This is a genomic window from Pseudohoeflea suaedae, from assembly GCF_004354915.1.
Taxonomy (GTDB): domain Bacteria; phylum Pseudomonadota; class Alphaproteobacteria; order Rhizobiales; family Rhizobiaceae; genus Pseudohoeflea; species Pseudohoeflea suaedae.
This window is the reverse complement of record NZ_SMSI01000002.1, coordinates 334,163-755,678: the sequence shown is the minus strand read 5'-3', so window position 1 is coordinate 755,678 and position 421,516 is coordinate 334,163. Positions and strand designations below refer to the sequence as shown.

At 62.7% G+C, this 421,516-nt stretch carries 402 protein-coding genes, 7 tRNA genes, 3 pseudogenes and 1 riboswitch; of the genes and pseudogenes, 159 read left to right on the top strand and 253 right to left on the bottom strand.

The genetic code is table 11. The features are described from left to right. Positions 1-386 precede the first annotated feature (386 nt). Entirely contained in the window at positions 387-1,313 is a 927-nt protein-coding gene (locus tag E2A64_RS13690) for an MBL fold metallo-hydrolase (RefSeq protein ID WP_133285014.1), read from the top strand. A gap of 23 nt (positions 1,314-1,336) precedes the next feature. Here the strand turns inward: E2A64_RS13690 and E2A64_RS13685 are convergent, their stop codons facing one another. Beyond that, positions 1,337-1,681, bottom strand: a complete 345-nt coding sequence (locus E2A64_RS13685; RefSeq protein WP_133285013.1) for an ArsR/SmtB family transcription factor — start codon at positions 1,679-1,681, stop codon at positions 1,337-1,339. A 103-nt stretch (positions 1,682-1,784) separates the two neighbouring features. Further along, positions 1,785-2,159 (bottom strand): thioredoxin fold domain-containing protein, encoded by a 375-nt coding sequence (locus E2A64_RS13680; protein WP_133285087.1) that lies wholly within the window; start codon positions 2,157-2,159, stop codon positions 1,785-1,787. Between the two features lie 92 nt (positions 2,160-2,251). Here E2A64_RS13680 and E2A64_RS13675 point away from each other — a divergent pair, with 92 nt between their 5' ends. The 11 genes from E2A64_RS13675 (at position 2,252) to pbpC (ending at position 17,846) form a co-directional block, all read left to right on the top strand. Then, positions 2,252-2,986: a cytochrome c biogenesis CcdA family protein gene (locus E2A64_RS13675; RefSeq protein WP_133285012.1), complete on the top strand. Its 735-nt coding sequence runs from the start codon at positions 2,252-2,254 to the stop codon at positions 2,984-2,986. Between the two features lie 33 nt (positions 2,987-3,019). Then, a complete protein-coding gene (locus E2A64_RS13670; protein ID WP_133285011.1) occupies positions 3,020-3,607 on the top strand; it encodes a SoxW family protein in 588 nt (195 codons plus the stop codon). Positions 3,608-3,739: 132 nt separating this feature from the next. Continuing rightward, on the top strand, positions 3,740-4,201 hold the full coding sequence (gene soxX, locus E2A64_RS13665) for a sulfur oxidation c-type cytochrome SoxX (RefSeq protein WP_133285010.1): 462 nt from the start codon (positions 3,740-3,742) through the stop codon (positions 4,199-4,201). A gap of 29 nt (positions 4,202-4,230) precedes the next feature. Further along, on the top strand, positions 4,231-4,686 hold the full coding sequence (soxY, locus tag E2A64_RS13660; RefSeq protein WP_133285009.1) for a thiosulfate oxidation carrier protein SoxY: 456 nt from the start codon (positions 4,231-4,233) through the stop codon (positions 4,684-4,686). Between the two features lie 22 nt (positions 4,687-4,708). Next, positions 4,709-5,032: a thiosulfate oxidation carrier complex protein SoxZ gene (gene soxZ, locus E2A64_RS13655; protein ID WP_133285008.1), complete on the top strand. Its 324-nt coding sequence runs from the start codon at positions 4,709-4,711 to the stop codon at positions 5,030-5,032. A gap of 53 nt (positions 5,033-5,085) precedes the next feature. Then, entirely contained in the window at positions 5,086-5,931 is an 846-nt protein-coding gene (gene soxA, locus E2A64_RS13650; protein WP_206662453.1) for a sulfur oxidation c-type cytochrome SoxA, read from the top strand. Positions 5,932-6,048: 117 nt separating this feature from the next. After that, positions 6,049-7,737 (top strand): thiosulfohydrolase SoxB, encoded by a 1,689-nt coding sequence (gene soxB / locus E2A64_RS13645; protein WP_133285007.1) that lies wholly within the window; start codon positions 6,049-6,051, stop codon positions 7,735-7,737. A 125-nt stretch (positions 7,738-7,862) separates the two neighbouring features. Beyond that, a complete protein-coding gene (soxC, locus tag E2A64_RS13640) occupies positions 7,863-9,086 on the top strand; it encodes a sulfite dehydrogenase (RefSeq protein ID WP_428977489.1) in 1,224 nt (407 codons plus the stop codon). After that, complete coding sequence (locus E2A64_RS13635; protein ID WP_133285005.1) at positions 9,070-10,203, top strand: c-type cytochrome; 1,134 nt, start codon at positions 9,070-9,072, stop codon at positions 10,201-10,203. Before soxC ends, E2A64_RS13635 begins: the two co-directional genes overlap by 17 nt. Before the next feature lie 114 nt (positions 10,204-10,317). Then, a complete protein-coding gene (locus tag E2A64_RS13630; RefSeq protein WP_133285004.1) occupies positions 10,318-15,771 on the top strand; it encodes an alpha-2-macroglobulin family protein in 5,454 nt (1,817 codons plus the stop codon). Beyond that, entirely contained in the window at positions 15,768-17,846 is a 2,079-nt protein-coding gene (pbpC, locus tag E2A64_RS13625) for a penicillin-binding protein 1C (protein WP_428977483.1), read from the top strand. Before E2A64_RS13630 ends, pbpC begins: the two co-directional genes overlap by 4 nt. 3 nt (positions 17,847-17,849) lie before the next feature. On the opposite strand, the gene E2A64_RS13620 is transcribed toward pbpC, so the two are convergent. After that, entirely contained in the window at positions 17,850-18,440 is a 591-nt protein-coding gene (locus E2A64_RS13620; RefSeq protein WP_133285003.1) for a nucleoside deaminase, read from the bottom strand. A 191-nt stretch (positions 18,441-18,631) separates the two neighbouring features. Between E2A64_RS13620 and cysG the strand changes: the two genes are divergently transcribed. The 13 genes from cysG (at position 18,632) to E2A64_RS13555 (ending at position 34,397) form a co-directional block, all read left to right on the top strand. Next, the gene (gene cysG, locus E2A64_RS13615) at positions 18,632-20,065 is read left to right on the top strand and encodes a siroheme synthase CysG (RefSeq protein ID WP_133285002.1); all 1,434 of its coding nucleotides are present in this window, start codon (positions 18,632-18,634) and stop codon (positions 20,063-20,065) included. A 12-nt stretch (positions 20,066-20,077) separates the two neighbouring features. After that, entirely contained in the window at positions 20,078-20,404 is a 327-nt protein-coding gene (locus E2A64_RS13610) for a DUF2849 domain-containing protein (protein WP_133285001.1), read from the top strand. 7 nt (positions 20,405-20,411) lie between these two features. Continuing rightward, on the top strand, positions 20,412-22,082 hold the full coding sequence (locus E2A64_RS13605; protein ID WP_133285000.1) for a nitrite/sulfite reductase: 1,671 nt from the start codon (positions 20,412-20,414) through the stop codon (positions 22,080-22,082). 10 nt (positions 22,083-22,092) lie between these two features. After that, positions 22,093-22,578, top strand: coding sequence for a DUF934 domain-containing protein (locus tag E2A64_RS13600; RefSeq protein ID WP_133284999.1), 486 nt, complete (start codon positions 22,093-22,095; stop codon positions 22,576-22,578). A 157-nt stretch (positions 22,579-22,735) separates the two neighbouring features. Next, entirely contained in the window at positions 22,736-24,130 is a 1,395-nt protein-coding gene (locus E2A64_RS13595; protein ID WP_133284998.1) for a sigma-54-dependent transcriptional regulator, read from the top strand. Continuing rightward, positions 24,127-26,139, top strand: a complete 2,013-nt coding sequence (locus E2A64_RS13590) for a sensor histidine kinase (RefSeq protein ID WP_244598282.1) — start codon at positions 24,127-24,129, stop codon at positions 26,137-26,139. The genes E2A64_RS13595 and E2A64_RS13590 overlap by 4 nt, the downstream gene beginning before the upstream one ends. 225 nt (positions 26,140-26,364) lie before the next feature. After that, positions 26,365-28,125, top strand: a complete 1,761-nt coding sequence (locus E2A64_RS18060) for an OFA family MFS transporter (RefSeq protein WP_133284997.1) — start codon at positions 26,365-26,367, stop codon at positions 28,123-28,125. A 105-nt stretch (positions 28,126-28,230) separates the two neighbouring features. Beyond that, positions 28,231-28,707, top strand: coding sequence for a formate dehydrogenase subunit gamma (locus E2A64_RS13580; RefSeq protein ID WP_133284996.1), 477 nt, complete (start codon positions 28,231-28,233; stop codon positions 28,705-28,707). Further along, complete coding sequence (locus E2A64_RS13575) at positions 28,704-30,263, top strand: formate dehydrogenase beta subunit (RefSeq protein ID WP_133284995.1); 1,560 nt, start codon at positions 28,704-28,706, stop codon at positions 30,261-30,263. Before E2A64_RS13580 ends, E2A64_RS13575 begins: the two co-directional genes overlap by 4 nt. Next, the gene (locus E2A64_RS13570) at positions 30,260-30,490 is read left to right on the top strand and encodes a DUF4287 domain-containing protein (protein WP_133284994.1); all 231 of its coding nucleotides are present in this window, start codon (positions 30,260-30,262) and stop codon (positions 30,488-30,490) included. The genes E2A64_RS13575 and E2A64_RS13570 overlap by 4 nt, the downstream gene beginning before the upstream one ends. Further along, complete coding sequence (fdhF, locus tag E2A64_RS13565; protein ID WP_133284993.1) at positions 30,487-33,366, top strand: formate dehydrogenase subunit alpha; 2,880 nt, start codon at positions 30,487-30,489, stop codon at positions 33,364-33,366. The genes E2A64_RS13570 and fdhF overlap by 4 nt, the downstream gene beginning before the upstream one ends. A gap of 22 nt (positions 33,367-33,388) precedes the next feature. Next, positions 33,389-34,183: a formate dehydrogenase accessory sulfurtransferase FdhD gene (gene fdhD, locus E2A64_RS13560; protein ID WP_244598281.1), complete on the top strand. Its 795-nt coding sequence runs from the start codon at positions 33,389-33,391 to the stop codon at positions 34,181-34,183. Then, positions 34,173-34,397, top strand: coding sequence for a formate dehydrogenase subunit delta (locus tag E2A64_RS13555; protein WP_133284991.1), 225 nt, complete (start codon positions 34,173-34,175; stop codon positions 34,395-34,397). Before fdhD ends, E2A64_RS13555 begins: the two co-directional genes overlap by 11 nt. Positions 34,398-34,402: 5 nt before the next feature. Here E2A64_RS13555 and E2A64_RS13550 read toward each other — a convergent pair whose 3' ends face one another. Next, positions 34,403-35,068, bottom strand: a complete 666-nt coding sequence (locus E2A64_RS13550) for a LysE family translocator (RefSeq protein WP_244598280.1) — start codon at positions 35,066-35,068, stop codon at positions 34,403-34,405. Positions 35,069-35,199: 131 nt separating this feature from the next. Between E2A64_RS13550 and fosX the strand changes: the two genes are divergently transcribed. From fosX to E2A64_RS13535, 3 genes are all read left to right on the top strand, one after another. Next, a complete protein-coding gene (fosX, locus tag E2A64_RS13545; protein WP_133284990.1) occupies positions 35,200-35,619 on the top strand; it encodes a FosX/FosE/FosI family fosfomycin resistance hydrolase in 420 nt (139 codons plus the stop codon). A gap of 79 nt (positions 35,620-35,698) precedes the next feature. Beyond that, positions 35,699-36,085, top strand: a complete 387-nt coding sequence (locus tag E2A64_RS13540) for a VOC family protein (RefSeq protein WP_174235793.1) — start codon at positions 35,699-35,701, stop codon at positions 36,083-36,085. A gap of 290 nt (positions 36,086-36,375) precedes the next feature. Then, entirely contained in the window at positions 36,376-37,788 is a 1,413-nt protein-coding gene (locus E2A64_RS13535; protein ID WP_133284989.1) for an alpha/beta hydrolase family protein, read from the top strand. 93 nt (positions 37,789-37,881) lie between these two features. Here the strand turns inward: E2A64_RS13535 and yghX are convergent, their stop codons facing one another. The 10 genes from yghX to E2A64_RS13485 form a co-directional block, all read right to left on the bottom strand. Then, positions 37,882-38,775 (bottom strand): YghX family hydrolase, encoded by an 894-nt coding sequence (gene yghX, locus E2A64_RS13530; RefSeq protein ID WP_133285081.1) that lies wholly within the window; start codon positions 38,773-38,775, stop codon positions 37,882-37,884. A 339-nt stretch (positions 38,776-39,114) separates the two neighbouring features. Then, positions 39,115-39,630: a YbaK/EbsC family protein gene (locus E2A64_RS13525; protein WP_133284988.1), complete on the bottom strand. Its 516-nt coding sequence runs from the start codon at positions 39,628-39,630 to the stop codon at positions 39,115-39,117. Next, a complete protein-coding gene (locus E2A64_RS13520) occupies positions 39,627-40,448 on the bottom strand; it encodes an MBL fold metallo-hydrolase (protein ID WP_133284987.1) in 822 nt (273 codons plus the stop codon). The genes E2A64_RS13525 and E2A64_RS13520 overlap by 4 nt, the downstream gene beginning before the upstream one ends. A 4-nt stretch (positions 40,449-40,452) precedes the next feature. Continuing rightward, positions 40,453-41,271: a TatD family hydrolase gene (locus E2A64_RS13515; RefSeq protein WP_133284986.1), complete on the bottom strand. Its 819-nt coding sequence runs from the start codon at positions 41,269-41,271 to the stop codon at positions 40,453-40,455. A 4-nt stretch (positions 41,272-41,275) separates the two neighbouring features. Then, positions 41,276-42,817: a methionine--tRNA ligase gene (gene metG, locus E2A64_RS13510; protein ID WP_133284985.1), complete on the bottom strand. Its 1,542-nt coding sequence runs from the start codon at positions 42,815-42,817 to the stop codon at positions 41,276-41,278. Positions 42,818-42,918: 101 nt separating this feature from the next. Continuing rightward, a complete protein-coding gene (locus E2A64_RS13505) occupies positions 42,919-43,935 on the bottom strand; it encodes a DNA polymerase III subunit delta' (protein ID WP_133284984.1) in 1,017 nt (338 codons plus the stop codon). Continuing rightward, complete coding sequence (gene tmk, locus E2A64_RS13500; protein ID WP_133284983.1) at positions 43,935-44,615, bottom strand: dTMP kinase; 681 nt, start codon at positions 44,613-44,615, stop codon at positions 43,935-43,937. The genes E2A64_RS13505 and tmk overlap by 1 nt, the downstream gene beginning before the upstream one ends. Before the next feature lie 33 nt (positions 44,616-44,648). Continuing rightward, positions 44,649-45,803 (bottom strand): D-alanyl-D-alanine carboxypeptidase family protein, encoded by a 1,155-nt coding sequence (locus E2A64_RS13495; RefSeq protein WP_133284982.1) that lies wholly within the window; start codon positions 45,801-45,803, stop codon positions 44,649-44,651. A gap of 89 nt (positions 45,804-45,892) precedes the next feature. Beyond that, a complete protein-coding gene (locus tag E2A64_RS13490) occupies positions 45,893-46,972 on the bottom strand; it encodes a septal ring lytic transglycosylase RlpA family protein (protein WP_244598279.1) in 1,080 nt (359 codons plus the stop codon). Positions 46,973-47,158: 186 nt separating this feature from the next. Beyond that, positions 47,159-47,554 (bottom strand): hypothetical protein, encoded by a 396-nt coding sequence (locus E2A64_RS13485; RefSeq protein WP_244598278.1) that lies wholly within the window; start codon positions 47,552-47,554, stop codon positions 47,159-47,161. Positions 47,555-47,685: 131 nt separating this feature from the next. On the opposite strand from E2A64_RS13485, the gene E2A64_RS13480 reads away from it, so the two are divergent. After that, on the top strand, positions 47,686-48,801 hold the full coding sequence (locus tag E2A64_RS13480) for an anhydro-N-acetylmuramic acid kinase (RefSeq protein WP_133284980.1): 1,116 nt from the start codon (positions 47,686-47,688) through the stop codon (positions 48,799-48,801). 112 nt (positions 48,802-48,913) lie between these two features. Here E2A64_RS13480 and E2A64_RS13475 read toward each other — a convergent pair whose 3' ends face one another. Continuing rightward, positions 48,914-49,351: a DsrE family protein gene (locus E2A64_RS13475; RefSeq protein ID WP_174235792.1), complete on the bottom strand. Its 438-nt coding sequence runs from the start codon at positions 49,349-49,351 to the stop codon at positions 48,914-48,916. Between the two features lie 322 nt (positions 49,352-49,673). Here E2A64_RS13475 and E2A64_RS13470 point away from each other — a divergent pair. The 3 genes from E2A64_RS13470 (at position 49,674) to E2A64_RS13460 (ending at position 53,824) form a co-directional block, all read left to right on the top strand. Then, positions 49,674-49,763: transfer RNA gene (locus E2A64_RS13470), tRNA-Ser, on the top strand. 306 nt (positions 49,764-50,069) lie between these two features. Further along, positions 50,070-51,197, top strand: coding sequence for a metallophosphoesterase family protein (locus E2A64_RS13465; RefSeq protein ID WP_133284979.1), 1,128 nt, complete (start codon positions 50,070-50,072; stop codon positions 51,195-51,197). Beyond that, on the top strand, positions 51,194-53,824 hold the full coding sequence (locus E2A64_RS13460) for an AAA family ATPase (protein WP_133284978.1): 2,631 nt from the start codon (positions 51,194-51,196) through the stop codon (positions 53,822-53,824). Before E2A64_RS13465 ends, E2A64_RS13460 begins: the two co-directional genes overlap by 4 nt. Here E2A64_RS13460 and E2A64_RS13455 read toward each other — a convergent pair. The 5 genes from E2A64_RS13455 to E2A64_RS13435 are packed head-to-tail and all read right to left on the bottom strand — an operon-like array spanning position 53,821 to position 58,721. Continuing rightward, positions 53,821-54,492: an ABC transporter ATP-binding protein gene (locus tag E2A64_RS13455; RefSeq protein ID WP_133284977.1), complete on the bottom strand. Its 672-nt coding sequence runs from the start codon at positions 54,490-54,492 to the stop codon at positions 53,821-53,823. The genes E2A64_RS13460 and E2A64_RS13455 overlap by 4 nt on opposite strands. Further along, entirely contained in the window at positions 54,485-55,285 is an 801-nt protein-coding gene (locus E2A64_RS13450; protein WP_133285078.1) for an ATP-binding cassette domain-containing protein, read from the bottom strand. The genes E2A64_RS13455 and E2A64_RS13450 overlap by 8 nt, the downstream gene beginning before the upstream one ends. After that, positions 55,285-56,148, bottom strand: coding sequence for an ABC transporter permease (locus E2A64_RS13445; protein ID WP_133284976.1), 864 nt, complete (start codon positions 56,146-56,148; stop codon positions 55,285-55,287). The genes E2A64_RS13450 and E2A64_RS13445 overlap by 1 nt, the downstream gene beginning before the upstream one ends. A gap of 10 nt (positions 56,149-56,158) precedes the next feature. Beyond that, positions 56,159-57,145: an ABC transporter permease gene (locus E2A64_RS13440; protein WP_244598277.1), complete on the bottom strand. Its 987-nt coding sequence runs from the start codon at positions 57,143-57,145 to the stop codon at positions 56,159-56,161. Between the two features lie 7 nt (positions 57,146-57,152). Continuing rightward, a complete protein-coding gene (locus E2A64_RS13435) occupies positions 57,153-58,721 on the bottom strand; it encodes an ABC transporter substrate-binding protein (protein WP_206662447.1) in 1,569 nt (522 codons plus the stop codon). A gap of 119 nt (positions 58,722-58,840) precedes the next feature. Between E2A64_RS13435 and nikR the strand changes: the two genes are divergently transcribed. From nikR to E2A64_RS13410, 6 genes and pseudogenes are all read left to right on the top strand, one after another. Next, positions 58,841-59,287: a nickel-responsive transcriptional regulator NikR gene (nikR, locus tag E2A64_RS13430; protein WP_133284975.1), complete on the top strand. Its 447-nt coding sequence runs from the start codon at positions 58,841-58,843 to the stop codon at positions 59,285-59,287. A gap of 201 nt (positions 59,288-59,488) precedes the next feature. Continuing rightward, positions 59,489-60,976 carry an aldehyde dehydrogenase family protein gene (locus E2A64_RS13425; protein WP_133284974.1) on the top strand — a complete coding sequence of 496 codons (1,488 nt, stop codon included), beginning with the start codon at positions 59,489-59,491 and terminating at the stop codon, positions 60,974-60,976. A gap of 102 nt (positions 60,977-61,078) precedes the next feature. Further along, positions 61,079-61,570, top strand: a pseudogene (locus tag E2A64_RS18135) (NAD(P)-dependent oxidoreductase); the annotation flags it as partial. Then, complete coding sequence (locus E2A64_RS18130; RefSeq protein ID WP_280177544.1) at positions 61,544-61,966, top strand: NAD-binding protein; 423 nt, start codon at positions 61,544-61,546, stop codon at positions 61,964-61,966. The pseudogene E2A64_RS18135 and the gene E2A64_RS18130, both read left to right, overlap by 27 nt. 180 nt (positions 61,967-62,146) lie before the next feature. Continuing rightward, positions 62,147-63,151 (top strand): TAXI family TRAP transporter solute-binding subunit, encoded by a 1,005-nt coding sequence (locus tag E2A64_RS13415; RefSeq protein WP_133284972.1) that lies wholly within the window; start codon positions 62,147-62,149, stop codon positions 63,149-63,151. A 97-nt stretch (positions 63,152-63,248) separates the two neighbouring features. Continuing rightward, a complete protein-coding gene (locus E2A64_RS13410) occupies positions 63,249-65,327 on the top strand; it encodes a TRAP transporter permease (RefSeq protein ID WP_133284971.1) in 2,079 nt (692 codons plus the stop codon). 285 nt (positions 65,328-65,612) lie between these two features. Here E2A64_RS13410 and E2A64_RS13405 read toward each other — a convergent pair whose 3' ends face one another. After that, positions 65,613-66,272 (bottom strand): hypothetical protein, encoded by a 660-nt coding sequence (locus E2A64_RS13405; RefSeq protein WP_133284970.1) that lies wholly within the window; start codon positions 66,270-66,272, stop codon positions 65,613-65,615. 437 nt (positions 66,273-66,709) lie between these two features. On the opposite strand from E2A64_RS13405, the gene E2A64_RS13400 reads away from it, so the two are divergent. From E2A64_RS13400 to E2A64_RS13390, 3 genes are read left to right on the top strand one after another with little or no spacing between them, the layout of a single operon-like run. Next, positions 66,710-67,159 carry a hypothetical protein gene (locus E2A64_RS13400; protein ID WP_133284969.1) on the top strand — a complete coding sequence of 150 codons (450 nt, stop codon included), beginning with the start codon at positions 66,710-66,712 and terminating at the stop codon, positions 67,157-67,159. Between the two features lie 30 nt (positions 67,160-67,189). Beyond that, positions 67,190-68,110 (top strand): hypothetical protein, encoded by a 921-nt coding sequence (locus E2A64_RS13395; protein ID WP_133284968.1) that lies wholly within the window; start codon positions 67,190-67,192, stop codon positions 68,108-68,110. Next, a complete protein-coding gene (locus tag E2A64_RS13390) occupies positions 68,107-68,658 on the top strand; it encodes a hypothetical protein (RefSeq protein ID WP_133284967.1) in 552 nt (183 codons plus the stop codon). The genes E2A64_RS13395 and E2A64_RS13390 overlap by 4 nt, the downstream gene beginning before the upstream one ends. A 195-nt stretch (positions 68,659-68,853) precedes the next feature. On the opposite strand, the gene E2A64_RS13385 is transcribed toward E2A64_RS13390, so the two are convergent. The 5 genes from E2A64_RS13385 to E2A64_RS13365 form a co-directional block, all read right to left on the bottom strand. Beyond that, positions 68,854-70,053 carry a mandelate racemase/muconate lactonizing enzyme family protein gene (locus E2A64_RS13385; RefSeq protein ID WP_133284966.1) on the bottom strand — a complete coding sequence of 400 codons (1,200 nt, stop codon included), beginning with the start codon at positions 70,051-70,053 and terminating at the stop codon, positions 68,854-68,856. A 252-nt stretch (positions 70,054-70,305) separates the two neighbouring features. Then, positions 70,306-71,352, bottom strand: a complete 1,047-nt coding sequence (locus E2A64_RS13380) for an AbrB family transcriptional regulator (RefSeq protein ID WP_133284965.1) — start codon at positions 71,350-71,352, stop codon at positions 70,306-70,308. Then, complete coding sequence (locus E2A64_RS13375; RefSeq protein WP_133284964.1) at positions 71,349-72,872, bottom strand: tripartite tricarboxylate transporter permease; 1,524 nt, start codon at positions 72,870-72,872, stop codon at positions 71,349-71,351. Before E2A64_RS13375 ends, E2A64_RS13380 begins: the two co-directional genes overlap by 4 nt. A gap of 7 nt (positions 72,873-72,879) precedes the next feature. Then, a complete protein-coding gene (locus tag E2A64_RS13370; protein WP_133284963.1) occupies positions 72,880-73,320 on the bottom strand; it encodes a tripartite tricarboxylate transporter TctB family protein in 441 nt (146 codons plus the stop codon). Positions 73,321-73,457: 137 nt separating this feature from the next. Further along, entirely contained in the window at positions 73,458-74,426 is a 969-nt protein-coding gene (locus E2A64_RS13365) for a Bug family tripartite tricarboxylate transporter substrate binding protein (RefSeq protein ID WP_133284962.1), read from the bottom strand. A 269-nt stretch (positions 74,427-74,695) separates the two neighbouring features. Between E2A64_RS13365 and E2A64_RS13360 the strand changes: the two genes are divergently transcribed. From E2A64_RS13360 to E2A64_RS13350, 3 genes are read left to right on the top strand one after another with little or no spacing between them, the layout of a single operon-like run. Beyond that, on the top strand, positions 74,696-75,367 hold the full coding sequence (locus E2A64_RS13360) for a response regulator transcription factor (protein WP_133284961.1): 672 nt from the start codon (positions 74,696-74,698) through the stop codon (positions 75,365-75,367). A gap of 21 nt (positions 75,368-75,388) precedes the next feature. Next, entirely contained in the window at positions 75,389-76,840 is a 1,452-nt protein-coding gene (locus tag E2A64_RS13355; protein WP_133284960.1) for a sensor histidine kinase, read from the top strand. A gap of 8 nt (positions 76,841-76,848) precedes the next feature. Then, a complete protein-coding gene (locus E2A64_RS13350; protein ID WP_158285763.1) occupies positions 76,849-77,910 on the top strand; it encodes an ABC transporter substrate-binding protein in 1,062 nt (353 codons plus the stop codon). Positions 77,911-78,084: 174 nt separating this feature from the next. On the opposite strand, the gene metH is transcribed toward E2A64_RS13350, so the two are convergent. Both metH and E2A64_RS13340 read right to left on the bottom strand, forming a co-directional pair. Continuing rightward, positions 78,085-81,876 carry a methionine synthase gene (gene metH, locus E2A64_RS13345; RefSeq protein WP_133284958.1) on the bottom strand — a complete coding sequence of 1,264 codons (3,792 nt, stop codon included), beginning with the start codon at positions 81,874-81,876 and terminating at the stop codon, positions 78,085-78,087. A 65-nt stretch (positions 81,877-81,941) separates the two neighbouring features. Continuing rightward, positions 81,942-82,130: a hypothetical protein gene (locus E2A64_RS13340; protein ID WP_133284957.1), complete on the bottom strand. Its 189-nt coding sequence runs from the start codon at positions 82,128-82,130 to the stop codon at positions 81,942-81,944. Between the two features lie 180 nt (positions 82,131-82,310). Beyond that, positions 82,311-82,530: riboswitch (cobalamin riboswitch) on the bottom strand. Between the two features lie 126 nt (positions 82,531-82,656). On the opposite strand from E2A64_RS13340, the gene E2A64_RS13335 reads away from it, so the two are divergent. The 5 genes from E2A64_RS13335 (at position 82,657) to E2A64_RS13315 (ending at position 87,301) form a co-directional block, all read left to right on the top strand. Next, positions 82,657-83,796, top strand: coding sequence for a PLP-dependent cysteine synthase family protein (locus E2A64_RS13335; RefSeq protein WP_244598276.1), 1,140 nt, complete (start codon positions 82,657-82,659; stop codon positions 83,794-83,796). A 65-nt stretch (positions 83,797-83,861) separates the two neighbouring features. Further along, positions 83,862-84,398, top strand: coding sequence for a GNAT family N-acetyltransferase (locus tag E2A64_RS13330; RefSeq protein WP_133284956.1), 537 nt, complete (start codon positions 83,862-83,864; stop codon positions 84,396-84,398). Between the two features lie 82 nt (positions 84,399-84,480). Further along, on the top strand, positions 84,481-85,542 hold the full coding sequence (locus E2A64_RS13325) for an aminopeptidase (protein WP_244598275.1): 1,062 nt from the start codon (positions 84,481-84,483) through the stop codon (positions 85,540-85,542). Between the two features lie 182 nt (positions 85,543-85,724). Further along, on the top strand, positions 85,725-86,423 hold the full coding sequence (locus E2A64_RS13320; protein ID WP_133284954.1) for a hypothetical protein: 699 nt from the start codon (positions 85,725-85,727) through the stop codon (positions 86,421-86,423). Then, a complete protein-coding gene (locus E2A64_RS13315; RefSeq protein ID WP_133284953.1) occupies positions 86,423-87,301 on the top strand; it encodes a hypothetical protein in 879 nt (292 codons plus the stop codon). Before E2A64_RS13320 ends, E2A64_RS13315 begins: the two co-directional genes overlap by 1 nt. 810 nt (positions 87,302-88,111) lie before the next feature. Here E2A64_RS13315 and E2A64_RS13310 read toward each other — a convergent pair. After that, positions 88,112-88,681: a cupin domain-containing protein gene (locus tag E2A64_RS13310; RefSeq protein WP_133284952.1), complete on the bottom strand. Its 570-nt coding sequence runs from the start codon at positions 88,679-88,681 to the stop codon at positions 88,112-88,114. A 125-nt stretch (positions 88,682-88,806) separates the two neighbouring features. On the opposite strand from E2A64_RS13310, the gene aptA reads away from it, so the two are divergent. Further along, positions 88,807-90,147: an omega-aminotransferase AptA gene (aptA, locus tag E2A64_RS13305; protein ID WP_133284951.1), complete on the top strand. Its 1,341-nt coding sequence runs from the start codon at positions 88,807-88,809 to the stop codon at positions 90,145-90,147. Between the two features lie 152 nt (positions 90,148-90,299). Here aptA and E2A64_RS13300 read toward each other — a convergent pair whose 3' ends face one another. From E2A64_RS13300 to E2A64_RS13270, 7 genes are all read right to left on the bottom strand, one after another. Further along, a complete protein-coding gene (locus tag E2A64_RS13300) occupies positions 90,300-91,034 on the bottom strand; it encodes an SDR family oxidoreductase (RefSeq protein WP_133284950.1) in 735 nt (244 codons plus the stop codon). A 271-nt stretch (positions 91,035-91,305) separates the two neighbouring features. Continuing rightward, entirely contained in the window at positions 91,306-92,694 is a 1,389-nt protein-coding gene (gene uxaC, locus E2A64_RS13295; protein WP_133284949.1) for a glucuronate isomerase, read from the bottom strand. Positions 92,695-92,698: 4 nt separating this feature from the next. Next, complete coding sequence (locus E2A64_RS13290) at positions 92,699-93,988, bottom strand: TRAP transporter large permease (RefSeq protein WP_133284948.1); 1,290 nt, start codon at positions 93,986-93,988, stop codon at positions 92,699-92,701. Then, positions 93,985-94,476 carry a TRAP transporter small permease gene (locus tag E2A64_RS13285; protein WP_133284947.1) on the bottom strand — a complete coding sequence of 164 codons (492 nt, stop codon included), beginning with the start codon at positions 94,474-94,476 and terminating at the stop codon, positions 93,985-93,987. The genes E2A64_RS13290 and E2A64_RS13285 overlap by 4 nt, the downstream gene beginning before the upstream one ends. Positions 94,477-94,539: 63 nt before the next feature. Next, entirely contained in the window at positions 94,540-95,517 is a 978-nt protein-coding gene (locus E2A64_RS13280; RefSeq protein WP_133284946.1) for a C4-dicarboxylate TRAP transporter substrate-binding protein, read from the bottom strand. 17 nt (positions 95,518-95,534) lie between these two features. After that, a complete protein-coding gene (locus E2A64_RS13275) occupies positions 95,535-96,758 on the bottom strand; it encodes an AGE family epimerase/isomerase (protein ID WP_133284945.1) in 1,224 nt (407 codons plus the stop codon). Further along, positions 96,755-97,462 (bottom strand): GntR family transcriptional regulator, encoded by a 708-nt coding sequence (locus E2A64_RS13270; protein ID WP_133284944.1) that lies wholly within the window; start codon positions 97,460-97,462, stop codon positions 96,755-96,757. Before E2A64_RS13270 ends, E2A64_RS13275 begins: the two co-directional genes overlap by 4 nt. Before the next feature lie 108 nt (positions 97,463-97,570). Here E2A64_RS13270 and uxuA point away from each other — a divergent pair, with 108 nt between their 5' ends. Genes uxuA through E2A64_RS13255 form a run of 3 tightly spaced genes read left to right on the top strand, consistent with a single transcriptional unit; the run spans position 97,571 to position 101,165 of the window. Then, positions 97,571-98,788 (top strand): mannonate dehydratase, encoded by a 1,218-nt coding sequence (gene uxuA / locus E2A64_RS13265; RefSeq protein WP_133284943.1) that lies wholly within the window; start codon positions 97,571-97,573, stop codon positions 98,786-98,788. After that, positions 98,785-100,248, top strand: a complete 1,464-nt coding sequence (locus tag E2A64_RS13260) for a mannitol dehydrogenase family protein (protein WP_133284942.1) — start codon at positions 98,785-98,787, stop codon at positions 100,246-100,248. Before uxuA ends, E2A64_RS13260 begins: the two co-directional genes overlap by 4 nt. Then, positions 100,245-101,165 (top strand): sugar kinase, encoded by a 921-nt coding sequence (locus E2A64_RS13255; protein ID WP_133284941.1) that lies wholly within the window; start codon positions 100,245-100,247, stop codon positions 101,163-101,165. The genes E2A64_RS13260 and E2A64_RS13255 overlap by 4 nt, the downstream gene beginning before the upstream one ends. Here the strand turns inward: E2A64_RS13255 and E2A64_RS13250 are convergent. From E2A64_RS13250 to E2A64_RS13230, 5 genes are all read right to left on the bottom strand, one after another. Next, positions 101,162-101,866, bottom strand: coding sequence for an aspartate/glutamate racemase family protein (locus E2A64_RS13250; RefSeq protein WP_133284940.1), 705 nt, complete (start codon positions 101,864-101,866; stop codon positions 101,162-101,164). The two genes, E2A64_RS13255 and E2A64_RS13250, sit on opposite strands and share 4 nt — an antisense overlap. A gap of 2 nt (positions 101,867-101,868) precedes the next feature. Beyond that, on the bottom strand, positions 101,869-102,708 hold the full coding sequence (locus tag E2A64_RS13245; protein WP_133284939.1) for an ABC transporter permease: 840 nt from the start codon (positions 102,706-102,708) through the stop codon (positions 101,869-101,871). A 1-nt stretch (position 102,709) separates the two neighbouring features. Then, positions 102,710-103,558 (bottom strand): ABC transporter permease, encoded by an 849-nt coding sequence (locus E2A64_RS13240; protein WP_133285074.1) that lies wholly within the window; start codon positions 103,556-103,558, stop codon positions 102,710-102,712. A gap of 141 nt (positions 103,559-103,699) precedes the next feature. Continuing rightward, positions 103,700-104,992 carry an ABC transporter substrate-binding protein gene (locus E2A64_RS13235; protein WP_133284938.1) on the bottom strand — a complete coding sequence of 431 codons (1,293 nt, stop codon included), beginning with the start codon at positions 104,990-104,992 and terminating at the stop codon, positions 103,700-103,702. Between the two features lie 64 nt (positions 104,993-105,056). Beyond that, positions 105,057-106,046 (bottom strand): ABC transporter ATP-binding protein, encoded by a 990-nt coding sequence (locus tag E2A64_RS13230; protein WP_133284937.1) that lies wholly within the window; start codon positions 106,044-106,046, stop codon positions 105,057-105,059. 251 nt (positions 106,047-106,297) lie between these two features. Here E2A64_RS13230 and E2A64_RS13225 point away from each other — a divergent pair, with 251 nt between their 5' ends. After that, the gene (locus E2A64_RS13225; protein WP_133284936.1) at positions 106,298-107,011 is read left to right on the top strand and encodes a GntR family transcriptional regulator; all 714 of its coding nucleotides are present in this window, start codon (positions 106,298-106,300) and stop codon (positions 107,009-107,011) included. A 2-nt stretch (positions 107,012-107,013) separates the two neighbouring features. Here E2A64_RS13225 and E2A64_RS13220 read toward each other — a convergent pair whose 3' ends face one another. The 4 genes from E2A64_RS13220 to E2A64_RS13205 are packed head-to-tail and all read right to left on the bottom strand — an operon-like array spanning position 107,014 to position 110,042. Then, positions 107,014-107,838, bottom strand: a complete 825-nt coding sequence (locus E2A64_RS13220; RefSeq protein WP_133284935.1) for an amidohydrolase family protein — start codon at positions 107,836-107,838, stop codon at positions 107,014-107,016. Next, a complete protein-coding gene (locus E2A64_RS13215; RefSeq protein WP_133284934.1) occupies positions 107,835-108,263 on the bottom strand; it encodes an RbsD/FucU family protein in 429 nt (142 codons plus the stop codon). The genes E2A64_RS13220 and E2A64_RS13215 overlap by 4 nt, the downstream gene beginning before the upstream one ends. Further along, a complete protein-coding gene (locus E2A64_RS13210) occupies positions 108,253-109,242 on the bottom strand; it encodes an aldo/keto reductase (protein ID WP_133285073.1) in 990 nt (329 codons plus the stop codon). The genes E2A64_RS13215 and E2A64_RS13210 overlap by 11 nt, the downstream gene beginning before the upstream one ends. A gap of 59 nt (positions 109,243-109,301) precedes the next feature. Beyond that, on the bottom strand, positions 109,302-110,042 hold the full coding sequence (locus E2A64_RS13205; RefSeq protein WP_244598274.1) for a GntR family transcriptional regulator: 741 nt from the start codon (positions 110,040-110,042) through the stop codon (positions 109,302-109,304). Positions 110,043-110,130: 88 nt separating this feature from the next. Here E2A64_RS13205 and E2A64_RS13200 point away from each other — a divergent pair, with 88 nt between their 5' ends. From E2A64_RS13200 to E2A64_RS13180, 5 genes are all read left to right on the top strand, one after another. Further along, a complete protein-coding gene (locus E2A64_RS13200) occupies positions 110,131-111,654 on the top strand; it encodes a UxaA family hydrolase (RefSeq protein WP_133284933.1) in 1,524 nt (507 codons plus the stop codon). A 45-nt stretch (positions 111,655-111,699) separates the two neighbouring features. Continuing rightward, positions 111,700-113,226, top strand: a complete 1,527-nt coding sequence (locus E2A64_RS13195) for a sugar ABC transporter ATP-binding protein (protein WP_133284932.1) — start codon at positions 111,700-111,702, stop codon at positions 113,224-113,226. Beyond that, the gene (locus tag E2A64_RS13190) at positions 113,223-114,227 is read left to right on the top strand and encodes an ABC transporter permease (RefSeq protein ID WP_133284931.1); all 1,005 of its coding nucleotides are present in this window, start codon (positions 113,223-113,225) and stop codon (positions 114,225-114,227) included. The genes E2A64_RS13195 and E2A64_RS13190 overlap by 4 nt, the downstream gene beginning before the upstream one ends. 94 nt (positions 114,228-114,321) lie before the next feature. After that, positions 114,322-115,266 (top strand): ABC transporter substrate-binding protein, encoded by a 945-nt coding sequence (locus tag E2A64_RS13185; RefSeq protein WP_133284930.1) that lies wholly within the window; start codon positions 114,322-114,324, stop codon positions 115,264-115,266. A 74-nt stretch (positions 115,267-115,340) separates the two neighbouring features. Beyond that, a complete protein-coding gene (locus E2A64_RS13180; RefSeq protein ID WP_133284929.1) occupies positions 115,341-116,198 on the top strand; it encodes a fumarylacetoacetate hydrolase family protein in 858 nt (285 codons plus the stop codon). 52 nt (positions 116,199-116,250) lie between these two features. On the opposite strand, the gene E2A64_RS13175 is transcribed toward E2A64_RS13180, so the two are convergent. Next, positions 116,251-116,862 (bottom strand): DUF2239 family protein, encoded by a 612-nt coding sequence (locus E2A64_RS13175; protein WP_133284928.1) that lies wholly within the window; start codon positions 116,860-116,862, stop codon positions 116,251-116,253. A 97-nt stretch (positions 116,863-116,959) separates the two neighbouring features. Here E2A64_RS13175 and E2A64_RS13170 point away from each other — a divergent pair, with 97 nt between their 5' ends. Together E2A64_RS13170 and E2A64_RS13165 are read left to right on the top strand one after the other, a co-directional pair. Continuing rightward, positions 116,960-117,295, top strand: a complete 336-nt coding sequence (locus E2A64_RS13170) for a GIY-YIG nuclease family protein (protein WP_133284927.1) — start codon at positions 116,960-116,962, stop codon at positions 117,293-117,295. A 79-nt stretch (positions 117,296-117,374) separates the two neighbouring features. Further along, positions 117,375-118,145: an ion transporter gene (locus E2A64_RS13165; RefSeq protein WP_133284926.1), complete on the top strand. Its 771-nt coding sequence runs from the start codon at positions 117,375-117,377 to the stop codon at positions 118,143-118,145. On the opposite strand, the gene phnN is transcribed toward E2A64_RS13165, so the two are convergent. The 3 genes from phnN to E2A64_RS13150 are packed head-to-tail and all read right to left on the bottom strand — an operon-like array spanning position 118,142 to position 120,589. Next, entirely contained in the window at positions 118,142-118,741 is a 600-nt protein-coding gene (phnN, locus tag E2A64_RS13160) for a phosphonate metabolism protein/1,5-bisphosphokinase (PRPP-forming) PhnN (RefSeq protein ID WP_133284925.1), read from the bottom strand. The genes E2A64_RS13165 and phnN overlap by 4 nt on opposite strands. Further along, on the bottom strand, positions 118,741-119,880 hold the full coding sequence (locus E2A64_RS13155; RefSeq protein WP_133284924.1) for an alpha-D-ribose 1-methylphosphonate 5-triphosphate diphosphatase: 1,140 nt from the start codon (positions 119,878-119,880) through the stop codon (positions 118,741-118,743). The genes phnN and E2A64_RS13155 overlap by 1 nt, the downstream gene beginning before the upstream one ends. Positions 119,881-119,893: 13 nt before the next feature. Further along, the gene (locus E2A64_RS13150) at positions 119,894-120,589 is read right to left on the bottom strand and encodes a DUF1045 domain-containing protein (RefSeq protein ID WP_158285762.1); all 696 of its coding nucleotides are present in this window, start codon (positions 120,587-120,589) and stop codon (positions 119,894-119,896) included. Positions 120,590-120,772: 183 nt separating this feature from the next. Here E2A64_RS13150 and mazG point away from each other — a divergent pair, with 183 nt between their 5' ends. After that, complete coding sequence (mazG, locus tag E2A64_RS13145; RefSeq protein ID WP_133284922.1) at positions 120,773-121,615, top strand: nucleoside triphosphate pyrophosphohydrolase; 843 nt, start codon at positions 120,773-120,775, stop codon at positions 121,613-121,615. Here the strand turns inward: mazG and hflX are convergent, their stop codons facing one another. The 8 genes from hflX to dusB form a co-directional block, all read right to left on the bottom strand. After that, positions 121,616-122,986 carry a GTPase HflX gene (gene hflX, locus E2A64_RS13140; RefSeq protein ID WP_244598273.1) on the bottom strand — a complete coding sequence of 457 codons (1,371 nt, stop codon included), beginning with the start codon at positions 122,984-122,986 and terminating at the stop codon, positions 121,616-121,618. It abuts the gene before it with no gap. Positions 122,987-123,009: 23 nt separating this feature from the next. Further along, on the bottom strand, positions 123,010-123,255 hold the full coding sequence (hfq, locus tag E2A64_RS13135; protein ID WP_133284921.1) for an RNA chaperone Hfq: 246 nt from the start codon (positions 123,253-123,255) through the stop codon (positions 123,010-123,012). Positions 123,256-123,552: 297 nt separating this feature from the next. Further along, positions 123,553-124,929: a Trk system potassium transporter TrkA gene (gene trkA / locus E2A64_RS13130; protein ID WP_133284920.1), complete on the bottom strand. Its 1,377-nt coding sequence runs from the start codon at positions 124,927-124,929 to the stop codon at positions 123,553-123,555. A gap of 59 nt (positions 124,930-124,988) precedes the next feature. Beyond that, positions 124,989-126,353: a nitrogen assimilation response regulator NtrX gene (ntrX, locus tag E2A64_RS13125; RefSeq protein ID WP_133284919.1), complete on the bottom strand. Its 1,365-nt coding sequence runs from the start codon at positions 126,351-126,353 to the stop codon at positions 124,989-124,991. Next, positions 126,343-128,562 (bottom strand): sensor histidine kinase NtrY-like, encoded by a 2,220-nt coding sequence (locus E2A64_RS13120; protein ID WP_428977488.1) that lies wholly within the window; start codon positions 128,560-128,562, stop codon positions 126,343-126,345. The genes ntrX and E2A64_RS13120 overlap by 11 nt, the downstream gene beginning before the upstream one ends. Positions 128,563-128,804: 242 nt before the next feature. Next, entirely contained in the window at positions 128,805-130,259 is a 1,455-nt protein-coding gene (ntrC, locus tag E2A64_RS13115) for a nitrogen regulation protein NR(I) (RefSeq protein WP_133284918.1), read from the bottom strand. Then, a complete protein-coding gene (locus E2A64_RS13110; protein ID WP_133284917.1) occupies positions 130,256-131,419 on the bottom strand; it encodes a two-component system sensor histidine kinase NtrB in 1,164 nt (387 codons plus the stop codon). Before E2A64_RS13110 ends, ntrC begins: the two co-directional genes overlap by 4 nt. After that, entirely contained in the window at positions 131,416-132,408 is a 993-nt protein-coding gene (gene dusB, locus E2A64_RS13105) for a tRNA dihydrouridine synthase DusB (protein WP_133284916.1), read from the bottom strand. Before dusB ends, E2A64_RS13110 begins: the two co-directional genes overlap by 4 nt. A gap of 198 nt (positions 132,409-132,606) precedes the next feature. Here dusB and E2A64_RS13100 point away from each other — a divergent pair, with 198 nt between their 5' ends. Both E2A64_RS13100 and E2A64_RS13095 read left to right on the top strand, forming a co-directional pair. Next, positions 132,607-133,815, top strand: coding sequence for a bifunctional 2-C-methyl-D-erythritol 4-phosphate cytidylyltransferase/2-C-methyl-D-erythritol 2,4-cyclodiphosphate synthase (locus tag E2A64_RS13100; RefSeq protein WP_133284915.1), 1,209 nt, complete (start codon positions 132,607-132,609; stop codon positions 133,813-133,815). Next, a complete protein-coding gene (locus E2A64_RS13095; protein WP_133284914.1) occupies positions 133,805-134,335 on the top strand; it encodes a CinA family protein in 531 nt (176 codons plus the stop codon). The genes E2A64_RS13100 and E2A64_RS13095 overlap by 11 nt, the downstream gene beginning before the upstream one ends. On the opposite strand, the gene E2A64_RS13090 is transcribed toward E2A64_RS13095, so the two are convergent. The 13 genes from E2A64_RS13090 to E2A64_RS13030 all read right to left on the bottom strand — a co-directional run bounded on the left by E2A64_RS13090 (position 134,332) and on the right by E2A64_RS13030 (position 146,945). Then, entirely contained in the window at positions 134,332-134,793 is a 462-nt protein-coding gene (locus tag E2A64_RS13090) for a type II toxin-antitoxin system RatA family toxin (protein ID WP_133284913.1), read from the bottom strand. The two genes, E2A64_RS13095 and E2A64_RS13090, sit on opposite strands and share 4 nt — an antisense overlap. A 5-nt stretch (positions 134,794-134,798) precedes the next feature. Further along, the gene (gene lipA, locus E2A64_RS13085; RefSeq protein ID WP_133284912.1) at positions 134,799-135,770 is read right to left on the bottom strand and encodes a lipoyl synthase; all 972 of its coding nucleotides are present in this window, start codon (positions 135,768-135,770) and stop codon (positions 134,799-134,801) included. A gap of 132 nt (positions 135,771-135,902) precedes the next feature. Beyond that, positions 135,903-136,157, bottom strand: coding sequence for a GlsB/YeaQ/YmgE family stress response membrane protein (locus E2A64_RS13080; protein WP_133284911.1), 255 nt, complete (start codon positions 136,155-136,157; stop codon positions 135,903-135,905). Positions 136,158-136,296: 139 nt separating this feature from the next. Beyond that, complete coding sequence (gene lpdA / locus E2A64_RS13075) at positions 136,297-137,745, bottom strand: dihydrolipoyl dehydrogenase (protein WP_133284910.1); 1,449 nt, start codon at positions 137,743-137,745, stop codon at positions 136,297-136,299. A gap of 160 nt (positions 137,746-137,905) precedes the next feature. Further along, on the bottom strand, positions 137,906-138,547 hold the full coding sequence (locus tag E2A64_RS13070; RefSeq protein ID WP_133284909.1) for an SGNH/GDSL hydrolase family protein: 642 nt from the start codon (positions 138,545-138,547) through the stop codon (positions 137,906-137,908). A gap of 9 nt (positions 138,548-138,556) precedes the next feature. After that, positions 138,557-139,114: an HdeD family acid-resistance protein gene (locus tag E2A64_RS13065; protein WP_133284908.1), complete on the bottom strand. Its 558-nt coding sequence runs from the start codon at positions 139,112-139,114 to the stop codon at positions 138,557-138,559. A 58-nt stretch (positions 139,115-139,172) separates the two neighbouring features. Further along, a complete protein-coding gene (locus E2A64_RS13060) occupies positions 139,173-140,513 on the bottom strand; it encodes a pyruvate dehydrogenase complex dihydrolipoamide acetyltransferase (protein ID WP_133284907.1) in 1,341 nt (446 codons plus the stop codon). A gap of 12 nt (positions 140,514-140,525) precedes the next feature. Next, positions 140,526-141,929, bottom strand: a complete 1,404-nt coding sequence (locus E2A64_RS13055; protein WP_133284906.1) for a pyruvate dehydrogenase complex E1 component subunit beta — start codon at positions 141,927-141,929, stop codon at positions 140,526-140,528. Positions 141,930-141,942: 13 nt separating this feature from the next. After that, positions 141,943-142,992, bottom strand: coding sequence for a pyruvate dehydrogenase (acetyl-transferring) E1 component subunit alpha (pdhA, locus tag E2A64_RS13050; protein WP_133284905.1), 1,050 nt, complete (start codon positions 142,990-142,992; stop codon positions 141,943-141,945). Positions 142,993-143,128: 136 nt separating this feature from the next. Then, a complete protein-coding gene (locus E2A64_RS13045) occupies positions 143,129-143,449 on the bottom strand; it encodes an FtsB family cell division protein (protein ID WP_133284904.1) in 321 nt (106 codons plus the stop codon). 190 nt (positions 143,450-143,639) lie between these two features. Beyond that, positions 143,640-144,914 carry a phosphopyruvate hydratase gene (gene eno, locus E2A64_RS13040; RefSeq protein ID WP_133284903.1) on the bottom strand — a complete coding sequence of 425 codons (1,275 nt, stop codon included), beginning with the start codon at positions 144,912-144,914 and terminating at the stop codon, positions 143,640-143,642. Between the two features lie 301 nt (positions 144,915-145,215). After that, positions 145,216-146,049: a 3-deoxy-8-phosphooctulonate synthase gene (kdsA, locus tag E2A64_RS13035; protein ID WP_133284902.1), complete on the bottom strand. Its 834-nt coding sequence runs from the start codon at positions 146,047-146,049 to the stop codon at positions 145,216-145,218. Between the two features lie 2 nt (positions 146,050-146,051). Next, positions 146,052-146,945 (bottom strand): VOC family protein, encoded by an 894-nt coding sequence (locus E2A64_RS13030; RefSeq protein ID WP_133284901.1) that lies wholly within the window; start codon positions 146,943-146,945, stop codon positions 146,052-146,054. Between the two features lie 183 nt (positions 146,946-147,128). On the opposite strand from E2A64_RS13030, the gene E2A64_RS13025 reads away from it, so the two are divergent. The 4 genes from E2A64_RS13025 (at position 147,129) to E2A64_RS13010 (ending at position 151,483) form a co-directional block, all read left to right on the top strand. Then, a complete protein-coding gene (locus E2A64_RS13025) occupies positions 147,129-147,989 on the top strand; it encodes a D-alanyl-D-alanine carboxypeptidase family protein (RefSeq protein WP_133284900.1) in 861 nt (286 codons plus the stop codon). 50 nt (positions 147,990-148,039) lie between these two features. Further along, a complete protein-coding gene (locus tag E2A64_RS13020; RefSeq protein WP_133284899.1) occupies positions 148,040-148,864 on the top strand; it encodes an FkbM family methyltransferase in 825 nt (274 codons plus the stop codon). A 221-nt stretch (positions 148,865-149,085) separates the two neighbouring features. Further along, positions 149,086-150,570, top strand: coding sequence for a SulP family inorganic anion transporter (locus E2A64_RS13015; protein ID WP_133284898.1), 1,485 nt, complete (start codon positions 149,086-149,088; stop codon positions 150,568-150,570). A 58-nt stretch (positions 150,571-150,628) separates the two neighbouring features. Next, positions 150,629-151,483, top strand: a complete 855-nt coding sequence (locus tag E2A64_RS13010; protein WP_133284897.1) for a universal stress protein — start codon at positions 150,629-150,631, stop codon at positions 151,481-151,483. Positions 151,484-151,560: 77 nt separating this feature from the next. On the opposite strand, the gene pyrG is transcribed toward E2A64_RS13010, so the two are convergent. The 3 genes from pyrG to tpiA all read right to left on the bottom strand — a co-directional run bounded on the left by pyrG (position 151,561) and on the right by tpiA (position 154,859). Next, positions 151,561-153,192: a CTP synthase gene (gene pyrG, locus E2A64_RS13005; RefSeq protein ID WP_133284896.1), complete on the bottom strand. Its 1,632-nt coding sequence runs from the start codon at positions 153,190-153,192 to the stop codon at positions 151,561-151,563. A gap of 212 nt (positions 153,193-153,404) precedes the next feature. Continuing rightward, complete coding sequence (secG, locus tag E2A64_RS13000) at positions 153,405-153,962, bottom strand: preprotein translocase subunit SecG (RefSeq protein ID WP_133284895.1); 558 nt, start codon at positions 153,960-153,962, stop codon at positions 153,405-153,407. Between the two features lie 129 nt (positions 153,963-154,091). Beyond that, entirely contained in the window at positions 154,092-154,859 is a 768-nt protein-coding gene (tpiA, locus tag E2A64_RS12995) for a triose-phosphate isomerase (protein WP_133284894.1), read from the bottom strand. A gap of 192 nt (positions 154,860-155,051) precedes the next feature. On the opposite strand from tpiA, the gene E2A64_RS12990 reads away from it, so the two are divergent. The 6 genes from E2A64_RS12990 (at position 155,052) to lexA (ending at position 161,415) form a co-directional block, all read left to right on the top strand. Continuing rightward, entirely contained in the window at positions 155,052-156,935 is a 1,884-nt protein-coding gene (locus tag E2A64_RS12990) for a SurA N-terminal domain-containing protein (protein WP_133284893.1), read from the top strand. A gap of 43 nt (positions 156,936-156,978) precedes the next feature. Further along, positions 156,979-158,010, top strand: coding sequence for an anthranilate phosphoribosyltransferase (gene trpD / locus E2A64_RS12985; protein ID WP_133284892.1), 1,032 nt, complete (start codon positions 156,979-156,981; stop codon positions 158,008-158,010). Between the two features lie 3 nt (positions 158,011-158,013). Further along, the gene (gene trpC / locus E2A64_RS12980) at positions 158,014-158,841 is read left to right on the top strand and encodes an indole-3-glycerol phosphate synthase TrpC (RefSeq protein WP_133284891.1); all 828 of its coding nucleotides are present in this window, start codon (positions 158,014-158,016) and stop codon (positions 158,839-158,841) included. Between the two features lie 3 nt (positions 158,842-158,844). Beyond that, complete coding sequence (gene moaC, locus E2A64_RS12975) at positions 158,845-159,351, top strand: cyclic pyranopterin monophosphate synthase MoaC (RefSeq protein WP_133284890.1); 507 nt, start codon at positions 158,845-158,847, stop codon at positions 159,349-159,351. Between the two features lie 27 nt (positions 159,352-159,378). Continuing rightward, complete coding sequence (locus tag E2A64_RS12970; protein WP_133284889.1) at positions 159,379-160,593, top strand: molybdopterin molybdotransferase MoeA; 1,215 nt, start codon at positions 159,379-159,381, stop codon at positions 160,591-160,593. Positions 160,594-160,692: 99 nt separating this feature from the next. Next, positions 160,693-161,415: a transcriptional repressor LexA gene (gene lexA / locus E2A64_RS12965; RefSeq protein WP_133284888.1), complete on the top strand. Its 723-nt coding sequence runs from the start codon at positions 160,693-160,695 to the stop codon at positions 161,413-161,415. Here the strand turns inward: lexA and E2A64_RS12960 are convergent. Beyond that, complete coding sequence (locus E2A64_RS12960) at positions 161,396-163,936, bottom strand: ComEC/Rec2 family competence protein (protein ID WP_133284887.1); 2,541 nt, start codon at positions 163,934-163,936, stop codon at positions 161,396-161,398. The genes lexA and E2A64_RS12960 overlap by 20 nt on opposite strands. A 276-nt stretch (positions 163,937-164,212) precedes the next feature. On the opposite strand from E2A64_RS12960, the gene gltA reads away from it, so the two are divergent. After that, positions 164,213-165,502: a citrate synthase gene (gene gltA / locus E2A64_RS12955; RefSeq protein ID WP_133284886.1), complete on the top strand. Its 1,290-nt coding sequence runs from the start codon at positions 164,213-164,215 to the stop codon at positions 165,500-165,502. Between the two features lie 57 nt (positions 165,503-165,559). On the opposite strand, the gene lpxB is transcribed toward gltA, so the two are convergent. From lpxB to E2A64_RS12885, 14 genes are all read right to left on the bottom strand, one after another. After that, positions 165,560-166,738: a lipid-A-disaccharide synthase gene (gene lpxB / locus E2A64_RS12950; protein ID WP_133284885.1), complete on the bottom strand. Its 1,179-nt coding sequence runs from the start codon at positions 166,736-166,738 to the stop codon at positions 165,560-165,562. Beyond that, positions 166,735-167,640 carry an LpxI family protein gene (locus E2A64_RS12945; RefSeq protein WP_133284884.1) on the bottom strand — a complete coding sequence of 302 codons (906 nt, stop codon included), beginning with the start codon at positions 167,638-167,640 and terminating at the stop codon, positions 166,735-166,737. The genes lpxB and E2A64_RS12945 overlap by 4 nt, the downstream gene beginning before the upstream one ends. Beyond that, positions 167,601-168,419: an acyl-ACP--UDP-N-acetylglucosamine O-acyltransferase gene (gene lpxA / locus E2A64_RS12940; RefSeq protein ID WP_174235802.1), complete on the bottom strand. Its 819-nt coding sequence runs from the start codon at positions 168,417-168,419 to the stop codon at positions 167,601-167,603. Before lpxA ends, E2A64_RS12945 begins: the two co-directional genes overlap by 40 nt. Next, complete coding sequence (gene fabZ, locus E2A64_RS12935) at positions 168,416-168,886, bottom strand: 3-hydroxyacyl-ACP dehydratase FabZ (RefSeq protein ID WP_133284882.1); 471 nt, start codon at positions 168,884-168,886, stop codon at positions 168,416-168,418. Before fabZ ends, lpxA begins: the two co-directional genes overlap by 4 nt. After that, positions 168,883-169,947, bottom strand: a complete 1,065-nt coding sequence (gene lpxD, locus E2A64_RS12930; RefSeq protein ID WP_133284881.1) for a UDP-3-O-(3-hydroxymyristoyl)glucosamine N-acyltransferase — start codon at positions 169,945-169,947, stop codon at positions 168,883-168,885. The genes fabZ and lpxD overlap by 4 nt, the downstream gene beginning before the upstream one ends. Positions 169,948-170,014: 67 nt before the next feature. After that, the gene (gene bamA, locus E2A64_RS12925) at positions 170,015-172,381 is read right to left on the bottom strand and encodes an outer membrane protein assembly factor BamA (protein WP_133284880.1); all 2,367 of its coding nucleotides are present in this window, start codon (positions 172,379-172,381) and stop codon (positions 170,015-170,017) included. 197 nt (positions 172,382-172,578) lie between these two features. Further along, positions 172,579-173,712 carry an RIP metalloprotease RseP gene (rseP, locus tag E2A64_RS12920; RefSeq protein WP_133284879.1) on the bottom strand — a complete coding sequence of 378 codons (1,134 nt, stop codon included), beginning with the start codon at positions 173,710-173,712 and terminating at the stop codon, positions 172,579-172,581. A gap of 71 nt (positions 173,713-173,783) precedes the next feature. After that, positions 173,784-174,620: a phosphatidate cytidylyltransferase gene (locus E2A64_RS12915; RefSeq protein WP_133285069.1), complete on the bottom strand. Its 837-nt coding sequence runs from the start codon at positions 174,618-174,620 to the stop codon at positions 173,784-173,786. Next, positions 174,620-175,363, bottom strand: a complete 744-nt coding sequence (locus E2A64_RS12910) for an isoprenyl transferase (protein ID WP_133284878.1) — start codon at positions 175,361-175,363, stop codon at positions 174,620-174,622. Before E2A64_RS12910 ends, E2A64_RS12915 begins: the two co-directional genes overlap by 1 nt. A gap of 50 nt (positions 175,364-175,413) precedes the next feature. Then, complete coding sequence (frr, locus tag E2A64_RS12905; RefSeq protein ID WP_133284877.1) at positions 175,414-175,974, bottom strand: ribosome recycling factor; 561 nt, start codon at positions 175,972-175,974, stop codon at positions 175,414-175,416. Positions 175,975-176,050: 76 nt separating this feature from the next. Next, entirely contained in the window at positions 176,051-176,776 is a 726-nt protein-coding gene (gene pyrH, locus E2A64_RS12900) for a UMP kinase (RefSeq protein ID WP_133284876.1), read from the bottom strand. 104 nt (positions 176,777-176,880) lie between these two features. After that, the gene (gene tsf / locus E2A64_RS12895) at positions 176,881-177,804 is read right to left on the bottom strand and encodes a translation elongation factor Ts (protein WP_133284875.1); all 924 of its coding nucleotides are present in this window, start codon (positions 177,802-177,804) and stop codon (positions 176,881-176,883) included. A 124-nt stretch (positions 177,805-177,928) separates the two neighbouring features. Next, a complete protein-coding gene (gene rpsB / locus E2A64_RS12890; protein WP_133284874.1) occupies positions 177,929-178,711 on the bottom strand; it encodes a 30S ribosomal protein S2 in 783 nt (260 codons plus the stop codon). Positions 178,712-178,907: 196 nt separating this feature from the next. Further along, positions 178,908-179,717 (bottom strand): cell envelope integrity EipB family protein, encoded by an 810-nt coding sequence (locus tag E2A64_RS12885; RefSeq protein ID WP_133284873.1) that lies wholly within the window; start codon positions 179,715-179,717, stop codon positions 178,908-178,910. A 110-nt stretch (positions 179,718-179,827) separates the two neighbouring features. Here E2A64_RS12885 and E2A64_RS12880 point away from each other — a divergent pair, with 110 nt between their 5' ends. From E2A64_RS12880 to E2A64_RS12860, 5 genes are all read left to right on the top strand, one after another. Further along, positions 179,828-180,295: a RidA family protein gene (locus E2A64_RS12880; RefSeq protein WP_133284872.1), complete on the top strand. Its 468-nt coding sequence runs from the start codon at positions 179,828-179,830 to the stop codon at positions 180,293-180,295. Positions 180,296-180,299: 4 nt separating this feature from the next. Further along, complete coding sequence (locus E2A64_RS12875) at positions 180,300-181,028, top strand: glycerophosphodiester phosphodiesterase (protein WP_133284871.1); 729 nt, start codon at positions 180,300-180,302, stop codon at positions 181,026-181,028. 124 nt (positions 181,029-181,152) lie between these two features. After that, positions 181,153-182,355 (top strand): GNAT family N-acetyltransferase, encoded by a 1,203-nt coding sequence (locus E2A64_RS12870; RefSeq protein WP_133284870.1) that lies wholly within the window; start codon positions 181,153-181,155, stop codon positions 182,353-182,355. 84 nt (positions 182,356-182,439) lie between these two features. Continuing rightward, positions 182,440-182,865, top strand: a complete 426-nt coding sequence (locus E2A64_RS12865) for an HIT family protein (protein ID WP_133284869.1) — start codon at positions 182,440-182,442, stop codon at positions 182,863-182,865. A gap of 119 nt (positions 182,866-182,984) precedes the next feature. Further along, positions 182,985-183,455: a hypothetical protein gene (locus E2A64_RS12860; RefSeq protein ID WP_133284868.1), complete on the top strand. Its 471-nt coding sequence runs from the start codon at positions 182,985-182,987 to the stop codon at positions 183,453-183,455. Between the two features lie 6 nt (positions 183,456-183,461). Here E2A64_RS12860 and E2A64_RS12855 read toward each other — a convergent pair whose 3' ends face one another. From E2A64_RS12855 to E2A64_RS12830, 6 genes are all read right to left on the bottom strand, one after another. Then, positions 183,462-183,815: an AzlD domain-containing protein gene (locus E2A64_RS12855; RefSeq protein ID WP_133284867.1), complete on the bottom strand. Its 354-nt coding sequence runs from the start codon at positions 183,813-183,815 to the stop codon at positions 183,462-183,464. Further along, positions 183,812-184,582: an AzlC family ABC transporter permease gene (locus E2A64_RS12850; RefSeq protein WP_244598272.1), complete on the bottom strand. Its 771-nt coding sequence runs from the start codon at positions 184,580-184,582 to the stop codon at positions 183,812-183,814. The genes E2A64_RS12855 and E2A64_RS12850 overlap by 4 nt, the downstream gene beginning before the upstream one ends. A 67-nt stretch (positions 184,583-184,649) precedes the next feature. Then, on the bottom strand, positions 184,650-185,459 hold the full coding sequence (blaOXA, locus tag E2A64_RS12845; protein ID WP_133284866.1) for a class D beta-lactamase: 810 nt from the start codon (positions 185,457-185,459) through the stop codon (positions 184,650-184,652). Positions 185,460-185,553: 94 nt separating this feature from the next. Next, positions 185,554-188,085, bottom strand: coding sequence for an ATP-dependent Clp protease ATP-binding subunit ClpA (clpA, locus tag E2A64_RS12840; protein ID WP_133284865.1), 2,532 nt, complete (start codon positions 188,083-188,085; stop codon positions 185,554-185,556). 9 nt (positions 188,086-188,094) lie between these two features. Next, positions 188,095-188,463 (bottom strand): ATP-dependent Clp protease adapter ClpS, encoded by a 369-nt coding sequence (clpS, locus tag E2A64_RS12835; protein WP_428977475.1) that lies wholly within the window; start codon positions 188,461-188,463, stop codon positions 188,095-188,097. A gap of 271 nt (positions 188,464-188,734) precedes the next feature. Further along, positions 188,735-189,064, bottom strand: a complete 330-nt coding sequence (locus E2A64_RS12830) for a phasin family protein (RefSeq protein WP_133284864.1) — start codon at positions 189,062-189,064, stop codon at positions 188,735-188,737. Between the two features lie 326 nt (positions 189,065-189,390). On the opposite strand from E2A64_RS12830, the gene E2A64_RS12825 reads away from it, so the two are divergent. Then, positions 189,391-190,743 (top strand): D-alanyl-D-alanine carboxypeptidase, encoded by a 1,353-nt coding sequence (locus E2A64_RS12825; protein WP_244598291.1) that lies wholly within the window; start codon positions 189,391-189,393, stop codon positions 190,741-190,743. An 81-nt stretch (positions 190,744-190,824) separates the two neighbouring features. Here the strand turns inward: E2A64_RS12825 and E2A64_RS18055 are convergent, their stop codons facing one another. Next, positions 190,825-190,941, bottom strand: a complete 117-nt coding sequence (locus E2A64_RS18055; protein WP_244598290.1) for a J domain-containing protein — start codon at positions 190,939-190,941, stop codon at positions 190,825-190,827. Between E2A64_RS18055 and E2A64_RS18050 the strand changes: the two genes are divergently transcribed. After that, the gene (locus tag E2A64_RS18050; protein ID WP_244598289.1) at positions 190,897-191,100 is read left to right on the top strand and encodes a hypothetical protein; all 204 of its coding nucleotides are present in this window, start codon (positions 190,897-190,899) and stop codon (positions 191,098-191,100) included. The two genes, E2A64_RS18055 and E2A64_RS18050, sit on opposite strands and share 45 nt — an antisense overlap. 419 nt (positions 191,101-191,519) lie before the next feature. On the opposite strand, the gene E2A64_RS12815 is transcribed toward E2A64_RS18050, so the two are convergent. From E2A64_RS12815 to E2A64_RS12805, 3 genes are all read right to left on the bottom strand, one after another. Then, positions 191,520-192,263 (bottom strand): vWA domain-containing protein, encoded by a 744-nt coding sequence (locus tag E2A64_RS12815; protein WP_206662445.1) that lies wholly within the window; start codon positions 192,261-192,263, stop codon positions 191,520-191,522. Between the two features lie 70 nt (positions 192,264-192,333). After that, entirely contained in the window at positions 192,334-192,768 is a 435-nt protein-coding gene (locus tag E2A64_RS12810) for a DUF1489 family protein (RefSeq protein WP_133284861.1), read from the bottom strand. A 74-nt stretch (positions 192,769-192,842) separates the two neighbouring features. Next, the gene (locus E2A64_RS12805; protein WP_133284860.1) at positions 192,843-194,243 is read right to left on the bottom strand and encodes an L-serine ammonia-lyase; all 1,401 of its coding nucleotides are present in this window, start codon (positions 194,241-194,243) and stop codon (positions 192,843-192,845) included. Between the two features lie 715 nt (positions 194,244-194,958). On the opposite strand from E2A64_RS12805, the gene E2A64_RS12800 reads away from it, so the two are divergent. The 4 genes from E2A64_RS12800 (at position 194,959) to E2A64_RS12785 (ending at position 197,636) form a co-directional block, all read left to right on the top strand. Further along, the gene (locus E2A64_RS12800) at positions 194,959-195,660 is read left to right on the top strand and encodes a DUF599 domain-containing protein (RefSeq protein ID WP_133284859.1); all 702 of its coding nucleotides are present in this window, start codon (positions 194,959-194,961) and stop codon (positions 195,658-195,660) included. After that, the gene (locus E2A64_RS12795; protein ID WP_133284858.1) at positions 195,657-195,935 is read left to right on the top strand and encodes a DUF3253 domain-containing protein; all 279 of its coding nucleotides are present in this window, start codon (positions 195,657-195,659) and stop codon (positions 195,933-195,935) included. Before E2A64_RS12800 ends, E2A64_RS12795 begins: the two co-directional genes overlap by 4 nt. 116 nt (positions 195,936-196,051) lie before the next feature. After that, positions 196,052-197,044: an acetyltransferase domain-containing protein gene (locus E2A64_RS12790; protein WP_133284857.1), complete on the top strand. Its 993-nt coding sequence runs from the start codon at positions 196,052-196,054 to the stop codon at positions 197,042-197,044. 49 nt (positions 197,045-197,093) lie between these two features. Then, entirely contained in the window at positions 197,094-197,636 is a 543-nt protein-coding gene (locus tag E2A64_RS12785; RefSeq protein ID WP_133284856.1) for a methyltransferase family protein, read from the top strand. 12 nt (positions 197,637-197,648) lie between these two features. Here the strand turns inward: E2A64_RS12785 and E2A64_RS12780 are convergent, their stop codons facing one another. Continuing rightward, positions 197,649-198,035 (bottom strand): MerR family transcriptional regulator, encoded by a 387-nt coding sequence (locus E2A64_RS12780; RefSeq protein ID WP_133284855.1) that lies wholly within the window; start codon positions 198,033-198,035, stop codon positions 197,649-197,651. 146 nt (positions 198,036-198,181) lie between these two features. Further along, positions 198,182-199,609, bottom strand: coding sequence for a magnesium transporter (mgtE, locus tag E2A64_RS12775; protein WP_133285065.1), 1,428 nt, complete (start codon positions 199,607-199,609; stop codon positions 198,182-198,184). Positions 199,610-199,824: 215 nt separating this feature from the next. Between mgtE and E2A64_RS12770 the strand changes: the two genes are divergently transcribed. Together E2A64_RS12770 and E2A64_RS12765 are read left to right on the top strand one after the other, a co-directional pair. Continuing rightward, entirely contained in the window at positions 199,825-200,241 is a 417-nt protein-coding gene (locus E2A64_RS12770; protein ID WP_133284854.1) for a ketosteroid isomerase-related protein, read from the top strand. Then, the gene (locus E2A64_RS12765; RefSeq protein ID WP_133284853.1) at positions 200,238-200,849 is read left to right on the top strand and encodes a GNAT family N-acetyltransferase; all 612 of its coding nucleotides are present in this window, start codon (positions 200,238-200,240) and stop codon (positions 200,847-200,849) included. The genes E2A64_RS12770 and E2A64_RS12765 overlap by 4 nt, the downstream gene beginning before the upstream one ends. 81 nt (positions 200,850-200,930) lie before the next feature. Here E2A64_RS12765 and E2A64_RS12760 read toward each other — a convergent pair whose 3' ends face one another. Then, complete coding sequence (locus E2A64_RS12760) at positions 200,931-201,683, bottom strand: SDR family NAD(P)-dependent oxidoreductase (RefSeq protein ID WP_133284852.1); 753 nt, start codon at positions 201,681-201,683, stop codon at positions 200,931-200,933. A 214-nt stretch (positions 201,684-201,897) separates the two neighbouring features. Here E2A64_RS12760 and E2A64_RS12755 point away from each other — a divergent pair. Further along, a tRNA-Leu gene (locus E2A64_RS12755) sits at positions 201,898-201,982 on the top strand. 184 nt (positions 201,983-202,166) lie between these two features. Further along, positions 202,167-202,889, top strand: coding sequence for a lipoyl(octanoyl) transferase LipB (gene lipB / locus E2A64_RS12750; RefSeq protein ID WP_133284851.1), 723 nt, complete (start codon positions 202,167-202,169; stop codon positions 202,887-202,889). Positions 202,890-202,903: 14 nt separating this feature from the next. On the opposite strand, the gene E2A64_RS12745 is transcribed toward lipB, so the two are convergent. Further along, complete coding sequence (locus tag E2A64_RS12745; RefSeq protein ID WP_133284850.1) at positions 202,904-203,536, bottom strand: hypothetical protein; 633 nt, start codon at positions 203,534-203,536, stop codon at positions 202,904-202,906. A gap of 221 nt (positions 203,537-203,757) precedes the next feature. Here E2A64_RS12745 and E2A64_RS12740 point away from each other — a divergent pair, with 221 nt between their 5' ends. The 3 genes from E2A64_RS12740 (at position 203,758) to fghA (ending at position 206,206) form a co-directional block, all read left to right on the top strand. Further along, positions 203,758-204,141, top strand: a complete 384-nt coding sequence (locus tag E2A64_RS12740) for a helix-turn-helix domain-containing protein (protein WP_133284849.1) — start codon at positions 203,758-203,760, stop codon at positions 204,139-204,141. Positions 204,142-204,242: 101 nt separating this feature from the next. After that, on the top strand, positions 204,243-205,352 hold the full coding sequence (locus tag E2A64_RS12735) for an S-(hydroxymethyl)glutathione dehydrogenase/class III alcohol dehydrogenase (RefSeq protein ID WP_133284848.1): 1,110 nt from the start codon (positions 204,243-204,245) through the stop codon (positions 205,350-205,352). Between the two features lie 2 nt (positions 205,353-205,354). Further along, positions 205,355-206,206: an S-formylglutathione hydrolase gene (gene fghA, locus E2A64_RS12730; RefSeq protein WP_133284847.1), complete on the top strand. Its 852-nt coding sequence runs from the start codon at positions 205,355-205,357 to the stop codon at positions 206,204-206,206. Between the two features lie 61 nt (positions 206,207-206,267). On the opposite strand, the gene E2A64_RS12725 is transcribed toward fghA, so the two are convergent. The 40 genes from E2A64_RS12725 to rpsL all read right to left on the bottom strand — a co-directional run bounded on the left by E2A64_RS12725 (position 206,268) and on the right by rpsL (position 234,476). Further along, a complete protein-coding gene (locus E2A64_RS12725; protein ID WP_133284846.1) occupies positions 206,268-206,921 on the bottom strand; it encodes a hypothetical protein in 654 nt (217 codons plus the stop codon). 76 nt (positions 206,922-206,997) lie between these two features. Further along, positions 206,998-207,786, bottom strand: a complete 789-nt coding sequence (locus tag E2A64_RS12720; protein ID WP_133284845.1) for an ATP12 family chaperone protein — start codon at positions 207,784-207,786, stop codon at positions 206,998-207,000. Continuing rightward, positions 207,767-208,450: an HAD-IA family hydrolase gene (locus E2A64_RS12715; protein ID WP_133284844.1), complete on the bottom strand. Its 684-nt coding sequence runs from the start codon at positions 208,448-208,450 to the stop codon at positions 207,767-207,769. Before E2A64_RS12715 ends, E2A64_RS12720 begins: the two co-directional genes overlap by 20 nt. Further along, positions 208,447-209,430 (bottom strand): RluA family pseudouridine synthase, encoded by a 984-nt coding sequence (locus tag E2A64_RS12710; protein ID WP_133284843.1) that lies wholly within the window; start codon positions 209,428-209,430, stop codon positions 208,447-208,449. The genes E2A64_RS12715 and E2A64_RS12710 overlap by 4 nt, the downstream gene beginning before the upstream one ends. A 13-nt stretch (positions 209,431-209,443) precedes the next feature. Beyond that, positions 209,444-209,818 (bottom strand): fluoride efflux transporter CrcB, encoded by a 375-nt coding sequence (gene crcB, locus E2A64_RS12705; RefSeq protein WP_133284842.1) that lies wholly within the window; start codon positions 209,816-209,818, stop codon positions 209,444-209,446. A gap of 196 nt (positions 209,819-210,014) precedes the next feature. Beyond that, the gene (locus E2A64_RS12700) at positions 210,015-210,551 is read right to left on the bottom strand and encodes a flavodoxin domain-containing protein (RefSeq protein WP_133284841.1); all 537 of its coding nucleotides are present in this window, start codon (positions 210,549-210,551) and stop codon (positions 210,015-210,017) included. A gap of 87 nt (positions 210,552-210,638) precedes the next feature. Beyond that, the gene (locus tag E2A64_RS12695; protein WP_133284840.1) at positions 210,639-211,946 is read right to left on the bottom strand and encodes a replication-associated recombination protein A; all 1,308 of its coding nucleotides are present in this window, start codon (positions 211,944-211,946) and stop codon (positions 210,639-210,641) included. After that, entirely contained in the window at positions 211,946-213,535 is a 1,590-nt protein-coding gene (locus E2A64_RS12690; protein WP_244598271.1) for a DegQ family serine endoprotease, read from the bottom strand. Before E2A64_RS12690 ends, E2A64_RS12695 begins: the two co-directional genes overlap by 1 nt. 185 nt (positions 213,536-213,720) lie before the next feature. After that, complete coding sequence (gene ilvD / locus E2A64_RS12685) at positions 213,721-215,556, bottom strand: dihydroxy-acid dehydratase (RefSeq protein ID WP_133284839.1); 1,836 nt, start codon at positions 215,554-215,556, stop codon at positions 213,721-213,723. Between the two features lie 207 nt (positions 215,557-215,763). Beyond that, positions 215,764-216,195 (bottom strand): 50S ribosomal protein L17, encoded by a 432-nt coding sequence (gene rplQ / locus E2A64_RS12680; protein ID WP_133284838.1) that lies wholly within the window; start codon positions 216,193-216,195, stop codon positions 215,764-215,766. Positions 216,196-216,247: 52 nt separating this feature from the next. Further along, complete coding sequence (locus tag E2A64_RS12675; protein WP_133284837.1) at positions 216,248-217,258, bottom strand: DNA-directed RNA polymerase subunit alpha; 1,011 nt, start codon at positions 217,256-217,258, stop codon at positions 216,248-216,250. Positions 217,259-217,358: 100 nt separating this feature from the next. Beyond that, positions 217,359-217,748: a 30S ribosomal protein S11 gene (gene rpsK / locus E2A64_RS12670; protein WP_133284836.1), complete on the bottom strand. Its 390-nt coding sequence runs from the start codon at positions 217,746-217,748 to the stop codon at positions 217,359-217,361. A gap of 135 nt (positions 217,749-217,883) precedes the next feature. Then, on the bottom strand, positions 217,884-218,252 hold the full coding sequence (gene rpsM, locus E2A64_RS12665) for a 30S ribosomal protein S13 (protein WP_133284835.1): 369 nt from the start codon (positions 218,250-218,252) through the stop codon (positions 217,884-217,886). Between the two features lie 208 nt (positions 218,253-218,460). Then, complete coding sequence (locus tag E2A64_RS12660; RefSeq protein ID WP_133284834.1) at positions 218,461-219,051, bottom strand: adenylate kinase; 591 nt, start codon at positions 219,049-219,051, stop codon at positions 218,461-218,463. Next, positions 219,048-220,388: a preprotein translocase subunit SecY gene (gene secY, locus E2A64_RS12655; protein ID WP_133284833.1), complete on the bottom strand. Its 1,341-nt coding sequence runs from the start codon at positions 220,386-220,388 to the stop codon at positions 219,048-219,050. The genes E2A64_RS12660 and secY overlap by 4 nt, the downstream gene beginning before the upstream one ends. 198 nt (positions 220,389-220,586) lie before the next feature. Further along, positions 220,587-221,063, bottom strand: coding sequence for a 50S ribosomal protein L15 (rplO, locus tag E2A64_RS12650; protein WP_133284832.1), 477 nt, complete (start codon positions 221,061-221,063; stop codon positions 220,587-220,589). Between the two features lie 17 nt (positions 221,064-221,080). Then, the gene (gene rpmD, locus E2A64_RS12645) at positions 221,081-221,281 is read right to left on the bottom strand and encodes a 50S ribosomal protein L30 (RefSeq protein WP_133284831.1); all 201 of its coding nucleotides are present in this window, start codon (positions 221,279-221,281) and stop codon (positions 221,081-221,083) included. A 38-nt stretch (positions 221,282-221,319) separates the two neighbouring features. Then, complete coding sequence (gene rpsE / locus E2A64_RS12640) at positions 221,320-221,880, bottom strand: 30S ribosomal protein S5 (protein ID WP_133284830.1); 561 nt, start codon at positions 221,878-221,880, stop codon at positions 221,320-221,322. A gap of 43 nt (positions 221,881-221,923) precedes the next feature. Continuing rightward, on the bottom strand, positions 221,924-222,286 hold the full coding sequence (gene rplR, locus E2A64_RS12635) for a 50S ribosomal protein L18 (protein ID WP_133284829.1): 363 nt from the start codon (positions 222,284-222,286) through the stop codon (positions 221,924-221,926). A 12-nt stretch (positions 222,287-222,298) separates the two neighbouring features. Further along, positions 222,299-222,832: a 50S ribosomal protein L6 gene (gene rplF / locus E2A64_RS12630; RefSeq protein WP_133284828.1), complete on the bottom strand. Its 534-nt coding sequence runs from the start codon at positions 222,830-222,832 to the stop codon at positions 222,299-222,301. 39 nt (positions 222,833-222,871) lie between these two features. After that, entirely contained in the window at positions 222,872-223,270 is a 399-nt protein-coding gene (gene rpsH / locus E2A64_RS12625; RefSeq protein ID WP_133284827.1) for a 30S ribosomal protein S8, read from the bottom strand. Between the two features lie 12 nt (positions 223,271-223,282). Next, complete coding sequence (gene rpsN / locus E2A64_RS12620; RefSeq protein ID WP_133284826.1) at positions 223,283-223,588, bottom strand: 30S ribosomal protein S14; 306 nt, start codon at positions 223,586-223,588, stop codon at positions 223,283-223,285. A 32-nt stretch (positions 223,589-223,620) separates the two neighbouring features. Next, on the bottom strand, positions 223,621-224,178 hold the full coding sequence (rplE, locus tag E2A64_RS12615) for a 50S ribosomal protein L5 (protein WP_133284825.1): 558 nt from the start codon (positions 224,176-224,178) through the stop codon (positions 223,621-223,623). Further along, a complete protein-coding gene (gene rplX, locus E2A64_RS12610) occupies positions 224,171-224,482 on the bottom strand; it encodes a 50S ribosomal protein L24 (protein ID WP_133284824.1) in 312 nt (103 codons plus the stop codon). Before rplX ends, rplE begins: the two co-directional genes overlap by 8 nt. A gap of 12 nt (positions 224,483-224,494) precedes the next feature. Then, positions 224,495-224,863: a 50S ribosomal protein L14 gene (gene rplN / locus E2A64_RS12605; protein WP_133284823.1), complete on the bottom strand. Its 369-nt coding sequence runs from the start codon at positions 224,861-224,863 to the stop codon at positions 224,495-224,497. A gap of 65 nt (positions 224,864-224,928) precedes the next feature. Next, positions 224,929-225,168, bottom strand: coding sequence for a 30S ribosomal protein S17 (gene rpsQ / locus E2A64_RS12600; RefSeq protein WP_133284822.1), 240 nt, complete (start codon positions 225,166-225,168; stop codon positions 224,929-224,931). 11 nt (positions 225,169-225,179) lie between these two features. After that, a complete protein-coding gene (rpmC, locus tag E2A64_RS12595; protein WP_133284821.1) occupies positions 225,180-225,380 on the bottom strand; it encodes a 50S ribosomal protein L29 in 201 nt (66 codons plus the stop codon). 10 nt (positions 225,381-225,390) lie between these two features. Further along, positions 225,391-225,804 carry a 50S ribosomal protein L16 gene (gene rplP / locus E2A64_RS12590; RefSeq protein ID WP_133284820.1) on the bottom strand — a complete coding sequence of 138 codons (414 nt, stop codon included), beginning with the start codon at positions 225,802-225,804 and terminating at the stop codon, positions 225,391-225,393. A 31-nt stretch (positions 225,805-225,835) separates the two neighbouring features. Continuing rightward, complete coding sequence (gene rpsC, locus E2A64_RS12585; protein WP_133284819.1) at positions 225,836-226,540, bottom strand: 30S ribosomal protein S3; 705 nt, start codon at positions 226,538-226,540, stop codon at positions 225,836-225,838. Beyond that, on the bottom strand, positions 226,540-226,929 hold the full coding sequence (gene rplV, locus E2A64_RS12580; protein ID WP_133284818.1) for a 50S ribosomal protein L22: 390 nt from the start codon (positions 226,927-226,929) through the stop codon (positions 226,540-226,542). Before rplV ends, rpsC begins: the two co-directional genes overlap by 1 nt. Before the next feature lie 2 nt (positions 226,930-226,931). Then, positions 226,932-227,210: a 30S ribosomal protein S19 gene (gene rpsS / locus E2A64_RS12575; protein ID WP_133284817.1), complete on the bottom strand. Its 279-nt coding sequence runs from the start codon at positions 227,208-227,210 to the stop codon at positions 226,932-226,934. Positions 227,211-227,224: 14 nt separating this feature from the next. Then, entirely contained in the window at positions 227,225-228,061 is an 837-nt protein-coding gene (gene rplB / locus E2A64_RS12570) for a 50S ribosomal protein L2 (protein ID WP_133284816.1), read from the bottom strand. A 36-nt stretch (positions 228,062-228,097) separates the two neighbouring features. Continuing rightward, positions 228,098-228,391: a 50S ribosomal protein L23 gene (locus E2A64_RS12565; protein WP_133284815.1), complete on the bottom strand. Its 294-nt coding sequence runs from the start codon at positions 228,389-228,391 to the stop codon at positions 228,098-228,100. Continuing rightward, complete coding sequence (rplD, locus tag E2A64_RS12560) at positions 228,388-229,008, bottom strand: 50S ribosomal protein L4 (RefSeq protein WP_133284814.1); 621 nt, start codon at positions 229,006-229,008, stop codon at positions 228,388-228,390. The genes E2A64_RS12565 and rplD overlap by 4 nt, the downstream gene beginning before the upstream one ends. Then, the gene (rplC, locus tag E2A64_RS12555) at positions 229,008-229,718 is read right to left on the bottom strand and encodes a 50S ribosomal protein L3 (RefSeq protein ID WP_133284813.1); all 711 of its coding nucleotides are present in this window, start codon (positions 229,716-229,718) and stop codon (positions 229,008-229,010) included. Before rplC ends, rplD begins: the two co-directional genes overlap by 1 nt. An 86-nt stretch (positions 229,719-229,804) precedes the next feature. Beyond that, positions 229,805-230,113: a 30S ribosomal protein S10 gene (rpsJ, locus tag E2A64_RS12550; protein WP_026481640.1), complete on the bottom strand. Its 309-nt coding sequence runs from the start codon at positions 230,111-230,113 to the stop codon at positions 229,805-229,807. A 73-nt stretch (positions 230,114-230,186) separates the two neighbouring features. After that, a complete protein-coding gene (gene tuf, locus E2A64_RS12545; RefSeq protein WP_133284799.1) occupies positions 230,187-231,362 on the bottom strand; it encodes an elongation factor Tu in 1,176 nt (391 codons plus the stop codon). A 91-nt stretch (positions 231,363-231,453) separates the two neighbouring features. Then, positions 231,454-233,544, bottom strand: coding sequence for an elongation factor G (gene fusA / locus E2A64_RS12540; RefSeq protein ID WP_133284812.1), 2,091 nt, complete (start codon positions 233,542-233,544; stop codon positions 231,454-231,456). Between the two features lie 28 nt (positions 233,545-233,572). Continuing rightward, the gene (rpsG, locus tag E2A64_RS12535; protein ID WP_133284811.1) at positions 233,573-234,043 is read right to left on the bottom strand and encodes a 30S ribosomal protein S7; all 471 of its coding nucleotides are present in this window, start codon (positions 234,041-234,043) and stop codon (positions 233,573-233,575) included. Positions 234,044-234,104: 61 nt separating this feature from the next. Further along, positions 234,105-234,476, bottom strand: coding sequence for a 30S ribosomal protein S12 (gene rpsL / locus E2A64_RS12530; protein WP_133284810.1), 372 nt, complete (start codon positions 234,474-234,476; stop codon positions 234,105-234,107). Positions 234,477-234,975: 499 nt separating this feature from the next. Here rpsL and E2A64_RS12525 point away from each other — a divergent pair, with 499 nt between their 5' ends. Then, complete coding sequence (locus tag E2A64_RS12525; RefSeq protein ID WP_174235790.1) at positions 234,976-235,296, top strand: transcriptional regulator; 321 nt, start codon at positions 234,976-234,978, stop codon at positions 235,294-235,296. A gap of 123 nt (positions 235,297-235,419) precedes the next feature. Here E2A64_RS12525 and rpoC read toward each other — a convergent pair whose 3' ends face one another. From rpoC to E2A64_RS12480, 9 genes are all read right to left on the bottom strand, one after another. Then, the gene (gene rpoC, locus E2A64_RS12520; RefSeq protein WP_133284809.1) at positions 235,420-239,625 is read right to left on the bottom strand and encodes a DNA-directed RNA polymerase subunit beta'; all 4,206 of its coding nucleotides are present in this window, start codon (positions 239,623-239,625) and stop codon (positions 235,420-235,422) included. A gap of 174 nt (positions 239,626-239,799) precedes the next feature. Further along, positions 239,800-243,942 (bottom strand): DNA-directed RNA polymerase subunit beta, encoded by a 4,143-nt coding sequence (rpoB, locus tag E2A64_RS12515; protein WP_133284808.1) that lies wholly within the window; start codon positions 243,940-243,942, stop codon positions 239,800-239,802. Positions 243,943-244,127: 185 nt separating this feature from the next. Beyond that, positions 244,128-244,502 (bottom strand): 50S ribosomal protein L7/L12, encoded by a 375-nt coding sequence (rplL, locus tag E2A64_RS12510; RefSeq protein ID WP_133284807.1) that lies wholly within the window; start codon positions 244,500-244,502, stop codon positions 244,128-244,130. Positions 244,503-244,562: 60 nt separating this feature from the next. After that, positions 244,563-245,081 (bottom strand): 50S ribosomal protein L10, encoded by a 519-nt coding sequence (rplJ, locus tag E2A64_RS12505; RefSeq protein WP_133284806.1) that lies wholly within the window; start codon positions 245,079-245,081, stop codon positions 244,563-244,565. A gap of 337 nt (positions 245,082-245,418) precedes the next feature. Then, a complete protein-coding gene (rplA, locus tag E2A64_RS12500) occupies positions 245,419-246,117 on the bottom strand; it encodes a 50S ribosomal protein L1 (RefSeq protein ID WP_133284805.1) in 699 nt (232 codons plus the stop codon). 4 nt (positions 246,118-246,121) lie between these two features. After that, entirely contained in the window at positions 246,122-246,550 is a 429-nt protein-coding gene (rplK, locus tag E2A64_RS12495) for a 50S ribosomal protein L11 (RefSeq protein WP_133284804.1), read from the bottom strand. Between the two features lie 188 nt (positions 246,551-246,738). Continuing rightward, positions 246,739-247,269, bottom strand: coding sequence for a transcription termination/antitermination protein NusG (gene nusG, locus E2A64_RS12490; RefSeq protein ID WP_133284803.1), 531 nt, complete (start codon positions 247,267-247,269; stop codon positions 246,739-246,741). Positions 247,270-247,284: 15 nt separating this feature from the next. Then, on the bottom strand, positions 247,285-247,485 hold the full coding sequence (gene secE, locus E2A64_RS12485) for a preprotein translocase subunit SecE (protein ID WP_133284802.1): 201 nt from the start codon (positions 247,483-247,485) through the stop codon (positions 247,285-247,287). A gap of 215 nt (positions 247,486-247,700) precedes the next feature. Next, positions 247,701-247,776, bottom strand: a tRNA-Trp gene (locus E2A64_RS12480). 335 nt (positions 247,777-248,111) lie between these two features. Between E2A64_RS12480 and E2A64_RS12475 the strand changes: the two genes are divergently transcribed. Then, positions 248,112-248,402, top strand: a complete 291-nt coding sequence (locus E2A64_RS12475) for a hypothetical protein (protein ID WP_133284801.1) — start codon at positions 248,112-248,114, stop codon at positions 248,400-248,402. A gap of 64 nt (positions 248,403-248,466) precedes the next feature. Here E2A64_RS12475 and E2A64_RS12470 read toward each other — a convergent pair whose 3' ends face one another. The 4 genes from E2A64_RS12470 to E2A64_RS12455 form a co-directional block, all read right to left on the bottom strand. Beyond that, positions 248,467-249,360 carry an NAD-dependent epimerase/dehydratase family protein gene (locus tag E2A64_RS12470; protein WP_133284800.1) on the bottom strand — a complete coding sequence of 298 codons (894 nt, stop codon included), beginning with the start codon at positions 249,358-249,360 and terminating at the stop codon, positions 248,467-248,469. Positions 249,361-249,636: 276 nt separating this feature from the next. Then, positions 249,637-250,812: an elongation factor Tu gene (tuf, locus tag E2A64_RS12465; RefSeq protein WP_133284799.1), complete on the bottom strand. Its 1,176-nt coding sequence runs from the start codon at positions 250,810-250,812 to the stop codon at positions 249,637-249,639. A 204-nt stretch (positions 250,813-251,016) separates the two neighbouring features. Beyond that, positions 251,017-251,090, bottom strand: a tRNA-Gly gene (locus E2A64_RS12460). Between the two features lie 22 nt (positions 251,091-251,112). Further along, positions 251,113-251,197: transfer RNA gene (locus E2A64_RS12455), tRNA-Tyr, on the bottom strand. A gap of 202 nt (positions 251,198-251,399) precedes the next feature. Here E2A64_RS12455 and E2A64_RS12450 point away from each other — a divergent pair. Beyond that, entirely contained in the window at positions 251,400-252,254 is an 855-nt protein-coding gene (locus E2A64_RS12450; RefSeq protein WP_133284798.1) for a TrmH family RNA methyltransferase, read from the top strand. 85 nt (positions 252,255-252,339) lie between these two features. Continuing rightward, positions 252,340-252,415 (top strand) — tRNA-Thr (locus tag E2A64_RS12445). A gap of 107 nt (positions 252,416-252,522) precedes the next feature. Here the strand turns inward: E2A64_RS12445 and E2A64_RS12440 are convergent. The 12 genes from E2A64_RS12440 to E2A64_RS12385 are packed head-to-tail and all read right to left on the bottom strand — an operon-like array spanning position 252,523 to position 264,318. Continuing rightward, positions 252,523-253,230, bottom strand: coding sequence for an SDR family NAD(P)-dependent oxidoreductase (locus E2A64_RS12440; RefSeq protein ID WP_133284797.1), 708 nt, complete (start codon positions 253,228-253,230; stop codon positions 252,523-252,525). A gap of 34 nt (positions 253,231-253,264) precedes the next feature. Beyond that, complete coding sequence (locus E2A64_RS12435) at positions 253,265-254,266, bottom strand: phosphotransferase family protein (protein ID WP_133284796.1); 1,002 nt, start codon at positions 254,264-254,266, stop codon at positions 253,265-253,267. Further along, positions 254,263-255,873 carry an AMP-binding protein gene (locus tag E2A64_RS12430; RefSeq protein WP_133284795.1) on the bottom strand — a complete coding sequence of 537 codons (1,611 nt, stop codon included), beginning with the start codon at positions 255,871-255,873 and terminating at the stop codon, positions 254,263-254,265. The genes E2A64_RS12435 and E2A64_RS12430 overlap by 4 nt, the downstream gene beginning before the upstream one ends. Continuing rightward, entirely contained in the window at positions 255,860-257,083 is a 1,224-nt protein-coding gene (locus E2A64_RS12425) for an acyl-CoA dehydrogenase family protein (RefSeq protein WP_133284794.1), read from the bottom strand. Before E2A64_RS12425 ends, E2A64_RS12430 begins: the two co-directional genes overlap by 14 nt. A 12-nt stretch (positions 257,084-257,095) precedes the next feature. After that, positions 257,096-257,857, bottom strand: a complete 762-nt coding sequence (locus tag E2A64_RS12420; protein WP_133284793.1) for an SDR family NAD(P)-dependent oxidoreductase — start codon at positions 257,855-257,857, stop codon at positions 257,096-257,098. Next, a complete protein-coding gene (locus tag E2A64_RS12415) occupies positions 257,857-258,960 on the bottom strand; it encodes a glycerol dehydrogenase (protein ID WP_133284792.1) in 1,104 nt (367 codons plus the stop codon). The genes E2A64_RS12420 and E2A64_RS12415 overlap by 1 nt, the downstream gene beginning before the upstream one ends. Then, complete coding sequence (locus E2A64_RS12410) at positions 258,960-259,484, bottom strand: 2,4'-dihydroxyacetophenone dioxygenase family protein (protein WP_244598270.1); 525 nt, start codon at positions 259,482-259,484, stop codon at positions 258,960-258,962. Before E2A64_RS12410 ends, E2A64_RS12415 begins: the two co-directional genes overlap by 1 nt. A 29-nt stretch (positions 259,485-259,513) precedes the next feature. Beyond that, on the bottom strand, positions 259,514-260,503 hold the full coding sequence (locus E2A64_RS12405) for a transketolase family protein (RefSeq protein WP_133284791.1): 990 nt from the start codon (positions 260,501-260,503) through the stop codon (positions 259,514-259,516). Further along, positions 260,496-261,335 carry a transketolase gene (locus tag E2A64_RS12400; RefSeq protein ID WP_133285061.1) on the bottom strand — a complete coding sequence of 280 codons (840 nt, stop codon included), beginning with the start codon at positions 261,333-261,335 and terminating at the stop codon, positions 260,496-260,498. Before E2A64_RS12400 ends, E2A64_RS12405 begins: the two co-directional genes overlap by 8 nt. 52 nt (positions 261,336-261,387) lie before the next feature. Then, the gene (locus E2A64_RS12395; RefSeq protein WP_133284790.1) at positions 261,388-262,881 is read right to left on the bottom strand and encodes a tripartite tricarboxylate transporter permease; all 1,494 of its coding nucleotides are present in this window, start codon (positions 262,879-262,881) and stop codon (positions 261,388-261,390) included. Beyond that, positions 262,878-263,327, bottom strand: a complete 450-nt coding sequence (locus E2A64_RS12390) for a tripartite tricarboxylate transporter TctB family protein (protein ID WP_133284789.1) — start codon at positions 263,325-263,327, stop codon at positions 262,878-262,880. The genes E2A64_RS12395 and E2A64_RS12390 overlap by 4 nt, the downstream gene beginning before the upstream one ends. 13 nt (positions 263,328-263,340) lie before the next feature. Continuing rightward, a complete protein-coding gene (locus E2A64_RS12385) occupies positions 263,341-264,318 on the bottom strand; it encodes a tripartite tricarboxylate transporter substrate binding protein (protein ID WP_133284788.1) in 978 nt (325 codons plus the stop codon). Between the two features lie 177 nt (positions 264,319-264,495). On the opposite strand from E2A64_RS12385, the gene E2A64_RS12380 reads away from it, so the two are divergent. Then, positions 264,496-265,284 carry an IclR family transcriptional regulator gene (locus E2A64_RS12380; protein WP_158285761.1) on the top strand — a complete coding sequence of 263 codons (789 nt, stop codon included), beginning with the start codon at positions 264,496-264,498 and terminating at the stop codon, positions 265,282-265,284. 28 nt (positions 265,285-265,312) lie between these two features. On the opposite strand, the gene E2A64_RS12375 is transcribed toward E2A64_RS12380, so the two are convergent. The 8 genes from E2A64_RS12375 to E2A64_RS12340 all read right to left on the bottom strand — a co-directional run bounded on the left by E2A64_RS12375 (position 265,313) and on the right by E2A64_RS12340 (position 274,500). Then, on the bottom strand, positions 265,313-266,221 hold the full coding sequence (locus E2A64_RS12375) for an SMP-30/gluconolactonase/LRE family protein (RefSeq protein WP_133284786.1): 909 nt from the start codon (positions 266,219-266,221) through the stop codon (positions 265,313-265,315). Further along, positions 266,218-266,892 (bottom strand): HAD family hydrolase, encoded by a 675-nt coding sequence (locus tag E2A64_RS12370; RefSeq protein WP_158285760.1) that lies wholly within the window; start codon positions 266,890-266,892, stop codon positions 266,218-266,220. Before E2A64_RS12370 ends, E2A64_RS12375 begins: the two co-directional genes overlap by 4 nt. Continuing rightward, the gene (locus E2A64_RS12365; protein ID WP_133284784.1) at positions 266,889-268,448 is read right to left on the bottom strand and encodes an FGGY-family carbohydrate kinase; all 1,560 of its coding nucleotides are present in this window, start codon (positions 268,446-268,448) and stop codon (positions 266,889-266,891) included. Before E2A64_RS12365 ends, E2A64_RS12370 begins: the two co-directional genes overlap by 4 nt. Beyond that, positions 268,445-269,971, bottom strand: coding sequence for an FGGY-family carbohydrate kinase (locus E2A64_RS12360; RefSeq protein ID WP_133284783.1), 1,527 nt, complete (start codon positions 269,969-269,971; stop codon positions 268,445-268,447). The genes E2A64_RS12365 and E2A64_RS12360 overlap by 4 nt, the downstream gene beginning before the upstream one ends. Before the next feature lie 4 nt (positions 269,972-269,975). Next, positions 269,976-271,127: an ABC transporter ATP-binding protein gene (locus E2A64_RS12355; protein WP_133284782.1), complete on the bottom strand. Its 1,152-nt coding sequence runs from the start codon at positions 271,125-271,127 to the stop codon at positions 269,976-269,978. A 10-nt stretch (positions 271,128-271,137) separates the two neighbouring features. Next, complete coding sequence (locus E2A64_RS12350) at positions 271,138-271,959, bottom strand: carbohydrate ABC transporter permease (protein WP_133284781.1); 822 nt, start codon at positions 271,957-271,959, stop codon at positions 271,138-271,140. Continuing rightward, positions 271,959-272,912: a carbohydrate ABC transporter permease gene (locus E2A64_RS12345; RefSeq protein WP_133284780.1), complete on the bottom strand. Its 954-nt coding sequence runs from the start codon at positions 272,910-272,912 to the stop codon at positions 271,959-271,961. The genes E2A64_RS12350 and E2A64_RS12345 overlap by 1 nt, the downstream gene beginning before the upstream one ends. A gap of 91 nt (positions 272,913-273,003) precedes the next feature. Continuing rightward, on the bottom strand, positions 273,004-274,500 hold the full coding sequence (locus E2A64_RS12340; RefSeq protein WP_133284779.1) for an ABC transporter substrate-binding protein: 1,497 nt from the start codon (positions 274,498-274,500) through the stop codon (positions 273,004-273,006). Positions 274,501-274,656: 156 nt separating this feature from the next. Between E2A64_RS12340 and E2A64_RS12335 the strand changes: the two genes are divergently transcribed. Next, on the top strand, positions 274,657-276,021 hold the full coding sequence (locus E2A64_RS12335; RefSeq protein ID WP_158285759.1) for an aminotransferase-like domain-containing protein: 1,365 nt from the start codon (positions 274,657-274,659) through the stop codon (positions 276,019-276,021). Between the two features lie 519 nt (positions 276,022-276,540). On the opposite strand, the gene E2A64_RS12330 is transcribed toward E2A64_RS12335, so the two are convergent. Next, the gene (locus tag E2A64_RS12330; protein ID WP_158285758.1) at positions 276,541-276,984 is read right to left on the bottom strand and encodes a helix-turn-helix domain-containing protein; all 444 of its coding nucleotides are present in this window, start codon (positions 276,982-276,984) and stop codon (positions 276,541-276,543) included. A gap of 457 nt (positions 276,985-277,441) precedes the next feature. Between E2A64_RS12330 and E2A64_RS12325 the strand changes: the two genes are divergently transcribed. The 5 genes from E2A64_RS12325 to E2A64_RS12305 are packed head-to-tail and all read left to right on the top strand — an operon-like array spanning position 277,442 to position 283,766. After that, entirely contained in the window at positions 277,442-278,896 is a 1,455-nt protein-coding gene (locus E2A64_RS12325; protein WP_133284776.1) for a cryptochrome/photolyase family protein, read from the top strand. After that, on the top strand, positions 278,896-280,278 hold the full coding sequence (locus E2A64_RS12320) for an NAD(P)/FAD-dependent oxidoreductase (protein ID WP_133284775.1): 1,383 nt from the start codon (positions 278,896-278,898) through the stop codon (positions 280,276-280,278). Before E2A64_RS12325 ends, E2A64_RS12320 begins: the two co-directional genes overlap by 1 nt. Beyond that, positions 280,278-281,135: a DUF1365 domain-containing protein gene (locus E2A64_RS12315; protein WP_133284774.1), complete on the top strand. Its 858-nt coding sequence runs from the start codon at positions 280,278-280,280 to the stop codon at positions 281,133-281,135. The genes E2A64_RS12320 and E2A64_RS12315 overlap by 1 nt, the downstream gene beginning before the upstream one ends. Beyond that, entirely contained in the window at positions 281,132-282,418 is a 1,287-nt protein-coding gene (locus E2A64_RS12310) for an SAM-dependent methyltransferase (protein ID WP_133284773.1), read from the top strand. Before E2A64_RS12315 ends, E2A64_RS12310 begins: the two co-directional genes overlap by 4 nt. Continuing rightward, positions 282,405-283,766, top strand: coding sequence for an MFS transporter (locus E2A64_RS12305; protein WP_174235789.1), 1,362 nt, complete (start codon positions 282,405-282,407; stop codon positions 283,764-283,766). Before E2A64_RS12310 ends, E2A64_RS12305 begins: the two co-directional genes overlap by 14 nt. Here the strand turns inward: E2A64_RS12305 and E2A64_RS12300 are convergent. Both E2A64_RS12300 and E2A64_RS12295 read right to left on the bottom strand, forming a co-directional pair. Then, the gene (locus E2A64_RS12300; protein WP_133284772.1) at positions 283,753-284,556 is read right to left on the bottom strand and encodes an SDR family NAD(P)-dependent oxidoreductase; all 804 of its coding nucleotides are present in this window, start codon (positions 284,554-284,556) and stop codon (positions 283,753-283,755) included. The two genes, E2A64_RS12305 and E2A64_RS12300, sit on opposite strands and share 14 nt — an antisense overlap. A 23-nt stretch (positions 284,557-284,579) precedes the next feature. Beyond that, positions 284,580-285,215 (bottom strand): ChrR family anti-sigma-E factor, encoded by a 636-nt coding sequence (locus E2A64_RS12295; protein ID WP_133284771.1) that lies wholly within the window; start codon positions 285,213-285,215, stop codon positions 284,580-284,582. A gap of 241 nt (positions 285,216-285,456) precedes the next feature. On the opposite strand from E2A64_RS12295, the gene E2A64_RS12290 reads away from it, so the two are divergent. The 4 genes from E2A64_RS12290 to E2A64_RS12275 all read left to right on the top strand — a co-directional run bounded on the left by E2A64_RS12290 (position 285,457) and on the right by E2A64_RS12275 (position 288,823). Further along, positions 285,457-286,491 carry a cysteine synthase A gene (locus E2A64_RS12290; protein ID WP_133284770.1) on the top strand — a complete coding sequence of 345 codons (1,035 nt, stop codon included), beginning with the start codon at positions 285,457-285,459 and terminating at the stop codon, positions 286,489-286,491. A 102-nt stretch (positions 286,492-286,593) separates the two neighbouring features. Next, on the top strand, positions 286,594-287,325 hold the full coding sequence (locus tag E2A64_RS12285) for an alanyl-tRNA editing protein (RefSeq protein ID WP_174235799.1): 732 nt from the start codon (positions 286,594-286,596) through the stop codon (positions 287,323-287,325). Between the two features lie 84 nt (positions 287,326-287,409). Beyond that, a complete protein-coding gene (gene sseA, locus E2A64_RS12280; protein WP_133284768.1) occupies positions 287,410-288,261 on the top strand; it encodes a 3-mercaptopyruvate sulfurtransferase in 852 nt (283 codons plus the stop codon). Between the two features lies 1 nt (position 288,262). Further along, positions 288,263-288,823, top strand: a complete 561-nt coding sequence (locus E2A64_RS12275) for a GNAT family N-acetyltransferase (protein ID WP_244598268.1) — start codon at positions 288,263-288,265, stop codon at positions 288,821-288,823. Between the two features lie 10 nt (positions 288,824-288,833). Here E2A64_RS12275 and E2A64_RS12270 read toward each other — a convergent pair whose 3' ends face one another. Continuing rightward, entirely contained in the window at positions 288,834-290,024 is a 1,191-nt protein-coding gene (locus tag E2A64_RS12270; RefSeq protein WP_133284766.1) for a citrate synthase, read from the bottom strand. Between the two features lie 113 nt (positions 290,025-290,137). Here E2A64_RS12270 and E2A64_RS12265 point away from each other — a divergent pair, with 113 nt between their 5' ends. Continuing rightward, the gene (locus E2A64_RS12265; RefSeq protein ID WP_133284765.1) at positions 290,138-291,253 is read left to right on the top strand and encodes a citrate synthase/methylcitrate synthase; all 1,116 of its coding nucleotides are present in this window, start codon (positions 290,138-290,140) and stop codon (positions 291,251-291,253) included. Between the two features lie 57 nt (positions 291,254-291,310). Here the strand turns inward: E2A64_RS12265 and ald are convergent, their stop codons facing one another. Further along, positions 291,311-292,429, bottom strand: coding sequence for an alanine dehydrogenase (gene ald, locus E2A64_RS12260; protein ID WP_133284764.1), 1,119 nt, complete (start codon positions 292,427-292,429; stop codon positions 291,311-291,313). Between the two features lie 159 nt (positions 292,430-292,588). Here ald and E2A64_RS12255 point away from each other — a divergent pair, with 159 nt between their 5' ends. Continuing rightward, positions 292,589-293,053, top strand: a complete 465-nt coding sequence (locus E2A64_RS12255; RefSeq protein ID WP_133284763.1) for an Lrp/AsnC family transcriptional regulator — start codon at positions 292,589-292,591, stop codon at positions 293,051-293,053. Positions 293,054-293,116: 63 nt separating this feature from the next. Continuing rightward, complete coding sequence (locus E2A64_RS12250) at positions 293,117-293,302, top strand: DUF3008 family protein (RefSeq protein ID WP_133284762.1); 186 nt, start codon at positions 293,117-293,119, stop codon at positions 293,300-293,302. Between the two features lie 37 nt (positions 293,303-293,339). On the opposite strand, the gene E2A64_RS12245 is transcribed toward E2A64_RS12250, so the two are convergent. Further along, a complete protein-coding gene (locus E2A64_RS12245; protein ID WP_133284761.1) occupies positions 293,340-293,630 on the bottom strand; it encodes an HlyU family transcriptional regulator in 291 nt (96 codons plus the stop codon). A 133-nt stretch (positions 293,631-293,763) separates the two neighbouring features. Between E2A64_RS12245 and E2A64_RS12240 the strand changes: the two genes are divergently transcribed. Further along, positions 293,764-294,741, top strand: coding sequence for an alpha/beta hydrolase (locus E2A64_RS12240; RefSeq protein ID WP_133284760.1), 978 nt, complete (start codon positions 293,764-293,766; stop codon positions 294,739-294,741). On the opposite strand, the gene ttcA is transcribed toward E2A64_RS12240, so the two are convergent. Further along, positions 294,716-295,657: a tRNA 2-thiocytidine(32) synthetase TtcA gene (gene ttcA / locus E2A64_RS12235; protein ID WP_244598267.1), complete on the bottom strand. Its 942-nt coding sequence runs from the start codon at positions 295,655-295,657 to the stop codon at positions 294,716-294,718. The genes E2A64_RS12240 and ttcA overlap by 26 nt on opposite strands. Positions 295,658-295,836: 179 nt before the next feature. On the opposite strand from ttcA, the gene E2A64_RS12230 reads away from it, so the two are divergent. Beyond that, a complete protein-coding gene (locus E2A64_RS12230) occupies positions 295,837-296,943 on the top strand; it encodes an NADH:flavin oxidoreductase (RefSeq protein ID WP_133284759.1) in 1,107 nt (368 codons plus the stop codon). A 136-nt stretch (positions 296,944-297,079) separates the two neighbouring features. Here E2A64_RS12230 and E2A64_RS12225 read toward each other — a convergent pair whose 3' ends face one another. The 4 genes from E2A64_RS12225 to E2A64_RS12210 all read right to left on the bottom strand — a co-directional run bounded on the left by E2A64_RS12225 (position 297,080) and on the right by E2A64_RS12210 (position 300,695). Then, a complete protein-coding gene (locus E2A64_RS12225) occupies positions 297,080-298,018 on the bottom strand; it encodes a glutaminase (protein WP_133284758.1) in 939 nt (312 codons plus the stop codon). Between the two features lie 214 nt (positions 298,019-298,232). After that, the gene (gene rpsD, locus E2A64_RS12220) at positions 298,233-298,850 is read right to left on the bottom strand and encodes a 30S ribosomal protein S4 (protein WP_133284757.1); all 618 of its coding nucleotides are present in this window, start codon (positions 298,848-298,850) and stop codon (positions 298,233-298,235) included. 221 nt (positions 298,851-299,071) lie between these two features. Next, positions 299,072-299,884 (bottom strand): glutamate racemase, encoded by an 813-nt coding sequence (murI, locus tag E2A64_RS12215; RefSeq protein ID WP_133284756.1) that lies wholly within the window; start codon positions 299,882-299,884, stop codon positions 299,072-299,074. After that, positions 299,877-300,695 carry an RNA methyltransferase gene (locus E2A64_RS12210; RefSeq protein ID WP_133284755.1) on the bottom strand — a complete coding sequence of 273 codons (819 nt, stop codon included), beginning with the start codon at positions 300,693-300,695 and terminating at the stop codon, positions 299,877-299,879. The genes murI and E2A64_RS12210 overlap by 8 nt, the downstream gene beginning before the upstream one ends. Positions 300,696-300,958: 263 nt before the next feature. Between E2A64_RS12210 and E2A64_RS12205 the strand changes: the two genes are divergently transcribed. Beyond that, positions 300,959-302,170 (top strand): NADP-dependent isocitrate dehydrogenase, encoded by a 1,212-nt coding sequence (locus E2A64_RS12205; protein ID WP_133284754.1) that lies wholly within the window; start codon positions 300,959-300,961, stop codon positions 302,168-302,170. A gap of 137 nt (positions 302,171-302,307) precedes the next feature. On the opposite strand, the gene alaS is transcribed toward E2A64_RS12205, so the two are convergent. Together alaS and recA are read right to left on the bottom strand one after the other, a co-directional pair. Then, entirely contained in the window at positions 302,308-304,974 is a 2,667-nt protein-coding gene (gene alaS, locus E2A64_RS12200) for an alanine--tRNA ligase (protein WP_133284753.1), read from the bottom strand. 203 nt (positions 304,975-305,177) lie between these two features. Further along, on the bottom strand, positions 305,178-306,260 hold the full coding sequence (recA, locus tag E2A64_RS12195) for a recombinase RecA (RefSeq protein WP_133284752.1): 1,083 nt from the start codon (positions 306,258-306,260) through the stop codon (positions 305,178-305,180). 247 nt (positions 306,261-306,507) lie between these two features. Here recA and E2A64_RS12190 point away from each other — a divergent pair, with 247 nt between their 5' ends. Beyond that, positions 306,508-307,422 (top strand): carbohydrate kinase family protein, encoded by a 915-nt coding sequence (locus E2A64_RS12190; RefSeq protein WP_174235788.1) that lies wholly within the window; start codon positions 306,508-306,510, stop codon positions 307,420-307,422. A 136-nt stretch (positions 307,423-307,558) separates the two neighbouring features. Beyond that, on the top strand, positions 307,559-308,485 hold the full coding sequence (locus E2A64_RS12185; RefSeq protein WP_133284751.1) for a pseudouridine-5'-phosphate glycosidase: 927 nt from the start codon (positions 307,559-307,561) through the stop codon (positions 308,483-308,485). Positions 308,486-308,566: 81 nt separating this feature from the next. On the opposite strand, the gene E2A64_RS12180 is transcribed toward E2A64_RS12185, so the two are convergent. Beyond that, a complete protein-coding gene (locus E2A64_RS12180) occupies positions 308,567-309,217 on the bottom strand; it encodes a YiaD family glycine zipper/OmpA-like lipoprotein (protein WP_133284750.1) in 651 nt (216 codons plus the stop codon). 91 nt (positions 309,218-309,308) lie between these two features. Then, positions 309,309-311,933, bottom strand: coding sequence for a cell cycle histidine kinase CckA (gene cckA, locus E2A64_RS12175; protein ID WP_133284749.1), 2,625 nt, complete (start codon positions 311,931-311,933; stop codon positions 309,309-309,311). A 304-nt stretch (positions 311,934-312,237) separates the two neighbouring features. Here cckA and E2A64_RS12170 point away from each other — a divergent pair, with 304 nt between their 5' ends. Continuing rightward, a complete protein-coding gene (locus E2A64_RS12170) occupies positions 312,238-313,431 on the top strand; it encodes a flagellar biosynthetic protein FliO (protein WP_133284748.1) in 1,194 nt (397 codons plus the stop codon). A gap of 301 nt (positions 313,432-313,732) precedes the next feature. Here E2A64_RS12170 and dksA read toward each other — a convergent pair whose 3' ends face one another. Beyond that, positions 313,733-314,152, bottom strand: coding sequence for an RNA polymerase-binding protein DksA (gene dksA / locus E2A64_RS12165; protein ID WP_133284747.1), 420 nt, complete (start codon positions 314,150-314,152; stop codon positions 313,733-313,735). Positions 314,153-314,423: 271 nt separating this feature from the next. On the opposite strand from dksA, the gene E2A64_RS12160 reads away from it, so the two are divergent. The 4 genes from E2A64_RS12160 to E2A64_RS12145 all read left to right on the top strand — a co-directional run bounded on the left by E2A64_RS12160 (position 314,424) and on the right by E2A64_RS12145 (position 318,224). Then, on the top strand, positions 314,424-314,957 hold the full coding sequence (locus E2A64_RS12160; protein ID WP_133284746.1) for a SixA phosphatase family protein: 534 nt from the start codon (positions 314,424-314,426) through the stop codon (positions 314,955-314,957). A gap of 93 nt (positions 314,958-315,050) precedes the next feature. Beyond that, entirely contained in the window at positions 315,051-316,523 is a 1,473-nt protein-coding gene (locus E2A64_RS12155) for a YcjX family GTP-binding protein (protein ID WP_133284745.1), read from the top strand. Beyond that, positions 316,520-317,593, top strand: a complete 1,074-nt coding sequence (locus tag E2A64_RS12150) for a YcjF family protein (RefSeq protein WP_133284744.1) — start codon at positions 316,520-316,522, stop codon at positions 317,591-317,593. The genes E2A64_RS12155 and E2A64_RS12150 overlap by 4 nt, the downstream gene beginning before the upstream one ends. Before the next feature lie 94 nt (positions 317,594-317,687). Then, on the top strand, positions 317,688-318,224 hold the full coding sequence (locus E2A64_RS12145; protein WP_133284743.1) for a hypothetical protein: 537 nt from the start codon (positions 317,688-317,690) through the stop codon (positions 318,222-318,224). Positions 318,225-318,229: 5 nt separating this feature from the next. On the opposite strand, the gene folK is transcribed toward E2A64_RS12145, so the two are convergent. From folK to folP, 3 genes are read right to left on the bottom strand one after another with little or no spacing between them, the layout of a single operon-like run. After that, positions 318,230-318,793, bottom strand: a complete 564-nt coding sequence (folK, locus tag E2A64_RS12140; protein ID WP_133284742.1) for a 2-amino-4-hydroxy-6-hydroxymethyldihydropteridine diphosphokinase — start codon at positions 318,791-318,793, stop codon at positions 318,230-318,232. After that, positions 318,762-319,130, bottom strand: a complete 369-nt coding sequence (gene folB, locus E2A64_RS12135; RefSeq protein WP_133284741.1) for a dihydroneopterin aldolase — start codon at positions 319,128-319,130, stop codon at positions 318,762-318,764. Before folB ends, folK begins: the two co-directional genes overlap by 32 nt. Before the next feature lie 2 nt (positions 319,131-319,132). Beyond that, entirely contained in the window at positions 319,133-319,921 is a 789-nt protein-coding gene (folP, locus tag E2A64_RS12130; protein WP_133285057.1) for a dihydropteroate synthase, read from the bottom strand. Between the two features lie 184 nt (positions 319,922-320,105). Between folP and E2A64_RS12125 the strand changes: the two genes are divergently transcribed. Then, positions 320,106-320,717 (top strand): DUF922 domain-containing Zn-dependent protease, encoded by a 612-nt coding sequence (locus tag E2A64_RS12125; protein ID WP_133284740.1) that lies wholly within the window; start codon positions 320,106-320,108, stop codon positions 320,715-320,717. 49 nt (positions 320,718-320,766) lie between these two features. On the opposite strand, the gene E2A64_RS12120 is transcribed toward E2A64_RS12125, so the two are convergent. From E2A64_RS12120 to E2A64_RS12110, 3 genes are all read right to left on the bottom strand, one after another. Beyond that, positions 320,767-321,792, bottom strand: coding sequence for an NAD(P)/FAD-dependent oxidoreductase (locus E2A64_RS12120; RefSeq protein WP_133284739.1), 1,026 nt, complete (start codon positions 321,790-321,792; stop codon positions 320,767-320,769). A 29-nt stretch (positions 321,793-321,821) separates the two neighbouring features. Further along, complete coding sequence (locus E2A64_RS12115; protein WP_133284738.1) at positions 321,822-322,142, bottom strand: 2Fe-2S iron-sulfur cluster-binding protein; 321 nt, start codon at positions 322,140-322,142, stop codon at positions 321,822-321,824. A 194-nt stretch (positions 322,143-322,336) separates the two neighbouring features. Next, positions 322,337-322,705: an Hpt domain-containing protein gene (locus E2A64_RS12110; RefSeq protein ID WP_133284737.1), complete on the bottom strand. Its 369-nt coding sequence runs from the start codon at positions 322,703-322,705 to the stop codon at positions 322,337-322,339. Between the two features lie 378 nt (positions 322,706-323,083). On the opposite strand from E2A64_RS12110, the gene E2A64_RS12105 reads away from it, so the two are divergent. Next, positions 323,084-328,276 (top strand): apolipoprotein A-IV repeat region-like domain-containing protein, encoded by a 5,193-nt coding sequence (locus E2A64_RS12105; RefSeq protein WP_133284736.1) that lies wholly within the window; start codon positions 323,084-323,086, stop codon positions 328,274-328,276. Position 328,277: 1 nt separating this feature from the next. Beyond that, on the top strand, positions 328,278-328,733 hold the full coding sequence (locus tag E2A64_RS12100) for a VOC family protein (RefSeq protein WP_206662444.1): 456 nt from the start codon (positions 328,278-328,280) through the stop codon (positions 328,731-328,733). On the opposite strand, the gene E2A64_RS12095 is transcribed toward E2A64_RS12100, so the two are convergent. From E2A64_RS12095 to E2A64_RS18195, 5 genes and pseudogenes are all read right to left on the bottom strand, one after another. Then, complete coding sequence (locus E2A64_RS12095; protein WP_133285056.1) at positions 328,730-329,323, bottom strand: ABC-type transport auxiliary lipoprotein family protein; 594 nt, start codon at positions 329,321-329,323, stop codon at positions 328,730-328,732. The genes E2A64_RS12100 and E2A64_RS12095 overlap by 4 nt on opposite strands. Positions 329,324-329,413: 90 nt before the next feature. Next, positions 329,414-330,784 (bottom strand): MlaD family protein, encoded by a 1,371-nt coding sequence (locus E2A64_RS12090; RefSeq protein WP_133284734.1) that lies wholly within the window; start codon positions 330,782-330,784, stop codon positions 329,414-329,416. Positions 330,785-330,806: 22 nt separating this feature from the next. Further along, positions 330,807-331,649, bottom strand: coding sequence for an ABC transporter ATP-binding protein (locus tag E2A64_RS12085; RefSeq protein WP_133284733.1), 843 nt, complete (start codon positions 331,647-331,649; stop codon positions 330,807-330,809). Between the two features lie 9 nt (positions 331,650-331,658). Next, a pseudogene (locus E2A64_RS12080) lies at positions 331,659-332,441 on the bottom strand (MlaE family ABC transporter permease); the annotation flags it as partial. 96 nt (positions 332,442-332,537) lie between these two features. Next, positions 332,538-332,861, bottom strand: a pseudogene (locus E2A64_RS18195) (STAS domain-containing protein); the annotation flags it as partial. Between the two features lie 98 nt (positions 332,862-332,959). Here E2A64_RS18195 and dgcA point away from each other — a divergent pair. The 3 genes from dgcA (at position 332,960) to E2A64_RS12065 (ending at position 337,699) form a co-directional block, all read left to right on the top strand. Beyond that, complete coding sequence (gene dgcA / locus E2A64_RS12075) at positions 332,960-333,943, top strand: N-acetyl-D-Glu racemase DgcA (protein WP_133284731.1); 984 nt, start codon at positions 332,960-332,962, stop codon at positions 333,941-333,943. A gap of 126 nt (positions 333,944-334,069) precedes the next feature. Further along, complete coding sequence (locus E2A64_RS12070) at positions 334,070-336,385, top strand: NADP-dependent malic enzyme (protein ID WP_133284730.1); 2,316 nt, start codon at positions 334,070-334,072, stop codon at positions 336,383-336,385. Positions 336,386-336,526: 141 nt separating this feature from the next. Then, positions 336,527-337,699, top strand: a complete 1,173-nt coding sequence (locus E2A64_RS12065; RefSeq protein ID WP_133284729.1) for a DUF2865 domain-containing protein — start codon at positions 336,527-336,529, stop codon at positions 337,697-337,699. Here the strand turns inward: E2A64_RS12065 and E2A64_RS12060 are convergent. The 5 genes from E2A64_RS12060 to E2A64_RS12040 all read right to left on the bottom strand — a co-directional run bounded on the left by E2A64_RS12060 (position 337,692) and on the right by E2A64_RS12040 (position 343,368). After that, positions 337,692-338,912, bottom strand: a complete 1,221-nt coding sequence (locus E2A64_RS12060; RefSeq protein WP_133284728.1) for an MFS transporter — start codon at positions 338,910-338,912, stop codon at positions 337,692-337,694. The two genes, E2A64_RS12065 and E2A64_RS12060, sit on opposite strands and share 8 nt — an antisense overlap. A 103-nt stretch (positions 338,913-339,015) precedes the next feature. Beyond that, positions 339,016-340,224 carry an MFS transporter gene (locus tag E2A64_RS12055; RefSeq protein WP_133284727.1) on the bottom strand — a complete coding sequence of 403 codons (1,209 nt, stop codon included), beginning with the start codon at positions 340,222-340,224 and terminating at the stop codon, positions 339,016-339,018. A 15-nt stretch (positions 340,225-340,239) separates the two neighbouring features. Next, a complete protein-coding gene (locus E2A64_RS12050) occupies positions 340,240-341,925 on the bottom strand; it encodes an NAD+ synthase (RefSeq protein ID WP_174235787.1) in 1,686 nt (561 codons plus the stop codon). A gap of 77 nt (positions 341,926-342,002) precedes the next feature. Continuing rightward, on the bottom strand, positions 342,003-342,854 hold the full coding sequence (locus E2A64_RS12045) for a DODA-type extradiol aromatic ring-opening family dioxygenase (protein ID WP_133284726.1): 852 nt from the start codon (positions 342,852-342,854) through the stop codon (positions 342,003-342,005). An 88-nt stretch (positions 342,855-342,942) separates the two neighbouring features. Next, positions 342,943-343,368, bottom strand: coding sequence for a GFA family protein (locus tag E2A64_RS12040; RefSeq protein ID WP_133284725.1), 426 nt, complete (start codon positions 343,366-343,368; stop codon positions 342,943-342,945). A gap of 117 nt (positions 343,369-343,485) precedes the next feature. Here E2A64_RS12040 and E2A64_RS12035 point away from each other — a divergent pair, with 117 nt between their 5' ends. Further along, positions 343,486-344,007 (top strand): GNAT family N-acetyltransferase, encoded by a 522-nt coding sequence (locus E2A64_RS12035; protein WP_133284724.1) that lies wholly within the window; start codon positions 343,486-343,488, stop codon positions 344,005-344,007. 72 nt (positions 344,008-344,079) lie between these two features. Here the strand turns inward: E2A64_RS12035 and E2A64_RS12030 are convergent, their stop codons facing one another. Further along, positions 344,080-345,456 carry a class II 3-deoxy-7-phosphoheptulonate synthase gene (locus E2A64_RS12030; protein WP_133284723.1) on the bottom strand — a complete coding sequence of 459 codons (1,377 nt, stop codon included), beginning with the start codon at positions 345,454-345,456 and terminating at the stop codon, positions 344,080-344,082. A 236-nt stretch (positions 345,457-345,692) separates the two neighbouring features. Here E2A64_RS12030 and E2A64_RS12025 point away from each other — a divergent pair, with 236 nt between their 5' ends. The 3 genes from E2A64_RS12025 to E2A64_RS12015 all read left to right on the top strand — a co-directional run bounded on the left by E2A64_RS12025 (position 345,693) and on the right by E2A64_RS12015 (position 347,719). Beyond that, on the top strand, positions 345,693-346,742 hold the full coding sequence (locus tag E2A64_RS12025) for a cytochrome P450 family protein (RefSeq protein ID WP_133284722.1): 1,050 nt from the start codon (positions 345,693-345,695) through the stop codon (positions 346,740-346,742). Further along, entirely contained in the window at positions 346,735-346,971 is a 237-nt protein-coding gene (locus E2A64_RS12020; RefSeq protein WP_133284721.1) for an acyl carrier protein, read from the top strand. Before E2A64_RS12025 ends, E2A64_RS12020 begins: the two co-directional genes overlap by 8 nt. 205 nt (positions 346,972-347,176) lie before the next feature. After that, a complete protein-coding gene (locus tag E2A64_RS12015; protein ID WP_158285757.1) occupies positions 347,177-347,719 on the top strand; it encodes a hypothetical protein in 543 nt (180 codons plus the stop codon). Positions 347,720-347,755: 36 nt separating this feature from the next. Here E2A64_RS12015 and E2A64_RS12010 read toward each other — a convergent pair whose 3' ends face one another. The 5 genes from E2A64_RS12010 to rpiA form a co-directional block, all read right to left on the bottom strand. After that, positions 347,756-348,358: a gamma-glutamylcyclotransferase family protein gene (locus E2A64_RS12010; RefSeq protein WP_133284719.1), complete on the bottom strand. Its 603-nt coding sequence runs from the start codon at positions 348,356-348,358 to the stop codon at positions 347,756-347,758. Then, positions 348,351-349,019, bottom strand: coding sequence for a hypothetical protein (locus E2A64_RS12005; RefSeq protein WP_133284718.1), 669 nt, complete (start codon positions 349,017-349,019; stop codon positions 348,351-348,353). Before E2A64_RS12005 ends, E2A64_RS12010 begins: the two co-directional genes overlap by 8 nt. 7 nt (positions 349,020-349,026) lie before the next feature. Then, the gene (gor, locus tag E2A64_RS12000) at positions 349,027-350,415 is read right to left on the bottom strand and encodes a glutathione-disulfide reductase (protein WP_133284717.1); all 1,389 of its coding nucleotides are present in this window, start codon (positions 350,413-350,415) and stop codon (positions 349,027-349,029) included. Positions 350,416-350,567: 152 nt separating this feature from the next. Then, positions 350,568-351,107, bottom strand: a complete 540-nt coding sequence (locus tag E2A64_RS11995) for a DUF2059 domain-containing protein (protein ID WP_133284716.1) — start codon at positions 351,105-351,107, stop codon at positions 350,568-350,570. A gap of 21 nt (positions 351,108-351,128) precedes the next feature. Further along, positions 351,129-351,833, bottom strand: coding sequence for a ribose-5-phosphate isomerase RpiA (gene rpiA, locus E2A64_RS11990; protein ID WP_133284715.1), 705 nt, complete (start codon positions 351,831-351,833; stop codon positions 351,129-351,131). A gap of 187 nt (positions 351,834-352,020) precedes the next feature. On the opposite strand from rpiA, the gene E2A64_RS11985 reads away from it, so the two are divergent. From E2A64_RS11985 to E2A64_RS11975, 3 genes are all read left to right on the top strand, one after another. Beyond that, entirely contained in the window at positions 352,021-352,695 is a 675-nt protein-coding gene (locus E2A64_RS11985; RefSeq protein ID WP_133284714.1) for an HAD family hydrolase, read from the top strand. 212 nt (positions 352,696-352,907) lie between these two features. Further along, positions 352,908-353,294: a hypothetical protein gene (locus E2A64_RS11980; RefSeq protein WP_133284713.1), complete on the top strand. Its 387-nt coding sequence runs from the start codon at positions 352,908-352,910 to the stop codon at positions 353,292-353,294. Between the two features lie 80 nt (positions 353,295-353,374). Next, positions 353,375-353,611 (top strand): hypothetical protein, encoded by a 237-nt coding sequence (locus E2A64_RS11975; protein WP_133284712.1) that lies wholly within the window; start codon positions 353,375-353,377, stop codon positions 353,609-353,611. Positions 353,612-353,831: 220 nt separating this feature from the next. Here the strand turns inward: E2A64_RS11975 and E2A64_RS11970 are convergent. From E2A64_RS11970 to E2A64_RS11955, 4 genes are all read right to left on the bottom strand, one after another. Next, positions 353,832-353,906: transfer RNA gene (locus E2A64_RS11970), tRNA-Val, on the bottom strand. 188 nt (positions 353,907-354,094) lie between these two features. Beyond that, positions 354,095-355,837 (bottom strand): hypothetical protein, encoded by a 1,743-nt coding sequence (locus E2A64_RS11965; protein ID WP_133284711.1) that lies wholly within the window; start codon positions 355,835-355,837, stop codon positions 354,095-354,097. Positions 355,838-355,951: 114 nt separating this feature from the next. After that, complete coding sequence (locus tag E2A64_RS11960) at positions 355,952-356,707, bottom strand: extensin-like domain-containing protein (RefSeq protein ID WP_158285756.1); 756 nt, start codon at positions 356,705-356,707, stop codon at positions 355,952-355,954. Between the two features lie 286 nt (positions 356,708-356,993). Beyond that, complete coding sequence (locus tag E2A64_RS11955; protein ID WP_244598266.1) at positions 356,994-358,922, bottom strand: L,D-transpeptidase family protein; 1,929 nt, start codon at positions 358,920-358,922, stop codon at positions 356,994-356,996. Between the two features lie 294 nt (positions 358,923-359,216). On the opposite strand from E2A64_RS11955, the gene E2A64_RS11950 reads away from it, so the two are divergent. The 3 genes from E2A64_RS11950 to E2A64_RS11940 all read left to right on the top strand — a co-directional run bounded on the left by E2A64_RS11950 (position 359,217) and on the right by E2A64_RS11940 (position 362,808). After that, a complete protein-coding gene (locus E2A64_RS11950; RefSeq protein ID WP_133284709.1) occupies positions 359,217-360,824 on the top strand; it encodes a fumarate hydratase in 1,608 nt (535 codons plus the stop codon). Between the two features lie 148 nt (positions 360,825-360,972). After that, entirely contained in the window at positions 360,973-362,046 is a 1,074-nt protein-coding gene (locus E2A64_RS11945) for a GGDEF domain-containing protein (protein ID WP_133284708.1), read from the top strand. Positions 362,047-362,196: 150 nt separating this feature from the next. Further along, complete coding sequence (locus E2A64_RS11940; RefSeq protein WP_133284707.1) at positions 362,197-362,808, top strand: L,D-transpeptidase; 612 nt, start codon at positions 362,197-362,199, stop codon at positions 362,806-362,808. A gap of 74 nt (positions 362,809-362,882) precedes the next feature. Here E2A64_RS11940 and E2A64_RS11935 read toward each other — a convergent pair whose 3' ends face one another. Beyond that, the gene (locus E2A64_RS11935; protein WP_133284706.1) at positions 362,883-363,857 is read right to left on the bottom strand and encodes an alpha/beta hydrolase; all 975 of its coding nucleotides are present in this window, start codon (positions 363,855-363,857) and stop codon (positions 362,883-362,885) included. Between the two features lie 46 nt (positions 363,858-363,903). On the opposite strand from E2A64_RS11935, the gene E2A64_RS11930 reads away from it, so the two are divergent. Then, positions 363,904-364,368 carry a MarR family winged helix-turn-helix transcriptional regulator gene (locus E2A64_RS11930; protein ID WP_133284705.1) on the top strand — a complete coding sequence of 155 codons (465 nt, stop codon included), beginning with the start codon at positions 363,904-363,906 and terminating at the stop codon, positions 364,366-364,368. Positions 364,369-364,379: 11 nt separating this feature from the next. On the opposite strand, the gene E2A64_RS11925 is transcribed toward E2A64_RS11930, so the two are convergent. Further along, positions 364,380-364,742: a gamma-butyrobetaine hydroxylase family protein gene (locus E2A64_RS11925; RefSeq protein ID WP_133284704.1), complete on the bottom strand. Its 363-nt coding sequence runs from the start codon at positions 364,740-364,742 to the stop codon at positions 364,380-364,382. Positions 364,743-364,888: 146 nt separating this feature from the next. Here E2A64_RS11925 and moaA point away from each other — a divergent pair, with 146 nt between their 5' ends. Both moaA and E2A64_RS11915 read left to right on the top strand, forming a co-directional pair. Continuing rightward, positions 364,889-365,908, top strand: coding sequence for a GTP 3',8-cyclase MoaA (gene moaA / locus E2A64_RS11920; protein WP_133284703.1), 1,020 nt, complete (start codon positions 364,889-364,891; stop codon positions 365,906-365,908). A gap of 117 nt (positions 365,909-366,025) precedes the next feature. Next, entirely contained in the window at positions 366,026-366,940 is a 915-nt protein-coding gene (locus E2A64_RS11915) for a DMT family transporter (protein ID WP_244598265.1), read from the top strand. Between the two features lie 45 nt (positions 366,941-366,985). Here the strand turns inward: E2A64_RS11915 and E2A64_RS11910 are convergent, their stop codons facing one another. Next, positions 366,986-367,189: a hypothetical protein gene (locus E2A64_RS11910; protein WP_133284702.1), complete on the bottom strand. Its 204-nt coding sequence runs from the start codon at positions 367,187-367,189 to the stop codon at positions 366,986-366,988. A gap of 146 nt (positions 367,190-367,335) precedes the next feature. Here E2A64_RS11910 and E2A64_RS11905 point away from each other — a divergent pair, with 146 nt between their 5' ends. The 6 genes from E2A64_RS11905 to E2A64_RS11880 all read left to right on the top strand — a co-directional run bounded on the left by E2A64_RS11905 (position 367,336) and on the right by E2A64_RS11880 (position 372,923). Beyond that, positions 367,336-368,580 carry a multidrug effflux MFS transporter gene (locus tag E2A64_RS11905; protein WP_133284701.1) on the top strand — a complete coding sequence of 415 codons (1,245 nt, stop codon included), beginning with the start codon at positions 367,336-367,338 and terminating at the stop codon, positions 368,578-368,580. Beyond that, positions 368,577-369,191 carry a molybdenum cofactor guanylyltransferase MobA gene (mobA, locus tag E2A64_RS11900; RefSeq protein WP_133284700.1) on the top strand — a complete coding sequence of 205 codons (615 nt, stop codon included), beginning with the start codon at positions 368,577-368,579 and terminating at the stop codon, positions 369,189-369,191. The genes E2A64_RS11905 and mobA overlap by 4 nt, the downstream gene beginning before the upstream one ends. Positions 369,192-369,351: 160 nt before the next feature. After that, the gene (locus E2A64_RS11895; RefSeq protein WP_133284699.1) at positions 369,352-370,143 is read left to right on the top strand and encodes an ABC transporter substrate-binding protein; all 792 of its coding nucleotides are present in this window, start codon (positions 369,352-369,354) and stop codon (positions 370,141-370,143) included. 273 nt (positions 370,144-370,416) lie between these two features. Then, the gene (locus E2A64_RS11890; protein ID WP_133284698.1) at positions 370,417-371,211 is read left to right on the top strand and encodes an ABC transporter permease; all 795 of its coding nucleotides are present in this window, start codon (positions 370,417-370,419) and stop codon (positions 371,209-371,211) included. 2 nt (positions 371,212-371,213) lie between these two features. Then, positions 371,214-372,047: an ABC transporter permease gene (locus tag E2A64_RS11885; RefSeq protein WP_133284697.1), complete on the top strand. Its 834-nt coding sequence runs from the start codon at positions 371,214-371,216 to the stop codon at positions 372,045-372,047. Positions 372,048-372,107: 60 nt separating this feature from the next. Next, complete coding sequence (locus E2A64_RS11880) at positions 372,108-372,923, top strand: class I SAM-dependent DNA methyltransferase (protein WP_133284696.1); 816 nt, start codon at positions 372,108-372,110, stop codon at positions 372,921-372,923. A 46-nt stretch (positions 372,924-372,969) separates the two neighbouring features. Here E2A64_RS11880 and E2A64_RS11875 read toward each other — a convergent pair whose 3' ends face one another. Further along, positions 372,970-375,450, bottom strand: a complete 2,481-nt coding sequence (locus E2A64_RS11875; RefSeq protein ID WP_158285755.1) for a penicillin acylase family protein — start codon at positions 375,448-375,450, stop codon at positions 372,970-372,972. A gap of 94 nt (positions 375,451-375,544) precedes the next feature. On the opposite strand from E2A64_RS11875, the gene E2A64_RS11870 reads away from it, so the two are divergent. Beyond that, complete coding sequence (locus tag E2A64_RS11870) at positions 375,545-376,414, top strand: NAD(P)-dependent oxidoreductase (RefSeq protein ID WP_133284694.1); 870 nt, start codon at positions 375,545-375,547, stop codon at positions 376,412-376,414. Between the two features lie 19 nt (positions 376,415-376,433). On the opposite strand, the gene E2A64_RS11865 is transcribed toward E2A64_RS11870, so the two are convergent. From E2A64_RS11865 to E2A64_RS11855, 3 genes are read right to left on the bottom strand one after another with little or no spacing between them, the layout of a single operon-like run. Beyond that, complete coding sequence (locus E2A64_RS11865) at positions 376,434-377,576, bottom strand: alanine racemase (RefSeq protein ID WP_244598264.1); 1,143 nt, start codon at positions 377,574-377,576, stop codon at positions 376,434-376,436. 29 nt (positions 377,577-377,605) lie between these two features. Beyond that, a complete protein-coding gene (locus E2A64_RS11860) occupies positions 377,606-378,889 on the bottom strand; it encodes a D-arabinono-1,4-lactone oxidase (protein WP_133284692.1) in 1,284 nt (427 codons plus the stop codon). A gap of 17 nt (positions 378,890-378,906) precedes the next feature. Continuing rightward, complete coding sequence (locus tag E2A64_RS11855; protein ID WP_133284691.1) at positions 378,907-380,085, bottom strand: MFS transporter; 1,179 nt, start codon at positions 380,083-380,085, stop codon at positions 378,907-378,909. Positions 380,086-380,225: 140 nt separating this feature from the next. On the opposite strand from E2A64_RS11855, the gene E2A64_RS11850 reads away from it, so the two are divergent. Then, positions 380,226-380,927, top strand: a complete 702-nt coding sequence (locus tag E2A64_RS11850) for a TetR/AcrR family transcriptional regulator (RefSeq protein WP_158285754.1) — start codon at positions 380,226-380,228, stop codon at positions 380,925-380,927. On the opposite strand, the gene E2A64_RS11845 is transcribed toward E2A64_RS11850, so the two are convergent. The 5 genes from E2A64_RS11845 to E2A64_RS11825 all read right to left on the bottom strand — a co-directional run bounded on the left by E2A64_RS11845 (position 380,924) and on the right by E2A64_RS11825 (position 383,870). Next, positions 380,924-381,397 (bottom strand): DUF302 domain-containing protein, encoded by a 474-nt coding sequence (locus tag E2A64_RS11845; RefSeq protein WP_206662443.1) that lies wholly within the window; start codon positions 381,395-381,397, stop codon positions 380,924-380,926. The genes E2A64_RS11850 and E2A64_RS11845 overlap by 4 nt on opposite strands. A gap of 90 nt (positions 381,398-381,487) precedes the next feature. Further along, positions 381,488-381,976 carry an Lrp/AsnC family transcriptional regulator gene (locus E2A64_RS11840; protein ID WP_133284689.1) on the bottom strand — a complete coding sequence of 163 codons (489 nt, stop codon included), beginning with the start codon at positions 381,974-381,976 and terminating at the stop codon, positions 381,488-381,490. 98 nt (positions 381,977-382,074) lie between these two features. After that, entirely contained in the window at positions 382,075-382,710 is a 636-nt protein-coding gene (locus tag E2A64_RS11835; RefSeq protein WP_428977487.1) for a uracil-DNA glycosylase family protein, read from the bottom strand. A gap of 21 nt (positions 382,711-382,731) precedes the next feature. Continuing rightward, complete coding sequence (locus E2A64_RS11830) at positions 382,732-383,343, bottom strand: glutathione S-transferase (protein ID WP_133284688.1); 612 nt, start codon at positions 383,341-383,343, stop codon at positions 382,732-382,734. Positions 383,344-383,390: 47 nt separating this feature from the next. Then, complete coding sequence (locus E2A64_RS11825) at positions 383,391-383,870, bottom strand: thermonuclease family protein (RefSeq protein WP_158285753.1); 480 nt, start codon at positions 383,868-383,870, stop codon at positions 383,391-383,393. Positions 383,871-384,110: 240 nt separating this feature from the next. Between E2A64_RS11825 and E2A64_RS11820 the strand changes: the two genes are divergently transcribed. Next, positions 384,111-385,649 (top strand): sensor histidine kinase, encoded by a 1,539-nt coding sequence (locus E2A64_RS11820; RefSeq protein ID WP_133284686.1) that lies wholly within the window; start codon positions 384,111-384,113, stop codon positions 385,647-385,649. A 22-nt stretch (positions 385,650-385,671) separates the two neighbouring features. Here E2A64_RS11820 and cobT read toward each other — a convergent pair whose 3' ends face one another. Next, positions 385,672-386,688 (bottom strand): nicotinate-nucleotide--dimethylbenzimidazole phosphoribosyltransferase, encoded by a 1,017-nt coding sequence (gene cobT, locus E2A64_RS11815; RefSeq protein WP_133284685.1) that lies wholly within the window; start codon positions 386,686-386,688, stop codon positions 385,672-385,674. A gap of 122 nt (positions 386,689-386,810) precedes the next feature. Between cobT and E2A64_RS11810 the strand changes: the two genes are divergently transcribed. The 3 genes from E2A64_RS11810 to E2A64_RS11800 are packed head-to-tail and all read left to right on the top strand — an operon-like array spanning position 386,811 to position 388,581. Then, a complete protein-coding gene (locus E2A64_RS11810) occupies positions 386,811-387,593 on the top strand; it encodes an adenosylcobinamide-GDP ribazoletransferase (protein WP_133284684.1) in 783 nt (260 codons plus the stop codon). Positions 387,594-387,646: 53 nt separating this feature from the next. Further along, a complete protein-coding gene (locus E2A64_RS11805) occupies positions 387,647-387,877 on the top strand; it encodes a DUF1289 domain-containing protein (protein WP_133285050.1) in 231 nt (76 codons plus the stop codon). After that, positions 387,874-388,581: a TIGR02281 family clan AA aspartic protease gene (locus E2A64_RS11800; RefSeq protein ID WP_133284683.1), complete on the top strand. Its 708-nt coding sequence runs from the start codon at positions 387,874-387,876 to the stop codon at positions 388,579-388,581. The genes E2A64_RS11805 and E2A64_RS11800 overlap by 4 nt, the downstream gene beginning before the upstream one ends. A gap of 3 nt (positions 388,582-388,584) precedes the next feature. Here the strand turns inward: E2A64_RS11800 and E2A64_RS11795 are convergent, their stop codons facing one another. Then, positions 388,585-389,403: a sulfite exporter TauE/SafE family protein gene (locus E2A64_RS11795; RefSeq protein WP_133284682.1), complete on the bottom strand. Its 819-nt coding sequence runs from the start codon at positions 389,401-389,403 to the stop codon at positions 388,585-388,587. A 287-nt stretch (positions 389,404-389,690) separates the two neighbouring features. Beyond that, complete coding sequence (locus E2A64_RS11790; RefSeq protein ID WP_244598263.1) at positions 389,691-390,758, bottom strand: extensin-like domain-containing protein; 1,068 nt, start codon at positions 390,756-390,758, stop codon at positions 389,691-389,693. Positions 390,759-390,942: 184 nt separating this feature from the next. Here E2A64_RS11790 and E2A64_RS11785 point away from each other — a divergent pair, with 184 nt between their 5' ends. Beyond that, positions 390,943-391,323, top strand: a complete 381-nt coding sequence (locus E2A64_RS11785; protein ID WP_133284681.1) for an acyl-CoA thioesterase — start codon at positions 390,943-390,945, stop codon at positions 391,321-391,323. 77 nt (positions 391,324-391,400) lie between these two features. Here E2A64_RS11785 and dusA read toward each other — a convergent pair whose 3' ends face one another. The 11 genes from dusA to E2A64_RS11730 all read right to left on the bottom strand — a co-directional run bounded on the left by dusA (position 391,401) and on the right by E2A64_RS11730 (position 401,060). Continuing rightward, complete coding sequence (dusA, locus tag E2A64_RS11780; protein WP_428977486.1) at positions 391,401-392,429, bottom strand: tRNA dihydrouridine(20/20a) synthase DusA; 1,029 nt, start codon at positions 392,427-392,429, stop codon at positions 391,401-391,403. 131 nt (positions 392,430-392,560) lie between these two features. After that, positions 392,561-393,253 (bottom strand): RES family NAD+ phosphorylase, encoded by a 693-nt coding sequence (locus E2A64_RS11775; protein ID WP_133284679.1) that lies wholly within the window; start codon positions 393,251-393,253, stop codon positions 392,561-392,563. Next, entirely contained in the window at positions 393,250-393,639 is a 390-nt protein-coding gene (locus E2A64_RS11770) for an antitoxin Xre-like helix-turn-helix domain-containing protein (protein WP_133285048.1), read from the bottom strand. The genes E2A64_RS11775 and E2A64_RS11770 overlap by 4 nt, the downstream gene beginning before the upstream one ends. Positions 393,640-393,727: 88 nt before the next feature. Further along, positions 393,728-394,813, bottom strand: a complete 1,086-nt coding sequence (gene modC / locus E2A64_RS11765) for a molybdenum ABC transporter ATP-binding protein (protein ID WP_133284678.1) — start codon at positions 394,811-394,813, stop codon at positions 393,728-393,730. Next, positions 394,810-395,508 (bottom strand): molybdate ABC transporter permease subunit, encoded by a 699-nt coding sequence (gene modB / locus E2A64_RS11760; RefSeq protein WP_133284677.1) that lies wholly within the window; start codon positions 395,506-395,508, stop codon positions 394,810-394,812. Before modB ends, modC begins: the two co-directional genes overlap by 4 nt. Before the next feature lie 4 nt (positions 395,509-395,512). Continuing rightward, positions 395,513-396,280, bottom strand: coding sequence for a molybdate ABC transporter substrate-binding protein (modA, locus tag E2A64_RS11755; protein WP_133284676.1), 768 nt, complete (start codon positions 396,278-396,280; stop codon positions 395,513-395,515). A gap of 63 nt (positions 396,281-396,343) precedes the next feature. Continuing rightward, entirely contained in the window at positions 396,344-396,721 is a 378-nt protein-coding gene (locus E2A64_RS11750) for a winged helix-turn-helix domain-containing protein (protein WP_133284675.1), read from the bottom strand. Between the two features lie 69 nt (positions 396,722-396,790). Then, positions 396,791-397,876, bottom strand: a complete 1,086-nt coding sequence (locus E2A64_RS11745; RefSeq protein WP_133284674.1) for an ABC transporter ATP-binding protein — start codon at positions 397,874-397,876, stop codon at positions 396,791-396,793. A gap of 49 nt (positions 397,877-397,925) precedes the next feature. Then, positions 397,926-398,750 carry a carbohydrate ABC transporter permease gene (locus E2A64_RS11740; protein WP_133284673.1) on the bottom strand — a complete coding sequence of 275 codons (825 nt, stop codon included), beginning with the start codon at positions 398,748-398,750 and terminating at the stop codon, positions 397,926-397,928. A gap of 1 nt (position 398,751) precedes the next feature. Next, entirely contained in the window at positions 398,752-399,717 is a 966-nt protein-coding gene (locus E2A64_RS11735) for a carbohydrate ABC transporter permease (protein ID WP_133284672.1), read from the bottom strand. Between the two features lie 68 nt (positions 399,718-399,785). Beyond that, on the bottom strand, positions 399,786-401,060 hold the full coding sequence (locus tag E2A64_RS11730) for an ABC transporter substrate-binding protein (protein WP_133284671.1): 1,275 nt from the start codon (positions 401,058-401,060) through the stop codon (positions 399,786-399,788). A gap of 423 nt (positions 401,061-401,483) precedes the next feature. Here E2A64_RS11730 and E2A64_RS11725 point away from each other — a divergent pair, with 423 nt between their 5' ends. The 3 genes from E2A64_RS11725 to hisC all read left to right on the top strand — a co-directional run bounded on the left by E2A64_RS11725 (position 401,484) and on the right by hisC (position 405,135). After that, a complete protein-coding gene (locus tag E2A64_RS11725; RefSeq protein WP_133284670.1) occupies positions 401,484-402,986 on the top strand; it encodes a CoA-acylating methylmalonate-semialdehyde dehydrogenase in 1,503 nt (500 codons plus the stop codon). 30 nt (positions 402,987-403,016) lie between these two features. Then, positions 403,017-403,901 (top strand): formyltetrahydrofolate deformylase, encoded by an 885-nt coding sequence (purU, locus tag E2A64_RS11720; RefSeq protein ID WP_133284669.1) that lies wholly within the window; start codon positions 403,017-403,019, stop codon positions 403,899-403,901. A gap of 178 nt (positions 403,902-404,079) precedes the next feature. After that, on the top strand, positions 404,080-405,135 hold the full coding sequence (hisC, locus tag E2A64_RS11715) for a histidinol-phosphate transaminase (protein ID WP_133284668.1): 1,056 nt from the start codon (positions 404,080-404,082) through the stop codon (positions 405,133-405,135). Here the strand turns inward: hisC and gph are convergent. The 10 genes from gph to E2A64_RS11665 form a co-directional block, all read right to left on the bottom strand. Beyond that, positions 405,132-405,836, bottom strand: a complete 705-nt coding sequence (gene gph / locus E2A64_RS11710; protein ID WP_133284667.1) for a phosphoglycolate phosphatase — start codon at positions 405,834-405,836, stop codon at positions 405,132-405,134. The genes hisC and gph overlap by 4 nt on opposite strands. Before the next feature lie 61 nt (positions 405,837-405,897). Continuing rightward, positions 405,898-406,587 carry a ribulose-phosphate 3-epimerase gene (gene rpe / locus E2A64_RS11705; protein WP_133284666.1) on the bottom strand — a complete coding sequence of 230 codons (690 nt, stop codon included), beginning with the start codon at positions 406,585-406,587 and terminating at the stop codon, positions 405,898-405,900. 114 nt (positions 406,588-406,701) lie between these two features. After that, entirely contained in the window at positions 406,702-407,874 is a 1,173-nt protein-coding gene (locus E2A64_RS11700) for an osmoprotectant NAGGN system M42 family peptidase (protein WP_133284665.1), read from the bottom strand. Then, the gene (ngg, locus tag E2A64_RS11695) at positions 407,852-409,711 is read right to left on the bottom strand and encodes an N-acetylglutaminylglutamine synthetase (RefSeq protein ID WP_133284664.1); all 1,860 of its coding nucleotides are present in this window, start codon (positions 409,709-409,711) and stop codon (positions 407,852-407,854) included. Before ngg ends, E2A64_RS11700 begins: the two co-directional genes overlap by 23 nt. A 13-nt stretch (positions 409,712-409,724) precedes the next feature. Next, a complete protein-coding gene (locus E2A64_RS11690; RefSeq protein ID WP_133284663.1) occupies positions 409,725-411,500 on the bottom strand; it encodes an N-acetylglutaminylglutamine amidotransferase in 1,776 nt (591 codons plus the stop codon). A gap of 188 nt (positions 411,501-411,688) precedes the next feature. Next, complete coding sequence (locus E2A64_RS11685; RefSeq protein WP_133284662.1) at positions 411,689-412,486, bottom strand: FadR/GntR family transcriptional regulator; 798 nt, start codon at positions 412,484-412,486, stop codon at positions 411,689-411,691. Beyond that, positions 412,473-413,489, bottom strand: coding sequence for an ABC transporter ATP-binding protein (locus E2A64_RS11680; protein WP_133284661.1), 1,017 nt, complete (start codon positions 413,487-413,489; stop codon positions 412,473-412,475). Before E2A64_RS11680 ends, E2A64_RS11685 begins: the two co-directional genes overlap by 14 nt. Continuing rightward, a complete protein-coding gene (locus tag E2A64_RS11675; protein ID WP_133284660.1) occupies positions 413,482-415,401 on the bottom strand; it encodes a dipeptide/oligopeptide/nickel ABC transporter permease/ATP-binding protein in 1,920 nt (639 codons plus the stop codon). Before E2A64_RS11675 ends, E2A64_RS11680 begins: the two co-directional genes overlap by 8 nt. After that, entirely contained in the window at positions 415,401-416,345 is a 945-nt protein-coding gene (locus E2A64_RS11670; protein WP_133284659.1) for an ABC transporter permease, read from the bottom strand. The genes E2A64_RS11675 and E2A64_RS11670 overlap by 1 nt, the downstream gene beginning before the upstream one ends. A 78-nt stretch (positions 416,346-416,423) precedes the next feature. Continuing rightward, positions 416,424-417,983: an ABC transporter substrate-binding protein gene (locus E2A64_RS11665; protein WP_133284658.1), complete on the bottom strand. Its 1,560-nt coding sequence runs from the start codon at positions 417,981-417,983 to the stop codon at positions 416,424-416,426. A 123-nt stretch (positions 417,984-418,106) separates the two neighbouring features. On the opposite strand from E2A64_RS11665, the gene E2A64_RS11660 reads away from it, so the two are divergent. The 3 genes from E2A64_RS11660 to E2A64_RS11650 all read left to right on the top strand — a co-directional run bounded on the left by E2A64_RS11660 (position 418,107) and on the right by E2A64_RS11650 (position 421,428). Further along, positions 418,107-419,390: a Zn-dependent hydrolase gene (locus E2A64_RS11660; RefSeq protein ID WP_244598262.1), complete on the top strand. Its 1,284-nt coding sequence runs from the start codon at positions 418,107-418,109 to the stop codon at positions 419,388-419,390. Positions 419,391-419,606: 216 nt separating this feature from the next. After that, positions 419,607-420,125 carry a hypothetical protein gene (locus E2A64_RS11655; protein ID WP_133284657.1) on the top strand — a complete coding sequence of 173 codons (519 nt, stop codon included), beginning with the start codon at positions 419,607-419,609 and terminating at the stop codon, positions 420,123-420,125. 31 nt (positions 420,126-420,156) lie between these two features. Further along, a complete protein-coding gene (locus E2A64_RS11650) occupies positions 420,157-421,428 on the top strand; it encodes an imelysin family protein (RefSeq protein ID WP_133285046.1) in 1,272 nt (423 codons plus the stop codon). Positions 421,429-421,516: the final 88 nt, after the last annotated feature.

Genomic DNA, 421,516 nt, shown 5'->3' with positions numbered 1-421,516 from the left:
GCTTCACAGCGACGGCGACATCGCCAGGCTCACCCAGGCGCTCAACGACCTGTGGAGCCAGTGCGCACTGGCCCGCCAGGTAGCGTAAGCGACCGCTGACAGAGCGGTTGTCGCAGGGACCCGGCCGGACGGCCGGGTTTTTTGTTGGCATGTCCGTCATCCGAAGAAAGAATCCCGCGCCGGGCGGCCTGCGCCACCTTGCCGAGTTTTCCGGCAGTAATACTGCGGGTGGCGATGATGGCATTTCGGCGAGGGGCGTTGACGATATCGGTAGCGCCGGGGATGGTCCGCTTCGAATGTGCCGTCGCGCGCGGAGAGGTCGGCGGCATTGACCGCGATCCACCGCGGCGCAATAATATGCACGAATTGCAATATGGGAGAGAGGCATGAACGACCGGTCGATCCTTGACCGCCGGACCCTGCTCAAATCGGGTGTCTGTGGCGGGCTTCTGGCGGTGCTTCCCGCTCCGCTTCTCACCCGCCGGGTCTTCGCTGTGGCGGATTCCGAAATCGTCGTCGTCAGCGACGGCAATCTGGTTTTGCCGTTCAGCTATTCCTTTCCGATGAACACGGCGGAGGAACTCGCGCCGCTTGTCGGCGAGGGCGGGCGCATGCCGACCCAGTTCGAGCCGGCCTGCAATGTCACGCTCTATCGCAGCGGCGACCGCCTGGTTCTGTTCGACGTCGGATCGGGCGCCCATTTCATGCCGACCGCCGGCAAGCTGCTCGAATCGCTCGATGCCGCCGGGATCGAGCCTGCGGACATCACCGATGTCGTTTTCACCCACGGCCATCCCGACCATCTCTGGGGACTGATCGACGATTTCGACGAGGAAGTCTTCACCGAAGCCTCCTACCACATGAACCGGGTCGAATGGGACTACTGGACCGATCCCGATACGGTCGATTCGATCGGTGAGGAGCGCAAGACGTTCGCCGTCGGGGCCGCGTCACGGCTCGGCCGGATTGAAGAGAAGGTCAAGCTCTTCGAGGGCGCAGGCGAAGTCGTTGCCGGGATCGAGGCCGTCCCGACCCATGGCCACACGCCGGGTCACACGAGCTTTGTCATTCACCAGGGATCGGATGCGACCATGGTGACCGGCGATGCCGTCACCCATGCCGAAATCTCGTTCCGCCATCCCGAATGGATCAGCGGTGCGGATCAGGATCCCGACACGGCGATCGAGACGCGGAAGATGCTGCTGGACCGGCTGGCAGCCGATGACATGAGGATCATCGGCTTCCACCTACCGAAGCCCGGAGAGGGCAGGGTCGAGACCGGAGGCGGCGCCTATCGGTTTGTCGCGGACTAGGCCGGAGCGGTTGTTGCGGGCGGTCAGTCCATGCGGACGGGCGCGCAGAAGAGGTCGTAGAGCGTGTTGACGATCGCCACCACATCATCATTGGCGATGGAATAGTACACCATGCGGCCGTCGCGTCGGGTTTCGACCAGACCATCCATGCGAAGTCGCGCAAGCTGCTGCGATACCGCGGCCTGCGGCATGGAGAGGATCTCCTCAAGCTCGGAAACGGATTTTTCGCTTTCCGACAGGATGCAGAGGATGACCAGTCTCGTTTCGTGGCTGAGCGCCTTGAGGAGATCGCTTGCCTTCTTGGCCTGCTCGAGAAGAACATCGAGGTCCTTGCCGCCGCTCTCCTGTGTCGCCTGATGAATGTTCATGATCTGCCCGATCCATGGATGCCGCTAATATTAGCGTTAGAGTATAGGGCAGGGTTGTTAACGAGAAAAGAAGTTTATTTCCCGCATGGCGGGAGTCGCGTTCTCAACCCTTTGCCGGTTCTGGAAGTTTTGCGAGGAGTTCGTCGACCAGAAACCAGAAGAACTCGCTGCCGGGATAGCCTCGAATGCGTCCGATTTCCTCGCCCTTGTCGACGAGCACGAAGGTTGGTGTGAACCGTTCGACGACAATGTTCTCGAGATCCGCCGGAATCGGAGCATGAATATCCACGCGGCGCAGTGGCGCGACCGTTCCTTCCTCGCTTTTCGCGTATCCGGGCGCTATCTCCTGGTTGAATTTCGCGCACCAGACGCAGCCCTCCTGCTCGAACATCACGAGTTCGGCGGCCTGCGCGCCGAAGGTCAGGGAGACTGCAGGCAGCAACGCCCCTGCGAAGAGCACCGTTGAGAGAAGTTTCATCATCGTCGGGTCCAGAATGGCTTTGCAATGTATAGTTTGTCCTGCATATTTTAAAGGGCCGCTCGTGCAAAAGGCGGCCACCGGAGGAGCCAGTGTTTGATATCAGTGTGGGCGCCGCGTTCGCTGCGGGCCTGTTGAGCTTCTTCTCGCCTTGCGTGCTGCCCATCGTGCCGCCTTATCTCGCCTGGCTCGCCGGCTTGAGCTTCGCCGAGGTCAATGATGATGACATCGATCCCAGCGCGCAGCGGCGGATTTTCCTTTCCGCGCTGTTCTTCGTCCTGGGCTTCGCCACGGTGTTCGTCATGCTGGGCGCGACCGCCAGTGTGGTCGGAAAGACCCTCGCGCAGTATTTTGACATTCTTGCGATCATCGCCGGCGCGCTGATCCTCGTCATGGGATTGCACTTTCTCGGCGTGTTCCGGATCGCGCTGCTTTACCGCGAGGCGCGCGTCAACGTCGAGAGGAAGCCGGCCGGCGCGATCGGAGCCTATCTCATGGGGCTCGCCTTCGCATTCGGCTGGACACCATGCGTTGGTCCGGTCCTCGCGGCCATTCTCTTCGTCGCCGCCGGACGCGAATCCGCGAGCGAGGGCGCGCTGCTTCTGGCCGTCTACGCTGCCGGTATCGGGATTCCGTTTCTTCTGGCAGGCCTGTTTGCAAGTCGATTTATCCGTTTTGCAGGCCGCTTTAGAAAACACATGCGCAAGATCGAGATCGCAGTCGGTGTTATGTTGGTCGTCACAGGCCTGCTCTTCATGACCGGACAGATGTCCCGGATAGCCCAGTGGCTCATCGACACCTTTCCGGCCTTTGCGACCATTGGATGATTACCGGCTGACGCCTCTGAAAGGGAGAACGTCATGATTAGGACATTGCTGTTGGGAGCCTCGCTCTTGCTCTCGACCCTCGCGCCGTCGGCCGCAACAACCATTGGCGACGACGGGCTGCACAAGGAAGACTGGTTCGCGATAACCTTCCGCGACGTGGCGGAGGATATCGAGACGGCCAGAGAACAGGGCAAGCGGCTCGTGATGATCTTCGAGCAGCGCGGATGCATCTATTGCACCGCCATGCACGAGAAACTGCTTTCGGATCCGGAGGTCGCCGACTACATCAAGGCGAACTTCATGGTGGTTCAGTACAACATGTTCGGCGACGAGGAAGTCACCGATCTTGATGGCGGCACGCTCACCGAGAAGACCGCCGCGCGCAAATGGGGCTATGTCTTCACGCCGACGATCGTGTTTTTGCCCGAAGAGGCGCCCGAGGACATGACGGTGTCGGAAGCTGCCGTCGCCACCATGCCCGGCGCTTTCGGAAAATGGACTTTTCTCAACATGTTCCGCTGGGTTCATGAGAAGGGATATGAAGGCGAGGAACATTTCCAGAAGTACCACGCGCGCATCATCAACGAGCTGCGCGAGCAGGGCCGGCTCGATGTCGAGTGACGGCATTTGGGCTAAAAGACGAAACATTCAAGAAATTGCATTGATTGCATGCCCGTCCGGGTCTAAGCTACAACCCGGGAGAGACGAGTGGTACAACCGCTCGCGGAGAACGAACGAGGAGGAACACCCTCTATGAGACGGTGGACAACACTGGCTGTCGCTGCATCCGTGTCGATGCTTGCGACAAGCGCATTCGCAGCAGACGTACCCCCCAAGGAAGTCGCTTTCGGCGACGACGGCGTGACGGCGTCGCTCACGGGCACGCCCGGCGACCCCAAGCACGGCGCCGAAGTCTTCAAGAGCCGCAAGCTCGGCAATTGCCTGGCATGCCACGCCAACGAGGAGATGTCGGGCGAATTGTTCCACGGAACGGTCGGACCGGCCCTGGACGGCGTAGCCGACCGGTATGATGAGGGCTATCTGCGCGCGATCGTCGTCAACGCCAAGGCAATATTCACAGAGGAAACCGTCATGCCCGGTTTCTACTCGCTCGATCTCGGCGCAGACGTCGCCGAAGAGTTCCAGGGCAAGACCATCCTGTCCGCGCAGGACGTGGAAGATGTCGTGGCCTATCTCGAAACACTGAAGGAATAGCCGGGCGACCGGCAACGGAGACTGAACCCATGAACCACACCAGACGACAAATGCTCGCATTCACCGCAGGTGCGGCGGGTATGGCCGCCTTCGGTTTTTCGGCCTTGCCCGCACTGGCGGATGCCGACGCCACACAGAAGGCGATCGACGAATTTGCCGCCGGGGCGACGCCGGCCGAAGGAAGGATCTCCCTGACCGCACCCGAAATCGCGGAGAACGGCAATACCGTTCCGATTTCCGTCGAAGTCGAAAGCGCCATGTCGGGCGACGATCTCTGCGAATCCGTCATGATCCTCGCCGACGGCAACCCGAACCCGGACGTCTGCACCTTCCGTTTCTCCGAACTCAGCGGTGCCGCGACGGCCACCACGCGCATGCGCCTCGCCAAGACCCAGAACGTCATCGCGCTCGCCCGGATGAAGGACGGCACGGTGTACATGGACAGGAAAGAGGTCAAGGTGACCATCGGCGGCTGCGGCGGCTGAGCGAAAGGACAGGACAGAGACAATGGCAAGCAAACCGCGCATCAAGCTTCCCAAGAAGGCCTCGGCCGGCGAAGTGATCACCATCAAGACGCTGATCAGCCACGAGATGGAATCCGGCCAGCGCAAGGACAAGGACGGCAACGCCATCCCGCGCCAGATCATCAACAAGTTCACCTGCGCCTTTGAGGGCGCGACGGTGTTCGAATGTGATCTGGATCCGGCGATCTCGGCCAATCCGTTCTTCGAATTCACCGCGAAGGTCAACGAGAGCGGTACGTTCAAGTTCACCTGGGTCGACGACGACGGATCGGTCTACGAGGCCGAACAGGCGATCGAAGTCGCGTGAGAACCGGAATGACAGGGGCAGAAAGCTCCGGAGGAGGAACCGCCGTGAAGAGCATGATGATGAAATCCGGGCTTCTCGCCGCCGCAGCCGTGCTGGCTCTCACGGCCGGTGTGTCGGCGGATCCGGTCGATGAGCAACTGGTTATCGACGGACAGGAGATGATCACCCGCGCCAAGGCCCCGGAAGGTCATCCCTTCGACGAGGTTTTGTCCGGCTGGCTCTACCGCGAGGCAGAAACCCGCAAGCTCGAGGAAGACAGCTTCGACAACCCGGGCATGCTGTCGGTCGAGGAAGGCGAGGAAATCTGGAACACGGTCGAAGGCACCGCCGGAAAATCCTGTGCGTCCTGTCACGACGATGCCGCCGATACGATGGCGGGCATTGCGGCCAACTATCCGAAATGGGACCCGGACGCCAAGCGGCCGATCAATATCGAGCTGCAGATCAACAAGTGCCGCGAAGAGAACATGGGCGCCGAACCCTACGCCTTCGACAAGAGCGGCCAGAAGGAACTCACCGCCTACATCAAGCACCAGTCTCTGGGCGATCCGGTATCGGTCGATCTCAGCCAGGGCGAGATGCAGCAATGGTGGGAGAGGGGCAAGGACGTCTATTACACCCGCACCGGCCAGTTGAACTTGTCCTGCGCGTCCTGCCACGAACAGAACAACGGCAACTACATTCGCGCCGACCATTTGAGCCAGGGCCAGGTCAACGGATTTCCGACCTATCGTCTGAAGACCGGATTGACCTCGCTGCACAACCGTTTCCGTGGTTGTGTGCGCGACACCCGTGCTGAAATCCCGAAGGCCTTTTCGGACGACCTCATGGCGCTGGAAACCTATGTCACCTGGCGCGGCACCGGTCTTTCGGTGGAAACCCCGTCGGTTCGCCAGTAACCGGCCGCTAGCCGCTAGTTGCCGGGCGGCACGGTCCGCCCGGTACCCGAAACCTGAGAGAGGACCACCCACCGGGTCGCAGGATCCGCGAGGGCGGATTAGTGCCCGGAGGCGAGCATGATCAATCGGCGCGAATTTCTGATGGCGGGCGTGGCGCTGACCGCGATTGCCGGGGGAGCGGGAACCTGGACGCGCGCCGCGGCCCAGCAGACGCTCACCGAGGCCGACCTTCTCGACATGGCGCCCACCGGCAAGCTCTCGATCCTCCACATCACCGACATTCACGCCCAGCTCAGGCCGGTCTATTTTCGCGAGCCTTCGGTCAATCTCGGCGTCGGTCCGGTCGCCGGCCTGCCGCCGCATGTCACCGGCGCCGACTTTCTCGGTCTGTACGACATCGAACCCGGTTCGCCGCGCGCCTATGCTATGACCTCTCCGGATTTCGCGGCCCTTGCGAAAACCTATGGCCGCATGGGCGGTCTCGACCGCGTGGCCACCATCGTCAAGCATGTGCGCGCCGAGCGGGGTGACGACAATGTGCTGCTGCTCGATGGCGGCGACACCTGGCAGGGGTCCTATACCGCGCAGCAGACGCTCGGCGGCGACATGGTCGAGGTGATGAACGCGCTCAAGCCCGACGCGATGACCGGTCACTGGGAGTTCACCTATGGCACCGAACGCGTACAGGAACTCATCGAGACGCTGCCCTTCGCCTTTCTCGGCAGCAACATCTATGATTCCGAGTGGGACGAACCGGCCTTCGACGCCTGGAAGATGTTCGAGCGCGGCGGCGTCAACGTCGCCGTCATCGGCCAGGCCTTTCCCTACACGCCGATCGCCAATCCGCGCTGGATGTTCCCCGAATGGTCCTTCGGCATCCGCGAGGAGGATATTGCCGCCCATGTGGAGGAAGCGCGGGAGGCCGGCGCCGATGTGGTGGTCCTGCTGTCGCACAACGGTTTCGACGTCGACCGCAAGCTCGCAAGCCGCGTCGATGGCATCGACATCATCCTGACGGGCCACACCCATGACGCCATTCCGGAGCCGGTGATCGTCAATGATACGCTGCTGATCGCATCGGGTTCGAACGGCAAGTTCGTCTCCCGCATCGATCTCGATGTCGCCGATGGCAAGGTGACGGCCTATGCCCATCGGCTGATCCCGGTCTTCTCGGACATCATCACGCCGGACGCGGAGATGGCGGCGCTGATCGACAAGGTGCGCGAACCGTTCTCGGCGGAACTGGCGCGGGAACTCGGCACCACGGATTCGCTGCTCTATCGCCGCGGCAATTTCAACGGCACCTATGACGATCTCTTCTGTCAGGCGCTTATTGCGGAACGCGACGCGCAGATTTCGCTGTCGCCGGGTTTCCGCTGGGGCACGAGCCTTCTTCCGGGACAAGCGATCACCGTCGAGGATCTGCACAATGCCTGCGCCATGACCTATCCGGCGGCCTACCGGTCGTCGATGAGCGGCGGCCTGATCAAGGACATTCTGGAAGATGTCGCGGACAACCTCTTCAATGTCGATCCCTATTACCAGCAGGGCGGCGACATGGTGCGTGTCGGCGGCATGGGCTACACGATCGATATCAACAAGCCGATCGGCGAGCGTATTTCCGACATGACGCTTCTTGACGGCGGCGAGGCGATCGATCCCGAGAAGGAGTATGTCGTCGCCGGCTGGGCATCGGTCAACGAGGATACCGAAGGCCCGCCTATCTGGAGCGTTGTCGAGGATTATCTGGCCGGGAACCCGGTCGTGACCATCGAGGAGAACCGATCGGTCAAGGTCAAGACCTGAGACACGGACATGTTCGGTCCGTGATCGCTCCCTGATCCCGGACCCCCGCGAGGAGGCGGGAACGGAGGAGCGTGATGGGAAAGACGGACGACAGGAGGCCGGGCGGGGCCACGCGGCGCGCCTTCATGACTTCGGCATTGGCAGGCGGAGCAGCCCTCGCGGCTACGGGACGGAGCTGGGCAGAAGGTGACCCGCTGATCACCGAGATCCAGGACTGGAACCGTTATCTCGGCGATGGAGTGGATGCCGCGCCTTACGGCATGCCGTCGGCATTCGAGGCCGACGTCATTCGCCGCGACGTGCCGTGGCTGACAGCCGATCCGGTGTCTTCGGTGAATTTCACCCCGCTTCATGCGCTCGACGGGATCATCACGCCGAACGGCCTGTGTTTCGAACGCCATCATGCCGGCACCGCGCTCATCGATCCGGCGGACTATCGGCTGATGATCAACGGTCTGGTGGATACGCCGCTGGTCTTCACCATGTCCGACCTGAAACGCTTTCCGCGCGAGAACCGGGTCTATTTTCTCGAATGCGCGGCCAATTCCGGGATGGAATGGCGTGGTTCCCAGCTCAATGGCTGCCAGTTCACCCACGGCATGGTCCATTGCGTGATGTATACCGGCGTGCCGCTCAGGACGCTGCTGCAGGAGGCGGGCGTCAGGACGTCGGGCAAGTGGCTTCTGGCCGAAGGTGCCGACGCCTCGGCCATGACGCGCTCGATCCCGCTGGAAAAAGCTCTCGACGACTGCCTCGTCGCCTTTGCGATGAACGGCGAGGCCCTGCGTCCCGAGCAGGGTTATCCGGTACGGCTCTGCGTGCCCGGCTGGGAAGGCAATATGTGGGTCAAGTGGCTGCGCCGCCTGGAAGTCGGCGACAAGCCGTGGGCCCAGCGCGAGGAAACCTCGAAATACACCGACCTCCTGGAAAACGGGATCGCGCGGCGGCACACCTTCCTCATGGACGTGAAATCGGTGATCACCAGTCCGAGCCCTCAGGCGCCGGTGACCCACGGCAAGGGCCCGCTCGTCATCACCGGGCTGGCGTGGTCCGGCAGCGGAACGATCAGCCGCGTCGATGTCTCGATCGACGGCGGGCGCAACTGGAAGACCGCGCGCCTCGACGGTCCGTCGCTGCCCAAGGCGCTGCACCGCTTCTATCTCGACATCGAATGGGACGGTTCGGAACTTCTGCTCCAGTCCCGCGCGATGGACGAGAAGGGCTACATCCAGCCGACCAAGGACGAGTTGCGTGCCGCCCGCGGCGTCAATTCGATCTATCACAACAACAGTATCCAGACGTGGCAGGTCCGGCAGGACGGAGAGGTCGAAAATGTCGAAGTCTCGTAAAGTCGCATTCGGCTTGGCCTTCGCCGCCGGCCTGGTTCTCCTGCCGCAATGGGCCTCGGCCGCCGACGCCGCGCATGGAGAGAAGATCTTTGCGCGCTGCAAGGCATGCCATGCGGTGGGCGAGGGCGCGAAGAACCGCGCCGGGCCGCAGTTGAACGGCATCTTCGGCAGAGCCGCCGGAAGCGCGGAGGACTACCGCTATTCCGACGCGATGAAGGACGCCGGCGCGCAGGGCCTTGTTTGGAACGACGATACGCTTGCGGCCTATCTCGCAGCGCCGAAGAATTTCATCAAGGGCAACAAGATGGCCTTTGGGGGCCTGAAGAAGCCCGCCGATGTGGCGGATCTGCTCGACTGGCTGAAGACGGCTTCGGGTGGCGCGCCGGCCGCCGAAGAGGAGATGGCCGGTCTGTCTAAGACGACCGGGCAGGGGAGCAAGGAGCCTGTCCCCGGAAACGCCGCACCGCACGCCGGATCCGATATGGCCGAGGCGAGCAGCGAGCCGCCGCACGGCACCTACAATCTGGGCCGCCGTGCCACGGATGCCGAAGTCGCGGCCTGGGATATCGATGTGCGACCGGACGGAACCGGTCTTCCCGTCGGTCAGGGCAACGCGATCGATGGGGAGGCGCTGTTCACCGAGCACTGTGCCGCCTGCCACGGCGATTTCGGTGAGGGGACGGGTCGTTGGCCGGTGCTTGCCGGAGGGCAGGGAACGCTGACAAACGATCGGCCGGTCAAGACGATCGGATCCTACTGGCCTTATCTGTCGACCGTCTACGACTATGTCCGGCGCGCCATGCCCTTCGGCAATGCCCGGGCCCTGAACAACGACGACGTCTACGCGATCACCGCCTATCTCCTGTATCTCAACGACGTGGTGACAGAGGACGATTTCACGCTGTCCAACGAGAATTTTGGCGACATCCATCTGCCGAATGAGGACGGTTTCAAGCCCGATGACCGCCTTGAAGAGCCGGAATATGCAGGGAAGGCGGAACCCTGCATGAGCGAATGCAAACGCGGCCCCGTGAAGGTCGACATGCGTGCGGCGGTGCTCGACGTCACTCCCGATGCCGATAATGGAGAAGAGGTCGGTTCGGGTTCGGTTGACTGAGACGGGGCTGATTTCCTTTTGCGCGGAAGCGCGCTATCGTGACCCCGGTAGGAGACCGGGGCTCTTCTCCTTGAGGCTTCCTCATGGCGGGGAGGCCCGTTTTGGGAGGTCGCCATGCGCGCGTTCGCAGCCGTTATCGCATCATTGTGTCTCGTCATCTCTTCGGGCCTCGCCAGCGCCCAGGAGAGCCAGCGGCGGATCGAGACCACGGAAAATGCCGATTATTTCGGCTTCGATCTCCGGACCGTCCAGAATATCGGTCTGGAAGACTGCAAGGCGATCTGCATCGGCGACAATCGCTGCAAGGCCTTCACCTATAATGTGAAGGCGCGCTGGTGCTTTCTGAAGTCCGATTACAACATCATCAACGATTTCGCCGGCGCGATTGCCGGCAGGGTCGTCACCGCCCAGGCCGGCGAACCCGATATCGGTGCACCGCCGAGCCTCGACTTCGTCCCTGCGTCCTACCTCGATGCCCAGCGCAGCTATCGGGAGAAAAACGCCGCACGAAACCCGGACGCCCGGGCTCAAGGGGCTGAAATGCTCCTGTCGCGCGCTCGCAAGGCGGCCGGCGAGGGCGATCTCGATATGGCACTGAAATCCTATGCGGCCGCTGCGGCTGCGGACGGCGAGAGGTCCTCGACATGGCTTGCCCTCGCCAGAACGGCCATCGATTACCAGACGGGCGACCAGACACTGGCAAACGCCCTGCGGTCGCTTGCGATTTCCGCCGCACTTTCCGCCTATGACACCTCGCGCGGCACGGCCGCAAGGGCCGACGCTCTGGCCACGCTCGGCGGCGCATTCGTAAACGTCGAAGCCTTCCGTCCGGCATTGTCGGCTTACCGGGCCAGCCTGGAATTGAACGATAACGCTCCGCTGCGCGCCACCTATGAGGATCTCCGCGCCCGCAAGGGCTTTCGTGTTCTCGACAATACCGTGGACGCCGACAGTGCCACGCCGCGCGTCTGCGTCCAGTTTTCCGAAAATCTCGTGCGCGGCACGGACTATGCCGACTACGTCTCCGTCGGCGGTCTGAGCAATCCGGCAGTCGAAACGGAGCAGAAGCAGATCTGCGTCGATGGCCTCGAGCACGGTAAGCGCTATCAGGTCACGCTGCGCGAAGGACTGCCATCGGCAGTCGATGAGCAGCTCGAAACGCCGGTCACCCTCGACATCTATGTGCGCGACCGGCAGCCTGCCGCCCGCTTCAACGGCAATGCCTTCGTCCTGCCTTCTCAGGGACGGCATGGCATTCCCCTCGTCACAATCAATGCGCCGAGCGCCAGGCTCTCGCTGTTCCGCGTGGGCGAACGTGCGCTGACCCAGGTGCTCGAACGTTCCGATTTCCTGTCACAGCTCGACGCCTACAGTCGGGAGACCATTCGCGACCAGATCGGCGCACCGGTCTGGGAAGGAACGATCGAGGTTGCAAGCGAACAGAACCGCGAGGTCACGACGTCCGTTCCGGTCGACGAGATGCTGCCCGCGCGCGAGCCCGGCGTCTATGTGCTGACTGCCACACCCGACGGAGACAAGAGCGAGAACTGGGAGGCCAAGGCGACCCAATGGTTCGTCATCTCCGACATCGGCCTGTCCACCTTCTCCGGCGCCGACGGACTTTCCGTATTTCTCCGGTCGCTCGAGACCGCCGAGCCGCTCGATGATGTGTCCCTCACATTGCTGGCGCGCAACAACGAGGTCCTGGGAACCGCAAGTACCGACGCCGACGGCCGGGCCGATTTCGCAGCCGGTCTCATGCGCGGTGCGGCCGGGCTGGCACCTGCCGCCCTGCTGGCCCGCCAGGGCGAAGGCGATTTCGTCTTTCTCGATCTGACACGTGGCGGTTTCGATCTCTCGGACCGCGGTGTGGCGGGTCGCACCGCACCGGGCGGGATCGACGTCATGGCCTGGACCGAGCGGGGGATCTATCGTCCCGGCGAGACGGTGCACCTCTCGGCGCTGGCCCGAGACGACCAGGCCAATGCGCTCGACGATCTGCCCTTGACGGTCATCCTGCAGCGTCCCGACGGCAAGGAGGACCGCCGTGCGATTTCCGGCGGCGAGGCGCTTGGCGGCCACGCATTGCATTTTGCGCTGCCGCTCAATGCCATGACCGGCACCTGGACAGCGCGCATCGTCTCCGATCCCGACCGTCCGGCGCTTGCTGAAAAGACCTTCCTCGTCGAGGATTTCCAGCCGGACCGGATCGAGTTCGACCTGACGGCTCCGGATACGCAGCTGAGCGCGACGCGTCCTGTCACCGTCGATATAGACGGCCGCTATCTCTACGGCGCGCCGGCAGCGGGACTGGAGGCATCGGGGACCGTCACGGTTTCCACCACGCGGGAACTCGCGGCATGGCCGGGCTATGTCTTCGGCCTGGACGATGAGGAGACCGAGGCGCGCCGCCTCGACGTCGCCGCCAACGGGCCGCTCGACGCGGAGGGCAAGGGCGAGATCGATCTGGCGGTGTCCGATTTGCCGTCGACCAGTCGTTTTCTCACGGCGAAACTGACTGTCGAATTGCGCGAATCCGGCGGTCGCGCCGTGGAGCGCGAACTCACGCTGCCGGTGACCGCCGACGAAGCCAAGATCGGCATCAGGCCGGGCTTCGAAGGTGACCGGACGGGCGAGAACACGACGGCCGCCTTCGGCATGATCGCGGTGGATCCGGATGGTCGCCGCATCGCCATGCCCGGCGCGGAATGGTCGCTGGTCAAGGTCGAGCGGAATTATCAGTGGTACCGCACCGGCAGTTCCTGGAACTACGAGGCCGTCGACTATTCGACCGAAATCGCCGACGGCACGATTGATATCGCCGCCGACGACCCGGCGCGCGTCGAGGTGCCCGTCGGTTGGGGGCGCTATCGCCTCGATGTGACCGGTCCCGGCGGCGAGGAGAGTTCCTATGTCTTCGATGCCGGCTGGTATGTGGAAGCGAAATCCACCGAAACACCGGACGGGCTGGAAATCGCGCTCGATCGCGATACCTATGCGCCCGGCGATACCGCGAAACTCCATGTGGCCTCGCGCTTTGCGGGCGAACTTCTGGTGACCGTCGGGTCCGATCGCCTGATAACCTCGATGACCGAAACCGTTCCGGCCGATGGTGCGACGATCGACCTGCCGGTGACGCAAGACTGGGGGGCGGGCACCTATGTGACGGCCACGCTCTACCGCCCGGCCGACGATGCCGGCAGCCGCATGCCGATGCGTGCGATCGGGGTGAAGTGGGTGTCCGTCGATCCGGGGGATCATCGCATCGATGTTTCCATGGATCTGCCGGAACAGACCAAGCCGCGTCAGCCGCTGACCATTCCGGTCACCCTCGCCGGACTGACGCCGGGCGAGGAGGCTTATGTCTCCATTTCCGCCGTCGATGTCGGGATACTGAACCTGACCCGGCACAAGACGCCCGATCCGGAAGACTGGTATTTCGGCCAGCGCGCGCTGGGGCTGGAAATCCGCGACATCTACGGACGGCTGATCGATGGCGGCGCAGGTGCCGCCGGACGGTTGCGTTCTGGCGGTGACGGCATGGAAATGCGCGCCGAAGGCTCGCCGCCGACCGAGAAGCTCGTCGCCTTCTTCGAAGGCCCGGTCACAGTCGGGCCCGACGGTACGGCGGAAGTCGGTTTCGACATCCCGCAGTTCAACGGCACGGTGCGGGTCAACGCAGTCGCCTGGAGCAAACAAGCCGTCGGCCATGCCGAGGACGAAGTGATCATCCGCGATCCCGTCGTCATCACCGCTTCCATGCCGCAGTTCCTTGCGCCCGGCGACAGTTCGCGTCTGCTCATCGAACTCGCCAATACGGACGGACCGGCAGGCACCTACGAACTGACGGCATCCAGCCATTCTGGGAAGGTCACGGTGGACGCCTCCCGCGAGATAGAGCTTGGCGAGGGTGCGCGTATGGCGATCACCCTGCCGCTCGAGGGCTTCGCGCCGGGCGCCGACGCGGTCCGGATCGCACTGTCCGGTCCGGACGGACTGTCGCTCGACCGGGTTGAACCGGTCGAGGTCCGTCTGGCGGGGCTTCCGCTGACAACAAAGACCGTGGTGGAACTCTCCGCCAATGGCGGCAGCCTGCGCGTGGACCGGGAATTGTTGCAGGGAAGCATGCTGGAAGGCGCGTCCGTCAGCATCGGGGTCACGCGCAATGCCGATTTCGATGTCGCCTCGCTCCTGATGGCGCTCGACGTCTACCCCTATGGCTGCGCCGAACAGACTACCAGCCGTGCGCTCCCGCTTCTCTATCTGAGCGAGCTGGACATGGCAGACCGGTTCGACAGTGCCGAAATCAGGGAGCGCATCGAGGGCGCGATTGTGCGCCTCGTTGCATTCCAGTCGGCGTCGGGCAGTTTCGGGCTATGGGGGCCGGGGTACGGCGATCTCTGGCTCGATGCCTATGTGACCGACTTCATCACCCGCGCCCGCGAAAAGGGATTTGCGGTGCCGGAGGAGGCCACGCAGCTGGCGCTCGACAATCTGCAGAACCAGCTCGCTTATACGACAGACATCCAGGATCAGGGCGCCGGCATTGCCTATGCGCTCTATGTCATGGCGCGCAGCCGCAAGGCCTCGGTCAGCGACCTGCGCTACTATGCCGACACCCAGCTCATGAGCTTCCCGACGCCCATGGCGCAGGCGCAGATCGGCGCGGCGCTCTCGCTTTATGGCGACCAGCCGCGCGCGGCGGAAAGTTTCCGGACGGCATTTCGGCAGGTTCAAGCGACGGCCGGCCTGTTGCAGGGCCGCGCCGATTACGGTTCCAGCCTGCGTGATGGCGCCGGTATTCTCGCCCTTGTCGCGGAATCCGATCCGGCGCCGGAACTGGTGCCCGAACTGATCGGCTTTATCGGCTCGCGGCTCGATGAACGGCGCTTCACCAGCACTCAGGAAAACGCCTGGATGGTACTTGCCGCCCGGGCGCTGGAGGAAGCCAATCGCAAAATCGCGATCGAGGTCAACGGTGAAGCCAGGCAGGGTGCCTGGCAGCAAAGCCTGAGCGGCGATGACCTGCTTGCCGATCCGGTGATGGTGGTCAACCGCGGCGACGAACCGGTGGACGTCGCCGTCACCACGGTTGCAGCCCCCGCCGAGCCGCTGCCGGCGCGCGGCGACGGGTTCACGATCGATCGCGCCTATTACACACTCGATGGCGAACCGACGACCATTTCCCAGGTTGCCCAGACAGACCGCTTCGTCGTGGTGCTGACCATGAGCGAGGCCAACCAGTGGCCTTCGCGGGTGGTGGTCACCGACCTTCTGCCTGCCGGTTTCGTGATCGACAATCCGCGCATCATGGGCAGCGCCGACCTGAAGAACATGGAATGGCTCGGAAGCCCGAGTGCCGTCCACTCGGAGTTCCGCAAGGACCGCTTCGTGGCTGCCTTCGACCGGACAGCCGCATCGGATCGCAGTTTCACCGTAGCCTATGTGGTTCGGGCCACGACACCCGGCACTTATGCCCACCCTGCGGCAGTCGTCGAGGACATGTACCGGCCTGAACTCTCCGCCCGGACCGCCTCATCGGTGCTCAGGGTCATCGAGGTGCCATGACGATGCCGGCCTCCCGCCGCGCGCGCTGGCTCGCCGGGGCGTGTCTCGGCCTGGCGGGCTGCGCCGCTCTCACCGGTGCTGCGCTCTGGGCGGACAAGGCCTATCCGCCACCGCTGGACGTGACCGCCGGCCTGTCGCGGCAGGTTCTCGACCGCGACGGACGGCTGCTTCGCGCCTATGCCGCGCGCGATGGCAGATGGCGGCTGCCGGTGACGCTCGATCAGGTCGACAGCGACTATCTCGACATGCTGATCGCCTATGAGGACAAGCGGTTTTATTCACATCACGGCATCGATCCGCTTGCCGTCGCGCGCGCCGCCTGGCAATTCGTCGCCCATGGAGGCCGGATCGTTTCGGGCGGCTCCACCCTCACCATGCAGGTGGCGCGGCTGATCGAGCCACGTGCGGAACGCAGTCTGACGGCAAAGCTCCGGCAGGCAGCCCGCGCAATACAGATCGAACGCCGGCTTTCGAAGCGCGAGATCCTCGAACTCTACCTAACGCTGGCCCCTTATGGCGGCAATCTGGAAGGCGTGCGCGCGGCAAGTCTCGCCTGGTTTGGGCGGGAGCCGAAAAAGCTCACGCTCTCGCAGTCGGCACTTCTCGTGGCGCTGCCGCAATCGCCGGAAACGCGTCGCCCCGACAGACATGTGGAGACCGCGTATGTTGCCCGCGACCGCGTGCTCGGCCGCATGCGCGCGGCTGGTCTTCTGCCAGATTTCGAGGTGGAGCGGGCAGGGCGCGCCAAGCTCTCCGCCGTCCGAAAGGCGCTGCCTGATCTCGCCCCGCACCTGGCCGACCGGGCGCTCGATGCCGATCCACTGGCAGACAGCGTCACGCTGACGCTTAATGCGGATCTGCAGCAGCGGCTCGAGCAGTTGGCGGCGGAACAGGGCCATAGGCTCGGGCGCAGACAGTCGCTTGCCATGGTGCTGGCCGATGCGCGAAGCGGACACATCCTTGCTTCTGTCGGCTCGACAGGCTTTCTCGATTCCGACAGGTTCGGCGCCATCGACATGACGATCGCCCGGCGATCGCCCGGTTCGACGCTCAAGCCCTTCATCTACGGTCTCGCATTCGAGGAAGCGCTCGTTGAACCGGCAACGCTGATCGACGATGCGCCCGCAAATTTCGCCGGCTACCGGCCCCGGAACTTCGATCTGGCCTATCAGGGGGAAGTCAGCATTCGCGAGGCGCTGCAGCTCTCGCTCAACGTGCCGGCGGTGCGACTGCTGGACGCCGTCTCGCCCGTCAGGCTGATCGGCCGCCTCAAGCGCGGTGGCGTTGCGCTCGACATGCCGGAGGGTGGCGCCCCGGGGCTGGCCATCGGCCTGGGTGGTGTCGGCATCAGTCTGCGCGATCTCGTGCAGCTCTACACCGCGTTTCCGAATGATGGGCAGGCTGTGGCGCTGACCGACGGTCTGGGCGAACCGGCACCGCTCGATGCGCCTATACTCTCCCGAAACGCCGCCTGGCAGACCGCCGACATCCTGTCGGGCGTCGCGGCACCGGCCGACGCGCCGCGGCTGAAAATCGCCTACAAGACGGGGACCAGCTACGGGTATCGCGATGCCTGGTCGGTGGGTTTCGACGGCCGTCACGTCCTCGGCGTCTGGGTCGGACGGGCGGACGCCGCGCCGTCCCCCGGCATTTCCGGCATCGGCACCGCCGCGCCTATTCTGTTCGAGGCCTTTGCCCGCGCCGGTCTCGCGCCGGCGCGTCTGCCGCCACGGCCATCCGGATTGGTGGTGAGGAACCGCAACGACCTGCCGCACGCGCTCAGAAAGTTCGGTGGAGAGGCCATCTTTGCGGAACATGCGACCGGCCCGGAAATCGTCTTTCCCCCGGCGGGCGCCCGTGTGGATCTCGATGCCGGGCAGGGACGGCGGCAGCCGCTCGTCCTCAAGCTCCAGGGCGGCAGTCCGCCCTATCGGTGGATTGCCAACGGCGTGCCGCTGAAATCGACCACCCGGCGCCCGAACCTCGCATGGAGGCCGGATGGCCCGGGCGCGTCGAACCTGACGGTGATCGATGCCAATGGACAGGCCGCAAGCGTCAGCGTGTTTATCGAGTGAACCTCAGGCCAGGGGTATCGCGTTGCCGTCTTTCGATGCCTGATAGGTCTGCGACATCTCGGCATAGCCGGCGCGGATCGCATCGGCACGTTCCCGCAGCTCGCCCGGTTCGTCACTGGCCTCGATCATGTCCGGAATGCTGATGGCCCGGAAGAAGGCATTGGAGCGGCGATACCCGCCGGGTTCCAGTCCGAAGACCTCCTTGAGGATCTTCAGGTCATGGGGGATGGCGAATGCATCACGCGACTCCTCATGGCTGAAAAAATAATGGAAATTGTCGAAACCCGCCCAGGTGATCGCCGACATGCACATGGTGCAGGGTTCGTGCGTGGTCAGGAAAATCAGGTCGCTTGTCGGAATGTTCCGCGTTTCGCCCTCATAGAAGCGTTTGAGAAGATGAACTTCGCCGTGCCAGAGCGGGTTGTCCGTCTCGTTGTTTGTTTCCGCCAGCACCAGGGACAGATCTGATTTTCTCAGAACGGCCGCGCCGAACACCTTGTTGCCTTCGGCCACCCCGCGGCGGGTGAGAGGCATGATGTCGTGTTGCAGCACGTCGAGCAGACGTGCGGCGAGTTGGGTCGTGTCGTCAGTCATGAAAAGCGCCTTAGTCGTCTGAATTGTCCAATTGGCCGATACAGCCTTCGCCGATCATCGCATAGCGTCATTCTCAATCCGGGCCGCGATTGAGGAAAACAATATCCGCGAACGGGTTCCTGCACATCTTTGTTTCTTCAAAGCGAGCCGCGTCAGACGCACAATTGCGTCCAATCGAAAGGACCGGCCCCATGGCGCGCAACATCGACAAGCTCACGACCTTCCCCGTGTTCGTCCGGACCACCGGGCGCAAGGTGGCCGTTTTCGGCAACGGCGCGGAAGCGGTCGCCAAGACGAGACTGGTCGCCAACAGCGACGCGGATATCGTCGTCTATGCCGATGACCCGTCACATGAACTCGTTGCACTGATGGATGAACTGGCGGTCAGCCATCGAGCCGACACCTTCGCGTCCGAACAGGTCGAGGGTGCGACCCTGGTTTTTGCGGCCACGGGTGAAGATGCGCTCGACCGCGCCATCGTGCTTGCAGCCCGAGCCCGCAACATCCCGGCCAATGCCGTCGATCAACCCGACTATTGCGATTTCTACACCCCGGCGCTGGTCAACCGTGCACCGGTCGCAATCGCAATCGGGACCGAAGGGGCAGGTCCGGTTCTCGCCCAGATGATCCGCTCCAGGATAGACACGCTGTTCTCGCCCGCGCTCGGACCGCTTGCCCGGCTGGCCCAGTCCTACCGCGATCGCGTCGACGAGGCGCTGCCGAGGGGCGCCGTGCGTCGGGCGTTCTGGAAGTCGTTCTTCTCCGGCAGGCCGGCGCAGGAGATCGAGGCCGGCAACGAGGATCGCGCCCGCGCGGCGACCGACAAGCTGCTGTCCGAAGGTGCCCGCAATGCGGGCCATGTCGCGCTCGTGGGCGCTGGTCCCGGTGCCGAGGACCTGCTGACCCTGCGCGCCCATCGCGTCATGATGGAAGCCGACGTGATCCTCCATGATGCACTCGTGCCGGAGAAGGTGATATCGATGGGGCGCCGCGACGCGGAGCGTGTCGCCGTCGGCAAGCGGAAGGGATGCCATTCGAAGTCGCAGAATGATATCAACAGATTGCTGGTAAAACTTGCAGCAGAAGGTAAGCGTGTGGTTCGGCTGAAATCGGGCGATCCGCTGGTCTTTGGCCGTGCGGCCGAGGAACTGGACGCCCTGCGCGAGGCCGGCATTTCCTACGAGATCGTGCCTGGCGTGACATCGGCGATTGCCGCTGCGGCCGACATGGCCCTGCCGATCACACTGCGCGGTGTCGCCCATTCCGTGGTCTTCACCACAGGGCACGACCTCACCGGCAAGACGCTGCCCGACTGGGCGCGTCTGGCGCTGTCCGGCGCGACCATCGCCGTCTATATGGGCCGCACCGTGGCTGCCACCGTCGCCCGCCGCCTGAACGAGGCCGGGCTCGCATTCTCGACCACCGTCGCGGTGGTCGAGAATGCGAGCCGCGGAGATCGCCGCATGTTCCACGGCACGCTTGCCGACCTGCCGCTGATCGAAACAGCCGATGAACTCGATGGACCCGTCATGGTGATCATCGGCGACGCGGTCGCCGCAGCAGACCTGACCCGGTCCGAACCGCTTTCGATCGCCTTGCGGTCGAAGACCAACATTGCAGCCTGAGGAGATACGATCATGACCGGCCACAAGACTGGCAAGATACTCACCGCCAACCGTCTCATCGATGGCGTCTCCGTCTGGTTCAGCGCCAACAGCGAGTGGGTGGAAGACATCCGCGAAGGCTTTGTTGCCCGCCATGAGGAAGCCGTAAAGGCACTCGAAGCCGCCGGTGCCGAGGCACAGGCCGACAACCGCGTGGTCGACGCCAACCTGATCGACGTCGTCGAAGGCGAGGGCGGCCTGCGCGCCATCCGTCTGCGCGAGCGCATCCGCGCCGAGGGGCCGACCATCGCCTATCTGCCAAATTCAAAGCCCGCCGACGCCAAGACACGGGCAGCCTGAGGATATCATGTACCGTTACGACGAGTTCGACCGCGATTTCGTTTCCGCCCGTGTGGCGCAGTTCCGCGACCAGGTGGAGCGCCGCCTGTCCGGCGACATCAGCGAGGATGCCTTCAAGCCGCTCCGGCTGATGAATGGCGTCTACCTCCAGCTGCACGCCTACATGCTGCGCGTGGCGATCCCCTACGGCACGCTGTCATCGAAGCAGATGCGGATGCTGGCCCATATCGCCCGGAAATACGACCGCGGCTACGGCCATTTCACTACGCGGCAGAACATCCAGTACAACTGGCCGAAGCTCGGCGATATCCCGGACATTCTCGAGGACCTCGCGGGCGTCGAAATGCATGCGATCCAGACCTCGGGCAATTGCATCCGCAATGTGACCGCCGATCATTTCGCCGGTGCGGCTGCGGACGAAGTGGCCGATCCGCGTCCCTATGCCGAAATCCTGCGGCAATGGTCGTCGCTCCATCCGGAGTTTTCCTTCCTGCCGCGCAAGTTCAAGATCGCCGTCACTGCGGCGGAGAACGACCGCGCGGCGATCCAGGTGCACGACATCGGATTGCAGCTCAAGAAGAACGACGAGGGGCAGATCGGCTTTGCCGTCTGGATCGGTGGCGGGCAGGGACGCACGCCGATGATTGCGAAGAAGATCAAGGACTTCCTGCCGGAAGCTGATCTTCTTTCTTATGTGACTGCCATCATGCGCGTCTACAATCTCCACGGTCGCCGCGACAACAAGTACAAGGCGCGGATCAAGATCCTCGTTCATGAGACGGGCACCGAAGAACTGGCCGCGCAGATCGAGGCCGAATGGGCCCATCTGCGTGACGGCGAACTGCGTCTGCCGGACGCGGACGTCGCCCGGATCACGGACTATTTCGCAGCGCCCGACCTCCCGGCACGCGCCGAGGGCTGGGCGGAACTGGCGGCCTGGAAGAAGGCCGACAGCGGCTTTGCCTCCTGGGTCACCCAGAACGTGCGCCCGCACCGCCATCCGGATTACGGCATGGTGACGATTTCGCTCAAGCCGATCGGTGGCATACCGGGCGACGCGTCAGATGCGCAGATGGATGCCGTTGCCGATCTCGCCGAGCAATATTCGGCCGACGAGATCCGTGTCACGCATGAGCAGAACCTGGTATTGCCGCATGTGGCGCTGGCCGATCTCGAACCGCTCTATCGCGCGCTTCAGGCCGAAGGGCTGGCGACAGCCAATTCCGGGCTGGTGACCGACATCATCGCCTGCCCGGGACTTGATTATTGCGCCCTGGCCAATGCCCGGTCCATTCCGGTCGCGCAGGAGATTTCCGAGCGCTTCGGCGACCAGGCCCGGCAGGAGGAAATCGGCGATCTGAAGATCAAGATCTCCGGCTGCATCAATGCCTGCGGACACCATCATGTCGGCCATATCGGCATTCTGGGCGTGGAGAAGAAGGGCGCGGAACTCTACCAGATCACGCTTGGTGGATCGGCGGATGAAAACACGTCGATCGGCGAGATCGTCGGTCGCGGGTTCGAGCCCGAGAAGGTGACGGATGCGATCGAAACCATCGTCTCGACGTATTTGTCCGGGAGAAGTGGAACCGACGAAGCCTTCATCGATTATTACCGCCGGGTTGGGGCAGCACCGTTCAAGGAAGCGCTCTACGGCGACAAGGCCGAGGCCGCGTGAGGAGACCATCATGAGCACCATCGTATGGAACCGCGAAGGCGTGGTTGAGGACGACCGCTGGGCAACCGTCGAGGGCGAAAGTGCGTTTGTCTCCATGGACGAAGCTCTGGAGCTCGCCGCAACCGGCGGCCGCGAAATCGGCGTTCTGGTCGAACCTGCGGACGACCCCGCCCGCCTCAAGCCCATACTCGACCGGCTGGCGATCATCGCGCTCGACTTCCCCGCCTTCAACGACGGCCGTGCCTTTTCGCACGCGGCCCTTTTGCGTGACCGTCTCGGCTACGGCGGTGAAATTCGCGGCGTCGGCGATGTTCTGCTCGACCAGGTTCCATTCATGCTCCGCGTCGGCATCGACAGCGTCGAGACGGCGCACGAGCCGACGGCCCGGCGCCTGACCGAGATGCGGCTGCCGGGTGTGGACCTTCACTACCAGCCGGCCGCTCTGAAGGCCGAACCGACCAACACCTATTCCTGGCGCCGCCGCGCCGCGGTCTGATCCTCCAAACCGTCTGCATAAGAGCCTGCGCTTGCACTCTCCCTGCCGGTCGTGTCAGTTCTAGCGAACACGACCGTCGCATGACGGCTGCCGCACCGGGATCGCGGCAAACCGGCACCCGCCACGGGAGCGCCGGACCGCAGGAGGAGCAAGCATCATGGCCATCGCCGAGCGGGCCGCGCAGGGGGAAGCGGCCAACCCCACCGACGCCGATTTTGGACCGTGGCTTCGCAAGGCCTCGATCCTCATCGTCGATGACGAGCCCGGAATGCGCAATTTTCTCAAGCGCACGCTGCAGCCCCGCTGCGCCCGGATCGATGAAGCCAGGGATGTCGCGCAGGCCTCGGGCCTGATCGACGAGAACCGCTACGACATCGTCATTCTCGACAACATCATGCCAGGACGCAACGGCGTCGAATGGCTTGAGGAACAGCGCGCCATCGGCTTCTTCTCCGATGTCATCCTGATGACCGCCTATGCGGATCTCGAGACGGCCATTCAGGCGCTCAGGGCCGGCGCGGCGGATTTCATTCTCAAGCCATTCCGCTCCAACCAGATCCTCAATGCCCTGTCGCGCTGCCTGGAAAGACGCAATCTCCAGCGCGAGAACTATGTGCTGCGCCACGAATTGAAATCCACCTCCGAGCACCTCCTGCTGCGCGACAAGCTGATCGGCGGATCGGCCGGTGTCGAGGCCATCCGGAAGACCATCGCGCGTGTGGCGTCGTTGCCGACCTCGGTGCTGATCTGCGGTCCATCCGGTTCGGGAAAGGAGGTCGCGGCCCGCTCGATCCACAACCTGTCCGATCGCTCCGGCAAACCCTTTGTGCCGGTCAATTGCGCAGCCATCCCCACTGAAATGATCGAGGCCGAACTGTTCGGGCACGTCAAGGGCGCTTTCACCGGTGCGATGACGGGTCGCGACGGGCTTTTCCTGCATGCCGACGGCGGCACGCTCTTCCTCGACGAAGTCGGCGAATTGCCGCCGCAGACCCAGTCGAAACTGTTGCGGGCCCTCGAAGACCGCCGCATTCGTCCCGTGGGATCCGAGCGCGAGGCTTCGGTGGATCTGCGCTTCGTCTTCGCCACCAATGCCGATCTGGAGAAACTGGTGGCCGAGGGGAAGTTCCGCGCCGATCTCTACTACCGCATCAATGTCATGCGGATCGACATGCCGCCGCTGAAGGATCGCGGAGATGACGTTATCGAACTGGCGGAACTGTTCCTCAGGCGCCTGGCGCAACAACTCGGCATGCCGGCCCTCGAGCTCACGGAAGCGGCGCGGCGGTCGATCAGGCGCTATGACTGGCCCGGCAATGTACGCGAATTGCGCAACTATATCGAACGTTCCCTGATCCTCGGCACGCTGCCCGATATCGGCGGGCGTGATGCGGGCGGCGCGAGTGACGAGACCAATCTCGAGGTGATCGAGCAGCGCCATATCCTGGCCACGCTCGATCGGTGCGGTGGCAACCAGTCGGAAGCGGCGCGACAACTGGGCATTTCCCGCAAGACCATCGAGCGGAAGCTCCAGAGCTGGGGCATGGGGTGAAGCGGCTCCTCTCCGGCACGCGGCTGCCGGTCCGCTACCGGCTGCTTGCGATTGCCCTTCTTCCGACACTCGTGATCCTGCCGCTATTGCTCGGCGCGACGATGTTGCGCTGGAACCAGAAGTTCGACGGCGTGCTGATTTCCAAGGTGCGGTCCGATCTCACCGTTGCCCACCAATATCTGAGCCGCATCCTCGAAAACACCTCCGAACACCTTCAGGCGCTCGGTGAATCGGCGGAATTCGCCGAGGCACTGGACGGGAGAGGCGACGTCGCAAACCTGCTCGATGCCCGACGGCGGGTGCTTGGTCTGGATTTTCTCTATCTCACCGACAAGGACGGCCGCCGCATCGCCGCTGCCGGCGGTGAGGCTCCCATGCGGACGAACATGGACACGCCGGTGCTCGCCTCGGCCAACCAGGGCAAGGCGGCCGTCGCGATAGATCTGTTGTCCGGCGAGCAACTCGCGGCCATTTCGCCCGCATTGGCGGAGCAGGCCGCTTTCGACCTGATACCGACGCCGAATGCTGCGCCCACGCAATCGACCCAGAGCACGGATGGCATGGTCATCCGTGCGGCAAATCCGGTTTCGGTTCGAGGCGGCAACGAACTCGTTCTCGTCGGCGGCCTCCTGCTCAACCGCAATCTCGAATTCATCGATACGATCAATGCGCTCGTCTACCAGACCGAAAGCCTGCCAGCCGGGAGCAGGGGAACTGCCACGCTGTTTCTCGACGATGTGCGCGTCTCGACCAATGTCCGCCTGTTCGAGGATCGCCGGGCGCTCGGCACCCGGGTTTCCGAGGTGGTCAGGAACGCCGTTCTCGGCGACGGAAAAATCTGGCTCGATCGCGCCTTCGTGGTCAATGACTGGTACATCTCGGCCTATGAGCCGATCGTCGATTCCGGCGGCAAGCGGATCGGCATGCTCTATGTCGGCTTTCTCGAAAGGCCGTTCTCGGCGACCAAGCAGATCACCATCGCCACGGTCATCGGCACCTTTCTGGTCGTGACCATTCTGTCGGTGCCGCTGTTCCTGCGCTGGGCAGGCAGCATCTTCCGCCCGCTGGAACGCATGGCGGAAACCATCGATACGGTCGAAAGCGGCAATCTCGACGCCCGCACCGACATTCCGGACCGGGGCGACGAGATCTCCCAGGTCGCCGCCCATCTCGATGACCTGCTCGATCGCGTGAAGGAGCGCGACAGGCAGCTGCGCGAGTGGAACGACGAGCTGAATGCACGGGTGAAGGAACGCACGGCTGAACTCGAAGAGGTCAACCGCCAGCTCGAAAGCGCAACCAAGCAGCTTGTCATGTCTGAAAAGCTCGCCGCCATCGGCGAGATCACCGCCGGCGTTGCCCACGAGATGAACAATCCGATCGCGGTCATTCAGGGCAATCTGGAGGTTCTTCGTTCGCTGATGGGCGAAAAGGCGAAGGAGGGCGAAACCGAGTTCCGGCTGATCGATGAGCAGACGGAACGGATGAACCAGATCGTCGGCAAGCTGTTGCAGTTCGCACGTCCCGACGAGTTCTCCGGAGCCGGCGAGGGCGCGTTCACGGACGAAGCCTTCGGCGACTGCGTGACGCTTGTACGCCACATGATCCGCCAGAACGAGATCGAGATCGTTCGCGAGGGTCACAGCGAGCAGCCGGCGGCGATACCGCGGACCGAACTCCAGCAGATCCTCGTCAACCTGATGGTCAACGCGATCCACGCCATGCCGGACGGCGGTACGCTGACGCTCGGCTGCAGGGATTGCCCGAACGACGATTCCGACGGCGTGGAGATCACGGTCGGCGACACCGGTACCGGCATGTCGGAGGCGACAGCCGCGCGCATCTTCGATCCCTTCTATACCACCAAGCGCGGCTCCGGCACCGGTTTGGGGCTGTCGATCACGCATCTTCTGGTGACCGAGGCAGGCGGTTCGGTGAACCTGGAAACGCGGGAGGGCGAGGGGACGACTTTCCGCCTGTGGCTGCCCGCCGTCAGCCAGGCGAGTTGAGACATTTCGTCCGGATGAGGACAAAATGTCTCACCGTTTCCTCATCCCAGTCCCGGAAAACGATCTCCAGGACCACTGATCTGTCGAGGGAAATCCTGGCCAGACCAGTTTGGCACGCTTCTTGAACGGCTAAGTATGCCGTGGCGGGGAGGAATGCTGCGGCATAGGCCGATCACCCCGTCACGGTCATCGGCGCAGCGCCCCGAGGGGCCAGGGAGGACACAGATGTTTGACAGCCTGAAAAAGGAACACATCGTCGCGCGCGACGATTTCAACCGCTGGAAGGTTCCGCCAGCCTCGATCGCCATCCACCTGTGCATCGGCTCGGTGTACGCCTGGAGTATCTTCAATCCACCGCTGACCAAGCAGTTCGGCGTCGTCGCCGCATCGGCCGGCGACTGGGATCTGCAATCCGTGGTCTGGATCTTTTCGGTCGCCATCGTTTTCCTCGGGCTTGCCGCGGCATTCGCCGGCAAGTGGCTTGAGGAAGTCGGTCCGCGCATGGTCGGCGTGGTCGCCGCTCTCTGCTGGGGCGGCGGCTTCATCATCGGCGGCTTCGGCATCATGACCCACCAGCTCTGGCTGGTCTATCTCGGTTACGGCGTGATCGGCGGCTGTGGTCTCGGTCTCGGCTATGTTTCCCCCGTCTCCACATTGATCCGCTGGTTCCCTGACCGGCGCGGCATGGCGACGGGCATGGCGATCATGGGTTTCGGCGGCGGGGCCATGATCGCCACCCCCATCAAGGAGAGCCTTCTGTCGTTCTTCTACAAGGCGCCGCAATATCTGGGTGCCGAGAGCGCTGTGAACCTCGTCACCGAGGGCGGTCGCCGCATGGCGGAAGTCAACGGGCAGATGGTGGAAGTGGTGGTCGCTTCGGCCAAGCAACTCGCCTCGGCCCCAATGGCCCTTCAGGAGGGCGTCTACGTTGTCGGCACCGGCAATACCGGCGCGGCCGGCACGTTCTTCACGCTGGGTATCGCCTATTTCATCGTGATGATCATCGCCTCCTTCTCCTACCGCGTCCCGCGTGAGGGCTGGAAGCCGGCAGGCTGGACGCCGCCGACCGCGGAAGCGGCATCCCGCAAGATGATCACCCAGCACAACGTCCATATCGACCAGGCGCTCAAGACCCCGCAGTTCTGGCTGCTCTGGATCGTTCTCTGCTTCAACGTGACCGCCGGCATCGGCGTGATCGGGGTCGCAAAGACGATGATGACGGAAATCTTCGGAAGCACGCTGCCGCTGATCGTCAACTCGGCTTTCGCGGCGACCTACGTCTTCATGATCTCGGTTTTCAACATGGTGGGCCGCTTCTTCTGGGCCTCCACGTCCGATTTCATCGGGCGCAAGAACACCTACCACATCTTCTTCATTCTCGGCACGATCCTCTATCTCTCTATCCCGTTTGCGGCACAGCAGGTCTCGGTTGATCCAGCGGTGACATGGCTGGTGATGTTCTATGGTGCGACCATGATCATCTTCACCATGTATGGCGGCGGCTTCGCCACGATTCCGGCTTATCTCGCCGATATCTTCGGGACGAAATATGTCGGCGGCATCCACGGTCGTCTTCTGACGGCATGGAGCACGGCCGGCGTTCTCGGGCCGCTCGCCATCACCAGGCTGCGCGACATGTCGATCACCAGTTCGGTGAAGGAGCTGGCGGCCAAGGTTGATCCGGCGGTGTTCCAGGAGAAGTTCGGTGCCGGCATCGACCAGCTCGATACGCTGGTTGCGGCCAAGACGGTGACGATCTCCCGACTGATGGAAATCGCTCCCAGTGGAACGGTCGACCCGACGCCGAGCCTCTACAACACGACGATGTACGCCATGGCTGCACTCTTGGTCATTGCGCTGATCGCCAATATACTGGTCAAGCCGGTTCACGAGAGCCATCACATGGAGGCGGAAGAGGCCTCCGCCGGCTCGAAGGACGCCCTGACGGCAGGTCGCGGTGCGCCGACCCAGGCGGCCAAGGCCTGATCGAAGGCTGAATGACATCGGGCTTCGGGTCGATTTCAGCCCGGAGCCCGGCAATAAAGACGGTTCCCGAAGAGAACCGAAGAAGACACGGAATGGGAGGATGCCATGCCGGCCACCACGACGGACACCATGATCGAGAAGGCGCGCGCCATCGTGGACGCGCATCGCCATCTCGAAGGTCCGCTTCTGCCCATTCTTCATGCCGTTCAGGCCGAATTCGGCTACGTCCCGCGCGACGTGCAGCCGGCGATCGCGGACGCGCTCAACATCTCGCGCGCCGAGATCCACGGCGTTGTCAGTTTCTACCATGATTACCGGAGCGAACCCGCGGGCCGTCATGTGATCCGCATTTGCCGTTCCGAAGCCTGCCAGTCGATGGGCGGGGAAGCGGCTGCCGCTTCGCTTCTGCAAAAGCTCGGTCTCGACTGGCATCAGACAAGCGCCGATGGCGCGGTGACCGTCGAACCGGTCTATTGCCTCGGTCTGTGCGCCTGTTCGCCGGCGGCGATGGTGGATGGCGACGTCTATGGCCGTCTCGATGACGAGACCATCAACGACATTCTCGAAGAGGTGCGGACATGACGGTCACGATCTACGTTCCCGGCGATTCCGGCTCGCTCGCGCTCGGCGCCGACAAGGTTGCGCTCGCCATTGCCAGCGAAGCCGAAGAGCGCGGCCTCGATATCCGCATCATCCGCAACGGTTCGCGCGGTCTCTACTGGCTGGAGCCGATGGTCGAGGTCGAAACGGCGGCGGGCAGGGTGGCCTATGGCCCGGTCAAGCCGCGCAGCGTCAAGGGCTTGTTTGATGCGGGACTGGCCGAAGGCAAGGGCGACCATGAGCTCTCGCTCGGCGCGACCGAGGAAATTCCGTTTCTCAAGCGTCAGACCCGGCTGACATTCGCCCGCTGCGGCATCGTCGATCCGCTGTCTCTGGACGACTACCGCGCCCATGGCGGCTTTCGCGGCCTGGAAAGGGCACTTTCCATGTCGCCCGAGGAAATCGTCGCAGAGGTCACGGAATCGGGGTTGCGCGGTCGCGGCGGAGCTGGCTTTCCGACCGGCATCAAGTGGAAGACGGTTCTCGAAGCACAGGCGGACCGGAAATACATCGTCTGCAACGGCGACGAGGGCGACTCCGGCACATTCGCCGACCGCATGATCCTCGAGGGCGATCCCTTCGTGCTGATCGAGGGCATGGTGATCGCCGGCCTCGCAGTGGGCGCCACCAAGGGCTACATCTACATGCGGTCCGAGTATCCGCACGCAATCGAGATGACCGAGAAGGCCATCGAGATCGCGCGTGAGGCCAATATTCTGGGCCCGTCCGTACTCATGTCGGGCCAGGCGTTCGAGCTGGAGGTCCGGGTGGGCGCGGGCGCCTATGTCTGCGGTGAGGAAACCGCGCTTCTCGACAGCCTCGAGGGCAAGCGCGGCGTGGTGCGGGCAAAACCGCCGCTTCCCGCGCACAAGGGTTTTCTCGGCAAGCCGACAGTCATCAACAATCTGGTTTCGCTGGCATCGGTGCCCGTCATTCTCGACAAGGGCGGTGCCTTCTACAAGGATTTCGGTCTAGGACGTTCACGCGGAACGATCCCGATCCAGATCGCCGGCAATGTCAGGCATGGCGGTCTCTACGAGGATGCTTTCGGCCTCACGCTCGGAGAGATCGTCGAGGATATCGCAGGCGGCACGGCGTCCGGGCGGCCCGTCAAGGCCGTGCAGGTCGGCGGCCCGCTGGGCGCCTATTTTCCGCCCGAACTGTTTGATACGCAATTCGACTACGAAGCGTTCGCCGCGCGTGACGGACTTATCGGCCATGCCGGGCTCGTCGTCTTCGACGACACCGTCGACATGCTCGACCAGGCTCGTTTCGCCTTCGAGTTCTGCGCCATCGAAAGCTGCGGCAAATGTACCCCGTGCCGGATCGGGGCCGTGCGTGGCGTCGAACTGGCCGACAGCCTGAAGCAGGGCGAGCCTGGTGTCGGGCAGATCGACCTGATCCGCGACCTCTGTGATACGATGAAATTCGGTTCGCTCTGCGCGCTTGGAGGCTTCACGCCCTATCCGGTGCTTTCGGCGCTCAACCATTTCCCGGACGACTTCCGCAAGGAAGCAAGGCGCGAGGCAGCGGAATGAGCACGGAGAAGGTAAAAGGCCCGGCTTCCTATTTCCCGTCGATCGAGAAGACCTACGGGCGGCCGGTGCAGGAATGGCTCGACATGATCGAACCGCGCAGCGGCGAGCCGCATATGGCGATCGTCAAATGGCTCAAGGAAGAGCACAAGCTCGGCCATGGCCACGCCAACGCGCTGGTCGCCTATCAGCTGGCGAAGAAGAAGTCCGACAACGGAGCAAGACCATGAGCAACGTTCGACAGAAAGACTACGGCACCCCGGCATCCCGCGCGGAAGCAACCGTTACACTTACCGTCGACGGTCGCGAGATCACCGTGCCGGCCGGAACCTCTGTCATGCGCGCCTCCGCGGAAGCCGGTGTCGGCATTCCGAAACTGTGCGCCACCGACATGGTCGACGCCTTCGGCTCCTGCCGCCTCTGCCTCGTCGAGATCGACGGCCGGCGCGGCACATCGGCCTCCTGCACCACGCCGGTGGAAGCGGGCATGGTGGTCCACACCCAGACGGACCGGCTGAAGAAGCTGCGCAAGGGCGTGATGGAACTCTATATCTCCGATCACCCTCTCGACTGTCTGACCTGCGCGGCCAACGGCGATTGCGAACTGCAGGACATGGCGGGCGCCGTCGGCCTTCGTGACGTGCGCTACGGCTACAAGGGCGAAAACCACGTTTTCGCACGGGACAATTCGGGTGAAACCAATCCACGCTTCATGCCGAAGGACGAGAGCAATCCGTATTTCACCTATGATCCGTCCAAATGCATCGTCTGCTCGCGCTGCGTGCGGGCATGCGAGGAAGTGCAGGGCACCTTTGCGCTGACCATCGAGAACCGCGGTTTCGCCTCCCGCGTCTCGCCCAGCATGCACGAGACCTTTCTGAGTTCGGAATGCGTGTCATGCGGGGCCTGCGTTCAGGCCTGCCCGACGGCGACATTGCAGGAAAAATCGGTCATCGAGATCGGCACGCCCGAGCACGCGGTCGTCACGACATGCGCCTATTGCGGCGTCGGCTGCTCCTTCCAGGCCGAAATGCGCGGCGAGGAAGTGGTCCGCATGGTGCCGTGGAAGGACGGCAAGGCCAATCGCGGCCATTCCTGCGTCAAGGGCCGTTTTGCCTGGGGCTACGCCACCCACAAGGATCGCATCCTCAATCCGATGATCCGCGAAAAGACCTCCGACCCCTGGCGTGAAGTCAGCTGGGAGGAGGCGCTCGCATACACGGCGAAGGAATTCCGCCGCATCCAGCACCAGTATGGCCGCACGGCCGTCGGCGGCATCACCTCGTCGCGTTGCACCAATGAGGAAACCTATCTGGTTCAGAAACTGGTGCGCGCCGGTTTCCGCAACAACAATGTCGACACCTGCGCCCGCGTCTGCCATTCGCCGACCGGCTACGGGCTCGGCAAGGCATTCGGCACCTCCGCCGGCACCCAGGATTTCGATTCCGTCGAACATACCGACGTGGTTATCGTCATCGGCGCCAACCCCACCGACGGGCACCCGGTATTCGCCTCGCGGCTCAAGAAGCGGTTGCGCCAGGGGGCGAAACTGGTCGTCATCGATCCGCGCCGCACCGATCTGGTGAAATCCCCGCATATCAAGGCGGCGCACCATCTGGCGCTCAAGCCCGGCACCAACGTGGCCGTGCTGACGGCTCTTGCCCATGCCATCGTGGACGAGGCGATCTTCGACGAGAGCTTTATCCGGGAACGCTGCGACTGGTCCGAATTCGAGGACTGGGCGTCCTTCGTCTCCGAGGAGCGCCACAGCCCCGAAGCGACGGAAAGCTATACCGGCGTACCGGCAGGCGAACTGCGCGCGGCTGCCCGCCTTTTTGCCACCGGCGGCAACGGCGCGATCTATTACGGCCTCGGCGTGACCGAGCACAGCCAGGGCTCGACCGCGGTGATGGCTCTCGCCAACCTCGCAATGGCAACCGGCAATATCGGCCGGCCCGGGGTGGGGGTGAACCCGTTGCGCGGCCAGAACAACGTGCAGGGCTCCTGCGACATGGGCTCCTTCCCACATGAACTGCCGGGTTACAGGCATATTTCGGGCGGTGAAACGCGCGAGATCTTCGAAAAGCTCTGGGGCGTCGAACTCGACAACGAACCGGGCCTCAGAATTCCCAACATGCTCGATGCGGCGGTCGATGGGACCTTCCGTGGCATCTACATTCAGGGCGAGGACATTCTCCAGTCCGACCCGGATACCAAGCATGTCGCCGCCGGCCTCGATGCGATGGAATGCGTCGTCGTCCACGATCTCTTCCTCAACGAGACGGCCAACTACGCCCATGTCTTCCTGCCGGGGTCCACTTTCCTCGAGAAGGACGGGACTTTCACCAATGCGGAGCGCCGCATCAATCGCGTGCGCAAGGTGATGACCCCGAAGAACGGCTATGCCGACTGGGAGGTCACGCTCAAACTCGCCCAGGCGCTCGGCCTTGACTGGAATTACAGCCACCCGTCCGAGATCATGGCCGAGATCGCGGCGACCACGCCGAGCTTCGGCAAGGTCACCTATGAGTATCTCGACAAGATGGGCTCCGTGCAGTGGCCATGCAACGAGGCCCACCCGGAAGGCTCTCCGATCATGCATGTCGATGGCTTCGTGCGCGGCAAGGGCAAGTTCATCCGCACCGAATATGTGGCGACCGACGAGAAGACCGGCCCGCGCTTCCCGCTGCTGCTGACCACGGGCCGCATATTGAGCCAGTACAATGTCGGCGCGCAGACACGCCGGACCGCGAATGTGGCCTGGCACGAGGAGGACCTTCTGGAAATCCATCCGCACGACGCCGAGCAGCGCGGCATCGTCGAGGGCGACCTGGTCCGCCTCGCAAGCCGCTCCGGTGAAACGTCGCTTCGCGCAAAGATCACCGACCGCGTATCGCCAGGCGTCGTCTACACGACATTCCACCACCCCGACACGCAGGCCAATGTGGTGACCACCGATTATACCGACTGGGCGACCAACTGCCCGGAATACAAGGTGACCGCCGTCCAGGTCTCGCCCGCCAACGGCCCGACGGGCTGGCAGCGCGACTATGACGAGCAGGCCCGCCAGTCGCGCCGCATCGAGGCCGTCGAACCCGCCGAATAGGCGGGTTCGCGAGGTCCGGCGGATGGTCGACCACTTACGAAAACTGCCCGAGGAGAGCCCCGTCGCGCTCACCTTCAACGGCGTCACCGAAGCGGTGATGATGGCGACCCCGTGCGATCTGGCTGATTTCGGCATCGGCTTTGCGCTGTCGGAGGGGATCATCCGCAGCGCCCGCGAGGTTTCGTCGCTGGAAGTGGTCTGCCTCGATGGCGGCCACGACGTGCAGATGTCGATACCGACCGAGCGGCAGCAGGCGCTGACGGCCCGCCGCCGCAAGGCAATGGGGCCGGTCGGCTGCGGATTGTGCGGCATCGAATCCATCGAGGCGGCGCTGCGCGACCTGCCCGAGCTCGCGGCCGGCCTGCGCATCGATTCTGCCGATATCGCCGCTGCCGTCGATGCGCTGGGCAGGAACCAGCCGCTCCGGGCGGAAACCGGCGCCATGCACGGGGCAGGGCTCTTCGTCCCGGGAAAGGGCCTCTTGCGCGCCCGCGAGGATGTCGGCCGCCACAATGCGCTCGACAAGCTGATCGGCGCCTGCGCCCGCGACGGTATCGGTCCGGCATCCGGCGCCCTGGTGATCTCGAGCCGTGTGTCAGTCGATCTGATTCAGAAGGCCGTCGCCGCAGGCAGCGAGATCCTGATCGCCGTATCCACGCCCACCGAGCTTGCCGTTAGCACCGCCGAACGGACCGGCCTGACACTCGTCGCCCTGGTGCGCGGCGAGGATTACCGGATATTCAGCCGGCCGGAGCGGATATCGCACCACGATGCCATTGACGAAAAGACTGCGGGAAGGAACGCCGATGTCGCCTGACAAACTCATCTACATGGCCAACCAGATCGCAAGGTTCTTCCACAGCCAGCCCGAGCAAGAGGCCGCAGCGGGTGTTGCCGAGCACATCAACAAGTTCTGGGAGCCGCGCATGCGGACCCAGCTCTTCGAGATGACGGATGCAGACAATGAAGGCTTCGATCCGCTGGTGATTTCGGCTTTGAGCGAGATCCGGCGCCCCGAGGTGCAGCAGTAAAGAGCCTATCGCTGTACCGAAGTCAGGAGCTTGTAACCCGCGAAGACGAAGAACGCGCCGAGCGCGCCTTCCACCCATGAGCGGAAGCGCACAAGAAGCGAGCGTACGGGAGCGGCCGACAGAAGCAGCGCATAGGCCGAGTGTCCGACGAAGGAATTGATCCAGGCAAGCAGCACGAAAAGTGCGATCACCGGCCAAGGCGCGTGGCCGACGCCGCCGACAGCCGCGATCGCCAGCCAGAAAGCGATTGCCTTGGGGTTTGTCACCTGCAGGAGGAAGCCGGCAAGCGCGGTGCGCGCGGCACTTTTGCCCGCCACGGCATGGAGCTCCAGCGGCGGCGGGTTTACGGCCTTCGAAAACGCCTTCCAGCCGAGCCAGAACAGATAGAGGCCGCCGACGATCCGCATAGCGGTCATCGCATAGGCAATCTCCGCGAAGAGCACCGCGATACCCAGAACGACCGATCCGGCCAGGATGATCGATCCGCAGGAAATGCCGAACGCGGTCATCAGCGCCGGCGCCCGGCCGCGCGCGGTGGCAACGCCCAGAATGAGCATCACGCCTGGCCCGGGCGAAAGCACGCCGACCGTCTGGATCGACAATGCGAGTAGAATTTGCGGCAGGTATTCGGCGAACATGGACATGTCTCCAGGCAGGAGGAAAGCTACCATGTTCCATATTTGTTCCGCCCGGATCGAGTCAACCCGTATATCCGCCCGCAAAACTGCTGCTGACATCTTCTGGCCAGATTGCAGGGCAAGACTTTAAGCTGATGCTGAAACGCCGGAGGGAGCGACCACGCATGGTGCAGGGCCTCAGCCACATGACCTTCATCGTCGGCGATCTCGACAGGATGGAAACGTTTCTGACCACGATCTTCGACGCGAAAAAGGTCTATGACAGCGGCGATGAAACCTTCTCCCTGTCCAGGGAACGGTTTTTCCTTATCGGCGAGGGCGAGGGCCCCGTCTGGGTCGCGACGATGGAAGGCGAAAGCCTGCCGACGCGCAGCTACAATCACATCGCCTTCAGGATCGACGATGCGGAATTCGACGAGTATGTCGAACGGATCCGGACGCTTGGCCTCGATATCCGCCAGAGCCGCGCACGCGTCGAAGGCGAGGGCCGGTCGATCTACTTCCACGATTACGACAATCACATGTTCGAGCTTCATACCGGAACGTTGGAAGAACGGCTGAAGCGCTATGCCCGAGGGCGCTGACCCGCGTCTCATGACCGGAACGCCCGTACCGGTTAAATTCGTGCTTCGTTCCTAAAATATATGACAACGGACATATCTCATGAGCATCATCAGCCACATCACGCTCGGCACCAATGATCCCGCCCGCGCCGGACGGTTCTACGACGAGGTCCTCGGCATTCTGGGTTTCGACCGTCTTCCGAAGCCGCCGGGAAAACCGCCGGCCTATGCTAGGGACGGCCGCATGCCGACGATCTATCTCTACACGCCGGAAGACGGCCGGCCGGCGACCTGGGGCAACGGAACCCATGTGGCCTTCGTCGCCGAGACGACGGCAGCGGTCGATGCATTCCACGCGGCAGCGCTCCGTCTGGGCGGCATGTGCGAAGGCAGGCCGGGACCGCGACCGGACTATGGCGAGACCTATTACGCCGCCTATGTCCGCGATCCCGACGGCAACAAGCTGCAGGCGGTGTGTTACGCCTGAGGCAGGTGGAGGAGAGGACGATAGGACACCCGCTCACTATTGATGACGTTCTCGCGCTGCGGGAGTTTCCCATTATCTGCGGACCCCAGTTCGCCTATGATCGGGCAGGGAAACGGCTGGCATTCTGCCTGCCGAAGAGCGCCGCGGAGAGTAAGCGGTTATTTCTCGACGCCATAGGCGGCGGGGAGGGCGTACTTCATGTAATCGACCTGGCGACGTCCGCCGACCGCACCCTGCCTGCGCCCGATGGCCTTGGCACTCTGGCGCCGGTCTGGTCGCCGGACGGGTCCATGATTGCCGTCGCCGTGGCGGACGGACTGTCGCTCCGTCCGGCCGTCGTTGACGTCGAAAGCGGCGCGATGCGTGTTCTGGTCGAGCGCAACCTGACGCTGCCCGGAACCAAGACATTCTTCCACTGGATCGACGATGCCACGCTCGCCTGCGAAGTGACAGTCGGCAACCGTCCGACCCTCTGGCTCGACGTCGAGAAGCGTGGCGCGATGGCGAGCATCGCCAACTGGCACAAGGCGTGGAAGGGGCAGGAGGCGACGGCAAGTCCGCTCACGACCGATCAGCCGGAGACCGTACTGGAGGAAGCGGAGTACTGTGTCATCGACGTGGGGACCGGACGGTACGATGTCTTTTCGCGCGAAGGACCGCGACCGGATCGCCTCGAGGCCTTTGACGGGCGTCCCGAGCCGGACTATCCGCCGCGCGTAGTCGGTCCTGGAAAGCCTGTTCCGCCGCAAAGCATTCTGGCGGCGACGCATCCGGAAGGGAGCGAGGCAATCTACCTGACACGATCGGACGACGCCACGCGCGTGCTGAGGCTGGCACGAGACAAGCCGCATGTCATCTTCGAAACCGACACGCATATGGCAGAGGTTGTGCCGTCGCGATCGTTCACGATGCCTTTCGCGACCGGAGCCGGGCAGGAGGCGCAGCTTCGCGTTATCCTTCCGCCGGATTATCGTGAAGGCGAGAGCCGGCCCGCCGTCCTCTGGGTCTATCCCGGCTTCAAGGCTGGTAGCGAGATGGCGCACCGCCAGCATCTCCTGAACCAGCCGGGCATGTTCAACCTGCATCTTCTGGCGGCGCGGGGCTACGTCGTCATCATTCCGTCCATGCCCTATGACGAGAATGGACTCGGCGTCGAGCGCGTACTGGCGGACTGCCTGATCGAGACCGCGCATCCGGCCTGCGACGCCGTCGTCGCGGCGGGCTATGTGGACCGCGCCCGGATCCATGTCGCCGGACACAGTCTCGGCGGATGGGCGACGATGGTGCTCCTGACGAAGTCCGAAGCATTCCGTTCCGGTATCGCGATGGCAGGGACCAGCAATCTTCTGTCACAAACCGACGATGTCAGGCTTCGCTTCGACGCCATCGTCGACGACAGCCGTGCACCCGGCATGTCGTCCAACTATCATCTCAAGTGTCCGCCGTGGGAAAGGCTCGACAGCTACCTGCGCAACAGTCCGCTGTTTTCTGTCGAGCAGATTTCGGCTCCGCTTCTGATTATTCACGGCGATCAGGACTATGTCGAGATCGGCCAGTCGGAGCAGATGTTCGCGGCATTGCGGTCTCTCGGTAAACCGGCGGAATTCGTCCGTTACTGGGGCGAGGGACATGTCTTCGAAAGCCCGGCCAATATCCGAGATGCGTGGGAGCGGATCATCCTCTGGCTCGAACGTGCGCACTGACGAAGAAAGGGCCGCGAACCGATTGATCGCAGTTTCCCATGATCGCCAGCCGGCCGAACAGCCGATGCGGCGAAGCCGTCAGCGCATTGCCGGTCAGGCGAGATAGGTGCGGAACCAGGCCACCATCCGTTCTTCCGCGAGCTTGGCGGCGGCCTCGTCATAGCGCGGCGTCGTGTCGTTATGGAAACCGTGGTTCACGCCGGGATAGATATGCGCCTCGTAAACCTTGTCGTTGGCCTCCATGGCTTTCTGGAAGGGCGGCCACATGGCGTTGATACGCTGGTCGAGCGCTGCTAGCTGGATCATCAGCGGGGCCTCGATGCCGGCGACCTGCTCGGCCTCGGGGAACGAGCCGTAGAAGGGCACGCCGGCCGCCAAATCGGGATAGGCCGCCGCCAGCCTGTTGACCACTCCGCCGCCGTAGCAAAAGCCGGTCGCGCCGACCTTGCCGTTTGTGCCGTCGAGCGCCTGCAGATATTCGAACCCGGCAAAGAAGTCGTTGAGCAGGGCGCCCTGATCCAGTTTCCGCTGCATCTCGCGGCCTTCGTCGTCGCTTCCCGGATAACCTCCGAGCGAGGACAGCCCGTCGGGCCCCATGGCGATGAAGCCTGCCTTGGCGAGACGGCGCACGACGTCCCGGATATACGGATTGAGTCCCCGGTTCTCGTGAACCACCAGGATCGCCGCAGGTGGATTCTCCGGATCGATTTCGGTGGGACGGACGAGATAGGCGGTTATATCGCCGGTACCGTTCGGGCTCGCATAGACGATATCCTCGCCCTTGATGTCCGCGTCGTCCTCGGCGACCTGCTGGGCCAGCGCGTAGTTCGGCGAGAGCGTGCTCAGGATCGCGGCGGCAGTCAGGCCACCGACGGCCCATTTGCCTGCACGGTCCAGAAATTCGCGTTTGGTGATCTTTCCGTGCGCGTAATAATCGTAGAGATCCAGGAGGTCCTGGTCGAAGTCCGTCGCCGTAAGGCGACGCACGGGTGTCTGCTCATTCATGGTCCGATCTCCGCTCTCGTCTCGATGTCCAGGAGACGCTACACGCAAATCCGTCCGGCGTCGCGACCGCTTTGGCACGGTGCGGACACAATGTCGCGAGCGCTAAGGAAGGCCGCGAGCGAAAGGGACACGCAGGCAAGACGCCCGATTGCACAGGCTGCGGCGACAGCCTCGTGTGCCTGGTGAGACCCGTACCGGTATCGACAAACAAAGATTGCATAAGATGGATTATGGAACTTATAGCTTATTGCGACCCGATTTGCGGACGTCGTTTTATACAGTCACACCAGTTAGATAAGAGCCATTCCTGAAGCGCGGCATTCAATCTGAGCCGGGCCTCACGCTGATCACACTGGCACCTGTCGCCTGAGCCAGCGCTTTCGGATCGACCGAAAAGACGCTGTCCGGACGACCGGCGGCTGCCCAGACGATGTCGTGGCTCATCAGCGCTTCGTCCATGTAGACCGGCACCGCGATCTTGTGGCCGATCGGCGCGACGCCGCCGATGGCGAAGCCTGTCTCGTCGCGGACACGGCGGCCGTCGCAGCGGCCGAGCTTGAGACCGTGCACTGATGCCAGATGATCCAGATCGGCGTTGTGCGCGCCGGAGACCAGCAAAAGCGTGATGGCGCCGGTATCGCTGTTCTCGAAGACCAGCGACTTGACGATCTGGCCGACCTGACATTGGCACGCGGCCGCAGCATCCTCGGCCGTGCGCGTGGAGTCAGCCATCCTGACGATCTCGATATCAAGGCCAAGCTCGGTGGCTGTCTCCGAGACGCGTCTGATCGACGAGCCGGCCGGCAGTTCGTCGCGCTTGAGAACGGTTTTGCTCATAGCTCCAACTCGTATTCGATTGTCATTCCGTCATAGGCCGGCTCGACATGCGGCGGCGTCTCGTTGAGCACCGTCTCGTAGTCGAGCGGAATATGCATGTGCGTCAGGATGGCATGTTTCGCGCCGAGCTTTTCGACCCACCAAAGCGCCTGGTCGATCGACAGATGGCTCGGATGCGGCTTGTACTGAAGCGAGTCGATGACGATGTGTTCGAGGCCCTGAAGCTTGGGCACGGTATCGCGCGGAAAATCGCTGACATCCGAGCAATAGGCGAAATCGCCGAAACGGAAACCCAGCGAGATGATCGTCCCGTGCTGCTGGCGCAGCGGCAGAACCTCGATAGGGCCACCCTGCCCGTGGATCGTCACGGGCTTGTCGAGATCCTCGATCACCCGCGCCTCGATGATCGGCGGATAGGACGAACCTTCCGGCGTCTCCAGGCAATAGCCGAAACCGGCGCGGATCCGCCGCATGGTTTCGGCATCGGCAAATATCGGAACGCGCCGGCGTTGTGTCAGGGCGAAGCCGCGCAGATCGTCGATGCCATGAAGATGGTCCGCATGCGCATGCGTGTAGAGCACGGCATCGATATCCCGTACTTCGGCGGATATCATCTGCTGGCGAAAATCCGGGCCGGTATCCACGACGACGGTCGTCACGCCGCCGTCTTGCGCAATCTGGCGCAGCATCATCGAGGCGCGCGTGCGACGGTTCTTCGGATTGGCCGGATCGCATTTGCCCCATTCTCCGTTGATGCGCGGCACGCCGGGCGACGACGCGCAGCCGAGAATGGTGAACTGACGCCGTACCGCTGCCATCCGCCTACGCTGCCCTCGGCATTCGGGTGAAGAGCCGGTAGGCGTTCTCGGTGGTCAGGTCGCGGATTTCCGGTTCCGAAAGACCGATCGTTTCGCCGAGAATGCGCGCGGTGTTGACGACATAGGACGGCTCGTTCCGCTTGCCGCGCTTGGGCGGCGGAGCCAGATAAGGCGCGTCGGTTTCTATTAGCAGGCGCTCATGTGGAATCGTCCTGGCGATCGTGCGCAACTCGTCCGACTTGCCGAATGTCACAATGCCGGAGAACGAGACATAACCGCCGAGCCTGACGCCGACATCGGCCAGTTCCTGACCGGCGGAGAAACAATGGAGAATGAACGGGAAGGCCCCCTTCCCCATTTCATCCTCGAGCGTCGCCGCCATGTCCTCGTCCGCCGCGCGCGAATGGATGACAAGCGGCAGCCCGGTCTGCCGGCTCGCGTCGATATTGGCGCGGAAGACATCGAGCTGCACCTCGCGCGGCGCGTTGTCGGGATAGAAGAAATCCAGACCGGCTTCGCCGATCGCCACGCATTTCGGATGGCGTGACAGTTCGATGATCTCGGCGGTCGTGACGTCGGTTTCCTCGCCGGCATTACCCGGATGGGTACCGACCGAGCAGAAGACGTCCTCATAGGTTTCGGCGACGGCCTTGATGCGATCGAATTTCCTCACCCGCGTGCAGATCGTGACCATGCGCACGAGCCCGGCGTCGCGGGCCCGTTCGATCACCTGATCGCGCTCGGGAGCGAAATCGTCGAAATCCAGATGGCAATGGGTATCGATGACCGGATGCGCCTTCACGTCGAAACTCTCGGCAGACATCTAATCAGGCCTCCGCGTCTTTCTCGACATAGCGCGGGAAAACCCCCTCGGGCTTCGGCAGTTCGGTACCCGGCACGAGAGCCGCCTTCTCGACGTGGAAGACCCGCTTGTCGGCGGGCACGGCCACCAGATCGAGCAGCTTCGCGGCGCTTTCCGGCATGAAGGGCTGGATGGCGATCGCGACCACGCGCACCACTTCGGCCGTCACATAGAGAACCGTCGCCATGCGTGCCGGATCGGTCTTCTTCAGAGCCCAGGGCTCCTGCCCGGCGAAATAGCGGTTGGCTTCGGCCACCACTTCCCAGACGGCTGCAAGCGCCTTGTGGATCTGCTGGTTGCCCATCTCGGCAACCATCCTGTCGTAGATGCCATAGGCAGCCTTCAGGATCGCGTCGTCCTCGGCGGTGAAGTCACCGTGTTCGGGCACCTTGCCGTCGCAATTCTTGGCAATCATCGACAGCGAGCGCTGCGCCAGATTGCCCAGGTCATTGGCGAGATCGGAATTGATACGCGCGGTAATCGCTTCGTGGCTGTAGGCGCCATCCTGGCCGAAGGAGACGTCGCGCATGAAGAAGTAGCGTACCTGGTCGAGACCGTATTCCTCGATCAGCGCAAACGGGTCGACGACGTTGCCGACCGACTTCGACATCTTCTCGCCCTTGTTGTTGAGGAACCCGTGGGCGAAAACCCGCGCGGGAAGTTCGAGGCCCGCCGACATCAGGAAGGCCGGCCAGTAGACCGCGTGGAAGCGGACAATGTCCTTGCCGATAATGTGCAGCGCGGGCCAGTAGCCCCATTTCTCGCCATTCTCGTCGGGGAAGCCGGCGGCCGTGATGTAGTTGGTCAGCGCATCGACCCAGACATACATGACGTGCTTGTCGTTGCCCGGAACCGGAACGCCCCAGTCGAATGTGGTGCGCGAGATGGACAGATCCTTGAGCCCGCCGCGCACGAAGCTTGCAACCTCGTTGCGGCGTTCTGCCGGCATCACGAAACCGGGGTTTTTCTCGTAGAGTTCCAGAAGCTTGTCGCCATAGGCCGACAGGCGGAAATAGTAGCTCTCCTCTTCCACCCACTCGACCGGCGAACCGAGCGGCTCGCGGCGCACGCCGTCCTCGCCGACGGTCGTCTCGCTTTCGTCGAAATAGGCTTCCTGGCGCACCGAGTACCAGCCGCCGTACTTGCCGAGATAGATATCGCCATTGGCTTCCATCCGCCGCCAGAGTTCCTGCACGGCGATCTTGTGGCGCTCCTCGGTGGTGCGGATAAAGTCGTCGTTGGAGCAGTTGAGACGAACGAGCATGTCCCTGAAGACCGCCGAATTGCGGTCGGCCAGCTGGAGCGGCGTGATCCCGTCCTTCTCCGCGGTCTGCTGCATCTTCTGCCCATGTTCGTCCGTGCCCGACAGGAAGAACACGTCCTTGCCGTCGAGCCGCTGGAAACGCGCCAGCACGTCCGTGGCGATCGCGGTGTAGGCGTGGCCGATATGGGGAACGCCGTTGGGATAGAAGATCGGCGTGGTGATGTAGAAACGCTCGGAACTCATGAAGACCTCGGTGAAGGTGCGATCGATGGCGCAGTCAGCGCGCCTTTGGCGCCGTCATAAGGGAAAATTTCCCGCGATGCCATGTCGTTATCGGTCAAAAATCAGTCGAACAGGATCGAAAACAAATTGATGACCGCCTGACCGCGATCGAGATTGTAGGTTTCGGCGCGCTCGAAATGTGCGGCGACGGCGGAGGCGCGTTCTGCTTCGCGGGCGGCTTCACGTCCCCTGCCCTGGGCCGCCAGGTGGCCGGAATGGCGCCTGACGCGACTGATGACGTGATCGACGAAGAAGTGATAGGCGATATCGCGGTCCTTCGCCGAGAGCGCCTGGGCGAGCTTGTGTATTTCCGACCGGTCGGAAACGGCTGATCGGTCCATCAGGGAATCGAAGGTTCCTGCGATCTCGACGCCACCGTAATTCGCCATCACCAGCGCGCGGGCCACGCTGCCCTCGGTCGCCTCATAGCCGCTGTCGAGGTCGAAGCGCACGCCGAGATGATCGAGCGCCGCGCCCATCGCGCCGCGATCGAGCGGATCGAGAGCGAGCCCGAGGCAACGGGAGCGGATCGTCGGCAGCAGGCGGCCCGGAGCATGTGACAGGACCAGGAACAGCGAGTTCTTCGGCGGTTCCTCGAGCGTCTTCAGAAGCGCATTGGCCGCATTGCGGTTCATGTGATCGGCCGCATCGATCACCGCAATGCGCCAATTGTCCGAGCCCGCGGTCTGGCTGAAGAAGTGGCCGACGCGGCGCACTTCATCGACCGTGATCACGCTCTTCATCTTGCCGGTCTTCTCGTCGAAGGGCCGGCGAATATGCAGGATATTGTGCGACGCTCCCGATGCGATCTGCCGCGCGACGGCGGAACCCGGATCGGGATCCCCGATGACCTCCGGCGCCTCTGTCGGTTTCGGGTGCGAAATCACATGGTTGGCGAAACGGAAGGCAAGCGTGGCCTTGCCGATGCCCTCCGGTCCCTCGATCAGGATCGCATGGTGCAGGCGGCCATTGCGATAGCTGTCGGCAAGAAATCGCTCCGCTTCGTCATGGCCGAAGAGAACGGTATTGGCTTCGGGCGCGATCGCGCCGTCGAGCATGTCGGGACGATCACTCACGATTACCGGCCCTTGGCGCTTTTCTCGCGGACGGGAAGCGCCGGCAGGATCGGGTCGACATGTTCGAGAACGGAAAGCGCGACGGCATCCTGGGACAACGTTCCGTCGATCAGTTTGCAGCGCTTCGGCTCGGACTGGGCGAGATCGCGGAATGCCTGCCGCCGCATCTCGTGGGTGCTTATTTCTTCCTTCTCGAAGCGGTCCGGTCCTGCACTGTCGCTGCTGCCGCGCTTGCGGGCGCGTGCCAGCCCCGATTCAGCGGGCACGTCGAGGATGATGGTAAGGTCGGGCATCACGCCATTGACCGCGACGCGCTCGAGATTGCGCATCAGAGCCGGTTCGAGATTTCCGGTCACGCCCTGATAGACGCGGCTCGAATCGATGAACCGGTCGCAGAGAACGATGGTACCTTCGGCGAGAGCCGGACGGATGACCTGCTCCACATGGTCGGAGCGCGCCGCGGCGAAAAGGACGGCTTCCATGCGGACACCGAATTCCTCGGCCTGACCGCTCAGGAGAACGTGACGAACGGCCTCTGCGCCCTGCGAACCGCCGGGTTCCCGGGTAACGAGCACATCGTGGCCGCGACGGCGCAAAAGGTCCGCGAGCCGGCTGATCTGGGTGGATTTCCCGGCCCCCTCACCGCCTTCGAATGTGATGAAACGTCCCTTGCTCTGGCTCAAGTTCTCAGTCCGGCTCTGTCTTGTTGCTGCGAGTCAGTTCCAGAATTGGACCAGTTCGATCAGCGCGTCCAGTGCCTGTTGATGAATCGGGCCCTTCTTCACCGATCGTGCGGCGTAGAGCGGCTCCTCCCGGCTGAGTGTATCGCCGATATAGATGTAGAGATCGCCGACGTGATCCCCCTCCTCGACCGGCGCCTTGAGCGGCCAGCTGTACCGTACGCGCGCAACCAGCCGGTCCGGATTGGTCAATGGCAGGAAAATGTCGATCGGCCCCTTCGCCTTGAGCGGCAACGCCCCCTCGCCGCCATAGACCGACGCGGTCGCGACGACTTCGCCTTCCTTGAAAAGCGGTTTGCGCTCAAAGGAGCGGATACCCCATTCAAGGATCTTGCGGGCTTCCTCGCGACGCTCATTCTGGCTTTCGAGCCCGCTCATGGCGAGGAAGAGCCTCTTGCCGTCGCGCTGGATCGAGGAGACGATCGCATAGCCGGAGGCTTCCGTAAAACCGGTCTTCAGGCCGTCCACGCCGATATCGAGGCCGAGCAGCGGATTGCGGTTGCGCTGCCGGATCTTGTTCCAGGTGAAATCCTCCTGGGAATAGTAGTGATAGAACTCCGGATAGTCCTGGTAGATGTGCCGGGCGAGAAGGACCAGGTCGCGCATCGTCACCTTGGACGTTTCGTCCGGCAGGCCGGTGGAATTGCCGAAGACCGAGTGCTCAAGACCCAGCTTGCGGGCGCGTTCCGTCATCAGACGCGCGAAATTGTCTTCCGACCCGGCCATGCCTTCGGCAATGACGATGCAGCCGTCATTGGCCGACTGGATGATCACGCCCTGAATCAGGTCGCGCAACGCGATACTGGAATGAATTTCGGCGAACATGGTCGATCCGCCGGAGACCGCGCCGCCGGTGCGCCAGGCATTTTCGGAAACCTGGTATTCGTCGTCGAGCGTCAGCCGGCCGCTCTTGATCGCATTGAAGACGACTTCCATCGTCATCAGTTTCGCAAGCGAGGCTGGTGGAACCGGATCGTTCTCGTTCTTGGCGAACAGCACGGTTCCGGTGTCTGCCTCGACCAGATAGGCCTGCTTCGCCTTCGTTTCGAAAAGCTGTGCCGATGCCGGGCCGGCCGCCAGCCAGGCCAAAACGAACAGGACGAATGCCGTAGGGAAGAAAGTCAGCCGCACCCGGGCCTCCCGGTTCTATCGAGATGTATTGATAGTTTGGGACCCTAATTCATGCCTTCAAGATTTGAAACAGCCGGAAGCCGGAGATTTCACTTCTTGAGTTTGGTCACCACAAGGGAGAACGGATCGACATCCGTCGTCACACGGTTGCCGCGATAGGCGAGACCGATGTTGCGGAAGCCGTCGTCTGAACTTTTAACCGACGTCGCATCGACCATCAGCTCAGGACGCTCCTCGACATAGGGACCGACCTCCGGCAGGCTGAAACCGGCCGGCAGGAACGCGGGCGAAACCAGATCGCCGGAAGGCGCGGCTGCGGGAACCGCGGCGACGGCAACTACCGGCATGTCAGGGGCTGCCTGCGCTTCGGCGAAAGCCGTCGCGGCGGCAGCGGCGGAACCCGCCTCACCGACGCCGGGCAGCGAACCCGACGGGGTCGGGCCGTTCATCGCGAGCATGGTGCCCGAACCGGCAGGCGCGATCTGATCGGGTGACTGATAGGATGCCATCAGATAGTTCGTATCGTCGCCATCGACGGGTGCGCGTCCGACATATTCGACGCGGACGGCAGCCACGCCGTCGCCCTTCATGGCGAGAAGATCGGCGGCCTTGCTGGAAAGATCGATGATCCGGCCGTGGGCATAGGGTCCGCGGTCATTGACGCGAACGATCACCGAGTGACCGTTCTTCTTGTTCGTCACGCGCGCATAGCTCGGAAGCGGGAATGTCGGGTGCGCGGCAGAAATATGGTACTGGTCGTAGATCTCGCCATTGGCGGTCTTGCGGCCATGGAAATTTGGTCCGTACCAGGAGGCCAGGCCCGATTTGTCGTAGGTCGGATCTTCTTCGGGCGTGTACCATTTGCCGCGGACCTTGTACGGCTTGCCGACGAATTCCCGGCCACCGCCCTTTGCGACGACCTTGTCCGTGGTTACCCGCGGACTCGCCTCGACGCCGTATTCGGCGGAGGAGAATTTCGTCACGTTCGAGATTTCAGCCTTTTCAGACTTGCTTCCGCCTGAACTTGTTTCGCAGCCGGTCAAGGCCGGAAAAACAGCGATCAGGCCAACGGCAACCACCGTCCGGCCGATCTGCTTACGTGTCGGAGTGTCCCACTTCAACGCCGTCTGTCCCCTGGCGGGCTTGCCGTACCCGCATGCAATTTCCAATTTCATTTCCGCGCTTAATCGCGAAATACGACCGAAGAAGCAAGCCCCTTGCTTCCGGCGCATCCCAAATCAGTCATCAAAGTGGCAGAAATGCGGTCGCTAAAAACCGTACCGCCCGAATATCGGATGGGTAGGGTTAAAATACGGTAAACAATCGTTACACTATATGTCCGGGCTTATCCCCGATCAGCTGTCGATGCGCGCCGTGCCGGACTTTCCGTCATCACGAACCCAGTTGAGGGTTTTCGCGCCAGTCTTCTCGATCGTGAAACACGTTGCCTTGCCGTCGTACCAGGTAGGCCATTGCTGACAGAGATTCGCGCCGTCGACCCACCATTTGCCGGTCTCCTTCGGAGCCATGAACTTGCCGAGCCCCAGCGCCGAGCCGTCGCCACTGACAGCGCCGGACGTCTGGTAATAGAGCGGAAACTCACCGCCGAACGGGGTCTGCAGGTAGATGCGCTTTCCGGATACGAGCGTCTTCAGGTCCTGGCCGCGCAGGTTTTCAGCCTGAACCGGCGCGGCGGCAAACAGGGATACCGCAAGGACCGCTGCGGCCGTAGCGCATAGTGTTCTGATCATGGCAACCTCCTTTTCCGTCCGCTCCTGTAACGGTTGGGAGGCCCGAAGGGTTTCACCTCCATCGAGGATTTGTAGCCAGGATCGCAGGGACTATAAGGGGCGCGGCACATCTTGGCGGGGAGATTCGCGTAATGACCATGCCCTGGGCGATTGGACTGATGACGGGCACCGTTCTGGACGGCAATGTCGATATCGCGATGATACGCACCGACGGTTCGGAAATCGCCGAGTTCGGCCCCTGGGAACTGGCCCCCTACCCCGAACACGTTCCGCCGGTCCTCGAGGAAGCGCTGAAGCAGGCGCGCCTGTGGAATTTCGAAGGCCCCGAGCCGGCCATCTTCGCCGAAGCCGAAGCGCTTCTGACCCGCGCGCAGTCGGAGGCCGTCAATACCTTCCTGAAGAAGAACGGAATGGCCGCGAGCGACGTCGCCGCCATCGGATTTCACGGCCAGACGGTTCTGCACCGGGCGCCGAGTTCAAGCGCGAGAGGCAAGACCCGTCAGCTTGGAAGCGGATCGCTGATGGCCCGGATCACCGGCATCGATACGGTCTTCGATTTCCGCACGGCCGATATCGAGGCGGGTGGGCAGGGAGCACCGCTGTCGGCCATCTATCACGCCGGCATGCTCTCGAGTATCGGCGCGGGACCGGAAACGGCGATTCTCAATCTGGGCGGCGTCGCCAATGTCTCCTGGACCGACGGCGAGACGTTGGTGGCCTTCGATACCGGACCGGCCAATGCACCGGTCAACGACTGGATCAAGGCGCATGGAAGGGGGGCATTCGACCGGGACGGCAAGATTGCCGCAAGCGGAAAGGCGGATGAGGCAAGGCTGCAAAAGCTGCTCGGGCATCCCTATCTCGTGGCGCCCTACCCCAAATCGCTCGACAGGTTCGATTTCGGCATGCAGATGGCAGACGGACTTGATCTCGAAGATGGCGCAGCCACGCTGACGGCTTTCACCGCCGCGGCCGTCGGCAAGGCACTCGATATTCTTCCGGTTCGCCCGGAACGTTTGATCGTCTGCGGCGGCGGGCGCAGGAACCCCGTGATGCTGGCGGAGATTTCGAAACGCGCCGGCGTCCAGGCCGATGCAGCGGAGAAGGCAGGGTTCCGGGGCGACGCCGTGGAGGCCGAGTGTTTTGCCTATCTCGCCATGCGCCGCCTCAATGACCTTCCGATCAGTTTCCCGACGACGACCGGCGTGCCTGCGCAGATGTCCGGCGGCCGAATCGCCCGCGCCTAGCGCTCGGTAATTTCACCGGCGCCGATGGTCCGGATATCGCCGTCGGCGCCAGGCAGTCTGGAGACACCCGGCAGGATGCCCGCGCGCCGCGGCAAGCCGATGATACACGAAATCACGGTCTGACGTAGGAATAGCCCTGTTCCTGCAATTCCATCAGGCGAACGACGCCCGACGGCACGACAGTGGCCTCCGATACCAGCTCGATCGTCTTTCCGGCCTTCTTCTCCATGCCGGCCAGCGTGTTGCCGCAGGCTGCGAAGGTGAGATTCTCGTCCTCGAGCGACATGGCCGAGATGCGGTCCTTCACCGGGCTGTCAGCGGTCAGCATCTTCAGACCCGGACCGTAGGTCACGATCTCGATATCGACGCTTTCGCCCTTCTCGTCATAATAGGAGCGCACGTTTTTGGCGTTATTGAGCGCCATGTTCATGACCTGCTCGTCACTCTCGTCGACATGGATGGCGAGCTTGTGTTGCGCATCCGCGGCGAATGCGGGAACCGTGAGGACAGCCACGAGCGTGGCGGCGGCGATGGCCCTGAGCAGTTTCATGATTTCCTCCTGGCGGCATGTTTCGCGCATTGATTTCGCACCGTCGCGAGGTGCAATTATCGCCAAAATCTACCCCTCCTTCTCCATTGCTCCAAGAGATGAAGCTTGCGCGAAATTGCGGACGGACGAAAAATCGCGACCGCAATCGCCCTTCGCCTCGGCATTTCAACCTTTCCCCCGCAGAGGAATGGACAGCTACGGCGCGGAACAGGTTGACGGCGAAATGCTGGCAGCTATAAGCGCAGATCGTTGCGACGCGTTCCTGCGGGTTGCCATCGACGGAACCGGGTCGAAGGCCGGAACGCAAACTGGGCAACGATTTGGAGAGGTGGCCGAGCGGTTTAAGGCACCGGTCTTGAAAACCGGCGTGCGGGAGACCGTACCGTGGGTTCGAATCCCACCCTCTCCGCCATTGCCCGCAAAATATTGAAAACGCCGGACGCTTTCGGACGGCGCCAGGTCGGCTGGCGTATCAGTCGTGATCGTCCATTTTCGCCGAGACATCGTCTTCGAGCCAGCTGACCTTCAGTCCCTTGCCTGTTTCAAACTATCTCCTGGCCAGTCGACATCGCTTGCCGTGAACAATGATCGCTTATGGTCGGGGTCGCGTCTGTGAGGCGTTGCATATGGCCGAGGTTCCGGATGGCGCGCTTGGAACGATCGGCAAGCTGATTGCCTGCGCTGGCGCTTAGGGGCCAAGGCAGGATAGAACCACCCGATGACATTCCGATTCATCCATTCGAGCGATCTTCATCTCGGCAAGCGTTTCGGTCAGTTCCCGGGTGATCTTCCCGCGAAACTGCGCGAAGCGCGGCATGCGGCCATCGGCAAGCTGGCGGAACACGCGCGGTCGCACGGCGCGTCCACCGTTCTGCTCGCCGGCGACACCTTCGATACCGAAACCCCTGCCCCCGATGTCCGGCGGCAGGCGCTCGCCGAGATGAGCCACCATGCGCCGATCCGCTGGGTCATCCTGCCGGGCAACCACGATTCGCTTCAGGCGGCGCAGCTGTGGGCGACGCTCCATGCCGAAGCGCCGGAGAACGTCACGCTGGCCGTGGACCCTGAGCCCATCGAGCTTGCGTCCGGCGTCGTCCTGCTGCCCGCCCCCTGCACCTTCCGGCGGCCGGGCAAGGATCTCTCGGAGTGGTTCGACAACGCGCCCACCCCGGACGGTGCGATCCGTATCGGCCTGGCGCATGGCGGGGTCCTGAATTTCTCCGAGGAGGATGGCGGTCTCGACGTGATCGCGCCGGATCGCGCGCGCCGGGCCGGGCTTGCCTATCTCGCGCTCGGCGACTGGCATGGCGGCTTGGAAATCGATCCGCGCACACGCTACAGCGGCACCCCCGAACCCGACCGGTTCAAGCATGACCGCGAGGGGGAAGCACTGCTGGTGGCGGTGCCTGCGCCATCCGCAATGCCGGAGGTTTCCTCCGTGCGGACCGGGACATTCTCATGGCGCGACATGGCCCTCGATCTCCTTGATGGCGACGATGCCGTCACCCGGCTGGACGCGCTCCTGCCCGAACCGCGGGCGCGACGTCAGTCGCTCCTCAACATCGTGGCATCCGGACGCGCGAGGCTTGAAGGCCGTTCGGCACTTGCCGCATGGATCGACGAACTCCGGCCCGACTTCGCCCATCTCGAACTTCATGACGACGCGCTCGAGACCGAATGCGATGCGGGCGACCTCGACGCCATCGACCGGGCCGGTGCCTTGCGCGAGGCGGCCGACGCGCTTCTGGCCGAATCCGAAGACGCGCAACTCTCGCAGGCCGAGCGCGACATCGCCCGTGCGGCGCTTGCCCGCCTTTACGCCCAGGCGCAGGTGATCGCACCATGAAGATCGAGGCCCTGCGACTATTCAACGTCAAGCGATTTGCCGGCCGTGGCGTGGCGATCGAAGGCATCGACGACGGCGTCAACGTGCTCTGCGCGCCGAACGAATTCGGCAAGTCGACGAGCTTCGAGGCCCTGCATGCGCTGTTCTTTCAAGCACATACCGGCACGCCCCAGGCAGTGCAGGCGCTGCGCCCCTATGCCGGCGGCAGTCCCCAGGTCGAGGTCGATATTTCAAACGGCGATGGTCGCTACCGGCTCTCCAAGCAGTTTTACGCCGGACGCTCGGCCAGGGTGACGGATATCGGCTCGGGCCGCCTCATTGCGCAGGCCGACGAGGCCGAGGCCTTTATCGCCGAACTCGTGCGCGGCGGACATTCCGGACCCGCAGGCCTCTTGTGGGTGCGTCAGGGCCTGACCGGCATCGAAAAGCGCAGCAAGAGCGAGGAGGACAGCGAAAAGCAGATCCGTGCCAGCCTGCTCGAATCCGTCCAGGGTGAAATCGAGGCCGTGACCGGCGGCCGGCGCATGACCGAGATCATGGCCAATATCGAAGAGACGCTCGGCGGTCTGGTTACCGCCACAGGCCGTCCGAAGACCGGCGAGCGCTATGCGGCAGCGCTCGAGACGCGCAGCAGACTGGAAGCGGAGGAACAGCGCCTCGGCGCGGAAGTCGTCTCGCTGCGACAGGCGCTCGATCAGCGCGCCGCTGCGAATCGCCGCCTGAGCGAACTCGACAACGCGAAGGAACGCGAAGAGCGCAGGCGGGCGATCGAGACCGCACAGGCAAAATTCGAGGCGGCGCGCTCGCAGGCCGAGAGCCTGCGCACTGCAAAGGCCGAACTCCGGCTGGTTAGTGAACAGCGGGAAACGGCCGACAACGCCCTGACAAGCTTCAGAACCGCTCTGGACCGCGCAGCCACGCTCACCCGGTCACGCGATGAAGCCAGCCGCGCGCACGAAGAGGCTATGGCGCGCCGCAATTCGGCCGCCGCCGCCGTTGCGACCGCGCGCGCGGAAAGCGACGCAGCGGAAACGGCCCAACAGGAGGCACGAACCCTGCTCGAGCGGCTCGACCGCGCCATGAGAGCGCGCGAGACCGCCGAACGCCTGACGGAGCTTCAAGACAAGCTGGCCACCGCCGAAGACCTTCGCCGGCAGACCGAGGAAGCCGACGCCGCCCTGAAGCTGCTCGCGCTTCCCGAGGATGCCATTCCGAGGCTTGAAAAAATCGACCTCGAAATCGTCCAGCTGCGCGCCCTCGCCCAGGCCGCACGTCCGTCGGTCGAAGTCGCCTATGAGCCGCAGGCACCGGGCGTCGCGCTCGACGGACATCCGCTCGAGGATGGCGTGCCCCGCACCTACCGGGGAATGGCGAAGCTTCACATTCTGGGCGTCGGCACGATCGCGCTGAATTCCGGCGCGACGGATGCCGGTGACGACAGGCTCGAGCGGCTCGTCGAGCACAGGCGCTCCCTGCTCGATAAGCTGGGGGTGGAAGACCTCACGGCCGCGCGCAGACGCCAGCAGGATCATTCGCGCAAACAGGGAGAATTGCGGGAGCTCAACGCACGTTTCTCGATGATCGCGCCCGAGGGGCTCCAGGCGCTGAGGCAGGATATTGCTGCCCGGCAGCAGGCTGTTTCCGCCGACGACCCGGAGCCCGAACAGGATCCCGCGCAACTGAGGGCGGCCTTCGACGACGCGGAGCAACGGCGCCAGAATGCACGTTCCGCGCTTCGCGAAGCCGAGCCGGCCCAGACGCTGGCTGCCGACGCCGTGATCTCGGCGCAGGCCTCGCTTGCCGGAATAAGGGCCGAACTGGCACAGGCCGAGGCAATTATCGGACCGGAGGCACTTCGCGCAGAGCACGAGCGCCAGCTTCACGAAAAGCGCGCGCAGCTGGATGCGGCGCTTCTCGCCCATCGCCAGACTGTCGAACGGCTCGAAGGCGAGGCAACGGACCTGCAGGCTGCCGAAGCAACGCTTGCCCGCCTGAGGTCGGTTGCCGATTCCGCTTCCGCCGAGACGGCAAGGCTGCGCGAACAGATCGCAGCATTGTCAGCGGAAATCAGGTCGCGCTCGGATGAAGCGGTAGAAGAGAAATGGCGCGAGACCACCGAGGCGCTTGAAGCGGCCGCGCAGCGGGTAGCGGCTTACGAAAGGGAGATCGCGATCCTGCAACGGCTGCGCGGCGCGCTCGAAGCGGCTCGCACCAATGCGCGGGAGACCTACCTCCGCCCGGTCATAACTGAGTTGCGTCCCCTGCTCGGGCTTCTCTTCGATGACGTCGCGATCACTTTCGACGACAAGACGCTGCTGCCGCAGACCATCCTACGCGATGGCCAGGAGGAAGATGTGGACCGCCTGAGCGGCGGCATGCGCGAACAGCTTTCCATCCTGACGCGGCTGGCTTTCGCGCGCCTGCTTGCCAGGGATGGACACCCGGCTCCGGTCATTCTGGACGATGCCCTCGTCTATTCCGACGACGACCGGATCGAGCGCATGTTCGACGCGCTTCACCGTCAGGCCCGGGACCAGCAGATCATCGTTTTCTCCTGCCGTCAGCGTGCTTTCCAGCAGCTTGGCGGAAACGTCCTGCACATGACCGACTGGGCGCCGCAATCCTAGAGCCGGTTTGCGACGTCCCGGCCGGGCGCTGCAAAAGCAGGGCGTGCTGCTCCGGCAGGCTCGAGCTCCGTCAGCCGACCGCCGTCCATCTGGTGAATACTGTCTGCAACGCGGCGCAGCAATGCTTGATCGTGGCTGATGGCCACGATCCCGAGGCCCTGACGGCTGCGTTGCCGCAGATGGCGCCAGATGTCTGCCTGGGTGACGGGATCGACCATGGCGGTCAGTTCGTCGGCGACGAGAAAGCGGGTTTCGGGCGCCAGGGCTCGCAGGAGACAGATCCTTTGCAACTCGCCGCCCGAGACTTCATGCGGATAGCGATCGTAGCAGCTTCGCGGGACACCGAGCGCCTCCCGGCTCGCCTCGTCCGGCTCCCAGCCCTCCTCGACGATCCTGCCGATACGCCAGCGGGGATCGACCGAGACTATCGCGGATTGGTGGACATACTGAACCGGACACCAGCCCTTTCCCAGCGCTTCGCCGTCGACATGGACCGTGCCTCGTTGCGGTTCCAGATAGCCGGCGAGCAGGCGCGCAAGCGTGGACTTGCCACAGCCGGACGGCCCGCGAATTCCGAGTGTCTGCCCCGGCCCCAGCGCCAGCGTCACGCCGCACACGACTTCGGCACCCGAACGGTAGGCAAACCCGATATCCGTCGCCTCAAGCATCGATCGGACCTTCCGGAGTGAACGCATTCTGCGGCGCCGCCCGCCACAAGGCTCTGGCATAGTCGCCGGTCAGCTCATCGCCCGCGCCGGAGAATGAGCGCGCGGTTTCCATGCCCACAAGCCGGCCTGAATTCAGGATGGCAACGCGATCGGCATATGGCACCGACTGGACAAGATCATGGGTGATGAGAAGGACGCCGCAGCCGGCGTCGGCCATTCCCCGCAGGGTCCGGAGAATGTTTTCGGCGTTTTTCGGGTCGAGGCCGCTTGTCGGTTCGTCGGCCACGATCAGTTGCGGCTGCCCCACCGTCGCCATGGCAAGCATGAGCCGCCGCGCCATGCCCCCGGACAGCTGATGGGGAAAATTGTGTGCGACCGTCCGGGGCAGATTGAAGGTTGAGAGACGTTCCGCCAGTTGTGCTTTGGTCAGCCGCAGATTGCTCCGTTCCGCCGCCCAGGCAAGCTGTCGGCCACACCGGGCCAGCGGATCGAGATGGCTGATGGATTGCGGCACCAGCCCCATATGGCGACCGCGAAAATTCGGGAGCGTCGCGTCGTCCAGCGGCACGCCGTCGAAACGCAACGAGCCTGCGGACCGCGCATTGGGCGGCAGAATGCCGAAAAGCGCATGCGCCAACAGGCTCTTGCCCGCGCCCGATACCCCCACGAGCGCAAGCACCTCGCCGCCTTCCAGTTGAAAGGTCAGGTCGTGGAGCACCTGAATGCTACGCTGCCGCAACACGCCGTCATAGCGGACGAAGGACAGGGAAAATCGCTCGACGTCGAGACGCATCACGATTGCTCCCTGCGGGGATCGGCCAATACCCGCAAACCATTGCCGATCGCATCGAAACAGAGAACCACCGCAAGGAGCGAGAGGCCCGGAAAAAGGCCGAGCCACCATTTTCCGGCCATCAGGAAACGGAGCGAATCCGACAACAGGATGCCGATGGCGGGATTCGACGGCTCGAGCCCGAAGCCGATGAAGGTCAGTGCCGCCTCATGCAGGATGGCGTGGGGAAAGAGCAGGACGAGCCCCACCAGCAATTGCGGCCAGAGATGCGGCAGGAAGTGACCAATCCCGATCTCGGCCCAGGACTTTCCCATCCGCCGCGAGGCAAGGACGAAATCGGACTGGCGCAATTGCAGGATTTCGGCCCGCAGGATGCGCGTCAATCGGGGCCAGTGGGTCACCGCAACCGCAAGGATGACCGCCGTCGTCCCGCCGCCGAGCGCGAATGATATGAGGATCAGCAGAACCAGATGCGGCAACCCCAACGCCACGTCGACGAGGAAGGCGACGAGCGCATCGGCCCAGCGCCCGCAGGTGGTGGCGAAGAGCGCGAGAGCCGCGGCGATGACCACCGAGATCGTCGCCGCGATCAGCCCGACCTGCAGGCTCACCGCCAGCCCGTGAACGGTGCGGGCGAGCATGTCGTGCCCCATCTGGTCCGTTCCGAACCAGTGGCCGGGGGACGGCGCCGCCAGACGCGCAGCGAAATCAGCATCGAGCCCGAACGAACCAAGCGACAGCGAACCGACCGCGACGCCGAGAAGCAGGATGAAGCCGAGGGTCGCCGCCCCGAGCGTGGCCGCGCGATTGGTCGTCCATATCCCGGTCGTCGGCGGCGTTTCGACATCGACGATATCGCTCATGCATCCCCCGTCATCGCAGCAGTTTCCCGTCCATGCGCGGGTCGACGACGCGATAAACGATGTCGGCGATGGCATTGCCGGTGAAAACGAAAAAGGAGAAGAACAGCGCCAGCGCCAGGAGAAGCGGCACGTCGCCCCTGATGCCGGCTTCCACGGTCGCGCGCCCCAGCCCCGGATAGGCGAAGACCTGTTCGGCGAGGATCGAGCCGCCGAACAATTCGCCAAGGGAGGCAAACAGGACCGTCAGGGCGGGAATGGCGGCGTTGCGGGCGCCGTGGCGGATGGCGATCTCCCGTCGGGACGCGCCCTGCGCCCTGGCATAGAGCGCGAAATCCGATTGCATGACTTCGACCATCTTGGCGCGGGTATGGAGCGCGATCTGCGCAACACCCAGCACGCTGAGCGCCGCGAGCGGCAGGATCAGGTGATGCAGCGACTGCAGCCATGTCACCTCTTCCGGCACCACGCCGATCGGGCCGGCGCAGCAGACCGGCGTCCAACCCAGCCCGACGGAAAAGACGGTGAGCAACAGGATCGCAATCCAGAAGGTCGGTGCCGACGCCAGCACATAGGCATAGAGCCGGATGCCCCTGTCGACCCAGGAATCCGGGCGGGAACCCGCAAGGATGCCGAGCGCGAACCCGACAATGCCGGAGAACAGCCACGCAAGTCCCATCAGCGGCAGCGACGTCCGGAACCGGGTGGCGATCACGTCGATCACCGGAGCGTTATACGTCATGGAATAGCCGAGCTCGCCCACGAGCATGTTTCCCAGCCAGTGGAAGAACTGCGCCGGGACAGGCTGGTCCAGCCCCCATCTGGCGGCAATCAGCGCGCGCTGCTCCGGCCCGGCCCGCGCGATATCGGCGCCAAGATAGGCATTGACCGGATCGACCGGAGACGATTTCGCCAGCGCAAAGCTCAACACGGCGACGGCAGCCAGCACCAGAGCCAGCCGCACGAGCCGCGTTGCGATATGAATGCTCCAGAAGGTCACGTCGAGACTATTCGCAGGTCCATCGCCATTGTTCGATCAGCGCGGTGATCGGCCAGCCATGCCCGTGCGGCTCGGTCTGGGTCGCGCCGACGTCGAGACATTCATTGACGAAATAGAGGTGATCCAGATTGACGAGCCACGCCCAGCCCGCCTCACCCTTCGGGCCGAAACCGTCGCTCCCGTCCCACGCGGCCTGCCGCCACTGCTCATGGGACGCTTCGAGGCTTCCTGCGGCCTGGGCGGCGGCAAGATGCCCGTCCACCGCGGCATCGGAAAAATAGCCCACATTGAAGTAATCCACGCCGCTGAGCCGAGACTGATAGAGATTGTAGACTTCGAGCGGTGAGTGGCTCCCCCAGCCGAACATTACCGGTTCGGCGTGCATGACCGCCTCGATCCGGTCCCAGCTCTGTCCCCTCGCGGTCGCTTCGATGCCGAGCGGCTTGAGCAATTCGGCAAGGGCGACAGTCAGCGCCTGCCGGGTCGAATCCGAGGCCGGATAGTTGATCGCGAAGGCGGCGCGCACACCGTTCCTGGCACGAATGCCGTCGTCCCCGGCGATCCAGCCCGCTTCGTCCAGAAGCGCCCTCGCCTTTTCCGGGTCGTAGCTGATCCCAGCTTCGGGATTGGACCACGGAAGCCCGTCGGCCGGCCCATAGGCCGGAGTGCCGTGACCGAGAAGCGCCACCTCGACCAGCTTGTCCCTGTCGATGCCGAGATTGATGGCGCGCCGTATGGCGCGGTCCGAGGTAATCGCATTGCCGATGACCTTTCCGTCCTCGCCGAGGCCCGGCTCAGGAATTGGAAAGGTGATCCCGCGATTGTCGACCGATTGCACCGAAAGCAGCTTGAAGCCGTCGGGCGTCAGGTCGGCGAGCGCTGCCGGGACTGAAACCATGTCAACCTGCCCCGCCCGGGCCGCGGCGAGGCTCGTATCTTCGTCGGTGAACAGGAAGGTGATCTTCTCGAATTCCGCGCGGGGACCGTAATAGTCGGGATTCGCCTCGACGATCAGTTGCTCGCCGTGGGTCCAGGAGACCAGCCTGTAGGGCCCTGAACCGACCGGGTCCGAGGCGTAGCCCTCGCCATAGCGCGCCGCCGGAACGATCCCGAGGCTGTAAAAATTCTCGGCGAATGTGATCCAGGGCTGCTTGAGTTCGATGCGCACCGTGGTGTCGTCGATCGCCGTCGCTCTCTTCAGGACCGTCAGGTCGAGCGCCCCGCCCGCCTTGGCTCCCTCGTTAAAGGTGAAGGCGACATCGGTGGCGGTCAGCGGTGCGCCGTCGGAGAAGCGTGCATCCTTGCGCAGTTCGATCGTCCATGTCAGCCGGTCTGCGGACAGGCTCCACGATCTGGCCAGATCGGGACGTGTCGCGAGTTCCGCGTCGCGCTTCAGAAGCGTGGATTGAAACAGCGGGTGGCCGTAGCGTCCCCATCCCAGCAAGGGGTCATAGCCCGTGTCAGGCTCCCCGCCGATGGCCAGAACCAGCTCGGTCTTCGGTTCGGCGAGCACGGGCGCCGCCATCAGAACGGTTGCAAGGCCTCCGAGGATGAGGCGACGAAATATCATATTCATATGCTCGTTTGTGTATCCTGCCGCCGGCTTGGTGATAGAGTCGCCAAAACGGCCCTGCCATTCTGATAACATTACAAAGTATGATGTCCAGACCAAAACATCATACTTCGGAGGAAACTATGCAACGCGTGACGGTGACCCTGGACGACGACCTGATGGCAGAACTCGACAGGCTGATAGACGTGCGCGGTTATCAGAACCGCTCCGAGGCCATCCGCGACCTCGCCCGCGCGGGACTGCAGCAAGCGGCGGAAGAGACCGGATCGGAGCAGCATTGTGTCGGCGTCCTCAGCTATGTCTATGATCACGAAGCGCGAGATCTCGCCCGTCGCCTGACGACCGTGTTCCACAGCCATCACGACCTCACGATATCGAGCCTTCATGTCCATCTCGACCACGACAATTGCCTCGAGGTCGGCATTCTCAAGGGGCCGATGAAGGAGCTGCAGCATTTTGCCGATCATGTCATCGCCGAACGTTCTGTCCGGCATGGCAGGCTGCAGCTGCTGCCGACGACCACGATCGCGCCGGACGCTTCCGGTTCACCGAAGGATCACGGCCACTGAATGCCAAGGCCGGCGCGCGCTTTGAGCGCACCATTTCGTGTTGGCTTTGCGCGCGGCATTTGCTTAAAGGCTGGCAACGTCCGGAACCCTCGCCGGACGGTTCCCCGGACGCGCGACGAGAATTTGCTGATCGTGCCCCGACGGCGATGACGAGCATGACCCGCGCCGGTTCCAAGGGCGCACAGATTGGAAAGAAGACTGATGCAGGACTGGCAGCAACGAGCAGCGGAACTCTATAACGGCGATTTCCGGCCGATGTTCATCGGCGGCAAATGGTGCGAGGCACGGTCGGGCGAAGTTATCGAGGCGCGCAATCCGGCGAGCGGCGAAATCCTTGCCACCGTGCCGAAGGGCGGTTCCGCCGATATCGACGCTGCCGTCTCCGCTGCCCGCGCCGCTTTCGAAGGCCCCTGGTCGAAATTCACCCCATTCGAGCGCCAGGCGCTGCTTCTGCGCATTGCCGACCTGTTCGAGAAGAACTGGGAAACGCTCTGCCTGTCCGACACGCTCGACATGGGCATGCCGATCCAGCGTACGCTGGCCAACAGCCGCCGCGTTCTGGGCATGTTGCGCTTTTACGCCGGCCAGGCCGTCGCCATCCACGGCCAGACGCTTCAGAACTCTTTCCCGGGTGAAATCTATTCCTCCACCGTGCGGGAGCCGATCGGTGTGGTCGGCGCGATCATTCCCTGGAACGCCCCGATTGCAGGATCGGTCTGGAAGATTGCGCCTGCCCTTGCGACCGGCTGCACCGTGGTCCTGAAGCCGTCCGAAGAAGCCTCGCTGACGGTGCTGATGATCGCCAGGCTGATGCAGGAAGCCGGCCTTCCCGACGGCGTGCTCAACATCGTCACCGGTCTCGGCGCCGAGGCAGGTGCAGCGCTTGCCGAACATCCGGGTGTCAACAAGATCGTCTTCACCGGTTCGACCGCTACCGGTCAGTCGATCGCACGCGCCGCCACCGGAAACCTCAAGCGCGTCTCGCTCGAACTGGGCGGCAAGTCGCCGGTCATCGTCTGCCGCGACGCCGATATCGAAAAGGCCGTGCCGGTCGCGGCCATGTCCGTCTTTGCCAATTCCGGCCAGATCTGCATCGCCGGTTCGCGGCTGTTCGTCGCCCGCGAAATCCACGACGAATTCGTGCGCCGCGTTGCCGATTTCGCCGCCAATCTCAAGATCGGCCACGGTATCGAAGGCGATACCGACATCGGTCCGATCATCTCCGCCCGTCAGTCCGAACGCATCGAGATGTTTCTTCAGGCCGGCCCCTCGGAGGGTGCCGAAGTCATTACCGGCGGCGAAAAGCTCACCGGCGAGGGCTTTGATGGCGGCCACTTCATCCGCCCCACCGTCTTCGGCGGCGTGAAGGATGACATGCGCATCGCCCGTGAGGAAATCTTCGGTCCGGTGATCTCCGCCCTGCCTTTCGACAGCATCGATGAAGTTGTCGCCCGGGCGAACGATACACCCTACGGCCTGGCTGCCGGGGTCTTCACCACCCATCTCGGCACCGCGCACAAGATGGCGCACCGCCTCAAGGCAGGCTCGGTCTGGGTCAACATGTATCACGCCATCGATCCGGTCGTGCCGTTCGGCGGGCTGAAGATGTCCGGCTACGGCAAGGAAGGCGGCCTCGAACACATGGATGCCTATCTCGACACCAAGGCCGTCTGGATCAACACCGACTGATCTCGCCGCGGGGCTGCCGAAACGGCGGTCCTAAAGCATAGAAAGCGTTGAACGGCGACCGGCGAAGCGCTCCATGCGGCCTTTCGCCCGCAACATCCCGTCCATCAGGAGGACAACATGAAGGTTGGTATCATCGGCGTCGGTCTCATGGGCCACGGCATCGCGCGCAATGTTCTGGGGCGCGGCAGGTTCGAACTCTGCTTCCTCGACCATCCCGGCAACCAGCCTGTCGATGAGATCCTCGAACTCGGCGGCACCGCCTGCGCGACACCCGCCGAACTGGCCGCACAGAGCGATGTGGTCATCCTCTGCGTCACCGGCTCGCCGCAGGTGGAGGCTATTCTGACCGGCGAGAACGGCGTGATTTCCGCGCTCAAGCCGGGTTCCGTGGTCATTGACTGCTCGACGGCGCTGCCGGAATCGACCCTCCGCATGGGCGAAGCGGTGAAAGCCAGGGGCGGCGACTATCTCGACGCGCCCATGACCCGCACCGCCAAGCACGCCCATGAGGGCCAGCTCAACCTGCTCGTCGGCGGCGACGAGGCCGTTCTCGACCGCGTCCGGCCGGTGCTTGCGAGCTTCACCGAACTCGTCGAGCATGTCGGCCCTCTCGGCACCGGCCACCGCTTGAAGCTTCTGCACAATTACGTCTCCGTCGGCTTCATGACGCTATTGGCCGAAGCCGCCGCACAGGCCGCCGATGCGAACGTCGATCCGAAGCGCTTTGTCGAAATTCTCGCCAAGGGCGGCGGAGCAAGCGTCGCGCTCGACCGCATGGCGCCCTTCATCACCGACGGTGACCGCGAGGGCTTACCCTTCTTCGTCAGCAACGGCCGCAAGGACATCGAGTATTACCGCACAATGTCCGAACAGGCCGGCGCGCATAAGACGATTGCCGACGGCATCCACGCGGCGCTGACGGCGGCCGTCGATTCGGGACATGGTCAGGCCTATGTGCCGGAACTGGTCCGCATCTTCCGCAAGGGATGATCCGCAAGCCATTGCTTCCCTTGGGGAAACACCGATTGCCGGAAAGCTGCAAGGCGGATCGGATCGCACAAAAGACTTGAAAAAGCGCTCACGCGGCAAACGCGGGCGACCGCATCGCTTGAACCCCGCCGTCAAGACGCATAAGCTCCCCGCCAACAATAAGCAGAACAGGGAGTTCCCATGAAACATTTCAAGTTCGTAGCAGGCGCGGCACTGGCGCTTGGCCTCGCCACCTCCGGCGCCCTCGCCCAGGACATCCAGTTCTTCCGCATCGGCACCGGTGGCACGGCCGGCACCTACTATCCGATCGGTGGACTTCTTGCGAACGCCATCTCCAACCCTCCCGGCTCGCGCCCCTGCGAGGAAGGCGGCTCCTGCGGCGTTCCCGGTCTCGTTGCCTCGGCTCTTTCGGCAAACGGCTCCGTGGCCAACATCAACGCCATCCAGGGCGGGACGCTGGAATCGGGCTTCGCACAGTCCGACGTCGCGACCTGGGCCTATACCGGCACCGGCATCTGGGAAGGCAAGCCCGCGGTTGAGAAACTGCGCGCCATCGCCAATCTCTATCCCGAAAGCATTCACCTCGTGGCAAGCGCCGGCTCCGGCATCAACAGCGTTGCCGACCTGAAGGGCAAGAGGGTTTCCCTCGATGAGCCCGGTTCCGGCACGCTCGTCGACGCCCGCATCATCCTCGAGGGCTATGGCCTGTCCGAAGACGATGTTTCGGCAGAATTCCTCAAGCCCGACCAGGCAGCCGATCGCATGCGCGACGGCGCGATGGATGCGTTCTTCTTCGTCGGCGGCTATCCGGCCGGCGCGATCGCCGAACTCGCCAGCCAGCATGAGGTCAAGCTCATCCCGATCTCCTGCGACGAGGCACCCTCGATCTGCGAAGAGTTCGAGTTCTTTGCATCCGACACCTTTCCGGGCGGCACCTATGAAGGCAATCCGGACGACGTGCAGACGCTTGCCGTCGGCGCGCAGTGGATCACCAGCGCCGACCAGCCGGAAGACCTGATCTACGGCATCACCAAGGCACTGTGGAACGACAATACCCGCAAGCAGCTCGATGCGGGCCACGCCAAGGGCAAGTCGATCACCAAGGAAACGGCTCTCAACGGCGTTGGCATTCCGCTGCATCCGGGTGCGGAGAAGTTCTACAAGGAAGCCGGTCTGCTCAAGTAAGGCAGGACCGGTGTACCGGACTTGAAACGATGCTCGAGGGCCGCGCAGAACCTGCGCGGCCCTCGATTTCTAAGGCTCTCAAGAAGGTTGTGGGGACATGAGCGAAGACAACAGGAACCGGGAAACGGCCGAGGATGTCCGTCACCTGACGGCAGACGAGCTCCAGCAGATCGAGGAGACCTACGATCCGGAACTGCGTTTCCGCGTCCTTGCCTGGCCGATGACGATCGTCACCGCGACCATCCTGTTTCTGCTGTCTTGCTATCACTACTACACAGCCGGTTTCGGCATTCCCCAGGCCACCGTCCACCGCGGCCTGCATCTGGGCGTGACGCTTCTCGTCGTCTTCCTGAGCTTCTCGGCCTTCGGCAGGAAGGAAATCAAGCCCGGGGCCTTCGCGCCCTTCGGCCTGCCGCTCTATGACTGGGTTCTCGGCATTGCCGGCCTGATCGCGGCGCTATACGTCCCCTGGATCTACAGCGAGCTCGCCTTCCGCGTCGGCAATCCGCTGACGATCGATGTCGTGATGGGTACGACCCTGATCGTGGTTCTGCTCGAGGCGGTGCGCCGTTCGATGGGCTGGCCCCTCCCCGTCATCGCGATACTGTTCATGGCCTATGCCTATTTCGGCCAGTACATGCCCGGCCTGTTCGTGCATCCGGGCTCGAGCTGGACGAATATCGTCAATCACCTCTATCTCACCTCGCAGGGCATTTACGGCACCGCGCTCGGCGTGATTGCCACCTATGTGTTCCACTTCGTGCTTTTCGGCGTGATGGCGACGCGCATCGGTCTCGGGCAACTGTTCATCGACGTCGCCTCCGCGCTCGCCGGGCGCTATGCCGGCGGCCCGGCAAAGGTGTCGGTGGTCTCGTCCGCCCTGCTGGGCTCGATTTCCGGCTCATCGATCGCCAATACGGTGACCACCGGCGCGCTGACCATTCCCGCCATGATCCGCATCGGCTATCCCCGCCATTTCGCAGCCGCCGTCGAGGCAGCCGCATCGACCGGCGGACAGATCACCCCGCCCGTCATGGGTGCCGTGGCCTTCCTGATGATCGAGTATCTCGGTCTGCCGCTCACCACCATCCTGACGGCAGCCCTCGTCCCCGCCTTCATGCACTTCTTCGGGGTTCTGGTTCAGGTCCATCTCGAAGCCCGCCGCCTCGGCCTGCGCGGCCTGTCGGCAGAGGAACTGCCCAATGCATGGAAGGTGCTGAAGGAAGGCTGGCTCTCTGTCGCGCCTCTTCTCATCCTGATCGCGATCCTCCTGTCCGGCCGCACGCCCTTCGCCGCAGCCTTCTGGTCGATCACCGCCTGTATCGTCGTTCTGGTGATCCAGCAGGTGCGAGAGGGCGGTCTTCTGGCCGGCCTGAAAGGCACCGCCCACGGCGTGTGGGAAGGGTTTATCCTGGGCGCCAAGCAGTCGCTCTCCGTGACCGCCGCCGCCGCTCTCGTCGGCGTGGTCATCGGTGTCGTCACGCTGACCGGCGTCGGCTTCAAGATCGCCTACATGGTCACCACGGTGGCGCAGGACTGGGCGGGCTCGGTTCACGGCCTCCTGGCCTTCCTGCCCTTCAAGCTGATGGGCGTGCCGACGCTGACGCTTCTGTTCACGCTGATGCTGACAGCCATCGTCTGCATCCTGATGGGCTGCGGCATCCCGACGACGGCAAACTACATCATCATGGTCGCCGTCGCCGCCCCGATCCTCGGCCTGCTCGGCGTGCAGCCGCTCGTCGCCCACTTCTTCGTCTTCTATTACGGGGTTCTGGCCGACGTGACGCCACCGGTGGCGATGGCGGCCTATGCGGGTGCCGGCATAGCGGACGCCAACGCCTTCAAGGCCGGCAACACCGCCTTCCGGCTTTCTATGGGCAAGGCGCTCGTCCCCTTCGTCTTCGCCTTCCAGCCCGCACTTCTGCTGGTGACCGACAATTTCACCTGGACCGCCTTCGCGCTCGCCTTCGGCGGCACGGTGCTCGGCATCTGGGCGCTTGCCGCGGCCGTCTCCAACTGGCTCTTCGCGCCGCTGCGCTGGTACGAACGCATCGCCCTCGTCCTGTCGGCGATCCTGCTGGTAGCCCCCGATCTGACGGCCACGATCATCGGGCTTTTGCTGATGGTGCCGGTGGCGGCACGGCAGTTGCTGTTGAAGGACGATGCGGCGGCGTGAGGGGCGCGGCATCGGCTGTGGCGGCTTTGCGCCCCATTGCGGACATCGAGAACAGATTTGACGCTCCGTTAAAGCGGACGTAGCCGGCGACGCTGAGGGTGGCCGGCCCGATCCTAAACGCGAAATGGCACGTCATGGGCTGGGTTCAGCTTTGACATCTTATCTGGAGAAGGCACGGTTGGTTCTATGCGCACCAGAGGACTAGGCGTTCAGACCCTCGGGGCATCGCGCTTCGTGCAGGAACCGGAATTCTTCAGTTTCGCGCTCTCAATCAGGAAGTCAGGGTCACCCAGTGCTTCCGCCATCGCTTCCAGATGGCTCCTGCCGGAACCTCATCGTGCGTCCCCCTTTTGCCGCCTTCTTCATCCTGGCTTTCGCCTCCTCCGGCGTCTTCCTCGCAACTCGCTCCAAATCTGGATTAATGTTCGCATCGAGCGCGTCGATCATGTTTCTCAAAGAAGAGATGTCTGCCTCAAACTCTCCGAGGAAGCCCGTGCATAGGGAGCATGCCCAGACCATAATTACCTGGTCGGGCACGTCCTTCAGACTCTTCCACTCCACCTCAAGCGCGGTCGGCATTTCGCCGTTGACTTCGGCCGTGAAAAGTGACCGGAGCTGCTGCAGCCGTGCGTCACGCTTCTCGCCCGCGAGATTGTGGGCGATCTCGTTGCGCACTGAGTTCACAGCGAGGATCAGATCCCAGATCGAGTTGTCGTCTTTCCGCAAACAGTAGGCGCGTACGATCTGGACTTTCTGTGAGAAGCCGAGGCGTGCCTCCTTGAAGACATGCTCTGGGTGGAAGAAGACTATGGTCAAGATGTTATCGAGCGCGGTCTCAATGATCAGGTGTCCTGTCAAGACAGCCTGCAGGAGCGGATCGATCTGCCCCATCTTCTCGTGGAAAAGTGCGGCGTACTTGTCGAGATGGCTGGCTTTCTTCATCATGGCAACTCCCTTCCGGTCACGCTTCGATAGCACCTTCTCACATCTTCGACCTCGAAAGTTGCACGCCGACCCAATGCCGCCCGGGATCTGGAATGTGATGCTTGCTCTGGGTGCCCTGGACGCCCCGCGTATTCCCCGCCGCGGACTTAGACTTGCCAGCCTGCAAAGTGGGGCTAAGGCCGCGCCTCGGATGGCACAGGTGGCAACGGTAGTTTCACAACAAGCTAACGTAGACGGGGACTTTCAATTGTTTCCGGAACCGGTAGATTTAACATCAAATTAAATGGAGGCGAGTATTGGGTTCGGATACAGTACTTGATGAAGTTAGTGTTGCCTACGCGATCATGTCAGCACCTGCACCTCGGGTGCGGTTGATCGCTGGGCCGGGAATCGGACCAGTCGCGCCCAAAGCCACGGCGGGAGGCGCGTGACCGAAATTGGCGACGCGAGAGGAACTGTACACGAAGTTCGGGATCGCGGCCGAAGCCGGCCAGCTATTCGAAACAGAGCTTGGAACGTTGCTGCTCTGCCCGCGAGGACTCGAGTATGGCTGGCACCTCTTGCCGAACGGCGAGAAAGCACGCGCCGTTCTGGATGAGATCGACCGGAGCACGCTCAGACGCCTAGCAAATAGCTTCAAAGGTGCGATCCGCATTGACGACGACCTTGCGGATAGGTTCTCATTCGCTCAAAGAGCTCGAAATCGTCTGAACTATGGATTTTACGAAAAACACAATTTCAAGATTCAGACCGACGAGGGGCGGCAGGCGATGATTGCCGATCTGGAAGCTATCCAAGAGGGACTATTTCAAACTTGGCAGTTCGCCAGCGCCATGACGTCGCAAATATCGGAAATTATTCTACATGACGCAGTCTTATCGCCGTAACGAACACAGTCACCACTCGAAAGCAATGCTATGAAAGCGTCCAAGATAACGGCGGTCGATTTTTTTGACGACCTGACTTCAAGCTACGCGCGCAAAAGGTTCTTCGGCGGGTTCAGCCTGCTGATAGTATTCTGCCTCGTACTCGTCGGCGTTGTTAAAGCACACGTTACATGGCCAATCACCAACGAGATCATGGTTTCCGTGCTGATCGAGATCATAGCCGGGTCGGTGATCATCCTCGGGTTCTACGCTCTCTATCTCTACTTCATCGGAGCCAGTACAGCCTTCAGAGAGGTAAACGTCACCCGTCCGCAGGACATCAGCGAGCGGATGATTGCGATGCCAAAGGAGGTCCGGCATTACATGTTCTGGGGACGGTCGGGGTCGTTCTTCAGGGCTTATCCGCTGCTCGAGCTAGACAGGCAAGCCCGCGAGAACAAGCGCAACATCGTGGTCGACGTCCTCCTGCCCGATCCCGACGACGAGCGCCTCGTGAGGTCCTACAGGGAAATCCTGAAGGCGCTCGGGGAAGAGCCGGGGGACAATCCACTGCTTCCCAACGTCCTGTCGACCTGTATGGCCTGCGCGATCAAGTCGTCGAACAACAAGCACCTCGACATCAAGGTTCATCTGTCCCGCTTTCTGCCAGCGTTCCGGGTCGACCTTTCTGACAAAGGCGCGATCCTCACGCAGGACGACAAGAAGAAGTCGGCCCTCTTTTTCGACTACGGATCCGAGTTCTACGACATGTTCCGTAGCACGGTGACGAACGAGCGCGACGTTTCCCGAGAGGTGACCTGGGACACGGCGCTGTTCGCGGGCCTGAAGCTGGAAGAGAAAAGCTGCGATGCGAAGACCCTAAAAGCGTTTGGTATCAACGTCGGCGACGTGGACGCGATTCAGCAGGAGGTGGCGCGCCTGATCACGGTCCGGCCCCACCGCTACGGATGAGGGAACTGGTCGGAGCACATCAGCGGGCCAGCGATTTCCGCTTGCATCCGCTCGGGTTTTTCTACCTCAAGGATGCTGTAGGGGAGGCGAGGACGCGCCGCGTCCATATCTGGCTTCCCGACGGCCCGGACCGGCCGGAGAACGACCGTCACCAGCATTCGTTCGACATCGAATCCTTGGTGGTCGCCGGACGCATGCGCAGCGAACTGTTCCGGTTCGAGGAGGCGGCGGACGGTTTCGAGGCGGAATACGCGGTCACCTACAATGGGCAAGAATCCGTCCTGATACCGTCAGGAAGAAGGGGACGGCTCCTCCCGATCGCGTCGTTCGAGTCCGCTTCGGGCGCGTCCTACCGGCTTGAGGCGGGCGTGATCCACCGGGTGGCTGTGATCACAAGGCCCTGCATCACCGTGGTGAGGACACTCGAGCGGCGCGTTCCCATTTTCTCCTATGGGCATGAAGACGAGGAGGCTTTCGATCGCCGGCTTTGTACTGACAGCGAGGCCGAGCAAATCCGGCGCCACCTCATGCACTCAGCCGCAGGTTAGCCCTCGCTAGAGAGATTGGGCAGCTGGGAGGTAGCGGAACGGCTACTATGAAGTTGGCGATAGAATGTCCGCTTACTGATGACTTCACCCCGAAAGATGTCGGACCACTTCCGGCCCCCATGCTGCCGCTCCGCGGAACCTGCCACTGCGGCCGAAATGGGCTCATCACCTCAAATCGACCGCGACAGGCCCCCCTCACCCGAGATCGGCCAGCGCTTCCGGCATCCAGTGGCGCTCTTTCCGGCTGGCGGCGAAGAAGCGGCGGCCGCATTTTTCCAGCGCCTTGTGGTCGATCTCGAAACCGAGGCCCGGGGTCTGGGGCATCTCGAACCAGCCGCGATTGTGCAGGAACGGCGCGCTCATCACCGCGTCGCGGCCTTCCGGCACCCAGCCCGGCGGGGCATAGGGATATTCGAACAGCATCTCGCCGGCAAAGCCGCTGGCCGCGAAGATCTGGGCGTTGATGATGAAGCCGAACCCGTTGGTCCAGCAATGCGGGGTGAATTTCAGCCCCGCCTCGCGGCAGAATTTCGCCACTTCCATGCCCTGCTGAACGCCGCCCGCCCACATCGCATCGGGCTGGAGGATGTTGTAGCAGCCCATCTTGCCCATGCGGATCAATTCGCTCGCACCCATCGAGTGAAGCTCGCCGCCGGCGATCGGCACGCGCGAGTAGGATGTGAGCTTGGCGATCTCCTCGTGCCATTCGCCGAAGAGCGGCTCTTCCACCCAGGCGAGCCCCACATCGGCGGCGGCGTCCACGAAGCGCTTGGCCCGGTCGAGCGACCACAGCGGCGCATCGCCGTTCTGGGTGAGACGGAAGGCCTGGTTGCAGTCGACCGAAATCTTCATCCGGCCTTCCATGTAGCGCGCGACGTCCTGGATATGCGCGATGTCGACGGCCTCGTCGAAATCGTGCACGCGCACCTTCATCGTCTCGAAGCCTTCGGAATAGCGCGCCTCCGCCTCCTCGCGCCGCGCGCCGGTATCCTTGATTTCGCCGGCGGAGGAATAGAGCTTGATGCGGTCGTGGGTGCCGCCGAGGTACTTGTAGAGCGGCAGCCCGGCGCGCTTGGCCTTGATGTCCCAGAAAGCGGGCTCGAGCCACCAGTTGAAGTTCCCGCCAACCGCCATGATCCGGATGCGCTCGGCCATCAGGTCGATATCTTCGGGGTCCTGGCCCAGGAAGAGGTTGGCCATCGTGTCGCCGATGCCGGCGCGGTCGCGGGCGCCGCCGGGAAACGCGCTCCATCCCTCGATACCGTCATCGGTGATGAAACGGGCGAGCGTGAATGAGGCCGTATTGCGGATCGTGCCCGGAATCCAGGATGGCGCGAAAGGTGCCGGGAGCGGAGCGTTGACCACATAGAGTTCGAGGCGATCGAGTACCTGCATTCTAGTCCCCTTTTCGGTGCGCGAGACCACCGGGCATCACGCTTCATGAGCGGACGCTAGGAAGAAAATGGATGCCCGGCCATGTCCATTTTGGCGTTTCGAGAAGGCCAGTTTGAAACGACCGGCAGACAGGCGCCGAACGGTGCCGGTTCGCGGACGACGCCGATCCCCTCAGCGCGGCAGTCGGCATGCCGGAGATGACGGGCGCGCCGGTGGCGCCCGTTCCCGATGCGGGTGGTGGTTCGCCCGATGCTAGTCGCTCGGCTTCTTGGTCCGGGCGAAGACCGGCAGGATCAGGATGAGGAGCAGCAGCCGGAAGATATGGTGGGTCGCCACATAGGTCGGATCATATCCGAGCGACAGCGCCATGGCGCTCATGCCTTCGACGCCGCCGGGCGCGAAGGACACCCAGACCTGTCCGAACGGCAGATCGAGCAGTTGCGCCACACCAGCGCTGATGATGCCGGATATGATCATTGCAAGCGTGGTGACGACCAGGCCGGCGACGAACATGCGCCTGAGTTCCGAGCGGGAAATCGACGAGAACCGCGCGCCGATGACGGCGCCGGCCAGCGAAAATCCGATGAATGTCAGGATCTGCGACGGCCGCCCTTCCAGCCAGCCGACACCGTGCCCCAGACCGCTGACGAAGACGCCGGCCAGCAGGAATGCGGCCGGCATCCTAAGCCGTTCGAACAGATAGCCGCCGACGGTCGCAATTGCGATCAACAGGATGCTGGTGGGGAAATCGAGCGTTTCGGCGGCTGTCAGGGCGACGCCTTCGCCCCCCAGCCCCATGTCAATGAGCGCGACGAGCGGCGGCAGCGCAACCGTGATGATCAGAAGGCGCAGGCTTTGCAGGACCATGACGAAGGAAACGTCGATCTTCGCCCAGGGGCGCTCGGCCGCCAGCGACAGCGAATAGGACAGCGCACCGGGGGACGTCGCCAGTACGGCGGTGGCGGCAGGCACACCGAAGAAGCGCTTCAGGACATTTGAGGAGATCACCAGAACGGCGATCATCGTCACGGTCAGGGCCGCCAGGCTAACCGGGAACCGCATCAGGTCGGAGAAGAAATGCGTCGTCACGCCGGCGCCGAGGGTCACCCCGATCGCCGTGAAGCCGAGGTTCCTCAGCCTCGCCGGAACCGCCAGCCTGAAACCCGCGGCGGACAGCGCGGTGACGGTTACGGTCGAGCCGACAAGCGCGCCGGCCGGAACGCCCAGCGCCTGAAAAAGGGCGGCGCCGCAAAGTGCGGCGCCGATAGCAAGCAGGACGGGTCTGTAGGATGCAATCATGCGGTCTCGCCGTGATCGGCCTCGTCCCTCATCTTCTTCCGGCGACGCGCGATGACGAGCGGCGCAACCACGACGAGGACAGCCAGGGCATAGAGGACGACGCTGTTCATCGATTCCACGAGGATCGTGTAGTCGCCGTTGGAAATCGACAGCGCCCGGCGCAGATTGTCCTCGAACAGGCCACCCAGGACGAAACCGAGGATGACCGGCGCGAGCGAGAACTGAAGCTTGCGCAGGAACCAGCCGAACACACCCAGAAGCGTGATCATGTAGAGATCGTGCGGGTTGGAGACGACCGAATAGACGCCGATGAATGCCAGCACCGCGATGAGCGGCGTCAGGAACTGCTGCGGGATCGTCAGCATCCGCGCAAACAGACCGACCAGCGGCAGGTTGATGATCAGAAGCGCGATATTGCCGATATACATCGAGGCGATCAGGCCCCAGGCAATCTCCGGACGCTGCTCGAACATCAGCGGACCGGGGGTGACGTTGAACAGCATGAGCGCGCCGAGCAGGATCGCCGTCGTGCCCGAGCCGGGAATGCCGAGCGTGAGCATCGGCACCATGGCGCCGCCGGCGGCAGCGTTGTTGGCGGCTTCAGGCGCGGCAAGCCCGCGCATGTCGCCTTCCCCGAATTTCGAGCTGTCGCTGGCCGAACGCTTTTCCGCGCCATAGGCAACGGCAGATGCGACCGAGGCACCGGTGCCCGGCAGGATGCCGATGAAGAAGCCGATCACCGAACCGCGCAGGATCGTCCACTTGACGAAGGCAATGTCCTTGAGCGTGACAAAGCTCTTGTCGATCTTGAGCGTCTTCAGCGTGCCGGTCGCCTGTTTCTCGACGAGCGTGATCAGTTCCGCCATGCCGAAGAGACCGATGACGACGACCAGAAAGTCGATGCCGGCGAGAAGATCGGGAATGCCGAACGTATAGCGGGCCACGCCGGTGTTCGCGTCGATGCCGATGGAGGCCAGCATCAGGCCCATCAGAGCGGCAAGCAGTGTCTTGACCGGGTTGGAGCCGACGAGCGATGCGAGCGACGCGAAAGCGAAGACCATCAGCGCCACATAGTCGGACGGCGAGAAATGGATCGCATAGGACGCAAGCGCAGGACCGAAGAAGCTCATCAGCACGACGGCAAACGTGCCGCCGACGAAGGAGGCGACCGCCGACAGCGACAGCGCCTTGCCGGCCTCGCCGTTGCGGGCCATCGGATTGCCGTCGAGCGTGGTCATCACCGCACCGGCATCACCCGGAACGTTGAGCAGGATGGACGAGATACGGCCGCCATATTCGGCGCCGTAATAGATCCCGGCCAGGAGAATGATCGCCGATTCCGGCGGGAACCCCAGGCCATAGGCGATCGGCAGCAGGATCGCCACGCCATTGATCGGCCCGATACCCGGAAGGGCGCCGATCAGGGTACCGGCGAAACATCCGCCGAGCACGAGAAAGAGGTTGAAGGGGTCGAGCGCGACTTGGAAGCCGGAAGCCAGCCCAGAGAATACAGCGTCCATGATAAACTCACCTAAAGATTGTCAGAACGCCGGCAGGCAGGTTGATTTCGAGCAACTTGGTGCAAACGAAATACCCGAGCACGCCGACCGCGCCGCTGAATACGAGAGCCGAGACCAGCCGCGCTCCGAGCATGAGCGAAAGCGCCATGCAGAAGGCGAACGTGGCCAGGATGAAACCGAGCGGCTGGAAGAGGAAAGCATAGGCCCAGAGCATCACGACCAGGGCAGCCAGGCGGCCCCATGTCCTGACCGGGACACCCAGACGCGATACGTCCGGCCGGGCGAAGATGAAGAGGATGCACGGCAGCGCGACGATCCCCAGGATGCGAGGCCAGCTCTCCGGACCCAACGGGTCGTACTGGAACGGCGCCTTGATCACCGTGAAGGCGACAATGGTGTATCCGATCGCCACCAGAAACAGAATGCCTGCAAATATGCGGTCGGCCATAGGAACCTCCATGACGACGGCGCAAGAATGGCGACAAGCAACGCCCTTCTCGCGTGGAAAACTTGAGAAATGCGGCACGGGCCGCCCCGCTCCTTGAAAAAGAGACGGGACGGCCCCGGCCTGTGCCCTTGGGAGGACTATTCGATAAGACCGGCTTCCTTGGCAATACCGGTCATGCGCTCGACGCGGCTCTTCATGTCGGCGTCCATTTCCTGGCCCGACAGATCGAGCGGAAGCAGGCCCTTGTCCTTGACGAGAGCCGCCCATTCATCGGTCGCATAGGCAGCGTTGAACGCCTTCACCCACTCTTCATAGGCGGCGTCGGAGACGTTCTTGCCCATGTAGAAGCCGCGAACGATCGGCCACGACGCATCGTAGCCGGCTTCCTTGGCGGTGGAGATTTCGGAGAAGGGCTCGGGCAGACGCTCGTCGCTCATGACCGCGAGAATGCGCATCTCGCCGGTATCGAGGTGGGAGACCATCTCGCCGACATCGCCGAAATAGACCTTGATCGACCCGCCCAGCAGGCCGGCGATCGCATCGCCGCCGCCGTCGAATGCGACGTAGCGCATCTTGCGTGCGTCGAGATTGTCGGCCTTCATGAGGATTGCCGCCTTCATCCAGTCCTGCGAGCCGACGGAACCGCCAGCTCCCATGACGACGCTGCCCGGATCCTTCTCGAGATCGGCCATCAGGTCGCCGAGGGTCTGGTACTGGCTGTCGGCGCGAACGATGACCGCGCCATAGTCGGTGCCGGCAGTCGCCAGGAAGCGGACGTCGTTGGCGCCCCACTCGCCGTATTTTCCGGTCGCCATGTTGAGAAGCGAACCCGAAGAGAACGCGACGATCGCGTTGGGATCGTCGGTGCGGGTGGTGTTGAACAGGTTGATTGCCACGGCGCCGATACCGCCGGGCATGAATGTGACCTGCATCGGGCCGTCGAACTGCTTTTCGAGGCCCTGCTGCGCAATGCGGCACGTCAGGTCGAAACCACCGCCCGGCTTGGCCGGTGCGACGCATTCCGGACGATCGACTTCCTGTGCGGCGGCAGGGGCGACTGCGACGCTGGCGAAAAGCAGCGCGAGTGCGGTTTTAGCGAATGTCATATTGGGTCCTCCCATCGGATTTAAATTCACCGGTCGGAGAGGTCTGCGATCTCTTCCCTCGCCCGTGCAAAGGCATAGGAGCCTCTCGGGCTGCAGAGGCGCGCAACCGTTATGTTCGCGCGCCGGTCCTCTCTCCCCATTTCCGCAATACCGGCACAGCCTGACTACAGCTTGACGCGAAACTGACACGAAGCTGACAGGACCGCGCCCGGCGGCAACCGCGAGACAGTCTTCTCAAAGCGCTTCGCCTCGGGTAAGGCTAACCGATCATGCGCATACTCCTTGTCGAGGATAGCCGCGCGCTGTCCGATACCTTACTCGAGCGGTTCCGAGCCGAGGGCCATGCGATCGATCTCGAAGTCGATGGCGCCGAGGCGGATGCGCTGTTGTCTCACGCCACCTTCGACGTCGTCATTCTCGACATCAATCTTCCGTCCATGAGCGGCTACGAGGTTCTCCGGGCCATGCGTGCGCGCGGCGACCGGACGCCTGTCCTGGCGTTGACGGCCCGTTCGGAGATTGACGACCGCATTGCCGGCCTCGACACGGGCGCCGACGACTACATGGTCAAACCCTGTGACTTTCGCGAGATTTCCGCACGCTGCAGGGCGCTCGTGAGGCGCCGCTCGGGCGAAGCGAGCAACGTGTTCGTCCATGGCGATTTCGAATTCGACCGCGGTGCGCGACGCGCCAGCACGAAGGGCGTCGATCTGGAACTCAGGCAGCGCGAGGTGCAGGTGCTCGAACTCTTCCTGAGCAATCTCGGACGGATGCTGACCAAGGAGGAAGTGGCCGACAGGATCTACAGTTTCGACGAGGCCCCGAGCCTGAACGCGGTCGAGCAGACGATGACACGTTTGCGCAAGAAGCTCGATGGATCGCCGCTGACCATCAGGACCATCCGCGGTCTGGGCTATATCGCCACGATCCGCGACGAATAGAAGGTCTGTGGGGATGAGGATATGAGCGATACGCGCCTGTCAGGTCTTGCCGCGTCTGCCCGCCTCCAGGCACACCGCCCCTACTCCCTCCGGCGTCGCCTCATGGTGGCCTCCATGGCGGCTTTCGCAATCATCATCGCGCTTCTCTCCGTCAGCCTGTGGACCTATGCGCGAAGCTCGGCGAACCAGACCTACGACCTGCTTCTCCGAGGCGCCGCGATTGCGGTTCTGGAGCGCGTCACGGTAACGGCGGATGGCATCGACATCGATCTGCCGCCCTCCGCCATGGAAATCCTCGCGCTTGACGAGGACGACCGCATTTTTTACCGCGTCATGGATGCAAGGGGAGCCACGCTCACAGGCATGGCGGACCTTCCGACAAGCGACGGCTTCTTTACCGAGCCGCCGCCGGTTGCCGAGCCAGTTTTCTTCGATCGTGCATATAGCGGCGAAATGGTGCGCTTCGTCGTGACCGGGCGAACAATGCTCAGCGCCGACACGCCGCAATGGATCGGTGTCCAGATCGGACAGACCCGGATCGCACGGACGGCCATGCAGCACGATCTCGTGCTCAAGGGGCTTGTTCCACTGGCCGCGCTGGCGATCGCCGGAATCCTTCTGGCGCGCGCAGGCATCGGGCTCGCCATGCGCCCGCTCGCAAAGATCGAGCGCGACATCAGCGAACGTCAGCCGAGCGAATTGAGGCCGCTGGATGCCCAGCCGCCGCGAGAAATCGAAAGCCTGATCACGGCGATCAACGGATTCATGCGCCGGCTGGATACCTCCCGCGGCCAGGCGGAATCGTTCATCGCAGACGTCGCGCACCAGATACGGACCTCGCTTGCAGCACTTTACGGACATCTAGAAACGGCCGACAGGCGCGGCGGTGCAAGCGCGATGGCGGTCGGGCGTGCGCTTGACCAGGCGAGACGCACCACGCGACTGACCAACCAGCTTCTCAGCCATGCCATGGTGATCCATCGCGCCGACAAGGACATGTTCGAAGATGTCGATCTGGGCGAGATCGTGACCCGGCTGGTCGAGGAGATCGTTCGCGACGAACGGGCCGGCAACATCGACTTCGAAGTCGACCTGCCCACCGGCAACGGCGCCGCCCGGGTCAAGGGCGATCCGATCGCAATCCGCGAGGCCTTGCGCAATCTCGTCGACAACGCGATACGCCATGGACCGTCGGACAATCACATCACGCTGCGTGTCGCACGGACGACGCTCGACGGCCATCCGGCCTTTTCGATCGGGGTCGATGACACGGGGCCCGGAATTCCCGATGCCGAAAAGCCGAAAGTGCTGGAACGCTTCTATACCAAGGGACCGGCAGGCGGATCAGGCATCGGCCTTGCCATCGTCGCTTCGGTCGCCGAAAGCCACAAGGGCCGTTTGAGCCTCTCCGACCGGCAACCGAAGGGCTTGAGCATCAACATCACGATACCCGAAAATCCGACGGTCCGATGAAAGGCACCATGAGACCCTTCGCAATTCTTGGCGTCTTCGTCGGCCTTGCCGTTCTGGCGACAGCCGCGTTCTTCTCCTACCGCTCAGGCGCCAACGCCCCGGAACCGACCACGATCGATGTCTGGAGTGCGACCGACCGAAGTGCCATGTGGGCCATTCTCGAGGAATTCGAGGCCGCGCATCCCGACATCTCCATCCGCTATACGGAATACAACACCTCGGAACTTCATGCCGCCGTGCTTGAAGCCGACGAGATGCCCGACGTCATTATCTCCTCGGCAATGGATCTGCAGGTGGAACTGGTCAATCGCGGATATGCGTCGCCCGTTGCCGACGTGCCCGCCACGCCCGAATGGGCACGCTGGCGCGAGGAGCTCTTCGGCTTTACCCAGGAGCCGGTGGCACTCCTGTATAACCGGGAGGCATTCGCGGATCGCGACCTGCCGACCACACGGTCGGAACTCGCCGGCATGATGCGCGACGAGCCGTCCTTTTTCGACGGGCGGGTCGGCACCTATGATGTGAGCCTGTCAGGCGTGGGCTACATGTTCGCCACGCAGGATGCGCAGCGCGGTTTCCAGGCCTCGCGCTTGGTGGAATCCATGGGGCGCGCCCGCGCGCGGACGTATTGCTGTACGGCCGATATGGTCGATGAACTCGCCAATGGCGGCCTGGTGCTGGCCTATAATGCGATCGGGTCCTACGCTCTGGAAAGGGTTCGCGCCGATCCGCGCCTGGGAATCCTCCTCCTCAGCGATTACGCGCTCGTCTTCACCCGCTCGGCTTTCGTGACCAGGGCTTCCGACGCGAAGGCCGCAAGCGGCGAGTTCATCCGCTACCTGCTGTCACCCGAGGGACAGGACCTCATAGAGACGCGCTCATCCCTCTTTCCGCTCCTCACCGAGGAGGATGGCGGCCAGTCCTTCTTCGAAAGCCGCTTCGAGGGCAGCACCTCGCTTCTGCCGATCCGGCTTCGCCCGAGCCTCCTCACCTGGCTGGACGAGAGCAAAAAACAGAAGTTTCTGCGGGACTGGCGAGCCTCGATGACAGGCAGGACGGGCGGATACTAGGAATTTATCCTCCATATCTAAATTACAAAATGATACATTATATCAGCCATCTGTATTGATTTATTAATGTAAAATGGAAAGCCGGGTTCATTTGTCCGACTGCCGCGCCTGATGTCGTAAACATGCCGCGGCACCGGAAAAGGTAAAGCCGGAGATCCCTCCCCGGCGTCTTCATCACGCGACCTTGGTATATTGCGCCGGCTCGTAATTGAGGATCGGTCCGAGCCAGCGCTCGACCTCATCGATTGCCATGCCCTTGCGCCCGGCATAATCCTCGACCTGGTCGCGCTCGACCTTCGCCACGCCGAAATAATAGCTTTCGGGATGCGCGAAATAGAGCCCGGAGACCGATGAGCCCGGCCACATGGCCATGCTTTCGGTCAGCTCAACGCCGACCGTGTTTTCCGCATCCAGCAGCTTGAAGAGCGTCACCTTCTCGGTGTGATCGGGCTGGGCCGGATAGCCCGGCGCAGGGCGGATGCCGTCATAAGGCTCGCCGATAAGCTCGTCCGGCTCATAAGTCTCGTCAGCCGCGTAGCCCCAGTATTCCTTGCGCACGCGCTCGTGCATGCACTCGGCCAGCGCCTCGGCAAATCGGTCGGCGAGCGCCTTGACCATGATCGAGCTGTAGTCGTCATTGGCCCGTTCGAACCGCTCTGCGATCGCCACTTCCTCAATGCCGGCCGTGACGACGAAGCCGCCGATATAGTCGGGCTTGCCCGTCTCTGCGGGGGCGATGAAGTCCGACAGTGCCATGTTCGGCTTGCCATCGCGCTTGCCGAGTTGCTGGCGCAGCGTGTGGAACGTCGCGAGCGGCTCTTTCCGCTCCTCGTTCTCGAAGAGACGGATGTCGTCGCCTACCGTATTGGCCGGCCAGAAACCGATCACGGCCTTCGGCGCGAACCACTTCTCGGAAATGATCTGCCGGAGCATCGCCTGGGCGTCGTCAAAGAGCTGACGCGCCGCCTCGCCCTGTTTCTCGTCCTCGAGTATCTTCGGGTAACGGCCCTTGAGTTCCCATGTCTGGAAGAATGGCGTCCAGTCGATGTAACGCGCCAGTTCCTCGAGATCCCAGTCCTCGATCACCCGTTTTCCGGTAAACTGCGGCTTTGCAGGCGAAAACGCATCCCAGGCAATCCTGTGGGCATTGGCGCGCGCATCGGCGATCGGCAAGCGCCGCTTGTCGGCTTCCGAACGGTGATGCGCATCGGCCACCTTCTTGTACTCGGCCCGGATCGTCTCGACATAGTTGCCCTTCGTCTCGTTCGACAGGAGCGACGAGACCACGCCGACCGCACGGCTGGCATCGGTGACATAGACCGTCTGGCCCCTGGTGTATTTCGGATGGATCTTCACCGCTGTATGGACCCGGCTGGTCGTCGCGCCGCCGATCAGCAGCGGAATGTCGAAACCTTCGCGCTCCATTTCCGAGGCCAGATGCACCATCTCGTCGAGCGAGGGTGTGATGAGACCCGAAAGACCGATGATGTCGACCTTCTCCGCGCGCGCCACCTCGAGAATCTTGGCGGGCGGCACCATAACGCCGAGATCGATGATCTCGTAATTGTTGCACGCCAGCACGACACCGACGATGTTCTTGCCGATATCGTGGACATCGCCCTTCACCGTCGCCATCAGGACCTTGCCGGCAGCCTGATTGTCTTCCTCGCCATTGGCGATGTTGGCGGCCTTCTCCGCCTCCATGTACGGCAGAAGCCCGGCCACGGCCTGCTTCATCACGCGGGCGGACTTGACCACCTGCGGCAGGAACATCTTGCCCGAGCCGAACAGGTCGCCGACCACGTTCATGCCCGCCATCAGCGGGCCTTCGATGACGTGCAGCGGGCGCTCGGCCTTCAGCCGCGCTTCGTCCGTATCCGCATCGATGAACTCGGTGATGCCGTTGACGAGCGCATGGCTGATGCGCTCCTCGACCGGCCAATCGCGCCAGGCCAGATCGCGCTGCCTGGCTTCCTTGCCGGCCGTACCGCGAAAACGCTCGGCGATCTCGAGCAGGTTCTCCGTCGCATTGCCGCCCTTGGCCGGTTTGCGGTTGAGAACCACGTCCTCGCAGGCTTCCCGCAGATCCGGCTCGATCGTGTCGTAGACGGCCAGCTGACCGGCATTGACGATCCCCATATCCATGCCCCTGGCGATGGCGTGGTAGAGAAAGACCGCATGCATCGCCTCGCGCACCGGCTCGTTGCCGCGGAACGAGAACGACAGGTTCGACACTCCGCCCGAGATATGGACGTGCGGCAGCGTGTCGATGATCTCGCCGGTCGCCTCGATGAAATCGACGCCGTAATTGTCGTGTTCCTCGATCCCTGTCGCAACGGCAAAGACGTTCGGGTCGAAGATGATGTCCTCGGGGGCGAAACCGGCCTTTTCGGTCAGCAGCCTGTAGGCGCGCGTGCAGATCTCGACCTTGCGCGCCCTCGTATCGGCCTGCCCCTTCTCGTCGAAGGCCATGACGACGACCGCGGCCCCATACATGCGGCAGAGCCGGGCATGGCGGAGAAAGGTCTCCTCGCCTTCCTTCATCGAGATAGAGTTGACGATCGATTTGCCCTGGACGCATTTCAGCCCGGCCTCGATCACCTCCCATTTGGAACTGTCGATCATCACCGGAACCTTGGCGATGTCCGGCTCGGCGGCGATCAGGTTGAGATATTCGGTCATCGCCTTCTCGGAATCGATGAGCCCCTCGTCCATGTTGACGTCGATGACCTGCGCCCCGTTTGCGACCTGGTCGCGCGCGACGTCGAGCGCGGTGGCGTAGTCGCCGGCCGTGATCAGCTTGCGGAATTTCGCCGAACCGGTGACGTTGGTGCGCTCGCCCACATTGACGAAGGGAATGTCGTCGGTGAGCGTGAACGGTTCCAGCCCCGACAACCGCATGAGCGGCTTGACCTCGGGAACGCTGCGCGGCGTGTGTCCGGCGACCGCCTCCGCGATTGCCCGGATATGCTCCGGTGTCGAGCCGCAGCAACCGCCCACCACGTTGACGAGCCCCTCGCGGGCGAATTCGGCGACCTGCGCGGCCATCTGCCCGGGACTTTCGTCATATTCACCGAAGGCGTTCGGGAGACCGGCATTGGGGTAAGCGCAGATGAACGTGTCGGCAATGCCGGAGAGTTCCGCCAGGTGCGGCCGCATGGCGGACGCGCCGAGCGCGCAGTTGAGGCCGACCGTGAACGGCCTGGCGTGGCGCACCGAATGCCAGAAGGCTGTCGGCGTCTGGCCGGACAGCGTGCGGCCCGACAGGTCGGTGATCGTGCCGGAGATCATCACCGGCAGGAAAATGCCCTTCTCGGCGAAGATTTCCTCGCAGGCAAAGATCGCCGCCTTGGCGTTGAGTGTGTCGAAGATCGTCTCGATCAGAATGATATCTGAACCACCGTCGATCAGTCCGCGCAACTGCTCCCCATAGGCCTGGCGCAGCTGGTCGAAGGAGGTGGCACGAAAACCGGGATTGTTGACGTCCGGCGAGATCGAGGCGGTGCGGTTGGTCGGCCCCAGCGCTCCGGCCACGAAGCGGCGCCTGCCGTCCTCGCGTTCGGCCCGCTGCCCGCCCCGGCGCGCCAGAAGGGCACCCATGCGGTTGAGTTCGTAGACCGCGTCTTCCATGCCGTAATCGGCCTGTGCGATGACGGTGGAGGAAAACGTGTTGGTTTCCAGGATGTCGGCACCGGCTATCGCGTAGCGGTAGTGGATGTCCTCGATCGCGGCCGGCTGGCTCAGCGACAGAAGGTCGTTATTGCCCTGCTGGTGACAGGCGCAGCCGATGAACTTCTCCCCGCGGAACTGATTCTCGTCGAACCTGAACTGCTGGATCTCGGTGCCCATCGCCCCGTCGAGAATCAGGATGCGCTCCCGCGCAGCCTCATGGAGGGCTTTGAGGATTTCGGACCCGTCGCGGGTACCGGTTTCGACTGGACCGAACAGGTCGTCGGAAAAGGACATGCGTTTACTCTCTCTCGGATTCGAGAGAGGTAATCACATAAACATATCTTTATGTCAATTCGGAACTAATTCGCCGGCATCGAGGCTTGGGAAGAATTCCGGTGATCTTCCAACTCGTTGACGAGTTCGGCGAACAGCCGCGTCAGGCGCTCGACGCCCTTGTGCGGCTTGCCGAAAGACCTGAGCCGGCGAAGCTCGGAACGAGCCGCGGCGGCGAGATCGGCTTCCGGCCTGCGCGAGACGAGCCATTCCATGAAGACGGTTTCCGGTTCGGGAAGAGTGTGACGGCCCCGCGCCGCCGATCCTCGCGCCGGAAAACCTGAAGGTGTGTGCTGATCCAAGTTCCTGCCTCTTGCACATTCGGCAGGGGAACTTCGCCAGTTCGGACGGTCGCGATAGACGGCCCGGAACATCGCGCCGGACTCCCCGCCCGTTACGGTTTCACGCCCGAGGCAGGTCTCCTGGCTCGCGGGTCACGGCCCTCATTCCGCCTTCCCGGTCCGGTTCGGACCAGTGGCCTATCGAATGAAAGCTCTCCGCTTACAGTTGCGGGGGCAGCTTCGGACTTGCGCGCTCCATGGCACGCGCACCGAATTCCCGTCTTAGCTCCCCATTCCGTCAGGAATCGGAAGAACCTCGAACACCACATATGGTACAGCTCGCCGCCGCGGGGTCAATCTCTCGCACGCATGGATCACATGGCTTTTTGTCGCGACCTGTCTGTCGCCCTGTCGACGGCATGTGCTAAAGCACGCTCTACACCACCGGAACCACTGCCGCATGGTCGAGCATATGAGGGATTTCATGGACTGCCTGACGCTGCCGCCGCTGCCCGATTGCGCCGAGCGCAACTGGATCGGCCGCGCCCTGACCCTTCTGCGCGGCGACGCCCGCCGCTCGGCGGACACGCATCTGATCAAGCCGTTCTTTCCCGGCCTCGACGGCATCTCCATCTATCTCAAGGACGAGAGCACCCACCCGACGGGCAGTCTCAAGCACCGCCTCGCCCGGTCGCTGATCCTCTACGGCATCTGCAACGGCCACATCACCCAGGGCACGACCCTGGTGGAAGCCTCCTCGGGCTCGACCGCCGTGTCGGAAGCCTATTTCGCCAAGCTGCTGAGCCTGCCCTTCGTCGCGGTGATGCCGCGCAGCACGTCGGCCCAGAAAATCCTCGAGATCGAGCGTTTCGGCGGGCGCTGCCATTTCGTCGACACTGCCGGCGAGGTCTATTCCGCCGCCCAGGCGATCGCCGATGAGACCGGCGGGCACTATCTCGACCAGTTCACCTTCGCCGAACGGGCGACCGACTGGCGCGGCAACAACAATGTCGCCGAAAGCATCTTCGCGCAGATGGAAGAGGAAGAGTGCCCCGAGCCCGACTGGGTGGTGATGAGCGCGGGAACCGGCGGCACCTCGGCCACGATCGGCCGCTACATCCGCTACAGGAACCTCGGCACCCGCCTCTGCGTGGTCGATGTCGAACATTCCGCCTTCCACGAGTGCTTCCGCACCGGAAATCGCGGCGCGACCTGCGCCAGGAGTTCGCGCATCGAGGGCATCGGCCGCCCGCGCGTGGAGCCTTCCTTCCTGCCGGACGTGATCGACCACATGATCCGCATCCCGGATGCGGCATCGCTTGCCGCCATGCGCGTTCTCTCCGACCGGATCTTCCGCCGCGTCGGCGGCTCGACGGGCACCAATTTCTTCGGTCTCTGCTGGGTCGCGTCCGAAATGCGCAAGGCCGGGCAGACCGGCTCCCTCGTCTCGCTCATCTGCGACAGCGGCGGCCGCTACACCAGCACCTATTACGACGACGACTGGATCGCCGCGCAGGGTTTCGATCTCGCCCCCTGGCAGGAGGCGCTGGACACATTCCTCGAAACCGGCACCATGACGCTGCCGTCCGCCATCGGCTGAGCGGGACGATATGGCCGCGCTGACCGGCATCGAGGTTCGGCTCGCGGCACGTCAGGAGACACCACATGGATTTTCCGCAGACCAGGGCCCACATCACCATCCGCCATGTGCGCGAGACCGATCTCGAACCGATGGCCGAGATTTTGAATTCGCGCCCGGTCAATCTCGGCACGCAGCGGCTGCCCTATCACCCGATGAGCGTGGTGGCCGACTGGATCGCCGACGTGCCGGGCCGCTACAAGATCGTCGCCGAGATAGAGGGCCGCGTCGCCGGCTACGGCGAACTCGAAACCTGGCCCGACAGGCCGCGCCTCAGCCATGGCGGCGAGATCGATCTCGTCGCCACCCATCCCGATTTCCGCGGGCGCGGCGTCGGCCCCGCGCTCATGGATGCGCTGATCTCGCTTGCCGACAACTGGCTGCGGCTCACCCGTCTCCAGCTCTATGTCTGGGATGGCAATGAGCGCGCCATCGACCTCTACCGGAAATGCGGCTTCGAGGTGGAAGGCCGGCTGAAGCAGTTCGTCTTCGTCGACGGCGACTATCGCGACGCCTTTATCATGGCGCGCCTTAAACCGGCCCGAAACGGCGGCGACACCTGACCGGCATGAGGCAGACCGGATGACCTGCGGGTCGATATCGGCTACCAAACTCAAGTCAGCAATCGCCTGGGGATCAGTCTACGTGAAATGCGGAATTCTTCGTCGTGCCGGCGTGCTGGCAGCCCTCCTCTCGGTGTCCGGCTGCACCACGGTCTCCTATTACGCGCAATCGCTCGACGGGCATCTGCAACTCATGGCCGCCCGGCAGGATGTCGAGCGGCTGATCGAAAGGCCCGGAACGCCCGAACCCCTGCGCAACCGCATGGAAGCCGCCCACGAGATAAGGCAGTTCGCGATTACCGAACTCGACCTGCCGGACAATGACAGCTACCGCAGCTATGTCGACATCGAGCGCGATTACGTGACCTGGGCGGTCTTCGCGGCCCCCGAATTCTCGCTCGCCCCGCATGTCAAATGCTTCCCCGTCTTCGGCTGCGTGCCCTATCAGGGTTTTTTCGATCCCAAGGACGCGCTTCGCGAGGCCCGCAGGATGAAGGACGAAGGGTTCGACGTCCATATTTCGGGCATCAACGCCTATTCGACGCTCGGGCTGACGAGCGATCCGCTTTTGAGCACCATGTTCCGCGCCGACAGAACCTATCTGGCGGGAATCGTCTTTCACGAACTCGCCCATCAGCGGGTCTATGTGAAGGGCGACACGCCGTTCAACGAGGCCTTCGCGGTCGCGGTCGAGACGACCGGGGTGCGCAAATATTTGAGCGCCCATGGCGACACCAAGGGCATCCGCGCCTACGAGGCCGACCGCAAGCGCCAGGCGGAATTCGTGGGCCTCATCGGCAAGACCCGCGAAGAACTGCAAAAAATCTACCAAAACCCCGGCTCTGATGCCGAAAAGCGCAAAGCCAAGGACGCCGCCCTCACCCGCCTGCGCACCCGCTACGAAAAACTACGCGACACGAAATGGAGCGGCGACCGCGCCTATGACGGCTGGTTCGCCACGCCGATCAACAACGCCAAATTGGCAGCCACCTCGGTCTACAACGACAATGTCGACCACTTTATTCGGCTTTTTGAGCTCTGCGGCGAAGACTATCCGCGTTTTTATGATGCGGTGGCGCGGTATGGCAAACTGGAGCGGGACGAGAGGATGGATGCGCTGAAGGGGGCGAAGAGTTGTGGGTAGGTGGTGGGATGATACACCCTCGTAAAATCACGGCTTCTCAGATCGATGATCGAAGTTGGCAGCTACGACAAGTCCGGCTTCTCAGGTGTAGAGACATGCGTTATGGTGCAGTTTGAAATGTGGGCAGCGATTTCATTTTTAATATATCGCCATTATTTTTTTTAATTTTGAGGAGTTTAATCATGGCGACAATTCGAACCATCGCTGAGGTAGAGCAAAAAGTCAAAAAATTGGCAGAAGCAGCCCTGATAACTGGAAGGCCCTATTTGCTAAGCAAGCTTGGCAAGGATCTTGGGGAAGAGTTAAAGGTCATAAAGTCGCACGAATTGACGCTGGGCGAATTCATTAAAAAATATCTTCCGGAATACGAAATTGTTCTAGGTGGCTCATTTAAGAATGTGCAATCTCTAGTACGAAGCGGAGACGCCGAAGCCGGACTTAGCACGGGGGGAGCTTCAGAAGTTCTGGATGTGACAAAGTCACCAAATACAAGCACGCGCTTTAACTACAAGTTTTGGGCAGCTTTTTCAGTGCCACTTTCGGCTGGCAAGCGCTACATCAATCTCAACAATTTTACCTTCCTTGACGACGAAAAAGAGCCGGAAAATGGTAGTTATGAGGAGATTGATCCAAGCTATGTCGCAGAGGATGGTATTGCCAATCGAGATGCCGCGATTATGCAGAATATCGCGCGCTGGCTGACCGATCGGGGTTATGCTGCCGAGCAGTTTGCAGCGAAAACTGCCAGTGCAAAAAATCGTACCTCTACCGAAGTTCGTACTGTGTTACATGCTGTAATTGACGCGCTCGACAAAAGGCAGCTGTCTTCGGTGTCTCTTCCTCTAGACGTCGTAGCGGCCCTTCTCCACAGGCATGCCTGATGACCACGCATATGCTTGTAATTGGGGGGGTGCCTACAATAGCGTTCGACCGCCTTCGGAAGGTTTCTTCTAATAGGTTGGCACCGGGTGGTAAGTTGATTTTATCGCCAAATCCCTGGAAGGGCGCCTACCACCCACAGCACGCCCACAAGCTCATCACAGAGGCGAACGCATTCTGCGCCTCCCGTCCTGAGAAAGATCCCATCGTCACACTTTTGATCTACGTCGATTTTGCAGACCGCAGCACTACGGAATTCCTGAATAGTTTTTTTCCATTTTCCCTACCCTATCGCATAACCCTGCCGAATTTTTATAAGGCATCAAATGGAAACGAAGCCAATCGCTTGCTGGGCGAATTTGAGGAAAAGGTTCTTACCGCATCTGCCAAGCTACGCGAAGTCTCGGCATTGATATCTCATGAAACCGGCCTCCCGAACCTAAACCCACTTCTGTTACCTCGTCGTAATTTTCGCAGCCAAGCACTGGATAGGATGCTGCGCAGAATATTCGATGAAGTCATGGAAAGCGACAACCCAAAAGCGCTTGTCGAGGCCGAGGTATCCTCATTCCACGCAAGGCACCCTTGGTTGACGCCGCCTGGAGACCAAAAGCGTTGCTTAAGCGACGGTCAGTTATTTTTCAAAAGTCCCGGCAAACATCGACACGGCTTTTTCAGGAACAGCGCGGCGGCAGCACACAATTTGGATTGTTTGTTAAACGCAAGGAGCCGGTTAGGAGGCAGTTACGACTATTGCTTTCATTTTGACTGCGAACCCGTCAGAGGAAAGCTGAGAGCCTCGTATGAAAACTGTCACGGTGGAAATGGAATTCCTAAAGAGAAACACGTCAACATCGCGCCCAATGACTATGTGGTCTGAAAACCAAGAAGGCCCGCTACGCTAGTTCAGCGCCGCAGGCCTTCCTTTATTTCCGACAATGCGCCTATGCACACTGTACGTATTTTCGCTTGCTTTCGAACAACGAGATTGATCGCTGGAAACATTATTCCTCGCGTCGTATCTCTCACACCTACGGATCGTAACAACCATCTTGGAGGCGTCAGGCCTGACGAAGTCCAAAATCTAGCGGTTACGAACTCGCTCCGTTAACCCGCAAGCAGGTAACTGAAGCTTCGGATGGCTTTCCAGAATTTCTCGATGGAAATTCCAGTCCGCTCGCGTGTGCTCGTATTAATTAACGCATATGCAGCAATGAGGTTCATATTTGCAAGCGCTTTTTTGAGGCGACAAAATCGCCAAAGCCACGATCACATGCAAAGGTTAAAACATCCTCAGCGCCGCTTTCAACAAATCATGTAGGTTAGGCCATGCTAGGTTTCAAGTTCGCTAGTTCGATGGAAGGTAGGCGTTCGTACCACTATAGCGCTCTAACAAGCTCGCCAATCAGTAATCGATCATGACAGGGGTTTGTATACTGCGGTATGCCGTCCGCTCCTATAATCCTAGTACGACGAGCTGAGACATCGTGTTTCACTGCCTGAGTTTAGACCCGTTGGTTTGCAACGCCTTAATCTCAGGAAGGCCTCCCTCAGCGCCTGTCAAGGCAAGTGCGTTGCCCTTAGGCGGACAAAAAAACGACCGCTTCCGCCATCGTCGAAGCCAACAGCCGTCATTCCGCTCCCAGCCCCAAAAATGCATCCGGGATCTGCTGCACCACAATCCCCCCCCCTAAAACGTCGGTGGGGTACACGCGCTCACCAGCACGCAGCGTTCGTTCCTGAGCGCCTTGAAGCGGTGCGGGCGGTTGCTCTGGAACAGGTAGCCGTCGCCGGGGCCGAGGATCTTGCGTTCGCCGTCGACGGTCACCTCGATGCGTCCCTCGATGACGAGGCCCGCCTCCTCGCCTTCATGGCTGAGCATGACGCGGCCGGTATCCGCACCCGGTTCATAGACCTCGTAGATCATCTGCAGGCTGTGCCCGAACAGGCTCGAGCCGATCTGCCTGTAGGAAATCTTGCCCTTGCCGATCTCGGTGAGTTCCTCGGCTGCATAGAAGACCTTGTCCTGGCGCTGCGGCTCGAAGGCGAAGAATTCCGACAGGCCGAGCGGAATGCCGTCGAGCACCCGCTTGAGGGCTGAAAGCGAGGTGTTGATCTTGGCGGCTTCGAGCTGCGAGATGAAACCGTTGGTCACCCCTGCCCGCCGCGCCAGCTCGCGCTGCGACAGCCCGTGCGCCTCGCGGATGGCGCGAAGCCTCAGGCCAACGTCGCGGGAAAGCTCGTCTGCCGTGTTTACCATGGTCGCGATCATAAACACTTTTGGATCGCCAGCAATGAAAACAATGGATTGGCTGAAACAAGAAACAGACTATTTCCGGGATCATGTTCGCGTCATTCTGGCTCCGGAAAATCAGGAGTCTCTCCATGAACGAGTTGTTCAAGCCCGGCCCCTCCGGCACCAACCAGGCGCTCGACGCCTACTGGATGCCGTTTACCGCCAACCGCCAGTTCAAGGCCAATCCGCGCATGCTGGTGGGTGCCAGGGGCATGCACTATACGAGCGATGACGGCCGCACCATTCTCGACGGCACCGCTGGCCTGTGGTGCTGCAATGCCGGCCACGGCCACGCGGAAATCCGCGATGCGGTCGCCCGCCAGCTCGAGGAGATGGACTATGCGCCCTCCTTCAACATGGGCCACCCGATCGCCTTCGAATTCGCCGAACGGCTGAGGGAGATCGCGCCCGACGGGTTCAACCACGTCTTCTACACCGGCTCGGGGTCGGAATCGGTCGATACCGCGCTCAAGATGGCGCTCGCCTATCACCGTGCGAAAGGCGACGCCTCGCGCACCCGGCTGATCGGCCGCGAGCGCGGCTATCACGGCGTCGGCTTCGGCGGCATTTCCGTCGGCGGCATCGTCAACAACCGCCGCCATTTCGGCACCATGCTCGGCGGCGTGGATCATATTTCCCACACCCACAATCTCGCGGCCAACGCCTTCTCGAAGGGCCAGCCGGAAACCGGCGCGGAACTCGCCGACGATCTCGAACGCGTCGTCGCGCTGCATGGCGCGGAAACCATCGCCGCCGTCATCGTCGAGCCGGTGGCCGGCTCCACCGGCGTGCTCTTGCCGCCGAAGGGCTATCTCGAACGCCTGCGCGCCATCTGCGACAAGCATGGAATCCTCTTGATCTTCGACGAAGTCATCACCGGTTTCGGCCGTCTCGGCACGCCGTTTGCGTCCAACTATTTCGGCGTGAAGCCGGATATCTTCACCACCGCAAAGGGTCTGACCAACGGCGTCATCCCCATGGGCGCGGTCTTCGTGCAGGATCACGTCCACGACGCCTTCATGAACGCGCCGGAAAACACGATCGAACTGTTCCACGGCTACACCTATTCGGGCCACCCGGTGGCCTGCGCGGCCGGCATCGCGACGCTCGACATCTACGCCAGGCACGGGCTTCTGACCCGCGGCGCGGAACTGGCGCCGACCTGGGAAGACAAGGTGCACTCGCTGCGTGACGCGCCTTACGTCAAGGACATCCGCAATATCGGCATCATCGCCGGCATCGAGCTCGACTCCCGTGACGGCGCCATCGGCGCCCGCGCCTATGAAGTGTTCGTAAAATGCTTCGAGGCCGGTCTCCTGATCCGCGTGACCGGCGACATCATCGCCCTCTCCCCGCCGCTCATTCTCGAGCCCTCGCATATCGAGGAAATGGTCGAGACGCTGCGGACCGTCCTGAAGTCGGTCGACTGACAGGACCCTTTGGAGGGCCGGCCGTCCTCGCTCCCCCTCACGAGGATACAGCCGGGCCGGCCCTTCACTTTTAATCGCGGCAAGAAGATCATCAGATCAAGAAAGACCGGAGACCGCCATCGGCGCTCACCGGCTTTTCTCGTGCATGTCGCCTAGATCGTCCAGCCGCCGTCGATCGAATAGGCCTGACCGGTCGTATAGGTGGCGTTTGCCAGATGCACGGCGAGATCGGCGATCTCCTCGGGCGTGCCGAGCCGTCCCATGGGCTGGCGCGCGATGAAGGCGGCCCGCGCCTTCTCGTAATCGCCCTGCGCGCGCATGCGCTCCTGCAGCGACGGGCTTTCCACCGTGCCCGGACAGATCGCGTTGCAGCGGATTCCCCTGGCCACGAAATCGGCCGCCACGGCCTTGGTCAGCCCTATGACAGCCGCCTTGGTCGTGCCGTAGACAAAACGGTTCGGCACGCCGGTGACCGAGCCCGCGACGGAGGCCATGTTGACGATGGCGCCGCCGCCCGCATCGATCATGCCGGGCAGAACGGCGCGGATGGTGCGGATCATCGAGCGGATGTTGAGATCGATCGCGAAATCGAATTCCTCGTCCTTCATCTCGAGAATGGTGCCGCCATGAACGAAACCTGCTCCGTTGAAGAGCACGTCGATCCGGCCGATCGACTGGACCGCCGCCTTCACCTCCTCGTCCTTCAAAACGTCGAGACGGCGGGTTTCGATATTCGCCTCACCCGACAGCGACGACAGTGCCTCCTCGTTGATATCGGTCGCGATCACCCGCGCGCCGGCCGCCGCAAACGCCAAAGCCGTCGCCCTGCCGATCCCCTGTCCCGAAGCCGTCGCCAGCACGGTGCGGCCCTCCACCCAGTTCGTCATGTTCACTCCCTAATCCCGCACGTCCGGCGGTTTGAATGTCGCTGTTCCGTCGTCAGAACGGTCATGTCTTCGGTCTGGAGCACTTGCAGGTTCCCGGCCCCACTCACCAACTAACATGTTAGCTGCCGGGTTGTCCCGCCGAAACTAAAATTTTCGTGGAATTCCAGTTCCTTTCGGCCGCAAGACAAGAGCGCTCCGGACCCGATCCGGAGCGCGAGCGGGTGTCTTGGGAGGACACGTCGAATAGAGGCATGTTTCGGCCGCGCGGCGTCTACAGCCTGTAGCCGGCCTTCGCCAGGCCATTGGCGAGCAGAGGCGCGAGTTCGAGGGCCTCCTCCTCGTCCAGCCGATGGGTGACCACGAGTTCCGCCAGGAAGGCGCTGTCGACGCGGCGGCTGACATCGTGACGGGCGGGGATGGAGCAGAGCGCGCGGGTGTCGTCGTTAAAGCCGACGGTGTTGTAGAAGCCTGCCGTCTCCGTCGCCATCTCGCGGAACCGCCTGATCCCCTCATAGCTGTCGTGGAACCACCAGGGCGGGCCGAGCTTGAGGCCGGGATAGGCACCGGCGAGCGGGGCGAGTTCGCGCGAATAGGTCGTCTCGTCGAGCGTGAAGAGGATGAGCGTCAGCTCCGGCGCCATGCCGACGGCATCGAGAAGCGGCTTCAGTCCTTCGGTGAAATTCACCCGCACAGGTATGTCGAAGCCCTTGTCGCGCCCATAGGCGGCATGAACCGCAGCGCTGTGGCTGCGCCACGAGCCGGGATGCAGCTGCATCACCATCCCGTCCTCGGCCGACATCCGGGCCATTTCGGTCAGCATCTGCGCACGGAACAGGTCCGCATCGTCGTCGCGCAGCCTGCCCGAGCGAACCCGGTCGAAAAGCGCCGCAGCCTGCGTGTCGGACAGGTTGGCCGTGCGCGGACTCGGATGGCCGTGATCGGTCGCCGTCGCGCCCATCCGCCGGAAGAAGGCCCGGCGCGCGCGGTGCGCGTCGAGATAGCCCTGCCACGTTCCGGTATCGCAGCCGGTCAGTTCGCCGAGCTTGTCGAGACTGTCCGTGAAACCGTCGGCTTCGGGATCGATGACCGCGTCCGGGCGATAGGTCGGCACCACGCGGCCGCTCCAGTCGCTGTCGAGAACCTGCTGGTGCCAGTGCAGGTCGTCGAGTGCCCCGTCGGTGGTGGCGATCACCTCGATGTTGAACCGGTCATGAAGCTCGCGCGGCCGGAAATCGGGCTTTGCCAGGCACTCGGCAATGCGGTCGTAATAGGCATCGGCGTTCTTCGGCGACAGGCGCTCGGACAGTCCGAACACTTCCGAGAGCGCATGATCGACCCAGAGGCGCGACGGCGTGCCCTGAAAGAGATGAAAATGCTCGGCAAAGGTCCGCCAGATCTTGCGCGGATCCTTCTCGCGCCCCTCGCCTATGCCGAGTGCCTCGTAGCTCACCCCCTGGCTTATGAGCATCCGCAGCACATAGTGATCCGGCACCACGAAGAGATCGGCCGGATTGGAGAAATGCGGGTTCTCGCCCCACCAGCGCGGATCGGTATGGCCGTGCGGCGAGACTATCGCCAGCGTCTCGACCTCGGCGAACAGCTTGCGCGCAAGCTCGCGGGTGGCCAGATCGGCGGGAAACAGTCGGTCGGGGTGAAGCATTCTCTTATCCCATCATGGCGCGTGGAAGGAACTTCACGACGTCGGGGAAAAGGATCATGATCATCACGACGGCGAGGACGGCCACCGCGAGCGGGATCATCTCGACCGTGTATTCCTTGTAGGAGCATTTGAGGATGCCGCAGACGGTGAACATGGAAACGCCGACCGGCGGGGTCATGCCCCCGAATGTGACCAGCGTCATCATGATCAGGCCGAAATGCACCGGGTCGATACCCGCGGCGGTGATCACCGGCACGAGAATCGGGGTCAGCAGCATGACGATGACCGTCGCTTCCACCAGCATGCCGAAGGCCAGCAGGAACAGCGACAGGGTAATGAGCAGCATCGTCTGGCTGGAGAAGATGCCGATGGTCAGTTCGGCGAGCGTCTGCGGCACGCGTTCGAAGGTGATGACGTAGCCGAACGCGCCGGAGAACAGGATGATCAGCATGATCATGCCGATGTCGCGGACGCTGAGGAGCATCGCATCGACGATATCGGCCCAGCTCAGTTCCCGGTAGATGACCACGCCCACGAAGACCGCATAGGCGACCGCGAAGGCTCCGGCTTCCGACGGCGTGAAGATGCCGAAGCGGATGCCGACGACGAGCCAGACCGGAAACAGGATGGCCCAGAAGCTCCTGCGGACGGCCGAGAGCACCTCGCGGCCGGTCGGCAGGCGGTCATTGATCGGCTTGTAGTCGCGCTTGCGCGATACCCAGGCGGTGGCCAGCATCAGCGCGATGGTCAGCAATACGCCCGGCACGATACCGGCGATGAACAACCGCCCGATCGAGACTTCACCGAGAAAGCCGTAGAGAATGAGGCCGAGGCTCGGCGGGATCGTGGCGGTGATCAGTCCGCCGATCGAAAGAAGCGCGCCGGTGAAGCCGCGCGAATAGCCTTCCTTGATCATCGGCGGCCCCAGCACGCGCGACTGCATGGCCGCATCGGCCACGGCCGAACCGGAAATGCCGCCCATCAGGGCCGAAAGCAGCAAACTGGTCTGCGCCAGACCGCCCCGCATCCAGCCGGCCAGCGTGGTTGCGAGCGTCAGGAGGCGGGGCGTTATGCCCGACCCGTTCATCAGATGACCGACGAGAATGAAGAGCGGCACGGCAAGCAGCGGAAACGACTGGCTGGCGGCGATGATCCGCTGCACGGCGGTGGAATCCGGCATGAAGGTACCGGGCAGAAGGAAATAGACGATGCTGGCAATGCCGATCGAGAAGGCGACCGGCATGCCGACGACCATGAAGCCGAGCGCCAGGCACAGGAGCAGGAATGATGTCACAGAAGTTGCTCCTGATCATGCGTTTCTGGTTCGATGGAATACAGCAGACCGTGGCCGAACAGACGGCGCAGGAGCGAGATGATCATCAGCGCGCATCCGACGGGAAGCGCGAGGGTGACCCAGCCATATGAGAGGCCCGAGGCGCCGATTTCGCGCGCCCAGTTCGACATGGCAAGATGCCAGGAAAGCCAGCCGCAATAGGCCAGAAACGGGATCATGCATGCGATGCAGAGAAGGTGAAGCGCCTTGCGGCCCGCAGGCGGCAGTGAATCAGGCAGGGCCGAGATGCGGATATGCTCGCCGCGCTTCATGATGAGATCGGCCCCGAACATGCAGGTCCAGATCAACAAGAGCTGCGCCATTTCCGGCCCCGACGGCAAGGGATGGCCGACAGCTCGCCCCAGCGCGCCGAAGAACACTGACGTCACGGTGCCGGTCAGGAAGATGATCGCAATGATCTCCTCGGCCCGGTCGAAGATCTTCCACATACTCGTCTCCGCAAAACCAGCATGGACGGCGCGGATTTTCGCCCGCGCCGTCCAGGTCTTATCTTACTTTGCTGCGTCGATGTAGGGCTGCAGCGCTTCGCGGGCTTCGACGAGCCCGAGTTCCTCGTAGACGCCGCCGACGCGTGCCTTGAAGTCGTCGACATTGATCTCGTTGACCGTGACGCCGGCTGCCTTCATGTCGGCGAGCACGGTTTCGAGCTTCGCAACGGTTGCATCGGATGCCTCGTCGCCGGCCTTGGTCAGCTCTTCGGTGATGATCTGCTGCTGGTCCTCGGTCAGGCCCTTGAACCAGCTTTCGGATGTGGCGAGACCGGTCAGAAGCTGAACGTGATCGGTGAAGGCCAGGTTCTTGGTCACTTCATGCAGCTTGATACCGAATGCACCGGTCAGCTGGGCTTCGGCACCGTCGATCGCGCCGAGCTGCAGGGCCGAATAGACTTCCGACCAGGGCAGACCGACGGCCGTTGCGCCGAGGGCATTGACCGTGGCGATCCAGCCCGGCGCGTCGATGGTGCGAACGCGGACGCCATCGAGGTCTTCCGGCTTGGTCACCGGTTCCTTGGTGAACATTTCGCGGGTGCCCTGGAACCAGTTGTAGTTCAGCAGGCGAATGCCCGATGTCTCGGCGAGATCATCGACCCACTCCTGGTAGATCGGAGCGCTGGTGATGCCCTTGTACTGCTTGTAGTCATCCACGAGATAGGGTGCCGACAGAATGCCCAGTTCCTTCTTGAACGGAGCCAGACGGCCCGCATCCACGAGTACGGCGATTGCGGCACCGTTGCGGATCTGCTCGAGCACGTCGTTGTCCGAACCGAGCTGCGACGACGGATAGACGGTCACTTCGATCTCGCCGTTGGAACGTTCCATGATCCGCTTGGCCGCGGCTTCCATGGCGACGACCAGCGGATCCTGCGCCACCTGCGACGAGGACAGAGCCAGCTTGACGTCTGCCATCGCGCCGGTCGCAGCACTTGCGAGCAGGGCCGCGGCCAGGCTCAGGGTCTTGATATTGAACATGTTATTCTCCTCCGTTTTTATGAATGCCGGGTTGGTCCAGGCCACAGGCCTGCGCGCGCGCCCTCGGTCAGCGCGAGCACGATGTGATAGAGAAGCCGGCTCAGCGCCTCGGACCAGATGGTCTCTCCCGCCGCATCGAGCCGGTTCACGTAAGTGGGGCGACCACTGAACCAGCGATCGAACATCGTCGTCAGCAGGCTACGGGCCACCTCGCCCGCACCTGCCTCACCCACGGTGTGCCGCACCGCCTGCATCTTGATGGCCTCTGTCTGGGGCCAGAGGAGAAACGTCTCCTCCATGACCTGCCCGTTGGCCGAAACGGCATCGAAAGCCGCGCCGGCCAGTGGTCCGGACCGGGAAAACCCATGCTTAAGGGCAAAGCTCTCCAGCGCCGAAATCGTCTCCGCAAGGCCTGGCGGCCCGCCAAGCGCCATTTCCCGGCGCAGGAGCCATGCCCACTCGCATTGATGTCCGACCTCGCGGCGTGCGCCGGCCTCACCTTTCAGCGCCGAGAGGTCCGGCGCGAGAAATTCCGTGATCGTGCCGCTGTCGCGATCGAAAAAATGCGCGAGGCCCGACGCGCGCATCCCCGACGCCCGTTCGAGCCAGTGCGGCTTGCCGGTCATCTCGTGCGCCTGAAGGGCCGCCTCGTAGAGATGCATGTGCGGGTTTTGCGCCCGCATCGGTGCGCCGGGCGCCGCGGGATCTGCCACACCGTCATCCTCGAGAAGCAGCCCCGTGGCGGAATCGACCAGATGATCCTCGATCATCGACCAGCAGCTCTCGAGCTCGGCCTCGACCGCTTCGGAAGGCGCAAGCTTCCACCAGGTCGATAGCGCCAGGATGACGAAGCTCTGGTCGTAACTGCGGGCAAGCGCATCGGCCGCTTCGCCCGTTGCCCCGCCATCGCGAGCCACGGCACGCCTGTAGAGACCGGACGGCTGTCGGAAGCACGACAGGAAGGAAAACGTCTCCGCTGCGGCCTTCGCAAAGCGGTCATCGCCCGAGGCGAGCGCCAGATGAGAAAAGGTGAAAAGCAGCCGCGCCTGCGCCAGAACGGTTTTCGGCGCATCCGCCACCGGTTTGCCGTCCCCGCCGAGCGCATCGAAGAACCCGCCATGGATCCCGTCCCGTGCATCCTTCAGCCACCCATCGAGGAAAGCATCCCAAAACCACGTCGCCCATTCATCGGCAGCTGACTTCGAGGACGGCTCGTGCGGGCGGGCGGCTCTCAAGATCATCTCGCGCCTCCGGCCTCTTCGAAAAAGTCCGGCATGGCGGCAACGATTTCAGGCAGATCGCGATTGATCTCGCGCAGATGATCGCGCATCGCGGCTTCGGCCCTGGCCGCATCACGGGTGCGGATGCCTTCGACGACGGCCGCATGCTGGGCGATCAGCTTGTCGAAGGCGAGCTTGCGGGCGCTGATATGGCGCACACGGTTCATCTGCGTCTTCAAACCTTCGAGATAGTCCCAGGCCAGGCGCTGCCCGGCCATTTCCGCGAGCATGCGGTGAAACGCCTCGTCGAGCTGAATGAACAGATCCGGTTCGGCGGCCGTGGTGACGGCCCGCTGCTTGACCAGTTCCGCATCCAGTGCGGCGATTGCACTGTCGTCGGCGGTTTCGGCCACCAGCCGGACGATATCGGCTTCCGCGGCCTCGCGAACAAACCGCGCGGTCAGTACCGAGGGCACTGAAATGCGGGTCACGAAAGTGCCCCGCTGCGGGCGGATGGCCAGAAGATTTTCCTCGGCGAGCTTGATGAAGGCCTCACGCACGGGCTGGCGTGAAACATCGTAGGCCGCGGCAATTTCCGTTTCAGAGAGACGGGAACCGGGTGGAAGTTCGCCCCGCACGATGCGCTCGCGAACAAGCCGGTAGAGCTGCGGCCCGACGGCGGCACTCCTCTCCAGTTCGCGTAACGGCGGCGTAACGACCGACATGATCGGCTCCTCCCTGTCAGATGCTATATCTCCATACTACCATACTAGTCAACAGTGGTGACCCGTGCTATTGACCGGCTGTAACGCAAGACAAATTCGGAGGATGTCGTGAGACAGACGTGGCGCTGGTTCGGTCCCAAGGACCTGGTTTCAATCGACGACATGCGCCAGGCCGGTGTCGAGGGCGTCGTCTCCGCCCTTCACCACATCCCGACCGGAGCCCTCTGGAGTTCCGAGGAAATCGCGCGCCGTCAGTCCGAGCTGTCGGTGATGCGCGACGGTTCGCCGTCGACCCTTGCCTGGGAAGTGGTCGAGAGCCTGCCGGTTTCGGAAGACATCAAGAAGCAGAAAGGCGAGTGGCGCGCCCATATCGCCAACTACAAGCAATCGCTTAAGAATCTCCGCGACGCCGGAATCGAGATCGTCTGCTACAACTTCATGCCGGTCCTCGACTGGACTCGCACCGATCTCGCCTACCGCACCCCGACCGGCGCAACCTGCATGCGCTACGATTTCGCGGATTTTGCCGCCTTCGACATCCACATCCTCAAGCGCGGCGGCGCAGCCGGCGACTTTCCGGAGGAAGTCGTCGCCGAAGCCGACAGGCGCTTCAGGGACATGTCCGACGAACGTAAGTCGGAGCTATCTAGAAACGTCGTTTTCGGCCTGCCCGGGGCTGCGGAAAATTTCTCGCTCGATGATGTGCGCCAGCATCTGGCCGAGTATGACGGCCTGTCCGGCGACAAGCTGCGCCGGCACCTGATCGACTTTCTGTCGGAAGTCGTTCCAACGGCCGAAGAGCTCGGCATCCGCATGTGCTGCCATCCGGACGATCCGCCCTACCCGCTTCTGGGCCTGCCGCGCGTGATGTCCACCGAGAAGGACTACCGGACCGTCATGGACGAGATCGATTCACCGGCCAATGGCATCACCCTCTGTTCGGGCTCCCTCGGCGCACGCCCCGACAACGATATTCCCGGCATGATGGAGCGGCTGGGCGACCGCGTTCATTTCCTCCATCTGCGCAACGTCAAACGCGAGACCGCCAATGTGATGGGCAGTTTCCATGAAGCCGAACACCTGGGTGGCGATACCGACATGGTGGCGCTTCTCGCCGCCGTCGTGCGCGAGGAGAAGAAGCGCCGCGACGCCGGTCGGGCCGATCATTCCATCCCCTTCCGCCCCGACCACGGACAGGACATTCTCGACGATCTCGGTCGCAAGGCTCAGCCTGGCTACCCGTCCATCGGCCGCCTGAAGGGCCTTGCCGAATTGCGCGGCATCATGACCGCGCTCGAACACCCGGTCGAAGGCATCACGTCATGAGCCCTCGACGCCTTGCCGATATCTCGCAGATCGTGGGCGCCGCGAAGAAGCCGGGTTACGATCCGTCCGGGCACGGCACTGGCATCGTCCATATCGGTCTCGGCGCCTTTCACCGCGCCCATCAGGCGGTCATGACCGATGACGCTCTGGCCGACGCCGGCGGCGACTGGCGGATCACCGGCGTGTCGTTGCGATCGACGGAAATTGCCGACGCGCTCAATCCCCAGAACGGGCTCTACACGCTGATCGAGCGCGGCCCTGAGGGCACAGAAGCGCGCGTCATCGCCGCGATTGCAAATGTGATCGCTGCCGATCCCGGCGGCACGCTGAAAGCCCTTTGCGACGAAAACATCAGGATCGTCACGCTGACGGTCACGGAAAAGGGCTACGGGATAGATCGCACGGCCGGCGGGCCGGACAGGAACCATCCGGCTGTCGCAGAGGATCTCGAAAGTCCGGAAACGCCATCGGGCGTTCTCGGCCTTCTGGTTGCAGCTCTCAAACACCGCCGCGCGGCGCGCATTGCGCCGTTCACCGTCCTGAGCTGCGACAACCTGCCTGAAAACGGCAAGCTCTTGCGACTGGGGGTCATCGGTTTCGCGCGTCAACTCGATGCCGATCTGGCGGATTGGATCGAGAACAATGTTGCCTTCCCGAGCTCCATGGTCGATCGCATCACGCCGGCATCGACCGATGAGACGCTGGCAGAAGCCGCCGCCCAAACGGGCTGCGAGGACAAGGCGGCCGTGGAATGCGAACCCTTCATTCAATGGGTGATCGAGGACGCGTTCCCGCAGGGCCGGCCTGCATGGGAAGCGGGCGGCGCCCTATTCGTCACCGACGTCGCGCCCTATGAGCGCATGAAGCTGACCATGCTCAACGGCAGCCATTCGATGATGGCCTATGCCGGTTTCCTGGCTGGCCACCGCTATGTGCGCGACGTGATGAACGATCCGGCGCTCGCGAGGCTCGTCAGGCGGCATCTGGCGGCAGCGTCCGGTGTCATGCCACCGCTGGTCGGCATCACTTTTGCCGATTACGGGGAGGCCCTGATCGAGCGTTTCCGCAACCCGGCCATCGCCCATGAAACCTACCAGATTGCCATGGACGGTACCCAGAAACTGCCACAACGCATCATCGCGCCCGCGCTGGTCGCGCTCGAACAAGGCCGGGACGTGCGGCCCTTCGCATTCGCCACAGCCGCATGGATGCGCTACGCCCTCGGCCGCAAGGAGGACGGCACCGCCTATGAACTGCGCGACCCGATGGCGGAGACCATCCAGAAAACCGTTGCGCGCCTGTCCGATCCCGCTGATATCTATGACGGCCTGACCAAATTGCCGGGCCTGTTTCCGTCCGAACTCGCGGAAAGCAGGATATTCGCCGCTCCGGTGACGGACCTCCTCGAAACGATGCTCGACAGCGGCATGCGCGCTGCCATCGACAGGGAAGCTGAATGACGAAACGGAATACCTTCCTGTCGATCGGCGAATGCATGATCGAGATGGCCTTGATGGAAAATGGCGATTACCGTCTGGGCTATGCGGGCGATACGCTGAATACCGCCTGGTATGCGCGCGCCTTGTTGTCTGAGGAGAACTGGAACGTCGCCTATTACACACGGCTCGGCCCGGACGTCTATTCGGCGAAGATGCGCGGATTCTTCGAAGCCAACGGCATCGACACGCGTTTCATCACCTGTGACAAGAACCGTCAGCCCGGCCTCTACCTGATCGATATCGACAAGGGCGAGCGCTCCTTCACCTATTGGCGCGAACGATCGGCGGCCCGGCTTCTCGCCGACGACGAGGACGCCCTCGGTCAGGCGATGGACCATGCCGATATGATCTATTTCTCCGGCATCACGCTTGCGATCCTCGCCCCGGAAAAGCGCCGAACCTTCCTGCAGATGGTTGCCGCGCAACGCGCCAGGGGCAAGACCACCGTCTTCGACCCGAACGCACGGCCCAGGCTCTGGGAAACGCTCGATGTGCTGCGCGAGACCACGCTAAATGCCGCAGCCGCGTCCTCCATCGTCTTGCCGAGCTTCGACGACGAAACAAGGATTTTCGGCGATGCCGACATCGAGGCGACGGCAACGCGCTATCTCGATGCGGGCGCAGGCCTCGCCATAGTCAAGAACGGCGGCGGCGACATGCTGATTGCCGCAGAGAATGATTGCACGCGGCTCGAATCGCTCGTCCGCGTCGATCCCGTGGATACGACCGGCGCGGGGGATTCGTTCAATGGTGGTTTCCTGGCCGCAATCGCGGAAGGTGCGGCACTGCCGGATGCCGCGAAGCGCGCCCACGCCGTCGCCGCCCGTGTGGTCATGCAACGCGGCGCGCTGATGCCCATGGCGGATCTGCGCGGCTAGGCTACCCTGCCCTCGGGCCCCCTGATCCAGCGATCGACCCGCACGGCATGCAGCGCCTCGGAAAGGGCGACAGCCGCCGCCACACCATCGATCACCGGCAGTCGGAACCGTTCCGACAATGCGTCCGCCAGATCGGCCATGCCGGCGCAACCGAGCACGATGGCATCGGGTCTGTCTTCCTCGACCGCCAGCTCGATTTCGCCAGCAATCGTGCGCGCCGAGGCATCCTTGTCGCTTTCGAGCGCCAGGACAGGCACTTCGGAAGCCCTGACGCGTCTGCATCGCCGCATGAAACCGTAAGTGACGAGGTTGGTCTCGATCACGGGAATGGACACGCCCAGCGTCGTTATCACCGAAAAGCCCTCGCCGACGAGCATCGCCGCGTGAAAGGCCGCTTCCCCGATCCCGATGACGGGAATCCGCGCGCGCCGCTTGAGCGCCATCAGCCCGGTATCGTCGAAACAGGCAATGATGCAGGCATCATAGCCGGGCGCATCAGGACCGTTCACGGCAGTCTCAAACAGGCGAAAGAGCCCCGACAAGGCAGCCGCCCCGTCCTCCGCACCCTGAATCGCGGGCGGCGTATCGGTCGGATTGATCGCCGTGATCCGGGTTCCCTGCCCGGCAGCATCACGCGCGGCCTTCTCAATCGAGCGCGTCATCGTCTCGGTGGAGTTCGGATTGATCACCAGGATATGCATGTTCAGACCAGGCCCTTGCCTGCATCCGAACCGCGACGCGCGCGGCGCTTGTTGGCCACGATCACGGTCAGCAGGAACACTCCGATGATGAGGAAGGAAAAGACCGTCGTCAGCGTACCGAGCGCGAAGATCACCGGCGTCGTCACATTGGTCGTCATTCCGTAGATCTCGAGCGGCAGCGTATTGTAGCTCCCCGCCGTGAGAAGCGTGCGCGCGAATTCGTCATAGGACAGCGTGAACCCGAACAGCGCCACCCCTATCAGCATCGGCGCGATGATCGGCAGCACCACGCTCCAGATCGTCTGCCATGCATTCGCCCCCTGGTCGCGCGCCGCCTCCTCGAAGGATTTGTCGAAGCGGTTGAAGACGGCGAACATGATCAGCAGTCCGAAAGGCAGCGTCCAGGTCAGTTGCGAGCCGAAACCCGATGTCGACCAGTGCACCTTGAGCCCGGCTTGCGAAAAGATCAGTCCGACGCCGAGCGAGATCAGGATCGACGGGATCACCAGCGACGTGACGATCAGGTAGAACACCACGCCCGAACCCGGGAAACGCTTGCGGAAGGCAAGCCCGCCCATCACCGAGATGACGACGGTCGCGACCATCACCATCACGCCGAGAACGAAGGAGCGGCCGAAACTGCCCCAGATGTCGCCGACCGCCTGTTGCTGAAACAGCTCGCGGAACCAGTGCAGCGACACCCCGCGCATCGGAAAGGTCAGTCCGCCCTGCGGACCCTGGAACGACAGGATCGCGATCGTGAAGGTCGGACCGTAGAGAAAGACCAGGAACAGCGCGAAGAAGGCTGCGAGCAGGTAGAAGGAACGCGGACGCTTCTCCATCTCAAAGCTCCTTCCGGATATCGACGAAGCGCAGCAGGACCGCGATCACCAGGAGCACGGTCACCAGCAGCACCACCGCCGTGGCGCAGGCGGACGGATATTGCAGAAGCGCGATATCGTTGGAGATCAGCCGTCCGACATTGGCCTTTTGCGAACCGGACATGAAGCGGACGGTGATGAAGTCGCCCATCACCAGCGTGACGACGAAGATCGAACCGATCATGATGCCGGGCTTGGTCAGCGGAATGATGACATTGGTGAGCGTCTGCAACCCGGTCGCGCCGTTGTCATAGGCAGCCTCGATCAACGACCTGTCGATGCGCATCATGGTGTTGAAGATCGGCACCACCATGAACAGCGTATAGAGATGGACGAAGGCGAGGATGACCGAAAAGTCGGAATAGAGAAGCCATTCGACCGGCTGGTCGACGATCCCCATGCCGACAAGCGCGGAATTGGCGAGCCCGTTGCGCCCCAGAAACGGAATCCAGGAGATCATCCGGATGATGTTCGAGGTCCAGAACGGGATCGTGCAGAGCAGGAAGAGGATGATCTGCCAGGTCTGGGTGCGTATGTGGAAGGCCAGGAAATAGGCGATCGTGAAACCGATCAGCAGCGTGCAGACCCAGGTGATGATCGCATATTTGATGGTGGCCAGGAACACCTGATACGTCACCGGCGAAGACAGGAGGAACTCGTAATTGTCGAACTGGAAGGCCGGATAGATCGAGAATTCCGTCGCGCCCCAGAAGCTGACGATGACGATCATGATGATCGGCAGGATCAGGAAGAAGGCCAGCACCAGCATCAGCGGCGCCGAGAGTAGCCAGCCGCTCATGGCATCCGACATGCCGGGTCCGGCACGGCCGGCGCCGAGAGCTCCGAAGGTCACATTGGGTTGGTTCGCCATCGCGCTGTCCGCCCTGGGAGAAACATCTGGAAACGGCGCCCCCGGAAGGATGAAACCGGGGACGCCAGGGTGTTCATCGCATCAGGCTGCGATGAACTCGTTCCATTTCCGGACCATGTACTGGTTCTCGTCCATCACCGCGTTCCAGCAGGCAACCGAGCCCATGCGGTCGTAGAAGGAGCCGCCGTCGCGCTTGTCACCGGCTTCCGCCAGCTTGTCGCCTGTCGGGCTGGTGATGACGTCGGTGGCTTCCTTGCCCTCGAACCAGTAGCCCCACTCGTTTTCGGACATGAATTCCTTCGAGGTTTCCGGCACGGCCGAATAGTAGCCCTGGCGCATCAGGTAGCCGCCAACCCAGCCCGAGAGGTACCAGTTGATATATTCGTAGGCCGCATCGAGCTCGAGGCCGGAGAGCGACTTCGACAGGCCGATGCCGCCGCCCCATGACCGGTAGCCTTCCTTGAGCGGCTGGTAGACGCAGTCGATGCCGCGCGACTTGACCGCCGTGATCGCCGGCGACCACATCGACTGGATGACCACTTCGCCCGATGCCATCAGGTTCACACTCTCGTCGAACGTCTTCCAGAAGGCGCGGAACTGGCCGTTCTTCTTGGCCTCGGTGAAGATGCCGATCGTCTTGTCGATCTCTTCCTTGGTCATGTTGCCCTTGTCGCCATACTGGATCTCGCCCATGGCTTCGCAGACCATGGCCATGTCCATGATGCCGATCGAGGAAATGTCGAGGATCGACGCCTTGCCCTTGAACTCTGGGTTCAGGAGTTCGGACCAGCTCTCGATCGGACGGCCGATGAGGTCGGGGCGGATGCCGAGCGTATCGGCATTGTAGATGGTCGGAATGAGCGTCATCCAGTTGGTCTGCTCGTCGGCGAAGGTGGTGGCGCCGGGCTCCGGAATGAATCCGACCGTATGGGGCGCGGTCCCTTGCGCGATCTCGCTTTCCGGCGTCAGCTTGCCGTCCTTGAAGATGCCGACGATCTTGTCGTAGTTCTTGATCCTGGAGACATCCATGGCCTGCAGGTTGCCGGTGGGCCAGACCTTCTTGCAGATCCAGTATTCGATATCGGCGATGTCGAAACTATCGGGCTGTGTCGCGGCGCGCTGGGTCACGCTGTCGGAATCGAGTGCGGTCATTTCGAGCGTGAATCCGAGGTCTTCCTTCACCTTCTGCGCCACATCGTTGAGATTGGAGACGCCTGTGCCGAACTGCCTGAGCGTGACATCCTTGATGTTCTGCGCCCAGATGGTGGGAAAACCGGTGATCGCGCCGGAACCGATGGCGGCACCTGCCGTGGCTGCCGCGCCCTTGAGAACCGAACGCCGGCTCAGGCCATCCTTCTTCTGCTTGTCAGTCATGATAGGAGCTCCTTATCCCTCCGGAAGCTGGCCAGCGGCGGGACTGCCGCAAGCCGGTTGCGGCTCATGCCGCGAGCTGGTGGGCGTCCTCCGCCTTCCAGGTAAGGAAGACGGACTGGCCGATTTCGACTGGTTTGTGGAAATACGCCGTGTCGCCGACGCTGACCGTGAGTTCTCCCGCTTGCGCCGTTTCAACGGTGACGTTGACGATGGTGCCGAGATATTCGACTGCCACAACGCTGGCAGGGATCGCCCCGGCACTCGACTGCGTGGCGATCGTCATCCGGTCGGTGCGGACAGCAAGCTTCCTGTTCCCGCTCCCGCCCAGAATGTTGTGCCCGCCGATGAAACGGGCGACGAACTCCGTGCGTGGTGCGTCGAACACCTCCTGCGGCGGGCCGTCCTGTTCGATCTTGCCGCGATTCATCACGATGATGTGGTCGGCAAGCGCCAGCGCCTCGTCCTGGCTGTGCGTGACGTGGATGAAGGAGATGCCGAGCTCGCGCTGCAGCCGCTTTAGTTCGGTGCGCATGCGGATGCGGAGAAATGGATCCAGCGCGGACAAGGGCTCGTCCAGAAGCAGGATCGACGGTCGCGTGATCAGCGCGCGGGCAAGTGCCACACGCTGCTGCTGGCCGCCTGAAAGCTGATCGGGCAGCCTTTCGCCATACGCGCTCATGTCGACGAGTTCGAGAAGTTCGCGCGCCTCTTTCTGCCGCTTGGCTTTCTCGACGCCCTTCATCTTGAGCGAAAAGGCGACATTGTCGACGACGCTCAGATGCGGAAACAGCGCGTAGCTCTGGAACATCATGGCGGTACCGCGCCGGGCCGGCGGCAGATCGGTGATGTTGGCGCCCTTGTGAACGATGTCGCCGGAAGTGACGCTCTCGTGGCCGGCGAGCATTCTCAATGTCGAGGACTTGCCGCAGCCGGAAGGTCCCAGAAGGCAGGTATAGGTGCCGTCCGGGATCACCTGGTCAATCGCGTCGACCGCGACCGTGCCGCCATAGCTCTTGGTCAGCTTGATGAGTTCCAGTGCCGCAGGTTTCGCCATCGACGCCCTCTCCTTGGGTTTCGCCGATAACTCTGCAATCGTTGTGCCAACTCAAAATTGCAGATCTAAGCCGTTGAAAACATGCAAGGAGGCAGACCCGGCTCAGGACCGGGGATGAGCCCAAGCTCAATTTTTAAGCAGATAGAATACGCATTGCCTACAGATTGTATACGAAATGGAGATTGATTGAATTGCCCCTTGGGTCTATCTCTGACCAGGCGGATATCCTTCCGCCATTTCCCGAGGCGGCAATGACCATCGCACCAGCGGATCTCAGAGGCAGTTTCTCCCTTCCCCCGGGAAAGGCGCTGGACATCTGCCACCAGCTCGAAGCCGCGATCCTGCAGCACCGCATGCAGCCGGGCATGAAGCTGGCGGAAGACGAGGTGGGCGAGTTGTTCGGCGTCAGCCGCACCGTGGCACGGACAGCGCTCCAGGCGCTGGCCCATGGCGGTCTTGTCACCATCGAGCGCAATCGCGGCGCCTTCGTCTCACGCCCGACAATTCGCGAGGCGCACGAGGTCTTCGAGGCGCGCGCGCTGATCGAGCCCCGCATCGCCCGCATGGCGGCTCGCGCCATGACGCCCGACCACCTGAAAGTCCTGCAGGGCCATGTCGATGCCGAGCACGAGGTCACGGCGCAGGGCGACATGGGGATGGCCCTCGCCCATTCCGGCGCGTTTCATCTGTCAATCGCCGACATCGCGGACCAGGCGATCCTCACCCAGATCCTCCACACCCTCGTCTCCCGCTCGTCGCTGATCATCGCGCTTTACTGGCACCGCCGCGATACCGGTTGCGAAAGCCACAGCCATCACGCGCTGCTCAAGGCCTTTTCGGTCAGGGACGAGAACGCCGCCGAGGAGATCATGAAAAGCCACATGGTGGACCTGCATTCCGGCCTCGACCTGAGGGACCGGAGCGAGAGCCACCGTTCCCTGGCCGACGTCTTCGCCAAACCCTGACCTCAGAGACAGTAGGCGCGGATGGCGTTCTCGCCGAATATGGCAGCCCGGACCTGCTCATCGCCGCCGATGAGTTCGAGCGTGGTTTCGTACCACTTCTCATAGCTCGCGACGCGCGTGCAGACCGGCCAGTCCGACCCCCAGATCAGTCGCTCCGGACCGAAGGTCTCGAGAAGCCGGTCGGTATAGGGGCGAAGATCGTCGATCGTCCAGTTGTCGCCGGCCTCGGTCACGAGCCCGGAAAGTTTGCAATAGGCCGTCGTCGTCTCGGCAAGCAGGCGCATGTTGGCGGCCCATTCGGCATAGGCCCCGTCCGCGATCTGCGGCTTGGACGCATGATCGATGACCACGCGCATTTCCGGATGCCGGTCTATCAGAAGTTCGAGGTTTTTCAGGTGCCGTGTATAGGTGAGCGCGTCGAAGGTCAGGCCGTAGGACGTCAGCGCTTCGAACGCATGCACGATGTGCTCGCTCATCATCCAGTCGTCATCGGCGATATCCTGGATCATCGGACGCAGGCCCACCAGCTTCTCGTGGTCGGCGAGCTGGTCGAGATCGTCCCAGACGGTGGGGCTCTCGAAATCGATCCAGCCGACGACACCTTTCACGAAGTCATGGTCGTTGGCGATCCCAAGAAGGAACTGGGTTTCGGCCACCGTCGGGGCGGCCTGAACGAGAATTGTCCCGTCCACCCCCGTTTTCCTCATAAGCGGCAAAAGATCGTCGGGCAGAAAGTCCCGGTAGAGATCGCCCGACTCCTGGGTGAGCCAGCCATAATCGCCCCGACCAGTCATCCAGAAATGCTGATGGGCGTCTATGACTGTCATGCGACCACACCTTTCTTCAGAATGATGTTGCCGTAGAGCCGGGATTCTCCGGTCTGCACCACGGCATATGCCCTGGAGGAACGCTCGTAGAACGCAAAGCGTTCCAGTGTCGCGATCTTCACAGGATTGTCCGCAGTCTCCTCGATGATCTTCTGGAAATCCGCCATGGCTTCCGGGATGGTATCGGGATCGCCGACAACCTGCATGGTGAGCGCCGGATCATCGACGAAAGTGTCGAGCGGCATCAAGGTCAGAACAGCCTTGAGCACATCGCTCGCGGAGATGCCGTCGAGACGAATGCATTTCGGGCCGATGCTCTCGGCCGGAAAATTGGCGTCCGCAATGACGATATCGTCGCCGTGCCCCATGGCGCGCAGCGCATGCAGGAGGTCAGGCGACAGGATGGACGGAATGTTACGCAGCATCGGTATGGTCTCCAGGCAATGGCGCATCGGGACGGATCAGCTCCTCCCGGCGCAGATCCTGCCATAACATATCCGGGATCGGACGTTCGAGAAGGGCGACGTTGGATTCCACTTCCTTCGCATTCGCCCCGCCCGGAATCACCGAGCGCACCGCCGGGTGACCGAGCACGAATTGCAGCGCTGCGGCGATCAGCGGCGTGTCGTGGGCCGCGCACACGGTTTCCATCTTTCTCACCTTTTCGAGGATCGGTCCGGGCGCCGGCGCGTAATTATAGCGCGCGCCCTCCACCGGGCCGGTAGCGAGAATGCCGGAATTGTAGGGTCCGCCGAGAATGATCCCGACATCGCGCCTGACGCAGAGCGGCAGGAAGGTTTCCAGCGCCTCCTGTTCCAGCAGCGTGTAGCGGCCGGCCAGCAGAAAACAGTCGAAATCCCCGAGCCCCAGCAGTCTTTCGCAGACCTGCCATTCATTCACGCCGGCACCGATTGCCGAGATCTCTCCCGAATCGCGCAGCTCGACGAGTGCCTTGTAACCGCCTCCGTCGAAGAGTTCCCGCACCTTGGCGTCGCTCTTGTCCTGCGAGCCCTGCGAAAAGGCGCAGACGTCATGGACATGGAGAATATCGACATTCGCGACCCCCAGCCGTTCCCTGCTGGCCTCGTAGCTGCGCATGACGCCGTCATAGGTGTAGTCGAAGACGATGCGCTTCTGCGGCACGTCGACAAAGGCTTCGGGGGTCACCTCGTCGGGTTCGCAATCGAGCAGCAGCCTGCCGATCTTTGTCGCCAGCTGGATGTTCTCGCGCCCGAAACGCCCGATCGCCTGGCCGAACCGAGCTTCCGACCGGCCGAGCCCGTACTGGGGTGCGGTGTCGAAATGTCGAATGCCGCAATCATAGGCCGTCTGAAGGGCTGCCTGAGCATCCTCCTCGGCGATCCTGCGATAAAGATTACCGAGCGGCGCGCCGCCGAATCCCATGCGCGTAAGCGGCACCGGCCTCGTCGTCCGGCTGTTGAGCAGAATGGTATCCGAGGCTTTCACGGGCGCTCCCTGATCTGGTGGAACAGTTCGGGCCGCTCCCGCTCCAGCGGTTCGATGCGGGACATGAGCTGGCCGAGATGATGACGCATCGCCTCGCGGGCGGCGGTGACATCCTGTTCGCGGATTGCGTCGACGATAGCGCGATGCTCGGCGATGACCTCCGCCGGCCGGCCGGGTTCGGGCAGGATGGCGAGGCGAGCGCGCTTGAGCGGAATGGAAACCGTCGCGGCAGTGGCGACGACGCCGGGAAAACCGGTCAGTTCCATCAGCAAGGCATGCAGATCCTCGTCGGCCTGGTAGAACCCGGCATGGTCGCCGTCTTCCAGCAACAATTCCTGCAAGCGCACCATGCGCACCAGTTGCGCCAGCTGCTCGTCGGTACGGCGCGCGGCCACGCGCTCCACTGCGGCAAGCTCGACGGCTTCCCGAAGAAAGGACGATTCCCGCAGATCCGCCACCGAAAAGCGCGAAACGCGCGTCGCGGATTGCGGAATGACGTCCACGAGGCCTTCCGACGACAGCCGCGCGATGGCCTCCGAGACCGGCTGACGGGAAACCCCAAGCTTCTGACATATAAAGGATTTTCGCACCACGGCGCCCGGCATGTATTCGAGCGTCAGGATGGCGTCACGCAAGGATTGATAGACCCTTTGAGCGAGCGATCCCGACATCTCCCCTATCTCGGCAAGCAGTGGCTCGGGCTCCGGCATATCGGCAATTTCAGCAGCATCTTTCATACTAACATGTTAGTTGACAGTGCTACCAAGTCAATCTACTCCTGATCGAAAGGTGGGCGAAAACGATCCGCTGGCGGGAGGAAATTGAGTGAAGGCATCTGGCGACACCATCCGTTTGCACGGCGACGACAACGTCGTGATCGCACTTGCCGATCTGGCGGCCGGATCGGTCGTCGACGGGGTCGCCGCGCCCCTGCCCCAGACGATTTCGCGCGGCCACAAGATTGCGACCCGCGACGTCGCCGCGGGCGAAAACATCATTCGCTACGGCCAGATCATCGGCCAGGCGAAATCCGCGATTTCGACCGGCGAGCATGTCCACGTCCACAATCTCGGCATGAGCGAGCACAGCCGCGACTACGGTTTTGCCAGCCAGAACGCCAAACTCCCGCCGATTGACGAAACTCGCACCTTCATGGGCTACAAGCGCGCCGACGGTCGCTATGGCACACGCAACTATCTCGGCATCCTCACCTCGGTGAACTGCTCCGGCTCGGTTGCCAAATTCATCGCCGAGGCAGCGGAAAAATCCGGCCTGCTCGACGAGTTTCCGAACATCGACGGCATCGTTCCCATCACCCATGGCACCGGTTGCGGCATGTCCGGCTCGAACGAAGGCTACGCGACCCTCTTCCGGACGCTGTCCGGCTATGCGCAGCACCCGAATTTCGGCGGCATCCTGCTTGTCGGGCTCGGCTGCGAGGTCATGCAGCTCTCCGATCTCGTCGGCGGCCGCCCCATCCGCGCCGACGGCGCCCTGCGCTACATGACGATCCAGCATGTCGGCGGCACCCGCAAGACCATCGAGAAGGGCCTTTCCGAACTGCGCGGCGTGGCAGAGATCGCCAATCAGGCAAGGCGTGAGGAAGCCCCGATTTCCGAGATCGTCGTCGGCATGCAGTGCGGCGGCTCGGACGGCTATTCCGGCATCACCGCCAACCCGGCGCTCGGCCATGCATCGGATCTGCTGGTGCGCCACGGCGGCACGACCATCCTGTCCGAGACCTCAGAAATCTATGGCGCCGAACATCTGCTGACCCGCCGCGCCGCAACGGTCGAGATCGGCGAGAAGCTCATCGAGCGGATCCGCTGGTGGGAAGATTATACCGAACGCAACGGCGGCGAGATGGACAACAATCCGAGCCCCGGCAACAAGCGCGGCGGACTGACGACAATTCTCGAGAAATCGCTTGGCGCGACGGCCAAGAGCGGCACCGCGCCGCTGAACGGCGTCTACCTCTTCGGCGAGAAGATCGATACCCGCGGTTTCGTCTTCATGGACAGTCCCGGCTTCGATCCCTGCTCGGTGACCGGTCAGGTGGCGTCAGGCGCGAACCTGATCGTCTTCACCACCGGCCGGGGTTCGGTCTCGGGCTGGAAGCCCACGCCCGGCATCAAGATCGCCACCAATTCGGAAATGTATGGCCGCATGTCAGACGACATGGATCTCAATTGCGGGGACATCGTCACGGAGGGCGTCGCCATCGAGGACAAGGGCCGCGAACTGTTCGAACTGATGATCCGGGTGGCGTCCGGCGAAAGGACCAAGAGCGAGGAACTCGGATTTGGCGGGGTGGAATTCGTGCCCTGGCAGATCGGCGCGGTGATGTAGCGCCCGGAGGAGGCATGGAAACTCGGCTTGGGAGGGCCGGAGTGGATGAGTTTACTGGTTGAAATGCGGGGGATCGAGAAGCGGTTTCCAGGGGTTCATGCCCTCAGGAGCGTACGCTTCGATCTGAAGCCCGGCGAGGTTCACGCCCTGATGGGTGAGAACGGCGCCGGCAAGTCGACCCTGATGAAGATCCTGTCGGGCAACTATCAGCGCGACGGCGGCGAGATCTTCTTCGAAGGCAAGCCCGTCGCCCCCGACAGCCCGCGCGCAGCCACCGATCTCGGCATCGGCATCATCCATCAGGAACTCTCCTTGATGAACGACCTCACCGCCGCGCAGAACGTCTTTATCGGCCGCGAGCCGCGAAAGTCATTCGGCCGCCTGGACGAGCCGGCGCTCAATCGTCAGACGGCGGACATATTCAGCTCGATGAACCTCAAGCTCGATCCGAAAGCCCAGGTTGACACGCTCACGATCGCCAAGCAGCAGATGGTGGAGATCGCCAAGGCGCTGTCCTACAAGTCGCGCGTCCTCATCATGGACGAACCGACAGCCGCCCTGAACGACGCCGAGATCGCCGAACTTTTCGTCATCATCCGCAAGCTCAGGAGCGAAGGCGTCGGCATCATCTATATCAGCCACAAGATGGACGAGATCAAACGTATCGCCGACCGCGTCACGGTCATGCGCGACGGCGAATATGTCGACACCGTCGATGCCGAAAGCACGCCCCTCTCGCGCATCATCTCGATGATGGTCGGCCGCGAGGTGTCCGAAAAGCCGCTCGACGTTCCCGATACCAGGGGCAACGAAGTCGCCCTCGAGGTCCGAAATCTCAAGCGCGGCCGCGAAATCCGCGACGTTTCCTTCACCGTCCGAAGAGGCGAGATCCTCGGATTTGCAGGCCTCATGGGTGCCGGCCGGACCGAGGTCGCGCGTGCCGTATTCGGCGCCGACCCGCGTGATGACGGCGAGATCCTCGTTCACGGCAAGCCGGTCTCGATCCATTCGCCGAGCGACGCGGTTCGCTCAGGCATCGGCTATCTCTCCGAGGACCGCAAACGCTTCGGCCTGGCGACCGGCATGAATGTACGCGCCAATATCGCGCTGGCGAGCCTCGACCGTTTCACCTCGAAGGCCGGCGTCCTCGACGAGCGCGGAATGCGTGAAACGGCGAACAACTACATCGACCAGCTCGGCATCCGCACACCGTCCGACACGCAGGAAGTGCGCCTTCTGTCGGGCGGCAATCAACAGAAGGTCGTCGTCGCCAAATGGCTGTTGCGCGACTGTGACATCCTCTTCTTCGATGAACCCACGCGCGGGATCGACGTCGGCGCGAAATCGGAGATCTACAAACTCCTCGAAGAGCTCGCCGCGCAGGGCCGCGCCATCATCGTCATCTCGTCCGAGCTACCGGAAGTCATGCGCCTCTCCCACCGCATCGCGGTGATGTGCGAGGGACGGCTGACCGGCATTCTGCCCGGCGGCGCCGAAACGACACAGGAACAGATCATGGAACTGGCGACCCAGCGCGAATCCGCGATGGCGCCCGTGGGAGAAGTGGCATGAGCCAGACGATCGAAGCAACGCAGCCCCGGCAGAAGAAGGCACTGATCAGCAGCGGCGCCCAACAGCGACTTCTGGCCTTCGCAAGCCTGATCGTGCTCCTGATCGTGTTCTCGATAGCCTCGCCGAATTTCATGCAGACCTCCAACATGATCGCCATCCTTCAGGCGACATCGGTCAACGGCGTACTCGCGGTTGCGGCAACGCTCGTCATCATCACCGGCGGCATCGACCTGTCCGTCGGCACCATGATGACGTTCACCGCGGTGATGACCGGCGTGGTCCTGACCTATCTCGGAATGCCGCTTCCGCTCGGTGTTGTGACGGCCATCGCGACGGGCGCGTTCTGCGGCTTCTGCTCGGGCACCTTCATCGCCAAGATGAAGATCCCTCCCTTCATCGCGACGCTCGGCATGATGCTGATCCTCAAGGGACTGTCGCTCGTCATTTCCGGAACCCGGCCGATCTACTTCAACGACACGCCGGGGTTCGATCTCATTTCGCGCGGCTCGCTGATCGGCGAGATCATCCCGGCGCTCCCGATCCCCAACGGCGTGCTGATCCTGTTCATCGTGGCGATTGCGGCGTCCTACGTGCTCTCCAACACGGTGCTCGGCCGCTACACTTTCGCGCTCGGCTCGAACGAGGAAGCGGTGCGGTTGTCAGGCGTGAACACCGACCGCTGGAAAATGGCGGTCTATGCGCTCGCCGGCGGCATTGTCGGCATTGGCGGATTGCTGATTGCATCGCGGCTCAATTCGGCCCAGCCGGCCCTCGGCCTCGGTTACGAACTCGAGGCGATCGCGGCAGTCGTCATCGGCGGCACGTCGCTTTCGGGCGGACGCGGCACGATACTCGGCACCCTGATCGGCGCGCTCATCATGGCGGTTCTGACGAACGGCCTGCGCGTGCTCTCGGTGGCCCAGGAATGGCAGACGGTGGTCACCGGCGTGATCATCATTCTTGCCGTCTATGCGGACATGCTCCGCAGAAGAAAGGTCTGAGAACGGAGGACGGACCTTTCTGCGCCCCGGCAAGCGCTGCGCGTGATCCGGGCTCTACGCAGTCACGTTGAACAACAACCGAGGAGGAAACACCATGTTGTCACGTCGTACGCTCATTGGCGCCATCAGCGCCCTGGGCCTGCTCGCGGCCTCGCCCGCCGCACAGGCCGAGGAAATGTTCATCCCGCTGATCTCCAAGGGATTTCAGCACCAATTCTGGCAGGCCGTGAAGGCTGGCGCAGACCAGGCCGCCGAGGAATTCGGCGTCAAGGTGACCTTCGAAGGTCCGGACAACGAAACCATGGTCGACAAGCAGATCGACATGCTGGCGGCAGCGCTCGCCAACAAGCCCAGCGCCATCGGCTTCGCCGCACTCGACAGCCAGGCCGCCATTCCGCTGCTCAAGCAGGCCCAGGAGGCCGGCATTCCGGTCGTCGCCTTCGACTCCGGCGTCGACAGTGACATCCCGGTCACCACGGCGACCACCGACAACCTCGCCGCCGCAGGCCTGGCCGCCGACAAGATGGCCGAGATGATCGGCGGCAGCGGCAAGGTCGCCGTGGTTGCCCATGACCAGACCAGCCGCACGGGCATCGACCGCCGCGACGGCTTTCTCAACCAGATGAAGGAAAAATACCCCAACATCGAAGTGGTCTCCGTCCAGTATGGCGACGGCGACCAGCTGAAGTCGACCGAGGTAGCCAAGGCCATCATCACGGCGAACCCCGACCTCAAGGGCATCTTCGGCACCAATGAAGGTTCGGCCATCGGCGTGGTCAACGCCGTGCGCGAAACCGGCACGGAAGGGCTGGTGGTGATCGGCTACGATTCCGGAACCGCACAGAAGGAAGCAATCATGGACGGCACCATGGCCGGCGCCATCACCCAGAACCCCGTCGGCATCGGCTACGAAACCGTCAAGGCGGCCGTCGCCGCCACCAAGGGCGAGGACCTGCCGAAGGTCATCGACACCGGTTTCTACTGGTACGACAAGTCCAATATGGACGACCCGAAGATCGCCGCCGTTCTTTACGATTGATCGGCAAATAGGCTACGAGCGGTCCCGGCACCTTTCGGGGCCGCTCAGCTCTTTTCAAGAAGACAGGAAACTCCATGAAACTTCTCCGTTACGGACCCGTGGGTCAGGAACAGCCGGGCCTTCTCGACAAGGACGGTCGCGTACGCAGCCTCGCCGGAATTGTGGACGACATCGCGGGTCAGGCCCTGTCGCCGGAATCGCTCGCAAGGATCGCGGCGCTCGATGAAAGCACCCTGCCCCTCGTCGACGGCACCCCGCAGGACGATCTTCGTCTGGGCGCCTGTGTCGGCAATATCGGGAAGTTCATCTGCATCGGCCTCAACTATGCCGATCACGCCGCTGAATCCGGCGCCGCAGTACCGCCGGAACCGGTCGTCTTCAACAAGTGGACCTCGGCTGTGGTCGGCCCGGACGACGACGTCCAGATCCCGCGCGGCTCGAAGAAGACCGACTGGGAAGTCGAACTCGGCGTCGTCATCGGCACCGGCGGCTCCTATATCGAAGAAGCCGATGCCATGCGCCACGTCGCCGGTTTCTGCGTCGTCAACGATGTCTCCGAACGCGAATTCCAGATCGAGCGCTCGGGCACCTGGGACAAGGGCAAGGGATGCGACACCTTCGGCCCCACCGGCCCGTGGCTCGTCACCCCCGATGAAGTCGGCGACTTCAACAATCTCGCCATGTGGCTCGACGTCGATGGCAAGCGCTACCAGAACGGCTCCAGTTCGACCATGGTCTACAAGGTCCCTTTCCTCGTCTCCTATCTCAGCCGTTTCATGAGCCTGCAGCCGGGCGATGTGATCTCCACCGGCACGCCTCCCGGCGTCGGCATGGGCCAGAAGCCGCAGGTTTTCCTCAAGGGCGGCGAAGTCATGCGTCTGGGCATCGAAAAGCTCGGCGAGCAGCGCCAGAAGGTTCTGCCCGCCGCTTGAGTTGCCGACGAATTGTCTGAAGAGGCCGGTCCCCGCGACCGGCCTTTTTGTTTCAGCCGTCGTCGCCCTCGCCCTTGGCGAGACGCAAGGCGAAGGAACGGACATCTTCCGGCCAGGCGGTAATCGAACGTTCGAAGCGGGGCATGTCGCCGGCAAAGAGCGCCCGGCTCGCCTCTTCGAAGCCTCGAAGGTCACCCGCAATGGCCTGCATGAAACGGTAGGCGATCCCCTGGCGCGACCGGTCCTTGTCCGCACCGTCGCCTGCCTTGCGCGCCTGATCGACGAGACGCCTCAGCGCCTGCGACGCGCCGCCGGGCTGTTCACCCAGCCATTCCCAGTGCCGCGGCAGCAACGTGACCTCACGCGCCACCACGCCGAGCTTCGGGCGCCCCCGCCCTCTGGCGGCTTCCTGCGCTTCTCCCGATGCCTTCGATGTCGCGCCTTCCGCCTGCGCCCGTTCCGTCAGCCGCCTGATCACATCCGCCGTGCTGCCGCGCAGGTCGAGATCGACAACTCCGCCGGTCGTCTGGTCGAAGACCAGGACCGGCGCCATCCCGTCGAGCGGCAGCGCCCGCACCGCGAGCGCCACATCGACGAGAGCGCCCTCGGCAATCAGCTGTTGCCCCGAGAAAGCGGCGCTCGGCCGCGAGAGAAGGTCGGTCATTGGTTGCATCTCCGTTGCATCACCCTAATACCCGGGTAAAAATATGCTTGTCAATTACACCCGGATAATAATAAAGAGCGCCGAAAGGAGAAGCGCCATGCCCCGTATCGAACAGCGTGCCCTCAGGGACAGCTACAAGCAGACACCCCGCAAATCCGGCGTCTACGCGATCGGCTGCCGGAAGCTGGACGCCGTCTGGATCGGGACCTCGCAAGATCTCGAAAAGGCGCAGAACCGCCATTGGTTCACGTTGAGGACCGGAACGCATCACATCCCTGCCCTGCAGGCCGCATGGAACAAGGAAGGCGGCACCGGATTCGACTACGAGGTTCTCGACACGCTCGCTGACGATCTCGCGCCACTCGCCCGCGAGAATGCGCTGAAGGAAAAGCTTGCCGCCTGGAGGGAAAAGCTGGGTGCATCGCTGCTCTGACCGGGCGCGGACCTTGTGCCCGGACCATCGACGCACGATGATGAGAAGACGCTGAAACTGGTGGGGATGACAATCGACAATGCCGGAAGGCCTGCACGCGAAAATCCGCTGGCTCTACGAGGGGCAGTCTCAACGGGCGCATCAATTCCGCTATGCGCTGCTCGCTTTCGACATCGTCACGATCATCTTCGTGGTGGTGACGTCCTTCTTCGAGCGGTCACCTGCCATCGAGATCCTCGACTTTGTGTTTGGCCTCGTCATCCTCGCCGATTTCCTGATGCGGCTGTCGCTCGAGCGCACCGGTCACTTCCTGCTTCGTCCGGCCACCTGGGCGGACATCGCGGCCGTGATTTCGTTCCTGGCCCCCATCGCCGGCGAGGGTCTCGGCTTTCTCCGGGTACTCAGAACGCTTCGCCTGCTGCACACCTACCAACTGCTGGCGCGGCTGCGGAAGGATTTCGCCTATTTCCGCCAGCGCGAGGAAATCATCCTTGCGGCCATCAACCTTCTGGTCTTCCTGTTCGTGACGACCGGCCTCATCTATTCACTGCAATACCGCTACAATCCCGAAATCCGGAACTACGCCGACGCGCTCTATTTCACCGTGACAACGCTGACCACGACCGGTTTCGGCGACATCACGCTGACCGGCACCAGCGGCCGGCTCCTGTCCGTCGGCGTCATGATATTCGGGGTGACGTTGTTTCTGAGATTGGCGCAGGTTCTTTTCCGGCCCACCAAGGTTCGCCACGAATGCCCGTCCTGCGGGCTGCGCCTGCATGACGCCGATGCCGTCCATTGCAAGCATTGCGGCACCACCATCAGGATCGAGACCGACGGAGCGCTCTAGACGCGCGCCCTCCTCTCGGCCATCACATAATCGACGAAATGGGCGGCGGCTTCCTCGAGAGAGCCTGAATTGTCGATCACCGCGTCCGGTACGATGGCATCGAGATAAGTTGCCGAGCGCTCGATCCGCGCCTCTATCTCATCCGCATCCTCACGCCCCCGGCATCTGAGCCGCTCCTTGAGGACGGAAGGTTCGACGCGGACAAGTACCGCGCGCGTCTCGGCAAAGACCGCATGCATGTGCCGGTAGGCGGCCCGCGATCCGTTGACGACAGCCACCCCGCCACGAGCCAGATGATCGACCATGGTGATCGGCAGGGCGTAGCTGAGCCCGTTGGCTTGCCAGTGGAAACAGAAGCGGCCGAGCTTGAGGCCGGCGTCGAACTCGACATCGTTCAGCGGCTCGAAGTCTTCCGAATCCTCGTGCAGGGGACGGGTGATCGAACGACGGACGAAAAGGATGTCGTCACAGTCTTCCAGACGGTCACGCGCCAGCGACAGGATTGAATCCTTGCCGGCCCCGCTTGGCCCCATGATGACGATCAGGCAGCCGCGCCGCCCGCCCGAGGCAGGTTCGATGTCATTGACCTCTTCCATCAGGCAACCCGCTCACCGGAGCGCCAGACGGAGCGAACAACGGGCACTCCGGACGTGCGCCGCACCCGCACGAGATCGGCGGTCAGGCCCTCGGCGATGCGGCCGCGATCCTCGAGTCCGACCGTACGCGCAGGCGTCGCCGTCACCAGCCGTATCGCCTCCGGCAGGCTCATCACGCCCTCGTCCAGGGCCAGGATGAAGGGTGCCTGGATCAGGCTGAAGGGAACGTAGTCCGATGACAGCACGTCGAGCACGCCGCGCTCGGCAAGGTTCTTGGCGGCGATGTTGCCGGAATGCGACTTGCCGCGAACCACGTTCGGCGCGCCCATGAGCACCGACATTCCCGCCGCATGCGAGGCATCCGCGGCCGCGACGGAGGTGGGGAATTCCGCAAGACCCACGCCGAAGCTCCTGGCTTCCTCGACATGTTCCAGCGTCGCATCGTCGTGACTCGCGATCGTTATGCCGCGCGCGGCGCATATCCCGGCGATCTGCCGCCGGTGGTCGGCGGAGTATTTCTCCGAGGCCGCTACCCGCCGCTTGATGAAGCGCTCGAATTCCTCGTCCGACAAGCCGCGATTTTCCTTGTAGTAGAGGATGTACTGATCCATCGTCTGGAACTGCCGCTGACCGGGCGCATGATCCATCAGCGAGGCGAGGCCGACCTGATCGTCGGTGCGGAAATCCTCGAAATGCTCCATCACATCGGCGGCGGAAACCTCGCACCGCAGATGGATACGGTGGTCGGCGCGCAAACGCCCCTCCCCGCGTGCGATCTCGAACGCATCGGCAATCGCCCGCATCTCGCCCTTCGCGAAACCGCCATCCTCGTCGGATCCGAGCCGCAGGCAGTCGAACACCGTGGTGATGCCGGAGGTGACGATCTGCGCATCATGGGACTGGATGGCCGATATCGCGTTCCATCGCAGGCCCGGGCGGGGCGAATAATGGGTTTCGAGATGGTCGGTGTGGAGTTCGACCAGCCCTGGAATGATGTAATCGCCCTCTACATCCTCGCCGACGGAGGACCTCCCCTCGTCGATCGCGGCGATCTTGCCGTCACGGACGAGCAGGCTGCCCTCGACGATCCGGTCCTCGAGCACCAGGCGGGCATTGGAAAAGACATGGTCTTGGGTCATGCGAAACGAACTTTCAGGACTGCGGAACGGCGAAAGGAAAACGGGCGAGCTGGGTAAAGGGCCTACCCGGTTCGGCTTCAACGAAGAGCGTCAGCGCATCGATATGGAGCGGTTCGGCAAGGTGGCGAGCAAAATAGTCGCTCGCAAAGGTCCGAAGTTTCTCCGCGCGCCCGCCATCAAGCCTTTTCGACAGCGTCAGATGAAAGCCGAAATCGTCGAAGATATAGGGATAGCCCCACTGATCGAGGTTGCCGCGCTGCCGTTCGGTCAGGGTGGACGGGATGCGGCGGGCGCGATCCTCCGGCGTCAAGGGTGCACGAAACCGGTCGAAATGGCGCACGACTTCGCCGGCAAACGAACCGAGCGCCTCGGCATCCCCTGCAGGCACGAGCGCCACGAACCCATGCAGCGTGGCGGCTTTCATCCCGCCCACCGGCACGGGTACCCGAGACGCTGCGAAACTCTCCGCCTCCGCCAGAAGATGGGCCTCCGTCACGGTGTCGGCGAGCCTGAAAGGCGCCTTGATCGTGCCGTGAAATCCGTAACGCCGCGCTTCTGCCGTCACATCCGCGAATTCCTCGCGCGAAAAGCCTGGAACCGGGGGCTGTTCGACCGGTGCATCGGTAACCGGATCACGTCCGAGCCATGCATTGGCGAGACGCGCAAACGCAGCATCCGGGTGCGGCGCGTAGTAAAGTCCGTATCTCACAAGAAATCCTGTCTTCGCTTCAAGGCCGGAGTGTCGGCGATCGTGCCGCAAAATTAAAGCCCCGATACGGAAGCTTTTATGACATCGGCGCGAAAACCGACCCGCCCCTTGTATTCGCATCGCCACTGTGGAAAGCGGCGGACAAGGGCGCCCCATGAGCCGCAAGATGTGTAGGATGACCGCATGACCCCGTCCAAGGATATCTCCCGGCTTCTCGAAATCATGGTGGCGCTCCGCGATCCGCAAACCGGATGCCCCTGGGACATCGTGCAGGATTTCGAATCGATCAAGCCCTACACGATCGAGGAAGCCTATGAGGTGGCCGACGCCATCGAGCGGAAGGATTTCGACGACCTGTGCGACGAGCTGGGCGATCTGTTGCTCCAGGTGGTGTTTCATGCCCGCATGGCCGAAGAGGCCGGCCATTTTGCCTTTGGCGACGTGGTTGAAGCGATCACCGCCAAGATGATCCGCCGTCACCCGCATGTCTTCGCCGTGTCGGAGGCGGACAGTCCCGATGCCGTCAAGCAACAATGGGCGGAGATCAAGGCGGCCGAAAAGGCAGCCCGCGCGGCACGACGCAAGGAACGCGGTCTCGATGTGGATGAAAACAAGGGCCTGCTCGACGGCGTACCCCGCGCCCTGCCCGGACTGACCGAGGCGCTGAAACTTCAGGAAACGGCCGGTCGCGTGGGCTTCGACTGGGGCGCTGCCGGCCCCGTGCTCGACAAGATCGAGGAAGAAATCGGCGAGTTGCGCGAGGCGATGGCTGCCGGCAACGCGGATGAGGCCGCGGGCGAATTGGGCGACGTCATATTCGCGCTCGCCAATCTCGGCCGGCATTTGAAGACCGACCCGGAAAACGCGCTGCGCGGGACCAACACCAAGTTCCGCAATCGCTTCGCCCATGTGGAAAGACGCCTTGCCGAAGCCGGCAAGACGCCCGAACAGTCCAATCTCGACGAGATGGACGGCCTGTGGGACGAAGCCAAGTCGCTCGGCATCGGCAAGGACAGGCCCGCGTAATCAGTAGTCTTCGGGATCGTCCGCGACCACGGTGCCGAGCTTGGCGTCGAGTTCCGCCGATTCCACCGCCGTGATCTCGACCTCCAGCGTCACCGCGCCGTCTTCCTCGTCCTGGCGCGTGAGCACATGGCTGCGCTCATAGACCCAGGGCAGAAGCGACATTTCACCCGGCTCGATGCGGATCGTGCGCTTTTCGAGCGTCCCGGAGATCAATCGCTCGATCTCTCCAAGGAGGGCATCGATCCCGTCGCCCTTGAGAGCGGAAACGACGATCGCATGCTCCGACCCCTCGGCGCGCTTCTTCAGGTCGCTTGCGGCCTCGGGCTCCAGTCGGTCGATCTTGTTCCACACTTCGAGCAGCTTGCGCCCGTCGCCCTCGCCGCGACCGAGGCTTTCGAGAATGTCCTCGACATCCCTGGCCTGCGCGTTCCGGTCCGGATCGGACATGTCGCGGACATGAAGGATGAGATCGGCTTCCACCACCTCCTCGAGCGTGGCCCGGAAGGCGGCGACCAGATGTGTCGGCAGATCGGAGATGAAGCCCACCGTATCCGACAGGATCACCGTGCCGCCATGGGGAAGCTTCAAACGGCGCAGCGTCGGATCGAGCGTTGCGAAAAGCATGTCCTCCGCAAGCACGCCCGATCCCGTCATCCGGTTGAACAACGTGGATTTTCCGGCGTTGGTATAGCCCACGAGCGAGACGATCGGATGCGGCACCTTGCGGCGCTTCGACCGGTGCAGCTGACGGGTACGGCGCACCTGCTCCAGTTCGCGCTCGAGCTTCAGGATCTTGTCCTGCAGCATGCGCCGGTCGGCCTCGATCTGGGTTTCGCCCGGACCGCCCATGAAGCCGCCGCCGCCGCGCTGGCGCTCGAGGTGGGTCCAGCTGCGCACAAGCCGGCCCTTCTGGTAGTTGAGATGCGCCAGATCGACCTGCAGCACGCCTTCCTTGGTCGAGGCGCGGCGCCCGAAGATTTCCAGAATGAGCCCGGTCCGGTCGATGACCTTGACCTTCCATTCGCGTTCGAGATTGCGCTGCTGCACCGGCGTGAGCGGATGATCGACGATCACCAGCCCCGACTCGGTCTCTTCCACGAGCGCGAGAATTTCCTCGATCTTGCCGGTACCGAACAGCGTGCCGGGCTGCGGCTTGGGGACCGGCACCACCAGCGCCTTGGCGATCTCGAGATCGATGGCGCGCGTCAGCCCCACGGCTTCTTCGAGCCGCGCATTGTCCGAGCGCGCAACAAGGCTCTCGGCGGCATCCTCTGCCGTGCGGGTCTTGATGACCGGCACGAGCACGATGGCGCGCGTTTCCTCGGGCGTCACGTCGACACCGTCGCTCTTGTTCTTGTTGGATTTCGTCACGTCAGCTCACAGGCGATACTGCATCACGAGCCGGACGACTCCTCGCCTTCGAACATCTGGACCGGCTGGCTCGGCATGATTGTCGAGATCGCGTGCTTATAGACCAGTTGCGAATGGCCGTCACGGCGCAGCAGGACGCAGAAATTGTCAAAAGATGTGACAACGCCCGTCAGCTTCACGCCGTTGATGAGGAATATTGTCAGCGAGATTTTCTGCTTGCGGACCGTGTTGAGGAACAGGTCCTGGAGATTTTGAGAGCGCTCGGCCATTTCTTTGCTTCTTCCCGTCTTCTTCTTGCCCGCTCATGCGGGAGATCACCGCTTTTCCAGCCCGTAGAGGCGCTTTCGCCTCAGGCACATCTTCGCTTGAACGCGAATTCTGTGTGAGATCCCCCTCACGTGATCGCGCGACACACGCCGACGCGGCCGGATATTCATCCGGCTGGAATGCACGGCAAGAAGACCACTCATTGACGGATTTGTAAATAGCCCATTACCGCCGAATGCGACCGGCTTTCCCGCTTCTTGCGGGCTGCGCCAGCTCTTCGGCAGTTCAGATCCGGAAATCTAGAAGAATTCGAGACTCACGCGGAACATCTGCTCGACATGCTTGACCGCATCGAGCGTCGCGAAGATCACGACGCGGTCCTTTGCCTTGATCCGGGTATCGCCATCCGGACGGATCACAGCCTTGTCGCGATAGACGGCTCCGATCCGCACGCCATCCGGCAGATCGAGTTCACGCAACGGCTTGCCGACGAGCGGCGAGGTTTCCATGGCCTCGGCCTCGATGATCTCGGCGGCCCCCTTCTGCACGCTGTGCACGGCGCGAATGCGGCCGCGCCGGACATGCTGCAGGATACGGGAGATCGTCACCTCGCGCGGATTGATATGGGCATCGATTCCGAGCGTGCGGGTGAAGTCGTGGTAGGACGGATTGTTGATCAGCGCCATGTTGGCCTGACAGCCGAGCCGCTTGGCCATGACGGATGTCAGGATGTTGACCTGGTCGTCATTGGTCAGCGCAACGATCAGGTCGGCATCCTGCACATCGGCCTCGACGAGAATTTCCTGGTCGAGCGACGAGCCGTTGATGACAACTGTGCGCTTGAGTGATTCCGCGATCGAAACCGCCCGGCTGCGATTGCTCTCGATGATCTTGAGGCGCGTGCGGCTCTGGCGTTCCTCGATGGCCTTGGCCACGTAGAAGCCGATATTTCCGCCACCCGCGATGACGATCCGCGCGGCCTCCTGCTCCTCATGCCCGAAAAGGCCGAGCGTCCGGCGAACATTGTCGCGCTGGCACACGACATAGGCCAGATCGCCGGTTTCCAGCTGGTCGGCTGAATGCGGCACGAAAAGTTTCTCGTTTCGCCACACCCCGACCACGGTCGCATTGAGATCGGGAAAAAGCTCGCTCAGCTGATCGAGCGGCGTGTTGACGACCGGGCAGTCTTCCAGGCATTCGATCGCCACCATGACGATCGCATCGTCGGCGAAACGCACCGCATCGGTCGCACCGGGGAGCGCGATCCGGCGCAGCACCACCTTCCCCACCTCGACTTCAGGCGAGATGATGACGTCGATCGGCATGTGATCGCGTGAAAACAGGTCCGCCCAGTGCGGCCGCAGATAGCTCTGCGCGCGAATACGGGCGATCTTCGTCGGCACGTTGAACAGCGAATGCGCCACCTGACAGGCCACCATGTTGACCTCGTCATAGAGCGTCACCGCGATGATCATGTCGGCCTGTTCGGCGCCCGCCTGGGCCAGCATGTCGGGATGGGCGCCATGGCCGACATAGCCGCGCACGTCCAGCGTATCGCGAATGCCCTGGATGAGATCGGCCGAGGTATCGATGACCGAGACGTCGTTTTCTTCCGCCGCAAGACGCTCGGCAATACCGTAGCCGACCCGGCCCGCTCCGCAGATGATGACTTTCATTCGCTTACCCCGGCGAGAATCCATGGACGCGCCTGACTGCGCGGCCCGCTTTTCCTGCCTTATACGCCAAGCGATTTCAATTTGCGATGCAGGGCAGAACGTTCCATCCCGACATATTCCGCAGTCTTTGAAATGTTGCCGCCGAACCGGTTGATCTGAGCCACCAGGTAATCGCGCTCGAACATTTCGCGTGCTTCCCGCAATGGCAGCGTCATGATGTGCTCGGCATTGCCGGTGCCCGTCTTGGGCAGCATGTCGGAAACGTCATCAGGCAACATGTCGGCGGTAATCACCGTATCCGGCCCGTCGCTGCGTGCCAGAATCATCAGCCGTTCCATATAGTTGCGGAGCTGTCTTATATTGCCGGGCCAGCTGTGCGCCTGGATGACGGCCATCGCGTCATCGCCGATCTTGCGATTGCGGATCCCCGCCTGCTCCGAGATCTGGCGCATGAACATGTCGACGAGGAACGGGATGTCCTCACGCCGTTCCGACAGGGCCGGCACCTTGACCGGAACCACCGCGAGCCGGTGATAAAGATCCTCGCGGAACTCGCCCGCCGAGATCAACGCCTCGAGATTGACCGCGGTGGACGAAATGATGCGGACATCGACTTTCACACGCTTTGTGCCACCCACGCGCTCGAACTGCTGATCGACCAGTACCCGCAGGATCTTGTTCTGCGTGCCGCGCGGCATGTCGGCGATCTCGTCGAGATAAAGAATGCCGCGATGCGCCTCTTCCAGCACGCCGATCTTGCGTTCGTGGCTCGATGTGCTTTCGGTGCCGAACAGCGCCATCTCCATGCGCTCGGGCGTCAGGCCCGCGGCATTGAGCACCACGAACGGGCCGTTCGAACGGCTCGAATTCTTGTGAATGAGGCGCGCCACCAGCTCCTTGCCGCTGCCCGACGGCCCCATGATCATGATGCGGCTGTTGGTCGGTGCGACCTTCTCGATCGTCTGCTTGAGCTGCGAGATGGCCAGCGAGGTTCCGATCAGCTCCACGGCATCGCCGGAACGGCGCTTGAGGTCGGAAACCTCCTTCTTCAGGCTCGATGTTTCCAGCGCGCGTTCCGCCACCAGAACCAGCCTGTCGGCCTTGAAGGGTTTCTCGATGAAATCATAAGCACCACGCCGGATCGCCGAAACGGCAGTCTCGACATTGCCGTGGCCTGAAATCATCACCACCGGCAATTCCGGATAGCGCGACTTGATCTCGTCGAGCAGCGCCAGTCCGTCGAGCCGGCTGCCCTGCAGCCAGATATCGAGGAATACCAGCCGCGGCACACGGTCGGAGATCGCCGCGAGCGCACTGTCGGCATCGCGCGCCGAACGTGTTTCGTGCCCCTCATCGTCCAGAATTCCGCAGACGAGTTCGCGGATATCCTCTTCGTCGTCAACGACCAGGATGTCAGACGCCATGTCCAGTCTCCTTGTTCCTGTGTTCTTCTGCTTCCGGATCGGCGGAACGAACCGGCAGCCAGACTGAGATCATTGCCCCTCTTCCGCTATCGGTGTCCGACGGCGCATCCTGCAACTGCAGCGAACCGCCATGGTCTTCGATAATCTTCTTCACGATCGCGAGCCCGAGACCGGTGCCCTTTTCCCGCATGGTCATATAGGGCTCGAGCAATCGATGACGATTCTCCGTCGGCAAGCCGCGGCCATTATCGATGATCGCAACGAGAAAGCCTTCTCCGGACGGCTCGGCGTGAACGTGAATGTGCTTTCCGTCCCGCTCCACGTCGTCGGGAACGGCGTCGATCGCCTCGGTGGCGTTCTTGATCAGGTTCCCGAAGGCCTGCGACAGCATGCGGGCATCGAACATCCCCTTCATCTCGACATCGTCCGGCCAATCGCGGTGGAAGTCGATATCCTGCCGGCTCACCTCGCGCAGAAAAACGGTTTCCTTCAGGATCTCGCGCAGGTCGGTCCGCGTCTTGGAGGGTTTCGGCATCCGCGCAAAGGAGGAGAACTCGTCGACCATGCGGCCGATATCCTCGACCTGCCGCACGATGGTGTCGGTGCACTGGTCGAAAACGGCGCGGTCGTCGTCGGGGATCTGCTTGCCGTAGCGCCGGCGAATGCGCTCGGCGGAAAGCTGGATCGGCGTAAGCGGGTTCTTGATCTCGTGAGCGATGCGGCGGGCCACGTCAGCCCAGGCCGTCGAGCGCTGTGCGATCAGGAGATCGGTGATGTCGTCGAGCGTGATGACGAAGGATTCGAGGCCGTCATGGGTTTCCTCGCGCGTCACCTTCACGTCGAGCGTGCGCTCCTTGCCGCCGCGCTTCAAGACGATCTGGCTGCGCGTCTCCCGACCGGGCAGAAGCGCAGCCTTCGCGATGAGATCGGTGAATTCCGGCGCGATATTGGCAATCGGCTCGCCGATGATCGCCCGCGCGCTTTCCGTCAGGATCGATGTCGCCGAGCGGTTGGCGATGGTCACATTGGTATCGTGATCGACGCCCACGACGCCCGCGGACACGCCCGACAGCACGGCTTCGGTGAAACGACGGCGATCGTCGATCTGGTCCTTGGCGGACAGGATCTCGTCGCGCTGGGTACGGATCTGCACGATCATGTTGTTGAAGGTATGGGCAAGCGAAGCCACGTCGCCGTCTGAGGCATGAACGGGCACCGCAATCCCGAAATTGCCGGACGCCACCTCGTCGGAGGCATTGATCAGAACCCGGATCGGCCGCACTAGCCGGTCGGCGACGGCGATGGCCGTCCAGATCGCCGCGATCAGCACGACGAGCGCAAAACCGATATAGAGGATCCCGAAGGCGAATTGCAGCGGCGCCCGCCCCGCTTCCAGCGTCTGGTACTCCTGCGTCGCCTCGCGCATTTGCCGCATCGACTGCATGACCTCGGGGTCGACCGCACGCACGGTATAAAGGAACGTGTCGTCGATCTGCTGCATCGGCATGATCGCACCCACGAGGTTCGTCACGCCCGGCGGTATCAGCGTGGGCTTGCCGTTGACGGCGTCGCTGAGCGCATCGCGCGGGATTGCCGGCAGCGGCCGTTCCGTGCGGATATCCGCCTGGACGATGACACTGCCGTCGGCGCGAACCAGAAATGCGCCCAGCAGGCCGCGTCCGGCCGCCTGCCGCGTCATGAAATTGACGAAACCGGTGCGGTCGAGACGGTAAAGCGAACGCGCATTGTCGAGGTCGTTGGCCATCGACACGGTCTGCCCCTGCAGGAAGCGCGCATTTTCGAGCACATAAGCCTCGGCGACGGACAGCGACGAGTTGACGATCGACTTGGTGCGGATGGAGAACCAGCGGTCAAGGCCGACATCGAGCGTAACCGAAGCGACCACCGCCACCAGAATTGCCGGCAGGATCGCCACGATCGAGAACAGCGCGACGATGCGAATGTGCAGTCGCGCCGCCGCCTTACCGCGCGTTCGCGCCTTGAGAAGCGCGCGAACCTCGAAGACCACCAGAGCCAGCATCGCCAGCACGAAGAAAAGATTGATGATGATGGCGGTGAGAACGACCGATTCGACCGGCTCTATGGGCGTGATGCCGAGCAGGATCGCAAATGAGGCGAGCGCACTGATAAACGCGAAGCCGACGAGCGCCGTGCCCGGCACGGTCAGGGTGCTTTCGCGGAGCTTCACCAGAACGGGCGACGGCTGATCGGCCCCCGTTTCAGCGTCCGTCCCCGCAGTGCCCGCCGCTCGCGTATCCGTCGCAATAGTCACTGACCGCCATCCCTCCGGCTCGCTGATTCCCACAGTTGCCGTAGAGCAACAGAATGTGGCGAAAATGCAACTTAGCAGGCGCCGCCATCACGCAAAACCACTGATTTTCACGGGGTTAGCTGTGGATTGTCGGCGAGCCGAAACCCGGCGCGGAACGCCTAGTTCGGGCGCGGCGAACGATAGACGGTGACGCCCAGCTCCCGGATCTTCTTGCGCAGGGTATTGCGATTGAGGCCGAGAAGATCGGCAGCCCGGATCTGGTTGCCGCGTGTCGCGGTCAGCGCTGCGAGAATGAGCGGATACTCCACCTCGTCGATCACACGCTGGTAGAGCCCGCTTGGCGGCAGCTCCTCGCCGAACTCGGAGAAATAGCGCCGCATGTTCTCCTCGACCGCGCCGCCGATGGTGAGCGGAGCGCTATTGCCGACATCATGACTGATGCCCGTTTCGGCCGATTCGGTCCGGAGCTCGTTCTCGATGATCTCGCCGCTGATCGCATCCTGCGGATAGAGCGCCATCACCCGACGGACCACGTTTTCCAGTTCGCGGACGTTTCCCGGCCATGGATAGGCCTTGAGCAGGTCCAGTGCCGGCTGGTCGAAGCGCTTGGGATCGAGCCCTTCCTCCACCGCCTGACGCACGAAATGGCGCACCAGATCGGGGACGTCCTCGGCGCGGTCGCGCAGCGCCGGCAGGCGCAGCGGAACGACATTCAGGCGGTAATAGAGATCCTCGCGGAAAAGGCCCTGATTGATCAGGATCTTGAGATCCTTGTTGGTGGCCGCGACGATGCGCACATCGGTCTTGATCGCGGTTCGCCCGCCGACCGTGGTATATTCGCCCTGCTGAAGCACGCGCAGAAGCCGGGTCTGCGCATCCATCGGCATGTCGCCGATCTCGTCGAGGAACAGCGTACCGCCCTCGGCCTGCTCGAAACGTCCTGTCGAGCGGTTCTGGGCGCCGGTGAATGCGCCCTTCTCATGGCCGAAGAGTTCCGATTCGATCAGATCGCGCGGGATTGCCGCCATGTTGATCGCCACGAAGGGGCCGTTGCGGCGCTTGCCGTAATCGTGCAGCGCGCGCGCCACCAGTTCCTTGCCCGTGCCGGATTCACCGGTGATCATCAGCGTCAGATCGGTCTGCATGAGACGGGCGAGAACCCGGTAGATCTCCTGCATCGCGGTCGAGCGCCCGACAAGCGGCATCCCCTCGCCGGCATCGTCGATGCTCTGCGTGGTTTTCTTCTTGGGCTCCGCCAACGCCCGGCCGACGATGCCGATCATCTCGGTCAGGTCGAAAGGCTTGGGCAGATAATCATAGGCCCCGCTCTCGGATGCCTTGATCGCCGTCATGAAGGTATTCTGCGCACTCATCACGAGCACGGGCAGTTCCGGGCGCATGCGGCGGATGCGCGGCAGAAGATCGAAGGCGTTCTCATCGGGCATCACAACGTCGGTGATGACGAGATCCCCCTCGCCTGCCGAAATCCATCGCCACAACGTCGTCGCGTTGGACGTGATTCGTACCTCGTATCCGGCGCGTGAAAGCGCCTGATTGAGAACGGTGCGGATCGCCGCATCATCATCGGCTACGAGAATGGTCGCTTTTGTCATCGCTTGAGATCCATGGAGGTCCGGCTCACACCGGCGACGGGAGGCGCGTCGCGCGAAGCCGGCATCAATACGCGGAAAATGGTCTTGCTGCCCTGGCTGTCGCATTCGATGATGCCGCCATGGCCGCCCACGATCTTGGCGACGAGCGCCAGACCGAGACCGGTTCCGTTTGTCTTGGTGGTGATGAAGGGGTCGAAAAGAAGCGGCAGGAGATCGTTGGACACGCCCGGACCGTTGTCCTGCACGCAAAATTCGAGCGGCAGGGAGACTTTTTCGGCGCTGCCCGGCACGGAGAGCTTGATACCCGGCCGGTAGGCCGTGGTCAGCACGATTTCCCCGTCCGCACTGTCGCCGATCGCCTCGGCTGCATTCTTCACGAGATTGAGGAAGACCTGCACCAGCTGGTCGCGGTTCGCATAGACCGGCGGCAGCGATGGATCGTAGAGCTCGGTGAACCTGATCTTGCGGGCAAACCCGGCCTGCGCCAGCGATTTGACGTGATCGAGCACCGAGTGAATGTTGATCGGCGCACGGTCGACGGGCCGCTCGTCGGAGAAGATCTCCATCCGGTCGACGAGCGAGACGATCCTGTCGGTCTCGTCACGAATGAGCCGCGCGAGCGCCCTGTCCTCGTCGCCCACCGAGCTTTCGAGAAGCTGGGCTGCACCGCGAATGCCCGACAACGGGTTCTTGATCTCATGGGCCAGCATGGCGGCAAGGCCGGTGACCGAGCGCGCAGCGCCCCGATGGGTGAGCTGACGGTCGATCTTGTCGGCCATCGAGCGTTCCTGGAGAATGATCACCACATGATCGGCCGGACCGCCGACCAGCGGGGCGGCATAGAGATCCACCAGCTTGTCGTAGCCCAGACGCGGCGAACTCAGATCCACCTTGTATTCATTGATCGGCGCATGGCGCTCACGCACCTGATCGATCAGCGCGATGAGCGGGCTGCCGAAGGGTACCAGCGTCTCGATCTTCTGCCTGGCGAGATGGGCGGCGCTGGCGCCGAAGAAGGATTCGGCCTCCCAGTTGGCAAAAGCCAGGTTCCCCTCGCCGTCGATCATGATGACGGGATGCTGGATGGCATTGAGCACGGCCAGCGGACCGGTGCCGCCGTCGCTTCCCCAATCAGCCGTCCAGGTATCGGATTTCTTCATGCCGCACGCTCCCAGGCGCTGTTGTCGGTGCCGCCGGCTTCGAGCGCCTCGGCAAACAGGCGCGCGACCCTCTCGGCTTCCTGGCCGGTCATGATCTCCTTGCGCAGTTCACCCGGCGTGGACGGGGCGAGACTGTCGAGATACCAGCCCAGATGCTTGCGCGCGTGGCGGATACCCGCCTGCTCACCATAGTGATCGAGCATCATCGTGTAGTGATTGCGGGCGATATGCCGCTTCTCTTCCGGCCCTGGCGCCGCGGGATCGCCGGCGATCTCGCCGCATATCCACGGACGCCCCTGCGCCGCGCGTCCCACCATGACCGCGTCCGCACCGGTGATTTCGAGACAGGTGCGGGCATCCTCGCGGCTCGCAATGTCGCCGTTGGCAACGAAAGGCGCATCCACCACATCGCGCACGCGGGCTATGGCCTCCCAATCGGCCGTGCCTTCGTAGAACTGGCAGCGGGTGCGGCCATGCACCGTGATCATGCGTATGCCCGCCTTCACCGCGTCGCGGGCGAGATCGCCGGCATTCATCGAATTTTCGTCCCAGCCGAGCCGCATCTTGAGCGTCACGGGAACCGAAACCGCTTTCACGACGGCATCCACCAGGGCAAGCGCGCGCTCGGGCTCACGCATCAGGGCCGAACCGGAATAGCCGCCGGTCACCTTCTTGGCCGGACACCCCATGTTGATGTCGACGATGTCAGCCCCTTCGGCTTCGGCGATCCTCGCCGCCTCCGCCATCCAGTCCGGCTCGCGCCCGGCAAGCTGGACGACGTGCGGACGAAAATCCGCAGCCTTCAGCCGCGTCCAGGATTCCTGGCGGTTCGTCACGAGTTCGCGGCTGGCCACCATCTCGGTCACGACCATTCCGGCGCCGCAGCGCTGCGCAATCTGACGAAACGGCAGATCGGTCACACCCGACATCGGCGCCAGGAAAATCCGGTTGCGGGTGGCCACCGCGCCGATTAGCAAAGATTCTTCCATACGACCCTTACGCTGCTTTCAACGGATGCATGCTGTAACTTTGCCCATTTTTTAGACAATCAGCATCCACTTGCCAAGCTCCAAGATGTTCGCCACACAAGGTTTTTGCCCGCAAGGGAATTTCGGGGTTAACAGCCGCGCCGGCATTCGGTGGCCGCCGGGTTGACGCGGACCGCCCGAGGGAGGACATGGAGCTTTATGAACAGCACTCCCAAGACCTGGGCGATCATAGTCGCCGCCGGGCGCGGCAGCCGTATCGGCCAGGCCGAACAGGGCCCCAAGCAATACCGCGACATTGGCGGCATGACCATTATCGCGCGCGCGATGCAGCCATTCCTCGACCATCCCGGCATTTGCGGCATCGTCGTCGTCATCCACAAGGACGACGAGGAACTGTTTGATTCGGCCACCCGCGCATTGAGCGGCCTCCTTCCGGTCCGGATCGTTCATGGTGGACGCACGCGACAGGATTCCTCCCGCATCGGCCTCGAGTGCATAGCCGACCAGGGCGCCGATTACGTGCTCATTCACGATGCCGCCCGCCCCTTCATCGACCGTGCAACCGTCGACCGCGTGCTCGAGCAACTTAACGCCGGCGCCACCGCAGTCCTGCCCGCCGTCGCCGTTGCAGATACGCTCAAGCGCGCCGATAATGCACAGATGGTCACCGACACCGTATCCCGCGACGGCCTTTTCGCAGCCCAGACACCGCAGGGTTTCAGCTTCGAAACGGTCCTCGCCGCCCATCGCAGCGCTCAGCAGGCCGGAGAAACCGAATTCACCGACGACTGCGCCGTCATGGAATGGGCCGGTCACCCGGTCAAACTCTCGCGCGGTTCACGAACCAACACCAAGATCACCACCCTCGAGGACCTTCACATGGCCCAGGACATGCTCGCCGCCCGCCGTCTTCCCGATATTCGCACCGGTAACGGCTATGACGTCCACAGGCTTGTTGCGGGCGACGGCGTCTGGCTCTGTGGCATAAAGATCGATCACGACAAGCGCCTCGACGGACATTCCGATGCCGATGTTGCGCTTCACGCCCTGACCGACGCGCTGCTGGCCACATGCGGCGCCGGCGATATCGGCGACCATTTCCCTCCCTCGGACCCCCAGTGGAAAGGCGCCGCCTCCACGATCTTTCTCCAGAAGGCCGTCGAGATCGTTACCGCCAAAGGTGGCACGGTTCTCAATGCCGACGTCTCGTTGATCGCCGAAGCACCGAAGATCGGCCCGCACCGTCAGGCGATGCGCGAATCTCTGGCCCGGGCCATAGGGATTTCGGTCGACCGCTGCTCGGTCAAGGCCACGACCAACGAAGAACTCGGCTTCATAGGCCGAAACGAGGGCATAGCCGCGATCGCCACGGCCAGCGTCTATTACGGTAACGCCGATGACGCATGAGAAGGACGCAGCCGCAATCCTCGACGACTGCCGCGAACTGGCGGCACAGATCGTTGCGCGCTTCGCCACGGCCGGCACGATGATTGCGACCGCCGAATCCTGCACCGGCGGGCTGATCGCCGGGATGATCACCGAGATTGCCGGCTCCTCGGCCGTCTTCGACCGCGGCTTCGTCACCTATTCGAACGCCGCCAAGGTGGACATGCTGGGCGTCAGGCCACAGACGCTCGACACCCATGGCGCAGTGTCGCCGGTCACGGCGGTCGAAATGGCCGCCGGCGCACTCGCCCTTTCCAATGCGCAATATGCGGTCTCTGTCACGGGTATTGCCGGTCCCGGTGGTGGAACTGCCGCAAAGCCCGTCGGCCTCGTCTACATGGGACTGGCGGCGCGAGATGGCGACGCCGAAGCGGCGGAACTGCGCTGGAACGAGGACTGGCCGCGCGATCTTATTCGCGCCGCGACCGTACATGCGACCCTCGAAGCCCTCATCGAGCGCTTCGAGGAGGACAACGCCTAGCTCGCCGCGTCGGGACGACCATAAACGTCATCGGCCCGCTTCTCGAAAGCTTCCGCAAACATGCGGAACGCCCGGTCGAACATCGATCCCATCAGACCGCCGAGAATGCGGCTGCGGAACTCGTAGTCGATGAAGAAATGGATGGCCGATCCGTTCTCTTCCGGCTTGAAGGTCCAGCGATTGTCGAGATAGCGGAAAGGCCCATCGACATATTTGACCTCGATGGCGAGATCGTCGGGCTTGAGAAGCACCTGGCTGGTAAACGTCTCGCGGATCGCCTTGTATCCCACCGTCATGTCGGCAATCAGCAATGTGCGCCCGTCACGCTCCTTGCGCGAGCGGACGGTCAGCGCCTCGCACAGCGGCAGAAATTCCGGATATCGCTCGACGTCGGCCACCAGATCGAACATCTGGCGCGGTGAATGGACGACTTTTCGCGTCGTTTCGAACTGGGGCACGAAACTTAACCAGCGAGTGCTGCGAGCTTGGCCTCGCGCGCGGCGCGCAGACGGGCGAAATCGTCGCCGGCATGGTGCGAGGAACGCGTCAGCGGGCTGGCGGACACCATCAGGAAGCCCTTGGAATACGCCGTCGTCTCGTAGCTCTTGAACTGATCCGGCGTGACGAAGTCCTTGACCTCGTGGTGCTTGCGGGTCGGCTGCAGATACTGGCCGATCGTCAGGAAATCGACATCCGCCACGCGCAGGTCGTCCATCAGCTGGAGCACTTCGTTGCGGGTCTCGCCAAGGCCCACCATGATGCCCGACTTGGTGAACATGGTCGGATCGAGCTCCTTGACCCGCTGAAGAAGACGGATCGAGTGGAAGTAGCGCGCGCCGGGACGGACCGTCAGATAGTTCGAAGGCACGGTTTCGAGATTATGGTTGAAGACGTCGGGCCTGGCGGCCACGACCTTTTCGAGCGCCCCCGGCTTGCGCAGGAAGTCCGGCGTCAGGATCTCGATTGTGGTGGCCGGCGTGGCCGCCCGGATGGCGCGGATGACATCGACGAAATGCTGCGCGCCACCATCTTCCAGATCGTCACGATCGACCGAGGTGATGACCACGTGGTTGAGGCCCATTTCGGCAACCGCGCGGGCAACATTCGCAGGCTCTTCGGCGTCAAGCGCGTTGGGCCGGCCGGTGATCACGTTGCAGAAGGCGCAGGCGCGCGTGCAGATCTCGCCCATGATCATGAAGGTCGCGTGCTTCTTGTCCCAGCACTCTCCGATATTGGGGCAGCCCGCTTCCTCGCACACGGTGACGAGATTGTTCTCCTTCACGATCTTGCGCGTGTCCTTGTAGCCTTGGGATGTCGGCGCCTTGACGCGGATCCATTCGGGCTTGCGCTTGATCTCCGTATCCGGGCGATGCGCCTTTTCGGGATGCCGGACGCGCTTTGCGGCGTCTTTCGTGGTGTCGAGAATCGTAACCATTGCATTCAATCTTTCGTCTCGTTCGACGTTAGGCCCAATATAATCAGCCAAACGCAAAAAGTCAGGCCACCCGCGAGGGCAGCCTGACTTCAAAGGGTATTTTCAGTGTCTGTGTGTCGGAAGTCCGGCCGGCTACCGCCTGACGGCGCGCGCAATCGCGATCAGCAGGCACGCGCCGATGAAGCCGACGATCAGATAGACCAGCAGTCCGGTGCCGGTATAGATGCCGAGCAGGCTCAGAACGAAGTTCAGCGCCGCAGCACCAATGATGCCCAGTATGATATTCATGAAGATGCCCATGTCGCTCTTCATGAATTTCTCGGCCAGCCAACCGGCCAGTCCGCCGATGATGATGGCTCCGAGGATACCAACGCCGTTCAGATCCATTTCCGCCTCCAGTAAACAGGGTCAAGTCTACGGACCTAACGGACGGATGTGACAATTGTTCCATGTTCCCCCATGCAGGGGAAGCGTGAAAGATCTGCTCTTTGCAGGAGACGATTGTCATCGGGCGGCTGGATCCGGCCTACATGTTCAGCGCACGGCCGTAGGCGTCGAGCACGCTTTCCTTCATCGTCTCCGAAATGGTCGGATGCGGGAAGATGGCATGCATCAGCTCTTCCTCGGTCGTTTCGAGGTTCATGGCCACGATAAAGCCCTGGATCAGTTCGGTGACTTCCGGGCCCACCATGTGCGCGCCGAGCAGTTCGCCGGTCTTCTTGTCGAAGATCGTCTTGACCAGTCCCTGGTCTTCTCCGAGCGCCACCGCCTTGCCGTTGCCGACGAAGGGGAAGCGGCCGACGCGGATATCGCGACCCTGCTCTTTCGCCTTCGCCTCGGTGAGGCCGACGGAGGCAACCTGCGGATGGCAATAGGTGCAGCCCGGGATCTTGCCCTTGTCCATCGGGTGAACGCCCTTCACGCCGGCAATCTTCTCGACGCAGATGACGGCTTCGTGCTCGGCCTTGTGGGCGAGCAGCGGCGGGCCGGCCACGTCGCCGATGGCATAGATGCCTTCGACACTGGTCTTGCCGTAGCCGTCGATCACGATGAAGCCGCGATCGGTCTTCACGCCGGCTTCCTCGAGCCCGATACCCTCGATATTGGCCTGCACGCCCACGGCCGAGATCATCCGGTCGGCGGTGATCTTCTCGACCTTTCCGTCCTTCATCTCGACATGGGCGGTGATCTGATCCTTGCCCTTTTCGACCTTGGTGACCTTGGCCTCGAGATGGATCTTCATGCCCTGCTTCTCGAACTGCTTCTTGGCGATGCCGGAGATTTCCACGTCCTCGACCGGCATGACCGACTTCATGACCTCGACCACGGTCACATCCACACCCATGGTGCGGTAGAAGGAGGCGAACTCGATACCGATGGCGCCCGAGCCCATGACGATCAGCGACTTCGGCATCTTCGCCGGCTTCATCGCCTCGAAATAGGTCCAGATCAGTTCACCGTCCGGCTCCAGCCCCGGCAACGCACGCGGACGCGCACCGGTGGCGATCACGATGTGCTTGGCCTTGTAGGTGCCCGGCCCGAGCGTGTTCTTGGGCTTCGGCACCTGCGGTTCGACCGGCTTCTTCTTCGTCTCGGTCACAACCACTTCGCCGGCCTTGGTGACCTTCGCCTCGCCCCAGATCACGTCGACCTTGTTCTTCTTCATCAGGAAGCCGACGCCGGTGTTCATGCGCGCGGCAATGCCGCGGGAACGCTTGACGATGGCTTCGAGATCCGGCGTCACCTCGCCGGAAATCTTCACGCCGTAATCACCGGGATGCTGCGCATAGTGCAGGATCTCGGCGGAACGCAGGAGCGCCTTGGTCGGGATGCAGCCCCAGTTGGAGCAGATGCCGGCCAGATGCTCGCGTTCGACGACAGCGGTCTTCATGCCGAGCTGCGCGGCACGGATGGCGGCGATATATCCTCCCGGGCCGGACCCGATGATGATTATGTCGTAGGAAGTGTCAGCCATTGTCGCGTTTCCTCTCGTTCATGATCCGCTGGTCAGGATCCGGGCCGCTTCGGGAGCAGCCATTTTCTGGTATGTCTCAACTGTCTCTGTCCGGATGAAGGGCGCCCGCGATTTTGTCCCTGCCCCCGGACAGACGGGGAATTCCATCCTCTCGCCCCCGTCAGAGGCCGAGCATCACCGTCGTCACAGGAATCAGCGCCTTGCCGATCGCCCGCGTATTGGCCGCATCCAGATGCACCCCGTCGATCGGCGTGGTCTCGGCCACGGAACTGGCGTCGAAAAAGCCCACGCCCTGCTCGTCGGCGAGATCCGCATAGAGCGAGGAGAGCATCTGCGACTGCTTGATGCCGCCTGCGAACATGCCGGCAAATTCCGGGTCGGCCGTCTCGCACAGAGGCGGCGGCGCGACGATCAGCAGGTCAGGCCGGCTGTCGTCGCCGGTTCCGGGATTGTGGTTCTTCACGATCGAGATCAGCCGGCGCATACCCTGCATGGCGGCAATTGCCGTGCCGGCGATATGCGGCTTCATGTCGTTGGCGCCGAGCATGATGATCACGAGATCGAGCGGCGCATGCGTGTAGAGCGACGTCGGCAGCGTGCGCGCGCCGTTGCGGTCGCAATCGGCCAGATGCTCGTCATAGGCCGTCGTGCGGCCCCTGAGGCCATCGGCAAAGACACGGGCCTTTCCGTTCAAGCCGGCCTGCAGGACACTGGGCCAGAGATCGTCGAAAGCATGACGGCCGCCGGTTTCGGCATCCGAACCCCAGGTCAGTGAATCGCCATATGCGAGAACCGTCTTCATCCGCGATACCTAAAGCAAGCCATCGGCGGTCAGCTTCCTCAAACCGAGCGCCATGAAGAGGAAGAGAATGCCGTTCGACAACAGTTCGACACCGAGGAGAATGCCGAGAACGCTCTGTGCCGCGTCTGGAAAATATCCGAGGATCGCCACGCCCAGAAGGAGCGAGATGACGCCGGAGAACAGAGCCCAGCCCCAGCCCTTCACGGGACGCGCAGCCAGGGAGAACATGGTCTTGAGCGCTCCGGTCAGAAGGAACAGGACCGCCACGACGAGCGTGAGCGACACGGCCCCCTCAAGCGGGCGCGCAATCAGCATGACGCCGAGAATAAGCCCCAGAACGCCAAGCCCGAGCGTCCAGATGAAGCCCGACCAGCGGCGCACGCTGAAGGCATGAAAGACCTGGATGGCTCCGAGGATGGCGAAGAACCAGCCGGCCATGAGGACGGCGGCAAGGGTTGCCGCAAACGGATCGAGGAGCGCGAAAATGCCGCCGAGGATCGAGATGGCGGCAAGCACCGCCATCCAGACCCAGCTTCTGCCAAGGCTCTCATGTCCCCGTGACGCCATTGTCGCCTCCTGCGATTTTTCGAAGATCCGCGGGCCGGACCAGCCGGCTCGACGATCCCTAGACCAGCATGCCCATCGGGTTTTCGATATAGGTCTTGAAGGCGCCGAGAACTTCCGCCCCGAGCGCGCCGTCGACGCAGCGATGGTCGGTCGAAAGCGTCACGGTCATGACCGTCGCGATCTTGACCTCGCCATCCTTGACCACGGCCCGCGGCTCGCCCGAACCGATCGCCAGAATGCTGGCATGCGGCGGGTTGATGACGGCGACGAAATCCTTCACGCCCATCATGCCCATGTTCGACACCGCGGTGGTGCCGCCCTGATATTCCTCGGGCTTGAGCTTGCGATCCTTGGCGCGCCGGCCGAGATCGTGCATCTCCTTGGAGATCGCCGAAATGGTCTTCTCTTCCGCCGCCCGCACGATCGGCGTGATGAGGCCGCCCGGGATGGAGACGGCAACACCGACATCGGCGTGCTTGTGGTGGATCATGTTCTCCTCGGTCCAGGACACGTTGGCATCCGGCACGTCGCGCAGCGCCATGGCCCAGGCCTTGATGATCATGTCGTTGACCGAGACCTTGTAGGCCGGACGGTCATCCTTGCGCGGAGCCGCGGCATTGATCTGGGCACGAAGGGCCAGAAGCTTGTCGAGTTCGCAGTCGACCGACACATAGAAATGCGGGATCGTCTGCTTGGCCTCGACGAGACGGCGGGCAATGGTCTTGCGCATGCCGTCATGCTTGACGAGTTCGTAGGACCCTTCCGGAAACAGCTTGAGAACGGCATCGGTCGACATCGGCTGGGCAGTCGGTGCGGCCGCGCCGGCACCCTTGCCGGTATCAGCCTTCTTCGCGCCGCCATCGGCAATGGCTGTCTCCACGTCGCGCTTGATCACGCGGCCATGCGGGCCTGACCCCTTGACCGAGCCGAGATCGAGGCCGGCGTCCTTGGCAAGACGACGGGCCAGCGGCGAGGAAAAGACGCGTTCGCCGCCCGAAACCGGTGCCGGCGTTGCCGAGGCCGGCGCCTTGTCGGCAATCGGCTTGGCAGCCTCGGAAGCTCCGGCGGCAGCCGCGTCCGGCTTGGAAGCCTCGGCCTTGGGCTCTTCCTTCTTCTCGGAGGAGCCACCGCCTTTCGCTGCTTCGGCCACGTCTTCGCCTTCCTCGGCGAGGATGGCGATAACCGCGTTGACCTTCACGCCTTCGGTACCGGCTTCGACGAGGATCTTGGCGATGGTGCCCTCATCGACGGCTTCGACTTCCATCGTCGCCTTGTCGGTTTCGATTTCGGCGATGACGTCGCCCGGGCCGATCTTGTCGCCTTCCTTGACGAGCCACTTTGCGAGGTTGCCCTCCTCCATCGTCGGAGACAGGGCCGGCATGGTGATGTTCGTCGGCATGGTCGCTCCTCCTCAGGCCTTGTAGCAGACGGTTTTGACCGCCTCGACCACTTCGGCGACGCTCGGAAGCGCCAGTTTCTCGAGATTGGCCGCATAAGGCATCGGCACGTCCTTGCCTGCGATCGTCAGCACCGGCGCATCGAGATAATCGAAGGCCTGCTGCATGACGCGGGTGGCGATTTCCGAACCGACCGAGTTCTGCGGATAACCTTCCTCGACGGTGACCAGACGGCCGGTCTTCTTGACGCTTTCGATGATCGTCGGCAGATCCATCGGGCGGATCGTCCTGAGGTCGATCAGTTCGACGTCGATGCCTTCACCGGCAAGCGCTTCGGCTGCCTTGATGGCATAGGTCATGCCGATACCGAACGATACGAGCGTGGCGTCCGTACCCTTCTTGTGGATGCGCGCCTTGCCGATCGGCAGCACGAAATCATCCATCTTCGGAACGTCGAAGGTCTGGCCGTACAGGATCTCGTTTTCGAGGAAGATCACCGGGTTCGGGTCGCGGATGGCAGCCTTCAGGAGGCCCTTCGCGTCCGCCGCCGTGTAGGGCATGACGACCTTGAGGCCCGGAATGTGGCTGTACCATGCGGCGTAGCACTGCGAGTGCTGGGCCGCCACGCGGGCAGCCGCGCCGTTGGGACCACGGAAGACGATCGGCGCGCCCATCTGGCCGCCCGACATGTAGAGCGTCTTGGCGGCCGAGTTGATGATCTGGTCGATCGCCTGCATGGCGAAGTTGAACGTCATGAACTCGACGATCGGCCGCAGGCCGGCCATGGCCGCACCGACGCCGACGCCGGCAAAGCCGTGCTCGGTGATCGGCGTATCGACCACGCGCTTGGGACCGAACTCGTCAAGAAGCCCCTGGGTCACCTTGTAGGCGCCCTGGTACTCGGCCACTTCCTCGCCCATGACGAAGACGTCGCCATCGGCGCGCATTTCCTCGGCCATCGCGTCGCGCAACGCCTCGCGGACCGTGGTCGGAACCATTTCGGTGCCTTCCGGAATATCGGGATCGCTTGCCGTCTCGGCAATCGGCTCGGCCGGAACCTTGGCGGCACCGGTATCGGCCTTTTCCGCAGATCTGGGCTCTTCGGCCTTGGCTTCGGAAGCAGAGGCGGCAGCACCGCCGGAACCGCCCTTGCTGGCGGCTTCCTCGACGTCTTCACCTTCCTCGGCGAGGATGGCGATGACTTCGTTGACCTTCACGTTCTCGGTGCCCTCGGGCACGACGATCTTGGCGATCGTGCCTTCCTCGACGGCTTCGACTTCCATCGTCGCCTTGTCGGTCTCGATTTCGGCAATCACGTCACCGGCGGTGACGGTGTCGCCTTCCTTCTTGAGCCATTTGGAAAGATTGCCTTCCTCCATGGTCGGGGAAAGCGCGGGCATCAGGATATCAATCGGCATGGTTTCCCCTCCCTTAGAGCAAGATGTCGGTGTAGAGCTCGGACACATCCGGCTCCGGATCGGACTGAGCGAAATCGGCGGAATCGGCGACGATGTCGCGGATCTTCTTGTCGACCTGCTTCAACTCGTCCTCGCTGGCATATTTCTTTTCCAGAATACGCGCCTTGACCTGCTCGATCGGATCGCGCTCGGAACGCATCTTCTGCACTTCGTCCTTGCTGCGATATTTCGCCGGGTCGGACATCGAGTGACCGCGATAGCGATAGGTCAGCATTTCCAGGATCAGCGGGCCCTTGCCGGACCGGCAGTGTTCCACGGCTTCCATGCCGGCGGCGTGAACCGCGCGCACATCCATGCCGTCGACCTGGTATCCGGGGATGCCGAAAGACTTGCCGCGCAGCGAGAAATCGGCCTGGGCGGAGGCACGGGCGGTCGAAGTACCCATGGCGTAGCGGTTGTTCTCGATGATGTAGACCACCGGAAGCTTCCACAGAGCCGCCATGTTGAAGCTCTCATAGACCTGGCCCTGGTTGGCCGCGCCGTCGCCGAAATAGGTGAGCGAGACATTGTCGTTTTCGCGGTACCGATTGGCGAAAGCCAGTCCTGTGCCGAGCGAAACCTGCGCGCCGACGATGCCGTGACCGCCGTAAAAATGCTTTTCCTTGGAGAACATGTGCATGGAGCCGCCCTTCCCCTTGGAATAGCCGCCCCGGCGCCCGGTCAGCTCGGCCATGACGCCGCGCGCTTCCATGCCGGTTGCCAGCATGTGACCGTGGTCGCGATAGCCGGTGATGACCTCGTCACCCGGCTTGAGCGCCATCTGCATGCCGACGACGACAGCTTCCTGACCGATATAGAGGTGACAGAAACCGCCGATGAAGCCCATGCCGTAGAGCTGGCCGGCTTTTTCCTCGAACCGGCGGATGAGAAGCATCTCGCGGTAGGAGTCGAGTTCCTGGTCCTTGGAGAAGTCGGTAATGCCGCCTTCGAGTCCAGACTTTGTTGCAGTGGAACCGCGCGTCGTCTTGCGCGATGTCGAACCGGACTGTTTTCTTGGCGCCATCAGCGTCCTCCCGATTTTTTTCATTATGAAAAAGATACGGGAGAGATGACGTGTCAGCAAGCCCATAAACGCATAGCGTCCATGCAACTCAAGTAGCTGAAATCACTTAAATTTCGTAAAGTTAACCGAATGCAGGTTAATTAGACTTGCCGACAAAATAGACGACCTCGTCCTTGCGTGCGACATTGAGCATGTAGCGCGCACGCTCGTCGAGCATATCGGCCTCCATGGAGCCGTCGCTCATCAACGCGACACGCTTCTCGAGCGCTTCGCGCTTCGCCACCAGAGAGGCGAGATCGCGCTCGAGTTCGATCCGGCGCTCTTCCAGATGGGTTGCCGATTCAAGTCCGAACGCACCATGCAGCGCATGGAAGCCGAAGTAGGAAAAACAGATAAGGGAGAGAAACGGGACGACAAGACGTCCGTACGCCTTACGTTTTCTGAATTTTGTTCGCATGCCTGATTACGCCTTACCGGAGCATTCCCGGATCATGCGCGATCGTGCTTAAGAAACGTTTACGCAGCTGCGAAGAATTTCAGGTTTTGTGCTGCCGCGCATCGAAACCGGGCGAGGAAAGAGAAAAGGCGGAGCCCGATGACCCCGCCTTCCCTTAATTATCAGAACCGGAGCGGTGCGCCCCGGAAAATCAGCCGCGCAGGATGGACCGGCCGGCGAACTGCGCCTGCGGACCGAGCAGCTCCTCGATCCGGATCAGCTGGTTGTATTTGGCGATGCGATCCGACCGCGACATCGAGCCGGTCTTGATCTGACCGCAATTTGTGGCGACCGCGAGATCGGCGATGGTGGAATCCTCGGTCTCGCCGGAGCGGTGCGACATGACGGCGGTATAGCCGGCCTTGTGTGCGGTCTCGACGGCATCGAGCGTTTCCGACAACGTGCCGATCTGGTTGACCTTCACCAGGATCGAATTGGCGACACCCATGCGGATGCCGTCGCGCAGGCGCGCCGAGTTGGTCACGAACAGATCGTCACCGACGAGCTGGCAGGACGAGCCGATCTTGTCGGTCAGCGACTTCCAGCCATCCCAGTCATCCTCGGCCATGCCGTCCTCGATCGACAGGATGGGATATTTGGCGGCGAGCTCGGCGAGATAGTCGGCCATGGCCTCAGGCTCGAGCGTCCGGCCTTCCCCTGCGAGCTCGTATTTGCCATCCTTGAAGAACTCGGTCGATGCGCAATCGAGCGCGATATGGATGTCATCGCCCGGCTTGTAGCCAGCCTTCTCGATCGACTTCATGATGAAGTCGAGCGCCACGGGCGCGCTTTCGAGGTTCGGCGCGAAACCGCCCTCGTCGCCCACATTGGTGCCATGTCCGGCAGCCGACAGCTCTTTCTTGAGCGTATGGAAGACTTCCGCACCCATGCGGATCGATTCGGACACCGTATCGGCGCCGACCGGCATGATCATGAATTCCTGGAAGTCGATCGGGTTGTCGGCATGCGCGCCGCCATTGATGATGTTCATCATCGGAACCGGCAGCACCCGTGCATTGGCGCCGCCCACATAACGGTAGAGCGAAAGACCCGACGACATGGCGGCAGCCTTGGCCGCGGCCAGCGACACGCCGAGGATGGCATTGGCGCCGAGCTTGGACTTGTTCTGGGTGCCGTCGAGTTCGATCATCACCTGGTCGAGCGCGATCTGTTCTTCGGCCTCATGGCCGCAAAGCGCGTCGCGGATCTCGCCATTGACCGCGTCTACCGCCTTGGTCACGCCCTTGCCCAGATAGCGACTGCCGCCATCGCGCAGCTCAACCGCTTCATGCGCACCGGTGGACGCACCGGAGGGCACCGCCGCGCGACCGACCGCGCCATCATCAAGATGCACATCCACCTCGACGGTGGGATTGCCGCGGCTGTCGAGAATTTCGCGGCCGACGATGTCGATAATGATGGGCATTCAGGACTCCTTCGAAGAGTATGGAACGTGATGTCGCTCGACCACGGTTGCAGGCGGCGCTCACCGCAGCACCACAATGGACGGCCTCCGCGTCTTAAAGCAAGACATCGAAAAATCAATCAAGCGAGAGGCGAACACGAGCTTCCCGCCGCATTTCGGCAGTCAGCGCGTCAAAAAATCCGAGTTTCAACTCCGGGCCGATGCTGCCGCCGGGCAGCCGGCGGAGCCTGAACCGAGTTCCAGAAGCTTTTGAAGCAGGCACCTGAAACGCAAGCCGCCGGATGCTTCGGAAGCTTGAATATCAACGCGCGGCCTTGGCGATGTCGTCGAACGCCAGAAGCGTTTCGAGAAGACGGGGCATGTCCGACAATGGCACCATGTTGGGGCCGTCCGAAGGAGCATTGTCCGGATCTTCGTGCGTCTCGATGAACAAGCCCGCCACGCCCACGGCCACCGCAGCGCGCGCCAGCGTTTCCACGAATTCGCGCTGGCCGCCGGACGAGCCTCCCTGTCCACCCGGCTGCTGAACCGAATGGGTGGCATCGAAGATGACCGGAGCGCCCATCGCCGCCATGATCGGCAGAGACCTGAAATCGGAGACGAGCGTATTGTAGCCGAAGGAGGCGCCGCGCTCGCAAAGCAGAACGTTCGGATTGCCGCTGTCGACGATCTTGGCGAGAACGTTCTTCATGTCCCAGGGTGCCAGGAACTGGCCCTTCTTGACATTGATGACGCGCCCCGTCCTTGCCGCGGCGATCAACAGATCCGTCTGACGGCACAGAAAGGCGGGGATCTGCAGGATGTCGCAGACTTCACCGGCGACCGCGCACTGCTCTTCGGTGTGAATGTCCGTAATCACCGGAAACCCGAACTCTGCCTTGAGATCGGAAAAGACTTCGAGGCTCTTTTCGATGCCCAGACCGCGTTGCGCCGACAGCGACGTGCGGTTGGCCTTGTCGAAGGATGACTTGTAGACAAGTCCGATGCCGAGATCGGCGCAGATTTCCTTGATCCGGCCCGCCGTGTCGAATGCATGGTCACGGCTTTCCATCTGGCAGGGACCGGCGATCAGGCTGAACCGCTGATCGTTTGCGAACGTGACGTTGCCGGCTTTGACGACAGTGTTGGCGGACATTTTCAGTTACCTTCCTCGAAAGCGTAGAATGCGCCCTGCCCCGCTTCGGGCAGAACGACGAGCTTGCGGTCCTTGCGGTGTGGCGCGATGCCGCGCGATGACAGGAACGCCTCGGTCCGCGCGAGATCAGCGACGCGGTAGACGATGCCTCTTGCCCGCAGGCCGCGCGCATGACAATTCACTTCGACGCCGAAGAAGGCTTTCAAGCCGTCGGGCGTCATCACGTTGATCGTCGCACCATCCAGTTCGATCGCCATCCCGAACGAATGGGCATCGACCTCGCGATTGTCCGCAAGCTCCTGAACATAATACTGGAAGTCGGTCGGGTTGGTTTCGCTCAACACGACTTCCGAGATGCCGATGACGCCGTTCTCATGCGCCGTCAGCGCGGAGCGGTCGGCCGCAGGCATCGCGATTCGCTCCACCGAGAAACCGAGGAAATCCGGGCTGCGCAGATCGGCGGCAAAGGCCAGCCGGAAGCTCGCCGTCGTCTCCGAACCATCCGGCTGCTTCATCGGGCGCGAAAATTCCAGCATGTCGCCTGCCGAAATTCCGTCGGCGATGAAGCGCCCATGGTCCGCCCGGGCATCGTCGGAAGATGTGACGAGCGCGGAGAACCCGTTCTCGCCGCGGCGGAAGCGGTAGGCCTGATCGCGGGCGACGAACACATTGCCTGCCCGCGCGGCCGCCTCGCACTCCTCGCGACTGGCGATGGCGAGCGGCTCGAGATAGGTGCCGTCGGCAAAGAAGACGCAGGCGTTTTCGGTCCCGAAGGGATGGCGCGCCTCGGGCGCGACGACGAAGCCAAGCGCCTCGTGGCGGGCACGGCTGATCGAAAGCTCGGGCACGGGAAGGACGAGGTGATCGAGCCGCCTGGCCTTGCGCGGATTTGCCATCGTTTCCTCCCGGCAGAAACAGAGAACTGAAGGTCGTGGCTCCCTTAGCAGGTCCGTTCGCGCCCACGCAACCGAATGCGACACCTGACCGTGGGATCGTCGACCCTAACGCAAGACCGCACCTTGCCTTCGCCATGGGTGGCCGCTAGTTCTGATGGCGGCGATTTGGAAAACGGGACTGAAATGCAATTCTCCCTCGGGAACTACATCACACGTGCCCTCGGCGCAGCCATGCTCGGGCTCACGCTCGTCGGTGCATCGGCCTGTTCGACGACCGAGACGCTTACTCCCGTCGCGACGGTCGCGCCCGTTCCCGAGAAATTCTCCGCCATCGTGATTGATGCGGGAACGGGACAGACGCTTTATTCGGCCAATGCCGAACAGACGCGCTTTCCCGCCTCGCTTACCAAGATGATGACGCTGTATCTTCTGTTCCAGGCGCTGGAATCAGGCAAGATCAGCCGCGACACGCCTATCCCGGTCTCTCCCAACGCGGCCGGCAAACCTGCCTCCAAGCTCTACATCAAGGCCGGCTCGACCATTCCGGTCGACACCGCCATCCGCGCGCTTGTGGTCAAGTCCGCCAATGACGTCGCGACAGCGGTCGCCGAGTTTCTGGCCGGTGGCTCCGAGGAACGTTTTGCACAGATCATGACGCAGCAGGCCCGCGCCCTCGGCATGTCGCGCACTCGCTTCACCAATGCTTCCGGCCTGCCCGATCCCGATCAGGTGACGACGGCAACCGACATGGCGCGGCTTTCCGTGGCACTGAAGTCGCGCTTTCCGCAATACTACGCCTATTTCTCGCTTCGCTCGTTCGAGTACGACGGCAAGACCATTCGCGGGCACAACAAGGCGCTCGACATGATCCCCGGCGCCGACGGCCTCAAGACTGGCTACACACGGGCGTCCGGGTTCAATCTGGCCACCTCGGCGCGCCGCAATGGCCGCTATCTCGTCGGCGTCGTGATGGGCGAGGATTCGTCGAAGATCCGCGATCAGCGCATGACCCAGCTGATTGAGTACTACGCTTTCCGCCGTTAGATGCTGACCGCGTTGCTCTCGCCGGATAAGACAACCGTAGGACCGGATTCATGAAGCTCAAGGATTTTTTCGCGCTGCTCGGCTTCAAGAAGCCCTCGGTTTCCTATGGCTACGAGTTGGAAGATTTTACGCTCGAGAGCGAGGGAAAGGTCTCGTTTGCGCAATGGCAGCATCCCAAATACGGCCGCACCACGTTCGACCAGGCATCGGTTGATGCGCTGCGGCGCTATATCTCTCCCGGCTCGACGGTCATCGATATCGGGGCGCATTCGGGCGATACCAGCGTTCTGTTTGCCCTCGCTGCCGGGCCCGACGGCGTGGTGTTCGCGGTCGAGCCGAACAGGTATGTGCTTCCCATCCTGCGCAAGAACGCTTCGCTGAACCCCGATGCTGCCCGGATCGAGGTTCTTCCCTTCGCAGCCACCCATGCACCGTGCCGGATGACCTTCAACTATTCCGACAACGGATACTGCAACGGCGGCGATCTCGGCGAGGAAACGAAGTGGTCGCACGGTCACGTCTATCCGCTGGAAGTCGAGGGACGAAACGTTATCGACGAAATCGTATCCGCGGAGCCGGACCGCCTGGATCGGACCGCCCTCGTCAAGACAGACACCGAGGGCAACGATCTGTCCGTTCTGAAGAGCATGAAAGAGCTCATCGGGCGCACTCGGCCCCACATCATGGCAGAAGTCTACACGAGAACCCCTGCCTCGGAACGAAGAGCCTTCCTCAGCTGGCTCGATGAAATGGGCTATGACGCCTATCTTGTCGACTCCTGGACCGACCTCACATCAGTCGAGGTGAAGGTCGATGACGTCATGAACTGGAAGCACTACGATGTCTTCTGCGTCCATCGTGACCGGAAAATCTGACGTCTCCATCGGTACGATCCTCTTCCGGCGACGACACTGATGCCGCCAAAACCGTTCCGCCCTTGGCTTTCAGGCCTGATCGCGCTATTGCACGCATCGTGCATTGCACAAATTTCATCCGGTCATTGCCGACGAACCCGCCGGTCGCTTCCTGACAATGGGACTTGCGACCCGTCCTCCGCGCTTTTTGAGCGCGGCACGCGACAAACCGCAGAGACACCATGTTTTCCATTGCCTCCTACAAGCATCAGTGGACCCATAATGTCCGCGCCGACATCCTCTCCGGCCTCGTGGTCGCGCTCGCCCTGATCCCGGAAGCGATCGCCTTCTCGATCATCGCCGGCGTCGATCCGAAGGTGGGCCTCTATGCCTCGTTCTCGATCGCCGTCATCACCGCCATCGTCGGCGGGCGTCCGGGCATGATTTCCGCCGCCACCGCGGCGACCGCGGTCCTGATGGTCACCCTGGTGCGTGACCACGGGCTGCAATATCTGCTGGCCGCCACGGTTCTCGCCGGCCTGATCCAGATCGCGGCCGGCTTCCTGCGGCTCGGCTATGTCATGCGCTTCGTCTCGAAATCGGTGATGACCGGCTTCGTCAATGCGCTCGCAATCCTGATCTTCATGGCACAGCTGCCGGAACTCATCGATGTTCCCCCGCTCACCTATGTGATGGTCGCAGCCGGTCTCGCCATCATCTACCTGTTCCCGCGCATCACCACCGCCATTCCCTCGCCACTGGTGACCATCGTGGTCCTGACCGCCATCAGCCTCGCGCTCGGCCTCGATCTGCGTACCGTCGGCGACATGGGCGACCTGCCCGATACGCTGCCGGTCTTCCTGATCCCGCAGATCCCCTTCAATCTCGAGACACTGCTGATCATTCTGCCCTATTCCGTGGGCGTGGCCGCCGTCGGCCTTCTCGAATCGCTGATGACCCAGTCGATCGTCGACGATCTCACCGACACCGATTCCAGCCGCAATCAGGAATGTATCGGCCAGGGTGTGGCCAACACGCTGACCGGCTTCATCGGCGGCATGGCCGGTTGCGCCATGATCGGCCAGTCGATCATCAACGTGAAATCGGGCGGACGCGGCCGTCTCTCCACCTTCGTGGCCGGCACGATGCTCCTGTTCTTCTGCGTCGTGCTCGGCGACTGGGTGGCCCGGATCCCGATGGCGGCCCTCGTCGCCATCATGATCATGGTGTCGATCGGCACCTTCTCCTGGTCCTCGATCGTCAACCTCAAGACCCACCCGCGCTCCTCGTCTATCGTGATGCTCGCAACGGTCGCCTTCGTGGTCGCCACCCACAATCTGGCAATCGGCGTCCTCGTCGGCGTTCTTCTCTCCGGCATTTTCTTCGCATGGAAGATCTCGCAGATCTTCGCCGTCCGCTCGGAACTCTCCGAAGACGGCCGCAAGCGAACCTATTTCGTCGAAGGCCAGCTCTTCTTCGCCTCGTCTGAAGACTTCATGCGCGGCTTCGACTTCCGCGAAGTCCTCGATCATGTCACCATCGATGTATCGAAGGCCCATATCTGGGACATTTCATCGGTTCAGGCTCTCGACATGGCGGTTCTCAAATTCCGCCGCGAGGGCGCCGAGGTGGAGATCATCGGCCTGAACAAGGCCTCGGAAACGATCGTCGACAGGCTTGCAATTCATGACAAGCCCGGCGCGATGGACGAAATGCTCTCGCACTAGACCGAAAGGAATGGCGGATCGGGGGCGCCGGTTGCCCGCCTGCCAGGAGGAACGGACGATGGACGGTAAAATCATCTCGCTGGTCGACGGTTCGACCTATTCGCAAAGCGTGTGCGAACACGCCGCCTGGGCTGCCAGACAGCTCGACGCCAGTGTCGAGATCATGCACGTGATCGGCCGCCGCGAGGCAAGCGACACCGGCGACCGCTCCGGCGCCATCGCGCTCGGCGCCCGCACGGCGCTTCTGGAGAAGCTCAGCTCGCTCGATGCGGAGCGGGCCCGGCTGCTGCACGAACAAGGCCGCGCCATCCTAGAGGATGCCGCAAGGATCCTCAGCGAGAACGGTGTCACGCAGATCGAGCAGCATCTCTTCCGGGGCGACCTGGTCGACCTTTTCGCGGAGCGCGAGAAAAAGGCGGCCCTCGTGGTCGTCGGCAAGCGGGGCGAAGCAGCCGATTTCGCAAGCCTGCACCTGGGTTCGAACCTCGAGCGCATCGTTCGAACCAGCGAGAAGCCGGTGCTGGTCGCCTCGCGGGCGTTCAAGCCGGTCGGCAAGGTTCTGATCGCCTGGGACGGCGGCGCGACAAGCCGCAAGGCGGTCGAACTCGCGGCGAACTCCCCGCTCCTCTCGGGCCTCGATGTCGACATCGTCTATGTCGGTCGCACGAACGGCGACATCGAAGAGAGCCTTTCGCTCGCCGTCGAGCAGCTGAGCGCAGCCGGCCATGACGCTTCGAGCCATGTGATCGACGGACAGCCGGAGAAGGCGCTCGGCACCTATGTCAAGGACAATAGCGTCGATCTCGTCGTCATGGGCGCCTATGGCCACTCGCGCATCCGCAGCCTGATCATCGGCTCGACCACCACCGAGATGATCCGCTCCTGTCTCGTGCCGGTCCTGCTTGTGCGCTAGGGACCACGAACACGTTCTGATACGAAAAAGGCGCCGGATTTCTCCAGCGCCTTTTTTTCTTTCGATCTGTCGATGCCTCAGACCAGCCGGCTCTGTTCGAGCGCTGCGCCCACGAAGCTCGCGAACAGCGGGTGCGGATCGAGCGGGCGGCTCTTGAGCTCCGGGTGATACTGCACGCCGATGAACCACGGATGGTCCTCGTATTCGATCGTTTCCGGCAGCAGACCGTCCGGCGACATGCCGGAAAATACCAGACCCGCTTCCTCGAGACGTTCCTTGAAGTCGATATTGACCTCGTAGCGGTGGCGATGCCGCTCGGAGACGTCGGTGGAATCGTAGATTTCCGCAATCCTCGTCCCGGCCTTCAGCGGATGCGGATAGGCACCCAGGCGCATCGTGCCACCGAGATCGCCGTTCGCCGCGCGCTTTTCGAGCTGATTGCCCTTGAGCCATTCGGTCATGATGCCGACGACCGCGGTGCCCTTGTTGCGGTCGAACTCGGAAGAGACCGCGTCCTCGATACCTGCGAGATTGCGCGCGGCGTCGAGAACGGCCATCTGCATGCCGTAGCAGATCCCGAAATACGGGACCTTGTGCTCGCGGGCGAAACGGGCAGCGGCGATCTTGCCTTCGGCGCCGCGCTCACCGAAACCGCCCGGCACCAGAATGCCGTGAACCTTCTCGAGATAGGGTGCGGGATCTTCCTGTTCGAAGACTTCCGATTCGATCCACTCGAGATTGACCTTCACCCGGTTGGCAATACCGCCGTGGTTCAGCGCCTCGATGAGCGATTTGTAGGCATCCTTGAGGCCCGTATACTTGCCGACGATGGCAATGGTCACTTCCCCTTCGGGGTTGTGGATACGGGCAGAGACCTCTTCCCAGGCGCTCATGCGCGGTGCGGGAGCAGGATCGATGCCGAATGCGGCCAGGACTTCCGTATCGAGGCCTTCGCGGTGATAGGCCGACGGCACATCGTAAATCGAACCAACGTCGAGTGCCTGAATCACCGCCGTCGAACGCACATTGCAGAACAGCGACAGCTTGCGGCGCTCTTCCGGCGGGATCGGGCGGTCGGCGCGCACCAGAAGGATATCCGGCGCGATACCGAGCGCCTGAAGTTCCTTCACCGAATGCTGCGTCGGCTTGGTCTTGAGTTCGCCGGCCGCAGCGATGAACGGCATCAGCGAGAGATGGACATAGACCGCATTGCCGCGCGGCAGGTCGTTGCCGAGCTGACGGATCGCCTCGACGAACGGCATCGCCTCGATGTCGCCCACCGTGCCGCCAATCTCGCAAAGCACGAAGTCGTAGTCCTCGTTGCCGTCGATCACGAAATCCTTGATCTCGTTGGTGACGTGCGGAATGACCTGGACGGTTGCGCCGAGATAGTCCCCGCGCCGTTCCTTGTCGATGATGTTCTTGTAGATGCGGCCCGTGGTGATGTTGTCCGCCTGAACCGCCGACCGTCCGGTAAAGCGCTCGTAGTGACCGATATCGAGATCGGTCTCGGCACCGTCATCGGTGACGAACACTTCGCCGTGCTGGGTCGGGCTCATGGTGCCCGGGTCCACGTTGAGATAGGGGTCGAGTTTCTTCAAACGCACGCTGTAGCCGCGTGCTTGCAGCAGGGCCCCGAGAGCCGCCGCTGCTATGCCTTTGCCAAGCGAGGAAACCACGCCGCCGGTGATGAATACATATCGCGCCATGGGATTGACCGGTTACTTCGGCTGAACTGATTCCGCCACCCCTAAAAATCCCCATGGGAGACTTTTTCGTGGATAGCGGCGGCCTGATCGCAATGGCGGACGGGCTGGCGCGATAAATCGCTCCCGCCTGTGGAAAACATCCGCTGCGACGCGGCCAAGAAAAAACCCCGGTGCGGATGGCCGAACCGGGGTCGGTGATGACAGGCGGCCTGTTACTGGCCGGTGGGGACGCTGCCGTCCTCTGCAGGCGCCGTGGCGCCCGGCACGTCGGTGCTGGCGCCGTCTGCGGCAGGCGCTTCGGCGGCAGGCGTTTCGGTTGCCGGAGCGTCGGCAGCCGGCGCGTCCGATGCGGGCGCTTCGGCGGCAGGCGCGGTGGTCGCAGCCGGAGCCGTGGTGGTGGTATCGCTGTCGGTGGGAACGCCGTTGGCGTCGGCGGCGGGCGCCGGAACGGCCGGTTCGGCTTCGCTCGAACCGCCGAGCTGGTCGAGAATGCCGTTGCCCTGCCCCTGCGTCTCGACCGGAATACGGTCGAGAATGTCGCTCGTGGTCGTGCCGTAACGGGCGAGCAGTCCGAGCGCCAGCGAGGTGATGAAGAACGCCGTCGCAAGAATCGCGGTGGTACGGGTGAGCGCGTTGGCTGCACCACGCGCCGACATGAAACCGGAGCCGCCTCCGATACCGAGGCCGCCGCCTTCGGAACGCTGGATCAGCACCACACCCACAAGGGCGAGCACGATCATGAGATGGATGACAATCAAAACGGTATGCATGGAATATTCCTGCTCGCGTAGCCGCCAGAATGGCAGCCGTTCGGAGAATTTGCGCGCTCTTTACACGAGGCTCGGCGGATTTCCAAGGGGTTCGAGCCCAATTGCCCTGCCCCGGAAGACCGCTTCACCTCAATGCTGCGTACGGTAGGCTTCACAGATGGCGAGGAAGTCGACCGCTTTCAAGCTCGCGCCGCCGACGAGCGCGCCGTCGACATTGGCGATCGCCATCAATTCGCTTGCGTTGCCCGGCTTGACGGAACCGCCGTAGAGAAGCCGCATCTTCTCGCCCTCCGCGCCGTAGCGATCGGCAAGCGTGCGGCGCATGAACGCGTGAGCTTCCTCGATGTCGGCCGGCGTCGGCGTGAGGCCGGTGCCGATGGCCCAGACGGGCTCATAGGCGATGACCACGGTCTCCGCGGTTGCGCCGCCGGGAACCGAGCCTTCCAGCTGACGGCCCAGAACCTCGAGCGTCCTGCCGGACTTGCGCTCTTCCTCTGTCTCTCCGATGCAGACGATCGCGGTCAGATCGGCGGAAATCGCGGCCTGTGCCTTGGCCTTCACCGTCGCGTCGTCCTCGCCGTGATCGGTGCGCCGCTCGGAATGACCGACAATCGCGAACTCGCCCAGGCAATCGGCAATCATCTGCGCCGAAACGTCGCCGGTATGGGCGCCGGACTGCGAGGTATGGCAATCCTGTGCCCCGACCAGCAAGGCCGTATCTTCCGCCAGCGCCGTCGCGACATAGAGAAGCGTCATCGGCGGGCACAGCAGAATGTCGATCTTTTCGGCGAGTTCGGCGTCGATGCTGTCGGCTATCGCCTTGATCTGATCGAGATCGGATCTCAATCCGTTCATCTTCCAGTTTCCCGCAACGAGCGGACGGATATCGGGCGTCATCAACATCTCCCTTGCCAGCAAATCTGTGCCGGGGATTAGCAGAGCCGTGTGACAATGCCAATGAGAGCGAGCGCAATCACCGGGACAGGAGGCTCAGATGCCCTTCAAAAGCCTTGCTCTTTGGTCTAAAGGGTCACCAGTATTCTCAATCGGGCCGCGCCTAGTGCCGGCCCCGGACATGCCGGAGCCATCATGCTTGACACCCTCAGAGACGCCTCCAAGGGCTGGGTCGCCAAACTGCTTCTCATTCTGCTCGTCGCCGCATTCGGCGTCTGGGGAATCAGCGGCTCGATGTTCACCGCCGCTAGCAATTCGGTGGTGACCGTCGGTGACACCACCGTGACGCCCAACGAGTACCGCCTCGCCTATGACCGGCAGATGGCGACCATCGGGCGCCAGCTCAACACCCGGCTGACCAGCGAGCAGGCGAAGGCATTCGGCGTGCCTCAGCGCACCTTCGGCGAGGTGATCGCCGGTGCCGCTCTCGACGAACAGGCCCGCCGCATGAATCTCGGCCTCTCCGACGACCGCCTTGCCAAGCTGGTAGCCGATGATCCGGCCTTCCACGATTTCAACGGCCGTTTCGACCGTGGCAACTTCACCCAGGTGCTCCGCTCCGTCGGCATGTCCGAAGCCGAATATATCGAAAGCCGCTCGAAGGTCGCCGTCCGCGCCCAGATCGTGGAAGCGGTCTCCGACGGCTTCAAGGCCCCCGACGCCATGATCGAAGCTCTGGCCGCCTATCAGTCAGAAACCCGTGACGTGAACTATATCCTGCTGACCCCGGAGGTCCTGGAGACGGGTGCCGAGCCCGACGATGCCGCGGTCGAAGCCTATTACCAGGCGCACAAGGCCGATTACGAAGCGCCGGAATATCGCAAGATCACCTATGTGACGTTGAAGCCGGAAGACATCGCTGATCCGGCTTCGGTCTCCGACGAGGTCGTCCGTCAGGATTACGAGGCCAACAAGGCCAGGTTCTCCACGCCCGAGCAGCGCGCGGTCGATCAACTCGTCTTTTCAGACCGCGCCGCAGCCGATGAAGCGTCCGCCAAACTCAAGTCCGGAACGAGCTTCGACGAGCTTGCGACCGAGTTGGGCCGCAACCCCAACGACATCGGCATCGGCTCCTTCACGAAGGAAGACGCACCGTCCGCCGCCATCGGCGAGGCTGTATTCGCCGTCGCGGATACAGGCGGCACCACGGAGGTCGTCAACGGCCCCTTCGGTCCGGTGATCCTGCGCGTCAGCAACATCACCGCCGGCGCCGAGAAGAGCTTCGAGGAGATGGAGCCTGAAATCCGCAAGGAGATCGCGCTCACGGAAGCCTATGACCAGGTGATGACCGTCCACGACAGTTTCGAGGATGCGCTCGCCGGCGGCACGCTTCTCTCCGAAGCAGCAACCCAGCAGAAACTTCCCATGCGCACCGTCGAAGCCGTCGACCGCGCGGGTCGCGATCCGTCCGGCAAGGTCATCAACGACATTCCGGAATCGCGTGACGTCCTGGAGGGTGCATTCGAAGCCGATGTGAACGTCGAACTCCCGCCCATCAATATCGGCTCCGACGGCTTCATCTGGTATCAGGTGGACGACGTCACCCCTTCTCGCCAGAAGCCGCTCGACGAAGTGCGCGACCAGGTCGTTGCCGACTGGAAGGCGGAGAAGGCCAACGAGGCACTCGGCGCCAAGGCGACCGAAGTCGCCGAGAAGGTCAAGAACGGCGAGAGCCTTGAAACCGTCGCCGCCGACCTCGGAATCGCTGTCGAGCAGAAATATTCGCTCAAGCGTGCCGACCAGGATCCGGTTTTCGGTGAAGCAGCCGTCGAGGCCGCTTTCGGAGGCCCCGAGGGCCATGCCGGCGTCGCGGCCGACGCGGGCGCTCAGAACCGCATCGTGTTCAAGGTGATGTCGGTCAATTCCGGCAGCGGCGCCGATGCGGTACAGGATCAGGACCGGCAGCAGATCTCGGCACGCGTGGCCGACGACCTGCTCGATCAGATGGTCACCGAACTGCGCGACACCTATGGTGTGAGCATCAACCAGACGCTCGCCGAGCGCGCAATCTCCTACTGATCCCGGCGACGGGATCCGCAGAGCGGCAAGGAACCGACGACCAATGGCTGAAATGAAACCCTTCATCGCCAAGGTAGCCGCAGGGGAAGCCCTGAACCGGGATGAGGCGACTGCTGCCTTCGACGTGATGATGTCCGGCGAGGCAACCCCTTCGCAGATCGGCGGTTTTCTCATGGCGCTGCGCGTGCGCGGCGAGACCGTTGAAGAGATCGCCGGCGCGGTTTCCACGATGCGCAGGAAGATGATCCGCGTCGAGGCTCCCGCCGGCGCTGTCGATATCGTCGGCACCGGCGGGGACGCCTCGGGCACCTATAATGTCTCGACCTGCACCGCATTCGTGGTTGCCGGTTGCGGCGTTCCGGTCGCCAAGCACGGCAACCGCGCGCTCTCGTCGAAATCCGGCGCAGCCGATTCGCTTATGGCGCTCGGCGTCGAGATCGAGCTGCCGCCCAAGGGGATCGCAACCTGCATTCGCGAGGCCGGCCTCGGCTTCATGTTCGCTCCGGCGCATCATTCCGCCATGCGCTTCGTCGGTCCGTCGCGGGTCGAGCTCGGCACCCGCACCATCTTCAACATCCTCGGCCCGCTCTCCAATCCGGCCGGCGTGACCCGTCAGCTCGTCGGGGTCTTCTCGCCGCAATGGCTGCGCCCGATTGCCGAGGTTCTGCGCGACATGGGGTCCGAGACGGTATGGGTCGTCCATGGCGACGGTCTCGACGAAATGACGACGACCGGCACCACCCAGATTGTCGCGCTCGAAAAGGGCGAGATCCGCGAATTCACGATCACTCCGGAAGAGTGCGGCCTCGGCCGTGTCGATCTCGCCGAACTCAAGGGTGGTGACGGCGTGTACAATGCCAAGGCGCTGCGCACCGTGCTCGAGGGCGAAAAGAACGCCTATCGCGAGATCGTGCTCCTGAACTCCGCCGCCTCGCTCATCATCGCCGGCAAGGCTGAAACCATGACCGAAGGCGTCGAGTTGGCCGCAAGATCCATCGACGGCGGCGCCGCACTCGCCACCCTCGAGAAGCTCGTGACCGTCTCGCAGGCGCAAGCACCGAAGAAGGAGGGCTGAGCCGTGGCCGATATTCTCGAGAAGATCGAAGCCTACAAGCGCGACGAGATCGCGGCGGCGAAATCCGCCCGCTCGCTCGATGATCTGAAAGCTGCCCGGGCTGACGTCGAAGCGCCGCGCGGCTTCATGACGGCGCTTGAAGCCAAGCGTGATGCCGGACTGACCGGTCTGATCGCCGAGATCAAGAAGGCAAGCCCGTCGAAGGGCCTGATCCGCGCCGATTTCGATCCGCCGAGCCTCGCGAAGGCTTATGAGGCCGGCGGCGCTGCCTGTCTCTCGGTGCTGACCGACGGCCCGTCCTTCCAGGGCGCGCCGGAGTTTCTCACTGCCGCCCGCAATGCGGTATCGCTGCCGGCGCTGCGCAAGGACTTCATGTTCGACACCTATCAGGTGCACGAGGCGCGCGCCTGGGGCGCGGACGCCATCCTGATCATCATGGCGTCACTGTCGGACGACGACGCCAGGCGCATCGAGGATGAAACATTCGAACTCGGCATGGACGCGCTGATCGAGGTGCATGACGAAGCGGAAATGGAACGTGCCCTCTCCCGCCTCGGCAGCCGCCTGATCGGCGTGAACAACAGAAACCTGCGCACCTTCGAGACTTCGCTCGAGGTCAGTGAGCGTCTCGCCCCGATGGTGCCCGGCAATGACGGCTATCTGCTCGTCGGCGAGAGCGGCGTCTTCACCGCGGGCGACTGCGCGCGGCTCGGCAAATGCGGCATCTCCACCTTCCTCGTCGGCGAAAGCCTGATGCGCCAGGACGACGTGACCGCGGCCACCCGCACGCTTCTCGGTCTCGACGAGGCCGGTCGTACGGCGGCGGAATAGATCATGACTACCGGCGGCGAGGACACGGCACGGCTCACCCATCTGGCCGAGGACGGCTCGGCCTCGATGGTCGATGTCGGCGACAAGGCCGACACCCGCCGCGAAGCGACCGCCGAAGGCCATGTGAGAATGAAGCCGGATACGCTCGCGCTGATCCTTGCGGGCGACATGAAGAAGGGCGACGTCATCGGCGCCGCCCGCATCGCCGGCATCATGGCGGCCAAGCAGACCGCCAATCTCATTCCGCTCTGCCATCCCCTGGCGCTCACCAAGGTCGAGGTCGACATCACCGCCGACGAGACCCTGCCCGGCCTGCGGGTGCGCGCGCTTGCGCGTCTGACCGGCAAGACCGGGGTGGAAATGGAAGCCCTGACCGCAGCCTCCATCGCATGCCTCACCATTTACGACATGGCCAAGGCGGTCGATCGCGGCATGGAAATCTCCGGCATCCGCGTCCTGGCCAAATCCGGCGGCAAGTCCGGCGACTGGACTGCCGCGACCCTCGACTGATCCTCGTCAAGGAAAGGAACCACGCCCATGGCCCTGATGCCCGTCGACGAAGCCCTTTCCCGCGTCACCGGCGACGCAAAGCCCGTCACCCGCACCGAAACGCTGACGCTTGGCGAGGCCGCAGGCCGCGTACTTGCTCGCGATCTGGTGGCGCTGCGCACCCAGCCGCCCTTCTCCGCGTCCGCCATGGACGGCTATGCCGTCCGCAGTGCCGATGTAACGGAGCCTGGCGCCGAGCTCGAACTGATCGGCGAATCCGCTGCCGGGCATGGTTTCGAAGGCACGCTCCGGACCGGCCAGACGGTGCGTATCTTCACCGGTGCCCCGCTGCCGGACGGCGCCGATTCGATCGTCATTCAGGAAGACACCGAGACGCTTGAAGGCGGTCGCGTGCGCATGGGGGTGAGTGCGGCGGAAGGCAAACATGTCCGCCTCGCCGGTGTCGATTTCACCAAGGGCCGCGCTGGTCTCGCCGCCGGCAGGTTCCTCGATCCCGGCGCGATCACGCTTGCCGCCGCCATGAATCACCCGAGGGTCGAGGTTCATGCAAGGCCGAAAGTCGCCATCCTCGCCACCGGGGACGAACTGAAACTGCCCGGCGAAGAACTCGGCCCCGGACAGATTATCGCCTCCAACACCTACGGCATCGCCGCCATGGTGCGCGCCGCAGGCGGTGAAGTGATCGATCTCGGCATAGCCCGGGACGACATGCAGGCGCTCGACGCAGCGCTTGATTCGGCCCTGACGCAAGGCGCCGACGTGCTGGTGACGGTCGGCGGCGCATCGGTCGGCGATCACGATCTGGTCCAGGACGCGCTCAGGAACCGCGGGATGAGCCTCGATTTCTGGAAGATCGCCATGCGCCCCGGCAAGCCGTTGATGTCCGGCAGGCTTGGCGACATGAAAGTGCTCGGTCTGCCCGGAAACCCCGCCTCGAGCCTTGTCTGCGGCTACCTGTTCCTCGAGCCGCTGGTCGCCCTTCTGGCCGGCCGTGCCGTCCCCCGCCGGCTCCGGAAAGCCTTTCTCGGCAATGCCTTGCCGGAAAATGGCGAAAGGCAGGACTATATGCGCGGCCGCCTCTCGCTGAACGCCGAGGGACAGATGATAGCCTCTTCCTTCCAGCTCCAGGACTCCTCCCTCATGAGCGTTTTCGCCGACGCCGACTGCCTGATCGTCCGCCCGCCCTTTGCGCCGGCGGCCCACACGGGTGACGAAACGGACGTGCTGGTTTTGAGCGCGTGATGTTCCTTAATCGTTTCTTCACCGCTTGCGGAACACAAAAGGAACATGTAATGATTGTTCCGGTTTTGTTTCAAAGATTCGGCAAGAGGTATCTCGGCCATGTTGACGCGCAAGCAGCAGGAACTTCTGCTTTTTATCCATGAACGCATGAAGGAGACGGGGATTCCGCCTTCCTTCGACGAGATGAAGGATGCGCTCGATCTTGCCTCCAAGTCCGGCATTCACCGTCTGATCACCGCACTCGAGGAACGCGGCTTCATCCGCCGTCTGCCCAACAGGGCGCGAGCGCTGGAAGTCATCAAGCTGCCTGACAGCTACCAGACCTCGTTGCAGCCGCGCCGCGGTTTCTCGCCGAGCGTCATCGAAGGCAGCCGCGGAAAGCCCGAGCCGGTTGCCATTGCAAAACCGTCGGCTGCGGCGAATGACGAAGGCCCGCAGACCGGCCATGTGCCCATGATGGGCCGGATTGCCGCCGGTGTGCCGATCTCCGCGATCCAGAACAATACCCATGATGTGGCAGTGCCCATCGAAATGCTTGGCGCTGGCGAACATTATGCGCTCGAGGTCAAGGGCGACTCGATGATCGAGGCCGGCATTTTCGACGGCGACACGGTGATCATTCGCAATGCCAATACCGCCAATCCGGGCGACATCGTCGTCGCGCTGGTGGACGAAGAGGAAGCCACGCTCAAGCGCTTCCGCCGCAAGGGCGCCTCGATCGCGCTTGAAGCAGCCAATCCGGAGTATGAGACCCGCATCTTCGGCCCGGATCGCGTGAAGGTGCAGGGCAAGCTGGTGGGCCTCATTCGCCGCTACCACTGAGGCTCGGCTCGGCCGGGCTTGAAATCGCTTCGCCGGCGGGCAGTCTGTCCGCCGGCTTTTTCACGCCTGCTCCGGCAGCCTCGCCGGTGACCAACACACCACGCTCCATGTCGCCGCGCGCGGTTATCGCGCGGGCCGCGGCTTCGTCCGGCAGCACAAAACCGTCTTCCCGCCAGTCATAATGGCGCTGCACGGTCCAGGGACGAACCCTGCCGCCGAGTGCCGTCTCGACCTCCATCCGGGCTCTGTCTTCAAAACGAATGGCGAGCGCACCGGTCTCCCGCAAGGTGCGGGCGGTGAAGAGTTTCGCACCTGACAGACAGGCCGGACTGCGAATGGCTGCCGCCAGAATGACGATATCGGCGAGATCGCACCCCGCCCCCATGTCGGCAGGTTCGCCGAGAGCCATGACGAGACGTCCCGCGACCGAGGACACGCAGCGGCTCCGCGAACTGCAGATGAAACGGTTGGGCGTTCGGGTCGCCTGACCGGCGAGTGCGCGCAGGGCCGCATGCGCATCTTCCGGCACCGCCACGGAGCCGAGCGGCTGAAGATGGCTCTCCCTGCGCCAGGCGCGCTGCCACTGTTCGAAGATGAATTCCGGCGGGCGGCCCGCATTCGTGGCAATTGCCGCAACGCCGACGATACCGACGAGCCGCCCGTCCTCGCTGACCACGAGATCCGGAGGCTCGGGGGCAAAGAGCGGCAATGTCAGCGCAACTCCCGCCAGGAGAGGCACGAGCCCCGCAAGCCGCAGGCGTGTGTGAAGCAGGCTCAGCAGAAGAAAGCCCGCCGTGGCCGAGACGAGCGCGGCAAAGCCGATCTGCCCCGTGGTCATGTTGCCTCCGAGACCTTCGACCAGCCGCGCGGCATCCATGACACATTCAAGCCCCTTGCCCATGATGACGAGCGGCCAGTGATCGAGCCCCAACGGCATGGCAAGCATCGCCACGAGCCCCGCCGGCATGACGACGAAGGAAACGAGCGGCATGGCGAGCAGATTGGCGAGCAAGCCGAAACCGGCGACGCGGTGGAAATGCCAGGCGGCAAACAGGCCCGTCGCCAGCCCCGCCACCAGCGACGTGACCGCAAGCCCCGCAAGCCCGCGCATGAGCGTGACGGCAAACCCGGGCAGCAGGCGCGCCGCGAGGCTTGCACGTTTATCGCCGCCGCGCCGGTAACGGCTCCAGGCGCCATAGGTGGCAATCAGCGCAATGGTGGCGGCAAACGACATCTGGAAGCCGGGGGAAACGACCGCCGAGGGCGAAACGAGCAGGATCACTATGGCGGCAAGCGCCACGTTGCGCAGCGTCAAGGCCGGACGGTCGACGATCACCGCCAGGAACATCACCGTCATCATCAGCCAGGCGCGCTGGGTGGCGACCCCTGCCCCGGATATCGCGAGATAGCTCGTGGCGATCAGGATCGCGGCAAGCGCTGCGGCCTTCTTCACCGGATAGCGCTCGACGAGCCGCGGCGACAGGGCTGCCAGCTTGCGCAGTCCGAGGAAGAAGGTCCCCGCCGCAAGCGCCATGTGCAGGCCGGAAATGGCGAGGATATGCGCAAGCCCGGTGGCGCGCAGCGTCTCGACGGTCGCCTCGCTGATGCCGCGCCTGTCCGACACCGTCAGCGCCGCGATCAGCGCGCCCGGATCACCGGGAACGGTCGAGCGGACGCGCTGCGAGATGCCCGCCCGGATGCCAACGACCCAGCCGGCCAGCCTCGCGAGAAGCGTTTCTTCGGCGGGCGCATCCGCATTTCCGGCTGAAACGACCGGCGCGCGGTAGAAGAAGCCGAAGGCTCCGATCTTCTGCGCGTAGGCGGCGCGGGCAAAATCGTATCCGCCCGGCCAGGCCGGTCCTGAAGGGGGCGACAACCTGCCGCGCCCGGTCACGAGGCTGCCCGTGTCGTAAGGCTGGTGGCTGCCGGAGACGGTCATCCGCACGCTGGTCGGCGCGCGCTTGAGTTCGGGATCTTCGGTCCGCAGGACCGCGAGCAGATAACGCACCCGTCCGCCCTCGTCGATCTCGCGGCCGAGCACCGTCCCCGTGACGGTCGTCGTGACCGGAGCGTCGAGCAGAACGGGGCCGTTCACCGTCTCGATCCGCCCTGCGATTATGCCGCCAACGAGGGCACTGAGAAGCAGGAGACACGGAAAGACCGAACTGCCGCTGTTTCGCGACCAGAGCGCTCCGGCCAGCAGGATGACGAACATGATCGCGAGGGGGATCGACGGTGGTTCGCGGGCAAGCGACTGGTAAATCGCCGCCCCGAGCGCCAGGGATACCGCAAAAAGAAGCAGCAGCACCCCATGCGGGCGCTCCCGCTCCCATAACACCTCGAGGGGCTCTTCGCCGGCAAGCCCGCGCGCCAGGGATCGGCCACCGGCGGGCCGCGCCGTACGCGACATCTCTCGGGAATACTGGTCGACGGGCAACAGCGGATATTCACGTTGCGCCCCGATGAGCACACCGTCAGCCACCCCGCTCTCCGCAGCCTGCGTATTGCCGCCATCGTCCATGCCGCACCGCCCGATATCAGCATAGACTTCAAAGCCGGAAAAATACAACCCAGAGCATCAGGAGCAGGCGTCAGACAACCCGCAACCCCCGATGCAACTTTCGGTCGGCTCAAAACTTCATGTGTAAGACTTTGCGCCGAAAGGTCTATGCCGCATCGCACAATTAGCGATCCGGATAGCTTGGCATCGCAATGGAAATCATATAGCTAACCGGTGACAGTTGACCAAGCGCGCCAGCTGCTCGCAGCGCAGGCGCGCTATCTTCAGGAGGACGCCATGGCCGACAATACCGCAAAACTGAACCTCGAAGGCAAGGACATCGACCTGCCTATCCGCGAGGGCACGATCGGGCCGGATGTCGTCGACATCGCCTCGCTCTACAAGCAGACCGGTGCGTTCACCTATGATCCGGGCTTCACCTCCACCGCGTCGTGCGAATCCAAGATCACCTATATCGATGGCGACGCCGGCATGCTGCTTCACCGCGGCTATCCGATCGACCAGCTCGCCGAACAGGGCGACTTCCTGGAAGTCTGCTACCTGCTTCTCTACGGCGAACTGCCGACCGCCACCCAGAAGTCCGACTTCGACTACCGCGTGACCCGCCATACGATGGTTCACGAGCAGATGAGCCGCTTCTTCACCGGCTTCCGCCGCGACGCCCACCCGATGGCCGTCATGTGCGGTTGCGTCGGCGCGCTCTCGGCCTTCTATCACGACTCCACCGACATCACCGATCCGCACCAGCGCATGGTCGCCTCCATGCGCATGATCGCCAAGATGCCTACGATCGCGGCCATGGCCTACAAATACCATATCGGCCAGCCCTTCGTTTATCCGAAGAACGATCTCGACTATGCGTCGAACTTCCTGCGCATGTGCTTTGCCGTGCCGTGCGAGGAATACGAGGTCAATCCGGTGCTCTCGCGCGCCATGGATCGCATCTTCATCCTTCATGCCGACCACGAGCAGAACGCCTCGACCTCGACCGTGCGCCTCGCCGGTTCGTCGGGCGCCAATCCGTTCGCCTGCATCGCGGCCGGCATTGCCTGCCTCTGGGGCCCGGCGCATGGCGGTGCCAACGAAGCCGCGCTCAACATGCTCTCCGAGATCGGTTCGGTCGACAAGATCCCGGAATTTGTGGCCCGGGCCAAGGACAAGAACGATCCGTTCCGCCTGATGGGCTTCGGTCACCGCGTCTACAAGAACTACGATCCCCGCGCCAAGATCATGCAGCGCACTACCCACGAGGTGCTCGGCGAACTCGGCATCAAGGACGATCCGCTTCTCGACGTGGCGATGGAACTCGAAAAGATCGCGCTGACCGACGAGTACTTCATCGAGAAGAAGCTCTACCCGAATATCGATTTCTATTCGGGCATCACGCTCAAGGCGCTGGGCTTCCCGACCACCATGTTCACCGTGCTCTTCGCCCTCGCCCGCACCGTCGGCTGGATCGCCCAGTGGAGCGAGATGATCGAGGATCCGAACCAGAAGATCGGCCGGCCACGTCAGCTCTACACCGGTTCGCCCAAGCGCGAATATGTGCCGATCAACAAGCGTTGATCCTGACGGCAAGCCAATAGTGATCAAGGCGCCCCAGGGCGCCTTTTTCTTTGTCTTTCAGGGATTTTTCAGCTGGTCGACGACTGCGAGAACAGTCTCGGCCGCGTTTTCCTCAGGCGGCCGTTCCACCGCCATCTCGCGATAGACGATGTCGAGATCGGCCAGCACGGCGGCGCGGGTCCGTTCATCCGTGACGAGCTGCCATGCCAGCCGCCCGATACGCTCGGGACGGATCTGGTCCTGGAGATATTCGTGCACGATCACCCGGTCGGCAATCAGGTTCGGCAGAGCCGCCGACCAGGTCTTGATCACATGCGGCGCAATCTGGCTGGCGATGAAATCGAGCCGGTAGAGCGAGATGGCGGGTATGCCGGCAAGGGCAAGTTCCAGAAGCACCGTGCCTGACGCGGCGATCGCCACGTCGGCCTTGCCGAACGCGTCCCACTTGGCGTCGTCGCCGACGACGGTCTCCACCTCGAAGGACCATCTGGCCGTCGTCTCCGCGATCATCTCCTCTCGACCCGGCGCGACGGGAAGCACAAAGCGCACATAGGCGCCGAGTCGTTCCTTGAGCACCTCCGCCGACCTGCCGATATCGTCTGCAAGCCGCGAAATCTCGCCACGCCGCGACCCCGGCAGCAGCAAGCAGGTCGCCGGCGTCTCCTTTCCGGGAAAGCTGCCGTGCCGCTTCATCTGCGCGTCCCTTGCAGCTTGAAGACCCGGCAGTCCGGTCAGGCGATGCCCCACATAGGTCAGCGGCGGGCCACCCAGTTCCATCACCACCTCGGGCTCGAACGGAAAAACGCCGAGCACATGGTCGATATAGCCGGTCATGGCCCTGGCGCGGCCGGGCTTCCAGGCCCACACGGTGGGACAGACATAATTGATGATCGGCAGATCCGGCAGCGCATTGCGAACCCGTCTGGCCACCCGGTGGGTGAAATCCGGACTGTCGACGATCACAAGGCAATCGGGCCGCTCCGCTATGATCGCGTCCGCCGTCTGCCGGATGCGCCGGATCAAGGACGGCAGTTTTGCCAGAACCGCGCTGATGCCCATCAGCGAGAGCTCGGAATAATCGAACAGGCTGTCGAGACCTTCCGCTTCGAGCGCCGGTCCGCCGACGCCGAAAAGTTCGGGCGCATGGCCCTGCTTCTCTCCGAGCGCCCGGACAAGGCCCGCCCCCAGCAGATCACCGGAATGTTCTCCCGCGATGATGGCGAGCCGGCCGATCATGTGCGGACATCCTCGCGTGCGTCGATGCCAGTGATGAACAGACCCGCCTCGTCGGCTGCGGCAATCGCTACGTCACGTTCGAGAACGAGCGCCCGGCCGACCTCGATGGCGATCCCTGCAAGTCCCGCAGCCTTCGCGCCCTGCACCGTTCCCGGCCCGATCGACGGAAGGTCGGCGCGCATGTCCTGCGCCGGCTTGCACATCTTCACGAGAACGCCCTGATGCCGGCGGCTGATACGGCCGCTCGCACGCATGTCGGCCACACGCGCAAGCATGCCGTCCGTCCCCTCAGGGCCTTCGAGCGCCACGACCCGGCCCGCGACGGCTACCGCCCCCTGGCCGATATCGAGATCGCCCAGCGCCAGGGCTGCTTCACGCGCGACGGCGATATCCTTGCGGTGGGCATCGGTGGGGCGCACCGAACCGAGCGCGCCGGGAGAGGCAAGAAGACCTGGCACGACCTCGTGGGCGCCGATGACCTCGACACCCTCGGCCTCGAACAGACTGATGGCGATACGCAGGATCTTGTCGTCACCGGCACCGGCCAGGGCGCGGATGACGTTTCCTGCCTGGCCGAGCGTCTTCCAGGTCGGCCGCAGCTCGCGCAGTTCAGGGCGATGGCGCACCCCGCCGGTCATGATCAGGCGGCCCACACCATGCCTGCGGAAAAACCGGCTTATGCCGCTCAGGTCGCCGATGGAGAAAGGCTCGTGCGTGAAGCCGGCCCAATCCTGGTCGGCCTCGTTCCTGAGCGCCACGATAACCGGCTCGTCGCCCGAAGCCCGCGCGGCCTGGGCCACCTCGACCGGCATGCGGCCATAGCCGCAGATAAGGGCCAGACGGCCCCTCTCGCAGGCGGCGGTCAGTTCTTGTGGCTCCGGGCCGGCGAAGTCAGTCCGCATTTGCGATCGCTTTCGATGAAGGCGACGATGTCGGCGATGGCCGGATTGGAGATGCCGGCGGATTTGATCTGCTCCACGCCGTCCTTGATGGTCGGCGCAGTCTCGAAGATAGCCTTGAATGCGTTGCGAACCTCATGGATCGCCGCACGGTCCATGCCACTGCGCTTCATCCCCACGACGTTGAGGCCGCCCAGATAGGCCGGACCGCCATTGACCATGCCATAGGGAATAACGTCAGCGGTGACCGCCGACAAGCCGCCGATGAACGCGTGATGGCCGACCTGGCTGAACTGCTGGATCGCGGCACCGCCGCCCATGATGACGCGATCGCCGATGGTGACGTGACCGGCCAGCATCACATTGTTGGAGAGAATGACGTTGTCGCCGACATGGCAATCATGGGCGACATGGGAATAGGCCAGGAACAGGCCATTGTCGCCAACCGTCGTCTTGCCGCCATGGGCGGGCATGCCGGGATGCATCGTCACCCCTTCGCGGATGACGCAGTTCCTGCCGATGACGAGTTCGGTATCCTCACCCTTGTAATGGACGTTCTGCGGCGCGCAGCCGAGCACGGCCTGCGGGAAGACGTGACCGCCCTCGCCGATTGTCGTGCGGCCTTCGATGACCACATGGCTCATGATCCTGGTGTTGTTGCCGATGGTGACCTTCGAGCCGATGAGGCAGAAGGGACCGATCGTAACATTTTCGCCGATGGTCGCGCCGTCCTCGACAATGGAACTGGGGTGAATACGGGCGCTTGCAGCGATTGTCATTATGCGTCGCCTTCCTGTTCGGCGAGCATTGCACCGACATCCGCCTCGGCGGCCTTCATGCCGCCGACCATGGCGTCGCAATGGAATTTCCAGATATTGCCGCGCTGCTTGATCTTGGTGACGTGAAACTCGATCTGGTCACCCGGCACGACCGGCTTGCGGAAGCGGGCATTGTCGATCGTCATGAAGAACACGTTCTTCGCGCCGCCACCGGAAATACGCGCACAGATGGCGCCGGCGGTCTGTGCCATGCCCTCGATGATGAGAACGCCGGGCATGATCGGGTTGTTCGGGAAATGGCCGGTGAAATGCGGCTCGTTCATCGTCACGTTCTTGATGCCGATGGCCGAATTGTCGCCGTCGATCTCGATGATCCTGTCGATCAGCAGAAAGGGATAGCGATGCGGCAGAAGCTGCATGATTTCAAGGATATCGGCTGTTCCCAGCTCGCTTTTCGGCGTGTCCGTCATTGTTCGGTCCTGCCCTTCTTCCCGGTCTCGAGTTGCTTGGCGCGCGCGATCGCTTCCAGCCCGTCGCGAATAACACCGCGCAAGGGCCTGGCCGGTATGCCGCCCCACTGCGCGCCCGCCGGCACATCGCCGTGAACGCCCGTAAAGCCGGCAATCACCGCGCCGTCGCCAATTGATATATGGCCGTTGATGCCGGTGCCCCCACCGATCATCACTCCGTCGCCGATTGTCGCACTTCCGGCAATCCCGATGGTACCAGCGAGCGCACAATGGCGACCGATGCGCACATTGTGGCCAATCTGAACCAGATTGTCGATTTTGGTACCTTCGCCGATCACCGTATCATCCATCGCGCCGCGATCCACCGCCGTATTGGCCCCGATCTCGACATCGTCCTGGATCACCACGCGCCCGACCTGCGGCAGCTTCGCCAGCCCCCGGGCACCTGCGGCATAGCCGAAGCCGTCGCCGCCAAGCCGCACACCGGCGTGAATGATGACGCGATTACCGATGAGCGAATGAAGGATCGAGGCATTGGCCCCGATCGTGCAGTCACGGCCGATCCGCGTGCCCGGACCGATAACCGCATTGGCCAGAACGACCGAACCGGATCCGATCTCGACATCACGGCCGATTACCGCGCCGGCCTCGACGGTGACGTTCTCCTCGAGCCGGGCCTCGGGGTCGATCACCGCGTGGGGCGAAATCCCGCTCTCGCTCGTGATGCGAACGAGATTCATGGCTTCCGGATAGAGAAGTGCGGCGGCAATCGCGAAAGCGGATTCCGGATTTCCGACGACGAGCGCCGCGGTCTGCGTCGGGACCTTGTCAGCAAGGGCTTCCGTGCAGAAGACGGCCGAGGCGGCCGATTTCTCCAACTGCTCCAGCGACCTGCGCGACTTGATGAAAGTGACTTCACCCTCGGCGGCACGCGCCAGCGGGGCTATGCGGAAAATCTGCGTCTCGCCCATTTCCGGACGAACGAGATCGGCTCCGCAAGCTTCGGCCAGATGAGAAATGCTCAGGCCTGCGGAACCGGAAAAATAATTGTTGGGGGCCATATGTGGACCAGTGCAGTGATAGAAGGCATGTGCGCCGCGACGAAGTTCGCGACGCCTGCCCGGCCTCTTAGAAGCGGGTGGACGCTCCGAAGCCGATCTTCTTGGTTTCGTCGAACTTTTCCTTGACGACCGGCTCTGCGTAATAAATGCGCAGCGGGCCGAACGGAGAAGCCCAGGTCAGGCCGACACCGACAGACGCACGGAATTCAAGGTCCGCGCCGACAACGGTCTGAGGAGTACATCCGCCACAGCTCAAATCGGCTGCGGCAATGTCGTTGCCGAAGAGCGTACCGGCATCGGTAAAGACGTTCATGCGCAGGCCGAGATCACGCGAGATGAGCGGCAGCGGCGCCGAAACTTCCAGCGAACCGTTGAAATAGGTCGTGCCACCGGCGGATTCCAAGAATTTGCCACCCTCCTGCAGACGCGGGCCGAAGCCTCGGCTGTCGAAGCCGCGGATCACGTCCTGGCCGAGGAAGAAGTGGTCGAAGACGTTCAGGTCATCGCCCGTGCTGACGACATGACCGGCGCCGACGGACACCGAACCGATGATGTCCTGGCTTTCGCTGAGCATCTGGAAATAGGTCGCCTTGGCGGTCGCCTTGATATATTCGGCGTCCCCGCCGAGACCGGCATATTCCAACGCAAAACGGGCCGCGATGCCTTCGCGGGGCAGCTGGTTGTCATCAAGCGTGTTGAAGGACAGACCGGCAGTCAGCGACGAGGTGATGCGATCGCCCGCGTCAACCGTATTGAAGAACGGATTACTGTTGAAATCATCAGGATCAGGAGATTCGCCGTCGTAGTCCGTCTGGTTCAGCTTGTAGGCAAGCGAAGCGGAGAGATCTTCGGTGATCGGAGCCGCGATACGCAGGTTCACGCCCTGGTCGATACGGTTGAAGCCGTCGAAGCTCGAATCCTCGTTCTTGTAGACGTCGAAGCCTGCGGCCAGACGGTAACCGAGGAAGTAGGGTTCGGTGAACGAAACCGAGTAGGTCTGGGTATCTTCGCCCTTGCCGATCGAACCGCGGATGAACTGGCCGCGACCGAGGAAGTTCTTCTCGGTAATGTCGAGAGTGGCGGAGAAACCGTCGGTGTTCGAATAACCGCCACCGATACCGAATTCGCCGGTCGGCTGGTCCTTGACGTTGACCACGAGGATCACGCGATCGGGCTCGGTACCCGGACGGGTCGAGATGTCGACCGTTTCGAAGAAGCCGAGCGATTCAAGGCGCTTCTTGGCGCGGCGCACCAGAACCTGGTTGAACGCGTCACCTTCGGCGAGATCGAACTCGCGGCGGATCACGTAGTCGCGGGTCCGGGTGTTGCCGATGATCTCGATGCGCTCGACATAGGCACGGGTGCCTTCATCGACGAGATAGGTCACCGAAATGGTGCGGTTGGCGAAGTCGCGGTCGCCGCGCGGTGTAACCTGCGCGAAGGGATAGCCCATGCCGGCCACGCGGTCGGAAATGGCGAGGATCGAGTCCTCGACGTCTTCCGCGCTGTAGACGTTGCCCGAGCGGGTTTCCAGAAGGCCGCGAAGCTCTTCCGTGTTCAGCCCCGAAACCGTCGATTCGATGTTGATGTCACCGAAGGTATAGCGTTCGCCTTCCTCGACGGTGATCGTCACGACATACTCGTTGCGCGCCTCGTCGAGCTCCGCGAAGGAGGAGAGAACGCGGAAATCGGCGTAGCCGTGATTGTAGTAGAAGCGGCGCAGCAGCTCTTCGTCGGCGCGCAGCTTGTCTTCGTCGTACACGTCCTTGCGGGTCAGGAACGACAGGAGGCCCGAACGCTTGGTGGCAATGACATCAGCCAGACGGCCATCGCCGAAAGCCTGGTTGCCGACGAAATTGATCGCCGAGATCTTGGTACGGTCGCCTTCGTTGATTTCGAAAGCGATGTTCACGCGGCCGCCATTGACCGGAACCAGACGCGTACTCACCGTCGCATCGGAGCGACCGATGGCGTTGTAGGCTTCCTTGATGGACTCGACGTCGGCCTGGAGGATTTCCTCGTTATAGGCACCCAGTGGCTGCATCTGCACGACGCGCTTCAGCTGCTCGTCCTTGAGCTTCTTGTTGCCGTTGAAAACGACCTGGTTGACGATCTGGTTTTCCGAAACCGAGACGATCAGCGCTCCACCCGACACGCTGATGCGAACGTCGGAGAACAGGCCGGTCGAGAACAGCCGCTTGACCGATTCGTCGATGTCGTTGTTGTCGAACGACGTCCCCGGCTGAATGGTGACATTGTTGCGGACGGTAGAAGCATCGACGCGTTCATTGCCGCGGACTTCGATCCGGTTGATGACTGCCGCCTCGGCGACTGCAACCGCAGAGAGGGTCGCGATGCCTGCTCCGGAGACGACAATACCTGCCGACAGCGCAACCGCCGACACTGCGTTCAAGAGATTTGAACCGGCCTTCATGAATCTGCTTACCTTTTTACCCAATGTCCCCGGCAGCGAGAGCTCGCCCTGAGTCACTCAAGAGCCGTTTTAACTGCTTTTAACCCACAAGCAAGACTGCTGGTTAATTTCTGTTTACTTCGTCTGCAGTCGTGACCAAAACGCCACGCCTGCTTTTCTTTAAGCTTAACAACCCACTAAGGAACGGTCCCCGATTCCTAGCCGATCAACATACTGACGTCGTTCCAGGTGGCGAACAACATCAACGACACGACAGCCGTGAGACCGATTCTGAACGCCCACTCCATGGTGGCGTCGCCCAGTGGCCGACCCAAGACCGCCTCTATGGCATAGAAGACCAAATGTCCACCGTCGAGCATCGGAACCGGCATCAGATTGAGCAGCCCGATGGACACGGAAAGCACCGCCGCAAGCTGGATGAGCGCCACCCATCCGAGCGTCGCCATCTGGCCCGAAACCTGGGCGACCCGAATCGGGCCGCCGAGCTGGTCGGCCTTCTCACGCCCCACGATGATGTTCTTGATGTAGCCGAAAGTGCGGGCGACGATGAACCAGCTCTCCTTGGCGCCCTCGCCCACGGCCTCCACCGGCGTGTAGTGCTCGACGCGGAAATCGCCGCTGTCGCGGTTTGTCACCACGCCGATCTGGCCGACTTCCATCTTGTTGCCGAACTCGTCCTCGATCTCGGTACGCACCGGCGTCAGCTCGACGTCGATCATCTGCCCGTCCCGCTCGATGGTCAGATCCATCGGCACGCCCGGACGCGGCGCCACATAGCGACGCACATCCTCGAAGGTGCGCATGGCCTCCCCGTCGATGGAAACGAAGCGGTCGCCCGGCAGCAGACCGGCGGCGGCGGCGGCACTCTCGGGCCGGACTTCGGCGACAACCGGGTCGGCGATCATCCGGCCGTTCAAGCTGAAGAAGACGGCAAAGATCGCAATGGCGAGAATGAAATTGGCGACAGGACCGGCGGCGACCGTCGCCGCCCGGCGCCACAGCGAAGCACCGGGGAAGGATTGCGCCCTTTCCGCGTCGGACATCCGGCTGACGGCATCGGCATCGGGAACGCTGGCCGCATTCTCGTCGCCCAGAAACTTCACATAGCCGCCGAGCGGGATGGCGCAGATCTTCCAGCGCGTGCCGTGGCGATCGTTAAACCCGATCAGTTCGGCGCCGAAACCGACCGAAAAGGCCTGCGCGCGAATACCGCACCAGCGGCCCACCAGATAGTGGCCAAGCTCGTGGAAGAACACGACGATCGTAAGAACGATCAGAAACGGCAGGATGTATCCGGTGAGCAAACCCCAGATACTGGTGAGAAATTCCATAGGTCCCGTCCTGTCTCCCAACCGCCGACACCATGGCGACGGACTGGCAATCCAAATGCTTCACGCTGCCCTTAATTACCGAGCAACCTTGCGGCAAGCTCCCCACTTGCCTGGCCGGATGTCAGCGGCGGCAACGCAACTGCTAATATAAAAGCTGCAAAAGCGGCAAAGACAAGGCCGTCGACACGATCCATCACGCCGCCATGGCCGGGAATGAGCCGGCTCGAATCCTTCACCTTGAACCGGCGCTTGACCCAGCTCTCGAACAGGTCGCCGCATTGCGAGGCGATCGAGAGAACGAGTGCGATGATCGGGACGGAAAAGCCGCCGCCCTGTCGCAGCGTCAGCGCCACCGCGAGCCCGGCACCAACGCCTGCAACCGTGCCGAAGATCGCGCCGGACCAGGTCTTGCCCGGCGAGATGGATGGCGCGAGCTTCCTGCCGCCGATGGCCCGGCCGCAAAAATAGGCAAGGATGTCGGTGGCCCAGACGATGGCGATGATGAAGAGCATCGCGTAGAGCCCGTAGATCCCGACGCCGCGCAGGCCCGCAAGGGCAATGGCGAACAGTCCGGAATAGACGATTGCGACGGCCGCCCACGGAGCCGTGCGGTTGCGCCACGCCGGCAGCGCGGCAATCAGCGCGCCGATCACGACGGCAGCCAGCGCGTAGGCGGGCCAGGCGATGACCACCAGGACCGCCGCAAGCGCGACGGTCACCCAGCCGACGATTCGCTCCGCCGGCTCGCGCGTGGCGAGATCGGTAATGGTGGAGAACTCATAATAGATCAACAGCCCGAGCAATGCCGACAGACCGCGAAACCATATCCCGCCGACCCATGTTATCAGCAGAACCGGGATCGCCAGAAGAACTGCGGAAATGATTCGGAGCCGCAGCTCTCGGCTCATCATGATCCCACAGCCAGGTCTGGCGCAGGGACAGCGCCGAAGCGCCGGTCACGACGGGCATATTCCTCGAGCGCGTCGCGGAACTGCGAACGATCGAAATCCGGCCACAGGCAGGTCGCGAACACGAATTCGGCATAAGCGGCCTGCCACAGCAGGAAGTTGGAAAGCCGCTGTTCGCCGCTCGTACGTATGACCAGATCCGGATCGGGAATGCCGGCGGTATCGAGCACGCCGTCGAGCGCATCCTCGCTGATATCCTCCGGCTTCAACCGCCCCTCGGCGACGTCGACGGCAAGCGCCCTGGCGGCGCGCACGATCTCGTCACGGGAACCGTAGTTGAATGCGATCACCAGGTTCGGCCCGGTATTTTCCCGCGTCCGCTCCTCAGCCTGGTCGAGAAGCGCGCGGATGTCGCTCTGCACCGTCGAACGGCAGCCGATCACCCGCACCCGGACATTGTTGGAATGGAGTTCGTCGAGATCGCGCTTGATGAAGAGCTTCAACAGCCCCATCAGGTCGGAAACCTCTTCCTTGGGCCGGTTCCAGTTTTCCGACGAGAAGGCGTAGAGGGTTACATACTCGATCCCGAAATCCTGCGCGGCCCGCACCACCTCGCGCACGCGCTCGACCCCGACCTTGTGGCCGGCCGTGCGAGGCAGGTTGCGCGCACGCGCCCAGCGTCCGTTGCCATCCATAATGATGGCGACGTGACGCGGCAGTTTTGTCGGGTCGAGCCCCTGCATGATCGACAGTTCCTCCCGGGAACCCTGGCCAACGCCCGGATGCCGGACGACTAGACCTGCATGATTTCCTTTTCCTTATCGGCCAGCAGACGGTCGACTTCGGTAATCACCTCGTCGGTCATCTTCTGGACGCGATCGGAATCGCGGCGCTGATCGTCCTGGCTGATGTCGCCGTCCTTCTCAGCCTTCTTCAGGTCATCCATACCATCCCGGCGCACGTGACGCACGGCAACCTTGGCGTTTTCCGCGTAAGTGTGGGCGACCTTCACAAGTTCCTTGCGGCGCTCCTCGTTGAGCTCCGGCAGCGGAATGCGCAGATTCTGGCCATCGACGATCGGATTGAAGCCCAGATTGGCCTCGCGGATGGCCCGGTCGACAGCGCCGACCATCTGCTTGTCCCAGACCGATACGGAAATCATGCGCGGCTCGGGCACGGTGACGTTGGCCACCTGGTTGAGCGGCATCTTCGAGCCGTAGGCCTCGACCTGTACCACATCGAGAAGGTTGGACGACGCACGGCCGGTTCTCAGCGATGCCAGATCGCTCTTGAATGCCGCGATCGCGCCATCCATGCGCCGCTGGATGTCCTTGAAATCAATTCCCTCACTCATGCTTGTCTTCCTTCTGTCTTCCGCCGTGAGCGCTACGCGAACCGAAGCCCTTTCCGGTTCGCTCCGCCCGCCGGGCCTACTTGTCCTTGACGATCGTGCCGCGAACCTCGCCGGCGACGATCTTGGCGAACGCGCCCTTCTCGTGGATCGAGAACACGATGATCGGAATGGAATTTTCGCGCGCCAGCGCCACCGCTGCAACATCCATGACGGCAAGTCCCTTTTGCAGCACTTCCTCGTGGGTCAGCGTATCGAAACGGGTAGCCGTCGGGTCCTTCTTCGGATCGGCCGAATAGATGCCGTCCACCTGGGTGCCCTTGAGGATTGCCTGGGCGCCGATCTCGGCACCGCGAAGCGCTGCCGCCGAATCGGTTGTGAAAAACGGGTTGCCGGTGCCGCCGGCGAAAATGACCACCTTGCCGCGCTCCAGGTGATGGAGCGCCGCACGCTGCGAGAAGCTCTGGCAGATTTCCGGCATGGAAATGGCCGACAGCACCTCGCAATCGACGCCGAGCTTGCGCAGCGACGTGGCGAGCGCCAATGCATTGATGACGGTCGCCAGCATGCCCATGTGGTCGCCGGTGACGCGGTCGCCGCCCTTGGAGGCCACGGCGACGCCGCGGAAGATGTTGCCGCCGCCGACGACGACGCCGACCTGGACACCCATGGCCCGGACTTCGGCGATGTCGCCCGCCATCCGGTCAGCGACGGTGACGTCGATCCCGAATCCCTGCTCTCCCATGAGAGCCTCCCCCGAAGCCTTGAGAAGAACTCGCTTGTAGACGGGGGTGGGCTGGGTCATCTCTTTTACTTCCATTCTGTTTGAGCCCGGATACACGAAGGGCACCGCGTTGTCACGCGATGCCCTTCGGTTTTCAAACGCTTGTGCGCGTAGCGCGCATCGCCTCAGCCCTTGGCGGCGGCGGCGACTTCTGCTGCGAAATCGCTCTCTTCCTTCTCGACGCCTTCGCCGAGGGCGAGTCGCACGAAGCCGGTGACTTCGATCGGAGCGCCGACTTCGGCTTCAGCGGCCTTGACGGCTTCGCCGACGGTCTGGTCCGGATTGATCACGAAAGCCTGCGAGAGAAGGGCAACTTCCTCGTAGAACTTGCGCATGCGGCCTTCGACCATCTTTTCGATGATGTTTTCCGGCTTGCCGGATTCACGAGCCTGCTCGATGAAGACATTGCGTTCGCGGTCGGCGACGGCCGGGTCCACGGCATCCTTGTTGAGAGCCAGCGGTGCGGTTGCCGCAACGTGCATGGCGACCTGGCGGCCGATGGCGTTCAGGGCATCGGTGTTGCCGGTCGACTTGAGCGCGACGAGAACGCCGAGCTTGCCGAGATTGTCGGAAACGGCGTTGTGGATGTAGGTGGCAACCACGCCGGCTTCGACCGAAAGCTTGGCCGAACGGCGGAAATTGAGGTTTTCACCGATCTGGCCGACGGCGTCCTTGACGGTGTCGGTGACCGACTTGCCCGAAGAAGCGACGGTCGCAGCCGAAACGGCTTCGACCGAACCGTCGGTCGAAAGAGCGGCCTGCGCCACATCGCGAACGAGCGCCTGGAAGGCGTCGTTGCGGGCCACGAAGTCGGTTTCGGAGTTGACTTCGACGACGACGGCTTCGGTGTCGCCCGACGCAATGCCGATCAGGCCTTCGGCGGCGGTACGGCCGGCCTTCTTGTCAGCCTTCGAGATGCCCTTGGCGCGCAGCCAGTCGATGGCCGCTTCCATGTCGCCATTGGTCTCTTCGAGAGCCTTCTTGCAGTCCATCATGCCTGCGCCGGACTTCTCGCGCAGTTCCTTCACCATCGCAGCGGAAATGCTCATAATTGCCTCTTGTAGATATAGGCGGGGCTGCCATTGGCGGCGCGCCCGCAACATCGGCGCTCAAAGCGCCATACGGATATCGGTCCCGGCAGGCTTACTGCCGGAACCGTATGAAACCTGTGTGTCAGGCGTTGTCGGCTTCGGCGGCCGGAGCTTCCTCGATGGCCTGTTCGGCCGGAGCTTCGGCGGCTGCACCGATGTCGACACCGGCTGAACCCTGCTGACGGGCGATACCGTCGATGCAGGCGCGGCTGATCAGGTCGCAGTAAAGCGACAGGGCGCGCGAGGCGTCGTCATTGCCCGGAATCGGGAAATCGACGACGTCCGGGTCGCAGTTGGAATCGATCACGGCCACGACCGGGATGCCGAGACGCTTGGCTTCCTGGATGGCGATCGATTCCTTGTTGGTGTCGATCACGAACATCAGGTCCGGTGTGCCGCCCATGTCGCGGATACCGCCGAGGGCGCGGTGCAGCTTTTCACGCTCGCGCTCGAGGTTCAGGCGTTCCTTCTTGGTGAAACCCTGGGCGTCGCCGCCGAGAATTTCGTCGAGCTTGCGCAGACGCTGGATCGAGTTCGAGATGGTCTTCCAGTTGGTCAGCATGCCGCCGAGCCAGCGGGCGTTGACGAAATACTGGGCCGAACGCTCGGCCGCATCGGCAACGATGTCGGCTGCCTGACGCTTGGTGCCGACGAAGAGAACGCGGCCGCCCGAAGCGACGGTGTCGGAGACGACCTTCAGCGCCTGGTGCAGGAGCGGAACGGTCTGGCCGAGGTCGATAATGTGAAGATTGTTGCGATCGCCGAAGATGTACGGCTTCATCTTCGGGTTCCAGCGGTGAGTCTGGTGGCCGAAGTGGACGCCTGCTTCAAGAAGCTGGCGCATGGTAAAATCAGGCAATGCCATGCCTTTTCTCCTGTTTCCGGTTGGACCTCCGCGGAACGTCAGCGCCCGAACCATTCAGGCGCCACCGGCGGAACGAACCGGATTTCTCCCGGACCGTCCCATGCTCCGCGTGTGGAATGCGGCTGGCCATACAGAAAAAACCCCGGCACTGCAAGCCTGCAAGGCCGGGAAAGCGCCATCTCGGCCAGGGAACTGCTCAGTTGGCGCAGGGCTCGGTATCGAGATATTCGAGTTCGGACAATTCGCCCTCGAGTGCGAACTCGCCGTAATCCATCGTCAGGTCGCGGGTAATCCCGTTGCGATAGAGCTTGAAGGCGATCGAATAGATCGGCAGGCCGTCGCCCTCGCCTTCCTCGTTGAAATAGGAGATCGAGACCGGCCAGAACCGCTCCTTTTCGAGCGGCTTGGCTTTCGCAAGTTCGGGATCGCCGGCTTCCGCACCCTGTTCCTTGCCGATCACTGTCGTCGTCATCAGCGACTCGTCGGCCTCGTCGGACCCGTCGAAGATGCGCGACTGGTAGAAAGTATCGCCGGCTTCGGCCTTGTCGAGGAGTTCCAGCAGGTGTTCGGTCGGAAACAATGCCGGCGCCAGGTCGATCTCTTCGTTCTTCGGTTGGTCGAGATCGACCTTGAGGTCGGCTCCCTCGACATTCGCCGTCCCCTTGATTTCGTGATCCAGCGAATCGTTCACATAGGACTTGGTCACGAAATCGAAGCGATGGTCGCGGATATCCTCGTAAGTGGTGGTCTGCTGGTCGGTCACACGCACCGCCTCGCCCGTATCGATCTGCGTGACGAAACGGAACTGCACCGTGTAGCCGTCGCATTGCGAGCCGTTGAACTCGTAGACCATCCGCCCGCGCATATTGTCGATGCCGGAGCGCTCGGAGGCTTCCTTCAACGAAAGATCGTAAACCGCCCGGTGCGGCACCAGATCGGAAGGCCCTGCCAGGGCCGGCGTCAGGCCGGCGCCCAGTACGGCCCAGCACATCACCATCAAGCGCATGCGTTTTGCTCCTGTCGAATCCCGAGCCGAATGATATATGGAGATTGCCCGGATTGGCGAGGTCGTATTCGCCAACCACTTCTGATTGCCAGCATAAAAGCGGAGAAATCATGTCCGAGACGATCGCATCACGGCTCGCCGAACGCAGGATCGAACTGCCCGAGGCCGCAGCCCCCGCAGCAAACTACCTGCCCTATGTCCAGACAGGCAACATCCTCTACATCTCCGGACAGCTTCCGCTCAAGGACGGCAAGCTCGCAGCCAGCGGCCTTTGCGGCCGGGACGTGGATACAGAAGCCGGCGCCAGGGCGGCGGAAATCTGCGCCATCAACATCCTCGCCCAGGCCAAGGCCGCGCTCGGCGGTGATTTGGAAAAAGTCGCTCGCGTCGTCAAGATCACCGGTTTTGTCGCCTCGACGCCGGATTTCACCGAACAGCACCTCGTTCTCAACGGTGCCTCGAACCTGATTGCCGGCATCCTGGGCGAACCGGGCAAGCATGCGCGCGCCGCGGTCGGCATGGCGAGCCTTCCGCTCAATGCCGCTGTCGAGATCGAAGCCATCATCGAGGTGAAATGACAAGATGGGCCGGTACAGGGGCGATCTGAACTGGCTGACGGCGCGCCCAATCGCGCATCGCGGCTATCACGACATGAACAACGAGGTGTGGGAGAACACGCTGTCGGCCTTCGACCGTGCGATCGAGAGAGATTTCGCCATCGAGTGCGATCTGCAACTTGCCTGCGACGGCGTGCCGGTGGTCTTCCACGACGATGATCTGAGCCGGCTCTGCGGACTGCAGGACGACGTGCGCCTCCTGACGTCGCAGGAACTGGCCATGAAGCGTATCGGCCGGACGAAGGATGCGATCCCGACGCTCGGAAAACTGCTCGACCGCGCCGCCGGTCGGGTCCCGATCGTTCTGGAACTGAAAGGCCGCAAGGGCGAGGATGACGGCTTCGTCGGAGCCGTGCTCGAGGAGCTCGAAGATTATGATGGCCCCGTCGCCATCATGTCCTTCGATCACTGGCTGCTCGAGGAACTTGTCGAACTCGATTGCCCCTACCCCGTCGGCCTGACCGCCGAGGGTATTCGCGAGGAAAAATTCGCCGAGCACGAGCAGATGATGAAACTGGGCCTCGACTTCGTCTCCTACGGCATTCTGCACATGCCCAACCGCTTCATCACCGAAGCGAGACGAGCCGGAACGCCGGTGATCACCTGGACTGTTCGCACGCCCGACATGCGCGAGCGCACCGAACAGGAAGCCGATCAGATGACGTTCGAGGGCTTCGACCCCGACGCCGCGTGATCCGAAAACCGGCGGTGGCGAGATCGGTCCGAACACGCCATCGCTTGCGACTTGCATTCACATCTCGGGGACTTAGATTCCATTGGAACGGCCGCTGCGGCCCCGCCTCCCGAACGGACATTTGATGACTTCCGAACCCGTCGAATACACGCTTCGCACCGTTGCGGAATTTTCCGATATTGCCCGGAATGAATGGAATGAGCTTTCGGGCTCAAGCAGAGCCGAAACTTTAACGGATTATTACAACCCATTCATTTCACATGCCTATCTGTCTTCGCTTGAAGAATCCGGAACTGTATCCGCCGACACCGGCTGGATGCCGCGGCACCTCGTTCTGGAGGATGAGGCGGGAAAGCTGCTCGGCGCATTGCCCGCCTATATCAAGAGCCACTCGATGGGTGAATATGTCTTCGACCATGCCTGGGCGGATGCCTATGAGCGCGCCGGCGGCCGCTACTATCCGAAGCTGCAATCCTCCATCCCCTTCACCCCCGCGACCGGCCCACGCCTGATCGCCCGCAAGGGCATCGATCCCGATCCGGTTCGCCACGCCCTTGCCGCCGGAGCGCGAACCCTGACCGAACGTCTCGGCCTGTCGTCGGCGCACGCGACATTCGTGCCGGACGACGAATTGCCGGCCTTCGAGGAGGAAGGTTTTCTCCATCGCACCGACCAGCAATTTCACTTCACCAATGAGGGCTACGGCTCTTACGACGATTTCCTCGAGACACTCGCCTCGCGCAAGCGCAAGAACCTGAAGAAGGAACGCCGGACCGCGCTCGAGAACGGAATCGAAATCGACTGGCTGACGGGAACGGACCTGACCGAGAACATCTGGGACACGTTCTTCGCCTTCTACATAGACACGGCGGGCAGGAAATGGGGCCGGCCCTATCTCAACCGACGGTTCTTTTCACTCATCGGCGAACGCATGCGCGACGACATCCTGCTCGTCATGGCCAAGCGTGACGGCCGCTACATTGCCGGCGCGATCAATTTCATCGGCTCGGATACACTCTTCGGGCGTCACTGGGGCTGCGTCGAGGATCACCCCTATCTGCACTTCGAGGTCTGCTATCATCAGGCGATCGATTTCGCGATCGACCGGAAGCTGCGGACCGTCGAGGCCGGCGCCCAGGGCGAGCACAAGCTGGCGCGCGGCTATCTGCCGGTGACCACCCATTCGGCCCACTTCATTGCCCATCCGGGACTGCGCGATGCGGTCGCCAACTATCTCGACCACGAGCGGCGTGACGTCGAGATGGTCAGCGAAGCCCTGACGCAGCACGGGCCGTTCCGCCGAGGCGAACTCTCGGGCGAAGACTGAGCCATCGGACTGTCGGTCCGATTGACTTGCCTTGCGCGGGCGATAGAACGGCAGTCGAAACGATCGAGACGAGGAGAAACCCGGATGACCACGCCCGCCTACGAAGACGACAATATCTTTGCGAAAATCCTGCGCGGCGAGATCCCGGCGGTCAAACTCTACGAGGACGACGACACGCTTGCCTTCATGGATGTGATGCCGCAGGCACCGGGCCATCTTCTGGTGATCCCGAAATCGCCCTCGCGCAACCTCCTCGACGCCGATCCAGAGGTTCTCGCCAGGACCATTCCGGTGGTGCAGAAACTGGCGAAAGCCGCAAGGAAGGCTTTTGACGCGGATGGCGTCTTTATCGCCCAGTTCAATGAGCCGGCGGCCGGACAGACCGTCTTCCACCTCCATTTCCATGTCATTCCGCGGCATGAGGGCCAGGTTCTCAAGCCGCATTCGGGCGGCATGGAAGACATGGATGTGCTGAAGGCCAATGCGGAGAAAATCCGCGCGGCCCTGTAAGTGCCGCTCACGATTTCGCATAAACACCAGGAACGGCCATGCTTTTGCCATGTCCCGTCGGTCCATACATGCTGGCGTCGACCGGACGCGGCACATTCGAAGTGAAGAAGTGAACGCCCATGCAAGCTGCCATCATCGCCATGATGATCCTCGGCTGTGACGACAGCGCCACGCAATGTCATTATCTCGATCAGAGCGCCAAGCGCTGGCAGACGGTTAGTGCTTGCGACGCCGAGACCGAGGAACGCCTGAAAGCCTATTCGGATCACAGATATCCGGTCATCATCGCGATCTGCCAGCCGCCCACCGACCCGAACGAGTTGATTGCCGAGGCCACGGGCGAAGAGGCCGATGGTGCGGGCGGGGTTGCGCCGCGGGTCAACGAACCGAAAGCCGAACAGGACCTCGCCGAGGATGGGCCGCCCGCGAACCACGAAGAGGCGCGGGATGAAAGCGGCATCACCGCGACGGTTCTCAGGCAGATCCGCTCGGCATTGCCCGAGAAGGAAAGCGTGAAGGACGTGGTCACCGCGCCGATCCGCTTTGCGGGCGAAGGCTATTCCTGGGTGGTCAGGCGTTTCGAGGACTAGGAAATCTCAGCCTGTGGTGAGGACGCGTCCGACGACGATCAGGATGATCGCGGTGCCGATGCCCACCCACGGCCGCTTGCCGGCAACCAGAAAAACCGCAAATCCGATCACTGCCGAACCGATGCGCAGCCAGAGCGGGAAATTCGCGAGTTCGCCATTCGGATAGATGATCAGCTTGGCGATCACCGCGGCCACGAGCGCGGTAGCGACAGACCTGACCCAGATCAGGAACGCCGAATCGTCGCGCAACCTGTTGCCGACCAGAACGCCCAGCCAGCGCCACATGTCGGTCGCGATCCAGCCCGCGATGCCGATATAGAGAAAGGGCCACCACCAGGCGTCGAGCGAGTTCCAGTTCATGGCTCCACCCTGCCCGGTTCGTCCGTCCGTGCGGACGCGTTCGCCTGCCGGACACGGATCAGCCGCTCGATCCCGAAGGCGATCGTGCCGCCGACGATGCCGGTGTAGAGAATGTCGAATTCCGGTGCGACCTGATGGAAGACCGGCGCCAGGACCACCCCGACGATCATCGCGATATAGACCGACATGTCCCGCGCCGATGCCCAGATCGAGGTGATGAAATAGATCGGCGTCAGGAAAAACAGCGTGCCCGCGGCAAGCGGAGGAAGCGCGCCGACGAGATTGTAGCCGAATCCGACGATCATCATGTTGCAGCTCGTCAGCGTCATGCCGAACCCGGCGAAGAACTTGACCCTGTGTTCCGGCGGCACCTTCGCGATCCGCTCCATCGTGAAGACCCAGGAGGTCACCGCAATGAAGTGCGAGACGGCCAGGAGCGCGATCGTCCGCGTCTTGCGGGTGCGGATTTCGGGAATGAGCGCGGCCACCATCGGCATTAGGCGGATGGACGACAGGGTGACGGTGAGAAAGGCTGCCGGAAGCGCGGCGCTGCCGAGTGCTGAGGTGACCAGCAGAACCATCGCAGGCAAGGCCCAGACCGATCCGGTCATGAACACCGCTTCCGCGCGCGTGATGCCAGATTCCACCGCAAAGCCGGTGAATCCCACGAAAGAGCAGAAGAGAATGAAGGCCGGAAGCGAGACGATGCCGCGCATTCCCCGGAAGAACCAGTAGGAACCGCCGGCCGGTTTGGCGGGTGACTGCATGCCCGTTTGGTAGACCTTTTTTCAGCGGGCCGCAAAAGCAATTTCGCACGAGCCCGCCCTCGGCGCCTCAGTCGATTGCGCCATTTGTAGCGAAGAGCGCTTCGATTACCCCGTCCCGCGCACGAAAACCGGGCGGCGTCTCCTGCCTCTCGCTGTCGCGGATCAGGCGGGCGAACACGACCTTGCGGCCGTCCTTCTCCGCCCAGCCGACAAACCATCCGAAGGGCTGGCCGCGCAGCAATTCGCCGTCATCGCCTCTCGGCAGCCCCGCACCGGTCTTGCCATGCACATGCCAGCCGTCGCCCTTCATCCCATAATCGGTGATTGCCGCGGTATTCGCCACGGCCTCCGGGCTGACCGGCAGCTGCCCGCCGATCATCCGGCGAAGAAAATCCACCTGCTCGCGCGGCGAGATTTCAAGCGACGAACTCAGCCAGGCCTGGGTCAGGCCATTGTGTTTTCCGGGATCGCCCGACACATCGGCATTGCCGTATCCGAAGGCCTCGGTGTAGCGCCGGTATGCCTGCTCGCCGAGCGTCTGCGTCACCTGCTGCGAATACCAGACGACGGAATATTTCATCCAGCGCGCCGGTGTGGTCGCCTGTTTCCATTCAGGCCGCCAGTCGGCATAGCCCTCCTTGAAGGCGAGTTCCGGCGCTTCGGGCGATTGAAGGACGCCGCTGTCGAAACCCATCAGGGCGATCGCGATCTTGAAGGTGGAGGCCGGCGCCATGCGGCCGGCGCAATCGCCTTCCTCCAACAGGACCTCGCCGCTCTGGGCATCTGTCGCCAGTGTGCAGACCACCCGTGTCCGGGCAAGTGCCGTCGATGCCCCGATTGCGAGAAACGCCGCAGACACCATCAGAAGTCGCCGCATGAAGGATCCCCTCTTCGAAAATTCTCCGCCGAATGATCAGCACAAACAAAAATGCCCCGGCGATGACCGGGGCATCCTGAACCGTGGAAAACGGTTATTTCTTGCGCGGTACCTTCGGCACCGTGCCGGAACGCTTGGCGGCAGGCTTGTTCTCGCCCTCGCCGTCCGATGCCTTCGACGACCCGCTCTCGGCGGTCGCTTCCGCATCGGGTTTCTTCGGCGGGCTCTTCTTTGCCGGGGTCTTGCGCGTCGTCTTGGCCTTGGTCGTCGACTTCGATTTCGACGTCGACTTGCCCGGATCTTCCTTCTTCGGCTTCACCGGAGCTTCCGCAGGGATCGCCTCGAGCAGCAGACCGCGCGTTCCGTTGTCACGCGTTCCCACGGTCACCTTGACCGTGCCGCCATCCTTGAGCTTGCCGAAGAGCAGCTCGTTGGCGAGCTCCTTCTTGATGTGCTCCTGGATGACGCGGCCGAGCGGACGTGCGCCCATGCGCTCGTCATACCCCTTTTCGGCCAGCCACTTGATTGCGTCCTCGCCGAGATCGAAGGTGACATTGCGCTCGGCGAGCTGGGCTTCCAGCTGCATGACGAACTTCTGCACCACCATGTTGACGACCTGCGGCGGCAGCGGCCCGAACGGGATGATGGCGTCGAGACGGTTGCGGAATTCCGGCGTGAACAGCCGGTTGATTGCCTCCATGTCGTCGCTGTCGCGCTTGGACGAGCCGAAACCGATATTGGCCTTGGCAAGATCGGCGGCGCCCGCATTGGTCGTCATGATGAGAATGACGTTGCGGAAGTCGATCTTCTTGCCGTTGTGGTCGGTCAGCGATCCATGGTCCATCACCTGCAGCAGGATGTTGAACAGGTCCGGATGTGCCTTCTCGATCTCGTCGAGCAGCAGCACGCTGTAGGGATGCTGATCGACGCCGTCGGTCAGAAGACCGCCCTGATCAAAACCGACATAGCCAGGAGGCGCGCCGATGAGACGCGAGACCGTGTGCCGCTCCATGTATTCCGACATATCGAACCGCAGGAGCTCCACGCCGAGCGAAGAGGCAAGCTGACGGGCGACCTCAGTCTTGCCGACGCCGGTGGGGCCGGAGAACAAATAGCTGCCGATCGGCTTGTCGGGTTCGCGCAGGCCGGCCCGCGCCAGGCGGATAGCCGCAGTCAACGCGTCGATCGCCGGATCCTGGCCATAGACGACCGAGCGCAGTTCCTTGTCGAGATTGGCGAGAACGGTCTCGTCGTCCTTCGACACGGTCTTGGCCGGGATGCGGGCCATGGTGGCAATGGTCGCCTCGATATCCGTTTCGGTGATCTTCTTCCGCCGCTTGGATTCCACGAGAAGCATCTGCGAGGCACCGGTTTCGTCGATCACGTCGATTGCCTTGTCCGGCAGTTTGCGATCGGTGATGTAGCGTGCCGAGAGTTCGACGGCAGCCTTGATGGCCTCATCCGAATACTTGACCTTGTGATACTCCTCGAAATACGGGCGCAGGCCCTTGAGGATCTCAACGGCATCGTCGAGCGTCGGCTCGTTGACATCGATCTTCTGGAAGCGACGGACGAGCGCCCGGTCCTTTTCGAAGAACTGGCGGTATTCCTTGTAGGTGGTCGAGCCGATGCAGCGGATCGCGCCGGACGACAGCGCGGGCTTGAGCAGGTTGGACGCATCCATCGCGCCGCCCGAGGTGGCGCCGGCACCGATGACGGTGTGGATCTCGTCGATGAACAACACCGCGCCGGGCATGTCCTCGAGTTCCTTGACCACCTGCTTCAGGCGCTCCTCGAAATCCCCGCGGTAACGCGTGCCCGCCAGAAGCGAGCCCATGTCGAGCGAGTAGATGGTGGAGTCCTGCAAAACTTCCGGCACGTCGCCCTCGACGATGCGCTTGGCAAGACCTTCGGCGATCGCGGTCTTGCCGACGCCGGGATCGCCCACATAAAGCGGATTGTTCTTCGAGCGGCGGCACAGGATCTGGATCGTCCTGTTGACCTCGTCCATGCGGCCGATCAGCGGATCGATGCGACCGTCCTGGGCCTTGTCATTGAGGTTGACGCAATAGGCGGTGAGCGCATCCGGGCCCTTCTTCTTGGCCGTTTCCTCGCCCTCGCCTATCGTCTTGTCCTCCTCGCCCTCGGTATCCGCACCGCGCACCGTGCGTTCCTCTCCCGCGCCGGGGCGCTTGGCGATGCCATGGGAAATGAAATTGACGGCGTCGTAGCGGGTCATCTCCTGCTCCTGCAGGAAATAGGCCGCATGGCTTTCGCGCTCCGCGAATATCGCCACCAGCACGTTGGCGCCGGTCACTTCCTCGCGACCCGACGACTGGACGTGGATGACGGCGCGCTGAATGACGCGCTGGAAGCCCGAGGTGGGCTTGGAATCCTCGTTATAGCCGGTGATGAGATTGTTGAGTTCCTTGTCGACATACTCGACCACCGTGGTGCGCAGCTCGTCGAGATCGACATTGCATGCGCCCATCACGGCAGCCGCATCGGGATCCTCGATGAGCGCGAGCAACAGATGCTCGAGCGTTGCATATTCATGGTGACGCTCATTGGCGAGTGTGAGCGCCTGATGGATTGCCTTTTCAAGGCTGGGAGAAAAACTTGGCACGTTCGGACCTCACTTCTTTTCCATCACGCATTGCAACGGATGATGGTTCTCCCGAGCGAAATCCATCACCTGTGTGACCTTGGTTTCCGCCACCTCGAAAGTAAAGACGCCGCATTCGCCAACGCCGTGATTATGAACATGGAGCATGATGCGCGTCGCCTGTTCACGATCTTTCTGGAAGAAATGTTCGAGCACATGGATCACGAATTCCATGGGCGTGTAGTCGTCATTGAGCAGCAGCACCCGATAGAGGCTGGGGCGCTTGATATCCGGGCGTGTTTTCGTGATCACCTGAGTGCCGCGTTCCGGCGGCGTATTCCCGGTCTTCTTGTCGGCCTGCATGACGAGGGGTTTGGCTGGTTTCATCAAAATCCGCATTCCCGTCGGTCACCTTCCTCGGCCCGGAAGCGGTCCGGACCGTGCAATTCGCTTGAATGCGTAATTTAATCCTTCCTGAGGCGATTTTAAGCCCCCAATCTCAACAGGCACGGATTTTTGTTCGCGATTGCAACCAGACCGCTTGCCGGCGGACGCGTCGCGCCACCGCAGCTCCCGCCAGAGACGAAAAAACCCGGCCGCGAAATTCGCGACCGGGCCACCCTGTCCACACCCCGCCCCTGACGGATCAACGGGAGAAGAGCGTCAAGCCTTAGGCAGTTGCCTTGGCGACGGCGTCTTCGAAGGGCTTGTAGGCTTCCTTGGCGAGATCGGTGTAGAGTTCACCCATCTTCGTCGCCTGGGCCACGAAACCCTCATAGGAGGTCTTTGCGTAGTCCGACTGGACTTCGAACGCCTTGTCGAGGCTCTTCGCGGTGACGAGCTTCTCGAACGCAGCGGCGCTGTCTTCGTAGGACTTCTTCGAATAATCGGCAGCTTCCGCTGCGATCTGCTGGAAACCCTTGGTCATGGACGAATAAGCCGTCAGCATGTTGTCCATGGCTTCCTTGGTCATTTTCTGTGTCGAGTCAAAATTCATCATCACACTGTCCAGTTCTGTTTCCGTGCGGGATCGGCTTTATTTAGATGCATCGCACCATAATGTCAAGATATTTTGTGCACTGCACAAATAGCGCCTGCAAAACGTTTCGCTGTGGAACGATCGACGGAAATTTACATGCCGTGGAAAGGAAGCGTTCATCATAAACAGTTTGGTAAGGACGCTTGGGTAGTCTGGCCTGAAATCGCGGCTGACAGGGCCGCAATGTGCATCCCGGTTCAATGAGTACACAAGTGTTCAAGCGTAAGCAGAAGACCCAGACCGTTTTCCGCCGTTTCCGTTTTCGTCAAGCAGCCGTCGCCCTTTTCATGGTCGCCGGCTTTGCCGTCTCGGCTTCGCCCGCGGCAGCGAACTCGAAATATGCAGGCATCGTCATCGACGCCAAGACCGGCCAGGTTCTGTATGAAAGCAGCGCCGATGCACAGCGTTATCCGGCCTCGCTGACCAAGATGATGACGCTGTACCTTGTCTTCGAGGCGCTGGATGCCAACCGTATCTCGCTCGATTCCAAGATCACATTTTCCAAACACGCGGCATCCGAACCGCCGACCAAACTGGGCATCGGCGCCGGCCGGTCGATCACCGTCGAGCAGGCGATCCTGGCCCTTGTCACCAAGTCGGCCAACGACGCGGCTACCGCGACCGGTGAATTCCTTGGCGGTTCCGAAGCCGGCTTCGCCCGCATGATGACCGCGAAGGCACGCCAGCTCGGCATGACGAAGACGGTCTTCAAGAACGCCAGCGGCCTGCCGAACGCGCAGCAGGTCACCACTGCCCACGACATGGCTCGCCTCGGCATCGCGCTGCGCGAGCATTATCCGCAGTACTACAAGTATTTTTCCACCCGCTCCTTCAAGTTCGGCAACACCCGCATGGGCAACCATAACCGGCTTCTGGGCCGTGTCCGCGGCGTGGACGGCATCAAGACCGGCTACACCAATGCTTCGGGCTTCAATCTCGTGTCGTCCGTCGTCGACCGCGACCGCTCGATTGTCGCCGTTGTCATGGGCGGCCGCACCGGCGCCTCCCGCAATGCCCAGATGGAAAAGCTGATTGCGCAGTACCTGCCGAAGGCCTCGACGCGCGGCGGCGGCCTGAACATCGCCAAGGTCGGCGTTTCCGCCGTCCCGGTGGCAGTTGCCAATCTCGACCTGCCGAAGGTCGGCCCTGTCCCCGAACTCAATCGCTGGGGCAATGGCCGCATCGACATGGCCTATGCCGGCACCGCAGCCTCGCAGCCGATCGTCGGCCGCCAGGCGCTCGCAGCCCAGCTCGCCAAGCAGAAGGTCGCCGTGCCTTCGCCCGCCCCGGCCTATGCACCGTCGGCACGTGTGGGCAACGCCGCCGAAGCTGTCGAAGCCGTCATCGATCCGGTGACCACCGCCTCCACCACCCCGGCTGCAGCCGTTGCCGAGCCCACGGTCCGCTCAGGCTGGCAGATCCAGATAGGCGCCACCCCCGACGAGGATGCCGCTCAGGCGCTTCTGGGGCGCGCAAAATCGGCCGCCGGCAACACCCTGTCGGGCACCGAGCCTTTCACCATGGCCTATAACGAGTTGTACCGCGCGCGTTTCGCCGGCTTCTCGGGCCAGACATCCGCGGTCAATGCCTGCCGCGCCTTGAAGAAGAAGGGCTTTGCCTGCTGGGCCACACCGAACTGAGGCCCCTTTGACTGACCCAGGTGGCGGCTCCCGACAAGGCCGCCGCCACACCCTCAAATTTTGTTTTTCGTATTGAGGAATTCATACATGTCGACGCAAGAGAAGGTCCTTGGCCTCATTCAGCCGCGCGGCAAGCGCAGCCGACCCGCCCGTATCGGGATGCACCCGCTTCATGAGGCTGCGATGCGCCTTGCGGATATCGGCCTCTCCCGCTCCCGGAGCAAGTCCAAGGATCTCGTAGGCCTCCTCCTCTGTCATGGTGCCCGAGCTCTGCGCTCGTCCCAGCCCCGCGCCAGCCTGCGGATCCACACGGTCACGCCAGTCGGATATGCGGCGGTCAAGATACGTCTCAAGTAAGTCACGGCTTTCCGTCCATTCAGCCAGTTCGGCATGAAGCTTCAGCAGTGAAGCCTCGTCGAGCTGGTTGAGTTCGGCGCCGTTCATCTCGCCTTTCAGAACCAGGCCGTTCATGTCGCCTGAATCGAGATCGAGTTCCATCATCAGCGCATCGGAATAGACGCGCGATTTCTGCCCCGGCTTGCGGCTCGTTGCCAGCTTGGCAAACGCATGACGCAGCAGTGCCGCAGCACCCGCCAGCAACGGCATCCCGAGAAACGCCTTCCCGGTAACCAGAAGCAGGACGCCCAGCAGCGCCGCCAGGCCCGCGCCGCCGAAGCGCATCGAATGGGCGACCTTTTCAGGCTTCATCCGTACGACCATGGCAATCAGGATGGAAGCCCCGGCGAGCAGCAGGATGATCAGGACCAGCCGCGCCATCAGCTGTCTCCCTGCCTCGGCAACTGGCTGAGCAGCTGTCTTGCGGCCGAGCCGCCGGATTTCTCGAGCGCCTTGCGCCCACCCGAGGCATAGGTCGCCACGGCTCGAAGAAGGGCCGCCAGCTCGGAAGCGGCGGAGCGGTCGAAGCGTGCATATGCGCCGCCTGAAAGTCGCGCGATCTCTCGGAAGGCGCCCTCGGCGATCGCGTCACGTCCCTCGTGAAAGACGAAGCACGGCACTTTCCGCAGACCCAGTTCACCGGCGCGCTCGCACAGAAGGTCGATATTCTCCTCCATCGCGTCGCCGATATAGACGACCGCGCTCACCCTCTCCTTGCCGGTTTCCCGCAACGCATGCTTGAGCACCTTGCCGATCTGGGTACGTCCGCCCCGGCAGTCGATCTTCTGCATCAGGGCCGCGAGGTCCTTGCCGTCCCGCGACCAGCGCGACGCCTTGCATTCACCGAAGCCACGGAAATAGACGAGCTGCACCGAAAGTCCGTCCACACCGCCGGCGACCTTGAACATCTCGGTCTGGAGATCGCAGGCGAGATCCCAGGTCGGTTGCCGGCTCATCGTGGCATCGAGCGCGAATATCAGACGCCCGGCGCCCTTGACCGGGGCGGTCCGCCGCGCGGCCTCCATGAAGGCGGCAATCTCCTGGCTCGAGGAGCGCGCGGGCACCGAGCCCGTTTCCACGTCGAATTTCGAGATGTCACGCTTGTCGGTCTTCTTGTCCGCCATGGACCCGCTCGCCTCCTCTGTCAGAAAACTAATGTGGCGATCGGGGGCGCGACTGCAAGTGCGGCATCTGTCACAACAGGCCGAGGCTTGCCAGTTCCCCACGCAATTCGGGCGGCAAATCCTCGATGCCCTCGTCGCCACCCAAATCGGCGGGCTTGTCGTCGTCCTTCAGGTAGCGCCATCCCTGGAACGGCCGTTTGGGCTGCCAGCGGGTGTGAATCAGCACCGGGTCGAGAACCAGGCGGCACCGGGCGACGCCCTCATTGTCGGTGAACGGCTCGATGCCGGCAAGCTTCTGCCGGGCCTGCACATTGCCCTTGATGACCCAGTAGAGCGAACCGCCGTCGAGCAGCTCCTCGGCCCGCTTGGGCTGCATGCGGGTCACATGAAACTGGTTGGTGGACTGACCGGCTGCCCGCTGAAGATCCACACGATGGGCGATCCAGCTTTCGAGATCCTCGAGCGAATCCGCGCCCACGCACAATTTGATCAGATGAAGAGCCATGTCCCGTCTTCACCGCTCCGACGTGCGGGGTCAAGCATCCCTGCTGCAATCCACAGGCGGCCGTTCGGAGATGCTCAGCATTCGGGCACGTTGACGGCAAGACCGCCGGTCGACGTTTCCTTGTAGTGTTCGCTCATGTCGCGCCCGGTCTGGCGCATGGTTTCGATACAGGCGTCGAGAGAGACGAAATGGGTGCCATCGCCGCGCATGGCGAGGGAGGCAGCCGTCACCGCCTTGACCGCCCCCAGCGCATTGCGCTCGATGCACGGCACCTGGACGAGGCCGGCCACCGGATCGCAGGTCATGCCGAGATGATGTTCGAGCGCGATCTCCGCGGCGTTTTCCACCTGTTGCGGCGTCCCGCCCATGATCGCAGCGCATCCCGCAGCGGCCATGGCGGAAGCAGAACCCACCTCGCCCTGGCAGCCGACTTCGGCGCCCGAGATCGAGGCATTATGCTTGAGGATGCCGCCCACGGCTGCCGCCGTGAGCAGGAAGTCGCGCATTCCCTTCGCGTCGAAATCCTCGTGAAACCGCCCGAGATAGCGCAGCGTGGCGGGAATGACGCCGGCAGCGCCATTGGTGGGAGCAGTCACCACGCGGCCACCCGCGGCGTTTTCCTCGTTGACCGCCATCGCGAAGACAGACAGCCAGTCATTGGCCTGCAGCGGGTTGACGCGGTTGGACTTCCAGTCGTCTTCGAGCTTCTCGTGCATCAGCCGCGCGCGGCGCTTGACCTTCAGCCCGCCCGGCAGGATGCCCTCGCCGCGCAAGCCGCGCTCGACGCAGGAATCCATCGCGTTCCAGACGCGATCGAGTTCGGCGTCGAGTTGTTCCTCGCTGCGATGGGCAAGCTCGTTGGCCCGCTTCATCTCGGCGATCGACAGGCCGGAACTGGCTGCCATTTCCAGCATCTGCGCCGCGTTGGCGAAGGGATACGGCACGGATTTGAGTTCCGGCGCGCCCTTTTTCGCGCGGTCGGCCTCGAGTTCCGTATCCGTCATCACGAAACCGCCGCCCACCGAATAATAGATGCGTTTCAGCAGAAGAGCGCCGTCGCGGTCATGCGCCGAGAGCGTCATGCCGTTGGCATGTCCCGGCAGCGGCTGTTTCCGGTCGAAGACCAGATCTTCCGCGGGATCGAAATGGTAGTCCGGATGTCCCGGCGGAGAAATCCTCCGCGTCCGCTTCACCTCGTCGATGATCGCATCCATCCGGTCGGGATCGATCGTCTCCGGGCTTTCGCCGGTAAGCCCCAGGATCACCGCGCGGTCGGTCGCGTGGCCGACGCCGGTAAAGGCGAGCGAGCCGTGCAGGCTTGCCTTGACCGCCGCCACATGGGCGCCCGCGGGCCTCGGCCAGTCATTGCCGGCAAGTTCGTCGAGAAACCGCCTGGCTGCCACCATCGGCCCCATCGTGTGGGAGCTCGACGGCCCGATGCCGATCTTGAAGATGTCGAAGACGGATAAAAACATGTGCTGCGCCCGATTCCGGAATTTCGAAGAAGCTTACATGCCTCGCGCCACAACGGAAGGGCAGAACTCCGACGCGGGCAAGCCGGAAGACGACATCTGCCAGCCGGATCCGCAAAGCGCATGCCGCTATCCCCTGGACGGAGGATTCGAGAAGGACGATTCGAGAGCACGCCTCCTCAAGCCGGGTGCGCGTCGGCCGCTGTCTAAAGCGCAAAGAAAAAGGCAGCGCGGATGATGTCTCACGCGCTGCCCTTGAACTGAAATCTCGTTGGTCTGACGGTCAGAAACCGCCGATCAGATATGCGAGTACGATGATGCCGCTGAATCCGATTACCGCACGCGCGGTAATACCCCAGCAGCTTTTTGTCGCGCTATCGTCCATTTAAGCTCCGTATTTACCCCAGTGCGCCCGCCGTGGGAGTGTTCGATTTAAATCGTTCATATGGCGAGCACGGCTGCGGGTATTAATCCTTCGGTAATTTCTTCGCAAGTGCAAAAGTGGCCGAATTCGGGCCCGATTTTCGCATAGCTCTCATGTCGAATCCGGGCCCCTCAATTAATCCAAGGACTTCCACGATCAGGCAACCAAACTGGTCGATCTCCGGTGTCCACAATTGGGACAAAAGTATGAATGACCGATTAACCATGTGTGGGGCTGGACAGCTGATTTCACGATGGCTGGCGCGCTCGCCGGCTTCGTGCCAAAAGGAATCATATGGGTAATCTAGACATCATTGCCGTCCTCTGGTTCCTCTGCCTCTGGGGCGTCTTTTCGCAATCCACACAGTCCTGGCACGCCTTGGGCCGGACGAGCTTGTCGCAGCGAATGAATGCACACCGGCGCGCATGGTTCCGAATGGCCGCCCGTCGCGACCTGAGAATGATCGATACGGCGATCCTCGGCGGGCTGCAGAACGGCACCGCCTTCTTCGCCTCGACCACGATCTTCGCGATCGGCGGCTGCTTCGCCCTGCTCGGCGCCACCGAGGAGGTGCTCACCGTCTTCCGTACGCTGCCGCTCGAGATCGAGCCGTCGCCGGTCGCATTCGAGATCAAGGTGATCGGACTGACGGCGCTGTTTGCCTATGCCTTCTTCAAGTTCGGCTGGGCCTACCGCCTCTTCAACTATTCATCGATCCTGTTCGGCGCCATACCTCCGGCAGCTATCGCCGAAACCGAGCCGGAAACGCTCGATGCCGCCGCCGATCATGCCGCCGACATGAACATACTCGCCGGCCAGAGCTTCAATGCAGGGCTGCGCACCATCTTCATGTCGATCGGCTATCTGGGGTGGTTTGCAGGCCCGCTTTTCCTGATGGCCTCCAGTCTTCTGGTCACCGTCGTGCTCGTGCGGCGCCAGTTCTTTTCACCCGCGCACGACGCCGCCATCGACACCGAAAGAGACAACCGGCCGTGAAGACGTCACCCACCCCCGAAAATGTCCGTGCTGCGCTCCGGGAGATTGAGCGGCGCGGCAAGGAAAATTCTATCGATCCCGGCGCCGTCGCCCGGGACCTCGTGGGCTCCGATCCCGACGCCTGGGGGAAGCTTATGAAACCGCTGCGGGCGGTCTTCCTGCAGATGGCCCGGGATGGAGAGGTCGAATTGCTGCGCAAGGGCAAGCCGGTCGCACCGGAGGACCTGCACGGCGTCTACCGCCTGCGCGTGGTGGAACTGCGTTCGCGGACGTGAAAAGCCGCCGCCATCATTTCCCGGCCATCATGGGGCCACGATAAACCCTTTGCATTGCGCCACGAATCGGCCGGTATTCGAACTGTCCGAAAGACGCATCCGAATCGGGGAACTGAATGACGATCGAGCCGGCGACGGGGGAAGCCTCCGCGATCCGCAAGACGGGTCGCGTGGAAGCGATCGACCTCGCGCGCGCCATCGCCCTCCTGGCCATGGCCCACTACCATCTCATCTGGGACCTCGAGAGCTTCGGTTATCTCGATCCCGGCACGGCGGGCAGCGGCTGGCCAAAGTTCTATGCGCGCTGCATTGCCGCCACCTTCCTGTTTCTCGTCGGTTTCTCACTGGTGCTCGCGCACTGGCCCGTCGTCAGGCCGCGTAAGTTTCTCGAACGGCTGGCAATGGTCGTCGGCGCGGCAGTTCTCGTGTCGCTGGGCACGTATATCGCCTTCCCCGACGTCTTCGTCTTTTACGGAATTTTGCATTCCATCGCGGTGTCGAGCATCGCAGCACTCCTGTTCCTGCGGTTACCGCCGCTGATCACCCTGATTGCCGGCGCCGCAGCGGTCGCCTTGCCGATCTATTATTTCTCCTCCGCCTTCGACGTGCCCTGGCTCTTCTGGACGGGGCTTTCCGAATCCCTGCCCCATTCGCTGGATTTCGTTCCCTTCTTTCCCTGGTTCGGGCCGGTGCTGATAGGGATCGCGGCAGGCCGTCTTGCCAAGTCGAGCGGACTGATCGGCCGGATGGCACAGTGGAGGCCCGGCCAAAGCCCGCAGTGGAAAACCCTGCTGCGACCATTTGATTTCATCGGTCGCCACAGTCTTGCCTTTTACCTCCTCCACCAACCGGTACTCATCGCTTTGGTCTGGAGTTTGAGCCAGATCATGCCACCCGACCGGACTGAGGCCTATCTCTCCAGTTGCCGGCAAGGTTGCATTGCTAATCAAGAGGCAGCGATGTGCGACCGATTCTGCGCATGCACTGCCGAGCGACTTGCCGAACAAGGCAAGCTGGATGCCGTGCAGAGCGGACGGATCAATCCGGAAGACGATCCGGAGATCATGGAAATGGCGCGCATGTGCACCGCAAGCGCATTGAGCGACTGAATAATGCGTTGAATGGCAACGGGCACCAACGGGGGCCGGGAACGGAATAATGACCGACGTACGCATCGATCAAACAGCACAGCCGACGGGAACGAGCTATCGTCAGGCGCGCAGGTCAGGCATGCCCATGAACGCCTGCAAGAAGCGTCCCACCATCTTCCCCTGGCCGCCGGTCCTGTTGGTCACCGCCGTGATTGCCGGACTCGTGCTCGGGCATAACGCACCCTACGAAATTACCTTCCCGATGGCCCGCCCCTCGGGCCTCGCGCTGATCGTTACCGGCCTGCTGATCGACATATGGGCGATGGCTGCGCTGAGGAAAGCGCGCACCACGATCTGGCCGAACCGTTCCAGCAGCCACCTCGTGGTCAACGGCCCCTTCAGCTACACCCGCAACCCCATCTACATATCGAACGTGATGCTGCTTCTGGGTGCCGGCCTGCTGCTCGGCAATTTCTGGTTCATTCCACTGGCGGTCATCGATGCGGTTCTCACCTACTTCCTCGCCATCCGTCGCGAGGAAAAACATCTGAACGCCAATTTCGGCTACAAATACGAAGCTTATTGCCGCGCCGTGCGCCGCTGGATCTGAACCGCCGGCAGGCTAGCTCCGGACGCCGATCTCGGCCAGCCGCGCCAGACATGAATCCTCGATATTGTCGAGTTCGGTCAACGTGTCGTCGATATCCTTGCGCTTCTGGCGCAATTCCTCGCGCTTCTCCTCGACTTTGCGCATGAGCAGCCGAAGCTGACCCGCCTCGCCGGGAGGATCCTTGTAGACCTGGATGATCTCGCGGATTTCGGCGATCGAAAGCCCGACACGGCGGCCGCGCAGGATTTCCTGGATCAGGTGACGGTCGGCTGAGCGGTAAAGGCGCGTGCGGCCGCGACGCTCGGGCTGAATCAGGCCCTCATCCTCGTAGTAGCGCAATGTGCGGGTGGAGATACCGAATTCCCGCGTCAGTTCTGTAATCGTGTAAAAGCGGTTCACTGAATGCCATTCCTGTCGCGGCTCGAGACGAGCCATCTGACCTTTACGTATAAGTCAATTTTGCCGGAATGGCCAGAAGTGCCGAGCTTTTGCTCCATCGCCCGGAAGAAACGCCAACACCGTCGTCAGCGTCTCGCGCGCAAGACCTAGACCAGCCACATGCTGGCGAGGCCGAGAAAGGCAAAGAAGCCGATCACGTCGGTCACCATCGTCACGAAGACGGCGGACGCAATTGCCGGGTCGGCGCCGAACTTATCGAGAAGAAGCGGCAGCAAAATGCCGGCCAGCGCTGCTGCCAGCATGTTGACGACCATCGCCGTCGCGATCACTCCGCCGAGACCCGGATTGGCGAACCAGATCGCCGCCACAGTGCCGATCAGAACCGAGAATATGAGACCGTTGATCAGCCCCACCGTGGCTTCGCGGCGAATGATGCGACCTGCATTGTAGATATCGAGGTCGCGGGTCGCGAGCGCGCGGACTGTAACGGTCATGGTCTGGGTGCCGGCATTGCCGCCCATAGAGGCCACCACCGGCATCAGCACCGCGAGTGCGACCATCTGCGCGATCGTTGCATCGAAAAGGCTGATGACGGTCGAAGACAGAAGCGCTGTGCAGAGATTGACCAACAGCCAGACGACGCGCGAGCGCACCGTGGCAATCACGCTGTCCGACAGTTCCTCGTCACCCACACCGGCCAGACGCTTGATGTCCTCGTCGGCCTCCTCGTGGATCACGTCGACCACGTCGTCGATCGTCAGCACGCCGACGAGCCTGTTGTTGTCGTCGACCACGGCAGCCGAAAGAAGGTCGTACTGCTCGAAGATCTGCGCCGCCTCTTCCTGGTCCATCTCGGCGGTGATCGGGCTGCGGGGCTCGTCCATGATCTCTTCGATCTTGGTCTGGCGCTTGGTCCGCAGGATCCGGTCGAGATTGACGGAGCCGACAAGCTTGAAGGTCGGATCGATGACGAAGATCTGGCTGAAGGAACCGGGGAGATCCTCGTCGTCGCGCATGTAATCGATGGTCTGCCCGACGGTCCAGAACGGCGGCACGGCGACGAATTCCGTCTGCATGCGACGGCCGGCAGTGTCCTCGGGATAATCGAGCGCCCGGCGCAGGCGAACCCGCTCGGTGAACGGCAGACGGGCGAGGATCTCCTGCTGGTCTTCCTCGTCAAGATCTTCGAGAATATAGACCGCGTCGTCGGAATCGAGTTCGCCCAGCGCCTCGGCGATCTTCTCGTTCGGCAGCCCGTCGACGATCTCCAGGCGGATCGCCTCGTCGACCTCGGTGAGCGCTGCGAAGTCGAACTGGTCGCCGAGCAACCGCACCAGCGCCCGGCGCTGCGGCGTATTGATCGATTCGAGAACGTCGCCGAGCTCGGATTCGTGCAGGCTGACGATATGGTCGTGAAGCCAAAGCGTGTCGCGGTCGGCGATCGCCGCTCCGAGCGAAGCCAGGAAATCATGCCGGACGGAGCCGTCCTCGGCATAGATGTCGCTGTGAACTCCCGCCTCGGCAGCCGGGGCCTCGGTCTCCGTTTCCCACTCGCGATTGTCTTCTTCGGACATTTCCACGCTTTCGTTTCCAGAGGCCAGAGGGAGAGGTGCCGCCCCGTCCCGAATTCATGCGCAATTGGTCACAAAGGATGGGGGAATGCAATTGAATGACAAGGTTTTCGGCCAAAAAGCCTGTGTGTTTGCCCGCCATTGCGGAGCGCCGGGAACTTGATCGCGCATTGCGCTTTCCGTTAGTCATGATCTCATCAGTTTTGCCTGGAGCCACCATGTCCAAAGAAGCCACCCGCGATCTCATCGAACGCTACTTCGCCGCCTTCAACGATCACTCGATCGAGGGCATGCTCGCCTGCCTGCACGAAGACGTCGCCCACGACGTCAACCAGGGCGAAAGACGCATCGGCCTGGCCAGTTTCAAGGAATTCTCGATCCACATGGAGCGCAGCTACCGTGAGCAGCTGAGCGACATGGTGATCATGGTTTCCGAGGACGGCAATCGGGCGGCTGCGGAATTCACCGTCCGCGGCGAATATCTCGCCACCGACGAAGGATTGCCCCCGGCGGACGGCCAGACCTACAGCCTGCCCGCCGGCACCTTCTTCGAGATCGACGATGGCAAGATCAGCCGCGTCACCACCTACTACAATCTCAAGGACTGGATCGCGCAGGTCGAAAACGCAGAATGAGCGAGACCGGCCATCCCATCGTCGTCCGCCCCCTCACCGGGACGGAGCGAGAGGCGGCGCTCGACGATCTGGCCCGGCTGCGCATCGAGGTGTTCCGCGCCTATCCCTATCTCTACGAAGGCAGCCTCGACTATGAGCGCGGCTATCTGGAGGAGTTCGCGGCCAGCGACGGCGCCGCGCTGGTGGCAGCCTTTGACGGCGGCCGGATCGTCGGCGCGGCCACCGGCGCACCGATGCAGAGCCAGAAGGACGAATTCCGCACCCCCTTCGCAGACGCCGGGCACGATCCGTCGGAGATCTTCTATTTCGGCGAATCGGTGCTCCTGCCCGCCTATCGCGGCCACGGCATCGGCCACGCCTTCTTCGATCACCGCGAGGCCGCGGCAATTGCGGCAGGCAGGACGATATGCACTTTCTGCGCGGTCATGCGCCCCGAGGCCCATCCTCGTCGACCGAAGGACTACAGCCCGCTCGACAGTTTCTGGCGCAAGCGCGGCTATGCCCCGGCCGACGGTCTCGTCACCGGATTTTCATGGATCGATGTGGGAGACACGGCGGAAAGCGAAAAGCAGATGCAATTCTGGATGAAGCGGATCCGACAGACCTGAATCATCGCCTGAACCGCTTGAATCAGTTCGTCAACGCCACGATTCGCTGCGTGAGAAAACCTTCGCAAATCATTGATACAGCTAGATAGAACCGGCCTCAATGCGGAAATCGGACGCGGTACACATGGCCGAATCGTCGGAAGCGAGGAACAACGCCATATTGGCCACGTAAACGGGGTCGATCAGGTCCGGCAGGCATTGCTTGGCGCGCCGCCCGGCGATTGCCTCATCCGTCACCCAGAGCTCCTTCTGGCGCTCGGTCATGACCCAGCCAGGGACGATCGCATTGACGCGGATCCGATGCTCGCCGAGATCTCGCGCCATTGTGCGGGTAAGCCCGTGCACGGCTGCCTTGCCGGTCGTATAGGCCGGCATTTCGCCACCCGCCTCCCACCAGGAACTCGATCCCATGTTGATGATCGATCCGCCACCCGCCTCGATCATGCCCGGCGCCACCGCCTGGATGGCGAAGAACATGTGGCGCAGATTGGTGGCCATTCGCTCGTCCCAGTAATCCGGCGTCACCTTGCGCCAGTCATGGCGATCGTCGCGAGCGGCGTTGTTGACGAGAACCGTCGCCGGACCGAGCCGTCCGGCCATCGCCGTGAAGGCATCCTGCAGCGCTTCGATATCGCGCAGGTCGCAGAACCCGAATGCGACATCTCCCTGGACTTCGGCTTCGAGCGCCTGTCCCGCCTTGTCGTCGAAATCGAAGAAACCGACGCGCGAGCCCTGGGCGGCGAAGGCCCGGACCATCTCCGCGCCGATTCCCGATGCGCCGCCGGAAATGAACACCGTGCGGCCCTCGAGGCTCGGATAACTGGCTCGTTTCATGGTTCCTCCCCAAAGGCTTGCCCGAATTCGGGCGACCAGAAAACAGGGCAAGCCGCCCGAAGACAAGGGGCAAAGCCGGCGTTTGCGGCTGTTGCAGACGTTCACACACAGGCCTTTGCGCGATCGCGCGCAAATTTGTCACCTTACCGCTTGCTACCTCCAGATCCTTTTGCTACATGCAGCCCCGCCGGACCGGTTCCGGCTTCTACCACGGGCGGTCGTGGCGGAATTGGTAGACGCGCAGCGTTGAGGTCGCTGTGGGGCAACCCGTGGAAGTTCGAGTCTTCTCGACCGCACCATTCTCTCCCTGAGAGAGCTTGAAGAGCGCCGCAAGGCGCTTTTTTGCTTTCAGGCTGCGGCTATCCGGGGCGCAAGGCGCCATCCCGCGACCTCAATCCTCTCATTCCGGCTGTGAATGCGTAGCGGACAACCGACAGCAGCCTGCGAATTGCCTTCTCCGGGGGAACGGCGTAGAGAGCCCTCATGCTTGAACGCGCAGAACTTCCGACCACCTTTTTCGCCGACGAGGACACGCCGCCCGTCGAGTGGAAGATCTCCGACGGGCTGACCGATTACGACGTTGCCGTCGCCTTCATGGAAGAGCGTGTCGCGATGATCGCCGCCGGCGAGGCTCGCGAGCTCGTCTGGCTGGTCGAACACCCGCCGCTCTACACCGCTGGCACCAGCGCCGAAGACCGGGATCTTCTCGCGCCGGAACGTTTCCCGGTGTTCCGGACGGGACGCGGCGGCGAATACACCTATCACGGGCCCGGCCAGCGCGTGGTCTACGTCATGCTCGACCTCAGACGCCGCACCCGTGACGTGCGGGCGCTGGTGGCTGCGCTCGAGGAACTGGCGATAGGCACGCTGGCTGAAATGAACGTGAAGGGCGAACGCCGCGAAGATCGCGTCGGCGTCTGGGTACAGCGCCCGGAGAAGCCCCGTGAGGCCTCGGGCGCCATCGCCGAGGACAAGATCGCAGCCATCGGCGTGCGCCTGCGCAAGTGGGTGAGCTATCACGGCATAGCCATCAACGTGGAGCCGGATCTGGACCATTTCAGCGGCATCGTACCTTGCGGCATCGCCAATCACGGCGTCACCAGCCTCGTCGACCTCGGGTTGCCCGTCTCGATGGCGGATGTGGACATTCGCCTGCGCACCGTGTTCGAGCGGATTTTCGGACCGACGGAAAACATCAGAACCTAGCCTGTCTCGTTTTCTCAGGCGGCGATCCGACCGCCGGAGGTCAGCCGCGATACCAGCTCGTCGAACGGCGCACCACCCGAATGCTGTCGCTTGCGCTGAGCATCGAAGAGCCTCTCGGCTTCCAGGACATCGAGCGTTTTCTCGCTGCCGAGCGCCGTCAGGATCCGGTTGACGAATACCAGATTGTCGGGCGCGATCGACGGTTTGGGATACTTGCGGTGAACGGCGAGCGGCCCGTCTTGCTCGGTTGTCGCAATGAGGACCTGTTCGAGCGCGAAGGAGGCGAGATCCGGGCAGAGATAGCGCAATGTCTGGACCACCCGCACGATCGCCTCGAATTCCGCGCGGCTGGCGATGACCCCATTGCGGCAGAACGAGTGACGCACCCAATCGACCAGCGCAGCATCCGTGCCGAGACAAGCCACTTTCGAAATGATCTCGCCCACGGCCTGGTCGATGAAGAATGGCTCCCATTCAACGCATTTGCGCGAGCCGGCATGGTGAATGGCCAGAAGCAGGGTGAAATCCTCCCGCCCCGACGGATCATGGGCGCGCGGCCTGCGATTAAGCAGGTCCACGTCGCCCGCCGTTATCTCTGGTTTCTCGATCATGAGACAGGCTGGATAGAACAAGCGCAGTTCACTCATAACACACTCCCGCTTCACCATATCGGTGCGCCGCGATGGGCCATGCACCTCATGAATTCAACGTTTCGTCAGCTCGGAACTGTCACGCGGAGGACAACCGGGGGTGTCAATCATGCCCTGCCCCGCTATATAACAAGCCAATCAGGGCAAGATCGAACTGCGGGGTGTTCAATCCGCGCTACTCCTCCCGATAACGAAAGCAACTCAAAAAGGTTCCGCTAATGATTCAGTCGATGGACATGACCGCTCTCGATGAAGACACGCTCGGAGGCCGCATTTTCAAGGCCCGCGACATGTGTGGCATGACCATCGAGGATGCCGCCGCACGTCTCGGCGTTACGCTCGACACTTTCACCGAATGGGAAAACGATCGATCCGAACCGCGTGCCAACAAGCTGATGATGCTGGCCGGCGTGCTGTCGGTCACGCCCGCCTGGCTGATATCGGGCGCCGGCGAAGGTCCGGACCAGAGCATCGTTTCCGCCGGGCTGGCGGAACTGTCCGGAGAACTCGATCGCCTTGTCGATCTGAACAACGAAGTGACCAACGGCATCGCGGCGCTGCGCGATCGCATCGACACGCTTCTGCGCGCCTCCAGCAATTGAGCCGCACGATTTAGCACCGGCAGGTTGCTTGAGCCACGAACCGGCGCGTGACAAAGTCGCCGGGAAGCAAATCATAACGACACCCCGCGAGGATGACACCTATGGATGTACGCGCAGCCGTGGCCTATCAGGCCGGCAAACCGCTCGAGATCGAAACCGTTCATCTTGAAGGCCCGCGTGCCGGCGAGGTCCTCGTCGAAATCAAGGCGACGGGGATCTGCCACACCGACGAATTCACGCTGTCGGGCGCCGATCCGGAAGGCATTTTCCCGGCTATTCTCGGCCATGAGGGCGCGGGCGTCGTCGTGGATGTCGGACCGGGTGTGACGTCGCTGAAGAAGGGCGACCACGTCATTCCGCTCTACACCCCGGAATGCCGTGAGTGCGAATACTGCCTCAACCCCAAGACCAACCTTTGCCAGTCGATCCGCACGACCCAGGGCCAGGGCGTGATGCCGGACGGCTCCTCGCGCTTTTCGATCGGCGGCAAGCCGATCTTCCACTACATGGGCACCTCGACATTCGCGAACTTCACGGTCCTGCCGGAAATCGCGCTTGCGAAGATCCATCCCGAAGCGCCCTTCGACAAGGTCTGCTACATCGGCTGCGGTGTCACCACCGGCATCGGCGCTGTCATCAACACGGCAAAGGCCGAGCCGGGCTGCCGCGCGGTCGTCTTCGGTCTCGGCGGCATCGGTCTCAACGTCATCCAGGGCCTGCGCATGATCGGCGCGGAGATGATCGTCGGCGTGGATCTCAACAACGACAAGAAGGAATGGGGCGAGCGTTTCGGCATGACCCATTTCGTCAACCCAAGCGAAGTCGAGGGTGATCTGGTTCCCTACCTCGTCGATCTCACCAAGGGCGGCGCGGATTACTCCTTCGAATGCATCGGCAACGTCAAGGTGATGCGCCAGGCGCTCGAATGCGCCCACAAGGGCTGGGGCGAATCCATCGTCATCGGCGTCGCCGGCGCAGGCCAGGAAATCTCCACCCGCCCCTTCCAGCTGGTCACCGGCCGATCCTGGCGCGGTTCGGCATTCGGCGGTGCCCGCGGCCGCACGGACGTTCCGAAGATTGTCGACTGGTACATGCAGGGTCTGATCGAGATCGATCCGATGATCACCCATACGATGCCGCTCGAACGCATCAATGAAGGGTTCGACCTGATGCATGCGGGCAAGAGCATCCGCGGCGTGGTGGTCTACTGAGGATGGCTGACAATACGCTCAAGGTGGTGTCCACCGCCAAGGCCCATGGCGGGATGCAGGGCGTCTACACGACCTATTCGGACGCCTGTGCCTGCGAGATGACCTTCGCGGTCTTCGTGCCGCCGCAGGCACTGGAACGCCCCTGCCCGGTTCTGTGGTATCTGTCGGGGCTCACCTGCACCCACCAGAACGTCATGGACAAGGGCGAATATCGCAAGCGCGCCGCCGAACTAGGGCTGATCGTCGTCTGCCCCGATACCAGCCCGCGTGGCGACCAGGTGCCCGACGACGCCACCAACTGGCAGTTCGGCAAGGGCGCGGGCTTCTATCTCGACGCCACGGAAGAGCCGTGGAACGTCAACTACAACATGAAGACGCACATTCTCGAGGAACTGCCGGTGCTGATCGGCAAGCACTTCCCGGCCGACATGTCGCGGCAAAGTGTCTTCGGTCACTCCATGGGCGGCCACGGCGCGCTGACATTTGCGCTCGCCAACCCCGACCGTTTCAAGAGCTGCTCGGCCTTCGCGCCGATTGTCCAACCCTCGAGCGCGGATTGGTCCAAGGGCGCCTTCGCGCGCTATCTGGGCAAGGACCAGGCCGCCTGGCGCGCTCATGACGCGGTCGCCTTGATCGAGGACGGCGCGACATTTCCCGAACTTCTGGTCGACCAGGGCACCGCCGATGGATTTCTGGAGGACGGGCTTCGCCCGTGGCTGCTCGAAGACGCATGCAAAGCGGCCGGCATTCCGCTGACCTTGCGGATGCAAGAGGGCTACGACCACTCCTACTATTTCATCTCCACCTTCATGGACGACCACCTCGACTGGCACGCCCAACGGCTTGGTGCCTGATCGGAAAACGAGCAAAGCCCGGCCTCGAGACCGGGCTTTTTCATGTCCGGCCGGGAAAACCCTATTCGGCCGCGTCGAAGACCGTACAATCGTTTGCGACGGACACGACGCAAGGCTCGTTTCCGGAAATGATGTCGCCATCCCGCGCCTCGCGCGCCATTTCCCGGCGTGCCAGGCTGACGGGTGGCGGTGTCGGGTTGACGATGAAATCTTGTCTTGCAGGCCGGATGGCCGGACGGACGGGAACGCTCACCGGCACCGGCGGCTGATCGGCAATTCCGGTGAGCCGGCGCACATCCTCGATCATCGCCGGGATCAGGTCTTCGGTGTTTTCCACCTTCAGGCGGACCGGCTCGGAATAGAGCATGCGGCCGTTATCCGTTGCCGTCAGAACGATGTCATAGGCAACCGTCGTTGCCCCAAGCGTGGAGATCCCCTGCCTGATCCACCGGACGAAAATCCTGAGTTCGGCGAAACGCGTCATGTTGCCCGCCGACCCGCCGACGGAATTTCTCAGGGCGGGAGCGAGCCGCGCGACGAAAACGGGATCGACACCGAAGTCCGAGCTGACCACCACCGATATGATGGTCACCCGAAACGGGTTCGCCACGGAACGCGGCTCGGTCGTGGTGCTGCAGGAGGCGAGCAGAAAGGCAAAGACAACGGCGCAGATGCTCTTCAGCGAAAATCGAGCGATCGTTTCGTGCAGGTTCAAGGCTTACTCCGGCGAATGCGAATGGCACGCGCCGAAGTGTGCCCGATTCTCCGCCTGGCGCGGAAACTAAATCGCGTCAGCGCGCGATCGACCGCATGGCCAGACACGCCATGTCGAACTCATGCCTGCGGGCGTTTCGGCGCCGTGTCGCTTCGGCGTCTTCGCCCCATTGAGAGATGTTCCAGTCCTCGTCCACATGAGTGGCGGACCAGACCTCGTCCGGCTCCGCGGCGCCTTCGAGAATGGCAAGCGGCATGACCAGCGAGCCTGTCAGGCTTGTCGCGACATGCAGTGCGGCCAGGACGATTGCGGAGTCGCGCGCGGCCACGAGCCCGGCCAGGATCGATCTGGTTTCCTCCGACTGCTCGACATGCATCACGCCCTCGGCGAGCTGGAAGCGCGCACCATGGGTCTGCTCCATCCATGCGAGGAAGGGGTTCCATTTCTTGTTCTGCGCCGCGACGAGCCCCTCGGGAGAATCCGCGCGATAGCACAGCAGGTCCGTGCCTCCATATGCGAGGATCTCCTGACGCACCTCGTCCTTGACGTGCACGACGCCATCGAGTGCCGTGTTGAGAATGCGCGTGAGCGGCATAGCGCCGGGATCGATGCGGGTCGTCTGGGCGTCCCATTCTTCCGCCACGGCGTCCGCCAGATCGCGCGAGGGCAGATGAAACAGGCCCCGCGAAGGGGTCTTGAGCTCGCGCCCGTCGAGCAGGATCAGGAAACCGTCGGGCGCCTCGCCCACGGTGACGTCCTTGTAGAAGCGCTTCGGCATGTCGCGCTGAAAGGCCGACTGCGCGCGGCGCACCGGGTCCTTTTCCTGCGGCGTGCCGTCTTCGAGATCACTGAGCAAGTCGCGCATCGCTGGCTCCCTGGAATGCGAGGATATCGCCGAGCTCTTCGGCGTTATGTGCAATATGGTGCGCGCCGGCCCGTTTTAAATGATCGAGCGGCGCATACCCCCACGAAACGCCGACGGCGGTGGCGCCGGCATTGTTTGCCATTTCCATGTCGAACACCGCGTCGCCGACCACAAACGTGTCCGCCGGATCGAAGCCGGTCTCCCGGCAGCATTCGAGCACCATCGCGGGATTGGGCTTGGAGGGGCAATCGTCGGCGGTCCGGGTGGTGACGAACAGCCGCTCCAGATCGTAGTGACCCAGAATGGTTTTGAGACCACGGCGGGACTTGCCGGTGACAACCCCCAGGATCGTTTCGGGCTGAGCCGCCAGCGTGCGCACCAGCGCTTCCATCCCGTCATACATAGCTTCCATCGCCCCGCCATTGGAGCGGTAGACCACGAAATGTTCCTTGTAGCGCGCCGCGATCGCGTCGACCTCCTCGTCGACGTCACGGGCGAGAAGCCGTGCCACCGCGCGATCGAGCGACAGCCCGATGATCGAGCGGACGGTCTCGCCGCCCGGATCGTCGTATCCGAAATCCCTCAAGGCATTCGCCATGCAGGCATGGATGATGTGCTGGCTGTCGACGAGCGTTCCGTCGCAGTCGAATAGGATCAGTTTCATTCTTCGTTTCCGGTCGCCTCGTCGAACCCGATCAGGTTCCAGCTCTGGACCATGTGCGGCGGCAGCGGCGCCGTGACGTCGAGCGTGCCGCCCTTGGGGTGGGGAACGACGATCCGGCGCGCCAGCAGGTGAAGGCGCTTCTGCACGCCGCCCGGGAACTCCCAGTTGGGATCGTCCTCGAAATATTTCGGGTCGCCGATGATCGGCGTCCCCAGGTGAAGCGCGTGAACGCGCAACTGGTGGGTACGGCCCGTGTAAGGCTCCATTTCGAGCCAGCTGAGGCGCTGTCCTGCGGTCTCGATGACGCGGTAATGGGAGATGGCGTGATCGGCCCCCTTCTCGCCATGCTGCGCGATCCGCATCCGGTCCCCGTCGGGCGTTGCTTCCTTGACGAGCCAGGTCGAGATGCGCCCCTCATGCTTGCGCGGGATGCCCTTGACCAGCGACCAGTAGGTTTTCTTGGTCTCGCGCTCGCGGAAGGCTGCGGTCAGGTGCTGGGCGGCGCCGCGCGTGCGCGCCACGACCAGAACGCCCGCCGTGTCGCGGTCAAGCCGATGAACCAGGCGCGGCTTCTCGCCCTTCTTGTTGCGCCAGGCTTCGAGCATGCTGTCGACCGACCTGGTAATCCCCGAACCGCCCTGCACCGCAAGCCCCGCGGGCTTGTTGAAGACAATCACCTTGTCATCCTCGTGCAGTACCATCGCCTCGAGGACATCGCCGTCCTCGCGATTGCGAATGGTCTTGCCGGTAAGCGGACCGGGAGCCTTTTCATCGACGCCGAGCGGTGGGATGCGCACCTGCTGACCGGGCTGCAGCCGCGTATCGGATTTGGCGCGCGAACCGTCGACACGGATCTGTCCGGTTCTCAAGAGCTTCTGCAGGGCACCGAAGCCCAGCCCCGGGAAGTGCGACTTGAACCAGCGGTCGAGACGCATGCCCGCCTCGTCGCCATCGACCTCCTTCATTTCAACGCCTGCCACGGTATTCTCCTGATCAGAACTGCCGTCCGACCATCAGCCCCGCGAAGAGCGCCAGGATCGAAACGGCTACACTGGCCGCGATATAGCCTGCCGCGGCGGAGATTGCACCCCGTTCATACAGGGAGACTGCATCCAGCGAGAAAGCGGAGAATGTGGTGAAGCCTCCGAGGAAGCCGGTTGCCAGCAGAAGCCGCAATCCCGCATCGCCTGAGGAGCGCCGCGCGAGCCAGGCGATCACCAGTCCCATCAGCAGCGAACCGGCCACGTTCACGAACAGTGTGCCCCAGGGGAATTTCGTTCCCAGAGACCGCCCGACCAGAGATGTGGCTGCGAATCGGCAAACTGCGCCGAGACCGCCCCCGGCGAATATGAGAAGATAAGAGTACATTATTTCCCTTCAGTGCTCGAAACGCTCCTCGTCCGGCGGCTGAAAGCTCGGCAGGCAGCTGAGCATGCACACTGGCACCGGGGCGGCGGTTGCACAGTGTTAGCCCATTGGTATCTGCCGCGAAAGAGGAGCTGCGGTGACGCCGCCGCCCTGCGCGGCGAACTGTTGCAGTCCCGTGAGGGGAACCAGGAGAGGCTCAGCCCCTGATTTCAGCGATCACGTCATCGACGAAACCGTTCAATGCGTCCCAGTCGGTAAACTCGTAATCTCGGCTCGCATCTACCGGACCGCCCTCCTTCCCGGCGATCTGCCGCATGAGCAGTCGCTTGAAATAGTCATATTCGAGATATTTGAGCGCACCGGCGGCGTGGTGAACATGCGAGGGGTAGAACCCGGTGCGCCGCGAGAGCTTCTCGGGGAACGTCCGTGCCGCGGCCCGCTCCTCCGGATTGTCGGACTGAATGCTCAGGCTGATCGACACGAAGCCCGTCGGCACCAGCACCAGCGCGTCCTTCCAGTCCTCGATGAACCGCGCGATCGGCTCGGGATAACGGCCAAGATGGACGGGGGCACAGATGAACACTGCATCGAAGGTTCCCGGCACCGTAAAGCCCGGCTCCCGCACATCGCCCAGCAAGGCGACGTAGCGTCTGTCTTCCAGATGTTCGGCGATATGCGTCGCAACCTTCCGGGAATGCCCCTCGACGGTTGCATAGAGCACGAGAACTGCCATGCCATTCCTCCATCCACCACACGGGTCGGAGGGACGCTAGCCACAACCTTGAATGAATACCTTGAGGTAGATCAACCGGAGGAGGATCTAGCGCCCGCGCTCCCGGCGCAGGCGTGCCCAGAATTCAAGACGCTTGCGGATATCGCGCTCGAATCCACGCTCGGGCGGATCGTAGAAATTCTGCCGCCCGAGTGCCTCCGGAAAATAGTCCTGGCCCGAGAAGGCGTCGGGCTGGTCGTGATCATAGAGATATCCCTCACCATACCCCTCGCCCTTCATCAGCTTGGTGGGCGCGTTGAGGATGTGTTTGGGCGGCAGGAGCGACCCGTGTTCCCTGGCCACGCGCATGGCCTGTTTGAAGGCCGTATAGACGGCATTCGACTTGGGAGCCGAGGCGAGATAGACGCAGGCCTGCGCAAGCGCCAGCTCCCCCTCGGGCGAGCCGAGATAGTCGTAGGCATCCTTGGCCGCATTCGCGATGACGAGCGCCTGCGGATCCGCCAGCCCGATATCTTCGGATGCCATCCGCACCAGCCGGCGACCTATGAAGAGCGGATCCTCGCCCGCATCGAACATCCGGCACAGGTAATAGAGCGCCGCATCGGGATCCGACCCGCGGACCGACTTGTGAAGGGCAGAGATGAGGTTGTAATGGCCGTCCTGGCCCTTGTCGTAGACCGGAGCGCGGCGCTGGACGACGCTGACGAGCGTCGCCGTATCGAAGGTCTCGCCCTCACGTGCCGCCCGCCATACTTCCTCGGCGAGCGTCAACGCCGAACGGCCATCGCCGTCTGCCATGCGCAAAAGCGTCTGCCGGGCGCCCTCGTCGAGCGGCAATTCCCTGCCCTCGTTCTCCTCCGCACGCTCGAGAAGGCGGTTGAGGCTATCCTCGTCATGGGACTTGAAGGTGAGCACGCGCGCACGCGACAGCAAGGCCGCATTGAGCTCGAATGACGGATTTTCCGTCGTCGCTCCCACCAGCACGATCGTGCCGTCCTCCATGACCGGAAGAAAGCTGTCCTGTTGCGCTCGGTTGAAGCGATGGATCTCGTCGACGAAGAGCAGCGTCTGGCGCCCGCCCATGCGGCGCGACCGTGCTGCTTCGAAGACCTTCTTCAGATCCGCCACGCCCGAGAAGATGGCCGATATCTGCTCGAAGGCGAGATCGGTCTCACCGGCCAGAAGCCGCGCGACCGTCGTCTTGCCGGTGCCGGGCGGCCCCCAGAAAATCATCGAACCGAGACTGCCTGAAGCGATCATCCGGGTCAGGATGCCGTCCGCACCGGTCAGATGATCCTGGCCGCTGACCTCCGCGAGCGACCTCGGGCGCAGCCGGTCGGCAAGCGGCCGGGCGACCTTTTCGGCGGCGGAGGGATCTGCGAAGAGATCGGCCATCAGCGGTTGAACATCTGGCGGATCAGCCGTCCGTTGCGGATGAGCTCGAACCGGATCGTGAACCCGCCTTCGTCAGCGGCGTCCTGAAGCGCGTCCGGCGTCGTCGTGCCCACGCCGTCGACCGAAGTGATGACGTCCCCGGGACGGAAACCGTACTGGGCGGCCCGCGACTGCTGGGCGACCGCGGTGATGACGAGACCCTGGATATCCGAGCGGATCTTGAGCTGCGAGGCATCGGCCGGCGTCAGCGGCTGCACCGAGATACCGGCGAACGGGCTGTCGCCGCCGATCGGAACCGGACGCACGATCCTGTCTTCCGGCGTCTTGATCAACTTGACCGAAAGCGTCTCCTGCCCGCCATTGGTGGTGACCGCCAGTTCGACAGTCTCGCCGACAGCGGCGGTGGCGAGACGGTAGCCGAGCGCGTCGGGATGTTCGACGGGCTGGCCGTTGAACCCGGTGATGATGTCGCCCGAGTGAAGCCCCGCCTTCGCTGCCGGTCCGTCCTCGTCGACCTCGACAACGAGCGCGCCGGTGGCGTTGCGCATGCCGAGTGCCTCGGCGATATCCGGGGTCACCGGCTGGAAGGAGGCGCCGATATAGGGCGGATCGAAACGGTCGCCGCCATTCTCGGCCGTCAGCGCGAAGGCGCGGACGAGATTGGCGGGGATCGCAAATCCGATACCGTTCGAGCCGCCGGATCGCGAGAAGATCGCCGTATTGATGCCGATCAGATCTCCGTGCATGTCGATGAGTGCGCCACCCGAATTGCCGGGATTGATGGCCGCGTCGGTCTGGATGAAGAAGCCGAAATCCGAAACCCCGATCCGGTTGCGCGCGAGCGCGGAAACGATGCCGCTCGTCACCGTCTGGCCGACGCCGAACGGGTTGCCGATGGCAAGCACCAGATCGCCGACCTCCATGGCATCGGAATCGCCGAACCCGACGGTCGGGAACTGGCTGTCGGAATTGATTTTCAGCACGGCGAGATCGAAACGCTCATCCTTGAGCAGAACCTTGCTCTCGAATTCGCGCCCGTCCGAAAGCGCCACGCGTATATCGTCCGCACCGGCGATGACGTGGTTGTTTGTCACCACGATACCCGATTCCTGCACGATGACGCCGGAGCCGAGCGACGACTGCTTCTGGGTACGATTGGGCAGCGAGCGGCCGAAGAACTGTTCGAAGAAGGGATCGCCGTCAAAGGGGCTGCGGCTGGTCACGGTGCGGTCGGCATAAACATTGACCACGGCCGGAGCCGTCTGCTTGACGAGCGGAGAAAAGCTCATCGCCATTTCGGAGCGTGACGCAGGCACCTTCCTCGCAGACACATCGACAGGCTGCGAAGCTGCCGGGACAGGTGCCTCGGCCTTCGGTGCGGGCGCTTCCGCCTCCGGTGCCGCAGACCCGGCGTCTTCAGTGCCGCCGAGCGTATCGCGAAACAGTTCGCCGAGCGTCTCAGTAAAACTCTTCTGCGCATCCTGCGCTTGCGCCTGTCCTGCCCCACCGATCCCCTCGCCCGTCGCCGCCATGACGAGCGCGACGGTGAGTATGGCGGCGGCGTGACGGATGGTGTTTCGCGGCAGCATGGCAATCCTCGTAAATGTGGTGGTCAGCAATAGCGGCAATATGGGAACGTGGGTCCACTGCGGAAAGGGTTATCCCCGTTTTCGTGGCAGATTCGGGGCTGATGACAAAATCGGCGACGAATGGCCGAAAACAAAAAAGCCCGCCGAAAATCCGGCGGGCTTCACGCAAAGACACGCAGATGCGCCTATTCCGGCAGAATGCGGACCGCACCCTTGTCGGCACTGGCAGCGAAGGCGGCATAGGCCTTGAGCGCGGTGGTGATGTTGCGCTTGCGCGGCGCTTCCGGCTTCCAGCCCTTCATGTCCTGCGCGGTCCGGCGTGCTTCAAGCTCCGCCGGGCTGACACGCAGGCTGATGGTGCGGCCCGGAATGTCGATGTCGATCATGTCGCCCTGGCGGACGAGACCGATGGCCCCGCCATTGGCGGCTTCCGGCGACGCATGGCCGATCGACAGGCCGGATGTACCGCCCGAAAAACGGCCATCGGTGATCAGCGCGCAGGACTTACCGAGGCCCTTGGATTTCAGGTAGCTCGTCGGATAGAGCATTTCCTGCATCCCCGGGCCGCCCTTGGGGCCCTCATAGATGATGACGACGACATCGCCTGCCTTCACCTCGTTCGACAGGATGCCCTTCACCGCCGCATCCTGACTTTCGTAGACGACCGCGGGACCGGAGAATTTCAGAATGCTCTCGTCGACGCCGGCTGTCTTCACGATGCAGCCGTCGAGTGCGATATTGCCCTTGAGCACGGCGAGACCGCCATCCTTGGAGAACGGCTTCTCGACCGAGCGGATGACGCCGTTCTCGCTGTCGGTGTCGAGTTCGTCCCAGCGCGAGGACTGCGAAAAAGCCGTCTGGGTGGGAACGCCGCCCGGAGCCGCCCTGAAGAATTCGCGCACGGTCTCGGAATTGGTGCGGGTGATATCCCAGCGATCGATCGCGTCGCCGAGGGTTGCCTCGTGAACCGTCGGGCAGTCACGCTTGATCAGGCCGCCACGGTCCAGTTCGCCCAGAATGCGCATGATGCCGCCCGCGCGGTGGACGTCCTCCATGTGAACGTCGCTCTTGGCGGGCGCGACCTTGGAAAGGCACGGAACCTTGCGCGACAGACGATCGATGTCGTCCATGGTGAAATCGATATTGCCCTCATAGGCCGCCGCGAGGATATGCAGCACCGTATTCGTCGAGCCGCCCATGGCGATATCGAGCGACATGGCGTTCTCGAAGGCTTCCTTCGAACAGATCGAGCGCGGCAGCACGCTTTCGTCGTCCTGCTCGTAGTAGCGACGGGTGATGTCGACGATCTGGTGACCGGCTTCGACGAACAGCCGCTTGCGGTCCGAGTGCGTGGCGAGCGTCGAACCATTGCCCGGCAGCGACAGGCCGAGCGCCTCGGTCAGGCAGTTCATCGAATTGGCGGTAAACATGCCCGAACACGAACCGCAGGTCGGGCATGCCGAACGCTCGATGGTCTGGACGTCCTCGTCTGAGACCTTGTCGTCCGCTGCCGCGACCATGGCGTCGATCAGGTCGAGCGAGACCTGCTTGCCCTTGAGCGTCACCTTGCCGGCTTCCATCGGACCACCGGACACGAAGATCGCCGGGATGTTCAGGCGCATCGCGGCATTCAGCATGCCGGGCGTGATCTTGTCGCAGTTGGAGATGCATACCATGGCGTCGGCGCAATGGGCGTTGACCATGTACTCGACCGAATCCGCGATGATCTCGCGCGACGGCAGCGAGTAGAGCATTCCGTCATGGCCCATGGCGATGCCGTCGTCGACGGCGATCGTGTTGAATTCCTTGGCGACACCGCCGGCCGCCTCGATCTCGCGGGCGACGAGCTGGCCGAGATCCTTGAGGTGCACGTGGCCGGGCACGAACTGGGTGAAGGAATTGACGACGGCGATGATCGGCTTGCCGAAATCGTCATCCTTCATGCCGGTGGCGCGCCACAATCCGCGCGCGCCGGCCATGTTGCGTCCGTGTGTACTCGTCTTCGACCGATATGCGGGCATCAGCCTTCCTCCATATATGTCTTTCACCGACCAGCTTCGCGTGAATACCGCGCGCCAGTTCTGGATATGTCTAGCCGGACTAAATCAATGAGCGGCCTGTGTCACTACCCCGATCCCGGGAAGACAGGTCACCATTCCGGCCGTAAAACGACAAAAGCCGGACCCGAGGGCCCGGCTTCTGTCAAATCGGATGAAGTCGCGTGGGAATTATGCGGCTTCGGATTCGTCAGCGGCTGCCTCGGCTTCGAGACGGGCGCGATCCTTCGCACCCTTGGCATCCACATCGCGGTCCACGAACTCGATGACAGCCATCGGTGCGTTGTCGCCGGTGCGGAAACCCGCCTTCATAATGCGCAGGTAGCCACCGTTGCGGGTCGCATAGCGTGCGGCCAGCGAATCGAACAGCTTGCGGACGGCGTCCTGGTCCTTGATCTGCGAGATCGCCTGACGACGAGCATGCAGGTCGCCGCGCTTGCCGAGCGTGACGAGCTTCTCGACGATCGGACGGATTTCCTTGGCCTTCGGCAAGGTCGTCACGATCTGTTCGTGCTCAATGAGCGAAGCCGCCATGTTGGCAAACATTGCCTTGCGGTGGCTAGAGGTGCGGTTCAGCTTGCGGCCGGAAATTCCGTGGCGCATGGCCCTTCTCCTTCACATGCAGGCCTACCCATAAAGCCTGCCGTTTGAACGGTTAATACTGGTCTTCGTAACGCTTTGCGAGGTCCTCGATGTTTTCCGGCGGCCAGGACGGTACTTCCATACCGAGATGCAGGCCCATGGAAGCGAGGACTTCCTTGATTTCATTCAGCGACTTGCGGCCGAAGTTCGGAGTGCGGAGCATTTCCGCCTCGGACTTCTGGATGAGGTCGCCGATATAGACGATGTTGTCGTTCTTCAGGCAGTTCGCCGAACGGACAGAGAGTTCCAGTTCGTCGACCTTCTTGAGCAGCGCCGGGTTGAAGGCGAGCTCTGCGACGGTCTCTTCCTGGACTTCCTTCTGCGGCTCTTCGAAGTTGACGAAGACACCGAGCTGGTCCTGAAGAATGCGAGCGGCATAGGCCACTGCGTCCTCACCGGTGACCGAACCGTCGGTCTCGATCGAGAGCGTCAGCTTGTCGTAGTCGAGAACCTGGCCTTCACGGGTGTTTTCCACCTTGTAGGAGACCTTCTTGACCGGCGAATACAGGCTGTCGACGGGGATAAGCCCGATCGGAGCGTCTTCGGCGCGGTTGCGGTCCGCCGGCACGTAGCCCTTGCCGTTGTTGACGGTGAATTCCATGCGGATTTCAGCGCCTTCATCGAGCGTGCAGAGAGCGAGTTCCGGGTTGAGGATCTCGATGTCGCCCACGGTCTGGATGTCGCCTGCCTTGACGACGCCCGGGCCCTGCTTGCGCACGACCATGCGCTTGGGCTCGTCACCTTCCATGGCAACTGCGATTTCCTTGATGTTGAGAACGATGTCGGTGACATCTTCGCGCACACCCGGGATCGACGAGAACTCATGCAGAACGCCGTCGATCTGAACCGCAGTCACGGCAGCGCCGCGCAGCGAGGACAGAAGCACGCGACGCAGCGCGTTGCCGAGGGTCAGGCCGAAGCCGCGCTCGAGCGGTTCCGCAACGACGGTCGCCTTGGTGCGGCCCGACGCGGTGAACTCGACCTTGTTCGGCTTGATCAGTTCCTGCCAGTTTTTCTGAATCATGTTGTTTGCCTTCCGTTGCCGCCACTATCCATTCGTGACGGTCATAAGAGACGGACCCGCCGAGTGCCTCGAAGGCCCGACGGGTCTGAAAGCCAGTGGATCAGACGCGGCGCTTCTTGCGCGGGCGGCAGCCATTGTGCGGGATCGGCGTCACATCACGGATCGAGGTGATGGTGAAGCCGGCAGCCTGCAGGGCGCGCAGAGCCGATTCGCGACCCGAACCGGGTCCGCAGACTTCGACTTCCAGCGACTTCATGCCGTGTTCCTGAGCCTTCTTGGCAGCGTCTTCAGCAGCCATCTGCGCAGCGAACGGGGTCGATTTGCGCGAACCCTTGAAGCCCTTCGAACCGGCCGACGACCAGGAGATCGCGTTGCCCTGGGCATCCGTGATCGTGATCATGGTATTGTTGAAGGTCGAGTTCACGTGGGCGACGCCCGACGAGATATTCTTGCGTTCGCGACGACGGACGCGTGCGGCTTCCTTGGCCATTTTTTACCTTTCAAACGATATCTGCACCGCCGTATTTCCAGCGGCTACACCTTCGAAAGCGAATAGGGACTGGCGGTTCGCGAATGGGATCAACCCGACATCGCTACACGCTGCTTCGCCATTCGCTCGCGAAAATTACTTCTTCTTGCCTGCAATCGCCTTTGCCGGGCCCTTGCGGGTACGGGCATTGGTGTGCGTGCGCTGACCGTGGACCGGAAGGCCGCGACGGTGACGCAGGCCACGGTAGCAACCCAGGTCCATGAGGCGCTTGACGTTCATCGAGTGCTCACGGCGCAGATCGCCTTCGACCTGGTAGTCGCGGTCGATGGTTTCACGGATCTGCAGGACTTCTGCATCGGAGAGTTCGCTCACGCGACGCTCCAGCGGGATACCCACCTTCTCCACGATTTCCTTGGCGAACTTGTCGCCGATCCCGTGGATGTAGGTCAGCGCGATGATAACGCGCTTGTTCGTCGGGATGTTGACGCCAGCAATACGGGCCACGTCTCTACTCCTTGATTCCGGATTGCTCCGGTTGTCTTCGTTCATCGCGGCATGGCCGCGGGCGTGTGCGCTAAATTCCCGGCACAAATATAGCGATCAGAAACGTTTCCCCGAATCCCCGGGGAGACGCGCTGATCGCAGTTGTGTCGCGAGTTGCGCGGTCTTTACCGGACTCGGAGGAGAAAAGTCAACTCCCCCGCGCCCCGATTCAAGCCTGATACTTGGCCAGGATGGCTTCGATATCGGCGGTTACTTCATCGATCGACTTCATTCCGTCGACGCCCGTGAGAAGGCCCTTGGCATGATAGTAACCGATAAGCGGCGCGGTCTTCTTGTAATATTCCCGCAGACGCTCGTCATAAACCTCGGCATTGTCGTCCTTGCGGACGGGCTGGCCGGCGGCACGCGCCTCCTCGGCGCGCTTGAGGATTCGGCCGACCATCTGCTTGTCGTCGACCACCAGTTCGATGACGACGTCGAGACTGATTCCCTTGGCGGAAAGCATCTCTGCGACGGCATCGGCCTGGGCGAGAGTGCGCGGGTAGCCATCAAGGATGAACCCGTCCGCGCAGTCCTCGGCATCGATTCGCTCGGAAACGATGGCATTGACGATGGCGTCGGACACGAGCTCGCCCGCATCCATGACAGCCTTGGCCTTCAATCCCACTTCGGTCTCGGCCTGAACGGCGGCACGAAGCATGTCGCCGGTCGAAAGCTGCGGAATGCCGTGCTTTTCGACAAGCCGCTGAGCCTGGGTGCCCTTGCCCGCCCCCGGCGGACCCAGAAGAATAAGTCTCATCGTCCCCGTTTTCCTCCCCGGAGTTTGGACTTCTTGATCAGCCCCTCATACTGCTGGGCGATCAGATGTCCCTGTATCTGTGCAACCGTATCGAGCGTCACGCTGACGACGATCAGCAGCGACGTACCACCCAGATAGAACGGAACGCCAGTCTGCGCGATTAGAAATTCGGGTAAGAGACACACGAGGATGAGATAGATCGCACCGATCACGGTGATGCGCGTCAGCACGTAGTCGATGTACTGAGCGGTGCGCTCACCCGGACGGATACCCGGAATGAAGCCGCCATGCTGCTTCAGATTGTCCGCCGTATCCTTCGGATTGAAAACGATCGCGGTGTAGAAGAACGCGAAGAAGCCGATCATGCCCGCATAGAAGAGCATGTAGAGCGGCTGGCCGTGTCCAAGCGACGCAAGCACCGCGCTCGCCCAGCCCGGAAGCTCGGTGGTGTTCGAGAAGCCCGCGATCGTGGCCGGCAGCAGAAGCAGCGACGAGGCAAAGATCGGCGGAATGACACCGGCAGTGTTGAGCTTGAGCGGCAGGTGGGACGTGTCGCCCTGGAACATGCGCGATCCGACCTGGCGTTTCGGATACTGGATGATCAGTCGCCTTTGCGCGCGTTCGATGAACACGATGAAGGCGATGCAGGCGACGGCCACGAGAACCACCACGATGATCAGCCCGGTCGACAGCGCGCCGGTACGGCCGAGTTCGAGAGTGCCTGCAATGGCGTTCGGAAGTGCGGCCACGATGCCCGCGAAAATGATCAGCGAAATGCCGTTGCCGATACCGCGCGAGGTGATCTGCTCACCGAGCCACATCAGGAACATGGTGCCGCCGACAAGCGTCAGGACCGTGGAAATGCGGAAGAACCAACCCGGATCGGTCACGATGTTGTTGCCGCCCTCGAGCCCCACGGCGATGCCGTAGGCCTGCAGCGTGGCGAGAAACACCGTACCGTAGCGCGTGTACTGGTTGATGACCTTGCGGCCCTGCTCGCCTTCCTTCTTCAACTGCTCGAGCGACGGTACGACCGACGTCATCAGCTGGATGATGATGGAAGCGGAAATATAGGGCATGATCCCGAGCGCAAAGATCGCCATACGGGCGACCGCACCACCGGAGAACATGTTGAAGACGCCGAGTATGCCCCCGGCCTGGCCCTGGAAGGCCTGCGCGAAGGCAGCGGGATTGATACCGGGCAGCGGGATATATGTCCCAAGCCGATAGACCAAAAGCGCACCCAGGGTGAACCAGATGCGCTTCTTGAGGTCTTCCGCCTTGGAGAAGGCGGAGAAATTGAGGTTCGCTGCGAGCTGTTCGGCGGCTGATGCCATGGAGATCTCCAAGCTCCGACCGGAGGCTGGAACAGCGGCTCCGCCGGATCAAATTCTGTTGTCGCGGACGAGACCTGTGCCGATCAAACGGTGTTCCCGCCCTGCCCCGGCCCTATGTCGCGCGATACCTGCGCCGGCCGATCTCCCATATGGGTGGAAAACCGCCCGATGTGAAGCACCGGGCGGTTGGTATTCGTATTATTCGGCCGACTTGGCGGCTGCGAGAACTTCGATCGAGCCACCAGCCTTTTCAATCTTCTCGACGGCGGTCTTCGAAGCGCCGGCCACCTTGATGGCGACCTTCGCCTTCAGCTCCCCGTCGGCGACGACGCGAACACCGTCCTTGATGCGGCGGATCACGCCTGCAGCCTTGAGAGCTTCGGCGTCGACCGTTGCCTTGCCGTCAAGCTTGCCGGCATCGATGGCGGTCTGGATCCGGCCGAGCGACACGACGTTGAAGTCGCTGGCGAAGATGTTCTTGAAGCCGCGCTTCGGAAGCCGGCGGTAGATCGGCATCTGGCCGCCTTCGAAGCCGTTGATGGCGACGCCGCTACGCGACTTCTGGCCCTTAACACCCCGGCCGCCGGTCTTGCCGAGGCCCGAGCCGATGCCGCGACCAACCCGCTTGCGGGACTTGGTAGCGCCTTCGTTGTCTTTGATTTCGTTGAGTTTCATGATCGCAACTCCGGAATTCACTTCTCGTCCACAACGCGGACGAGGTGGCCGACGGTACGGATCATGCCGCGCACGGACGGCGTATCCTCGAGCGTGCGGACACGGTGCAATTTGTTCAGCCCCAAGCCGATCAACGTAGCACGTTGAACGCCCGGGCGACGGATCGGGCTGCCGATCTGTTCGACAGTGACCGTCTTGCCTTTTTTGGTATCAGCCATTGGACAGGCTCCTCAAAAAGTCAGGCGAGATGCCCGGATTAGTCTTCGTTGCCGACAACGTGGGCACGGCGCTCTTGCAGGGTGGCGTATTTCAGCCCGCGCTGAGCGGCGATGTCCTTCGGGTGCATCTGGTTCTTCAGAGCATCGAAGGTGGCGCGCACCATGTTGTAGGGGTTGGACGAGCCGGTCGACTTGGCGACGACGTCATGCATGCCGAGCGTTTCGAACACTGCACGCATCGGACCACCGGCGATGATACCGGTACCAGGCTTGGCCGAACGGAGAAGAACCTTGCCGGCGCCGTGACGGCCATGCACGTCATGGTGCAGGGTCCGGCCCGAGCGCAGCGGAACGAAGATCATGTCGCGCTTGGCGGCTTCAGTGGCCTTGCGGATCGCTTCCGGCACTTCACGTGCCTTGCCGTGACCGAAGCCAACGCGGCCCTTCTGGTCGCCGACAACGACGAGTGCTGCGAAACCGAAGCGGCGACCGCCCTTGACGACCTTCGCGACGCGGTTGATGTGGACGAGCTTGTCGACGAATTCGCTGTCGCGCTCTTCGTCACGGCCGCGGTTTTCGCGGCGTCCTTCTCTTGCCATTGTCCTTTTCCTTTTTCTTTTCCGGAATCAATCGGCTGTTGTTTTAGAAAGTGAGGCCGCCTTCACGGGCAGCATCGGCGAGGGCCTTGACTCGGCCGTGATAGATGAAGGCGCCGCGGTCGAAGACCACTTCGGTGACGCCTGCCTTGGTTGCGCGTTCCGCAATCAGCTTGCCGACGGCCTCGGCGGCAGCAACGTCCGCTCCGGTCTTCAGCTTGCCGCGGATATCCGCATCGAGGGTCGAAGCGGCAGCCAGCGTCCGGCCTTCGGCATCGTCGATGACCTGGACGTAGATGTTCTTCGAGGAACGGTGAACGGAAAGCCGCGGACGGCCGTTCGCCACCTTCTTGAGCTGGCGGCGCACACGAGCGGCGCGACGCGTAAGCGCTTCTTTTTTCGTAGCCATGTCGCGTCTTCCTTACTTCTTCTTGCCTTCTTTGCGGATGATCCGCTCTTCGGCATACTTCACGCCCTTGCCCTTGTAGGGCTCCGGCGGACGGTATTCGCGGATCTGCGCGGCCGCCTGGCCAAGCACCTGCTTGTCGATGCCGGTCAGAACGATTTCAGTCGGCTTCGGGCATGTGATGGCGACGCCTTCCGGCGGCTGATAAACCACATCGTGGCTAAAGCCAAGAGCCAACTGCAGGTTCTTGCCCTGCATGGCCGCACGATAACCGACGCCGTTGATTTCGAGCTTGCGTTCGAAACCGTCCTTCACGCCGGTGAAGATGTTCTCGACCATGGTGCGCGACATGCCCCACTTGGAGCGTGCGTCCTTGGACTGATCGATCGGGGACACCACGACTGCGTTGTCCTCGAGCTTGACGGTCACTTCGTCGTTGGCGACGAAGGAGAGTTCACCCTTGGGACCCTTGGCGACGACCTTCTGGCCGTCAACGGTCGCGGTCACACCCTGGGGAACCGGAATGGGCTTCTTGCCGATACGAGACATTGTTCAAACCTGTCTGTTCGAGTTGGAGGTCCTGCACGATCAGAAGATCGAGCAGAGAACCTCGCCACCAACATTCTGCTCGCGCGCCTGATGATCGGCCAGCACACCCTTCGGAGTCGAAAGGATGGTGATGCCGAGACCATTGGCGACCTGCGGAATGGACTTGACCGAGACATAGACGCGACGGCCGGGCTTCGAGACACGCGCGATTTCGCGAATGACCGGAGCGCCTTCGTGATACTTCAGCTCGATGTTGATTTCCGACTTGCCGTTGTCGAAGGACACTTCCGAGTAACCACGGATGTAGCCTTCGGCCTGCAGCACGTCGAGAACGCGGGCACGAAGCTTCGAGGCCGGCGTCGAGACCGAATCCTTGCGACGGGAGATGCCGTTGCGGATACGGGTGAGCATATCGCCCAGCGGATCAGACATTGCCATTTTCGCGTCTCCTTACCAGCTCGACTTGAGCAGGCCCGGCACCTTGCCGAGCGAGCCGAGTTCGCGCAGTGCAATACGCGACATTTTCAGCTTGCGATAATAGGCGCGCGGACGGCCGGTCACTTCGCAACGGTTGCGAATGCGGGTCTTCGAGCCATTGCGGGGCATTTCGGCCAGCTTCAGCGTGGCGCGGAAACGTTCTTCAATCGGCGTCTCGCGGTCCTTGATGATCGCCTTGAGCGCGGCGCGCTTGCCGGCGTCGCGGGCGGTCATTTCGCGGCGGCGCTTGTTCTTCTCAGTGGCGCTGACTTTCGCCATATCGGTTTTCCTCTCTACGAATGCCGTAACGGTTACTGACGGAACGGGAAGTTGAACGCCTTCAAGAGCGCCCGGGCTTCGTCGTCGGTCTTGGCCGTCGTACAAACGATGATGTCCATACCCCACATCTGATCGACCTTGTCGTAGTTGATCTCGGGGAAGACGATGTGTTCCTTGATGCCCATGGCGAAGTTGCCACGGCCGTCAAAGCTCTTGGGGTTCAGGCCGCGGAAGTCGCGAACGCGCGGCAGCGCGATGTTGACCAGGCGATCCATGAATTCAAACATGCGGGCACCGCGAAGGGTCACCTTCGCACCGATCGGCATGTTCTCACGCAGCTTGAAGCCGGCGATCGAATTGCGCGCATGGGTGATGACCGGGCGCTGACCGGCGATCGCTGCCAGATCTTCGGCGGCAACGGCAGGCTTCTTCGAATCTGCAGTCGATTCGCCGACGCCCATGTTGAGAACGATCTTCTCGAGGCGCGGGATCTGCATTTCGTTGGAGTAGTTGAACTGGTCCTGGAGCGCCTTGCGGATGCTCTCGACATAGACCTTCTTCAACCGCGGTTCATACTTGGTGTCAGCCATTGATGACATCCCCCGAACGCTTTGCGACGCGGACCTTCTTGTCGCCTTCCATCTTGAAACCGACGCGGGTCGGCTTGCCGTCCTTGGGGTCGGCAATGGCAAGGTTCGACAGGTGGATCGACGCTTCCTTGTTGATGATGCCGGCTTCCTGCGTCTGTGTCTGACGCTGGTGACGGCGCACCATGTTGATACCACGGACGACCGCACGGTCTTCCTTCGGCATGACGGCAATGACTTCGCCTGTACGGCCCTTGTCCTTGCCCGTGAGAACGACGACCTTGTCGCCTTTGCGGATCTTTTGCATCGTCCCTATCCTTTAAAGCACTTCGGGAGCCAGCGAGATGATCTTCATGTGGCTCTTGCCACGCAGTTCACGCGGAACCGGGCCGAAGATACGGGTACCGATGGGCTCTTTCTTGTTGTCGATCAGGACGGCTGCATTCCGGTCGAACCGGATCACACTGCCGTCGGCGCGGCGGATATCCTTGGCCGTACGCACGACCACCGCCTTCATCACATCGCCCTTCTTGACGCGGCCGCGCGGAATGGCTTCCTTGACCGAAACGACGATAACGTCGCCGATGGAAGCATATTTCCGCTTCGAGCCGCCCAGAACCTTGATGCACATGACACGACGGGCGCCTGAATTGTCAGCCACGTCGAGGTTTGTTTGCATCTGAATCATACCAGACCGCCTTCTTCTACCGGCCGGGGATCACATTATCCGCCGGCGCGTTGACTGCTTGTTTGTTATGCCTGGGCAGTGGAAACCACGGTCCAGCGCTTGTCCTTGGAGATCGGCGCGCATTCCTCGATCGAGACGAGGTCACCAACCTTGTAAGAGTTGTTTTCGTCGTGCGCCTTGTACTTCTTCGACCGGCGAACGGTCTTCTGGAACAAGGGGTGCGCGAAACGGCGTTCCACGCGGACGACGACGGTCTTGTCGTTCTTGTCGCTAACGACAGTGCCCTGCAGGATACGTTTTGGCATATTATTCTTCCTCAGGCCTTGGCGTCCGCCGCCTTCTGGCGGGAGATCGTCTTGATGCGTGCGATGTCGCGGCGAACTTCCTTCACGCGCGACGTCTTTTCCAGCTGGCCGGTGGCCTTCTGGAAACGCAGGTTGAACTGTTCTTTCTTCAGCTTCGCGAGTTCATCGGAGAGCTGATCGACGGTCATCGTATGTGCGTCTGTGGCTTTCATGATGATTTCCTTACTCGGCAATACGCTGCACGAAGCGGGTCTTGATCGGAAGCTTGGCCGCGCCGAGGCGCAGGGCTTCGCGGGCGATTTCTTCGTTCACGCCATCGATCTCGAACATGATGCGGCCCGGCTTGACGCGAGCTGCCCAGTAATCGACCGAACCCTTACCTTTACCCATGCGGACTTCGGTCGGCTTCGAGGTGACCGGAAGATCCGGGAAGATGCGGATCCATACACGACCGGCACGCTTCATGTGACGGGTGATGGCACGGCGGGCAGCCTCGATCTGGCGTGCGGTGACGCGCTCGGGCTCCTGCGCCTTCAGTCCGTAGGAGCCGAAGTTCAAGTCACTGCCGCCCTTGGCGACACCCTTGATACGACCCTTGAACTGCTTGCGGTACTTCGTACGCTTTGGCTGCAACATTGTTCAATTCTCCGAATTACGTAGCCCGGCCTCAGGCGTTTTCGCGCCGGCGGTTTCCGCCCTGCGCATCGCCCTCGGTGGCGCGGCGCTCGGAAGCCATGGGATCATGCTCGAGGATCTCGCCCTTGAAGATCCAGACCTTCACGCCGCAGATACCGTAAGCGGTGTGTGCTTCGGCTGTGCCGTAGTCGATATCGGCACGAAGCGTATGAAGCGGCACGCGGCCTTCACGGTACCATTCGGTACGGGCGATTTCAGCACCGCCGAGACGACCGCCGCAGGTGATGCGGATGCCTTCCGCGCCGAGGCGCATGGCGGACTGAACGGCGCGCTTCATGGCGCGACGGAATGCGATACGACGCTCGAGCTGCTGGGCGATCGACTGGGCGACGAGCGTCGCGTCGATTTCCGGCTTGCGCACTTCAACGATGTTGAGGTGCGTTTCCGAGCGGGTCATTTCCTGCAGCTTGCGGCGCAGCTTTTCGATGTCCGCGCCCTTCTTGCCGATGATCAGGCCAGGACGGGCGGCGTGAATGGTCACGCGGCACTTCTTGTGCGGACGCTCGATGACGATCTTCGACACGCCGGCCTGCTTGAGTTCCTTGTTGAGGTAGGAACGGATCTTCAGGTCTTCGTGCAGCAGTTCGCCATATTCGGCGTTGTCGGCAAACCAGCGGCTGTCCCAGGTACGGTTGACGCCGAGGCGGAAGCCGATCGGATTGATTTTCTGGCCCATTATGCAGCCTCCCCTTGCTCTTCGACTTCGCGCACGACGATCGTCAGATGCGAGAACGGCTTTTCGATGCGCGATGCGCGACCGCGGCCACGAGCGTGGAAACGCTTCATCACGATCGACTTGCCGACATAGGCCTCGGCGACGATCAGCGAATCAACATCGAGGTCGTGGTTGTTCTCGGCGTTTGCGATCGCAGATTCAAGGGTCTTGCGAACGGTACCGGCGATCCGCTTGCGCGAAAATTCCAGGTCAGCGAGAGCACGGTCAACCTTCTTGCCACGGATGAGAGCGGCGACGAGGTTGAGCTTCTGCGGGCTGACGCGAATGGTGCGTGCAACCGCCTGCGCTTCGTTGTCCTTGAGCCGGCGCGGAGTTTTTGCCTTGCCCATCGTTACTTCCTCTTCGCTTTCTTGTCGGCACCGTGACCGTAATAGGTACGGGTCGGGGAGTATTCACCGAGCTTCTGGCCGACCATGTCCTCGGTCACGGAGACCGGGATATGCTTGTTGCCGTTGTAGACGCCGAAGGTCAGACCGACGAACTGCGGCAGAATGGTGGAGCGGCGGCTCCACGTCTTGATCACTTCATTGCGGCCGCCTTCACGGACCTTCTCTGCCTTCTTGAGAAGATAACCGTCAACAAACGGACCTTTCCAAACCGAACGAGCCATTTAGACGTCCTCTCTTACTTCTTGCGCTGGTGGCGCGACCGCATGATGAAGCGATCCGTCGACTTGTTCGAACGGGTACGCTTACCCTTGGTCGGCTTGCCCCAGGGGGATACCGGGTGACGACCGCCCGAAGTCCGGCCTTCACCACCACCATGCGGGTGGTCGACCGGGTTCATGGCGACACCGCGAACTGCCGGGCGCTTGCCGCGCCAACGGGTCCGGCCTGCCTTGCCGTCGTTGATGTTCAGGTGATCCGGGTTCGACACGGCACCGACGGTTGCAAGGCAGGAGCCCTGAACCAGGCGCTGTTCACCCGAATTGAGACGAAGCGTCGCCATGCCGTTGTCGCGACCGACGAGCTGCGCGTAGGCGCCGGCCGAACGGGCGATCTGGCCGCCCTTCGCAGGCTTCATCTCGATGTTGTGCACGATGGTACCGACCGGCATGAACTGCAGCGGCATCGTGTTGCCCGGCTTCACGTCGACAGCACCTGCAGACGAAATCACCTTGTCGCCGGCTGCGATACGCTGCGGCGCCAGGATGTAGGCCTGCTCACCATCGGTATAGGTGACGAGCGCGATGTAGGCGGTGCGGTTCGGATCGTATTCCAGACGCTCGATCGTGCCTTCGACGTCGAACTTGCGACGCTTGAAGTCGACGATACGGTAGGTCTTCTTGTGACCGCCACCGATGCGGCGGGCCGTGATACGACCGGTGTTGTTACGACCGCCCTTGCGCGACAGACCCTCGGTCAGGCTCTTGACCGGCTTGCCCTTGTAGAGGGCGGAGCGGTCGACGATGACCAGCTGGCGCTGGCTCGGCGTCGTCGGGTTGTATTTCTTGAGTGCCATCTTTCCGTTCCCTTTTCGGGGCTGTTTCGCCCGACCTTACAGGCCGGTGGAGACGTCGATCGACTGGCCGTCGGCCAGCGTCACATACGCCTTCTTGACATCGCTCTGCTTGCCGATGTGACCGCGGAAGCGCTTGACCTTGCCCTTGCGCAGCAGCGTGTTCACGGCAGTGACCTTAACGCCGAAGAGCGCTTCCACTGCAGCCTTGATTTCCGGCTTGGTGGCAGTGCGGGTGACGTTGAAGACGACCTGGTTCTGTTCGGAAGCCAGGGTCGACTTTTCTGTGATCGCCGGCGAGACGATCACGTCATAGTGGCGAAGATCGGTCATTTGAAGCGCTCCTCCAGGGCCGCGATGGCGTCCTTCGACAAGACCAGCTTGCCGCGGCGCAGGATGTCGTAAACGTTGATGCCCTGAACCGGAAGAACGTCCACGTTCGGGATGTTCTTGGCTGCCAGGCGGAAGTTGCTGTCAAGCTCGTTGCCGCCGATGAACAGGGCATTGGTGATGCCGAGCTTGCCGAGCGACGCGATCAGCGCCTTGGTCTTGGCGTCGTTGGCAGACAGGCTGTCGACGACGATCAGGTCGGAACCCTTGGCCTTGACCGAGAGCGCATGACGCAGGCCGAGCGCACGGACCTTCTTGGGAAGATCGTGGGCGTGGCTGCGAACGACCGGGCCGTGAGCCTTGCCGCCGCCGCGGAACTGCGGTGCACGAGCCGAGGAGTGACGGGCGCGGCCCGTACCCTTCTGGCGGTACATCTTCGCACCGGTGCGGGAGACTTCCGCACGGCCGAGCGACTTGTGGGTGCCCTGCTGGCGCTTAGCGAGCTGCCAGCGAACGACGCGCTGCAGCAGATCCTGCCGCGGCTCGAGGCCGAAGAGATCGTCGGAAAGGGAAATCTTCCCGGCGTCCTTGCCTTCCAGAGTGGTGACGGTGAGATCCATTATTCGGCTCCCTCATTCGAAGCTTCTTGAGCAGCACCGTTGCGCAGGCCCGCCGGACGCGGCGCCTCGGACGGGATGTCGGACTTGATGGCGTCGCGAACGACGATCCAGGCACCCTTCGAGCCCGGTACCGCACCCTTGATGAGGATGAGGCCACGGTCGGCATCGGTCGAGACGACTTCGAGGTTCTGGGTGGTCACCTTGGTCTGGCCCATGTGACCAGCCATCTTCTTGCCCTTCCAGACCTTGCCCGGATCCTGGTTGGAACCGGTGGAGCCGTGCGAACGGTGCGAGATCGACACGCCGTGGGTGGCGCGAAGACCACCGAAGCCGTGACGCTTCATGGCACCGGCAAAACCCTTACCCTGGGTGATACCGGAAACGTCGACCAGCTGGCCGGCGACGAAGTGCTCAGCAGTCAGCTCGGCGCCGACGTCGATCATGTTGTCTTCCGACACGCGGAATTCGACCATCTTCGCCTTCGGCTCGACCTTGGCGATCGAGAAATGGCCACGCATGGCCTTGGACGTGTTCTTCACCTTGGCAACGCCAGCGCCGAGCTGAACGGCGGTGTAGCCGTTCTTTTCCTCGGTCCGCTGGGCGACGACCTGGCAGTTGTCCATCTTTAGGACAGTGACCGGGACGTGCTCGCCGGCGTCGTTATAGACCCGGGTCATCCCAATCTTCTGTGCAATCACACCTGAACGCATCGGTTCAATCCTTCATTCGTACACGGAACTTTCTGAGATCCGCATTCGGTTTCAGAGGACCGTCATCTGACGGTCATGAAAGCTCCTTAGAGCTTGATTTCCACATCCACGCCGGCAGCCAGATCGAGCTTCATGAGCGCGTCAACGGTCTGCGGGGTCGGGTCAACGATGTCGAGAAGGCGCTTGTGGGTGCGCATTTCGAACTGCTCGCGCGACTTCTTGTCGATGTGCGGCGAGCGGTTGACCGTGAATTTCTCGATCCGGGTCGGAAGCGGGACCGGACCGCGCACGCCAGCGCCGGTGCGCTTGGCGGTCGACACGATTTCCCGCGTGGAGGCATCGAGAACACGATGATCAAACGCCTTGAGGCGGATGCGGATGTTCTGGCCGTTCATTCGACTAGTCCTTGTTCGCGTTTGGAGAGGCGCGCGATCCCGTAACCGGGGCCGCGCGCCCTGCCCCTATTTCTTACTCGATGATCGAAGCGACGATGCCGGCGCCGACGGTGCGGCCACCTTCACGGATAGCGAAGCGGAGCTTCTCTTCCATGGCGATCGGCACGATGAGCGCGACGTCGACGGTGACGTTGTCGCCCGGCATGACCATCTCGGTGCCTTCCGGAAGCGTCACGATACCGGTCACGTCAGTCGTACGGAAGTAGAACTGCGGACGGTAGTTCGTGAAGAACGGCGTGTGACGGCCGCCTTCTTCCTTCGTCAGGATGTAGGCTTCGGCCTTGAACTTCGTGTGCGGCTTCACCGAACCCGGCTTGCACAGAACCTGGCCGCGCTCAACGCCTTCGCGCTCAACGCCGCGCAGCAGCGCGCCGATATTGTCGCCGGCCTGACCCTGGTCGAGAAGCTTGCGGAACATCTCGACGCCCGTGCAGGTCGTCTTCTTGGTGTCGCGGATACCCACGATTTCGATTTCGTCGCCGACATTGACGATGCCGCGCTCGACGCGACCGGTCACGACCGTGCCGCGACCCGAGATCGAGAACACGTCTTCGATCGGCATCAGGAACGGCTGGTCAACCGGACGCTCAGGCGTCGGGATGTAGGCGTCGACTTCGGCCATCAGCTTGCGGATCGCGTCTTCGCCCTGGGCCTTGTCGCCGTCGTTGAGCGCGACCAGAGCCGAACCCTTGACGATCGGAATGTCGTCGCCCGGGAAGTCGTAGGACGAAAGCAGCTCGCGCACTTCCATCTCGACCAGCTCGAGCAGTTCCTCGTCGTCGACCTGGTCGACCTTGTTGAGGAAGACCACGATGGCCGGAACGCCGACCTGACGAGCGAGCAGGATGTGCTCGCGGGTCTGCGGCATCGGGCCGTCGGCAGCCGAAACCACCAGGATCGCGCCGTCCATCTGGGCAGCACCCGTGATCATGTTCTTGACGTAGTCGGCGTGGCCCGGGCAGTCGACGTGCGCATAGTGACGTGCGTCCGTCTCATACTCGACGTGCGCCGTCGAGATGGTGATGCCGCGTGCCTTCTCTTCGGGAGCGGCGTCGATCTGGTCGTAAGCCTTGAAGTCACCGAAGTACTTCGTGATCGCAGCGGTCAGCGACGTCTTGCCGTGGTCAACGTGACCGATCGTGCCGATGTTTACGTGCGGCTTGTTCCGCTCAAACTTACCCTTTGCCATATCCGGCTCTCCATTCTCGTTACGCCCCTACAGGGGCATGAAGTTCGTTGTTGGCCGCCGGCGCTCACAAGGGGCCGGCGGCGATTGGTTATCAGGCGTACTTGGCCTGGATTTCCTGCGCCACGTTCGACGGAACCGGCGAGTAGTGATCGAAGACCATCGAGTACTGCGCACGGCCCTGGGACATGGAACGCAGCGAGTCGACATACTTGAACATGTTGGCCAGCGGCACATGTGCCTCGACCACCACGGCGATGCCGCGCATTTCCTGGCCCTGGATCTGGCCACGGCGGGAGTTCAGGTCGCCGATCACGTCTCCGACATAATCTTCCGGGGTCACGACTTCCACCTTCATGACCGGCTCCAGCAGCTGCGGGCCCATCATGTTGGCGTTTTCACGGAAGCAGGCACGCGCAGCGATTTCGAATGCCAGAACCGAGGAGTCGACGTCGTGGTACGCACCGTCGATGAGGGTCGCCTTGACGCCCAGCATCGGGAAGTTCGCGATCGGACCCGAACCCATGACGCTTTCCAGACCCTTCTGGACGCCCGGGATGTATTCCTTGGGAACCGAACCGCCAACGATCTTCGATTCGAAGGTCAGGGTTTCGGATTCCGGATCCGGCTCGAACGCGATCTTGACGCGAGCGAACTGGCCCGAACCACCCGACTGCTTCTTGTGGGTGTAGTCCGCTTCGTAGTTCTTGGTGATCGATTCGCGGTAGGCCACCTGCGGTGCGCCGACATTGGCTTCGACCTTGAACTCGCGACGCATGCGGTCGACGATGATGTCGAGGTGCAGTTCGCCCATGCCGGCGATGATGGTCTGACCCGACTCTTCGTCCGACTTGACGCGGAACGAGGGATCCTCGGCTGCCAGGCGGTTGAGCGCGATGCCCATCTTTTCCTGGTCGCCCTTGGTCTTCGGCTCGATGGCGATCTGGATCACCGGATCCGGGAATTCCATGCGCTCGAGGATGACCGGGTGCAGCGGATCGCAAAGGGTGTCACCGGTGGTGGTTTCCTTCAGGCCCGCCAGAGCAACGATGTCGCCTGCATAGGCGGTCTCGATGTCTTCGCGGCTGTTGGAGTGCATCTGCAGCATGCGGCCGATACGCTCGCGCTTTTCCTTGACCGTATTGAGAAGCGACGAACCCTTGTCGAGCTTGCCGGAATAGATACGGGCGAAGGTCAGCGAACCGACGAACGGGTCGTTCATGATCTTGAAGGCGAGCATGGCGACGGGTTCGTCGTCATTTGCCTTGCGCTTGGTCGGCTCTTCGGTCTTGACGTCGATGCCCTTGATGGCGGCGATGTCGAGCGGCGAAGGCAGGAAGTCCACGACGGCGTCGAGAAGCGGCTGCACGCCCTTGTTCTTGAAGGCCGAGCCACAGAACATCGGGTAGAAGGTGCCGGCGATCGTGCCCTTGCGGATCAGCGCGCGAAGCTCGTCATTGCCCGGCATTTCGCCTTCGAGGTAGCGCTCCATGGCGGCTTCCTCGACTTCGACGACGGTCTCGATGAGCAGTTCGCGGTACTCTTCGGCCTTCTCCTTGAGATCTTCCGGGATCTCGACGACGTCCCAGGCAGCGCCCAGGCTTTCGTCGCGCCAGACCAGAGCATTCATCTCGATCAGGTCGACGACGCCCTTGAAGTCGTTCTCAGCGCCGATCGGCAGCTGCATGACGACCGGGGTCGCACCCAGACGGGACTTGACCATGGAAACCGAGCGATAGAAGTCGGCACCGATCTTGTCCATCTTGTTGCAGAAGATCATCCGCGGGACGTTGTACTTGTCAGCCTGGCGCCAGACGGTTTCGGTCTGCGGCTCGACACCGGCATTGGCGTCAAGCAGAGCGATCGCACCGTCGAGCACGCGCAGCGAACGCTCGACTTCGATGGTGAAGTCGACGTGTCCCGGGGTGTCGATGATGTTGAAGCGGCGCTTCTTGCCATCACGGCCCTGCCAGAAGGTGGTCGTGGCAGCCGAAGTGATGGTGATACCGCGCTCCTGCTCCTGCTCCATCCAGTCCATGGTGGCAGCGCCGTCATGGACTTCGCCGATCTTGTGCGAACGGCCGGTGTAGAACAGGACGCGCTCGGTAGTCGTCGTCTTGCCGGCGTCGATGTGCGCCATGATACCGAAATTGCGGTAATCTTCGATTGCGTATTCGCGGGCCATTGAGGTCTGCCTTTCGAAAGCTTTTGAATTACCAGCGGTAATGCGAGAACGCGCGGTTCGCGTCAGCCATCTTGTGCGTGTCTTCACGCTTCTTGACGGCTGCACCGCGGTTGTTCGCAGCGTCCATGAGTTCGCCCGAGAGGCGCTCGATCATGGTCGTTTCGTTGCGCTTGCGCGCAGCAGCGATCAGCCAGCGGATCGCGAGAGCCTGACGGCGCTCGGGACGGACATCGACCGGAACCTGGTAGGTTGCACCACCGACGCGGCGCGAACGGACTTCAAGGTGCGGGGCGACATTGTCGAGAGCCTGGTGGAACATGGCCACGGGCTCCTGCTTTGCACGCTCCTGAACGCGGTCGAGGGCGCCGTAGACGATGCTTTCAGCAACCGACTTCTTGCCGTCCAACATGATGGCGTTCATGAACTTGGTGATGACCAGATCGCCGAACTTCGGGTCCGGGTTGATCTCACGCTTTTCTGCGCTGTGACGTCGTGACATGCGATTTGTCTCTCAGATGATGATCACAAAGCCGGGCCATCGGAACAGCCCGGCACTTTGATTACTTCGGACGCTTGGCGCCGTATTTCGAACGACGCTGCTTGCGGTTCTTGACGCCCTGGGTATCCAGCACGCCGCGGATGATGTGGTAACGCACACCCGGAAGGTCCTTCACACGACCGCCACGGATCATGACGACGGAGTGTTCCTGCAGGTTGTGGCCTTCGCCCGGGATGTAGCCGATCACTTCGTAGCCGTTGGTCAGGCGGATCTTGGCAACCTTCCGGAGAGCCGAGTTCGGCTTTTTCGGGGTCGTGGTGTAGACGCGGGTGCAGACACCACGCTTCTGCGGGTTCTGCTCCAGGGCCGGGACCTTGTTGCGCTTCACCGGCGCCTGGCGCGGCTTGCGGATCAGCTGGTTTACAGTAGGCATGCTGCCATCCCTTCAGAATTCAAATTTCGCCCTCTCGGGCCCGTTTCCCACGGCTCAATGCGCAAAATGAGGGCCAGATCCGTTATCCGGAGGGCCCACAAAAGCAGAGGACACAAGCAAGGCTGGCGTCGTGCGTGCAGCATGTGAATCGCGGTGTAGGAAACCTTGTTTGAGACAAATTCCAGTGCGTGTCGCTCCGGAGAATGCGTCTCACATCGGTTTCGGTGGCCGCTAAGTACTGATTTACCCCTGCCCCGTCAAGCCTGACGGCGAAATAATCGCATTTCCGGGCTTTTGCCGGAAAAGAGGCCCCGCGCAACGTAATATTGTTGCGCGATGACGGGATTACGCAATGTTCCCTTGCGCGGAGGTGCGCTGCAAGAGGAACCGTTGGGGGAATCGCGTCTTAAACCCCTATCCCGCCGAGTGGCGATCCTGTAGGCCGAGTCTCATAAATGAGTTTTGACCCACTGCCAAACGAATCGAGAGAGGTTTCAACATGGCCGACAACGACAATTCCATGGATGGCCCGGAAGACGCCCTTGATGGCGACGACATGATCGAGGCGAGCGTCTTCATCATCATCGGGCAGGTTTCGCGGGAAGAAGGTGGCGAGAAGATCCAAGTCCATGTGATGCTGGCCGCGCCCGACGAAGATTCGGCCGTGCGCGAGACATTGAACGCCCTCGCCCGCGAAGGTTTCGCCGAAGCCGATCTCGACCAGATCGGCCTGCTTGAAGGCATGCCCGACGAGGAACCGCATTCGACGGCCTATGAAGGCGTGCTCGAAGGCGAAGTCGCAGTCATCACCTTCGACTGAGGCAGACGGGGTGCGATCCCCTTCCGTCATCAGCCGCTGAAAAGCCGGCTGATAGAAACCAGGCAATGAAAAAGGCCGCTCCCGGGAGAGCGGCCTTTTTCATGTTCGGATTGCCGAGGCGGCTTATTCGGCCGGAGCCGAACCAGCCATGTCCTCGAGCATCGGGTTCGCGGTTTCCGCGCCCGTCGACTTGCGACGCTCGTCGAGGATCAGATCGTCGCGGGAATTCGCGATGCGACGGATCTGGTTCATCTGGCTGCCCGTACCGACCGGCACGAGGCGACCCACGATGACGTTTTCCTTGAGACCCTGGAGCGTGTCCATCTTTCCGGCGACGGCTGCTTCCGTGAGAACCTTGGTGGTCTCCTGGAACGATGCCGCCGAGAAGAAGGACGGGGTCTGCAGCGACGCCTTGGTGATACCGAGCAGGACCGGAACACCGACGGCAGGATTCTTGCCTTCCTCGATGAGCCGCTCGTTGACGTTCTCGAGCTCGATCGCATCGGCATTGTCGCCCACGATGTAGCCCGAATCGCCCGACTCGGTGATTTCCACCTTCTGCAGCATCTGCCGCACGATCACCTCGATGTGCTTGTCGTTGATAAGCACGCCCTGCAGGCGGTAGACTTCCTGGATCTCGTTGACGAGGTAGGAAGCCAGAGCTTCCACGCCCTTGATCGCCAGGATGTCGTGCGGTGCCGGGTTACCGTCGAGGATGTAGTCACCCTTTTCGATATAGTCGCCGTCCTGAAGGTGGAAGGGCTTGCCCTTCGGGATCAGGTACTCGACCGGTTCCACACCGTCCTCGGCCGGCTCGATGGCGACGCGACGCTTGTTCTTGTAGTCGCGGCCCAGGCGGATCGTGCCATCGATCTCTGCGATGATGGCGTGATCCTTCGGACGGCGAGCCTCGAACAGTTCGGCCACGCGCGGCAGACCACCGGTGATGTCCTTGGTCTTCGCGCTTTCGAGCGGAATACGCGCAAGCACGTCGCCCTCGGAGACCTTGGTACCGGGTTCCACCGACAGGATGGCATCGACGGAGAGCTGGAAGCGGGCTTCCGTGCCACGTGCGGTGCGTGCGATCTCGCCCTTGTCATCCTTGATGATGACGGTCGGCTGCAGATCGGCGCCACGCGGTGTCGAACGCCAGTCGATGACCTGGCGCTTGGTGATGCCGGTGGCCTCGTCGGCGGTCTCCGAGACGGTCACGCCACTGATGACGTGTTCGAACTCGACGGTACCGGCGACGTCCGTCATCATCGGACGGGTATACGGGTCCCACTCGGCCAGACGCTGGCCGCGCTTGACCGCATCGCCGTCGTCGACGAACAGCTTGGAACCGTAAGCGACGCGCTGCGAGGAACGCTCATTGCCCTTCTCGTCCATGATCTGGACAGCCATGTTGCGGCCCATTGCGACGAGGTTGCCATCCGAGTTCCGCAGAAGGTTGCGGTTACGGATCTGCACCGTGCCTTCATAGGACGCTTCCAGGAACGACTGGTCGACCACGGTCGCGGTACCGCCAAGGTGGAAGGTACGCATGGTGAGCTGGGTGCCCGGCTCGCCGATCGACTGTGCGGCGATGACGCCGACGGCTTCGCCCTGGTTGACGGGCGTGCCGCGTGCAAGGTCGCGACCGTAGCAGGCCGCGCAGATGCCGGTCTGGATTTCGCAGGTCAGCGGCGAGCGGATGCGCACCGACTGGATGCTGGCTTCCTCGATCTGCACCACCTGTGCCTCGTCGATCATCGTACCCGCCTTGACGATGTTCTCGCCGGAGATCGGGTGGTTGATGTCGTCGAGCGCGGTACGGCCCAGGATACGCTGGCCGATCGAGGCCACGACCTGACCCGCATCGACGATGGCCGTCATGGTGAGGCCTTCTTCGGTGCCGCAATCGACCGAGTTGACGATGCAATCCTGCGCCACGTCCACCAGACGGCGGGTCAGGTAACCCGAGTTCGCCGTCTTCAGCGCGGTGTCGGCCAGACCCTTACGGGCACCGTGGGTCGAGTTGAAGTACTCGTTCACGGTCAGGCCTTCCTTGAAGTTCGAGATGATCGGTGTCTCGATGATCTCGCCCGAAGGCTTGGCCATCAGGCCGCGCATCCCGCCGAGCTGACGCATCTGGCTGGGCGAACCACGCGCACCGGAGTGGCTCATCATGTAGATCGAGTTCATCTGCTTCTGACGACCGGTCTCGGGGTCGAATTCGACCGCCTTGATTCGAGCCATCATCTCGTCGGCAACCTTCTCGGTCGCCTTGCCCCAGGCGTCGACGACCTTGTTGTACTTCTCGCCCTGAGTGATCAGGCCTTCGTTGTACTGCTGCTCGTATTCCTTCACCATTGCATCGGTGTCGGCGACGATCTTGGCCTTCGCTGCCGGGATGACCATGTCGTCCTTGCCGAAGGAAATACCGGCGCGGCAGGCATGGCCGAATCCGAGCTGCATGATCCGGTCACAGAAGATGACCGTGTCCTTCTGACCGCAGTGACGATAGACGGTGTCGATCATCCGGGAGATGTTCTTCTTGGTCATCTCCTTGTTGCAGGTGTCGAAGGGAACCATGGCGTTCTTCGGCAGAAGTTCGCCGATCAGCATGCGGCCCGGGGTGGTTTCGTGGATCTCGCTGACCTCGTTGCCTTCGGCATCGACGGTCTTGAAGCGGCCCTTCACCTTCGAATGCAGCGTGACGACCTTGTTCTCGAGCGCATGGTGGAGTTCGCCGAGATCGGAGAACACCATCCCCTCGCCCGGTTCCTTCTCGGCCATGATCGAGAGGTAATAGAGACCAAGCACCATGTCCTGCGACGGCACGATGATCGGTGCGCCGTTCGCCGGGTGCAGGATGTTGTTGGTCGACATCATGAGCACGCGTGCTTCGAGCTGGGCTTCAAGCGACAGCGGCACGTGAACGGCCATCTGGTCACCGTCGAAGTCGGCGTTGAAGGCCGTGCAGACGAGCGGGTGCAGCTGGATCGCCTTGCCTTCGACCAGGGTCGGTTCGAAGGCCTGGATGCCCAGGCGGTGAAGCGTCGGCGCACGGTTCAGCAGAACCGGATGCTCGCGGATGACCTCGTCGAGGATATCCCAGACTTCCGGCTTTTCCTTCTCGACCAGCTTCTTGGCCTGCTTGACGGTCGAGGAGTAGCCCTTCGCGTCAAGGCGCGCATAGATGAACGGCTTGAACAGCTCGAGCGCCATCTTCTTGGGCAGGCCGCACTGGTGCAGCTTGAGTTCCGGACCGGTCACGATGACCGAACGGCCCGAATAGTCGACGCGCTTGCCGAGCAGGTTCTGACGGAAGCGGCCCTGCTTGCCCTTGAGCATGTCGGAGAGCGACTTCAGCGGACGCTTGTTGGCACCCGTGATGACGCGGCCGCGACGGCCGTTGTCGAAGAGCGCATCGACGGCTTCCTGCAGCATCCGCTTCTCGTTGCGGATGATGATGCCGGGCGCGCGCAGTTCGATCAGACGCTTCAGACGGTTGTTGCGGTTGATCACGCGGCGGTAGAGGTCGTTGAGGTCGGACGTCGCGAAACGGCCGCCATCGAGCGGGACCAGCGGACGCAGGTCCGGCGGGATCACCGGGATCACCTTCATGATCATCCATTCCGGGCGGTTGCCGGAATCGAGGAAGTTCTCGACGATCTTCAGGCGCTTCATCAGCTTCTTCTGCTTCAGGTCAGAAGTGGTCGAAGCCAGTTCGGTGCGCAGCTCGCCCGCGATCTTCTCGAGTTCCATGCCTGCGAGAAGTTCGAAGATGGCTTCGGCGCCGATCATTGCGGTGAAGGAATCCTCGCCGAACTCGTCGACGGCGATCATGTATTCCTCTTCCGACAGAAGCTGGTTTTCCTTCAGCGACGTCAGGCCCGGCTCGGTGACGATATAGTTCTCGAAATACAGGACGCGCTCGATATCCTTGAGCGTCATGTCGAGAAGCGTGCCGATGCGCGAAGGCAGCGACTTGAGGAACCAGATGTGGGCGACGGGAGCTGCGAGCTCGATGTGGCCCATGCGCTCGCGGCGAACGCGCGACAGCGTGACTTCCACGCCGCACTTCTCGCAGATGACGCCCTTGTACTTCATGCGCTTGTACTTGCCGCACAGGCACTCGTAGTCCTTCATCGGACCGAAGATGCGCGAGCAGAACAGGCCGTCGCGTTCCGGCTTGAACGTACGGTAGTTGATGGTCTCCGGCTTCTTGATCTCGCCGTAGGACCAGGAAAGGATCTTCTCAGGGCTGGCAATCGAAATCCGGATGGAATCGAAGGTCTGTGCCGGCTGCTGATTGTTGAAAAGGTTCATGACCTCATGGTTCATGCCTGTCTCCTTTAGGGCGCTAACCCTGGCTTGGAATGGTGCCGGACAGACCCCGGCGACTGGCCATTCCCGAATATCTAAGGCCGCAATTTGCGGAATTGATGTCCCTTGCCCAAGCAACCGCCGGGAGAGGGACGGACGGGCGGCCATCCATGATGACCGCCCTGCCCTTTGTTATTCCGCCGCGTCCGGAAGCTGGTCGGCTTCCTCGGCACCGTCGTCCTTGAAGGTTTCAAGTTCGACGTTGAGGCCCAGCGACCGCATTTCCTTGACGAGAACGTTGAAGCTTTCCGGAATGCCCGCCTCGAAGGTGTCGTCCCCACGGACGATCGCCTCGTAGACCTTTGTACGGCCGGCCACGTCGTCCGACTTGACCGTGAGCATTTCCTGCAGCGTGTAGGCTGCACCGTAAGCTTCGAGTGCCCAGACCTCCATTTCGCCGAAGCGCTGGCCGCCGAACTGCGCCTTGCCACCGAGCGGCTGCTGGGTGACGAGCGAGTACGGACCGATCGAACGGGCGTGGATCTTGTCGTCGACCAGGTGGTTGAGCTTGAGCATGTAGATGTAGCCCACGGTCACCTGCCGGTCGAACTCCTCGCCGGTACGTCCGTCGTACAGCGTCGACTGACCCGACACCTTCAGACCTGCCCTTTCGAGCATCTCGTTGACGTCGGCTTCCACGGCACCGTCGAAGACCGGCGTTGCGATGGAGACGCCACGGGTTGCCTGCTCGGCCAGACGGACAACCGACTCGTCGTCGTACTTGTCCATCGGGTCGCCCTTCGGACCGGTGCCGTAGACGCCGTCGATGGTCTCGCGCAGCGGCTTGATGTCACCGTTTTCCTGGTAGGCTTCCAGCATCTTGCCGATCTTCTTGCCCATGCCGGCGCAAGCCCAGCCGAGATGGGTTTCGAGGATCTGCCCGACGTTCATGCGCGAGGGCACGCCCAGCGGGTTGAGCACGATGTCGGCATGGGTTCCGTCTTCGAGGAACGGCATGTCTTCGCAAGGCAGGATGCGGGAAACCACACCCTTGTTGCCGTGACGGCCGGCCATCTTGTCGCCCGGCTGGATCTTGCGCTTGACGGCGACGAAGACCTTGACCGTCTTCATCACGCCAGGCGGAAGCTCGTCGCCACGCTGGACCTTCTCGACCTTGTCCATGAAGCGCTGCTCGAGCAGCTTCTTGGAATCGTCGTACTGGGCGCGCAGCGCTTCGATTTCGCCCTGCAGCTTCTCGTCCTCGACGGCGAACGTCCACCACTGCGACCGCGGATAGTCAGCAATCGCTTCCGACGTCAGCTCGGTGCCCTTCTTGAAGCCCTTCGGACCTGCAATCGCGGCATTTCCGGCAAGCATGTCGGACAGACGGCCGTAGGTGTTACGGTCGAGAATGGCCTGCTCGTCGTCACGGTCCTTGGCCAGGCGCTCGATTTCCTCGCGCTCGATGGCCATTGCGCGTTCGTCCTTCTCCACGCCGTGGCGGTTGAAGACGCGAACTTCCACGACGGTACCGTAGGTGCCGGGCGGCATGCGCATGGAGGTGTCACGGACGTCCGAAGCCTTCTCGCCGAAGATGGCGCGCAGAAGCTTCTCTTCCGGCGTCATCGGGCTTTCACCCTTCGGCGTGATCTTGCCGACGAGAATGTCGCCCGGCTGGACCTCGGCGCCGATATAGACGATGCCGGCCTCGTCGAGGTTACGCAGCGCCTCTTCCGACACGTTCGGAATATCGCGGGTGATCTCTTCCGGTCCGAGCTTGGTGTCGCGGGCCATCACCTCGAATTCGTCGATGTGAATCGAGGTGAAGACGTCGTCCGAGACAATCCGTTCGGAGAGCAGGATCGAGTCCTCGTAGTTGTAACCGTTCCACGGCATGAACGCGACGAGCACGTTCCGGCCGAGCGCCAGATCGCCGAGTTCGGTCGACGGACCGTCGGCAAGGATGTCGCCCTTGTTGACCCGGTCACCGACGGTCACCAGCGGACGCTGGTTGACGCAGGTGTTCTGGTTCGAACGCTGGAACTTCTGCAGCCGGTAGATGTCGACGCCCGACTTGGAGGCCGAGAGATCTTCCGTTGCGCGGATAACGATACGGGTCGCATCCACCTGGTCGACCACACCACCACGGCGGGCAGCGATCGCGGCGCCGGAATCGCGCGCCACGACCGGCTCCATGCCGGTGCCCACGAACGGGGCTTCGGCACGCAGGAGCGGCACGGCCTGACGCTGCATGTTCGAGCCCATGAGAGCGCGGTTGGCGTCGTCGTTTTCCAGGAACGGGATGAGTGCCGCAGCAACCGAAACGATCTGCTTGGGCGAAACGTCCATCAGGTCGATCTGGTCGCGAGGCGCCATTTCCACTTCACCGGCATGACGGCAGACCACGAATTCAGCGGTCAGCATGCCGTTTTCGTCGATTTCGGCGTTCGCCTGCGCGGCACGATACTTTGCCTGCTCCATGGCCGAAAGGTAGATCACCTCGTCGGTGACCTTGCCTTCCTTGACGCGGCGGTACGGGCTTTCGATGAAGCCGTACTTGTTGACGCGAGCGAAGGTGGCCAGCGAGTTGATCAGACCGATGTTCGGGCCTTCCGGCGTTTCGATCGGGCAGATACGGCCGTAATGGGTCGGGTGCACGTCGCGGACTTCGAAGCCGGCGCGCTCACGCGTCAGACCGCCCGGTCCAAGTGCCGAAAGACGGCGCTTGTGGGTGATCTCGGAGAGCGGGTTCACCTGGTCCATGAACTGCGAGAGCTGCGAGGAACCGAAGAACTCGCGAACCGCGGCGGCAGCCGGCTTCGCATTGATCAGGTCCTGCGGCATCACGGTGTCGATCTCGATCGAGGACATGCGTTCCTTGATCGCGCGCTCCATGCGCAGAAGGCCGAGGCGGTACTGATTTTCCATCAGCTCGCCGACCGAACGCACGCGGCGGTTGCCGAGGTTGTCGATGTCGTCGATCTCGCCCTTGCCGTCACGCAGCGCGACGAGGGTCTTGACCACTTCCACGATGTCTTCCTTGCGCAGAACGCGCACGGTGTCCTCGACGTCGAGGTCGAGGCGCATGTTCATCTTCACGCGACCGACGGCCGAAAGGTCGTAGCGCTCGGGATCGAAGAACAGCGACTGGAACATGGCTTCCGCCGATTCCATTGTGGGCGGCTCGCCCGGACGCATCACGCGGTAGATGTCGAACAGCGCATCCTGGCGGCCTTCGTTCTTGTCGGCGGCCAGGGTGTTGCGGATATAGGCACCCACGTTGATGTGGTCGATGTCGAGGATCGGCACTTCGTCGTAGCCGGCTTCCAGCAGAACCGGAAGCGTCTTCTCGTCGAGCTCGTCACCGGCTTCGAGATAGATCTCGCCGGTTGCCGGGTTGACGATGTCCTCGGCCAGATAGGCGCCGTACAGATCGTCATCGGTCGCTTTGATGGCCTTGAGGCCCTTCTCGGCCATGACCTTCAGGAGACGCGGTGTGAGCTTCTTGCCCGCTTCCACGACCACTTCGCCGGTGTCGGCGTCGACCAGGTCGGTGACGGCCTTCGAACCCTTGAGTGCTTCCGGGTTGAACGGGATGCGCCAGTTCTCGCCGTCACGGACATAGGTCGAGGACGTGTAGAAGGTCGAGAGGATTTCCTCGGCATCCATGCCGAGTGCCATCAGCAGCGACGTCGACGGGATCTTGCGGCGACGGTCGATACGCGCATGGACGATGTCCTTGGCGTCGAACTCGATGTCGAGCCAGGAACCGCGATACGGGATCACGCGAGCGGCGAACAGCAGCTTGCCCGACGAGTGGCTCTTGCCCTTGTCGTGGTCGAAGAACACGCCCGGCGAACGGTGCATCTGCGAAACGATGACGCGCTCGGTGCCGTTGACGATGAACGTACCGTTGTCGGTCATGAGCGGCATATCGCCCATGTAGACGTTCTGTTCCTTGATGTCCTTGATCGACTTCGCGCCGGTGTCTTCATCGATATCGAACACGATGAGTCGCAGCGTCACCTTGAGCGGGGCAGCATAGGTGAGATCGCGCTGACGGCATTCATCGACGTCGAACTTCGGCGCTTCGAATTCATAAGACACGAAATCGAGCGTTGCGGCGCCCGAGAAGTCACTGATCGGAAAAACCGACTTGAAGACTGCCTGCAGTCCCTCGTCGGCGCGCCCGCCCTCGGGCTCGTCCACCATCAGGAACTGGTCGTAAGACGCCTTCTGAACCTCGATGAGGTTCGGCATCTCCGCCACTTCAGGAATTTTTCCGAAAAACTTGCGTACGCGCCTACGACCATTGAAAGTATGGGTCTGAGCCATCGTCGCTCCTTGTTGTCATGCATCCGGGCCTGCGAGTGACGGCTGCCGCTGGCCAGTCGGCGCCGCCTTTCTAAGGGGTTCCCAAGGAACCCATTACCCAAGGACGGAAATCCGGCCTTGGGTAATGGTTTCGATAGGCCCGGATGGCGGCGAACACCGCCACCCGGGTATGTCGTGACGAACTCTTACTTGAGTTCGACCTTGGCACCGGCTTCTTCGAGCTTCTTCTTGAGCTCTTCAGCTTCGCCCTTCGAGATGGCTTCCTTGATCGGCTTCGGAGCGCCTTCGACGAGGTCCTTGGCTTCCTTGAGGCCCAGACCGGTGATCGAACGGACTTCCTTGATCACGTTGATCTTGTTGGCGCCGGCGTCGGCCAGGATGACGTCGAATTCGGTCTTCTCTTCAGCGGCTTCAGCGGCAGCACCACCGGCAGCGGCGGCAACAGCAACCGGAGCAGCGGCGGAGACGCCCCACTTTTCTTCGAGCATCTTCGAAAGCTCAGCGGCTTCCAGGACGGTGAGGTTGGAAAGGTCTTCCACGATTTTGGCGAGATCAGCCATTGTCTACTTCCTTTGTTTCGGTACGAACCGTTTGTTTGGTTTTATGCAGCGAAGATCCGACTATGCGGCTTCGTTCTTCCGGGCATAAGCGCCGATAACGCGCGCAACGCCACCCGCGGGGGCGTTGACGACCTGTGCGATACGGGTTGCCGGGGTCTGAACCATTCCGACAATCTTCGCGCGCAGTTCGTCGAGCGAAGGCAGCGAGGCGAGAGCCTTGACACCTTCCGCATCGAGCGCGGTGGCAGCCATCGCACCGCCGAGGATGACAAGCTTGTCATTGCCCTTGGCGAATTCGACGGCGATCTTCGGAGCGGTAATGGGATCTTCGCTGTAAGCGATGAGCGTCTGACCTGTGAACAGGTCCGACATCCCTTCCGACTCCGTGCCCTGGAGAGCGATTTTGGCAAGGCGGTTCTTCGCGACCTTCACCGTGCCGCCGGCAACGCGCATCTTCGAACGAAGATCGTTCATCTGCGCAACCGTCAGACCGGTGTAGTGGGCCACGACAACTGCGCCGGAAGCCTGGAAGACTCCGTTCAGATCCGTGACGAATTCGCGCTTTTCCGCTCTATCCACTGCGTTTCTCCAATTGGCAGGCGATGTTGCCACCCCCTGCCGGGTTTGCCTTCTGCCGCTAGAGGCTCACGAGGAACCGCAAGCGACGCTTGAGGATCCTGTCCCCTCGCACCGGCTTCCTCGCGGAAGTTGGCGGCACAAGGCATCACGGTTCGAACCGGAAGCGGGATGATACATCCCGAAATCGGTTCTCACCCGTCTCATGCGGGCCTTGGTGATTAAGGCGAACCACCCGCAATCTCGGACAGGGTGCCCGGTTTGACCCGGACATTTCCGGCCAGAAGGCCGGAAACTGGAAAGAAACCGGACGCTTGCGACCGGTTTCTAATTCTTCACATCAACCAGCGTTGACGGTGGCGACGTCGATCTTGACACCCGGACCCATGGTCGAGGAGATCGCGATGCGCTTGAGGTAGTTGCCCTTCGCGCCGGTCGGCTTTGCCTTGATCACGGCATCGGTGAAGGCGCGGATGTTTTCTTCCAGCGCTTCCTGCGTGAACGAAGCCTTGCCGATACCGGCATGAACGATACCGGCCTTCTCGACGCGGAACTCGACAGCACCGCCCTTGGAGGCTTCGACAGCTGCCTTGATGTCCATGGTCACGGTGCCGACCTTCGGGTTCGGCATCATGCCGCGCGGGCCGAGAACCTTGCCGAGACGACCGACGAGCGGCATCATGTCCGGGGTCGCGATGCAGCGATCGAAATCGATCGTGCCGCCCTGGACGACTTCCACCAGCTCTTCGGCGCCGACGACGTCTGCGCCTGCGGCCTTGGCTTCGTCAGCCTTGTCGCCACGGGCGAACACCGCCACGCGGACGGAGCGGCCGGTGCCGTTCGGCAGGTTGACCACGCCGCGGACCATCTGGTCCGCATGGCGCGGATCGACGCCGAGATTCATGGCAACTTCGACGGTTTCGTCGAACTTGGCCGAGGCGCGATCCTTGACGAGGCTGACGGCCTCGGTGATCGGGTAGAGCTTTTCGCGATCGATACCGTCGCGGCCCTTCTGAATGCGCTTTGCTACCTTCGCCATGACCTTAACCCCTGACTTCCAGGCCCATCGAACGGGCGGAGCCCTCGACCATGGCCATTGCGCCTTCAACGTCAGCTGCGTTGAGGTCCTTCATCTTGGCTTCTGCGATCTCGCGCACCTGGGCGCGGCTGACCGAACCGGCAACATCCTTGCCGGGAGCCTTCGAACCGGACTTCAGCTTCGCGGCCTTCTTCAGGAAGAAGCTGACCGGGGGCTGCTTCATCTGGAAGGTGAAGGACTTGTCCTGGTAGTAGGTGATGACGCAGGGAATCGGCATTCCCTTTTCCATCTCCTGCGTGGCGGCATTGAACGCCTTGCAGAATTCCATGATGTTGATGCCACGCTGACCAAGCGCCGGACCGATGGGCGGCGAAGGATTCGCCGATCCCGACGGGACCTGCAGCTTGAGCTGGCCTGCAACTTTCTTAGCCATATTACTCTCTGCCTTTCATTGTGCCGGAGAACCCGGCGGCTGCGGTTGCGTGGTTCGGAACATGCGGAACGGCTAGCTCCACCTTCCCTCCCACGCGGGAGATGCCGGTCAATGATGCGATCGGGAACCGCAAACACGCCGGCGGGCCCGAAGCGGCTTTCGCGAGGAAAACCGCCGGACCCGACAGATCAGACCTTCTCGACCTGACCGTATTCCAGCTCGACCGGCGTCGCGCGACCGAAGATCGACACTTCCACCTTGAGGCGCGAACGCTCCTCGTCGACTTCCTGAACCACCCCGTTGAACGAGGCGAATGGGCCATCGGAGACCCGGATCTGTTCGCCGATCTCGAAGGAGATGGAGGGCTTGGGCCGCTCGACACCTTCCTGGACCTGGGTGAGGATGCGCTCGGCTTCGGAATCGGGAATCGGAACCGGCTTGGAATCCGAACCGAGGAACCCGGTCACCTTCGGCGTATTCTTGATGAGGTGGAAAGCCTCGTCCGTCAGGTCGGCGCGCACGAGCACGTAACCCGGGAAGAATTTCCGTTCGGCATCCACCTTGCGCCCACGGCGCATCTCGACAACCTTCTCGGTCGGCACGAGAATCTTCTCGAAAAGATGGCTCAAGCCCTTCTGGCGAGCCTTTTCCTCGATTGATTCTGCTACCTTCTTCTCGAAGTTCGAGTAGGCATGCACAATGTACCAGCGTGCAGTCATTTCATTTCCCCGCGATCAGGCGCCGACATTCAAGATCAGACCGATCACCCAGCCCATCAGCTGGTCAGCCGCAAAGAAGAAGATAGCGGCCACGAAAACCATCACGAAAACCATGAGGGTAGAGATCATCGTCTCGCGCCGGCTGGGCCACGTCACTTTCGACGTTTCGGCTCGCACCTGCTGCAGAAACGAGAACGGATTTGTCTTGGATGCCATTGTCTGTCCACGCTTTTACGGCGCGTAAAGCTGGCCGTCCAGCCCCACGCACCGCGTGTCTGATTGCGCCTACATATAACCCCCGCCCCTGATTCACAAGAGGCAATGTAGACTTTTTGGTTCATGCGCCAATGCGGCCCGCCACCCGGTTGTAGCGTGCGGAGGACATGCAGAAGATCAGGCTTCGTCCGCGATCGTCACGATCGTGGAATAAATGGCAGGGGCAGCAGGGCTTGAACCCGCGACCTGCGGTTTTGGAGACCGCCGCTCTACCAACTGAGCTATACCCCTGTGCATGCGGCCTGCCGCATTTGCGGCCCCCATGTGCCTCACGATCCGTAAAAGATCAAGCCCTGTTTGAGCCCGACTTGCGCTTTTGCATGCCGGGCGTGCGCGACGCCCGGCGAGAAGCCGTTCGCATGCCATTAGCGGCGCCCTGTATTTATAATGTGCGGGCGCATCCGCCTCGCCTCGCCCAGATCCACGCGTACCGCGCCTTACCTCACGGAGAGTTACGGAAACCCGAATGTTGTGATGCAATTTCGTGGCCGGCGCGGAACCGACTCGCATGCTTGCCCGTTTTGCTCCCATCGAAACGATAACGACGACCATAAAGGAGAGACGCTATGGCCGACATTCATGAACGTGACACCTATGTTGCCACCACCGATTCGGGTTCCTCGACCGGGGCTTGGATCTTCGGCATCTTCGTTGCAGCCCTCGCCGCTCTGGGCATCTGGTACTTCTCGTCGACCGCCCCGACGAATGACGGCCTGACGACGGCACCGGCCACCCAGACCGAGGAATCGGCTCCGGCGACGACCATGGACAGCGCCCCGGCCGCTCCGGCTGAGGACGCCGCACCGGCTGCCCCGGCTGACGATGCTGCTCCGGCCGCTCCGGCTCCTGCCGAATAAGCCGACTTAGGCTATGACCTCCAGTCACGCGGCCCCTTCCCCGGGGGCCGCGTTTCTTTTGCGCTCAGACCTCCACGTAGTTCCGCCAGTCATGCTTCTCCTTAAAGCCAAGCACCTCGCGGATCTTCCGGTTGGAGATCAGCCCTGAATTGGGATCCACGTCATATTTGAACTCCACGCCGGGGAAGAACCGCCGGGCGAGTTCCTGAACGCTCTCATTGGCCGTCACCGTGTCGTTGACCGCATTGAACACCTCGAAACCGAGTCCATCCTTCTTCAGACACAGATCGACGATCTGGCCGAGATCGCGGGCGTCGATATAGGACCAGGCATTGCGAAGCCGCGTTTCGGGCCTGGCGACGAAATCCTTGAACATGCCGTATTCGTGCGGCTCGATCACATTGCCGATCCTGAGCGCATAGACATCGGCGCCGGTGCGCTCGGCGAAGGCCCGCGCGGTCTTTTCGTTGCAGACCTTCGACAGACCGTAGGAATCCATCGGATTGACGTCATACTCCTCGTCGAACGGCAGATAGTGCGGATCGCGATGACCTTCGGCGAAACAGATCCCGTAGGTCGTTTCGCTGGACGCGATGATCACCTTCCTTATGCCGAGCTTCACCGCGGCTTCGATCACGTTGTAGGTGCCTGCGGTATTGGCCTGGAAGGTGACGTTGTCCGGCTCGATGAGGATGCGCGGGATGGCGGCGAAATGCACGACCGCATCAAACGGCTGCACGCCCTTGCCATGCTCGAGATCGGCAAAATCCGTGTGCATGGTCAAGGCGTTGAACATCTGTCCGGAATCGGTGATGTCGGCCTTCAGATTGGTCACTCCGGGATGATCGAGGGGGACCAGATCGATATTGTGGACCTCGTGCCCGGCATCGATGAGATACGGCACCACGTGCCGCCCCGCCTTGCCCGAACCGCCCGTGAAGAGAATGCGCTTTCCCATGGTCTTCTCCCTGTTTCGCGAGGGCGGACTATAGGCGCTTGCCGGAAATTGAAAACCGCTCAAGCCGACAACTCTCCGGTTAATATGCCTCGGACTTCCCGCCCCAAAGGAAAAGGCCCCGCCGTCGCCGGCAGGGCCTTCATCACGCCGCATGAGCGGAAAGATTTCGCAATGATCGAAGCGACGACGCCGGCCCCGCCAAAAGAAAACGCGCCTCGCGGCGCGTTTTCAGTTGTTTCAAGTGCGTCGGCGCTTTCGCCACGACGCTATCGATCATTATTCAATGATCGAAGCGACGATGCCGGCGCCGACGGTGCGGCCACCTTCACGGATAGCGAAGCGGAGCTTCTCTTCCATGGCGATCGGCACGATGAGCGCGACGTCGACGGTGACGTTGTCGCCCGGCATGACCATCTCGGTGCCTTCCGGAAGCGTCACGATACCGGTCACGTCAGTCGTACGGAAGTAGAACTGCGGACGGTAGTTCGTGAAGAACGGCGTGTGACGGCCGCCTTCTTCCTTCGTCAGGATGTAGGCTTCGGCCTTGAACTTCGTGTGCGGCTTCACCGAACCCGGCTTGCACAGAACCTGGCCGCGCTCAACGCCTTCGCGCTCAACGCCGCGCAGCAGCGCGCCGATATTGTCGCCGGCCTGACCCTGGTCGAGAAGCTTGCGGAACATCTCGACGCCCGTGCAGGTCGTCTTCTTGGTGTCGCGGATACCCACGATTTCGATTTCGTCGCCGACATTGACGATGCCGCGCTCGACGCGACCGGTCACGACCGTGCCGCGACCCGAGATCGAGAACACGTCTTCGATCGGCATCAGGAACGGCTGGTCAACCGGACGCTCAGGCGTCGGGATGTAGGCGTCGACTTCGGCCATCAGCTTGCGGATCGCGTCTTCGCCCTGGGCCTTGTCGCCGTCGTTGAGCGCGACCAGAGCCGAACCCTTGACGATCGGAATGTCGTCGCCCGGGAAGTCGTAGGACGAAAGCAGCTCGCGCACTTCCATCTCGACCAGCTCGAGCAGTTCCTCGTCGTCGACCTGGTCGACCTTGTTGAGGAAGACCACGATGGCCGGAACGCCGACCTGACGAGCGAGCAGGATGTGCTCGCGGGTCTGCGGCATCGGGCCGTCGGCAGCCGAAACCACCAGGATCGCGCCGTCCATCTGGGCAGCACCCGTGATCATGTTCTTGACGTAGTCGGCGTGGCCCGGGCAGTCGACGTGCGCATAGTGACGTGCGTCCGTCTCATACTCGACGTGCGCCGTCGAGATGGTGATGCCGCGTGCCTTCTCTTCGGGAGCGGCGTCGATCTGGTCGTAAGCCTTGAAGTCACCGAAGTACTTCGTGATCGCAGCGGTCAGCGACGTCTTGCCGTGGTCAACGTGACCGATCGTGCCGATGTTTACGTGCGGCTTGTTCCGCTCAAACTTGCCTTTTGCCATATCCTAGATCCTTAACGGGCTTTGAAAGGTTTGCTTCGGACCGGGCAATTAGCGGCTATACCACCAAAAGACAAGGCCTATTGCCGATTTCCGCGGAAGACTGGACGCGCGACTGCCCCACGGACGGCCACAAGCCCCCGACAGGCGGCGATCGAGCCTGCGAATAAGCGATAGGAAACAGAAAGTTGGGGGTAAATGACGCCCTGGAGCGGGTAGCGGGAATCGAACCCGCATATTCAGCTTGGAAGGCTGCTGCTCTACCATTGAGCTATACCCGCGTCCGGCGTTCCGAACAAGCAGTGGTGGAGGGGGTTGGATTCGAACCAACGTAGCCATAGGCAACGGATTTACAGTCCGTCCGTTTTAACCACTCACGCACCCCTCCAACTGCATACGGAGCAAATGCGTCTGAGACCATTTACACCAACGCCTGCGGGCGGCGAACCGTCCGCGGGGAACAACGATGCGCCTTATGACGATTGCGTCTTGGCCTGTCAACCGGCGGATTGAGATTTCATCCCATTGTTTTTGCTTCCGGCCTGCCAACCCCGTATCCAATCGCTTTCGCTCCCGCTATAAGCACGCACATGAACAAGAAAGACGACAAAACGGGCAACAAGGACAGCCATTACGCAAGGCTGCGCCGGGCCCATCGCGACGCCAAGTTCGGCGGCCCTCCCCCCAAGAGCAAGCGCCCTGCGATTCCCCCCGGTGACGGCCCGCCGGACGGCATGGTCCATATCTACGGCCTGCACACCGTGCGCGCGGCGCTCGACAATCCGTCACGCAGCATCGCCCGCATGATGGTCACCCGCAACGCCCTGCAGCGCCTCGAGATCGATGACGAGACCGCCCTGCCCTTCGAGGTGGAGATCGTCGAACCGAAGGCGATCGACAAGGTACTCGGCTCGGATGCCGTCCACCAGGGCGTGCTGATCGAATCCAGGCCGCTTACCCCCAAGCCGCTCCATTCGCTCGGAGATGCGAAGCTCGTCCTGGTGCTCGACCAGGTCACGGATCCGCACAATGTCGGCGCGATCCTGCGCTCGGCTGTCGCCTTCGGCGCCGGCGCGCTGATCACCACGTCGCGCCACAGCCCCAGCGAATCGGGCGTGCTGGCCAAATCGGCCTCGGGTGCGCTCGAACACATCGACCATATCGAGGTCCGTAACCTGGCCGAGGCCCTGCAGACGCTGGCGAAATCCGGTTTCCAGACCATCGGTCTCGATTCGGAAGGTCCCGACGTCCTCGAAAAGAGCTTTACCGGCGACAGGATCGCCCTCGTGCTCGGCGCCGAGGGCAAGGGGCTGCGCCAGAAGACCCGCGAGACGGTCGATACGCTCGCGCGTCTCGACATGCCCGGCGTCATCAAGTCGCTCAACGTCTCGAATGCCGCGGCCATCTCGCTCTATGCGGCCGGCGGCCATCTCGCGACGCGATAGAAAAGACGATAAAAGAAGCGCGCATCGACGCTAATGCGCGTTTCCCTCTTGCCTGCGAATCCCGTTATTGGTAGTCGGAAACCGTGCCCTTGTAGCTCAGTTGGTAGAGCATCTGATTTGTAATCAGGTGGTCGGGAGTTCGAGTCTCTCCGGGGGCACCATTTCTCTTTCCAAGCTTCCCCGTCCTGTCCCATCCGGTTGCCACGCGTGACGAACCGGCAGAGCCCGATCACTGATCCGGACGCCCTCCGCCTGTCCGTGGCGAACCTCAGGCGATCGCATAGCCGCCATCGATGGGCAGCGTGACGCCGTTGATGTAGCTCGCGGCCGGGGAAACGAGGAAGCCGACGACCTGCCCCACCTCCCTCGGCTCACCCCAGCGCGCCATCGGGATGCGTCTCATGATCGGCTCGGCCCGTTCGGGATTGCTCATCGCGTTTATCGCCATGCGGGTCTTCACCCATCCGGGCGCGACCGCATTGGTTCTCACCCCTGCCGGACCCCAGGATGCCGCGAGCGCGCGGGTGAAGGAATCGATGGCGCCCTTGCTGGCCGAATAGGCCGGGTTTCCGGTCGAGCCGAAGATCGACCACATGGAAGCGAAATTGACGATGGAACCGCGACGGTTCTTGAGCTGGCTTTCGAGTGCGAGGCAGAGCTGCTGGGTTCCGCGGAAATTGACCTCCATCACCTTGTCGAAACCGTCATTGGTGAACTCGCGCCGGTCGTGAAGAATGGTGCCGGCCGCATTGACGAGCGCATCCACGCCTTCGAACTCTGCCGCAAGGCCGGAAATGGCGGCGCTGTCGGTGATGTCGAAATGCCGTTCGACCAGGTTCGGATCGTCGATTTTCTCCTCGACGTCGAGCCCGAGCGACCAGACCTTGAAGCCATCGCCCAGAAGCTGCTTGACGCAGGCCTGTCCGAGCCCGGTGCCGCCACCGGTAACGACTGCGATTTTCCTTGTTTCCGACATGGGTGTTTCCTGGCTTGTGATTGCTGATGGGTTGCTAGGCGATGAGTTCGAGCCCTCGGGCGGCAAACCGCCCGGCGAGAGGCGCGAGCCTTTCTGCCTCCGCGCCCGCCGCATTGCCCTGTCGGGCGCGCTCGGCGATGCCCACGAAGATGACGGCGAAGCGGAACAGGGCGAAGGCCTCGTGCACCGGTGCGAGCGGGGCCGCGGAAATAGCGTGGCCCATGTAGTGGGCGACGAAATCCTTTCGCGAGGGGATGCCTTCGGCCTCCGCGCCCAATCCCCGGATGCCGCCATACTCTTCCGGCGTGGTGCGCCAGGCCATGCAGCAGAAACCGAGATCGGCGAGCGGATGGCCGAGCGTGGAGAGTTCCCAGTCGAGAATGCCGACCACTTCCGGCTCCGTCGGATGGTAGATCAGATTGCCGATGCGGTAGTCGCCATGGACGATGGCCACCTGGCCGTCATCTTCGGGAAGGTGATCGCCCAGCCAAGCGGCCAGCCGGTCGAGTTCGGGAATGTCCATGCCCTCGGCGGCCTGCCACTGCGAGAGCCAGCGGCGGTACTGCCTGCCGAAATAGCCGGTGGGGCGGCCGTAATCGCCGAGGCCGACCTCGTCCGGACGCACCGCATGGAGCCGCGCCAGCGTCTCGGCCATGGAAAGATAGATCGCGCGCCGTTCGTCCGGATCCAGGCCCGGCAGCGAGGCATCGTGGAAGACGCGGCCCTCGAGCCGCTCCATCAGATAGAATTCGGTGCCAAGGACGGCGGTATCGTCGCAGAAAGCAACAGGCTCCGGCACGGGCACCTTCGTTTGCGACAGCGCCGTGAGCACGCGATATTCGCGATCGACGGCGTGCGCGCCCTTGAGGATCGGGCCGCCCGGCTTCTTGCGCAGCACATAGGCTTTGCCGCCGGCGCGGAGGAAGAATGTCGGATTGGATTGCCCGCCGGCAATGGCTTCGATCGTCTCGAGATCGCCGAGATCGTTCGCGCGCAGCCAGCCGGCGAAAGCCGCCGTGTCGATCGCGGCACTCATTGACCGTATCCCCTCGCCTGCTCGCGCAGGAGGAATTTCTGGATCTTGCCGGTCGCCGTCTTGGGCAGTTCGTTGAAAATGAAGTGCCGCGGCACCTTGAAGCCCGCGAGGTGAGCGCGACAGAAGCTCGCCAGTTCCCCGGCATCGACGCCGCCCCCCGGCTTGAGCTCGACAAAGGCGCAAGGGGTCTCGCCCCACTTCTCGTCCGGCATGGCGACGACGGCGGCGAGCATGACGGCGGGATGACGATGGAGAACCGATTCGACCTCGAGCGAGGAAATGTTCTCGCCGCCTGAAATGATGACGTCCTTGGCGCGGTCGGTGATCCGCATGGCGCCACCGGGCTCGCGCACCGCGATGTCGCCGGTGTGGAACCAGCCGCCGGCGAAGGCCGCCTCGGTGGCTTCCGGATCCTTGTGGTAGCCCGCCATCAGCGTGTTGCCGCGCAAAAGGATTTCACCGGCCGAGACGCCGTCGCAGGGCTGGTCGATACCGGTCTCGGTGTCGACGATGCGGATATCGCCGGAGGTCTTGTGCCGCACGCCCTGCCGCGCCAGCCATTCGGCCTTGATGACGGCATCGTCGTCGCTCATGTCATCGGCGAGTTCCCCGATGGAGGCCGGACCGTAGCTTTCGGTCAGACCGTAGAGATGGACGAGATCGAAGCCGATGGCATCGAGCTGGCTGATCAGCGAGGCGGTCGGCGCCGCCCCTCCGGTGGCCACGGAGACGCGCCGCTCCGTCCCCTTCAGCGCTGCGGCCTTCGGGTGGTTGAGGAGCATGTAAAGCACCACCGGCGCGCAGGACATGTGGGTGATGCCGGCATCGGCGACGAGGTCGAGAATGGTCGCCGGCTCCACCGCATCGAGGCACACATGCGTGCCGCCCGCGGCGGTGACGGCCCAGGTGTGGGCCCAGCCATTGCAGTGGAACATCGGCAACGTCCAGAGATAGCGGGTCCCGGCGCCGAAGCCGAGCGAGAGCGCATTGCCCATGGCGTTCAGGAAGGCGCCGCGGGCGTGATAGACGACGCCTTTCGGGTTGCCGGTGGTGCCGGACGTGTAGTTCAGGCAGACGGGCTGCCATTCGTCGGCGATGGCGCGCTCGTCGAGACGGGCGTCCGGATCGACCTCGCCTGATAGCAACTCGCCAGTTTCGCCCTGCCCCGCGCCATCGCCCAGCCGGATGACCGCGACGCCGGCCTCGGCAGCCGCCTCGATAGCCGCGGCGCCGACGGCTTCGTCAACGAGCAGCAGCTTCGTGTCGGCGTGGCGCAGGATATAGGCGATCGCCTCTGCGTCGAGCCTGGTATTGATGGTGTTGAGAACCGCGCCAAGCGCCGGTACCGAAAAATGCGCCGCAAGCATTTCCGGCCGGTTGCGCGAGAGGATGGAGACAACGTCACCGCGGACGATCCCCTCGCCGCGCATGAGCTCGGCAAGCCGCACGGCCAGCGTGTTGAACTGGCCGTAGGTCCAGCTTCGATCGCGCCAGATGACGGCGGTGCGCTCGGGATGGGCCTCGTTCTCGCGCGCCAGGAAGCGAACGGGATTGAGCGGCTGGAAATTCGCCTCGCGCCGCTCCAGATGCGGATCAGTCCAGTTCATCCGCTGCTCCCTCGACCCGCCAGGACCAGAAATCCCTTCCCCTGGCCGCCATCTCGCGGTTGATGACCATCTTGTGCACCTCGTCGGCACCGTCGACGAGACGCGCCTGACGGGCGTAGCGATAGATCCATTCGAGCACTGTATCCTTGGAATAGCCGCGCGCGCCGTTGATCTGGATGGCCCGATCGACCGCCCGGTGCAGCACGTTGGCGACGTGGATCTTGGCCATGGAGACCTCCGCACGCGCATATTCGCCGCGGTCGATGGCCCAGGCCGCCTTCATCACCAGAAGCCGGCCGATCTCGATCTGCATGCCGAGGTCGCCGAGCATGAGCTGGATGCTCTCGCGATCCGCCAGCCGAACCCCGAAACCCTCGCGCCTGGCGGCATACTCCGAGGCGATTTCGACCGAGCGCTTGGCAAGACCGAGCCAGCGCATGCAGTGGGTGAGCCGCGCCGGTCCGAGCCGCGTCTGTGTCACCTTCAGACCACGCCCCAGCCCGCCAAGGATCCGGCTCTCATGGACGCGCAGCCCGTCGAAGCTCAGTTCGCAATGGCCGCCATGTTCCTCCGGCCCCATGATGCCGATGCGGCGCTCGATCTCCCATCCGGGCTGATCCCTGTGGAAAAGGAAGGCGGTGAGGCCGTTACGCGCATCGTCGCTCGTCCGCGCCAAGAGGATGAAGTGGCTTGCCTCACCCGCCCCGGTGATGAACCATTTGTGCCCGGAAATGACATAGTCCTCGCCGTCCTTGACCGCTTTGGTGGCGATCATCGACGGGTCGGAGCCGCCGCCGGGATGAGGCTCGGTCATGGCGAAGGCGGAGCGGACCTTGCCGTCGCGGATCGGTTCGAGCCATTCCCGCTTCTGCGCCTCGGTGCCGAGCATCGACAACACCATCATATTCCCGTCGTCGGGCGCCGCGCTGTTGAAGACCGCCGGACCGAAGATCGAGCGGTTCATTTCTTCGTAGCAGACGGCCATGCCGGTCCGACCGACGCCGAGACCGCCGTCTTCCTCGGGCAGCTGCAGGCACCACAGGCCCGAAGCGCGCGCCCTGGCGCGGAGTTCGTCGAGAAGATCGAGACGGATGTTCTCGTGATCGTCGAACGCCCCCTCGTCGCTCTCGAGCGGCAGGACCTCGCTTTCGACGAAGGCGGCAATGCGTTGTCTGAGATCTTCGAGCGCGGGTGAAATCGTGAAATCCATGGAGCCTTGTCCTTAGAGTCCTGAAACGAGATGGCCGCCATCCGCGACGATTTCCGTGCCGGTCATGAACCGGCCCGCGTCCGATGCGAGCAGCAGGAGCGGACCGTCGAGTTCGGCAAGTTCGCCGATCCGGCGCATGGGAACGCGCCTGACCATCGCCTGTCCGTGTTCGCTTTCGAAAAAGCCCTGATTGATCTCGGTGCTGAAATAGCCCGGGCAGAGCGCATTGACCCTTATGCCGAAGCGCGCCCATTCGAGCGCCATGGCGCGCGTCAGTTGCACGAGCCCCGCCTTGGCCGCGGTATAGGCGCCGACACCCCCGGCGACGCGCTTGCCGAGGATGGAGGCGACATTGACGATCGATCCGCCCTGCCCGCGATCGCGCATGCCGCGCGCCGCCGTCTGGGCGACGTGGAAGGCAGCCGACAGATCGACGTCGATGACGCTCTGCCAGTCTTCCGGCGGCAGATCGATCAGCGCACCGGTACGCGATATCCCTGCATTGTTGACGACGATGTCGAGCGGTTCGTCGGCAAGCGCCTTGCGGACCGCCGCGCCGTCGGCGACATCGAGGACCAGCGGCCGGGCGGTACCGCCGTCAGCCCGGATCGCGCGACATGCCTCCTCGAGAGCTTCGGCGCGGCGGGCGGCGAGAACCACCGTGGCACCGCGCGATGCGAGCAGATGGGCGAAATGCCGCCCCAGCCCGCTCGAAGCCCCCGTGATCAGGGCATGTTTTCCCGAAATATCGAACAACGGATCATTGTGAGCCATCACTGTGCCTCCTCTCCGGCCAGGGTTTCCACCCGCCGAATGGCTGCGGCGAGCATGACCGGATCGACTGGCCTGTCGAGATTGGCGAGATGGGGCGCGACCATGGTCCATTCGGCCATCTGGTCGATCTCCCTCCCGGTCGGGTTCCTCATCCCGAGCTCGGGCAGCGATGCCGGCAGGCCAATCTCGCGGTAAAACGCCATCAGGTCGAGAAGATCTTCGTCGGCCCGCTCTTCCGCAGCCCATTGCACCAGAAGCGCCCAGGCGATCTGGTAGCCGTGAATGGCGTTCATCGCATCGCGCGTCTTGACGATGCCGCGGGTGAGCGAGTGAGCCAGCGACAGGCCGCCATTCTCGAAACCGAGGCCGCTCATCAGCACCGCCGCCTCGATGACCGCCTCAAGTTCGGGCGTGACCTCCTTGCGCCTGCATGCCGTCACCGCCGCCGCACCGTGCTGACGGATGGTCCGGTAGCAGCAATCGGCAATGGCGATCGCCGTCAGCAAGGGCCGCGTGCCGAAGGGGGTCACGCCGGTCCCGGCGAGGCAGCCGTCGGCCTCGAATTTCTTCGAGATCGCATCGCCGATGCCGGCCAGAAGGAAAGTGACCGGGGCCTGGGCGATCAGCGCCGTATCGACCAGAACCAGATCCGGATTGGCCTCCATCCGGTCGACGGCAATCATGACGTGGTTGTCGTCATACATGGCGATTGCCGCACTGGTGGGAGAATCGTTGGAGGCGATGGTGGGCACGGTGAAGACCGGCTTCCCGATCAGGACCGCAAGCGCCTTGGCGGCATCGAGCGACTTGCCGCCGCCGACACCGATGACGAGACTGACATCGCGGCCGACGAGCTGTTTTTCGAGCCCGGCGATCGCCTGGCGGGTGATCTCGCCGTCGAGTGTCAGGCAGACCGGCGCAAGCCCCTCGGCCTCGCAGAGGCTGCGAAGCCTGTCCCCGAGCATGGTCATCACATGGGCGTCGCCGACGAGAACGGGATCAGGCCCGTAGCGGCGGGCGTTCACGCCGAGCTCGTCGAGCGCGCCGGGTCCCTGAAGGTAGCGCCTGGGACTGCCGAAAATGCGCAGTGCCGAACCCGCCATCAGCGCACCAGTTCCATCGCGCGTTCCTCGCCCAGACCGATCGCCGCGTAATGACGGCGCGTGGCCTCGAGCTTGGTGAAGACATCCTCGTAGCCGAGCGCCACGCCCTGCGGGTCGACATAGACGTAGCCGCCCGTCACATGGAACAGGGTGACCATCTCTTCGACGTCATCGGGCACCACCAGCGTATGGGTTTCGCCGGCCGGTTCGAAGGCGTAGCTCTGCGGCACGGCCTCCCAGTCGTGTTCGAGATAGCGCCACCGGCCACGGAGCGTGAAGGCATGCACCGGTCCGGCGTGGCGATGGCGCGAGAGCACGCCGGAATTGCGCACCCGCAGGAGGTTGACGTAGTAACCCTGGCTCACGCACAGGACGAGCGGCTTGAACCATACGCCGTCCGCCTGCGGCACCCAGAGCGCCTCGTCCCCATCGAGATCGAGGGCGCCGGGAACGAAGACGTCCGCGACCATTCCGAAAGGCTGCGGCCTGGCATAGGCCACCTTGCTCGTGTCGATCCTGTTCATCGCTTTTCTCCCATTCTCCTGCCCGTGCTTCACACGCCGTCGCGGATGGCGGTCATGAACCGCGGAATGTCGACCGCGTATTTGCTTTCGAGATATTCCTGCGAACCGCACTCGAAGAAGCTGTCGGCCAGGCCGATCTTTACCAGCGGCTTCTGGATGCCGGCCTCGTAGAGCGCTTCGATGACGAGTGTCGCGAGGCCACCGGTGGTCTTGTGGTTCTCCGCGATTATCAGCTGCTTGTAGCGCTTGGCGAAGGCGATGACGCCGGCGGTGTCGAAGGGCTTGATGGTTCCGACATGCAGCACGCCGACATTCTTGCCGTCGCTTTCCGCCATCTTCGCGGCATCAAGGCCGCGCGCACTCATGTAGCCCGTCGAGATGATGCCGATCTCGCCGTCGCCCTCGCGCAGCACTTTCGCCTTGCCGACCTCGAAGCGGTAGTCCTCGGGGAGTTCGACCGGCACCTTGCCGCGCAGATTGCGGACATAGACCGTGCCAGGGATATCGGCCACCGCGCGGACCACCTGCTTGAATTCGGTGGCGTCGCAGGGATCGATGATCGTCAGATCGGCGATGCCGCGCATCATGTTGATGTCTTCGGTCGCCTGGTGGGTGGCGCCATAGCCGTTCACGAGGCCCGGCATGCCGGCGAAGATCTTCACGTTCGCCATCGAGTGCGCGCAGGCGATGGCGACGAAATCATAGGCGCGGCGGGTGATGAAAACCGAATAGGTGGTGCAATAGGCGATCTTGCCGGACTTGGCGAGGCCGGCTGCGACCATGATCAGGTTCTGCTCGGCCATGCCGACATTGAAGAAGCGGTCTGGATGCGCGTCGCGAAACGGCAGGATGTCGCTATAGCGGCCCATGTCGGCGGTCAGGCCGACGATCTCCGGCCGGGTCTTCGCCATCTCGGCAAGCGTGTTGCCGAAAGGCGCCGTCTCCGTCACCTTGCCGGCCACGTCGACGATCTCGCCCATACCGCGCGTGCGGTTTCCTATCGTCTGGCTGTCAGCCATTTTCTCTCTCCAACTCTTCGATGAGCGAATCCCATTCGTCGTTGCCGACGCGGACAAAGTGGGCCCGGTCACGGGCCATGATGGTGGGCACGCCGAAGCCCGGCGTGGTGCGGAGCACGATGGCTTTCGGCTTGCCGTTCGGCTCCCGGCACTTTCCGAGTGCGTCGACGAGGGCTGCCATGTCGTTGCCGTTGACCTCGTAGGTCTCGAAGCCGAAGGCGGTCATCTTGTCGGCGACCGGCTCGATGGCGACGGTCACCGGACCGTCGGCCTGGATGCCGTTGCAGTCGATCAGCGCCACGAGGTTGTCACACTTGAAGGTGGCGGCACCCATCGCGGCTTCCCAGGTCGAACCTTCGTCCAGTTCGCCGTCCGAGAATTCGCAGAAGACCCGGGCGCTCGACTTGTCGAGCCTGAGCGCCAGCGCCATGCCGACAGCCTGGCCCAGCCCGTGACCGAGCGAGCCGCCGACGATCTCCACGCCCACCGTTTCGTCAAAGGTACTCATGGGCAGCGCGGAACCGTTCAGGCCGTAGGTCGGCAGTTCGTCGTCCGAGAGATATCCGGCTTCGGCAAGCACCGCATACATGGCGATCGAGTAGTGCCCGGTCGACAGGAGGAAGCGGTCGCGGTCCGGCCAGTCCGGCCGCGCGGGGTCGTGGCGCAGCTCGTGGAAATAGATGGCGGCCAGACAGTCGGCGATCCCGAGGCCCTGGGCGATATAGCCCTCGCCCTTTCCCGAAGCCATGTGCATCATCTTGCGACGCAGGTTGAGAGCGCGGGCGCCCAGTTCTTCGAGGTTCGCCGTGGCCGGCGGAAAGTTCGATCTCAACACGACGGTAATCTCCCGATTTTCATAAGTTTCTCCCACGATTGAACACCCCTCACGACGCCTCGTCGGCGCGCGCGGGACGCTGGGTTTTCCGGTGGCGGACAAAGGTGAAGACGACGGAGGCCGCCGCCAGCAAGAGGATGGTCGCCGTCAGCGGCTGGAACAGCCAGGTCAGGCTGCCTTCGTTCAGGATCATCGACCGGCGGAAGTTCTCTTCGGCGATAGGGCCGACGATCGCGGCAATGAGAAGAGGAGCGACCGGATAATTGGCCTTCGTCATCAGGTAGCCCAGCACCCCGGCCATCAGCATCACGAGAACATCGAAGGGCTCGTTGCGGACCGCATAGGAACCGACCACGGAGAAGACGAGGACGAGCGGCCAGAGATAGACGGCAGGGATCTGGACGACACGGACCCAAAGGCGGATGCCGAGCAGTCCGATGGCCAGCATGCAGGCATAGGCGAGCGTCATGGCCAGGAACGATCCGAAGACGAGTTCCGGCGCAGCGGCAAACAGCCCGGGCCCCGGCTGAACGCCGGCGATCAGCAGCGCGCCGAGAAGAACGGCCGACTGGGTATTGCCGGGCACGCCCAACGCGAGGGTGGGAATGAGGGAGCCCATGTTGCTGGCATTGTTGGCGGCTTCCGCTGCCACGACACCTTTGGGCTCGCCCTCGCCGAAACGGTCTCCCGGCTTGGCCAGCCTCTTGGTCTCGTTATAGGCCAGATAGCCACCGATATCACCGCCCACACCCGGCAGCATTCCCGAGAAGAAGCCGACCAAGGTGGAGCCCATCATGGTCGGGCCGAGACGCTTCACCCAGCCGGCGCCCATGCGGAAGGACCCGAGCGCGGTCATCCGCTCATGCATGTTGCTGACCCGTTCGAGCTGGATCAGGGCTTCGGAGACACCGAATATGCCGACCAGCATGGGGATGAGCGAGATGCCGCCGGAAAGCGAGGTATTGTCGAACGACAGTCGCGGAAAGCCTGCGATGGGATCGAAACCGATGGAGGCGATCGTCAGGCCGATGAAGGCGCTGACGAAGCCCTTGGCCATCGAGCCTCCACCGACGGACGCGATGATGGTCAGTGCGAGGATGGCGATCGCGAAATATTCGGGCGTGCCGAAAGACAGCGCATATCGGGCGAGCGCCGGCGCAAACAGCGACAGAAGCAATGTGCCGATCAAACCGCCCGCCACGCTCGCCACCAGCGAGATGGTCAGGGCCTGCCCGGCCTGCCCCTTCTGCGCCATCGGATAACCGTCGAGCGTCGTTGCCGCGGAAGATGGCGTTCCGGGAGTGCGCAGCAGGACCGCTGGAATCGCGCCAGCATAGCAGGCCCCGTTGTAGATCCCGAGGAGAAGGACGAGACCCGTCAGCGGATCGAGCGTGAAGGTGAACGGCAGGAACATCGCCATTCCGACCGTCGCGGAAAGACCGGGGATTGCTCCGACGGCAATCCCGAGCACGACACCGAGCGGGATCATCACCAGAACGGAGAGATCCATCAGCGCGGACAGGCCTTCGTACCAGCCACTCATATCAGCACTCCGAACAGGCGGGTTGCAGGCAGCGCGACGTCGAGGCCGTATCGAAAGAGATAGTAGATGGCACCGCTCAGCATGATCGGCGCGGCGACGAGCACGACGGGATTCCGGATACCGATGATGAAAACCTCGAAACCGAGGAACAGCGCCGTCGAGAGCGGAAAGCCGAGCGGTTCGATCAGGTTGAGATAGGCCAGCAGCAGGACCGCCGTGCCGATCACCTTCACCAGCGATCCGCCTCTTGGAAGCCCCTCATGAGGTTCACGGTCGAAGAAGAGATACAGAGACAACAAAATGAGCCCTGCACCGCAGATACGCGGCATGAATGCCGGCCCGGGATCCTGGTCGAGCATGCCCGGACGGATCCCGGCCGAAGCGGCCAGGACCCCTATTCCGAACAGCAGCACCAGCACCGGCGGTATGACGGAGCCTTTGGACATGATCCGTGCCAGCTCAGTTCTTGGCGAGGCCGAGAGTTTTGAGAAGCTCACCGTACCGGGTGTATTCGTCCGTCAGGTAGGCATCGAAGTCCTCGGCGCCGAGATAGGCCGGATTGACCCCGGTCTTGGCGATGAATGACTGGAAGCTCTCGGAGTCGAAGGCCTTCTTGAAGCAGTCGTTGAGCGCGGCAACGCGATCCTCGGGCGTATCCTTCGGTGCCGCCAGACCGTAGATCGACCCGCCGGTCACCTCGATACCCACTTCCTTGAGCGTGGGCGCGTCCGGCATGACATCGATCCGCTCGTCGGTCGCCACGCCGAGCGGAACGAAATCGCCCGACTTGACCTGACCGACCACATTCGAAGCGTTCGTCACGATCAGGTCCACCTCACCGCTCAACGCGGCGGGAATGGCTAGCGCATCCCCCTGGTAGGGAATGTTGACGAACTGACCCGAGACGCCGGCCGCGCGGGCCACGTCCTGGAAGGTGACCGCATAGGGGCTGGCCGGTCCCGACGTCGCGATACGGATCTTGGTCCCGTTCTTCGCCGCATTGATCACGTCGTCCATCGATTTGTAATCCGAGCCCGACCGAACGAAGAAACCGTGGGGATCGAAAATGAAACGCATGACGGCCTTGAAGTCTTCATGGGTGACGTCGCTGAGCCCCAGATGCTTCAGCGCGCTGATCTCGGTCGGCGTGGTGGCCATCGTGTAGCCGTCAGCCTCGCTGTTGCGCACCGTCTCGAGCGCCAGCACACCGGAGCCGCCCGGCTGGTTGCTGATGACGATATCCGCGTCGCAGACCTGTTCGGCGGCATTGGCGAGCGCCCGCGTATTGGTGTCAGTCGATCCGCCCGCGGCGAATCCGATGACGATACGGATCGGTTCGGACGGAAAATCCTGCGCATGGGCGGGATAGGCGGACGCGGCGGCAAGCATTGTCGCGCCGAGCAGCGACGCGCGGATTCCGAAACTCGTGTTGGTCATTGTGTTCTCCTCCTCAAGACGAGCCGCATCCTCCCGGCTCGCTCCTGCTCTTGTTATTTGTCCGGATTCCGGATTTTATATCCGCTATCCGAACAAGACGCACTATTGCTTTTGGGGCATTGTGAGTCAACAAGCATCTGCAGGTTTCGCATCGGACGGCCGGGGAGCGTGAAAAAGATGGCTGATGAACAGGGCCGAAAAATCGAACTCGATCCGAAGAACTACGTCGCCTCGGTCGAGAAGGCGCTTCGCTTGCTGGAATTGTTTTCCGACAAGGCACCGCAACTGACGCTCGGAGAGATCGTCCGCCTGGGCGGATACAGCCGGACGGCGACCTACCGGCTTCTCGGTACGCTCGAGCACCTCGAATGGGTCGTCAGGAACGGAGATCGCTACCAGCTCGGCTTGAAGGTGTTCCGCGTTGGCTCGGTCGCGGTCAACGCGCTGAGGCTCCGCCAGGAAGCGAGCCAGGCCATCTCCGAGCTGGCCGCGCGGTTCGGCGAAACCGTCTATCTGCTGGTGCCGGACGGACTTCGCGGGGTCTGTCTCGAACGAATCGAGGGGAATTCCCAGGTACAGATCATGGTGCTCGACATCGGCCAGTCGCTGCCGCTGCATGCCGGCGGCGGACCGCTTGCGCTCATGTCCTATCGCCAGGATCTTTTCGACAATCTGGCCGCGCTGTGCCCGCTCGAACGCCCCAACAGAACGATAATCCGTGTCGAGGACCTGCATGCCGTTCGCGATGAAACGATGAAGCGAGGCTATTCGAGAAGCATGGAGGACGTCACGCCGGGCGTCGGCGCTTTCGGCGCACCGGTCTTCGATGCGCACGGCAGGGCCATAGCCGCGATCAGCATTGGCGGCCTCGCCCAGACGCTGCAGGCCCGGGAAACCGAACTCACCGAGGGCCTGATGGCCTCCGCCCGTGACATCTCCAGACGGCTCGGCTACCTCGCCGGCTGACGAGGAAACCCGCGCGCCGCACTCCTCCTCAGCTCAACAGAAGTCCCGGCCGCGCCCATTCCATGCGGACGAGACGGCCGGTACTCGAAAGCGTGATATACGCGGTGCGCCGGTCGGGACCCCCGAAGCAGATATTGGTGGTATAGGGGTCGGGAAGCTCGATGCGCTCGACCAGGTCGCCCTTCGGGGAGACCACGTTGATGCCCCCGAGCCGTAGCGTGGCGACGGCGACATTGCCGCATTCCTCTACCGCCAGGCTGTCATAGCGCTGGAATCCCGGAAGCCCGGCGAGCAGGTCGCCGCCGGTAGGCGACGGCCAGCTCGGCGTCTCCACTTCACCCGGCGCCGCGATCGCATAGGACCACAGCCGTCCCGAAGACGTTTCGGCCACGTAGAGTGTCCTGCCATCCGGCGAGAGGCCGATACCGTTCGGTCCGATCAGCGGAAAGGCCACCTGGTTGATGTGGCTGCCGTCGCGCTTGGCATAGAAGACCGCGCCGAAATCGAGCTTGCGACCGGAGCGGTGGCCGTGATCGGTGAAGTAGAAGCCGCCATGGGCGTCGCAGACGATGTCGTTGGGCGCGCGCAGCACGATATCGCCGCAGGCGGTGTAGAGCGTCTCTACCGTCCCGGTCTCCGGATCGACCTTCTGGATCGAACCGCCGGCATTGTCCTCGGCGCGGCCATGCGGCTTGAGCCCGCTCTCGGTGTTCCAGGAAAAGCCGCCATTGTTGCAGACATAGAGCATGCCGTCGGGGCCGAGTGCGGCTCCGTTCGGGCCGCCGCCGGTATCGGCGAGCATGGAGATTTCACCATCCATGCTGATGCGCGTCAAACACCCCCTGGCGATCTCGGTCACCACGACCGCGCCATCCGGCATCACCACCGGGCCTTCGGGAAACTGGAGGTTTTCCGCCAGGATGTCGAAGCGCCTCATGCGGTTGTCCCCCGGAAAGCGCCGACTCCGAGTTCTTCGGCAAGTTCGGCTATCGTCGCGGCGATCGAGCGGGGTCCAAGTCCCTGGAGTTCTTCGACGCCGTAGAAACCGTAGGTGACGGAGATGCACTCCATGCCGCAGGCCCTCGCGGCCAGGATATCCTGCGGGCCGTCTCCGACATAGATCGCATTCGCCGCATCGGCACCGGCGCGCTGAAGCCCCAGCAGAATGGGTGCGGGGTGCGGTTTTCTCTCCACCGTGTCCTCGGCGGTCACGATGGCCGCGAACTGTTCAGGCGGGATGCCCGCAACGGACAAGTCCATCAATGTGCGTTCCAGCCCCTTGTTGGTCACCAGGCTCGGCTTGCGACCGTCGGCGATCAGGTCTCGGACAAGGTCGGCCGCCCCGTCAAAGGTGCGCACATGACCCGAACAGGTCGGGTAGCTTCGCTGGTAGGCGTCGTAGAGTTCTTCCGCCCGGCCGGGCTCGACCTCGTGGAAGACTTCCGCCGGTCGCATGGCGAAGACTTCCGCCGGCAGGTTGGGCGGGGGAAAGTCGCGGTCGAGAACGTCAGAAAAGACCTTCCGATAGGTGCATTCGACCGCCGCGCGGGTATCAACCAGCGTTCCGTCCAGATCGAACAATACGTGACGCGCGGCCCTGGCATTCATGGTGTGTCCTGACATTTACCTTGCTGTGATAGGATTTCGGCGCGCTTGCGCCACAATGGCTCGAGATCTCTGCCGAGATCGCGGAAGAGCGGATAGGCATCGGCATAGATCGCCGCGAGATCGGCATCGGGTTCGACCGTATCGGCGAGACGCACCATGGACCGGGTGGCCGTCGCCAGATCGGGATGCTGGCCGGTTGCGACCGCCGCCAGAACGGCAACGCCCAGCGCGCCCGTCTCCTCGGCCTCGAGCAATCCGAGCGGCCGGTTCATCGCCGCCGCACAGATTTTCGCCCAGAGCCTGGATCGTGCGCCGCCGCCGGTCAGCCGGATCTCGTCGACCGAGCCGTCGAGCGCCGCGTAGCAATCGACCATCGAAAGGGCGACGCCTTCCATGACCGAACGGACCATCTGGGCCCGGCCGGTGGCGCTGTCGAAACCGAAGATCGAGGCGCGGGCCTCCGGGATGAAGCGGGGCGCAGACATGCCCGACGTGTTGAAATAGGGATGGGTGAAGACGCCGTTGGCGAGCGGCGGAACCTCCGCGGCTTCCGCCTCCATCGTGGCGAAGAAGCCGCCGCGATCCTCGCCGGCCGCGGCCAGGCGGTCGTGATCGAATGCGCGCAGCGCCCAGTCGAGACACAGGGAGCCGCCGCCGGTATTGGCCATCAGCTTCTGCCACGCGCCGCCGGGCATCAGAAAGAGGAATCCGACGCCTGCCGGCTCCATCACGGGCCGGTCGGTCGTCAGGTTGTTCATGAAACTGGTGCCGATGACGGTGACAGCCTGCCCCGGCAGCACGGCCCCTGCCCCGAGTGCTGCCGACACCGCATCGCCGGCGCCGGTGACGACTGGCGTTCCCGGCTTCAACCCGGTCCGTTCGGCGGCCTCTTCCGTCACCTCGCCCACGAGCGATCCGGTCGGCAGCACATCCGGCAGCTTGCCAGCCACTTCCGGAATGCCGGCGATATCGAAAAGCCGGTGCGAAAACGCCCGCTTGCGGATATCGCAGGGAAAGAAGGAGATATCGGATTCGTCGGTGACGAAGCGACCGGTGAGCCGGTAGTTTATATAGTCCTTGGCAAAGGCAATCCGGTGCAGCGACGCATAGCGTTCGGGATCGTTGGCCTTGAGCCAGGCAAGAAGTGCGAGCGGCACGCCGGGGATCGGCGCATTGCCGGAGATCTCGTAGATTTCCTCCGTCTTGCCTTCACGCGTCCAGGCGGCAACGATCTCGCCTGCCCTTGCGTCGGGCCAGGCGATGGCATGGCCGGCCGGTCGTCCATCGGCACCGAGCGCCCAGAGACCGCCCATATGTCCCGACACGCCGACGCCTGAAATGTCCGCCCCCGTCAGGCCCGCATCGGAAATCGCGGCACGGATGCAATCCGCGACGCGATCGAAGGTGACCTCCATGTCTTCCTCGTGCCACCCGGAAAGAGGGTGAAGCGCGTGGGTGGCACGATTGGCGCTGCCGACGACCCTCCCGGTCCCGGTCTCGAAGACGACGGCCTTCGTGGCAGTGGTGCCCTTGTCTATGCCGACGATATGGCTCATGCGCTCGCCCTCCCGACGGTTTCGGAACGGCGGGCGGAATATGTGCGATAGGTCTCCCTGACATCGCGATAGAGGTCGTACCAGCGATCGTAATCCGCGCTTGCGACGGGGTCCGGTTCGTAGCGCGCGGAGACTGACGAGGTCTTGGCCTGCGCGGTGGCGAGATCAGGCCAGATGCCGACGGCGACACCGGCCATCAGCGCCACGCCCGCTGCCCCGGTCTGCGCGGCCGCCGAGATCTCGATCGGCAGCTTGCAGACATCGGCGAACATCTGCGCCCAGAAGGCGCTGCGCGCGCCGCCGCCGGTCAGGGTCAGAACATCCCGTCCGCCGGGCATCGCCTCGAAACAGTCGCGCGTGGCATAGGCCAGCGCCTCGTAGACCGCGCGCATGAGGTGATCCCGCGTCGTCTGGTTGCTCATGCCGAAGAAGGCGCCCCGTGCGCGCGGATCGTAAAAGGGTGCGAGTACGCCTGCGGTATTGACGTAAGGGAGAAGCAGAACGCCGTCCGCCCCGCGCGGGGCTTCGGCGACGCGTTTCTCCATGGCGCGGAAATCCCAGGCTCCGGCATCCGTTCGCATCCCGCCGAAATGATCGAGGAACCAGTCCATGGTGATGGTGCCGGACGTGTTGGGCAGGATCCGGAGATAGGTGTCCCCCGGCATGGCGAACAGGAAGCCCAGCCCCGGCGGCTCCCGCCCCGGCCGGTCGACGATCAGGGAGTTGAGACAGGACGTGCCGAGAACGGTGATCGCTTCGCCCGGCCGGCTGCCGCCCGCGCCGATCACATTGGCGACCGCATCGCCGCAGCCGGTGATCACCGGCGTGCCGGCCCTGAGGCCGGTCGCCTCCGCCGCCACCTGCGTAACTTCGCCTGCAATGGCATCGGAGCCGAGGATTTCGGGCATCGCGTCATCCCAGCCCCCGGCACCGAGCAATGCCGCAAGCCTGGAAGAATGGTTCCGCGCATCGATATCGCCGGGAACGAAGGAGACGTCCGACGGATCTGTGGCGATCCTGCCGGTCAGCCGGAACCGGAAATAGTCCTTTGCGCAGAGCACCGCCCTTGCCCTGGGCCGAATGTCCGGCTCGTGGCGGTTGAGCCAGGCGAGGATCATCAGGGTAATGCCCGGCATGAGACCGTTCCCGGAAATGGTGAAGGCCTCGTCGAGGACGCCTTTCTCCCCGAGTTCGGTGAGCAGCGGCTGAGCCCGTTCGTCCGGCCAGCAGACGGCGTTGCGCAAGGCCATCCCATCGGCATCGACGATCCAGGCTCCGCCCATATGTGCGGCGATACCGAGTGCGGCGATCTCATCCGCCGAGATGCCGGCCTCGGCGATGGCACCGCGGATCGTCCGGCAGCAGGCTTGCCAGCTCGCTTCGGGATCCTCCTCGTGCCAGCCCGGACGCGGAGAAAGAACCTCCACCCGTTCCTCGGACGCGCCGACGGTCCGCCCGTCCTCGTCGAAGACGACGGACTTGACCATGGAGGTCCCCTTGTCGATGCCGAGGAGGTAGCGCATGACGTCAGCCGGCCTTCAGATCCGCGGTCGGAAGCGGTTCGTCCGCGCTGCCGAAGGCGATGGTCGCCTCGGTTCCGGTATCGAAGGCGTAAAGAGCCGATTGCGGCACCGTGACTATGACCTCCTCGTCGATGGCATAATCGCGCTTGCGCGGATCAAGCGCCTGCACCGTCAGGTCGCCGACCTGGATTGTCACGAGCGTGACCTCGCCGAGCGGTTCGGCGACATAGACCCGGCCGGTCAGACGGAACGTGTCCGGCGGCGGTGTCTCCCCCTCCTTGACCAAGATAACCGCGTGGGGACGGCAGCCGACAAGCAGCTGTCCCAGGCCATTGGCATAGCCCGTCGCCGACCGCGGCACGTCGACATGGGTCCCGTTGAGCTGCCCGCTGAAGGCACCGGCGCTCTCCTTGAGATTGTCCACCCGGAACAGGTTCATCGAGTGAAGCCCGAAGAACTGCGAGACGAAGGCGTTGACCGGGCGGTTGTGGATGTCGTCCGGGCTGCCGATCTGCTGCAGCACGCCGTCGCGCATCACCGCGAGCCGGTCGGTCATCGTCATCGCTTCGATCGGGTCGTGGGTGACGATCACCGATGTGGTGCCGAGCGACCGCTGAAGACGCTTGAGCTCGCCGCGCAGACGGGCGCGCAGCAGCGTGTCGAGATGGGCGATCGGCTCGTCGAGGCAAAGAAGGTTGGGCCGGCGGACGAGAGCGCGGGCGATCGCAACGCGCTGCTGCTGGCCACCCGACATCTGCGAGGCACGGCGGTCGATCAGGTGGTCGATATGGAGCATCCGGGCGACGTCGCCGACCATCTTGTCCATCTCGTCCTTCGACTTGCCGCGGATCTTGAGCGGATAGCCGATGTTCTGCCGCGCGGTCATGTGCGGATAAAGCGCATTCTGCTCGAAGACCATGGCGATGTTGCGCTGCTGCGGCGTCTGGTCGGTCACCGAGACGCCGTCGAACAGGATGTCGCCCTCGGTGACCGATTCAAGGCCCGCAAGCATGCGCAGCACCGAAGTCTTGCCCGAGCCGGACGGCCCCAGCAGGCCGAAGAACTCGCCATCCTCTATCTTGAAGGAAATATCGCGCACGGCATGGATGGCGTTGCCGTACCACTTGTTGACGTTCTGAAGTTCGATGGATGCCATGTTGGTTACCTCAACGGCCGCCCAGCTCGATGGAAAACGAGCGGATGAGCAGTCTTTGCATGTAGTAGGAAAGCAGGAGCAGCGGGCCGAAGGCAACGATGCCGATGGCGCCCAGCTGACCCCAGTTGGGTTGCTGGAACAGGAAGAAGCTGGCCAGCGCCTTGGGCAGCGTGATCACCGCATCCCCCGTCAGCACCAGCGCGAACAGGAACTCGTTCCAGGCGAAGATCATGGCGAGTATGCCTGCCGTCAGAACGCCCGGCAGCGACAGCGGCAGCAGCACGTCGCGGAAGAGCTGGAACCACGTCGCACCGTCGACCCGTGCGGCTTCCTCGTAGGACTTGGGAATCTGCCGCATGAACTCGGCAAGCAGCCAGATCACCAGCGGCAGGTTCATGAAGGTGTAGACGATGATCAGCCCCGTATAGGTGTCGAAGAGCGCAAGCTCCTGGAACAGCAGATAGAAACCGATGACCGGCACGATCGGCGGCATCATCCGGAGCGACAGGATGGTGAAGCTCAGCTGACCGTGCGGCGGAAACCGCCGTGCCAGCGCATAGGCCGCCGGGAACCCGAGGATCAGGCAGATCAACGTCGAGATGGACGATACGATCAGGCTGTCCATGATGCCCTTGCCGCCACCGATCTCCCAGCCCTCGGTGAAGTTCACCAGCGTTGCCGCTTCCGGAAGGATGGTCGGCGGATTGTTGAACAGCTCGCCATAGGGCTTGAACGCGGTCAGAAGCAGCCAGAGCAGCGGCGACAGGACCGCAAACAGGATCAGCAGAAGCGCGAGATGACGCAGGGCTTCGTGAAAGACGGAACGGGACATCAGCGGCTCCCTCCTTCGCCGGCAGCACTCCGCCGACGCACCGCCGACAGGATGACTGTGGTTCCCACGACCAGCAGAACCAGCTGGATGATGCTCAAGGCACCGGCACTGCCGAACTGGAAGCGGCTGAAGCCAACGTCATAGGTGTAATAGGCGAGGTTCTGCGTCGACGTCCCCGGGCCGCCGCGCGTCAGGATGTAGATGATATCGAACACCTTGAAACTGTCGATGAAGCGCAGGACGAAGGCCACCACCATGTAGGGTGCCAGCATCGGCAGGATGATGTTGAAGAATGTCTGGACGCGGTTGGACCCGTCCACCTTGGCCGCCTCGAAGACGCGTGGCGGGATCGACCGAAGGCCTGCGAGAAGAATGATCATGACGAGCGGCGTCCACTGCCACACATCGACCGCGACCAGGGTCGGCAGCGCCCATTCCGGCGACTGCGCCCAGGCGGGAGGCTGGAAGCCGAGCGAGCGGAGAAGCGCGTTGAGCGGACCGTAGATCGGATTGAGAAACAGGTTCCACGAAAAGCCGACGATGATCGGCGCGAGCATCATCGGGATCAGGAAGAGCGAGGCGTAGATTTCCCGACCGCGCGAGATGGAATTGATCAGCATGGCAAGCCCGAGTCCCGCCAGGATCTGCAGCGGGACGGCCACGAGCGCGAAGATCGCGGTGATGCCGAGGCTCGACCAGAACCGCGCGCCACCCATCAGCTTGGTGAAGTTGTCCAGACCGACCCACTCGATAGGGATCGGAATGGCCAGCTGATAGGATGTGAAGGACGCGTAGAGCAGATAGGCGAAAGGCCAGATCGACATCAGCGTCAGGAAGACGAGTGCCGGCGCGAGCAGGATCATGGTCGACCGGCGCTCGGCGGCTTTTTCCCGCTTTGCCCGCTCTCCGGCCGGTGGCCGGCTGATCGTCAGTGTCGGTGCAATGTCAGTCATCGAATTTCCGGATTTTTCCGCGGTCACGCTCCAGGCGGAGCCGTATCGGGCGGGCGGCCGCAAGGACCGCCCCGCCCTTCTCCCCTGGGCGTCAGGTCCAGTAGCCGTTGGAGATCATCCGCCGGCGATATTCGTCGTAATGGGCAATCTGCCGATCACGATTGAAGACCTCGGTGGTCTCCTCGAATTCGCTTTCCATCGCCTTCAGCGCCTCCTCGGAGGAGGCCTGTCCCGTCACCGCGCGCTGAACGTGCTGGATCATCGACGCCAGATACTGGTTGGTGCCGGGGATCGAGATGTCGAGATAGGCCTTCTTGCTGTCCAGAAGCTCCTTGGACACCGAGGCGAAATTCTCGGCAAAGCCGGATTCTGCCTGGAGCGGGAACGTGCTCGACGGCTCGTTGAACATGCTCATCCGCCAGGGATCCATCAACGACTGGGAGAAGGTCTCAGCCACCCAGCGGTTGGCGTTCGCCGACCTCTGCAGCCAGGCGATTGCCTGGAAGGCGCCTTCCTTGTTCGCCGAGTTCCTGGCGATGCCCATGGCGCGGCCATAGGGCAGAACGGTGACCTCTCCCCAGCTCGGCGCGCACTTGATCTTGTCGGCGACCTTGGAGATCGACGGGTCGGCCGCCCCCTTCGGCATGTCGGTCCACCAGTTGGCCTGGGCGACCCGACCATCGAAAAAGATCTGGCGGCCCACATCCCAGGGCATTGCCATGGCGAGGTCGGAGGGCATGAAACCTGTCATCTCGCGATAGCGGTCAAGTGCGGCAATTGCCGTATCATTGACCAGCTTCGGCTTCATCTGCTCATCGAAGAGCTCGCCGTAGCGCTCGCCCTTCTCGGCACCCGCCTGAACCAGCTGGTTGATGAAGAAGGCGTAGACGAAGAAACTCGTGACCTCGACCGCACCATAGAGATCCTGATCCGGCCGGGTGAAGAATTCCGCCGTGTCGCGATATTGTTTCCAGTCCTTTGGCGCCGCCAGCTCGTAACCGTATTTCGCCTGGAACGCCTTCATTTCGTCGGCGTTCTCGAACAGGTCGGTGCGGACCGTATCCATGAAGAGGTCGCCGTCGATCATCACGCCGACGGTTTTCCCCTCATAGATGTTGAGCAGCTGGAACGGCTTGGCGATGTCCGAGAAATTGAGATCCTCGAGGGTGCCGACCTCTTCAAGCGGCGTCAGGAACGGACCGAAATCGCCGGTGAAGTTCGGCCAGAAGTCGAAGGCGTCGAAACGGGCCTCGCCCTGCCGAAGCGCCAGCAGGTTCTGGTCGTACATGTTGCCGAGCGGATAGGACAGGAACTCCACCTCGGTTCCGGTCGCTTCGCGGAACTCCGTGGCGAATTCCTTCAGGATCGGGGTATAGGCGCCGCTGTCGAGGCCGACCTTCACCTTGCCGCCGGCGGCATGACCGACCGAGCCCAGCACGCCACCGAACGTGCCCAGCGTTGCGGCCGCGCCGAAGAGCGAGGCCCGGCGCATCAGCTCGCGACGGGAAATAAGACCCTTGGTGTCAATGGTGGACAACTGATCAAGAGCATAGGTCTCGGCGCAGGTGCGCCTCTTGAGAATTTTCATGCTTCTCCTCCCAAAATGAAAAGCGCCGTCCTCCAACGACACTAAACCTAGACGATTGTCATAACTCCAATTGCAATTGTCTTAGTTCTTGAGTACGGTAGTAGAGGTATTGACCTAACACAAGAATTATATTGTCATAGTCCTATGATTGCAGATTTGGTACAATCGAACATCAAACCACGCTACAAGGCGATTGTTGCGGCCGTGATCGAAGGTGTCGCCCAGCGCAGGATTCCGGTTGGCCAGAAGCTGCCTCCGCAGCGCGAACTCGCACATCAGCTCGGCATCGCGATTGCCACGGTCGGGCGCGCCTATAGCGAGCTTGAACAGCTCGGCGTCGTCACCAGCCATGTCGGTCGCGGGACCTATATATCCGAGATAAAACCGAAATACGCGGCGACGGAGCCGGATGCCGGGCAATCCATCGACATGCAGACCTACCGTGTGCCGGTGGCCGACCTTCCCGGTCTCGTCTCCGAGACGCTACGCGCCATTGCCGCCGAGGACGCGGCAGGACTGCTTCTCGAAAACTGCCCGACACAGGGCGATTTCAGCCATCGCGAGGCATTGGCGGGCTGGCTCTCGCTTTCAGGCATTTCCGCCAGCCCGGAGCAGATCATCGTGACAAATGGCGGACAACATGCCGCCATGTGCGCCCTGTCCACGATCACCCATCCGGGGCAGACGATCGCGACCGAAGAGCTGACCGATCCGCGCATGAAAGCCGTCGCCGGCTATCTCGACAGGCAACTCGCCGCGGTGAAGATGGACGCCCACGGCATGCTTCCCGACGCGCTCGAGGCCGTCTGCAGTGGAGGACACCGGATCTCGGCCATCTATTGCACGCCTCGCAACCAGAACCCCACCAACGCGGTACTGCCCTATGAGCGCCGCGTGGCGATTGCCGAAATTGCCGAGCGCTACGACATCCCGATCATCGAGAGCGATATCTACGGCACCTTGCGGCAGGAAAAGGAACCGCCGATCTTCGCGCTCGCCCCTCATCGCACCCATTTCGTCACCAGTCTCGGGCGCATCGCCGGCCCCGGCATGAAGGTCGGCTGCCTTGTCTCCCCGCCGGAGAGCGTGCTCAGGAGCCAGTCCGGTGTCGGCATGTCGACGGGTGCGTCCTCGCGCCTGCAGGCGGAGATCGCCGCGCGCTGGATCAGGCAGGGACACGTCGGCAGGATGATGAACTGGCAGCAGACTGATGCGCTGCGCCGTGTATCGCTGCTATCGGCCTATCCGACGCTGGCGCGCGCGGTCAGCCTTCCCACGAGCCCGCACATCTGGCTGCCATTGCCCGAACCCTGGCGCAGCGAAGAATTCGTCGACACCGCGGCCGCGCACGGCATCGCCATCGCACCGACGCACAGCTTCGTCGTCGGACGGCGTGAAGTGCCACATGCGGTCCGGATCGTCATCGGGGCGCCCGATACACTGGATACGCTCAAGACGGGCCTCGACCGTCTGGAACGCATTCTCCAGAACCCGCCACGGCCCCACGGCCGGAGCGCCTGAGAACTGCACCGCTTCGGCTCACGGGAAGGCAGGCCCCTGCACCGGATCGCACGCATACGCGAGGCGAGCCCGGAGGATGTTCAACCCGCAAATCCGATCGGCTGAAAGCCAACCCTATGGGGAGCAGGCCAACCCTATGGGGAGCGGATCAATCGTGTGGGGGAGAAGAAGCAGGCCGTTCGAACTTCGATAACGGAGGTGGAGACCAAACATCCCTTTCCGATGCCGTCATTCCTGACAGGGCACCTGTGCCCGGAAGAAGGTCTCCACCTCGCGCCTGAGGATCGCCGCATCCCCGACTCGAAATCGCATGCCGGCATACGCCCCGCTTGAAAACGAGACTCATGCCCAGTGAAGCAGACCCCAAGACTAGACCGCACTTGCGGAACATCTTTCCTGCCTACGCAAAGCAACATATCGGTATGAGTATTTACACTGACGAGTTTTGCAAATAATGCCGCTTCGGCATATAATTCCGCGCCCGAAAAAATATTTGAACTGTCACTTTATTTACAATGCTCAGCCATATCGGGCATTTTCATGCCGGACCTCAAGCCCCTTCTTCTTCCGGCACTCATCGAGCACGACACGGTCTCCATTGAACTCGAGAACACCGGACTGCTCCAGCTGCCGGATGGCCTTGTTGAGATAAGGCCGGGCGACGCCGAGCAGGTTTGCGAATTCCACCTGACTGATCCCCCATTCCAGTTCGACCGCGTCCTGGGAAAGATCCTGCCCCTGGAAGCGGGCACAGTTTTTCAGAACCACCACGATCCGGTCCTCCAGGCGGCGCACCTTCATCGCGGCAGCCTGATTGAGCAGCAGGTTGAACAAATGCGTCGTGGCAGACATGACAAGCCTGTTGATCGCACCATCCGGCATCAGCCCGGCCAGATTTGTCGACCTTCCGACATAGACATTCGAATTCTTGAGCGCCCGGGCGGTCAGACGTCCCGGGTTCATGGCCCGACCGCCGAAGCTTACGCATTCCCCCTTGAGAATAAGACCGATCAGCTCTTCATTGCCGCAAACATGCGAGTACAGCCCGACAGCGCCGGAGGAGACATATAAAATGTCTGCGTGATCTTCCGCGACCGATGAAATGACGGCTGATCTCTTGTATGTGTGGAGATCGAAGAATTGCAGACCCCGGCCTATCAGCCGGGCGCTTTCCCCTGCGTCAAATCCGTCAAGCATATCCCGCCAAGGCCTCGCATTTAAGCATGGTATAAATTATTCCATTCCGTTTTTATAGTATATTTACTGGATATTTAGCGTATTTAAACACAACAATACGTCAAATAACCAGAGAAAATTATGGAATATTCTCATGCGGCAAATTGATCGCCCGATGTGAAACTTCTGAACCGTGGCGCTCGTTAATGCGTAGAACGAACCTCAACTGAAAGAACCGACCTGCATGCCGGACACCTCCGACAAGAAAAAAACTGCCCTTCTATGGTTCCGGGAGGATTTGCGCATCGCCGACAATGCGGCCCTGTCCGCCGCATCCGAATATGACGCGGTGGTTCCGGTCTTCATCCGCACGAGCGGCACGAAATTGCGCTCAAACGGCGCGGCGCGGGACTGGTGGCTGCACAAATCCCTGGAAGGATTGTCGCGGTCGCTCGACGAGCTCGGCGCACCGCTCGTCCTGGCAACCGGCGATCCCTATGTGGTTCTGGGAGATCTCGCCGGCAAATGCGATGCCGGCACCATCCTGTGGAACCGGCGCTACGGCGGGGCGGCAGCGGAATTCGACGAAGATCTGGCAGACCGCCTGACCGACGATGGCTTCGCGGTAGAGACCTTTCCCGGCGCGCTTCTTCACGACCCGGGTGCCATACAAACCGGCTCCGGGAAATTCTACAAGGTTTTCACCCCCTTCTGGAAAGCCGTTGAATCGGTTCTGGAACTTCCCGACCCGATCTCGAAGCCCGGAAAGCTATCATCGCCCAGCAGCAAGCCGGCATCCGAAAAACTGTCGGACTGGAACCTCCTGCCGTCCCGCCCGGACTGGGCGGGCGGGCTGCGCGAGACCTGGACACCCGGCGAAACGGGCGCGCATGAGCGGCTCAAGACATTCCTCGATGGCGGGATCAGTGGTTATGCGAGCGGGCGTGACCGTCCTGACGGCGAAAACACATCCCGCCTCTCGCCGCATCTGGCTATGGGCGAAATCACGCCGGCTCAGATTTTTCGCGCGCTCGACGGTGCAAGCGGCAAGGGAAGCGGTTCCAACGAGGATCAGGCCGTTTTCCGCAAGGAAATCGGCTGGCGTGAATTCGGCTACCACCTTCTGGTTCACAGCCCCGGGATCGATGCCGCGAACTTTGACGATCGCTTCGACGACTTTCCGTGGAAGGACGCCACCGGGGATCTTCACGCATGGCAGAAGGGCATGACCGGTTACCCCATCGTCGACGCCGGAATGCGTGAACTCTGGCAGACAGGCTGGATGCACAACCGCGTTCGCATGATCGTGGCGTCATTCCTGACCAAGCATCTGCTCATCCACTGGAAAGAGGGCGAGGAGTGGTTCTGGGATACGCTTGTCGACGCGGACGCCGCGAGCAATCCGTCGAACTGGCAATGGGTTGCGGGTTCCGGCGCGGACGCGGCGCCCTATTTCCGCATATTCAATCCGATCATTCAGGGTGAAAAGTTCGATCCGGGCGGTATCTACGTCCGAAAATACGTACCGGAGATCGCCGCATTGCCGGACAAATACATTCATCATCCCTGGGATGCGCCGGAAAAGGTTCTCGTGGATGCGGACGTCACCCTCGGCGAGACCTATCCGGAACCCATTATCGACCACAAGGAGGCGCGCGATCGCGCCCTTTCCGCATTCGAGACAATCAAGGACGCATGATGAACGCCCCGACCCCCTCGAAAATCGTTCCCGGCGCAACTCCGCGCTTGAAGGTCGCCGTCATCGGCTCCGGCATATCCGGCGCATCCGCAGCCTGGGCTCTCGACCGCTGCCATGACGTGACGCTCTATGAAGCCGAAAACCGCCCCGGCGGACACACGGCGACCGTCGATATCGATTATGACGGCAAGCCGGTCTCGGTGGACACCGGGTTCATTGTCTACAATACGCTCAACTACCCCAACCTGACCGCGATGTTCGAGCATCTGGAGGTAGACACGCATGAGAGCGACATGAGCTTCTCGCTCTCGCTCGATCAGGGCAAGCTCGAATGGTGCGGCGACAACCTCGCCTCCGTCTTCGCCCAGAAGCGCAATCTGTTCCGTCCCTCCTTCCTTTTGATGCTGCGCGAGATATTCCGCTTCAACAAGCTCTGCGTCACCGACCGCGAGGCCGGACATCTGCACGCCCGCTCGATCGGCGACTATCTGGACTGGCGCGGCTTTTCGCCCGGCTTCCGCAACAACTATCTGGTGCCTATGGCGGCCGCGATCTGGTCGACCCCGGCCCACAAGATGCTCGATTTCCCGGCGACGCACTTCGTCAATTTCTTCGACAATCACCGGCTGATCCATTCCGAGCGCCCGCAATGGCGTACGGTTTCCGGCGGCAGCAGGAACTACCTGTCAAAGCTGCTCGCCCCTTTAGGCGACCGTCTGCGCCTGTCGAGCCCGGTCAGGAACGTGAAGCGCGATGATCGAGGTGTCGAAATCACCGACGGCAGAGGTCGGACCGAACGATTCGACCATGTGATCCTCGCCTGCCACACCGATCAGGCCCTGGCGATCCTCGACAAACCCACGGCGACGGAAGCGGCGCTGCTGCCCGCCATTCCCTACCGGCCGAACCGCGTCGTGCTCCACCGCGATCCCGCATTGATGCCGAAACGGCGCAAGGCGTGGGCATCGTGGAACTATCTGCGCTCGACAAACGACGCTGCCGACGCGGATGTGGCCGTCAGCTACTGGATGAACAGGCTGCAGGGGATCGACCACGACTGCCCGCTTTTCGTCACGCTCAACCCGGACCGCGAACCGGATGCGGACAAGGTGTTTGCCGAATTCTCCTACGATCATCCGCAGTTCGGCACCGATGCGATGGAAATCCAGGAAGGCGTCGAGGCGATCCAGGGCCATAATGCGACCAGCTATGCCGGTGCGTGGACCCGTTACGGTTTCCACGAGGACGGACTTCTTTCAGGCATCAAGGCAGCCGAACGGCTCGGCGCGAGCTTTCCCTGGCGCGACGCGCCCGCTCCCGCCGATCCCGCTGTTTTCGCCCGCGCGATCGCCAGACGGGAGGAGACCAGCGAGGTCGCCTGATGAAACACGTCTCACCGCCCACCGCCGTCGACATGGCGCCCGCCCTTCTCTATCGCGGCACCGTCATGCACCAGCGCATGCGTCCCGTCGGGCACCGTTTCGACTACGAGGTGTTTTCGTTGCTGATCGATCTGGACAGGCTGCCCGAAGCGGACGCGCTCAGCCCTCTTTTCTCCGTCAACGGCTTCAATCTCTTGTCCTTCTGCGAGACCGACCACGTTCGCGGCTCCGATGCGGACGGCCTGCGCGCCCATGTCGACACCCTGCTGAAGGACGCAGGCATGACGGAAGCGCCCGCGCGCATTCTCCTTGCCTGCTATCCGAGAGTGCTCGGCAAGGTCTTCAATCCCCTCTCGGTCTTCTACGCCTATGACGCGGCCGGAGGTTTGACGGCACTGGTCTACCAGGTGCGCAACACGTTCGGCGAAGACCACACCTATGTCTGCCCCGTCGAGGCCGGCGACATGAGCCCGGCCGGCATACGGCAGGAAAGGAAGAAGCTCTTCCATGTCTCGCCTTTCCTCGACATGGAGCTGACCTATCATTTCCGCATGTCGTTTCCGGGCGAGACCCTCAAATGGCGCATTCTGGAGACCGATGCCGACGGCCCGCTTCTCGCCGCGACTTACGCGGCGAAGGCCAAGCCCTTGAGCACGGCGGAAATTTTGCGCAATGTAATGCGGATCCCGATGCTGACCTGGAAGATACTGGGCGGCATCCACTACGAGGCACTGCGCCTGTGGCTCAAGGGCGTGACCTTCTTCAGCAAGCCGGAACCTCCGGCAAGGGTGAGCTATCCGGGCGCGGGAGCCGGCAACAAGACCGGCCACGCGCTTTCGTCAGGGGAAGACGCATGACCGACAGCCAGTATTGCGGAAATCAGTCAAACTATTGCGGAAATCAGTCGAACTATTGCCGGGACAAGGGCGAACTGCTCCGCCCCGAGCACCTGTCGAAGCAGCTGCGCGGCCTTCCCGGCAAGGCAAAGTTCGCCCTGCGCCGCCTGATGGGCATAAAGCGCGGCATCCTCGTCATCACCCTGCCCGAGGGGCGAACGCTCCGCATCGAAGGAGAGGCGGAAGGCCCCCATGCGCATCTCGTGCTGCGCAACTGGAACCTCGCCAGCCGTGCCCTGTCATCCGGCACCATAGGCGTGGCGGAAACCTATATGGACGGCGACTGGGAAAGCCCCGACGTCACGGTGTTTCTCGAGTTCTTTCTCGTCAACATGAGCATCGGCGACCGTTTCTCGAACGGCGCGCAGGGCGTGCTGCGGCTGATCGAGAGGATTCGCCACTGGATGCGCTCGAACACCAGGACGCAGGCCCAGAAAAACATTTCGGCCCACTACGATCTCGGCAACGCCTTCTATGAGCAATGGCTCGACGAAACGATGACCTACTCCTCGGCCCTGTATGAGGAAGGCGCCAACGACCTGCCGAGCGCACAGGCCCGGAAATACCGGGCGCTGGCCCATGCCGCCGGCATCAAGCCCGGCGACAGGGTGCTCGAGATCGGCTGCGGCTGGGGCGGGTTCGCCGAGTTCGCGGCGTCCGAGATCGGCTGCCATGTGACCGGCCTGACGATCTCGAAGGAACAGCTCGCCTACGCGCGCCATCGCATCGAGAAGGCCGGACTGTCGGACAAGGTGGATTTCAGGTTCCAGGATTATCGCGACGAAACCGGACAGTATGACGCCATCGTTTCCATCGAGATGTTCGAAGCCGTCGGCGAGCGCTACTGGCCGGTTTATTTCGGCAAGCTGCGCGAATGCCTCAAACCGGGCGGACGCGCCGGCCTCCAGATCATCACGATCCGCCCGGAAGCCTATCAGAACTACAAGTCGGCGCCCGACTTCATCCAGCGCTATGTCTTCCCGGGCGGCATGCTGCCATCCGAGGAGCACCTGGTCGAACTCGGCCGGAATTCCGGATTGAAGATGATCGGCGAACGCGCCTTCGGGCTCGATTATGCCCGCACCCTCGCCGCCTGGCGCGAGCGTTTCTGGGCGGCCTGGGAGAACATCGTCCCGCTCGGTTTCGACGATCGCTTCCGCAAATTGTGGGAGTTCTACCTGCATTACTGCGAAGCCGGTTTCCGCGCCGGGCACATCAACGTGCGCCAGGTTGTCTACACCTAGCGCTCACCCACCAGGCGACGACAAGAGCCAAGGGGAGACGGGCGCGCTCTCCCTGCCGCTTTTGCTCGCCTATGCGCTGCCTGCCATTCCGCTCGCGGCCCTCACCTTGCCGCTCTATGTGCTGGTGCCGACCTATTACACCGAGGCGCTCGGCCTGCCGCTCGCGGGCGTGGGCTTCGCCCTGCTGGTCGTCAGGCTGTTCGACGCGATCAGCGACCCCGCCATGGGCTGGATCGGCGACCGGGCACGAACCCGTTTCGGGCGCCGCCGCACGCTGTTCGCGCTCGGCATCCCGCTCGTCGCGCTCTCGGCCTTCATGCTGTTCGCGCCACCACCGGATGCAAGCCTCTTCTGGCTCACCGGTTGGGGTCTGCTCCTGTCGCTGGGCTACACGATCATGCTCGTGCCCTATTCCGCCTGGGGCGCGGAGCTCGCCGGCGACTATCATCAGCGCTCGCGCATCGCCGGCTGGCGCGAAGGACTGATACTGCTCGGCACGCTCGGCGCCATCGCCCTTCCCTACACGATCGGCTTCGACGACCCGACGGTCTGGAATGGATTGGCGATATTGGGGGCCGCCATTGCCTTGCTGCTCCCCCTCTTCGGATCGGTGACGCTCGCCTTGGTCCCGGAGCCGAGGGATTTTACCCGCCGCAAGCTCGAACTCCGCGACGGGCTGAAGGCCATTGCGGCAAACAAGCCCTTTATCCGCCTGCTCGCAGCGTTCTTCCTGAACGGCCTCGCCACCGGCATACCTGCCACGCTGTTTCTCTATTTCGTCTCCGACCGGCTCGGAATGCCGGAGGCCCGCGGACTGTTCCTGTTCATCTATTTCCTGTGCGGCGTTGGCGGGACGGCGATTGCCCTTCTGGCGGCCAGGCGCAGTTCGAAGCACCGGGCGTGGTCGGTCGCCATGATCCTCGCCTGTGTGGCCTTCGCGCCCGCGCCGCTTCTGCCTGAAGGCGCCTGGTACGGTTTTCTGGCGATCTGCGTCGTTACCGGCCTTCTTCTCGGCTTCGATCTGGCCCTGCCGCCCTCCATTCAGGCGGATGTCATCGATGTGGATACGGCTGAAAGCGGCGAGCAGCGCAGCGGGTTGTATTTCGCGCTCTGGAGCCTGACGACGAAGCTGGCGCTGGCGCTCGCCGTCGGCATGGCCTTTCCGCTTCTTTCCCTGGCGGGGTTCGATCCGCAGGGCCAGACGACGGCGAACGGATTGCTCGCGCTGGCCATCGCCTATGGATGGCTGCCGATCGTCGCCAAACTGGCGGCCATCGCCCTGATGTGGAACTTTCCGCTCGACGAGGCCGAGCAGAAATCGCTGCGCGACAGGATCACTTCGGCCTGAGCGGCTTCTTCTTCCAGCCCGTTGCGGTGCCCACGAGCCAGAAATAGAGCGGATAGGGAAGTTTCGAAACGATCTTGAGCGGCCAGGTGAAGCGGCGCGGAAAGGTGATCTCGAAATCGCTCTCGGCGATGCCCTTGGCGATGCGCTTTCCGGCCTCCTCCACCTCCATCAGTGCCGGCATGGGAAACGGATTGCCTTCCGTGGCAGGCGTGTCGACAAAACCCGGATTGATGACCTGAATTCGGATGTTCATCTTGTCGAAATCGAATTTCAGGCTTTCGGCGAGATTGATGACCGCCGCTTTCGTCGCGCCGTAGGCGGCACTGGTCGGCAGCCCGGCATAACCGGCGACGGAGGCCATCAGCACCACCTGCCCGCGACCTGCGCGCTGCATGAGGCTGACTGTAGGCACCAGGCCATGGATGATGCCGGTCAGGTTGACCGCGAAACTCTTGGTGAAACGCTCGACATTCAGCCGCTCGCCATGAACGGGCGCGAACATGCCAGCATTGAAGACCGCAAGCGCGATCTTGCCGTGGCGCGCCTCGATGGCGGCGACGAGATCCGACATCGCGTCCTCGTCGGTGACGTCGCACGGCATGGGTATGGCGCTTCCCCTGAGATTTGCGGTTTCGGCAGCGAGTGAAGACAGCTTGTCCTCGCTTCGTGCGGTGGCGACAACCGTGTAGCCCGCACGCGCAAGTTCCAGCGCCGTCTGCCGTCCTATGCCGCTCGACGCGCCGGTTACCCAGGCGACGCCATCCTCCGGTCTTGCCCTGTAGAGCGACATGTTTTCCTCCGCTGTCGGGAATTTCAGCCAATCAGATCGCGAAGACGCCGCACCAGCGGACCGGTGAGCTTCAACGGTCCTTCAATAACCTGAAAACCGATACAAGGTTCCCCCGGATCGGCTTGCGGACGATGATCGACGTCGGGATCCGCCACCGATATGTCACCCGGCAGGTAATGACCGAAAACATCCGTGAAGCCGCCGCTGAGCACCAGCGACAATTCCAGTCCGTGATGGGTATGGGAGGGCGCGGCTCGATCCGGCCGAAAATTGAACAGATTCACGCCGATGCCGTCGATAATGCCCATGTCGTGGATCTTGTAGCCGGGCAAACGGGTCTTCCATGGCACATCCGCGAGATCGAAGCCGAGAAAATCCACGAGCGGCGCGGGAAACACCGTATCCCTGTCTTTCCGCCTCTTCTCGACCGCTGCCGGCGGCTCTGATGCGAGGATGCGGGCGAGCATTCCGTCGCGATCCTCGAGGGCCACCCCCTGAAGATCGGACAATTCCGCCCCGGAAAGGCTTTCCAACGCCTCGCACATGGCGCGGCTTTCAGGCTTCATCGCGAGATGTGTAGCAATGAGAACGCGCACAGGGGCCGGCAAGCTGCCAGCGACATAGCGCGCCATGAGCGTTTCAAGTTGTTCCGCGACCATTGAACCGATATCGGCAGACCTGCCGCCGTTTCCATACTACGTAAGTTCAATTACGTATCATACCGTTACGTCATGAACGATGTACTGGATCAATCTGTCGGCAGATTTTTTTCGCAGAGAACGATTTCAATGAATTTGGATTTCTGCATATCGCAGCCTGGCGGAATGAATTTCTTTTCAATGTCTGGCCGCACCGGCGAAAATGGGCGCAATCACGCCTCCCATATTTTACAGGTACATCATGGACCGCTCCGTTCTCGACACAATCGGCAATACACCCCTGATCAAGCTCCAGGCAGCATCGGAGGCGACGGGCTGCACGATTCTCGGCAAGGCGGAGTTTCTGAACCCGGGCCAGTCGGTCAAGGATCGCGCGGCGCTGGAGATCATCCGTGACGCCGAGGAGAAGGGCCGGATCCGTCCCGGCGGCACCATCGTCGAAGGCACCGCAGGCAATACCGGCATCGGGCTGGCGCTGGTCGCCCGCGCCCGCGGCTATCGAACCGTGATCGTGATCCCGGAAACCCAGAGCCAGGAAAAGAAGGACGCCATCCGCCTGATGGGCGCCGAGCTCGTCGAGGTGCCTGCGGCCCCCTACAAGAACCCCAACAACTATGTGCGCATATCGGGCCGTCTGGCCGAACAGATCGCCGCCTCCGATCCCAATGGCGCGATCTGGGCCAACCAGTTCGACAACGTCGCCAATCGCAATGCCCACATCAAGACCACCGCGCCCGAGATCTGGGAGCAGACGGGCGGCAGGATCGACGGCTTCATCTGCGCCGTGGGTTCGGGCGGCACGCTGGCCGGTGTCGCCGAAGGCCTCCGCGGCTTCAGCAAGGACGTCAAGATCGGGCTTGCAGATCCGGACGGCGCGGCGCTCTACAGCTACTACACCACCGGCGCGTTCGCATCCTCCGGCAATTCCATCACGGAAGGCATCGGCCAGGGCCGCATCACCGCCAATCTCGAAGGCTTTACGCCCGACATGCCCTTCAACATCCCGGATTCGGAAGCCATACCGCTGGTCTTCGACCTCCTGGAACAGGAGGGTCTCTGCGTCGGCGGCTCGTCGGGGATCAACGTCGCCGGCGCCATCCGTATGGCCAAGGAAATGGGCCCCGGGCATACCATCGTCACCATCCTGTGCGACTACGGCAACCGGTATCAGTCGAAGCTCTTCAATCCGGAGTTCCTCGCCGCCAAGAACCTGCCCGTGCCGGAATGGCTGACCCGGAAGAGCAGCCTCTCGATTCCTTTCGAAAATGCCGGCTAGACAACAGCGATTCGCCGGACGCCCCTGAAAAGGCGGTGGCAAGCCGGGCCGGATTTTCCTATATCTGTGGTGTTTCAGACATTTGCTTCTCGAGCCACGGATATTGGAATGAAAGCTCTCTTTGCCGACGACGCCTATCTTTCAACATGCGAAGCGACCGTCACCGGCATTCGCGAGGATGGCGGGATCGAGCTCGATCAGACCTGCTTTTACGCGACCTCCGGCGGCCAGCCGGGCGACACGGGCTTTTTCGAGCGGGCCGACGGTACCCGTATCCGGATTGAAGGCACCATCAACGGCGCGACCAAGGCGGAGATCATCCATCTTCCGGCGGCCGACCAGCCTGCACCCGACATCGGCGAGACGGTGACGCTCCATATCGACTGGGACCGCCGCTACAAGCTCATGCGGCTCCACACCGCCTGTCACCTCCTCTCCGTCGTCTGCCCCTATCCGATAACAGGCGCCTCCATCGCCGAGGATGATGCGCGTGTCGATTTCGACATGAGCGAGACGATCGACAAGGCCGAGGTGACGGAAAAGCTGATGGCGCTCGTCGAGGCCAATCATCCCGTCTATATCGAGTGGATCTCGGAGGAGGAGTTCGAGGCCAATCCCGATATCGTCAAGTCGAAGAACGTGCGCCCGCCCCGCGGGCTCGGTCGGATGCGGCTCGTCTGCATCGGCGATCAGGCGACCGTCGACAGCCAGCCTTGCGGCGGCACCCATGTCTCGGAGACCGCCGAAGTCGGCCAGATCCATATCGGCAAGATCGAGAAGAAGGGCCGAGAGAACCGTCGCTTCCGTATCCGCTTCGGCGAAATGCCCGCCTGAAAGCGGGTTGCGCCGCATCTCGACAGATGAAAACGCATGACGTGGAGTGAACCGAACATGAGGCCACCCCCGGAGGAGACGGACGTGACAGACACCAGCCCCTATCTCGTATCCTATCACTGGCTTGCCAACCGTCTCGGCACGCCGGGTCTCTCGATTGTCGACGGTTCCTGGTACCTGCCGGCCATGGGGCGCGACCACAAGGCCGAATTCGCCGAGAGCCGCATACCCGGCGCCGTGCTGTTCGATCAGGACGACATCGTCGACCCGTCCTCCTCGCTGCCGCATGCCCTGCCCCCGGCGGATCTGTTTGCCGAGAAGGTTGGCGCGCTCGGCATTGCCGAGACCGACACCATCGTCGTTTACGATGGCCCCGGCTTTTTCTCCGCGCCGCGCGTCTGGTGGCTGTTCCGCCATTTCGGGGCCGAAAAGGTCTATCTCCTTGACGGCGGCTTCGATGGCTGGAAGGCGGGCGACCTGCCGCTCGAAACCTCCGGCCCTGCTCCGAAGACGCCGCGCAGCTTCAACGCCGCACCGAAGGACGATGTCGCAAGCCTTGCCGACATGCGGTCGATCGTTGTCGAGGGCAACCGTCAGATCGCCGACGCGCGGCCCGCCGGTCGCTTCACCGGCGAACTGCCCGAGCCGCGCGAAGGCATGCGCTCGGGCCACATGCCGGGCGCGAAAAACGTGCCGGTCATTAGCCTTGCCGAAAACGGAAAAATGAAATCTCTCAAGGCGTTGCGAGATCTCTTTAATTCATCTTCGGTGGATCTCTCCAAGCCCGTCGTGACCACCTGCGGCTCCGGCGTGACCGCTGCCGCGATCTCTTTCGCGCTTGCCTCGCTCGGGCACGAGGACGTCAGGCTCTATGACGGCTCCTGGTCGGAATGGGGATCGCGATCCGACACGCCAGTCGAAGCCGGAGACGCGTGACGTGGCGCCCGGCACCGGCACTCTCAAGGCGACAGTGACCTGGCTCGAATGCACCGAGCCGCCGCGCCGGCTGCCAGCACTTCCCGTCAACGTGCATGCAACGCTTCTGCGCGTGAACAGGATCCCGCTGCACTTCTACCGCTATCTGTACTGGCGGATCGGGCGCAAATGGCACTGGGTCTATCGGCTCCGGATGAAGGACGCGGAGCTTTCGGCGATCGTCCATGACGAAAAGACCGAGATTAGGGTTCTGAGCATCGATGGTGCGCCCGCGGGCATGTTCGAACTTCACCGCACCGACGATGCCACCATGTCGCTCGTCTATTTCGGACTGATGGAACAGGCCCGCGGCCGGGGTCTGGGCAAATGGTTCCTCGGTCAGGCGATGATGGCGGCCTGGAACCACCCGATCACCCGGCTGACGGTCTCGACCAACACGCTCGACCATCCGGCCGCGCTGCCGCTCTACCAGAAGATGGGCTTTTCGCCCTTCAGCCAGAGCGAGGCACTGATCCGCCCCCTGACGAACAAGGAACTTCTCGGCATCATGCAGGCTGACTAGACAGCCGCGATCACACCGGGTCGACACCGATATAGCGGGCGCGGGGGCGGATGAGCCGTTCGTCGTTTCCCTGCTCGAGCGCATGGGCGATCCATCCTGCGGTTCGCCCGATTGCGAAGATGGCGAGTGCGGCGCCTTCTGGCAGACCGCAGGAACGGCGCAGCGCCACCAGTGCGAAATCGACGCTCGGGCGTTTGCCGGTCGCATCGCCCACCGCCGCGACAAACGCATCGCGGTGCGGGTCTGCAGGTACATGTTTCAGGATCGCCGCAGCCCGCGGATCGCCTTCGGGATAGAGCGGGTGACCGAAACCGGGAATGCCTTCGCCACGCCGCAGCCTGGCCTCGACCAGCTGACCCACATCAGAGCTACGCGTCATCTCGTCGAACAGCAATTCGACAAGGCTGGTCATGCCGCCGTGAAGCGGCCCGCTCAGCGCACCGAGCCCGGCATTCAGACACGCCCCGAGGGATGCGCCGGTCGAGGCTACCACGCGCACGGCAAAAGCCGACGCGTTGAGCTCGTGATCCGCCAGCAGGACCAGCGCACGCCGTATGGCGTCGGCACCGCGCGTATCGCAGCCCCATTGTTCGGCGAGATATGAATGGACCGGCCGTTCACCGGGCTGGCCGCGGCTTGCCGCTGCCGCCACGGCGCGAAGCAATGCGGCAGCGCCCGGCCAGAGCCGCGCGGTCGGACGCTGCCAGCGGACCGCCTGCCCCGCGCCGACCTGCGGCAGAAGCGCCTGACACCGTTCGACCAGCGGAAGCGCGGCGAGCCGCGCGAGAACCGCGGGCTCCCACGGCTCTGGCAGCGAGCCGGCCTCGGCAAACGGATCGCGCTCGCCGCAATCCCAGAGCAGACGGGCGCATTCTTCCAGGGTGGCATTTTCGGCAAGCCGGACGGCATCGCGGCCGCGATAGAACAGCCCGTCGGCCGCAATCCGCGTTATGGCCGACGCCAGGACGGGCAGCCCCCAGTCGAGCGTCGTTGCCGCAGCCTCGCCCGGCGAACGCGCGATCGCCTTGCGTCGCTGCAATGTCTCGATATCCGCAAGACTGTAGAACTTCCGCCTTGGATCTGCCTCATCGGCGCGCGTTCTTATCAGTCCCCGGCTGACATAGGCGTAAAGCGATGCACGGCTGATCCCCAGCGCCCCGGCCGCCACGGCCGCATCGACATGATCGTCCTGCCCCGCCATCCGTCTCTCCGCTCCATTTACATTGATACATTGAATCAAGATTGACCATATCAAGCTAATCCGGATTCTGGGTGCCATCAACCTTACTGATCTCGCAATCGATGGAGGCCTTCATGACCCGACCCGAACCCGCCATTCACCCCGCATCCACGCCGGGCCTCGAGGATGTCGTGGCCGCAGACACGGTCCTGAGCATGGTCGACGGCGTCGCTGGCCGCCTCGTCATTCGCGGCCATGATCTCGCGGCCCTCGCCGGCTGGCGCTTCGAGGACCTGCTCGCCCTGCTCTGGCGTGACTTCCTGCCCGGCGATCCCGGCGCCGACGAGATCGGACAGCGGCTGGGCGCTGCACGTCTGCATATCTTCGAAACCCTGTCGCCCGCCCTGCTGGCCGGCACGGATGGCCTCTCGCCAGTCGAGGCCCTGCGCCTCATGCTTGCATCTCTGCCCGACAGCCATGCGGGTGATCACGCCGTCACCGCGGTGGCTGCCGCCGGGGTTTATGCTGCCGCGATCCACCGACTTCGCAAGGGCGAAGACGTGCCCGCCCCCGATCCGGCCGCCTCGCACGCCGCGGACATTCTCGCCATGATCCACGGTGGCCCGGTCGAACAGGAGAAAGCGGACGCGCTCGACGCCTATCTGGTAACCGTCGCCGACCACGGATTGAACGCCTCGACATTCACCGCCCGCGTCATCGCCTCCACCCGTGCCGGCCTTTTCTCATCCGTCACCGGCGCCCTGTGCGCACTCAAGGGTCCGCTGCACGGCGGGGCGCCGGGGCCGGTTCTCGACATGCTGGATGCGATCGGCAGGCACGGCAAGATTTCCGATTGGATCGCGGCGGAGCTGGAGCGGGGCGAAAGACTGATGGGATTCGGCCACCGAATCTACAGGGTACGCGACCCCCGCGCCGATGCCCTCAAGCGCGCATTGGGAAAACTCGGCGACCCGACCGGACGCCTGGCCTTCGCCGAAGAGGTGGAACGCGAAGCGCTGCGCCAGCTCGCGCAACGCCGACCCGACCGGCGCCTGGAAACCAATGTGGAGTTTTTCACCGCCCTGATCCTTGAAGCCGTCGGGTTTGACCGCGACAGCTTCACCAATGTCTTCGCGGCTGGGCGCATGGCCGGCTGGACGGCCCATGTGCGTGAGCAGGAACGGGCGAACAGGCTCATTCGCCCGAAATCGCGCTATACCGGCCCGATGCCGGAGAGCGCTGGAAACTAAGAAAAACCCGCCGGGCACCAAGGCGCACCGGCGGGGTCTTCTGGCTCGCAGGACGGATCAAGCGGCCTTGATCGCGACCTCCGGCTCGGACATCTCGTAACCGAGCGCATCGGCCACGGCCCGGTTGGTGATCCGGCCCTTGTGCACATTCAGCCCTGCGCGCAGATGCTTGTCCTCGGCGATTGCCTTCAGCCCCTTGTCGGCCAGCATGAGCCCGTAGGTCAGCGTCGCATTGTTGAGCGCGTGGGCCGACGTGACCGGCACCGCGCCCGGCATGTTGGCGACGCAATAATGCACCACGCCATCGACTTCATAGGTCGGTTCGGAATGGGTGGTCGCCTTCGAGGTCTCGAAACAGCCGCCCTGGTCGATAGCGACATCGACGATCACCGCGCCACGCTTCATACCGCCAAGCATGTCGCGCGTGACCAGCTTGGGAGCGGCGGCACCGGGGATGAGGACCGCACCCACGACGACGTCGGCCGAGAACACTTCCTCTTCAAGCGCCTCGATGGTCGAGTAGCGGGTGTGGACGCGGCCGTTGAAAATATCGTCGAGTTCACGAAGGCGCGGGATCGAGCGGTCGAGGATCGTCACGTCGGCGCCGAGTCCGACGGCCATCTTGGCCGCATTCAGGCCGACCACGCCACCACCGATGACGGTGATTTTGCCCGGCAGCACACCCGGCACGCCGCCAAACAGGATGCCGCGACCACCATTGGCCTTCTGAAGCGCTGTCGCACCGGCCTGGATCGCGAGACGTCCGGCCACTTCCGACATCGGCGCGAGAAGCGGCAAGCCGCCACGGGCATCGGTGACAGTTTCATAGGCAACGCAGGTGGCGCCCGATGAAATCAGCCCCTTGGTCTGCTCCGGATCCGGAGCCAGGTGGAGATAGGTATAGAGCAGCTGGCCCTCGCGGAGCATCGCCCATTCGGCCGGCTGCGGTTCCTTCACCTTGACGATCATGTCCGATTTTTCGAACACGTCGGCGGCAGTTGCGGCAATGCGCGCGCCGACTGCCTTGTAGGCGGCATCGTCGGCGCCAATACCCGCGCCAGCGCCGGTCTCGATGATGACCTCGTGGCCATGGGCCACATATTCGCGCACCGCGCCGGGCGTGAGGCCGACACGATATTCATGGTTCTTGATTTCCTTGGGGCATCCGACGCGCATTTCTGTTCCCTTTTCCGCGAGTCCGTTGTCCGGACAGGTTGCTGGATGCGGCTGATAAAACCACGGAGAGCGGTGAATGTCCTTGCGAAGTCGCATTGATCGGCGGGGTCATTTCGAATAACCTTGCATTCACAAGGTCAATTATAGTGATTTCTTCGAATGATAAATCTCGACAAGACGGATACTGCGATCCTGGATATTCTTCAGAAAGAGGGCAGGATATCCAACGCGGCCCTCTCGGAGCGCGTCGGCCTGTCGCAATCGGCCTGCTCGCGCCGTCTCGACATTCTGGAGAAATCCGGCGTCATCAAGGGATATCACGCAAGAATCTCCCACAAGGCGCTCGACTACCGGATGATGGCGATCGTCCACATCTCGCTCTCGGGCCAGTTCGCAAAGACGCTGACCGAGTTCGAAAACGCCGTCAGACGCTGCCCCAACGTGCTTGTCTGCTATCTGGTGAGCGGGGAGTATGACTACATTCTGCGCGTCGCGGCGCGCGATCTCGAGGATTACGAGCGCATACACCGCGACTGGCTCTCCGCACTCCCCCATGTCGTGAAGATCAATTCGAGCTTCTCTCTGCGCGAGGTCATGGACCGGCCGAATGTCGGTCTGGACTGAGCGCGACGGAACCACGCCCGGTTCCGCACCGTTCTTCCTGACATCGGTGACAGGAGACGTGTGATGAAGGCGACATCCAAGGCACAGCAGAAGGCCGCCGGCGCGGCCTTGAGCGCCAAGCGCGGCGAGACGAAGGTGAAAGACCTCCAGGGCGCTTCGAAGGACATGTACGACTCGATGTCGGAATCCGAGCTCGACGAAATGGCATCGACCGACCGCAAGGACCTGCCTGCGAAGAAGAACGCCTGAGGCGGACAGGCCCCGGCAACGCCGCGCGGGCCGTGACCTAGTCGAACATCGCCTCGCCCTGTTCGTCGCAGAGCCGCCGCGCCTTGGCAAGCGATGCGGTTTCCGCGTCCGAGCGGCTGGTGAAGACATCGGCGCGGATGAAGTGATGCGACTTGCCGGACGACCGGGATTCGATCGTGCCGGCCAGGCGGAACTGGCCGCCTTCGGCGATCGGGTCCGGCGTGATCAGGAAATCCTTGTAGACTTCCGGCTCCCGGGACGGCTTTGCCGCTTCTCCATCGCCGCTGCCGCCGAAGAGCCCGCGCAGGGAAGCCAGAAATCCGCTCATGATCGTTCCTTTCCTCTGTTGGAACCCATCCTAAGGCTCTGATCGGCAAGGAGCAATGGCGTGGACCATGCGCGCTTTTCTTCTTGCCTGGCCCCGAATAAGGTCATCCGCACCGGCTTTGGAGGAAGCTCGCATGGGAAGGAAGTTGAGGATCGTGATCTACCTGTTGCTGCTTGGCGCCATAGCACTCGGCCTGGTCTGGCTGCTCGGACCACGCCCGGTTGCCGATACGAGCATCACCTTTCAAAGCGCTTCGCTTCCAGAAGATCTCACCACCTATGTCGCCGAACGTGAAAATGCGTTCGACGATATCCGTCCCGGCAACCAGAAACAGATCCTGTGGGCCTACCCGAAGTCGAAGGCGAAGACCGCGTTCGCAATCGTCTTCGTGCATGGCTTTTCCGCGAGCCCGGCGGAAATACGACCGGTGCCCGACAATGTGGCGAAATCGCTGGGCGCCAATCTGTTCTTCACACGTCTGGCAGGCCATGGACGCAATGGCGATGCGATGTCGGACGCAAGCGTCAATGCGTGGGTCAACGACTATGCCGAAGCGATCGCCATCGGCCGCAGGATCGGCGAAAAGGTGATCGTCATGGCGACCTCCACCGGAGCTTCGCTTGCCACCTGGGCGGCAGAACGGCCCGAACTGTCAGGGGACGTGGCGGGCTACGTCTTTCTCTCGCCCAATTACGGCGTCCGCGCCAGGGGCAGCTTCCTGCTGACCGGCCCCTATGCGCCGCAGCTGGTCAAACTCATCCTCGGCGAAAGACGCAGTTTCGAGGCCCGCAGACCCGGCCAGGCCGAAAACTGGACGACGGACTATCCATCCCTGTCCGTCATCCCGATGGGGCAGATCGTTTCGCTCGCGAGGCAGGCGCACGTGGAAAACATCACGACGCCCGCCCTGTTCATCTTCTCGCCCGACGACCGGGTCGTCCGGCCGGATCTCACGCGCGACGTCGCCGAACGGTGGGGCGCAGACGCACAGATGCTCGAGATCACCGACAGCGAGGACGAATACAACCACGTGCTTGCCGGCGACATCATGTCCCCCGCCACGACTGCCGGGATAAGCGCGAAGATCAGTTCGTGGATTTCGGGTCTGTAAGCGACAGCCCCGCGAAATCGAAGAGGTTCGGATCGAGCAGGTGGGATGGACGCGCATGGCCCATGGCGCGGATCATCGTGTCCTTGCGTCCCGGCATGCGCTTTTCGATATCGCTCAGCATGGCCTTCATCGCGTTGCGCTGCAGGCCGTCCTGCGACCCGCAGAGATTGCAGGGGATGATCGGAAATTCCATCGCATCCGAAAATTTCTGCAGGTCATCTTCCGCGCAATAGGCGAGCGGGCGAAGCACCATCACGTCGCCCTCGTCATTGACGAGCTTGGGCGGCATGGAGGCAAGGCGGCCGCCATGAAACAGGTTGAGGAAGAAGGTTTCGAGAATGTCGTCCCGATGATGACCGAGAACGAGCGCCTCGCACCCTTCCTCGCGCGCCACCCGGTAGAGGTGACCGCGGCGCAGGCGCGAACACAAGGCGCAATAGGTCGCCGTTTCCGGCAGCTTGTCGGTAACGATCGAATAGGTGTCCTGATACTCGATACGGTGCGTGATTCCGTGACTGTCGAGATAGTCCGGCAGGATGTGCTTGGGGAAACCCGGCTGCCCCTGATCGAGATTGCAGGCCACCAGATCGACCGGCAGCAAACCCCGCCATTTGAGATCGAGAAGAAGCGCCAGCAGGCCGTAGGAATCCTTGCCGCCGGACAGCGCCACCAGCCAGCGGCGCGGCTTGCCGTCTTCCGCCGCACGGACCGTGGCCAGCATCGAGAAATCCTCGATCGCCTGGCGCGTGTTCCGTATCAGCCGCTTGCGCAGCTTGTTGAAGGAAACCGAGGACGGCGCGCCGGCATAGAGCGACGGCCCGGAACCGGCGAATTCCGCCGCCGTATCGGCTTCGCTGATGTCCAGTGCCGCGGCCTCGCCGCTTGTCAGGCTGTTGTCCATTGCCGAACGCTCCATTCCTTCGTCCCCGCCTTCTACACGGACCCGAAAAGGGATCAAGCCCGCGACCGCCCGGCACCTCGCTCTCCGGATGCCTTATCCGCACGAGGAATTTTTAGTACAAAAAATATTGAATTACCTTGTCGTGCTCCCTACCTGCGCAACCAACGACAACCAACCACGTGATAGAGCATACAATGAGCACCGACGTCCTGTTTCAGCCCTTTGAACTCAAATCCCTCAAACTGTCGAACCGCCTCGTCATGGCCCCGATGACCAGGAACTTCGCGAAAAACGGCGTTCCGGGCGCGGCCCAGGAAGCCTATTACGAAAAGCGCGCCAAGGGCGGCGTCGGTCTCATTCTCTCAGAGGGCACGGTGATCGACCGTCCGGCCTCGCGCAACCTGCCTCAAATCCCTTTCTTCCATGGCGAAGCCGCGCTTGCCGGCTGGAAGGGCGTGGTCGACAAGGTCCATGCCGCCGGCGGCAAGATGGGGCCGCAGATCTGGCACACCGGCTCCACCCGGTCGGGCGACTGGGAACCCGAAGCTGCGGTTGAAAGCCCCTCGGGCCTTGTCGCACCGGACACCCCGCGCGGCGTCGCGATGACCGAGGAAGACATCGCCGATACGGTGGCGGCATTCGCAAGCGCCGCTCGGGATGCCAGGGACAACGGCTTCGACATCGTCGAGATCCATGGCGCGCACGGCTATCTGATCGACCAGTTCTTCTGGGGCGGCACGAACACCCGCGAGGACCGGTATGGTGGCTCCACGATCAAGGAGCGCTCGCGCTTTGCCGCCGAGACCGTGGCGGCCGTCCGTGAAGCTGTCGGCCCCGACTTCCCGATCGCGCTGCGCGTGAGCCAGTGGAAGCAGCAGGATTACACCGTCCGCCTCGCTGAAACCCCTGACCAGATGACCGATTGGCTGGCCCCGCTCGTAGAAGCCGGTGCCGATATCCTGCATTGCTCGCAGCGCCGCTTCTGGGTACCGGAGTTCCCTGAAATCGATGGCGAGGACGGCCTCAACTTCGCAGGCTGGGCGAAGAAGCTGACGGGCGCGGCCACCATCTCGGTCGGCTCGGTCGGCCTGTCCTCGGAATTCTTCGGCGCCTTCAAGGGCGAGCCCTCCGCTTCCGCCCCGGTCGACAAGCTCGTGTCGCGGATGGAACGTGGCGAATTCGATCTGATCGCCGTCGGCCGCGCGCTGATTTCCGATCCGGAATGGCCGAAGAAGATCCGCGACGAAGCCGCGGGAACCCCGGATGGCTTCAGCGCCAGGGATCTCGCCGAACTGGTGTGATCTTGCAGGCCTTGCGCCAATGGCCTTCCCGCTTTGGCGGGGAGGCTCCCCTCCGGCACCCGCGCCTGCCCATGCAACACCGCCCGCGGGGGCGACGGCACAAGAAGCCGCAATGGATCACGTCGAAGGTTGAGCGCTAATTCGCATGTGCCGCGAACACCGACCATCCGGTGCGCGTGGCGAGCATTTCGAGCGCTTCCGAGCCGAGCAGCGAGTTGCCGACCCTGTTCAGCCCCGGCGACCAGACCGCGATCGACGCGCGTCCCGGAGCAACCGCGAGAATGCCCCCGCCGACGCCGCTCTTGCCCGGCAAGCCGACATGATAGGCAAAATCGCCCGACCCGTCGTAATGACCGCAGGTGAGCATCAGCGCGTTGATGCGCCGCGCCCGCTTGGCCGAGACGATGGAGTGACCGGTCAGTGGATTTCGGCCGTCGGCGGCAAGAAACAGGCCCGCGCGCGCCAGCTGCGAACAGCTGATGCCGATGGCGCACTGGTGGAAATAGAGCCCCAGAACGTGATCGGCCGAATGCTCGATATTACCGAAGGAGCGCATGAACTGCGCCAGCGCATAATTGCGGAATCCGGTGGCCGTTTCCGACCGCGCCACCTTTTCATCGATATAGATCGAATCGTCGTCCGAAAGCATCTGCAGAAACCGCAGATATTCGCCGATCGCCTCGCGCGGCTGCGAACCCGCCAGCACGATGTCGGCGATCGCAATGGCGCCGGCATTGATGAACGGATTGCGCGGAATGCCGTGCTCGTGCTCGAGCTGGACGATCGAATTAAAGGCCGAGCCCGACGGTTCCCGCCCCACACGCTTCCAGACCGCCTCGCCGATCTTGCCGAGTGCGAGCGTCAGCATGAAGACCTTCGAGATCGACTGCAGCGAGAAAGGGACGGCCGCATCGCCCGCGGAATAGTGATGACCGTCCACGGTGGCGATGGAGATACCGAACTGTTTGGGGTCTACGCAGGCGAGCTGCGGTATGTAATCGGCGACCTTCCCCTCGCCCAGACGGGGAGCGAGGTCGGAAAAGATGCCGTCGATGATCTGCTGCAAGTCCGCCATGGCAATTTTCCTAGACCGTTCGCCCCCGGGCGTAAACGGATGACTTCGACGGGCGCCCAAATCGATTGACGCATTGCGATTTCGCAGAATCCGCGAAATTCAGACTTGCTCTAGCCTTCCGGCCAACTGCGGCACAAGCCGACAGCACGAGAAAAGCCGCCAATAAAAAAGCCGCCCCGAAAGGCGGCTTTGATTCGGGTCGATCCGGAAAGGATCAGCGCGAGTAGAACTCGACCACGAGGTTCGGTTCCATCACCACCGGATACGGCACGTCGGCGAGGCCCGGAACGCGGGCATAGGTGGCGACCATCTTGTTGTGGTCGACTTCGATGTATTCCGGAACGTCGCGCTCGGCGAGCTGAACGGCTTCGAGGACGATGCCGAGCTGCTTGGACTTTTCGCGGATTTCGATCACGTCGCCCGGACGGCAGCGGTAGGAGCCGATATTGGTGCGACGGCCGTTCACGTTGACGTGGCCGTGGTTGATGAACTGACGGGCAGCGAACACGGTCGGAACGAACTTGGCGCGGTAGACGATCGCGTCGAGGCGCGATTCCAGAAGACCGATCAGGTTGTCCGGGGTGTCGCCCTTCAGGCGGTTGGCTTCGGCGAAGATGGCGCGGAACTGCTTCTCGCGGATATCACCGTAATAGCCCTTGAGCTTCTGCTTGGCGCGCAGCTGCACACCGAAGTCGGAAAGCTTGCCCTTGCGGCGCTGGCCGTGCTGGCCGGGGCCGTATTCGCGGCGGTTCACCGGGGACTTCGGACGGCCCCAGATGTTTTCGCCCATACGGCGGTCGATTTTATGCTTGGACGATTGGCGCTTGCTCATCGCATTTCCTTTCAAACGTTGTCGCCGGTCCGTCGCCAGACCGGCTTGAGGAAACGCGCCCTCCTCTGGCCCCCGTTTTCGGGACCTGACAGGATGGCCCACGCACGCTTTGCGGCAGCCATCCACGGGACACGTGGTCATCTTCTTTTTGCGGAAGATGCGGGCGTATACTGCGCTGCACCGCGTGATGTCAAGGCGATGGCGGCGAAAGCCCGAGAATACTAGCGTTGCGCGCCGACAAGCGCCAGTCCGAAGCCGCTCATCAGCCGCGTCTGCGACGGATCGGGGGCGCCCGACGTGAAGACGGCAAGATCGGGCGCGGACGGCGAACCGTCCGGCTCCGGGAGTGTTTCGGCCAGGCTCAACGCGCGGCGCGCGATCGCCTCGGCGGGATCGATCCAGTCGACCGGCCAGGGCGCGGTCTTGCGCATGCGGTTGGCGAGAAACGGATAATGCGTGCAGGCCAGCACCACGATATCGGTGCGCCTACCCTCGTGCTCGACGAAACACGGCATGATTTCCGCGCGCACCGCTTCCTCGTCGACGAAACCGCGCCGCATGTAGTTCTCTGCCAGCCCCGCGAGGTTCTGGCTGCCCACGAGCCGCACGTGCACGCGCGCACCGTAATCGCGGATGAGATCGCGGGTATATTGCCGCTTCACCGTACCCGGTGTCGCCAATACGGAAATCAGCCCGCTGACGGACCGCTCCGCGGCAGGCTTGATGGCCGGCACCGTACCCACGAAGAGATCGCCCGGAAACGCCTTGCGCAACTCGTTGATGACGATGGTGGACGCCGTGTTGCAGGCGATCACCGAAATGGCGGGACGATAGGTTTCGATCAGCCGGCGGAACAGCTTGACCAGATGATCCTGCAGCTTGTCCTCGTCCCAGGATCCATAGGGAAAGGCTGCGTCGTCGACAACGTAGATGAAGCGCCGGCCCGGCATGAGCACGCGGGCTTCGCGCAGTACGCCCAATCCGCCGATGCCGGAATCGAGAAAGAGGAGCGGCCGGTCGCTTGCGTCACTCATTGTCCGTCTTGTCTCCCGACTCATCGCCCACGGCCCGCATCTTGCCATCCTTGCGCATGAATCCGTCAAGCGACCGGATGATGCCGCGCAGGACGTCGAGTTCGGACACCGAAAACTGCGCCCGCGTGAACACCGCGCGCAGATTGCTCTTCATTCTCGCCGTTTTGTTGGCGGAGCGGAAATAGTTGCGCTGGGAGAGCGCCTCCTCGATCTGGTCAAAGAAGCCGTGGAGAAATTCCTTCGGCGCGGGCGTGATCTCCGGCCCCTTGAAGGCGGTGTCAGCCGGATCGGCGAGCCCCGACTTCATCCACTCATAGGACATGAGAAGCACGGCCTGGGCGATATTGAGCGAGGCATAGGCGGGATTGACCGGAAAGGTGACGATCTCGTCGGCGAGATCGATCTCCTCGTTCTTGAGGCCGGATTTCTCGCGCCCGAACAGGATGCCGGTGGCCTCGCCCGCGCCGAAGCGGCCGCGCAGCTCGGCGGTTGCCTCCACCGGCCCCCGCACCTGCTTGTGCCCGTCACGCGGGCGAGCCGTCGTCGCAAAGCAGTAGGTCAGATCGGCGATCGCCTCCTCGAGCGTATCGAAGACGCGGGTCGCGGCGATAACGTGATGGGCGTTCGAGGCCGCCGACACGGCCTTCTCGTTGGGCCATCCCTCGCGCGGATTGACCAGCCTGAGATCGATCAGTCCGAAATTCGCCATGGCGCGGGCGACCATGCCGATATTCTCGCCGAGCTGCGGTTCGCAAAGGATGATTGCCGGGCCTTCGGCAATCATGTCGCGCTTCTTGTCCGTTCCGGCCATACCGATGGATTCTCCCCGCCTGTTTCGCGGCAACCGGCTTAGCCCCCTGCCCGGTCGCGATCAAGTCGGCTGATCCCGAGGACTGCTAAGGCAGCGATGATGCGAGGGCCCGGCTTTGCGCACAGGACCATCCCCAATCCTGTCCCAAAGTCGATGGCGCTTGTGCTTTGCACTTGCCGCGCACGGTGTTATACGGCTGCGAAACACGGCGCGGGGCTCCCCCACGCCATCCGACATCCCATTCATAACAGCGGAGCTTTTTCATGGCGAAAATCAAGGTTGCCAACCCTGTCGTCGAACTCGACGGCGACGAGATGACACGCATCATCTGGCAATTCATCAAGGAAAAGCTGATCCATCCCTATCTGGACATCGATCTGCATTACTATGACCTTGGAATGGAAAACCGCGACGCCACCGACGACCAGGTGACCATCGACGCAGCGAACGCGATCAAGGAACATGGTGTCGGCGTGAAGTGCGCCACGATCACCCCGGACGAAGCCCGCGTCGAGGAATTCGGCCTCAAGAAGATGTGGCGCTCGCCGAACGGCACGATCCGCAACATCCTCGGCGGCGTGATCTTCCGCGAGCCGATCATCTGCCAGAACGTCCCCCGCCTCGTGCCGGGCTGGACCAAGCCGGTCATCGTCGGCCGCCACGCATTCGGCGACCAGTACCGCGCCACCGACTTCAAGTTCCCCGGCAAGGGCAAGCTGGTGATGAAGTTCATCGGCGAAGACGGCACCGAGCAGGAATACGACATTTTCGACGCCCCGAGCTCGGGCATTGCCATGGGCATGTACAACCTCGACAAGTCGATCGAGGATTTCGCCCGTGCCTCGCTCAACTATGGTCTGCAGCGCGGCGTGCCGGTCTACCTGTCCACCAAGAACACCATCCTCAAGGTCTATGACGGCCGCTTCAAGGATATCTTCCAGGAGATCTACGAGAAGGAATTCGAGGACAAGTTCAAACAAGCCAAGATCTGGTACGAACACCGCCTGATCGACGACATGGTGGCCTCGAACCTGAAATGGTCGGGCGGCTATGTCTGGGCCTGCAAGAACTACGACGGCGACGTGCAGTCCGATACCGTGGCCCAGGGCTTCGGCTCACTCGGCCTGATGACCTCGGTCCTGATGACCCCGGACGGCAAGACCGTGGAAGCAGAAGCCGCCCACGGCACCGTGACCCGTCACTATCGCCAGCACCAGAAGGGCGAGGAAACCTCGACCAACTCGATCGCCTCGATCTTCGCCTGGACCCGTGGCCTGGCGCACCGCGCCAAGCTCGACGACAATGCCGAACTCGCCAAGTTCGCCCAGACGCTCGAGGAAGTCTGCGTTGCCACCGTCGAGGCCGGTCACATGACCAAGGATCTGGCGCTTCTGATCGGTCCGGATCAGCCGTGGCTGTCGACCACAGGCTTCCTCGACAAGATCGACGAGAACCTGCAGAAGGCCATGGCCTGATCACGCAAAGGCTTCGGCCTTCGCTGCAAATAGAAAAGGCGCGGCTCCGGCCGCGCCTTTTTTTCCTTCGATCACATGCGATGCGGGGATAACTGACGGCGCCCGCTGTCGGCTGGCCGTCAGCCGCTCCGGCCTTGTCAGCCGGCCAGCAATTCCGCCAGCCTTGCCTCGACGGCAGCGATGGCTTCACCCGCCCTGGCCCCGTCCGGTCCGCCAGCCTGGGCCATGTCGGGACGTCCGCCCCCGCCCTTGCCGCCGAGCGCTTCGGACGCCACGCGCACCAGATCGACGGCGCTGGCGCGCTCCTTCACGTCCTCGCTCGCGCCGACGACGACGCTGGCCTTGCCGTCATCGACACTGATGAAGACGACAACGCCGGACCCCAGGCTCTCCTTGCCGGCGTCGACGAGCCCCTTCAGATCCTTGCCCGGCACGCCCTCGACAATCTTGCCGAGGAACTTCACGCCCGCGACTTCGCGGATTTCGTCACCGCCCTGGCCGCCGCCGCCGAGCGCAAGCTTCTTCTTGGCTTCCGCCAGCTCGCGCTCGAGCCGCTTGCGCTCGTCAAGAAGGGATTCGATACGCGGCAGCACGTCGGCCTGCGAGACCTTCAAGAGACCGGCGATCTCGCGCACGCGGGCATCCTGCTGGTCGAGATAGGCGCGGGCGGCCTCCCCCGTCAGCGCCTCGATGCGGCGAACGCCAGCGGCAACCGCGCTGTCGGAGACGACGCGCAGGAGCCCGATGTCGCCGGTCGCCTTCACATGGGTCCCGCCGCAAAGTTCGACCGAATACGGCTTGTTCGCGCGCGGCCCATCTATCCCGGTACCCATCGAGACGACGCGCACCTCGTCGCCATATTTCTCGCCGAAGAGCGCCATGGCGCCTGCTTCGATCGCCTCGTCCACGGCCATCAGCCGGGTGGTTACGGGCGAATTCTGGATGACGATCTCGTTGGCCATGGCCTCGACCCGGGCCAGTTCCTCCGCGCCGATGGGTTTGGGGTGCGAAATGTCGAAACGCAGCCGGTCAGGCGAGACGAGCGAGCCCTTCTGCGCCACATGGGTGCCGAGCACCTCGCGCAGCGCCTCATGCAAGAGGTGGGTGGCGGAGTGATTGGCGCGGATCTTCGAGCGGCGCGCGTGATCGACCTCGAGCAGAACCGGCATGCCGCGCCTGATCTCGCCCTCGACCACTTCACCGGAATGAACGAACAGCCCCTCGCCGCGCTTCTGCGTATCGGTGATGCGGATCTTGAAACCGTCTCCCGACATCATGCCGCTGTCGCCGACCTGACCGCCGGATTCGCCGTAGAACGGGGTCTGGTTGACGACGATGTCGACCCTGGCCCCGGCAGCAGCATTTTCCGTTTCGGCCCCTTCGGCGACGAGGGCCGAGATGACACCTTCCGCACGCTCGGTGTCGTAGCCGAGAAATTCGGTGGCACCCAGCCTGTCGCGCAGCGCGAACCAGATGGCGTCGGTCGCAGCCTCGCCGGAGCCGGCCCAGCTGGCACGCGCTTCGGCCTTCTGCCGCTCCATGGCCTGGCTGAACGCCTCGACATCGACCTCGACGCCGCGCTGGCGCAGCGCATCCTGGGTGAGATCGAGCGGGAAGCCGTAGGTGTCATAGAGCTTGAAGGCGACTTCGCCGTCGAGACGATCGCCGGAGGAGAGTGTGGCGGAGGCATCCTCGAGCAGACCAAGGCCGCGCTCGAGCGTCTTGCGAAAACGGTTTTCCTCGAGCTTCAGCGTCTCCGAAATCAGCGCCTCGGCGCGCACCAGTTCCGGATAGGCACGGCCCATTTCGGACACCAGCGCCGGGAGCAGCTTGAACATCAGCGGCTCGCGGGCGCCCAGAAGCTGCGCATGGCGCATGGCACGGCGCATGATGCGGCGCAGCACATAGCCACGCCCTTCATTGGACGGAAGCACACCGTCGGCGATCAGGAAGGCCGAGGAACGGAGATGGTCGGCGATTACCCGGTAGGAGGCGACGGTGTCCTTTTCCGGGCCCTTGCCGATCGCCTGCGCGGTGGCATCGATCAGGTGACGGAACAGATCCGTCTCGAAGACGCTCTCGACGCCCTGAAGGATCGAGGCCATGCGTTCGAGACCCATGCCCGTGTCGATCGACGGACGCGGCAGTTCGAGGCGTTCGCCGCCTTCCTGCTGCTCGAACTGCATGAAGACGAGATTCCAGAATTCGAGGAAACGGTCGCCGTCCTCTTCCGGGCTTCCGGGAGGTCCGCCCCAAATATGCTCGCCGCGGTCGATGAAGATTTCCGAACACGGACCGCAGGGGCCGGTGTCACCCATGGCCCAGAAATTGTCGCTGGTCGGGATGCGGATGATCCGGTCGTCGGAGAAGCCGGCGATCTTCTTCCAAAGCTCCGCCGCCTCGTCGTCGGTGTGATAGACGGTGACGAGAAGCTTGTCCTTGGGAAGATCGAACTCCCTGGTGATCAGGTTCCAGGCGAGGCTGATCGCCTCTTCCTTGAAGTAGTCGCCGAAGGAGAAATTGCCGAGCATCTCGAAATAGGTCAGGTGACGGGCGGTATAGCCGACATTGTCGAGGTCGTTGTGCTTGCCGCCGGCGCGCACGCATTTCTGCGAGGTGGTCGCGCGGCTGTAGGAACGGTTCTCCATGCCGGTGAACACGTTCTTGAACTGCACCATGCCGGCATTGGTGAACATGAGCGTGGGATCGTTGCGCGGAACCAGCGGACTGGAGGCGACGACCTCGTGTCCGTTGTTGCGAAAATAGTCGAGAAACGTCGACCGGATTTCGTTTACGCCACTCATGGATCGTCCTTCTGGTGCCGGCTGGCGGGAGCGACCCGCCAATGCTTGGAAATATCCCGGAATACCGGGACCGCCGCTTTTATCGTTCACCCGGAATACTGTCCACCCGATTGGCGGATAACAGCACAATGAAAAACGGCCGCCGGGCATGCCGGCGGCCGTTCTGACAATTCCGCAAAGCCCCTGTGGGGCCGATGGCGGGACTAGGCCTCGCCGGCCTCGTCCATTTCATCGCCGCGACCGTCGTCGAGGAACTTCTCCGCGATCAGGCCGGCATTCTGGCGCAGCGCCATCTCGATCTCGTCGGCAAGTGCGGGATTGTCGCGCAGGAACTGCTTGGAGTTCTCGCGTCCCTGACCCAGCCGCTGGCTGTTGTAGGAGAACCAGGCGCCCGACTTTTCGACGATGCCGGCCTTCACGCCCAGATCGATCAGTTCGCCGGTCTTCGATACGCCCTCGCCATACATGATGTCGAACTCGACCTGCTTGAAGGGCGGCGCCATCTTGTTCTTGACCACCTTGACGCGGGTCTGGTTGCCGGTGACTTCGTCGCGATCCTTGACCGAACCGATACGGCGGATGTCGAGACGGACCGAGGCGTAGAACTTGAGCGCGTTGCCGCCGGTGGTGGTTTCGGGCGAACCGAACATCACGCCGATCTTCATGCGGATCTGATTGATGAAGATGACCATGCAGTTCGACCGCGAGATCGAGGCGGTGAGCTTGCGCAGCGCCTGGCTCATCAGCCGGGCCTGCATGCCCGGAAGGCTGTCGCCCATCTCGCCCTCGATTTCGGCACGCGGCGTGAGCGCTGCGACCGAATCGATAACCAGCACGTCGATGGCACCGGAGCGGACGAGCGTGTCGGTGATCTCGAGCGCCTGCTCGCCGGTATCGGGCTGCGAGATCAGAAGATTCTCGAGATCGACCCCGAGCTTGCGGGCATAGACGGGATCAAGCGCATGTTCGGCGTCGATGAAGCCGCAAATGCCGCCCTTCTTCTGGGCTTCCGCAATGGTCTGCAGCGCCAGCGTGGTCTTGCCCGAACTTTCCGGACCGTAGATCTCGATGATGCGTCCCTTGGGCAGGCCGCCGACGCCGAGCGCGATATCGAGACCGAGCGAGCCGGTGGGAATCGTTTCGATCTCCACCACGCTGTCATTTGCCCCGAGCTTCATGATCGAGCCCTTGCCGAAAGCCCGTTCGATCTGGGAAAGAGCGGCGTCGAGCGCCTTGCCTTTGTCCACTGATTTTTCCTCTACAAGCCGCAAAGAGTTCTGTGCCATTCCGTCCACCTTTAGGTTATCGTGCTTTCGCAGACAATCCGCGCCCGCTTTCTTATTTTGTACTCCATATGTTCCGTTTTTGCAAGACCCCACCAAAGCACTGAAATAAAATGACAAACGATCGCGTGTTCTATTTTTGTTGCATATCCGGTCTTTCGTCCTGGTTGTTATCGGCGACCGCCACACCCGGCCCCTTTTCCACCGCCTCCGATTCGCGGGACGGGCTCCAGCGCGGAGATCGGATCTGATGGCGCGCATCCTGGCAATCGGCGGGGCCCATATCGACCGTACCGGGCGGCTGGACGCCCCTCACCGGCCGGGCGCGAGCAATCCGGGCGCCTGGGAAACCCATGTCGGCGGCGGCGTCTTCAATGCCTGCCGCAACCTTGCGAGACTGGGCCACGAGGTGACGCTGGTCTCGGCGCGTGGCGGCGACGCGATCGGCGAAATGGTGGCGGAGGCCGCCTGCTCGGCCGGCATCGACGACCGCCCCATGACCTTCCTCGACCGCGCCACCGCCTCCTATACGGCAATCCTCGAACCGGACGGCAATCTGGTGACAGCCGTGGCCGACATGTCGATCTATGACCGGATCGCACCCAGGCGACTGCTGACCGCGCGCTTTCGCGACCTGGTGAGACAGGCCGATCTTTTGCTGTGCGACGCCAATTTCCCCGCGCCCACGCTCGAGACGTTCGGCCTGATTGCCCGGAAGACCGGCCTGCCGCTCGCGGCCATCGCCATCTCCCCGGCCAAGGTCGTCAAGCTGTCCGGCCTCCTGGAGGACCTTTCCGTCCTGTTCATGAATGCGGCGGAAGCGGACACGCTCGCCGGTTCGCACCCGCACCGGATCGAGGCACTCAGGGACCTTGGCCTCGGCGGTGCGATCGTCACCAGCGGGCCCGAGGCGATCACCGCCTATCTGGGCGAGGAGCAGGCAGCCCACATGCCGCCACCCCTGCCCGCGCTTTCCGATGTGACCGGCGCCGGCGACGCACTCGCTTCCGGCGTCCTGCATGCCCGCTTCTCCGGTCATGATCTCGCAACCTGCCTGGAAGCCGGCATTGCGCTTGCGCGACTGACAGTGGCCGTTCCGGGCCCGGTTCGCGACGAACTCACCCCTTCACTTCTCGATCGGGCCATCGCGGAGTTGCGCGCCTGATCGCCGAAAATCCCGTCCGGGCGGGCTCCGCCCCGTTAAGCTAAACTCGTTCGAGTTGCCCTCTCCGCCTTGCGGCGAACTCACCGTCATGGCACATCGCTGGCCATCACAAGTCAACCGCAGCCCGGAAACCGCCATGTCGCCCAAAATGCTTGCCGTGCATACCCCTGAAGTCGCCGAAGCGCTTGAAAACGGCAAACCGGTCGTTGCTTTGGAATCCACCATCATCACCCATGGCATGCCCTGGCCCGGCAACCGCGACATGGCGCTGAAGGTGGAAGCGACGATCCGCGAGGCGGGCGCCGTACCCGCCACCATCGCCGTGCTCAACGGTACGCTGCGCATCGGCCTCAGCGAGGCCGAAGTCACCGAACTGGCGCAGACGCAGGATGCGATGAAGGTCTCGCGCGCCGATCTTGCCTTCGCCATCGCCCAGGGCCGCACGGGCGCGACCACCGTGGCTGCCACGATGATGGCCGCGCAGATGGCAGGCATCTCGGTCTTTGCCACCGGCGGTATCGGCGGCGTGCATCGCGGTGCCGAAGAGAGCTTCGATATTTCCGCCGATCTCGACGAACTCGGCCGCACCCCGGTCATCGTCGTCTGCGCCGGCGCGAAGGCGATTCTCGACATTGAAAAGACGCTGGAAGTACTTGAAACAAAGGGTGTTCCCGTCGTCGCCTACGGACAGGATCACGTCCCGGCCTTCTGGTCGCGCGATTCCGGCCTCAAGGCACCGCTGCGTCTCGACACGCCGCGCGACATCGCCCGTTTCGAGCTCACCCGCCGGCTGATGGGAGGTCATGGCGGCATGCTGATCACCAACCCGGTTCCGACCGGCAACGAGATCCCGCGAGAGCGCATGGAAGAGCACATCACCGAAGCGCTGATGGCCGCCGAGAAGGACAATATTTCCGGCAAGGAGGTCACGCCCTACCTGCTCGACAAGATCTTCCATATCACCGGGGGCGTCAGCCTCGAGACCAATATCGCTCTGGTGCTCAATAATGCCCGCGTGGCGGCTGCGATCGCGGTCGAGCTGTCGGACACCGCCCGCAGCTGATCGGCCCCGCCGAGGAGAAAATGAAAAAGCCCGGAAGGACCGAACCTTCCGGGCTTCTTTTTTTCGTCTCTGTTCCGCCGCTTACTGGCTGAGCGGAACGATCTTGATCTCGACGCGACGGTTTGCGGCGCGGCCGTATTCGGTCGAGTTGTCGGCAATCGGCTGGGTCTCGCCCATGCCGCGGACGTAGAAGCGGCGCGGATTGTTGCCCTGGCTCACGAGGTAGCTGTAGACGGACTGGGCGCGACGCTGCGACAGGTCGAGATTGTAGCTGTCCGATCCGGTGGAATCGGTGTGTCCGTTCACGTCGACGAGCGACTGGTTGAACTTCTTGAGAACCAGCGCGACCGAGTTCAGCGTATCGTAGAACTGCGGCTTGAGATCGGCGCGGTCGGTGTCGAACGTGATGTTCGACGGCATGTTGAGCACGATGTCGTTGCCGACACGCGTCACCGAGACGCCCGAGCCCTGAAGCTGGGCGCGCAGTTCGGCTTCCTGGCGGTCCATGTATACGCCGATCGAGCCGCCGGCGAGTGCGCCGATGCCGGCACCGATCAGCGCGTTGCGGCGGTCATCGCCGCCGGCAAGCGTGCCGAGCGCCGCACCGCCGAGTGCGCCGAGGGCTGCGCCGCCCGCCGTATTGGAAATTCTCTGCTGACCCGTATAGGGGTCGGTCGTGCATGCCGAGAGAAACGCCGCAGCACTCACGGCAAGTACAAGCTTGGTCTTCATTTGGGGAATCCTTCCGTCATTCAATCGGCGCGACTATAGAGGCAATTACGGCAGGATTGGGAAAACATCCCGGCCGAAATGCACCTTTCGACTATTCTTCTGCCTCGAGCATTTCCTTGACCGCGATCGCAAGCTGCTTGAGCGAGAAAGGCTTGGGCAGAAAGCCGAACTTGGCGTCCTCGGGCAGGTTCTTGGCAAACGCGTCCTCCGCATAGCCGGAGACGAAGATGAACTTCATGTCCGGGTAGTCCTTGCGCAGTTCGCGCAACAGCGTCGGACCGTCCATTTCAGGCATCACCACGTCGGAGACGATGATGTCCACCTGACCTTCGAGTTCTTCGAGCACTTCCAGCGCCTCGACGCCGTTCTCGGCCTCGTGGACGACATAGCCCTTCGCCTCGAGCATGCGCTTGCCGCCGCGGCGCACGGCTTCCTCGTCCTCGACAAGCAGCACGACGGCCGAGCCACCGGTGAGATCCTCGGGCGCTTCCTTGGCGGTCTTCGGAGCGGTGGGAGCTGCCGCGGGCCCGTCGGACGAACCCGAGACGAGCGTCGGCGGCGCCATGTCGACCGCCGGCACGGCATCCTCGATATGGCGCGGCAGGTAGATCCGGAAGATGGTGCCCTGGCCGACCACGGAATCGGGATAGATGTATCCGCCCGACTGCTTGACGATGCCATAGACCATGGACAGCCCCAGCCCGGTGCCCTTGCCGACTTCCTTGGTGGTGAAGAAGGGCTCGAAGACCTTTTCCAGGATCTCCGGCGGAATTCCGGTGCCCTCGTCCTCGACCTCGATCAGCACGAAGTCGGCCGGCTCCATCCCCTTGTGGTCGAGCTTCTCGACTTCGGCGGCCTCGACATTGCGGGTACGGATCGTGAGCGTCCCTCCCTCGGGCATGGCGTCGCGCGCGTTGACCGCGAGGTTGATCAGCACCTGCTCGAACTGTCCGAGGTCGGTCTTCACCGTCCACAGGTCACGGCCGAACTCGAATGCCAGTTTCACATGGGTGCCGGTCAAGCGGTCGACGAGCATCCGGAGATCGCCTATCACGTCGGTCATGGAAAGGACGGTCGGACGCATCGTCTGCTTGCGCGAGAAGGCCAGAAGCTGGCGCACGAGCACCGCCGCGCGATTGGCGTTCCGCTTGATCTCCATGAGATCGGCGAAGCTCGAATCGGACGGACGGAGCGACAGGAGCAGGTGATCCGAAGACAGAAGGATAGCCGTCAGCACGTTGTTGAAGTCGTGCGCGATGCCGCCTGCGAGCGTGCCGACGGCGTTGAGCTTCTGGGTCTGCGCCATCTGCGCTTCCAGCGCCTTCTGCTCGGTCGTTTCCACCGCATAGATGATCGCGGTCTCTTCGGGAGAGTCTTCCGCGTGCTCGATGACGGAGTTCACATAGTAGCGGAAATGGCGGTCGTCGGACTGCGGGTCGCGACCGTCGATAGGAGCGATCTTCCCTTGCTTGTCGGCGGCTTCTGACAATGCGGCGCGGAAGGTCTCGCGATCACTCTCGCGCAGCACCGTCTCGAACAGCGCCCCGCGGTCGATCTCGTCGCGGCTGACATTGCCCGCAAACATCTGCAGGAACGGGCCGTTGGTCCGCAGGATGCGTCCCTTGCCGTCGACCGAGGCAATTGCCATCGGCGTGTTGTTGAAGAAGCGCGTAAACCGCATTTCCGCATTCGCCGCGTCGAGTGCGCTGGTGCCCTGTTCGCGCGAAATCACGATCGTGCGGCTTTCGCCCGGCGCCCCGTCCCGGGCAGCCGACACCCGGTGAATGATCCGCACCGGCAGGCTCTGGCCATTCGACTTCAGCAGATCGAGATCGAGCTGGGCGGTGCGGTTGAGCCCCGGCTCCGCCTGTACGGATTCGATGAGCGCCATGCCGGAGCCGGCGACCAGATCGCGCAACAGAAGCGTACCCGGATTGAAGGCGGTGAGATCGAGCCCGAGCCATTCGGCAAGCGTCGCGTTGATATAGGCGATGGCGCCGCTGCGATCGGCCGAAAAGAAGCCGACCGGCGCGTGATCGAGATAGTCGATCGCGTGCTGGAGTTCCTTGAACACCAGTTCCTGCTCGGTCCGCTCGCTGGTGATGTCGGAAATCTGCCATCCGAGCAGCGGCACCTTGCCCTCGGGATTCGGGATGGGCCGCCCCTGCAGCCGGTACCAGCGCGGTCCGGTCTCCTCGCCCTCGGCCACCCGGCCGAGCGGCTGGGCCATGCGGAATTCTTCCTGCGCCTGGTTGCCGCCGCGAATGGCGTTTGCCAGGCGGTAGACCGCTTCGGAGGAATCCTTGTAGCGGGACAGCAACTCCTCGATCGACTGCACTTCGCCCGGCTTCGTCTGGCCGGTGATCTCGCCATAGGCGTGGTTGGCATAGATCACCCGGTCCTGGGAATCGGTGATCAGGATGCCTTCCATATGCGTATCGGCAAAGCCGCGCGCCAGCGGATCGCTCTGAGACTTCGGCGCGATGGCGATGAAGCCGATGACGAGCGAGACGATGAAGAAGATCCCGATGATCGCCAGTCCGCCGAGAATGCCGAGCATCATCTCGTTGTCGATGCGGTCCTGAAACAGCACGAAGAATGCCGACACGCCGATCATGATCGCGGCCAGCATGATCAGCCGCATGACCGAGCGCGGCTTGGCTCCACGGTCAACCAGTGGTGTCGTCGCGCCGTCGCCGGACATCGTCTCGGTCATCTAGTCTATCGCCCTGTCAATTCGCAGATTTCGACTTGCACCTTATTCGCTTCGCCGGTGCAAGAGCAATCGTTACGCCCCCGGCAAGATGTGGACAGGGTCGAGGAATCGTCCAAAAACTGCCGCCTCAATCCTGCCTTCGGGTCGTGCTAACCCGATCATCCCGGTTGAAAGGCTCGCCAAGGCACTTGTCTGCCCGCCTTGTTGCCCTTCATATGAATTAGACACTGCTGAACTCGCTTCGGCGATTCAGACATGACAACAGACACCACGGGCCGCCGAGGGGCATTCAGGAGGATTCACGGTGTTGGAAGACAGTGGCCAGACGGCCAATTTTCTCGTGGCCATTGTTGCGGTAGCGCTCGGCCTTCTCGTCCTGTTCGGCGTGATGTGGTTCATCCGCAGCCGCTCGAACTCCACCTTCATACGCGGCGGCAAGAACCGCCAGCCGCGTCTGGCGGTCCTGGACGCGGCCCCGGTCGACACCCGCCGGCGGCTGGTGCTCGTCCGCCGCGATGGCGTCGAGCACCTGATCCTGATCGGCGGTCCGACCGACGTCGTCATCGAAAGCGGCATCACCGCCGATATAGAAGACGGCCTGCTCGACCGCGCGCCGGCCGACAATCGGCCCGCCACGACGGCAGCACGGAACAGCGCTCACGCCGGCGACGAGCCTGGCCAACCGGAAGTAGCCCGCACCGATGCCGCGTCCCCGTCTGCCGCCCCCTCGCCCGCACGTGTTGCATCGGCGACGATTGCGGCCCGCAACCCGCAGGCGGAGCCGGTCCCGCTGGCAGCCCAGGAACCTCTCCGCGATCCGGCGCCCGCTCCTGCCCTGAAACCCGAGATGCAGGAAGCGGCCCCGGTCGCTCCGGTGCGCGAGGCAGCTCCTGCAACCCGGCAGGCGGCGGCCGTCGTGGCCGCGTTCCCGCACAGGAAGAACGAATCCGAAGAGGCGCTCGACGCCGCACGCGGTCGGGTGCTCAGCCCTGCGACCGATCCGGACGCGATCCGCATGGATGCGGCCAATGGTCCGCAGACGGCCTATCAGGAGTTCGAAGCAGCGGAGCCGGTCTACAACGCGCCCGGGCCGCAGGGTCTAACGCCGAAACCGGAAAACGCCGCTTCCGCCACGGTGGCAATCGTTCCGGGCACCATTCGGGCCATTTCGCCGGCCCATCAGCCGGTTCAGCCGACGGCGCGCCTGCAACCGGGTCGCGACGAGCGGTCGGAGTTCGAGGCGATTCTCGAGGACGAACTGTCCGGCGATTTCGAAATGGACGACCTGGGTCTCGGCGAGGAACTGCTTCGCGAGGACGCCCGCGTGCAGCGCGACGGCGACCTCTCGACGGTCAGCCCGGCGGCGTCCACGGGACCGGTCTCCGCGGCGCCTGCGCCCACCATCGCAGCCACCGCAGTCCCCACGAGGGATCGCAGCCGGGACACGCTTGAAGATGAAATGAACAAGCTTTTGGGCGACCTCACCCGGCGCAACTGACCGGGAACGATCCAGCCGGCGGATAGAAGGCTGATGCTCGTCAGGCTCGGTCCAGATGGCCGACGATGGAAATCGGCGCGCATGCGAGAAGCTGCCCGCCGGCACTTTCACGCGCATCCCGATATGCGAGCGGCACGCGCATCCCGAAAGTGAGCCCGCGACACACCACGAGCGAACACGGCAGTCCGGGGCCCTTCCGGCAGGCTCACACTGAGCCCGCCCCAGGAGAGCGCTCCCCGTCCCTGGCAACAACCGTGCCGCCAGATACAAAACAGCCGGCGAAATCGCCGGCTTTTATCGCTTATTCGTCGCGGTAAACCTTTTCGCGACGTTCGTGGCGCTCCTGCGCCTCGATCGACAGGGTCGCGATCGGCCGGGCGTCGAGACGCTTGAGACTGATCGGTTCACCGGTTTCCTCACAATAGCCGTAGGTCCCCTCATCGATCCGTGACAGCGCGGCATCGATCTTGGAGATCAGTTTGCGCTGACGGTCACGAGCACGAAGCTCGATGGCCCGGTCGGTTTCTGAAGAGGCTCTGTCGGCGATGTCGGGATGATTGGCGCTCTCTTCGGCCAGATGACCGAGCGTCTCCCGAGCTTCCTTGAGAATGTCGTTTTTCCACGCATGCAGCTTGGCACGGAAGTAGGCCCGCTGCTTGGTGTTCATGAACTCCTCGTCATCCGAGGGCACATAAGAGGAAAAATCGATTTCTTCACGCATAGCGATTCCCCCAATACGGACAATGCGGGTGGGTGTATAGCTACACCCGTGACGCTAAACAAGCCTTAAAGAGGCATGTCGCGAATTATTTAACCTATTTTTTCTTGCACGCTAATACATTGAAGAAGCTTGGTTATCTCCAGAAACTCCGAAAAGCACTTGAACGAGCACTCTGCACACTGAGCAATCAGCTTCTGCCGCCAACTTGTGCATTTTGCAGTGCAGCAGATTTGCTTGTTGCCCTCGCCGCAATGGTGCTTACAGTTCGGGAATGTCCGAACCCGGCGCCGCATCCTTCAATATCTATCTTGTGCGCCACGCCAACGCCGCGTGGCCGCAGCCGGGCGCGCGCGATTTCGACCGGAAGCTGGACGAGCGCGGCCGGACGGAAGCGCACACGGTGGCTGATCGCATGGCCGCAAGGACCTATCAGCCCGATTATGTGATCTGCTCACCTGCCGCACGCTGCGTGGAAACGCTCGACATCCTGAAGGACCGCTTCGACCGCGCCCCCGACATCCGGTTCGAGGAGCGGCTCTATACCGACGGCCACGACACCTATCTCGAACTGATCGCCACTCATGCGCGGAACGCGCCGGCGTCGCTGATGATCATCGGCCACAACCCGATGATGGAGGAAACCTCCCACGCTCTTCTGCAACACGCCGGCCAGTCGCTCGAGGACATCATCGGCTACGACTTCCCGACGGCAGGCTTCCTTGCGCTCGAAAGCTGCTCGACGGACCGCCCGGCGACTGCGGGCCATGGCCGCTTCATGGGACTTTTGTCGCCGCGCGAGCGCTAAGGCTTTGGCTTTGCTGGCGCGCCGCGCCTTAAATTCGGCTTCGGGACACCTATATCTCGCCTCAGACAGAGTTTTGCGAAGCAAGGTAACAGCGTGACGCCATCCTTTTCGAGCCTGACAGACGAAGCCCTCATCGCGCTCGGGACGATCGGCGAACGCGCAAGCAGCCTGTTCAACCCGTCGTTGCGCCTCGGCGTAACCGGCCTGTCGCGCGCCGGCAAGACGATCTTCATCACCTCGCTCGTCCACAACTTGCTTCACGGCGGCCGCCTGCCGATGTTCGAGGCGGCATGGTCGGGACGGATTTCGAAGGCCTATCTTCAGCCGCAACCGGACGATGACGTGCCTCGGTTCCAGTACGAGGATCACATCGCCCGCCTGGTGCAGGACCGCCTCTGGCCCGATTCCACGCGGGCGATCTCGGAACTGCGACTGGTGATCGAATATGAATCGGCCAGCAGCTGGGGAAGGATGTTTTCCGGCGGCAAGCTCAATCTCGATATCGTCGACTATCCCGGCGAATGGCTTCTCGACCTGCCTCTCCTGACGCAGGATTACCGCGCCTTCAGCCGCAATGCGGTGGAGCTCGCCCGCTCCTCTGCGCGCTCCGACCTCTCGGGCAAATTTCTGGCCCGCGCATCGCAGGTCGATGCCCATGGCGAGGCGAGCGAGGAAACCGCCCGAGAACTCGCCGCGCTGTTCACTGAATATCTTGCAGCCTGCAAGGCGGACAGCCGCGCCCTTTCCACCCTGCCGCCTGGCCGCTTCCTCATGCCGGGCGATCTGGACGGCTCGCCCGCCCTCACCTTTGCGCCCCTGCCCGATCTCGACGACAGCCGCGCCCCTTCAGGCAGCTTGCAGGCGATGATGGAGCGGCGCTTCGAGAGCTACAAATCGGTCGTCGTACGACCCTTCTTCCGCGAGCATGTCGCCCGCCTCGACCGTCAGATCGTGCTCATCGACGCGATGCAGGCGATGAATGCGGGTCGCGATGCGGTGATCGATCTCGAGCGCGCGCTCGCCGAGGTGCTCGAATGCTTCCGTCCGGGCCGCAACAACCTGATCTCGCGGCTCTTCACCCACCGCATCGACAAGGTGCTGGTCGCCGCCACCAAGGCCGACCACCTTCACCATGAAAGCCATGACCGGCTCGAGGCCCTCGTGAGCCGTCTCGTGGACCGTGCCGCCGAGCGCATCGGCGCGACAGGCGCGGATATCGAGGTCATCGCCATGGCGGCCGTGCGGGCCACCCGCGAAGCGAGCGACACGAGCGGCAGCGAGGCCCTGCCGCTGATCGTCGGCACCCCGATCAAGGGAGACGAGATCGACGGCCACACATTCGACGGCGAAACCAAAACAGCCATATTTCCCGGTGACTTGCCGAAAAACCCGGAATCATTTTTCGAACAACTTGAATCAGCGTCTCAGCCGACCATCCCGCCCATCAACATCGTGCGCTTCCGGCCGCCAAAGATCGAGCGCGACGAACGCGGCGTAAAACTGTCGCTGCCCCATATCCGCCTCGACCGGGCGCTCAACTTCCTGATTGGAGACCGGCTCGAATGACCGCCCCCGACAAGCCGCACCGCGCACCCCGCGCCGTTCCGCTCGAAGACCCCCGGACCGACAGCCGCAACCATGGCGAAGCCGAGCGCGTTCGCCAGCCGCGCATGGTCAGCGGCGCGGTCGCGCTGACGGCGCCGGAGGACGATCCGTTTCTGGCCGACGGGATCGAACTGCCGCCCGCCGCGCCGCGCAGGCATCGCGGCCTGACCGCCGGCAAGCTTCTTCTGGGCAGCCTCTCCGTTCTCGCCTCCCTGGCGCTCGGCTACTGGCTCGATTCGCTGATCCGCGCCCTGTTCGGGCGCCTTCCCTGGCTCGGCTGGGTGGCTGCCGGCTTCACCCTGCTCGCCGCCCTCTGCCTCGTCGTCATCGCCTGGCGGGAACTTCGCGGCTTGCGCAGGCTCGAAAAAGTGGCAGATCTCCGCTCCGAGATCGAGAAGATCGAACCCCAGCCTTCGGCAAAACAAGCGCGGCATCTGGTGGACCGGGTCACCACATTCCTCGGCGAGCGCCCCCAGACCGCGCGCGGACGAAAGGCCATCGCCTCGCTCGAAGACGAGATCGTGGACGGACCGCAGCTCATGCGCTTTGCCGAACGCGAACTGCTCGCGACGCTCGATCGCGAGGCGCGCGCGCTCGTGGTCAACGCTGCCCGCCGCGTCTCCGTCGTGACTGCCGTGAGCCCGAGGGCCAGCATCGACATGCTCTATGTCGGCTGGGAGGCCATCCGGCTGGTTCGCGCCATAGCCATTCTCTATGGCGCCCGCCCCGGCGGCTTCGGCATGATGCGGCTGTTCCGCGACGTGATCGCCCATCTTGCCGTCACCGGCACCGTCGCCGCAGGCGACAGCCTGATCGAACAGGCCGTCGGTCACGGGGTAGCAGCACGGATATCCAGCAAGCTCGGCGAAGGCGTAATCAACGGGCTGATGACCGCCCGCATCGGCGTCTCGGCCATGGATCTCTGCCGCCCGATGCCGTTCGTCGAACTCAAGCGTCCGAGGGTGAGCGAGTTCTTCACCGACCTCACCAGTTTGATATCAAAAAAATCGGATGCGCAAACAACGGACTAGGCATAACCGCTTGCGAACGGGACCTCTCCGTAACCACCCATTAACCATCCCGACAGCATGATTGCCGCCAGTTTCCATTCATCCAGGTGTGCTCATGTCTGCCCGTTTCTCGTTCGTGCCACTTGCCGCTCTCGCGCTTAGCGCCACCGCCGCTTTCGCACCCGTACAGGCCAGCGACCGCCAGTTCTTCGATTCGATCGAGGGCCAGTGGCAGGGTCCCGGCGAAATCGTCGCGGGCAAGTACAAGGGCACGAAATTCGTCTGCAATCTCGCCGGCGATTCCCTGACCTCGAAGAGCGAGGGCATCACGCTCGACGGCAATTGCCGCGTCGGCGTGTTCTCGCAGAAAATGTCCGCGACCATCACCCGCAAGGGCAAGACCTATACCGGGCAGTTCCTCGACGGCGCCAAGGGCGAAGGCCTCGACGTCGTCTCCGGCCGCGTCGAGCGCGACAATGTGGTCATCGGCATCAACCGCAAGGCGCTCGACGGCGCCATGGTGGCCCGCCTGACCAACCCGGAAACGATGAACATCACCATTTCCGTAAAAGTCGGTGAAACCATGGTTCCGGTCATCGGCATGACCCTGAAGCGCGATCTCGACCAGATTGCCACCGGCTCGGTCCGCTAGGACCTTCAGGCGGCATCGCCCTCTGGAAGAGCCTGCCGCCACCAACTTCCGTCCGAACTCAACTGTTCGATACCCGCGCCGTCGGCATGGCTTGCCCAGGCCTCGACGCTCTGCAGGTTGATGATTGCGTCCGGCGCGATATCGGCCAGCGGCACCATGACGAAGGCCCGTTCGGTCATCCGCGGATGCGGAACCGTCAGCATGGCGTCGTCGGAATGGAAATCGCCATGCAACAGCACATCGAGATCGATGGTGCGCGGGCCCCAGCGATCCTCCCTCACCCGTCCCAGTTCCGTCTCGACCGAAAGGCAGACATCCAGCAAAGCCTCGGGTGAGAGCGTCGTGCCGAGAAGCGCACAGGCATTGAAGAACCAGGCCTGATCGGTCTTCCCCCATGGCGGCGTGCGGTAGAGCGCGGAGACGGCGAGAACATCGATGTCAGCGCGCGCATCGAGCATGGCCAGTGCCTTGGCCATGGTCACCGTCGGCTCGCCTATATTGCCGCCGAGCCCGATGGCCGCGACGGTGCGTTCCGCCCTAGTCACGACTGACAACCGTGACCTCGACATGGTCGAGAATCCCCGGCACCGGCGCGTTCGGCTTGCGCACGGTGATCTCGGCCGTCTCGATCTGCGGGAAGTCCACGATCAGCTGGCGACCGATGTCCCGCGCCAGCGCCTCTATGAGAAACCGCCGCCGTCCGGTGACGATGGATTCGATCCGCGCGAAAGCCTTGCCGTAATCCACGGTCGACTCCATCTCGTCGGCATCGAGCGGGCCTGACGCGCGCACCGAGAGGACCGCATCGACGAAGAAGCGCTGGCCCAGCTGCTCCTCGGCCTCGAACAGCCCGTGCCGGGCGAAGAAGGCGCAATTGACCATCCTGATCGTGTAGAGTTCACCCATGGTCATTGTCCTCGCATGTTTTCCGCAATTACGGCGTCGGCTATGGCCAGCGCGTCCCGGTTGATCCTGACGTCGTGAACCCGGAAGATCGACGCGCCGGCGAGCCGCAGCAAGACCGATGTCGCCGCGGTTCCCGCATCGCGTTCGTCTGCCGCCTCGCGTCCCGTCAGCGCTCCGATAAACCGTTTCCGCGACGTTCCTGCGACAATAGGCAGTCCGAGCACGTTCAGCTCCGCCATTCGCGCCATCAGCTCGACGTTTTCCGCCGTGTCCTTGGCAAAGCCGAAGCCGGGATCGAGCAGGATGCGGCCCCGGTCGATGCCCGCCTTCGCGGCCATGTCGAGCGAGGGCTCGAACCAGTGGAACTGGTCCGCCATCACGTTCGGCAGCTTGTCCCGCTCGCGGCCCGTATGCATGACGATGATGCCGGCACCCGCATCGGCCGCGACCTTCGCCATCTCCGGCTCCCGGCGCAGCCCCCAGACATCGTTGACGATATGGGCACCGGCCTCGAGCGCCAGTCGCGCGGTTTCCGCGCGATAGGTATCGACCGAGAGCAGCGGACCGTCCGGGCCGAATTCCGCGGAAAGTGCCCTGAAGACGGGAAGGATTCGCGCCCTTTCGTCGTCCGGCGACACGGGATCGGCGCCCGGCCGCGTCGATTCACCGCCGATATCGATGATCCCGGCACCGTCGGCGACCATCTGCCGCGCGGTCTCGACCGCGCTCCCGGTCTCGAGATTGCGCCCGCCGTCGGAGAACGAATCCGGCGTCACGTTCAATATCCCCATGACGACCGAATTCGGTCCGATCTCCAATGATCGCCCATGGGCCACCGGCACCTGGCGTGGGTGAAAAGATTCTGGAGATGCTATCAACAAATTGTCACCTTGGCGCGCTCGTCAATGCTCGGCTTCCTGTTGCATCACCGGCCGCCATGGCGCAAGGTTTGCGGAGTCGATTTGAGGAAATGGCATGCGTCTGACACCCATAGCGGCGGCATTGGTTCTGGCTGTCTCGCTGACCACGGCGGGCCAGGCGGAAACACTCATCTCGAAATCCTACCAGTATTTCAACATCGGCGGACGCACCGCCGGCGATCTCGACCGGGAACTCTCGCGCCACGGCCCGAAGGCGTCCGGCACCGACATGCGCCATCCCGGCGCCACCAGGATGAAGTTCAGCGGCACGATCAGCTATCAGCAGCTTCGAAACGGCCGCTGCAAGGTCAAGAGCGCCGAGATCAAGCTCCACACGAAGCTCATCCTTCCGCGCTGGACCAATCGCCGCCGCGCCGAGAAGGACGTGGTGATGATCTGGGACACCCTCTCGCGAGATATCAAGCGGCATGAGGAGCGCCATGCCGAGATAGCCCGGCAATATGCCCGCAAGCTCGAAAAATCGCTGGTTTCGATGTATCCGCGCAGAAACTGCAAGGACATGGAAGCCGCCGCCAACGCGGAATCCGACAAGATCCTCACCAAACACGACCGGGCTCAGGTCGCATTCGACCGCGCCGAGTCCGCAAGCTTCGAGCGGCGGATGACGCGCATGCTCCAGTTCAAGCTCGACGCGATGAAGAACTGAAAGCAAGGGCGGCCGGAGCCGCCCTTTTCCTATCCGGAACCCTCTGCCCTCAGGACACGCCGAGCTTCTTCTGAAGCTTGGTCGACGAGGTCGTGTACTGGAAAACCACCTTTTCGTCGGGCGAGACGATGCGCTTGACCGCCTGGGTCATCAGCGCCGCCTCGTGGAAGCCCGAGAGGATCAGCTTCAGCTTGCCCGGATACCAGTTGATGTCGCCGATGGCGAAGACGCCGGGAATGTTGGTCTCGAATTTCTCGGTATCGACCTCGATCAGGTTTTCGTGGAGGTTGAGCCCCCAATCGGCGATCGGCCCGAGCTTCATGGTCAGCCCGAAGAATGGCAGGAGGCGCGTGCATGCGATTTCGACATCGCCGTCCGGCCCCTTGATGACCGCGCCCTCGAGCTTTCCGTTCGAACCCTTGAGTTCCTTGACCTGACCGACCTGGAAGTCGAGTTCGTCCTTTTCGTTGAGCGCGAACATCTTGTTCACGCTGTCGGGTGCGGCACGGAATTCGGGCCGGCGATGGACGAGCGTCACCGATTTTGCAACGGGCTGCAGGTTGAGCGTCCAGTCGAGGGCGGAATCGCCGCCGCCGACGATCAGAAGGTCCTCGTCGCGGAAATCCTCGATCCGGCGCACCGAATAGAACACGCTCGAACCTTCATACTCCTCGATCCCCGGCACCGGCGGGCGCTTGGGCTGGAACGAGCCGCCGCCGGCGGCAATGACGACCGCCTTGCAGACCAGGATCTCGTTCTCGTCGGTGACAACTTCGAAACGGCCGTCGTCGAGCTTGCTGAAGCCGGAAACCATCCGGTTGAAGTGGAATTCGGGCTTGAACGGCTCGATCTGCTCGAGGAGCTTGTCGGTCAGCTCCTGCCCGGTGATCGTCGGCCAGGCCGGAATGTCGTAGATCGGCTTTTCCGGATAGAGCTCGGCGCACTGGCCGCCCGGCCTGTCGAGAATGTCGATCAGATGGCATTTGAGATCGTAAAGGCCGAGTTCGAAAACGGCAAAAAGGCCTACCGGCCCGGCGCCGATGATCACGACATCGGTTTCAATCGGAGTGGTCATCGAGATGTCTCCGTTCTGGAAGAGATCGATCAGGCCTGGCGCTCTGGCACGCGGACGACCAGACCGTCGAGTTCGTCGCGCACCTTGATCTGGCAAGACAGCCGCGACGACGGGCGCACGTCGAAGGCGAAGTCGAGCATGTCCTCTTCCATCGGCTCGGGCGCGCCGACGGTTTCGGTCCAGGCATCGTCCACATAGACGTGGCAGGTCGCGCAGGCGCAGGCGCCGCCACATTCGGCCTCGATGCCAGGGACGGAATTCCGGATCGCGTTCTCCATCACCGTCGAACCGTTTTCGGCGTCGATGTCGAACTGCGTTCCGTCAAACGCGATAATGGAAAGTTTGGTCATATATCCCTCGCCCGCATTCCATGGGTGGCAAACATGCGGTTTTCATACACGCTCAGGGTGACCTGACAAGAATGAAAAGCGCAATGCGGCAATTCGCTGTGCGGGATGGCGGCGGGCACGAGCCCGGGCCTCGCCTTTCCGGCGTACAGGCCGAATTGCCGCTGGCCGGTTGCCGGCGGCGCGTCGGGCTGGCCTCAGCGGTTCAGGCCGATGATGAAACTGTCGACAGAGACGACCGCCTTGGTGAACGCCGTCAGGAGCCTCGCCTGGCCGGGCTTGTTCTCGATGGCTTCCGCCGTGCGAGCCACTTCGAAGGCGCCGACGCCCTTGGCGGAGCCCGCGATGGTGTGCGCGAGCCTCACCTGCGCGTTGCCCGACAGGCCGGGAAGTTCGTGAACCGCTTTTCGGATCTGCTTGGCGAAGATGGTAAGGACTTCGGCTTCGAGGTTCTTGTCGCCACCGGTCTGCTTGGCCAGGTGAACGAGGTCGATGGGCCGGTCTCCGGACGGTCGCGGGGTCGGGCCGCTGTCGGGAGCTTCGCATGCAATGTTAAACGCCGCCATCGCGGTTTTCCTTGTCTGTGTCAGTTTGGGAAGATCATGCTCCCCGTCAGCTGTCTCCTTGCCTAAGACTGTCCATAATGGGGATCGAAATCTGTCATTATGGTTAACTAGGTCTAAATATGGCGTTTCATTGGCAGATTTTGAAAATGCGACCAATTGTAGAAAGCGGGGGATAACGTGACACTGTTATGCAGCCCGGAGCCGCAATTGTGGATTCCATTCTAATATGTCACTAGTCTGGTTGATATGATTGCATTTTTGCCGCCTTCGGCAGCGAAAACAGGCACGTGAGACGTCCGGTCGAGGGGAATTCCAAGGACAGGCGGAACTCCCCCGGATACCGCCCGGACGCCCAAACGGGGCACGAAAGCGAAGTACATGAGTAAGAACAAAGCAGACAAGAGCCTCGACGAGCAGGCGTTCGAAGCGCTCGAAGACGCCCTGGCCCTCGATGACAGCGATCTTTCCAATGACGAGTTGGAGGCGAAGGTGTCGGCAGCGGCCAAGGATCTCGCGGACGCACGGACCAGCGATTCGAAATCCACGGCCGGCGAGAGCGCTCAGTCTGATGCCAGTCAGGAAAAGCCGTCGCGCGCCACCCCGCCCTATACGCCGGCTGGCCCCTTCGCGCCGGCCAATGACGACAGCCGCAAGACGCCCGCTGCCCTTCTGCGCGCTTTCGAGATCCGCTCCAGCCGCGGCGCCATGCGCAATGCGCTTCTGCTGTCGCTGTTCTGGGCCGTCGGCTGCCTGGGCATTGCCAATCTGCTCTACGGCCCGGAGCTGTTGCAGATCCGCAGCCTGAACCAGCTGCTCGCCATGCCCGCCGCCATCGGCGTGCTGGTGGCGATCGTCATCCCGGTCTTCGTCTTCTTCTCCTTCGCCATCATGATGGCCCGCGCCCGCGAAATGCGGACGGCCGCCCGTTCGATGGCGGAAGTAGCCCTTCGGCTTGCCGAGCCTGAAACCATCGCCGCCGACAAGATCATGACGGTCGGCCAGGCCGTGCGTCGCGAAGTCTCTTCGATGAATGAAGGCATCGAGCGGACGATTGCGCGCGCTTCCGAGCTCGAAACCCTGGTCCATGCCGAAGTCAACGCGCTCGAGCGCAGCTACACGGATAACGAAGTCCGCGTGCGCGGGCTCGTTCAGGAACTCGGCAACGAGCGTGACGCCATCGTCACCCATGCCGAGCGTATCCGCGCCTCGATCACCGGCGCCCATGAACAGCTGCGCAACGACCTCACCAATGCCGGCGACGACCTGACCAATCGCCTGTCGACCTCCGGCGAGGCAGTCGCCCAGTTGCTGGACACCCGTGCCGCGCAGCTTCAGAGCCAGACATCCGAGGTCGCCGACGCCATCGAGAACCTTCTCGGTTCGCGCACCGAAGGCCTCCTGGAAACCCTCAAATCCTCGGGCAACGACCTCACGGAGGAATTCGATACCCGTATCGAGATCCTGCGCGCGCAGCTCGAACAGCGCGGAAAGGCGCTTCTCAACGAGTTCGAGACACGCGCCTCGACGCTGGACGCCAATACCGAGAAGCTCAATGCCGCTCTTTCCGAACGCGCCCGCGAGCTCAACGAGACCCTCATTGCCCGCACCCGCGAGATTTCCGACAGCATCGGCGTCGGCCAGCAGGCCATTTCCACCGGCCTGGAAGATACGCTTGCCCTGCTCAACTCGACGCTCGACGAAAAGGGCGCGGCTTTCCGCCAGGCGCTCAAATCGAGCGCCGACGACGCGGTCATGGATCTCGATCTGCGGGCGAGCCTCTTCGAGGACCGCCTCGCCTCCTCCGTCACCAGCCTGAATACGGCCTTCGACGACCGCGTCTCGGAATTCACCAGCGCCTTCGACAGCCGCGCCGGCTCGCTCGACAGCAAGCTCAGCGACAGCCTCTCGCGCATCAACGAAACCCTCCACGGGTCCACCAGCGCCATCGACGGCATCCTGTCTTCGGGCCTCGAACGCATCGGCAGCACCTTCAACGACAATGTCGAACGTGTGGACAGCGTCGTCGCGCAGGCCTCTGACCGCGCCATTCGCGGCATGGACGAGAAGACGGCCGCCCTCCAGCAGGCAGCGGAAGCCTCGGCGGCACGCATGGAGAATGCAGCCAACAGCGGATCGGATTCGATCAATGCCGCCCTTGCCGGCATGGAGCAGCGTTTCGAGGAAACCCTGTCCTCCCGCTCGACGTCGCTGTTCGGCAAGATCGAGGAAACGACCCAGGATCTGGGAACCGAACTCGACATCCGTATCGGTGCTCTCCACTCGGCGCTCGACGAAAAATCCGGCCAGATCAATTCCGGCATGGACGAGCGCGCCAGGGCGATCCGCGAGGATCTCGATTCGGCCACCGGACGCCTCGAGAAGGTTCTCGAGGAGCAGTCGGGCCGCGCCGCCTTCCTCGCCGACGAGGCGACCGGGCGCATGCGCACCATGCTCGACGAGAAGGCCGGCAAGGTCGGCGAGCTCGCGAACTCCGCCGCCGACCGTATGGAAACCGTGCTCGACAGCCAGTCGAAACGCATGGCCACCATTGCAGATACGGCTGCGGGACGGATGGAAGGCGCGTTCGAAAACCATGCAACCCGCATCGAGTCCGTGACCGGCAGCGCTTCCAGCCGCATTGAAGCACTGACGGAGACCACCGCCGGCCGGCTGGAAGGTGCCTTCGACAATCACGCAAATCGCGTCGAATCGCTCACCGACAACGCCGCCGAACGCATCGAAACCGTGTTCGAAACCCATTCGGACCGGGTTGCGAATATCACCGGCAGCGCCGCCGAGCGCATGCAGTCGATGTTCGACGAGCATACCGACCGCTTCGGCGCGTCCACCGATGTTGCGGCTGCCCGTTTCGAGGAAACCTTCGAGAAGGGCACCGGTCGCGTCGACGAGCGCCTCAACACCATGAATACCCTTCTCGGCCAGGGCCTCGACGGGGTTTCGCGTACCATCGAGGAAAAGGCAGGCGGACTTGCCGCCAAGCTGCGCGAGGCCGTGGCACAGGTATCCAGCGACCTCGATGCGGAAGCGCTCAAGGCCGGCGAGAACCTCGAAAACGTCTCGGCTGGCTTCGCAAACCGCATGGAAGGTCAGAGCCACCAGTTCATGCAGCGGCTGGAAGAACATCTCGACGAGCGCAGCGCCAACTTCGCCGCCCACGCCAACCAGATCGCCACCGAGGTCTCGACCAGCGCCGATGCCCTGAACCGGGAAGCATCGCGCATCGGCGAGATCGCCGCGGGCGTCGGTCAGACGGTCACCGAACAGGCCCAGGCGATCAATTCGCTGTTCGCAGAAAGCGAGACCCGTCTCACCGAACAGGCCTCGCGCATTTCGAGCCTGATTTCCGACGAGACCAACCGGGCCGCCGGCCAGATCGGCGAAACCGCCGACAATCTCGCCAGCACGCTCGAGGAAAAGACCCGCATCATGTCCGAGCGCATGGCGGAAGTCGGCTCCTCGCTGGAAGGCACCACCGACCAGATCTCGGCGAAGCTGTCGGAGAAGACCTCGGCCATTTCCGCCGAGCTCACCGAGAAGACGGATTTCCTGTCCGCAACCCTCTCGGAGCGCACCGGTGCCATTTCGGCCGAACTGACAGAAAAGACCGACGCGCTTACATCCGCGCTCTCGGAACGCACCGGCGCAATTTCCGCCGAACTGACGGACAAGACGGGAGCCCTCACCTCGGCGCTGTCGGAGACGACCAACTCGCTGTCCAACGCCCTGACCGAGAAGACCGAATCGCTCACGGCCAAGCTCACCGAGCAGACCGGCTCTCTCATCGAGAACCTGGAGCGCACCGAAAAGGCCATCGACGTCCGCGCCACCGCTGTCGGCTCGACGCTGGACGAGCGCACCCGCGAGCTCAACTCGATGCTGGCGAGCCGGTCCTCCGAGCTCTCGCGCCTCATCGATGATCAGGTTCGTCCGCTCGTCGACCGTTACGCCGAAAGCGGCCAGACGATCGCAAGCGAACTCGCAGACATCACGCAGAAGAGCACCGAGCGCCTGCAGGCCGAGAACGCCGCGCTCATCAACGCGCTCTCGACCCGTACCAGCGAAACGCTGTCGGCCGTCGAAAACGCCAAGCGCAGCCTGACCGCCAACGTCGAGGACCTGCTGGGCCGCCTGTCGGAAAGCAACGCCTCGATCTCCTATCTGCTCGAGACGGCCGGCACCTCTGTGGCTTCGGCATCCGCCGAACTCTCGGAAGTCTCGGGCCGCTTCGAAAGCTCGACACAGAAGGCGTCGGATCTCATCTCGACCTCGGCCCGGCTGCTCGACGGCAAGGTGGAGCGCCTGTCGGACATATCCGGCAACACGCTCACCCAGGTCGGCCAGATTGCCGGACGTTTCGACGAACATTCCCGCGTTCTGGCATCCGCCTCGGATCTCCTGGGCGCCGCCCAGTCGAACCTCGCCTCCACGCTCGAGGAACGCCAGCAGGCCCTTCAGGCGCTTTCCGTCGGCCTCGTCGGCCGCTCGGAGGAGATCGAGAAGACCATGCGTTCGCTCGAAGGCATCGTGACCGGAGCCTTCTCGAACGCAGACGATCTGGCCAACCGCACCGCCGGCAAGCTCGGCTCGGGGCTCCGCTCTGCCGTCGAGGCCGCCGGTCGCAGCCTGAGCGAAACCGAGGAACAGGCTGACGCCACCGCACGCAAGGTCCGCGACACGATCGTGGCAGCCGTCGGTGACGCCTCCGCCCGGTTCTCTGAAGCGACGAACGAAATCCGTCGCTCGGCAAACGATATCCGCAAGGAACTGGATACGACGCGCGAGGAACTCAAGCGCGGTGCGTTCGACCTGCCGGAGGAAACCCGCGAGAGTGCGGCCGCCATGCGCCGCGCCGTCAGCGACCAGATCAAGGCGCTGCAGGATCTCGCAAACCTCGTCGGCCAGACCAGCCGTCGCGCCGAAATCGCCGAGCCGGCCGCACAGCGTCCGGCACCCGCCCGTCCGCGCCCGCAGGCTCCTGCGCCGCGTCAGGAACAGGCACCGGCTCCGACCTTCAATGCGCCGCTCCGCGGCAGCCAGGACTATGCTCCCGCCCCCGCCAAGCCATCCCAGCCCGCCGCCCAGTCCAAGGGCTCCGGCTGGGTGTCCGACCTGCTGCGCGGCGCCGCTCAGGAAGAGCAACGCTCCACGCCGCCCGCCCGCACCGCGAGCCGGACCGGCAACCAGGACCGCAATCCGCGTCATGTGATGGAATCGCTGAACTCGCTGTCGGTCGACATCGCCCGGGCCATCGATCACGATGCATCGGTCGAACTCTGGCGGCGCTACCAGCGCGGCGAGCGCGACGTCTTCACCCGTCGCCTCTACACGCTCAAGGGTCAGCAGACCTTCGACGAGATCAAGTCGAAATACGGCCGCGAACCCGAGTTCCGCGGTGCCGTCGATCGCTATATCGCCGACTTCGAGAAGCTTCTCTCGGACGTCGCGCGCAACGATCCGGACAACATGATGACGCAGACCTATCTGACGTCGGACACCGGCAAGGTCTACACCATGCTGGCCCATGCCAGCGGCCGCTTCGAGCGGGCGTGACTTGACCGGCAAGGATGAAACGAAAGGCCCCGCCATCGAGCGGGGCTTTTCCGTTCTGGGACTAGGAGAAATCGCCATACGCTGCAGCGATCTCGCGGCCATGACCGCGTTCTATCGCGACGTGATCGGGCTCGAGATGCTCGCGGACCGCGGCGGACTGATCTTTTTCAGGCTGCCCAACGGCGTGGCTGGACACACCGCGATACTGGCTTTGTTCGATGAAGGCCGCAATCCCGAACGCCCGGCGCCCGACGGTCAGCGTTCGACGCTCCATCACCTCGCATTGACGGTGACGCCCGAGGGCCAGCAAGCCGCCTGCCGCTGGTTCGACGCCCAGGGCGTGGAATGGCGCGCGGAAGAGTTTGCCTGGATCGGGTGGCGCGGGATCTTCGTGACGGACCCGGAGGGCAACCGGGTGGAACTGGTCGCAGCCGGCGGCGACGGCGGCAACGCCTAGAAGCGCTGCAGAGCCCAGCGCACGAGATCGGCCGTGACGTTGTCGAAGGCACGATCGAGCGCTTCCACATAGGCCGAATTGCCCGTCCCGCTGACCGGAGACGTCGAGCGGAAGACCTCCTGGTCACGCACGGTGCCGTTGCGGTCGTTGATCACCTTGGCCGAGATTTCCACGACTGCCGTGCGGCCGCCCTGCACCCGTACCTCGAAGGCACGGATGGACGTCGCGATCTGGTAATCGATTGCCAGCCCCTCGCCCGGACGGCCGACGCCGCCCAGACGGTTGGTGTTCTCGAAGGCTTCCACGAGCTTGGCCTGGACGATCTTCGGCAGACGGTCCGACCATTGCGAATCCGCCAGATACTCGATCGAGGACGGCGTGGGCTTGATGACGATCTGCTCGCTGTCGAGCGCCTTGAGCGCCAGGGGTTCGGCAATCAGGATCTGACGGCCCGGCGATGCGCGGCCCTCCACTTCGGGCGTGCCGGTCAGCGCGTAGGTGTCCGGCGGCGTCTTCGTTCCCAGCGCGCCGCAGCCCGACAGAAGCGCAAGGCCGACCATTGCAACCACACTGGCTCGCATGCCCGACATGAATTCCCGATATACGTTCAATTTCATTGTCCTGCGATGAACGGGGTGCCGTGTCTGCGACGCGCGACCGGTCCCCGATCTGTCCCCATGTTAGCGACGGGTTCGACCGTCATATTGTTTCACTGTATCGCCCCCGAAGATCACCCGCTGCGGATCGCGCTCGATACTCGAAATGCTGCTCTCGATCCGGTTGATGGAACGCCGCGCATCCTGCACCAGCGCTTCCACATCGCTCAGCCCCGAGGTCGAGAACCGCTGCAGGTTATCCGCAATCGGCCCGATACGCGCATTGAGATTGTCGGCGACGTCGCGGAAGGACTTCAGCGTATCACGCGCGTCGGTCATCAGGCTGTTGGTCTCGTCGTCGCCCAGCAGGCTGTCGAGCTTGGCCAGAACGCCATCGACGCGGGTCGAGGCGTTGTTCAGCCGGTTGGCCATCTGTTTCACGTCGGTGATGATCTGGTCGTAATCGTCCTTGCGGTCGGTGAATGTCTGCACGACGTTCTTGGCGTCGGCAATCGCCACACGCGCATCGCCACTGGCCACCGAAATGTCGTCGACGACCTTGCGCACCTTCTGCGGATCGACTTCCGCCATCAGGTTATCGACGCGCTCCAGAGTCTGCCCGGCCTGCTGACCGACGGTCTTGAACGATTCAGCCGCGTCGGACAGCCGGGTGACGACCTTGGAGATGTCGCCCGAGGCGTCGGCGACGTCCTTGGTCACCTTCTCCACATTGGTGACGATCTGGGTGATCTTCTCGGGCTGCGCGGATTCGAGCAGCGTCTGCGCGGCCTCGAGCGTGGAATCAAGCCGCGCGGAAACACTCTGGATCGTCTCCGACAGTCCCGAGACCGACTTGAGGAAATCGTCGATGCCTTGCGAATTCTCGGCCAGGGCATCGGTAAACGTCTCGGCGTTGCGCATCGTCTGGGTCAGCGGACCGCGCGCATCGTTGACGAAACCCTCGATTTCACCGATCACATTGTTGGCGCGGGTCATGATCTGGTCGGCTGTCGCCAGCAGGTTGGTGATATTCGATGGATCGGCTTCCAGATGGGCAACGCCCTCGTTCTGGATCGCCTCGCGGATGATGTTCGTTCCGCTCGGCGTGCCGCCCTGCAACTCGATATAGGCCGAACCGGTCAGGCCCTGAATTTCAAGGGCTGCCTTGGTATCCGGGAAGATCGGTGCATCGGCGCGCACTTCGGTATCGGCGATCACGAATTTCGGGTTCTCGCTGTCAATCGTGAGTCGACGCACCGAGCCCACCGCAATACCGTTGAAGCGCACGGCGGATCCCACGGACAGTCCGTTGGCCGAGCCGGGAATACGGACGATCAGGCGGCCGGTTTCACCGCCGCCGCCCACCTGCGACATCCAGTAGACGAAGCCGAAGGCAGACAGGATGACCAGTACCGTAAAGAGTCCGACGATGGCGTAATTGGCCCGCGTTTCCATGTAACTGAACTCACTTCCCTGCCTATTCGGTGCGGTATTGTTCCGCATTTGAACCTGAACCATCGGGATAACCGCTGATGGTTCGGGCGCGTTTACCGCGGAAATAGGACTGAACCCATGGGTCGTCGAATTCAAGCATTTCCGCTATGGTTCCCGATACGAGGACCTTTTTTTGCCCGAGTACTGCAATCCGGTCACACACCGAAAACAGGCTGTCGAGGTCATGGGTCACCATGTAGACGGTCAGGCCGAGCGTGTCGCGCAATTGCGCAATCAGCTCGTCGAACTCCGCCGCACCGATCGGATCCAGCCCCGACGTCGGCTCGTCGAGAAAGACGATATCCGGATCGAGAGCCAGTGCGCGCGCGAGTGCGGCGCGCTTGATCATGCCGCCCGAGAGTTCCGACGGATATTTGGCGCCCGCCGACGGGTCGAGGCCGACCATCTCGATCTTGACCGCCGTCAGCTCGTCCATCAGCGATTGCGGCAGATCGAGATATTCCCGCATCGGCACCTGGATGTTCTCACGCACCGTGAGGGCTGAGAACAGTGCGCCGTGCTGGAAGAGTACGCCCAGACGCATGTCGAGCTTGATCCGGTCGGCCTCGTTGGCTGTGTCGTAATCGTGCCCGAGAATGCGGATGGTGCCGGACTGGCGGCGCAGCAAGCGCAGGATCGCCCGCATCAGCACCGACTTTCCCGTGCCCGACCCGCCGACGAAGCCGAGAATCTCGCCGCGATAGACATCGAGATCCAGACTGTCGAGAACCACGTTCTTGCCGAAGGCGACGGTGACGTCACGCACTTCGAGAATGGTTTCCCTCGTCCCCTCTGCCTGCTCTGCGGTCATTTCAGTCTCGGACATTCCTGGCACCTAGAAATCGATAGCCGCGTAGAACATGGCAAACAGGCCGTCGACAAGGATGACCACGAAGATGGATTTGACCACCGAGGCCGTGACCCGGCGGCCGAGCGATTCCGCACTTCCGCCCACCTTCAATCCCTCGACGGCGGCCATGATGCCGATGATGAGCGCCATGAACGGCGCCTTGATCATGCCCGATGCGATGGTCGAGAGGTCGATCGCCTCGCGCAGACGCCCCAGAAACACGTCGAAGGTAATCCCCGAATAGGCAAGCGACACCACCGCGGCACCGAACAGGGCCGCGAAATTGGCGATGATGGTCAGGAGCGGCAGCGCAATGACCAGCGCCAGAAGCCGCGGGAAGACCAGCACCCCGATCGGGTTCAGTCCCATCACCTTCAGCGCGTCGACTTCCTCGCGCATCTTCATCGAGCCGATCTCCGCCGTGATCGCGCTGCCGGACCGGCCCGCGATCATGATCGCGGTCAGCAGAACGCCGATCTCGCGGAGCTGGAGGATGCCGACGAGGTCGACGACAAAGACTTCCGCCCCGAAATATCTCAGCTGGAACGCACCCTGCTGGGCGATGATCGCCCCGATCAGGAACGACATGAGCACGATGATCGGCACCGCGCGCACACCCATATGGTCGAGCTGCGCGACCACGGAGGCGGGCGATACGCCGCTGCCGCGATTGAGCTTCATCTGCGCGCCGCGCACCGCCGAGCCGAGAATGAAGGCCGCCGCGACCAGATCGTCCCACAACTCGTACATCGACTTGCCGAGCGGCTCGAACACGAGATTGAACAGCGGTTTGCGCGGCTCGGATTTTCGCACTGAAGCCGCGGTGACGTCCGGCAAGGCCTCAATGAGCTCGACCCAGGTATGCGGACCGTCGACGGTTACCGTGCCGCCACGCTCCTCGGCGCGAAGCTTGAGACGCCGCACCAGCCAAGCGCCCGCCGTATCGAGATGGCTGGCCTGACCGAGGTCGATCGTGATTCGGTTCGCGTCGGCCGATTTTGCGAGCCGTGCCATCTCCTCCTGGACGGATGCGACGCCGGAATGCCGCCAGTCGCCCGACAGCCGCAAGACCAGGCCCTGCGGGCTTTCCTCGAGATCCAGAGCGGCAGGTTCATGGTCGGCGAGCCTCGCCGCTCCCTGACCTGCGTTCCGATCGCCCCTTGCCTTTTTTTTCGCGTCGCTCAACATGCAGACTTCATAGCGGCTTGCTGTCCCACTGTCATTGACGCAAGGCCCGAATAATCTCCCGGATGCAATTATTTGCACCCATCAAGTGAAGGTAAGTCATGTCGCCTAGCCTGAAAGTCCTCCGCGAGAGCTTTCCCACCGCCAAGCCTTTCACCATTTCGAGAGGCGCGAAGACCTCCGCCGATGTGATCACCTGCATCATCCAGGACGGCGCACATGTAGGTCGCGGCGAGTGCGTTCCCTATGCCCGCTATGGCGAAAGCGTCGAAGGCGTCATGGAAGAGATCGAGGCGCTGGCGGAAGCCATTGCCAACGGGCTCGATCGCGAGGCGCTTCAGAGTGCACTGAAGGCAGGTGCCGCCCGCAACGCCATCGACTGCGCATTGTGGGATCTGGAAGCGAAACGCAGCGGCCGCCGCGCCTTCGAGGCCGCCTGCAAGATACTTCCGCGTCCGGTCCCGACGGCGGTTACGATCTCGCTCGGCGAACCTGCCGACATGGCCGATGCCGCCCGCGCCCATTCCTCGCAGAAGATTCTCAAGGTCAAGGTCGGCACCGCCGACGACCGCTCCCGCATTCACGCGGTCGCGAGCGCTGCTCCGAATGCCGAGATCATTCTCGACGCCAATGAGGGCTGGACCGAAGACAATGTCCGCGAACATCTGCTTGCCGCCGCCGAAGCCCATATCGGGCTCATCGAGCAGCCGCTGCCGGCGGGCAAGGACGAGATTCTGGCCCATATCCCGCATCCGGTACCGATCTGCGCCGACGAGAGCGTGCACACCAGCGAGGACCTCGAAGGTCTCTACGAACGCTACGACGCCATCAACATCAAGCTCGACAAGGCCGGTGGCCTGACCGAAGCCCTGAAAATGCGCGACCGCGGCCGCGAGATCGGCTTCAGCATCATGGTCGGCTGCATGCTGGGTTCCTCGCTTGCGATGGCTCCCGCAGTGCTTCTCGCCCAGGATGCCGACTGGGTGGACCTCGACGGCCCGCTGCTTCTCGCAAAGGATCGCCCCTCGGCGCTGACCTATACGAGTTCGATGGTTTCTCCGCCCGGTTCCGATCTCTGGGGCTGACAAAAGCGGTTTGCTGCGGAAGAGCCGTCACACGGCTTTCATCCGCAATCGAAAGAGACTAAACGATAGCGCCGCGGCCTTAAGGGGCCGCGTTTGTTATCTGCATGGACCTCCGGGGGACACGACATGAGCACCGACAAGTCGAAGCCGATGAGCGGCGATCTCGACGAAAACGCGCTTTTCTTTCACAAATATCCGCGCCCGGGCAAGCTCGAGATCCAGGCGACGAAGCCGCTCGGCAACCAGCGCGACCTCGCGCTCGCCTATTCCCCCGGTGTCGCCGCCCCCTGCCTCGCCATCAAGGACGATCCCGATACGGCGGCCGACTACACGGCCCGCTCGAACCTCGTGGCTGTCGTCTCCAACGGCTCGGCCGTGCTGGGTCTGGGGAATATCGGTCCTCTCGCCTCCAAGCCGGTGATGGAAGGCAAGGCGGTGCTTTTCAAGAAGTTCGCCGGCATCGACGTCTTCGACATCGAGATCGATGCGCCCGAGATCGACCGGATGGTCACCGTGATCTCTGCGCTCGAACCCACCTTCGGCGGCATCAATCTCGAAGACATCAAGTCACCGGAATGTTTCGTGGTCGAACGCCAGCTCCGCGAACAGATGGACATCCCCGTCTTCCACGACGATCAGCACGGCACGGCGATCATTGTCTCGGCCGCCATCCTCAACGGTCTTGGTCTCGCCGGAAAGAAACTCGAGGACGTCAAGATCGTCACGTCCGGCGCTGGAGCAGCCGCCCTCGCCTGTCTCAATCTTCTCGTCAGCCTCGGCGCCCGGCGCGAAAACATCTGGGTCCACGATATCGAAGGCCTCGTCTATGAGGGTCGCGAAGTGCTGATGGACGAGTGGAAGTCCGTCTATGCGCAGAAGACGGACAAGCGCAAACTCGAGGAATCGATCGGCGGCGCCGACGTCTTTCTCGGTCTTTCCGCCGCCGGCGTCCTGAAACCGGAACTGCTTGCCAGCATGGCCGACAAGCCGCTCGTCATGGCGCTCGCCAATCCGAATCCGGAAATCATGCCGGACCTCGCCCGCGAAGCACGCCCCGACGCCATGATCTGTACCGGGCGCTCGGACTTCCCCAACCAGGTCAACAACGTCCTGTGCTTCCCCTACATCTTCCGCGGCGCGCTCGATTGCGGCGCCCGGACGATCAACGAGGAAATGAAGATCGCCGCCGTCAACGCGATTGCCGATCTCGCCAAGGAAGAAGTCTCGGACGTCGCGGCCCGCGCCTATTCCGGCGACACGCCGAATTTCGGCCCGGACTACCTCATCCCCTCGCCCTTCGATCCGCGCCTGATCCTGCGCATCGCGCCCGCCGTTGCGAAAGCTGCCGCCGAGACCGGCGTTGCCAAGCGCCCGATCGAGGACATGGAAGCCTATATCGACCGGCTGAACCGCTTCGTCTTCCGCTCGGGCCTGATCATGAAGCCGCTCTTCACCGCGGCCAAGACCGCATCGCGCAAGCGCGTGATCTTCGCCGAGGGCGAGGACGAGCGCGTGCTGCGGGCCGCCCAGGTGCTGATCGAGGAAAACATCGCCGAGCCGATCCTCATCGGGCGACCGTCGATCATCGCCAACCGGCTCGATCGTTTCGGCCTGAAAATCCGTCCCCAGACCGATTTCGAGGTCGTCAATCCGGAAGACGATCCGCGCTTCCGCTCCTATGTCGACGACTATTTCGGCCTTGTCGGTCGCAAGGGCGTGATCCCCGAGGCTGCCCGTACGATCGTTCGCACCAATTCCACCGTGATCGCGGCTCTCGCTCTCCGCCGGAACGAGGCCGACGCGATGATCTGCGGTCTGGAAGGCCGCTACCAGAAACATCTGCGCGACGTCTCCCAGATCATCGGCAAGGCGCCCGGCGTTATCGAATATGCCGCATTGAGCCTGCTGATCAGCCAGCGCGGCGCGACCTTCCTGGCCGATACCTCTGTCTGCTTCGACCCCAGCGCCGAGCAGATCGCCGCCGTCACCGAAATGGCGGCCCGCGAAATCCGCCGCTTCGGCATCGTGCCGCGCGCCGCCCTTCTGTCTCACTCCAATTTCGGATCGCGCGATTCCGAGAGTTCGGAAAAGATGCGCCGCGCCGCAGCCCTCATCAAGGAGCGGGATCCGGACCTGGAAGCGGACGGCGAAATGCACGGAGATTCGGCGCTTTCGGAAATGCTCCGGCGGCGCGTGATGCCGGATACGACATTGACCGGCGAAGCCAATCTTCTGGTCTTCCCGAACCTCGACGCCGCCAACATCACCCTCGGGGTGGTCAAGACCATGACCGAGGCGCTGCATGTGGGTCCGATCCTTCTCGGCAGCGCCATGCCGGCGCACATCCTCTCGCCGTCGGTGACCTCGCGCGGCGTCGTCAACATGGCGACGCTGGCCGTGGTCGAAGCGTCCTTCCCGGCAGAACGCCTCGCGACGGTGTAAGCGCTGGCTGACTGACAATCTCGCGACAAGCCCGCCATGGTAATTGGATTGTTAATGCATTCGCGCTAAAATACACCCGTTCTGCGTGCAAGGTTGCGTGACGGACGCGCAGGGTTGCGGCCGTCTCGGGTGGAGTATGTGATGCGTTGGCGCTCGGTTGCCATTCTGATGACAGGCCTCGTGGCCGCTCCTGTCGTAACGTCGGGCGCGAAGGCAACGCCCCTTTGCGATCAGCTTTCCGCACAGCTCGCGAGCTTGCCGCAAGGCTCGGACTTGAGCGCGAATTACAGCCGCTATGCGGCGGCGGTGAAGAAGCAGGAAGCCCAGATGAAGCAGCTCCGTGGCGACCTGAAGCGCTACGGCTGCTCCGACAGCATCATCATATTTGGCGGCCAGCGGGGCGAGATCTGCGAAAAGCTCAAATCGTCCGAAGCCAGGATGCAGGACAACCTGCACACGCTCGAAAACAAGCGTGACGGCTATCGGGATGCAAAATCCGCCCCGGCAGAGCGCCGCAGGATCGAGGGCGCGCTGCAAACCAACGGCTGTCTCGAAAAGCCCGATCACTCGATCATCTCGGTTTCCGCCGAGCCGACAGCCACCTCCACGAACAGCATCCAGCCCGTGATCATTCCGGAGGGGTCGACCAACATCACCATTCTGGATCAGTCCGGTGGCGCCAACGGCCAGATCGTAGTGGAGCGCAAGGCGAGCCGCGCCGGCAATCTGCGTACCGTCTGCGTGCGCAGCTGCGACGGCTATTTCTTCCCGATCTCCTCCTCGGCGAGTTCCGCGGATTTCGACCGCGACCAGCGAACCTGCCAGATGATGTGCCCGGGAACACCCACCGAGCTCTTCTACCACTCGATCTACGGTGAAAGCGAGGACATGGTCTCCGTCGCCAGCCGCCGGCGCTACACCGAGATGCCGAACGCCTTCCGCTACAAGAACACCGCCAATCCGGGATGGAACAAGCGTTGCACCTGCAACATGGCCGCCTACTACAAGGAAATGCAGCGCCGCGAAGCGCTTTATAACAGGAACGTCGGCCCCGGTTCATCAGGCGGCGCCCAGCCGGCCTATACGGCTTGGCCGACGCCGCGTCCCGATCCGAATGAAGATCCCGAGGCGCTTGCCGATGCAAGCGGCGATCAGGCACCGGACTCCATCTCCGCGGTCGCAGCCGACGGAACGCGCGGCAGCCGGGACGGAAAAGGCAACATCCGCGTTGTCGGCCCTGTCTTCCTGCCGGGAAGCGAAAAGAAGCTCGACTTCACCGCGAACACGGACCGTATCGAGGATTTCTTCAGATAGCGGGCTCGTTGCGGCCCGCCGCCTTGCGGCTGACGATCGTCATGACGACTGCCGAAAGGATGCAGTAGGCCCCCATTGCCGCGATCTGCGCCGGATAGGATACGCCGATATCGATGAGCCACCCGGTCAACCCCGGCCCCATGGCGGTCGCCAGAACCATCATCGCAACGATAACCGCGCGGATGGAACCGAGATGTTTCGCGCCGTAGAGTTCCGGCCAGAGAGCGCCGAAGAGCGTAGACGAAAAGCCGTAGGAAATCCCCATCAGCGCCATGAAGATATAGGCGCCCCAAGGTGACTGGGTCGTGGCCAGCACAATGCAGGACGCTGCCAGCGGCAACAGGAAGGACGGCAGGATCCGGACCGCCGAGAACCGGTCGATCAGCTGGCCTGCAATCAGCGCGAAGATGATCGTCATTGACGACATGACGATGAAGGAACTCGCAAAGACCTCCGGCGCCCAGCCCCGCAATTCGCTCAGATAGACCTGGTGGAAGAACACGGTGGTGCCGATGAAGCCTGGCGCCAGCACACCCGACAGGCAGAGCCAGAAGACCGGATCGCGCAACACCTCGCCGCGCGTCCAGTCGCGCAATGCAGTCCGCCGCTCGGGCCCGTCCGAGGCACGTGGGGTCCGCTCCACGCGCATCAGCAGGAAGATCGCCGGAAGGGCGACGAGCGCCAGAACGACCGCCGCGGCAAGCCAGGTGCCGCGCCAGCCCAGCGCATAGGCCGCGAAGATGAACGCGGACGGAAACACCGCCTCGCCGACATTGTGCCCCAGCGTCGCCAGCGACACCGCCCTGCCCCGCTGCGCCGAAAACCATCGTCCCATCGCCGTCATCGCGATGTGCGTCATCATCCCCTGACCGAAAAGACGCAGCGCATAGATGGTCACGCAGAGCCAGATCACGTTGTTGGCGAACGACATCGAGACGGCAGCCGCCATCAGCGCAGGTATGGTGAAAGCGGCAACAATGGCGATGGGAACCCGATCGACCACCTTGCCGAGCTGCGGCAATGTCAGCGCGCTGGCCAGCGTCGCGATCATGTAGAGCCCGCCGAACTGTCCATGGCTCAACCCGTTCTCCGCGCGGATATCGCCGGCCGACAGGGAGATGAAGAAGGTCTGGCCGAAGGACGAGAAAAAGGTCAGCAGGAAGCCGCCGACGATCCAGCGGGCGTTTTCACGCAGGAAATTGACTATGGACATTCGGAAGGGTCCGCAAATGGAGGGAGGCAAGCGACCGCGCGGCGTCTCGCCTTCCCGGACCTTCACCACACTTTGCCGGAAGACGCAATCTCGGCGGCGCCCTTCAGGCCAGACGCAAGCCCGCCACACGCGCGATGAAGATCGCGGCAATGGCCGCGAGAAGTGCATAGCTTGCCATGGCTGCGATCATCACCGGGTAGGCCACGCCGAGATCGATCAGCCAGCCGCTCAGCCCCGGCCCCACGGCGGTCGAAAACACCATGATGGACGTCACCATCGACTTGATCGCCGCCAGATGCCTGGTGCCGTAAAGCTCCGGCCAGATCGCGCCGAAGACTGTCGCATAGATCCCGAAGGCGCCGCCCATGAAGGCCATGAAGATGACAATGGCCCAGGCGCCGGGAACCAATGCCAGGGCAAGATTGGCGATCGCGGTAAAGACCAGCATGGCCGGGAGAAGAACGGCGGAATGATATTTGTCGATCAGTTGCCCCGACACGAAGGTCATCGCGATCGCCGCAACCGAGAGGACCGGCGTCGAGCCCGCGAACTGCCCGAGCGCCCAGCCGCGCAGTTCTGCCAGATAGACCTGATGGAAGAAGATCACCGTACCGATGACCGGTGGCGCGAGGAGAACGAAAATCAGTGGCCAGAACAGCGGATCGCGGATCAGCTCGCCGCGTGTCCACTGGCGTCCTTCGATCAGCTTTTCCTTCTCCGACGGATGCGGCTCGCGCGGCACCCGCATCAGCACATGGACCGCCGGCAGCACGCACAGAAGAAGAAAGCCGGCATTCAGGCTCCAGCCGTCGCGCCAGCCGTAAGCGGCCGCCAGCGCCACGAAGGAAATCGGCATCACGCTCTCGCCGAGCTGGTGGCCGAGCGCTGCGGTCGAGACGGCCTTGCCGCGGGTGAGCGTGAACCATCGCCCCATCGCCGTCATCGCCGTGTGCCCCATCAGACCCTGCCCGAACATCCGCAAGGCGGCGAGCGCGACAAAGAGCACGGCGACATGATGCGCATGGGCGAGAAGCAGCATGGACAGCGCCAGCCCCACGATGACGAAGATCGCGTAGCGCTCGATCCGCATCGTGTCCGCAAGGCGTCCGGTAAAGGGTATCATCGCGGCGCTCAGAAGGGTGGCCAGCATGTAGATCCAGCCGAAATCGCCGTGGCTGAGCCCCAGTTCCTCGCGGATGCCGCCGCTCGAAAGCGCGATGTAGAACGTCTGTCCGTAACTCGAAAACAGCGTCAGCAGGAAGCCGCCGGTCAGCCAGCGCGCATTGTCGTGAAGGAAACTCAGGAAACGCATGGACCTGACAATGTCTTAGCCCCGATCCCGGAACCGGTTGGTGATCGGATATCTCCGGTCGCGGCCGAAATTCTTGCGGGTGATCTTCACGCCCGGCGCGGACTGGCGGCGCTTGTATTCGGCAATGTAGAGCAGATGCTCGATACGATGGACGGTCACCACGTCATGGCCGCGCGCCACGATGTCCTCGACGCCCATCTCCTTCTCGACGAGACATTCGAGAATGTCGTCGAGCACGGGATATTCCGGCAGCGAATCCTGGTCGGTCTGGTCGGGGCGCAATTCGGCGGACGGCGCCTTGTCGATGATGTTGACGGGGATAACCTCGCCGGACGGACCGAGCGCCCCGGGCGGCACATGGTCGTTGCGCCAGCGCGCCAGATCATAGACCTGCATCTTGTAAAGGTCCTTGATCGGGTTGAAGCCGCCGTTCATGTCGCCGTAGAGCGTGGCATAACCGACCGACATTTCCGACTTGTTGCCGGTGGTCACCACCATCGAGCCGAACTTGTTGGAGATCGCCATCAGGATGGTGCCGCGGGTGCGGCTCTGGAGGTTCTCCTCGGTGATCCCTTCGTCGGTGCCGTCGAAAAGCTCGGAAAGCGCATTGGTGAAGCCGACGACCGGCTCCTCGATGGGCACGATGTCATAGCGGCAACCGAGCGCCCTGGCGCAGTCGGCTGCGTCCTTGAGCGAATCCTCCGACGTGTAGCGATAGGGCAGCATGACGGCGCGCAGGCGCTCCTCGCCGAGCGCGTCGACCGCCAGCGCCGCGCAGATCGCGGAATCGATGCCGCCGGAGAGGCCCAGCACCACGTTGCGGAAACCGTTCTTGTTCACATAGTCGCGCAGACCCAGCATGCAGGCCCGGTAATCGGCCTCGCGATCGTCGGGGATCACCGACATCACGCCGCTGGCGCAGGCCCAGCCGTCGGGACCCCGCTTCCAGTCGCTGACGGTGACGGCCTCCTCGAACTGGCTCATCTGGAAAGCCAGCGAATGGTCGGCATTCAGCGCAAAGCTCGCACCGTCGAAGACCAGTTCGTCCTGTCCGCCGAGCATGTTGGCATAGATCATCGGCAAGCCGCTCTCGATGACCTGCCGGAGCACCACCTGGTGGCGCACCTCCACCTTGCCGCGGTAATAGGGCGATCCGTTGGGCACCAGGAGAATTTCCGCGCCGCTTTCGGCCAGCGTTTCGCACACACCGAAATCGCCCCAGATGTCCTCGCAGACGGGAATGCCCAGGCGCACCCCGCGCACATTCACCGGACCGGGCATCTCACCGGCGTCGAAGACGCGCTTTTCGTCGAACTCCCCGTAATTCGGCAGGTCGACCTTGTCGCGCACGCCGATGATCCTGCCGCCGTCGATGACCGCGACCGAATTGTAGCGCTTGCCGTCTTCCGTGCGCGGATAGCCGACGATCATGGCCGGCCCGCCATCGGCGCTCTCCGCTGCCAGTTCCTCGACCGCCCTTCGGCAGGCTTCCAGAAAGGCGGGGCGGACCACCAGATCCTCGGGCGGATAGCCCGAGATCATCAATTCGGTGAAGAGAACGATATCCGCGCCGTGACGGGCGGCATCGGCCCTGCCCTCGCGGATCTTCGCCATATTGCCGGCGATGTCGCCGACAGTCGGATTGAGCTGGGCAACCGCGATGCGGAGCATGTCGGGCGGGGTATCGGCTTTCGTCGTCATGGCCTGTGCTTAAACCATGTCCGAAGGAATGAAAATCCACCGATCGGGGATATCAGCCGTCACCTCGCCCGATGGCGTCATGCGGCGTCGAAGCGCCACATCGCCATGTTGAGAACGCCGTATTCGTCGCTGGCATGCAGCCGCGTGGCCTGTGCCGACGGGCCGGCGGCACCCAGCGCGGAATAGAGCGGCATCAGGTGCTCGTCGGTCGGATGGTTGCGTTCGGCGTTCGGCGCCTGGGCGCGATAGTCGAGAAGCGCGTCGACATCATTGGCTTCGAGCCTGTCCGACATCCAGCCGGTGAAACTCGACACCCAGTCGGGGACGACGATGTCGCGCATGCCCTGACGCAGATTGACGAAGGCCTCGCGCAGATTGTGAGTGAACGAACCCGATCCGATGACGAGGATGCCGCGATGCGTCAGATCTGCCAGCGCCTGGCCGAGCCTGTAGTGATGGTCGGCACTCTGGCGCGGATCGACGGATACCGCGACAACGGGGATGTCCGCATCCGGATACATCAGGATCAGCGGCACCCAGACGCCATGATCGAACCCGTGATTGGCAATCGCCTGGGAGTGGAATCCCGCAGAGACGAGATTTCGGGCAATCTCCTGGGCAAGCGCCGGGTCACCGGGTGCGGGATAGCGCTTCTCATAGAGTTCGGGCTGGAAACCGCCGAAATCATGGACCGTCTCAGGTGTCGCATCGCCCGTCACGGCGACGCCGCCGGAGACTTCGAAATGCGCGCTGACGACGACGATTGCGCGGGGGCGCGGCAAGCCGGCTGCCGCAGACCGCAGAAACGCAGCCGCCTCGGTATCGGCAACCGCTGTTTCAGGCGACCCGTGCGAGACGAACAGCGTCGGCATGGTGGTGGTTTCATCCGCCTGCTTGGACGAGGCGTTGTGGAATTGTGTATCAGACATGGCCCGATCTCCTTTGTCGCCAATCTAGTCGCATCCCGACTGTTCAACGAGAGTGGAAAATCGCAACACAGCGTTCACTGAATGCCCATCAATCACCTGCCGTCTTCAGACCCGCCCGCCCCTGCGGCGATTGCGGCAACCCGTCATCGATCTCGTAGAAGTCGCCCTTGTCGGCGCAGAAGATGTGATAGGCGATCTTCAGCCCGCTCGGCTGGTCGAATGCACCCGCCATGATCGATGTGTCTGCTTCGCCGTCATGACGCCAGAACAGGGCCGAGCCGCAATGTTTGCAGAATCCGCGCTCGGCCGACGGGCTGGCCCGGTACCAGGTGATCGCCTCGCCGCCCTCGACCACCAGCCGGTCGTTGGCAATGCTCGTCGCGGCATAGTAGAGACCGCTCTGGCGGCGGCACTGGGAACAGTGGCAGGCGACCACTTCGCGCAGGCGGCCGCGTGTCCGAAAGGTGACCGCGCCGCACAGGCAGTGTCCCGCATGAATCTCTTCGTCTTGCATTGAAATCAAAGCCTCCGTAAGTCAGGCCATCATCGTCCAGTTCCGTCTTTGGCGACAGCATCAATCCGACCCTCGACGTCGCATTCTTCTGAACCGCAGGATCAAGGAAACTGGTTCATGGATCATCCGATCCGGAAGGATTTTCAATTGCCACACCTCAACCTGCGCCATGCCACCAGCTCCGATGCCGAAGACATATTGAAGGCCCTGCTCGGCCTCGCCCATCATGTCGGCGAAAGCGAGGTGGTGGAGATCGACCGTGCGGCCATTCTCCGCGACGGGTTCGGGGACAATCCCGCCTTCTCCGTCATGATTGCTGAGGTGGACGGCGTCTTCGCCGGCATGTGCCTGCATTTCCCGACCTATTCCACCTGGTTCGGTGCGCGCGGGATCTATGTGCAGGACCTTTTCGTCATGCCCGACTACCGCGGCATGAAACTGGGCGAGAAGCTTCTGGCGCGGGTTGCGCATGAAGGCGAAGCACTCGGCTGCAATCACCTCAAGCTCGCGGTCGACATCAAGAACCTCGGCGCACAAAAGTTTTACGACAGGATCGGGGTTCTTCCGCTCGAGCGCGACGAGATGCGCATGGCCATGGGCGGCAATTTCGCCAGCCTCGCAGCCCTCGGCGCGGACTGACCGAAAGCTGTCATCACACACGAAAAAAGGCCGGGATCGCTCCCGGCCTTTTTCATGCTGATATCGGAACGGTCAGCTGTTGACCGCAACCCGCTTTTCGCTCGTCCGTCCGCCCTTGAGCAGTTCCGCGACGAGGAAGGCCAGCTCGACGGCCTGGGTGGCGTTCAGACGCGGATCGCAATGGGTGTGGTAACGGTCCGACAGATCGTCCGCCGAGATCGCGCGGGCGCCGCCGGTGCACTCGGTCACGTCCTTGCCGGTCATCTCGATGTGGATGCCGCCCGGATGGGTGCCTTCCGCACGATGGATCTGGAAGAAGCTTTCGACCTCCGACAGAACGCGTTCGAAGGGGCGGGTCTTGTAGCCGTTGAGCGAGATCGTGTTGCCATGCATCGGATCGCAGGACCAGACCACCTTCTTGCCCTCGCGCTCGACGGCGCGGATCAGCTTGGGCAGATGATCGGCAACCTTCTCGTGGCCGAAACGCGCAATCAGCGTCAGCCGGCCGGCTTCGTTGGCCGGATTGAGAATGTCGATCAGGCGGATCAGTTCTTCCGGATCGAGCGAGGGGCCGCACTTGAGCCCGACCGGGTTCTTGATGCCGCGGCAGAATTCCACATGGGCATGGTCCGGCTGACGGGTACGGTCGCCGATCCAGATCATGTGGCCGGAGGTCGCGTAATAATCGCCGGAGGTCGAATCCGTGCGGGTCAGCGCTTCCTCGTAGCCGAGCAGCAGCGCCTCGTGGCTGGTGAAGAAATCGGTTTCCCGCAGGCTCGGATTGCTGTCCGGCGTGATCCCGATGGCCTTCATGAACTCCATGGTTTCGGAAATCCGGTCGGCGAGCGCCTGGTAGCGTTCGGCCTGCGGACTGTCCTTGATGAAGCCCAGCATCCACTGGTGGGCATTGTCGAGATTGGCGTAACCGCCCTGCGCGAAGGCGCGCAGCAGGTTCAGCGTCGCCGCCGACTGCCGGTAGGCCATGATCTGGCGCTCCGGATCCGGAATGCGCGACTTCTCGTCGAAATCGATACCGTTGATGATGTCGCCACGGTAGCTCGGAAGCTCGACATCGCCCATCTTTTCGATGTTCGAGGAGCGCGGCTTGGCGAACTGACCGGCGATACGGCCGACCTTGACGACCGGCTGCTGACCGCCGAAGGTCAGGACAACGGCCATCTGCAGGAACACGCGGAAGAAATCGCGGATATTGTCGGCTTCGTGCTCGGCGAAGCTCTCCGCGCAGTCACCGCCCTGAAGCAGGAAGCCCTGCCCGTCGGCCACGCGACCGAGCGCGGTCTGCAGACGACGTGCTTCACCTGCAAAAACCAGCGGCGGGAATTTCTTAAGCCGGGCCTCGGTGGCGACCAGTGCATCAGCATCCGGATAGTCCGGAACCTGCTGGATGGGAAGATCGCGCCAGCTTGACGGTGTCCAGTTCTTTGCCATAGTTCTCACCTGTTACGCAGCGCCCGGCCGAGGGGCGCATGTTATATAGTTCGTGGGACCGCTTATGGCGGCGGCTTATAGCGGTATTGAGCGCTGAAAGAAAGCCTCGGCATGGATTGCCGCCCCCACCAGAAACATCCCTCTTCCGACTGCAGGATTTGCAAGAAAATTAAGAGTTGACTAAATTAGATGAACCATGCTCAACGACTACTCGCAAAAGTAGTGAAGGGCAAACCATGCAAGAGATAGCAGATCACTTCCTTCTACAGAAGGAACCTGCTCGAGCATCTACATATGCGCAGCTTCCGCCGATCTGGTGGTCGGATCAGGCAAGGAGATGGTTCGTCACCGAGCCCGGACTCATCCGCCAGATCATGAGCGACCGTGGCTTTTCGGTTCCCGACTATAGCGTTGAAGTGATCATGGACAGGCTCAACATCGACCTGGCTGCATCGATGAAGATGCGTGATTACCTGCCGCTTGCCTGGGAAGGCGAAAAGCACAAGGCGCTCAGAAACCGGATGACGCGGATCATTGCCGCCAACACGCGCCCCGCCTGCGAATTGTTCCAGGACCAGCTCAGGAAGAACCTGTCCGCGGCGCTCGCCAAGGGCTGCTTCTGCTTTGTGCAGGACGTTATCCGGCCGACCATGCGCGCGACCCTCCTGCGCCTCTCCGGCTATCCGGACCCGTTCGACCCGGACCTGCTCGCCATCGAAGTCACCGCCCACATATTCGACGACCGCGTGTCGCCTCGCAAGCGCAAACACGCCAACGAGATCATCCGCACGATCGTCGAGAAATTGCCGGACGAGATGACTGAAGAAGATAAATATTCGGTGGCGGCCCTCAATGTGGTCGGCTCTAACTCGCTGCTAGCCACCCTCGCCCAATCGCTGCTTCATATTCTCTCGCCCAATTCCGGCACGATGAGTTCGCAGATGAATTGGAAGATCGACATGCCGGTAACCGGCTTGCCGTTGATAGAAAAAGTCTGCCGGGAAGAAAGAGAACTGCAGGGCCACACCATCAGGCCTGGCGACCAGTTGCGCCTATTTATCGAAACCGGTGGTCTGTCGGACGGCACCCAGGGGTATAGCGACCTGTTTTTCGCCGCAGGTCCCCATCGCTGCTCCGGAATGGCGGTCAGCCGACAGATATGGGCCATCCTGGGCGACGAAATGAGTCGCATCGAGAAGAAGTTCCGCGTTCTCCAAACCTCGGAACGGCAAGGCGACTACGTATTTAATTTCCTGGACAAGCTTGAGGTTGAAATCCATGCATGAGACGAATGTCGCCGCGGAACTGTTCGAAGCCGTCCGCAGCTATCTCGCCACGTCGGCCGAGGACATCGGCATGAGCACGAAGATCAAGGAACTCGGACTCGACAGCATAGATTTGTTGGAACTGCTACTGAGGCTTGAAGAGAAATTCGACATCGAACTCGATGTGGTCGCATTCGAGAAGTGTGAAACACTGGGGCAGGTTGCGAAATACATTGCCGACGTCAAATGAGCGGTCGCTCGCGACCAACATTCTGAGCAGCTGGGTCAAGACAAGCTTCATCCTGCGCCGCCTCGTTCAGAGTGAACGTAACGCGTGCAGCCGAACAGTGACTCGTCTCCGCAGAAACAGGCTCGCTCAACGCCTGTTTCCCCGCGTCACCAACAACCATTTACGCAACACTTTTGAGGGCTATGCAGCCCAACGCATCGCGAGGGTGGCGAAAGATCCCCTCGCGATGCCCTATGGCGGCCCGCCGGAGATTACCAATCCCGAAGTTCTCCATGAGCTTTGCGGCCGTTCAGGCAAAGTCATGGTGTTCTCCATCCACACCGGTTTCAGCTTCACCTCGTCTCTTTTGTCCCCGCATCGCAAGATCATGTCGGTCGCCATTTCGCTCGCCCATGGACAGGAGGTCCATTGGTGGTCGGGGGTCAGCCATCTGGATAACATCCGTCTGGTCGAGGTAACGCCGCTGACATTTGCCAAGTTCATGAAGGACAGGGAGTGCGATATCTATTGCGCGCTTGTGGATGATTACCATTCCAGCAACAGCGTGAGGGACGGCGTCAAGTTTCAACCCTTCGCGGTTGCCGCTCGTTCCGAATTGCCCGTCTATTTCGCGAAATTCGCCTTCCGATCCGATGCGACCGTCGAGGCGACCTTGGCGGGCCCTTTCGACAACATGCCGCCCGAGACGATGGTGGCGGAATTCATCAGGTTTCAGGACCGCAAGCTCTACGCCATGCCGCGGGATTGAAGCGCCCGCTGCCCCTCAGGATGGACAGCCACGCCCTCAGCGCCCCAGTATCCGCGCAAGCAGCTCCGCCTCCCCCTCCGCCAGAAGAACCGAACGCGGATAGACCGGATCGTCGCGATCCTCGTGGATCGGCAGGTCGAAACTTTCCGTTTCCCGAACGAACCGCGCCAGCCCCTCCTCCCCGAACACACGCAGAAACCCCTGCATGACGGCGTCGAGATAGCTCCTGAGGATCGGAGAGACAGCACCGCCCGCCTCGGGTTCGTAGTCCCGTTCGTAGACAAAGAGCGGACAGTCGGGTTTCGGCGAGGCTGCTGCGAAGACAAGATCGGCAGAAGTGATCGTGTTGCGGCGATAGAGGTTTTCCCGCTCATCGACCGCCGGAAGGTTTTCGAGCCGGTCGATCACCAGCATGCCGTCGATCGCGGCACCCTCGCACCGCTCGGCGGTCAGAACCGCCGGCCCGATTCCGCCGAATTTCGGGGCATCGGCCGGTCGCGGCCGCCACACCCGGCGATAGCCCGAAAGCCGCGCCGGATAGGCGTCCACGATCTCGGTGCGCAGCGTGGCTCGGTTGACGAGCGAACCATAGCCGAAATAGCCGATCAGCGTCTCCGTGGGCGTTTCGGTATCAGTCATTTTCTCTCAGGCTCGCCAGGATGGCGGCTTCATAGGTCTTGCAATGGGCCTCGATCCGGTCGCCGATACGTCCCGTGTCGCCATTGACGATGTCGCGCGCCGCCCGGTAATCGAGCGTTCCGTCCTCGCGCAGGAAGTCGCCGAGCTTGCAGGGCCGGAACCAGCCCTCGATCATGCCGGCAAAGGCTACATGCGCGGAGATCGCGGGATCGAGAATGCGGTCGTAATCGGCATCCAGCCCGAAGCTTCTGCCGAAGCGCTCGGCGAGACGTTGCTCTGCGAAGACGTAGTTGCGCCGGTGCGTGAGCTGGATATCGCCGCCACCGACCGCAATCTGGCCGCTCTCGTCGGGCAGCCAGTATGGCGTCTTCACCCAGGCCAGCCGTCCGGCATCATAGGCGGCCTGCAGCTTTTCGGCCGATTGCCTACGGTTCTCCGCGAAAGCCTCCAGCACCGGCTCCAGCCGGCCGCCCGTCTCCCAGTGCATCTGGCCGAGCGCGGCTGCGAGAAACACCCAGGGATGACCGGCGGCGTAGAACGCGTCCCAGACGTCGAGCTTGCACGAGAGCCCCCGCTTCTGGGCCTCCGTCACGCCGTCGGCGAAAAGCCCCTCGCCGTTCTCCTCGAGATGCCGGAAGAACGCCGGACGATCGATCACCATCGGACGATCAGGCCTTTTCGCCGTTCTTGTAGCGATAGGTCGGCTGGTACATCGTCACGAGTTCCTCCGAAGCAGTCGGGTGAACGGCCATGGTGCGGTCGAAATCATCCTTGGTGCAACCGGCCTTCAGCGCGATGGCGAGCACCTGCACGAGTTCGCCGGCATCGTGGCCGAGAACATGAACGCCGAGCACCTTCCGGTCCGAACCGTTGACGACGATCTTCATGATCATCTTCCCGCTACTGCCGGACAAGGTCGCCTTCATCGGCCGGAACTCGGCACGGTAGATCTCGACGGCATCATATCGCTTGGCCGCATCCTCCTCGGAGATGCCGACGGTGCCGATCTCGGGCTGCGAGAAGACTGCCGTCGCAATGAGATCGTGATCCGGCGATGTCGGATTGTCCTTGTAGACCGTCTCCACGAAGCACATGGCCTCGTGGATGGCGACCGGGGTGAGTTGCACGCGATCGGTCACGTCGCCGAGCGCATGGATGTGCGCAACGTTGGTGCACGAATAGGCGTCCACCGGGATCTCGCCATTCTGGCCGACGGTCACGCCCGCCTTCTCCAGCCCCAGATTCTCCGTATTGGGCATGCGGCCGAGTGCCAGCATCACCTGATCCGCGATCAGTTCTTCGCCATCGTTGAGGGTGGCCTTGAGGCGATCGTCGCCGGTCTTCTCGATCTTGCTGAAGACGCTCTGGCAGATGATGCGGATGCCCTTCTCTTCCATCGCCTTGTGCAGCCCGCGGCGCATGTCGCCATCGAAGCGCGACAGGATTTCCTTGCCGCGATAGACGAGCGTGGTCTGAACGCCGAGCCCGTGGAAGATGTTGGCGAATTCGACCGCGATATAGCCCCCGCCAGCAATCACGATCGCCTTGGGCAGTTTTTCGAGATGAAAGGCCTCGTTGGAGCTGATGCACAACTCGTGACCGGGCAGCGACGCGTGCGGATTGGGCCGCCCGCCGACGGCGATCACGATACGTTCGGCGGTCACGGTCCTGCCGCTGGCCTTCAGCAGGATTTCATGCGGACCGACGAGTTCGGCGCGGCTGTCGAACACCTCCGCGCCGGCATTGCCGAGCCCCTTGCGATAGAGCCCCTCGAGCCTGTCGATTTCCTTGTCCTTGTTGGCGATCAGCGTCGGCCAATCGAAGGAACTCTCGCCGACGCTCCAGCCGAAACCGGCCGCATCGTGAAAATGCTCGGGAAATTGCGAGGCGTAGACGAACAGCTTCTTGGGTACGCAGCCGCGGATGACGCAGGTGCCGCCATAACGATATTCTTCGGCGATGGCGACCTTCTTGCCGAGGCTTGCGGCCACGCGCCCGGCACGCACGCCGCCCGAACCACCCCCGATAACAAAGAGATCGTAGTCGTATGAAGCCATGGATGGGGTCCTTTCGCCGTTTCGTCCCGAGGCGGACTGCCTGGCGCCCGCCTTTCACTCAAGGACCGTCAATATAGGCACGACCCGCGAATAAAAAGCCCCGGAGCTGGTCCGGGGCTTCTCAAGAAACGGTGATGTGAGGCTGAAGCGCCTTATTCGGGCTTCGGCTCCATTTCGAGTTTCGGACGATCGCCGAGCTGTTCGTGGAGTTTCGTGGCCACCTGCTGAGCCATGTCGCGCTGAATGCCGTTCGACCAGATTTCAGCGGCCTTGAGCAGTTCGCGGGTCACGAGCGGGCCGTTTTCCAGAAGCTTGAGACCCGCGCCGGACTTGTAGAAATCGGCGATCGAGGTCAGCTCTTCCTCGGTGAAGGTCTTGGCGTAGATCGCTGCCGCTTCCTTCTCGAGATCGCCGCGACGGCTGGCAAGCGAGATCGCCACTTCGTCCACGGTCTGATCGATCTCCGGCTGGATGTCCGGGGTGGCCTGAATCAGGCTGCCCTTCAGCTGCAGTGCCGCGTTGAGAAGGATTGCGTCGAACTCGTCGGTGGCGTGCAGGGCGGTAATTGCCTGACGCGCGGCCGCAAGGTGCGATTCGGAGGGCTCCTGGGCAAAGGCCGGAGCGCCTGCGGTCATCACCGCGGCGATCATCAGTCCGGCGCACCCCGTCTTCACGCGCATGATAATCGACATATTGAATTCACTCCCGTCAAATTAGGCGTTGAGCATCCGCACGCCCGCCGGTGAGGCGATGATGGCTGCGGTTGCCATATTGAGAAACAGTCCGTGCTCGACCACACCCGGAATCGCCGCCAGACCGTTTGCCAGCGCTTCTGCATCGGGAATACGGCCAAATGATGCGTCCAGAATGAAATGACCGCCATCAGTGACATAAGCCTCGGAGCGCTCGTCACGCTGCCGCTGGCGCTGGACGATATCGCCCGCAAGCCCAAGCCCGCTTGCCAGGGCCTCGATGTGGATGAGCGTCGAAGTCATGCCGAACGGCATCACCTCGATCGGCAGCGGGAATGCGCCGAGTTCGTCGACGAGCTTGCTCTCGTCGGCGATCACGATCATCCGGTCGGAGGCCGCCGCGACGATCTTTTCGCGCAGGTGGGCGCCGCCGCCGCCCTTGATCAGGTTCAGCTTCGGATCGACCTCGTCGGCCCCGTCGATGGTCAGATCGAGCTGCGGCAGTTCATCGAGCGAGAAAAGCGGCACTCCGAGTTCCAGACACAGCCGCGCCGTGCGCTCGGAAGTGGGCACGCCCTGAACTTCGAATCCCTCGGCGACCTTCTCGCCCAGAAGCTGAACGAATTCTTCCGCGGTCGAGCCGCTGCCGATGCCCAGCCGCATGCCGTTTTCAACCTGATCAAGTGCGACTTTTGCCGCTGCAATCTTGAGACTTCGGGCGTCCATGTCGCTCCGCCTGTTGAACAATTTGGTCGCTGTTAGCATGCTGCGGCACGATCCGCAAAGCCTTGGCGCCGCGCTTTTTAAGGAGATGTGCAGCACCATTGCCCTTTGCGCAGCCCCGCCTGCCCTGTTAAGCGCTTTGCCGTACTATCGCTTGCCAGTCCGCCACCCCTTTACCGGAACGCTCCGCATGACCGCCCCCACGATCCTGTTCGACCTCGACGGCACATTGTTGTCCACCGCGCCCGACCTGCTTGCGAGCCTGAATTTCGTGTTGGAAAGCGAAGGCCTCCGCACGTTGACCGAGAATGAGGTCGGTCACCAGTTCGGCCAGGGCGCGCGCGCCATGATCATGCACGGCTATCGACATAACGCGGCCATGGCGGACGAAAACCGGCTTGCGGCAATGACGGAACGCTTCGTCCGGCACTACGCAGACAACATGCCGGGTCAATCGGCCCTGTTTCCGGGACTGGCGGAGGCCATGGACCGTCTCGACGGGGCGGGCATGACGCTCGCCGTGTGTACGAACAAGCGGGAGGATCTCGCCCGCACGCTTCTGGAGGGGCTGAGCCTCACCCACCGCTTCGCGGCGATCTGTGGCGGCGATACATTCCCCGTTCGCAAGCCGGACGGAAAACACCTTCTCATGACCATCGAGCGCGCAGGCGGCGATCCGGCCCGCGCGGTCATGATCGGCGATTCGTCGAGCGACATCCTTGGTGCGAAGGACGCGAACATAGCTTCCATCGCCGTTCCCTTCGGCTATACCGACCAGCCCGTCGAGAGCTTCGGACCCGACCGGGTGATCGCGAACTATGCGGAACTGACGCCGGAACTGATCGAAGGCCTGCTGGCTCGCTGAGGCGCCGCGAACATGGCATCGAAGCGGAGGAAGCACGACGCATGACGCTGCGTCCGGCGCGGTACGCGAAGCAGCAGGCCTGCCCTGTCGCCGCCTGATCCTGCCGGGTTTCCGTCCGCCGGCTGGTTTTCCATCTCGCCAGTCTCGGCGATGTCCGCTATAGCCGTGCGATGGATTGCAGCAATCTAGCCATATACCGCAAGTCGATGTCCGTGGGCGCAGTGTTCCTGCGCGCCCTGCTCATCTTGCTGGTCGCCTGCTGCGCGCACGAGATATCCCGTAATGGCATCGGCGAGATCGCCGGCAATCCGTCTATTCGTGCGGCGAAACATCTCGAACTCGGGCTGCCGTCTGATCGGCTCGTCCTGGCCAATGTTTCGACCCGGAAAAACCCTGACCCGTCCTCCGGCGCATCCGCGACCGGCGCGCTCCTTGCGCCGTGTTTGCCATTCCTGGCAATAGCCGACTGCATTCCGCCGTTTCCCGAAGCCGACTTACCGGCATCAGCTTCACGACCGACCTGGCACGCAAGGGCGCCTCCACTCGCCCTGTCCCGGTTGCATTTCCAGACAGCTACGGACACGCGCCCGGCCGCCTGAAGGTCACGGCGTCATCACGTCCGTGCACATTTCAGGCAAGCCGCGGCGACGCTCGACCGCGGAACACAGTGGAGTTCGCGTTGAAACGCGTCATCAATTTCAAAACCCTGTTCGGCGTCTTCGCCGTGACAGCTTTCGTGGGAAGCCAGCTTGTGGCGGTCGCCGGTGCGGCGATCTGGGCCCTCATCGGATACTTCGGCTTCGGCGAGACCGCAGCCGTCGTTTTCGCAGGCTGCAGCTCGATACCGATACTGATCGCCTTGTGGAAAGTCGCGAGACTGGCCTACGAGACAGAGACCGACCCCGCAAACAACTGAGGGTCATTCCCCGTCTCCGCGTCCTGAACGCGCGCGGAGGCAGCCCTGACCGGCGCACGCGGCCATCGCGTTGCGTGCGCCTCTTCGCAGCCGACGGAGCATGAACAAAGGCCACGGGTTCTCTCCACCCGTTCTCGCCACGTACCGCTCAAACGCGCCAACAGCGCCGATCGGGTTACCAGCCGATCAACGCCCAGGCATTGATATTGCTTCGGAATAATGGTGGGCGCGACAGGGATTGAACCTGTGACCCCTGCCGTGTGAAGGCAGTGCTCTCCCGCTGAGCTACGCGCCCAAGTCCTTGTTTTCAAGGCTTGCGGCGCGCTTATGCCTCACCAGACCTGCCGTTGCAAGCAGAACATTGCAGAAACATGCAAATGCGCGCGGGGGAAAGGCGGAAGAGCCCGAACGGACCTGCCATAAGCCACAGGCCCGGTCCGCGCCCTGCATCCAGACCGAGAGCGGCATTTGCGTCGTTCCGCATCATGAAGCGGAAGGCGATAGCACTTTCAGAAACGGGCTGCCGGGCTTGAGAAGAACGTCATAGCAGGGCGTGAGCGGCGCCGTCACGCGGTCGGCCAACGCCGGCTTGTAGAATAGTTCCCGAATTTCGTAGCGCGCCCTTTGGAAGGGGCATTTCGGCGACAGGATCAGATCCGTCTCGGCAATTGCCCTCAGTGTTTTCTGGTCGGGCGTCGGAATGGACCGGGAGGGATCGGCCCCGATCATCACATACTCGGTACCCGGCCTCCTTAGGATGAACGGAAACGGATTGGCGAAATCGAGATCGAGGACTGACCGGAAATGCTCGCCCGTGCTGGCTTCCAGCTTTCCGATGGCCGTTGCCGCCCGTCCCATCTCCTGAATCAGAAGAAACTGGTAATCGTGCTCGACGAAGAGCCGGAAGGATGGCAGTGCGCCGCTTTCCGCGATCTCGATCATCTCCTCGGGATGCTTGATGTAGAAAGACCGCATTCGCTCGGCCTGCTCGGCGTAGACGTCCTTGACCGAAACCCGCCCGATCGGCCCCAGCACCGGCTCGTCGAGGTGAATGTAGGTCGGTGCCAGCGCCGTCAGTCGAACAGCCTTGTAGGCGATGGTCGATACGGCGGGAACCACCACGAAAGCAGTCACCACATAGATCAGGAAGCGCGCGGACCCGAACACATCGGCCGGGCGCAACATCATCCTGAGGATCGCCGGCCAGGCGACGAAATAGGGATGGCTGCCGGTATTCTGCGTCTCGAAGACGAGCCCGCAGAAGAGCGACAACCCGATCCAGACCCAGTCCCCGTCGAGAAGGCCGATCACGCCGCGCTGCTCGCGGTCGCGCGGGCGGCGGAACGAGATCACCTCACGCCAGAACAGGACCAGGCACAGAATGGCGCCGGGCAGCAGCACGTCGATGCGCATCGACATCGCCGTGAGAAACCGCGGCAGAAGCGTGCCGGAATTTTCCTGGGCCAGGAGCAGAATGTTGCCGATGTAGCCGGATATCACGCCCGTCGCGAGCTGCAGGACACCCGTGAACCCGATACAGACCAGCGCGGTGGCGACCGCCACATATGGGTGAATGCGGCGCGTCAGCAGCCCGAGGATCAGCAGCGGACCGACAGCGGCGAAGGCGGTGATCTTGCACAGGGCGAGACTGACGAGAAGGACGGAGAACAAGGCCGTCTGCAGATGGCGGGAGCGGACAAAGAGCACCGTCGCCGCCGTCAGGAACATCAGGTGTGAACCGTGCCGGTTGTAGATTCCGTAGCCGTCGCTGCCAGCGAAATTGTTGTAGATCGTGTCGTTGAACGGCAGCGCGGTATAGAAGACCCACGCCAGCAGCAGGCCCCAGACCGCCCATGAGCTGCGCTTGCTCGCATCCCAAAGGATCAGCGCCATCACCGGAGCGGTGATCGGGAGCCATTGCAATTGGGTGAGCAGGATCGGATTGGCGTCGGGGAAAAGCTGATAGTTGACCCAGGTGAGCCAGTATTCGAGCGGCCCGACCGGCACCTGGAAATCGGTGACCGGCCACTGCCCCGCATTCATCCGCCCGATCGCGTCGTAATAGACCAGCACATCCCAGTACATCGGCCCGATGGGCAGGACGAGCGGGAGAAACTGCATGACCGCGGCGGCCGCCAGAAAGGCCAGAAGCACGACATAGGCGACGTAGGGCGGACGCTGGCGCCCGGTGCCAGCCCCATAAGCGCCGTAATAGATATCCGCCATTCCGCACCCCCACTCTCGTTCAAGCCCCGATTCGAACCGTTGGAGTTTGCAACATGGTCCTTGCCAAAACCAGACGCGTCAGGGCTGCAACGAAATCCGGAAGCACGTTTAGGCTTACTGGCAGATCCGGTATCCGCCCCGGCGCTCCGCCAGATCGATGTGGATGTGATCGGAGTGAAAGCTGTCGGCACCGGGACCGAGCACCGTGGTGAAGTGGAGACACGCCCCCTTACGCACGGCGGCCTGGAGCGCGGCGGCGATGGTATGATCCTTCTCGCGCGGGGTCACCGTGACGTCCGTACCATCGGCAAGCGTGAAGCCCGCGATGTCGATGGCGCGCCCCTTGCCGTGCTCGCTCAGCTTGGCATCCTTCTGCGAATTGCGCGTGCGGCAGATATAGGAGGATGCCTGCCGGATCGTCTTGAGCGCCTTGCCCTCGGGCTTCTCCTCGTCCGTCAGCGTCCTGATGGCCGTATCGGCGGCGGGCTTGAGTTCATCCTCCACCCATTCGGCCAGCGCCACCGCCGTCGGACAGTCGAGCTTAGCTGCGGGTTGCAGCGATATGCCGCCGGAAAAGCCGCTGATCTCGAATGGATGTGCAATGCCGCAGCCGCCCTCCCCCTCGATGGGCTCTACTGCCTCGAAGATCGCGCCGAGCTCGGCGAGCCTTGCCACGCAGACCGGATCGACGGGCTCGGGCGGCTGAGTTTGTGCTTGCCTGTCGGAACTCCCGGCTTCGGGCTTGCCGCTTCCGGAAGCATTACCGGACGTGTCGCGCTCCGCACCCGGACTTCCGCCATCCTCCTGCGCACCGGCAGGCGCGTCGGCGTCGGCAGGCCCGGGCTCTTCTTCTTCGCCTCCCTCATCCACATCCTCTGGCTCTGGAACTGGCTCTGGCCGGGGTTGCGGCAAAGGCGCCTCGGCCTCGCCGGCAGCCACCGCTTCGGCACGCGGCGCGGGTTCCGGCAAGGGAACGGACGCGGCGTGAGCCATGCCGGCACTGGCATAAATGAGGCCGAGGGCGAGAGCAGATACGCTTGTCTTGGGAAAATGGGTCACTGGGGCACGCTTCCGGGCGATTAGCATCACCTGATGGAAACGCGACCGGTGCGGCGCCGGTTCCCCCGACCGCAATCGGGAGAACCGGGTTGAAGGCTCAGCTGGAGGCGGAACGTTCCGCATCCGTGGCGTCGATAGCCTTTTCCAGATAGGAATCCCGGTCATAGACGTCGGCGAAATATTTCACCTTCTCGCCCGGTTCCGCCCAGGCGGTGAAGTAGGAGACGTGAACCGGGATATTGCCCGAAACCGGCAGCGCCTTGTTCTTGCCCTGCGCAATCTCGCGGCCGACTTCCTCCACGCTCACGCCGAGGACGCGCGAAGCCATTCCGCGCGGGTCCTGAAGCCGGACGCAGCCATGACTGAAAGCCCGCATGTCCCTGCTGAAGAGCGATTTCGACGGCGTATCGTGCATGTAGATCGCGTGCGAGTTGGGAAACAGGATCTTGAGTTCGCCCAGCGCATTGTCGTCGCCCGGAGGCTGGCGCACGCCGACGGCGCCACGTCCGACAGAATGCCAGTTCACACCGCTGGAAGAGACGGCCCGACCATTATAGGTCACCTGATAGCCCAGACGATCCAGATAGGACGGGTCGCGCTGGAGCTTGGGCAGCATCTCGTTGATGATGATCGACTGCGGAACGCCCCAATAGGGGTTCACCTCGACCGTCTCGATGGTGTCGTCGAAGAAATAGGTCTGGTTGGACTTCTTGCCGACGACGGTACGAGTGGTGAATTCCGGTTTTCCGTCCTCGTAATAGGTCGCGGTGAAAGCAGGCTGGTTGATGAAGACCCTGCGGCTTTCGAGGACGCCCGGCAGCCAGCGCGCGCGTTCCATCGAGAGCTTCACCTTCTCGATCTTCGCGGCATTGGTTTCACCCACGAGCGCGCGGACCGTGCGCGGGCCGACGACGCCGTCGCTCGCCAGACCGGCCTCTTTCTGGAAGCCCTTCACCAGCGAAACGATATCCGGGTCGTATTCCGCATTGTCGATATAGCTCGCAAGCAGCAGCGCGTGCTCCGCCTTCAGCTCGTCCGACGCCTTCTCCTCGATGGCGCGAACGAGGTTCTTGGTCTCCGCGCTCGACTGACCGGGCTTGAGGAGAAGATCCTCCGGCAGATCGATCGTCTTGCCCTGATCGGCCTGTTTCAGGTGCTTGAGCTCCTCGACGAAGGCTGTGAAATGCTGGCCCTGCGGATTATAGCCGTAAAGCGCAGCACCGGCGTCGTCCGAATTCGAAACGGCCTTGAGGGCGGAGACGAGATCAGGCGTCTTGCGCTTGAAGTCGTGATACCCGGAGATGCGGTTGGGATCGACGCGGCCGCGCGTGGCATCGAGAACATAATCGGCAACCGCTGCGGACAGCTTCATCTCGAAACGCATCAATTCCTGCTGGCGCGCCGCTCCATTCGTCACGTCATAGCCGTCTTCCGGCACCTCGACGCTGTAATTGGATGCATTCAGACCGACGCTGTCGGCATCCTCGAGCACGGCGAGGACCGAGCGGGCGGCCGAATTGATGCTGGAGCCGGCCACCCACAGATAGGCGGGATCGGAGGAATAGAGATCGACGATAGCCTTGGCGGCCTCCGGCAGGGCCCTGACATCGAGCGCATCGAGAGCGGACCTGCCCTCATCGAAAGCGTTCATGCCGAGCGGCGGCAGGCTCACCCCGTCACTCGTCGCGCCGGTCACGAGGGGATCGCTGATCGCGCCGAACTTGACTGCGACGAGCCGGTCGGGACGGTAGGTCTTGTAGGTGGGACCGCTGATGGGAGCGACGGGAGTGGATTTCCGCTCCGCAGGCGCACTGGCGCTGCGCTGTTCCGGCCGCGTTCGCCGGAAGCCGAACACATTCCGTCTGTCTCCGGAATTGTTCCCGAGATTGCGAATGCGCTTGACCGCCGCATTGTTGGGGTTATCCAGCGCACCACCGGCCTGGGCAAATTGCGGAGCAATATAGGCCTCTCCCGCTCCAGCCATGAGAGCAATGAGAGCTACGCACAGCCCATGTTTGAATACCATATTGCTGATACCTTTCGCCGACTTACGGCTGTCTCAATGATTTGCCTGGCCCCGCCGGGAAACTACCAAAGCCGTACCCGCGTTGCAAAGCGCATGTTTCACGATCGCGAAATGGCGCAAGAGGTGTTGCGCCCAGTCCACGCTCTCGCGGCGTCCCGCCCATTTCACCACGGCAATCTTGACCGAAGCTGAAAGCCTTTTTGGGCCGCTGGCCAAAAGCCGAATTGCATTCCACCGCGTCAGGTCCTAAACCCTGCCCGACCCTTTTCATTTCCGCGACGAGAGGATTTTTTCGTGGCTGACGCTCTTTTCCCGCTTGGACCCGACAGCACCACCTGGCGCAAGATTTCCGACCAGCACGTGTCGGTCGAAACCTTCCGCGGCCAGGATGTGCTGACAGTGGAAACGGAGGCCTTGCGGATTCTCTCCGAGGCGGCGTTTGCCGACATCAACCACCTTCTGCGACCGGGCCACCTCCAGCAGCTCGCCAATATCCTCGCCGATCCGGAAGCCACGGAGAACGACCGTTTCGTGGCGTTCGACCTGCTCAAGAACGCCAATATCGCAGCCGGCGGCATTCTGCCGATGTGCCAGGATACGGGCACCGCGATCGTCATGGCCAAGAAGGGCCGCCGCGTCTGGACCGAAGGCGGCGACTACGAAGCCCTCGCCGGCGGCGTCATGGACGCCTACGAGAAGAAGAACCTGCGCTACTCGCAGCTCGCACCTCTCAAGATGTTCGAGGAGAAGAACACCCGCAACAACCTTCCGGCGCAGATCGACATCTACGAGGAAGGCGACGACAGCTACGATTTCCTCTTCATCGCCAAGGGCGGCGGCTCGGCCAACAAGACCTTTCTCTATCAGGGCACGCCGTCGCTTCTGACCCACGACAGGATGATCGATTTCCTGAAGGAAAAGATCCTCACGCTCGGCACCGCGGCCTGCCCGCCCTACCATCTGGCGATCGTCATCGGCGGCACCAGCGCCGAGATGAACCTCAAGACCGTCAAGCTCGCCTCGACCCGTTATCTCGACGACCTGCCGACCGAAGGTTCGGAAGCCGGCCATGCGTTCCGCGATCTCGAAATGGAAGCGGAAGTCCACAAACTGACCCAGCAGATGGGTGTGGGCGCACAGTTCGGCGGCAAGTATTTCTGCCACGACGTGCGCGTCATCCGCCTCCCCCGCCACGGCGCCTCGCTGCCGATCGGTATCGGCGTCTCATGCTCCGCCGACCGCCAGGCCAAGGGCAAGATCACCCGCGATGGCGTCTTCATCGAGCAGCTCGAGACCGACCCGTCGAAATACATGCCGGAAATCGACGAGGACAAGCTGTCCGAGCATGTGGTCAAGATCGACCTCAACCAGCCGATGGCCGACATCCTCGCCGAACTTTCGAGACATCCGATCAAGACGCAGCTCTCCCTCAGCGGCCCGATCATCGTCGCCCGCGACCTGGCGCACGCCAAGATCCGCGCGCGTCTCGAAGCCGGCGAGGAGATGCCCGATTACTTCAAGAACCATCCGATCTACTATGCCGGACCGGCCAAGACGCCGGAAGGCTATGCCTCCGGCTCCTTCGGCCCGACAACGGCTGGCCGCATGGATTCCTATGTCGACCAGTTCCAGTCCTTCGGCGGCTCGATGGTGATGCTCGCAAAGGGCAACCGCTCGCGCGCCGTCCGCGAAGCCTGCGGCCGGCACGGCGGCTTCTATCTCGGCTCCATAGGCGGCCCTGCCGCCCGGCTCGCCCAGGATTGCATCAAGAAGGTCGAGGTCGTCGAATATCCCGAACTCGGCATGGAAGCGATCTGGAAGATCGAGGTCGAAAACTTCCCCGCCTTCATCGTCATCGACGACAAGGGCAACGACTTCTTCAAGGAACTGAACCTGGGCTAGACGCCTATACGGCACACGCAACAAGTAATAACACGAATATTTAATTAATACTCTAACTAATTAAGAAGTGACTGGCGAACGTTAACAGTTCCCCAACATTTCATGGCTATTAATTTTAGGGTGTTATCGAGACGGGTTGGGGACCTTCATGTCGACGAATGCCGGCGGCAAGAAAGTGCAGATGATGGATGCTGCCACGATGGTGCTGGCAAGCATGCGGAAGATGGGCATTTCGGGAATCCCCCGCAATTACGAACTCGTCTATGAGGCACTGAATTCTTCGAACCCGGCGCTGACCCGCGATTTCGACGCTCTCGGCTCCCATCCGACCCAGGCCGCGCTCGATGCGGTTGGCGCGAAATATTTCGCGCACCACCACAAGAAGACAGTGGTCGAAGGGGCCCACGACAAGATCACCGACGAACTGGAAACCATGCTGCGCACCCTGCGCAAGGAGCAGTCGTCGCTGGAAAGCTATACCCGGCTGCTTGGCGAAACCTACCACCGGATTTCGGCCAAGAGCACATCGAGCTCGGAAATCCTCGGCGGCATCATCGCCATGCTCTCCTCGGCCACCGGCGACACCATGGAACAGGGCAAGGTCGCCGTCCAGGAGATGGTCGAGCGCGCCGTGGAAATGGAGCAGGTCAAGCTCGAACTCGACGAATACAAGCGCATCGCCAACACCGATCCGCTGACACGGCTCGCCAATCGCCGCGCCTTCGACGACGCCCTGCCGGAAATCTACAATTCCAGGCGCGAAGCGATGTACCACGCGCTGATCGTCTGCGACATCGACCACTTCAAGAAGTTCAACGACAGTTTTGGCCACCCTGTCGGCGACCGCGTTCTCGGCGTCGTGGCGGCGGTCATGCGCTCGACGCTGCGCAAGGACGTTTTCATCGCCCGGACCGGCGGAGAGGAATTCGCGGTCATCCTGCACGGGACCAGCCAGGACGTGACGATGGAAGTGGCCGAGCGCATCCGCGCCGCCATCCAGAAGACGCCGCTCCGCAATCAGAAGTCGGGCATGGATTACGGCCCGATCACGGTCTCCGTCGGCGTATGCATGGCGAGTGACGCGGAAAATGCGACCGATCTCTACAACAAGGCCGATATCGCCCTCTACATGGCCAAGAACAGCGGTCGCAACCAGGTCCAGATCTTCAGCGACACGATGGCCGGGGACATCGACAAGAACTGGCTGATCTACCGGAAATAATACGCGCGCAAGTATGCAACACCGCGCGTTTAAACAATGCGATTCTCGCATGTGTGCTGGACAGCACAGACGCTATACATTACCCGATTGTAATGTTGGTTTGCGTCTTCGACCGCATGAAGTGAACTCTTGATTATGACGGATCATTCCATGAAGAAAATCATCGTTTCCGCGGCCATCACCCTGATTGCCGCCACATCCTTCGCCAAGGCAGCGCCGCAGAGCGAGCAGAAGAGCCTTCTCCAGATGCTCTTCCCCCCATCTGAAAACTATAACCGGATGAACCATCGCCGTTCGGACAAGTCGCCGATCAAGCGCAAGGTTGTGAAGTTCAACGAGAACTATGCCGCCGGCACCGTCGTCATCGACACGTCCGATCGCCGCCTCTACCACGTGCTCGGCAATGGCAAGGCCATGGCCTACGGCATCGGCGTCGGTCGCGACGGCTTCACCTGGCAGGGCAGCGACAAGATCTCGCGCAAGGCCGAGTGGCCGGGCTGGACCCCGCCGCAGGTGATGCGCGAGCGCGTCAAGCGCCAGGAAGGCCGCGTTCTGCCCGCCTATATGGAAGGTGGTCCGGACAACCCGCTCGGTGCCCGCGCCATGTATATCGGCTCGACCATCTACCGCATCCACGGCACCAACCAGCCCTGGACAATCGGTCAGGCGATGTCGTCGGGCTGCATCCGCATGGCCAATGAAGACGTCATCGACCTCTATGAGAAGGTCGGCGTCGGCACCCGCGTGGTCGTGCGCAACTGATCGCCCCCGCTCCGTCGAACACGAACAAGCCGGCCTGATCAGGCCGGCTTTTTTCGTCGCTGAATGCGCAAACCTCAGGCGCTCGTTCGCGCCTTGTCGACGAGGCCGAAATCCATCTTCGCGATCAGCGCCAGTTGCGCGTCCGCATCCCCGAAATCACGCACCCCGAGAAAATCGAGGATGCCCTCGATGACGGGCGGAGCCGCCAGAATACGGCGATGGCCGTATCCGGGAACCGGTTTGAGCCTCACATGAGGACCGGTCGCAGCAAGCGCCTCGGCGCAGGAGAACGGCACCTCCTTGTCGTCGGGGGCATGCATCACCAACACTTCGGAACGGATCTGCGCCATGCCCCTGGCCGCGTCGTAATCATCGAGCGGACGGCCGGACAAGGTCATGACCTCGCCCTCGAAGGCCTTACGCACCGCACCCCTCATGCCGGTTTCCTCGGCAAACCAGTCGAAGATCGTTCTCAACCTCGTCGGCGAGGCGATGGTGATCAGCTTGTAGGGCCGGCGTGCGGGAACCGTCGATACCGTGCCCGAGGCCACGCTGACGATGGCCGCCGCACCGAAGGAATGGCCGATGAAGACATCGAAACCGTCGAATTGCCGCCAGGCCGCGTCGATCGCCTCGGCCGCGTTGACGAGGTGGCTCCGCCGCGATGGCGATCGTCCGTGCCCCGGCATGTCGATCGCGATCACGTGGAAATCATGGGCCACGAGCGCCTCTATGATCGGCAGCATGTGCTCGGTGCGCGACCGGTATCCGTGAACGACGAGAACCTTGCCACGGCAGCTGACCTCGTCCCTTACGCCGAAATCATAGGCTGCGACGATCGCCCCGTCGGACAGGAGAAGGCGGACGCGTTCCGCCTTCCTGATGCGAGGACCCGCCTCACGAATGACCCGCGCCTCCTTTTCCGATTCCGGTTTCGGCCCCGGCGCCCGGGCAAACAGCTGGAACGCGAAACGCCCGGCGGCCTCCGGCGAAAAAAATGCGACGATCGAAATGATCAAGCCAATGGACTTCAGGAGCCATTTTGACATAGGAATAACCTGGAAGGTTCAACACTGAACAAATATTTGTACAACCATGAACAAAAAGCAAGCCCTCCCCTGGGATAATCCGCGCTTCAGGAACTGGATCGCAGTCGCACGCGCCCATCAGCTCATGGGGCTGACGCTCACCCGCGCCCTGCAGGGTCTGGATCTCAAGCCGCCGCACCTCGATATCCTCGCCAATGTCTACCGCTATCCAGGCATCTCCCAGCAGGACCTCGCAAACAAGCTCCTCGTGGGACGCTCCAACCTGTCCATGCTGCTGCCTCAGCTGGAACAGCGCGGCCTGATCGAGCGCCGCACGGACGACGACGATCGCCGCGTGCTGCGGCTGACGCTCACCCGAAAGGGCGAGGCGCTGACCGAAGACGCCCTGACGATACAGACGGAAGTGATCGAGAAGGCGATGTCGGCTTCGAGCGCCCAAGACTGCAACATGGTCGGCGACGTCATGCGCCGTATGCTGGAAAAGCTGACCGACGGCGAGGACCGCGAGTAACGCGCCGGACGCTAGCGGCCGAGCCCCTTCGCTTCGAGTTCGGCCAGATACCCGGCCCAGACGCTTTCGACGTCCTCACCCGTCTCGCTTAAGAATTTCCAGGTGAAGAGCCCCGTGTCGTGGCCGTCATCGAAGACGATGCGAACGGCGTAGTTCCCGACGGGCTGCAGATCAGCGATGGTGACGTTCTTCTTGCCCGGCACGGTGACCCGCTGTCCCGCTCCGTGACCCTGCACTTCCGCCGAAGGCGAGCGCACCCGCAGCAGCTCGGCCGGAAGCGCGAAGCTGCGGCCATCCTCGAACCCGACCGTCAGCGTCTTGCGATCGCCGGATACTTTCAGTTCGTTCGGCCAGGCTGCCTCATGCCGGTCCATTGCCATCTCCTTTGTGCCAAGATCGGCTGATATGACGGCAGAATGACCGATTTTCAATCCTCGAGCGCCGCCGGCGTTCGAGGAGGGCTTGAAAAGCGTTCCCGCAATGGTGATGTTGCGCAGGAGGTATTTTGGGAAGAACTCTTATGGATCATGCAGCAGCTGGCACTCCGTCGATGATCGACCCCTTCGGCCGCGCCGTGACCTATCTGCGGGTGTCGGTGACCGACCGCTGCGACTTCCGCTGCACCTATTGCATGGCCGAACACATGACCTTCCTGCCCAAGAAGGACCTGTTGACGCTCGAGGAGCTCGACCGTGTCTGCACGACCTTCGTCGAAAAGGGCGTCCGCAAGATCCGGCTGACCGGCGGCGAGCCGCTGGTACGCAAGAATATCATGGAGCTGATCCGCTCCCTCGGCCGACACATCGAAACCGGTGCGATGGACGAGCTGACGCTGACTACCAACGGTTCCCAGCTGACCCGCTTCGCCGGCGAACTGTTCGGCGCCGGCGTCCGCCGCATCAACGTGTCGCTCGACACGCTCGACCCCGACAAGTTCCGCGCCGTCACGCGCTGGGGCGATTTCAACAAGGTCATGGACGGCCTCCGGGCCGCACGCGAGGCTGGCCTCAAGGTCAAGATCAACGCGGTGGCGCTCAAGGATTTCAACGAACACGAAATTCCCGAAATGATCGAATGGGCCCACGGCGAAGGCATGGATCTCACGCTGATCGAAACCATGCCGATGGGCGAGATCGACGAGGACCGGACCGACCAGTACCTGCCGTTGTCGCAGGTGCGCGATCGCCTGTCGGAACGCTTCACGCTCACCGACATCCCCTACAAGACCGGCGGGCCGGCTCGTTACGTGGAAATCGCGGAAACCGGCGGCCGTCTCGGCTTCATCACCCCGCTGACCCATAATTTCTGCGAAAGCTGCAACAGGGTCCGGCTCACCTGCACCGGCCAGCTCTACATGTGCCTGGGACAGAACGACGACGCGGATCTTCGTGCGCCGCTGCGCGCCTCGGAAGGCAATGCGCTCCTGTCGGATGCCATCGACGAGGCTATCGGGCGCAAGCCGAAGGGGCACGACTTCATCATCGAACGCGGCCGTTCGCGCCCGGCGGTCGGCCGTCACATGAGTGTCACCGGCGGATAGCATATCTGCATCTCGACAATAGTGATTGGGCAAAACGGGAATCCGCGTTAAGGAACGTCCGTCGGCGTCTGCATCCGCGCGTCACCCAGGATTTCCCTCCCAGCGAAGACACACCGCATGCCTCTTTCTCCAAACTACCGCGGCGCCCTGTTCATGTCGCTCGCCATGATCAGCTTCACCACGAACGACACGCTGGTGAAATATCTCGCCGAGACCATGCCGATGGGGCAGATCGTCTTCGTCCGCAACATGATAGCCTCGGTCGTCATCATCCTGATCGCCTACCGGCAGCATGCAATGCGACCGCTCAGGCTGGCGTTCTCGCCCTTTATCGCGATCCGGGTGATCGGCGAAGTCGGAGGCACCATCACGTTCCTGATCGGGCTGAGCCATATCCCGCTCGGCAATGCGACCGCCATCATGCAGGCGCTGCCGCTTGCGGTGACCATGGGCGCGGCGATCTTCCTGGGCGAACCGGTGGGCTGGCGGCGCTGGTCGGCAATTCTGGTGGGCTTCGCCGGCGTGATCATCATCGTCCGGCCGGGGGTCGAAGGTTTCTCGCCCTATGCGGCAGTTATCGTGATCACCGTGCTGTTTGCAGCCTCGCGCGATATTGCCACCCGCAAAGTGGACGCCTCGATCCCGCCGCTCTTCATGTCGTCGATCACCGCCCCGGCGGTCGCACTTTCGGGTTTCGTCCTGTCGCCACCGACAAATGGCGACTGGGTCGCGATCGGCGCCTTCGATTGGGCGCTGCTGATCGGCGCGGCGACCTTCGTTCTTATCGCCTACCACTTCATCATTCATGCCATGCGTGAAGGCGACATCTCGTTCATCGCCCCCTTCCGCTATTCGAGCCTGCTGATCGCGATCGTGCTCGGCTATGTGGTCTTCGGCGACGTGCCGGACGTGTACATCATCATCGGCGGCCTGCTGATCGTCGGCTCGGGGCTCTATACGATCTACCGCGAGAAGGTACGTACCGACGCCCACGAAGTCGCGGCGACATCGGTAACCCGGCATACGCCATAGGCTGAATGCCCGTGGGCGTTGCCGGGTTGATTGTTGGACTGGATATCAGCTGAAAGGCCGCGGCTCTTCGCCGTCTTCGTGCTCGTCGGGATGCCGCGCTGGCTTCGTCTTGAGCTCGGCCTTTTCGGCGAAGCTTTCCCATTCGATCAGCAGATTGTAGTGATCGCAATGACCCCAATCCGCACCGCAGAACGGGCAGGTCTGCTTGTCGTCACCTTCCTGCATAGTGCCCCGCGACCCGGTTGCCATTGCCGTTGTCTATAATCCTAGGGTAACGATTTGGATAATGCCAGCTTGCGAAATGTAATACACGCAAAAATTGCAACACCGCACTCCTGCCTGGAAGTGCAACTTTCCGATTGCGCAAGCGGCGGCCAGACGCCACAAGTGCCGCCATGCAGAAATCCGTTTTCCTGAAGCGAAACACGCCTCCCTCGCTCCTTACCCTGGTCCTCGTCACAGGTATGGGCGCACTCAATCTCAACATCTTTCTCCCTTCATTGCCGGCAATTGCCGGGTACTACGATGCTGATTACGCGCTCGTGCAGCTTTCAGTTTCAGGATATCTGGCGGTAACCGCCGTCTTGCAGCTTTTCATCGGCCCTCTCTCCGACCGTTACGGCCGCCGGCCGGTGATGCTTACGAGCCTGGCGATCTTCCTCGTTGCCACTATCCTGGTCATTCTGGCCCCGACCATCACGATGTTTCTCGCAGCCCGCGCGCTTCAGGCGGCAGTGGTTGCCTCGCTGGTCCTGCCACGCGCCATGATCCGCGATGTGGTGGGCGCGGAGGAAGCCGCCTCGCGGATCGGCTATGTGACGATGTTCATGAGCGTGGTGCCGATGGTCAGCCCCGCGCTTGGCGGGTTTCTCGCCGGGCTCTTCGGCTGGCACTCCACATTCGTGGCAGCGTTTCTCTTCGGCTTCGTCGTGTTTGTGCTGTTCTATTTCGATGCGGGCGAAACCCATCACCATCGCTCGACCAGCATCTGGCGGCAATTTGCTGCCTATCCCGAACTTTTCCGCTCACGCCGGTTCTGGGGCTACGCGCTCACCGCGAGTTTCTCGGCGGGCGCCTTCTATGCCTTCCTGGGCGGCGCGCCCTATGTGGCCAACACGGTGCTCGACCTCGAAGCCGAATCCATCGGCGCCTATTTCGCCATCATCGCGGTCGGCTACATGGTCGGCAACTTCCTGTCCGGGCGCTACACCAGGACCGTCGGCATCACCAGCATGATGATCTGGGGCAGCATCGTCGCTTCGATAGGCGCCTTGATCCCGATGTTCCTGTTTCTTGCCGGATATGTCGATCCCCTCGCCTTTTTCGGCCCGACCTTCCTCGTCGGCATGGGCAACGGACTGACGCTGCCGAGCGCCAATGCGGGCATGGTCAGCGTCAGGCCGCACCTCGCCGGTTCCGCCTCCGGCCTCGGCGGCACCCTGATGATCGGCGGCGGCGCCATCCTGTCCTCGACAGTCGGCGCAACGCTTACGCCGGAAACCGGCATCTACCCGCTGATCATCGCGATGTTTCTGACCATGGTCGGCGCCATGTTCGCGTCGGCCTATGTGCGCCACGTCGACAAGCTCGCCGCCACGGAGGCGCAGGACAGGCTCGGATTCGACGGAGCGTCACGATGAGAATTGCCGGCGCCGTGCTGGCCGGCGGCCAAGGCCGTCGCATGGGAGGGCTGGACAAGCCCTCGCTCGAACTCGGCGGGCGCCGCCTGATCGAACACGCCCTCGACCGGCTCCAGCCGCAAGTCACGACCATAGCCATCAGCGCCAACGGCGATCCGGCGCGTTACGCAAGCCTCGGCCTCGATATCCTGCCCGACGATCCGGCCTATCGCGCGGGACCGCTTGCGGGGCTCGCCACCATGCTGCGTCATTTCTCTGCGCAGCCGGAACTGTCTCACATCGTCACCGTGCCTGCGGATGCGCCTTTCATTCCCGGCAACCTCGTGCCACGGCTATGCGCCGAGCTCGGTCACGGAACCGAGGTGGCGGTGGCGCAATCCGGCGACCGCGTGCATCCGGTTGTCGGCCTCTGGCCTGTCGCGCTGCTGGCGCGGCTCGAACAGCACCTGATGCGGACGCAGAAGCTCAGCATCATGGCATTCCTGGAAAGAATCGAATGGCAGGCCGTCGCCTTCAGCCCGCATGACGGCATCGACCCCTTCCTCAACGTCAATACGCCCGAGGATCTGGCTTATGCGCGCAGCCTTGTGGCGGGCCGGGAGCGAAGCTGACGCGGACCGGTTGTGCGTCAACCGCATTGCCACCCGTTTTGCTATTGCAATTGCGAACAAAAGAATGGGAATATCCGCTTTCCGGTGGTCGTCGAATGACCGCCCGAGACGCGAAAGGCGGCACGAATAACCGCCGGTCAGCCCAACAGAGAGGACATAAATGCGTATCTCAACGAAACTCACCCTCGCCATCTCCGCGCTTGCCCTGTCGGTAAGCCTTGGCGCGCCGCATGCAGGCGCACAGGACATGAAGAAGGTGGTCATCGGCACCGAAGGCGCCTACCCGCCCTTCAACACTCTGGAAGCCGACGGCAACCTCACCGGCTTCGATATCGATATTGCCAAGGCGCTCTGCGAGGAAATGAAGGCTGAATGCACCTTCGTCACGCAGGACTGGGACGGCATCATTCCGGCCCTCCAGGCCGGCAAGTTCGACGCCATCATCGCGTCGATGTCGATCACGCCCGAGCGCATGGAAAAGGTCGACTTCACCAACAAGTACTACAATACCCCGCCGGCGATTGCCGTGCCGAAGGATTCCGACATCACCGAAGCGACCGACGAGGCGCTTTCCGGTAAGCTGCTCGGCGCACAGTCCTCGACCACATTCTCGAACTATGCCGAAGCAAAGCTTCCTTCCGCCGAACTCAAGCTCTACCCGACGACCGACGAGTACAAGCTCGACATCGAATCGGGCCGCGTCGACGCCGTGATCGACGACGTCGTTGTGCTCGACGAATGGGTCAAGTCGGACGCCGGCGCATGCTGCAAGATCCTCGGCACGCTGTCTCCGGATCCGGAAATCAACGGCCCCGGCATCGGCATCGCCGTGCGCAAGGGCGAGGATGAGCTGCGCGAATCCTTCAACAAGGCCATCGTTGCCCTGCGCGAAAACGGCAAGTACAAGGAAATCAACGACAAGTACTTCGATTTCGACGTTTACGGCGATTGATCGAAGCCCTAGGGTCAGGACCTGTCAAGACGATTGGAATGGCGCTTGAGATGGCAAGATATGCGAGCAAGAGTGCGAAGAGCGGGGCCGTCGCCCCGGTCGAGGACTTTGACGCGGCAGATCGCAGCCAGATCAGGCGTCCTTCGGATCGGACGAATTTGCACGGGCTGCCTTGTCGCAAGGCCTTGAAAGGCTAGATCGTGATCTTACGGCGGCCCGGCAATCGGGCCGCCACCGACAAGAGAGCCGTACAACCGGCCTTGAGGGGACACCATGAACGATCCGACGGCACCGCCGCTGGCGGTGGCTTCGATACTGGATATGCTCGACCCGTTCTGCGGACCGGTCGGCTTTCTCAATCTGATACCCGAATCCTCCCTTCTTTCCTGCGGCGCGACCGGCTGGGGCGACGAGATCGCCAATGGCTTCTTCATCACGCTGTGCCTGTCGCTCGGCACGTTACCTGTCGGGCTGATCCTCGGATTCTTCATCGCACTCGGCAAATTGTCCTCGTCCCGGGCCCTCAATCTGAGCGCCAACATCTACACGACGATCTTCCGCGGGCTGCCCGAACTGCTGACGATATTCATGATCTATTTCGGCCTGCAGATCGGGTTGCGGCAGCTCCTTCTGGCCTTCGGGATTGAAGAAGCAATCGAGATCAACGCGTTCGTCGCCGGCCTTATCGCGCTTTCCCTTGTCTTCTCGGCCTATGCGTCGGAAGTGCTTACCTCCGCCTTTCAGGCGATACCCGCGGGCCAGTACGAAGGCGGCGCGGCACTCGGCCTGCGCGGCGGCATCGTCATGCGCAAGATCATCGTGCCGCAACTCTTGCGCATCGCGCTCCCGGGGCTGGGAAACCTATGGATGAACCTGTTGAAGGATACCGCGCTCATCTCCGTGATCGGGCTGTCCGACATCCTGCGCCAGACCGGCATTGCAGCGCGCGTGACCAAGGAGCCGTTCCTGTTCTTCGGCATCGGCTGCATCCTCTACCTCTTTCTCGCCATGCTCTCCTCGATCGTGACGAACTGGCTCGAGAACCGCTACAAGCAGGTTGAGCGCTGACCATGGCTTATGTGACCGACGAACTCATTCCGCCTGCCCCTCCGCCAACGGAGGACAAGAAGCGCTGGACGGCGGCCAGCATCGCCGGCGCGGTCTTTCTGGCGCTGTGGTTCGTGGCAGCGGTTGCCATGGCCGCCTGGCTTGTCGGAGGATGGAACACCGAGCGGGTCGTGCAATACGGGCCCAAATATCTTTCCGGCCTTGTGACGACGATCGAGCTCGTGGCGACCTGCATCATTCTGGGCGCGATCATTTCGATCCCCGTTGCATTCGGCCGGATGTCGAACAACCGGATCCTTTCGACGCTCTCCTATGCCTATGTCTACTTCTTCCGCGGCACGCCGCTGATCGCGCAGCTCTTCCTGATCTATTACGGCCTGGGCTCCTTCCGCGACGAACTCGACGCCATCGGGCTCTGGGTCGTCTTCCGGGACGCGTGGAACTGCGCGGTGTTCGCCTTCTCGCTCAACACCGCCGCCTACCAGGCAGAAATCCTGCGCGGCGCGATCCAGAGCGTTCCGCGCGGCCAGTTCGAAGGCGCTGCCTCGCTCGGCCTCGGGCGCATCGTCACCATGCGCAAGGTCATCTTCCCGCAGGCGATGATCGTCGCACTCCGGCCCTACGGCAACGAGATCATCCTGATGATCAAGGCCTCGGCCATCGTTTCCATCGTCACCGTATTCGACTTGATGGGAGAAACCCGCCGGACCTATTCACGCACCTTCGATTTCCAGACCTATATCTGGGCGGCGATCTTCTATCTCCTGATTGTCGAAGCGCTGCGCAATGTCTGGGTGCTGCTCGAGAAACGCCTGACCCGCCATCTCAAAAGGTAACACTTGCCGCCTGCGGCCCGAGAGAATAAGACCCGCAGGAATTTATTTGGGGTCACAGGCATGTCGATCATCGACGAGAAGAAGCTGGCGGAAGCCTATAATCACGCCTTGAAGCTCGAAAAGGCAGGCAAGCGCGAGGAAGCTGCCGCCGCCTGGCGCGAAGTGCTTGAGATAGATCCCGACGATCATGGCGGCGCGTCGGTGCGGCTGGCGAGCCTCGGATTTGGCGAGGCGCCGGACCGCGCTCCTGAAGCCTATGTGACCACGCTCTTCGACCAGCACGCGGACGTCTTCGACAAGGTTCTTGTCGAGGATCTCGGCTACCACGTCCCGCTCATCCTCAGGCAGCGCCTGATGGATATCGGCGCCGGTCCGTTCGAGCGCGTGCTTGACCTCGGCTGCGGCACTGGCCTGACCGGCGGTGCGCTCGAAGACATGGCGGGAGACGTCACCGGGGTCGATCTGGCCGAGAACATGGTGCAGATCGCCCACGAGAAGGGTCTCTACGACACGCTCTACGTGGCCGATGCCATCGACTATCTGGAAGACAATGACGACGAGGCGTTCGACCTGATCGCGGCGACCGACGTTCTGCCCTATCTCGGCAGCCTCGAGCGCTTTTTCGCGGGCTCCGCGGCCAATGCCAAGCCCCGTTCGCTTCTCGCCTTCTCCAGCGAAACCCTGCCCGCCAATGTCATGGGCGAGCGCGGCTTCATGGTGGGAAATTACCAGCGCTTCGCTCACGCCAGGGACTATGTCGAAAAGGGCGCTGCCGTGGCCGGCTACAAGATGATCGAGATCAGCGACATCCTCGTCCGCTACGAACAGGGTGCTCCGATTTCAGGCCACCTCTTCATCGCCCGCTACGAGGGCTGAGCGCCCTCGCGTCCTCTGCCAACAGGATGCCGTTGCCCCGCCTTCCCTATTCGGTGGTCGGCTTGTCCTGGCGCGGGCTCAGCCTCCACGTTCCCTTCGGATCCGCGACCGGCCCTGCCGGAATGGTGATCGCGTCCACCTTCGCCCATGTCTCCGCGAAATCGCGATAGTGCCGCGAGAACACGTTCCCCGACTGCCCCGTCGTCTGGATGAAGGTCGACCTGTCGAGATCCGCCAGATCGTATATTCCGCGGTAGCTCGCAGCGTGGGTGTTCACATAGGGACGCTTGTCGTCGCCGACGGTAGTCTGCCCGCGATCGAGCGTGAAAGGCCCGCCTTGATGCGGCACGTCGACACTGAAGAAGCCCGACAGCGCCTCCACCTGCGAGAACGGCCGGTGCTCGCCATGGGCGATATGGATCCTGCCCCAGTCCCATGACCCGGCATCATCCCCGAAGCGCGCCTTGAGATCGGCAATCCCCTTGTCGAGACTCTCGATCAGGATTTCGGGACACTGCTCCTCGGTGTCCGTATCGATCCGGTCGCACCAGTTGCGCGCCGACTTGCCCGTGACCAGCTTTTCGACCGCGGTCGCGCGTATCTTGAACCAGTTCTTGAAAGCGGCCCCCAGATCGTCGGAATAGGCCTCGATCATGAACTGCCGCGCCCAGGCCATCATCACGAGCGGCTCCCCACTTCCGGCGCTCATCTTGCCGTCCCAGGACGAAAGCCGGCTGATGAAGCCCTCCGTTTCGACAGATTTTTCAAGCGGCTGGACCGCTTCGATGAATCGATCCCTCAGGTCGGCCAGAGCTTCCGACTGGATGTCGCCCTGTGCCGCGCGCGAGGTTTCCATCGTCTGCGTGCCGGTCGCATCGACGATCAGCTCGTCGACCCGGTTTTGCCGGTAGGGCTCTTCCCAGTCGAAGGTCAGGAAATGCGCGTAATCCGGTCCCACGATCTTGGTGTTGGCGGTTCCGATCGCTCCCTTCTCCGGGTTGGTCTGGCGCGGCAGCTGGCCATAGGGCAAATGGCCTTGCCAGTCGTATAGCGCGTCCCAGCCTGGAACGGGCGCGCGACCCATCACTTCGTTGGCGGCATCGCGCACCGGCACCCGGCCCGGCGAGATGAAGCCGATACTGCCTTCGCTGTCGGCCACCACCATCGCCTGCATCGGGGTGAGGAAATCATGCATCAGCGCCTGATAGTCGGAGACCGTCTCCGCGGTGAACAGCGGCGGGCCGGCATTGGCCGTCGTGTCGTCGGTCGCAAGCGCCACCCACTGGAGCGCGGCGACCGTGTTGTCCGGCAGGTAGCTTTCGAGGTTCTTGTAGCTGCCCGGCAGAACCGGTCCGTGGCGGGTTGCCCGACGGGTGAAGATCACGTCTTCCGCCCCCTTGACCCTGATGGTCTCGCTCACGGTCTCGAAGGGCTGCCAGCCGGACGGCGTGAGATATTCCTCGGCATTCTCCGGGTTCACGCGCTCGACGAAAATATCCTGCGCGTCAGTGCCCGTATTGGTAAATCCCCAGGCGATCTTGTCGTTGCGGCCCAGGAAGACGAAGGGCGCCCCCGGCAGCGAGGCGCCGATGAGGTTTTTCGGCGTATCGAACTCGTCGGTCACTTCCAGATGGGCCAGATACCAGATCGAGGGTGCCATCAGCGCCAGATGCGGATCGTTGGCGAGGATCGGCTTGCCGGTATCGGTACGCGAGCCCGACACCACCCAGTTGTTCGACGCCCGCTCGGCGGTCACGCTGTCGAACATCGCCATCTCCTCGCCAACCCCGTCGAGGGAAGCCTGTTCGAGCGGTCCGCTTTCCAGACCGAGCAGCGCCTTCAGGTCGGGAAGCGGCGGCGGAGTGTCGGCATCGAGCATCGGCAAGAGATCGTCGATCTCCTCGCCGGAGAAACCAAGTCTGGCGAATGCCAGCCTGTCCGCCTCGTCGTCCACATTGGCCGACAGGCTCACCGACATCATCTTGATCGTCGTCAGTGTGTCGACCGGTTTCCACGGCTCGGGCTCGACCCCGAGGATGACGAATTCGGGCGGCAGTTTCGAGGAGAACGCCTGCGGCTTACGGTTCATCCAGGCGTTCACGCCGCGCGCATAACCCTCCAGCATGTCGGCGGTAGCCTCGTCCATGACGGAGAGAGAGGCCTCGGCTGCCTTGTCGATCGACATTGTGCGCAGCCAGCGGTCGGTGCCGATGGTCGGCTCGCCGAACATTTCCGACAACCGCCCCTGGCCGGCCATGCGATTGACCTGCATCTGCCACAGCCGCTCCTGCGCATGGACGAAACCGAGGCCGGCGGCGGCATCTGCGCGGGTGGCGGCCTTGATATGGGGAACGCCGTTCGCATCGCGGGTGATCGTGACGGGTCCGGAGAGGCCCGTAATCGAAATCTCGCCGTCAAGCGGCGCCAGCGATCGCGACAGCCACAGCATGCCCGCGCCGACGGCGATGATGAGCAACGGCACGACCACGAGCAGAAACTTGAACAGGGCTTTGATGATACGCCGCATTGGTCTATGTCCCCCCATGCATCTGACGTAAAGTCAGCAAACTTTCCGGCCCGAAGCGGGCCTTTCGGGCATTAGTGGCAGAAGGATACGCGAAATGGCAACAGTTGCTTTCATCGGCTTGGGAGTCATGGGTTACCCGATGGCGGGCCATCTGAAGACCCGTGGCGGCCACGAAATGCGCGTTTACAATCGCACTCAGGACAAGGCCGGAAAGTGGGTCTCCCAGTATGGTGGCACGGCCTGCGCGACCCCTGCCGAGGCTGCCGAAGGTGCCGATTTCATCTTCACATGCGTCGGCAATGACGACGACCTGCGCTCCGTCACGACCGGCGAGAACGGCGCAATTTCCGGCATGAAGTCGGGCGCGATCCTTGTGGACAACACCACCGCCTCGGCAGAGGTCGCCCGCGAACTCGCCGAGGCCTGCGCCGCCGCGGGTTGCGGGTTTCTCGACGCTCCGGTTTCGGGCGGACAGGCGGGTGCGGAAAACGGCGTCCTGACCGTCATGGTCGGTGGCGACCAGTCCACATTCGACGCGGCGAAGCCGGTCATCGAGAACTATGCCCGCATGGTCGGCCTGATGGGCGAAGTGGGCGCCGGGCAGCTTACCAAGATGATCAACCAGATCTGCATCGCGGGTCTGGTTCAGGGCCTCTCCGAGGGGATTCACTTTGGCAAGAAAGCCGGCCTCGACATTGAAAAGGTTGTGGAAGTCATCTCCAAGGGCGCGGCAGGCTCCTGGCAGATGGAAAACCGCCACAAGACGATGAATGCCGGCGAATACGAGCACGGTTTCGCCGTCGACTGGATGCGCAAGGATCTCGACATCGTGCTGGCGGAAGCACGGCGCAACGGCGCGACACTTCCCGTCACCGCCCTCGTCGACCAGTTCTATGCCGACGTCCAGAAGATGGGGGGCAAGCGCTGGGATACATCGAGCCTGCTCGCCCGGCTTGAAAGATAAGGCTCGGCCGGCTCACCAACTATCCGGTGGGCAGGACGTCCCAGTTCTCGACGATCCTGCCGCCGGAATAAACCGCGATAGCGCCAAACTGCTGGAGGACCGCCTCGCTCTGCGTGGGCCGGAAGAACGCCACATCATCGACCTTGAGGTCGCACCCCGACGGCAGCCCCATCAGCTGCTGGTTGGATGACAACCCCCAAATATCGTTTTCCTTCATGCCCTCCGGCCATGCCGGCCTGGCGTACCATTTCCCGCTGTACAGGAAGCAGCCCTTGCGCGGAAACATGCCGAGCGCCTGCAGAAAGCGGGTTACCAGCAACGGCCCCGGCAGCCGCGCCTCGACGATCTTGAGCACCGGCGTGGCGATGAAAATGGCGGGCTTGAGCTCCGCAAGCGCCTTCACATCGAAATCGGTCGGCTTGACGAAGCCCGAACCCATCGAGACCTCGTTGATCATTCCGTCGGGCCGGTACGTGACCGATGTCTTCGAACCGCCTGTATTGACGATCCGCCGGCACTCCGGCGGCAGGGCCGCGGCAAATGCGTGCAGCCGTTCCGCCACTTTCTCGTGCTCGCCCTCGGCACCGCCGAACAGACCCGGAATTTCCGGGATATGGGCCTCGTAGCCCATGATGCCTTCGCATTCGAGCTGCGGGGACCTTCGGGAAACGTCGAACAGCGACTTCAGGGCCTCGGCATCGGCAATCCCGCCGCGGTGCATTCCGGTATCCACCTCGAAGGCAAAGCGGAGCGTAATGCCCCGTTCCGTGGCGAGAGCCGCATAGTGTTCGAGCCGCTCTTCGGTATCGATCAGCCAGACGACCCGCTTGGCGAGCATTTCACCGATCTCCGGCCTGGCGGAGTTGAATTCATGACGAAGGGCGGCGACCGGCAAGGGCTTGCCGTAAAGGAAGTCCGCCTCCGGGAAGGCCTGCAGCATGACGCGCGTCACCGGAAGATGAAAACTCATGATCCGGTCGGCGCTGAATGTCCCGGCCACGCGCCGCATCAGCGGAATGCACGGCAACGACTTGTCGACGATCCTGAGCGCCAGCCCCTCGTGCAGCTTGCGCCGGACGGCGGCGATGTTGCCGTCGAGCCGGTCACGGTCGAGCACGAGAGCGGGCCGATGGATGCCCGCCTCCTTCAGAGCCGCTGACACATCACCGAAATAGTCCGCGCGCTCCCCCATCACTGCAGCCCGAAAATTCCGGAGAGATAGGGCGAGATGAAGCGGTTGTCGGGATCGAGTTCACGCCGCACCTCCATCGCATCGTTCCAGCGCGGATAGATCGCGGCGAAATCGCACGCCTTGAGATTATGCATCTTCCCCCAATGCGGACGCCCGCCATGTTTGCGAAAGATCGGCTCCGCCGCGGAGAAGAATGCGCGCGGATCCTGCCGGGCATCGTGATGGATGGCGATGGAGCAGGTCTTGCGTTGATAGAACGGGCTGAGCCAGAAGTCGTCGGCAGCCACCGCACGCACCTCCATCGGGAAATAGACCTCCGGGAAGCGCTTTTCCGTCAGTTCGATGATCTCGCGCAGCGCTTTCGGCCCCTCATCGAAAGGCAGATGGTATTCCATCTCGTTGAAGCGGGTCACGCGCTCGGAGGTGTAGACCTTCAGCCATTCCTCCACATAGTCCTCATCGGGCAACTTGCCCAGCGCATTGCCGATCAGCTTCCGCCTGAGCCAGGGGAAGGATTTGAGAAGATTGCGCGCAAGCCGCAGCGTCGCGATCCCGTCCTCGTCCTCCTCCGGCGGCCGGGCGGTCGCCGGCGCGTCGGTGATGTCGCTTGCAAGCCGCAGCGCGTGGCCGGAGAACGGGATGAAGTAGAACTCGGCCGAGCGATGGGAGTGATAAAAATTCCCGAAGTCGTCCAGCATGTCACCGATCGGCATGATCGATCGGCGCTTGCGCAACCGGTAGGCCGGCATGTTCCTTATCGTGACTTCGGTCAGCGCACCGAAGGCGCCGAGCGTCACGGCGGAGGCGCGGATCATCTCGCTGTCCCTGCCTTCGGTCAGGATGCGCTCTTCGCCGCGTCCATCGACGAGCTTCACCCCACGCAACTGCGTGTGATAGGCGCCGAGCTCGGGCCCGGTTCCGTGGGTCGCCGTCCCCAGCGCCCCGCCGATCGTCTGCTTGTCGATATCGCCCATATTCGGCAGCCCCTGCCCGACATCGTCGAGACGTCGACACAGATCGCCGAGCGTGGTGCCCGCCCCGACGGTCGCCGTCGAGCTCTCGGCGTCATGGTCGATCAGACCCGAGAACGCCGAAAGGTCCACGATCGTGCCTGAACTGGCGCAAAGAGGCGTGAAGGAATGCCCCGATCCGACGATGCGGACCGGGCCTTCGCCACTCCGCACGATCCCGGAGAGTTGCACGAGCGTTTCCGGCCGGGCGATGGCCTTCGGCTCTGCCTTCACCGAACCGGACCAGTTGCTCCATTCCACGGGTGCATTCATCCGCAAGCCTCCTCCGCCTACATGCGTTGCGGCGCGTGCCCCACAAGCCTGAACATCACGCTCAGGATGACCGAAACAAGGGCGCACAGGCTCGCGAACCAGGCAACCGGCGCCACCGAGGCAGACGCGATGAAGATGCTCGCGAATGCAGGCCCAAGCGCGGCCCCCACCAGTTGCGCCGCCGGCACCAGAAGTGCCGCACTTCGCGTCTCGTCCGCGGCAACCGTCATCCGGATCTGGAACGGCACGACGAAGAGCCAGATGAACCCGGTCGCCATAGCAAGGAACCAGAACAAGACGGTACCGGGATGCTGCGCAATGGCAACAGCGATTGCGATGGCGACGATGCCGGATGCCGTCAGCACCGGCACGAAAGGCAGCCGTCTCTGGATGAGGGTTACGACGATCGCGCCCGCGACCTGCGCAGCGAGACTGACCGAAACCATCAGCGCCGCTGTCTGAGCGTCGATTCCCGCCTCCCCCGCCAAAGGCTCGAGGAAGGCCCATATGGCACCGAGAAACATGTAGAAAAAGACGATCGAGCCGAGGGCGATCAGAGGCGCGGGACGGGTCAGCCCCGACTGGCCGGCAGCTTCGGATTTCGGCAGCGCTCCGTATTCCACCGGCATGAAGACCGTCGCGCCGATGGAGAGAAGGCAGACGAGGGCCAGCGTGACGAACCCACCCTCGGAGCCGGACGGGCCGATGATGAAGAAAGCGAGAAAGGCGGCAAGCAGGCTCTGGGCCAGTGTCTGCATCGAGATGAAATAGCCGCCGTAGCGGCCCGGATGGCGCGAGCGGGCGATCAGCTCCACCGCGAACGCCAGCAACCCGCCCTCCACGAGACCGCTGAGGCCACGATAAAGAATGATCATCTCGGGGACCTGCGACCAGGCCGTCGCGAAATTGCCGGCGGCGGCAAGCGCCAGAAAAAGCGCGGCCTTGGTTCGCAAATGCCGGGTATTGATGAAGAAGGCGGCGATGACCGAGCCGACGCCGATCGAAAGGATCTCGGCTGTGGCTGCGAGCGCCAGCTGATCGAAATCGACGCGTCCCTCGGAGAGAAGAGAACCGAGCAGGACCGGCTGCAGCCCCAGGATAAGGAGCCCTACCGATCCTGCCCACAGCGCCGCCGCTTGCGCTGCAACTCCAGGATGTCCAACCAGCCAATCCGTTTGCGCATCTGATGCGTACATTGGAGTACCGGCTGAGGCCATCTATTCGTCCAAAATCTGACAACCTGTCAGCTTCACGGGAAATTGACTATGAAAACGGCTTATTGTCAACAAGCATGCGCCAAGGGGCCGTACAGTTTTTGGTTGAGGACGGGAATCTGATGGAGCCAACCACAGTTCAAGCCAGGCGTATGCGGCGCAAGCCGAAACAGGCTCGCAGCCAGCACCGGGTCGACGACATACTCAAGGCCGCCATGGAACTGGTGGGAGAAAAGGGAATCGCGGCGCTGACGATGCGGGAGATCGCCAACACCGCCGGAATTCCGCTGGCATCCGTCTACCAGTATTTCCCGAACCGTTCCGCCGTGATTGCCACCCTGTATCAGGAGGTCTCCCGCCAGACCCGCGAGAATGTCGCGGAGAGAGTGGCGAAGGTCCAAGCGCCCGAGCACATTATCGAGGCCGCCTACGACGCGGTCGAGATGTTCTACATGCGGATGCGCGAGAATCCGGCCATCCTCGACCTCATGGTGGCCATCCAGGGCGACAAGACCCTGTTGAACATGGATATCGAGGAAACCAAGAAACAGGCGGACATCTTCAACCAGGGCACCAGGCACCTGATCCAGGAAGAAGACCGGCCGCAATACGAGCGCGCGGCGCGTATCCTCTTTCATCTTGCGGGGGCGACCGTGCGCATCTCGCTCCGGATGGAAGCGGAGGTGGGCGAACGGGTGGTCGAGGACTACAAGATGCTGATCTATTCGCGCCTGAATTCGTTCATCCACACCTGCCCGGCCTTCGAGACCGCGCCGGTGCGCAGCAAGACCGCCAACGCACCGACGAACGAAACCGAGACCTAGAAGCCTTCGGAAGCGGTTGTGACGATCTCGTCGAGGGTCTTGTTGACCTCGTCCCGAACCTCGCCCGATGGCAGCTTGCGGTGGCCGATCGTCACCGTGCCGGGCGTGGAAGCGTCTTCGTAGACGAAGACGACATAGGGACAGTAGGCAATGTCACCGACATCGGCCTCCATTGCCTTACGCGACAGCACCGCCGAACAGAAGGTGAAGAACTCGGCATCCTTGTAAAGCGGCCTTTCCGCACCGACGTCTTCGGCCGTTCGCTTCAGCATGTCGCCGACATAGCCGTGATAATCGACCTTGTAGCCCTTGTTGATGATGGCGTCATGGACGGCCTGGGCGGCATCCTCGAAAGGCACGTCGGTGGTCACGGTGAAGACGTCGTCACCGGCGGCTCTTGCGGCACCCGCCGCGAGCGAAAGCATGGCCGTGACGGCGATAGCCGCTCGGGAAATCGACTTGAGCATCATATGGCCTCCCTGTTGGTCGCGCGCTCCGCGCTTTCAACCAAAATATAGGACGAGCCTTATATAATCCAGCGCGCGCGACGATCGCGTCGCCTACTTGGACGATCCGCTTTCCTTGGACAGCGTCATGTAATCGAGCGGCAGCACGGTCGTGTACTTGATCTGCTCCATCGCGAAGGAGGAGGAAACATCGCGGATCTCGATTTTCGCGATCAGCCGCTTGTAGAACTCGTCATAGGCGGCAATGTCCGGCACAACGACACGCAACAGATAGTCGACGTCGCCGCTCATCCGGTAGAATTCGACGACCTCCGGAAAATCGGAGATCACCTCGGCAAAACGCTTGAGCCATTCCTGAGAGTGCGAATTGGTACGGATCGACACGAAGACCGTGACCTTGGTGTTGACCGCAGCAGGATCGAGAAGCGCCACGCGACCGCGTATGACACCGTCCTCCTCGAGCTTCTGGATACGGCGCCAGCAGGGAGTGGTGGAAAGTCCGACCTTTTTGGCAATATCGGCCACGGCCAGCGTGGCATCTTCCTGAAGCAGGCGCAAAATCTTGCGATCGAGACGATCCATTGAAATTCTCCATGGGTATTCCCTTCTCCACTAGCCTAGCCGGACCGCGCTAACAAAGAAGATTTTTGCCGGAAAATATTCATTGTTGGATTCTGGTTTTATTTCGCTATCAACTCATGCACCCTGCGCCGGAGTTCGGGAAGAAGCTCCGCCTCGAAAAACGGATGACGCTTCAGCCAGCCCGTGTTGCGCCACGAGGGGTGCGGCAGCGGCAGCACCGCCACGCCCTTTTCTGTCGCCGCCAGGATCTCGCGCCAGTTCTCCACCGTTTCGGTCAGCGTCTTCTTTCCGAGCGAGCCCAGATGCCAGGACTGGGCATGGGCGCCGATCGCCAGGACGAGCCGGACCTGCGGCATCTTTGCCATGACCTCATCTCGCCAGGCCGGCGCGCATTCACGCCGCGGAGGCAGGTCGCCGCCCTTGGCGTCCTGGCCAGGAAAGCAGAAGCCCATCGGCACGATGGCGAACTTGTCGAGATCGTAGAAGGCTGCCTCGTCCACGCCCAACCAGCCGCGCAGACGATCGCCGGAGGGATCCGTGAACGGCCGGCCGGACGCGTGAACGCGCGTCCCCGGCGCCTGTCCCGCAATCAGGACCGGGGCCGCGCTCGACGCCTCGCAGACCGGCCGCGGCTCATGCGGCAACCGTCCGGCCGCACCGCCCGCCGGCGTGTCGCGACAGATCCGGCAGGCCCGTATCCGCAGCAGCAGACCTTCAAGTTCATGATCGATGATCGCCACGCCGGGCCGCTCACATCAGGCTTTTGCGCTCGGGCGCGAGGACATCTCGCCATACCAGCGCATGACATTCTTCAGATGCTCCGGCCTCTCGATCCTTGCGGGTTTCATGAAATCGAATGCGACGAGAGCCGTGATGTCGGCCACCGAATAGCTCTCGCCTGCGATGAACGGCCGGTCCGCCAGTTCGCCGTCCATGATCTCCAGGAACTCGATCACCTTCGGGCGGTTGACCGCACCCCATTCGGGCACCTGCGGAACCTCCCACTCCTTCATCGCCGGATGGGTATGACGGAAGGCGGCAGCGACGCTCATGAAGAAGTTGAGCTCCATCCGCCGGTTCCACATCTCGATTGTCGCCTTTTCAAGCGCGGTCCTGCCGAACAGCGACGGCTCGGGATGCAGCTCCTCGAAATAGCGGCAGATCGCAACCGTCTCGGTCAGGATCGTCCCGTCATCGAGTTCGAGAACCGGCAGCCGTTGCAGCGGATTGAGTTCGGTGATCTTCGCGGAACGATGCTCCATGGCTGCCATGTCCACCGGCACCAGATCTATATCGATCCCCTTCTCCGCCAGAAAGATCCTCACACGGCGCGGATTCGGCGCGCGGCCACCATCGTAAAGCTTCATCCCGGATTTCCTCCCAATTGTTCGCGACGCAAAGCGCGGGCTGCGGATCAGACACCCAGAAGCCGCCTGAGGAAACCCGAAAAACCTCCGGCCGGGTGATGATCCGGTTCCTCGCCCCTGCCCTGACCCTTGCGCCAATCCGCCGGCGTCACGAATTCCTGCGCCCAGATTCCCTTGCGTTCCAGGCGCACCTGCGCCTGCTCACGGGAGTAGCCGCCATAGGCGACCGCAAATCCGGATCGCACCATCTCCGCATTCACTGAAATGGTGCCCGCCTCGCAGTCTGCAAGGTCCCGGCCGTAGCGATCTCTACCCGAAAGGCGGCAGCGGAAATGTCCGGCTTGCGCAAGGCGCTGCAATTTCGCCCTCGCCATCTGCCCGCACGGCGTGGACGAAGCGGGCGGCCCGCAGGTCTGGTCGAATTCCGGAGCATCGATCCCGCGAAGACGCAGTTCCCGACCGTCCAGCTCGACGCTGTCACCGTCGATGACGCGGGGCACGCCTTCGATCCTCTCCCCCAGGTGCATCCCGACCCACTCCACCAGGCCTGCGAACAGAAAAATCAAGCAGAGCGCGACACAGACGTCACGGATTCGAAAGCCGCCACGAACGTGTTTTCTTCGCCATTTTCTCGACCTGATACCCAACCCCATCAGAGCGTTCTTCCCGGCAAGACGGATATCGCCGATAGGCGCATAATTTGCCCGCGCCGCAAACAGCTTCTTAAGCATTGAGCCTTAGGGTGACCATGTAATTTGTAACGATTTATGCACCATCTGATGAGCAAGAGCGCGGATAAGATCATTGTCGATCTCACCCGGACGCACAAGAATGCGGCCGTGGTGAAGACCGTGCGCGTGGCCCGCGACAAGCTGCAGAACGGCCGCACCGTTTCGCACGCCTACGACCGCGAAATGATGATCATGCATATCAACGCGGTCCTGCAGAACGCCGCCGCGCCGCCCTTCCTCGTCATCATGACCGCCCTCACGGGCCTCTATTTCGACGCGGCCCTCGACCTTCTGATCTGGGCGTTCGGCACCTTGTGCGCCTATGCCGTCCTTCTTCTGGCGGCCCGCCGCGCGGCAAAGCAGTTCAACGACGAGAAGCTGGTTCCACGCTGGCGCGGACGCTTTCTCCTGGCCTATTTCGTCATCGGCATCTGCTGGGCGATCTTCTCGCTGCGCGAATGCCAGGCCTGTACGGGGGTCACTTTCGACTTCTACACCGCGACGGTCCTCGTCATCGCCATTGCTGCCACCGCCATGGCGACCTTCACCCTCCGTCACGCGCTGCTTGCGATCTTCACGCCCAGTTTCCTGGCGCTCTCATACCAGACGATAGACGATCCGAGCCCGCAGAACGTCTCCATCCTGGCGATGTTCGGGGCCGCCTCGGCGATGTTCCTGTTCGTCTCTCAGCGTCTGCGCAGCGCCAACGTCAAGATGCTGGGTTTCCAGACGGAGAAGGACAGCCTGATCGCCGAACTGGAAGTGGCCAAATCCGTCTCCGACGAGGCGCGTCGGCGCGCGGAGGAATCCAACCTCGCCAAGTCCCGCTTCCTGGCCTCCATGAGCCACGAACTCCGAACGCCGCTGAATGCCATTCTCGGCTTCTCGGAAGTCATGTCCGGCGAGGTTCTGGGGCCCATGGATAACCCGACCTACAAGGAATATGTCGACGACATCCACCGGTCGGGCCAGCACCTGTTGAACCTGATCAACGAAATTCTCGACCTGTCGCGCATCGAGGCTGGCCGTTACGAGCTCAACGAGACGACGCTCTCCCTGTGCGACCTGGCTTCCGACTGCATCGGGCTTATCCGCATGAAGGCGCGGCAGAAGAACATCCGCATCAACGAGACGTTCGAACCGCAGATGCCCACGCTCTGGGTCGACGAGAAGTCGATGCGGCAGGTCATCCTCAATCTGATTTCCAATGCCTTAAAATTCACGCCCGTCGGCGGCGAGATCAACGTCAAGGTCGGCTGGACCGCCGGCGGAGGCCAGTATATCGCGGTCTGCGACAACGGCCCCGGAATTTCCGAGGAGGAAATCCCCATCGTGCTTTCCGCCTTCGGTCAGGGCTCGATTGCCATCAAGAGCGCCGAACAGGGGACCGGCCTCGGCCTGCCGATCGTGCAGGCCATTCTTGCCAAGCATGGCGGCGAATTCGTCCTGAAATCGAAGCTTCGGGAAGGCACCGAAGCGATCGCCATCCTGCCTGCCCATCGCGTGATCGCCGGCATGGAAGCCGTGGAAGGCGTCGGCAACACCGAGCGGAAGAAGCGCCAGGCTTTCGCCTGACGCCACTCAGTCGGATTTCGGTTCAATCCGCGGCGGAGACGCCGGCCTGAGCGAATGTCGCCATGCCGGAGTGGCACAGCGCCGCAGCCTTGACGATCCCCGCAGCCAGCGCCGCACCGGTGCCCTCGCCCAGGCGCATGCCGAGCGCCAGGATCGGCGTCTTTCCGAATTTCTCGATCACCTTGATGTGGCCCGGCTCGGCCGAGACGTGCCCGATCATGCAATGATCGAGCGCCCGGGGATTGGCGGCATGCAGCACTGCTGCAGCCGCGGTTGCCACATAGCCGTCGATCAGCACCGGAATGCGCTGGGCGCGCGCCGCCAGAATGGCACCGGCCATGGCGGCAACCTCGCGGCCGCCGAGACGGCGCAGCACTTCCAGGGGATCGCTCAGATGCGGCTTGTGCAGCGCCACGGCCTTTTCGACCGCCGCGATCTTGCGCTCCAGCACCTCGCCTTGCGAACCGGTCCCGGGCCCGACCCAATCCTTCGCTTCACCGCCATAGAGAGCGCAGAAGATCGCTGCCGCGATCGTGGTATTGCCGATTCCCATCTCGCCGATGCAGAGCAGGTCGGTCCCGCCGGCCACGGCTTCCATGCCGAAAGCCATGGTGGCGGCACAGCTGCGCTCGTCGAGCGCGGCCTCGACCGTGATGTCCCCGGTCGGGATGTCGAGTGCGAGATCGAAGATCTTCAGGCCCAGATCGTTGGCGATGCAGATCTGGTTGATGGCCGCGCCGCCGGCGGCGAAATTGTCGACCATCTGCTTGGTGACGGATGCGGGGAACGGCGTGACACCCTGTTTGGTCACCCCATGGTTGCCGGCAAAGATCGCCACCAGCGGACGGTTCACGGCGGGCGGACGGCCCGACCAAGCCGCAAGCCAGAAGGCGATCTCCTCGAGACGTCCAAGCGCGCCGGCAGGCTTCGTCAACTGCGAATCGCGCTCGCGGGCAGCGACGAGCTGCGCCGTATCGGCCTCCGGCAAGTTGTTGAGAAGTTCCCGAAAATCGTCGAATGGCAGGCCGCTGGCGCTCATGTCTGGTCCTTTTCATCTGTGCCGCATGACGCGCGGCTTCGTCGGGTGTAAAGATCGAATCGAGAGATTTCAATCACGCCCGCGCCTGCCACGGGCCCCGTTACGACATCGGTGCGCCGACCATGGATTTTCGCGACATTCCCGCAGAGACCACGCGCTCGATTGCATTCCTGAGCCGCATCCCGGTTGCAAATTCGATGTTCGGCCCGGCCCCCTGGAAAATCAGCGGTGCCGTTGGTGTCTTCCCCCTGGCGGGCATCATCATAACCCTCCCCGCTGCCCTTCTGGCCGCCTTGCTGAGCTGGTTCGGCATCCCCGCGGCGCTGATCGCGCTTCTCACGCTCGTCACCATGGTGCTGATCACCGGCGCGCTTCACGAGGACGGCCTCGCCGATTGCGCCGATGCCTTTGGTGCAGGCGGCCAGCGCAGCCGGATTCTCGACATTCTCAAGGACAGCCGCATCGGCGCCTATGGCACGCTCGCCATGATCTTCTCGATCGGGCTCAGGGCCGTGGCGCTCACTGTCTTGATCGCCGTCGGCCCGCCGCTCGCCATGGCGGCCACGCTTCTCTCGGCTGCCGCGTTGAGCCGTGCCCTCATGGTCTGGCACTGGCGCAGGCTGCCCGCCGCGCGCACGGACGGCGTCTCGGCGGGAGCCGGCCGTCCCGCGCCTCAATCGGCCTGGATGGCCCTCGCCATCGGCATCGGCACGGCGCTTGTGCTTCCGGTCACCCAGGCCGGTTTTCTCGCGGCGTTCGTCGCCGTGCTGTTCGCGGTTCTGGCAACCGACCTGTGGACGCGCTATGTGGATGGAAAGCTCGCCGGGCAGACGGGCGACACGATCGGTGCGGCCCAGCAGATTGCCGAGACGGTTTTTCTGGTCACACTTGTATCCGTGCTGTAACGGGACGACATGGAAGACGCAGCGCAAGCGAACCCGAGGGGCCACCTGAAGGAATCATGAGCATCGAAAGCCCCTGCATCCTGATCTGCTCGATCGACGAGAAGACCGGCTACTGCTTCGGCTGCGGGCGCACCACCGCCGAAATCGCCGGCTGGCTCAGCTTCACGCCCGAGGAACGCCGCACCGTGATGACCGGACTGCCCGCGCGTCTCGAACAGGTCGAACGCAAGCCGCGTCGGCAGACACGGCGCAGCCGGCTCGCCGCCGGAAGGTCCGAACAATGAGGTCAGGCGGCGGACTGGTTCTCGTTCTCGGCATTCTCGCCGGGGCGCTCGTCCTCCTGATCGTCAATCACGATACCGGGCGTACCTTCTCGATGCCCAATGACGACTTCGCTTCGCTCGCCTATCTCGGGGTGATCGGCGCGGTGCTCGCTGCCGGCATCGTCGGCTCGCACCGCCATATCGGCGAATTGATCCGCAACCTGTTCCTGTGGGGCGTCATCATTCTGGCCCTTGTCGCGGGCTGGACCTGGCGCGATCAGATCTTCGACCTCGGCGGCGAACTGGTGGCCAGCATCGATCCCGCGCGTCCCGTTGTCCTGACCGCCGGCGAACATCCGGAAATCGCGCTGAAGAAATCGCTCAACGGCCATTTCATTACCGATGCGAGCGTCAACGGCAGTTCCGTCCGCTTCATGGTCGACACCGGCGCAACCACGATCGCTCTGACCTATGACGATGCGATCGACGTCGGCATCGACCCTGAAACGCTGCAGTTCATTCAGCCGATCATGACTGCCAACGGCACGACGATGGCCGCATCCGTTCGTCTCGACCGCGTCGAGATCGGGCCGATCGTCCGGCGGGATCTGCGAGCCACCGTGGCCGCCGAGGGCAAGCTGGAACAGAGCCTTCTGGGCATGAACTTCATCTCCTCGCTCACCTCCTTCGAGATGCGCAAGAACGAGGTCATCCTGCGGGATTGATCCTCAGGCGAGACTGACGAAGAAACGCGCCGCGACCACCAGCATGAAGATGCCGAAAGCGATTTCCATCTGACGCTTGCTCATCGCGTGCGCCGCGTTGACGCCGAGCGGAGCGCAGATCAGCGTCAGCGGGATCACCAGCGCCACTGTCAGCCAGTTCACGAAGCCGGTCGAGAACGGCGGCAGGCCTGTCTCTCCCCATCCGGCCCAGACATATCCTATGAGCCCCGGCACCGAGATCAGCACGCCCACGCCGGCCGAAGTCGCCACCGCCTGATGAACCGGACGGCCGAACATCGTCATGAAGGTATTGTTGAGCACGCCGCCGCCAATTCCCATCAGCGCCGACAGCATGCCGATAAAGGCGCCGACCATTGCGCGCCAGGGATTCCCCGGCAGATCGGCGCCCAATCGCCAGTTCTCGCGGTTGAGCAGCATCCTGATGCCGAGCACCACCGCGATACAGGCAAAAATCGTCCTGAGGCCCGCGCTGGAGATGGCTGCGACGATAAGGCTTGCCACGACGACGCCGACCGGAACCGCGATCACCCACTGCCGGAGCAGATCCATGTCGACCGCACCGCGCTTCTTGTGCGCGAGGAACGAGCGGATGGAGGTGGGCACGATGATCGCCAGCGACGTGCCGACCGCCACATGCATGCGCACTGCCTCCGGGACCCCGACCAGACCGAACATCTGGTAGAAGACCGGCACGAGGATCGCCCCGCCGCCTATGCCGAACAGACCGGCGAGAAAGCCTGAGACCGAACCGGCAACGACCAGCGCGAGGCCGAACCAGATGAGTTCCTGAACTGGGGGCATGGAGAACCTGGGGAGTGCAAGTGTGAACGCGGGGTGACAGTTTCCACAGCGCTAGCCCTTTCGAGCTGGAAAGAAAAGGCTTCCGTCACGATCCTGTAACATCGACGCCTCATCTTCGCGCCCGGATGGACGTCGCTTTCCACCCCGATCGCGCGCTATCCTGCCCGCCGGTGCCGCAGTCCCGAAACCACCGGTGCGCCCCGAAGACCGTCAGAGTCCCCCTCTCCGTCTTCGGTCTAGGCCGGCCCCCTGCCGGCCATTTTTTTGCCTGGCGTGCGCCGGACCGACTATCGGCCCATGTTGCAGTATTTCCGGCCGGACTTCCGGTCTCGCAGGTCGAAATGGAAATGATCGGCGTGCTGACGGTTGGTGCCCGGCCCCAGCACCGTGTTGAAATACTTGCACGAATCCGATCGCACATTGGTCAGCAGGCTCTTTTCGCGGAAGGCGAAGAACCCGGGTTTGCGGACGTCGATGAGTTTGCCGCTATTGAGCGTGATCGACCCGATGTCGATGGCATTGCCGACGGCATGTTCCGACATGGGCGGGTTCTTGTCGTTGTTGTTCATTCGCCGGCAGGAATAGGACGACATCTGCTGGATCGAGGAAATACCGGTGAGGTAGCGTGCCCGGGTGGAGGGCGCGAGATCGTTCTTGACCCACTGCGCGAAGGCGAGCGTGATCTGGCAATTGAGCGTCGCGGCAGGCTTGATGGTTATGCCACCCGACAGCTGCTTGAGCTTGACCGGATGGGCGATACCGCAGGAGCGGCCATTGCCGACGGCGGGAATGTCCTCGTACACCACGCCCAGACGCTTCAACTGCTGACGGCAGTTGCGCTCGGAAACCGGCATGCCGCCGGCCCATTGCGGCTTGGCGATCGGATCCTCGATGCGCGGGATATAGGCCACCCGCTCCTCGCGGATGGGCTCGGGCTGCGCCTGCACCAGAGGTTCGGCACTGACCATGGGCTCGGCCTGAACCAGCGGCTCGGCCTCATCGGGAACGCGAAGATAGCCTTCCGGCGCTCCAAGCTGCTGAGCGGCCTGAACCTCTTCCTCTTCAGCCAGCGAAAATGGCCGCGACCCGTCCTGATAGCCCGAAAGCTGCTCGACGGTCCGCATGGATCCCATCTGCGGAGGCGTATCGGCGGGCGCCATCATGTATCCTGCAGGCGCCAGCGGCTCGACCATGGCGAGCGGTGCCGGCGACGGCGAGAGGGACGGCACCTCGGCCGGAGGCACCGGATCGCCGCTGCAGCCGGCAAGAAGTGCCGAGGCTACGGCAAGCGCGAAGCTTCCCCTCACGAGAGCATGGCGATGAAACGAATGATGGTGCTGGCCCCGACGCGACACAATTCCGGCCTCCTGACATGTCCAAGGGATCGTTTACCATGCCAACAGTAAAGGAAGGCTGAGCAAGCGCGTTAGGGCCTGAGGCCATTTTACGGCAGAGCTTTCGATCTGGAAAAATAGCGCGCCCGCTTCATTTGGCGGCCGAGCCGGTCTAAGAATCCCGCTCCAAAGGAAAGGATGTCCCATGACCGAACCCGCCGGCGATCTCACGCTCAGAACCCTTGCCATGCCCGGAGACGCCAACGCGGCAGGTGATATTTTCGGCGGATGGGTCATGGCCCAGATGGACCTTGCCTGCGGCATCCGCGCCGCCGAGCGGGCCCGTGGCCGGGTGGTGACCGCGGCCGTCAACGAGATGTCCTTCGCCATGCCGGTCAAGATCGGCGACACGCTGTGCATCTACACCGACATCGTCAAGATCGGCACCACATCGATGACCTTGAAGGTGGAGGCCTGGGCGCAGCGCTATCTCCAGCCCATGCGGGAAAAGGTCACTCATGCCATGTTCGTGATGGTGGCACTCGACGGGAACGGCAAGCCGACGCCGCTTCCGCCCGAAGAGTGAGTTCGCGCGTCCGGATCCGGAACGGCCGTCGGGATTTCGATGCAGCCTTCTGGATGCGGTGGATGCGAGCGGCAGCCTCAGGCGGCAGCAACGAGCGCGGACAGATCGACCTCGTCGAACGCCTTCGCGATGACTTCCGGCCCGGCCTCCGGCCGTGTCGCTTCGCTGGACAGGATCTGGCGGTAGCGCCGTGCACCGGGAATGCCCTGAAACAGTCCCACCATGTGCCGCGTGACATGACCGAGCCGTCCGCCGGATGCGATATGCCGGGCGGCATAATCCATCATCGTGTCACGGATATTCGCCCAGTCGACCGGTTTTGACGGATCGGCAAAAATTCGCGCATCGACGTCTGCGAGCAGGCTGGCATTGTGATAGGCGGCGCGGCCCAGCATGACGCCATCCATGTGACCAAGCTGCTCCACCGCTTGATTCAGATCGCCAATTCCACCGTTTATCCCGATGAAAAGATTCGGATAATCGGCCTTGAGGCGATGCACGCGATCATAATCGAGCGGCGGGATATCGCGGTTCTCCTTTGGCGAAAGACCCTGCAGCCACGCCTTGCGCGCATGCACCCAGATCCCGTCTACGCCGGCATCGACAACCTTCGCCGCGAGCTCGGAGAGCGCGATCTCGGGATCCTGATCGTCGACCCCGATCCGGCATTTGACCGTGACCGGCAGATCGGTCGCCGCCTTCATCGCCGCGACGCAGCGCGCCACGAGATCCGGATCGCGCATCAGGCACGCGCCGAAAGTGCCCGACTGCACACGGTCCGAAGGGCAGCCGACATTCATGTTGATCTCGTCATAGCCGAAACCGGTACCGATGCGCGCGGCCTCTGCCATCTTGTCCGGCACCGAACCGCCAAGCTGAAGCGCAACCGGATGCTCGGCATCGTCAAAGCCAAGAAGCCGCTGGCGATCGCCGTTGATCGCGGCCTCATCGACGATCATCTCGGTATACAACAGCGCATGCCGCGTCAGCTGCCGGTGAAGATACCGGCAGTGGCGATCAGTCCAGTCGATCATGGGCGCAACGGCGAATGCGCTTTTCTGGTTACAGGTCAATTGCGGCTCGTCAGGGCTACTGGCGCTGGAAATTCGAAAAAGGAGGCAGAGGCGCTTCTAGCATCACTCCGCCGGGGATGCACATAGGTCAGGAGCAGCGATTGCGAAACCCCTGCCCAGCACCATGACCGGGCGGCGCGGTGCATTCTTTCCACAAGCGGCCTTCAAAGCGCCTTGAGCGAATAGTCCGGCGTCCCGTCCCATGTGAACACCCAGCTCGCGCCCGGGCGGACATTCTGGACGATCCCCGGATCGAAGGCGACGAAGCATCGTCCGCCCCGGTGACGGACGGACGGATAGATCAGGCCCCGATGCCCTTCGCCCCGCAGGCTCCGCGCGAGCGCCTGCCCGGCGGGATAACCGGTAGCCGGATCGGCGATGAGCGCCGGATGCTGGGGCTCATCGCCCAGATCGGGAAAATCGCCTATGAAATCGGCCAGCAGCTCGACATAGCGCGCCTCGTCCTCATAGCGCCCGATATAGCCAAGCTCCCGGGTGCGATGGAAACCCACCTCAGCGGCGGCGGTGAGCGAATCCCAGGCCGCATACCAGGCACCCCGGTCGCCGGAATTGAAGCGGTTGCCGGTTGCGCGCGTATAGGTGAAGGCGGCATTGATGTGGCTCTGCCCGTAGAGCTTGAGATCGTTGGCACGCCGCGCGAAGGCCAGTTCGCGGCGATCGAGGCCCGGACCGCCTTCCCGCTCGGCAATCATGCGCGCGCTCGTTCGCCCCTCGAGTTCCGCAAGGATGTCGAGTTCCTCGTCACTATCGACGAGGCCACGCAGGATGGGCGGCTTGTGATGGGTTTCGGAAATCAGCCTGACCAGTCCGCGCTCGTTGATCGCGAAAATTCTCAAGCCCCACCCCTCAGCGCATCCACATAGGCGCGCACGCGCATGATCTTCGGCAGTCCGCCCGCAATCATCGCATCGACGGGTCGCGCGCCCTCGAATTCGGGCCCGGTATTGGCCAGCCTCACCCATTCGGATGCGATGGGCGGATTGAAATAGAGTTCGAGTGACTTGTAGAGGCCGGTGAGCGCGCTCAGCCGCAGGAGCTGGTCATGGGTGAGATCACCGGAAAATTCGGGCTTCCGGGCACGTTTCCAGGTGGATTCCGACATGTCGGCCAACGCCGCAGCTTCGCGCCCCGTGAGCGACCATGCGTCGGCGATGCGGCTGAAAGCCTTCAGCGCAACGGCCTTGATATCGGAGGGAGACCGCTCCCTGACGAGATTGTCCATACTCAAGAGCCCAGTCCTTCTTCACTCGAAAGATAGGCTCAAATGATCCGATATTCAAGACCATATGAATTCGTTGCAGCCGAAAGGGTCAGATCTCGCCGACGCTCTCCCGGGCGATCGAGACGGCCTTGAGAATGGCGTGAACGCTGCGCCCCGGCGCAAGATCGAGGGCCGAAGCGGATCTGCGGGTGATACGGGCGAGAATAATCTCGTCACCGGCTTCGAGCCGAACCAGCGCACCGGGGCCCTCGCCCTCCCGGATATCGCGCACCCGCGCGGGAAGCACGTTGAGCGCGGAGATGCCGGAGGGCTTGTCCGTTGCGAGCATGACGTCCTGCGCGAGCAGGCGCACGCGCACCATCGTGCCCGGCGGGCCATTGACCGCGGGCAGGAGGAGCGGTCCGGCCGACGTCGACAGCCGGGTCAGCCCGTCCGCTTCTTGCGCCTCGATGCGCGCCGTCAGAACCGCACCCGCCTCACGCAGCCCGAGCGCATGGGCCGCGCCGGGATCGGAGAACACCTCGGCCGCCGCGCCGATCGCCGCCACCCGTCCGTCTTCAACCAGCACCACCGTGGTCGCAAGGCGCGCGACTTCCGCGGGCGAATGACTGACATAGAGGATCGGCAGACCGGTCTCGTCGCGCAGCCGCTCGAAATAGGGCAGGATTTCCGCCTTGCGGGCCTCGTCGAGCGCGGCCAGCGGCTCGTCCATCAGCAGGAGCCGCGGCTTCGACAGGATCGCACGACCGAGCGCCACCCGGCTCTTCTCTCCGCCCGAAAGCTTCGAGGGCCGCCGGTCGAGAAGCGTCCCGATGCCCAGAAGCCCGACGATCCGGTCGAACTCCCGTTCGTCCTGCAGGCCCGCGAACCTTGCGCCATAGATGAGGTTCGAACGCACGCTCAGATGGGGAAACAGCCGGGGTTCCTGGAACACGTAGCCGATCCGTCTTTTGTGCGGCGGGACAAACAGACCGGCATTGATATCGGTCAGCGTCACGCCGTCGACGGACACGATCCCGGCATCCGGTTTCAGAAGTCCTGCCACTGCATTGACCATGGTGGTCTTGCCCGATCCGGAGCGTCCGTAGAGCGCCGTCACGCCCGCCGGTGCCTCGAAGTCGACATCGAGACGGAACGTCCCGAAGCGATGCTTGAGCGAGACGGCGAGGCTCATGCGCCGCCCACCCGCCGCGCCACCATGCGGCCGATCCATTCGGAGAGAAGCAGCGCCCCCATGGCGATGACGACGGCAATCACCACCAGCCGGCCGACCGCGGCCTCTCCCCCGGGCACCTGCAACAGCGCGTAGATCGCCGAGGGCATGGTCTGCGTCTGGCCGGGGATGCTGGAGACGAAGGTGATGGTTGCGCCGAACTCGCCCATCGCCTTGGCAAAGGCGAGAACCGATCCGGCGAGAATGCCCGGCAGGATGAGCGGCAGTGTGATCGTTGCGAAAACCCATGGCCGCGAAGCCCCGAGCGTGCTGGCCGCCGCCTCCAGTTTCGGGTCCACGGCCTCGATGGTGAGCCGGATCGCCCGCACCATCAGCGGAAACGCCATGATGGCGGCCGCGAGCGCCGCCCCGGTCCAGCGGAAGGCGAAGACGAGGCCGAACCAGCCGTCGAGAAATCCCCCGATCCAGCCTGTCCGCCCGAAGGTCAGGAGCAGCAGATAGCCGGTAACGACGGGCGGAAGCACCAGCGGCAGGTGAACGAGCCCGTTGAGCAGACCATGCCCCGGAAATCGCCAGCGGGCGAGCGCATAGGCGACGAATATGCCGAGCGGCAGACTGAAGAGCGTGGCCACGAGTGAGACGCGCAGGGAGAGCGCCACCGCCTGCCATTCCTCGGGGGTCAGCCAGTCCGTCATCCGCTCAGTCCAGCATCCTGAAGCCCTGCGCCTCGAATGATGCGCGCGCCGCTTCGCCGGACAGCGCCTGGTAGAAGGCTTCATCCGCGGCGGCGTCCGCGCCCCTCAGGAGCGCGGCAGGATAAATGATCGGAGGATGGGTATTCTCGGGAAAGGTGCCGGCGATCGTGACGTTTTCATCGGCCGCCGCATCGGTCGCGTAGACAATCCCGTAGGGCGCCTCGCCCACCGAGACGAGCCGCAGCGCGGCCCGCACATTGTCGGCCTGCGCGACGGAGGGCGCAACCTGTCCCCAAATGCCCAGCGCTTCGAGCGCCGCCTTGCCGTACTGCCCGGCCGGCACGGAATCCACCAGCGCCATGGCGAGCTTGCCCTCTCCCAGGAGACCCGCCAGATCGAAATCCCCGGCGATGTCGACCTGTCCCGCATCACGCCCATGGGCAATCAGCACCAGCGAATTGCCGAGAAGATCGCGGCGCCGGCCGTCCTTCACGAGACCGGATTTCTCGACCTCGTCCATCCATCCGGAATTGGCGGATATGAAGATGTCGGCGGGCGCACCCTGCATGATCTGCCGCGCCAGCTGGCTGGAACCGGCATAGGAGATGGTCACCGTATTGCCGGTTTCAGTTTCCCATTTGGCGGCAAAGTCGTCGAGTGCCGTTTTCATCGAGGCGGCGGCGAAGACCACGACCTCTTCGGCATGGGCCGGCGCGAGCGAAAGGACCGGAACGGCAAGGCCGGCCAGCAGGCGGAGGACTGAAAGGCGCATGGGAACTCCTGAAGCGATATGTACGGCCGGAAATATTGCAAGCAGGCTCCATGGAAGCAAGCGTTATTTTCCGTCGGACATATCGATGAGCATCGCCTGCAGGGCGGCGATCTCGTCGGCCGCCTCCCGCGCAGTGATCTCGCCGATCCTTCGATAATGGGCGAGCACCGCCTCCCCCGCCTCGGTCAGCGATGCACCGCCGCCCTTCGTTCCGCCCCGGCTTGAATCGACGAGCGGCTGGCGGTAGCTGCGGTTCATCTCCTCGACCAGGCTCCAGGCGCGCTTGTAGCTCATCTTCATCGCACGGCCTGCCGCCGCGATGGAGCCTGTAGCACGGATATGCTCCAGAAGATCAGCCTTGCCGGGGCCGAGCATCACGTCGTCGCCGAAGAAGATACGCAGCCGAAGCCGGGGCTCGCTCAAAGAAATTTCGTCACTCATTGCCCGACTATTCCACGAGCGGAACCCATCGGGCAAGAAAGCAGCCCAAAGGACTGAATCGATTCCTGTTTACAAGGCCACGGCCTTGCCGTCGGCATCGAAGAGACGAACCACGTCCGGATTGGCCGACAGCTCGATGCGGGCGCCGCGCTCGACCTCCAGATGACCCGGAAGCTTGGCGACCAGCGGCTCGTCGGAGCCCGGCCGCTCGACATAGACGAGCTGGCTTTCGCCGAGGCGCTCGACCAGTGTCACCAGCCCTTCGAAGACAGGCTGCCCCTCGCCCGAAATGGTGAGATCCTCGGGACGCACGCCGAACTGGATCGGCCCGTCGCCCACCACCTTGCCGGCTCCCGGCAAATACATCCTGCGCCCGCCTTCGGGCTCCACGACCAGCGCCTCGCCGTCGCGGGTCGCCCGCGCCGCCACGATGTTCATCGAGGGCGAACCGATGAACTGCGCGACAAACAGGTTTGCCGGCGTGTGGTAGAGCTCCATGGGCGTTCCCACCTGCTCGACATAGCCCGCGCGCAGCACCACGATCCGGTCGGCGAGCGTCATCGCCTCCACCTGGTCATGTGTCACGTAGATCATGGTGGTGTCGGCCATGCGCTCCTTCAGCCGCGCGATCTCGATCCGGGTCTGCACCCGCAAAGCGGCATCGAGGTTGGACAAGGGCTCGTCGAAGAGGAAGACACGCGGATCGCGCACGATCGCCCGCCCGATCGCCACGCGCTGGCGCTGCCCGCCGGAGAGCTGCTTGGGCAAACGGTCGAGATAGGGCGTGATCTGCAGGATTTCCGCGGCCTGCCGGACCCGCTTTTCGATCTCCGCCTTGCCGCCACCGCCGAGCTTCATGCCGAAGGCCATGTTGTCGTAGACCGTCATGTGCGGATAGAGCGCATAGGACTGGAAGACCATGGCGATCCCGCGCTCGGCGGGCGACTTGTGGTTGACCACCTGCCCGTCGAATTCGAGCGTGCCGCCGGAAATGTCCTCGAGGCCCGCGATCAGGCGCAGAAGCGTGGACTTGCCGCATCCGGACGGGCCGACAAAGACCACGAACTCGCCTCCCCTGATCTCGAGATCGATACCGTGAAGCACTTCGAGACTGCCGAAAGACTTGCGTATATCGGTGAGTTTCAGTTCCGCCATCCCGAACTCCTTCCGCGCCCTCGGCGCACTAGACGTGTTGCGGCCCGCATCATCCCTTCACCCCGCCTGCCGTCAGCCCGGCCACGATCTTGCGCTGGAAGATCAGCACGAGGACGATGAGCGGCACGGTCACGATCACCGAGGCCGCCATGATCGGCCCCCAGGGGATCTCCTGCTCCGAGGCGCCCGACAGAAGCGCGATCGCCACCGGAACGGTGCGCGTGTCGTTGTTCGACACGAAGGTGAGTGCGAAGAGAAATTCGTTCCACGCCGCGATGAAGGCCAGGAGCCCCGTCGTCACCAGCGCCGGCCACATCAGGGGCATAAAGACCCTGGTCACGATGGCCCAGGAATTGGCGCCATCGACGATGGCTGCCTCCTCGAGCTCGACGGGAAGATCGCGCATGAAGGTCGTCAGCACCCACACGGTGAAGGGCAGCGTGAAGATCATGTAGGCGAGCACCAGCGACCAGAGCGTGTTGTAGATCCCCAGCGCCCGGATCATCTCGAACAAGCCGGCCAGAACCGCGATCTGCGGGAACATCGAGACAGAGAGAATGGTGAGAAGCAGGAGCTTGCGCCCCCGGAACCGGACACGCGCAAGGGCGAAGGAGGCCGTGATCGCGAGAAACAGCGAGATCACCACGACCACCGACGACACGAACAGCGAGTTCAGGATGTTGAGCGGGAACGACCCTTGCGTCATCACCAGCCGGTAGTTCTCCCAGGAGAAGTATTTCGGCCAGTAGTCGACCTGGAAGATCGCCGTGCCGGATTTGAAGCTGGTCAGGATGGCATAGTAGAACGGGAATACCGACACCACGACGATGATGATGACAAGGGCGTAGAAGCCGATCGACTTGAGGATGTTCATCCTAACGCCCTCCCTCGAGATCGACGCGCGCGATCTTCAGATAGACGATCGTGATGACCCCGATCACCAGGAACAGGAGCGTCGATGCGGCCGATCCGTAAGCGAACTTGTCGAACTGGAAGAGGTTTTCCTGCGCGAACACGCTCATGGTCTTGGTCTGGGAATTGTTGGGCGTCAGCACGTAGATGAGGTCGAAGACGCGCAGCGCATCGAGCGCCCGGAAAATCACGGCCACCGCAAGTGCCGGCTTGATCAGGGGCAGCGTGACCCTGAAGAACACCTTGACCGGATTGATGCCGTCGATCTTTGCCGCTTCGTAGATGTCCTGCGGGATCATCTGCAGTCCCGCCAGGATCAGGAGCGCCATGAACGGCGTGGTCTTCCAGATGTCGACGATCAGGACGGCGATCATCGCGGTGTCGGCCGAGGCGGTCCAGGCAATCGGCTGCGAGATCACACCGATATGCAGGAAGAGGTCGTTGAGGATGCCGAACTGGTCGTTCATCATCCAGGCCCACATCTTGGCCGAGACGATGGTGGGTATGGCCCACGGGATCAGCACCGCGGCACGCACGAAGCCCCTGCCCTTGAATTCCGCATGCAGAACCAGGGCTACGATGGTGCCGAAGATCGTTTCGAAGAAGACCGAGACCAGGGAGAAGAAGACGGTGTTGTAGACCGCCTGCCACCAGTCGGGATCGGCGAGCAGCCCGTACCATTCGCCGTCGCCATCGCCGTAATCCACCCATTCGAGGTAATTGTTGAAGCCGATGAAATCGGCCGACGACAGCGCGTCGAGCGAAGCGTCGGTAAAGCCGAACCAGATGGTCTTGAGAAGCGGCCAGCCGGCGACGAAGGCCAGCACCAGAAGCATCGGCGCCAAGAAGATCCAGGACGACCGGATCCGTTCCGCCTTCAGGTTCGACCGGCGGCTCCTTGCGGCCGTCGCGGTATCGCTCGCTGCCATCGCCCTTCCTCCCCGGCTATGGACCTCACCCGCCGGAGAATACCGGCGGGTGACTTGTCAAAGGGAGATCACTCCCAGCCGGAACCCTTCAGGCGTTTCAGCTTGGCTTCGAGTTTCTTGAAGTTGGCTTCCGTATCGCCATTGCCCGACAGCGAGTCGTGCACGGCGGTCCAGAATTCCTTGGAAACCTCGTTGTAGTCCTTCTTCGTCGGGGCCGACGGACGCGGCACCGCATTGAGGAAGATCTCCTTCCAGCTCGGAATGATCGGCTGCGCGGCCGCCACGTCGGGGTCGTCATAGAGCGCCTCGATCGTCGGCAGGCGGGAGAGTTCCGTCGCACGCCGCTTCTGGCTTTCCTCCGACGCCAGGAACAGCGCCAGCCCGATCGCCTCGTCCGGATGTTTCGAATATTTCGAAACCGCCAGGTTCCAGCCCCCGAGCGTTGCCGCGGAGCCGTCCCCGCCCGAAGGCAGCGGCGCCACGTCGAATTTGCCCTTCACGGCGGAATCGTCGCTGTTCGACAGCGAATAGGCATAGGGCCAGTTGCGCATGAAGGCCGCGCTTCCGGTCTGCCAGACGCCGCGCGCATCCTCCTCCTTGTAGCCGAGCACGCCTTCGGGGGAGATCGTGCCGATCCACGACTTGGCCGTGTTGATCGCCTTGATGGCATCCGGGTTGTTGATGGAGATCGTCCCGTCGGCTTCCACGATCTGGCCGCCGCCATGGCTCTTCACCCATTCGAGTGCGTCGCAGGTCAGCCCTTCATAGGCAGCCCCCTGGAAGACGAAACCATGGAAATCGCCGTTCCCCGCCTCGCGCTCCTTGTCCTGCACCATCTGAGCGGTGGCGGTCAGCTCCTCCCAGGTCTTCGGCGGTTCGGCGCCATATTTCTCCAGCAGGTCCTTGCGATAATAGAGCGCGGGCGCGTCGGTGAACATGGGAATGGCGACGAGCTTGCCGTCCACCGTCTGGCTTTCGATGATCGAGGGGAAGTGAGCGCCTGCCACGTCCTTGGCCGCTTCGGTCAGGTCGAGAAGATGGTTGGCGAGCTGCGGCGCCCAGATCACGTCGGTGCGGTAGACATCGATATCGGCGTTTCCGGCGGACAGCCACAACCGGTACTGGCCGAACTGGTCCGTGGTGGACTGCGGCATTTCCACGATCTTCACCGTGTTGCCCGTCTCCTTCTCGTAGCGGTCGAGATTCGAGCGCAGCATCTTGATGTCGTCGCCGACGGCCCCTGAAACGATGGCGAGATCGACGGCGAGAGCCGATCCCGTGAAGAGCCCCGTGACGAGCATTGTGCCGACCGCAAGTGCTGCCGGACCATAGCCAAGCTTCATAGCTGTTTCCTCCCTTCAGCTTTGGGCTTCCCGATCCGCAGGCCGGCGGTCTGCATTCTGGTTATTCGCACCGACCGACGATGGTAAAGCCGCCTGACGCAAGCGTAGGGGAGTGCTTTGATCGCGGCAACTCCGTTTTATTCCAATTCTCTTGCGCGATGCAGCAACTTAAATCTAAGCGACTACTTACCCCTCATTAAAGGCCGTAAAATTAAACTGAAAAGCACCCATTAAAGGCGGGTTGCATCGCAACATCGAAACACGAAATCTCGAGAATGATTACGGGTTGATTTCACGTCATCTCACCGGAAACCGGCGCCCCTCTTCCCGTGGCCCGTCTATCCCGCTCCGGTTTGCTGCAACGCACCGATTGCCTTTGGCTATTTGCCGTGCCACACCGGACGCCCGAGAAAGGATTTCACCATGCAAACGATCACGCACTTCATCAATGGCCGCCAGGACAAGGGCACCGCCGACCGCAGCCAACCCGTCTTCAATCCCGCGACCGGGAAAGCCGAGAAGGAAGTGATCCTCGCGACCACGCAGGACGTCGACAGCGCCGTGGCAGCCGCCAAGGCTGCCTTCCCGGAATGGTCGAAGACCCCGCCGCTGCGCCGTGCCCGCATCCTCGACCGGTTCAAGATGATGATCTGGGATCGCATGGACGAAATCGCGGCCGCCGTGACCGCCGAACACGGCAAGACCTTCGACGATGCCAAGGGCGAAGTCACACGCGCGCTCGAAGTGGTCGAGTTCGCGACTGCCGCTCCCACCTTTCTCAAGAGCGAGTTTTCCGAGAACGTCGGCACCGGCGTCGACAGCTTCAACGTCCGCCAGGCGCTCGGCGTCGTGGCCGGGATCACGCCCTTCAACTTCCCGGCCATGGTGCCGATGTGGATGTTCCCCGTCGCCCTTGCCTGCGGCAACACCTTTGTCCTCAAGCCCTCCGAGCGCGACCCTTCCGCCTCGCTTCTGATCGCCGAATGGCTCAAGGAAGCCGGCCTTCCGGATGGCGTCTTCAACGTGGTTCAGGGCGACAAGGTGGCGGTCGACGCGCTGCTCGAACACCCCGACGTCAAGGCGATCTCCTTTGTCGGCTCGACCCCGATCGCCAAGTACATCTACACCACCGGCACCGCCAATGGTAAGCGCGTCCAGGCGCTTGGCGGCGCCAAGAACCACATGGTCATCATGCCCGATGCCGACATGGACATGGCCGCCAGCGCCCTCATGGGCGCGGCCTACGGCTCGGCCGGCGAGCGGTGCATGGCCATCTCCGTCGCGGTACCGGTCGGTGAGAAGACCGCGGATGCACTCGTCAGCAAGCTCAAGCCGATGGTCGAGAAGCTCAAGGTCGGCCCCGGCATGGACAGCGACAGCGAAATGGGCCCGCTCGTCACCCGCGCCCATCTCGACAAGGTCCGCTCCTATGTCGACGCCGGTGTCGAGGCAGGCGCCGATCTCGTCGTTGACGGCCGCGGCTACAAGGTCGACAAACAGGGCTACGAGGACGGCTTTTTCCTCGGCGCGTCGCTTTTCGACAACGTGACGCCGGATATGTCCATCTATCGGGACGAAATTTTTGGTCCTGTATTGTCAGTCGTACGGCGCGACAGCTATCAGGACGCCGTCGACCTGATCCACGGGCACGAATATGCGAACGGAACTGCCATCTTTACCCGCGACGGCGACACCGCCCGGGCATTCCAGCAGGACATCGAGGTCGGCATGGTCGGCGTCAATGTGCCGATCCCCGTTCCCATGGCCTTCCACTCGTTCGGCGGCTGGAAAGCCTCGCTCTTCGGCGACCACGCAATGCACGGGATGGAGGGCGTCCGCTTCTTCACCCGCATCAAGACCACGACCCAGCGCTGGCCGACCGGGCAGCGTACAGACCCCGAATTCAAGATGCCCACGCTCGGATGACACGACGCCGCGGCATTTCAGGAGAATGCCATGGCATCATATGTGCTGACCGTCGCCTGCGAATCCACCCGCGGGATCATCGCCGCCATCTCGACATATCTGGCCGAGATGAAATGCAACATCACCGACTCCTCGCAGTTCGATGATGCTGTGACAGGGGCCTTCTTCATGCGCGTCTCCTTCGATTCCGAAGGCGGCGTGCTGAAGGACGAGCTTGCCGAAAAATTCGGGCCGATTGCCGAACAGTTCGGCATGGAAGCCGAGTTCCATGACCTGTCGGTCCGCCCGAAGGTGGTGATCATGGTGTCCCGCTTCGGCCACTGCCTCAACGACATCCTCTATCGCTGGCGCATCGGCGCACTGAAGATCGACATCGTTGCGGTGGTCTCCAACCACCTCGATTACCAGAAGGTCGTCGTCAATCACGATCTGCCCTTCTACCATGTGCCCGTCAGCAAGGAGAACAAGGCCTCCGCCGAAGCGCGCATGATGGAAATCGTCGAGGATACCAATGCGGACCTGATCGTCCTTGCCCGCTACATGCAGGTTCTCTCCAACGAGATCTGCCGCAAGATGTCGGGACGGATCATCAACATCCACCACTCCTTCCTGCCCTCGTTCAAGGGCGCCAATCCCTACAAGCAGGCCTATGAGCGCGGCGTGAAGCTGATTGGTGCGACGGCCCACTACGTGACGGCCGATCTCGACGAGGGCCCGATCATCGAGCAGGAAACCGCGCGCGTGACCCATGCCCAGTCGGCCGCCGACTATGTCACGATCGGCCGCGACGTCGAGAGCCAGGTGCTGGCCCGCGCCATCCTTGCCCACGCACAGCAGCGCACCTTCGTCAACGGTGACCGCGTTATCGTCTTCCCGCCCAGCCCGGGCGCCTATGCATCCGATCGGATGGGGTGAGGAGCGACCCCGCAACGAAGGCCACAGCCATCGCAGAGCGCCGGACGGACAGGATTTGCAGCTCTCCAGCCGTCCGATTCATGCTTTGAGCTTTCGCTCGCAAGCGATTCAGGGATAAGAGAAAACCGGCGGCGGCCAAAAGCGCCGCCGGTTTTTTTCATATCGAAGGCAGCCGTCCATGAGCCGTTTCTGGAGCAAGATCGTCCACGACCTCGACCCCTATGTGCCGGGCGAGCAGCCCAGGATCGAGGGCCTGATCAAGCTCAACACCAACGAGAACCCCTACCCGCCTTCACCGAAGGCGCTGGAGGCGATCCGCCGCGCAACGGACGAGCCCCTGAGGCTGTATCCCGATCCGGTCTCGGCCGAATTGCGCGAAACCATCGCCGCGTCCTTCGGCCTCGAGGCAGGCAACATCTTCGTCGGCAACGGCTCGGACGAGGTTCTCGCTCACGCCTTCATGGGACTGCTGAAGCAGGACGGCCCGCTTCTCTTCCCGGACATCACCTATTCCTTCTATCCCGTCTATTGCGGTCTCTACGGCATCGAGGCGAAGAAAATCCCCCTTGCCGACGACATGTCTGTCGACATCGACGCCTATCGGGGACCGGCAGGCGCGATCATCCTGCCGAATCCCAACGCCCCGACCGGCATCGCGCTGCCGCTTGCGGACATCCGCAAACTCGCGGAAGCGGACCGCGACCGGCTTCTGGTGGTCGATGAGGCCTATGTCGATTTCGGCGGCGAGAGTGCTGCGGCACTGGTGCCTGACTTCGACAACATCCTCGTCATCCGCACATTCTCGAAGTCATACAGCCTGGCCGGCTCGCGCGTCGGCTTCGCCATCGGCCAGCGGCCGCTCATCGAAGCGCTGGAACGCGTCAAGGACAGTTTCAACTCCTACCCGCTCGACCGGCTGGCTCAGGCCGCGGCGACCGCAGCCTGGAAGGACCGCGACTGGTTCGAGGCCACGCGCTCGCGCATCATGATGAGCAGGAACCGGCTCGCCGGCGATCTGACGGAACTCGGCTTCGAGGTTCTGCCCTCCGCGGCAAACTTCGTCTTTGCCCGGCACGCCGGCCACGAAGGCGCGAGCCTCGCCGCGGCACTGCGGGCAGAAGCAATCCTCGTACGCCACTTCAACAAGCCGCGCATTTCCGATTATCTCAGGATCACGGTGGGCACCGAAGCCGAATGCAGCCGCCTCGTCGAGGTCTTGCGCAAGATCCTCTAGGCGGCGGACGATTTCATGGCGGCGATCGCGCCCGGCAGATCGGCCAGGGTGTCGATGACGATGTCGGCGCCGAGCTCGTCGACCGGGACGCGCGAATAGCCGCCGCGCACCGCGACGCTTCTGATCCCGGCATTTCGGGCAGCGTCGATATCGGCGGGGCTGTCGCCCACCATCACGCAGTCGTCCTTGTCCACATGCAGAAGGTCCGCCGTGTGATAGAGCATGCCGGGCTCGGGCTTGCGGTCCGCGCATGTATCGCCGCCGACCACTGCGCCGATCATGTCTGACAGGCCGAAGTGATCGAGGATAATGCGGGTAAAGCCCTCCGGCTTGTTGGTGACGACCGCGAGCTTCACGCCGCCACGGTGATAATCGGCCAGCATCCGTCCCGCTCCGGCCATGAGTTCGGTCCGGCCGGTCAGATGCTTGCCGTAGATCGTCATCATCCGCCCATGACGTTCGTCGAGATCACCCTTGTCGAGCTTGACGCCACGGGCAGCAAAGGCACGCTCGACCAGCTTGCGAACGCCCTCGCCCACCATCTTGCGCACCTGATCGACGCCAAGCGGTTCGAGGCCGTACAAAGGGAGCAGTTCGTTGACCGCAGCGGCGATGTCCGGCACGGAATCGATCAGCGTTCCATCGAGGTCGAACAGGATCGCCCCTGGCCAGTCATGGCCGTTCGCACTGGCTGCGCTCATGTTGCGCCCTTCCTCCTGATCCTGCACGCGCTCAACTCGACCTTGCCCATCGGAAAGAGCGTCAGGCCGCGCGGGAGCCTGCCATGGCCTTGTCGGACGCCGAGCGGATGGCCTCGATATTCGCCCGGTACGCGTCTTCCGAGCCGCCCTTGAAGACGGCCGAACCCGCGACGAGGACGTTTGCGCCGGCGGCAGCCACGAGTGGCGCGGTCTCGGCAGTCACGCCGCCATCGACCTGGATATCGACCGGCCGGTCGCCGATCATCTTTCTGATGCGGGCAATCTTGTCGAGCGTCGCGGGAATGAACTTCTGGCCGCCGAAGCCCGGATTGACCGTCATCACCAGCACCATGTCGAGCCGGTCGAGAACATATTCGATCACGCTTTCCGGCGTCGACGGATTGAGGGCGACGCCGGCCTTCCTGCCGAGATCGCGGATCGCCTGCAGCGAACGGTCAAGATGTCTGGTGGCCTCGGCGTGAACGGTGATGATGTCCGCTCCCGCATTCGCGAAGGCTTCGAGATAGGGATCGCAGGGCTCGATCATCAGGTGGCAGTCGAACGTCGCATCGGTGCGGTTGCGGACCTTCTCGATGATCGGCGGACCGAAGGTGATATTGGGAACGAAATGGCCATCCATGACGTCGAGATGGATCCAGTCCGCGCCTGCGCGCATCACAGCCTCGATCTCGTCGCCGAGCTTGGAGAAATCCGATGCGAGAACGGAAGGGGCAATGATGGTCTTGGTCACGTGATCTGTCTCCCTGGATATGGACCGGCTCCCGGGCCCGGCCCTGCGCCCGGCTATAGCGGCAACCGGCGCACTCGTACAGTCTCACCGCGAAGGCAAGCCGCGATCACCCGCTCAGCTTTGTGGACCGAGCTGCTCGTCCTCGACGTCGGGCGACAGCTCCTGTTCGGCGCGGCCAAGGCTCTGCTTGGTAAAGCCCTTGGTGCCGTGCAGGGTCTGCTCGAAGTCACTCTTGATCTCCACCGGCGAGCGAACATAGGCGGTGATAAGCTCGGCCAGCGACCGCAGCGCATGAAGGTGGATGCGCTCGTAGCCATGCGAGGAATCCACCCCGAAGGTCGCCAGGGCCGTACGCACATCCGCACCAGCCGTCAGCGCGCTTGCCGAATCCGACTGGTAGTAGCGGAAGATATCCTTCTGGTAGCGGATCTCGTTCTCCTGGCACAGTTCCACCATCTTCTTGGTCAGGTGGTAGTCGAACGGGCCGGTCTGATCGGCCATCGCGATGGTGACGCCGAATTCGTCGGAGTTCTGGCCGGGTGCCGTCGTCCCGTTGTCGATGGCGAGCATCGAGGCGACTTCATCGACGAGGATGGACGAGGCACCGACGCCGACTTCCTCCCCCACCGTGAAGAGGAAATGGATGTCGACCGGGGTGACTGCCTTGTTCTTCTGAAGTGCGGCGATTGCGGCAAGCATCAGCGCCACCCCGGCCTTGTTGTCGAGATGACGCGAAACGATAAACCCGTTGTCGTTGAATTCGGGCTGCGGGTCGATGCTCACCATGTCCCCGACCTCGATGCCCAGACGCTCGAGATCTTCGGCGTCACGCGACAGGGCATCGATGCGGAGCTCGACATTGTCCCACGAGGTCGGCTGCGTATCGATCTCGTCGTTGAACGTGTGGCCGGACGACTTGAGCGGCAGGATCGTGCCGCGATAGCTGCCCTTGTCCGTGAACACCGTCGTGCGGGCACCCTCGGCGAAGCGCGAGGACCACGTTCCCACCGGAACGAGCGCGCAGCGGCCATTGCTCTTGAGATATTTGACCTGCGCACCGAGCGTATCGACGTGCGAAACGATTGCACGCGCACCATTCCGCCGCGACCCCTGGCGGACGGCCCGGATCGCACCGCGCCGGGTCAGTTCCGGCTCGAGACCCAGATGCTCCAATTCTCTCGTGACGAACCTGACGACTGTGTCGGTGAACCCTGTCGGACTGGGAATTTTCAAAAGCTTCTCAAGTATCTTGAGAAGGTAGTCGCTATCGATCGTCAGACGGCTCATCTTGTCTCCCTGTGTGCAATTGGTTCTGCAGCGCGCGCCGGACGGCATGCGGCATCGACAACGGAAACAGCAGGTCGATGAAGCGTTCGGCGGTCGGCTGTGGCTCGTGATTGGCCAGACCGGGCCTTTCGTTGGCCTCTATGAAAGCATACTCCGGGGAACGAGGCGATGTCACCATCAAGTCGATTCCGCATACGGGAATATCGATGGATCGTGCCGCTTTGACGGCTGCGTCCACAAGAACGGGATGCACGGTATCCGTCACGTCGTGGATGGTCCCGCCGGTGTGCAGGTTGGCGGTCTTGCGAACCAGAAGCTCCTCGCCTTTGGGCAAGACGTCGTCCAGCTCGTAGCCGGCGGCGGCCAGCGTGCGGGTCGTTTCCGCATCGACGGGAATTTTCGATTCCCCGCCGGTCGCGGCTTCCCGCCTCCGGCTCTGCGCGGCGATCAGCTCGGATATCGTCAGCTTGCCGTCGCCGATCACTTTTGGAGGCAACCGCACCGCGGCAGCCACCAGCTTGAAGTTGATCACGATGAGGCGAAGGTCGGTGCCCTCGAACATCTGCTCGATCAGCACCGTATCGCAGTGCTGCCGGGCCTCCTCGACCGCGGCCTTCACCTCTTCCATGGAAGTCAGGCCGATCGAGATGCCGCGCCCCTGCTCGCCACGCGAGGGTTTGACCACGACCATGCGGTGTTTCCGGAGAAAGGCGGACACCGCATCCTCACCGGCATCTGCATTGATTTGGCCCGGCACCACGACACCGGCATTCTCGACCATCCGGCGCGTGACCGTCTTGTCGTCGCAGATCGACATGGCGACAGCGGTCGTGAGCTCGCTCAGGCTCTCCCGGCAGCGGATCGACACCCCGCCATGGGTGAGCCGGAAGAAGCCGCCCTCCGCATCGATGATCTCGACATGAATGCCGCGGCGGCGGGCTTCCCGGACGATGATCATCGCGTAGGGATTGAGCCCTTCATCGGCCTCGCCGCCCGTAAACAGCTTTTCGTTGATCTGGTTCTTGCGCTTGACCGAGAAGAACGAGACGCGCCTGAAACCGAGCTTCTCGTAAAGCTTGATCGCGCCTTCATTGTCGTGGAGCACGGACAGATCCAGAAAGGCCGCTTCGCGTGCCTGGTAGAATTCTGCCAGCCGCCGAACCAGCGCTTCGCCGATACCCGGATGGCGCGCCTGCGGATCGACGGCGAGGCACCACAGCGAACTGCCCCGCTCGGGATCTCCGAAGGCGCGCGCATGGTCGACGCCGGTCACTGTTCCGACGACGTCACCGGTGATTTCATCCTCGGCCACGAAATAGGTCAGGATGCGCGCGTCACGCTTCGACCAGAAGAAGTCCGGCGCCATCTGCACCATCGAGCGCGAGGCATAGATCCGGTTGATCGCATCCGCGTCGGCCTGCGACGTGAGGCGGCGGATGAAATAGCCCTTCGGCGGCGTTTTCGACGACCGGTATGTCGTCAGATCGAGCCTGTAGGTGTGGGACGGATCGAGGAATACCTCGTGCGGCGCGGTGGCAAGCAGGACATGCGGGTCGCGTACATAGACCGCGATGTCGCGCGTATCGCCGCGCTCCTCGCGAAGCGCGGAGACCAGCGCTTCCGATTTCTCGAAGGTCTGGGCGAATGCCAGTCGTCCCCATCCGCAATCGAGAACGAAATTCTCCTCGGTACCGGACGACTTCGATCCGTGCTGATTGATCGGCGGCTTCAACCCCTGCTGACGCAGCCGCTTGAGCCGGTGACCATAGGGATCGTTGCCCTTGCGGCCCTCCCTCTGACGCTGATCGTTCTGGGTCGGCTTCTCGTCATCTGACATTTCGGCACGTCCCCTACAGGTTGTGAGACTGCAGCCACATTTCCAGAAGCGCCGCCTGCCAGAGTTCGGAACCACGCAGCGGCGTGATATGGGCTGACGGATCGGCGAACAGCTGATCGAGCCATGCCGACTGGAACAGCTCGCGCTCCTTCGCCTTCTGCGAAGTCAGCGTGTCGCGCACCATGTCGAGGAACTCGCCCTGGATGTATTTGAGCTGAGGCACGGGGAAATACCCCTTCTTCCGGTCGATAACCTCGGAAGGGACCACCAGCCGCGCCGCATCCTTCAACACGCCCTTGCCATTGTCGTTGAGCTTGAACTCCTGCGGAATGGTCGCGGCGAGTTCGACCAGCTCGTGATCGAGGAACGGAACGCGCGCTTCGAGACCCCAGGCCATCGTCATGTTGTCGACGCGTTTGACCGGGTCGTCGACCAGCATGATCTCGGAATCGAGGCGCAGCGCCCGATCGACCGGCGTCTCGGCGCCCGCCGCCATCAAATGGTCGCGGACGAATTCCAGGCTCTCGTCGCGATCGGGCATCCAGTCTGGGCTCAGCTGTGTGGACAGCGTCCTGTGATCGCGGTCGAAGAAGACCTTGGCGTAGTCGCCCACCACGTCGTTGGAATTCGCAAGTGGCGGGTACCAGTGGTAACCGCCGAACACCTCGTCGGCACCCTGCCCGGACTGCACGACCTTGATATGCTTGGAGACTTCGCGCGACAGCAGGAAGAAGCCGATATTGTCGTAGGAGACCATCGGTTCGGACTGCGCCTGGATGGTCGAGGGCAGATGTTCCATCAGCTCCGACGCCGGCACGAAGATCTTGTTGTGATCCGTCTCGAACCGCTTGGCGATCAGGTCGGAATAGACGAACTCGTCGCCCTTCTCGCCATTGGCCTCCTCGAAACCGATGGAGAAGGTCTTCAGGTCGTGCTGGCCCTGCTCGGCAAGCAGACCGACGATGACGCTGGAATCGACGCCGCCGGAGAGCAGCACGCCGACCGGGACGTCGGCCACCATGCGGCGGCGGACGGCGGTGCGCAGCGCTTCAAGCACACGGTCGCGCCAGTCTTCGCGGGTCAGCCCCCTGTCTTCGGAACGGCGCTCATAGGAGGCATTCCAGTAGCGGCGGTCGCGCTCGGTGCCATCGGCCTCGATCCGGCGAATGGTCGCCGGCGGCAGCTTGCGCACGCCGGAAATGATCGTCCGCGGCGCCGGCACGACCGCGTGGAAGCTCATGTAATTGTGGAGCGCGGCACGGTCGATCCCCGTATCGACATCGCCGGCGGCAACGAGCGCGGGAAGCGACGAGGCAAAACGCAGGCGCTTGCCTTTCGGCGCGAGATAGAGCGGCTTGATGCCGAACCGGTCGCGCGCGAGCGTCACCGCGCCCGTCGCGCGTTCGTGAATGGCGAAGGCGAACATGCCGTGGAAACGTTCGACGCAGGCCTCGCCCCATTTGTGGAAGGACTTGAGGATGACCTCGGTGTCCCCATGCGAGAAGAAGGTGTAGCCCTCGGCTTCGAGCTCCGCCCTGAGTTCCGGGTAGTTGTAGATACAGCCGTTGAAGGTGATCGTCAGGCCCAGATCGGAATCCGTCATCGGCTGGGCGGAATTCTCCGACAAGTCGATGATCTTGAGCCTGCGATGCCCGAAGGCCACCGGTCCGCGCGCCACGACCCCGGTCCCGTCGGGACCGCGAGGCGCGAGTACATCGAGCATCTTCGCCACCGCGCCGGCGTCGGCAAAGTTTCCATCAAAACGAATCTCTCCGGCTATTCCACACATGGAGGGCTGATCGTCCTTCTTGCTTGGGCGGCGAACCGCCGACGGATATAAAAAAAGGTGCGGCTGTCCCACACCTCCCGATTTTTGATTGCGCTAATGAGTGTAGGGCGCTGCGCTGCGAAATCAAATTCTGGCCGGCATTTTGTCGCCGCTGCGTCTTTGCCGCCCGCGTGATCGGCCCGTGCTGCCTATGTCTCGCGCGGCTGGGCAGGCGCTTCATTTTCCCTGCTGCCGCGCTTTCGGATATCCGCCATTTCCAGCATGTATGTCTCGGCCTCGATCATGTGGTCGCGCATGATGAACCGCGCCTCGTCGGCGCGTCCCGCCTTGATCGCGCGGATGAGCCGGATCTGGTAACTCAGGCCGGTTTCGCGAAGATGGGGAACCGGGGCGCGGTAGATTTCGCGGCAGACCGTCATATCCCGCAGGAGGCTCGCCATGAAAATGCAGATGAAGCCCAGAACCCTGTTGCTTGCCCGGCGGGCGAGTTCCGAATGGAAGTCGAGCTCCGCCATGCGCTGCCGATATTCCTCTTCCGCCGTCTCCGGCTCGTCTTCGTAGAGGCGGATCGTCTCGCGCAGGGCGGCGAAGTCGTCCTCGGAAAGTTGCCCGGCGACGCTCGCCGCCAGTTCCGGCTCCAGAACCTTGCGGATGGCATAGATGTCGGAAATCGTCGGATCGCCGAACAGGAACAGGTTCTCGATCGTGCGGATCGCATCCTCGGACCTGACGCTCGAGACGAACACGCCGCCGCCCGGACCGGTACGGCTTGCGATCATGCCCTGAAACTCGAGGATCTTCAGCGCCTCGCGCGCGCTGCCGCGGGAGACGCCCAGTTCGCGCGGATCAATCCACTCGGGCGGCACCCGGTCACCGGGCTTCAGCCCTCCTTCCAGAATGCGCTCACGCAGCCGGTCGGCCGCCTGATCCGGCCGCTTCTGCTTGCGCGGCTGACTGCCCCCCTTCTCCTCCCTAACCTTCGTCATGGCTCTCCGGATGATGACAGGCCGCCAGATGCGCGGGGTTCCCCGGCGCGGACTTGAGCAGCGGCATTTCTTTCGTGCAGATATCGGTGCCATGCGCGCAGCGGGCATGGAAGGCGCAGCCCGGCGGCGGATTGTAGGGATCGGGCAGCTCCGCCTCGGCATCCTCGGCGCCCAGATCACGGCGGCCAGGCGCGGGGGCAGAGTTGAGAAGCAGCCGTGTGTAGTGATGGCGCGGCTTCCTGAAGAGCGCCTTGCCGGGCGCAAGCTCGGCGACGCGGCCGAAATAGAGAACGGCGACACGGTCCGACACGCTTTCGACGACCGAGAGGTCATGACTGATGAACAGGAAGGTCAGGCCGAAACGCGACTTCAGATCGGCGAGGATATTGAGCACCTGCGCCTGCACCGAAACATCGAGCGCGGAGACCGGCTCGTCGAGCACGATGAGTTCCGGATCGGCGGCGAGCGCCCGGGCGATCCCGATCCGCTGCGCCTGTCCGCCGGAAAATTCGTGCGGGTAGCGATCGAGAAATTCGGGCGCCAGATTGACCGCATCCATCAGTTCATCAAGGCGCTCCGCCCGCCTTGCCTTGTCCATTTTGAGCAGATGGATCAGCGGCGCTTCGAGAATGGTGCGGATGGTCTTGCGCGGATTGAGCGAGGCGAGCGGATCCTGGAAGACATACTGGATGCGCCGCGCGACGGCCCGGTGATCGGACCTGGCCGTCGCCACCAGATCCTCGCCCTCGAACGTGATCGAGCCGCCCGACGGCGCGTCGAGCCCGGCGATCATCCGCGCCAGCGTCGATTTCCCGCAACCCGATTCCCCGACGATCCCGAGCGTCTCGCCCTTCTTCACGTCGAGCGAAATCCCCTGAACCGCATGAACCGACGGATGGCGACCGCCGAACAGCGTCCGTCCGCCGCCGAAAATGCGCTCCACCTTTCCGAGCGAGAGAAGCGGCGCGTCAGCCGCTTTGCCGATGGCGGCGGCCTCAGACATGTTCGACCTCCCTCTCCTCTTCGAGCGGATGTAGGCAACGGGCCGCGCGGCGCTCGCCGAATTGTCTCATCGGCATCTCGCCTGACCTGCAGTCGGCCTGCGCGCGCGGGCAGCGTGGCGCGAATGCGCAGCCATCGGGCAGACGGTTGACGACGGGCGGACGCCCCTCGATGGCGTCAAGCCGCCGCTCGGGCTCGCCCAGAACCGGAACGCAATCGATCAGCTTGGCCGTATAGGGGTGTTTCGGCGCCGTGAGGATTTCCTCCGTCGTTCCCGTCTCCACGATCTTGCCCGCATACATGACCGCGACCCGGTCGCAGATCGCCGAGACCACGCCGAAATCATGGGTGATGAACAGGATGCCGGTGTCGCGCTCCTTGCGCAGCTTGTCGAGGAGCGACAGCACCTGCGCCTGCACGGTGACATCGAGCGCGGTCGTCGGCTCGTCGGCGATGATGACGTCAGCCTCGTTGGCGAGCGCCATGGCAATGCAGACGCGCTGGCGCATGCCGCCCGACATCTCGTGCGGGTAGGAATCGAGCCTGCTTCCGGCGTTTGGAATGCGAACCGTTTTCAAAAGCTCTTCGGCCCTGGCGCGTGCCTGCCGGTAGCTCAGCGGCTGGTGCGCGCGGATCGCCTCGATCAGCTGGTCGCCGACGGTAAACAGCGGGTGCAGCGTCGACAGCGGGTCCTGGAAGACATGGCTGACGGCGGAGCCGCGCAACTGCCGGATTCGTTCGTCCGACGCGGCGAAAAGATCTTCGTCCCCCAGCAGTGCCACGCCGCCGACGATACTGCCGGGCGGCGTCGGCACCAGCCCCATGATCGACATGGCGGAAACGGACTTGCCGGATCCGGATTCGCCGACCAGTCCGAGGCATTCTCCCTTGCCGACCTTGAGATCGACACCGCCCACCGCCTTGTAGACATCCGGCCCGATGCGGAACTCGGTCCGCAGTCCCTGCACGTCGAGAATGGCGTCCGGGTCGCGCTCGATCGTCTCGGGTACCGTCTCGCGCCTGACCGCGGTGCGCGGGACGGGCCGTGTGAGCGAGCCCGATTTCAGCCTTGGATCGAGAATGTCGCGCACGCCGTCGCCAAGCAGGTTGATCGACATGACGAGCACGAAGATCATCAGCCCCGGCACCACCGAAACATGTGGCGAGGTGAAGAGGATCTTGCGCCCCTCGCCCAGCATCGAACCGAGATCCGCCTGCGGCGGCTGCGCACCGAGACCCAGAAATGAGAGACCCGCGGTTTCAAGGATCATCCAGCCTATGGTGGTCGACATGGTGATGATGATGACCGGCAGCACGTTGGGCAGCACCTCGCCGAAGAGGATCTGGACATGGCTCTTGCCGGAAAGCCGGGCCGCGTCCACGAATTCGCGCCGCGACAGCCCCAGCGCGATGCCGCGGATGTTTCTGGCGAAGAAGGGAATGTTGACGACCGCGATGGCGTAGAGCGCGTTGAGAAGTCCCGGGCCGAGCACCGCCACGATGGCGAGGGCCAGCAGGATATAGGGAAACGCCATCACCATATCGATGCCGCGCATCAACAGCGTATCGGTCTTGCCGCCCGCATAGCCCGCGACAAGCCCGATCAGCGAGCCGAAGAAGGCTGCAATCAGCGTCGCCGAGATGCCGACGGCGAGCGAGACGCGCGCGCCCCAGATCAGCCGCGAGAACAGATCGCGACCGAGCGCATCGGTGCCCAGAAGATGCCCGGCCGTTCCGACGGGCAGAAGCCGGTCTGCCGGCGCCGTCAGGTCGGGATCGGGCAGCGGCAGCACCGGCGCCAGCAGCGCAATCACGACGATAAGCGAGAAAAGGACGAGACCGGCGGTCGCAAGCTGGTTGTTCAGTAACAGCCGGAATGTCGACGGTCTGCTTTTCGTCTGCTTGTCCGCCATCAGCGCAACCTCGGATCGATGATGGTCTGCACCACGTCGGCGGCCAGATTGAAGAGCACATAGGCAGCGGCCACGACAAGCACCCCGCCCTGCACAAGAAGGAGATCACGGGTGGAAATGGCGGTCACCAGCATCGAGCCGATACCGGGCCACTGGAAGACCGTCTCGATATAGACCGCCCCGCCGAGCACGAAACCCGCCTGGATGCCGATCACCGGAATGACGGAAACGAGAGCCGCCTTGAAGGCGTGCTTGTAGATGACCCTGCTCTCGGAAAGCCCCTTGGCGCGGGCGGTGCGGATATAGTCCTGCCGCAGGACTTCCAGCATCGCGGTGCGCGTCAGCCGGGCAATGACGCCGGTCGCCACCACCGCAAGCGTCATGGCCGGGAGGAAGAGGTGATGAAGCAGGTCGAGCGGTCCGCCGCCGCCATAGCTCGCGTACATGCCGGAGACCGGGAACAGTTTGATCTTCACCGCGAACAAGAGGATCAGGATCAGCCCGAGCCAGAAGGACGGCGCGGAAATGCCGATCAGCACGACGAAGGTGATCACCTTGTCGGCGAGGCCGAACTGGCGGACGGCGGAGACGACGCCGGCGATCAGACCGAGGATGGAACAGATGACGAGCGCGGTGCCTGCGAGAATGAGCGTGGCATTGAACCGCGACAGAACCTCGTCGAGCACGGGCTTGTTGAGACTGTAGGACCGCCCCAGATCGCCGTGCAGCAGATTGCCGATCCAGATGAAATATTGCTCGACCATCGACTTGTCCAGGCCGAGGTCGCGGTTGAGTTTCTCGACATTTTCAGGCGTGGCATAGGAGCCGAGGATGGCGGTCGCCGGATCGCCCGGGATCATCGACATGATGACGAAGACGATGATCGTCAGCCCGAAGAGGACGGGAATGGCCGCAAGCAGCCGTTTTGCGATGTAAAGGCCCACGCCGGATCGCCCCGCTGACTAGAATGATCGAATGGATACCGGCCGCCGGACCCGTTTCCGACGGCCGGCGGCCCCCACTTATTGCGGTTTTGTCACCTTCTGCAGCATCAGGAAGAAGGAGGGCTGCAGCTTGAAGTTCTCGACGCCCGCCCTGGTGACGGCATTCTGCTTCCAGTTGGCGACGAACACCCAAGGCGCGTCATCGTGCACGATCTGCTGCATTTCCTTGTAGAGCTTGGCGCGCTCGCTCTGGTCGGTCGCCTCGCGTGCCGCGTTCAGCAGCTCATCGACTTTCGGGTTGGAATAATAGCCCGAGTTGAAGCCCCCCTTGTCCGGGAAGGCTTCCGAGCGCAGCGCCAGATAGGGCAACGTGTCCGGATCATTGGTCATCCAGGCCATTTCGGCCATGTCGGCCTTGCCTTCGAGGCCGGGGTTTACCTTGTCGAGGAAGGTGTTCCACTCGTAGGTCTCGATATTGACCTTCATGCCGACCTTCTGCAGATCCGCCTGGATCGCGGTCCCCATGGCGACAGGATCGAGCATGCCCGAACCGCCTTCGGTCACGTAGAAGGTCAGCGGCTCGCCGGAATAGCCGGCCTCCTTGAGCAGTTCCTTGGCCTTTTCCGGATCGTACGGATAAGGATCCAGGCTCTCGTCATAGGCCCATGCGAAGGCCGGCGGGGTCGGACCGGCGGCGATGTCGGCCGTGCCCTGAAGCACGTTCTCGGTCAACGCCTTCTTGTCGATTGCATAATTGGCGGCCTGACGCACCAGCTTGTCGGAGAACGGGCCTTCCTTGAGGTTGAGGATCAGGAACCAGACGTGCGGCCCGGCCTGTTCGAGCACCTTGTACTCGGCATTGTCGCGAAATTGCTGCAGGCTGTCCGGCGGAACCTCGACCATGATGTCGAGACCACCCGCCAGCATTTCCGCGATGCGCGTATTGGCGTCGGTGATCGGGCGATAGACGATTGCCTCGAGCGGCGCGGCGCCGTCCCAGTAATCCTCGTTGCGGCTCACCACCACCTTGGCGTTGGCTTCCCACTCCTCGAACTTGAAGGCGCCGGTGCCGGACGGATGACGTCCGAAATCCTTGCCGTATTCTTCGACCGCCGCCGGCGAGACGATCAGCCCGGTCGGATAGGCGAGATTGGAGAGAAACGGCGCATAGGGCGCGTTCAGCTTGAATTCGACGGTGAGGTCATCGATCACGTTCACTTCCGCGACGGACGAGAAGAAGAAGGCGAGCGGGAACGGCCCCGTATCGTGGAAGGGATGATCTTCCTTGAGCATGCGGTCGAAATTGAATTTCACCGCCTCCGCGTTGAACTCGGACCCGTCGTGGAACGTCACGCCGGAGCGCAGCTTGAACGTATAGGTCTTGCCGTCCTCGGAAATCTCCCAGCTCTCGGCCAGTGCCGGTTCCACTTCCAGTGTGCCGTCGCGGTAGCGCGTCAGCCCGTCATAGACGTTGACGAGGATGCGGAAGTCGTTGACCGCGGTCACGGCGGCGGGATCGAGGGATTTGGGCTCGGCGATCTGCCCGACGATCGCAACGTTTGGCGGCGTCTGCGACATCGCGGGCGATGCCAGAAGCAAACTCAGGGCACCGAAGGCTGCAGCCAGCAGTTTTCTCATGGGATATCCACTCCATTGGTCCTGTGTTGCCATTATTAAACATGATAATTTTTGGAGTAAGCAAGATTTTATTATAATAAATTTGCCGACCGACACACCCGTTACGCCGGCGGAGGGCGACAAGTGACTGAAAGACCGACCGAAACCGTGACCGGGAAAACTTGGGACAAAAAGCCGGACATCGACATCGATCGCCTGAAAACCTTTCTCGCCGGCCTCAACGGCTTCGGGGCCAACCCCTTGACCGGCGGTTTCAACCGCCCGGGCTATTCAGATGCCGACATGGCCGCGCGCGCATGGTTCGAAGCCCGCTTGAAGGAAGCCGGACTGGCTGTCCGCCGCGATGGCGTCGCCAATATTTTCGGTCGCTACGGTCCTGCGGAAGGCCCCGCCATTCTGGTTGGCTCCCATATCGACACGGTGCCCGAGGGAGGTGGCTTCGACGGTGCGCTCGGCGTGGCGGTCGCGCTCGAATGCGTCAAGGCCATGAAGGATGCCGGCTTCGAGCCTTCGACCGCGATCGAGGTCGTGGCGACGGCCGAGGAGGAAGGCCGGTTCGGAGGCATGCTCGGCTCCCAGGCCATTGCCGGCCGCATCGACCGTGCCTGGTTCGAAACGGCCGGCGATGCCGACGGCATGTCGCTCCAGACCGCCCTGGCCGCCCAGGGCCTTTCGCCCGAAGATGCCTTCAATTGCCGCCGGTCCCCGGACGAGGTCAAGGCGTTCCTGGAACTGCATATCGAGCAAGGTCCGGTGCTTGAACACAAGCGCATCCCGATAGGACTTGTGGACGGCATTTCGGGTGTGTCGAACATCTCCGTCACCCTCACCGGTCGCGCCAATCATTCCGGCACCACGCCGATGGACATGCGGTCGGACGCATTTGCGGGGCTGGCGGCCTTCGCAACCCGCATTCCGGCTATCATCGGGGACCACGGAACGGACCAGTCCCGCATCACCATCGGCAAGGTGGAGCTCGAACCGAATTTTCCGCACACGATACCCGGCCGCGCGGTCTTCTCGGTCATCACCCGCGATACGGATGAGAAAATCCAGCACGCGCTGCTTCAGGCCGTGAAGGCGGAAATCGATGCCGCGGCGCACCGGCATCACCTCTCAAGCGAGATCAAGGAAAAGAGCTGGCTCTCCCCTGTCGCCCTCGACCCGAAGCTCCAGGACCTCTTGGCCTCCGAGGCTCAAAACCTCGGCTTGTCCCACATCAGGATGCCCTCTGGCGCGGGCCACGATGCCCAGACGATGCAGTCGCTCTGCCCTTCGGCGCTGATCTTCATCCCGAGCCGCGCCGGCATCAGCCATGCGCCCGAGGAGCATAGCGAATGGGCCGACATCCTCGCCGGCGCCCGCCTCATGCTGTCGGCGCTTGTCCGTTTGAGCTCACATGGCTGAAACAACATGCATTTCCAGAACTCCCGGGCAGAACTATTGGAACGATTCTAAAGTAGACCATTTTTATCATCTTTTATTGACAGGCCGCGTTTCATCGGGGTAGCCAATCTTCATCAGAGGCGCGGGGCCTTGAACCCCGACGTTGGAGCTGCCCATGACGAGCACATCTGCACACAATGCCTTCCCTTCCTGCCACATTGCACGGGGGGCGGTACGATGACATGCCCCGCTGCGGCCTATCTCGAGCGGATTCCGGAATTTCTCGTCGTTGGCGGCTACCGCCGTATCGTCGATTGCGCGATCGCCGGTGACACGCCTGCGGGACAGATCGCCGCAAACGCGCTCAGCCAGCTGCACCGTGCCACGCTCGGCCCGGCCGAATCCCGCATCGTGGTGGACGGACTGACGAGCTTCATTTCCACGCTCAGCCGCTGCGCCGCCTGCCCCCTGCGGGCGTTCCCCAGCGACAGCGGCCATTTGTGCCGCGACGAATGCCTCATCCTCGCGCTGGTCTCGGCGCTCCAGCACGGCGACGAGAATGCGGGCCGCATGACGGCTTGCGCACTCACCTGCCCGGCGCGCGCGATGGAAACACTGGCCGCATGCGGCGACTATGCCATGCGCATGAAGATGTTCGGACAGGTGCTCCTGCCCGTGCCTCAGGATGCCGTTTCCACGCTGCTGAAACCTCAGCCGCCGCAGAATTTTCACCAACACAATCACACCATTCACTGACTGGAGGACCATTTTGAACCGTTCATTGAAGATGAAGACCCTGCTCGCCACCACCGCGGCGGCGCTTGTCGTCGCCGCCGCCGCACCGGCCCTGGCCGAAACCGGCGCCCGCTCCGTGGTCGACAACTACAAGAAGATGGCCGTCGCCAAGTTCGAGGATTCGCTCAGCACCGCCAAGGCACTCGACGAAGCCATCGATGCCTTCATCGCCGATCCGTCCGAGGAAAAGCTGGCCGCCGCCAGGCAAGCCTGGTTCGAAGCCCGCGTGCCCTACCAGCAGACCGAGGCGTACCGCTTCGGCAACCCGGTCGTCGACGACTGGGAAGGTCGCGTCAACGCCTGGCCGCTCGATGAAGGCCTGATCGACTATGTCGATGCCAGCTACGGCTCGGAAAGCGATCAGAACGCGCTCTACACCGCGAACGTCATCGCCAATCCGGAAATCTCGATCAATGGCGAGCCCGTCGACGCCAGCAAGATCACGCCGGAATTCCTCTCCGGCACCCTGCAGGAAGCGGGCAGCGTGGAGGCCAATGTCGCCACCGGTTACCACGCCATCGAATTCCTGCTCTGGGGCCAGGACCTCAACGGCACCGATGCCGGCGCAGGCAACCGCCCCTGGACCGACTACGCCCAGGGCGACGACTGCACCAACGGCAATTGCGACCGCCGCGCGGAATACCTTGCCGCTGCCAGCGACCTGCTGGTCTCCGATCTCGAGGAAATGGTTGCCAACTGGAAGGATGGCGGCGATGCGGCCGCTTATCTCGACGGGCTCGACGATGGCGCGGCGATCTCGGCCATGCTGACCGGCATGGGCTCGCTCTCCTACGGCGAACTGGCCGGCGAGCGCATGAAGCTCGGCCTCATCCTGCATGACCCGGAAGAGGAGCATGACTGCTTCTCCGACAACACCGACCAGTCGCATCTCAACGATGCCCGCGGCATTCGCGACGTCTATCTCGGCTCCTACACCCGCGTGGACGGCTCGGAAGTCTCCGGCCCGTCGCTGTCGGACATGGTGGCCGAGAAGGACAAGGCGCTCGACGAGGAGATGAAGGCCAAGCTCGGCGCCACGCTCGAAGCCATGGAAGCCATGGCCGCCCGCGCCGATGGCGGCGAGGCCTACGACCAGCAGATCGCCGAGGGCAACGAGGACGGCAACGCCACCGTGCAGGCCGCAATCGACGGCCTGATCGACCAGACACGCTCGATCGAACGCGTCATCGCCGCGCTCGACATCGGCGAGATCGAACTGGAAGGCTCGGATTCGCTCGACAATCCGGATGCAGTCTTCGAGTAATCCTTGATGCTTTCGGGCCGGCGTTCTATACGCCGGCCCACAATCCGGCGGCTCCGCCTTGCCGCAATGACAGTGCAATCGGACCGGA

Coding starts and splice junctions, on each gene's coding strand:
- E2A64_RS11935 (WP_133284706.1), bottom strand. CDS start 363,857: ATGTCAAAATGGCTCCTGAAGTCCATTGGCTTGATCATTTCGATCGTC.
- rpsQ (WP_133284822.1), bottom strand. CDS start 225,168: ATGCCAAAACGTATCCTGCAGGGCACTGTCGTTAGCGACAAGAACGAC.
- E2A64_RS12880 (WP_133284872.1), top strand. CDS start 179,828: ATGTCCGAGACGATCGCATCACGGCTCGCCGAACGCAGGATCGAACTG.
- E2A64_RS13685 (WP_133285013.1), bottom strand. CDS start 1,681: ATGAACATTCATCAGGCGACACAGGAGAGCGGCGGCAAGGACCTCGAT.
- ngg (WP_133284664.1), bottom strand. CDS start 409,711: ATGTCAGATGACGAGAAGCCGACCCAGAACGATCAGCGTCAGAGGGAG.
- rpiA (WP_133284715.1), bottom strand. CDS start 351,833: ATGGACGCCCGAAGTCTCAAGATTGCAGCGGCAAAAGTCGCACTTGAT.
- ttcA (WP_244598267.1), bottom strand. CDS start 295,657: ATGGAGCGTTCGGCAATGGACAACAGCCTGACAAGCGGCGAGGCCGCG.
- trpD (WP_133284892.1), top strand. CDS start 156,979: ATGGCTGAAATGAAACCCTTCATCGCCAAGGTAGCCGCAGGGGAAGCC.
- E2A64_RS12405 (WP_133284791.1), bottom strand. CDS start 260,503: ATGGCTGACAGCCAGACGATAGGAAACCGCACGCGCGGTATGGGCGAG.
- frr (WP_133284877.1), bottom strand. CDS start 175,974: ATGAGTGAGGGAATTGATTTCAAGGACATCCAGCGGCGCATGGATGGC.
- blaOXA (WP_133284866.1), bottom strand. CDS start 185,459: ATGCGGCGACTTCTGATGGTGTCTGCGGCGTTTCTCGCAATCGGGGCA.
- E2A64_RS12060 (WP_133284728.1), bottom strand. CDS start 338,912: ATGTCCATAGTCAATTTCCTGCGTGAAAACGCCCGCTGGATCGTCGGC.
- E2A64_RS11745 (WP_133284674.1), bottom strand. CDS start 397,876: ATGGCGGAACTGAAACTCACCGATATACGCAAGTCTTTCGGCAGTCTC.
- E2A64_RS13670 (WP_133285011.1), top strand. CDS start 3,020: ATGATTAGGACATTGCTGTTGGGAGCCTCGCTCTTGCTCTCGACCCTC.
- E2A64_RS12660 (WP_133284834.1), bottom strand. CDS start 219,051: ATGAGACTTATTCTTCTGGGTCCGCCGGGGGCGGGCAAGGGCACCCAG.
- aptA (WP_133284951.1), top strand. CDS start 88,807: ATGAACGAGTTGTTCAAGCCCGGCCCCTCCGGCACCAACCAGGCGCTC.
- lipA (WP_133284912.1), bottom strand. CDS start 135,770: ATGGTTACGATTCTCGACACCACGAAAGACGCCGCAAAGCGCGTCCGG.
- E2A64_RS13475 (WP_174235792.1), bottom strand. CDS start 49,351: ATGAAACTGCTCAGGGCCATCGCCGCCGCCACGCTCGTGGCTGTCCTC.
- E2A64_RS13395 (WP_133284968.1), top strand. CDS start 67,190: ATGAAAGCGTCCAAGATAACGGCGGTCGATTTTTTTGACGACCTGACT.
- E2A64_RS13025 (WP_133284900.1), top strand. CDS start 147,129: ATGCAATTCTCCCTCGGGAACTACATCACACGTGCCCTCGGCGCAGCC.
- E2A64_RS13605 (WP_133285000.1), top strand. CDS start 20,412: ATGTACCGTTACGACGAGTTCGACCGCGATTTCGTTTCCGCCCGTGTG.
- E2A64_RS12910 (WP_133284878.1), bottom strand. CDS start 175,363: ATGCAGGGGCTCGACCCGACAAAACTGCCGCGTCACGTCGCCATCATT.
- E2A64_RS12230 (WP_133284759.1), top strand. CDS start 295,837: ATGAGCACCGACGTCCTGTTTCAGCCCTTTGAACTCAAATCCCTCAAA.
- E2A64_RS12355 (WP_133284782.1), bottom strand. CDS start 271,127: ATGGCATCCATCGAACTTCAGAACGTCAACAAGTGGTACGGCAACGCC.
- E2A64_RS13595 (WP_133284998.1), top strand. CDS start 22,736: ATGGCCATCGCCGAGCGGGCCGCGCAGGGGGAAGCGGCCAACCCCACC.
- E2A64_RS13370 (WP_133284963.1), bottom strand. CDS start 73,320: ATGGCCGACCGCATATTTGCAGGCATTCTGTTTCTGGTGGCGATCGGA.
- E2A64_RS12700 (WP_133284841.1), bottom strand. CDS start 210,551: ATGGCAGTTCTCGTGCTCTATGCAACCGTCGAGGGGCATTCCCGGAAG.
- pdhA (WP_133284905.1), bottom strand. CDS start 142,992: ATGGCGCCAAGAAAACAGTCCGGTTCGACATCGCGCAAGACGACGCGC.
- E2A64_RS11870 (WP_133284694.1), top strand. CDS start 375,545: ATGGCAACAGTTGCTTTCATCGGCTTGGGAGTCATGGGTTACCCGATG.
- E2A64_RS13315 (WP_133284953.1), top strand. CDS start 86,423: ATGACCACGCATATGCTTGTAATTGGGGGGGTGCCTACAATAGCGTTC.
- E2A64_RS11855 (WP_133284691.1), bottom strand. CDS start 380,085: ATGTACGCATCAGATGCGCAAACGGATTGGCTGGTTGGACATCCTGGA.
- rplD (WP_133284814.1), bottom strand. CDS start 229,008: ATGGATCTCACCGTCACCACTCTGGAAGGCAAGGACGCCGGGAAGATT.
- lpdA (WP_133284910.1), bottom strand. CDS start 137,745: ATGGCTGACACTTCCTACGACATAATCATCATCGGGTCCGGCCCGGGA.
- E2A64_RS12090 (WP_133284734.1), bottom strand. CDS start 330,784: ATGGAAACGCGGGCCAATTACGCCATCGTCGGACTCTTTACGGTACTG.
- E2A64_RS13635 (WP_133285005.1), top strand. CDS start 9,070: ATGTCGAAGTCTCGTAAAGTCGCATTCGGCTTGGCCTTCGCCGCCGGC.
- E2A64_RS13450 (WP_133285078.1), bottom strand. CDS start 55,285: ATGCGTCTCGACGTCGAGCGATTTTCCCTGTCCTTCGTCCGCTATGAC.
- E2A64_RS13045 (WP_133284904.1), bottom strand. CDS start 143,449: ATGCGAACAAAATTCAGAAAACGTAAGGCGTACGGACGTCTTGTCGTC.
- E2A64_RS13100 (WP_133284915.1), top strand. CDS start 132,607: ATGAACAGCACTCCCAAGACCTGGGCGATCATAGTCGCCGCCGGGCGC.
- E2A64_RS12370 (WP_158285760.1), bottom strand. CDS start 266,892: ATGAATGCCAGGGCCGCGCGTCACGTATTGTTCGATCTGGACGGAACG.
- E2A64_RS13360 (WP_133284961.1), top strand. CDS start 74,696: ATGCGCATACTCCTTGTCGAGGATAGCCGCGCGCTGTCCGATACCTTA.
- E2A64_RS13540 (WP_174235793.1), top strand. CDS start 35,699: ATGAGCATCATCAGCCACATCACGCTCGGCACCAATGATCCCGCCCGC.
- E2A64_RS12875 (WP_133284871.1), top strand. CDS start 180,300: ATGGGCCGGTACAGGGGCGATCTGAACTGGCTGACGGCGCGCCCAATC.
- ntrC (WP_133284918.1), bottom strand. CDS start 130,259: ATGACAAAAGCGACCATTCTCGTAGCCGATGATGATGCGGCGATCCGC.
- rplE (WP_133284825.1), bottom strand. CDS start 224,178: ATGGCTGACACCAAGTATGAACCGCGGTTGAAGAAGGTCTATGTCGAG.
- E2A64_RS12690 (WP_244598271.1), bottom strand. CDS start 213,535: ATGCTGCCGCGAAACACCATCCGTCACGCCGCCGCCATACTCACCGTC.
- E2A64_RS12805 (WP_133284860.1), bottom strand. CDS start 194,243: ATGTTTTTATCCGTCTTCGACATCTTCAAGATCGGCATCGGGCCGTCG.
- folP (WP_133285057.1), bottom strand. CDS start 319,921: ATGGGGATATTGAACGTGACGCCGGATTCGTTCTCCGACGGCGGGCGC.
- E2A64_RS11985 (WP_133284714.1), top strand. CDS start 352,021: ATGACCGCCCCCACGATCCTGTTCGACCTCGACGGCACATTGTTGTCC.
- E2A64_RS11740 (WP_133284673.1), bottom strand. CDS start 398,750: ATGAACATCCTCAAGTCGATCGGCTTCTACGCCCTTGTCATCATCATC.
- E2A64_RS12475 (WP_133284801.1), top strand. CDS start 248,112: ATGGCCGACATTCATGAACGTGACACCTATGTTGCCACCACCGATTCG.
- E2A64_RS13555 (WP_133284991.1), top strand. CDS start 34,173: ATGTCGCCTGACAAACTCATCTACATGGCCAACCAGATCGCAAGGTTC.
- E2A64_RS13390 (WP_133284967.1), top strand. CDS start 68,107: ATGAGGGAACTGGTCGGAGCACATCAGCGGGCCAGCGATTTCCGCTTG.
- E2A64_RS12020 (WP_133284721.1), top strand. CDS start 346,735: ATGCATGAGACGAATGTCGCCGCGGAACTGTTCGAAGCCGTCCGCAGC.
- rpsB (WP_133284874.1), bottom strand. CDS start 178,711: ATGGCATTGCCTGATTTTACCATGCGCCAGCTTCTTGAAGCAGGCGTC.
- E2A64_RS11650 (WP_133285046.1), top strand. CDS start 420,157: ATGAAGACCCTGCTCGCCACCACCGCGGCGGCGCTTGTCGTCGCCGCC.
- soxA (WP_206662453.1), top strand. CDS start 5,086: ATGATGATGAAATCCGGGCTTCTCGCCGCCGCAGCCGTGCTGGCTCTC.
- E2A64_RS13575 (WP_133284995.1), top strand. CDS start 28,704: ATGACGGTCACGATCTACGTTCCCGGCGATTCCGGCTCGCTCGCGCTC.
- E2A64_RS11880 (WP_133284696.1), top strand. CDS start 372,108: ATGTCGATCATCGACGAGAAGAAGCTGGCGGAAGCCTATAATCACGCC.
- E2A64_RS12250 (WP_133284762.1), top strand. CDS start 293,117: ATGAAGGCGACATCCAAGGCACAGCAGAAGGCCGCCGGCGCGGCCTTG.
- E2A64_RS13410 (WP_133284971.1), top strand. CDS start 63,249: ATGAGCGAAGACAACAGGAACCGGGAAACGGCCGAGGATGTCCGTCAC.
- E2A64_RS13320 (WP_133284954.1), top strand. CDS start 85,725: ATGGCGACAATTCGAACCATCGCTGAGGTAGAGCAAAAAGTCAAAAAA.
- rpmC (WP_133284821.1), bottom strand. CDS start 225,380: ATGAAAGCCACAGACGCACATACGATGACCGTCGATCAGCTCTCCGAT.
- moaC (WP_133284890.1), top strand. CDS start 158,845: ATGACTACCGGCGGCGAGGACACGGCACGGCTCACCCATCTGGCCGAG.
- E2A64_RS11930 (WP_133284705.1), top strand. CDS start 363,904: ATGAACAAAAAGCAAGCCCTCCCCTGGGATAATCCGCGCTTCAGGAAC.
- E2A64_RS11675 (WP_133284660.1), bottom strand. CDS start 415,401: ATGGCGGACAAGCAGACGAAAAGCAGACCGTCGACATTCCGGCTGTTA.
- ilvD (WP_133284839.1), bottom strand. CDS start 215,556: ATGCCCGCATATCGGTCGAAGACGAGTACACACGGACGCAACATGGCC.
- E2A64_RS12125 (WP_133284740.1), top strand. CDS start 320,106: ATGCGTCTGACACCCATAGCGGCGGCATTGGTTCTGGCTGTCTCGCTG.
- E2A64_RS13680 (WP_133285087.1), bottom strand. CDS start 2,159: ATGAAACTTCTCTCAACGGTGCTCTTCGCAGGGGCGTTGCTGCCTGCA.
- cobT (WP_133284685.1), bottom strand. CDS start 386,688: ATGAGCGCCAGCGGCCTGCCATTCGACGATTTTCGGGAACTTCTCAAC.
- E2A64_RS13485 (WP_244598278.1), bottom strand. CDS start 47,554: ATGATCAGAACACTATGCGCTACGGCCGCAGCGGTCCTTGCGGTATCC.
- E2A64_RS13630 (WP_133285004.1), top strand. CDS start 10,318: ATGCGCGCGTTCGCAGCCGTTATCGCATCATTGTGTCTCGTCATCTCT.
- E2A64_RS12695 (WP_133284840.1), bottom strand. CDS start 211,946: ATGGCCGATCTCTTCGCAGATCCCTCCGCCGCCGAAAAGGTCGCCCGG.
- E2A64_RS13155 (WP_133284924.1), bottom strand. CDS start 119,880: ATGACCCAAGACCATGTCTTTTCCAATGCCCGCCTGGTGCTCGAGGAC.
- E2A64_RS12830 (WP_133284864.1), bottom strand. CDS start 189,064: ATGATGAATTTTGACTCGACACAGAAAATGACCAAGGAAGCCATGGAC.
- E2A64_RS13270 (WP_133284944.1), bottom strand. CDS start 97,462: ATGTCGGTCGTTACGCCGCCGTTACGCGAACTGGAGAGGAGTGCCGCC.
- cckA (WP_133284749.1), bottom strand. CDS start 311,933: ATGACCGAGACGATGTCCGGCGACGGCGCGACGACACCACTGGTTGAC.
- E2A64_RS13340 (WP_133284957.1), bottom strand. CDS start 82,130: ATGGAATGGCTCGTCTCGCGCAGGCCGGAAGCCGATCTCGCCGCCGCG.
- E2A64_RS12385 (WP_133284788.1), bottom strand. CDS start 264,318: ATGACCAACACGAGTTTCGGAATCCGCGCGTCGCTGCTCGGCGCGACA.
- moaA (WP_133284703.1), top strand. CDS start 364,889: ATGGATCATGCAGCAGCTGGCACTCCGTCGATGATCGACCCCTTCGGC.
- E2A64_RS13620 (WP_133285003.1), bottom strand. CDS start 18,440: ATGACTGACGACACGACCCAACTCGCCGCACGTCTGCTCGACGTGCTG.
- E2A64_RS13310 (WP_133284952.1), bottom strand. CDS start 88,681: ATGGTAAACACGGCAGACGAGCTTTCCCGCGACGTTGGCCTGAGGCTT.
- mgtE (WP_133285065.1), bottom strand. CDS start 199,609: ATGTCCGAAGAAGACAATCGCGAGTGGGAAACGGAGACCGAGGCCCCG.
- E2A64_RS13335 (WP_244598276.1), top strand. CDS start 82,657: ATGGTCGAGCATATGAGGGATTTCATGGACTGCCTGACGCTGCCGCCG.
- E2A64_RS12095 (WP_133285056.1), bottom strand. CDS start 329,323: ATGTCGGGCATGCGAGCCAGTGTGGTTGCAATGGTCGGCCTTGCGCTT.
- rplL (WP_133284807.1), bottom strand. CDS start 244,502: ATGGCTGATCTCGCCAAAATCGTGGAAGACCTTTCCAACCTCACCGTC.
- dgcA (WP_133284731.1), top strand. CDS start 332,960: ATGTCGCCTAGCCTGAAAGTCCTCCGCGAGAGCTTTCCCACCGCCAAG.
- E2A64_RS13425 (WP_133284974.1), top strand. CDS start 59,489: ATGCAGGACTGGCAGCAACGAGCAGCGGAACTCTATAACGGCGATTTC.
- E2A64_RS12205 (WP_133284754.1), top strand. CDS start 300,959: ATGGCGAAAATCAAGGTTGCCAACCCTGTCGTCGAACTCGACGGCGAC.
- E2A64_RS12290 (WP_133284770.1), top strand. CDS start 285,457: ATGGACCGCTCCGTTCTCGACACAATCGGCAATACACCCCTGATCAAG.
- crcB (WP_133284842.1), bottom strand. CDS start 209,818: ATGTACTCTTATCTTCTCATATTCGCCGGGGGCGGTCTCGGCGCAGTT.
- secY (WP_133284833.1), bottom strand. CDS start 220,388: ATGGCATCAGCCGCCGAACAGCTCGCAGCGAACCTCAATTTCTCCGCC.
- E2A64_RS13205 (WP_244598274.1), bottom strand. CDS start 110,042: ATGAAAGATGCTGCTGAAATTGCCGATATGCCGGAGCCCGAGCCACTG.
- rplR (WP_133284829.1), bottom strand. CDS start 222,286: ATGGCTACGAAAAAAGAAGCGCTTACGCGTCGCGCCGCTCGTGTGCGC.
- E2A64_RS11750 (WP_133284675.1), bottom strand. CDS start 396,721: ATGAGTGACGAAATTTCTTTGAGCGAGCCCCGGCTTCGGCTGCGTATC.
- lpxD (WP_133284881.1), bottom strand. CDS start 169,947: ATGGCCCCCAACAATTATTTTTCCGGTTCCGCAGGCCTGAGCATTTCT.
- murI (WP_133284756.1), bottom strand. CDS start 299,884: ATGAGTGACGCAAGCGACCGGCCGCTCCTCTTTCTCGATTCCGGCATC.
- rplC (WP_133284813.1), bottom strand. CDS start 229,718: ATGCGTTCAGGTGTGATTGCACAGAAGATTGGGATGACCCGGGTCTAT.
- E2A64_RS12245 (WP_133284761.1), bottom strand. CDS start 293,630: ATGAGCGGATTTCTGGCTTCCCTGCGCGGGCTCTTCGGCGGCAGCGGC.
- secE (WP_133284802.1), bottom strand. CDS start 247,485: ATGGCATCCAAGACAAATCCGTTCTCGTTTCTGCAGCAGGTGCGAGCC.
- tuf (WP_133284799.1), bottom strand. CDS start 250,812: ATGGCAAAAGGCAAGTTTGAGCGGAACAAGCCGCACGTAAACATCGGC.
- alaS (WP_133284753.1), bottom strand. CDS start 304,974: ATGAGTGGCGTAAACGAAATCCGGTCGACGTTTCTCGACTATTTTCGC.
- lipB (WP_133284851.1), top strand. CDS start 202,167: ATGCTTGAACGCGCAGAACTTCCGACCACCTTTTTCGCCGACGAGGAC.
- E2A64_RS12745 (WP_133284850.1), bottom strand. CDS start 203,536: ATGAGTGAACTGCGCTTGTTCTATCCAGCCTGTCTCATGATCGAGAAA.
- E2A64_RS11845 (WP_206662443.1), bottom strand. CDS start 381,397: ATGATGCTCAAGTCGATTTCCCGAGCGGCTATCGCCGTCACGGCCATG.
- rpsC (WP_133284819.1), bottom strand. CDS start 226,540: ATGGGCCAGAAAATCAATCCGATCGGCTTCCGCCTCGGCGTCAACCGT.
- E2A64_RS11655 (WP_133284657.1), top strand. CDS start 419,607: ATGACATGCCCCGCTGCGGCCTATCTCGAGCGGATTCCGGAATTTCTC.
- pyrH (WP_133284876.1), bottom strand. CDS start 176,776: ATGACCCAGCCCACCCCCGTCTACAAGCGAGTTCTTCTCAAGGCTTCG.
- phnN (WP_133284925.1), bottom strand. CDS start 118,741: ATGGAAGAGGTCAATGACATCGAACCTGCCTCGGGCGGGCGGCGCGGC.
- E2A64_RS13375 (WP_133284964.1), bottom strand. CDS start 72,872: ATGGACGCTGTATTCTCTGGGCTGGCTTCCGGCTTCCAAGTCGCGCTC.
- E2A64_RS12410 (WP_244598270.1), bottom strand. CDS start 259,484: ATGAACAGGATCGACACGAGCAAGGTGGCCTATGCCAGGCCGCAGCCT.
- E2A64_RS13415 (WP_133284972.1), top strand. CDS start 62,147: ATGAAACATTTCAAGTTCGTAGCAGGCGCGGCACTGGCGCTTGGCCTC.
- E2A64_RS12810 (WP_133284861.1), bottom strand. CDS start 192,768: ATGGCTCTTCATCTGATCAAATTGTGCGTGGGCGCGGATTCGCTCGAG.
- E2A64_RS12160 (WP_133284746.1), top strand. CDS start 314,424: ATGTCCGAACCCGGCGCCGCATCCTTCAATATCTATCTTGTGCGCCAC.
- E2A64_RS12325 (WP_133284776.1), top strand. CDS start 277,442: ATGCCGGACACCTCCGACAAGAAAAAAACTGCCCTTCTATGGTTCCGG.
- E2A64_RS11785 (WP_133284681.1), top strand. CDS start 390,943: ATGACCGAACCCGCCGGCGATCTCACGCTCAGAACCCTTGCCATGCCC.
- E2A64_RS12525 (WP_174235790.1), top strand. CDS start 234,976: ATGGCCGACAACGACAATTCCATGGATGGCCCGGAAGACGCCCTTGAT.
- E2A64_RS13015 (WP_133284898.1), top strand. CDS start 149,086: ATGTTTTCCATTGCCTCCTACAAGCATCAGTGGACCCATAATGTCCGC.
- E2A64_RS12265 (WP_133284765.1), top strand. CDS start 290,138: ATGACCCGACCCGAACCCGCCATTCACCCCGCATCCACGCCGGGCCTC.
- E2A64_RS11735 (WP_133284672.1), bottom strand. CDS start 399,717: ATGGCAGCGAGCGATACCGCGACGGCCGCAAGGAGCCGCCGGTCGAAC.
- E2A64_RS12330 (WP_158285758.1), bottom strand. CDS start 276,984: ATGAACCCGGGACGTCTGACCGCCCGGGCGCTCAAGAATTCGAATGTC.
- modA (WP_133284676.1), bottom strand. CDS start 396,280: ATGCGCCTTTCAGTCCTCCGCCTGCTGGCCGGCCTTGCCGTTCCGGTC.
- E2A64_RS12800 (WP_133284859.1), top strand. CDS start 194,959: ATGGGTAATCTAGACATCATTGCCGTCCTCTGGTTCCTCTGCCTCTGG.
- ntrX (WP_133284919.1), bottom strand. CDS start 126,353: ATGGCGTCTGACATCCTGGTCGTTGACGACGAAGAGGATATCCGCGAA.
- E2A64_RS11685 (WP_133284662.1), bottom strand. CDS start 412,486: ATGACGAAGGTTAGGGAGGAGAAGGGGGGCAGTCAGCCGCGCAAGCAG.
- E2A64_RS11965 (WP_133284711.1), bottom strand. CDS start 355,837: ATGGCGGATATCTATTACGGCGCTTATGGGGCTGGCACCGGGCGCCAG.
- fdhF (WP_133284993.1), top strand. CDS start 30,487: ATGAGCAACGTTCGACAGAAAGACTACGGCACCCCGGCATCCCGCGCG.
- rpsJ (WP_026481640.1), bottom strand. CDS start 230,113: ATGAACGGCCAGAACATCCGCATCCGCCTCAAGGCGTTTGATCATCGT.
- E2A64_RS12050 (WP_174235787.1), bottom strand. CDS start 341,925: ATGACGACGAAAGCCGATACCCCGCCCGACATGCTCCGCATCGCGGTT.
- rplQ (WP_133284838.1), bottom strand. CDS start 216,195: ATGCGCCACGGAATTTCCGGCCGCAAGCTGAACCGCACCTCTAGCCAC.
- E2A64_RS11840 (WP_133284689.1), bottom strand. CDS start 381,976: ATGGATCGTCTCGATCGCAAGATTTTGCGCCTGCTTCAGGAAGATGCC.
- E2A64_RS12315 (WP_133284774.1), top strand. CDS start 280,278: ATGAAACACGTCTCACCGCCCACCGCCGTCGACATGGCGCCCGCCCTT.
- eno (WP_133284903.1), bottom strand. CDS start 144,914: ATGCCCATCATTATCGACATCGTCGGCCGCGAAATTCTCGACAGCCGC.
- E2A64_RS12860 (WP_133284868.1), top strand. CDS start 182,985: ATGCAAGCTGCCATCATCGCCATGATGATCCTCGGCTGTGACGACAGC.
- E2A64_RS12185 (WP_133284751.1), top strand. CDS start 307,559: ATGTCGCCCAAAATGCTTGCCGTGCATACCCCTGAAGTCGCCGAAGCG.
- mazG (WP_133284922.1), top strand. CDS start 120,773: ATGACCCCGTCCAAGGATATCTCCCGGCTTCTCGAAATCATGGTGGCG.
- E2A64_RS12740 (WP_133284849.1), top strand. CDS start 203,758: ATGATTCAGTCGATGGACATGACCGCTCTCGATGAAGACACGCTCGGA.
- rpsD (WP_133284757.1), bottom strand. CDS start 298,850: ATGAGCAAGCGCCAATCGTCCAAGCATAAAATCGACCGCCGTATGGGC.
- E2A64_RS13095 (WP_133284914.1), top strand. CDS start 133,805: ATGACGCATGAGAAGGACGCAGCCGCAATCCTCGACGACTGCCGCGAA.
- E2A64_RS12945 (WP_133284884.1), bottom strand. CDS start 167,640: ATGCGGACTGACTTCGCCGGCCCGGAGCCACAAGAACTGACCGCCGCC.
- E2A64_RS12300 (WP_133284772.1), bottom strand. CDS start 284,556: ATGTCGCTCTACAGGGCAAGACCGGAGGATGGCGTCGCCTGGGTAACC.
- fusA (WP_133284812.1), bottom strand. CDS start 233,544: ATGGCCCGCGAATACGCAATCGAAGATTACCGCAATTTCGGTATCATG.
- E2A64_RS13245 (WP_133284939.1), bottom strand. CDS start 102,708: ATGGAGAAGCGTCCGCGTTCCTTCTACCTGCTCGCAGCCTTCTTCGCG.
- rplX (WP_133284824.1), bottom strand. CDS start 224,482: ATGCAAAAGATCCGCAAAGGCGACAAGGTCGTCGTTCTCACGGGCAAG.
- metG (WP_133284985.1), bottom strand. CDS start 42,817: ATGAGTTCCGAGCGTTTCTACATCACCACGCCGATCTTCTATCCCAAC.
- E2A64_RS12435 (WP_133284796.1), bottom strand. CDS start 254,266: ATGAGTGCCGCGATCGACACGGCGGCTTTCGCCGGCTGGCTGCGCGCG.
- E2A64_RS12885 (WP_133284873.1), bottom strand. CDS start 179,717: ATGCGCTTGATGGTGATGTGCTGGGCCGTACTGGGCGCCGGCCTGACG.
- E2A64_RS11730 (WP_133284671.1), bottom strand. CDS start 401,060: ATGAAGCTTGGCTATGGTCCGGCAGCACTTGCGGTCGGCACAATGCTC.
- E2A64_RS13580 (WP_133284996.1), top strand. CDS start 28,231: ATGCCGGCCACCACGACGGACACCATGATCGAGAAGGCGCGCGCCATC.
- E2A64_RS12785 (WP_133284856.1), top strand. CDS start 197,094: ATGACCGACGTACGCATCGATCAAACAGCACAGCCGACGGGAACGAGC.
- E2A64_RS13535 (WP_133284989.1), top strand. CDS start 36,376: ATGATTGCCGTCGCCGTGGCGGACGGACTGTCGCTCCGTCCGGCCGTC.
- tpiA (WP_133284894.1), bottom strand. CDS start 154,859: ATGACGCCCGATATCCGTCCGCTCGTTGCGGGAAACTGGAAGATGAAC.
- E2A64_RS12850 (WP_244598272.1), bottom strand. CDS start 184,582: ATGCAGTCACCCGCCAAACCGGCCGGCGGTTCCTACTGGTTCTTCCGG.
- E2A64_RS12375 (WP_133284786.1), bottom strand. CDS start 266,221: ATGAGGCGCTTCGACATCCTGGCGGAAAACCTCCAGTTTCCCGAAGGC.
- E2A64_RS12055 (WP_133284727.1), bottom strand. CDS start 340,224: ATGCGTTTCCTGAGTTTCCTTCACGACAATGCGCGCTGGCTGACCGGC.
- rpmD (WP_133284831.1), bottom strand. CDS start 221,281: ATGGCTGATACCAAAAAAGGCAAGACGGTCACTGTCGAACAGATCGGC.
- E2A64_RS13080 (WP_133284911.1), bottom strand. CDS start 136,157: ATGGATCTGAACGGCGTTGGTATCCTCGGAGCCATCATCATCGGCGGA.
- E2A64_RS12425 (WP_133284794.1), bottom strand. CDS start 257,083: ATGGATTTCACGATTTCACCCGCGCTCGAAGATCTCAGACAACGCATT.
- rpoB (WP_133284808.1), bottom strand. CDS start 243,942: ATGGCTCAGACCCATACTTTCAATGGTCGTAGGCGCGTACGCAAGTTT.
- E2A64_RS13525 (WP_133284988.1), bottom strand. CDS start 39,630: ATGAGCAAAACCGTTCTCAAGCGCGACGAACTGCCGGCCGGCTCGTCG.
- soxC (WP_428977489.1), top strand. CDS start 7,863: ATGACTTCGGCATTGGCAGGCGGAGCAGCCCTCGCGGCTACGGGACGG.
- uxaC (WP_133284949.1), bottom strand. CDS start 92,694: ATGCTTCACCCCGACCGACTGTTTCCCGCCGATCTGGCCACCCGCGAG.
- lpxB (WP_133284885.1), bottom strand. CDS start 166,738: ATGATCGGCCGGCTCGCCATCATCGCGGGAGAACATTCCGGTGATCTG.
- E2A64_RS12380 (WP_158285761.1), top strand. CDS start 264,496: ATGGCTGATGAACAGGGCCGAAAAATCGAACTCGATCCGAAGAACTAC.
- soxZ (WP_133285008.1), top strand. CDS start 4,709: ATGGCAAGCAAACCGCGCATCAAGCTTCCCAAGAAGGCCTCGGCCGGC.
- E2A64_RS12675 (WP_133284837.1), bottom strand. CDS start 217,258: ATGATTCAGAAAAACTGGCAGGAACTGATCAAGCCGAACAAGGTCGAG.
- rpsS (WP_133284817.1), bottom strand. CDS start 227,210: ATGGCTCGTTCGGTTTGGAAAGGTCCGTTTGTTGACGGTTATCTTCTC.
- purU (WP_133284669.1), top strand. CDS start 403,017: ATGGCATCATATGTGCTGACCGTCGCCTGCGAATCCACCCGCGGGATC.
- E2A64_RS13060 (WP_133284907.1), bottom strand. CDS start 140,513: ATGCCGACGAACATCACCATGCCGGCCCTGTCTCCGACGATGGAGGAG.
- E2A64_RS12365 (WP_133284784.1), bottom strand. CDS start 268,448: ATGAGCCATATCGTCGGCATAGACAAGGGCACCACTGCCACGAAGGCC.
- E2A64_RS12145 (WP_133284743.1), top strand. CDS start 317,688: ATGTCTGCCCGTTTCTCGTTCGTGCCACTTGCCGCTCTCGCGCTTAGC.
- E2A64_RS11825 (WP_158285753.1), bottom strand. CDS start 383,870: ATGCACCTGGGGGAGAGGATCGAAGGCGTGCCCCGCGTCATCGACGGT.
- E2A64_RS11925 (WP_133284704.1), bottom strand. CDS start 364,742: ATGGACCGGCATGAGGCAGCCTGGCCGAACGAACTGAAAGTATCCGGC.
- rpsG (WP_133284811.1), bottom strand. CDS start 234,043: ATGTCACGACGTCACAGCGCAGAAAAGCGTGAGATCAACCCGGACCCG.
- E2A64_RS13600 (WP_133284999.1), top strand. CDS start 22,093: ATGAGCACCATCGTATGGAACCGCGAAGGCGTGGTTGAGGACGACCGC.
- E2A64_RS11820 (WP_133284686.1), top strand. CDS start 384,111: ATGCACCATCTGATGAGCAAGAGCGCGGATAAGATCATTGTCGATCTC.
- E2A64_RS11995 (WP_133284716.1), bottom strand. CDS start 351,107: ATGTCGATTATCATGCGCGTGAAGACGGGGTGCGCCGGACTGATGATC.
- E2A64_RS13285 (WP_133284947.1), bottom strand. CDS start 94,476: ATGTGGAAGATCTTCGACCGGGCCGAGGAGATCATTGCGATCATCTTC.
- E2A64_RS12340 (WP_133284779.1), bottom strand. CDS start 274,500: ATGAAAATTCTCAAGAGGCGCACCTGCGCCGAGACCTATGCTCTTGAT.
- E2A64_RS11725 (WP_133284670.1), top strand. CDS start 401,484: ATGCAAACGATCACGCACTTCATCAATGGCCGCCAGGACAAGGGCACC.
- E2A64_RS12715 (WP_133284844.1), bottom strand. CDS start 208,450: ATGAAACTGATCCTATTCGACTGCGACGGAACGCTCGTCGACAGCCAG.
- E2A64_RS12870 (WP_133284870.1), top strand. CDS start 181,153: ATGACTTCCGAACCCGTCGAATACACGCTTCGCACCGTTGCGGAATTT.
- E2A64_RS11830 (WP_133284688.1), bottom strand. CDS start 383,343: ATGAAGCTTTACGATGGTGGCCGCGCGCCGAATCCGCGCCGTGTGAGG.
- E2A64_RS13190 (WP_133284931.1), top strand. CDS start 113,223: ATGAGCCAGACGATCGAAGCAACGCAGCCCCGGCAGAAGAAGGCACTG.
- E2A64_RS13195 (WP_133284932.1), top strand. CDS start 111,700: ATGAGTTTACTGGTTGAAATGCGGGGGATCGAGAAGCGGTTTCCAGGG.
- E2A64_RS12350 (WP_133284781.1), bottom strand. CDS start 271,959: ATGTCCCGTTCCGTCTTTCACGAAGCCCTGCGTCATCTCGCGCTTCTG.
- E2A64_RS13255 (WP_133284941.1), top strand. CDS start 100,245: ATGACGAAACGGAATACCTTCCTGTCGATCGGCGAATGCATGATCGAG.
- soxX (WP_133285010.1), top strand. CDS start 3,740: ATGAGACGGTGGACAACACTGGCTGTCGCTGCATCCGTGTCGATGCTT.
- recA (WP_133284752.1), bottom strand. CDS start 306,260: ATGGCACAGAACTCTTTGCGGCTTGTAGAGGAAAAATCAGTGGACAAA.
- E2A64_RS12225 (WP_133284758.1), bottom strand. CDS start 298,018: ATGGCGGACTTGCAGCAGATCATCGACGGCATCTTTTCCGACCTCGCT.
- E2A64_RS12295 (WP_133284771.1), bottom strand. CDS start 285,215: ATGGTCGCGGAACAACTTGAAACGCTCATGGCGCGCTATGTCGCTGGC.
- gltA (WP_133284886.1), top strand. CDS start 164,213: ATGGCCGACAATACCGCAAAACTGAACCTCGAAGGCAAGGACATCGAC.
- secG (WP_133284895.1), bottom strand. CDS start 153,962: ATGCATACCGTTTTGATTGTCATCCATCTCATGATCGTGCTCGCCCTT.
- E2A64_RS13280 (WP_133284946.1), bottom strand. CDS start 95,517: ATGTTCAATATCAAGACCCTGAGCCTGGCCGCGGCCCTGCTCGCAAGT.
- E2A64_RS11895 (WP_133284699.1), top strand. CDS start 369,352: ATGCGTATCTCAACGAAACTCACCCTCGCCATCTCCGCGCTTGCCCTG.
- E2A64_RS12855 (WP_133284867.1), bottom strand. CDS start 183,815: ATGAACTGGAACTCGCTCGACGCCTGGTGGTGGCCCTTTCTCTATATC.
- rplO (WP_133284832.1), bottom strand. CDS start 221,063: ATGAAACTCAACGAAATCAAAGACAACGAAGGCGCTACCAAGTCCCGC.
- E2A64_RS13380 (WP_133284965.1), bottom strand. CDS start 71,352: ATGATTGCATCCTACAGACCCGTCCTGCTTGCTATCGGCGCCGCACTT.
- cysG (WP_133285002.1), top strand. CDS start 18,632: ATGGCGCGCAACATCGACAAGCTCACGACCTTCCCCGTGTTCGTCCGG.
- modB (WP_133284677.1), bottom strand. CDS start 395,508: ATGACGGACTGGCTGACCCCCGAGGAATGGCAGGCGGTGGCGCTCTCC.
- E2A64_RS12770 (WP_133284854.1), top strand. CDS start 199,825: ATGTCCAAAGAAGCCACCCGCGATCTCATCGAACGCTACTTCGCCGCC.
- E2A64_RS13010 (WP_133284897.1), top strand. CDS start 150,629: ATGGACGGTAAAATCATCTCGCTGGTCGACGGTTCGACCTATTCGCAA.
- E2A64_RS11700 (WP_133284665.1), bottom strand. CDS start 407,874: ATGAGCCGTCTGACGATCGATAGCGACTACCTTCTCAAGATACTTGAG.
- E2A64_RS13230 (WP_133284937.1), bottom strand. CDS start 106,046: ATGGCGAAACCTGCGGCACTGGAACTCATCAAGCTGACCAAGAGCTAT.
- rplN (WP_133284823.1), bottom strand. CDS start 224,863: ATGATTCAGATGCAAACAAACCTCGACGTGGCTGACAATTCAGGCGCC.
- E2A64_RS12390 (WP_133284789.1), bottom strand. CDS start 263,327: ATGTCCAAAGGCTCCGTCATACCGCCGGTGCTGGTGCTGCTGTTCGGA.
- rpsL (WP_133284810.1), bottom strand. CDS start 234,476: ATGCCTACTGTAAACCAGCTGATCCGCAAGCCGCGCCAGGCGCCGGTG.
- E2A64_RS13465 (WP_133284979.1), top strand. CDS start 50,070: ATGACATTCCGATTCATCCATTCGAGCGATCTTCATCTCGGCAAGCGT.
- E2A64_RS13550 (WP_244598280.1), bottom strand. CDS start 35,068: ATGGTAGCTTTCCTCCTGCCTGGAGACATGTCCATGTTCGCCGAATAC.
- gph (WP_133284667.1), bottom strand. CDS start 405,836: ATGAGCGCAGCCAGTGCGAACGGCCATGACTGGCCAGGGGCGATCCTG.
- E2A64_RS13185 (WP_133284930.1), top strand. CDS start 114,322: ATGTTGTCACGTCGTACGCTCATTGGCGCCATCAGCGCCCTGGGCCTG.
- bamA (WP_133284880.1), bottom strand. CDS start 172,381: ATGAAGGCCGGTTCAAATCTCTTGAACGCAGTGTCGGCGGTTGCGCTG.
- kdsA (WP_133284902.1), bottom strand. CDS start 146,049: ATGTCCGCCAACACTGTCGTCAAAGCCGGCAACGTCACGTTCGCAAAC.
- E2A64_RS12990 (WP_133284893.1), top strand. CDS start 155,052: ATGCTTGACACCCTCAGAGACGCCTCCAAGGGCTGGGTCGCCAAACTG.
- E2A64_RS11810 (WP_133284684.1), top strand. CDS start 386,811: ATGGATTTTCGCGACATTCCCGCAGAGACCACGCGCTCGATTGCATTC.
- E2A64_RS13330 (WP_133284956.1), top strand. CDS start 83,862: ATGGATTTTCCGCAGACCAGGGCCCACATCACCATCCGCCATGTGCGC.
- E2A64_RS12120 (WP_133284739.1), bottom strand. CDS start 321,792: ATGACCACTCCGATTGAAACCGATGTCGTGATCATCGGCGCCGGGCCG.
- E2A64_RS12010 (WP_133284719.1), bottom strand. CDS start 348,358: ATGACTGATACCGAAACGCCCACGGAGACGCTGATCGGCTATTTCGGC.
- nusG (WP_133284803.1), bottom strand. CDS start 247,269: ATGACTGCACGCTGGTACATTGTGCATGCCTACTCGAACTTCGAGAAG.
- E2A64_RS11905 (WP_133284701.1), top strand. CDS start 367,336: ATGCAGAAATCCGTTTTCCTGAAGCGAAACACGCCTCCCTCGCTCCTT.
- E2A64_RS12210 (WP_133284755.1), bottom strand. CDS start 300,695: ATGGCCGGAACGGACAAGAAGCGCGACATGATTGCCGAAGGCCCGGCA.
- fabZ (WP_133284882.1), bottom strand. CDS start 168,886: ATGACGGACACGCCGAAAAGCGAGCTGGGAACAGCCGATATCCTTGAA.
- E2A64_RS11875 (WP_158285755.1), bottom strand. CDS start 375,450: ATGCGGCGTATCATCAAAGCCCTGTTCAAGTTTCTGCTCGTGGTCGTG.
- E2A64_RS13110 (WP_133284917.1), bottom strand. CDS start 131,419: ATGAAGAAATCCGATACCTGGACGGCTGATTGGGGAAGCGACGGCGGC.
- E2A64_RS13170 (WP_133284927.1), top strand. CDS start 116,960: ATGCCCCGTATCGAACAGCGTGCCCTCAGGGACAGCTACAAGCAGACA.
- E2A64_RS12065 (WP_133284729.1), top strand. CDS start 336,527: ATGCGTTGGCGCTCGGTTGCCATTCTGATGACAGGCCTCGTGGCCGCT.
- E2A64_RS12320 (WP_133284775.1), top strand. CDS start 278,896: ATGAACGCCCCGACCCCCTCGAAAATCGTTCCCGGCGCAACTCCGCGC.
- rpsH (WP_133284827.1), bottom strand. CDS start 223,270: ATGGCAATGTCTGATCCGCTGGGCGATATGCTCACCCGTATCCGCAAC.
- E2A64_RS11770 (WP_133285048.1), bottom strand. CDS start 393,639: ATGGACAATCTCGTCAGGGAGCGGTCTCCCTCCGATATCAAGGCCGTT.
- E2A64_RS12240 (WP_133284760.1), top strand. CDS start 293,764: ATGGGAAGGAAGTTGAGGATCGTGATCTACCTGTTGCTGCTTGGCGCC.
- rpsE (WP_133284830.1), bottom strand. CDS start 221,880: ATGGCAAGAGAAGGACGCCGCGAAAACCGCGGCCGTGACGAAGAGCGC.
- pbpC (WP_428977483.1), top strand. CDS start 15,768: ATGACGATGCCGGCCTCCCGCCGCGCGCGCTGGCTCGCCGGGGCGTGT.
- E2A64_RS13225 (WP_133284936.1), top strand. CDS start 106,298: ATGACCATCGCACCAGCGGATCTCAGAGGCAGTTTCTCCCTTCCCCCG.
- E2A64_RS13355 (WP_133284960.1), top strand. CDS start 75,389: ATGAGCGATACGCGCCTGTCAGGTCTTGCCGCGTCTGCCCGCCTCCAG.
- E2A64_RS12180 (WP_133284750.1), bottom strand. CDS start 309,217: ATGAAGACCAAGCTTGTACTTGCCGTGAGTGCTGCGGCGTTTCTCTCG.
- rplB (WP_133284816.1), bottom strand. CDS start 228,061: ATGGCACTCAAGAAATACAACCCGACGACGCCGAGCCAGCGCCAGCTG.
- E2A64_RS12790 (WP_133284857.1), top strand. CDS start 196,052: ATGACGATCGAGCCGGCGACGGGGGAAGCCTCCGCGATCCGCAAGACG.
- E2A64_RS11795 (WP_133284682.1), bottom strand. CDS start 389,403: ATGCCCCCAGTTCAGGAACTCATCTGGTTCGGCCTCGCGCTGGTCGTT.
- E2A64_RS13175 (WP_133284928.1), bottom strand. CDS start 116,862: ATGACCGACCTTCTCTCGCGGCCGAGCGCCGCTTTCTCGGGGCAACAG.
- folK (WP_133284742.1), bottom strand. CDS start 318,793: ATGTCGAGGTCACGGTTGTCAGTCGTGACTAGGGCGGAACGCACCGTC.
- E2A64_RS11850 (WP_158285754.1), top strand. CDS start 380,226: ATGGAGCCAACCACAGTTCAAGCCAGGCGTATGCGGCGCAAGCCGAAA.
- E2A64_RS12085 (WP_133284733.1), bottom strand. CDS start 331,649: ATGTCCGAGACTGAAATGACCGCAGAGCAGGCAGAGGGGACGAGGGAA.
- E2A64_RS13220 (WP_133284935.1), bottom strand. CDS start 107,838: ATGACAGTCATAGACGCCCATCAGCATTTCTGGATGACTGGTCGGGGC.
- rseP (WP_133284879.1), bottom strand. CDS start 173,712: ATGGAATTTCTCACCAGTATCTGGGGTTTGCTCACCGGATACATCCTG.
- E2A64_RS12035 (WP_133284724.1), top strand. CDS start 343,486: ATGGATCATCCGATCCGGAAGGATTTTCAATTGCCACACCTCAACCTG.
- E2A64_RS11860 (WP_133284692.1), bottom strand. CDS start 378,889: ATGAATGCACCCGTGGAATGGAGCAACTGGTCCGGTTCGGTGAAGGCA.
- E2A64_RS12960 (WP_133284887.1), bottom strand. CDS start 163,936: ATGGACGATGGCGGCAATACGCAGGCTGCGGAGAGCGGGGTGGCTGAC.
- E2A64_RS12915 (WP_133285069.1), bottom strand. CDS start 174,620: ATGAGCCGAGAGCTGCGGCTCCGAATCATTTCCGCAGTTCTTCTGGCG.
- mobA (WP_133284700.1), top strand. CDS start 368,577: ATGAGAATTGCCGGCGCCGTGCTGGCCGGCGGCCAAGGCCGTCGCATG.
- E2A64_RS13610 (WP_133285001.1), top strand. CDS start 20,078: ATGACCGGCCACAAGACTGGCAAGATACTCACCGCCAACCGTCTCATC.
- dksA (WP_133284747.1), bottom strand. CDS start 314,152: ATGCGTGAAGAAATCGATTTTTCCTCTTATGTGCCCTCGGATGACGAG.
- E2A64_RS13165 (WP_133284926.1), top strand. CDS start 117,375: ATGCCGGAAGGCCTGCACGCGAAAATCCGCTGGCTCTACGAGGGGCAG.
- ald (WP_133284764.1), bottom strand. CDS start 292,429: ATGCGCGTCGGATGCCCCAAGGAAATCAAGAACCATGAATATCGTGTC.
- hisC (WP_133284668.1), top strand. CDS start 404,080: ATGAGCCGTTTCTGGAGCAAGATCGTCCACGACCTCGACCCCTATGTG.
- E2A64_RS12430 (WP_133284795.1), bottom strand. CDS start 255,873: ATGAACTGGACTGATCCGCATCTGGAGCGGCGCGAGGCGAATTTCCAG.
- rpsN (WP_133284826.1), bottom strand. CDS start 223,588: ATGGCGAAAGTCAGCGCCACTGAGAAGAACAAGCGCCGCCGCGAAATG.
- E2A64_RS13055 (WP_133284906.1), bottom strand. CDS start 141,929: ATGCCGATTGATATCCTGATGCCCGCGCTTTCCCCGACCATGGAGGAA.
- E2A64_RS13515 (WP_133284986.1), bottom strand. CDS start 41,271: ATGTCTGCCGAGAGTTTCGACGTGAAGGCGCATCCGGTCATCGATACC.
- lexA (WP_133284888.1), top strand. CDS start 160,693: ATGTTGACGCGCAAGCAGCAGGAACTTCTGCTTTTTATCCATGAACGC.
- fosX (WP_133284990.1), top strand. CDS start 35,200: ATGGTGCAGGGCCTCAGCCACATGACCTTCATCGTCGGCGATCTCGAC.
- E2A64_RS13520 (WP_133284987.1), bottom strand. CDS start 40,448: ATGGCAGCGGTACGGCGTCAGTTCACCATTCTCGGCTGCGCGTCGTCG.
- nikR (WP_133284975.1), top strand. CDS start 58,841: ATGCAACGCGTGACGGTGACCCTGGACGACGACCTGATGGCAGAACTC.
- metH (WP_133284958.1), bottom strand. CDS start 81,876: ATGTCCTTTTCCGACGACCTGTTCGGTCCAGTCGAAACCGGTACCCGC.
- rplF (WP_133284828.1), bottom strand. CDS start 222,832: ATGTCTCGTATCGGCAAGAAGCCCATTCCGGTTCCCCAGGGTGTGACC.
- fghA (WP_133284847.1), top strand. CDS start 205,355: ATGGCTGACAATACGCTCAAGGTGGTGTCCACCGCCAAGGCCCATGGC.
- tsf (WP_133284875.1), bottom strand. CDS start 177,804: ATGAGCATTTCCGCTGCGATGGTGAAGGAACTGCGCGAGAAGTCCGGC.
- trkA (WP_133284920.1), bottom strand. CDS start 124,929: ATGAAAGTCATCATCTGCGGAGCGGGCCGGGTCGGCTACGGTATTGCC.
- E2A64_RS13350 (WP_158285763.1), top strand. CDS start 76,849: ATGAGACCCTTCGCAATTCTTGGCGTCTTCGTCGGCCTTGCCGTTCTG.
- E2A64_RS12345 (WP_133284780.1), bottom strand. CDS start 272,912: ATGACTGACATTGCACCGACACTGACGATCAGCCGGCCACCGGCCGGA.
- E2A64_RS12025 (WP_133284722.1), top strand. CDS start 345,693: ATGCAAGAGATAGCAGATCACTTCCTTCTACAGAAGGAACCTGCTCGA.
- E2A64_RS13210 (WP_133285073.1), bottom strand. CDS start 109,242: ATGGGATTCGGCGGCGCGCCGCTCGGTAATCTTTATCGCAGGATCGCC.
- E2A64_RS12115 (WP_133284738.1), bottom strand. CDS start 322,142: ATGACCAAACTTTCCATTATCGCGTTTGACGGAACGCAGTTCGACATC.
- E2A64_RS13435 (WP_206662447.1), bottom strand. CDS start 58,721: ATGAATATGATATTTCGTCGCCTCATCCTCGGAGGCCTTGCAACCGTT.
- E2A64_RS13250 (WP_133284940.1), bottom strand. CDS start 101,866: ATGCATATCCTGGTGATCAATCCGAACTCCACCGAGACGATGACGCGC.
- E2A64_RS11690 (WP_133284663.1), bottom strand. CDS start 411,500: ATGTGTGGAATAGCCGGAGAGATTCGTTTTGATGGAAACTTTGCCGAC.
- E2A64_RS12720 (WP_133284845.1), bottom strand. CDS start 207,786: ATGCGCGACTTGCTCAGTGATCTCGAAGACGGCACGCCGCAGGAAAAG.
- E2A64_RS18060 (WP_133284997.1), top strand. CDS start 26,365: ATGTTTGACAGCCTGAAAAAGGAACACATCGTCGCGCGCGACGATTTC.
- E2A64_RS12450 (WP_133284798.1), top strand. CDS start 251,400: ATGAACAAGAAAGACGACAAAACGGGCAACAAGGACAGCCATTACGCA.
- pyrG (WP_133284896.1), bottom strand. CDS start 153,192: ATGGCGCGATATGTATTCATCACCGGCGGCGTGGTTTCCTCGCTTGGC.
- rpsK (WP_133284836.1), bottom strand. CDS start 217,748: ATGGCCAAGGAAGCCGCACGCGTCCGTCGTCGCGAACGCAAGAATATC.
- E2A64_RS12005 (WP_133284718.1), bottom strand. CDS start 349,019: ATGGTGATCGATCGTCCGGCGTTCTTCCGGCATCTCGAGGAGAACGGC.
- E2A64_RS11680 (WP_133284661.1), bottom strand. CDS start 413,489: ATGTCTGAGGCCGCCGCCATCGGCAAAGCGGCTGACGCGCCGCTTCTC.
- E2A64_RS12440 (WP_133284797.1), bottom strand. CDS start 253,230: ATGTCGGAAACAAGGAAAATCGCAGTCGTTACCGGTGGCGGCACCGGG.
- soxB (WP_133285007.1), top strand. CDS start 6,049: ATGATCAATCGGCGCGAATTTCTGATGGCGGGCGTGGCGCTGACCGCG.
- E2A64_RS12045 (WP_133284726.1), bottom strand. CDS start 342,854: ATGTCTGATACACAATTCCACAACGCCTCGTCCAAGCAGGCGGATGAA.
- E2A64_RS13460 (WP_133284978.1), top strand. CDS start 51,194: ATGAAGATCGAGGCCCTGCGACTATTCAACGTCAAGCGATTTGCCGGC.
- E2A64_RS11890 (WP_133284698.1), top strand. CDS start 370,417: ATGAACGATCCGACGGCACCGCCGCTGGCGGTGGCTTCGATACTGGAT.
- E2A64_RS13260 (WP_133284942.1), top strand. CDS start 98,785: ATGAGCCCTCGACGCCTTGCCGATATCTCGCAGATCGTGGGCGCCGCG.
- E2A64_RS12360 (WP_133284783.1), bottom strand. CDS start 269,971: ATGCGCTACCTCCTCGGCATCGACAAGGGGACCTCCATGGTCAAGTCC.
- E2A64_RS12865 (WP_133284869.1), top strand. CDS start 182,440: ATGACCACGCCCGCCTACGAAGACGACAATATCTTTGCGAAAATCCTG.
- E2A64_RS11665 (WP_133284658.1), bottom strand. CDS start 417,983: ATGAGAAAACTGCTGGCTGCAGCCTTCGGTGCCCTGAGTTTGCTTCTG.
- E2A64_RS13690 (WP_133285014.1), top strand. CDS start 387: ATGAACGACCGGTCGATCCTTGACCGCCGGACCCTGCTCAAATCGGGT.
- E2A64_RS11885 (WP_133284697.1), top strand. CDS start 371,214: ATGGCTTATGTGACCGACGAACTCATTCCGCCTGCCCCTCCGCCAACG.
- E2A64_RS12040 (WP_133284725.1), bottom strand. CDS start 343,368: ATGCAAGACGAAGAGATTCATGCGGGACACTGCCTGTGCGGCGCGGTC.
- folB (WP_133284741.1), bottom strand. CDS start 319,130: ATGGGTGAACTCTACACGATCAGGATGGTCAATTGCGCCTTCTTCGCC.
- fdhD (WP_244598281.1), top strand. CDS start 33,389: ATGGTCGACCACTTACGAAAACTGCCCGAGGAGAGCCCCGTCGCGCTC.
- E2A64_RS12815 (WP_206662445.1), bottom strand. CDS start 192,263: ATGGCGGACAAGAAGACCGACAAGCGTGACATCTCGAAATTCGACGTG.
- E2A64_RS11910 (WP_133284702.1), bottom strand. CDS start 367,189: ATGGCAACCGGGTCGCGGGGCACTATGCAGGAAGGTGACGACAAGCAG.
- rpoC (WP_133284809.1), bottom strand. CDS start 239,625: ATGAACCATGAGGTCATGAACCTTTTCAACAATCAGCAGCCGGCACAG.
- E2A64_RS13480 (WP_133284980.1), top strand. CDS start 47,686: ATGACCATGCCCTGGGCGATTGGACTGATGACGGGCACCGTTCTGGAC.
- E2A64_RS12760 (WP_133284852.1), bottom strand. CDS start 201,683: ATGAAACGAGCCAGTTATCCGAGCCTCGAGGGCCGCACGGTGTTCATT.
- E2A64_RS13180 (WP_133284929.1), top strand. CDS start 115,341: ATGAAACTTCTCCGTTACGGACCCGTGGGTCAGGAACAGCCGGGCCTT.
- E2A64_RS11800 (WP_133284683.1), top strand. CDS start 387,874: ATGAGGTCAGGCGGCGGACTGGTTCTCGTTCTCGGCATTCTCGCCGGG.
- E2A64_RS13235 (WP_133284938.1), bottom strand. CDS start 104,992: ATGACTGACAAGCAGAAGAAGGATGGCCTGAGCCGGCGTTCGGTTCTC.
- rplV (WP_133284818.1), bottom strand. CDS start 226,929: ATGGGCAAGGCAAAAACTCCGCGCCGGCTCAAGGACAACGAAGCGCAG.
- E2A64_RS11915 (WP_244598265.1), top strand. CDS start 366,026: ATGCCTCTTTCTCCAAACTACCGCGGCGCCCTGTTCATGTCGCTCGCC.
- E2A64_RS12970 (WP_133284889.1), top strand. CDS start 159,379: ATGGCCCTGATGCCCGTCGACGAAGCCCTTTCCCGCGTCACCGGCGAC.
- rplA (WP_133284805.1), bottom strand. CDS start 246,117: ATGGCGAAGGTAGCAAAGCGCATTCAGAAGGGCCGCGACGGTATCGAT.
- E2A64_RS12565 (WP_133284815.1), bottom strand. CDS start 228,391: ATGACCGATCTTCGCCACTATGACGTGATCGTCTCGCCGGCGATCACA.
- E2A64_RS12420 (WP_133284793.1), bottom strand. CDS start 257,857: ATGGCTCACAATGATCCGTTGTTCGATATTTCGGGAAAACATGCCCTG.
- E2A64_RS13030 (WP_133284901.1), bottom strand. CDS start 146,945: ATGGCAAATCCGCGCAAGGCCAGGCGGCTCGATCACCTCGTCCTTCCC.
- E2A64_RS12105 (WP_133284736.1), top strand. CDS start 323,084: ATGAGTAAGAACAAAGCAGACAAGAGCCTCGACGAGCAGGCGTTCGAA.
- soxY (WP_133285009.1), top strand. CDS start 4,231: ATGAACCACACCAGACGACAAATGCTCGCATTCACCGCAGGTGCGGCG.
- E2A64_RS12825 (WP_244598291.1), top strand. CDS start 189,391: ATGGTCGCCGGCTTTGCCGTCTCGGCTTCGCCCGCGGCAGCGAACTCG.
- E2A64_RS13300 (WP_133284950.1), bottom strand. CDS start 91,034: ATGACGAACTGGGTGGAGGGCCGCACCGTGCTGGCGACGGCTTCGGGA.
- E2A64_RS12765 (WP_133284853.1), top strand. CDS start 200,238: ATGAGCGAGACCGGCCATCCCATCGTCGTCCGCCCCCTCACCGGGACG.
- E2A64_RS13275 (WP_133284945.1), bottom strand. CDS start 96,758: ATGATCTTGAGAGCCGCCCGCCCGCACGAGCCGTCCTCGAAGTCAGCT.
- gor (WP_133284717.1), bottom strand. CDS start 350,415: ATGGCTTCATACGACTACGATCTCTTTGTTATCGGGGGTGGTTCGGGC.
- E2A64_RS13070 (WP_133284909.1), bottom strand. CDS start 138,547: ATGAAGACGGTTCTCGCATATGGCGATTCACTGACCTGGGGTTCGGAT.
- E2A64_RS13405 (WP_133284970.1), bottom strand. CDS start 66,272: ATGATGAAGAAAGCCAGCCATCTCGACAAGTACGCCGCACTTTTCCAC.
- E2A64_RS11955 (WP_244598266.1), bottom strand. CDS start 358,922: ATGGTATTCAAACATGGGCTGTGCGTAGCTCTCATTGCTCTCATGGCT.
- E2A64_RS12110 (WP_133284737.1), bottom strand. CDS start 322,705: ATGGCGGCGTTTAACATTGCATGCGAAGCTCCCGACAGCGGCCCGACC.
- E2A64_RS12255 (WP_133284763.1), top strand. CDS start 292,589: ATGATAAATCTCGACAAGACGGATACTGCGATCCTGGATATTCTTCAG.
- E2A64_RS12030 (WP_133284723.1), bottom strand. CDS start 345,456: ATGGCAAAGAACTGGACACCGTCAAGCTGGCGCGATCTTCCCATCCAG.
- E2A64_RS13385 (WP_133284966.1), bottom strand. CDS start 70,053: ATGCAGGTACTCGATCGCCTCGAACTCTATGTGGTCAACGCTCCGCTC.
- E2A64_RS12190 (WP_174235788.1), top strand. CDS start 306,508: ATGGCGCGCATCCTGGCAATCGGCGGGGCCCATATCGACCGTACCGGG.
- E2A64_RS12310 (WP_133284773.1), top strand. CDS start 281,132: ATGACCGACAGCCAGTATTGCGGAAATCAGTCAAACTATTGCGGAAAT.
- E2A64_RS13215 (WP_133284934.1), bottom strand. CDS start 108,263: ATGCTGCGTAACATTCCGTCCATCCTGTCGCCTGACCTCCTGCATGCG.
- E2A64_RS13455 (WP_133284977.1), bottom strand. CDS start 54,492: ATGCTTGAGGCGACGGATATCGGGTTTGCCTACCGTTCGGGTGCCGAA.
- rplK (WP_133284804.1), bottom strand. CDS start 246,550: ATGGCTAAGAAAGTTGCAGGCCAGCTCAAGCTGCAGGTCCCGTCGGGA.
- E2A64_RS12150 (WP_133284744.1), top strand. CDS start 316,520: ATGACCGCCCCCGACAAGCCGCACCGCGCACCCCGCGCCGTTCCGCTC.
- tuf (WP_133284799.1), bottom strand. CDS start 231,362: ATGGCAAAGGGTAAGTTTGAGCGGAACAAGCCGCACGTAAACATCGGC.
- E2A64_RS12735 (WP_133284848.1), top strand. CDS start 204,243: ATGGATGTACGCGCAGCCGTGGCCTATCAGGCCGGCAAACCGCTCGAG.
- E2A64_RS13065 (WP_133284908.1), bottom strand. CDS start 139,114: ATGGCGTCACGGGGACATGAGAGCCTTGGCAGAAGCTGGGTCTGGATG.
- E2A64_RS13445 (WP_133284976.1), bottom strand. CDS start 56,148: ATGAGCGATATCGTCGATGTCGAAACGCCGCCGACGACCGGGATATGG.
- E2A64_RS13570 (WP_133284994.1), top strand. CDS start 30,260: ATGAGCACGGAGAAGGTAAAAGGCCCGGCTTCCTATTTCCCGTCGATC.
- E2A64_RS13240 (WP_133285074.1), bottom strand. CDS start 103,558: ATGTCGGATGCCATGAGCGGCTGGCTACTCTCGGCGCCGCTGATGCTG.
- hfq (WP_133284921.1), bottom strand. CDS start 123,255: ATGGCCGAGCGCTCTCAAAATCTCCAGGACCTGTTCCTCAACACGGTC.
- E2A64_RS11945 (WP_133284708.1), top strand. CDS start 360,973: ATGTCGACGAATGCCGGCGGCAAGAAAGTGCAGATGATGGATGCTGCC.
- clpS (WP_428977475.1), bottom strand. CDS start 188,463: ATGCGGATTTTGATGAAACCAGCCAAACCCCTCGTCATGCAGGCCGAC.
- E2A64_RS12470 (WP_133284800.1), bottom strand. CDS start 249,360: ATGGGAAAGCGCATTCTCTTCACGGGCGGTTCGGGCAAGGCGGGGCGG.
- rplP (WP_133284820.1), bottom strand. CDS start 225,804: ATGTTGCAGCCAAAGCGTACGAAGTACCGCAAGCAGTTCAAGGGTCGT.
- E2A64_RS12395 (WP_133284790.1), bottom strand. CDS start 262,881: ATGAGTGGCTGGTACGAAGGCCTGTCCGCGCTGATGGATCTCTCCGTT.
- E2A64_RS11940 (WP_133284707.1), top strand. CDS start 362,197: ATGAAGAAAATCATCGTTTCCGCGGCCATCACCCTGATTGCCGCCACA.
- E2A64_RS13020 (WP_133284899.1), top strand. CDS start 148,040: ATGAAGCTCAAGGATTTTTTCGCGCTGCTCGGCTTCAAGAAGCCCTCG.
- E2A64_RS12415 (WP_133284792.1), bottom strand. CDS start 258,960: ATGGCGGGTTCGGCACTGCGCATTTTCGGCAGTCCCAGGCGCTACCTT.
- E2A64_RS12270 (WP_133284766.1), bottom strand. CDS start 290,024: ATGGCGGGGCAGGACGATCATGTCGATGCGGCCGTGGCGGCCGGGGCG.
- E2A64_RS12070 (WP_133284730.1), top strand. CDS start 334,070: ATGAGCACCGACAAGTCGAAGCCGATGAGCGGCGATCTCGACGAAAAC.
- dusB (WP_133284916.1), bottom strand. CDS start 132,408: ATGGAAGAATCTTTGCTAATCGGCGCGGTGGCCACCCGCAACCGGATT.
- modC (WP_133284678.1), bottom strand. CDS start 394,813: ATGAGCCTCGCCGTCTCGCTCAAGCATCGCTTCGGGACGTTCCGTCTC.
- E2A64_RS13365 (WP_133284962.1), bottom strand. CDS start 74,426: ATGACATTCGCTAAAACCGCACTCGCGCTGCTTTTCGCCAGCGTCGCA.